Origin of the sequence: Marinobacter sp. MMG032, assembly GCF_040112695.1 — a bacterium.
Classification (GTDB): domain Bacteria; phylum Pseudomonadota; class Gammaproteobacteria; order Pseudomonadales; family Oleiphilaceae; genus Marinobacter; species Marinobacter salsuginis.
Genome location: NZ_CP157802.1, coordinates 3,317,469 through 3,778,841, shown reverse-complemented (window position 1 = coordinate 3,778,841; position 461,373 = coordinate 3,317,469). Strand labels below are relative to the sequence as shown.

General features: G+C 56.3%; 412 protein-coding genes and 6 pseudogenes (2 of these 418 running past the window's edge). 199 read left to right on the top strand and 219 right to left on the bottom strand.

Features of this window, described 5'->3' with window-relative positions; genetic code table 11:
* The 14 genes from pseF to ABNF92_RS17280 all read right to left on the bottom strand — a co-directional run.
* Positions 1-377: the 5' portion of a pseudaminic acid cytidylyltransferase gene (gene pseF / locus ABNF92_RS17345; RefSeq protein WP_349342851.1), read on the bottom strand. 325 nt of this gene lie to the left of the window's left edge; the window shows 377 of its 702 coding nt (coding positions 1-377); its start codon is at positions 375-377; its stop codon lies beyond the left edge, outside the window.
* Complete coding sequence (pseC, locus tag ABNF92_RS17340) at positions 374-1,534, bottom strand: UDP-4-amino-4,6-dideoxy-N-acetyl-beta-L-altrosamine transaminase (protein ID WP_349342850.1); 1,161 nt, start codon at positions 1,532-1,534, stop codon at positions 374-376. Before pseC ends, pseF begins: the two co-directional genes overlap by 4 nt.
* A gap of 3 nt (positions 1,535-1,537) precedes the next feature.
* Positions 1,538-2,536: a UDP-N-acetylglucosamine 4,6-dehydratase (inverting) gene (pseB, locus tag ABNF92_RS17335; RefSeq protein ID WP_349342849.1), complete on the bottom strand. Its 999-nt coding sequence runs from the start codon at positions 2,534-2,536 to the stop codon at positions 1,538-1,540.
* A 57-nt stretch (positions 2,537-2,593) separates the two neighbouring features.
* On the bottom strand, positions 2,594-4,534 hold the full coding sequence (locus ABNF92_RS17330; protein WP_349342848.1) for a nucleoside-diphosphate sugar epimerase/dehydratase: 1,941 nt from the start codon (positions 4,532-4,534) through the stop codon (positions 2,594-2,596).
* Between the two features lies 1 nt (position 4,535).
* Positions 4,536-5,087: a sugar transferase gene (locus ABNF92_RS17325; protein WP_349342847.1), complete on the bottom strand. Its 552-nt coding sequence runs from the start codon at positions 5,085-5,087 to the stop codon at positions 4,536-4,538.
* A gap of 3 nt (positions 5,088-5,090) precedes the next feature.
* Complete coding sequence (locus ABNF92_RS17320; RefSeq protein WP_349342846.1) at positions 5,091-6,059, bottom strand: NAD-dependent epimerase/dehydratase family protein; 969 nt, start codon at positions 6,057-6,059, stop codon at positions 5,091-5,093.
* A complete protein-coding gene (locus ABNF92_RS17315; RefSeq protein WP_349342845.1) occupies positions 6,059-7,825 on the bottom strand; it encodes an SLC13 family permease in 1,767 nt (588 codons plus the stop codon). Before ABNF92_RS17315 ends, ABNF92_RS17320 begins: the two co-directional genes overlap by 1 nt.
* Positions 7,826-7,830: 5 nt before the next feature.
* Positions 7,831-8,436: an adenylyl-sulfate kinase gene (gene cysC / locus ABNF92_RS17310; protein WP_349342844.1), complete on the bottom strand. Its 606-nt coding sequence runs from the start codon at positions 8,434-8,436 to the stop codon at positions 7,831-7,833.
* A 14-nt stretch (positions 8,437-8,450) separates the two neighbouring features.
* Entirely contained in the window at positions 8,451-9,863 is a 1,413-nt protein-coding gene (gene cysN, locus ABNF92_RS17305) for a sulfate adenylyltransferase subunit CysN (RefSeq protein WP_349342843.1), read from the bottom strand.
* Complete coding sequence (gene cysD, locus ABNF92_RS17300; protein WP_349344111.1) at positions 9,863-10,765, bottom strand: sulfate adenylyltransferase subunit CysD; 903 nt, start codon at positions 10,763-10,765, stop codon at positions 9,863-9,865. The genes cysN (ABNF92_RS17305) and cysD (ABNF92_RS17300) overlap by 1 nt, the downstream gene beginning before the upstream one ends.
* A gap of 26 nt (positions 10,766-10,791) precedes the next feature.
* Positions 10,792-11,400: a hypothetical protein gene (locus ABNF92_RS17295; RefSeq protein WP_349342842.1), complete on the bottom strand. Its 609-nt coding sequence runs from the start codon at positions 11,398-11,400 to the stop codon at positions 10,792-10,794.
* Positions 11,401-11,593: 193 nt separating this feature from the next.
* The gene (locus ABNF92_RS17290; RefSeq protein ID WP_011784145.1) at positions 11,594-12,538 is read right to left on the bottom strand and encodes an IS5 family transposase; all 945 of its coding nucleotides are present in this window, start codon (positions 12,536-12,538) and stop codon (positions 11,594-11,596) included.
* Positions 12,539-12,992: 454 nt separating this feature from the next.
* Entirely contained in the window at positions 12,993-13,937 is a 945-nt protein-coding gene (locus ABNF92_RS17285) for an IS5 family transposase (protein WP_011784144.1), read from the bottom strand.
* A 428-nt stretch (positions 13,938-14,365) separates the two neighbouring features.
* Positions 14,366-16,204: a glycosyltransferase gene (locus tag ABNF92_RS17280; protein ID WP_349342841.1), complete on the bottom strand. Its 1,839-nt coding sequence runs from the start codon at positions 16,202-16,204 to the stop codon at positions 14,366-14,368.
* Between the two features lie 65 nt (positions 16,205-16,269).
* On the opposite strand from ABNF92_RS17280, the gene ABNF92_RS17275 reads away from it, so the two are divergent.
* From ABNF92_RS17275 to ABNF92_RS17260, 4 genes are all read left to right on the top strand, one after another.
* Positions 16,270-17,477 (top strand): IS3-like element ISMaq2 family transposase gene (locus tag ABNF92_RS17275; RefSeq protein WP_349342663.1). Its coding sequence is split into 2 segments (ribosomal slippage): positions 16,270-16,597 and positions 16,597-17,477, totalling 1,209 coding nucleotides; the frame shifts between segments, so codons are not numbered across the junction.
* A gap of 142 nt (positions 17,478-17,619) precedes the next feature.
* Positions 17,620-19,125, top strand: a complete 1,506-nt coding sequence (locus ABNF92_RS17270) for a hypothetical protein (protein WP_349342840.1) — start codon at positions 17,620-17,622, stop codon at positions 19,123-19,125.
* A 271-nt stretch (positions 19,126-19,396) separates the two neighbouring features.
* Complete coding sequence (locus ABNF92_RS17265) at positions 19,397-20,683, top strand: tetratricopeptide repeat protein (protein WP_349342839.1); 1,287 nt, start codon at positions 19,397-19,399, stop codon at positions 20,681-20,683.
* Positions 20,684-20,706: 23 nt separating this feature from the next.
* Positions 20,707-22,404: a FecR family protein gene (locus ABNF92_RS17260; RefSeq protein WP_349342838.1), complete on the top strand. Its 1,698-nt coding sequence runs from the start codon at positions 20,707-20,709 to the stop codon at positions 22,402-22,404.
* A gap of 22 nt (positions 22,405-22,426) precedes the next feature.
* Here ABNF92_RS17260 and ABNF92_RS17255 read toward each other — a convergent pair whose 3' ends face one another.
* A complete protein-coding gene (locus tag ABNF92_RS17255; protein WP_349342837.1) occupies positions 22,427-24,658 on the bottom strand; it encodes an adenylate/guanylate cyclase domain-containing protein in 2,232 nt (743 codons plus the stop codon).
* Between the two features lie 171 nt (positions 24,659-24,829).
* On the opposite strand from ABNF92_RS17255, the gene ABNF92_RS17250 reads away from it, so the two are divergent.
* The 3 genes from ABNF92_RS17250 (at position 24,830) to ABNF92_RS17240 (ending at position 30,267) form a co-directional block, all read left to right on the top strand.
* Entirely contained in the window at positions 24,830-26,056 is a 1,227-nt protein-coding gene (locus ABNF92_RS17250; protein ID WP_349342836.1) for an EAL domain-containing protein, read from the top strand.
* A 90-nt stretch (positions 26,057-26,146) separates the two neighbouring features.
* Positions 26,147-29,776 (top strand): 7TM diverse intracellular signaling domain-containing protein, encoded by a 3,630-nt coding sequence (locus tag ABNF92_RS17245; RefSeq protein ID WP_349342835.1) that lies wholly within the window; start codon positions 26,147-26,149, stop codon positions 29,774-29,776.
* A complete protein-coding gene (locus ABNF92_RS17240; protein WP_349342834.1) occupies positions 29,773-30,267 on the top strand; it encodes a hypothetical protein in 495 nt (164 codons plus the stop codon). The genes ABNF92_RS17245 and ABNF92_RS17240 overlap by 4 nt, the downstream gene beginning before the upstream one ends.
* Before the next feature lie 7 nt (positions 30,268-30,274).
* Here ABNF92_RS17240 and ABNF92_RS17235 read toward each other — a convergent pair whose 3' ends face one another.
* The 3 genes from ABNF92_RS17235 to ABNF92_RS17225 form a co-directional block, all read right to left on the bottom strand.
* The gene (locus ABNF92_RS17235; RefSeq protein ID WP_349342833.1) at positions 30,275-31,930 is read right to left on the bottom strand and encodes a S8 family serine peptidase; all 1,656 of its coding nucleotides are present in this window, start codon (positions 31,928-31,930) and stop codon (positions 30,275-30,277) included.
* Positions 31,930-32,871 carry a hypothetical protein gene (locus tag ABNF92_RS17230; RefSeq protein ID WP_349342832.1) on the bottom strand — a complete coding sequence of 314 codons (942 nt, stop codon included), beginning with the start codon at positions 32,869-32,871 and terminating at the stop codon, positions 31,930-31,932. Before ABNF92_RS17230 ends, ABNF92_RS17235 begins: the two co-directional genes overlap by 1 nt.
* Positions 32,872-32,978: 107 nt before the next feature.
* Positions 32,979-34,562 (bottom strand): fibronectin type III domain-containing protein, encoded by a 1,584-nt coding sequence (locus tag ABNF92_RS17225; protein WP_349342831.1) that lies wholly within the window; start codon positions 34,560-34,562, stop codon positions 32,979-32,981.
* A gap of 295 nt (positions 34,563-34,857) precedes the next feature.
* Between ABNF92_RS17225 and ABNF92_RS17220 the strand changes: the two genes are divergently transcribed.
* Positions 34,858-36,522: a carboxypeptidase regulatory-like domain-containing protein gene (locus ABNF92_RS17220; protein ID WP_349342830.1), complete on the top strand. Its 1,665-nt coding sequence runs from the start codon at positions 34,858-34,860 to the stop codon at positions 36,520-36,522.
* Between the two features lie 130 nt (positions 36,523-36,652).
* Here the strand turns inward: ABNF92_RS17220 and cysQ are convergent, their stop codons facing one another.
* Positions 36,653-37,426 (bottom strand): 3'(2'),5'-bisphosphate nucleotidase CysQ, encoded by a 774-nt coding sequence (cysQ, locus tag ABNF92_RS17215; RefSeq protein ID WP_349342829.1) that lies wholly within the window; start codon positions 37,424-37,426, stop codon positions 36,653-36,655.
* Positions 37,427-37,516: 90 nt separating this feature from the next.
* On the opposite strand from cysQ, the gene ABNF92_RS17210 reads away from it, so the two are divergent.
* From ABNF92_RS17210 to ABNF92_RS17180, 7 genes are all read left to right on the top strand, one after another.
* Entirely contained in the window at positions 37,517-38,878 is a 1,362-nt protein-coding gene (locus ABNF92_RS17210) for an MBL fold metallo-hydrolase (protein WP_349342828.1), read from the top strand.
* 62 nt (positions 38,879-38,940) lie between these two features.
* A complete protein-coding gene (locus tag ABNF92_RS17205) occupies positions 38,941-40,107 on the top strand; it encodes a glycosyltransferase family 4 protein (RefSeq protein WP_349342827.1) in 1,167 nt (388 codons plus the stop codon).
* Positions 40,108-40,340: 233 nt separating this feature from the next.
* The gene (locus ABNF92_RS17200; RefSeq protein WP_349342826.1) at positions 40,341-41,396 is read left to right on the top strand and encodes a hypothetical protein; all 1,056 of its coding nucleotides are present in this window, start codon (positions 40,341-40,343) and stop codon (positions 41,394-41,396) included.
* Between the two features lie 261 nt (positions 41,397-41,657).
* Positions 41,658-42,776 carry an NAD-dependent epimerase/dehydratase family protein gene (locus ABNF92_RS17195; protein WP_349342825.1) on the top strand — a complete coding sequence of 373 codons (1,119 nt, stop codon included), beginning with the start codon at positions 41,658-41,660 and terminating at the stop codon, positions 42,774-42,776.
* A gap of 22 nt (positions 42,777-42,798) precedes the next feature.
* Positions 42,799-44,538: a thiamine pyrophosphate-binding protein gene (locus ABNF92_RS17190; RefSeq protein ID WP_349342824.1), complete on the top strand. Its 1,740-nt coding sequence runs from the start codon at positions 42,799-42,801 to the stop codon at positions 44,536-44,538.
* A 161-nt stretch (positions 44,539-44,699) separates the two neighbouring features.
* Positions 44,700-45,845, top strand: a complete 1,146-nt coding sequence (locus ABNF92_RS17185; protein ID WP_349342823.1) for a polysaccharide pyruvyl transferase family protein — start codon at positions 44,700-44,702, stop codon at positions 45,843-45,845.
* A 105-nt stretch (positions 45,846-45,950) separates the two neighbouring features.
* Positions 45,951-47,120, top strand: a complete 1,170-nt coding sequence (locus tag ABNF92_RS17180) for a CDP-glycerol glycerophosphotransferase family protein (protein WP_349342822.1) — start codon at positions 45,951-45,953, stop codon at positions 47,118-47,120.
* Here ABNF92_RS17180 and ABNF92_RS17175 read toward each other — a convergent pair.
* Positions 47,098-47,502, bottom strand: coding sequence for an adenylyltransferase/cytidyltransferase family protein (locus ABNF92_RS17175; protein ID WP_349342821.1), 405 nt, complete (start codon positions 47,500-47,502; stop codon positions 47,098-47,100). The two genes, ABNF92_RS17180 and ABNF92_RS17175, sit on opposite strands and share 23 nt — an antisense overlap.
* Complete coding sequence (locus tag ABNF92_RS17170; protein ID WP_349342820.1) at positions 47,503-48,465, bottom strand: glycosyltransferase family 2 protein; 963 nt, start codon at positions 48,463-48,465, stop codon at positions 47,503-47,505. It lies immediately after the preceding gene.
* A gap of 614 nt (positions 48,466-49,079) precedes the next feature.
* Between ABNF92_RS17170 and ABNF92_RS17165 the strand changes: the two genes are divergently transcribed.
* Positions 49,080-50,333: an ISL3 family transposase gene (locus ABNF92_RS17165; RefSeq protein ID WP_349342348.1), complete on the top strand. Its 1,254-nt coding sequence runs from the start codon at positions 49,080-49,082 to the stop codon at positions 50,331-50,333.
* 558 nt (positions 50,334-50,891) lie between these two features.
* Here the strand turns inward: ABNF92_RS17165 and ABNF92_RS17160 are convergent.
* The 3 genes and pseudogenes from ABNF92_RS17160 to ABNF92_RS17150 all read right to left on the bottom strand — a co-directional run.
* On the bottom strand, positions 50,892-51,746 hold the full coding sequence (locus ABNF92_RS17160; RefSeq protein WP_349342819.1) for a glycosyltransferase family 2 protein: 855 nt from the start codon (positions 51,744-51,746) through the stop codon (positions 50,892-50,894).
* On the bottom strand, positions 51,733-53,607 hold the full coding sequence (locus ABNF92_RS17155; protein ID WP_349342818.1) for a hypothetical protein: 1,875 nt from the start codon (positions 53,605-53,607) through the stop codon (positions 51,733-51,735). The genes ABNF92_RS17160 and ABNF92_RS17155 overlap by 14 nt, the downstream gene beginning before the upstream one ends.
* 358 nt (positions 53,608-53,965) lie before the next feature.
* Positions 53,966-54,094 (bottom strand): annotated as a pseudogene (locus tag ABNF92_RS17150) (prepilin-type N-terminal cleavage/methylation domain-containing protein); the annotation flags it as partial.
* A gap of 427 nt (positions 54,095-54,521) precedes the next feature.
* Here ABNF92_RS17150 and pilB point away from each other — a divergent pair.
* From pilB to ABNF92_RS17090, 12 genes are all read left to right on the top strand, one after another.
* Entirely contained in the window at positions 54,522-56,246 is a 1,725-nt protein-coding gene (gene pilB, locus ABNF92_RS17145; RefSeq protein ID WP_349344110.1) for a type IV-A pilus assembly ATPase PilB, read from the top strand.
* A 2-nt stretch (positions 56,247-56,248) separates the two neighbouring features.
* Positions 56,249-57,472 (top strand): type II secretion system F family protein, encoded by a 1,224-nt coding sequence (locus ABNF92_RS17140; RefSeq protein WP_349342817.1) that lies wholly within the window; start codon positions 56,249-56,251, stop codon positions 57,470-57,472.
* Positions 57,473-57,554: 82 nt separating this feature from the next.
* Positions 57,555-58,430 carry an A24 family peptidase gene (locus ABNF92_RS17135; protein ID WP_349342816.1) on the top strand — a complete coding sequence of 292 codons (876 nt, stop codon included), beginning with the start codon at positions 57,555-57,557 and terminating at the stop codon, positions 58,428-58,430.
* A gap of 3 nt (positions 58,431-58,433) precedes the next feature.
* A complete protein-coding gene (gene coaE / locus ABNF92_RS17130) occupies positions 58,434-59,033 on the top strand; it encodes a dephospho-CoA kinase (RefSeq protein ID WP_349342815.1) in 600 nt (199 codons plus the stop codon).
* Positions 59,026-60,120, top strand: a complete 1,095-nt coding sequence (locus tag ABNF92_RS17125; protein ID WP_349342814.1) for a hypothetical protein — start codon at positions 59,026-59,028, stop codon at positions 60,118-60,120. The genes coaE and ABNF92_RS17125 overlap by 8 nt, the downstream gene beginning before the upstream one ends.
* Positions 60,120-60,863 carry a tRNA (N6-threonylcarbamoyladenosine(37)-N6)-methyltransferase TrmO gene (gene tsaA, locus ABNF92_RS17120; RefSeq protein WP_349342813.1) on the top strand — a complete coding sequence of 248 codons (744 nt, stop codon included), beginning with the start codon at positions 60,120-60,122 and terminating at the stop codon, positions 60,861-60,863. The genes ABNF92_RS17125 and tsaA overlap by 1 nt, the downstream gene beginning before the upstream one ends.
* A gap of 43 nt (positions 60,864-60,906) precedes the next feature.
* Positions 60,907-63,258, top strand: a complete 2,352-nt coding sequence (locus tag ABNF92_RS17115) for a response regulator (protein WP_349342812.1) — start codon at positions 60,907-60,909, stop codon at positions 63,256-63,258.
* Positions 63,259-63,320: 62 nt separating this feature from the next.
* On the top strand, positions 63,321-63,509 hold the full coding sequence (yacG, locus tag ABNF92_RS17110) for a DNA gyrase inhibitor YacG (protein ID WP_008170214.1): 189 nt from the start codon (positions 63,321-63,323) through the stop codon (positions 63,507-63,509).
* Between the two features lie 112 nt (positions 63,510-63,621).
* Complete coding sequence (locus ABNF92_RS17105) at positions 63,622-64,179, top strand: YfaZ family outer membrane protein (RefSeq protein ID WP_305966753.1); 558 nt, start codon at positions 63,622-63,624, stop codon at positions 64,177-64,179.
* Between the two features lie 156 nt (positions 64,180-64,335).
* Positions 64,336-66,507 (top strand): hypothetical protein, encoded by a 2,172-nt coding sequence (locus tag ABNF92_RS17100; protein WP_349342811.1) that lies wholly within the window; start codon positions 64,336-64,338, stop codon positions 66,505-66,507.
* A gap of 89 nt (positions 66,508-66,596) precedes the next feature.
* Complete coding sequence (locus ABNF92_RS17095) at positions 66,597-67,532, top strand: glucosaminidase domain-containing protein (RefSeq protein WP_349342810.1); 936 nt, start codon at positions 66,597-66,599, stop codon at positions 67,530-67,532.
* Positions 67,533-67,544: 12 nt separating this feature from the next.
* Positions 67,545-68,459, top strand: coding sequence for an acyltransferase (locus ABNF92_RS17090; protein WP_349342809.1), 915 nt, complete (start codon positions 67,545-67,547; stop codon positions 68,457-68,459).
* Here the strand turns inward: ABNF92_RS17090 and ABNF92_RS17085 are convergent.
* The 5 genes from ABNF92_RS17085 to zapE all read right to left on the bottom strand — a co-directional run bounded on the left by ABNF92_RS17085 (position 68,425) and on the right by zapE (position 77,583).
* Positions 68,425-71,127 (bottom strand): LuxR C-terminal-related transcriptional regulator, encoded by a 2,703-nt coding sequence (locus tag ABNF92_RS17085; protein ID WP_349342808.1) that lies wholly within the window; start codon positions 71,125-71,127, stop codon positions 68,425-68,427. The two genes, ABNF92_RS17090 and ABNF92_RS17085, sit on opposite strands and share 35 nt — an antisense overlap.
* Positions 71,128-71,341: 214 nt before the next feature.
* Entirely contained in the window at positions 71,342-72,703 is a 1,362-nt protein-coding gene (locus tag ABNF92_RS17080) for a DUF1329 domain-containing protein (protein ID WP_291905970.1), read from the bottom strand.
* Between the two features lie 34 nt (positions 72,704-72,737).
* Complete coding sequence (locus ABNF92_RS17075; RefSeq protein WP_349344109.1) at positions 72,738-74,591, bottom strand: DUF1302 domain-containing protein; 1,854 nt, start codon at positions 74,589-74,591, stop codon at positions 72,738-72,740.
* Between the two features lie 626 nt (positions 74,592-75,217).
* Complete coding sequence (locus tag ABNF92_RS17070) at positions 75,218-76,402, bottom strand: thiolase family protein (protein ID WP_349342807.1); 1,185 nt, start codon at positions 76,400-76,402, stop codon at positions 75,218-75,220.
* An 83-nt stretch (positions 76,403-76,485) separates the two neighbouring features.
* The gene (gene zapE, locus ABNF92_RS17065) at positions 76,486-77,583 is read right to left on the bottom strand and encodes a cell division protein ZapE (RefSeq protein ID WP_349344108.1); all 1,098 of its coding nucleotides are present in this window, start codon (positions 77,581-77,583) and stop codon (positions 76,486-76,488) included.
* Between the two features lie 230 nt (positions 77,584-77,813).
* Between zapE and ABNF92_RS17060 the strand changes: the two genes are divergently transcribed.
* A complete protein-coding gene (locus ABNF92_RS17060) occupies positions 77,814-78,254 on the top strand; it encodes a DUF1043 family protein (RefSeq protein ID WP_069183088.1) in 441 nt (146 codons plus the stop codon).
* Between the two features lie 221 nt (positions 78,255-78,475).
* On the opposite strand, the gene ABNF92_RS17055 is transcribed toward ABNF92_RS17060, so the two are convergent.
* The 11 genes from ABNF92_RS17055 to ABNF92_RS17005 all read right to left on the bottom strand — a co-directional run bounded on the left by ABNF92_RS17055 (position 78,476) and on the right by ABNF92_RS17005 (position 87,564).
* Positions 78,476-79,219, bottom strand: a complete 744-nt coding sequence (locus tag ABNF92_RS17055; protein WP_349342806.1) for a Nif3-like dinuclear metal center hexameric protein — start codon at positions 79,217-79,219, stop codon at positions 78,476-78,478.
* Positions 79,220-79,382: 163 nt separating this feature from the next.
* Positions 79,383-80,435 carry a histidinol-phosphate transaminase gene (hisC, locus tag ABNF92_RS17050; RefSeq protein ID WP_349342805.1) on the bottom strand — a complete coding sequence of 351 codons (1,053 nt, stop codon included), beginning with the start codon at positions 80,433-80,435 and terminating at the stop codon, positions 79,383-79,385.
* A 235-nt stretch (positions 80,436-80,670) separates the two neighbouring features.
* On the bottom strand, positions 80,671-81,975 hold the full coding sequence (gene hisD, locus ABNF92_RS17045) for a histidinol dehydrogenase (RefSeq protein WP_349342804.1): 1,305 nt from the start codon (positions 81,973-81,975) through the stop codon (positions 80,671-80,673).
* Positions 81,976-82,144: 169 nt separating this feature from the next.
* Positions 82,145-82,795 (bottom strand): ATP phosphoribosyltransferase, encoded by a 651-nt coding sequence (gene hisG, locus ABNF92_RS17040; RefSeq protein WP_349342803.1) that lies wholly within the window; start codon positions 82,793-82,795, stop codon positions 82,145-82,147.
* Positions 82,796-82,835: 40 nt separating this feature from the next.
* The gene (gene murA / locus ABNF92_RS17035) at positions 82,836-84,098 is read right to left on the bottom strand and encodes a UDP-N-acetylglucosamine 1-carboxyvinyltransferase (RefSeq protein WP_069183083.1); all 1,263 of its coding nucleotides are present in this window, start codon (positions 84,096-84,098) and stop codon (positions 82,836-82,838) included.
* 28 nt (positions 84,099-84,126) lie between these two features.
* Positions 84,127-84,369 (bottom strand): BolA/IbaG family iron-sulfur metabolism protein, encoded by a 243-nt coding sequence (locus tag ABNF92_RS17030; RefSeq protein WP_349342802.1) that lies wholly within the window; start codon positions 84,367-84,369, stop codon positions 84,127-84,129.
* Positions 84,370-84,473: 104 nt separating this feature from the next.
* Positions 84,474-84,806, bottom strand: coding sequence for an STAS domain-containing protein (locus ABNF92_RS17025; protein ID WP_349342801.1), 333 nt, complete (start codon positions 84,804-84,806; stop codon positions 84,474-84,476).
* Complete coding sequence (locus ABNF92_RS17020) at positions 84,803-85,456, bottom strand: ABC transporter substrate-binding protein (RefSeq protein ID WP_349342800.1); 654 nt, start codon at positions 85,454-85,456, stop codon at positions 84,803-84,805. The genes ABNF92_RS17025 and ABNF92_RS17020 overlap by 4 nt, the downstream gene beginning before the upstream one ends.
* A gap of 32 nt (positions 85,457-85,488) precedes the next feature.
* Positions 85,489-85,938: an outer membrane lipid asymmetry maintenance protein MlaD gene (gene mlaD, locus ABNF92_RS17015; protein ID WP_349342799.1), complete on the bottom strand. Its 450-nt coding sequence runs from the start codon at positions 85,936-85,938 to the stop codon at positions 85,489-85,491.
* A 34-nt stretch (positions 85,939-85,972) separates the two neighbouring features.
* Complete coding sequence (gene mlaE, locus ABNF92_RS17010) at positions 85,973-86,755, bottom strand: lipid asymmetry maintenance ABC transporter permease subunit MlaE (RefSeq protein WP_305966742.1); 783 nt, start codon at positions 86,753-86,755, stop codon at positions 85,973-85,975.
* Positions 86,752-87,564, bottom strand: a complete 813-nt coding sequence (locus ABNF92_RS17005; RefSeq protein ID WP_349342798.1) for an ATP-binding cassette domain-containing protein — start codon at positions 87,562-87,564, stop codon at positions 86,752-86,754. Before ABNF92_RS17005 ends, mlaE begins: the two co-directional genes overlap by 4 nt.
* A 188-nt stretch (positions 87,565-87,752) precedes the next feature.
* Between ABNF92_RS17005 and ABNF92_RS17000 the strand changes: the two genes are divergently transcribed.
* The 12 genes from ABNF92_RS17000 to yjgA all read left to right on the top strand — a co-directional run bounded on the left by ABNF92_RS17000 (position 87,753) and on the right by yjgA (position 96,887).
* Positions 87,753-88,733 carry a KpsF/GutQ family sugar-phosphate isomerase gene (locus tag ABNF92_RS17000; protein WP_349342797.1) on the top strand — a complete coding sequence of 327 codons (981 nt, stop codon included), beginning with the start codon at positions 87,753-87,755 and terminating at the stop codon, positions 88,731-88,733.
* Positions 88,734-88,755: 22 nt separating this feature from the next.
* A complete protein-coding gene (locus ABNF92_RS16995) occupies positions 88,756-89,304 on the top strand; it encodes an HAD hydrolase family protein (protein WP_136630250.1) in 549 nt (182 codons plus the stop codon).
* Positions 89,301-89,885, top strand: a complete 585-nt coding sequence (gene lptC / locus ABNF92_RS16990) for an LPS export ABC transporter periplasmic protein LptC (RefSeq protein ID WP_069183075.1) — start codon at positions 89,301-89,303, stop codon at positions 89,883-89,885. The genes ABNF92_RS16995 and lptC overlap by 4 nt, the downstream gene beginning before the upstream one ends.
* Positions 89,869-90,435, top strand: a complete 567-nt coding sequence (lptA, locus tag ABNF92_RS16985) for a lipopolysaccharide transport periplasmic protein LptA (protein ID WP_349342796.1) — start codon at positions 89,869-89,871, stop codon at positions 90,433-90,435. Before lptC ends, lptA begins: the two co-directional genes overlap by 17 nt.
* Positions 90,413-91,138 carry an LPS export ABC transporter ATP-binding protein gene (gene lptB / locus ABNF92_RS16980; protein WP_069183073.1) on the top strand — a complete coding sequence of 242 codons (726 nt, stop codon included), beginning with the start codon at positions 90,413-90,415 and terminating at the stop codon, positions 91,136-91,138. Before lptA ends, lptB begins: the two co-directional genes overlap by 23 nt.
* Positions 91,139-91,295: 157 nt before the next feature.
* Positions 91,296-92,816: an RNA polymerase factor sigma-54 gene (locus ABNF92_RS16975; RefSeq protein WP_349344107.1), complete on the top strand. Its 1,521-nt coding sequence runs from the start codon at positions 91,296-91,298 to the stop codon at positions 92,814-92,816.
* Positions 92,817-92,916: 100 nt separating this feature from the next.
* Positions 92,917-93,225 (top strand): ribosome hibernation promoting factor, encoded by a 309-nt coding sequence (hpf, locus tag ABNF92_RS16970; RefSeq protein ID WP_008170154.1) that lies wholly within the window; start codon positions 92,917-92,919, stop codon positions 93,223-93,225.
* Between the two features lie 87 nt (positions 93,226-93,312).
* Positions 93,313-93,783: a PTS IIA-like nitrogen regulatory protein PtsN gene (ptsN, locus tag ABNF92_RS16965; RefSeq protein WP_069183072.1), complete on the top strand. Its 471-nt coding sequence runs from the start codon at positions 93,313-93,315 to the stop codon at positions 93,781-93,783.
* A 28-nt stretch (positions 93,784-93,811) separates the two neighbouring features.
* A complete protein-coding gene (rapZ, locus tag ABNF92_RS16960; protein ID WP_349342795.1) occupies positions 93,812-94,696 on the top strand; it encodes an RNase adapter RapZ in 885 nt (294 codons plus the stop codon).
* A gap of 7 nt (positions 94,697-94,703) precedes the next feature.
* The gene (locus tag ABNF92_RS16955) at positions 94,704-94,973 is read left to right on the top strand and encodes an HPr family phosphocarrier protein (protein WP_069183070.1); all 270 of its coding nucleotides are present in this window, start codon (positions 94,704-94,706) and stop codon (positions 94,971-94,973) included.
* A gap of 9 nt (positions 94,974-94,982) precedes the next feature.
* Positions 94,983-96,344, top strand: a complete 1,362-nt coding sequence (mgtE, locus tag ABNF92_RS16950) for a magnesium transporter (protein ID WP_069183069.1) — start codon at positions 94,983-94,985, stop codon at positions 96,342-96,344.
* Positions 96,345-96,359: 15 nt separating this feature from the next.
* Entirely contained in the window at positions 96,360-96,887 is a 528-nt protein-coding gene (yjgA, locus tag ABNF92_RS16945; RefSeq protein WP_069183068.1) for a ribosome biogenesis factor YjgA, read from the top strand.
* 43 nt (positions 96,888-96,930) lie between these two features.
* On the opposite strand, the gene ABNF92_RS16940 is transcribed toward yjgA, so the two are convergent.
* Genes ABNF92_RS16940 through ABNF92_RS16910 form a run of 7 tightly spaced genes read right to left on the bottom strand, consistent with a single transcriptional unit; the run spans position 96,931 to position 106,131 of the window.
* Complete coding sequence (locus ABNF92_RS16940) at positions 96,931-97,776, bottom strand: carbon-nitrogen hydrolase family protein (protein WP_349342794.1); 846 nt, start codon at positions 97,774-97,776, stop codon at positions 96,931-96,933.
* Positions 97,777-97,806: 30 nt separating this feature from the next.
* A complete protein-coding gene (locus ABNF92_RS16935) occupies positions 97,807-101,562 on the bottom strand; it encodes an AsmA-like C-terminal region-containing protein (RefSeq protein WP_349342793.1) in 3,756 nt (1,251 codons plus the stop codon).
* A gap of 40 nt (positions 101,563-101,602) precedes the next feature.
* The gene (gene rng, locus ABNF92_RS16930; protein ID WP_136630255.1) at positions 101,603-103,084 is read right to left on the bottom strand and encodes a ribonuclease G; all 1,482 of its coding nucleotides are present in this window, start codon (positions 103,082-103,084) and stop codon (positions 101,603-101,605) included.
* Positions 103,081-103,686 carry a nucleoside triphosphate pyrophosphatase gene (locus tag ABNF92_RS16925; protein ID WP_069183064.1) on the bottom strand — a complete coding sequence of 202 codons (606 nt, stop codon included), beginning with the start codon at positions 103,684-103,686 and terminating at the stop codon, positions 103,081-103,083. Before ABNF92_RS16925 ends, rng begins: the two co-directional genes overlap by 4 nt.
* 2 nt (positions 103,687-103,688) lie before the next feature.
* Positions 103,689-104,165, bottom strand: coding sequence for a rod shape-determining protein MreD (gene mreD / locus ABNF92_RS16920; protein ID WP_069183063.1), 477 nt, complete (start codon positions 104,163-104,165; stop codon positions 103,689-103,691).
* Positions 104,165-105,061 carry a rod shape-determining protein MreC gene (gene mreC, locus ABNF92_RS16915; protein WP_083231768.1) on the bottom strand — a complete coding sequence of 299 codons (897 nt, stop codon included), beginning with the start codon at positions 105,059-105,061 and terminating at the stop codon, positions 104,165-104,167. The genes mreD and mreC overlap by 1 nt, the downstream gene beginning before the upstream one ends.
* 29 nt (positions 105,062-105,090) lie before the next feature.
* On the bottom strand, positions 105,091-106,131 hold the full coding sequence (locus tag ABNF92_RS16910; RefSeq protein WP_008170134.1) for a rod shape-determining protein: 1,041 nt from the start codon (positions 106,129-106,131) through the stop codon (positions 105,091-105,093).
* Between the two features lie 373 nt (positions 106,132-106,504).
* Between ABNF92_RS16910 and gatC the strand changes: the two genes are divergently transcribed.
* Genes gatC through gatB form a run of 3 tightly spaced genes read left to right on the top strand, consistent with a single transcriptional unit; the run spans position 106,505 to position 109,734 of the window.
* Complete coding sequence (gene gatC / locus ABNF92_RS16905) at positions 106,505-106,792, top strand: Asp-tRNA(Asn)/Glu-tRNA(Gln) amidotransferase subunit GatC (RefSeq protein ID WP_069183061.1); 288 nt, start codon at positions 106,505-106,507, stop codon at positions 106,790-106,792.
* A gap of 11 nt (positions 106,793-106,803) precedes the next feature.
* On the top strand, positions 106,804-108,261 hold the full coding sequence (gatA, locus tag ABNF92_RS16900) for an Asp-tRNA(Asn)/Glu-tRNA(Gln) amidotransferase subunit GatA (protein WP_136630256.1): 1,458 nt from the start codon (positions 106,804-106,806) through the stop codon (positions 108,259-108,261).
* A gap of 21 nt (positions 108,262-108,282) precedes the next feature.
* Positions 108,283-109,734, top strand: a complete 1,452-nt coding sequence (gene gatB / locus ABNF92_RS16895; RefSeq protein WP_349342792.1) for an Asp-tRNA(Asn)/Glu-tRNA(Gln) amidotransferase subunit GatB — start codon at positions 108,283-108,285, stop codon at positions 109,732-109,734.
* 195 nt (positions 109,735-109,929) lie between these two features.
* Here the strand turns inward: gatB and rimO are convergent, their stop codons facing one another.
* Complete coding sequence (rimO, locus tag ABNF92_RS16890; protein WP_349342791.1) at positions 109,930-111,276, bottom strand: 30S ribosomal protein S12 methylthiotransferase RimO; 1,347 nt, start codon at positions 111,274-111,276, stop codon at positions 109,930-109,932.
* 315 nt (positions 111,277-111,591) lie between these two features.
* Between rimO and ABNF92_RS16885 the strand changes: the two genes are divergently transcribed.
* From ABNF92_RS16885 to ABNF92_RS16870, 4 genes are all read left to right on the top strand, one after another.
* Positions 111,592-112,002, top strand: a complete 411-nt coding sequence (locus ABNF92_RS16885) for a PilZ domain-containing protein (protein ID WP_069183666.1) — start codon at positions 111,592-111,594, stop codon at positions 112,000-112,002.
* 159 nt (positions 112,003-112,161) lie between these two features.
* On the top strand, positions 112,162-113,070 hold the full coding sequence (cysD, locus tag ABNF92_RS16880; RefSeq protein ID WP_069183057.1) for a sulfate adenylyltransferase subunit CysD: 909 nt from the start codon (positions 112,162-112,164) through the stop codon (positions 113,068-113,070).
* A gap of 1 nt (position 113,071) precedes the next feature.
* The gene (gene cysN / locus ABNF92_RS16875; protein ID WP_349342790.1) at positions 113,072-114,730 is read left to right on the top strand and encodes a sulfate adenylyltransferase subunit CysN; all 1,659 of its coding nucleotides are present in this window, start codon (positions 113,072-113,074) and stop codon (positions 114,728-114,730) included.
* A gap of 408 nt (positions 114,731-115,138) precedes the next feature.
* A complete protein-coding gene (locus ABNF92_RS16870) occupies positions 115,139-116,155 on the top strand; it encodes a nucleoid-associated protein (RefSeq protein WP_349342789.1) in 1,017 nt (338 codons plus the stop codon).
* On the opposite strand, the gene trmH is transcribed toward ABNF92_RS16870, so the two are convergent.
* Positions 116,091-116,870 carry a tRNA (guanosine(18)-2'-O)-methyltransferase TrmH gene (trmH, locus tag ABNF92_RS16865; protein ID WP_349342788.1) on the bottom strand — a complete coding sequence of 260 codons (780 nt, stop codon included), beginning with the start codon at positions 116,868-116,870 and terminating at the stop codon, positions 116,091-116,093. The genes ABNF92_RS16870 and trmH overlap by 65 nt on opposite strands.
* Positions 116,871-117,068: 198 nt before the next feature.
* Between trmH and miaB the strand changes: the two genes are divergently transcribed.
* The 5 genes from miaB (at position 117,069) to lnt (ending at position 122,769) form a co-directional block, all read left to right on the top strand.
* Positions 117,069-118,415 (top strand): tRNA (N6-isopentenyl adenosine(37)-C2)-methylthiotransferase MiaB, encoded by a 1,347-nt coding sequence (gene miaB / locus ABNF92_RS16860; protein WP_349342787.1) that lies wholly within the window; start codon positions 117,069-117,071, stop codon positions 118,413-118,415.
* A 506-nt stretch (positions 118,416-118,921) separates the two neighbouring features.
* Positions 118,922-119,905, top strand: a complete 984-nt coding sequence (locus tag ABNF92_RS16855) for a PhoH family protein (RefSeq protein WP_296934775.1) — start codon at positions 118,922-118,924, stop codon at positions 119,903-119,905.
* Positions 119,902-120,375 carry an rRNA maturation RNase YbeY gene (gene ybeY / locus ABNF92_RS16850; protein WP_349342786.1) on the top strand — a complete coding sequence of 158 codons (474 nt, stop codon included), beginning with the start codon at positions 119,902-119,904 and terminating at the stop codon, positions 120,373-120,375. The genes ABNF92_RS16855 and ybeY overlap by 4 nt, the downstream gene beginning before the upstream one ends.
* Positions 120,372-121,217 carry a transporter associated domain-containing protein gene (locus ABNF92_RS16845; protein WP_069183050.1) on the top strand — a complete coding sequence of 282 codons (846 nt, stop codon included), beginning with the start codon at positions 120,372-120,374 and terminating at the stop codon, positions 121,215-121,217. Before ybeY ends, ABNF92_RS16845 begins: the two co-directional genes overlap by 4 nt.
* Positions 121,207-122,769, top strand: a complete 1,563-nt coding sequence (gene lnt / locus ABNF92_RS16840) for an apolipoprotein N-acyltransferase (protein ID WP_349342785.1) — start codon at positions 121,207-121,209, stop codon at positions 122,767-122,769. The genes ABNF92_RS16845 and lnt overlap by 11 nt, the downstream gene beginning before the upstream one ends.
* Here the strand turns inward: lnt and ABNF92_RS16835 are convergent.
* Positions 122,738-123,286: a zinc ribbon-containing protein gene (locus ABNF92_RS16835; protein WP_349342784.1), complete on the bottom strand. Its 549-nt coding sequence runs from the start codon at positions 123,284-123,286 to the stop codon at positions 122,738-122,740. The two genes, lnt and ABNF92_RS16835, sit on opposite strands and share 32 nt — an antisense overlap.
* A gap of 484 nt (positions 123,287-123,770) precedes the next feature.
* Here ABNF92_RS16835 and leuS point away from each other — a divergent pair, with 484 nt between their 5' ends.
* The 5 genes from leuS (at position 123,771) to ABNF92_RS16810 (ending at position 129,157) form a co-directional block, all read left to right on the top strand.
* On the top strand, positions 123,771-126,356 hold the full coding sequence (leuS, locus tag ABNF92_RS16830) for a leucine--tRNA ligase (RefSeq protein WP_349344106.1): 2,586 nt from the start codon (positions 123,771-123,773) through the stop codon (positions 126,354-126,356).
* Between the two features lie 40 nt (positions 126,357-126,396).
* Positions 126,397-126,945 (top strand): LPS assembly lipoprotein LptE, encoded by a 549-nt coding sequence (gene lptE, locus ABNF92_RS16825; protein WP_349342783.1) that lies wholly within the window; start codon positions 126,397-126,399, stop codon positions 126,943-126,945.
* Positions 126,942-127,949 (top strand): DNA polymerase III subunit delta, encoded by a 1,008-nt coding sequence (gene holA, locus ABNF92_RS16820; RefSeq protein ID WP_349342782.1) that lies wholly within the window; start codon positions 126,942-126,944, stop codon positions 127,947-127,949. The genes lptE and holA overlap by 4 nt, the downstream gene beginning before the upstream one ends.
* 111 nt (positions 127,950-128,060) lie before the next feature.
* On the top strand, positions 128,061-128,324 hold the full coding sequence (locus ABNF92_RS16815) for a hypothetical protein (RefSeq protein ID WP_069183045.1): 264 nt from the start codon (positions 128,061-128,063) through the stop codon (positions 128,322-128,324).
* A gap of 197 nt (positions 128,325-128,521) precedes the next feature.
* Complete coding sequence (locus tag ABNF92_RS16810; RefSeq protein WP_349342781.1) at positions 128,522-129,157, top strand: endonuclease; 636 nt, start codon at positions 128,522-128,524, stop codon at positions 129,155-129,157.
* A gap of 91 nt (positions 129,158-129,248) precedes the next feature.
* On the opposite strand, the gene ABNF92_RS16805 is transcribed toward ABNF92_RS16810, so the two are convergent.
* The 9 genes from ABNF92_RS16805 to bioB form a co-directional block, all read right to left on the bottom strand.
* Positions 129,249-131,039: an acyl-CoA dehydrogenase C-terminal domain-containing protein gene (locus ABNF92_RS16805; RefSeq protein WP_349342780.1), complete on the bottom strand. Its 1,791-nt coding sequence runs from the start codon at positions 131,037-131,039 to the stop codon at positions 129,249-129,251.
* A gap of 211 nt (positions 131,040-131,250) precedes the next feature.
* Positions 131,251-133,050, bottom strand: a complete 1,800-nt coding sequence (locus ABNF92_RS16800; protein WP_069183042.1) for an acyl-CoA dehydrogenase C-terminal domain-containing protein — start codon at positions 133,048-133,050, stop codon at positions 131,251-131,253.
* 270 nt (positions 133,051-133,320) lie between these two features.
* Positions 133,321-133,989 (bottom strand): putative metalloprotease CJM1_0395 family protein, encoded by a 669-nt coding sequence (locus tag ABNF92_RS16795; protein WP_291905995.1) that lies wholly within the window; start codon positions 133,987-133,989, stop codon positions 133,321-133,323.
* A gap of 22 nt (positions 133,990-134,011) precedes the next feature.
* Entirely contained in the window at positions 134,012-134,257 is a 246-nt protein-coding gene (locus tag ABNF92_RS16790) for a flagellar basal body rod C-terminal domain-containing protein (RefSeq protein ID WP_136631502.1), read from the bottom strand.
* 51 nt (positions 134,258-134,308) lie between these two features.
* On the bottom strand, positions 134,309-135,001 hold the full coding sequence (gene bioD / locus ABNF92_RS16785) for a dethiobiotin synthase (protein WP_069183039.1): 693 nt from the start codon (positions 134,999-135,001) through the stop codon (positions 134,309-134,311).
* Positions 135,001-135,852 carry a malonyl-ACP O-methyltransferase BioC gene (gene bioC, locus ABNF92_RS16780; RefSeq protein WP_349342779.1) on the bottom strand — a complete coding sequence of 284 codons (852 nt, stop codon included), beginning with the start codon at positions 135,850-135,852 and terminating at the stop codon, positions 135,001-135,003. Before bioC ends, bioD begins: the two co-directional genes overlap by 1 nt.
* A complete protein-coding gene (locus ABNF92_RS16775) occupies positions 135,840-136,595 on the bottom strand; it encodes an alpha/beta fold hydrolase (protein ID WP_349342778.1) in 756 nt (251 codons plus the stop codon). Before ABNF92_RS16775 ends, bioC begins: the two co-directional genes overlap by 13 nt.
* Positions 136,592-137,767: an 8-amino-7-oxononanoate synthase gene (gene bioF, locus ABNF92_RS16770; protein WP_349342777.1), complete on the bottom strand. Its 1,176-nt coding sequence runs from the start codon at positions 137,765-137,767 to the stop codon at positions 136,592-136,594. Before bioF ends, ABNF92_RS16775 begins: the two co-directional genes overlap by 4 nt.
* A 160-nt stretch (positions 137,768-137,927) precedes the next feature.
* Positions 137,928-138,986 carry a biotin synthase BioB gene (gene bioB / locus ABNF92_RS16765; protein WP_069183036.1) on the bottom strand — a complete coding sequence of 353 codons (1,059 nt, stop codon included), beginning with the start codon at positions 138,984-138,986 and terminating at the stop codon, positions 137,928-137,930.
* A 50-nt stretch (positions 138,987-139,036) separates the two neighbouring features.
* On the opposite strand from bioB, the gene ABNF92_RS16760 reads away from it, so the two are divergent.
* Positions 139,037-139,771 (top strand): ComF family protein, encoded by a 735-nt coding sequence (locus ABNF92_RS16760; protein ID WP_349342776.1) that lies wholly within the window; start codon positions 139,037-139,039, stop codon positions 139,769-139,771.
* Between the two features lie 197 nt (positions 139,772-139,968).
* On the opposite strand, the gene ABNF92_RS16755 is transcribed toward ABNF92_RS16760, so the two are convergent.
* Positions 139,969-141,078 carry an NAD(P)/FAD-dependent oxidoreductase gene (locus tag ABNF92_RS16755; RefSeq protein ID WP_349342775.1) on the bottom strand — a complete coding sequence of 370 codons (1,110 nt, stop codon included), beginning with the start codon at positions 141,076-141,078 and terminating at the stop codon, positions 139,969-139,971.
* Positions 141,079-141,151: 73 nt separating this feature from the next.
* Between ABNF92_RS16755 and ABNF92_RS16750 the strand changes: the two genes are divergently transcribed.
* The 5 genes from ABNF92_RS16750 to cmoB are packed head-to-tail and all read left to right on the top strand — an operon-like array spanning position 141,152 to position 144,499.
* On the top strand, positions 141,152-141,304 hold the full coding sequence (locus ABNF92_RS16750; protein ID WP_153633714.1) for a hypothetical protein: 153 nt from the start codon (positions 141,152-141,154) through the stop codon (positions 141,302-141,304).
* Positions 141,305-141,315: 11 nt separating this feature from the next.
* Complete coding sequence (locus ABNF92_RS16745) at positions 141,316-142,332, top strand: serine/threonine protein kinase (protein WP_349342774.1); 1,017 nt, start codon at positions 141,316-141,318, stop codon at positions 142,330-142,332.
* 34 nt (positions 142,333-142,366) lie between these two features.
* Entirely contained in the window at positions 142,367-142,735 is a 369-nt protein-coding gene (locus ABNF92_RS16740) for a kinase (protein ID WP_136631509.1), read from the top strand.
* On the top strand, positions 142,728-143,504 hold the full coding sequence (cmoA, locus tag ABNF92_RS16735; protein WP_349342773.1) for a carboxy-S-adenosyl-L-methionine synthase CmoA: 777 nt from the start codon (positions 142,728-142,730) through the stop codon (positions 143,502-143,504). The genes ABNF92_RS16740 and cmoA overlap by 8 nt, the downstream gene beginning before the upstream one ends.
* A 2-nt stretch (positions 143,505-143,506) precedes the next feature.
* Complete coding sequence (gene cmoB / locus ABNF92_RS16730; RefSeq protein WP_349342772.1) at positions 143,507-144,499, top strand: tRNA 5-methoxyuridine(34)/uridine 5-oxyacetic acid(34) synthase CmoB; 993 nt, start codon at positions 143,507-143,509, stop codon at positions 144,497-144,499.
* Between the two features lie 54 nt (positions 144,500-144,553).
* On the opposite strand, the gene ABNF92_RS16725 is transcribed toward cmoB, so the two are convergent.
* From ABNF92_RS16725 to ABNF92_RS16675, 11 genes are all read right to left on the bottom strand, one after another.
* Complete coding sequence (locus ABNF92_RS16725) at positions 144,554-145,849, bottom strand: adenylosuccinate synthase (RefSeq protein WP_069183031.1); 1,296 nt, start codon at positions 145,847-145,849, stop codon at positions 144,554-144,556.
* An 83-nt stretch (positions 145,850-145,932) separates the two neighbouring features.
* The gene (locus ABNF92_RS16720; RefSeq protein WP_349342771.1) at positions 145,933-147,114 is read right to left on the bottom strand and encodes an ATP phosphoribosyltransferase regulatory subunit; all 1,182 of its coding nucleotides are present in this window, start codon (positions 147,112-147,114) and stop codon (positions 145,933-145,935) included.
* Between the two features lie 173 nt (positions 147,115-147,287).
* Positions 147,288-148,163, bottom strand: a complete 876-nt coding sequence (hflC, locus tag ABNF92_RS16715) for a protease modulator HflC (protein WP_153633718.1) — start codon at positions 148,161-148,163, stop codon at positions 147,288-147,290.
* Positions 148,164-148,165: 2 nt separating this feature from the next.
* Complete coding sequence (gene hflK / locus ABNF92_RS16710; protein WP_069183028.1) at positions 148,166-149,353, bottom strand: FtsH protease activity modulator HflK; 1,188 nt, start codon at positions 149,351-149,353, stop codon at positions 148,166-148,168.
* 83 nt (positions 149,354-149,436) lie between these two features.
* Complete coding sequence (hflX, locus tag ABNF92_RS16705; RefSeq protein ID WP_209396657.1) at positions 149,437-150,735, bottom strand: ribosome rescue GTPase HflX; 1,299 nt, start codon at positions 150,733-150,735, stop codon at positions 149,437-149,439.
* A gap of 121 nt (positions 150,736-150,856) precedes the next feature.
* Positions 150,857-151,108 (bottom strand): RNA chaperone Hfq, encoded by a 252-nt coding sequence (hfq, locus tag ABNF92_RS16700; protein WP_008170056.1) that lies wholly within the window; start codon positions 151,106-151,108, stop codon positions 150,857-150,859.
* 33 nt (positions 151,109-151,141) lie between these two features.
* Positions 151,142-152,110, bottom strand: a complete 969-nt coding sequence (gene miaA / locus ABNF92_RS16695) for a tRNA (adenosine(37)-N6)-dimethylallyltransferase MiaA (RefSeq protein WP_349344105.1) — start codon at positions 152,108-152,110, stop codon at positions 151,142-151,144.
* Positions 152,111-152,174: 64 nt separating this feature from the next.
* Complete coding sequence (gene mutL, locus ABNF92_RS16690) at positions 152,175-154,085, bottom strand: DNA mismatch repair endonuclease MutL (RefSeq protein WP_349342770.1); 1,911 nt, start codon at positions 154,083-154,085, stop codon at positions 152,175-152,177.
* Positions 154,086-154,105: 20 nt separating this feature from the next.
* A complete protein-coding gene (locus tag ABNF92_RS16685) occupies positions 154,106-155,464 on the bottom strand; it encodes an N-acetylmuramoyl-L-alanine amidase (protein WP_136631648.1) in 1,359 nt (452 codons plus the stop codon).
* A 38-nt stretch (positions 155,465-155,502) separates the two neighbouring features.
* A complete protein-coding gene (gene tsaE, locus ABNF92_RS16680) occupies positions 155,503-156,000 on the bottom strand; it encodes a tRNA (adenosine(37)-N6)-threonylcarbamoyltransferase complex ATPase subunit type 1 TsaE (protein ID WP_222464989.1) in 498 nt (165 codons plus the stop codon).
* On the bottom strand, positions 155,997-157,550 hold the full coding sequence (locus ABNF92_RS16675; RefSeq protein WP_349342769.1) for an NAD(P)H-hydrate dehydratase: 1,554 nt from the start codon (positions 157,548-157,550) through the stop codon (positions 155,997-155,999). Before ABNF92_RS16675 ends, tsaE begins: the two co-directional genes overlap by 4 nt.
* A gap of 147 nt (positions 157,551-157,697) precedes the next feature.
* On the opposite strand from ABNF92_RS16675, the gene queG reads away from it, so the two are divergent.
* A complete protein-coding gene (gene queG, locus ABNF92_RS16670) occupies positions 157,698-158,777 on the top strand; it encodes a tRNA epoxyqueuosine(34) reductase QueG (RefSeq protein WP_349342768.1) in 1,080 nt (359 codons plus the stop codon).
* Here the strand turns inward: queG and orn are convergent.
* Complete coding sequence (gene orn, locus ABNF92_RS16665) at positions 158,772-159,317, bottom strand: oligoribonuclease (protein WP_349342767.1); 546 nt, start codon at positions 159,315-159,317, stop codon at positions 158,772-158,774. The two genes, queG and orn, sit on opposite strands and share 6 nt — an antisense overlap.
* Positions 159,318-159,630: 313 nt before the next feature.
* Here orn and rsgA point away from each other — a divergent pair, with 313 nt between their 5' ends.
* On the top strand, positions 159,631-160,686 hold the full coding sequence (gene rsgA, locus ABNF92_RS16660) for a small ribosomal subunit biogenesis GTPase RsgA (RefSeq protein ID WP_349342766.1): 1,056 nt from the start codon (positions 159,631-159,633) through the stop codon (positions 160,684-160,686).
* A gap of 11 nt (positions 160,687-160,697) precedes the next feature.
* On the opposite strand, the gene motB is transcribed toward rsgA, so the two are convergent.
* Together motB and motA are read right to left on the bottom strand one after the other, a co-directional pair.
* Positions 160,698-161,657, bottom strand: coding sequence for a flagellar motor protein MotB (gene motB, locus ABNF92_RS16655; RefSeq protein ID WP_136631652.1), 960 nt, complete (start codon positions 161,655-161,657; stop codon positions 160,698-160,700).
* Positions 161,658-161,688: 31 nt separating this feature from the next.
* Positions 161,689-162,540, bottom strand: a complete 852-nt coding sequence (motA, locus tag ABNF92_RS16650) for a flagellar motor stator protein MotA (RefSeq protein WP_069183018.1) — start codon at positions 162,538-162,540, stop codon at positions 161,689-161,691.
* Between the two features lie 174 nt (positions 162,541-162,714).
* On the opposite strand from motA, the gene asd reads away from it, so the two are divergent.
* Entirely contained in the window at positions 162,715-163,569 is an 855-nt protein-coding gene (asd, locus tag ABNF92_RS16645) for an archaetidylserine decarboxylase (protein WP_349342765.1), read from the top strand.
* Positions 163,570-163,584: 15 nt separating this feature from the next.
* Here the strand turns inward: asd and epmA are convergent, their stop codons facing one another.
* On the bottom strand, positions 163,585-164,553 hold the full coding sequence (gene epmA, locus ABNF92_RS16640) for an EF-P lysine aminoacylase EpmA (protein ID WP_349342764.1): 969 nt from the start codon (positions 164,551-164,553) through the stop codon (positions 163,585-163,587).
* A 7-nt stretch (positions 164,554-164,560) separates the two neighbouring features.
* Entirely contained in the window at positions 164,561-165,136 is a 576-nt protein-coding gene (gene efp, locus ABNF92_RS16635) for an elongation factor P (RefSeq protein WP_069183015.1), read from the bottom strand.
* Between the two features lie 45 nt (positions 165,137-165,181).
* Between efp and epmB the strand changes: the two genes are divergently transcribed.
* The 3 genes from epmB to ABNF92_RS16620 all read left to right on the top strand — a co-directional run bounded on the left by epmB (position 165,182) and on the right by ABNF92_RS16620 (position 170,444).
* Positions 165,182-166,222 (top strand): EF-P beta-lysylation protein EpmB, encoded by a 1,041-nt coding sequence (gene epmB / locus ABNF92_RS16630; protein WP_209400830.1) that lies wholly within the window; start codon positions 165,182-165,184, stop codon positions 166,220-166,222.
* A gap of 225 nt (positions 166,223-166,447) precedes the next feature.
* Entirely contained in the window at positions 166,448-168,253 is a 1,806-nt protein-coding gene (locus ABNF92_RS16625) for a GTPase (protein WP_349344104.1), read from the top strand.
* 106 nt (positions 168,254-168,359) lie between these two features.
* On the top strand, positions 168,360-170,444 hold the full coding sequence (locus ABNF92_RS16620) for an EAL domain-containing protein (RefSeq protein ID WP_349342763.1): 2,085 nt from the start codon (positions 168,360-168,362) through the stop codon (positions 170,442-170,444).
* Positions 170,445-170,455: 11 nt separating this feature from the next.
* Here ABNF92_RS16620 and serB read toward each other — a convergent pair whose 3' ends face one another.
* Complete coding sequence (serB, locus tag ABNF92_RS16615; protein WP_349342762.1) at positions 170,456-171,688, bottom strand: phosphoserine phosphatase SerB; 1,233 nt, start codon at positions 171,686-171,688, stop codon at positions 170,456-170,458.
* The gene (parC, locus tag ABNF92_RS16610) at positions 171,681-173,990 is read right to left on the bottom strand and encodes a DNA topoisomerase IV subunit A (protein WP_136631658.1); all 2,310 of its coding nucleotides are present in this window, start codon (positions 173,988-173,990) and stop codon (positions 171,681-171,683) included. The genes serB and parC overlap by 8 nt, the downstream gene beginning before the upstream one ends.
* 278 nt (positions 173,991-174,268) lie before the next feature.
* Here parC and ABNF92_RS16605 point away from each other — a divergent pair, with 278 nt between their 5' ends.
* Both ABNF92_RS16605 and ABNF92_RS16600 read left to right on the top strand, forming a co-directional pair.
* The gene (locus ABNF92_RS16605; protein ID WP_069183009.1) at positions 174,269-174,511 is read left to right on the top strand and encodes a hypothetical protein; all 243 of its coding nucleotides are present in this window, start codon (positions 174,269-174,271) and stop codon (positions 174,509-174,511) included.
* Positions 174,512-174,637: 126 nt separating this feature from the next.
* A complete protein-coding gene (locus tag ABNF92_RS16600) occupies positions 174,638-176,275 on the top strand; it encodes a methyl-accepting chemotaxis protein (protein WP_069183008.1) in 1,638 nt (545 codons plus the stop codon).
* 34 nt (positions 176,276-176,309) lie between these two features.
* On the opposite strand, the gene ABNF92_RS16595 is transcribed toward ABNF92_RS16600, so the two are convergent.
* Entirely contained in the window at positions 176,310-176,891 is a 582-nt protein-coding gene (locus tag ABNF92_RS16595) for a YceI family protein (RefSeq protein ID WP_069183007.1), read from the bottom strand.
* Positions 176,892-176,959: 68 nt separating this feature from the next.
* The gene (locus ABNF92_RS16590) at positions 176,960-177,505 is read right to left on the bottom strand and encodes a cytochrome b (RefSeq protein ID WP_136631659.1); all 546 of its coding nucleotides are present in this window, start codon (positions 177,503-177,505) and stop codon (positions 176,960-176,962) included.
* 517 nt (positions 177,506-178,022) lie between these two features.
* Here ABNF92_RS16590 and ABNF92_RS16585 point away from each other — a divergent pair.
* Positions 178,023-179,309 (top strand): EAL domain-containing protein, encoded by a 1,287-nt coding sequence (locus ABNF92_RS16585; protein WP_069183005.1) that lies wholly within the window; start codon positions 178,023-178,025, stop codon positions 179,307-179,309.
* Here ABNF92_RS16585 and ABNF92_RS16580 read toward each other — a convergent pair.
* The 8 genes from ABNF92_RS16580 to ABNF92_RS16545 form a co-directional block, all read right to left on the bottom strand.
* Positions 179,304-181,082 (bottom strand): SLC13 family permease, encoded by a 1,779-nt coding sequence (locus tag ABNF92_RS16580; RefSeq protein ID WP_069183004.1) that lies wholly within the window; start codon positions 181,080-181,082, stop codon positions 179,304-179,306. The genes ABNF92_RS16585 and ABNF92_RS16580 overlap by 6 nt on opposite strands.
* Positions 181,083-181,177: 95 nt before the next feature.
* Complete coding sequence (parE, locus tag ABNF92_RS16575) at positions 181,178-183,073, bottom strand: DNA topoisomerase IV subunit B (RefSeq protein ID WP_349342761.1); 1,896 nt, start codon at positions 183,071-183,073, stop codon at positions 181,178-181,180.
* A 67-nt stretch (positions 183,074-183,140) separates the two neighbouring features.
* Positions 183,141-183,614: a protease complex subunit PrcB family protein gene (locus ABNF92_RS16570; protein ID WP_349342760.1), complete on the bottom strand. Its 474-nt coding sequence runs from the start codon at positions 183,612-183,614 to the stop codon at positions 183,141-183,143.
* Positions 183,614-186,121: a S8 family serine peptidase gene (locus ABNF92_RS16565; RefSeq protein ID WP_349342759.1), complete on the bottom strand. Its 2,508-nt coding sequence runs from the start codon at positions 186,119-186,121 to the stop codon at positions 183,614-183,616. Before ABNF92_RS16565 ends, ABNF92_RS16570 begins: the two co-directional genes overlap by 1 nt.
* A gap of 273 nt (positions 186,122-186,394) precedes the next feature.
* Positions 186,395-188,446 carry a TRAP transporter large permease subunit gene (locus ABNF92_RS16560; RefSeq protein ID WP_349342758.1) on the bottom strand — a complete coding sequence of 684 codons (2,052 nt, stop codon included), beginning with the start codon at positions 188,444-188,446 and terminating at the stop codon, positions 186,395-186,397.
* A 15-nt stretch (positions 188,447-188,461) separates the two neighbouring features.
* Positions 188,462-189,472 carry a putative solute-binding protein gene (locus tag ABNF92_RS16555; RefSeq protein WP_069182999.1) on the bottom strand — a complete coding sequence of 337 codons (1,011 nt, stop codon included), beginning with the start codon at positions 189,470-189,472 and terminating at the stop codon, positions 188,462-188,464.
* 58 nt (positions 189,473-189,530) lie between these two features.
* The gene (locus ABNF92_RS16550) at positions 189,531-190,595 is read right to left on the bottom strand and encodes a hypothetical protein (RefSeq protein ID WP_349342757.1); all 1,065 of its coding nucleotides are present in this window, start codon (positions 190,593-190,595) and stop codon (positions 189,531-189,533) included.
* Positions 190,596-190,798: 203 nt separating this feature from the next.
* Entirely contained in the window at positions 190,799-191,410 is a 612-nt protein-coding gene (locus ABNF92_RS16545; protein ID WP_174805008.1) for a TetR/AcrR family transcriptional regulator, read from the bottom strand.
* A gap of 165 nt (positions 191,411-191,575) precedes the next feature.
* Here ABNF92_RS16545 and ABNF92_RS16540 point away from each other — a divergent pair, with 165 nt between their 5' ends.
* The 8 genes from ABNF92_RS16540 to ABNF92_RS16505 all read left to right on the top strand — a co-directional run bounded on the left by ABNF92_RS16540 (position 191,576) and on the right by ABNF92_RS16505 (position 203,481).
* On the top strand, positions 191,576-193,369 hold the full coding sequence (locus tag ABNF92_RS16540; protein WP_349342756.1) for an acyclic terpene utilization AtuA family protein: 1,794 nt from the start codon (positions 191,576-191,578) through the stop codon (positions 193,367-193,369).
* 152 nt (positions 193,370-193,521) lie between these two features.
* The gene (locus tag ABNF92_RS16535) at positions 193,522-194,388 is read left to right on the top strand and encodes an SDR family oxidoreductase (protein WP_153633739.1); all 867 of its coding nucleotides are present in this window, start codon (positions 193,522-193,524) and stop codon (positions 194,386-194,388) included.
* 10 nt (positions 194,389-194,398) lie between these two features.
* Entirely contained in the window at positions 194,399-196,015 is a 1,617-nt protein-coding gene (locus ABNF92_RS16530; protein WP_349342755.1) for an acyl-CoA carboxylase subunit beta, read from the top strand.
* Positions 196,016-196,489: 474 nt separating this feature from the next.
* Entirely contained in the window at positions 196,490-197,650 is a 1,161-nt protein-coding gene (atuD, locus tag ABNF92_RS16525; protein ID WP_209400803.1) for a citronellyl-CoA dehydrogenase, read from the top strand.
* A 160-nt stretch (positions 197,651-197,810) separates the two neighbouring features.
* On the top strand, positions 197,811-198,632 hold the full coding sequence (locus ABNF92_RS16520) for an enoyl-CoA hydratase-related protein (protein WP_222465009.1): 822 nt from the start codon (positions 197,811-197,813) through the stop codon (positions 198,630-198,632).
* A 152-nt stretch (positions 198,633-198,784) separates the two neighbouring features.
* Entirely contained in the window at positions 198,785-200,767 is a 1,983-nt protein-coding gene (locus tag ABNF92_RS16515; protein WP_349342754.1) for an acetyl/propionyl/methylcrotonyl-CoA carboxylase subunit alpha, read from the top strand.
* On the top strand, positions 200,764-201,591 hold the full coding sequence (locus ABNF92_RS16510) for an NAD(P)-dependent oxidoreductase (protein ID WP_349342753.1): 828 nt from the start codon (positions 200,764-200,766) through the stop codon (positions 201,589-201,591). The genes ABNF92_RS16515 and ABNF92_RS16510 overlap by 4 nt, the downstream gene beginning before the upstream one ends.
* 63 nt (positions 201,592-201,654) lie before the next feature.
* On the top strand, positions 201,655-203,481 hold the full coding sequence (locus ABNF92_RS16505) for a long-chain-acyl-CoA synthetase (RefSeq protein ID WP_349342752.1): 1,827 nt from the start codon (positions 201,655-201,657) through the stop codon (positions 203,479-203,481).
* A 347-nt stretch (positions 203,482-203,828) separates the two neighbouring features.
* Here ABNF92_RS16505 and ABNF92_RS16500 read toward each other — a convergent pair whose 3' ends face one another.
* Positions 203,829-204,809 (bottom strand): NADPH:quinone oxidoreductase family protein, encoded by a 981-nt coding sequence (locus ABNF92_RS16500; protein WP_136631589.1) that lies wholly within the window; start codon positions 204,807-204,809, stop codon positions 203,829-203,831.
* A 144-nt stretch (positions 204,810-204,953) separates the two neighbouring features.
* Complete coding sequence (locus tag ABNF92_RS16495) at positions 204,954-205,520, bottom strand: BLUF domain-containing protein (RefSeq protein ID WP_349342751.1); 567 nt, start codon at positions 205,518-205,520, stop codon at positions 204,954-204,956.
* Positions 205,521-205,712: 192 nt separating this feature from the next.
* Between ABNF92_RS16495 and ABNF92_RS16490 the strand changes: the two genes are divergently transcribed.
* From ABNF92_RS16490 to ABNF92_RS16470, 5 genes are all read left to right on the top strand, one after another.
* The gene (locus tag ABNF92_RS16490) at positions 205,713-206,330 is read left to right on the top strand and encodes a trimeric intracellular cation channel family protein (RefSeq protein ID WP_069182986.1); all 618 of its coding nucleotides are present in this window, start codon (positions 205,713-205,715) and stop codon (positions 206,328-206,330) included.
* A 151-nt stretch (positions 206,331-206,481) separates the two neighbouring features.
* Positions 206,482-207,780 carry an NCS2 family permease gene (locus tag ABNF92_RS16485; protein WP_069182985.1) on the top strand — a complete coding sequence of 433 codons (1,299 nt, stop codon included), beginning with the start codon at positions 206,482-206,484 and terminating at the stop codon, positions 207,778-207,780.
* Between the two features lie 30 nt (positions 207,781-207,810).
* Positions 207,811-208,353 (top strand): adenine phosphoribosyltransferase, encoded by a 543-nt coding sequence (locus tag ABNF92_RS16480; RefSeq protein ID WP_069182984.1) that lies wholly within the window; start codon positions 207,811-207,813, stop codon positions 208,351-208,353.
* A gap of 23 nt (positions 208,354-208,376) precedes the next feature.
* Positions 208,377-209,039, top strand: coding sequence for a fumarylacetoacetate hydrolase family protein (locus ABNF92_RS16475; RefSeq protein ID WP_349342750.1), 663 nt, complete (start codon positions 208,377-208,379; stop codon positions 209,037-209,039).
* Between the two features lie 49 nt (positions 209,040-209,088).
* On the top strand, positions 209,089-210,417 hold the full coding sequence (locus ABNF92_RS16470) for an AarF/ABC1/UbiB kinase family protein (protein ID WP_349342749.1): 1,329 nt from the start codon (positions 209,089-209,091) through the stop codon (positions 210,415-210,417).
* An 18-nt stretch (positions 210,418-210,435) separates the two neighbouring features.
* Here ABNF92_RS16470 and ABNF92_RS16465 read toward each other — a convergent pair whose 3' ends face one another.
* Together ABNF92_RS16465 and ABNF92_RS16460 are read right to left on the bottom strand one after the other, a co-directional pair.
* Positions 210,436-211,113: a Sir2 family NAD-dependent protein deacetylase gene (locus ABNF92_RS16465; protein WP_136631593.1), complete on the bottom strand. Its 678-nt coding sequence runs from the start codon at positions 211,111-211,113 to the stop codon at positions 210,436-210,438.
* A complete protein-coding gene (locus ABNF92_RS16460) occupies positions 211,113-212,516 on the bottom strand; it encodes an FAD-binding oxidoreductase (protein WP_069182981.1) in 1,404 nt (467 codons plus the stop codon). Before ABNF92_RS16460 ends, ABNF92_RS16465 begins: the two co-directional genes overlap by 1 nt.
* 190 nt (positions 212,517-212,706) lie before the next feature.
* Between ABNF92_RS16460 and serA the strand changes: the two genes are divergently transcribed.
* On the top strand, positions 212,707-213,936 hold the full coding sequence (serA, locus tag ABNF92_RS16455; RefSeq protein ID WP_069182980.1) for a phosphoglycerate dehydrogenase: 1,230 nt from the start codon (positions 212,707-212,709) through the stop codon (positions 213,934-213,936).
* 64 nt (positions 213,937-214,000) lie between these two features.
* Here the strand turns inward: serA and ABNF92_RS16450 are convergent, their stop codons facing one another.
* Positions 214,001-214,657 (bottom strand): OmpA family protein, encoded by a 657-nt coding sequence (locus ABNF92_RS16450; RefSeq protein ID WP_153633753.1) that lies wholly within the window; start codon positions 214,655-214,657, stop codon positions 214,001-214,003.
* 38 nt (positions 214,658-214,695) lie between these two features.
* A complete protein-coding gene (locus tag ABNF92_RS16445) occupies positions 214,696-215,703 on the bottom strand; it encodes an alpha/beta hydrolase (RefSeq protein WP_069182978.1) in 1,008 nt (335 codons plus the stop codon).
* Between the two features lie 77 nt (positions 215,704-215,780).
* On the opposite strand from ABNF92_RS16445, the gene ABNF92_RS16440 reads away from it, so the two are divergent.
* Positions 215,781-216,674 (top strand): alpha/beta hydrolase, encoded by an 894-nt coding sequence (locus ABNF92_RS16440; protein WP_349342748.1) that lies wholly within the window; start codon positions 215,781-215,783, stop codon positions 216,672-216,674.
* Here the strand turns inward: ABNF92_RS16440 and ABNF92_RS16435 are convergent.
* Positions 216,652-216,930: a GIY-YIG nuclease family protein gene (locus ABNF92_RS16435; RefSeq protein ID WP_349344103.1), complete on the bottom strand. Its 279-nt coding sequence runs from the start codon at positions 216,928-216,930 to the stop codon at positions 216,652-216,654. The genes ABNF92_RS16440 and ABNF92_RS16435 overlap by 23 nt on opposite strands.
* On the bottom strand, positions 216,920-217,825 hold the full coding sequence (locus ABNF92_RS16430; RefSeq protein ID WP_222465021.1) for a DMT family transporter: 906 nt from the start codon (positions 217,823-217,825) through the stop codon (positions 216,920-216,922). Before ABNF92_RS16430 ends, ABNF92_RS16435 begins: the two co-directional genes overlap by 11 nt.
* Before the next feature lie 168 nt (positions 217,826-217,993).
* Between ABNF92_RS16430 and dctP the strand changes: the two genes are divergently transcribed.
* Positions 217,994-219,073, top strand: a complete 1,080-nt coding sequence (gene dctP, locus ABNF92_RS16425; RefSeq protein ID WP_349342747.1) for a TRAP transporter substrate-binding protein DctP — start codon at positions 217,994-217,996, stop codon at positions 219,071-219,073.
* Between the two features lie 9 nt (positions 219,074-219,082).
* Here dctP and rlmJ read toward each other — a convergent pair whose 3' ends face one another.
* Entirely contained in the window at positions 219,083-219,922 is an 840-nt protein-coding gene (gene rlmJ, locus ABNF92_RS16420) for a 23S rRNA (adenine(2030)-N(6))-methyltransferase RlmJ (RefSeq protein WP_349342746.1), read from the bottom strand.
* Between the two features lie 181 nt (positions 219,923-220,103).
* Here rlmJ and ABNF92_RS16415 point away from each other — a divergent pair, with 181 nt between their 5' ends.
* The 5 genes from ABNF92_RS16415 (at position 220,104) to ABNF92_RS16395 (ending at position 226,360) form a co-directional block, all read left to right on the top strand.
* Positions 220,104-221,399 carry an imelysin family protein gene (locus ABNF92_RS16415; RefSeq protein WP_349342745.1) on the top strand — a complete coding sequence of 432 codons (1,296 nt, stop codon included), beginning with the start codon at positions 220,104-220,106 and terminating at the stop codon, positions 221,397-221,399.
* A 2-nt stretch (positions 221,400-221,401) separates the two neighbouring features.
* The gene (locus ABNF92_RS16410) at positions 221,402-222,808 is read left to right on the top strand and encodes a di-heme oxidoredictase family protein (protein ID WP_349342744.1); all 1,407 of its coding nucleotides are present in this window, start codon (positions 221,402-221,404) and stop codon (positions 222,806-222,808) included.
* 9 nt (positions 222,809-222,817) lie between these two features.
* The gene (locus ABNF92_RS16405) at positions 222,818-223,852 is read left to right on the top strand and encodes an imelysin family protein (RefSeq protein ID WP_349342743.1); all 1,035 of its coding nucleotides are present in this window, start codon (positions 222,818-222,820) and stop codon (positions 223,850-223,852) included.
* 16 nt (positions 223,853-223,868) lie between these two features.
* A complete protein-coding gene (locus tag ABNF92_RS16400) occupies positions 223,869-224,963 on the top strand; it encodes a DUF1513 domain-containing protein (RefSeq protein WP_349342742.1) in 1,095 nt (364 codons plus the stop codon).
* Positions 224,964-225,046: 83 nt separating this feature from the next.
* On the top strand, positions 225,047-226,360 hold the full coding sequence (locus tag ABNF92_RS16395; protein ID WP_153633760.1) for an MFS transporter: 1,314 nt from the start codon (positions 225,047-225,049) through the stop codon (positions 226,358-226,360).
* A 15-nt stretch (positions 226,361-226,375) separates the two neighbouring features.
* Here ABNF92_RS16395 and ABNF92_RS16390 read toward each other — a convergent pair whose 3' ends face one another.
* The 5 genes from ABNF92_RS16390 to ABNF92_RS16370 all read right to left on the bottom strand — a co-directional run bounded on the left by ABNF92_RS16390 (position 226,376) and on the right by ABNF92_RS16370 (position 231,492).
* A complete protein-coding gene (locus tag ABNF92_RS16390) occupies positions 226,376-226,741 on the bottom strand; it encodes a hypothetical protein (protein ID WP_069182968.1) in 366 nt (121 codons plus the stop codon).
* 68 nt (positions 226,742-226,809) lie between these two features.
* Positions 226,810-228,450 (bottom strand): methyl-accepting chemotaxis protein, encoded by a 1,641-nt coding sequence (locus ABNF92_RS16385; protein ID WP_069182967.1) that lies wholly within the window; start codon positions 228,448-228,450, stop codon positions 226,810-226,812.
* Between the two features lie 219 nt (positions 228,451-228,669).
* A complete protein-coding gene (locus ABNF92_RS16380) occupies positions 228,670-230,673 on the bottom strand; it encodes a PhoX family phosphatase (protein ID WP_349342741.1) in 2,004 nt (667 codons plus the stop codon).
* 179 nt (positions 230,674-230,852) lie between these two features.
* Positions 230,853-231,149 (bottom strand): hypothetical protein, encoded by a 297-nt coding sequence (locus ABNF92_RS16375; RefSeq protein WP_088556673.1) that lies wholly within the window; start codon positions 231,147-231,149, stop codon positions 230,853-230,855.
* A gap of 91 nt (positions 231,150-231,240) precedes the next feature.
* Positions 231,241-231,492, bottom strand: coding sequence for a hypothetical protein (locus tag ABNF92_RS16370; protein ID WP_069182964.1), 252 nt, complete (start codon positions 231,490-231,492; stop codon positions 231,241-231,243).
* 183 nt (positions 231,493-231,675) lie between these two features.
* Here ABNF92_RS16370 and ABNF92_RS16365 point away from each other — a divergent pair, with 183 nt between their 5' ends.
* Positions 231,676-232,944 (top strand): alkane 1-monooxygenase, encoded by a 1,269-nt coding sequence (locus ABNF92_RS16365; RefSeq protein ID WP_349342740.1) that lies wholly within the window; start codon positions 231,676-231,678, stop codon positions 232,942-232,944.
* A 236-nt stretch (positions 232,945-233,180) separates the two neighbouring features.
* Here ABNF92_RS16365 and ABNF92_RS16360 read toward each other — a convergent pair whose 3' ends face one another.
* A complete protein-coding gene (locus tag ABNF92_RS16360; protein ID WP_349342739.1) occupies positions 233,181-233,960 on the bottom strand; it encodes a crotonase/enoyl-CoA hydratase family protein in 780 nt (259 codons plus the stop codon).
* A 177-nt stretch (positions 233,961-234,137) separates the two neighbouring features.
* Positions 234,138-235,940, bottom strand: coding sequence for an acyl-CoA dehydrogenase (locus ABNF92_RS16355; RefSeq protein WP_305966019.1), 1,803 nt, complete (start codon positions 235,938-235,940; stop codon positions 234,138-234,140).
* A gap of 256 nt (positions 235,941-236,196) precedes the next feature.
* On the opposite strand from ABNF92_RS16355, the gene ABNF92_RS16350 reads away from it, so the two are divergent.
* On the top strand, positions 236,197-237,192 hold the full coding sequence (locus ABNF92_RS16350) for a GlxA family transcriptional regulator (protein ID WP_349342738.1): 996 nt from the start codon (positions 236,197-236,199) through the stop codon (positions 237,190-237,192).
* 106 nt (positions 237,193-237,298) lie between these two features.
* On the top strand, positions 237,299-237,463 hold the full coding sequence (locus tag ABNF92_RS16345) for a hypothetical protein (protein WP_167352690.1): 165 nt from the start codon (positions 237,299-237,301) through the stop codon (positions 237,461-237,463).
* A gap of 15 nt (positions 237,464-237,478) precedes the next feature.
* Here ABNF92_RS16345 and ABNF92_RS16340 read toward each other — a convergent pair whose 3' ends face one another.
* Together ABNF92_RS16340 and ABNF92_RS16335 are read right to left on the bottom strand one after the other, a co-directional pair.
* On the bottom strand, positions 237,479-238,501 hold the full coding sequence (locus tag ABNF92_RS16340) for a CNNM domain-containing protein (RefSeq protein ID WP_069182959.1): 1,023 nt from the start codon (positions 238,499-238,501) through the stop codon (positions 237,479-237,481).
* On the bottom strand, positions 238,498-240,552 hold the full coding sequence (locus ABNF92_RS16335) for an NADPH-dependent 2,4-dienoyl-CoA reductase (protein WP_349342737.1): 2,055 nt from the start codon (positions 240,550-240,552) through the stop codon (positions 238,498-238,500). The genes ABNF92_RS16340 and ABNF92_RS16335 overlap by 4 nt, the downstream gene beginning before the upstream one ends.
* A 353-nt stretch (positions 240,553-240,905) precedes the next feature.
* Between ABNF92_RS16335 and ABNF92_RS16330 the strand changes: the two genes are divergently transcribed.
* The 8 genes from ABNF92_RS16330 to ABNF92_RS16295 all read left to right on the top strand — a co-directional run bounded on the left by ABNF92_RS16330 (position 240,906) and on the right by ABNF92_RS16295 (position 248,941).
* Positions 240,906-243,707, top strand: coding sequence for a monovalent cation/H+ antiporter subunit A (locus ABNF92_RS16330; RefSeq protein WP_291906085.1), 2,802 nt, complete (start codon positions 240,906-240,908; stop codon positions 243,705-243,707).
* Entirely contained in the window at positions 243,707-244,075 is a 369-nt protein-coding gene (locus ABNF92_RS16325; protein WP_069182956.1) for a Na+/H+ antiporter subunit C, read from the top strand. The genes ABNF92_RS16330 and ABNF92_RS16325 overlap by 1 nt, the downstream gene beginning before the upstream one ends.
* Positions 244,072-245,589 (top strand): monovalent cation/H+ antiporter subunit D, encoded by a 1,518-nt coding sequence (locus ABNF92_RS16320; protein ID WP_291906088.1) that lies wholly within the window; start codon positions 244,072-244,074, stop codon positions 245,587-245,589. Before ABNF92_RS16325 ends, ABNF92_RS16320 begins: the two co-directional genes overlap by 4 nt.
* A complete protein-coding gene (locus tag ABNF92_RS16315; RefSeq protein WP_069182954.1) occupies positions 245,589-246,077 on the top strand; it encodes a Na+/H+ antiporter subunit E in 489 nt (162 codons plus the stop codon). The genes ABNF92_RS16320 and ABNF92_RS16315 overlap by 1 nt, the downstream gene beginning before the upstream one ends.
* Complete coding sequence (locus ABNF92_RS16310) at positions 246,074-246,343, top strand: K+/H+ antiporter subunit F (protein WP_069182953.1); 270 nt, start codon at positions 246,074-246,076, stop codon at positions 246,341-246,343. Before ABNF92_RS16315 ends, ABNF92_RS16310 begins: the two co-directional genes overlap by 4 nt.
* A gap of 39 nt (positions 246,344-246,382) precedes the next feature.
* On the top strand, positions 246,383-246,715 hold the full coding sequence (locus ABNF92_RS16305) for a Na+/H+ antiporter subunit G (RefSeq protein ID WP_222465039.1): 333 nt from the start codon (positions 246,383-246,385) through the stop codon (positions 246,713-246,715).
* A gap of 96 nt (positions 246,716-246,811) precedes the next feature.
* Positions 246,812-247,093, top strand: coding sequence for a pyrimidine/purine nucleoside phosphorylase (locus ABNF92_RS16300; protein ID WP_069182951.1), 282 nt, complete (start codon positions 246,812-246,814; stop codon positions 247,091-247,093).
* 204 nt (positions 247,094-247,297) lie between these two features.
* Positions 247,298-248,941 (top strand): fatty acid--CoA ligase, encoded by a 1,644-nt coding sequence (locus ABNF92_RS16295; RefSeq protein WP_349342736.1) that lies wholly within the window; start codon positions 247,298-247,300, stop codon positions 248,939-248,941.
* 60 nt (positions 248,942-249,001) lie between these two features.
* Here the strand turns inward: ABNF92_RS16295 and ABNF92_RS16290 are convergent, their stop codons facing one another.
* From ABNF92_RS16290 to ABNF92_RS16275, 4 genes are all read right to left on the bottom strand, one after another.
* The gene (locus tag ABNF92_RS16290; RefSeq protein WP_349342735.1) at positions 249,002-250,255 is read right to left on the bottom strand and encodes a D-amino acid dehydrogenase; all 1,254 of its coding nucleotides are present in this window, start codon (positions 250,253-250,255) and stop codon (positions 249,002-249,004) included.
* A gap of 144 nt (positions 250,256-250,399) precedes the next feature.
* Complete coding sequence (locus ABNF92_RS16285) at positions 250,400-250,756, bottom strand: translation initiation factor Sui1 (RefSeq protein WP_349342734.1); 357 nt, start codon at positions 250,754-250,756, stop codon at positions 250,400-250,402.
* Between the two features lie 35 nt (positions 250,757-250,791).
* Positions 250,792-251,319, bottom strand: a complete 528-nt coding sequence (locus ABNF92_RS16280; RefSeq protein WP_174805033.1) for a DUF4136 domain-containing protein — start codon at positions 251,317-251,319, stop codon at positions 250,792-250,794.
* A gap of 81 nt (positions 251,320-251,400) precedes the next feature.
* Positions 251,401-252,006, bottom strand: coding sequence for a YigZ family protein (locus ABNF92_RS16275; protein WP_153633775.1), 606 nt, complete (start codon positions 252,004-252,006; stop codon positions 251,401-251,403).
* Positions 252,007-252,018: 12 nt separating this feature from the next.
* Between ABNF92_RS16275 and ABNF92_RS16270 the strand changes: the two genes are divergently transcribed.
* Positions 252,019-252,219, top strand: a complete 201-nt coding sequence (locus tag ABNF92_RS16270) for a hypothetical protein (protein WP_083231763.1) — start codon at positions 252,019-252,021, stop codon at positions 252,217-252,219.
* Here the strand turns inward: ABNF92_RS16270 and ABNF92_RS16265 are convergent.
* The gene (locus ABNF92_RS16265) at positions 252,175-253,497 is read right to left on the bottom strand and encodes a HAMP domain-containing sensor histidine kinase (RefSeq protein WP_069182945.1); all 1,323 of its coding nucleotides are present in this window, start codon (positions 253,495-253,497) and stop codon (positions 252,175-252,177) included. The two genes, ABNF92_RS16270 and ABNF92_RS16265, sit on opposite strands and share 45 nt — an antisense overlap.
* Positions 253,494-254,180 (bottom strand): response regulator transcription factor, encoded by a 687-nt coding sequence (locus ABNF92_RS16260; RefSeq protein ID WP_069182944.1) that lies wholly within the window; start codon positions 254,178-254,180, stop codon positions 253,494-253,496. Before ABNF92_RS16260 ends, ABNF92_RS16265 begins: the two co-directional genes overlap by 4 nt.
* A gap of 197 nt (positions 254,181-254,377) precedes the next feature.
* Here ABNF92_RS16260 and ABNF92_RS16255 point away from each other — a divergent pair, with 197 nt between their 5' ends.
* Both ABNF92_RS16255 and ABNF92_RS16250 read left to right on the top strand, forming a co-directional pair.
* Complete coding sequence (locus ABNF92_RS16255) at positions 254,378-255,544, top strand: GNAT family N-acetyltransferase (protein ID WP_349342733.1); 1,167 nt, start codon at positions 254,378-254,380, stop codon at positions 255,542-255,544.
* A gap of 48 nt (positions 255,545-255,592) precedes the next feature.
* Complete coding sequence (locus ABNF92_RS16250) at positions 255,593-256,258, top strand: hypothetical protein (RefSeq protein ID WP_349342732.1); 666 nt, start codon at positions 255,593-255,595, stop codon at positions 256,256-256,258.
* 13 nt (positions 256,259-256,271) lie between these two features.
* Here ABNF92_RS16250 and ABNF92_RS16245 read toward each other — a convergent pair whose 3' ends face one another.
* Positions 256,272-256,487, bottom strand: a complete 216-nt coding sequence (locus ABNF92_RS16245; RefSeq protein ID WP_069182941.1) for a dodecin — start codon at positions 256,485-256,487, stop codon at positions 256,272-256,274.
* 193 nt (positions 256,488-256,680) lie between these two features.
* Between ABNF92_RS16245 and ABNF92_RS16240 the strand changes: the two genes are divergently transcribed.
* Positions 256,681-257,451 (top strand): DUF3750 domain-containing protein, encoded by a 771-nt coding sequence (locus tag ABNF92_RS16240; RefSeq protein WP_349342731.1) that lies wholly within the window; start codon positions 256,681-256,683, stop codon positions 257,449-257,451.
* A gap of 133 nt (positions 257,452-257,584) precedes the next feature.
* Here the strand turns inward: ABNF92_RS16240 and ABNF92_RS16235 are convergent, their stop codons facing one another.
* From ABNF92_RS16235 to ABNF92_RS16220, 4 genes are all read right to left on the bottom strand, one after another.
* Positions 257,585-258,622: a hypothetical protein gene (locus ABNF92_RS16235; RefSeq protein WP_349342730.1), complete on the bottom strand. Its 1,038-nt coding sequence runs from the start codon at positions 258,620-258,622 to the stop codon at positions 257,585-257,587.
* Positions 258,622-258,897 (bottom strand): hypothetical protein, encoded by a 276-nt coding sequence (locus ABNF92_RS16230; protein WP_349342729.1) that lies wholly within the window; start codon positions 258,895-258,897, stop codon positions 258,622-258,624. The genes ABNF92_RS16235 and ABNF92_RS16230 overlap by 1 nt, the downstream gene beginning before the upstream one ends.
* 88 nt (positions 258,898-258,985) lie before the next feature.
* On the bottom strand, positions 258,986-259,297 hold the full coding sequence (locus ABNF92_RS16225) for an AzlD domain-containing protein (protein WP_136629212.1): 312 nt from the start codon (positions 259,295-259,297) through the stop codon (positions 258,986-258,988).
* Positions 259,287-260,042, bottom strand: a complete 756-nt coding sequence (locus ABNF92_RS16220; protein WP_136629213.1) for an AzlC family ABC transporter permease — start codon at positions 260,040-260,042, stop codon at positions 259,287-259,289. Before ABNF92_RS16220 ends, ABNF92_RS16225 begins: the two co-directional genes overlap by 11 nt.
* 368 nt (positions 260,043-260,410) lie before the next feature.
* Between ABNF92_RS16220 and ABNF92_RS16215 the strand changes: the two genes are divergently transcribed.
* Both ABNF92_RS16215 and ABNF92_RS16210 read left to right on the top strand, forming a co-directional pair.
* Entirely contained in the window at positions 260,411-261,508 is a 1,098-nt protein-coding gene (locus ABNF92_RS16215; protein ID WP_349342728.1) for a Glu/Leu/Phe/Val dehydrogenase, read from the top strand.
* 91 nt (positions 261,509-261,599) lie between these two features.
* On the top strand, positions 261,600-263,012 hold the full coding sequence (locus ABNF92_RS16210) for a sodium-dependent transporter (RefSeq protein ID WP_349342727.1): 1,413 nt from the start codon (positions 261,600-261,602) through the stop codon (positions 263,010-263,012).
* 50 nt (positions 263,013-263,062) lie between these two features.
* Here ABNF92_RS16210 and ABNF92_RS16205 read toward each other — a convergent pair whose 3' ends face one another.
* The 4 genes from ABNF92_RS16205 to ABNF92_RS16190 form a co-directional block, all read right to left on the bottom strand.
* Positions 263,063-263,965: an NAD-dependent protein deacetylase gene (locus ABNF92_RS16205; RefSeq protein ID WP_069182934.1), complete on the bottom strand. Its 903-nt coding sequence runs from the start codon at positions 263,963-263,965 to the stop codon at positions 263,063-263,065.
* Positions 263,966-263,979: 14 nt separating this feature from the next.
* Positions 263,980-264,711: a spermidine synthase gene (locus tag ABNF92_RS16200; RefSeq protein WP_153633781.1), complete on the bottom strand. Its 732-nt coding sequence runs from the start codon at positions 264,709-264,711 to the stop codon at positions 263,980-263,982.
* Between the two features lie 194 nt (positions 264,712-264,905).
* Positions 264,906-265,475 (bottom strand): DUF1415 domain-containing protein, encoded by a 570-nt coding sequence (locus tag ABNF92_RS16195; RefSeq protein ID WP_349342726.1) that lies wholly within the window; start codon positions 265,473-265,475, stop codon positions 264,906-264,908.
* A gap of 192 nt (positions 265,476-265,667) precedes the next feature.
* Positions 265,668-267,254: an ABC-F family ATPase gene (locus ABNF92_RS16190; protein ID WP_349342725.1), complete on the bottom strand. Its 1,587-nt coding sequence runs from the start codon at positions 267,252-267,254 to the stop codon at positions 265,668-265,670.
* A 182-nt stretch (positions 267,255-267,436) separates the two neighbouring features.
* Between ABNF92_RS16190 and ABNF92_RS16185 the strand changes: the two genes are divergently transcribed.
* Entirely contained in the window at positions 267,437-267,715 is a 279-nt protein-coding gene (locus tag ABNF92_RS16185; protein WP_048495872.1) for a peptidylprolyl isomerase, read from the top strand.
* 109 nt (positions 267,716-267,824) lie between these two features.
* Here the strand turns inward: ABNF92_RS16185 and ABNF92_RS16180 are convergent, their stop codons facing one another.
* Complete coding sequence (locus ABNF92_RS16180; protein ID WP_349342724.1) at positions 267,825-269,006, bottom strand: Xaa-Pro peptidase family protein; 1,182 nt, start codon at positions 269,004-269,006, stop codon at positions 267,825-267,827.
* Positions 269,007-269,103: 97 nt separating this feature from the next.
* Here ABNF92_RS16180 and ABNF92_RS16175 point away from each other — a divergent pair, with 97 nt between their 5' ends.
* Positions 269,104-270,183 (top strand): MBL fold metallo-hydrolase, encoded by a 1,080-nt coding sequence (locus ABNF92_RS16175; protein WP_349342723.1) that lies wholly within the window; start codon positions 269,104-269,106, stop codon positions 270,181-270,183.
* Here the strand turns inward: ABNF92_RS16175 and ABNF92_RS16170 are convergent.
* Positions 270,155-270,985: a DUF2059 domain-containing protein gene (locus tag ABNF92_RS16170; RefSeq protein WP_349342722.1), complete on the bottom strand. Its 831-nt coding sequence runs from the start codon at positions 270,983-270,985 to the stop codon at positions 270,155-270,157. The two genes, ABNF92_RS16175 and ABNF92_RS16170, sit on opposite strands and share 29 nt — an antisense overlap.
* A gap of 99 nt (positions 270,986-271,084) precedes the next feature.
* Between ABNF92_RS16170 and ABNF92_RS16165 the strand changes: the two genes are divergently transcribed.
* Positions 271,085-271,792 (top strand): lysozyme-like domain containing protein, encoded by a 708-nt coding sequence (locus ABNF92_RS16165; protein ID WP_349344102.1) that lies wholly within the window; start codon positions 271,085-271,087, stop codon positions 271,790-271,792.
* 6 nt (positions 271,793-271,798) lie between these two features.
* Here ABNF92_RS16165 and ABNF92_RS16160 read toward each other — a convergent pair whose 3' ends face one another.
* Positions 271,799-272,698 carry a LysR family transcriptional regulator gene (locus tag ABNF92_RS16160; RefSeq protein ID WP_349342721.1) on the bottom strand — a complete coding sequence of 300 codons (900 nt, stop codon included), beginning with the start codon at positions 272,696-272,698 and terminating at the stop codon, positions 271,799-271,801.
* 129 nt (positions 272,699-272,827) lie between these two features.
* Between ABNF92_RS16160 and ABNF92_RS16155 the strand changes: the two genes are divergently transcribed.
* Positions 272,828-273,022 (top strand): hypothetical protein, encoded by a 195-nt coding sequence (locus ABNF92_RS16155; RefSeq protein ID WP_349342720.1) that lies wholly within the window; start codon positions 272,828-272,830, stop codon positions 273,020-273,022.
* A 116-nt stretch (positions 273,023-273,138) separates the two neighbouring features.
* On the opposite strand, the gene ABNF92_RS16150 is transcribed toward ABNF92_RS16155, so the two are convergent.
* A complete protein-coding gene (locus tag ABNF92_RS16150; protein WP_349342719.1) occupies positions 273,139-274,821 on the bottom strand; it encodes an AMP-binding protein in 1,683 nt (560 codons plus the stop codon).
* A 339-nt stretch (positions 274,822-275,160) separates the two neighbouring features.
* Positions 275,161-275,589, bottom strand: a complete 429-nt coding sequence (locus ABNF92_RS16145) for an Lrp/AsnC family transcriptional regulator (RefSeq protein WP_349342718.1) — start codon at positions 275,587-275,589, stop codon at positions 275,161-275,163.
* Positions 275,590-275,706: 117 nt separating this feature from the next.
* On the opposite strand from ABNF92_RS16145, the gene ABNF92_RS16140 reads away from it, so the two are divergent.
* Both ABNF92_RS16140 and ABNF92_RS16135 read left to right on the top strand, forming a co-directional pair.
* Positions 275,707-276,822, top strand: a complete 1,116-nt coding sequence (locus ABNF92_RS16140) for an arginine N-succinyltransferase (protein ID WP_349342717.1) — start codon at positions 275,707-275,709, stop codon at positions 276,820-276,822.
* Positions 276,812-277,618, top strand: coding sequence for a DUF1338 domain-containing protein (locus ABNF92_RS16135; protein WP_349342716.1), 807 nt, complete (start codon positions 276,812-276,814; stop codon positions 277,616-277,618). The genes ABNF92_RS16140 and ABNF92_RS16135 overlap by 11 nt, the downstream gene beginning before the upstream one ends.
* Before the next feature lie 22 nt (positions 277,619-277,640).
* Here ABNF92_RS16135 and ABNF92_RS16130 read toward each other — a convergent pair whose 3' ends face one another.
* Complete coding sequence (locus tag ABNF92_RS16130; RefSeq protein ID WP_349342715.1) at positions 277,641-278,297, bottom strand: protein-L-isoaspartate(D-aspartate) O-methyltransferase; 657 nt, start codon at positions 278,295-278,297, stop codon at positions 277,641-277,643.
* 191 nt (positions 278,298-278,488) lie between these two features.
* On the opposite strand from ABNF92_RS16130, the gene ABNF92_RS16125 reads away from it, so the two are divergent.
* Entirely contained in the window at positions 278,489-279,154 is a 666-nt protein-coding gene (locus tag ABNF92_RS16125; RefSeq protein WP_069182920.1) for a hypothetical protein, read from the top strand.
* A gap of 15 nt (positions 279,155-279,169) precedes the next feature.
* Here the strand turns inward: ABNF92_RS16125 and ABNF92_RS16120 are convergent, their stop codons facing one another.
* Positions 279,170-279,946, bottom strand: a complete 777-nt coding sequence (locus ABNF92_RS16120) for a TSUP family transporter (RefSeq protein ID WP_136629403.1) — start codon at positions 279,944-279,946, stop codon at positions 279,170-279,172.
* Positions 279,947-280,042: 96 nt separating this feature from the next.
* Between ABNF92_RS16120 and ABNF92_RS16115 the strand changes: the two genes are divergently transcribed.
* The 8 genes from ABNF92_RS16115 to ABNF92_RS16080 all read left to right on the top strand — a co-directional run bounded on the left by ABNF92_RS16115 (position 280,043) and on the right by ABNF92_RS16080 (position 288,611).
* Positions 280,043-281,920, top strand: a complete 1,878-nt coding sequence (locus ABNF92_RS16115; protein WP_349342714.1) for a methyl-accepting chemotaxis protein — start codon at positions 280,043-280,045, stop codon at positions 281,918-281,920.
* 83 nt (positions 281,921-282,003) lie between these two features.
* Positions 282,004-283,065 (top strand): PA0069 family radical SAM protein, encoded by a 1,062-nt coding sequence (locus tag ABNF92_RS16110; RefSeq protein ID WP_349342713.1) that lies wholly within the window; start codon positions 282,004-282,006, stop codon positions 283,063-283,065.
* A gap of 66 nt (positions 283,066-283,131) precedes the next feature.
* Positions 283,132-284,820 carry a L,D-transpeptidase family protein gene (locus ABNF92_RS16105; protein WP_349342712.1) on the top strand — a complete coding sequence of 563 codons (1,689 nt, stop codon included), beginning with the start codon at positions 283,132-283,134 and terminating at the stop codon, positions 284,818-284,820.
* 32 nt (positions 284,821-284,852) lie between these two features.
* A complete protein-coding gene (locus ABNF92_RS16100; RefSeq protein ID WP_349342711.1) occupies positions 284,853-285,305 on the top strand; it encodes a hypothetical protein in 453 nt (150 codons plus the stop codon).
* On the top strand, positions 285,292-286,227 hold the full coding sequence (locus tag ABNF92_RS16095; RefSeq protein WP_349342710.1) for an alpha/beta hydrolase: 936 nt from the start codon (positions 285,292-285,294) through the stop codon (positions 286,225-286,227). Before ABNF92_RS16100 ends, ABNF92_RS16095 begins: the two co-directional genes overlap by 14 nt.
* The gene (locus ABNF92_RS16090; protein WP_136629409.1) at positions 286,224-286,514 is read left to right on the top strand and encodes a SelT/SelW/SelH family protein; all 291 of its coding nucleotides are present in this window, start codon (positions 286,224-286,226) and stop codon (positions 286,512-286,514) included. The genes ABNF92_RS16095 and ABNF92_RS16090 overlap by 4 nt, the downstream gene beginning before the upstream one ends.
* 105 nt (positions 286,515-286,619) lie before the next feature.
* A complete protein-coding gene (locus tag ABNF92_RS16085) occupies positions 286,620-287,720 on the top strand; it encodes an NADH:flavin oxidoreductase (RefSeq protein ID WP_349342709.1) in 1,101 nt (366 codons plus the stop codon).
* 105 nt (positions 287,721-287,825) lie between these two features.
* Entirely contained in the window at positions 287,826-288,611 is a 786-nt protein-coding gene (locus ABNF92_RS16080) for a ZIP family metal transporter (RefSeq protein ID WP_349342708.1), read from the top strand.
* Here ABNF92_RS16080 and ABNF92_RS16075 read toward each other — a convergent pair.
* Positions 288,598-289,506 (bottom strand): LysR family transcriptional regulator, encoded by a 909-nt coding sequence (locus ABNF92_RS16075; RefSeq protein WP_349342707.1) that lies wholly within the window; start codon positions 289,504-289,506, stop codon positions 288,598-288,600. The genes ABNF92_RS16080 and ABNF92_RS16075 overlap by 14 nt on opposite strands.
* A gap of 186 nt (positions 289,507-289,692) precedes the next feature.
* On the opposite strand from ABNF92_RS16075, the gene ABNF92_RS16070 reads away from it, so the two are divergent.
* The 3 genes from ABNF92_RS16070 to ABNF92_RS16060 all read left to right on the top strand — a co-directional run bounded on the left by ABNF92_RS16070 (position 289,693) and on the right by ABNF92_RS16060 (position 293,614).
* Positions 289,693-291,204 (top strand): CoA-acylating methylmalonate-semialdehyde dehydrogenase, encoded by a 1,512-nt coding sequence (locus ABNF92_RS16070; RefSeq protein ID WP_349342706.1) that lies wholly within the window; start codon positions 289,693-289,695, stop codon positions 291,202-291,204.
* Between the two features lie 28 nt (positions 291,205-291,232).
* Complete coding sequence (locus tag ABNF92_RS16065; protein ID WP_349342705.1) at positions 291,233-292,903, top strand: GMC family oxidoreductase N-terminal domain-containing protein; 1,671 nt, start codon at positions 291,233-291,235, stop codon at positions 292,901-292,903.
* A gap of 90 nt (positions 292,904-292,993) precedes the next feature.
* Complete coding sequence (locus tag ABNF92_RS16060) at positions 292,994-293,614, top strand: LysE family translocator (RefSeq protein ID WP_069182908.1); 621 nt, start codon at positions 292,994-292,996, stop codon at positions 293,612-293,614.
* 5 nt (positions 293,615-293,619) lie between these two features.
* Here ABNF92_RS16060 and ABNF92_RS16055 read toward each other — a convergent pair whose 3' ends face one another.
* Complete coding sequence (locus tag ABNF92_RS16055) at positions 293,620-294,291, bottom strand: NAD(P)H-binding protein (protein ID WP_136631419.1); 672 nt, start codon at positions 294,289-294,291, stop codon at positions 293,620-293,622.
* A 131-nt stretch (positions 294,292-294,422) separates the two neighbouring features.
* Here ABNF92_RS16055 and ABNF92_RS16050 point away from each other — a divergent pair, with 131 nt between their 5' ends.
* Positions 294,423-295,025: a cysteine hydrolase family protein gene (locus ABNF92_RS16050; protein WP_136631420.1), complete on the top strand. Its 603-nt coding sequence runs from the start codon at positions 294,423-294,425 to the stop codon at positions 295,023-295,025.
* Positions 295,026-295,066: 41 nt separating this feature from the next.
* On the opposite strand, the gene ABNF92_RS16045 is transcribed toward ABNF92_RS16050, so the two are convergent.
* Positions 295,067-296,229 (bottom strand): IS3 family transposase gene (locus ABNF92_RS16045; RefSeq protein ID WP_349342704.1). Its coding sequence is split into 2 segments (ribosomal slippage): positions 295,067-295,974 and positions 295,974-296,229, totalling 1,164 coding nucleotides; the frame shifts between segments, so codons are not numbered across the junction.
* A gap of 132 nt (positions 296,230-296,361) precedes the next feature.
* Between ABNF92_RS16045 and ABNF92_RS16040 the strand changes: the two genes are divergently transcribed.
* Both ABNF92_RS16040 and ABNF92_RS16035 read left to right on the top strand, forming a co-directional pair.
* A complete protein-coding gene (locus tag ABNF92_RS16040) occupies positions 296,362-297,153 on the top strand; it encodes a M48 family metallopeptidase (RefSeq protein ID WP_136631421.1) in 792 nt (263 codons plus the stop codon).
* A 69-nt stretch (positions 297,154-297,222) separates the two neighbouring features.
* Positions 297,223-297,735 carry a DUF2244 domain-containing protein gene (locus tag ABNF92_RS16035; RefSeq protein ID WP_349342703.1) on the top strand — a complete coding sequence of 171 codons (513 nt, stop codon included), beginning with the start codon at positions 297,223-297,225 and terminating at the stop codon, positions 297,733-297,735.
* A 23-nt stretch (positions 297,736-297,758) separates the two neighbouring features.
* Here the strand turns inward: ABNF92_RS16035 and ABNF92_RS16030 are convergent, their stop codons facing one another.
* Entirely contained in the window at positions 297,759-298,541 is a 783-nt protein-coding gene (locus ABNF92_RS16030) for an ABC transporter substrate-binding protein (RefSeq protein ID WP_349342702.1), read from the bottom strand.
* Between the two features lie 222 nt (positions 298,542-298,763).
* Positions 298,764-299,675 (bottom strand): YegS/Rv2252/BmrU family lipid kinase, encoded by a 912-nt coding sequence (locus tag ABNF92_RS16025; protein ID WP_349342701.1) that lies wholly within the window; start codon positions 299,673-299,675, stop codon positions 298,764-298,766.
* 79 nt (positions 299,676-299,754) lie between these two features.
* Between ABNF92_RS16025 and ABNF92_RS16020 the strand changes: the two genes are divergently transcribed.
* Positions 299,755-300,645: a haloalkane dehalogenase gene (locus ABNF92_RS16020; protein ID WP_136631424.1), complete on the top strand. Its 891-nt coding sequence runs from the start codon at positions 299,755-299,757 to the stop codon at positions 300,643-300,645.
* Positions 300,646-300,671: 26 nt separating this feature from the next.
* Here the strand turns inward: ABNF92_RS16020 and rarD are convergent, their stop codons facing one another.
* The 5 genes from rarD to ABNF92_RS15995 form a co-directional block, all read right to left on the bottom strand.
* The gene (gene rarD, locus ABNF92_RS16015; protein ID WP_136631425.1) at positions 300,672-301,562 is read right to left on the bottom strand and encodes an EamA family transporter RarD; all 891 of its coding nucleotides are present in this window, start codon (positions 301,560-301,562) and stop codon (positions 300,672-300,674) included.
* A 26-nt stretch (positions 301,563-301,588) separates the two neighbouring features.
* Positions 301,589-302,476, bottom strand: coding sequence for a DMT family transporter (locus tag ABNF92_RS16010; RefSeq protein ID WP_136631426.1), 888 nt, complete (start codon positions 302,474-302,476; stop codon positions 301,589-301,591).
* 102 nt (positions 302,477-302,578) lie between these two features.
* Positions 302,579-304,774 (bottom strand): hypothetical protein, encoded by a 2,196-nt coding sequence (locus ABNF92_RS16005; RefSeq protein WP_349342700.1) that lies wholly within the window; start codon positions 304,772-304,774, stop codon positions 302,579-302,581.
* Positions 304,771-305,505 (bottom strand): TVP38/TMEM64 family protein, encoded by a 735-nt coding sequence (locus ABNF92_RS16000; RefSeq protein WP_349342699.1) that lies wholly within the window; start codon positions 305,503-305,505, stop codon positions 304,771-304,773. The genes ABNF92_RS16005 and ABNF92_RS16000 overlap by 4 nt, the downstream gene beginning before the upstream one ends.
* Before the next feature lie 60 nt (positions 305,506-305,565).
* Positions 305,566-305,805, bottom strand: a complete 240-nt coding sequence (locus tag ABNF92_RS15995; protein WP_222465091.1) for a TIGR02647 family protein — start codon at positions 305,803-305,805, stop codon at positions 305,566-305,568.
* 53 nt (positions 305,806-305,858) lie between these two features.
* Between ABNF92_RS15995 and ABNF92_RS15990 the strand changes: the two genes are divergently transcribed.
* A complete protein-coding gene (locus ABNF92_RS15990; RefSeq protein ID WP_349342698.1) occupies positions 305,859-306,557 on the top strand; it encodes a pseudouridine synthase in 699 nt (232 codons plus the stop codon).
* 75 nt (positions 306,558-306,632) lie between these two features.
* Positions 306,633-307,982, top strand: a complete 1,350-nt coding sequence (locus ABNF92_RS15985; protein WP_349342697.1) for a dicarboxylate/amino acid:cation symporter — start codon at positions 306,633-306,635, stop codon at positions 307,980-307,982.
* Between the two features lie 35 nt (positions 307,983-308,017).
* On the opposite strand, the gene ABNF92_RS15980 is transcribed toward ABNF92_RS15985, so the two are convergent.
* Together ABNF92_RS15980 and ABNF92_RS15975 are read right to left on the bottom strand one after the other, a co-directional pair.
* Positions 308,018-308,242 (bottom strand): hypothetical protein, encoded by a 225-nt coding sequence (locus tag ABNF92_RS15980; RefSeq protein ID WP_349342696.1) that lies wholly within the window; start codon positions 308,240-308,242, stop codon positions 308,018-308,020.
* 319 nt (positions 308,243-308,561) lie between these two features.
* Entirely contained in the window at positions 308,562-309,299 is a 738-nt protein-coding gene (locus ABNF92_RS15975) for an EAL domain-containing protein (protein ID WP_349344101.1), read from the bottom strand.
* Between ABNF92_RS15975 and ABNF92_RS15970 the strand changes: the two genes are divergently transcribed.
* On the top strand, positions 309,207-309,422 hold the full coding sequence (locus ABNF92_RS15970) for a hypothetical protein (RefSeq protein WP_349344118.1): 216 nt from the start codon (positions 309,207-309,209) through the stop codon (positions 309,420-309,422). The two genes, ABNF92_RS15975 and ABNF92_RS15970, sit on opposite strands and share 93 nt — an antisense overlap.
* A 633-nt stretch (positions 309,423-310,055) precedes the next feature.
* Here ABNF92_RS15970 and ABNF92_RS15965 read toward each other — a convergent pair.
* From ABNF92_RS15965 to ABNF92_RS15935, 7 genes are all read right to left on the bottom strand, one after another.
* Positions 310,056-310,688 (bottom strand): response regulator transcription factor, encoded by a 633-nt coding sequence (locus ABNF92_RS15965; RefSeq protein ID WP_349342695.1) that lies wholly within the window; start codon positions 310,686-310,688, stop codon positions 310,056-310,058.
* Positions 310,681-312,456 carry a PAS domain S-box protein gene (locus ABNF92_RS15960; protein ID WP_349342694.1) on the bottom strand — a complete coding sequence of 592 codons (1,776 nt, stop codon included), beginning with the start codon at positions 312,454-312,456 and terminating at the stop codon, positions 310,681-310,683. The genes ABNF92_RS15965 and ABNF92_RS15960 overlap by 8 nt, the downstream gene beginning before the upstream one ends.
* A gap of 99 nt (positions 312,457-312,555) precedes the next feature.
* Complete coding sequence (locus ABNF92_RS15955; RefSeq protein WP_349342693.1) at positions 312,556-313,605, bottom strand: chemotaxis response regulator protein-glutamate methylesterase; 1,050 nt, start codon at positions 313,603-313,605, stop codon at positions 312,556-312,558.
* Entirely contained in the window at positions 313,602-314,117 is a 516-nt protein-coding gene (locus tag ABNF92_RS15950; protein ID WP_349342692.1) for a chemotaxis protein CheD, read from the bottom strand. The genes ABNF92_RS15955 and ABNF92_RS15950 overlap by 4 nt, the downstream gene beginning before the upstream one ends.
* Positions 314,114-314,956: a protein-glutamate O-methyltransferase CheR gene (locus ABNF92_RS15945; protein ID WP_349342691.1), complete on the bottom strand. Its 843-nt coding sequence runs from the start codon at positions 314,954-314,956 to the stop codon at positions 314,114-314,116. Before ABNF92_RS15945 ends, ABNF92_RS15950 begins: the two co-directional genes overlap by 4 nt.
* Positions 314,940-315,494, bottom strand: a complete 555-nt coding sequence (locus ABNF92_RS15940; protein ID WP_349342690.1) for a chemotaxis protein CheW — start codon at positions 315,492-315,494, stop codon at positions 314,940-314,942. The genes ABNF92_RS15945 and ABNF92_RS15940 overlap by 17 nt, the downstream gene beginning before the upstream one ends.
* A gap of 11 nt (positions 315,495-315,505) precedes the next feature.
* Positions 315,506-317,095, bottom strand: a complete 1,590-nt coding sequence (locus ABNF92_RS15935) for a methyl-accepting chemotaxis protein (RefSeq protein ID WP_349344100.1) — start codon at positions 317,093-317,095, stop codon at positions 315,506-315,508.
* Positions 317,096-317,173: 78 nt separating this feature from the next.
* On the opposite strand from ABNF92_RS15935, the gene ABNF92_RS15930 reads away from it, so the two are divergent.
* Complete coding sequence (locus tag ABNF92_RS15930; protein ID WP_011784145.1) at positions 317,174-318,118, top strand: IS5 family transposase; 945 nt, start codon at positions 317,174-317,176, stop codon at positions 318,116-318,118.
* Positions 318,119-318,300: 182 nt separating this feature from the next.
* Here ABNF92_RS15930 and ABNF92_RS15925 read toward each other — a convergent pair whose 3' ends face one another.
* From ABNF92_RS15925 to ABNF92_RS15905, 5 genes are all read right to left on the bottom strand, one after another.
* Positions 318,301-320,355 (bottom strand): chemotaxis protein CheA, encoded by a 2,055-nt coding sequence (locus tag ABNF92_RS15925; protein ID WP_349342689.1) that lies wholly within the window; start codon positions 320,353-320,355, stop codon positions 318,301-318,303.
* Positions 320,352-320,642, bottom strand: a complete 291-nt coding sequence (locus ABNF92_RS15920; protein ID WP_349342688.1) for an STAS domain-containing protein — start codon at positions 320,640-320,642, stop codon at positions 320,352-320,354. The genes ABNF92_RS15925 and ABNF92_RS15920 overlap by 4 nt, the downstream gene beginning before the upstream one ends.
* Complete coding sequence (locus tag ABNF92_RS15915) at positions 320,639-321,007, bottom strand: response regulator (protein WP_349342687.1); 369 nt, start codon at positions 321,005-321,007, stop codon at positions 320,639-320,641. The genes ABNF92_RS15920 and ABNF92_RS15915 overlap by 4 nt, the downstream gene beginning before the upstream one ends.
* A gap of 60 nt (positions 321,008-321,067) precedes the next feature.
* Complete coding sequence (locus ABNF92_RS15910; RefSeq protein ID WP_349342686.1) at positions 321,068-322,231, bottom strand: methyl-accepting chemotaxis protein; 1,164 nt, start codon at positions 322,229-322,231, stop codon at positions 321,068-321,070.
* A gap of 133 nt (positions 322,232-322,364) precedes the next feature.
* Positions 322,365-322,892: a shikimate kinase gene (locus ABNF92_RS15905; RefSeq protein ID WP_349342685.1), complete on the bottom strand. Its 528-nt coding sequence runs from the start codon at positions 322,890-322,892 to the stop codon at positions 322,365-322,367.
* A 179-nt stretch (positions 322,893-323,071) separates the two neighbouring features.
* Between ABNF92_RS15905 and ABNF92_RS15900 the strand changes: the two genes are divergently transcribed.
* The 9 genes from ABNF92_RS15900 to ABNF92_RS15860 all read left to right on the top strand — a co-directional run bounded on the left by ABNF92_RS15900 (position 323,072) and on the right by ABNF92_RS15860 (position 330,905).
* Entirely contained in the window at positions 323,072-323,773 is a 702-nt protein-coding gene (locus ABNF92_RS15900) for a lytic transglycosylase domain-containing protein (RefSeq protein ID WP_069182890.1), read from the top strand.
* Positions 323,774-323,796: 23 nt separating this feature from the next.
* On the top strand, positions 323,797-324,729 hold the full coding sequence (locus ABNF92_RS15895) for a LysR family transcriptional regulator (RefSeq protein WP_069182889.1): 933 nt from the start codon (positions 323,797-323,799) through the stop codon (positions 324,727-324,729).
* 68 nt (positions 324,730-324,797) lie between these two features.
* Complete coding sequence (locus ABNF92_RS15890; RefSeq protein ID WP_153633823.1) at positions 324,798-325,613, top strand: putative hydro-lyase; 816 nt, start codon at positions 324,798-324,800, stop codon at positions 325,611-325,613.
* 51 nt (positions 325,614-325,664) lie between these two features.
* Positions 325,665-326,630, top strand: coding sequence for a TRAP transporter substrate-binding protein (locus ABNF92_RS15885; protein ID WP_349342684.1), 966 nt, complete (start codon positions 325,665-325,667; stop codon positions 326,628-326,630).
* Positions 326,631-326,690: 60 nt separating this feature from the next.
* A complete protein-coding gene (locus tag ABNF92_RS15880) occupies positions 326,691-327,209 on the top strand; it encodes a TRAP transporter small permease (RefSeq protein WP_069182886.1) in 519 nt (172 codons plus the stop codon).
* On the top strand, positions 327,209-328,516 hold the full coding sequence (locus tag ABNF92_RS15875; protein WP_069182885.1) for a TRAP transporter large permease subunit: 1,308 nt from the start codon (positions 327,209-327,211) through the stop codon (positions 328,514-328,516). The genes ABNF92_RS15880 and ABNF92_RS15875 overlap by 1 nt, the downstream gene beginning before the upstream one ends.
* A 31-nt stretch (positions 328,517-328,547) precedes the next feature.
* A complete protein-coding gene (locus tag ABNF92_RS15870) occupies positions 328,548-329,282 on the top strand; it encodes a 5-oxoprolinase subunit PxpA (protein ID WP_291906193.1) in 735 nt (244 codons plus the stop codon).
* Positions 329,279-329,971, top strand: a complete 693-nt coding sequence (gene pxpB / locus ABNF92_RS15865; protein WP_349342683.1) for a 5-oxoprolinase subunit PxpB — start codon at positions 329,279-329,281, stop codon at positions 329,969-329,971. Before ABNF92_RS15870 ends, pxpB begins: the two co-directional genes overlap by 4 nt.
* A complete protein-coding gene (locus ABNF92_RS15860) occupies positions 329,961-330,905 on the top strand; it encodes a biotin-dependent carboxyltransferase family protein (protein WP_349342682.1) in 945 nt (314 codons plus the stop codon). Before pxpB ends, ABNF92_RS15860 begins: the two co-directional genes overlap by 11 nt.
* Before the next feature lie 32 nt (positions 330,906-330,937).
* Here the strand turns inward: ABNF92_RS15860 and putA are convergent, their stop codons facing one another.
* Complete coding sequence (putA, locus tag ABNF92_RS15855) at positions 330,938-334,567, bottom strand: bifunctional proline dehydrogenase/L-glutamate gamma-semialdehyde dehydrogenase PutA (RefSeq protein ID WP_209400628.1); 3,630 nt, start codon at positions 334,565-334,567, stop codon at positions 330,938-330,940.
* Between the two features lie 169 nt (positions 334,568-334,736).
* A complete protein-coding gene (locus ABNF92_RS15850; RefSeq protein ID WP_349342681.1) occupies positions 334,737-338,231 on the bottom strand; it encodes an NAD-glutamate dehydrogenase domain-containing protein in 3,495 nt (1,164 codons plus the stop codon).
* Between the two features lie 159 nt (positions 338,232-338,390).
* On the opposite strand from ABNF92_RS15850, the gene ABNF92_RS15845 reads away from it, so the two are divergent.
* Positions 338,391-338,843 carry an Lrp/AsnC ligand binding domain-containing protein gene (locus ABNF92_RS15845; protein WP_136632087.1) on the top strand — a complete coding sequence of 151 codons (453 nt, stop codon included), beginning with the start codon at positions 338,391-338,393 and terminating at the stop codon, positions 338,841-338,843.
* 28 nt (positions 338,844-338,871) lie between these two features.
* Here ABNF92_RS15845 and ABNF92_RS15840 read toward each other — a convergent pair whose 3' ends face one another.
* The gene (locus tag ABNF92_RS15840; protein ID WP_349342680.1) at positions 338,872-339,471 is read right to left on the bottom strand and encodes a phenylacetic acid degradation protein PaaY; all 600 of its coding nucleotides are present in this window, start codon (positions 339,469-339,471) and stop codon (positions 338,872-338,874) included.
* 385 nt (positions 339,472-339,856) lie between these two features.
* Between ABNF92_RS15840 and paaG the strand changes: the two genes are divergently transcribed.
* The 11 genes from paaG to paaZ all read left to right on the top strand — a co-directional run bounded on the left by paaG (position 339,857) and on the right by paaZ (position 351,406).
* Positions 339,857-340,648, top strand: coding sequence for a 2-(1,2-epoxy-1,2-dihydrophenyl)acetyl-CoA isomerase PaaG (gene paaG / locus ABNF92_RS15835; RefSeq protein WP_136632088.1), 792 nt, complete (start codon positions 339,857-339,859; stop codon positions 340,646-340,648).
* A 3-nt stretch (positions 340,649-340,651) separates the two neighbouring features.
* The gene (gene paaH / locus ABNF92_RS15830) at positions 340,652-342,172 is read left to right on the top strand and encodes a 3-hydroxyacyl-CoA dehydrogenase PaaH (RefSeq protein WP_349342679.1); all 1,521 of its coding nucleotides are present in this window, start codon (positions 340,652-340,654) and stop codon (positions 342,170-342,172) included.
* Complete coding sequence (gene paaI / locus ABNF92_RS15825; RefSeq protein WP_153633829.1) at positions 342,169-342,615, top strand: hydroxyphenylacetyl-CoA thioesterase PaaI; 447 nt, start codon at positions 342,169-342,171, stop codon at positions 342,613-342,615. Before paaH ends, paaI begins: the two co-directional genes overlap by 4 nt.
* Entirely contained in the window at positions 342,612-343,859 is a 1,248-nt protein-coding gene (gene pcaF, locus ABNF92_RS15820) for a 3-oxoadipyl-CoA thiolase (protein ID WP_349342678.1), read from the top strand. The genes paaI and pcaF overlap by 4 nt, the downstream gene beginning before the upstream one ends.
* 60 nt (positions 343,860-343,919) lie before the next feature.
* A complete protein-coding gene (gene paaK, locus ABNF92_RS15815; protein WP_291906213.1) occupies positions 343,920-345,230 on the top strand; it encodes a phenylacetate--CoA ligase PaaK in 1,311 nt (436 codons plus the stop codon).
* Between the two features lie 328 nt (positions 345,231-345,558).
* Positions 345,559-346,551 carry a 1,2-phenylacetyl-CoA epoxidase subunit PaaA gene (gene paaA, locus ABNF92_RS15810; protein WP_069182873.1) on the top strand — a complete coding sequence of 331 codons (993 nt, stop codon included), beginning with the start codon at positions 345,559-345,561 and terminating at the stop codon, positions 346,549-346,551.
* Positions 346,552-346,568: 17 nt separating this feature from the next.
* Positions 346,569-346,850: a 1,2-phenylacetyl-CoA epoxidase subunit PaaB gene (gene paaB / locus ABNF92_RS15805; protein WP_069182872.1), complete on the top strand. Its 282-nt coding sequence runs from the start codon at positions 346,569-346,571 to the stop codon at positions 346,848-346,850.
* Positions 346,851-346,862: 12 nt separating this feature from the next.
* The gene (gene paaC, locus ABNF92_RS15800) at positions 346,863-347,627 is read left to right on the top strand and encodes a 1,2-phenylacetyl-CoA epoxidase subunit PaaC (RefSeq protein ID WP_136632167.1); all 765 of its coding nucleotides are present in this window, start codon (positions 346,863-346,865) and stop codon (positions 347,625-347,627) included.
* On the top strand, positions 347,611-348,180 hold the full coding sequence (gene paaD, locus ABNF92_RS15795; protein ID WP_069182870.1) for a 1,2-phenylacetyl-CoA epoxidase subunit PaaD: 570 nt from the start codon (positions 347,611-347,613) through the stop codon (positions 348,178-348,180). Before paaC ends, paaD begins: the two co-directional genes overlap by 17 nt.
* 13 nt (positions 348,181-348,193) lie before the next feature.
* Entirely contained in the window at positions 348,194-349,273 is a 1,080-nt protein-coding gene (paaE, locus tag ABNF92_RS15790) for a 1,2-phenylacetyl-CoA epoxidase subunit PaaE (protein WP_153633831.1), read from the top strand.
* Between the two features lie 87 nt (positions 349,274-349,360).
* Positions 349,361-351,406 carry a phenylacetic acid degradation bifunctional protein PaaZ gene (gene paaZ / locus ABNF92_RS15785; RefSeq protein WP_349342677.1) on the top strand — a complete coding sequence of 682 codons (2,046 nt, stop codon included), beginning with the start codon at positions 349,361-349,363 and terminating at the stop codon, positions 351,404-351,406.
* A gap of 121 nt (positions 351,407-351,527) precedes the next feature.
* Here paaZ and ABNF92_RS15780 read toward each other — a convergent pair whose 3' ends face one another.
* The 6 genes and pseudogenes from ABNF92_RS15780 to ABNF92_RS15755 form a co-directional block, all read right to left on the bottom strand.
* Entirely contained in the window at positions 351,528-352,232 is a 705-nt protein-coding gene (locus ABNF92_RS15780; RefSeq protein ID WP_286810315.1) for an ABC transporter ATP-binding protein, read from the bottom strand.
* A 210-nt stretch (positions 352,233-352,442) separates the two neighbouring features.
* Positions 352,443-352,871 (bottom strand): annotated as a pseudogene (locus ABNF92_RS15775) (hemerythrin domain-containing protein); the annotation flags it as partial.
* A 38-nt stretch (positions 352,872-352,909) separates the two neighbouring features.
* On the bottom strand, positions 352,910-353,668 hold the full coding sequence (locus tag ABNF92_RS15770) for an ABC transporter ATP-binding protein (protein WP_291906224.1): 759 nt from the start codon (positions 353,666-353,668) through the stop codon (positions 352,910-352,912).
* On the bottom strand, positions 353,665-354,672 hold the full coding sequence (locus tag ABNF92_RS15765) for a branched-chain amino acid ABC transporter permease (protein ID WP_349342676.1): 1,008 nt from the start codon (positions 354,670-354,672) through the stop codon (positions 353,665-353,667). Before ABNF92_RS15765 ends, ABNF92_RS15770 begins: the two co-directional genes overlap by 4 nt.
* Positions 354,672-355,547, bottom strand: a complete 876-nt coding sequence (locus tag ABNF92_RS15760) for a branched-chain amino acid ABC transporter permease (protein ID WP_291906228.1) — start codon at positions 355,545-355,547, stop codon at positions 354,672-354,674. The genes ABNF92_RS15765 and ABNF92_RS15760 overlap by 1 nt, the downstream gene beginning before the upstream one ends.
* Positions 355,548-355,629: 82 nt before the next feature.
* The gene (locus ABNF92_RS15755) at positions 355,630-356,787 is read right to left on the bottom strand and encodes an ABC transporter substrate-binding protein (protein ID WP_349342675.1); all 1,158 of its coding nucleotides are present in this window, start codon (positions 356,785-356,787) and stop codon (positions 355,630-355,632) included.
* Between the two features lie 304 nt (positions 356,788-357,091).
* Here ABNF92_RS15755 and paaX point away from each other — a divergent pair, with 304 nt between their 5' ends.
* Positions 357,092-358,060 carry a phenylacetic acid degradation operon negative regulatory protein PaaX gene (gene paaX, locus ABNF92_RS15750; protein WP_069182863.1) on the top strand — a complete coding sequence of 323 codons (969 nt, stop codon included), beginning with the start codon at positions 357,092-357,094 and terminating at the stop codon, positions 358,058-358,060.
* Between the two features lie 7 nt (positions 358,061-358,067).
* On the opposite strand, the gene ABNF92_RS15745 is transcribed toward paaX, so the two are convergent.
* The 4 genes from ABNF92_RS15745 to ABNF92_RS15730 all read right to left on the bottom strand — a co-directional run bounded on the left by ABNF92_RS15745 (position 358,068) and on the right by ABNF92_RS15730 (position 361,508).
* The gene (locus ABNF92_RS15745) at positions 358,068-358,577 is read right to left on the bottom strand and encodes an acyl-CoA thioesterase (protein ID WP_349342674.1); all 510 of its coding nucleotides are present in this window, start codon (positions 358,575-358,577) and stop codon (positions 358,068-358,070) included.
* 44 nt (positions 358,578-358,621) lie between these two features.
* A complete protein-coding gene (locus ABNF92_RS15740) occupies positions 358,622-359,806 on the bottom strand; it encodes a YbfB/YjiJ family MFS transporter (protein WP_349342673.1) in 1,185 nt (394 codons plus the stop codon).
* A 29-nt stretch (positions 359,807-359,835) separates the two neighbouring features.
* A complete protein-coding gene (gene yeiP / locus ABNF92_RS15735) occupies positions 359,836-360,402 on the bottom strand; it encodes an elongation factor P-like protein YeiP (RefSeq protein WP_069182860.1) in 567 nt (188 codons plus the stop codon).
* A 74-nt stretch (positions 360,403-360,476) separates the two neighbouring features.
* The gene (locus ABNF92_RS15730) at positions 360,477-361,508 is read right to left on the bottom strand and encodes a low specificity L-threonine aldolase (RefSeq protein ID WP_349342672.1); all 1,032 of its coding nucleotides are present in this window, start codon (positions 361,506-361,508) and stop codon (positions 360,477-360,479) included.
* A 160-nt stretch (positions 361,509-361,668) separates the two neighbouring features.
* Here ABNF92_RS15730 and ABNF92_RS15725 point away from each other — a divergent pair, with 160 nt between their 5' ends.
* Complete coding sequence (locus tag ABNF92_RS15725) at positions 361,669-363,870, top strand: LemA family protein (protein WP_349342671.1); 2,202 nt, start codon at positions 361,669-361,671, stop codon at positions 363,868-363,870.
* A 1-nt stretch (position 363,871) separates the two neighbouring features.
* On the opposite strand, the gene ABNF92_RS15720 is transcribed toward ABNF92_RS15725, so the two are convergent.
* The 3 genes and pseudogenes from ABNF92_RS15720 to ABNF92_RS15710 form a co-directional block, all read right to left on the bottom strand.
* Positions 363,872-364,570: a crotonase/enoyl-CoA hydratase family protein gene (locus ABNF92_RS15720; protein WP_069184284.1), complete on the bottom strand. Its 699-nt coding sequence runs from the start codon at positions 364,568-364,570 to the stop codon at positions 363,872-363,874.
* A 132-nt stretch (positions 364,571-364,702) separates the two neighbouring features.
* On the bottom strand, positions 364,703-365,188 hold the full coding sequence (locus tag ABNF92_RS15715; protein WP_069184285.1) for a DUF3592 domain-containing protein: 486 nt from the start codon (positions 365,186-365,188) through the stop codon (positions 364,703-364,705).
* 221 nt (positions 365,189-365,409) lie between these two features.
* A pseudogene (locus ABNF92_RS15710) lies at positions 365,410-366,306 on the bottom strand (IS3 family transposase); the annotation flags it as partial.
* 58 nt (positions 366,307-366,364) lie between these two features.
* On the opposite strand from ABNF92_RS15710, the gene ABNF92_RS15705 reads away from it, so the two are divergent.
* Positions 366,365-367,534: an IS30 family transposase gene (locus tag ABNF92_RS15705; protein ID WP_014575753.1), complete on the top strand. Its 1,170-nt coding sequence runs from the start codon at positions 366,365-366,367 to the stop codon at positions 367,532-367,534.
* A 12-nt stretch (positions 367,535-367,546) separates the two neighbouring features.
* Here the strand turns inward: ABNF92_RS15705 and ABNF92_RS15700 are convergent.
* Positions 367,547-367,810 (bottom strand): annotated as a pseudogene (locus ABNF92_RS15700) (transposase); the annotation flags it as partial.
* Positions 367,811-368,097: 287 nt separating this feature from the next.
* Between ABNF92_RS15700 and ABNF92_RS15695 the strand changes: the two are divergent.
* Positions 368,098-368,784, top strand: coding sequence for a response regulator transcription factor (locus tag ABNF92_RS15695; protein WP_014575751.1), 687 nt, complete (start codon positions 368,098-368,100; stop codon positions 368,782-368,784).
* Between the two features lie 124 nt (positions 368,785-368,908).
* On the opposite strand, the gene ABNF92_RS15690 is transcribed toward ABNF92_RS15695, so the two are convergent.
* The 3 genes from ABNF92_RS15690 to ABNF92_RS15680 all read right to left on the bottom strand — a co-directional run bounded on the left by ABNF92_RS15690 (position 368,909) and on the right by ABNF92_RS15680 (position 371,802).
* Positions 368,909-369,637, bottom strand: a complete 729-nt coding sequence (locus tag ABNF92_RS15690) for a TorF family putative porin (protein WP_041644866.1) — start codon at positions 369,635-369,637, stop codon at positions 368,909-368,911.
* A 535-nt stretch (positions 369,638-370,172) separates the two neighbouring features.
* Entirely contained in the window at positions 370,173-370,403 is a 231-nt protein-coding gene (locus tag ABNF92_RS15685) for a hypothetical protein (protein ID WP_014575748.1), read from the bottom strand.
* A gap of 145 nt (positions 370,404-370,548) precedes the next feature.
* Positions 370,549-371,802 carry an ISL3 family transposase gene (locus ABNF92_RS15680; protein WP_349342348.1) on the bottom strand — a complete coding sequence of 418 codons (1,254 nt, stop codon included), beginning with the start codon at positions 371,800-371,802 and terminating at the stop codon, positions 370,549-370,551.
* Between the two features lie 328 nt (positions 371,803-372,130).
* On the opposite strand from ABNF92_RS15680, the gene ABNF92_RS15675 reads away from it, so the two are divergent.
* Complete coding sequence (locus ABNF92_RS15675) at positions 372,131-373,453, top strand: sensor histidine kinase (protein ID WP_041646046.1); 1,323 nt, start codon at positions 372,131-372,133, stop codon at positions 373,451-373,453.
* An 87-nt stretch (positions 373,454-373,540) separates the two neighbouring features.
* On the opposite strand, the gene ABNF92_RS15670 is transcribed toward ABNF92_RS15675, so the two are convergent.
* The 3 genes from ABNF92_RS15670 to ABNF92_RS15660 are packed head-to-tail and all read right to left on the bottom strand — an operon-like array spanning position 373,541 to position 379,242.
* Positions 373,541-376,738 carry a CusA/CzcA family heavy metal efflux RND transporter gene (locus ABNF92_RS15670; RefSeq protein ID WP_014575746.1) on the bottom strand — a complete coding sequence of 1,066 codons (3,198 nt, stop codon included), beginning with the start codon at positions 376,736-376,738 and terminating at the stop codon, positions 373,541-373,543.
* Positions 376,739-376,752: 14 nt separating this feature from the next.
* The gene (locus tag ABNF92_RS15665; RefSeq protein ID WP_062785126.1) at positions 376,753-378,000 is read right to left on the bottom strand and encodes an efflux RND transporter periplasmic adaptor subunit; all 1,248 of its coding nucleotides are present in this window, start codon (positions 377,998-378,000) and stop codon (positions 376,753-376,755) included.
* Between the two features lie 24 nt (positions 378,001-378,024).
* The gene (locus ABNF92_RS15660) at positions 378,025-379,242 is read right to left on the bottom strand and encodes a TolC family protein (RefSeq protein WP_041644864.1); all 1,218 of its coding nucleotides are present in this window, start codon (positions 379,240-379,242) and stop codon (positions 378,025-378,027) included.
* Between the two features lie 417 nt (positions 379,243-379,659).
* On the opposite strand from ABNF92_RS15660, the gene ABNF92_RS15655 reads away from it, so the two are divergent.
* Complete coding sequence (locus tag ABNF92_RS15655; protein ID WP_041644863.1) at positions 379,660-381,801, top strand: TonB-dependent receptor; 2,142 nt, start codon at positions 379,660-379,662, stop codon at positions 381,799-381,801.
* Positions 381,802-382,225: 424 nt separating this feature from the next.
* Here the strand turns inward: ABNF92_RS15655 and ABNF92_RS15650 are convergent, their stop codons facing one another.
* The 5 genes from ABNF92_RS15650 to ABNF92_RS15630 form a co-directional block, all read right to left on the bottom strand.
* A complete protein-coding gene (locus ABNF92_RS15650) occupies positions 382,226-382,570 on the bottom strand; it encodes a P-II family nitrogen regulator (protein WP_014575742.1) in 345 nt (114 codons plus the stop codon).
* Positions 382,571-382,587: 17 nt separating this feature from the next.
* Positions 382,588-385,695: a CusA/CzcA family heavy metal efflux RND transporter gene (locus ABNF92_RS15645; protein WP_014575741.1), complete on the bottom strand. Its 3,108-nt coding sequence runs from the start codon at positions 385,693-385,695 to the stop codon at positions 382,588-382,590.
* A gap of 14 nt (positions 385,696-385,709) precedes the next feature.
* Positions 385,710-386,894 (bottom strand): efflux RND transporter periplasmic adaptor subunit, encoded by a 1,185-nt coding sequence (locus ABNF92_RS15640; RefSeq protein WP_014575740.1) that lies wholly within the window; start codon positions 386,892-386,894, stop codon positions 385,710-385,712.
* Positions 386,895-386,943: 49 nt separating this feature from the next.
* On the bottom strand, positions 386,944-388,245 hold the full coding sequence (locus tag ABNF92_RS15635; protein ID WP_041644862.1) for a TolC family protein: 1,302 nt from the start codon (positions 388,243-388,245) through the stop codon (positions 386,944-386,946).
* Positions 388,246-388,571: 326 nt separating this feature from the next.
* Positions 388,572-389,822: a DcaP family trimeric outer membrane transporter gene (locus ABNF92_RS15630; protein ID WP_014575737.1), complete on the bottom strand. Its 1,251-nt coding sequence runs from the start codon at positions 389,820-389,822 to the stop codon at positions 388,572-388,574.
* 336 nt (positions 389,823-390,158) lie between these two features.
* Between ABNF92_RS15630 and ABNF92_RS15625 the strand changes: the two genes are divergently transcribed.
* Together ABNF92_RS15625 and ABNF92_RS15620 are read left to right on the top strand one after the other, a co-directional pair.
* A complete protein-coding gene (locus tag ABNF92_RS15625; RefSeq protein WP_041644860.1) occupies positions 390,159-390,455 on the top strand; it encodes a hypothetical protein in 297 nt (98 codons plus the stop codon).
* 186 nt (positions 390,456-390,641) lie between these two features.
* Complete coding sequence (locus ABNF92_RS15620) at positions 390,642-391,955, top strand: ATP-binding protein (protein ID WP_349342670.1); 1,314 nt, start codon at positions 390,642-390,644, stop codon at positions 391,953-391,955.
* 30 nt (positions 391,956-391,985) lie between these two features.
* Here ABNF92_RS15620 and ABNF92_RS15615 read toward each other — a convergent pair whose 3' ends face one another.
* The 6 genes from ABNF92_RS15615 to ABNF92_RS15590 all read right to left on the bottom strand — a co-directional run bounded on the left by ABNF92_RS15615 (position 391,986) and on the right by ABNF92_RS15590 (position 398,837).
* Complete coding sequence (locus tag ABNF92_RS15615) at positions 391,986-393,524, bottom strand: hypothetical protein (protein WP_014575734.1); 1,539 nt, start codon at positions 393,522-393,524, stop codon at positions 391,986-391,988.
* A 73-nt stretch (positions 393,525-393,597) separates the two neighbouring features.
* Positions 393,598-395,004, bottom strand: coding sequence for a hypothetical protein (locus tag ABNF92_RS15610; protein WP_014575733.1), 1,407 nt, complete (start codon positions 395,002-395,004; stop codon positions 393,598-393,600).
* Positions 395,005-395,252: 248 nt separating this feature from the next.
* Positions 395,253-396,242 (bottom strand): porin, encoded by a 990-nt coding sequence (locus tag ABNF92_RS15605; protein ID WP_227514626.1) that lies wholly within the window; start codon positions 396,240-396,242, stop codon positions 395,253-395,255.
* A 90-nt stretch (positions 396,243-396,332) separates the two neighbouring features.
* Positions 396,333-397,478: a saccharopine dehydrogenase NADP-binding domain-containing protein gene (locus tag ABNF92_RS15600; RefSeq protein WP_349342669.1), complete on the bottom strand. Its 1,146-nt coding sequence runs from the start codon at positions 397,476-397,478 to the stop codon at positions 396,333-396,335.
* Positions 397,475-398,050, bottom strand: coding sequence for a hypothetical protein (locus tag ABNF92_RS15595; protein ID WP_041644859.1), 576 nt, complete (start codon positions 398,048-398,050; stop codon positions 397,475-397,477). The genes ABNF92_RS15600 and ABNF92_RS15595 overlap by 4 nt, the downstream gene beginning before the upstream one ends.
* Before the next feature lie 319 nt (positions 398,051-398,369).
* Entirely contained in the window at positions 398,370-398,837 is a 468-nt protein-coding gene (locus ABNF92_RS15590; protein ID WP_041644857.1) for a hypothetical protein, read from the bottom strand.
* Between the two features lie 165 nt (positions 398,838-399,002).
* Between ABNF92_RS15590 and ABNF92_RS15585 the strand changes: the two genes are divergently transcribed.
* The 7 genes from ABNF92_RS15585 (at position 399,003) to ABNF92_RS15555 (ending at position 404,373) form a co-directional block, all read left to right on the top strand.
* Complete coding sequence (locus ABNF92_RS15585) at positions 399,003-399,899, top strand: cation transporter (RefSeq protein WP_014575728.1); 897 nt, start codon at positions 399,003-399,005, stop codon at positions 399,897-399,899.
* 4 nt (positions 399,900-399,903) lie between these two features.
* The gene (lspA, locus tag ABNF92_RS15580; RefSeq protein WP_062785137.1) at positions 399,904-400,419 is read left to right on the top strand and encodes a signal peptidase II; all 516 of its coding nucleotides are present in this window, start codon (positions 399,904-399,906) and stop codon (positions 400,417-400,419) included.
* Positions 400,420-400,516: 97 nt separating this feature from the next.
* Positions 400,517-401,425, top strand: a complete 909-nt coding sequence (locus tag ABNF92_RS15575; protein ID WP_041644856.1) for a cation diffusion facilitator family transporter — start codon at positions 400,517-400,519, stop codon at positions 401,423-401,425.
* Between the two features lie 75 nt (positions 401,426-401,500).
* Positions 401,501-402,073: a hypothetical protein gene (locus tag ABNF92_RS15570; protein WP_014575725.1), complete on the top strand. Its 573-nt coding sequence runs from the start codon at positions 401,501-401,503 to the stop codon at positions 402,071-402,073.
* Positions 402,074-402,249: 176 nt separating this feature from the next.
* Positions 402,250-402,888, top strand: a complete 639-nt coding sequence (locus ABNF92_RS15565) for a thioredoxin domain-containing protein (RefSeq protein WP_014575723.1) — start codon at positions 402,250-402,252, stop codon at positions 402,886-402,888.
* A 22-nt stretch (positions 402,889-402,910) separates the two neighbouring features.
* On the top strand, positions 402,911-403,753 hold the full coding sequence (locus ABNF92_RS15560; RefSeq protein ID WP_014575722.1) for a cytochrome c oxidase assembly protein: 843 nt from the start codon (positions 402,911-402,913) through the stop codon (positions 403,751-403,753).
* Positions 403,750-404,373 (top strand): SCO family protein, encoded by a 624-nt coding sequence (locus ABNF92_RS15555; protein ID WP_014575721.1) that lies wholly within the window; start codon positions 403,750-403,752, stop codon positions 404,371-404,373. The genes ABNF92_RS15560 and ABNF92_RS15555 overlap by 4 nt, the downstream gene beginning before the upstream one ends.
* Before the next feature lie 61 nt (positions 404,374-404,434).
* Here ABNF92_RS15555 and ABNF92_RS15550 read toward each other — a convergent pair whose 3' ends face one another.
* Positions 404,435-404,842 carry a helix-turn-helix domain-containing protein gene (locus ABNF92_RS15550; RefSeq protein ID WP_041644855.1) on the bottom strand — a complete coding sequence of 136 codons (408 nt, stop codon included), beginning with the start codon at positions 404,840-404,842 and terminating at the stop codon, positions 404,435-404,437.
* A 69-nt stretch (positions 404,843-404,911) separates the two neighbouring features.
* Between ABNF92_RS15550 and ABNF92_RS15545 the strand changes: the two genes are divergently transcribed.
* The 6 genes from ABNF92_RS15545 (at position 404,912) to ABNF92_RS15520 (ending at position 408,603) form a co-directional block, all read left to right on the top strand.
* Positions 404,912-405,637, top strand: a complete 726-nt coding sequence (locus tag ABNF92_RS15545) for a cation diffusion facilitator family transporter (protein ID WP_062785141.1) — start codon at positions 404,912-404,914, stop codon at positions 405,635-405,637.
* Positions 405,634-406,068 (top strand): disulfide bond formation protein B, encoded by a 435-nt coding sequence (locus tag ABNF92_RS15540; RefSeq protein ID WP_014575718.1) that lies wholly within the window; start codon positions 405,634-405,636, stop codon positions 406,066-406,068. Before ABNF92_RS15545 ends, ABNF92_RS15540 begins: the two co-directional genes overlap by 4 nt.
* Positions 406,065-406,742, top strand: a complete 678-nt coding sequence (locus ABNF92_RS15535) for a thioredoxin domain-containing protein (protein WP_014575717.1) — start codon at positions 406,065-406,067, stop codon at positions 406,740-406,742. The genes ABNF92_RS15540 and ABNF92_RS15535 overlap by 4 nt, the downstream gene beginning before the upstream one ends.
* An 80-nt stretch (positions 406,743-406,822) precedes the next feature.
* On the top strand, positions 406,823-407,545 hold the full coding sequence (locus ABNF92_RS15530; protein WP_041644854.1) for a cytochrome c biogenesis protein CcdA: 723 nt from the start codon (positions 406,823-406,825) through the stop codon (positions 407,543-407,545).
* A gap of 57 nt (positions 407,546-407,602) precedes the next feature.
* Entirely contained in the window at positions 407,603-407,959 is a 357-nt protein-coding gene (locus tag ABNF92_RS15525) for a DUF3703 domain-containing protein (RefSeq protein WP_014575715.1), read from the top strand.
* Between the two features lie 17 nt (positions 407,960-407,976).
* Positions 407,977-408,603, top strand: coding sequence for an SCO family protein (locus ABNF92_RS15520; protein ID WP_041644852.1), 627 nt, complete (start codon positions 407,977-407,979; stop codon positions 408,601-408,603).
* A 317-nt stretch (positions 408,604-408,920) separates the two neighbouring features.
* Here ABNF92_RS15520 and ABNF92_RS15515 read toward each other — a convergent pair whose 3' ends face one another.
* The 4 genes from ABNF92_RS15515 to ABNF92_RS15500 all read right to left on the bottom strand — a co-directional run bounded on the left by ABNF92_RS15515 (position 408,921) and on the right by ABNF92_RS15500 (position 415,573).
* On the bottom strand, positions 408,921-409,442 hold the full coding sequence (locus tag ABNF92_RS15515; RefSeq protein ID WP_349342668.1) for a cytochrome b/b6 domain-containing protein: 522 nt from the start codon (positions 409,440-409,442) through the stop codon (positions 408,921-408,923).
* Between the two features lie 391 nt (positions 409,443-409,833).
* Positions 409,834-412,956, bottom strand: a complete 3,123-nt coding sequence (locus ABNF92_RS15510; protein WP_113880705.1) for an efflux RND transporter permease subunit — start codon at positions 412,954-412,956, stop codon at positions 409,834-409,836.
* On the bottom strand, positions 412,953-414,248 hold the full coding sequence (locus tag ABNF92_RS15505; protein WP_349342667.1) for an efflux RND transporter periplasmic adaptor subunit: 1,296 nt from the start codon (positions 414,246-414,248) through the stop codon (positions 412,953-412,955). Before ABNF92_RS15505 ends, ABNF92_RS15510 begins: the two co-directional genes overlap by 4 nt.
* Positions 414,249-414,253: 5 nt before the next feature.
* Positions 414,254-415,573 (bottom strand): TolC family protein, encoded by a 1,320-nt coding sequence (locus ABNF92_RS15500; RefSeq protein WP_349342666.1) that lies wholly within the window; start codon positions 415,571-415,573, stop codon positions 414,254-414,256.
* 215 nt (positions 415,574-415,788) lie between these two features.
* Between ABNF92_RS15500 and ABNF92_RS15495 the strand changes: the two genes are divergently transcribed.
* A complete protein-coding gene (locus tag ABNF92_RS15495; protein WP_150994161.1) occupies positions 415,789-416,073 on the top strand; it encodes a hypothetical protein in 285 nt (94 codons plus the stop codon).
* 149 nt (positions 416,074-416,222) lie between these two features.
* Positions 416,223-416,462, top strand: a complete 240-nt coding sequence (locus ABNF92_RS15490; RefSeq protein WP_181800107.1) for a hypothetical protein — start codon at positions 416,223-416,225, stop codon at positions 416,460-416,462.
* A 263-nt stretch (positions 416,463-416,725) separates the two neighbouring features.
* Here the strand turns inward: ABNF92_RS15490 and ABNF92_RS15485 are convergent, their stop codons facing one another.
* From ABNF92_RS15485 to ABNF92_RS15435, 11 genes and pseudogenes are all read right to left on the bottom strand, one after another.
* Positions 416,726-416,923: a hypothetical protein gene (locus ABNF92_RS15485; RefSeq protein WP_349342665.1), complete on the bottom strand. Its 198-nt coding sequence runs from the start codon at positions 416,921-416,923 to the stop codon at positions 416,726-416,728.
* Between the two features lie 46 nt (positions 416,924-416,969).
* A complete protein-coding gene (locus ABNF92_RS15480; protein ID WP_202634178.1) occupies positions 416,970-417,389 on the bottom strand; it encodes a cytochrome c in 420 nt (139 codons plus the stop codon).
* Positions 417,390-417,502: 113 nt separating this feature from the next.
* A complete protein-coding gene (locus ABNF92_RS15475; RefSeq protein WP_349342664.1) occupies positions 417,503-419,863 on the bottom strand; it encodes a heavy metal translocating P-type ATPase in 2,361 nt (786 codons plus the stop codon).
* Entirely contained in the window at positions 419,856-420,083 is a 228-nt protein-coding gene (locus tag ABNF92_RS15470) for a hypothetical protein (RefSeq protein WP_113880698.1), read from the bottom strand. The genes ABNF92_RS15475 and ABNF92_RS15470 overlap by 8 nt, the downstream gene beginning before the upstream one ends.
* Positions 420,084-420,110: 27 nt before the next feature.
* Positions 420,111-421,463 (bottom strand): APC family permease, encoded by a 1,353-nt coding sequence (locus ABNF92_RS15465; protein WP_113880697.1) that lies wholly within the window; start codon positions 421,461-421,463, stop codon positions 420,111-420,113.
* An 11-nt stretch (positions 421,464-421,474) separates the two neighbouring features.
* Entirely contained in the window at positions 421,475-421,828 is a 354-nt protein-coding gene (locus ABNF92_RS15460; RefSeq protein ID WP_048496392.1) for a hypothetical protein, read from the bottom strand.
* A gap of 157 nt (positions 421,829-421,985) precedes the next feature.
* On the bottom strand, positions 421,986-422,735 hold the full coding sequence (locus ABNF92_RS15455; protein WP_106761012.1) for a copper resistance protein B: 750 nt from the start codon (positions 422,733-422,735) through the stop codon (positions 421,986-421,988).
* Positions 422,732-423,472, bottom strand: a pseudogene (locus tag ABNF92_RS15450) (multicopper oxidase domain-containing protein); the annotation flags it as partial. The pseudogene ABNF92_RS15450 and the gene ABNF92_RS15455, both read right to left, overlap by 4 nt.
* 25 nt (positions 423,473-423,497) lie before the next feature.
* A protein-coding gene (locus tag ABNF92_RS15445) for an IS3-like element ISMaq2 family transposase (RefSeq protein ID WP_349342663.1) occupies positions 423,498-424,705 on the bottom strand; the annotation gives its coding sequence in 2 pieces (ribosomal slippage) (positions 423,498-424,378 and positions 424,378-424,705; 1,209 coding nt in all).
* Positions 424,706-424,781: 76 nt separating this feature from the next.
* Positions 424,782-425,813 (bottom strand): annotated as a pseudogene (locus tag ABNF92_RS15440) (copper resistance system multicopper oxidase); the annotation flags it as partial.
* Positions 425,814-425,897: 84 nt separating this feature from the next.
* The gene (locus ABNF92_RS15435; RefSeq protein WP_222197768.1) at positions 425,898-426,431 is read right to left on the bottom strand and encodes a cupredoxin domain-containing protein; all 534 of its coding nucleotides are present in this window, start codon (positions 426,429-426,431) and stop codon (positions 425,898-425,900) included.
* Between the two features lie 200 nt (positions 426,432-426,631).
* Between ABNF92_RS15435 and ABNF92_RS15430 the strand changes: the two genes are divergently transcribed.
* Both ABNF92_RS15430 and ABNF92_RS15425 read left to right on the top strand, forming a co-directional pair.
* Positions 426,632-427,297, top strand: a complete 666-nt coding sequence (locus ABNF92_RS15430) for a response regulator transcription factor (RefSeq protein ID WP_022990681.1) — start codon at positions 426,632-426,634, stop codon at positions 427,295-427,297.
* The gene (locus ABNF92_RS15425) at positions 427,284-428,618 is read left to right on the top strand and encodes an ATP-binding protein (protein WP_349342662.1); all 1,335 of its coding nucleotides are present in this window, start codon (positions 427,284-427,286) and stop codon (positions 428,616-428,618) included. Before ABNF92_RS15430 ends, ABNF92_RS15425 begins: the two co-directional genes overlap by 14 nt.
* 197 nt (positions 428,619-428,815) lie before the next feature.
* Here ABNF92_RS15425 and ABNF92_RS15420 read toward each other — a convergent pair whose 3' ends face one another.
* Positions 428,816-429,442, bottom strand: coding sequence for a polar amino acid ABC transporter substrate-binding protein (locus tag ABNF92_RS15420; RefSeq protein WP_349342661.1), 627 nt, complete (start codon positions 429,440-429,442; stop codon positions 428,816-428,818).
* A 348-nt stretch (positions 429,443-429,790) separates the two neighbouring features.
* Positions 429,791-430,231, bottom strand: a complete 441-nt coding sequence (gene trxC, locus ABNF92_RS15415) for a thioredoxin TrxC (RefSeq protein ID WP_209400588.1) — start codon at positions 430,229-430,231, stop codon at positions 429,791-429,793.
* A gap of 154 nt (positions 430,232-430,385) precedes the next feature.
* On the opposite strand from trxC, the gene ABNF92_RS15410 reads away from it, so the two are divergent.
* Positions 430,386-431,189 carry an SDR family oxidoreductase gene (locus tag ABNF92_RS15410; RefSeq protein WP_349342660.1) on the top strand — a complete coding sequence of 268 codons (804 nt, stop codon included), beginning with the start codon at positions 430,386-430,388 and terminating at the stop codon, positions 431,187-431,189.
* Between the two features lie 9 nt (positions 431,190-431,198).
* Here the strand turns inward: ABNF92_RS15410 and ABNF92_RS15405 are convergent, their stop codons facing one another.
* The 3 genes from ABNF92_RS15405 to ABNF92_RS15395 all read right to left on the bottom strand — a co-directional run bounded on the left by ABNF92_RS15405 (position 431,199) and on the right by ABNF92_RS15395 (position 434,302).
* Positions 431,199-431,582 (bottom strand): DUF2750 domain-containing protein, encoded by a 384-nt coding sequence (locus ABNF92_RS15405; protein WP_349342659.1) that lies wholly within the window; start codon positions 431,580-431,582, stop codon positions 431,199-431,201.
* Between the two features lie 40 nt (positions 431,583-431,622).
* Entirely contained in the window at positions 431,623-432,672 is a 1,050-nt protein-coding gene (locus ABNF92_RS15400) for a mechanosensitive ion channel family protein (protein ID WP_305965946.1), read from the bottom strand.
* Between the two features lie 73 nt (positions 432,673-432,745).
* Positions 432,746-434,302, bottom strand: coding sequence for a BCCT family transporter (locus ABNF92_RS15395; RefSeq protein ID WP_291906255.1), 1,557 nt, complete (start codon positions 434,300-434,302; stop codon positions 432,746-432,748).
* A 139-nt stretch (positions 434,303-434,441) separates the two neighbouring features.
* Here ABNF92_RS15395 and ABNF92_RS15390 point away from each other — a divergent pair, with 139 nt between their 5' ends.
* Positions 434,442-435,635: a multidrug effflux MFS transporter gene (locus ABNF92_RS15390; RefSeq protein ID WP_349342658.1), complete on the top strand. Its 1,194-nt coding sequence runs from the start codon at positions 434,442-434,444 to the stop codon at positions 435,633-435,635.
* 107 nt (positions 435,636-435,742) lie between these two features.
* Positions 435,743-437,896: a 5-histidylcysteine sulfoxide synthase gene (ovoA, locus tag ABNF92_RS15385; protein ID WP_349342657.1), complete on the top strand. Its 2,154-nt coding sequence runs from the start codon at positions 435,743-435,745 to the stop codon at positions 437,894-437,896.
* Here ovoA and ABNF92_RS15380 read toward each other — a convergent pair.
* On the bottom strand, positions 437,871-438,041 hold the full coding sequence (locus ABNF92_RS15380) for a hypothetical protein (RefSeq protein WP_349342656.1): 171 nt from the start codon (positions 438,039-438,041) through the stop codon (positions 437,871-437,873). The genes ovoA and ABNF92_RS15380 overlap by 26 nt on opposite strands.
* A gap of 127 nt (positions 438,042-438,168) precedes the next feature.
* Between ABNF92_RS15380 and ABNF92_RS15375 the strand changes: the two genes are divergently transcribed.
* Complete coding sequence (locus ABNF92_RS15375; RefSeq protein WP_349342655.1) at positions 438,169-439,107, top strand: sensor domain-containing diguanylate cyclase; 939 nt, start codon at positions 438,169-438,171, stop codon at positions 439,105-439,107.
* Positions 439,108-439,155: 48 nt separating this feature from the next.
* Here the strand turns inward: ABNF92_RS15375 and ABNF92_RS15370 are convergent, their stop codons facing one another.
* Positions 439,156-439,605, bottom strand: coding sequence for a pseudoazurin (locus ABNF92_RS15370; RefSeq protein WP_053112809.1), 450 nt, complete (start codon positions 439,603-439,605; stop codon positions 439,156-439,158).
* Between the two features lie 306 nt (positions 439,606-439,911).
* Here ABNF92_RS15370 and ABNF92_RS15365 point away from each other — a divergent pair, with 306 nt between their 5' ends.
* The 3 genes from ABNF92_RS15365 to ABNF92_RS15355 are packed head-to-tail and all read left to right on the top strand — an operon-like array spanning position 439,912 to position 441,044.
* Complete coding sequence (locus tag ABNF92_RS15365) at positions 439,912-440,268, top strand: hypothetical protein (protein ID WP_349342654.1); 357 nt, start codon at positions 439,912-439,914, stop codon at positions 440,266-440,268.
* Between the two features lie 34 nt (positions 440,269-440,302).
* Positions 440,303-440,542, top strand: coding sequence for a hypothetical protein (locus ABNF92_RS15360; protein ID WP_349342653.1), 240 nt, complete (start codon positions 440,303-440,305; stop codon positions 440,540-440,542).
* Between the two features lie 10 nt (positions 440,543-440,552).
* Positions 440,553-441,044 (top strand): nucleoside deaminase, encoded by a 492-nt coding sequence (locus ABNF92_RS15355; RefSeq protein ID WP_349342652.1) that lies wholly within the window; start codon positions 440,553-440,555, stop codon positions 441,042-441,044.
* On the opposite strand, the gene ABNF92_RS15350 is transcribed toward ABNF92_RS15355, so the two are convergent.
* Positions 441,014-441,880: an EamA family transporter gene (locus ABNF92_RS15350; protein ID WP_349342651.1), complete on the bottom strand. Its 867-nt coding sequence runs from the start codon at positions 441,878-441,880 to the stop codon at positions 441,014-441,016. The two genes, ABNF92_RS15355 and ABNF92_RS15350, sit on opposite strands and share 31 nt — an antisense overlap.
* A 38-nt stretch (positions 441,881-441,918) precedes the next feature.
* A complete protein-coding gene (locus tag ABNF92_RS15345; RefSeq protein WP_349342650.1) occupies positions 441,919-442,332 on the bottom strand; it encodes a hypothetical protein in 414 nt (137 codons plus the stop codon).
* A gap of 125 nt (positions 442,333-442,457) precedes the next feature.
* On the opposite strand from ABNF92_RS15345, the gene ABNF92_RS15340 reads away from it, so the two are divergent.
* Positions 442,458-443,027 (top strand): NnrU family protein, encoded by a 570-nt coding sequence (locus tag ABNF92_RS15340; RefSeq protein WP_349342649.1) that lies wholly within the window; start codon positions 442,458-442,460, stop codon positions 443,025-443,027.
* A 20-nt stretch (positions 443,028-443,047) separates the two neighbouring features.
* Here the strand turns inward: ABNF92_RS15340 and ABNF92_RS15335 are convergent, their stop codons facing one another.
* From ABNF92_RS15335 to ABNF92_RS15325, 3 genes are all read right to left on the bottom strand, one after another.
* On the bottom strand, positions 443,048-444,013 hold the full coding sequence (locus ABNF92_RS15335; RefSeq protein WP_136630514.1) for a putative zinc-binding metallopeptidase: 966 nt from the start codon (positions 444,011-444,013) through the stop codon (positions 443,048-443,050).
* Between the two features lie 116 nt (positions 444,014-444,129).
* Positions 444,130-444,756 carry an NAD(P)H-dependent oxidoreductase gene (locus ABNF92_RS15330; RefSeq protein ID WP_069184302.1) on the bottom strand — a complete coding sequence of 209 codons (627 nt, stop codon included), beginning with the start codon at positions 444,754-444,756 and terminating at the stop codon, positions 444,130-444,132.
* Between the two features lie 124 nt (positions 444,757-444,880).
* On the bottom strand, positions 444,881-445,777 hold the full coding sequence (locus tag ABNF92_RS15325) for a LysR family transcriptional regulator (protein WP_349342648.1): 897 nt from the start codon (positions 445,775-445,777) through the stop codon (positions 444,881-444,883).
* A 122-nt stretch (positions 445,778-445,899) separates the two neighbouring features.
* Here ABNF92_RS15325 and ABNF92_RS15320 point away from each other — a divergent pair, with 122 nt between their 5' ends.
* Both ABNF92_RS15320 and ABNF92_RS15315 read left to right on the top strand, forming a co-directional pair.
* Complete coding sequence (locus tag ABNF92_RS15320; protein ID WP_349342647.1) at positions 445,900-446,817, top strand: DMT family transporter; 918 nt, start codon at positions 445,900-445,902, stop codon at positions 446,815-446,817.
* A gap of 121 nt (positions 446,818-446,938) precedes the next feature.
* The gene (locus ABNF92_RS15315) at positions 446,939-450,214 is read left to right on the top strand and encodes a carboxyl transferase domain-containing protein (RefSeq protein ID WP_349342646.1); all 3,276 of its coding nucleotides are present in this window, start codon (positions 446,939-446,941) and stop codon (positions 450,212-450,214) included.
* A 9-nt stretch (positions 450,215-450,223) separates the two neighbouring features.
* On the opposite strand, the gene ABNF92_RS15310 is transcribed toward ABNF92_RS15315, so the two are convergent.
* The 3 genes from ABNF92_RS15310 to ABNF92_RS15300 form a co-directional block, all read right to left on the bottom strand.
* Positions 450,224-451,921 carry a BamA/TamA family outer membrane protein gene (locus ABNF92_RS15310; RefSeq protein ID WP_349342645.1) on the bottom strand — a complete coding sequence of 566 codons (1,698 nt, stop codon included), beginning with the start codon at positions 451,919-451,921 and terminating at the stop codon, positions 450,224-450,226.
* Between the two features lie 55 nt (positions 451,922-451,976).
* Entirely contained in the window at positions 451,977-453,860 is a 1,884-nt protein-coding gene (locus tag ABNF92_RS15305) for a monovalent cation:proton antiporter-2 (CPA2) family protein (protein WP_349342644.1), read from the bottom strand.
* A gap of 66 nt (positions 453,861-453,926) precedes the next feature.
* Complete coding sequence (locus tag ABNF92_RS15300) at positions 453,927-454,787, bottom strand: LysR substrate-binding domain-containing protein (RefSeq protein ID WP_349342643.1); 861 nt, start codon at positions 454,785-454,787, stop codon at positions 453,927-453,929.
* Between the two features lie 191 nt (positions 454,788-454,978).
* Here ABNF92_RS15300 and ABNF92_RS15295 point away from each other — a divergent pair, with 191 nt between their 5' ends.
* Entirely contained in the window at positions 454,979-455,242 is a 264-nt protein-coding gene (locus ABNF92_RS15295; protein WP_227549436.1) for a hypothetical protein, read from the top strand.
* On the opposite strand, the gene ABNF92_RS15290 is transcribed toward ABNF92_RS15295, so the two are convergent.
* On the bottom strand, positions 455,239-456,144 hold the full coding sequence (locus tag ABNF92_RS15290; protein ID WP_349342642.1) for a homocysteine S-methyltransferase family protein: 906 nt from the start codon (positions 456,142-456,144) through the stop codon (positions 455,239-455,241). The two genes, ABNF92_RS15295 and ABNF92_RS15290, sit on opposite strands and share 4 nt — an antisense overlap.
* Positions 456,145-456,180: 36 nt before the next feature.
* Entirely contained in the window at positions 456,181-456,504 is a 324-nt protein-coding gene (locus ABNF92_RS15285; RefSeq protein ID WP_349342641.1) for a hypothetical protein, read from the bottom strand.
* Positions 456,505-456,758: 254 nt separating this feature from the next.
* Between ABNF92_RS15285 and ABNF92_RS15280 the strand changes: the two genes are divergently transcribed.
* The 5 genes from ABNF92_RS15280 to ABNF92_RS15260 all read left to right on the top strand — a co-directional run.
* Complete coding sequence (locus tag ABNF92_RS15280) at positions 456,759-457,631, top strand: TIM barrel protein (protein ID WP_349342640.1); 873 nt, start codon at positions 456,759-456,761, stop codon at positions 457,629-457,631.
* 23 nt (positions 457,632-457,654) lie between these two features.
* The gene (locus ABNF92_RS15275) at positions 457,655-458,671 is read left to right on the top strand and encodes a fatty acid desaturase (RefSeq protein WP_349342639.1); all 1,017 of its coding nucleotides are present in this window, start codon (positions 457,655-457,657) and stop codon (positions 458,669-458,671) included.
* A gap of 64 nt (positions 458,672-458,735) precedes the next feature.
* On the top strand, positions 458,736-459,548 hold the full coding sequence (locus ABNF92_RS15270) for an ABC transporter permease (protein WP_349342638.1): 813 nt from the start codon (positions 458,736-458,738) through the stop codon (positions 459,546-459,548).
* A 50-nt stretch (positions 459,549-459,598) separates the two neighbouring features.
* Positions 459,599-460,621 carry an ABC transporter substrate-binding protein gene (locus ABNF92_RS15265; protein ID WP_349342637.1) on the top strand — a complete coding sequence of 341 codons (1,023 nt, stop codon included), beginning with the start codon at positions 459,599-459,601 and terminating at the stop codon, positions 460,619-460,621.
* Between the two features lie 26 nt (positions 460,622-460,647).
* A protein-coding gene (locus ABNF92_RS15260) for an ABC transporter ATP-binding protein (RefSeq protein ID WP_349342636.1) crosses the window boundary here: on the top strand, positions 460,648-461,373 show its 5' portion. The gene runs 66 nt beyond the window's last position; the window shows 726 of its 792 coding nt (coding positions 1-726); its start codon is at positions 460,648-460,650; its stop codon lies beyond the right edge, outside the window.

The following is a 461,373-nucleotide window of genomic DNA, read 5'->3' as shown; positions in this document are numbered from 1 at the left end:
ACAGATTGAAGCCGCCTTTCGCCCTCCTGAATGTCCGCAGGCGTGATGAAAGGAGCTGTGGCGTAGATACAGCAAGCCAGATCGACGACATGCCCGGAACCGACGAACCACTCAACCGCGTGGCGTATCACCGGCAGCGTTCCCGTGTAATCATCTGAAAGATGCTCAGGACGCATGAAAGGAACTGTAGCGCCGCAATGCCTGGCAACTTCGGCGATCTTTTCGTCATCGGTTGAAACTATCACCTGGTCGAAACAGCCACTCGCTCGGGCCGCCTCAATGGACCAGGCGATCATCGGTTTGCCGCAAAAATCCCGGATATTCTTGCCCGGAATCCGTTTGCTGCCTCCCCGGGCCGGAATTACCGCAACCTTCATGCTGCGAGGGCCTTCTGCAGCGCCGCTGCTACCACATTCTGCTGCTCAAACGTCAGGCCGTGGTACATGGGAATGCTGATCGCCTCGTTGTAATAACGCATGGCTTCCGGGAAATCCTCGGGCGCGAACCCCATTGCTGAGTAATAGGGCTGGGTATGGACAGGGATGTAATGCAGGTTTACACCAATTCCCTGCACCCTCAGCGATTCGAATACCTCACGGTGGCTGGCGCGAGTCTCTGCCAATTTCAGTCGGATTACGTATAGGTGAAGACCGGAATAGCTGTCCGGATGCTGCCATGGCGTCACTACCGGCAAATCCGCCAGCAGCTCATCGTATCGCCGGGCCAACTCATGCCGGCGCTTCACGAAGTCGTCGAGCCGCGTCATCTGGCTAACACCCAGGGCCGCCTGCAACTCCGTCATTCGGTAGTTAAAACCCAGCTCTACCTGCTGATAGTACCAGGGGCCGTCCGGCTCATGGGTCATTCTCATGGGATCACGGGTGATGCCATGGCTTCGCAACAATTCCATTCGCCCGGCGAGGTCCGGATCATTAGTAACAGCCATTCCGCCCTCTCCAGTGGTTATAATCTTCACAGGATGAAAGCTGAACACCGTTACATCACTGAATCTGCAGCTGCCGATGAAATCATCGCAGTGCTTTCCACCAATGGCGTGAGAAGCATCTTCAATGATTCGGAACCCGTACCGATCGGCCAGACTTTTTATCCGAGCCATATCACAGGGCTGTCCACATAGGTGAACAGGCACCACTATCTTTGGTAGACGTCCAAGCGCCTCTGCATGCTGCAACTTCCGTTCGAGCGCATTCGGGCACATGTTATACGTATGGGGATCGATATCGACAAAGTCGACTTTGGCGCCGCAGTAAAGGCCACAATTGGCAGAGGCAACAAAAGTCACCGGAGATGTCCATAACCAGTCCCCAGGCTTCAGCCCCGCAGCCGCGCAGGCAATGTGTAATGCCGAGGTTGCGCTATTGACAGCCAGACCAAAAACAGCGCCAACGTGGCTTGCAACCCTCTGCTCGAATTCAGGGACCACGGGCCCCTGCGTAAGAAAATCAGACTTTAATACATCTACAACGGCATCAATATCCTGTTGAGTGATTTCCTGCCGGCCATAGGGAATCATAAATCAGATACTCCCAATGCTTTCCCGATTGGCGTCAATCCAGGCTTGGAGCTGCTCTTCAGTCATCCATTCTTCATTGTTATCACTCGAATAAACAAAGCCCTCGGGCACTTTTTTTCCATCCTTGATTCTTGCCTCATCAGCGCTCCAGTCGTGTATCGCTGGCAAGATCTTGAAATGCTCGGGATACTCGTAGGTGTAGTAGGAGTCTTCAGCGCCAATCATCTGCTCGTGCAGCTTCTCACCGGGGCGAATTCCAACAATTTCCTGCCTGGCCTCAGGCGCAATAACGCGGGCAAGGTCGGTAACTTTCATGGAGGGAATCTTCTTGACATAGATCTCGCCACCTTCCATGTCCTCAAATGCATGCCACACCAGTTCAACACCCTCTTCCAGCGAAATCATGAAACGGGTCATTCGCTCATCGGTAATAGGCAGAATACCTTGATCACGCAAAGACATGAAGAATGGTATGACAGACCCCCTCGAACCCATAACGTTCCCATAGCGAACCACCGCGAAACGGGTCTCATGACCACCAGCATAAGAATTACCAGACACAAACAGCTTATCTGAAGCCAGTTTGGTTGCACCGTATAAGTTAATCGGGCTGCAGGCCTTGTCGGTCGACAGCGCCACCACTCGTTTAACGCCTTTGTCGATACAGGCATCGATCAGGTTCATGGCACCATTGATGTTGGTTTTGATGCACTCGAATGGGTTGTACTCGGCGATGGGAACGATCTTTGTGGCAGCCGCGTGGACGACATAATCAACGCCATCCAAAGCCCGATACAGCCTGTCTCTGTCCCGTACATCTCCGATGAAGAACCGCACGCGGCGGTCACCAGAGAACTTCTTCGCCATTTCCCACTGCTTCATTTCATCCCTAGAAAAAATAATCACTTTCCTGGGGTTATATTTTTCCAGAAGCATGGGTACAAAGGTGTGGCCAAAAGAGCCTGTGCCGCCGGTAACAAGTATGGAGCTATTGTTAAACATTTACTTTCGCATGCCTCTGAAACACTCTTTTATTAACACTGTCTTGAATAGATAAAATCAGGCAGGAAAACGCCGAACCTTACCTGCCTCAGACGAAACAACAGACAATCTGCCCTTGCCATCGAACCATAGCAAATCAGCAACGCCATTATCGGGAGTAAATCCCGTCGGCGCCTGCTGAAGAATCGACAGAACCTCGTTACAATCAAAATCATGACTAGCCCGCATCAGGTTGTTTAAAACCTGCTCCACCTCTTTCCAGGGCATGGATAATTCGCGGGCCATCATTATACGTGGGTGGTCTGTACCTCTGGGGTCGTCCCCTATGAGGAGTTCTTCATACAGTTTTTCGCCAGGCCTGAGACCGGTGAACACAATTTCAATGTCGCCGCCGGGACGATCGTCCGTCTTCTCCGTCAGGCCCATCAGATGGATCATTTTCCTGGCGAGCTCAGCAATTCTGACGGGCTCGCCCATATCAAGTACAAAAACCTCTCCGCCTTTTCCCATGCTGCCAGCCTGCAAAACCAGCTGGCTGGCTTCAGAAATCGTCATGAAATACCGGATGATGTCCGGATGGGTAACGGTAACAGGGCCGCCGTCACGAATCTGATCCCGAAATAACGGCACAACTGACCCGGAGGAACCGAGCACATTGCCGAAACGTACCATGGAGAACACAGTATCCGATTGCCGCTGAGCCAGCCCTTGAAGCACAAGCTCTGCCATACGCTTGCTGGCCCCCATCACATTGGTTGGTCTTACCGCCTTGTCGGTTGAAATGAACACGAAGCGCTCGACGCCAGCCGCAATGGCTGCTTCAGCAACATGCAGAGTTCCAAACACATTATTGTGCACACCCTCCAACATATTGTGCTCAACGAGCGGAACATGCTTGTAGGCAGCAGCATGATAGACCGTTTCAATCCTTAACGATCGCATTGCCAGCTCCACACGCTTGCGACTCATCGCGTTGGCCAGCAACGGCACAATACGGACATCGATGCTTTCCACTCGGCTAATAGAGTTGAGTTCCCGTTCTATTGCATACAGCGAAAACTCTGATTGCTCCAGCAAAACGAGTACTTTGGGCTTGTGCTGCAAAATCTGCCTGCACAGCTCAGAACCAATGGAACCGCCAGCTCCTGTCACCATCACAGCTTTTTCGAAAAGGCTCTGCGATACGCTTTTGAAATCAAGGGTTACCGGGTCCCTGCCCAACAGATCTTCAATTTCAAGGTCCCTGATATCATTTATTCTTGCCTGCCCGGCAACCAGTTCCTTTAGCGAGGGTACAGTCTGAACAGGAATACTCAGGCGCTCCAGCCTCTTCACCAAAGACCTGCGGTCGACTCGGGAATCCTCATCAAGCGCCAACAGAATGCGCTCTGCCCTGTGCCGGGAAACCGCTTTTTCAATATGATCGAGACTCACCACAGGCAGGCCTTTAACCAGCGTTTTATGATGGGACTCTTCAAAGGCGATAAAGACAACCGGACGATATTCAATCCCCTGGGTGATTGCAGAAGCCAACTGCATCGCAGTCTCCCCGGCCCCGACAATAGCAACTCGCTCTTTGGCTTTCTGAAGCGGATGATTCACGATAAATCGCACGCCAAGCCGGGTCCCCCCAACGAAAAGGAAGGCAAGAGAACCGTATATAACTGGAACGGAACGTGGAACAAAAGCCTGAAGGGAATACCCCAGTACGATAAGCGTGACACTCGAAAGCACCACGCCATAGATGATTGTCAGCAAGGCTTCATCACCCAGATACCGGATGACCGCCCTGTACAAACCAAGCTTTATGAAAAAGCCTATTGTCAGACCCACCGTGATGGCAGAAGCAACAATTTGTCTGGCTTCCGGCACCCAGGCAGGTTCTTCAAGTCTCAGTGCAAAAGCCGCCCAAAGCGCAAGGAAAAGGAACAGAGCGTCTGAAACAACTGAAATCAGCCTCTTCTGAAAACGCGGCAATTCTAGAAATGCATCCAGCATATTATCGCCTCACACGATCACCCGCGCCTTTCCCAAGCACGGTTAAAAATATGTATTTGAGGTAGCTCTTCAAACTCAGGCTTTCCAGCATCTCAGCATCTGTTTTTGCCAGAACAAAAGGCGTAGACATATCAATATTATTGATCTGAGCAAGCCCCGTAATACCAGGGCGGGCCCGAAGAACGCCCCACCGTTCACGTTCATCAATCAATTGCTGCTGGCTGAACAGGCATGGCCGTGGACCAACGAGGCTCATCTCACCCTTCAATACGTTCCACAACTGCGGCAGCTCATCCAGCTTCGACCGACGCAGAAAATGACCAAACGGTGTTACCGCCGACGAAGCGACAAGGTGACTGGCGACACTCTCAGTATTTCGGCTCATCGTCCGAAACTTGATCAGCACAAAAGGCTTCCCGCCCCTGCCTACCCGAACCTGTCGGAAAAACGGTGACCCCGTATCAATAAGGCCAACACAGGCGATCACCACCATAAGCGGCATCCCAACCACGAGCCCTGTAATCGATAAAACAACATCCAGCAATCGAATCAAAGCTTACTCCATATCTTTGAAGCAGCGCTTCAGTCCGTCACTTAATGATACCGGAGCCTGCCAATGCAAAAGCTCCCGGGCTTTGCTGGAATCCACCTCGAGGGAGCCCGCAACGCGGCGAAACATAGCACGTTTGCCGAATAATTGGGCCGTTACCTCAAGCAGTCTTAACGGGAAAGGGAACTGAAAGGATGGCCTTCCCGCCGCCCTGGAAAGTTCACAAAGAAGCTGGCTGACTGAAAGGTCCCGGCCGTCCGAAACCAGGAACACCTCGTTTGCGGCCCCGGGATGCTCAATACAAACCCCGATGAAGTCCGCCACGTTGTCAACCCCAACCAGGCTGCGTTTGTTTTTGAATGCTGCCACCGGCAAAGGCAGCCTGCTCGAGGCCAGCTTCATCAGTGTCCTGAAATTCCCTTTGACGCCAGCTCCATATACCAGAACCGGGCGAACAATAACCACCTCCAACCCTGTTTCCCTGGCGATGGACAATAAGACACTCTCCGCCTCCATCTTCGATACAGAGTAGGCGTCCTCGGGCGCAGGCTTATCCGTTTCTTTGAAAGCGCCTCTCGCAACGGTGCTTTCGCCATTCACCTTGACCGAACTGATAAAGATGAAGCGCTTTACCCCGGATTCTGCTGCCTTACGCGCCAGCCTCGCTGTGGGTACAACATTCACATCCCGGTACGATTGCAGAGGGTTGGCATCTGACTCCCTCATTATGTGCGCCCGCCCCGCACAGTGCACAATTTCAGAATAGCCGGATAACTCAAGGGCGTCGATTTCGTCCTCGTTGCAAATATCTGCCTGCAGCCACTCTCTACCCCGTTTATAGCGAGAGAGTGGGTGCACCTCAAAGCCTGCCCGCTCGGAAAGATCCCGCAGAACATGCGAGCCAATAAAGCCCGAAGCGCCCGTCAGCAATACCCGATGCTTCGCGATTTCCAGGTTTTCTTCAGAACTCTCCATCAAAAGCTCCAGATCACTGGAATAAGGGCTATCGCTGTGGCACCCACCAACAGACTCAGCGGGAAGCCTATTCTCACGTAATCCATAAACCGATACCGCCCCGGGCCATAGACCATCAGATTCGTCTGATACCCCAACGGCGTAACAAACGATGCCGACGCGGCAAACATTACGGCGACCGCAAAAGGCAAGAAGCTCACACCGAGCTGCTCCGAGAGCGCCAGCGCGATGGGGAACATAAGAACCGCCGCCGCATTGTTAGTAATCACTTCAGTGAAAACGGCAGTGAGGACATAGATGATGGCGAGAGCAACCCAGGGAGAAAATTCCCCGAACCCCAACAAACCGCCGGCCACCCACTCGGCAGCCCCGGTAACGGTCATGGCATTGCCAAGCGCAAAAGACGCGGCGATTACTACTAACACTGGCAAATCCACACTGCGCCGGGCCCTGCTGGCGGTAATGCATCCCGACACAATCATGGCGCCGGCGGCAAGAAAAGCGGCCTCCATAATCTGCAACAGGCCAGAAGCACTTACCAACACCATCAGCGCCAGAATTCCGAGGGCCCGCGGAGCTTTATGAAAATCCGGAGGTGTCGAATCGTTGAGCGCACTGACGAGAAGGAAATCCCGGCGGAACCGGTACTGCTCAACAAACTGGTGGCTGGCCTCAAGCAGCAGTGTATCTCCCATTCGAAAGGTGATATCGCCGAGCTTGCCGGGCACCCGCCTGCCCTCGCGGGACAGCGACAAAATCACCGCATTAAAACGGGTACGAAAACGGCTATCCCGAATGGTCTTGTTCAAGGCAGGAAATTCCGGCCCCAGCACCACCTCCACAAGGCAACGCTGGTGGTTCGCGACATCCAGCTTGTGAACACTGCCATTGGCCGGCTTGAGGCCCTGAATCCGGCGCAGCTCGCTGGCGCACTCCGGCGCACCTACGAAATAAAGGCGGTCACCTCCCTGCAATGTCCGATCCGGCTCAACGGCAGTAATCAGCCGACCACCGCGGTCAATCTCAGTCAGATAGCCGTAACTCAGCGCACGAAGTCCCGCCTCTGCAATGGTTTTGCCGACCAGTGGCCCGGGGGTGACGACTTCAACCTCCACGCCATATTCCCGAACCAGATCCAGCTCTTCGGTAACACCGCCACGATCAGGAAGAATGCGCGAGGCAAATAAAACCAGAAAGGCGCCACCAACTAGTAACAAGGGAACGCCAACCCAGGCCAACTCGAACAGCCCCAGGTTGATTCCGAGCCGACTCTGGAGCATGCCATCAACAACCAGATTGGTACTGGTGCCGATCAGCGTACAGGTTCCGCCAAGAATCGCGGCGTAGCTCAAGGGTAATAACAGTTTGGAAGCAGGCACGCCCAGTCGCTGGGCCCAGTCCTGAATGGCCGGGATGAACATGGCAACCACTGCCGTATTATTCATGAAACCACTAAGAATGCCAGTGGGAGCAATCATCCGCAGCTGGGCTCCCTTCTCGGTTTTAGGGTGTCCCAGCAACCGGCGGGCAATCCACTGCACGGCGCCAGTTTCCTTTAGCCCGGCCGCAACCACATACAGAGTTGCGATCGTGATAACACCGGGATTGCCAAAACCGGCCAACGCTTCCACTGGCCCCAGAATCCCCGTGATCAACAGAAAAGCCAGGGCAGCCATCAGGATCAGATCGGCAGAAACACGAGTAATCGCAAGCGCCGACAACACCGAAAACAGGGTTATCAAGGTAAGAACGGCTTGCCAATCCACAGAATTCAGTCCTTGCAGGCGATCAGCTTGCGCTCAAGCAAATAGTCGATCAGAGAGTCTACGCACTCGTCGACAGAATTCCGGGATGTGTCCAGCCGGATTTCCGGGTGCGAGGGAACTTCGTAGGGCGAATCGATCCCGGTAAAGTGCTTGATCTGGCCAGAACGGGCCTTGCGATAAAGCCCCTTCGGATCCCTTTCTTCACAGGTTTCCAGCGGCGTATCCATAAAAACCTCAATGAACTCGCCCGCCGGAAACAGTTTGCGGACCATTCTGCGATCACTGGTGAAGGGCGAAATAAAGGCGCTCATAACAATCAGCCCTGCATCGGCAAAGAGCTTGCACACCTCACCGACCCGGCGAATATTCTCTTCCCGATCATCGTCAGAAAAGCCCAGGTCACTGCACAACCCATGTCGAACATTATCGCCATCCAACAGAAACGTGTGGTAGCCGCGATTATGCAGGGCCACATCCAGGGCATTGGCGATCGTCGACTTGCCAGAACCACTCAAGCCGGTGAACCAGAGAAGACAGGGCTTCTGGTTTTTATTTTCAGAACGTTCGGCACGGGTGATCTTGTGGTCGTGCCAGACAATGTTATTTGCCATGGCTCTTCTCCTTTTTAAACCGGCTTGCAACCCCACTCAGGGTAATTTTCGCGGATAAACCGATTCAGGTTCCGCTCGGCCTCGGTATAGATCCGCTCGGTCGCCGCGCTGGCATCACCCAGGGCCTTATCGACCATGCCGGCCGCCACCGTCACATTCGTCAGCTTGTCGATCAGAATAAAACTGCCGGTGCCCGGATGATGCTGATAGTCCTCAACCACCACCGGCTCAGACAATTCCAAATCACACAGACCAATGGCATTCAGCTCAAGACCGCCCTCAGCATCTGGATAGCGCTCCAGGGTATTAACGTCAATCTCTTCAAGTACCTCGTTAACATAGCAATTGGTCACCCGTGTGCCGATCTTAATGCCGTATTCACGACCCGGCTTCAGCGCCTGCTCATTCATCCACACGATGTGAGCCGCAAAGCGGTTCCCCATGGCTGGCTGACTATTGGCATGCACCAGAAGATCACCGCGGGAAATATCCACCTCATCTTCCAGCGTTAACGTAATGGCATCACCCGGCCAGGCCCGCTCAACCTCGCCCTCGTAGGTATGGATTCCCTTGACCCGGGAGGTCTTTCCGGAAGGCAGTACCGCCACCTCATCGCCCTTATGAACCACACCGCTGGCAAGCGTTCCGCAGTAACCCCGGAAATCCAGATTCGGGCGGTTCACATACTGAACCGGGAAGCGCATGTCGGTCACATTCTGGTCTTCCAGAACCTCCACCTGCTCCAGGATGTTCATCAGAGTCTCGCCGCGATACCAGGGAGTCTGCTCGCTGCGATTCACCACGTTGTCGCCATTCAGAGCGGAAATCGGTACGTAGTAAACATCTTCCAGACCAAGACGGTCCGCCAGCTTCTGGTATTCCCTGCGGATGTTGTTGAACACCTCTTCCGAGAAATCCACCAGATCCATTTTATTGATAGCGACCACCACATGCTTGAGGCCAAGCAGGCTGACAATAAAACTGTGCCGGCGAGACTGGGTTAGCACACCCTTACGGGCATCTATCATGACCACCGCCAGATCACAGGTAGAGGCACCCGTCGCCATATTACGGGTGTACTGCTCATGGCCCGGGCAATCAGCAATGATAAACTTACGCTTATCGGTGGAAAAATAACGATAGGCAACATCAATGGTTATGCCCTGCTCCCGCTCGGAAGCCAGGCCATCCACCAGCAGGGCAAGATCCAGCGCTTCGCCGGCATTGCCTTGTCGCTCGCTGTCCTTGTGCAAGGCTGCCAGGTGGTCCTCAAAAATGAGCTTGGAATCGAACAACAGGCGGCCAATCAGCGTGGACTTGCCGTCATCAACGCTGCCACAGGTCAGAAAACGCTGCAGGTCCTTGTTCTCGTGTTGGTCCAGATACGCAAGGATATCGGATTCAATCAATTCGGAAGCGTGAGACATCAGAAATACCCTTCGCGTTTTTTCTGTTCCATGGAGGCTGCGGAGTCATGATCGATTACCCGACCCTGGCGCTCTGAAGTCTTGGTCAACAGCATTTCCTGAATAATCTCCGGCAAAGTCGACGCCGTGGATTCAACCGCACCGGTCAGGGGGTAACACCCGAGCGTACGGAACCGCACCATCTTCATTTCCGGCGTTTCGCCCGGCTCCAGAGGCATGCGATCATCATCCACCATGATCAGGGTGCCGTCCCGCTCAACCACGGGCCGTTCTGCCGCGTAATACAACGGAACAATGTCGATGTTTTCCAGATAGATGTACTGCCAGATGTCCAGCTCCGTCCAGTTGGACAGCGGGAACACCCGGATGCTTTCGCCCTTGTTCACCTTACCGTTGTAAAGATTCCACAACTCCGGACGCTGGTTTTTCGGATCCCAACGGTGGAACTTGTCACGGAACGAATACACCCGCTCCTTGGCGCGGGATTTCTCCTCATCGCGGCGGGCCCCGCCGAAGGCAGCATCAAAGCCATACTGGTCCAGCGCCTGCTTCAGGGCCTGGGTTTTCATCACATCCGTGTGCTTGGCGCTGCCATGAGTGAAAGGCCCAATGCCCTGGGCCATACCTTCCTGGTTGGTATGCACAATCAACTTAAGGCCGAGTCGCTCGGTCAATTCGTCCCGAAACTTGATCATCTCCCGGAATTTCCAGGTGGTATCCACATGCATTAATGGAAACGGCGGTTTACCCGGCGCAAAGGCTTTCATGGCGAGGTGGAGCATCACCGCCGAATCCTTGCCGATCGAATACAGCATCACCGGGTTATCAAACTCGGCGGCCACTTCACGAATGATGTGGATAGACTCAGCTTCGAGTTGCTTCAGGTGAGTTTTTTTAGGCATTGCATCCATGGGTCAAGTCCTCGGAATTAGGGGCCGTACTTTTTGGCCAGGCTCGCGAACAACCCCATCGCCTGCGCAAGCGTTGCTTTTTCAGGCTCTCGCCATTCTTCACCGACGTCTGGAAGAGGTTCATAAAATAACTGTCCGTCTTCCCTTCCTAAAAACCGCTTTGCAATCTCTGCATACGACGGCTCAAACCTCTGAATAAGCGCCAGTCTTTGCTCCGGCGACAGAGCAAATCGCTTCTTATCGTTCTTTGTAATCTCCGCTACGGCATGAACGGCCGCAGCCTTATGAGGTATCGATATCCCTTTCTGCCGATTAACCGAATCGACGAAATCCAGAACCCTAACCGATAAAGAAGCATTGAGATTCTGCCCTTCACCATGTGGACGACCTTCGGGGTCTACACCCAGTATTTTCAGAAAATCTGAAATCAAATCTTTGTTGTAGAATTGGGGCTTTTCGAACGGTCTCACAACTATTGAATCCTCACCAAAGTGCTCCGCCCATTCTCTGACAGAATCCAAATAATCAAACTTCTGTTTTCCCCGATTCAGCTGATAATCGAGGTATGACTGAGCCCCTTTTTCCCAAGGAGGATTCAAAGCCGTCTTAACCGCTTGGTTATACAAAGATTCAAACCACAAATCATGGCGACGAAAATAGACTACAACCTTTACTCTAAGGAAGGTCTGAATAACTGCTGATATTTGCCCATCTTGGGTTTAAACGGCAAAAAATCGAAGATTCAGACACTATTTTCCCTTTATTTGTGTGTTTTTTGCCCGTTTCCCGCCATTTTGGCGGAAAACAGGCGCACTGGCCCTACGCCAGCATGTATTTTTCACCGATCAGCAGGTTGCTAAACGCGGCCAGCAAATGCAACCGGTTGCTGTTCTTGGCAAGGCCGCGATAGCGGACCTTGCCATAACCAAAGACCCGCTTGATGTACCGGAAGGGATGCTCGACCTTGGCACGAACACTGGCTTTGATCTTCTCTGCTTTCAGTTTGTCGGCATCCAGCGTCTTCCGGGTGCCAGGCCGTTTGGCAATGAACCAGGAGACGTTTTTGCGGTGCTTATGCTCATCCCGCTTCTGAATGCCAAGGTAACCGGCGTCGCCGAAGACTCGTTGCTCTTCACCATGCAGCAGCTTGTCGGTGGGCACGATGTCGTGAACATTGGCAGCGGTGGTATCAATGCTATGAATCAGACCGAACGTGTCGTCGACACCAATGTGCATTTTCATGCCGAAGTGCCATTCGTTGCCCTTTCTGGTCTGGTGCATCTCCGGATCACGCTTGCCAGTTTGGTTCTTGGTGGAGCTGGGAGCAGAGATGATGGTGGCATCTACGATGCTTCCTTCACGCAACATCAAGCCGTTTTTCTCCAGGTGTTTGTTCACCTCTTTAAACAGCGCCTTGCCAAGACCGTGCTGCTCCAGGAAATGCCGGAAGTTGAGAATCGTCGTCTCATCTGGCAAACGGTCCAGCTTCAGACCCGCGAAGTGCCGCATGGATTCGATCTCGTACAGCGCGTCTTCCATGGCCGGATCGCTCAAGTTATAGAACAACTGCATGCAGTGAACCCGCAGCATGGCAGGCAGCGGATAAGGGGGCCGTCCGTTCCGGCCCTTCGGGTAATAACGGGCTACCTTCTTCTCCAACTGCTTCCACGGAATCAGCTTGTCCATCCGTTCCAGAAAGATCTCGCGACGGGTCTTGCGCTTCTTGGTCTGGTATTCGGCTTCGGAGAAGGTGATCTGATCCATGCTGGCAACGATCCTATGCGATTGACGATGGCCGTATTATCGCTGATTTTGGAGACTTATTCAGAGCCTCCTTAGAAAAGCAGTACTTCACAAAGCTGTCAGGTGTCTAGGATATTGGGGCTTGCCACACTGCGAAATCGAAGGGGGTATCGATGAAGCAGGTTATCAAGAATCTCCATCGGCAAATCGGTCTTCCAGTACGTTAATAAAACGTTGGTCTCAGTTAGCCACAAAAACGTGTTCGATGCCATGACGAACAAAGACTGATCATGTTCGCGGCGCATACATTGTACTCGCCAATTACAGAAAGCTAAGGAAGGTCTGAATAACCGTCGATTTTCACCAGCATCCGTTTGAGCCAGCAGAAAACGGAAAATTCAGACGCAACTCTCCATTTATTTGTATGTTTTCTGCCCGTTTCCCGCCATTTTGGCGGAAAATAGGCACACTGCCCCTATGCCAGCAGGTATTTTTCACCGATTAACAGATTACTGAACGCGGCCAACAAGTGCAGCCGGTTGGTGTTTTTCGACAGGCCGCGATAGCGAACCTTGTTGTAGCCGAACACCTGCTTGATGTACCGGAACGGATGTTCCACTTTTGAGGGGATGCTGGCTTTGATTTTCTCGGCTTTCAGCTTGTCAGCATTCAGGGCCTTCCGTGAACCCGGGCGCTTGGCGATGAACCAAGACACATTTTTACGGTGCTTGTGCTCGCCTCGCTTTTGTATGCCGAGGTAGCCGGCATCACCAAAGACTCGGCGCTCTTCACCGTGCAGCAGTTTGCCGGAAGGCACAATGTCATGGACATTGGCAGCAGTGGTGTCGATGCTATGGATAAGGCCCAGTGTGTCGTCGACGCCAATGTGCATCTTCATGCCGAACTGCCATTCGTTGCCCTTTCGGGTTTGGTGCATCTCCGGATCGCGCTTGCCAGAACTGTTCTTTGTGGAGCTGGACGCAGAGATGATGGTGGCATCAACAATGCTGCCTTCACGCAGCATCAGGCCGTTTTTCTCCAGGTGCTTGTTCACCTCTTTGAACAGCACCTTGCCGAGACCATGCTGCTCCAGAAAATGACGGAACTTAAGGATCGTTGTTTCGTCTGGCAGACGATCGAGCTTCAGGCCAGCGAACTGGCGCATGGATTCGATCTCGTACAATGCATCTTCCATGGCCGGATCGCTGAGGTTATAGAACAACTGCATGCAGTGAACGCGCAGCATGGCAGACAAAGGATAGGGAGGCCGTCCGTTCTGGCCCTTGGGGTAATAACGGGCTACCTTCTTTTCCAGCTGCTTCCACGGAATCAGCTTGTCCATCCGTTCCAGAAAGATCTCGCGGCGGGTTTTGCGCTTTTTGGTCTGGTACTCGGCTTCGGAGAAGGTGATCTGATCCATGGTGGCAACGATCCTATGCGGTTGACGACGGCCGTATTATCGCTGATTTTGGGGACTTATTCAGAGTCTCCCTAAAGCCTTTCAGAAGCTGTTTCAGCTCTTCAAAGTTTCCGCTCAACATGAAGTACTCAGAGCTTAAAACAACTTTTTCTTCCTCGGAATTCTCAATTATTTTCCTGAGCTTATTGAGGGAGAATCTTTTTTTCGAACTCAACTTTGGTCCGAACCCCAGACTCTCGCTCAATTCATAGTGAGCATTGTCATGAATTCCAAACTGGGGATAGAGAACACCGTTTTGGCGGAGCCAATCCAGATTCTTATTTAGAAAATTCTGTATCGAAGTACTTCCGGTTTTATTGGCCCCGATATGCAAAAAAATCTCTTTCATAAATTACTCGTTTAAAATCAACAACGATTTGCACACAAGTTCAGTCTTGCAGCGGCTTGCGCGTCAGAAAACGTTTGACGCGACGCTGAATAGAAATTGGTACAAGCTTCGCCAAGGCACTGCCAAAACGTGTTTGAAGAACGCCAACCAATACCCGGAACAATTTTTCCCGCCTGCCCATCAGCACATCTGTCTTTTGCGCGTTGGCCAGACTGTGATCCATGAACTGCATCGGAAGATCAGGCACTGAATCTGGCACTAATAACCCATCAAGGTATCTGTGCTCATAGAATTCTTCATCAGAGGGCGCCCGATACGCTTCCGGAACGGCAGTGTCCGTGATTTTCTCGAAGCTTACAGCAGCTTTCTTCCAGAACTTCGTCCAGGCCGAGGCTGACTGGAAATCCGGAAACAGAACCGTCGAAGCTCGTCCGGCGAGGCGCTCCGGGAAGGCCCCGATCTCAGATGCCACAACGGGAAGGCCCAGCTGAAGCGCGAGGCTCAGGGTATAGCTATAGGTTTCCGCGCACTGGGCGGGGAACCAGATGACGTGAGGATCAATCCCTTTCACCAGCGCCGCAGCTTCCTCTTCCCGGTAGGCACCATGGGTGATAACAGCTTTGTCCAGGGCCCGGTAGGCATAACCGAGCAAGTGAAACTCAATAGCTGACCTTGACGCTTCGCTTGCCACCTGCTCCAGTATATCGGCCCCCTTTTCTGGGCTCAGGGCACCTATAACCAGCACTCTGACTGTCCGTTCAGGTTGCACGCTTTCAACGTCAGCTTTCAGATCCCGCGAGTCCATGTGGTGCGTCACCACCCAGTTCGAGAGATACGCAAATTCGCTGATCGAAGCCAAGCGGCGGTGCATGTCCTCTGAGGGGCAGATCAGGTAACGGGCCTGCTCCAGAAGGAACAGCTGATTCTTGCGCCATTGGCTCGCGGAGACTCCCTCCGGGAGAGGGAATCGCTCGGCACATCGAGCGTCACGATCTTCCTCATCACCCACAAATCGGCCCTGCTGATCAAGCAGGGAGGGGTTACCGTTAACAATGGCGTAGTCGTGCAATGTGTAATCGAGCGTTACCGAGAGGTCCCTGGCCAGCCCCCACAAGCGGGTAGGAAGGCCCATCGTGTGATGGATATGAACGTGCCCTGCACCGGCAGCCTGCAGCACCTCCAGCAACTGGGGGTACTCCTCCTCCATCCGGAAATCCATATACAACGGCGCGCTTTCCGGGGCCAGGTGAAGTCGAATACACCCCCCGGCTACCGGTTCAATGAGCAGGTAATTCAAGCCCGGGTGTTCCCGGATAAGCTCTTTGATGTGGGTGTACACCCCGCCACCCATACCGTGGGCCATCAAAACTACTTTCGGCTGGGCACTCGCCCCAAGCATTGCGATGAATGCGGCGGTTCGCCAGCCCTTGGCTGGGTCACTCTGAATAAAGCTCTGCACGTCTGCATTGTACGCGGGGTAGCGATTTAGAAGCGCATTTAGGTTTTCTTCCTTGCGGGGATTGGACTCTTCCGCAAAGCTTACTGCGCCCTTGTGATACACAAACACATTCAGGGCGTGCAGGTTTTGCCAGCCATTCTTGATGGCCCGCTGACACCAGTCGTTTTCCTCACCGTAGCCCCGGCCAAAGACTTCTTCATCGAACAGACCGATCGCGTCCATGGAATCCCGGCGCATATACATGCAACAGCCAACACCGGTGGGAATTTCCACGGCCATGTTGGCAGGCACAGTGCCACGGAACACTTCGTCAAGGGATTGAACATCAAAGCCAGAAGGCAGCTCGTTGTCCTCGCAGAACACAGGAAAACTGCAAATCGTTGCATTATTTGCCGTGGCGGTTACTGTAGTAGCCCCCAATTAAACCGGACACCTTGGTAGAAGCAAAGGCCTAGGCATAGACCTAGTGCAAAGGAGTGTCCAAGGTGGAGAGAATCGAAGTCATAACCGGAGTGCAGCGCCGTCGCCGGTATTCCGCGCAGGAGAAAGCATTCATGGTTGCAGAGTGTGAGCAGCCAGGCATGTCGGTATCGCTTGTAGCCCGGCGTCATGGTATATCAGCAAGTCTGTTGTTCCGTTGGAAGAAGCTGATGAAAGACGGTGGCATGTCCGCGATTGAATCCGGTGATGAGGTTGTAAGCGCATCCGAGGTCAAAGCCCTGAAAAAGAAGGTTCGGGAGCTGGAGCGGATGTTGGGCCGCAAGACGATGGAAGCTGAAATACTCCGGGAAGCCCTGGAGGTGGCTCAGTCAAAAAAGTTGATCTCGCGCATGCCGTTGCTGCCACCGGACGATACCCTCTGAAGCGGGTTGCGGAAGTGCTGAAGGTATCGCGCTCCAATCTTCTGGATCGCCTTCATGGTCGCCAGAAAGGCCGAAGCCCGAGATACAGCAAACAAGACGATGACCGGCATTTGCCGTTTATCCGTGAGCTGTGCGAGGCCCGTGCTGCCAATGGCTATCGAAGGATCACGGCTCGACTGAATCGGTTGCTCGCAGCCAACGATGAGCGAGTAAACCACAAGCGCGTGTACCGACTGATGAAGCAGGATGGGCTGCTGTTACCCCGGTATACAGGGCGACCTCAAGAGCGCTGCCACAATGGCCAGGTTATTACGTTGAAGCCGGACCTTCGTTGGTGCTCAGATGGCTTTGAGATCCGCTGCTGGAACAAGGAGGTTGTCCGCGTAGCCTTCAGCCTGGACTGCTGTGATCGCGAGCTGATGCGCTATGTAGCGACTACTGGTGGCATCACCGGTGAGATGGTTCAAGACCTGCTGCTGGAAAGCTTGGAATACCGGTTCGGCCAGTCAGAGCGAGTGCCTCATCCGCTGGAATGGCTGACGGACAATGGCAGTTGCTACATTGCCAAAGAAACGCGAGCCTTCGCGTCCTCTCTGGGCTTTGTCGTGTGTACCACACCGGTGAGAAGCCCTCAGAGCAACGGCATGGCTGAGGCCTTCGTGAAGACGTTTAAGCGCGACTATGTGTACTTGAACGATCTCCCTGATGCCGCCACGGTGATGGCCAGGTTGCCGGAATGGGTCGAAGACTATAACCGCAGCCACCCGCACAAGGGGCTGAAAATGAAATCGCCCTGGGAGTACCGGGCGGAACTGGCATCAAACGAATGAGGTGGTGTCCGGTTTAGCGGGGGCAACTACAGCTGCAGACCGGTCAGGCAGCCGAGGGGCTTAACCTTATCCGGGATCTTGAACAGGCCTATGCCGGCATTCCGGATTTCGATTATTTGTACGGTCTGGCCGCAATAGCAATGTGAAACAGGCCGCAGGGTTACAGGCGGTTACGAAGAGAAGCTTTCTATTTTTAGTAACTTGGGTAACTGTATGTAGCGAGGCACAACACATGATGCGCCCAAGGGATTCACATCGAATACAAGGAGATTTCATGCTCATCAATACCAAAGCTCACCTCAAGAACCACCTGGCAACAACGACACTTCTGACTTCCTCTATCCTTCTGGCCGCGTGTGGGGGCTCGTCCTCCTCAGGCTCCGATACCTCCAATCAAACGGAAACGGTAACGCTATCCGGCACGGCAGCCATTGGGGCGGCAATCACCAATGCGTCTGTTTCCGCGAGGTGTGAGGATGGCTCGGGCTTTATTGAAAGCGTGATGACGGACAACAGTGGCCGTTTTGAAGGCAAGGTAGAAGAAGGCGCTCTGCCCTGCGCCCTGAATGTCCGGGATTCGGATGGGACCGCTTACCACAGTCTTGCGACTGCCGCTGGCACCACCAACATAACCCCTCTGACAGACCTTGCGATCGCGCTTTCCGGCGAAGACCCTGCGCAGTGGTTTGAAGAAGGCGAGCTTGCGACCGTTGCGGGGGTAATAGAGCAAAGAGTGCAGGAACTACTGACGACGCTGGAGAATCTTGGCTATACCATTCCCGAGAATCTCGACCCGTTTCAGGGGTCCTTTGCCATTGGCGACAACCATGACCGTGTTCTTGATCAATTGCGAGATGCGCTTAACAGCTCCAACGTGCTACAGGGCTACCAGCAGCTTGTCTTACTCTTGAAAGACGGCAATCTCAATCAGCTTCCATCATTGCCAGAACAAGCGGAGGATCTGGAACCGAATCCCCAACCGTCTCCGGGCGACGACCATGACTCAACCGTCGAGAATTACAGCGCCTGCTACAACCCCGAACTTTACAGAACCGGTGCAGTAGAGGTGGGAATCTACAACGTCGATCCATCAGCGCAAGGAATCGCGCCGTTTGTGGAGACAAACACTCTCCGCGTTTTGGGTGAAACGACCTTCAATGGCCAATCAGTGAATGTTCGCGAATTCCACCAGGAAACCGCTCAAAGCTCTACGACCTTGTACTTCTACTTCACCCTTGACGCTGAAGCAGGCATTTATTCCGATTATGGATCTTCAGCCACAATCGCTGGTCAAGAATTCCAGTTCATTAATGAGCCTGCACTCGAAAACGTATTCGACATTGGACTGAACGAAACCCATCGCGACAGCTATACAACCACGGGAAATGGCACCTCAGCCGAGGCTCTGTATGAAAACACGTTCCTTGGAATTGAAACCGTCGAAGTTCCGGCCGGGACCATAGAGGCCTGCAAGATACGCACACGAGTGCTAGAAGATGGTGTTGAGGTTGCAGATGACATTCAGTGGGTTGGTGTTGGCACCGGCGTTTTGATCAAAGCCGTTTCGCCGGGCGATACGGGCGAGACCAATCCGATACTGGTTGTAGAACTGCAATCATCCACCCTTAACGGGCAATCTCTTTACTGATACCGGGGGCTTTTGCAGCACTGTCCCGAAGTCTCAAGCACAACCAGAGATGTGTCTATAAGTCGGACCTATGTCGAGTTGAACGGCTCCTCCATGGAGCCGTTTTTTTGCCCCCAAAGAAATGTAAAACCCTGCAAAATATTGAAAAAACAATCTTTTTCCAACATTCCTTTACACAACATCCTGCTAGGCTAGCTTCATTCTGATTCCCTCTGAGCCCGAGGTACCAATGCGGTTTTTTTGCCGTTCTGTCTTTCTTGCGCAATGCCTGTTGGCAGCTGGATCCATTCTCTCGCCGGCCAGCGCTGAGCCATCAACCTTTCTGGACGACCTCCAGCAGCTTTCCGGTTTGCTGCAGGCCAGTGAGACAGCCGAAGGCCTCAGTCTCGCCCGGGATCTTGAACAAGCCTATGCCGGCATTCCGGAATTCGACTATTTGTACGGTCTGGCCGCAATAGCAGAGAGGGATTACAACACCGCTTCGTTCGCCTTTGAGCGTATTCTGATTCTGCAACCGGACCATCACAGGGCGCGGCTGGAGTATGCCCGCAGCCAGTTTTACCTGGGCCATACAACCGAAGCTCGCCAACAGTTCAAAGCCGTTCTGGAGACAAATCCACCTGAGCAGGTGAGGCAGCGAGTTGAAGGCTTTCTGCAGGCGATAGACAACAAAGATTCTGAAAGCAATCATCAACTGGCACTCAACATCAACTATGGGCTGGGATACGACAGCAACGTCAACACGGCCACTGATTTGCCCACGCTGGATCTGTTTGGCTTGCGGTTCCTGATTCCAGATGCCAGTCGCGAGGCCGAAGACCCGTTCATGAGATGGGGTGGTGACGGGGAATATCAGTTCCGAATCTCTCAAACTCAGGCACTCTCTGCCGGATTAAGTTACGAGCGAAAAGACAACATAAACGAAGACCCATACGATATTTCCGATGCCGGTATCTTTACCGGTTACAGCCAGCAATTGGGCAATCATAGGCTGGCCGGCAAGCTCAAGTTCAGCCAGTACTGGCTTGATGAGCAACCGTTGGTTCGACTGGCCGGGCTTGACGGCCAATGGCAATATACCGCCGGCAAATCGCGCCCCTACGCCTTCCTCTCAGCCTCTGTGATCCGATACCCGGATAATGACTTTCAGGATCGGAATCAATACCTTGCCGGTCTCGGTTTTCAGCAGCTTTGGCGTTCAGCGTACATTGATGTTTCAGCCTATGGAGCTTATGAACCGGCACGGCAGGATGAGGCCAAAGCGCTTGGCCGTGACCATGCCGGCTTCAATGCCAAACTGGCCTGGCAATATGCCTCGGGCCAGACAATTGGCCTTGAAGCAGGCTATCTACACAGCCGCTACCATGAGCGAAACTTCCTTTTCGGTGAGACGCGGCAGGACGAAAAAGTTAACGCTGAGCTGTTCTGGGTTATTCAGGCGAGCCCCCGCCTGCAGCTGAAACTAAAGGCGGCATACAGAGATAATCATAGCTCTTTGAGCCTCTACAGTTACGACCAGGTAATTGCCGAGGCTGGCCTTGTTTACCGAATTTTCTGAGGTTGGGTATGGGTAAAACGATAATGGATATCAGGTTCTCCCTGCTGGCTGCACTTCTATTGTGCTGCACCTGGCCTGTTTACGCTCAGGCCGCAACTGCTCCCGCAGCCATAGTGATTGTTGCCTCCGGCTCGGTTCAGGCCCTCGGCGAAGAGGGGTTCAGGCCTTTAAAGCGCCGGTCGGAAGTGTTCGTGGGTGAGTCTGTGCTAACGGGCCCGGATGCCCGCACCCAGCTGCGTTTTTCTGATGGCGCGATTATTTCTCTGGAGAATGATTCCGAACTGTTGATTGAGGCCTATCAGCGGAATGAAGAGGAGCCGCAAAAGAGCAAGGCGCTCCTGAGAATGGTCACCGGCGGGCTACGCTCAATCACGGGCGCCATCGCTGATGATTACCCCGAAGGCTACGAGGTTGAAACTCCTCTCGCGAGTATTGGTGTAAGGGGTACGGACTTTCAGCTGAAACTGTCTGCCACGAAGCTTGCAGTGGCAGTGTGGGATGGTGCGGTCAATGTTTCCAATCAGGCGGGTTCTGCGGATATCGGCCCGACATTGCCTTTTCGGTTTGCTGTCGTTACTGATGCTTCAGTGGCCCCTGAAACCGTTCTGTCGGCACCGGCTGAATTCGGCGGGATCGGGACAGAGGGCGATTCAGACCGGGACGGAGAGTCTCCAGCGGAAGACGGTGAGAGCAACTCGCCGACGAGCGAGAGTGGACCGGCCGGCATAAATGATGGGGCCACCCTGTCAGACACTTTGGTTTCCGACAGTCTGCCTACACAGCAAGGCGTCAGTGTAGGCGAGCCTGTACCAACAATAGATCCTGACATGCCGGAGTGGTTTACTCCCAAACAGGGACGAGCAAATGCGACGCTGTTCACAACGCCCCAACTCAATGCGGATGGCGTGGTGACGCGATACTCGACCAATTCAGGACTAAGTGCAGCCCCTGCGAGCGGAAATGGCATCACCCTTTCTACTCAGGTTTCTGACACTCAGGACTCTGGCTACATCTTCGTTGATTGGCCAGCGTCTTCTGCCGTAAAAGCCCCCGGCTTTCCTGTTTACTGGGGCAGTTGGAATGGTACATCGGAAGTTCTGGAGTTTTTCAGTGGATCGCCAAATCCAGATGGCACCTATGATCTGGAAAGTTACGACGTGTACCCAAGCGGCCGGGACTTTGCGAATACAATGTGGTCCTACACGACAGTGGCGGCACTTGGCTTGAATGATATTTCCCAGGTTTTTCCCGGAACAACTACTCTGACGTTCAGTTCGGGCACCGGCTTTAACACTGGCCTCGTCCTCGATAGCCAGTTTTCAGATGGGGCATTGGATCCTGCTCGCTCGTTTATTGGTTTTGACCTCAACCTGAATACCGGCGAGGTCATTGAGAGTAGTGGAGGATATCAATTTACCGTAGTAGGCGGCGGCTTTGATCAGGTTTGGAGTTCAGGCAGGGGGGCCAGCGACATTGGCAGTGACCTAACTGGGCCAGCGCCTGAGCTAAGCTTCACACACATCAACACCTCTGTCGCCAACAGTGATGGCAGTATAAATGCAGAGATTCCGGCGGGCGGCATCACTCGAGGGCTCATCATCCCGAGTGACATTGATCCGGCACAGCTAGGCTTTCTTGGCAGTATCTCACTTTCGGCAAGAGATGCCGCTGGCACCCCCTTGAGCAGCGGCTATGTGACCTTCATTCTTGAGAGTCAGTAATCTGCGAGTTTGCCCGTCTGAATTATTTCGAGCTATGGATATAGGTCCCGTCCCAGTCAGCCGGGGGCGGGCTCAATTCCAACGCCTCAATCCGCTGGAGATATATCGAATAGAGCAGGTTCTCCCCCTCTGCAGCTTGCAGTTCTCTCCAAATCGCAGCTGCGGCGTTCCAGTGTTGCCGATAATAAGCTGCCAATGCCGAGTGGTGCTTTTCGCAGGCAACGAACACCTCTTCTCTCACCTCGCCTACTCTGCCCAGGGGCTCATAGACTTTCACCGGCTCACTCTTGCCTTTGACAATGATCTGATCCACCAGCCGAAAATGAATCCCGGTCGCTTGCTGCTTTGTCGCAGGACCAACTAACAACTTCGCACCGTAAAACTTGGTTATGCTCTCCAGCCGGGCCCCCAGATTCACAGCATCGCCAAGCACGGTATAGGCACGCCGGTAGTTTGAGCCCATATCACCCACACTCATGGTGCCGGTGTTGACGCCAATACCAATGTTGATTTCCGGCAATCCGTCGCGTCGAAAATCCTCTTTGAGTTTTTCTGTTATTTCCAGCATGGAAAGGGCTGCAAGAACCGCATGAGTGGCGTGATTTTCATCCTTGAGCGGGGCGCCCCAGAATGCCATCACCATATCACCCACGTATTTATCAACGGTGCCGTCGTGCTCGAAGATGGTCCTGGTGATGGGCGTGAAATATCGGTTGAGCATGGTTTTCAGCTCGCCGGCCGAGAGACTTTCAGAGATGGTGGTAAAGCTTCGTATATCCGAGAACAGAACGGTCATTTCGCGGGAATCGCCTGCAAAGTTGTAGGCTTCGGGGTCACGAAGCATAGCGTTAATGTGAGCCGCGGGAACGTATTCGCCGAACATTTTCTTGATGCGTTTGCGCCCCCTGTTCTCTCTCAACAGCTGCTCGAGCAGATTCACCAGCAGGATGACCATCGCGATTAAAAAAACCGGCGCCAGCGCAAGATCGAGGCCCTGCCGTGCCCAGAGCATGCCGTTGGCCAGAATAACTGCGGTGACTGCACCGAAAGCCAGCACAATCATGCCGATGGGGGGCAGCAGGGGAAGAAACAGAGAGAGGATCACGCCCACAAATACAGACGCGGCCAGCTCAGCCCCGGGTGCCCAATCCGGTCGATAAGGCAGGTTTTCGGTGAGAATACCCTCAAGAACCCGGGCATGAACGGTGGCTCCGGGCATTGCCGGGTTCACTGGCGTGCTTACCAGGTCGCCAAGGCCAATGGCGGAGGAGCCCACGATCACAAGCGCATTCTGCAATTCCACATGGCCTGTTCTGCCCGCAAGCACATCGGCTGCCGAGACCGTTTGGTAGCCAGGCTTGCCTTTCCGGTATGGAATCAGCAGATTGCCCTTGGCGTCGGTTGGTATTTCCATATCTGCAATTTCTATCGAGGTTAGCGCTGTGGCATTTCCGACTCGCGTGGTATTGAGGGTCAACTGATCTTCAAAAAGCAGCGTCTGAGCCATTGCTACTGTCAACGATGGGTAGAGCTTGTCACCAAAGGTTAAAACAGCCGGCGTTTTGCGAAGCAGGCCGTCCGGATCCGGAATGGTCGTTATAAACCCACCGGCAATCGCGGCAGACTGAAGAACCGGCAGATTCGCTGTCGCCGCAGGCATTTCGGTAACCAGAAATTCCGGGAGGCTGCTGACAGGTCTTGGGTATACCGGGTCGGGAAGCTGGCCCTTGAGAGGCGTGCCGGTTGTCGACTTGTCACGGTGCAGCAGAAAGCCAAGTACAAAATCCCCCTCTGAGAGAACGCGAGCCAGTCGCTCATCTGCATCCAACTCCTTCTCCAGCTGCTGCAAACGGTCTGCCACAGGGGCTGGCACGGAGCCAAGGGCTTCACCAATCTGGCGAACCGGGTTTATTTCCGGTTCCGAGAACATTACGTCAAACCCGATAACGAGACTCCCCTCCTCCAAAAGCCCTCTGGAGAGCTCAGCAATCGTCGAGCGGCTCCACGGCCAGCGCCCGACGGTTTCGAGGCTTTGTTCATCCACATCAACGAAAACAATAGGGTAAGACGAGGCCTGTTGGGGAAAATCCACAAAAGCAAGGCGAAGGTCGTAAACCAGGGAATTCACTCGCTGGAGCACTCTTGCAGTGCCCTCGGTAGGCGCCAGCTGCGTCGCAATCCCCGCAAGGGTCAATAGCAACCCGATGGTAATGGGCAACAGCCTCTGACCTATCCGACGAATGCTATTTCTCAAGGTTTTGGGATCCCAATCGTTAAAGAATTACAAACCTGCGGGGGAAACTTTCGTTGTGTAACGAATTCTGACACATAAGCTACCTCGCGCTGGCTGGAGTGTGCCACAATTGGCTACGTTTGGCCTCCAAATCACTAACAAAACAAAGTTCTACGCACGGAGTTCGTTTGAATGGAAGACCGGCCAGTTTGGTACGCGGCAGCAGGCGAATCTATTTTTTCACAAGGCGGCCAGGGCAAAACAGCATTCCTGATCGAATCCGGGGAAGTTGAGATATCCACCACAAAAAATGGCCGCAAATTGGTGATATCAAGGCTGGGACCCGGCGAAATCTTCGGGGAGCTTGCGCTGTTCAGTGACCAACCAAGGAGCGCCTCGGCCAAGGCAACCTGCGACTCCGAACTTGCCATCATCACACCAGAAACACTTCGCTCAGCCATTAACTCCGCAGACCCGGTACTGGCTTCTTTAATCCGCTGCAATCTTGGTCGATTTGCTTGGACCCAGCGCTACATGCTCCAACACGCAGCGCCCAGCCACTCGGTGCTGGCCCTGGACAGTGTTGCGGCAAGCGAGAGACAAACTGAAATTGAGATCTCGACGGGTATTGCCGAAAGCCAATTCCGCAATTTTTATCAACCGATCTTCAGCTCCGAAACGGGAGAGATAGCCGGTTTCGAAGCATTGCTGCGTTGGTATCATCCTACGCGGGGGCTGGTTACCCCAGGCAGCTTTGTAAACGTTGCCGAGCAAACGGGACAAATCATTGAGCTGGGCAGTTTTGCATTGCGTGAAGCTCTAAAAGATCTTCGACGGTTTCAGGACCGTTTGGATAATTCCGGCGGCAAGGAGAGTTCTTCTCCTTTGTTTATGAGCGTCAACCTCTCGGTTCGCCAACTACTGGAGCCGCGGGAGATTGACCGGCTTGTGGAGATAGTGCGGGATTCGGGTGTGGCGCCGGAGCTCATCAAGCTTGAGATTACCGAGTCCCTTCTGGTGGACGACCCCGCCCATGCGCCCCTGGCTCTGGAACACATCCGAAGCACCGGTGTGAAGCTCGCCATCGACGATTTTGGTACCGGTTACTCGAGCTTGAGTTACCTCCATCTCTACCCGCTGGACACACTCAAAATAGACCGTTCTTTTGTGCAGGGAGTCCGGAAAGAACCGCGCCGAATGCGTATTCTTAGAGCCATTGTGCATCTTGCCCGGGACCTTGGGTTTTCTGTAGTGGCAGAAGGTATCGAAACCGAGGATGAGTTACAGGCAATCAGGGAGCTGGAATGCGATCTGCTGCAGGGCTTTTTGCTCTCAAAGCCCATACCTGCAGAGCTCATTCTCACGCGGTTACAGCGCGGTTCATTTAGCTTGCCTTTCTGGAAAAAAGAACTGATATAAAAGGGACAACGTGTGACCGGTTCAGAATCAGTTTTACATAACAATAAAGTCTGGCAGCCAGTTTACTTTTTGATTGGTCTGGTTCTGTTATTGACCAGCTTTTGCCTTTTCAGCAGCACTGTAGCGGCGGAGCCCTCGGAAAGCCCCGTCATCGCGCTTTCAGGCTCCACAGAAAGGGTGGTTCTCAGCAATAACATTCGATATCTGCAAGACAAGACCTACGAGCTGGGCCTTGAGCAGGTTTCCTCTGATGCAATGGCGGATCAGTTTTTCCAAATCGATCAGGACCGAGCAAATTTCAGTTTTTTAGACGCCGCCTACTGGCTAAATTTTACGCTGACAACCGGCAGCTCTTACGGGGACGAAACCCGCCAGTGGTGGGTAAAGGCTGACTACCCTCTACTGGACAGCGTCGATGTTTTTATCCGAAACCCGGTGACGGGCGATACACGGCAACTGGAACTGGGTGATGATCGCCCCATAGCCAACAATGGCCTTTTCATTCCTTTTGCAGCCTTTTCTCTCGATCTCGCTCCGGACGAACGCCGGGAGATATTTATTCGTGTGCAGACCAGCAGTTCCAAGCAGTTGGGTCTCCAGATTTTCTCGTCAGCCGCATTGGCCCAGTCGCTGCTAGAGCATTCTCTTTTCTCAGGAGCCTTTTACGGCGTTATGTTTATCATGGCGCTTTACAATCTGTTCGTCTTTATCTCGATCCGAGACAATGCCTATCTGTTCTATGTGCTTGGCATAGTCTCCTACATCTTCCTTCAGGGGTCTCTGGAGGGACTGCCCTGGCTGTTCTCAATCAGTGAAGATCCAGTGTGGTTTGATCGGGCTCTGCCGATCATGATGAACACCACGTGGATATGCATGCTGTTTTTCTCTCGGAGTTTTCTGAGAACCCGAGTGGCTGCGCCCTTCATTGACAGGATCATCGTTTTCCTGATCATCACGGCTTTGTGGTTTGCGGGGCTGAGTTTTTGGGCGGATTATTCGACATCTATTGCCATAGCAACCAGAGCATCTTTCCTTTTTTCTATTGTAATGGCGGCTATCGGGATTGCGCTGTGGCGGCGTGGTAACCGGCTGGCCCGTTACTACACAGCAGCCTGGTGTGTGAATGTGGCCGGCGTCCTTATTTTCATTCAGCACGCGTTCGGCACCTGGGATTACAATGTGTTTGTGGCCCACGGCTTACAGATTGGTGCTTTCTGCAATGTGCTACTTCTTGCCCTGGCACTGGCCGACAAGATCAATATGCAAAAACACGAGACTGAATCGGCCCGCAGGAAAGCCCTGACGGCGAAAAAAGAAGCCCAACTGGCCAACGAAAAAGCTCAGGAGCATCTCGCTCGCTTTCAGCAGCTGTATGAGAATGCCTCCGAGGGAATCTTTCAGTGCACCCTGGATGGACGCTTTATTTCGGCTAACCCTTCCCTGGCGAAAACCTTCGGGTATACATCCCCCGACGAGATGGTTGAAAAGATCGCCGACATCGCTTCCGATTGCTACAACACTCCGTCGGACCGTCACACCTTTGAACAGGCACTGCTCGAAAAAGGCCGAATTGTTGATGCGGAGCATGTCTATCGCAGACAGGACGGCTCGACTTTCTGGGGCAGCAGTTCGGCGCACGTTGCCTATGACGAGGGTGGCAACCCGGCGTATCTGGAAGGCTCGCTGGTCGATATTACGGAACGTCGCGAGAAGGAGCATGCTCAACGCGAACGGGAGGCGGCCCAGGCCTCCGCTCAGGCCAAGAGCGACTTCCTGGCCAATATGAGCCACGAGATCCGGACGCCCATGAACGCCATCATCGGTTTCTCTGATCTGGTGCTGCGAACCGATCTGAATGATCGGCAGAAAGATTACCTTAAGAAAATAGGTCAGGCTTCACGCTCGTTGCTGGGCATCATCAACGATATCCTCGATTTTTCCAAGATCGAGGCGGGCAAGCTGGACCTGGAGACGACCCCATTCAATCTGGCTGATGTGGCCAATGATCTTGCAGACATGCTCTCCCAGAAGAGTAACGAGAAAAATCTCGAACTTTCGGTGTCTTACAACCATGATGTACCTACCGCTCTGGTTGGAGATCCTCTGAGACTGGGGCAAGTTCTGATCAACCTAACTAACAATGCAATCAAGTTCACCGATGAGGGCGAGGTTCAACTACGGATCAAGAAGGTTTCGGAGTCCGACGGTCGCGTTTGCCTCAGCTTTGCTGTAACAGACACTGGTATCGGGATCGCCCAGGAGAAGATCGATACGCTGTTTGATCCGTTCACTCAGGCGGATGGGTCCACCACTCGGCAGTATGGAGGCACTGGCCTCGGGCTCTCCATCAGCAAGCAGATGGTCGAGATGATGGGCGGTGAGATGGGTGCAGAAAGCCAGGCGGGGCGTGGCAGCACGTTTTTCTTTACAGCCTGGTTCGAGATGCAAAATGGCTCCGCTCAAAACGGGGTTTACGACACAAGCCCACTGGCCGGAAAGAACGTTTTGCTGTTTGATGAACGGGATGCCGGCCTGGATGCAATCATCACCGTTTTACGCAGCGCCGGTGGCACAGTGACGCTTATCCAGCCCGATCACCGTCTTGGCGAAACACTCCAGGTTGAAGGCAGCGTTCATGATTTTGATCTGGTGTTAATCGATCGGAACCTGACGGAAGTCGGGACACTGGATGCCGCCCAGATGGTTCGGAATACGCCTGCCCTGGCGGAAGTTCCGGTTGCGCCTTTGCTCCAGCCACAGGAAGAGAAACTTCTGGGGCAATGCCGCGCCCTCGGTTATTCGCCGATACTGAAACCGGTAACACCAAACTCGCTGGTTCAGGAGGTCTCAAATATCCTGGGACTGGGCGCCACAGCTTCGCTTACCCAGTCGGATGTTGCCGGAAACGAGGAGGCAATGCTCGCGGCCATCGCAGGCTCTGAGGTTCTGCTTGTTGAAGACACCCCGTTCAATCAGGAAATTGCGACTGAGTTCTTTAACCAGGCAAAGGTAAAAGTAACGCTTGCGCAAAACGGGGCTGAAGCTCTGGGCCAGTTGGAGAAAGCTCACTTTGATCTGGTGTTCATGGATTGCCAAATGCCGGTAATGGATGGTTTTGAAGCAACTAAACGCATTCGGGAAAAGCCAGAAATTGCGAATACAGTGGTAATCGCCATGACCGCCAACGCCATGAAAGGCGATAAGGAAAGGTGCATTGCCGCGGGCATGGACGACTACCTCAGCAAGCCAATTGTGCGCGAGAACCTATACAGCACAATGGCCCGCTGGCTGTCGGGGGAGGCAACCTCCAAGAGAACCAAAGCAGACTCTGCAGTGCCCGACGAATCAGTTAATGAGACCTCGGCCAACGAACTGCCGGTTTTCGACGCCGCGCTTGCCCTTGAACGGGCTGGTGACAATGAGGACTTGTTAGAAGAGTTGGTGAGCCGCTTTGAGCAGGAAAATTCCGATGTCGTAGACCGAATCCTGGATGCCCTCGATGCCGAAGACCGGGAAACCGCCCATCGCCTTGCCCACACGGTGAAAGGCATGGCTGCATCTCTCGCTGGCGCGGAAGTTGAGCGAACCGCCGGCATTCTCGAAGAAGCTCTGGCTTCCGGGGCCGTTTCGACTCAGATTGAGCGCCATGTTTGTAGCCTTGATACCGCGCTGACACGTCTTTTGAATGAACTGAAATCCGAACAGGGAGAATACCAATGAGTGCTCAGGAGAAGCTTGATATGAGAGTGGATCGCCCGGAAATGACTGAGACCCGTGAGCTTCGCTTACTCTACGGAACCTATGCGGACATTCTTTTTGTGCTACTGCCCTTTGCTGTGGTTGGTATGTTCAAACTCTGGAACGTTGGCCTTGAGCCCTTTCTACTGAGCTATGACCTGTCGCTGGCCGCTGCCGTTCTGGGCGGCCTAGCGGTCGTGAAGTTTCTGTTGGGTATGCTGGTTGATCCGACGATGGCAAAACATCGGGAATGGATAACCTTCCTTGTTGCTGGCACGTTTTTCCTGATACTGGCACCCAGCCTTTTATTCAGCGTTCTCGTTATGTTGTCCGAGGAGCCGCCAAAGTGGGTGATGTTTATCCAGCCGTTGCTCGTGGTGCTGGGCATCACTGCCTACTCATCGGCTGTCCTCGCCTCAAACCGGCTGCGCAAAGATGTTGAGCAGCGGGTTTTTGACGAGGACGTCGGCTGACTGTTCATTACATGGGCAGGCTTTTACCGTAACGACAGGCTCTGCCCTCGCTGTCACACACATCAAACCAGAGCTGCTCCCTATCCGGATTGACATCCCGAACCAGGAATCGTGTTTCTCTGGCTTGTTTCAGAAGTACTTTGTCGCCTGTTTCAGTACTTCTGAATATGGCGTAGAACTCATCTTCCGACGCCAACTCAACATTGGTTGCCGTCACCTCAAAAAGCCTTGAATAATCCATGCCCGCCGGCGCATTCGCCAGATAGGCCTCGCGGTTACATCGTTCAATGGCATCTAACGCCGGACGGATTTCTGGTCTCAGCTGATCAAGCTGTGAAATCACGTTCTCAACCGACTTGCCTGAATCTGCAATTCCGGCACCGAGGGTGATTGGTGTCTCCTCAACGGGTTCATCCTCCGCCGAGCCCGCAGTTTGAGGCTCGGGGAATGGTCGTGATGTCGCTACCAGCTCATTACGGAGTTCATCGGGAGTCAGTGCGGGATTCGCCTGCTTGAGCAGACCAGCGGCCCCTGCAACCAACGGAGACGCAAATGAAGTGCCATACCATCGGCTTACCTCACCTTCCAGGTTTATCGTGGCGACCAGCTCTCCCAGGGCTGCAAGATCCACAGCATCTCCATGGTTCGAAAAGTCTGAAGGTTCACCTCGCTCATTAACTGAACCCACCGCAATTACGTTTTGGCAGTTCGCGGGGGTGTACTCACTGGCGTCGGCACTCTCATTGCCAGCGGCAACAACTACGAGAATCCCTTTCCGGTGAGCGTAATCGATTGCATCCTGGAGATAAAACGGACAACTTGAAACCGGACTTCCGAGGGAGGCGTTGATAATGTCTACAGGTTCGCTCAGGGGCGGGGCTTGGGTTACTGTGGGATCACCGGCTAACCATCGAATGCCGAGAGCCGTGTCCGAAAGAATTCCTGATCCGCAACTCAGCACCCTTGTAGCAATGAGCTCGGCATCCAGGATTCCAGCGATACCCACACCATTATTTGTAGTTGCTCCAATAATACCGGCTACTGCGGTGCCATGAGGATCCGTACAGCTCGGATCTACTTCACTCTCCAGATACTCGGGGCCGTAATCGCCACCGAGAGCTGAGAGGTTGTAGCCGCCGGCGTAATCAATATCCGATACCGGATAGAACCCGGAATCGAGCACACCCACCCGCAGTTTCCGGACTTGCTCAGATGCCAGATAACCCGCCAAAAGATTTTGAACACCTTCTTTCGCTTCGCCCGGCGGTTCCCATGATATCTGATTGACGAAACCCGGATCCGTCGGTGCGTTGGCCGGAATCACCCCTGCAGACCGCATGGATGATGGAACCTTAAAGGGCTGTGATGGCATGGGTGGATTGCGAACGATCAAATCCAGTGCCACCTCTTCAACCTCTGGCCTGAAACGAAGCCGGGCTGCAAATGCGTCCGCTTCATCAGCGTCTACGGTAAAGATTCGAGTGCCTCCGGGACCACTGGCACCCTGGGCCGTGACGACACCTTCTTTGTACTTTACGATTACCTGAGCGGTCGCTTCCGTATCCTGGTTTTGGGCAGCGACAGGAATTTTCTTAATAGGCTCTGCAGCATACGCCGCATTAACCAGACACATTGCGGTTAAGACAGGAACTACAACTCTCATCAGAGACTCTCGCAGGTCAAAGATTGTGTTTTTCGGGAGCGAATCAGCGATTCGATTGGCCGGAAAGACTGAGCTACTTCAAAACCGGCTTCTGTTACGTCGCCGTAGAGAGGTGTGCTGGCGATTCTTGAGTAAATGCCCAGCTCCGGCACGTAAACCAGATCTCCACTACTGAGTTCCGGCACCAGTATTTCCACAAGTGGCTGGATCTCCTCAAGCATCCGAGCGCCATATCGGCCATGCTCAAGGATGGCTTGCTCCGCAAGGCCAAGCGCCTGGTTCAGAGCCTGGTCGGCAATCTGCCCCGCCTGATAGTCATTAAACGCTGCGCCCAGGCCTTCGATCGCAGAGTATACGGTTGCTCTTGAAGGCGAATCCAAAGCTAAAAACTCGGACAGACGCTGCTCTTTTTCCGAATACGTCACCAAATCATACAGGTAGGCATAATCGATGAAAAAGCGATAGAGGGAAAAATCCTGAGCCAGCTCAAGAATTGATTCTCTCTCCCGAAGAGTATCCTGAACCTGCGCGACCAGCGCTTCGCCCGAGGTGTTCTGCGCGAGCAGTGAAACCCGCTGTTCTATTGACTGATCGCCATACACAAACGTCAGCTGGAGATCAGACGCACTGGGACGATCTACAACTGGAACTCTGAGGGAAATCTCATTTGCCTGGAAAGACTCGACCTCCAGGCCGATATCGGGTGACTGAGAGAGAGTGACGGAATCCGGTTGCCGAAACTGGCCTGGTAGCTTGAGGATTTCTCCCTCGGCAGCCTGGACAAAGACCTGATTCAGAGAAACCGAAGGGACAGAGGGAGCCGGGGTTGGCTCGGTCGCGGGAGGCGCCTCGACTGGCCCGGATGAACCTCCCGAACCGCCTCCGCAACCGGAGAGCGCCAAAACCACTATCACGCTTAAAATAGAGCGGGGAAACAACATGGACATAATCCGTAATATCGCTTTTGACTGCACACCGCAGCAGATTATGTTCCGGTTAAAATCCCCGCAAGAACAAAGACGTAACAAATTGTAGGCTTGGGATTCCTCTAACGGGAAATTGTTTTACTCACGACGCCCGACCATGCACTTTCAAGACCACTAACGTCGACCGTGCGAATGGCGAAATACCAGGTACCTTCTCCAAGCCCGGAGATTTCGTACTCCATTATCTGGCCATCTTCGATGACAACTTCCTCAGACATATCCTTTACGTTTTCTTCTAAACCGTATCGGACCACGTACTGATCAATCTCTCCCATTGCCAGGGATTCGCCGTTCTCCCGGGTCAGCGGCGCCTGCCAGCTCAGCGTTGCTGATCCAGTGACGGGCTCTGGTGCAGGCTCAGGTTCTGGCGCGGGCTCGGGCTCTGGTGCAGGCTCGGGCTCTGGTGCAGGCTCGGGCTCTGGTGCAGGCTCGGGCTCGGGTGCAGGCTCGGGCTCGGGTGCAGGCTCGGGCTCGGGTGCAGGCTCGGGCTCGGGTGCAGGCTCGGGCTCGGGTGCAGGCTCGGGCTCGGGTGCAGGCTCGGGCTCGGGTGCAGGCTCGGGCTCGGGTGCAGGCTCGGGCTCGGGTGCAGGCTCGGGCTCGGGTGCAGGCTCGGGCTCGGGTGCAGGCTCGGGCTCGGGTGCAGGCTCGGGCTCGGGTGCAGGCTCGGGCTCGGGTGCAGGCTCGGGCTCGGGTGCATAACCAATGTTCAGCAGAGCGGTATCGATTGAGACCAGCGCTCTGTCAAGATTTCTTGCCTCACTATCGGCTTCAGCAATCAACTCACGGTGATTTGAAGCCTGCTCGCTTGCTGCAAGCAGCACCAGCTCGGCACTCGGAGACAGCTGCTCGCCCGACAGTGAGGGCAGAAAGCCATTTCGGGCAATAACCACTTCAAAATCACTAATAACCCTGTCCAGCGATCCCCATCGGTTATCTCCGGCAAGAGCGAGGAAGCCGGCATTCACGAGGGATGACAGGATCATTTCCGAATCGGCACGCAATGCATCAGGCTGGGAAAGATCGATTTGTGCCCGCTCAAGAACGCCATCCGATAAGCCAAATTCATGCTCAAGAGCCCTAAGAGCCGCTTGATAATCCTCCCATCCGGAAAACCCATTCTTCAAAGCCAACTGGTGGGCAAGAGAACCGATAGGGGTCAGAACAGCCTTTGCAAAAGAGTCTGCTGAGGGGCTGACCACGGCCGTCATGGAAAGGTCATTACCCGGCCAGAACGACTCGCCAAAGATGACCGAGCCCCCGCCAGGTGTCCTGCATGCTGGCCGCACATCGCAACGCATCTGAGTGGCACTGTCGGAGCCTAGAACTACCTTTAACGCCTGATCTGTGAATTCTGCCGGGACTCTTGCCCGAAAGCGACCTTCGTTGTCAGTACGAACACTCTCGCCAACTTGTATCCAGGTATTACCGCCAAGGGAGCGGTAAATCGTGATTAATCCATTACTGATGACACCCTTGACCGCAGAACCCTCCACCCACACAACGGACTCAGCAGCTTCAGCGTCAGACTGCGCATCTGCAGGCGAACCAGATGAAGACTCTCCACCTCCGCCGCCGCACGCAGCCACAAAAAGACTGAGAGCAGTAATCAGTGAGGCTCTGACCAACCAATTGAGCAGGGAAAACATAGCAGCTCCGAATAAAATTCCGACGCTGCTATGTTATCCGCCCATGATGTCAAATAACGTTAAAAGCGTTGTATTTTTGGCGGAAAATCGAGCCATTTTATTGACATTCGGAGTTGTCTCAAATTACGGCTCAAACCTAACCGTAAAATAGTGTGATTTTTGACAGAACTTTGATCTCTGCCCATTTACTTATCATTAATCCATTGAATCCCATGAAGAAACTGCCTATCTTCCGTTGCGCCAGTCTTTGGCACTCTCAAAGTCAGCAACCTAAACATTCCAAAGGAACGGAATTATGGGAAGTACCAATTCTTTATCTCTTTTTTCTGCAATTGTTCTGACATCCGCACTCGCAGGTTGCGGAGGCTCCTCTGGGTCCTCTGGCACCAGCGATGAGGGCAACCCGACCACTGAAACGCCGACGCCAGTCGTGCAGATGGAGTCTGTTTCCGGACAGATTCGGGATTACTTCACGGGGGAGCCAGTGGCAGGAGCACTGGTTACCCTCCAGGCAACGAACCTGGAAGAGCCTGTTGAAGCCGTATCTGGACCAGAAGGTCGGTTCACCCTTGATGCCGAGGAAGGAGCAGACAGGGCCACCATTTCTTCCCGCGCGACGGGGTACACAACCAACTCAATGCTCACCTCGACCACAGAGGGCTCAGACAACGACAACCTTGAGCTTTCACTGGTACCGGCACAGCTGGCGACATCTTTCTCGGCTGAAACTACGGCGACGCTGAGTCTCGAAAACAGTCTTCCTGTTGCCGAAGTGCCGGCCAATGCTTTCCGAAGCAGCAATGGGGCGCTCTATAACGGTTCTGTCAACACGCAAATTTCAGCGCTGGACCCCTCCAGTGATCCAACCATCATTCCGGGTAACTATGATTTTGTAGATACTGACGGTCAGGTGGGTCTTTCTACTTCTTATGGTGCGGTAACATTTGATTTTACCGACGAGAACGGTGAGCGCCTCCAGCTCAGCGACGGGACGCCTGCGACCATCCGAATTCCACTGGCCAGTGGCCTGAACCCGTTCGAAGTGCCGTCTTCAGTGCCCCTTGCATGGTTTGACGAGGAATCGGGCCAATGGGTCGAAGAATCCATGGCGACTTTGGTCGACAACAGGTACTACGAGGGGCAGGTCACGCACTTTACGACCTGGAACGCTGCGGACACCTACACGCCTGTCGAAGTAAGCGGTCGCGTTGTTGATCGTGACGGCAACCCGGTTGCGGGCGCTTCCGTGCGCGCTCAAGGCTATGATTACATTGGTATGAACACCACGGTAACGAATGCCGACGGAACTTTCTCGGTGCCCGTTCGCGAAGACTCACAGGTACTGATCTCTGCTCGACTCGATGCCACCTCCAATACCCGAGAAATAACCGTAGGGGCGGAGGACTACACGCTGGATCAGGACATCGTTCTGTGGCCCTCGGCCGTTTCTATCACACTCACATGGGGACAAAACCCGAGCGATCTTGACTCTCACCTTCTTGGCCCGAACAGCGAAGCTGGCACTTCAGAATTCCACGTAGCTTTCTGGGACAAAGTTGTAACAGTTGGCGACACCGTTATCGAACTGGATGTAGATGATGTAACCAGTTTCGGCCCGGAAGTTGTCACTATCCCGGACTTTCCCTATGCCGGTCGCTACCGTTACCTGGTACATCTTTTTGCTGGTACCGGAACCATTGAAAACTCACCGGCACGGGTTGAGTTTTCAATCAATGGCGAAACACGCATTTTCTCCCCACAGAATGCTCAGGGCAGCGTTTCTGACTGGTGGGCTGTCGCCGACATTATCGTTGATGAGACAGGAGACGTCCGACTGGAAGCCGTGCAGGAGTGGAGCGAACAAGGGGAAGAAATGGTGTTTGGATTCAGCCTGAACAACCGCTCCAACCCCGCTGTTGAAGCCGCCAAACGCAAATACTACAGCGAGAACGTTCGCTAAAGATTTCTGGCTGAAAACCAGATAAGAATGAACGATTGGAGCCCACCAGGCACCCTGCAGCAAAGTGCCTGGTGGGCCTTTTAATCACCGGAAACCAGGCCTTGATGCACTGCCAAAGCATTCAAATCCATTAGCGGTGAATGTACCAATCACCCGAAGCAATGAAAAACGGGTTCAGCACATCTTCTTTGCCATACTTCAATGGTTTTCCTTCGAGGGTCTGCACCTTCCCACCTGCGGCTGTCAGGACCGCCTGAGCCGCACCTGTGTCCCATTCACAGGTTGGTCCCAATCTCGGATAGATATCGGCATGGCCCTCCGCAATCCGACAAAACTTCAGGGAGCTGCCAGCCTGTACCAGCTCGTGGTCACCGAGCTTATCAATAAAGGCTTTGGTCTCTTCGTTCAGATGGTTTTTACTGGCCACAACTCGCTTAACTGCCTTTGGCTCTGCCACCCGGATTCCACGAACCTTCCCCGTGCGGTCCCGCAAATGGGCGCCCTCACCTACAACGCCCCAAAAAGCCTCTTTCAGAGCCGGCGCAATTACCACACCCATCACGGGCTCGCCGTCCTCGATCATCGCAATGTTCACCGTGAATTCGCCCGTGCGCTGGGTAAAATCCTTGGTACCATCAATGGGATCGACTAGCCAGAAACGGCGCCAGTGCTTACGTTCTTCCCAGGGGATGTCTTTGCCTTCTTCGGAGAGTATGGGAATGTCACGGCTGATGTTGCGCAATCCCCTTACAATGATTTCGTGGCTCGCAGTGTCGGCGGCGGTAATCGGCGAATGATCGCTTTTAAAATCGACTTTGAAATCCGATTGGTAGATGTGAAGCACTTTTTCACTGGCTTCATCGGCTACCTTTATGACATCCGGGAGAATGGAGCTGTAATGCATGCGATTCGCTTCCTGCTTCAGATCAAAACGTTATGAACTATGATGAGCAATAGTAACACTCCCCTTACAAAGAACCAGAAGGATGCCACTATGAAACTTCGCTTCCTCGGCGGCACAGGAACAGTTACCGGCTCCCGCTATCTGCTCTCGCATGAGAAACATCGGGTGCTGGTAGACTGCGGCATGTACCAGGGCGTTAAAACCCTACGCCGGCGCAATTGGGCGAAGTTTCCCGTGGACCCGTCTACCATTGATGCGGTTGTGCTTACCCATGCCCATATAGATCATTCCGGCTACCTTCCAGCTCTGGTCAAGAATGGCTTCAAAGGTAAGGTCTACTGCACCAAGGCAACTCATGAACTGTGCAAAGTTCTATTGCCCGATGCAGGCTTCCTGCAGGAGGAAGACGCAAAATACGCGTTCCGAAAGAAGTTCTCGAAGCACGAAAAACCCGAGCCTTTATTTACTGAGAAGGACGCGTGGGAAGCCCTCAAGCACTTCGAATCCCTCCACTACCATGAAACCTTCGAACCCGTGAAAGGGTTTGAGGTAACCTTTACCCCGGCCGGCCATATCCTCGGATCGTCCTGCGTTCATGTTCACCACAGGGTTGCAGACAGAACGGTGGTATTCAGCGGCGATGTTGGCAGGCAGAATGACATTATCATGAGACCGCCGGAGCCATTACAGAAGGCGGATGTACTACTGTGTGAATCCACCTATGGCGACCGCACCCATGGTGAGACTGATCCGGAAGCCGAGCTTGCAGAAATAATTACACGAACTGCCGGCCGGGGAGGTATTGTTCTTCTACCCGCGTTCGCAGTCGGCCGTGCTCAAATGCTGCTTTATGTGATTCACAAGATTATGGGCGACGGGAAGATCCCTAAACTGCCCGTATTCCTGAACAGCCCCATGGCAATCAAGGCGACAGAAATCTTTTGCAAACATCATAAAGAACATAAACTGAACGCCGCCCAGTGTGAGCTGATAGACGAAAAAACAACTTTTGTAAGGAAAGTGGAAGAATCCATCGAGCTGGATGCGGTACGTTATCCGTGCGTGATTATTTCAGCCAGCGGTATGGCCAGTGGTGGACGTGTGCTGCACCACCTGAAGACGCTATTACCCAACCCTCGAAACAGCGTGGTGTTTGCGGGCTTCCAGGCGCCGGGAACTCGAGGGGATGCGCTGGTAAACGGTGCAGAATCGGTGAAAATTCATGGCGAATACTGGCCAGTGAAGGCTGAGATTCATAACCTCGACTCACTCTCTGCGCACGGAGATTACAATGAAATTTTGGCCTGGCTGGAACAAGGCACGCTGAAGCCGAAGAAGGTTTACGTCACTCACGGTGAGATGGTTGCAAGTGACGTTATGAGAAAGCGGATCCGGGAGAAGTTTGGTTGGGATGTTGAGGTGCCGGAGTTGTTTGAGGAGGTTGAGGTTTAGGGCTAGGACCTGAACACACTAGAGTGAGGACCTCACCATCGAAGACACTTAAGGTTGAGACATTGAAACGGAAACGTATTTTACTGATCACCCGTAACTTACCTCCGCTGGTTGGAGGAATGGAAAGGCTGAATTGGCACATGGCCGACGAGCTTTCCAAGAAGGCGGATCTGTACATCGTTGGGCCCAAAGGATCGAATGCATCAAAGCCGTCGAGAGTAACGCTACGAGAGGCGCCGTTAACCCCTTTGATTTTGTTTTTTTTTGTAGCTCTGTATAGAAGTCTCCTATTAGCATTTAGCGAGAAGCCCGACATCATTATCGCAGGCAGTGGCTTAACCGCACCTCTTGCATGGCTAACAGGTAAAGTTTTCCGTATAAAGTCGGCCGTATACCTACATGGATTTGACGTCTCGGTCGACAACAGAATGTATCGCATGTTGTGGCGAACTACGTTTAAGAGATTAAATCATGTCATAGTGAATAGCACTTCTACAAAAAACCTTGCTATGAAGGCTGGTGTAAGTGAGCGCAAACTAAGCATCATTTTCCCCGGAGTTGAACTGCCCCCATCCCCACAACCCTCGCAAAGTATTGCAGAGTTAAGAGCCAGATACGGGCTTGAGAACAAGAAAATACTACTTTCAGTTGGTCGCCTAACAACACGAAAGGGGCTGCTCGAGTTTGTTGAAAGCTCAATGCCAAATATTGTAAATGCTAGACCCGACGTAACACTCGTCGTGGTTGGAGAAGCACCAAAGAATTCCCTTGGGGCCGGGATCCAAAGCGAGCGGTCCATCATGGCCAAGGCAGAAAAATTGGGAATCGGCAATCACATTAAGTTTCTTGGCGTTATCACCAAGAAAGAAGAATTGGCAACGGTCTACGAGGCAGCTGATGTACATGTTTTTCCAGTTCGCCATATACCAGACGATCCCGAAGGCTTTGGAATGGTTGCGATTGAAGCCGCTGCTCACGGTCTTCCGACCGTTGCTTTTTCTACTGGAGGAATAGTCGATGCAGTTGCTGAAGGACAAAGTGGAAAACTCGTAACTCAAGGGGACTACAATGCATTTTCCCAAGCAGTCGTCCGAATGCTCTATAGCGGTAAGCAATCTGAAATAACCCGCGCGTTCGCCCGGCAGTTCGAGTGGAAAAACTTTGAAAAAAATCTTCTGAGAGCACTTTGGGGCACCCCGTCTTTACCAGAGAGCGAGGACACAAAGTGAGATACGGAAACATAACTCTCTCAAGCATGGGAGTATAAGCTTCGTGTTTTCAAAAATTCAAACTATAAATTTGTGAACAAAGGGTGACTATAAACAAGCGCATCGCCAAAAATACGATGATGTTGTATTTTCGGCAGCTCCTAATTCTCTTCATTAATCTATATGCAGTGAGAGTCGTTCTAGAACAACTGGGAGTTCAAGACTATGGCATCTACGGAGCAGTAAGTGGTCTCGTGGCACTCAGCGCTTTTCTGCCGGGTTCTCTGGCACAGGCTACACAACGTTACTTCTCGTTTTCTCTGGGAGAGAGGAATACAGGGAGTTTAAGGAAAATTTTTTCAGTCAACCTTGTCTTGTACATTTCTATTGCACTGATTTCTTTTCTGATTCTCCAGACTATTGGTCTCTGGTTCGTTAATGCTGAGCTTTCTGTACCTTATAGCCGGTTTGAAGCTGCACAAGCTCTCTTCCATTACGCGACGCTAGCATTTCTTACCGGTGTCATTACTAGCCCTTTCATAGCCATTATCCTAGCCCACGAAGACATGAAGCTCTATGCCTATATTTCGATCCTAGAGTCATTTGTGAAACTAGGCATGGTGTTTCTTCTAGAATATATCTCATGGGACAAGCTGGAGCTGTACGGGATTTTGGTTCTTTGTACCGGCGTCGTTAACGCGGTAACATACATTGTAGTTTGCTTATATCGATACGAAGAGTGCCAGTTCAAAAAGATTTACTGGGACTCAATGTTGCTGAAAGAAATTATAGCTTTCACAGGCTGGACTATTTTCGGGCAAATTTCTACAGTTGCTCGTACACATGCCATTACTGTTTTATTAAACCAATCATTTAGTCCTGGAGTGGTGGCGGCTAGGGCGCTTTCGGTACAAGTGGCGAATCAGGTCAACATATTCTCAGTTAACTTCAATACCAGTCTTTATCCGCCGATCATCAAGAGCTTCGCCGCAAATCAGCATCAAGAAATGTATGGATTGATAACCAGCGGCGCAAAAATAACGTTTTTTCTTTTATGGATTTTTGCCCTACCTCTAATGGTAGAAATGGAAACCATACTTGGCATCTGGCTAACCATCGTGCCACCAAATGCAGTTTTGTTTTCACAGTTAGCCCTTCTGGAGACGCTCATAATGTCTGTCAGTTTGCCTCTGACCGCCGCCGCAAGAGCACCGGGAAAGATGAAAGCCTATGAGCTCTCGCTGGGTGCTATACAGATAGGCATATTCAACCGCCTGGGGCGTAATCACAACCGGAGCGCCAGCCTTTAGCGTGTTTATCGTTGCAATCTTCGCGAACATTTTGATGTTCGGCGTCCGGCTCTTTTTGGTCAACAAACTCACGGGCTTCCCAGTATTAAATTTTTTGCGGCTTACGGCGCTGCCTATTCTATCCATCGTTCTAATTACGGCTCTTCCAATCGCCGCTCTGAAATACTGGCTGCCAAGCGGCTTATTCTGGTCAGCACTATTGTTTGTCTCCTGCTTCACTGCCTCCACTCTCGCCATGTATTTCATCGGACTAGATAAGGTGTGGCGCGTAAAGGTGATGACGATGGTCCGCTCAAGATTGCCTTGGCCAAAAAGCGCATGAGGAATATTCTTATTCTGGGCGGCACGGGTGCTATGGGCACCCATCTCGTGAAAATCCTCGCCGAGCGAGGCGACATTGTATATGCGACAAGCCGCTCTATCCACGAATCGTCGGCTAACATTAAATTCATCAAGGGCAACGCTAAGGAAGAGCGCTTTCTGACTCATTTACTCAGATGTAAATGGGACGCGATTGTCGACTTCATGGTTTACAGCACGCCTGCATTTGAACAGCGCGCCCACAAGCTCTTGGCAGCTACCGAACAATACATTTTCATGAGCTCTGCTCGCATTTATGCAGACTCCGGCGGGCCAATCCGGGAAGAATCCCCGCGATTGCTCGAAAGCTCTGAGGATATGAACTTTCTGCAAACCGACGAATATTCTCTTGCAAAGGCTCGGCAAGAAAACATTATTCGACGGTCTGGCGGGAAGAATTGGACGATCATCCGACCTTACATTACATATAGTACGCAGCGCCTGCAGTTGGGTGTATTGGAGAAGGAAGGTTGGCTATACCGAGCACTCAACGGCCGCACTATCGTTTTCTCAAAAGACATTGCGTCTAAGTTAACTACGCTTACATATGGCCTGGATGTGGCCGGTGCCCTGGAAGCCATAATTGGCGAGCCGCGCGCATTGGGAGAAACGTATAATATTATGCAAAAGGATGTGGCCACCTGGCGTCGAGTGTTGGATGTTTATCTTGATGTGCTCGAAAGACACCTTGGCAGACGCCCAAAAGTATTGCTCCTGGGTTTCGATGATTTCTTGCGCTGCAAACCAGCAGAGTATCAAATTAAGTATGATCGATTGTTCAACCGTGAGTTCGATAGTTCAAAAATTGGGGAGTTTGTAGACTTAGAGGCGCTCACGGAACTTGAATCGAGCCTAACCGATTGCCTGGATGAGTTTTTGGAAAAGCCGCAATTTTTGCCCATCGATTGGCGCTCCGAAGCCATCAAAGACCGCTATACGGGTGAAGTAGCAAAACTTAGTGAGATCGGTCTCTGGAAACAGAAAATCAAATACCTTTTGTATCGATTTATCAAAAATTAGACACCTAGATTGGTGGGGTTCCATGAACAAGTTCTACACTGATGAAAAAAATGCCCTAATCATTGTTTCGCTATTAAAGGCGAACGGGATTAGGAAGTTGATTGCCTCGCCGGGTACAACAAATATGGCCTTGGTGTGTAGTATGCAGAACGATCCGTATTTTCAGGTTTATTCATCGGTAGACGAACGCTCGGCCGCATACATGGCTTGCGGCTTGGCGCATGAGTCACGCGAGCCAGTTGTCATAAGCTGCACCGGTGCTACCGCTTCGCGCAACTACATGCCCGGCTTGACGGAGGCATATTACCGAAAGCTTCCAATTCTGGCGATCACATCAACTCAGATAATTGGGAAAGTTGGGCATCATGTTCCGCAAGTCATCGATAGGAGTGTTAAACCCAATGATACTCAACGAATCAGTGTTGAGCTGCCCGTCATAAAAGACGATGACGACTGGTGGGAATGCGAGGTCAAAGTCAATCAGGCCATTTTGGAGTTAAAACGGGGCGGCGGAGGCCCTGTTCATATCAACCTGCCTACTCGCTACAGCCGCTCGTACAACACCAAGGCTTTGCCAGCCTGCCGGGTGATGAATAGATTCACCACAGCTGACCAGCTGCCGGAGCTCAAAGGCAGGGTTGCAGTCTTTATTGGCGCCCACAAACCGTTCAGCTGCGAAGAAACGCAAGCCATTGACCGCTTCTGCAGCAGCAACGACGCCGTCGTATTCTGCGACCATACCAGCTCCTACAGAGGGAAATACCGCCTTTTGTATTCACTTGCAGCCAGTCAGGACCTGATGGATCTTGCTTCCGATAAACCCGATACCACCATCCACATTGGTGAAGTTACCGGCGACTACGCGAGTATGGGCATGGTCGGTAAAGAAGTGTGGCGTGTAAGTGAAGACGGCGAGATTCGTGACACTTTCCGAAAACTACGTTATGTGTTTGAAATGGGTGAAAAGATCTTCTTCGAACGCTACACGGACGCATCCAAAGATCCCTCTGATCAGTACTTGAGACACTGTCAGGCCCGTTTGAAGGAAGTGCAGCAAGAAATCCCTGGGCTTCCGTTCTCCAACATTTGGGTAGCACAGAAAATGGCAAACATGATTCCGGACGGCTCCGTAATACACTTCGGAATTTTGAATAGCTTACGTTCTTGGAACTTCTTTGAATTGCCACATTCGGTAGATTCAACCTCTAACGTAGGTGGATTTGGTATCGATGGTGGACTTTCAAGTTTAATCGGCGCTTCACTTGCCAACCCGGATAGGCTCTACTTCGGCGTCATTGGCGACCTTGCATTTTTCTACGATATGAACTCGCTCGGGAACCGTCATTTAGGCCATAATCTGCGCATTATGGTTGTCAATAACGGAAAAGGGACCGAGTTCCGGCAGTACAACCACGTCGCAGCTGATTTCGGTGAGCTGGCCGATGAATTTATTTCTGCTCAAGGCCATTACGGAAACAAGTCCCCAACATTATTAAAGCACTATGCACAAGATCTAGGGTTAAAGTACATAAGCGCCTCGTCCAAGGCAGAATTCGACGGAGTGTATGGAGAATTTCTAGCAAATTGCACTGAAATGCAGTCTGTTCTTTTTGAAGTTTTCACGGATAGCGAAGAGGAGAGCCATGCACTTGAAATTCTCAGGAATATCAAGAAAGATTTTAAAAAACGAGCGAAACTTAAGGCTGCTCGCTTAATCGGGGACCGATCGGTAAACGCAATAAAGGGTTACTTAAAGAGTTGATGATGTGAAAGCATCTTTCAACTCCTCCTGCACTTAGCCTTTGCGAGCCAGCGAACTTTTAAGTGTTTTCATTGGTCAAGCTCTCTAGGTAAGCTAATCATCCCCATTAATTCAGACTGGCTTTTCCCTTAATTTCAATATTTTTCAGCTTGGGAGCCGCAATGACCGAACCCAAAATAGCAATACTCACCCAACCACTTGGTCATAATTATGGTGGGCTACTTCAAGCCTATGCCCTACAAACTTATTTGAAAAAAATAGGTGCGCGAGTCGAAACACTCGATAGACGACAGAAAAAAACTAAGTTGCAAAAAGGTAAAAAACTTATAACGGAATTAGTTAAGTTTGCGACAGGGCAGATCAAATCTCTGCCTACGAAAAAAAGGCAAGAGTGGGTGTTTAGTGAGTTAATTGAATTCCGTGATCGAAAGATAGAAATGTCTCCAAAAATGGAAGATGAACGAGAACTCAGGGCGTATTATCGCGAAAGAGATTTTGATATTTTTCTTGTTGGGAGTGATCAAGTTTGGCGTCCTTGCTATTCCCCCAGCATCCTCAATTATTATTTGGATTTTCTTGATGACATCAAGAGCCCCGCAAGACGTATAGCTTACGGGGTGTCATTTGGCGTAGATGAGTGGGAATACTCCGATCATCTTACTGGAAAATGCAGAACTTTAGCGCAAAAATTCAATGCGGTTTCGGTGAGAGAGCTGTCCGGAGTTGACCTGTGTAAAAATAAGCTGAATGTCTCAGCCAAATGTGTTGTGGACCCAACGCTATTGCTGGAGGTTGAGGACTACGAATCGTTGATTGAGCAGTGCGTAGGCGAAAAGCACGTTGGCGGTTTGCTATTATACATTCTCGATCCTGAGCCGAGGAGTCGCGCCATAGCAGATATCGTTAGCGTATCACGTGGAATTGATATTTTTTCCATAAAGCCTCATCGTCAGATTGAGAAAGTACCAGTGAGAGATAGAGCCAAATTCCAACTTCCCAGTGTTGAATATTGGCTAAAAGCTTTTAATGATGCAAGCTTCATTGTTACGGACTCGTTTCACGGCACCGTATTCTCTATTCTTTTTAATAAGCCTTTCATTGTTGTGGGAAATAAGGTTAGAGGAATGGCGCGTTTTCAATCGTTCCTCTCGCAGATGGGATTGACCGAAAGACTAGTTGAATCTCCAACAGAGGTATCTTCAAAGCTTATAAATAGCGAAATTGATTGGGATGCCGTAAACAGAAAGAAGACCGTTTTGGCCGAGGCTGGTCGCAACTTCCTCGATACATACATTTTAAACCACTGACGAGATGACTTTTCGCCTAAGATTTCAGCGATTGGATTAGTATTAATCGTCATTTGGACCATGCAGAGACTCCAATGTACACATGCAACTAAGTACGGCTAGATCATGAAGATAAAAAAGAACCAACTCTCCCACTGGCTGTTACTTATCTTTCTGGGCCTTCTATCGTTTATATGTTTGCTATTCCGTTTGCTGAAAAAAAAGAATTTTCCCTTAATCATACTATACGGACATCAGCTCAACGGGAATTTATTCGCAATATATAAAAGCTGCCCCAATGCCATTTTTCTCACCATGGATTGGACTTATTATAGAAAACTAAGGGCCCAAGGAGTCAGATGTCAGTGGCTATGCTCCTTTGGAGCGGCCAAGCTGGTCGCCCTTGCCAGCGCCTTAATCAGTGATCACGGACTCCATAGTTTGGAATGGTTTGTTCCGATGTTTCGAAAAACCGGGCTAAAGTTCTTCGATGTCTGGCACGGTATTCCTTTTAAAGGTTTCGACTCGAAAGACTTTAAACTACAACATCAGTACGATGAAATCTGGGTGGCATCGCCACTTCACAAGGAGCTCTACACGAAAAGGTTCGGGTTTTCAGACAAGCAAGTGGCCGTAACCGGCTACCCGAGAACCGATGATTTGGTCTCTTTTAACGCTGATAAAACAAAGATCCGAAAGCGGCTCGGTCTTCCGCTGACGGGAACATTGATTCTATTTGCTCCGACCTGGGCACAAGACTCGAAAGGTCGAAATGTATTTCCTTTTGGGCAGACTAAGCGCGAATTCTTGGGAGCGCTTTCTGCCATTTCAAAACAGCACAATGCGACAATACTCGTACGTACCCACCTCAACACCGAAACCGAAGCCGATTCCCCACAGCCTGGAATTATTAGCTTACCGGGAAGCCAATGGCCGGACACGGAAAGTATACTGCAAGTCAGCGATATACTGATATGCGACTGGTCCTCCATCGCATTCGACTTTCTTTTGCTGGACCGCCCAACTTTCTTTCTGGACGTCACACCTCCCTTCAAGAAAGGTTTTTCCCTGGGCCCAGAATACAGATTTGGTTCCGTAATCAATACCTTACCCGATCTTTTAAATCAGCTGGATCAGACGCTGGCATCTCCGGATACGTATTGGAGGCGCTACTCCGAGCAACATGCCTCTGTTAAACATTCTGTTTACGGTGAATGGGCAGATGGGAAAGCCACTGCCCGATGCCTGGATCGTATTGCACGTCATACCGGTATCAGAGCCGAATCTTCTCAATGAGAGCGGTTGTTGACACGGCCGGCGTCCGCTGGAAATAGACAACTTTGCAGATATCGCCAAACTCATCAAAGCGACCTCGCCAGTCATCCCCCATGACCAACACGTCAGCCCGATATTCGACAAGATAATCACGCTTCTGCTCTAAGGATTCCTCAATGAACACCTGGTCAACACAGCGCAGGGCGCCAACCAGTTGAAGACGTTCGTCCTGAGAAAAAATCGGGAAGCGGCCTTTCTTACTGCGATTAAGCTCATCCGATGATACGCCGACAACCAAATAATCCCCCAGGGCTGCTGCTCTCTCTAAGATTCGTAGATGGCCGAGGTGGAACACATCGAATGTCCCGAACGTAAGGACACGCGTTAAAGCTTGATTCTCCACCTAGACTTCCCCCGAGTTGCGGCTAGCACCGCCATGAAGCAAGCGGTGTAATTGGTAGGAAAGATGTTTTAATGCCCGGTGCGGTATGGTAGCAAGTACGCCAGGATCAGCAACGATTTGCTTGAAAGCCCCCAACAACCGCCCACTCCGGAGGTGCCATGCGATCTGATACAAGCTCTCATTGTGACGTAGAGCTTTTATCTTCTGTTGAAACGCCAACTGGGTCTTGGCTGACCACCCACCCCATTCCGAACACGATTGAATACATTCACGCATACTTCGCAAGCCCGCATGCGCGGTCGCTGACCCGGGTTGTACGCGATAAAGATACAGAGGCTCAGGTAGATAGCGAAAACTAATTCCCGACCAGGCAAGCCGCAGAAAAAACTCAGCATCCTCTGCAAAGAAGCGGTCCGAGTGTTGAACCCCAACCTCACTAATCGTCGTCCTACGTATTAAGGGCTTTATCAATAAACGGGGAGAAACAATGTAGTTCTCCAGCGGTACATCGTAGCCCGTGGCACCTGCGACACCTCCGAAGGCACGTCTGCCGTGTAATCGACGCCAAGGAACCAACCTGCCAGCAGTAGAATGGCATATGAGGATGTCATCAAATATCAGTTGGTGGTTGTCCTCGTTTACTGAGGCAAGCATACGCTTGAGGCGTTCTGGCGCCCAAGCATCATCTGCATCTATCAAACCTATCCAAACACCAGATGCCAAGCCGATTGCTTTATCCCGGCTATGCCCGGGTCCCATATTTTTTGTGTTTTTTATCAGCTTTATTCGAGGATCTTTAAACTTCTCTAGCACTCGGATTGAAGAGTCAGTGGAAGCGTCATCACAAACGATTAGCTCAAGGTCTGCCATCTCTTGCAACAGGACGGATTCAACCGCCTGGGCCACGGTGGCTTCAGCGTTATAAACAGGCATTACAACAGAGACAATGGGCGCGCGATTCATCGGATTAGACCCTATTTATGCCCACACGATTCAGAACCGACCTCATTGGATGATAGGCACAACGAAGAGGAATTAGCATAGCCTCCAGCGCTAAAGGAGAAACCCTCTGGAATACTGACGTCCGATGAATTCTCGAAGGCGGGCGCCTGCCAGGAGACAACTCCTCGGCAATAGCCGCAATTCTCCTCCAGTATGAGTAATCGTACCTTAGTCCTTTCTGAAGCAACGACCATAGACCATCTACTACAGCAATGCGACGTTCTGGTAGAAGGCGATCTCTCTCGTCCAGGAAGCGACAGGCTTGGAGCAAAATTTCAGCCATGTAAACCAGGGTCTCTCGCCCGGGGTCATGCCCTCTAGAGAGCCGAGAGCCAAAATGTTGAACCCAAGCGGCAACGGGCTCTGTTACTCGTAACCAGCTCGCCTCCCTTTTAATTGCTACATTGACGAACCAATCGACATCTTCTGCCACCGAGCGTTCATGGTCCCAGCAAACCGACTGTGCAAGCTCTCTTTTAAAAAGGCTCTCTTCCATTTCGTGTGGAATCGGTCGCCAGCTAACGCCTTTTTGAGCCATACTCCCTGATATCTTCTGACCTCCAGCGAACATCTCTATGAATCCGGAACTCTTGTTCACACAAGCCTTGGGTCTGACGTCACCATGGGCTGTCGATGACATCGATTTTGACCCAAAGGCCCAGCGTATCGATTTCCGGGTCTCCTGTGAGGCGAAGCAATTACCGTGTCCTGGTTGTGGGCGAGCTGATCAGCCTATTCACGACCGGAAACCGCGAACTTGGCGGCATTTGGACTTCTTCCAGTTTGCCGCCTATGTCCATGCCGAGGTGCCCCGGGTGCGCTGCGGCGGCTGCAAGAAGACCACTCAGGTGGAAGTACCCTGGGCTCGCCCGGGCAGCCGTTTCACCCTGCTATTCGAAGCCTTTGCGCTCACGTTGGCCAAGGCCATGCCGGTATCGACCACGGCAAGGCAGCTGAGGACTGATGACAGGGCCCTTTGGCGGGTACTGGACCACCATGTCACCCAGGCACAAGCTCGTGAAGACTACAGCACCGTGACCACCATCGGGGTCGATGAGACCGCCTGTCGGCGTGGCCATCACTACATCACGCTGGTGCATGACCTGGCCGAGCGCCGACTCATCTTTGCAACGCCCGGTCGTGACGCCCAGACTCTGAAAGGATTCTCTGAGGATCTTGCAAGCCATCAGGGCAAGGCTGATCAGATCCGGCACGCCAGCATCGATATGTCTAAAGCCTACATCAGCGGCCTGGGGCAGCACCTGCCCAACGCCGAAATCACCTTTGACCGGTTCCATATCATTCAGCTGGCAAATCAGGCTGTGGATGCCGTGCGCAAGTCTGAAGTACGCCACGACGCCCGCCTGAAGCGAACCAAATGGGCCTGGCTCACGGACATGGCCCGCTGGAGCAAAAAGCAGGATGAGGCCGTCTACGACCTGACCCGCTCCAACCTGAAGACCGCTCGTGCCTGGCGCATCAAAGAGGCCTTGCGTGACATCTTCCAGGCCAAGCCTGGTCGTGAACAAGCGGAAGGGTTACTGAAGCGATGGCACTCCTGGGCCAGACGCTGTCGGTTGGAACCGATGAAACAACTAGCTGCCACCCTCAAGCGACACTGGGCCGGAGTCCTACAGGGCTTTGAAAGCGGCTTGAGCAATGGTTATGTCGAAGCCATGAACAGCCTGATCCAGGCGGCCAAGGCCCGTGCGCGCGGCTACGGCACGGCGAGCCACTTCATTGCCATCTGCTTTCTGATTGCCGGCAAGCTCAAGCATCTGCCAGCAAACCCGTTCCAGACGCCATTACAGAGAATGGTTGCAAGCTAATGTTCCACACAAAACGGAAGAGACCCTTTAAAAAGATGTGCACCCACTTGGACCAGCCGTTGAGGACCGAGCGCAGCAACGCATAGATCATCGGTTGTAGGCTGAGCTTTCAAGCTCAAACATTTTCCAGTCATACCTACTACCTGTATTGCACCGGAGCAAAGATCTGCATCAGCTTTCACTGCCAGCTTTAGTTGGTGCCGGCATGCCTCCGGAAAAAGGTAGTCGTCATCATCTAAAAACCGAACGTAATACCCGCTCGCAGTTTCCAACCCGTAATTTCGTGCGGAGCTAACATTCGCAACTGCCTGTGGGCGCCATTTGAGCCGCGGGTCGTGGGCGTATTTCTCTGCGACACGTTTCCAGGCGCTGTCGACCCCATTCGGGACAACAATTACCTCAACGCTTCCATCGGGCCCTGCCAAAAGCGCGCTCTCCAATGACCGCTCCAAAAACTCCGAGCGTGCATGCGTGGGAATTACCACGGAAAGAAGGGGCATTCCTTCAAGACCTCTCAGGCTTGGGCGCGAAAGATGAGACACCTCTGACGTACTCGAATCAACCGTCATCTTTGTACATCAACGCAGTGATCTGTTCAGAAATCAGCCCCATCAGGAAAACCATTACACTGCCGGTGTAAAGCAGGGCACTCATATTTGTAAAGCGACCAATTGAAATGTAAGTGTAGCCGTACCAAATAGTGGCCAATGTAAAAAGTAATGCCGCAACGGGCGCAAACAACTTAAGCGGCGAATACAGCGTCCCAATCTTGAAAATTATCAACAAAAAGCGCAAGCCGTCTTTTACTAGCCGAATATGGCTGTGACCGACACGTTGTGCAGCATGAATTGGTTCGTATGCTACAGAATAGCCAGCACGAAAGAACGCCATGGTAATCGTGGTTGGATAGGAAAACCCGTTAGGCAAAAGGTAGAGGAATTGCCGGAATTTTCTTGCGCGTACTGCACGGAAACCCGAAGTCAAGTCCTCAACCTTGTGACCGGTCATGTAGGTTGCCAAGCCGTTATAAAAACCATTGGCGAGCCCTCGTCCGACACTCGCCTGCGAACCAGCTTGGCGAGCCCCCACGACCATGTCGTGACCTTCCTTCAACCGATCGAGCAAACGGGAGATATCAGATGGATCATGTTGCCCATCTGCATCCATGAATACAATCACATCCCCCTCAGCTTCTTGGGCGCCAGCTTTTATCGCAGCGCCATTGCCCTTACTGTAGGGTTGACTGATCACTCTGGCGCCAGCAGTCTGCGCAACCTCAGAAGTGCTATCGCTCGAAGCGTCGTTAACTACCAAAATCTCAGCATCAGGATATAATTCTCGGATACCAGAAATTACGCCGCCAATTGCAGCCATTTCATTTTTTGCCGGCAGAACAACACTAATACTGGTCATCACTATTCTCTGTTCTTGTAGCGTGTGCTTTCTTTTTTTCAATTGTCACTTTCAGCTCTTCTACCCAATTCATATAGCCTGCATCAACTAGCTCACCCAAAATGCGATCTACCGCCGGGTCTCCCAACTGAGCACGCTCTACGAAACGGGCGAACAACGGCAAAGCCTTTTGCTTATCTTCAGCATTCTTGAATGTGAAAACTGCCATGCGCAGGTACTCAGTATCCTTGAGTACCATTTTGTTGGTGAGGACTTCGATCGCATCAATCACGCGATGTGCGTTTACGTCAAAGCCTCTGTCTACATTATTCATTAACGTCCAAACAACAAATTTGTTTTGCCAGCTTTTTGGTGCCTCATCCAACACTTCAAGAAAACGCTGCCAATCGGCACTCGTTACCGTGCCCAACAGAGATTTGTAAATGACAAGGTTAGAAGCCAAAGCCGGCGCTTTAACCTTTTCCAGACCAGCCTCATTTACCTTTATAGCTTTTTCTAAATGTTCATCTTCTCTCGTATCCGAGTAGCGGTCAAAATGAGCTCCTCCAAGCTGAGTCCAAGCTCTTGTTGAGTAAGGCAGCAAATCGACCATTTTCTCTCCATGGCGCACTGGATCACCCCACGTATAAGCGTGCGAAACCGTAGCAGCGCTAAGAACTAAAACTATCGTGCAAAAACAACCAGCTAACGCCGGTGTGCGGGCCATCCAACGCTGCCCTATCAAGACGCACAAATCACCTATCGCCAGTACTGCACCAATCAGAGGAAAATGATTGCGATGCTCAAAGACCAACTCCAATGGAATGACATTGCTGGTAATGAAATGCCCTGAAAAGAACAAAAGCACTCCAAAAGAGAACAGCGGCCTGCGAGAACGCCAAATCCACGCCCAAGTCAGTAGCGCCGCAATCAGTAAGATGGAAGGTAGAGTAGTCCAGGGACTCCACAAACTTCGTGAAACCGGCAACTGATCATATATAAAAGTCATATTGTCCGGCCAAGGAAATACTATCTGCCCTATATACATGACCAATACACGAGCCTGAGTCATCAAACGCTCCAGCGTTGAGAAGTCCCGCCCCCAATAGGACTCCCAACTCCAGTAATGTGGCACGATATAAAACAAATAGCCCAAAATACATAGAACCGTTAAGAGGAGATAGCTTTGCTTCAGCCCCCTTTCAATATCAGGCTGCACCGCCCTAAAACGGAGTACTGTGAGCTCAAGCATCAGGACATAAGCATAAAATAAAGGTGCGTCCTCCTTGCAAGCGAACGCAAGTACCCAAAACACTAATACCAAAATGCCCTGAACGCGGCCACGCCCAACACCACGAATCTGAGCCTGTCGCATACCGAGGTACGCCCACAGTGCGAGAACCAAAAACATTGTCGCCATGGTTTGCATGCGCTGAACCACATACATAACAGACGAGACCTGCAAAGGGTGAACTGCCCAGGCCAGCGCCAAAATCAGAGCGCCCCACATTGCCTTCTCTGGAGCACAGTCTGCAAGTAACAACAAACGCCGAAAAAAGAAAGCGAGAAAGACGGTGGTTAGCAGGTGAATAATGAGGTTGGTGGTTTTGAAAGAAGTGGCATCCATGCTGCCAGCGCGCCAATAGTCGAGAGCAAAGCTCAACATAGGCAGTGGGCGGGCACCATTGCCATCATGAAAGCTGAATGCAGCATTTATTATTGAATCTGAGCTCAATTCCTCCAGATATAGGACCCGATTATCCAGAATATTAAATCCGTCATCGAGAACAAAGCCGCCGCTTAAGGCCGGGAAAAATATTAGAAAAACGAAGAAGGTAATACAAAAACACAGAAAAACGAATTGCGCCAATAATCTATTCATTTAAAGCCCACCCAGAATTTGGCGCACAGGAAATCCAGTCTCACTTGCCCAAAAAAACAAAAAGCGCCATTCGACGCTTTTTGTTTGGTTTAGAAGTTATTGCCTAGCTTTATTCCACAAGTTCACACGCGCCAGTGCCCGCATCACAAACAGTATCTTGCTTAATTGCTGTGTTGCCCTGCTCTTTAGCAGTAAAAGTCAGTGGATTACCGGAATTGTAATCGCTGATACTCATCGATATGTTTGTTGACGAATCGCAAGCACTTGGCTCAAATGCGGTCGGCGTCCGGTTGTCCGCTGCGTCTGAAACCGCTGCGCTCATGTATGCTTTCGCTTCAGCCAGGCAGGAACCATTAGCAGAACGCTGAGTGTAGTCACGGTACTGCGGCAGAGCGATCGCAGCGAGAATACCGATAATCGCAATAACGATCATCAATTCGATAAGGGTGAAACCCTTTTGAGCGTTAGTAGCCTGAATCTTTTTCATTTTTCGACCTCTGTGATTGTCGGTGATCAACTCGATATGGCCCTGGTCTCATGCTGCTGCATCCGATGACCGCGTTGTCGAGCCTACTTCGTGAAAAGCACACCCCATGCCAACTTCCAAGAGAAATAATTTTTGGGAGAAAAAGATTTTGCTATCAACAAGATAGTGACGCATCAGCCTCATTCCTCCGAAAACTCGACGCCAACAACGACTGCCTTTGGGCGTCTATGAGTGACAATATTTGTCACCCATGTTCGCCTTCTGAATTCTGGGTATTGGGGAACCGGGCAAGTTAAAGTGGAACAAGGGCGCTTTCCAAACCGGGGCCATGCATCTAAACTCACTTCAATTGACAAAACTGCGGTTTCAATTACTTAGACTGTGGTCCTCACTTAATTTATGTCTGGCAACAGAAGCACTCTTATTTATGTCTAGCGATAGAAGCAATGTCACTCTTACCGGCCTGGCAAGGCGCTTCGTGGACGACGGGCTCCTTGACGAAGCTACCGCCAAAGATGCTTTTCTGCAGGCTTCACAAAACAGAATCCCGCTGATCACCTACCTTACGCAGAACAGCTTGGCGGATAGTTCGAAGCTTGCCTTTTCAGCAGCGATGGAGTTCGGTGTTTCAGTTCTGGATCTGGGGGCATTCGCTCCGGAGATGATGCCGGAGAAGGCAGTCGATGAGAAACTGATCCGCAAACATAATGCCCTCCCTCTCTACAAACGAGGCAACCGTCTGTTCATTGCGGTATCGGACCCCACTAACCTTCAGGCGCTTGATGAGATCAAATTCAACACAGGGCTGAGCACCGATGCAGTTCTGGTGGATGACGCCAAACTACGGGAAGCGATCGACAAATACCTTGAATCGCAAGACACCACCATGGGCGACCTTGAGGACGCCGACCTGGCAGATGTCGAAACGGAAGGTGGGGATGGTAGCGACGATACAGACGACACTTCGGTTGCCACAACTGAGGTGGACGATGCACCGATTGTTAAATATGTAAATAAGATGCTGCTGGATGCCATTCGCGGCGGTGCCTCCGACATTCATTTCGAGCCTTATGAGAAAACCTACCGTGTTCGTTACCGAACAGACGGCATTCTGAAAGAGGTTTCCCGGCCGTCCATAAAACTCGCGCCCAAGATCTCTGCCCGCGTAAAAATCATGGCACAGCTGGATATATCCGAGCGCCGAGTACCGCAGGATGGCCGAATCAAGATGAAGCTATCCAAAACCAAGGCCATCGATTTCCGGGTGAATACCCTGCCCACGCTGTGGGGTGAAAAAATTGTATTGCGGATTCTCGACCCGAGTCAGGCAAAAATGGGCATTGATGTCTTGGGTTACGAAGAAGATCAGAAAGAACTTTATCTGGACGCACTCAAACAGCCCCAAGGCATGATTCTGGTGACGGGGCCGACTGGCTCGGGTAAGACCGTTTCCCTGTATACCGGCCTGAACATTCTGAATACGCCGGGTATCAACATTTCCACGGCAGAGGACCCTGCCGAAATAAACCTCGAAGGCATAAACCAGGTCAACGTAAACTCCAAGGTAGGGCTTGGGTTCGCAGAGGCCCTGAGAGCATTCCTGCGTCAGGACCCGGACGTCATCATGGTGGGTGAGATCCGGGATCTTGAAACCGCGAACATTGCTATAAAGGCAGCACAAACCGGTCACCTGGTACTATCTACATTGCACACCAACAGCGCAGCGGAAACGCTCACACGGATGATGAACATGGGGGTGCCGGCGTTCAACATTGCCACCTCTGTGAGCCTGATTATTGCCCAGCGGTTGGGACGACGGCTCTGTAGCAGCTGTAAGCAGCCTGCAAACATCCCAAAAGATGTCCTTTTGAAGGAAGGGTTCACACAGGAACAAATTGATACAGGCTTTACGTTGTACCGCCCCAAGGGCTGTGATAAATGCACTGTAGGATATAAAGGCCGCGTCGGTATTTATGAGGTGGTCAAGATTACCGACGAGCTCGCGAACATGATTATGGAAGAGGCAAGCTCCATTAAAATTGGGAAACAGGCTCAAGCAGAAGGCTTCCGTACTTTGCGACAATCTGCTCTTCGCAAAGTGATTGAAGGTGTAACCAGCCTCGAGGAAGCCAACCGCGTGACGAAGGATTAAGCATGGCTGAGAAAGCACAAAAGCTGGAATCGTACGTTTGGGAAGGAAAAGACCGTAAGGGTAACACGTCCAAGGGTGAGCTCACAGGCTCGAACATGGCTCTTGTTAAAGCACAGCTGCGCAAGCAGGGGATTATTCCGGATAAGGTCAAGAAAAAGCCGAAGCCCCTTTTTGGCGGTGGTAAAAAGAAGATTACCCCTTTTGACATCGCGCTTCTTACCCGGCAGCTGGCGACCATGATGAAGGCCGGTGTCCCCCTGGTGCAGAGCTTTGATATCGTCGCCGACGGCATGGAAAACAAAAGCCTTCAGGAACTGATTGTTAATATTCGAAACGATATTGCATCCGGTACAACGTTCGCTACGGCTCTTCGAAGACACCCTAAACACTTCAATGACCTTTACTGCAACCTCGTTGAGTCAGGTGAGAAGGCCGGTGCGCTCGAGCACATGTTGAGTCGGATAGCCCTCTATCTGGAAAAAACCGAGCTGCTCAAGAAGAAGGTCAAGAAAGCAATGACCTATCCCATTGCGGTGGTGGTGGTGGCGATCATCGTTACTGCGATCCTCCTTATAAAAGTCGTTCCCCAGTTCGAAGAGCTGTTCAGTGGGTTCGGCGCAGACCTTCCGGTTTTCACTCAGTTTGTCATTAATATGTCTGAGTGGCTCCAGTCCTGGTGGTTCGTTGTTCTCTTGAGCATCATGGGCTTTATTTACGTGTTCAGGGAGGCAAAACGACGATCAAGCCTTTTCTCGGACACGGTTGATAAATATGTACTCAAATTACCGATTGTAGGTGAAATTTTGGACAAGTCGGCCGTTGCCAAGTTCGGCCGGGTTCTTTCAACAACTTTCGCAGCTGGCGTCCCACTGGTAGATGCTCTTGATTCCGTTGCGGGCGCTACCGGCAACGCCGTATACCGCGATGCAATTAACAACATCAAAAACGATGTATCCAGCGGTACTCAATTGCAGGCAAGTATGCGCCAACAGGGCGTATTCCCCGTAATGGCTGTGCAGTTGACTGCGATCGGTGAAGAGTCTGGTAATTTGGACGACATGCTTGAGAAGGTGGCGGTACATTACGAGGGGGTTGTTGATGATATGGTCGACAACCTGACAGCGCTCATGGAGCCGATGATTATGTCGGTACTTGGTGTTTTGGTTGGCGGTCTGATTATTGCCATGTACCTGCCGATCTTCCAGATGGGTCAGGTAGTTGGCTGATTTTTGCTGGAAATTTTAATGTTGGGTCAGAAGAACGCTTTCTTCTGACCCGAATTCTTTAGTGCTGCTCCCCGGATAATTAATGCTGACGCTGGAAACCTTTCTCTCTACCCCCTGGTTCCTTTACCTAATCGTGATTCTTGTCTCGCTTTGCATCGGCAGCTTCCTGAATGTCGTCATTCTCAGGCTACCGAAAATGATGCACCAGGAATGGCGCTGCCAGTGCGAAGAATTCCTGGAGGTGCCTGAAAAGCAGCGAGAGCAGGAACCGCCCATCTCACTCACCAAACCTGCCTCCACCTGTCCCTCCTGCGGCCATGGCATTCGCGCCTGGGAGAATATTCCCGTGGCCGGCTGGCTGATTCTTCGAGGGAAATGCGCCTCCTGCAAGGCGCCTATATCCCCCCGCTATCCCATCATTGAGGCCGTTACCGCGATTTTCTCGGTGGCGACCATTGCTGTCATCGGGCCGAACGAGTCGGCGCTTTGGGCCCTGCTGCTGGTTTGGTCTTTGGTGGCACTGACCATAATCGATTTCGACACCCAGTTACTCCCAGACAGCATCACCTTGCCCCTAATGTGGTTGGGGCTGGTGCTGAATTATTTCGGTGTGCTGACCGACTTTAACAGTGCCTTCTGGGGCGCGGTGGCAGGTTATCTATCGTTGTGGTCTGTGTATTGGCTGTTCAAGCTGGTTACCGGCAAAGAAGGCATGGGCCACGGTGACTTCAAACTGCTTGCCGCACTCGGCGCCTGGCTGGGTTGGCAGTTGTTGCCCGCGGTTATCTTGCTTTCCTCGGTGGTTGGAGCGGTTGTCGGTATCAGCCTGATGGTGTTCAAGCAGCATGGGCGCGAGGTACCGATTCCATTCGGGCCTTACCTGGCGACTGCCGGCCTGCTCTGTTTGTGGTTCGGGACTGAAATTCAGGCGTTCTGGTACGGATTCCTGGGAGTCTGATTCATGAAGATTGCTGGCCTGACCGGCGGCATTGGTTCCGGGAAATCGACGGTGGCTCGCCTGTTCGGCGAATTGGGCGTGCACTGGGTGGATGCCGATGATGTGGCCCGGGAGGTGGTTGAGCCAGGAACGCCAGCGCTTGCCCGGATTGCGGAGCATTTTGGGGAGGAGATTCTCACTCCCGAGGGCGCTTTGGATCGGGCGCAGCTTCGCGGGATTGTCTTTCAGGAGCCCGAGGAACGGGTTTGGCTGGAGTCCCTGTTACACCCGATCATTCGTGACGAGCTGATTCGGCAGTTGAACCCGGAAAACTACCAGCTTCCCTATGTGCTTCTGGTTTCCCCTCTCCTCCTCGAGACCGACCAGCACGAGTTAGTTGATCGAATTTTCGTGATCGATGTGCCCAAAGACGTCCAACTCGAACGCACCATGGCCCGGGACACCAATTCCCGGGAGCAGGTTGAGCGCATTATTGCGGCGCAGATGTCACGCGAGGATCGGCTGGCGCGGGCCGATGAGGTGATTGATAATGATCGACCTCTGGATGATGTAACGCGTCAGGTGCGGGAGCTGCATGAAAGGTTGTTGGTGGACTTTGGCTGACTGTTTTTTCCGCTCTCGTTTTGCAGGTCTTGCCGCGGCACTGTCTCTGACATTCTCTTCCCCGGGCCACACCATTGAGCCGGTGTTTGAGGTTCGGGAGCGTTCGGTGGCGGAGATTCTGTCCCCGGCTCAACTACCAATCGGATTCTACACCTTTGAACCGGACGAATACTGGGCCGAACCGCGTGATTCCTACTGGCTGAAATTCAGCAACTGGGTGTTGCGACAGGAGCGCCTCCACGGGCAGAAGGTTCAGACGGTTGGCCAGTGGGCGGACCGGACACTATCCGGCAGCGAGCACAATCTGCCCAACAACGAGAGCTATCTTCGAATTGGCTTTGCTACAGAATCCGAATATGGCGACCCGGCACAGTTTGAGCCGGAGGCCCGATTTCGGCTGGACATTCCCACCACCCGACGCAAACTGCGCCTGGTTATCGAAAGCGAAAGCGAGGACCTGATTCCTCTCGGAGAGCGCCAGCGGGACCGCCAGCTTACCGAGCCGGAGCGATCTGATACAGAAGCCACGGGCGCTTTGCGCTACCTGACCCAAATTGGCGATGCCATCAACTTCTCCAATGACGTGGGTGTGCGTCTTCGGCTTCCTCCGGATGCTTTCTGGCGGGCAACGGCTGAAAAGCGATGGCGGCTTGACGACAAGTGGGTTCTGAACGCCCAACAGCGGTTTTATTATTTTCATCAGGACGGCTGGGGCGAGCGAACCTGGGTTGGCGTTGGTCGCCCGGTTGGGAATGACTGGTATTTCCGCTCGTCTTCGGAACTGGAATGGGTGCACAACGATAAGGAATTTGTGGCGGGCCAGATCTTCAGCATGCGCAAGCGCATGAATAATCGGTTGGTCGTGACGCCGAGACTAGGCCTGCTAGGGGAAAGCAAACCCTCCTGGCGCACAACTTCTGCATTCACCGATATCACATTTCGCTATAGGCTCCACAGCAACTGGCTTTACGCGGAGCTGATTCCTGCGCTGGAATTCCCCAGGGAAGATAGCTTTAAAGACCGGGCGTCTGTGGTGTTCCGGGTAGAGATGTTTTTCTCCGGTACTATCGAGGATGATCGTTTGTAATGCCAAGACACCTCTCAAAGCCGGCGGCCGAGGCCCTTACCCTCACGCCAATTGCCATTACACGCTCCTGCTTCCGGGACAAGTTCGGGGTGCCACGCCAACCTGGGCTGACCCTTCATGCCCGAGCCGACCTGATCATTCAGCCACCGTTTGACCGGGAAGATGCGTTTCGGGGGCTGGAGACCGCCAGCCACCTGTGGCTGACCTTCCAGTTTCACGAGGCGGTGCGGGCAGAATGGCGGCCCGTGGTGCGCCCTCCCCGGCTGGGCGGTAACCGCAAGATGGGTGTATTTGCCAGTCGCTCACCGTTTCGCCCAAACAGTCTCGGTTTGTCCGTGGTCCGCAATGAAGGGCTGATTCGTAGAGACGGCGAGCTTATCCTGCGCATCAGCGATCATGACCTTATCGAAGGAACACCGATTCTCGACATCAAGCCCTACCTGCCCTTCGCCGATTCCGTGCCCGAAGCCACCCTTGGCTGGGCAGATTCTCCGCCCACGGAACGGCTGGAGGTAGTTTTTCTGCCGAAAGCGGAAGCGCAGATCCGTCAACTTTCACCGGAAGACTATCCGGAACTCCGCCCCCTTATAGAGGATGTGGTCGCTTACGATCCCAGGCCCTCTTTTCGCAGAGGGCGGGAAGAAGAACGCATCTACGGCGCGCATCTGTACGACCTGAACGTGCGATTCCGATTCGTGAATGATCATTCACGAAAACGTGTCGAAGTGCTGACGGTCTGTTAAACTGCTTCTGGTGATTTTGTAGTCGACACAGGGAATATGTGCCTTGCCTTCAACACGTTTGTTCAAACGATTGGGAATACGGCCATTGGCGGCAAGGTTGCTCGCCTACGTATTACTGTTCAGCGTGTTTCTCTCTCTGGTGGCCACCGGCGTTCAGCTGATTGGTGAGTTCGAGCGGCGGAAGAATGACCTTCTGAACGACCAGACTCGGGCGGCCGAACTGGTTTCCGGGAGCATGAGCAACAACATCTGGCTGATGAATTTCAGCGAGGTGGCCAACGCCCTGGATGATATGAAGGCGGTGCCCGCGGTCCAGTACGGTCGGGTGGTGACCAGCACCGGCGAAACCTTCACAACCGGCACCTATCCCGAAGGCCGGGTGCTCTCCCAGACGTTCCCCCTGGTGTTCGACCGTTCCAGCACCCGCAGCCCGGAAAGTGTGGGCACACTGACGGTTACCTCCTCCATCGACCAGATATACACGGATCTGCGCAACCGTGCCCTGCTGAACCTGCTGTTCCAATCAATCGTGGTGATGCTGGGAACCCTGGGGCTGCTGGTGATCGTTCGTCTAACGCTGTCCCGGCACCTGGAAGCCATGGCAGATTACGCAGCCCGGCTGAATCTGGACGCGCTGGTGGACCCGCTGAAACTCAGACGCAAAACCCGGAAAACGCCAGACGAGCTCTCGGAACTGGAGCAGGCCCTGAACAAGATGCGCCTGCAAATCCTCGAGGACACTCGCTCCCTGCGCCAGACCACGATCCAGTCCCAGGGTGAGCGTGACGAAGCCGTACGCGCCAACCACGCCAAGAACCAGTTCCTGGCCAATGTCAGCCACGAACTGCGCATTCCTCTGCAATCCGTGTTGGGCTATGCCAACCTTTTGACCGACACGCCCCTGGACCAGGAGCAGCGGGAATACGTTCAAACGCTCTTGAGTGCCTCCGAGAGCCTTTCTGCCATTATCAATGACTTGCTGGATATCTCCAGCATGGAAGCCGGCAAGCTGGTACTGGATGACATTCCTTTTGATCTGAGGGAAACCCTCAATGATCTGGTGCACATGCTGGGCTCCCGGGCCCGGGAGAAGGGTCTGGCACTGGAGCTTCGAATCGACGAGAACCTGCCCTGGGCCCTGAAAGGCGACCCGGTGCGAATCCGCCAAATCCTGCTCAACCTGACATCCAACGCCATCAAGTTTACCGATTCCGGCCATGTGCTGATCAGTATCGAGGTGCTGGGGCGCCGCGACGACAGGGCGCGCATTCGCATTGCGGTGGAAGACACGGGTGTAGGCATCAATCCGGAAGACGTTCCGCTGGTTTATGAGCCCTACGTGCAACTGGGCCAGCAGTTCCAGCGCCAGCTCCCCGGTGCAGGCCTGGGCCTCACCATTTGCCGCCAACTGGTTGGCCTGATGGATGGCTCTATGGATCTGGAAAGCCGCCCCGGGGAGGGCTCAACGTTCTGGATGGAACTCACGTTGCCCATTGCCCCGGAGAATGCCGCCCGGGTTCGCCCAGATACCCGGATGGTGAAGAATCGCCGGATTCTGGTGGTGGATTCCTACGAGTTATCCCGCAAGATCACTCTGGAAATGCTGTCCCGGCACGAGGTGCACATCGAGGCGGTGAAGTCTGCCGGCGAGGCCCTGACGTCCCTGCGTACGGCGTTCGATGGCCAGCAGCCGTTCGACGCGATCATCCTGGATGGATTCGTGCCGGATATGGACAGCGATCTGCTGTGCCGTCAAATCAGGAGCAATCCGCTCTGGGCAGACATGCGTCTGCTGATTCTGTCGTCCAACCCGCAACGGGGCGACGCCGAACATTTCCGCCAGGCCGGTGCCGATGCCTTCCTGAGCAAATCTCTGCGAGAATCCTGCCTGACTCCGATTCTCAACCAGTTGTTTGTTGATGCCGCCAGAGACGAGCGGCGTTTCCTGACCCGGTTTTCACTGCAGGCGGTTACCGACACGGCGCGGCGCCGGGAACTCCCCTGTGGTCGCATGAAGGTTTTGCTGGTGGAAGATAATCCGGTCAACCGTACTCTTACCCGCAGGCTGCTTGAGAAACTGGGCTGCGACGTGATGACCGCCAACGACGGCGAGGCGGCAGCCAGCCTGTGGCAGTGGCATCCCTTTGACCTAGTCTTCATGGACTGCGTGATGCCCCGGGTGGACGGTTTCGAAGCCACCCGCCGCCTACGGGAGTGGGAGACCGCCCATAACCGCGCGCGAATCCCGGTGGTCGCACTAACAGCCAGCGCCATGGAAGAAGACGAAGAGCGCTGCCGCCGGAGCGGTATGGATTCTTTCGTTGCCAAGCCTGTCAATATTGAAATGCTGCGGGCAGTACTGGAACAATATTGTCAGGCGTCTGCTGCCTCCTGAGAGCAACTTTCTGACATACGGGCACAGACATCCAGACACCTTTCCAAACCCCGAAGGCAACCATGAACGTTGAATGCCCAACCTGCAAAAAGTCCGTGGAATGGACCGAGACCAACCCCTGGCGCCCATTCTGTTCCGAGCGCTGCAAATTGATCGACCTGGGGGCCTGGGCCAACGAGGAATACCGGGTACCCGCAGAAAATGCATCACCGGAGGACCTGGACCAGGGCGGCGAAACCACCCGGCACTGAACGCCGAAAAATGAAAGTTAACGGGGACTTACTGGCATTTAAGTTGAGTGGCCTGGTACACCCCGTTAACATACCGGCAATTCTGCTAAACACGTAACGAAGGTGCACACATATGAAAGCGTCCCGGATTTCTCTCTTGGTTCTCTCACTGGCGGCCGCGCCGGCATTTGCGGCGGATGCTGATCTCAGCCTTACCAACGATTCGGTGAAAGGCCAGGTTAACTTTTTCAACACCAACAATGATGTCCAGCTTGGCGCCGGTTACACCTATCACGAAGGCGGCCGCGACATTTTCAATGCCGATTTCCACGCTCAGGGCCGCACCGCTATCGGTAACCTACCTACCACCGCGGGCATCGGGATGCGTGGTATCTTCTGGGATCAGAGCCGTGCAGATGGCGGAGCGCTGGGGCTCGGCGGTTTCGCTACCGTGAATATCCCGAATGTTCCCGGCCTGTCATTTACCGGTGGTCTGCACTATGCGCCAAGCATCCTGTCCTTTGGCGATTCCGACGATCTGACCAGCCTGGAACTCCGTGGCAGCTATCGGGTTATCCGCAACGCCGAGCTCTTTGCCGGCTACCGTTATCTGAACACCGATATTGAGAACTCGTCACGAGACGTCAATCTCGATGAGGGCGTTATGGCGGGCATGAAGATTTTCTTCTGATTCCAGCCCCTCCGAAACGGGCCCGGCTTCCTGGGCCCGTTTTCTGTTCTCTTCGCAACACTGCCGCGCCATAACCCTTTCGTGCTTTTCCTCACGCTTTCCCGATAATCTGACTGTTAGACTGTTTGCCTGTATTCTCTGCACGGATAGCCAGGCATGCGTTTCACACTCGGTTTATTGCTCTCCTCAACTCTGCTGCTTACCGCCGGCTGCGGAAGCGGCGAAGACGCCATTGAAGGCGCGGCCAGCCAACCCAACGATTTCGCTGGAAACAAGAATCCGGTTGATGACTTCAGTACCGGCAGCACCGGCGATTCCAACAACGCAGGTGGCCTTGCCAGCAACGAAGTCCGGGTGACAATGGAGGTACCGGATGGAGTCACCAGCGAGGGCGAGCTTACCCGCCGAAACCTGAGAATCGTTCAGCCGGACAGGGTGAGCGTTTACTACACCAATCAGGCCCTGTCTGTGCTGGATGAACCCTCGATTTCCACGCGCACCGACAGCGAAGGCTTCACCATTATCGAGTTTACCGATGGCCTGCCTCTTGGGCCGGATGTGATTATCGATGCCACTTACGGCAATACCCGCATGCGGGCCCTGGCCGCCGATGCCGACCGGGATGTGAAGGTGAATCCTTTCTCCGAGTATCTGATACGCAACACGCTCAGCAGCTACACGGCCGGTGAGTTCCAGACCATAATGGATTGCGTTGCCGATGCCGGTGGCGAGCTGTGCCTGAACAAATATGTATGGTCCACTCTGGCCGATCAGGTGCACGACTTTGAAATTGATATTCCCTCGAATGTAGGCCTGGGCGGCGCCCTGGATGTACTGGAAAATCGGGGAGACTTTGCCCGGTACGTAAGCGCCATGGCCGATTACGCCGTGCTGGACGAAACTTCTTCGGGCAAGATCAGCGCCAGTTCGGCGGACTATAACGCGGTATTTCTGGGCATGGAGCTGGGGCAAACGTTTCTGGAATCCTCCCTCAGCGGATCGGGGCAATGGGGTGTTCGTACTGCTCAAGAAGAGGTGCTGACGGACAATAACGGCACCGGCTATGTCTACCCGGCCCTGACACTTACCAGCTTCGATGCCTTCAATATTCGCGTTACGTCCCTGGCTAACGATATCCCCTACGATCGGGAAACCCTGATTCATCAGGATGGCAACAATTTCTTTGTGCGCGGCTCCGAGAACTGGGAACGTAACACCCACTCCTCCTCTCCCGGGGCTGCCACCTTGCTGGAAGACACTCGGTTACTGGCTGGCCGGGCGCTTTACCAGAGTATTACCGGTCGTGGCAGCTCCAAAATCATCGGATGGACCCGGAATCCCTACTACCTGGATGCCTTCACCAGCACTCCCGTGGATGAAACCACCGGGCCGGACCGGGTGATCAGCGGCTATTTCAGTGCCGGCAAGGCAATTGAACTGGAAGCTGAGGGCGATCAGTTACAACGGCTCACTACGCTGGAAGACCAGTATCTGTCTGTTCTCGAGATAAACCTGCTGCGACAGGAAGGCTTTGACGCTGGCACTCTGAACGGCCGGGACTACAACGTTGTCTACCTGGCAAATCGGTTCAGCGATGGGACGGCACCTTTGACCATCGAAGCCGGTATTGGTCAGTGGCAAATCAATGGCGGCACGGTCAGCCAATCCCAGAGCTATACAACGGTACAGCGCGGTAACTCGGGCACTGTCACCACGGACCCCACCGGCTCCCGAACAGACTCCTGGACCCTGAGCTCCCGCACTGCGCGGCTCAGCAATGGCGATGCGGATATTGGTCGATTGAACCTGGACATCACCACCGCCTCCGGAAATTTCGAACAACCGGATATTGGTGTAGGCGCCAGCACACCGGACGGTTCCCTGATGGCATTTAACCTGGACGACAGCCCACTGGGTGACGGGCTCCTGGTGGCTAGCGAGCAAACCACCAACAGTGCACCGGCCACGGGCCAGTTCCGGCTGCAGGGCGTGGCCATGGCCCTGACACCGGATACAAACCGGCTCTGGCATTTCGACAATGCCATGCTGACCATCGACTCCTCCAGTGCCGCAACACTGTCACCGGTAGCAATTACCAGCACCCATTCTGTCGATAACGAGACAGTGACAAAACCGGCCCTTGAGAGCCTGCCGGACATCGCCCTGACCTACACCCAATCCGGCGGTGGGCAGGTGCAGTTCACCAGCGGAAGCCTTGTTCTCGATGGCTTTCACACAGCAAGTCAGGACCAGTTTTACCTGCGCTTCCGAACTACCGAGGCCAGCGAGGAACAGATAGGCCTCCTGATTGCCACGAGATTGCCCTGAGCCCGGCAGCATCCGACAAAACCCAACAGGCAGACGCTTACGTATAACCTGTTATAATTATCGCCATATCGACTTTTACGAGAGGTTTTATGTCTGCAGGTAAACGTGCGGCCATGTTGATGGTTCCCTTGATTGCGTTTGCGATCGGGGGAGGGTTCTATACGCCACAGGCGAGCGTTGACCGGGGTAATTCTGATAACTCGGGTTCCGAACCTGCCCTTTCCTCCCTGCCACCACTGCCGCACTGGGCCAACGACGACCTTCCGGATTTCTCTCAATACGTCGACACAACTGAGAAGAAAGCCGCCTTCTTTTCGTTTCTATATCCAAGGATTGTCCTGGCCAACTCCCGGATTCTGATTGAACGCGACTACCTCGACAGTCTTTCCGACAAGGAAACCCTGACCAGCAAGGAATACAACTGGCTGGCGCAGCAATCCGAGAGGCTGAGAGTGGACGCCGAGCCGGGCAGCGAGGAGCAATTTTCCCTGTTACGCAAGCGTCTGGATGTGATTCCACCGTCACTGATCCTGGCCCAGGCTGCCAACGAATCAGCGTGGGGCACCTCCCGCTTTGCGACCGAGGGCAACAATCTGTTCGGCCAATGGTGTTTTTCCAAGGGCTGTGGCCTGGTGCCCCTCGGGCGTGCTGAAGGCGCCAGCCATGAAGTGGCGAAGTTCTCTTCACCGTACCGGTCGGTTCGCGCCTATATTCAGAACCTGAACCGCCACCCCACGTACCAGCTGTTGCGGGACGTTCGCCTCAAGGATCGCCGAAACGATACGCCTCTGTCCGGCCTGGAACTGGCTGAAGGCCTGCTCGGCTATTCCGAAAGGGGCGAAGTTTATATAGAAGAGATCCGGGCAATGATTCATTACAACAACCTTGAGTTCTATGATGACAATTTCCGCAGCGTCGTCAGTAACCTCGACCCCGGCAGCCTGGAGCAACTGGCCTCGACGGACGCACCAAACGGGTTGTTGCCCCGCCAATCCTCACTGAACACGAACCCGGCTGAAGGCTAGAGAACCTACCCCATGCTCGATTTTCTCCCCGCGCCGCTGAAGGGGACTTTGGCGGCCCTGCTGATCCTGTGTAACACATTGGTGCTGTTTCCGGTTCTTCTGGCATTCGCCCTGCTGAAACTCGTGCTGCCGATCACGTCCGTTCGCAAGGGCTGCACGGTGGTACTCAGCGACATTGCGTGGGTCTGGATCGGTTTCAACAATCTGCTGATGGATCTGTTACACAAGGTCGACTGGGATGTGCGGGGCGTTGAGAATCTGAGCCGGGAGCACTGGTATTTTGTAACCTGCAACCACCAGAGCTGGGCCGATATTCCTGCCATTCAGTACGTGCTCAACAGCCGGATCCCGCTGCTGAAGTTCTTTCTGAAGAAACAGCTGATCTGGGTGCCGTTGCTCGGCGTTGCCTGGTGGGCACTGGATTTCCCGTTTATGCACCGCCATACCAAGGAGCAGTTAGCAAAACGCCCGGAGCTGAAAGGCAAGGATGTGGCGGCCACCCAGGCCGCCTGCGAAAAGTTTCGCTACACACCGGTGACGATCTTCAACTTTATGGAAGGCACGCGGTTTACACCCGAGAAACATGATCGCCAGAATTCACCCTACAAGCACCTATTGAAACCAAGAGCAGGCGGAACGGCTTTTGTACTGGGTGCTATGGGCGAAATGATCCACACCATGCTTGATGTCACCATCGTGTATCCGGACGGCCGCGCCGGCTTTTGGGATTATCTGTGTGGGCGGATCCGCAGGATTATTATTGATGTGCGGACGCGCGAAATACCCGGCGAGTTTCTGGGAATGGATTACGAAAACAACCGGGAAACCCGAGTCGCATTCCAGCGCTGGGTCAGTGAGATCTGGGCCGAGAAGGATGCGCGAATCGAGGCGCTTAAAGCAGCCCCAACTCCCGGGCCCGGACGATAGCCTGAGTCCGGGATTTCACTTCCAGTTTGGCATTGATTCGGCGGGCATGGGTTTTCACCGTGTGGAGGGAAATGTGCAGTTTGTCGGCAATTTCCTGGTTTGACAGCCCTTTGGCAATCAACTCAAGCACACCCTGTTCCCGCTCGCTGATCGGTTCCGCCAGAGCGTCAGCACCGGCTGAGCCGGCACGCAACTCGAAAAGCTCACCCAGCGCCTCCTTGAAAGCACTATCCGGCAACTGACCAAAGCCCTTTGCCATCAACTCCTGAAGCTCATTCCGCAACTCCCTGAACGGACTGATGAAGTGCTCTGCCTCCGCCTCGGTAACAACGTTAGACAGAATCTTAACGGCGACCACGGGCCCCTTTTCATCCAGAACAATCACCGCCTCCAGCAGACGCATGTGGATCTCAACGCCCCAGGGAATAGCGCCCTGATAACGCTCACGGATTCCCTGGAGAGTCTCCCGGGCGCGGATCAGGTCACCACGGGCGAGATCAACCCGCACCTGCAGGCAGTCCAGAAGCCCTGGCATCATCGGGAACAGCTCAGGCACACAGCCAGCTTCCCGATATGGGGCCAGCTTACGAACAGCCTGATCGGCACTGTCGATCTGGTTCTGGGCCAGCCAGCAATTTGCTTTCAGTGCTTCAAGCACCGGCACAAACAGCGATTCGTCGACTTGCCAGGAATGCATGGTTCTCTCGGCCCTGCCAATCCAGACAAAAGCATCCTCAAGCCTGCCCTGGGCCTTGCACATGAGTACGCGGATGGTCATTGCCAGTAGCAGGCCCAGATCGCGGGTCTGTTCGGCATGACGCCCGCAGGTAACCAGCAAACGGTCTGCTTCGGCTTCCCGCCCCTGATGCCAGAGCACCAGAACGAGATTCAACTGCAGCCGGGTTTCGCCAATTCGGGCGGGGCGAGACAGTTCCTGCATGGCGGTATCAAGGCCAGTGCGCAGTAACTGCTCGGCGTGTTTCAGTGCGCCTTTGCCCAGTTCAATCCGGGCATGGGCATAAACCGCAAGGGCTTCAGAACCGGAATCGCCCGCTTCCCTGGCCAGTCTCGAGGCAGCGCGATTCGCTTCCCGCGCTTCCTGGAATCTACCTGCTGCACAAAGGGCGCTGGAGCGGACCATCTGGGTAACCAATTGGCCCTGGGTACTGAGCTCACCCTCGGCCAGGGCCCGATCCGCCATTTCCAGGGCCGGGCCAACACTTCCCTCTCCGCGCAGAATAAAGGCTTTGAGTGCGCAAATGCGCGGAGCCTGTTCTCTCAGGTCAGGCTCCGCCAGGCCGTCAATCAGGGCTCGCGCCTGACGGAACTGCCCACCAATCGCATGAACCCAGCTGTAGACGATCCTGAGCCGCACGCTCCGTTCCAGCAGCTGAGCGGGCAGACTCTTGCGAAGGCGTAAGAGTGAGGCCGTATCCTGCCCCAGCAACAGGGCTTCTGACCCCTCGGAAGCAATGCGGATTACCTCGTCGGCATCGCCAGCCAACAGGGCATACTTGAGCGCTTCCGGAAACTGGTCACGCACACCAAACCACCGACTGGCCTGGAGCATACGCTCCGAATAGCCGGCCATCACCGGCGATTTCAACCATTCCTGCAACAAAGGATTGATGCGGTACCAGCGCCCGCGGCCCGGCATGGACTTTAGCGGGAGCCCCCGCTCAACGGCCTGGGAAGGAACGAAACCCGCTTCAGGCAGGAGGGGCTCAAGGGCCAGGAACAGCTCATCGGAACACAGCTCAAGCTCGGCAATGCCGCGCATGGAACGCATTTGCCCCGGTGTCAGAGTGCCAAGAACCGATTCCTTGAGAAACCGCTCAACACTGGGCGTTTCCTGAATCGGTTTCCTTTCAACATTCTGGAGGACTTCTCGACGATAAAGCGCTAATGGCGTTGCCCAACCCTCAGTCATGTCATAAAGGTTGTCGACAGCCACACTGGTCATTCCACTGTTTGATGTGGCCGGCCGGAAAAACTCGAAGGTCTCTGAACGAGAGAATTCCAGCGCTTCCAGCCCAATCCGGATAAAGCGGTTTTCCAGCTCGAGGCTGTGTGTTTCAAACGGCAATGCCTTGCGCGAAATCAGCACAATGGAGGAGCCTGCAGCAAAATCACTAACCAGCTGCTGAAGCAGGTCCACGACAGCCGGGTTAGTGAGATTCTGGAGGTTGTCCAGTACCAGGACTCTTGGCTGATCTGAACCCTGGCGGGCCAGCGCCACTTGCATCATTGACAGGATATCCGAGAAGGTCGCGCCACTCTGCAACCCCTGCTCCGGCGTTTCGGGGAGGTCGAGGGCGATGGCCAGCAAGGTCAGAAAACGGGAGGGCGCATTGTCCTGGGAGTTAAGGGCAACCCACCGAACCTGTTCGGCAGTCATGTCTGCACTGCCAAGCGCATTCACTACGGCATGGGATTTTCCGTAGCCACAGGGCGCCTCTACAAACAGAACACTTCTGGGACTCAGCGCTTCGGAGATCTTGCCATCAAGCCTGGGCCGTGCCATTGAATCAGACGGAATCGGCGGAAGCTGAACCCGCTGTCTGAGCAGGTCTCTGACCAGTTCACCTCGCTGTAGACCATTATTCGCCGACTGAAATTCATCGTTGGCTGCACAGCCATCATTGAATGGTTTCACGCACTGCCCCATTTAACTCCGGCCTGAACTGCCTCGCACCGCCGGAAAAGTGGATCTTGCACTGACTTTTGAGTGGCGACCGGCATCGGGTACGCCTTTAGTATGATAGGAAGGTTAAACCAATTGAGGGGTAGGCTGCAAAATTTTGACGTGAAAGGATTTTCTCAGGTGTAAAAAAAACGGCGGGCCATGGGGACCGCCGTTTTTCAGATCTTCAGATGATCCGTTACCGGGTACCTGCGCGGCGCAGTGCGGCCGGCGTGTAATCCCGTGAGCGACGCTCAACGCCGAACTCGTACGGATTCTCTTCTTCGTTGGTCAGGCCCAGTGCAAGGTAGCGGCCAGAGAGCAGGTCGTACAGAGTCTCGATGGCGTACCAAGGCACGTTCTGATCATAGAACTGCATGTTGTGGGCTTCGGCAACGCGCCACAGCTCGCCACGACCGTCGTAATGATCAATAACCGATGCTTGCCAGGAGTCTTCGTCAATGTAGAAGTCACGCTGGGCGTAGATGTGACGGGCGCCATCCTTCAGGGTTGCCCTTACGTGCCACACGCGATGCAGCTCGTAGCGGGTGTATTCCTGATTGATGTGGCCAGCCTTGATGATCTGGTCATACGTCAGACTCGGATCAACCAGCTTGTAGGAGTTGTACGGAATGTACATTTCCTTTTTGCCTACCAACTCCCAGTTGTAACGATCCGGAGCACCGTTGAACATGTCGAAGTTGTCAGACGTACGCATACCGTCAGCTGCGGTACCCGGTCCGTCATAGGCTACCTGGGGCGCACGACGAACACGGCGCTGACCGGCGTTGTATACCCAGGCACGGCGAGGCTCTGCAACCTGGTCAATGGTTTCGTGTACCAGCAGAACGTTACCCGCCAGACGTGCCGGCGCGGTGATGGCCTGCTTGAAGTAGAACAGCACGTTCGGATCCATGCCTGGCTCGTAGTCTGCCAGGTAGGTCCGCCAGGTCAGCTCGTCCTGGAATTTGACCACCGAGAAGTCACCACCTTCTGTCGGGGTTACCTGGCCAACGTTACGCTGAACAGAACCACCACGGTAGCGGGTAATATGGTTCCAGATCGCTTCCAGACCGTTCTGGGGAATCGGGAACGGTGTGGCGGACTGATAGTTGCCCAGACCATTACCGTCTTTAATGAGCTCCACCTCTGTCGCGTTCTCGACAGTCTGCTCCATTACCTCCTGCGGATAAGCAGCGGTACGATGGGTTTCGTACACCGGCATGAAGTAGTCGTCGTAACGCTCAATCATCGCGACCTGACCCGGGGACAGGTTGTCCTTGTACTGCTCGACATTGCTCTGATCGATGGTGAACTTCGGCTGCTCATTCGGGAACGGATTCACATAGATTCCGTCATTCTTGTAACCGGCCGGCGGAGTTGTAAGGCCTCCAGTCCAGGCGGGAATCGCACCACCATTACCGGATTTTTCTGCACCCATCGGTGTCAGCGAGTTACCCAGCTTGGCCGCTTCTTCAGCAGAAACCGCACCCCAGGCCTGGCCAGCAAACATGCTTGCTGCCAGTACGCCTGTGGCCAGTAGTTTCTTGTTCAGTTTCATTTAAATTCCCTCGTTCAACGAATTCTTTCCGGGTTCAGAATGAGTATGAAACGCTAGCACTCACGAAATCACGGTCAGTCAACTCGTTATACGGCTTGCCGCCGAAAAAGTTTGTGTAACCGATATTACCGGTGATTTTGTTCTGGTAGACCGCCTGCAGAGACAGGCCAATGGCCTTGCTACCTTCATTGAAGGCGCCGCCCGGCTGTGGGCTGTAACCCTCAACATCGTGGCTCCAGGCAAGCTGAGGAGACAGATTTACACCAGCCAGGGCGTTGGGATAATCCCAAACCAGGCGTGCACGGTAACCCCAAGAGAAGTCCGTTGTGAAGCCTTCGTTTTCACAGTAGTTGGTGTTGATGTTGACGCCAGCGGCACAGGCATCAAGTCCACCCGCGCTAGGAATGGGACCCACGCCGAAGGTACCGGAACGCCCATAACGAGCCTCATCGTATCCAGGCAGATCATGAATATAAGTCGCCCCGAATTCGGTGATAAGCGACATACGGCTGGCACCCATAACCTGGTCGAAGAACTTGATCAGGGTGAACTGGGCCTGGGAAACATTGAAGCGGTCGTTGCCAGACACTACAGATCCCGGGGCGATGAACCCACCTGCCTCTTCAAGCCTTTGCTTTTCCAAAAGACTTACAACGCTTCCATCGATCGGGTTTCTCAGCTGAATACCGCCGTAGATCAGCTCGAAAGCGTTCCATTGCAAGGGGACCTTGTCACGGAAAGAGTATTCAGCACCGAGGGACCATCCACCGGGAGTTGTCGTGTTGATACTGATACCGTAGAGATCAATGTTCTCCGGATACTCGATAAAATAGGACGGAAACTGCTCGCCAGTGTCTTTGATAGTGCCACTGACATAGGGGAGACGGCTGTTGTATTTGATGTAGTAGAAGCCAAGCTCCGAATCATTCAGTTCGGGGACGTACCAACGAAGTGCAACACCAAATTGGTCCTTGGAATCAGCTTCCTGATCACCAAGACGAGGCGCTATGAAGCCCTGAGCCAAAGCCTGGGAATCGGGTAGCTGGCCTGCCAGCAAAACGGGGCCGCATCCATCCGGCGCAAAATCATTCGTCGAGAAGAACGTGCCACAATCATCAGGACGTACAGGCTCCCAATCAGCCTGAACGAAAGTTTCAATAGTTACGTTCTCTGTGATACCGGCAGACATGTAGAACATCTCGACCGGCAGTAGGGCGTCCTTCAGCTCGGAGCCAGGCGCTCTAAAAGCTGGCACGTCTACAGGGTTGATAACGTTAATACCACCCTGAATGAAAGTGCTCTCACCCCAGCTCAAAACCTGCTTGCCGTAGCGAAGACTGACTGGAACGTTACCAAAATACCAATCGGAGAAGACGTAGGCGTCGAGAATTTCGCCACCAGAAGCATTATCTTTGGCTTCAGGATTGAGCTCGCGTTGCTGACCCACGTAATCTACTGCGCGGCTTTCATCTTTCAACTCAAAGTCGTACCAGTACCTGCCACGAAGTAAACCACCAACCCTGGTCAGGTAGGGGTTGTCGACGTAGTAGTTCAGGTAAAGTTCGCTGTTGCCTTTGACGATCTTGGAATAGGTATCGCCACTTTCGAAGTTGAGGTTACCGTCATCATAGTTGTTCGTGGAGGCACCAATATTCGCGAGCGAGCCACCGGGGGCATACTCAGGGCCAAGGTTACCCTGGGCGATCAGACGCTTGTCCCGATCCTCAACTCGCCAACCTGCACCCGCAGAAAGCGTGGTGTTGAACTGGGCTTCCACATCTCCCATGTAAAACGATAAAGCTGCTGCGTTGCCAGACATACCGGCTGCAACGGCCACGGCCAGCGGTAATTTGGTCCAACGCTGCCATTGATGTGTTTTTCTTGTCATTGGAAGGCTACTCCATTGTTGTTCTGAGTCGCTGCTCTGATTATTGGTGTTCACGATGTATTGGAGGCTTCATGCACAGTGCTCGTGATGTTGGCACTATAGCTAACGCCTTCAGGCGCTTTGATCAGTCAAAAGTATGATTTTGCTCTCATCCCTCTGTTAACGCCGTTTGCCGCCGGGTTTCTTCGCACAGAATCACTATAGACAACAAATTTGGATGCAACCACTTTGGTTTTGGTGGTTTTTCTGGTTTTCTTGAAGTCTTCAAGTTGGGTGAAAGCACTGCCGCCGGGGTGGGGCTTCCGGGAACCGCTACGAGCACATCCATGTGCGCTTGACGTCGGCCATCCTTGGCCGCCGACATTCCCGGAAGCCCCACCCCGGCGCCAGCGCCCATACTTGGCGCAAAGGCCGGGAACTATTACGCCTCAAATCGAGACGAAAACAGAACTGTGCTGACAATAGTTTGAAAAGCATTCCCTCATTCTGGCGGAAAGGGGCATTGGCCTTTCTGAAACTGTCGGCAGCAGGGATGCTGCCGTCAAGCCTACATGGACGTATTTACGGCGTGTTTCAGAAAGGCCAATGCCCCTTGCCGGAACTCAAAAGCAAAGGGCTATAAGAATTTACAGCATCTCGATAGCCATAGCGGTAGCTTCACCACCACCGATGCAAAGCGCCGCAACGCCTTTTTTCTTGCCGTAACGCTGAAGGGCATACATGAGGGTTACCAGCAGGCGGGAGCCGGTGGAACCGACCGGGTGACCCTGGGCGCAGGCGCCGCCGTGGATGTTGACTTTATCGGGGTCCAGGCCGAGTTCGCGGATGGGCATCATTGCGACCATGGCGAAGGCTTCGTTGATTTCGAAGAGGTCGACGTCGTCTTTGCTCCAGCCGGTTTTGCCGAACAGGGTTTCGATGGCGCCAACCGGGGCGCAGGTGAACTCGGACGGGTGCTGGGATTGGGTGCTGTGGCCAACGATACGGGCCAGCGGTTTGAGGCCGCGTTTTTCGGCTTCGGATTCACGCATAAGGAGCAGCGCCGAGGCGCCGTCGGAAATTGATGAGGCGTTAGCGGCTGTTACAGTGCCGTCTTTCGCGAAGGCCGGACGCAGGCTCGGGATTTTCTCGATATTGGCGTTGTGAGGCTGCTCATCATCCTCGACAACGACCTCGCCTTTGCGACTCTTGACGGTAACCGGGATGATCTCCTCTTTAAGCAGCCCTTCTTCGATGGCTTTCTTCGCCCGCGTGAGGGAGGTGATGGCGTACTCGTCCATTTCTTCACGGGTGTAGCCTTTCTTATCGGCCATTTCCTGGGCGAACGCCCCCATCAGGCGACCGGTTTCAGCGTCTTCCAGGCCATCCAGGAACATGTGATCCTGGGGTGCCTGGCCGGGGCCCATGCGGTAGCCGCTGCGGACGCCCTGCAGAATGTAAGGGGCGTTGGACATGCTCTCCATGCCACCGGCAACCATGATGTCGTTGCTGCCGGCTTTGATCAGATCGTGGGCGAACATAGCGGCCTTCATGCCGGAACCGCAGAGTTTGTTGATGGTGGTGGCGCCGGTGTGGTCCGGAAGACCGGCCTTGCGCATGGCCTGGCGTGCCGGGCCCTGCTTGAGGCCGGCGGGCAGGACGTTGCCCATGATAACTTCCTGCACATCCGTAGGCTGAAGGCCAGCGCGCTTGACGGCCTCGGCGATGGTGATGGCACCCAGGTCAGTTGCGCTGACGCTGGCCAGGCTACCCTGGAATCCGCCCATGGGGGTGCGGACACCGCTGACGATGACGACGTTGTCTGTGCTCATTTCTGAATCTCTCTGTTGATTGTATGGTCGGTTTTTGTCGGACTACGCTTCGCTAATCCGACCTACTCAGGGCTGTTTTCTTTTTAAGGTTTATGCGGCGCTTCGAGGTATTCCCGGGACTGCATTTCCAGCAGGCGGGATTCGGTTCGCTCGAATTCAAAGCCAAGGCGGCCGCCAGCATAGAGTTCGGTGATCGGTGCAGCGGCAGAGATGATGACTTTGACGTTGCGGTCGTAGAACTCGTCAATCATGTTGATAAAGCGGCGAGCCTGATCATCCTTTTCTTTTCCCAGGATGGGCACATTGCTGACGATGATGGCGTGGAACTGCCGGGCCATTTCGATGTAGTCGTTCTGGCTTCGGGGGCCGTCGCACACATCTTTGAAATCAAACCACACCACGTCGTCCGCATGGGCCTGGGCCGGGATTTTTCGGCCGTTGATTTCCATGGTTTTGCTGTGTTTACCGGCTTCGACCGCCAGGGCATCGAAGCTCTTCCGAAGGCTTACGTCCGCGTCCTCGTCCAGAGGGGAGTGGAACAGCTCCGCCTGCTCGAGAGTCCTCAGTCGGTAATCAACTCCGCCATCCACGTTGACCACATCGGTGTGTTTCTTGACCAGATCGATCGCGGGCAGGAATCTCGCACGCTGAAGCCCGTCCTTGTAGAGGCCGTCCGGTACGATATTGGAGGTGCAAACCAGGGTAACTCCGCGGCTGAACAGCCCGTCCATCAGGGTGGCCAGGATCATGGCGTCACCAATGTCTGACACGAAAAACTCATCGAAGCAGATAACCCGGGTTTCATCGGCGAATTTTTTGGAGACCAGCTCCAGCGGGTTCTTTTCGCCTTTGAGAGATTTGAGTTCGTTGTGTACCCGCTGCATGAAGCGGTGGAAATGAACCCGCATCTTGCGATCGAAGGGCAGCGACTCGTAGAAAGTATCCATCAGGTAGGTTTTGCCGCGGCCTACTCCACCCCAGAAATACAGCCCCTTGACCGGCTCTTCCTTGCCTTTTTTGAGCTTGCGCAAAAGTTTGGCCTTGGGCTTGCTGCGATCCCTTTCGGCTTCCACCAGTTTGTCGTACAGTGATTGAAGGCGCTTGACGGCATCTTCCTGGGCCGAGTCCTTCTGGAAATCGGGGCGTTCAAGATCCTTCTGGTAGCGTTGCCAAGGGGTCATGTTCGCACTGGTTTCGGAGGACATCGCAGCTGGCATCAGGTATTCCCGGAAGTTGAACGTAAATTTGGGCGCCGTATTGTCTCGCATTTAGCGATTTTTCGCCACGTTGGCCACCTTTGCGGCAATACGACGATAGGCGCAGGCCGCAATCATGGGATGATGGAGCCTGGGGCGTTATACTCGGCTTGCAGGGGCTTGGCTCACTTCTAGGTAAAAGGACGATACAGCATATGACAAACCTGATTCTGGCAGCGATTGCCGCATTGGTTGTTGGCATTGTCATCGGGGTATTTGTTGGCCGTTCCGGGCAGGGAACGACGCTTCGGCAGCGCCGGGCGGAACAGCAGATTGAGGAACTGAGAAGCGAATATACCCGCTACCAGGCCCAGGTGAATGAACATTTCATGGAGTCGGCCCATCTGCTGCGCCGTTTCAACGATGCCTATCGCGATGTAAACCAGCACATGGCCCGGGGCGCCAACCGTCTTTGCAATGATGAGGACTGGATGGAAGAGTTGGCTCACGAGACTTCCAAGAAGCGCCTGGAGGAAGTCCGCGAGGACGCTTCCGAGCCACCACGGGATTATGCGCCGAAGACGGATCCGAAGGATTCCGGGACGCTTGCCGAGGACTTTGGGCTCAAGAAGGGTGATAAGGCTCAGCAGGCCTGATTTTTCTTGCGGTAGTTTGGGAATTCAGCCTGGATTAAGACTGCTGAACTCGGGGAGGGAGCGGGGTAGGTGCCCCTTTCCGAGAACCGCTACGAGCACATCCATGTGCGCTTGACGTCGGCCATCCTTGGCCGCCGACATTCTCGGAAAGGGGCACCTACCCCGCTCAATCAGCTTCTGTGCAATTCGCACTAAACCTTCATTTAATCGCCTGTTATTGATTAGACAGGGTTGTCGCAATCAATAAATTTGTGGGTTACCCCAAACTCCTCCACTAGAGCCTTTCCGAGGGCCTGAACCCCGTAACGTTCAGTCGCGTGATGACCAGCTGCATAATAGTGGATACCACATTCTCTGGCCATGTGCGTCGTCGGCTCGGAGATTTCACCGCTTATGTAGGCATCGAGGCCAGCATCCAGCGCCGTGTTGATGAACCCCTGTGCAGCACCGGTGCACCACCCTACCCGCTTGATAGTTGCCGGGCCCTCGCCAACCCCGAGCGGTTCGCGGTGGAGCTGCCTTGCGATGTGAAGACCGAATTTCTCCGGAGACATCGCCTCTTCCAGCTCGCCTTCCCAGACCAGACCGCCCAACGGGCGCGGGTTCTTGATGTTGAGGATATCCGCCAGCTGACGGTTATTGCCGTATTCGGGGTGGTCGTCCAGCGGGAGGTGGTAGGCGACAAGGTTGATGTCGTTGTCCAGAAGCTGTTTCAGGCGCTCACGTTTCATCCCCTGGATTCGCTGGTCCTCACCTTTCCAGAAGTAGCCGTGGTGTACGAGGATCATATCTGCGTTTGCTTCAATGGCGGCTTCGATGAGCGCTTTTGAGGCAGTTACGCCAGAGACAACGGTATTGATTTCGGATTTGCCTTCAACCTGGAGGCCATTGGGACAGTAATCCTGGAAGTTCTCTGGCTGCAGCCATTCGCCGATTTTCTTAAGGATGTCGTTTCGATTCGCCATAAAGCTACGCTCCGACTATTTCATGGAAGCTAGACGAGCGGGGTAGGCGCCCCTCTCCGGGAATGTCGGCGGCCAAGGATGGCCGACGTCAAGCGCACATGGATGTGCTCGTAGCGGTTCCCGGAGAGGGGCGCCTACCCCGCTCTACCCGCCAATACGCAGGCTAGAGTGACCGCAGCCCCCCGATCAAGGCATCATTCTGCTCAACAGTGCCAATCGTGATTCGCAGGAAATCGCTAATTCGGGGCTTGTTGAAGTGCCGAACAATAATCCCCTGCTCTCTCAGGCTCTTGGCCAAAACCTCACCCGGCTGATCTTTATGACGGGCAAAGATGAAGTTTGCCTTGGAGGGTAACACCTCGAATCCAAGATCTTCGAGGGCTGCCGTTACGCGCTCGCGCTCGGAGATCACGTCATCGCAGCACTTCCGGAACCAGGCTTCATCCTCGTAGGCCGCTTTCGCGCCGGCGAGGGCCAGACGGTCCAGGGGGTAGCTGTTGAAGCTGTTTTTTACGCGGTTCAGTGCCTCGATTAGGTCCGGATGGCCAACGGCGAAGCCTACGCGCAAACCAGCCAGCGAACGGGCCTTGGACAGAGTCTGTGACACCAGTAGGTTCGGATACTTGTTGACCAGGGTAATCGCCGACTCGCCGCCGAAATCGATGTAGGCTTCGTCTACCACTACGACGCGCTCCGGGTTGGCAGCCAGGATCTCTTCCACGGACTGCAACTCAAGATACCGACCGGTTGGCGCATTCGGGTTCGGGAAAATTACACCGCCGTTGGGCTGCTTGTAGTCGTCCGGGTTGATCTCAAAGCTTTCCGTCAGCGGAAGTTTCTTGCTCTCGATGTTATAGAGGCCGCAGTACACCGGATAGAAGCTGTAGGTGATGTCCGGAAACAGGATCGGTTCGCCATGCTGGAACAGGCCAAAGAAGATGTGTGCCAGGACTTCGTCCGAGCCGTTACCCAGGAAGATCTGCTCCGGCTTTACCTTGTAGTACGCCGCAATGGTCTGGCGCAGGCTTTCGCCTTCCGGATCCGGATAGAGGCGCAGGCTGTCGTTCAGTTCGGCCTGGATGGCTTCGATGACTTTTGGTGAGGGGCCGAAGGGGTTTTCGTTGGTGTTCAGCTTCACCAAGTTGGCCCTTTTTGGCTGTTCGCCTGGGACATATGGAACCAGGTCGTTTACCAGGGGGCTCCAAAATTTGCTCATTTTTAACTCCGAGCTAACGGTCTGAAGGGGGCCGCCTTTCCGGGAAACGCTACGAGCACCCGCAAGCGGGTCCGGCCAGCAATCGCAGATTGCTGTCGTGTGGCTATCGCATGAAGCTCCGCTTCATCATCGCTCTGCCACACCCATGTGCGCTTGTTTCGGGCCATCCATGGCCCTCTACATTCCCGGAAAGGCGGCCCCCACCATCCCTGCAGACATAGGGGGTAAGGTCTTTTTAATCCTTAATACGGTATTCCGCCGACCGGGCATGGGCGGTTAACCCCTCACCACGGGCCAGAACGGACGCCACGCGCCCCATACGATCAGCACCGGCGGCACTGAAACCGATGATGGAAGACCGTTTCTGGAAGTCGTAGACACCCAGGGGCGAGGAGAACCGAGCTGTGCCGCTGGTAGGCAGCACGTGGTTCGGCCCGGCGCAGTAGTCGCCCAGGGCTTCTGCGGTGTAACGGCCCATGAAGATAGCGCCGGCGTGACGGATGTCTTCCAGCATGGCTTCGGGGTCTTCAACCGACAGCTCCAGGTGCTCCGGGGCGATACGGTTAGAGACTTCGGCGGCTTGTTTCAGGTCGGCGACCTGGATCAGCGCGGCACGGTCGGTCATGGAGGTGCGGATTATGTCTGCACGCTCCATGGTAGGCAGTAGTTTGTTGATGCTGGCTTCGACGGCATCCAGAAATTCCGCATCCGGGCTGATCAGTATGGACTGGGCCTGTTCGTCGTGTTCTGCCTGGGAGAACAGGTCCATGGCAATCCAGTCGGGATCGGTTTTGCCGTCACTGATCACGAGGATTTCCGAGGGGCCGGCAATCATGTCGATGCCGACGACGCCAAAAACTTCGCGTTTGGCGGTGGCGACGAAAATATTGCCGGGGCCGACGATTTTATCCACTGCCGGGATGGTTTCCGTGCCATAGGCCAGCGCACCGACGGCCTGTGCGCCACCAACGGTAAACACGCGGTCAACACCGGCAATAGCTGCGGAAGCCAGGACCATGTCATTCACCACGCCATCCGGTGTCGGAACAACCATCACCACTTCACTGACGCCAGCAACCTTGGCAGGAATAGCATTCATCAGCACCGAGGACGGATAGGCGGCTTTGCCACCGGGCACGTACAGGCCCGCCCGATCCAGCGGAGTCACCTTCTGGCCGAGCACGGTTCCGTCCTCGTCTTCATACTGCCAGGACTTCTGGTTCTGGCGCTCGTGATAATCACGGATCCGCTCAGCGGCTTTTTCCAGTGCCGCGCGCTGGTCCTCAGGAATCGCTTCGAGGGCCTGCTGCAATCGACTCTGGTCCATTTCCAGCTCGGCAACGGACCCAATCTTCAGGCGATCGAACTTTTCTGTAAATTCCAGAACCGCCTGGTCGCCACGGGTTTTCACCTCATGCAGGATATGACGCACCGACTCGTTCACCTGATGATCAACGCTGTCGTCCCAGGCCAGCAGTTTGGCCAGGACGCTGTCGAAGTCACTTTGTGAGGCACTCAGTCGTTTGATGTTCACGGTCATGAGTCAAATCCTAGGTTGGCTATATAAGTGACGCTGCCGGGCGTCGCATCAAGGCTTGGGAATTGGTCAGGGATGGCTTCCCAAAACTGTTGAGGGCCAAGGACGGCCCGAAACAAGCGCACATGGATGTGCTCGTAGCGTGTTTTGGGAAGCCATCCCTGGCCAATTCTTACTCCGAAGTCTGCCTGCGCTTATCCACCGCAACAGACATCTTTTCAATTATGGGGTTAATACGCTCGTGTTTCATCTTCATGGAGGCGCGATTGACCACCAGCCGGCTGCTGATATGCTCAATCAGCTCTCGGGCTTCAAGACCGTTTGCCTTCAGCGTATTACCGGTATCCACAATATCGACGATCTCGTCAGCCAGGCCCAGAATCGGAGCCAGCTCCATGGCGCCATAAAGCTTGATGATGTCTGCCTGGCGACCCTGGGCCGAATAATATCGGCGAGCCAGATTGACGAATTTTGTCGCCACCTTGATACGGCCGGATGGCGGAGTCTGATCTTTCGGGCCGGCAGTCATCAGGCGGCAACGGGAAATATTCAGATCCAGTGGCTCATACAGCCCTTCGCCACCGTGCTCCATCAGCACGTCCTTGCCAGTCACGCCAAGATCCGCACCGCCGTACTGAACATAGGTCGGCACATCCGTGGCGCGGATTATCAACACCCGGACATTCGGGTCCGTAGTCGGGAACACCAGTTTGCGGGACTTTTTGACGTCGTCGATCAGCTCAATGCCCGCCTCTGCGAGCAGAGGCAGGGTTTCTTCCAGGATTCGTCCCTTCGACAAGGCGATGGTGATGGAATCTGTCATGGATTCTTCCGGTTTCCCGTATTGTCTGGATGGATATCTTTTAGGCTGGCAAGCGTCGGATGGTGGCGCCCAGCAACTGCAGTTTCTCTTCGATACACTCGTAACCGCGGTCGATGTGGTAAATGCGGTCAACAATGGTATCGCCGTCAGCCATCAGCCCAGCGATAACCAGGCTGGCCGAGGCCCTCAGATCCGTCGCCATGACCGGCGCGCCGGTAAGGTGATCCACGCCCTTGATGATGGCAGCGTTGCCTTCCAGCGTGATGTCCGCGCCCATCCGGATCAGCTCCTGCAGGTGCATGAACCGGTTTTCGAATACGGTTTCCACGATGGTGCCGGTACCTTCGGCCACCGCATTCATTGCAGCAAACTGGGCCTGCATGTCTGTGGGAAAGGCCGGATAAGGCGCTGTGCGCAGGCTCACCGCTTTCGGGCGATTGCCTTTCATGTCCAGCTCGATCCAGTCCGGACCGGTGTTGATGTGGGCGCCGGCCTCTTCAAGCTTGAGCACCACTGCTTCCAGCAGGTCTTCCCGGGTATCCTTCAACTTCACACGACCGCCGGTTGCGGCGGCAGCCACCAGGTAGGTACCGGTTTCAACCCGGTCTGGCAGCACGTTGTAATGACAACCGTGCAAACGCTCGACACCGTTGATTTCAATGGTGGCAGTACCGTGACCTTTGATGTCTGCGCCCATGGCAATCAGACACTCGGCAAGGTCGACAACCTCCGGCTCGCGGGCCGCGTTTTCCAGGATGGTTTTTCCGTCTGCCAGGGCAGCGGCCATCATCAGGTTCTCTGTGCCAGTTACGGTGACGGTATCCAGGAAAATGTGGGCGCCCTTCAGGCGACCGTTGGTCTTGGCCTTGATGTAGCCATTCTCGACCTTGATCTCTGCGCCCATCATTTCAAGGCCGTGGATGTGCAGGTTCACCGGACGGCTACCGATTGCACAGCCGCCTGGCAGGGATACTTCCGCCTCGCCGAAGTGGGCAACAAGGGGACCCAGCACCAGGATGGAGGCGCGCATGGTTTTCACCAGCTCGTACGGCGCGTGGAAGTGCTTGATGGTATTGGCGTGAATTTCCACGCTCATTTTCTCATCAATAATCACCTCAACGCCCATGCGGCCAAGAAGCTCGATCATGGTGGTTACGTCGTGCAGGTGCGGCAGATTGCCGACGGTCACCGGCTCATCCGCCAGCAGGGTTGCTGCCAAAATCGGCAGTGCGGCGTTCTTGGCACCGGAAATCCGGATTTCACCATCCAGAGGCTTGCGGCCCCTGATCAGAAGTTTATCCACAATAAATATCCTGTTTTGTCCGGGCCGTTCAGCCCTGGCGCTCGGCCCATTCAGCCGGAGTAAAGGCTTTCGGATGAAGTGCGTGAATCGTGCCATCCATGATCTGTTGGAACAGCGCCTTGTTGATCAGCTGCTGGCGCTTGATGGTCGGCAGGCCTTCGAAGACATCACCCACCACGACGACCAGATAATGGGTACCATCAACCTGTACCTGAACTTCGCAGCCGGGCAACGCTTCCTTGACCAGCTCGGTGACTTGGGTGGCATCCATAGAAAATCCTCGGGTGTTTTGAAATCAGGGGCGAGATTGTAACCAATTCCGGCGCTCGGGTCAGCTTTACTGTCTTGTAAACAGAGGGCCCGAGACCGGAAAATTCAGTGGGGCGCCTGGGAAGTTTCCGGGCGAAAACCCGTAAGCTGGTCATCCAGGTTGCTCAGGGCCGCCAGAGAAGCCAATCGACTACTGACGCCCCGGAATGAGAGGGTAATACCGGCTTGATGTGCCAGGCGCTGCCAGCAGAGCAGCATAGATAGCACCACACTGTGCGCGGTAACCAGGCCATCAAGGTCGATAACCAGGTCCCTGGATACCGAGCGGATCAGTTTCTCGCCCTCGTTCCGCAGGCTGACCACCGTGTCCGGAGTAACCTCTCCAGACACAATCAGGACTCCGTCGGAAAGCTGAACCCGAGGCACACCTGTCGTCATGAGTTGTCCACTTCCGCCTCCAGGTTCAGCGATTCAACGGCATCGCTCCAGCCGTCAATCACCACCTGAATCTGGCCGCGGTTTTCTTCCATTTCCTGACTGAACCGATCCCTGAAGGCCAGACCGATGTTCACGCCCTCAACGATCACGTTTTCCATCAACCACTTGCCTTCGGAGTTCCTGTACATTGAGTAGGTCACCGGGTAACGGTTTCCGGATGCACTGATAACCTCCATCTGAACAGAGGCACGGTCGTCACTCTGCGGGTTGATGGTCGCTTCTTTAACCTGAATCTCGAAATTTTCGGCGTTGACCAGCGCCTGTGCGTAGCTGTCAAACAGGCTGCGCTTGAACTTGACCACGAATTCGTCCCTCTGCTCAGGCGTGGTCTGCCGGGCGTAACGCCCCATCACTCGCGCAGCAATACGGCGGAAGTCCACAAAATCCGTCAATGCCTTGTCCATGCTCTCGTAGAACGCTTCCGGATCTCGCTCGTACAGCCCGCGCTCTTCATTGAGCTTTTCCACGAGCCGCTGGGTGTTTTCATCCACATAGTTCCGGAGATCCTCCGCGTCACCAGCGCGAGCCGGCATAACGAGAACCAGAGCCATCAGAAGGCCAAGTAGAATGTGGTGTTTCAGTGCAAACATCAGGATCTCCTGTTAAATCTTTCCGGCCCGAGTCAGCGGCCCGATGCAAAGTTGCTGATCAATCGCTCCAGGTTCATGGCCGACTGCGTCGAATAGAAGGTATCGCCTTCCTTCAGCGAGTCCATCTCGGCCCCTATCGATATATCAATGTACTGTTCACCAAGCAGGCCGGATGTACGTATAACTGCGGAACTGTCGGAGGGGATATTGTCGACGTCCGAGTGAATCGACATTTGCACCCGCGCCTGAAATGTCTCTTTATTCAGGCTAATGGACTCAATGGTGCCCACGGTCACCCCTGCCATGGAGACTCGCCCACGCGGCGTAAGCCCGCCGGTATCGTTGAAATTGGCGTAGATCGTGTAGGTGCTGTCGGCCGACTTCGGCGACAGTCCGCTCACCTGCAATGCGAGGAAAAGCAGCGCCGCGCAGCCTGCGATCATGAACAGTCCAACGATGATTTCAGTGGTTCTCTGTGCCATTTCCGGCTCCGGTATTCTCTCGTTAATCGATGATTCAGAAATCGCCAAACATTACAGCGGTCAGCACAAAATCCAGGCCCAGCACGGCCAGCGAGGAGTAAACCACGGTTTTGGTGGTCGCCGAACTGATACCTGCCGAGGTCGGCACGCAGTCATAACCCTGATAAACCGCGATCCAGGCGCAGACAAAGCCGAAAACAACGCTTTTAATGACGCCGTTCAGGACGTCATCAACAAAATCCACCGACGACTGCATGTTGCCCCAGAAGGAGCCTTCAAACACGCCTAGCCAGTCTACACCTACCAGCATCCCGCCCCAGATGCCGACCACCGAGAAAATCACGGCAAGCACAGGCATGGCGATAAATCCGGCCCAGAGCCGGGGCGCAATGACGCGCCGCAGCGGGTCCACGCCCATCATCTCCATACTGGACAGTTGCTCGGTGGCTTTCATCAAACCGATTTCCGCCGTCAGCGCCGAACCCGCCCGGCCCGCAAACAACAGCGCAGTCACAACAGGCCCGAGTTCACGCACCAGAGTCAGGGCTATCATCTGACCGATGGCTGCCTCAGAGCCATAATCGCTCAGGATCGTATACCCCTGCAGCCCCAGCACCATGCCGATAAACAGGCCGGACACCACAATGATGGCCAGGGACAGAACACCAACAGCGTAAAGCTGTTTCAGCAGGAGCGGGAAACCGGTGGCCGGCCTCGGCACCCCGCCCAGAACGCCCGCCAGGAAACGACCGGATCGGCCGAATGAGGAGACAATATCAAGACCGAGACGACCGAAGGCCGCTATTCTGTCGATCAAGAGGCACCCCCGGACAACCCGAAGTCCTGAGCGGCGCCATCCGCGGGGTAATGGAACGGCACGGGGCCGTCCGGCTGCCCCTGAAGGAACTGCTGCACCTGCCCGGAGGGATGGGCCCGCAACTCTTCCGGCGTGCCTTCACCGATCACCTTGCCGTCCGAGATGATGCAGGCGTAATGACAGATGCTCAGGGACTCAGGCACGTCGTGGGAGACCAGCACGCTGGTCAGCCCCATGGAACCGTTCAGATCACGGATCAGCTTGACCAGAACGCCCATGGCAATCGGGTCCTGGCCCGCAAATGGCTCGTCGTACATGATCAGCTCCGGATCCAGGGCAATGCTTCGGGCCAGAGCCACGCGGCGGGTCATGCCTCCGGACAACTCCGAGGGCATCAACTGGCGGGCACCACGCAAGCCAACGGCTTCCAGTTTCATCAGGACGATGTCACGGATCATGTCTTCCGGTAGTTTTGTATGAACCCTAAGCGGGAAGGCGACGTTCTCGAACACGCTCAGATCCGTGAACAGTGCCCCGCTCTGGAACAGCATGCCCATCTTTTCGCGGAGGCTGTAGAGGGCCTTTCGTTTGAGCTTCGGGACCTCATGACCATCCACCACAACACTGCCGGAATCGGGCTTGAGCTGACCACCAATGAGGCGCAACAGTGTGGTCTTGCCAGTGCCACTGGGGCCCATGATAGCGGTAATTTTTCCGCGCGGAATCTCCAGGCTGACACCGTCGAAGATACGGCGCCCTGAACGGGAGAACACGACATCCTTGAGCGATATGTAGGCCGGTGAATTCATAATCCATACCTTTAAAAGAGGGGCTACATTATGCCAAGGAGCGTTCAAGCTCAATCCAAACAGCCCAAAATGTACTGATAGCAATGATCAGTTTGACTGAACTTTCGGTAAGCGGGCATTGTTGCCGGGTGAAAATGGTATACTCTGCCCAACATTTTCAATGTCCCGACAGCCAGGCCCCAAGCCCGATGACCGAACCGACACCCAATGATTTCCGATCCTCTGCCATCCGCGCCATCCGCATCGAGCGCGACGCCATTGATGCCCTTGAGAACCGGATCGACGACCAGTTCACCCGGGCCTGCGACGTCATTATGAACTGCAAGGGCCGCGTGGTGGTGACCGGCATGGGAAAATCCGGCCACATCGGCAACAAGATTGCGGCCACCCTGGCAAGTACCGGCACGCCCTCTTTTTTCGTGCATCCCGGCGAGGCAAGCCACGGTGACATGGGCATGATCACCCCTCAGGATGTGGTGATTGCTATCTCCAACAGTGGCAGCACCAGCGAGGTGGTCACCATTCTGCCGCTTATCAAACGCATGGGTGCCCCCCTGATCAGCATGACAGGCAATGCCAGCTCCATCCTGGCCCGGGAAGCCATTGCCAACCTGGACGTCAGCGTGATGGTGGAAGCCTGCCCCCTGGGCCTTGCCCCCACCTCCTCGACAACGGCCACCCTGGTCATGGGCGACGCTCTTGCAGTTGCCCTGCTCGAAGCTCGCGGCTTCAGTGCCGAGGATTTTGCCTTCTCGCACCCCGGGGGCAGCTTGGGGCGCCGGCTTCTGCTCCGGGTATCCGACATCATGCACACAGGTGACCAGATTCCGGTCGTCAACGAGAGCACACTTCTCAGTGGCGCACTCCTTGAAATCTCCCGCAAGGGGCTTGGCATGACCACCGTCGTCAATCAGGACGGCACCCTCACCGGAATATTTACGGACGGTGACCTGCGCCGGACCCTGGATCGGTCAGTGGATATTCATAATACCCCCATCAGCGAGGTGATGACCCGGAATGGCAAAACCATTCAGGCCGATCATCTTGCGGCGGAAGCGCTCAATATCATGGAGGAAATGAAGATCAACGCCCTGCCGGTGACGGACGACGCAGGTGCTCTGGTTGGCGCCATCAACATGCATGACCTGCTGCGGGCCGGCGTAATATAAGGGCTATGGGGAGCTATGTGATATGACGCACCAATGGCCGGACGCCCTGCTTACAAAAGCTGCCAGAATCCGACTGATTGCCCTCGATGTCGACGGCATTATGAGCGATGGCAAGCTTTACTTCAGCGCCAACGGCGATGAACTGAAGGCATTCAACATCCTCGACGGTCTGGGGTTGAAACAGCTGATGGCGGCCGGCATTACCGTCGCCGTTATTACCGGCCGGCAGTCGCCGCTGACTGAGAAACGGATGCGCGATCTTGGCATACCTCACCTTATGCAGGGGCGCGAAGATAAGAAAGTGGCCCTGCAGGAGCTGGTGAGCACCATGGACATTGGTCCGGAAGCCATCGCCTATATGGGCGACGATTTGCCAGATCTGCCGGCGCTCAGATTCGCCGGGCTCGGCATCACCGTACCCAACGGTTACTGGCTGGTGCAGCAACATGCGGACTACTGCACCCACGCTCGAGGCGGAGAAGGTGCGGTGCGGGAAGCCTGCGATCTGCTGCTTACCGCCCACGGCAAGCTTGATTCTACACTGGCACCCTATCTGGAGCCCGAGGCGTGAACTGGCTCCCGGACCGGCCCTGGCTGCGAACCCTGGCGCTGGCTGGCACCGTGGTGGCAGCCGTCTTTTTGCTCTGGCAAAGCGATGAGCCGCCGGTCATCGATGATGAGGCAGCGGCGCTGAGGGGCGATGCCGAGCCAGACGGCTTCGTGGTGAATGGCCGGTACACTTCCTTCGACGAATCAGGGAACCTGAAGATCCGGTTCTCCAGCCCTCGCATCGAACAGTTCGAGGAAGGCAACCTTGCCACCATGGACTCTCCCCGTGCCGAACTCTATGGCGGCGACGGCGCCCTACCCTGGATTGTTGAAGCCGAGAATGGCAGCCTGCTACAGAACCAGAATCTGGTGTACCTGACGGACAATGTCCGGATTCAGCGCACGATTGGAGAACGGGACGCCACCCTGACAACATCAACCCTGACCCTGGATAACGACCGGGGCATGGTATATACAGATGCACCCGTAGAAATACGCGACGTTACCGGTATTACCCGGGCCACGGGCATGAAAGCGTGGATAGACGAGCGGATTCTGGAACTGAACTCCCAGGTGGAAGGACGCTATGAAACCGGAAACTAACCGATACCGGCGCCTGCTGGTTGCCCTGCTGACAGCCGCGATGACCGGCCCGGCGGCCGCTTTCGACCTTGATTCCGACACCCCCATCAAGGTTACCGCAGACAATGCACGCCTCGACGACAGTCAGGGCATTGCCACCTACACCGGGGATGTAGAACTTGAGCAGGGCAACACCCGGCTGAACGCGGACCGGGTAGTCCTCTATCGCTCCGAGGACGGGCTGAGCCGGATCGAAGCCTCCGGCACCCCGGCCAGATATCGGCAGCCGGCGCGAGAGGGCGAAGGAGAAACCGACGCACGCGCCCTGAACATTACCTGGTCAGCCACCGACAGTCGGCTGACCTTTGAACGCGAAGCAGTCATCGAGCAGAATGGCAACCTGTTCCGCGGCGACGTCATTCATTATGATACCGCCGGCCGGGTAGTGACCGCTGAAGGCGGCGCCGACACGGGCGAAGGCAGCGGCCGGGTAGAGATGGTGATTCAGCCACGCAGCGCCGACAGACGCACTGACAGACAGGAAACCGATGGCAGTTCTGAGAGCCAGTAACCTGGCAAAGAGTTACAAGCAGAAAAAAGTGGTGATCGACGTTTCCCTGGAAATTCGCAGTGGGGAGATAGTGGGACTGCTTGGCCCCAACGGCGCCGGGAAAACCACCTGCTTCTACATGATCGTCGGGCTGGTCCCTGCCGATCGTGGCCGTATCACCATCGACAGCCGGGATATTACGCCACTGCCGATGCACGGACGCGCCCAGCAAGGCATCGGTTACCTGCCCCAGGAAGCCTCGGTGTTCCGCAAGTTGTCGGTACGCGACAACATCATGGCGATCCTCGAAACCCGTCGGGGGCTGGGCAAAGCGGATCGAGAGAAAAAGCTCGAGGAGTTGCTGGAAGAATTCCACATAACCCATATCCGGGACAGCGTTGGCATGGCCCTGTCGGGAGGGGAACGGCGACGGGTGGAAATTGCCCGGGCGCTGGCCATGGAACCGGCCTTCATACTTCTGGATGAACCCTTCGCCGGTGTCGACCCGATATCCGTAAGCGACATCAAGCACATCATCCGGCATCTGCGTGACAAGGGTATTGGCGTTCTGATTACCGATCATAACGTGCGAGAGACCCTGGACATCTGCGAGAACGCCTACATTGTCTCCGGAGGCCACATCATCGCCTCCGGCAATGCCGATGCGATTTTGGCCAACCAGCAAGTCAAGGAAGTCTACCTGGGCGATGAATTCAGGCTGTGACACCGAAAGGCTCATTGTTTTGATGACCTGTAGCAAGTAAACTCGGCAAAGAACTTGCTAGGGTAAAATAAAACGACGGCAAGTAACCGGCATATATAGAATTTTTCACGACTTATGACACAAAGCGCTGATGAGTGACGGATCCTGAACCATGGTTATGAAAGCCTCCTTACAGTTAAAGCTGGGTCAGAGCCTGACCATGACGCCCCAGCTGCAACAGGCGATCCGGCTTCTCCAGCTCTCCACCCTCGACCTCCAACAGGAAATCCAGCAGGCACTGGAATCCAACCCCATGCTGGAGACATCCGAGGACGATGATCAGGCTGACGCAACCGCCGAGAACGACGAGCGCGAGACTAACGATAAAGAATCCGCGGCCGAGTCCGCGCCGGAACCTTCGAGCGACTGGGACGAATCAGAGAACGGTCCGGACTGGTCCTCCGAGAACGACATTCCGGACAACATTCCGGATGACCTGCCAGTAGACACCGCCTGGGACGACATCTACCAGTCCGCGCCCGCGCCGGCCGCCCGCAACGACGACGAGAACGATCACGATTTCGAGACCCGCAACTCGCCCACCGAAACACTTCAGGATCACCTGGAATGGCAGCTCAATCTGACCCCGCTGAGTGAACGGGACCAGGCCATTGCCCATGCCCTGATGGACGCTGTGGATGAGCGCGGCTATCTCACCAGCCCCCTGGAAGAAATCCACGCCGGACTGCTGGATGAGAACGAGGAAGACCCTCTGGAACTGGATGAAGTGGAAGCCGTCTTGCACCGCCTCCAGCACTTTGATCCGCCAGGGGTGTTTGCCCGGGATCTGCAGGAATGCCTGCTGATCCAGCTCAACCAGCTACCACCCGAGACGCCCTGGCTGGCCCAGGCGCGACTGGTGATTACCCACTACATCAATCTGCTGGGCAACCGTGACTACGCCCAGTTGCTGCGGCGCAGCCGTCTGAAAGAAGATCAGTTGCGGGAAGTCCTGGCATTGATCACCGGCCTTAACCCGCGGCCGGGCGACGTGATTGATCGCGCCGAACCCGACTACGTTATTCCGGACGTTATCGTTCGCAAGCACAATGGCCGCTGGCGTGTTGAGCTGAATCCGGAAATTGCCCCGCGCATTCGGGTGAATGCCAGCTATGCTTCACTTATAAGGCGTGCGGACAGCAGTGCCGACAACACCTACCTGCGTGATCAGTTGCAGGAGGCCAAGTGGTTTATCAAGAGCCTGCAGAGCCGCAATGAGACCCTGTTGAAAGTGGCGACCCGTATTGTCGAACACCAGCAGGGATTCCTGGATCACGGCGAGGAAGCCATGAAGCCGCTGATTCTTTCAGACATCGCCCAGGCGGTAGAAATGCATGAATCGACGATTTCACGGGTAACCACCCAGAAATACATGCATACCCCAAGGGGCATTTTCGAGTTGAAATATTTCTTCTCCAGCCACGTCAGCACTGACGAGGGTGGCGAATGCTCCTCCACGGCCATCCGGGCGATGATCAAGAAGCTCATTGCTGCGGAAACCCCCAAAAAGCCGTTGAGCGACAGTAAAATTGCAGCCATGCTAGGGGAACAGGGAATCAAGGTTGCGCGACGCACCGTTGCCAAGTACCGGGAGGCCATGCACATTCCGCCGTCCAACGAGCGCAAGCGGCTGGTCTGAATACCCCGGTGCGGGACGCAACACCTTATTCGCCGGCGCACACTGCGCCAGCACCCAGACCGGCTCCCGGGAGCCGGCACGATGACAACAGGAGACGCCTATGCAACTCAATATTTCAGGCCATCACGTAGAACTGACTCCCGCACTGAAAGATTACGTTTCAGAGAAGTTCGAAAAGCTCGAGCGTCACTTCGACCACATCAGTAACTGCCAGGTGACCCTGGAAGTGGAAAAGGTGCGCCAGATTGCGGAAGCCACGTTGCACGTGGTTGGTGGTGAGATTCACGCAAAGGCAGAAAACGAGGACATGTACGCAGCCATCGATGCCCTGATCGATAAACTGGACCGCCAGATCCTCAAGCACAAGGAAAAGAATGTAGACCGGATGCACGGAAACGGCTCTCGCTAACTGGCTGTTTTCATGCAAGTCATCTAATCGAGCTGCGACATGAACAACGTGTCGCAGCCTTTTTTTTAACGGAAACGCAGTCGATCCATGAGCGACACATCCCTGACCATAGACACTATTCTTGTTCCGGAGCTCACCCTCTGCAGGGTACCTGCGTCCAGCAAGAAACGGGCCCTGGAGTTTATTGCCGAGCAAATAAACCACCAGGACAACACGCTCAGCGAGACCCAGCTCTTCAACAACCTCATTTCCCGTGAGCGCCTGGGCAGTACCGGCATTGGCCAGGGGATCGCCATTCCCCACTGTCGCCTGGAGGGCCTTGATCACGTGGTGGGCGTGCTGATGACGCTCGAAGAAAGCGTTGAATTCGATGCCATCGACAATCAGCCGGTGGATCTGATTTTTGCCCTGATCGTCCCGAAAGAGGCAACCAGCGAACACCTGGAGCTGCTCAGCCAACTGGCAGAGAAGTTCAATGAGCGGTCGTTCTGTGATCGCCTCCGGCAATGTGAGGACGCCGGCACGCTGTACCAGCGCATGACCGCCTCAGGCGGCTGATTTTCATTGCAGTGGAGGTGATTTGGTCATGAAGCTGATTATCGTCAGTGGCAGGTCCGGTTCGGGTAAAAGTACCGCGCTTCATGTGCTGGAGGACCTCGGGTTCTACTGCATCGACAATCTTCCCATTGGCTTGCTCTTTCCTCTCACCCGGGAAGCAGCGAGCCAGACCAAGCCCGGCCGGCTCGGCAAGATGGCGGTCAGCATTGATGCGCGCAACCTTTCCGGCGAGCTCGCCAATTTCGAGGAAATTTACCGGCGCCTCCAGGAGACCGGGGTTACCGTTGAAATTATCTTCCTTGATGCCGACGAGCAGTCACTTCTCCAGCGTTTCCATGCTACCCGCAGAAAGCACCCGCTGAGTGACGACAGGACCTCCCTCAGGGAAGCCATTACCAGCGAGAAGAAGCTGCTTGAACCACTTTCCAAGCTTTCCGACCTGTATGTGAACACCACCGGTATGTCGATGTACGAACTTCGGGATATGGTGAAGCAGCGAGTCGTGGGCCGGAAGGATCAGGAACTGGCACTGCTGTTCCAGTCGTTTGGCTTCAAGCACGGAGTACCGCTGGATTCCGACTATGTTTTCGATGTTCGCTGTTTGCCCAACCCTTATTGGGATACCAGTCTGCGGAAGTACGTGGGCACGGATCAGCCGGTTATAGAATTTCTGGAAAAAGAACCGGCGAGCCGGAAGATGATCGACGACCTGAAGGCCTTCCTGGATACCTGGCTGCCTTCTTTCGCAGACAGCAACCGCAGCTATATGACGATTTCCATTGGCTGTACCGGCGGCCAGCACCGTTCAGTGTATGTTTGCGAGCAATTGGGCGACTACTTCCGGCAGCGTTACAGCAATGTGCAGGTACGCCATACCGAACTGCCACACCTTCAGACCCGGGAAGAGATCTGATCGAACCATGATTCGCCGCCCGATTACCATTATCAACAAGCTGGGTTTGCACGCGCGCGCCACGGCCAAACTCGTTAACACGGCATCCAGATTCGACAGCAGTGTGCGGATTAGTGGCAAGGGCCGGGATGTAGACGCAAAAAACATCATGCAGGTGATGATGCTGGCCGCCAGCAAGGGGACCGATGTGGAGCTTATTGCCGATGGTCCGGATGAAGAGCAGGCCATAGAAGCCCTGGCCGAACTGATCAACGATTATTTCGGCGAAGGTGAGTAAAATAGACACATGACCGATATTCTGGAAAAAAGCCAGGCCCGCCAGCGCCTTCGCTCACTGAGCGAGGCCCTGGACAGTGGCGCACTGAAACAGGTTGCCCGCATCCTGAACGGTGGCCTGAGCCCCAGTGATATTGCCCATCTGCTCGAATCCTCTCCGCCCCGCCAGCGTGCCCTGCTCTGGAACCTGGTAGACAAAGAGCTGGAGGGCGAGGTTCTCCAGTATCTCAGCGATGATATCCGGGGTTACTTCCTGAGCCAGTTGAACGCCCAGGAACTGGCCGACATCATCGAGGATTTCGAATCCGACGACCTGGCGGACCTGCTGCAGCAGCTGCCGGATACGGTCATCCAGGAAGTCCTGGAGACCATGGACGAACAGGACCGGCAACGGGTTGAGGAAGTGCTCTCCTACCCGGAGGACACCGCCGGCGGCTTGATGAATACGGACACCATCACGGTGCGTCCGGACATCAGTATTGACGTTGTACTCCGCTACCTTCGCCGACACCGCAACCTTCCCCCCATGACCGACAGTCTGATCGTGGTGAGCCGGAGGGATGATTTCATTGGCATGCTGCCGATTACCAAGATGCTGGTATCCAACCCCGCCTCCACCGTGCGGGAAGTGATGGATACCGACATCGAGCCGATTCCCGTAAGCCTCTCCGACACCAAGGTAGCGACATTGTTTGAACGCTACGATCTGATCTCGGCGCCGGTGGTGAACGAGGAAGGCCGGCTTCTGGGCCGCATCACCATCGACGACGTGGTAGACGTTATCCGGGAGGATGCTGACCACTCCCTGATGAGCATGGCCGGTCTGGACGAGGACGAGGACACCTTCGCGCCGGTGTGGAAGACATCGCGCCGCCGCGCCGTCTGGCTGGGAATCAACCTGATCACCGCCCTGATTGCATCGGCGGTGATCGGTTTATTCGAGGAAACCATCGCCAAGGTCGTAGCTCTGGCGGTGCTGATGCCCATCGTAGCGAGCATGGGCGGTATTGCCGGCAGCCAGACCCTCACCCTCGTCATCCGAGGCATGGCGGTCGGGCAAATCAGTGGTGCCAATGTAAAATGGTTGCTGAACCGGGAGTTCCTGTCGGGCATCCTGAATGGAATGCTGTGGGCCGCCGTTGTTGCCGGCGCCGCCATGCTCTGGTTCCAGGATTTGCTGATAGGAGCCATTATCGCTGCCGCTCTGGTGATCAATCTGGTTGCAGCTGCCCTCGTCGGCACGGTCCTGCCACTGTTTCTCAAATCCCGCAACATCGACCCGGCCCTGGCAGGCAGCGTGATTCTCACGACCGTTACGGACGTGGTCGGTTTTATGGCGTTTCTCGGCCTTGCGACGATTTTCTATGCTTAAACGGATGTCGGATTTATGAAAGATCACCAAGACAACGACGCGCCAGAATACGACGGTCCCAGCAAATCCCAGTTGAAACGGGAGATGCATGCCCTGCAGGATCTTGGCAAGCGGATGCTCGATCTGAGCAATGATCAGCTGGAAACGCTGCCGATCAGCGACACACTTCGTGCCGCCATCGAAGAATCCCGGCGCATCCGCCAGAACGAGGCGAAACGGCGGCATCTGCAATACATCGGCAAGGTGATTCGCCAAGAAGATGATCCCGAGGCCCTGGCAAAAGCCATTGATGCCTTCGACGCCGGTAGCGAAGAGCACACCCGCCGGCATCACCTTGCGGAGCGCTGGCGGGATCGAATGATTTCGGAAGGGGACTCGGTTGTTGGGGAATTCTTCAGCTATTGCCCCAGCGCCGACATGCAGCATCTGCGCAACCTTGCCCGCAACGCCCGCAAGGATGTAGAGAAGCAAAAGAACACCGGCCAGGCCCGAAAACTCTTCCGGTACCTTCGGGAATGCATCGACGACGCTGAGGCGATGTGAACCTGTGAAGTCAGGGGCAGATGACGGTTCATCTGCCCTGCTTTCAGCCTTTGAGCCGACGGTGCTCCCACACTGGCATCCGGGTGCGCAGGTTGGCCACCTGATCCAGGTCCAGCTCGGCGGCAACCAGTCCCGGGCCTTCACCCATTTCCGTCACCACCCGCCCCCAGGGATCACAGATCAGGCTGTGGCCATAGGTGCGCCGGCGCTCGCTGTTCTGACCACCCTGGCCCGGCGCCACTACCCATACCTGGTTTTCGATAGCCCGCGCCCGGATCAACGGATACCAGTGAGCATCACCCGTCTGCCAGGTAAAAGCGCTCGGCAGGCAAATCCAGTCCACATTCTGCTCCCGCAACAGCCGGAACAGCTCCGGGAAGCGCAGGTCGTAACAGATCGCCAGCCCCAGCTTCCCGGCGGGCGTGTCCACGGTCACCACCTGCTCGCCGGGCTCGAAGGTGTCGGATTCCCGATACTGGCCATGGGCGTCTTCGACCATGGCGTCGAACAGGTGGATCTTGTCGTAGCGGGCAACTTCCCGGCCCTGATCGTCAAACACCAGGCAGGTCGCCCGAACCCGATCTTCGATCTCGGAGCCATCCGGTCGCTTGGCCACAGGCATTGATCCGCCCACGATCCAGATTCCGAGCTTTCGGGCCTGCTCCGCCAGAAATGCACTGATTACAGGCTCAGGGCCGGCTTCCTGACGGCCACAATCGATCATCTGAGACGTGGCCAGAACTGCAAAATTCTCTGGCAGCACCGCGACAGAAGCCCCCTCTGCGGCGGCCTCCTTCAACAGCTTTTGCGCTTCAGCCAGGTTGGCCTCGATATCATGGCCGCTGACCATCTGTATGGCCGCAACCCGGTTGGAAACACGCTTGCTCATAACTGCCTCCGCTATTGCCGAACAGAAAACTCACTCACCGGTATCGAAGACCCGCTGCAGATCCACCTCCGGCTCATCCCATGTACCGGTCACACTATAGGTCGCACTGGTCAGCCTGCTAAGAGGATCGCCCAGAATCTTGTCCAGTACAAACAGAGCGCCGCCAATCGGCGCTCCTGCCCCCATAAGCAAAGCGGCCAGGGGTAAGTTCTGGGTCAGGGGCAACACAACCACAAGTCGCATATCCAGATCTTCGCTGGCCATATTGGTGGTACCACTGAGCTTGAAAGCGCCCGATGGGCCCACAATCTGAAGCTCCGGATCCATGGTCAGCAATCCATTGATAATTTGCGCCTTCCCCGAGATCGCGTCAAAGGCCACGCCCCGCTCATACAGATCAGAGAAGTCGAGCTTCAGCCGGCGCCAGAGTGTGTCGGAGTTCAGCAGATTGAAGACACGGAACAGTTGAGCTGTGTTGTTTCGTTCAAGGATGACACCCTCATCCAGTCGCAGGCTTACGGAACCGCTGAGTTCCGGTATGGAGAACTCATCAGGGCGGCCGGGCCAATCCAGGTCCAGCTCGATGTTCGTGCCCTCGTTGGTAACCGGCATTTCGGCATTCAACAATTCATTCAAGTCCGACAGGGCACCACCGGTTATCGAGCCTTTGAACCGGCTGGTCTCACGGTCTCCGACGATGCTCCAGGTCATATCTCCCAGCAGGGTCAGGGAGTTGAGGCGACCCTCGATGTCGTTCACCTGCAGCCGGAAAGGCTCAGGGCGAAGCCGGAAGGCCCACTGCCCCAGGGATTCTTCATTCAGCCGAAGTTCAGCGATCGACACATCGATATCTGGCCAACTGCCCATATCCAGCGCCCGGAAGGCTTCCAACTGTTCTTCCAGCGTTAATAATTCTTCGGACTCCTCACGGGGGGTCTCGCTACGGACGAGCCGTAGCACCTGAAAATCAGCCTTCACTGTCTCGCCGCTCGTCGGAATCACCAACCGGCCTTCGGCGCGTCGGGAACTGGTGTTGACCACCCAGCGGTCATCAAGGTCGAGCGCATTGATCTCGATGTCGCTCAGGACCTCTGGGCCAAGATAGAGCCGCCCCAGGCGCAGATCAAACCCGGTTTCTTTCCACAACAGATCGAACGTAGCCCGGTTTTCCCAATCACCGGTAATGCCGAGACCGCCGGAAGCGGATGGATTGATCGTGGCCCGCAGCGGTGCGGCCTCACTCGCTGTTTTTGACAGCGGCTCCGGCCAGTCCACTGACAGTCCCTCTAGACTGGAGCGAACGCGAATTCCGGATGTTGACTGGGCTCCTACATCCAGTTCGGCGCTGTAGGCAACTTTACCCTGCAGACCAAACCCGGAGTCCGTTGACAGCTCGGCTTTGGCGAACACTTCCGGTACCCGGAGAGAGCCGGACTGGCGAATGCTGAGTGCATTGCCGGCGCGGGCCTTGCTGAAGGCGATGGTTACCGGCTCGCCGAAAAACTCTGCAGCCAGGGGGCCACCCGAGAATCCATCTTCACTGTGATAGGTCAGCGCGCCACGAACCGATTGCCATTCCAGCCCGGCGGCCGGATAGGACACCGCGCCCTCCTCGACGTCAATACTCGCTTCAACCACGGGCAGCTGGTCCGAGCCCAGCGGCAGATCAATGCCCAGATCCAGCTGATACTGACCGCGGTACTGAAGCTTTTGAGCCTCCGTCCCTGCCATATCACCCAACGGACTGTTTTCCATCCAGTAACTAACCGACTCGCCCGGCACCCGAGCCGAGGCATCCACCCTTATTCGGGTACCTTGATCAGAGGGAATAACCCGGACTGTTCCGGAAGCCAGATCCAAGCCTCCGGTTCGCCCTTCCTCCAGACGGACCAAGGTATCACCATTATGAACCCTGACATTGCCCCGGGCGCCTGTGACTACTGGCCAGGCGTCATCGTAACGAACGGACGCCTGGTCAAACTCATAGATCATGGACGTCACAAAGGACCCTTTCGGAGCATCCGAGCCTATCTGGCCATGGCCGAAGAAGGTTCCCGAGGTGATATCGGCCTCAAGGATCGCCGTGGTAAGCCAGTCATACAGTCCCTGATTGACCGCTTTGACCGGAACAAAGTCTGCCAGCATCCCGGCATTGCCGTTTTTCACCGAAACCCTGAGACCAAGGTTGTCCTCGCCTTCGCGATCCATCCTCAGGTCAAAAGCACCGTCGAGTTCTGTGGCTTCGCCATAACGCATTCGAACGCCGTCTGAAAAGACCCGGGTAATGGCACCATCCAGCTGCCAGGCCACGTCCCCCTCAATTTCCGGGAAGGACCAGGCGCCACCGAAAAGCTGGGGAAACTCGAGAGAGACAGGAGACTGCCCCGCCGCAATTCGGACATAGCCCTTTTGCCTGTCGAGAAAGATCTCACCGTTGGCGGAGGTGATGCCGGGTGCGCCGCCGTGGGCCCTCACGCTGACCTCGCGCAAACGTCCCGAGAGCTCGAAATCCTCCGGTGCGCCATCGGGGAAGAAGATCTTCAGTTGATCAAGGAAACCGCCCGGGCGATAGTTTCCCAAAGCCGTGAGCGCGCGCTCCGGGAGTATCGGAAGCCTGGCCGCAAGGCGGCGGGTGGGCGCGAGTGGCAGGGCATCGGCGATCACGGACATGCCGCCATCCGACGGCGCCAGCCTGAGGCTGAAGGGGGAAACCACGTCACCATCCCAGGTCCACTGGAGCTGCTTCAGGTGCCACTCCCCGAGTGCGAAGGCGCCGGTTTCGACCAGGGTTTCATCGGTCATCACGCTATCGTGGCGACGCCAGCCGAATCTGGCCTGGATATCCTCCAGGGGCGCCAGGGATTCGTACCCGACACCCAGTTGCAGGTAGGGTGTTCGAACGGTTCCGGTCACCTGTTGCAGCAGGCCGTTGCGGAACGTGAGCCAGGCCTCGCCGCCAAGATCGAACCCTTCCACCCGAAGCGTCCGCCACTGGTATTCGTCGATCAGCCCATCGAACAGCCGACCGGAATCCACATCAAGGTACAGCTGACCGGTAAAATCGCCCCGAAAAAAGTGACGACCTACCAAAGCAAAGCTGGCCAACTGCTGGGTGGTACCGGACTGCATGGCGCGGCCAGACGCATGAAACAAGCCACGGCGATAATCAAGGTCCAGTTGGGGAATGTCCAGGTGCCGAAGATTGCCCTGATTATCCCGGATGCCCAGATTGACCCGGGTGATTTTCACATAGGGATCGGACAGCCAGTTGCCGGCAAGCTCCAGCCACTCCTGCAACTGGTTGCTCACTGGTTCCGGTATGTCCGCCCCCCTCACAGCGACGTCACCACCCCGTTCCTGGTTGACGGTCAGCTCCAGACCGTCTGCCTGGAAGTCCTCAAAGACGATCCTCAGGCGGGTCAGCGAGGCGAGCGCATCAAAACGGATGTTCAGATGCTGGAGATTCGCTACAACGACGCCGGTATCAGGGTGACTAATCTGAATGTCCCGAGCGGTGAATGCAGGATCCAGCCAGTACCACTGGGAGGAAAGACCGCCGATGCTGACATCATGGCCCAGTCGATTGGACAACTCCTGTGCCAGATCATCGCGAAAGCTGTCCACATTCTGGGTTAGCTGGCGCCCGAGCCCGGCGTACAGTGCCAGGAGCACGAGCAGAGCCAACAGCATCCACCAGATCAGACTGGCCAGCCGCGCCAATAGCCGCACTGGAGGGCTCTCGGGCAGGTTCTCCGGAAGCGGCGGTTCGTGATCAGCGGAGGACATCCAGGCCCCTTAACCCGGTAACCGGCGCGGTTTCCCGGGTTCAGAGCAGAACCACATCATACTGCTCCTGGCTGTAGAACGGCTCCACCTGGAACCGAATGGTCTTGCTGATGAAAGTCTCCAGATCGGCGACGTTGTCAGACTCCTCATCCAGCAGGCGGTCCACCACGCTCTGGGAGGCCATCACCAGATAGCTTTCGGCATCGTAGGCACGATTGACCCGGAGAATTTCCCGGAAAACTTCATAACACACGGTTTCGGTGGTCTTCAGGAAACCGCGTCCGTCACAGATCGGACAGGGTTCGCAAAGCACCTGGCCCAGGCTCTCGGTGGTGCGCTTGCGGGTCATTTCCACCAGGCCCAGCTCGGACACCCCGGTAATCTTGGTCTTGGCGTGATCCCGTTCCAACATCTTTTCCAGCATCCGGTGCACCTGGCGCTGATGCTCGGGATCTTCCATGTCGATGAAATCGATGATGATGATACCGCCCAGGTTCCGCAGCCGCAGCTGGCGGCTGATCGCCCGGGCTGCTTCCAGATTGGTCTTGAAGATGGTCTCTTCCAGGTTACGGTGCCCCACGAACGCGCCGGTGTTGATATCGATCGTGGTCATGGCCTCGGTCTGGTCGATGATCACATAACCGCCGGACTTGAGCTGGACCTTTCGGCTCAGGGCTTTCTGGATTTCGTCTTCCACCGAGTAGAGATCAAAGATGGGCCGCTCGCCCGGGTAGTACTCTACCTTGTCGGCAAATTCCGTAACGAACTCTTCGACAAACTCCATCACCCTCTGGTGGCTCTCGCGGCTGTCGATGCGAACCTTTTCAGTCTGCGGTCGGATCAGGTCACGGATGGTGCGAATAAACAGCGGCAGATCCTGGTATACAACGGCCGGGGCCTGAACCCGGGCAATTCGCTCGTGTATGGACTGGCTCAACCGGTGCAGATAGGCCATATCGCCAATCAGGTCCTCAGGCGAGGCCGCTTCTGCAGCCGTCCGGATGATATAACCACCCTGAACGTCCTGATCTGCCGCTGCCGCCTCCTCGACGAGGGTTTTCAGGCGCGCTCGCTCGGCATCATCCTCAATGCGCTGCGAAATGCCAACGTGACTGACGCCGGGCATGAACACCAGATACCTTGAAGGGATTGAAAGCTGGGTGGTCAGACGGGCGCCCTTGGTACCAATCGGGTCCTTGGTAACCTGAACCACCAGGGACTGGCCCTCCCGGAGCAGGCTGCGGATATCCGGGACGGTCTTGGGGGTGTCGGCAGGCTCATCGCCATTGGACTGACTCGGAACCACATCGGAGGCATGGATAAATGCAGCCCGTTCCAGACCAATATCGACGAACGCGGCTTCCATGCCCGGTAAAACCCGCACCACTTTGCCCTTGTAGATGTTCCCGACAATGCCTTTCCTGCTGGTGCGCTCTATGTAGGCCTCCTGCAGCATGCCGTTTTCAACCAGGGCCACCCGCGTTTCCACCGGGGTGACGTTGATAAGAATCTCTTCACTCATAATGTTTGGCTCTCCAGACTGCGCGGCCAGTTTTTCCAGACCGGGTAACCGGCACCAGCCAACAACGCGGCGGTTTCCTGCAGCGGCAGGCCAACCACGGCACTGTAGCTACCCCGGAGCTCATTAACAAAAATACCACCAAGGCCCTGAATTCCATAACTTCCGGCCTTGTCCATGGGTTCGCCGCTGGCCACGTAAGCATCAATCTCTTCGGAGGAGAGATCCCGGAAACAGACTTCCGTTGTGACCAGAACGGATTGGCATTGCCCATCGTTGGCCAGCGCCACGGCAGTCATCACCTGGTGCGTCGCGCCCGAAAGGCGGGCCAGGGTTTCCCGGGCATCCGCCGCGTCTGTGGGCTTACCAAGGATTCTTCCATCGAGCACCACTGAAGTGTCCGACCCCAGAACCAGGCATTGCGGCGCGGATTCGGCCACAGCCAGCGCCTTCTCCCGGGCTAAACGTTCCACATAATGTTGCGGCGTTTCATCGACTTCCGCTGTTTCGTCGATGTCCGCCGGACGAACCGAAAATTTCAGGCCGATTTGCTGCAACAGCTCCGCCCGGCGCGGCGAAGCCGAAGCAAGAATGATGGATGGCATGGCTAACCCAGTTTGCGGTTAATGTTGTCCAGCAGGATACAGAATACCGGCCACACCAGGGCACTGGTCAGGGCCGGCCAAAGGTAGCTGAACCCGGCGTCATCGGCCCCCAGCAGCTGCTTCACGAAATGCACCAGCATCTGATTGATGCCCAGCAACAGGAACACCATCAGGCACTGCTGGGGCATCGGATACATGCGCAGACGTTGATGGATGGTAAGCACCAGGAAGGCGATCAGCGCCATGGCCATGGCATTGACGCCAAGGGGAGTGGCTTCGAGCACATCCAGCAACAAGCCCAGACACCAGGCCAGGAGGATTCCGAACTGGGCCGGAGCCCGGAATGTCCAATAGAACACCACCAGCCCCAGCCACTCCGGGCGGAACTCGAACCAACCCACAGGAAACAGGGAAATACTGAACACCAGTGCAACAACCACGGAGAGCGCGAAAACCGGATAGCTGATTACGGATAACATCAGTCCTCCCCTCCCTGGTTGCCGTCATTCTCGGCGTTAGCGGCAGTCTCACCCTCGACCACCTCGACTTCGATCGGAGAGGCATTCTCCGGCGGGAATACCACCAGTACAAGACGGCTCTGGTTCAGCTGCGCCTTGGGTGACGCTTCGATGGAAACAAACGGTTCGCCCGGTTCCTTGGAAATACGGCTGACTTCCGCAACCGGGTACCCCCTCGGAAAACGTCCGCCAAGCCCGGAACTGACCAGCAGATCGCCCTCACGGATATCGGCCGTGTCCGGCACATGAACGAGATCCAGGGTATCGGTATCACCGGTGCCCAGCAGGATTGCGCGCAGGCCGTTGCGCACTACCTCCACGGGCACCGCGTGGCTGCTGTCAGAAACCAGCAGAACGCGAGAGGTGATCTGACTACTCTGCACCACCTGCCCCATCAGACCATGGGCATCCAGGATTGCCTGGCCCGGCGACAAGCCGTCGCTACGGCCCTTGTTGATGATGATTTCGTGGGAGAAGGGATCCGGGGAAACGCCGACAACCTCACCGACAATCACCCGATCATCCAGAACTTCGGAAGAGTTCATCAGGCGGCGCAGCTCGTTGTTCTCCGACGCAAGCGCGGCGTATTTCAGGGCGCGACGTTCAAGGATCAGCAATCGGGCGCGGAGATCTTCGTTTTCTTCCTGTAGATCCTGTTTGTTTTCAAACAGTCCGGCGACCCAATCGGTAAATTCGTAAGGCGCGTTGCCCAGCCAGTACACAGGGGCCAGGCCGGTGGCGATGGTGCTTCGCACGGTTGAGAGCTTGTCGAACCGCGCATCGGCAACCACCAGGGCTGCCGATACGAGAAGAACAATGAGGAGTCTGAAACCGGGAACAGGCCCCTGGACAAAGATGGTTTTAATGGCGAGCCCTCCCCACAGGATTATCCCTCCTGGGAGAACATTCCGATGCCACCCCGATCAATCACTTCCAGCGCCTTGCCGCCACCACGGGCAACACAGGTCAGCGGGTCTTCAGCGATGATCACCGGCAGGCCGGTTTCTTCGCTGATCAGTTTGTCCAGCCCGCGCAGCAGAGCGCCGCCACCGGTCAGTACAATACCGCGCTCGGCAATGTCGGAGGCCAGTTCAGGCGGAGACTGCTCAAGAGCACTTTTGACGGTCTGAACGATCTGCGCCAGGGATTCCTGCAGCGCGTCGAGAATTTCTTCGCTGTTGAGCGTGAATGCCCGGGGCACACCTTCTGCAAGGTTGCGACCGCGCACGTCGATCTCACGAATTTCGAGGCCTTCGTAGGCGCAGCCGATTTCGTGCTTGATGCGCTCGGCGGTCGAATCGCCAATCAGGCTGCCGTAGTTGCGGCGCACGTAGGTAACGATGGCTTCGTCGAACTTGTCACCACCAACCCGCACGGATTCGGCATAGACGATGCCGTTCAGGGAAATAATGGCGATTTCGGTGGTACCACCACCGATATCGACGATCATGGAACCGCTGGCTTCCTCAACCGGAAGGCCGGCACCGATAGCAGCCGCCATGGGCTCTTCAATCAGGAAGACTTCCCGGGCGCCGGCACCGAGGGCGGATTCGCGGATGGCCTTGCGCTCAACCTGCGTAGACTTGCTGGGCACACACACCAGCACTCTCGGGCTAGGGGTAATGAAGCTGTTCTCATGCACTTTATGAATAAAGTGCTGGAGCATTTTTTCGGTTACCACGAAATCTGCAATTACGCCGTCTTTCATTGGGCGAATGGCGGTAATGTTGCCCGGTGTACGGCCGAGCATGCGCTTGGCTTCGGCGCCTACCGCGGCGACCATTTTCTGGGAGTTGTTGGTGCGAATGGCCACTACCGAGGGCTCGTTCAGCACGATTCCGCGCTCACGCACGTAAATGAGGGTGTTGGCGGTGCCCAGGTCGATGGACAGATCGCTGGAGAAGATGCCTCGGAGTCTTTTTATCAACATTCGTGTAGTTTCAACCTGAGAGTTGCAGTCGCAAAGAAAAGATGCGGCAACTTTAGCAGTGAGCACCCCTGCAGGCAAGGCGCTAGCGGGCCTCACGCCTTACGGTTCACACATTTACCTTATGGGCTGGGGCCTCCCGCCATTGTTCGAATCTGTTACCATACCCCCTTTCGATTTCGGGCCTCGGTGTAGGGCCATTCGGGAAGTCCTTTTCAAAACACGCTACGAGCACATCCATGTGCGCTTGTTTCGGGCCATCCTTGGCCCTCTACAGTTTTGAAAAGGACTTCCCGAACGGCCCCAGATTCTTTAACGGCCCTCTTCTTTCAAAGATTTATTACCGACATTTCATTTACCTGGGAGGCAATACGTGACCATTTCCCGTGAGGACATTGAGAAAGTCGCTGTGCTCGCCCGCATTCGTGTGGATGACGAGCAGGTTTCGGCTCTGGAGAAGGATCTGGGCAACATCCTGGATCTGGTTGATCAGTTGGGTGCGGCCGACACCGATTCGGTTGCGCCCATGGCCCATCCGCTGGATGCGGTCCAGCGCCTGCGCGCGGACGAGGTAACCGAGACCAATCAGCGGGAGGCGTTCCAGGCGATTGCGCCGGCTACCGAGAACGGGCTTTATCTGGTTCCCCGAGTGATTGAGTGAAAGGAAACGTCATGCATAGCAAATCTGTAGCAGAGCTTTCCCGGGATCTGGAGAGCGGCAAGGTGTCCAGCGTTGAGCTGACGCAGGAGTTCCTCGACCGCATCAAGCGGGAAGATTCAAAGTACAACAGCTTTATTACCGTGACCGAGGAGCAGGCGCTGGCTGATGCCCGGATGGCGGATGAGCAGCGGGCAGCGGGGAATGCCACGGCCTGGACCGGGGTTCCTTTCGCGCACAAGGATATTTTCTGTACCAACGGCGTTCGCACCACCTGTGGTTCGAAGATGCTGGAGAATTTTGTTCCGCCCTACGACGCGACCGTTACGGCGAATTTCCGCCAGGCGGGCGCGGTATGCCTGGGCAAGACCAACATGGACGAGTTCGCCATGGGGTCGTCCAATGAGAACAGTTATTTTGGCGCCGTGACCAACCCATGGGGATTGAGCGAAGGCAACAAACGTGTGCCGGGCGGGTCGTCTGGCGGGTCGGCTGCGGCGGTTGCGGCTCGACTGACTCCGGCGGCGACGGCCACGGACACCGGTGGTTCGATCCGTCAGCCGGCGGCGCTGTGTGGTGTTACCGGGCTGAAGCCGACTTATGGCCGGGTATCCCGGTACGGGATGATTGCCTTTGCCTCCAGTCTGGACCAGGGTGGCACCATGGCCCGCACAGCAGAAGACAATGCGCTTATGCTGAATGTAATGGCCGGCTTCGATCCCAAGGACTCCACGTCCATTGACCGCGAGGTGCCTGATTACACAGCCACGCTGAATGAACCGCTCAAAGGCCTGAAGATTGGCCTGCCTAAGGAATATTTCAGTGACCAGCTCAGCCCGGCGATGGAGCAGCAGGTTCGCAACGCGATCAAGGAATACGAGAAGCTGGGTGCCACGGTTAAAGAAGTGTCGCTGCCAAACGCAAAGTTAGCGATTGCCGCCTATTACGTGATCGCGCCGGCCGAGGCTTCTGCCAACCTGTCACGGTTTGACGGTGTGCGCTATGGCTACCGTTGCGAGGACCCGAAGGATCTGATGGATCTGTACACCCGCTCCCGGGCGGAGGGTTTCGGAGAAGAGGTGAAACGTCGGATTCTCGTGGGCACCTATGCCCTGTCCGCCGGCTATTTTGATGCCTATTACCTCAAGGCCCAGAAGGTTCGCCGGCTGATCCAGCAGGATTTTATCAACGCCTTCAAGGAAGTGGACGTACTGATGAGCCCGACCACGCCCTCGCCGGCCTTTATCCAGGGCGAGAAGACCAGTGATCCTGTGACCATGTACCTTGAGGACGTCTTCACCATCGCCATCAACCTGGCGGGCGTTCCGGCCATGTCCGTGCCGGCCGGTTTCGTGGACGGTCTGCCGGTGGGTATGCAGATCATTGGGGATTATTTCTCAGAGGCCCGTTTGCTGAACGCCGCCCATCAATTCCAGCAGGTGACCGACTGGCACCAGCGCGAACCGCAATAAGCCCGGGACAGGAGAACGAATATGCAGTGGGACATTGTGATCGGGCTGGAAATTCACGTTCAGCTCGCCACCAAAACCAAGATTTTTTCCGGCTCCAGCACCGCTTACGGCGCCGAGCCCAACACTCAGGCCAATGCCGTTGACCTCGCCATGCCCGGCACCCTGCCGGTGCCCAATGAGCAGGCGTTCCGCTATGCGGTGATGTTCGGCCTGGCAGTGAACGCGGAGATTGAGCGCCGTTCGGTCTTCGAGCGGAAGAACTATTTCTACCCGGACCTGCCCAAGGGGTATCAGACCACCCAGCTTGAGCGCCCGATTGTTGGCCCCGGCTACGTGGACCTTGATCTTCCAAACGGTGAGTCCAAGCGGGTGCGCATTCACCACGCCCACCTGGAAGAGGATGCGGGCAAGTCCCTGCACGAGGATTTCCACGGCATGACCGGCGTCGACCTGAACCGGGCCGGCACACCGCTGATTGAAGTGGTCACCGAACCGGACATGAACAACGCGGACGAAGCGGTCGCCTTTGCCAAGAAGCTGCACAGCATCGTGACCTCGCTGGGCATCTGCGACGGCGATATGTCCCAGGGTTCTATGCGATTTGACGTCAACATTTCGCTGAAACCTAAGGGCTCCGACACGCTGGGTACGCGCACCGAAACCAAGAACCTGAACTCGTTCCGGTTCATGGAACAGGCCATTGCCCACGAAGTCGAGCGGCAGATGGATATCCTGGAAGACGGCGGCAAAATTGAGCAGGAAACTCGCCTGTACAACGGCGACCGCGATGAGTCGCGGTCGATGCGCACCAAGGAAGAAGCCAACGACTACCGCTACTTCCCCTGCCCGGACCTGCTGCCGGTGGAGATCGATGACTCGTTCATCGAAGAAGCCCGCAACAGCCTTCCGGAACTGCCGGACGCCCGCAAGACCCGCTTTATGGAGCAGTACGGTCTGAACGACTACGACGCCGGCCTGCTCAGCGGCGATTCGAAACTGGCCGCCTTCTTCGAGGAAGCCGCCAGCCACGGCAAAGATGCCAAGCTGGTGGCCAACTGGATCCAGGGCGAATTCTCTGCCCGCCTCAATGCGGAAGAGAAATCCGTTGCCGACTCCCCCATCACCGGCGCCCAATTGGGCGACCTGGTTGTGCGGATTGCCGACAATACCATCTCATCCGCTGGCGCGAAGAAGGTCTTTGAGGCGCTGTGGACCGGCGAGAACGACAGCGTCGATGCCATCATCGATGCCAAGGGGCTAAAGCAGGTCTCTGACACTGGTGCCCTGGAAGCCATGGTGGATGAGGTTCTAGCCGGTATGCCGGATCAGGTGGCGCAGTATCAGAACGAGGAAGACCCGAAGAAGCGCAAGAAGATGCTTGGTGGCTTTATGGGGCCGCTGATGAAGGCCTCCAAGGGTCAGGGGAATCCCAAGCTGTTTAACGAGATTCTTGTTCGCAAGCTTGGGGGATAGCCTGCTGGCTTTGGGCCGTGGCTCTTGGTTGCGGCCCTGGCCTGGTTGTTTGGGGGATGCCATGGCAGGTGGCTTCTCCCAAAAAACGCTACGAGCACATCCATGTGCGCTTGACTGTGGCCATCCTTGGCCACAGACATTTTTGGGAGAAGCCACCTGCCAAGGCTGCGGACTCCTTCGATAACGCCCGGCAGATCAGATCAAACGAGCCCAGAGGTCATGCTCGTCGGCATGTTCAACCACGGCCTGAACGATTTCGCCCGGAACAAGGTTAGTCTCGTCGTTGAGGTAAACCATACCGTCAATCTCCGGCGCATCCGCCTTGGAGCGGCCAATGGCGCCTTCCTCGTCGACCTCATCAATCAGCACGTCAATCGTCTGCCCAATTTTGGCCTGCAAGCGGGCTGCTGAAATCTCGGCCTGTTTCTCCATGAAACGGGCCAGCCGCTCTTCCTTAACCTCTTCGGGAACCGCACCCTCCAGCTCGTTGGCTTTGGCACCTTCCACCGGGCTGTATTTGAACGCGCCGACACGATCCAGCTGAGCTTCGTCGAGCCAGTCCAGCAGATACTGGAAGTCTTCCTCGGTTTCACCGGGGAAGCCGACAATGAAGGTGGAGCGAATGGTGAGCTCGGGGCAGATCTCACGCCATTTGCGGATGCGATCCAGGGTCTTGCTGTCGTGGGCCGGGCGTTTCATGGCCTTGAGCACTTTCGGGCTGGCGTGCTGGAACGGGATGTCCAGGTACGGCAGGATCTTGCCTTCGGCCATCAGGGGAATGATGTCGTCCACATGGGGATAGGGATAAACGTAATGCAGGCGAACCCAGACACCCAACTCGCCCAGCGCTTCACACAGGGACTGCATTTTGGTCTTGAGCGGCCTGCCCTGCCAGAAGCCGGTGCGGTATTTGGTGTCGACGCCGTAGGCCGAGGTGTCCTGGGAGATGACGAGGAGCTCCTTCACACCGGCATCCACCAGGCGCTGGGCTTCGTTCATCACATCGCCGATGGGGCGGCTCACCAGGTCGCCGCGCATGGAGGGGATGATGCAGAAGGTGCAGCGGTGATTGCAGCCTTCGGAGATCTTCAGGTAGGCGTAATGCCTCGGCGTCAGCTTGATGCCCTGAGGCGGAACCAGATCGGTGAACGGGTCGTGCTGCTTTTGCTGGGGCACGAACTGGTGAACCGCGCCTACCACCTCTTCATAGGCGTGAGGACCGGAAACCGCCAGCACTCCGGGATGAGTGTCGCGAATCTTGTCGGCCTCCACGCCCATGCACCCGGTAACAATCACCTTGCCGTTTTCGCTGATTGCCTCGCCGATGGCGTCCAGGGATTCCTGCTTGGCGGCATCAATGAAACCGCAAGTATTTACGACAACGATATCTGCGTCGTTGTAGGTGGGTACGACGTCATAGCCGTCCAGCCTCAGCTGGGTGAGGATTCGTTCGGAGTCTACGAGAGCCTTGGGGCAGCCAAGGCTGATGAAACCGACTTTGCCGTTACCGGAGGAGGCAGGGGTCTGGGTGTTATCTGTCATAAAAGGCTTGGAATTCCCGGAGCTCGGCACGAGCCCACAAATGAATGAAGGCCGACATTTTACACCAGCTACATGACCGCCTGCAGCAAAAGTCCCATCAGCAAAACTGGCCAAATAATCTGACAGACGTCAAAAATTGTGACGTCTTGTTCAGAAAGATTTAACAAATCTGCCACTATAGGCGGCAGGCTTCTTGCTGATCACAAAGTAAACAACTACACTTTTACTCGCTTATCATGCGTTTAAGTGTTTTTCTGGAAGAGATTTATGGGAAAGGCAGCCTCATTTGCAACCAGACACGCCAGAAGAGTCAACATGAAACCTGTCGCCGCCAAATTGAATTTGCGCAACCAACAACGGGTGGATGTAGCCACCGACATTACGATTGAGAAACCGGACGGCTGCTGCCTGACCTGTTCGGTGTCCAATCTTTCCCGCACCGGGGTGATGATCTCCTGTAATCAGGAGACGGTGAAACAGCTTATACCCGAGCAGAAGGCGCCCGCCCCTGGCAACTGGATTGCGGTAAAAACGCGCTTCGCCGTGCCCGTCGTCGCCACACAACCGGTTTCTATTATTGCCGACGGCAACATCGTTCACATGAGACGCATCGCGCGGGATGAGTTCCAGCTGGGCATCCAGTTCGCAGAGTTTGAAGGCAACGGCTTCGACTACGTTGACCGCTACGTCTCCAAACTGTTGGCCGACTCCCGCAATCCGGCCTGAACGTCACCTCTGGCTCACCTCCATTCAGAGCCTGCCACTGCTATATTGTTATAACGCCAATGTCTAGTTGGGCGTCTTCTTATGCCCTTACCCCCTCTGGTATAGTTGCCGTATTCATTCGCACAGCCAACACGGCCCGCACGGCGGCAACGGATTATCATGACCACATACAACCTCACGCACCTGAAACAGCTGGAAGCGGAAAGCATCCACATCATCCGGGAAGTGGCAGCCGAGTTCGACAATCCGGTAATGCTGTACTCCATCGGCAAGGATTCCGCGGTAATGCTCCACCTGGCCCTGAAGGCCTTCTATCCGGGCAAACCACCCTTTCCCCTGATGCACATTGATACCACCTGGAAATTCCGGGACATGATCAAGTTCAGGGACAACGTGGCTGATAAGTTTGGCCTCGATCTGATCGTCCATACAAACCAGGAAGGCGTGGACCAGGGAATCGGCCCCTTTACCCACGGTAGCGCGAAACATACAGATGTCATGAAGACCCAGGCCCTGAAACAGGCACTGGACAAGTACAAGTTCGATGCAGCGTTTGGCGGTGCCCGTCGCGATGAGGAAAAATCCCGGGCCAAGGAACGCGTGTATTCGTTCCGGGATGAATACCACCGCTGGGACCCCAAGAACCAGCGGCCGGAGCTGTGGAACATCTACAACGGCAAGATCAACAAGGGCGAGAGTATCCGGGTTTTTCCGCTGTCCAACTGGACAGAACTGGATATCTGGCAGTACATCTACCTCGAGAACATCGACATCGTTCCGCTTTATTTCGCCGCCGAGCGTCCGGTTGTTGAGCGTGATGGCACCCTGATCATGGTGGACGACGACCGCATGCCATTGAAGGAAGGCGAAAAACCGATGATGAAATCGGTCCGCTTCCGGACACTGGGCTGCTACCCGCTGACGGGTGCCATCGAGTCCGAAGCCAACACGCTTCCGGACATTATCCAGGAAATGTTGCTGGCCAAGAGCTCCGAGCGCCAGGGTCGGGTGATCGACCACGATTCAGCCGGCTCCATGGAACAGAAAAAGCGGGAAGGGTATTTCTAAGATGTCACACCAGTCTGATCTGATTGCAGAAGATATTCAGGCCTACCTGAAGCAGCACGAGAACAAGGAACTCCTGCGCCTGCTCACCTGCGGCAGCGTGGACGACGGCAAGAGCACCCTGATCGGCCGGCTGCTCCACGACACCAAGATGATCTACGAAGATCACATGGCCAGCCTGAAAACCGACAGCGCCAAGATGGGCACCACCGGCGAGAAACTTGACCTCGCCCTGCTGGTGGACGGCCTACAGGCAGAGCGGGAACAGGGCATCACAATTGATGTCGCCTATCGGTACTTCTCCACCGACAAACGCAAGTTCATCATTGCCGACACCCCGGGCCACGAACAGTACACCCGTAACATGGCAACCGGCGCGTCCACGGCCCAGGTCGCCATCCTGATGATCGATGCCCGCCATGGCGTACTGACCCAGACTCGCCGGCATTCCTACATCGCGTCTCTGCTGGGCATCCGCCATATTGTCGTGGCAGTAAACAAGATGGATCTGGTGGATTTCAGCGAAGAACGCTTCAACGAAATCAAAGACGATTACCTTGCGTTTGCCGCCAAGCTGGGCCTGAAGGATATCCGCTTCGTGCCTCTGTCCGCCCTGGAAGGCGACAACGTTGTGAACAAGAGCGAGAACACGCCCTGGTTCACTGGCCAGCCGCTGATGGAAATCCTCGAAACGGTAGAAGTCGGCCGGGATAAGAACCTGGAGCATTTCCGCTTCCCGGTTCAATACGTTACCCGACCAAACCTCAATTTCCGGGGCTTCTGCGGCACTATTGCCTCCGGCGTGATCCGCCCGGGCGAACAGGTGATGGCCTTGCCCTCACGCCGCACCAGCACGGTCAAGGAAGTTGTCACCTTCGATGGCAACCTGGAAGAGGCGTATATCGATCAGGCAGTCACCCTCACCCTGACTGATGAAATCGACATCAGTCGCGGCGATATGCTGGTCAAGGTGGAAGACGAGCCGGAGGTGGGCAACCGCTTCAATGCCAACATCGTATGGATGACCGATGCACCACTGGAAACCGGTCGCCTGTACGACATCAAGCTGGGCCCGACCTTTACCTCCGGGACGGTGAAAAAGATCCACCATCAGACCGACGTAAACACACTTGAACAGCATGCCAATCCGAGCCAGTTGCAGCTAAACGAAATTGGTCTGTGTGAACTGACCCTTAACCAGCCGATTGCCTTTGACGCATACCAGCGCAACCACGTCACCGGCAGCTTTATCGTGATCGACCGCCTGTCCAACGTCACCATTGGTGCGGGCATGGTGGCTGGCCTGGCCGATTCCGGGGAATCCCTAGATCCGGTCTCAGCAGAAGAACGCGAACGCCGACTGGCCCAGAAACCGGCGATCATTGCCTGCAACGGCCGACAGGCGCCGGCACTGGCCCTCGCCGTTGAGCGTGCACTGTTCGACCAGGGCAAAACCGCGGTTGTGGTCAACGAAGAGAACGCCGGCGATGCCGACGAGCGCCGCCGTGTTGCCCAGCTTCTGACTTCCCACGGACTGGTTGCCATTGCCGTGAACCTCGGCACTGACATCGCCAATGCGGCTGCGACCGCGGACAGCGAACAGGAGATTCCTGAGGCTGTTAGCAAACTTGTTCAGGAGTTGATTCGCAGCAAGCGAATTTGATCTCTGGCGTCTGAGTAAACGCGAGATACTCGCCTCGGTGGCTGGCGCCGGGGCGGGGTATATTTTTCTTTGTGAAAAGCAACTCGCTTCGCTCAGACATCTTTTCCCGGCAGAAAAATATACCCCACCCCACCGCCGGCGAACTCTGGCGTTAATTCCCAAATTAACATTCGGGCAAATCCTTCATTCTTTTTTTCGGATCACTGAGATGCCCGTGGACGTGGGGTAGGTAGGTCTTTTTCTGGAGGAAAAAATGTCTGAGCGAAGCGAGTTGTTTTTCCGCAAGAAAAAGACCTACCTGCCCTGCGGCCCACCCCCAGAACCAGCAGACTACGAATGAATCCAACACCAATCCATGGCAAAATCCCGCCTCTCTGAGTTAACCGAAACAACGAACAGGAGCCAAAAATGGCCATCAAACACCTCCGCACTGCCTTCGCCAGCCAGTACCAGCCGGGCCAGCCCGCCCGCCTTGTGACCGGTGAGGCCCTGCAGGAGCCCGGTGGCGATTATGAGGGCCTGCACAAGCAGATGAAGCGCCTGTTCAACAGCAAGCCAGGCAAGAAATACGGCCGGTTTTCCGAAGATCTGGGCGAGTGCCCGTTCAGCGCCTGGCTAAAAGACTATCTGGAAGACAAACAAACCTTTGGCGCCATGACCGACCGCCTGTTCGGACAGTGGCAGGAACTGCTCACTGGCAGCCAGGAAGAATTCGATGGCCATCTGATGATTGTCCACGATGCCCTGGCCGACGCCGAGGTGGTTTACCTGTTTATTCTGGAAACCGACAGCGCCATGCGCTTCGATGGCAACCAATCATTGGATGCGACCGACGTCCTCAGTCTTTCCCGCCTGAACCTGGCTGTTCGCATTGAGCTGGATGACTGGCGCGGCAACAGCCCGGCGGAGAACTACCTCACCCTGGTGCATGGCCGTGGAACCGGTGAGCCAGGCGAGCTGTTTATCCGTTTGTGCGGGTTTACCAATCAGGTAGACGTGGAAAAGGAAACCATGACCTTCTTGGACGCGGTCGAGGCCTTCGCAAAATCCTCGGAGCCAGAAAAAGCCGGCGAGGTGCGCAACAAGGCCTATGAATTCTGCAAGGAGCAGCATGCCCTGGGCGAGCCTGTGGAAATCGAGGCGCTATCCGGCTACCTGGACGAGAGCGAGCCGCAACGCTTCAAGGAATTCGCCTCGAAAACCGCCGAACTGCCGGAGAGCGGCGTATTGCACCCGGACCAACGTAAGGTGAAAAAGCTGGTGCGTATTGCAGGCTCCGGGGGTGGCATGAGCGTGTCGTTCTCGTCGGACCTGGTAAATCAGGCGGTTTACTATGATCGCGACAAAGATGCCTTGACGATTACCCGGCTTCCCAAGGCTTTGCGGGAACAGCTTCAGCGGTATCTCGAGGCTCGCGAGGAGTGATGGGCTGATCGTCCCATCTTGGGCGATTTGCCCTTAGTTTTCTTACTTCCTGCATCCAGCCTACACCATCAATTAACTCGCCGGTGTCCGGATCGATTGGCGGGTACGGCAGGTTGCGGTCGTCGCAGTAGCGTTTGACGGTTGGCTGGCACCATCTGAACAGCAGGCGGTTGTATTCGTCATCCGGCAACCGGCGCTGGTCGAACATACCAGCCAGTTTTCTCTGCCGCTGAGCTTCGGACAGGATAATCGCGCAGGCGGAGGACACGTTGAGCGACTCCACCATGCCCATCATCGGGATCACGATGTGCTCGTCGGCCTGGGCCGCAGCATCGGCGCTGACGCCATCCACCTCGTTACCCATGATCACCGTACACGGCACTGTGTAATCCGCCTCCCGGAAGTCGATGGCCCGGTCAGACAGCTGAGCCGCGTATAGCTTGTGGCCCTGCCCTTTCAGACTGTCGATCGCTTCGTCCATGCTCCGGTGGGTGTGGGTCGTTACCCAGTTGTAGCTGCCGCCGGCGGTCTTGCGAAAGGCCCGGAAGCCTTCCTTCGGCCAGACCACATGCATGTTGGCAAGGCCAAACGCGTCGCAGGAGCGGATAATGGCGGAGAGGTTCCGGGGTTTGTGAACCTGATCGGTGAGGACGCTCAGGTCCGGTTGCCGGGTGTTCAGGGTTTGTTTGATTCGGGCTAGGCGTTCGGGGGTCATGATCGTGTTTGGGCTTGATTGTCGATTTAAAGAGCCAAAAATAATACCACAAGCGGACTAGCAACTAGCCGAGACAAAGGTGGTTGAAGTTTAAGCACCCCGTTATAATACGCAGTTCCTTTTTGCTGGCGCCCCGTTTAAACCATCCAGTTCCCGGCGCACCATCCACCAGAATACGCACCAGATTACGTGAGACCCATGGCCAAGAAGCTGTACATCAAAACCCACGGCTGTCAGATGAACGAGTACGATTCTGCCCGCATGGCAGACCTGCTCAAAACCGGTGAAACCGTCGAAATGACTGATTCACCCGATGACGCCGACATCCTTTTGCTGAACACCTGCTCCATCCGGGAAAAAGCCCAGGAAAAGGTGTTTCACCAGCTTGGCCGCTGGAAAAAGCTGAAAAGCAAAAAGCCGGAAATGATCATCGGCGTGGGCGGCTGCGTGGCGTCCCAGGAAGGCCAGGCGATCATCGACCGGGCGCCCTACGTGGACATGGTCTTTGGCCCGCAAACCCTGCATCGCCTGCCGGACATGATTACCGAAGTGCGCGCCAAGGGTAACGGCGTGGGCGTTGTGGACGTCAGCTTCCCGGAAATCGAGAAATTCGACAACCTGCCCGAGCCCGGCGCCGATGGCCCCTCTGCGTTTGTTTCAATCATGGAAGGGTGCAGCAAGTACTGCACCTTCTGCGTGGTTCCGTATACCCGCGGGGAAGAAGTCAGTCGCCCGGCGGACGACGTGATCGCTGAAGTGGCTCATCTGGCCAGCCAGGGTGTTCGGGAAGTGAACCTGCTGGGCCAGAACGTGAATGCCTACCGTGGCGAAACCCACGACGGCGACACCATGGATCTGGCGGAGCTGATTGAGCTGATTGCCACCATCGAAGGCATCGACCGCATTCGGTACACCACCTCTCACCCGGTGGAGTTCTCGGATGCACTGATCGACGTCTATGAGCGTGTTCCGGAGCTGGTCAGCCACCTGCACCTGCCGGTTCAAAGCGGCTCCGACCGGATTCTGGCTGCCATGAAGCGTGGCCACACGGCTCTGGAGTACAAGTCGAAACTCCGCCGCCTGCGCAAGATCCGCCCGGACATCAGCTTCTCTTCGGACTTCATTATCGGCTTCCCGGGCGAAACCGAGAAAGACTTTGAAGACACCATGAAGCTGATCAACGACATCGGCTTCGACATGTCCTTCAGTTTTGTTTACAGCGCACGCCCCGGCACGCCGGCGTCCGATCTGCCGGACGATACGCCGATGGACGTCAAGAAGCAGCGTCTGAGCATCCTGCAGGATCGCCTGAACCAGAATGTGATGGATATCAGCCGCAAGATGGTGGGTTCTACTCAGCGTATTCTGGTAACCGGGTTGTCCAAGAAGGACCCTGGCGAATACGCAGGGCGTACCGAGAATAATCGGATTGTGAATTTCCGGCATGAGAATCCGGAGGTTGTTGGGCACTTTATTGATGTCGATATTGTGGAGGCCTATCCCAACTCACTTCGCGGGGTGCCCGTGAACTCGGAGATGTTTTAGGCCTTATTCGGGATTCGTCCGGCTTGGGAGTTTGGCGAGCGGTGGGGCCTTCTTCCCAAAAACCGCTACGAGCACATCCATGTGCGCTTGGCGTCGGCCATCCATGGCCGCCGACATTTTTGGGAAGAAGGCCCCACCACTCTCCGCTGACTACTCCATTGCATGCCCAAAACAACCAGACGGCAATGCATAGGGCTGTAGTTTCGATTAGACAAAGTCGTAATCCATCAACGTGCCTGTCACGAGTGAACCTGTCGGATAACGCTACCGGCTTATCCGACCTACTTGTTTTTCAGCATTCGGGCCTGCACATAGTACGTAAAGGGTAAGGGCCGGAGGGGCTTTCCAAAAACGTGGAGCGCCAGGGATGGCGCGACCGAGCCCTACATGGACGTATTCACGGGCGTTTTTTGGAAAGCCCCTCCGGCCCTTGCCCGTTAACCGAACATCAGAAAGACGTACTCCCCAACAAAAAGCCAGGGGAAGTAAACCTAAACGGAGCACTTTTGAACGCCAACGATCACAGACAATTTGACCTGCACCCGGTGGACCAGCGTCGACTGGCGACGCTTTGTGGCCAGTTTGATGAAAACCTGAAGATGATTGAAAAGCGCCTGCATGTGAAAGTCGGCAGGCGTGGTCACCATTTCCGGGTGGAAGGGGAAACCGAGCATGTAGCAGCGGCCGTTGAGGTTATCCGGCATCTTTATCGGGAAACCGAGGCGACGGATGATATTCCGCCCGATACTGTGCATCTGTTTATCCGGGAAACCGGCTTTGAGCGTCTGCCGGAGGACGTCCCCTACGATGGCGCTGTGACGGTGATCAAGACACCTAAGCTGCAGGCCAAACCGCGGGGTGCGAACCAGCAGAAGTATGTTCATAACATTCGCACCCATGACATCAACTTCGGGATCGGGCCGGCGGGGACTGGCAAGACCTGGTTGGCGGTGGCCTGTGCCGTTGAGGCCCTGAAAGACGAGCAGGTGAAGCGGATCCTGCTGGTTCGGCCGGCCGTCGAGGCCGGCGAGAAGCTGGGCTTCCTGCCCGGGGACCTGGCCCAGAAGGTGGATCCGTATCTGCGCCCGCTGTACGACGCCCTTTACGAGATGCTCGGCTTTGACCAGGTTACCCGGCTGATCGAGAAGAGCGTGATCGAGATTGCGCCGTTGGCGTTCATGCGCGGTCGTACACTGAACAATTCCTTCATAATCCTGGACGAGAGCCAGAACACCACCCGGGAGCAGATGAAGATGTTTCTGACACGGATAGGTTTTGGCTCTACCGCCGTGATTACCGGCGACACTACTCAGGTTGATCTGCCTCGAGGCCAGAATTCAGGGCTTATTCACGCTGCCGGCGTTCTGAGCAAGGTGCCGGGTATCGGCTTTACCCGGTTCGAAGCAAAAGACGTGGTTCGCCACCCTCTGGTCCAGCGGATTGTTGAAGCCTACGATTCCTTTGATGACGGGAGTGCGACCGGCCAGTGAGCGAGCTGACAGTAGATTTTCAGCAGGTTTTCAAGGCACCCGGAATTCCCTCTGAAGCCCAGGTTAGGGCCTGGGCGCAACTTGCCTGGCAGGGCGAGGATCCGTCCGAGGTGACTGTCCGTATTGTCGGAACCGAAGAAAGTCAGGCACTGAATCACCAGTACCGGGGGCGGGACTATCCGACCAACGTGTTGTCCTTCCCATTTGAGGCGCCAGCCGGTATAACGGTGCCATTGGCCGGAGATCTGGTGATTTGTGCGCCGGTTGTCGAGAAAGAGGCCAGGGAGCAGGACAAAACCCTCGACGCCCATTGGGCGCATATGGTGGTGCATGGCATGTTGCACCTCCAGGGTTTTGATCATATTGAAGACGATGATGCCGAGGTCATGGAAGCCCTCGAAATCCGGCTGCTGACGCAGCTTGGATATGGCAATCCTTACGAAGCAGAGGAAACGGAACAAGACTCATGAGCGACGATCAGTCGAGTCGCAGCCAGGGCGGCAAGTCCTGGCTGGAACGTATATCACAGGCCTTCTCCAGCGGGCCTGAGTCCGTTGAGGACGTGCTGGAAATCCTGCGGGACGCCGAGTCCCAGAACATCATCGATGTCGATGCCATGAGCATCATCGAAGGTGCCATGCAGGTGATCGACATGCGGGTGGATGAGATCATGATTCCCCGCTCACAGATGGTCACCGTAAAGGCATCCCAGGAGCCCAAAGAGTTTCTGGGCGAAATCATGGATTCTGCACACAGCCGTTTCCCGGTTATTGGCGACAGCCAGGACGATGTCATCGGCGTGCTGCTGGCCAAGGATCTGCTTCCCCTGGCCCTGAACAACGACCTGAACTGGAATCGTATCCGGGAAATTCTGCGGCCACCCAATTTTGTCCCCGAGAGCAAGCGCCTCAACCAGTTGCTCAAGGAGTTCAAGGAAAACCGCAACCATATGGCCATCGTGGTGGATGAATACGGCGGCACCGCCGGCCTCATCACCATCGAAGACGTACTAGAGCAGATCGTTGGCGAGATTGAGGACGAGCACGACTTCGATGAAGAGACGAACATCAAGGCCCGGGGCGATGGCAGCTACGCCGTAAAAGCAGTAACGCCCATTGATGATTTCAATGAGTTCTTCGAAACCGAAATGGACGAAGAAGAATTCGATACCATTGGTGGCGTGGTTCTCAAGGAATTCGGACACCTGCCCAGACGGGGCGAATCGGTTGAATTCGGCGGCTTGCGCTTTACCATTGCCAACGCCGATAACCGTGTAATCCGTCTGCTGCAGGTAACCCGAAGTGACCAGTGACGCCGCCAACACCAGAGCGCTGAAAACCCCGTTCTCTTCCAACGCCTGGCTGGGCGCCGCCGCCCTTGTGGTGGCCGGCGCTTTGCAAACCCTGACTTTTTCTCCATTCAACCTCTGGTGGCTGGGCCCGGTTTCGCTCCTGTTGATCCTTCTGGTTACCGTACCCCTGGCCCCGGAAAAGCTTTTCCGGGCCGGATGGCTGACTGGCCTGGGGCTGTTCGGCAGCGGGGCCAGCTGGGTGTACATCAGCATCAGCGAACACGGCAACACAGCGATTCCCATAGCCATCCTGCTCACTGTTCTGTTCGTAGCGGGTCTGGCACTGTTCCACGGCCTCGCTTTCTGGTTCTGGGGTAAGCTTGCCAAGGACAGCCCGGTCCGACGCCTGATCCTGTTCCCTGCCATCTGGATTCTTGGCGACTGGCTCCGTGGCTGGCTGCTTACCGGCTTTCCATGGCTGTATCTGGGCACGGCGCATACGGACGGCCCCCTGGCCGGGCTAGCTCCCTTGACCGGCGTTCATGGCATCACCCTCTGGATTGCTGCTACCGGTGCCGCACTTTACGGCAGCTGGTGGCTCGTGAAGCATCTGCGACCAGTTGCTGCTGGGATCACACTCGTTGTTGCCCTGATTCCCTGGTTGGTTGCTCCGGCCATGAATCGCCTCGACTGGACGGATCTGAGCGAGAACCCTACTTCCTTTGCTGCCATGCAGGGCAATATCCCCCAGCAGATAAAATGGGACCCGGAGTTTTTGAAGGACCAGATCGTCACCTATCTGGGAATGACGGAAGACCACTGGGACACAGACCTGATTCTATGGCCGGAAACGGCCATCCCCATCCCTCAGGATCAGGCTGGCAAGATCATTGATCACATCAGTGCAGAATTGGGGGAGAACAGCACCCTGATTACCGGTATACCCTGGTATGGATTCAGTGACCGAATTGAGGATTTCACCTTCCACAACAGCATCATGGCCATCGGCAACGGCGAGGGCATGTACCACAAGCAGAAGCTGGTGCCGTTCGGGGAGTATGTGCCTCTACAAAGTGTGTTGCGGGGTCTGATCGGTTTCTTCGATTTGCCCATGAGCGATTTCAGCCGGGGACCTGAGTGGCAGGATCCGCTCGAGGCCAATGGCATCAACGTGATGCCCTTTATCTGCTACGAGGTCGCCTATCCCGATTTTGTCGCCTTTAACGCCCGGGGCGCAGGCCTTCTGCTCACCATCAGCAACGACGGCTGGTTCGGCGACTCTATCGGCCCGTTGCAGCATTTACAAATCGCGAGGATGCGGGCATTGGAAACCGGCCGCTACGTGCTTCGAGGCACCAACAATGGCGTAACGGCAATCATCAATAACCGTGGTGAACTGACCGAAACCATTCCCCAGTTCGAGCGCGCCACCCTGACCGGCGAGGTGTTCACTGCCACGGGTAGCACGCCCTATATGCAAACCGGCTCCTGGCCAGTGCTGACCCTTGCGGTCATTCTGATCGTTTTTGTCCGGGAGCGCATCATTCCTCCTGTTTCGGCCAGCGGCTCGTAACCCGCTCATAGTAGTGTGAGCCGCAGGCTTCACAGGGTTCCAGGTGACTGGTGGCAGTCAGGCACCGCATATGCCCGCAGTTCAGGCACTGGAACATGCCCGCTGTCGCGACCTCACCAGAGATGTACTGGCCTGCCTCCTTATTCTCCAGTTTCTGTTTCAGCTCCAGGAAGTCCACTACCGTCTTGTCAGCAACCGACAGCAGGCTGTCGGCCAGCTGGTGTTCCAGCAAGGCGATATCCAGTTGCAGCCACTCATTCAGGCCTTCGCCTGTTTCCTCCACGAAGTGCAGAAGGTGCTCGAGATCCCTCTGGAGGTATTCGCCGAGCAGGGCCGCTTCATCCCTGGTCATCTCCTCGAGCTCGTACTCAAATTCCACCGCTTTCTGGACCTCTTCTTCGAGGTTCTGGAGCGATGTTTCTTCCAGGTCATGGAGACGCGTTTTTACCCGCTCCAGCATACGGTCGTAAACTTCCAGTGCCTTGCCTGAGAGATGACTTCTTTCTGGTTGTGTCATAACTGCTCCTTGAAATGGACCTCGGTGTTCCAAAAAACAGGCGTTAAATCAAACTATGGGTGTAGGAGTCAGGCTGCGTTAGGTCTTTCCGGGACACGCTGTGAATACATCCCTGTACGCTTGACTGCAGCATCCATGCTGCAGACAGTCCCGGAAAGACCTGACACAGCCTGCCTCCCGGACCTTTGGTGCTCGTCTTCTTGACGATTGCCCCCAAGGTTCGGGACGGCGGCCGGTGCGGCTTCCTGGGACTGTGAGCAGCATGGATGCTGCGATCAAGCCTACAGGGACGTATTTACGGCGTGTCTCAGGAAGCCGCACCGGCCGCCGTCTCCCACCAATACTGTAAGTCTGGCACAAGAACAGAAAATTGGCAGACTACCTGTAAAGGCTAGTGTGCGTTAGAATGTCCGGCTCGCTCCGGACGTGATTTTGATACAGGCTTTTATTTTTTCCACACAAGGTAATTTCGGTAATGGCAGGAATGGACGAGCAATACAATCCCCGTGACGTAGAACAGAATGCCCGTAATTTCTGGGAAGAGAACAAGACCTTCACGGTGAAGGAAGAACCGGGCAAACCCAAGTACTACTGCCTGTCCATGTTCCCCTACCCCAGTGGCAAGCTGCACATGGGGCACGTCCGCAATTACACCATCGGCGATGTAATTTCCCGCTACCAGCGCATGCAGGGCAAGAACGTGATGCAGCCCATGGGCTGGGATGCATTTGGCCTGCCTGCCGAGAACGCCGCCATTGCCAACAAGACTGCACCGGCCAAGTGGACCTACGCCAACATCGAGTACATGAAGAACCAGCTCAAGCAGCTGGGGTTCGGGTACGACTGGGATCGGGAACTGGCTACCTGCAAGCCGGATTACTATCGCTGGGAACAGTGGTTCTTCGCGCGTTTGTATGAGAAGGGCCTGGTGTACAAGAAGATGTCCACGGTTAACTGGGACCCGGTGGACCAGACGGTTCTGGCCAACGAGCAGGTCGTGGACGGCCGGGGCTGGCGTTCCGGTGCACTGGTGGAACAGAAAAAGATCCCGCAGTGGTTTATCCGCATTACCGATTACGCCGAAGAACTGCTGAACGATCTGGACGAGCTGGAAGACTGGCCCGAGCAGGTCAAGACCATGCAGCGCAACTGGATCGGCAAGTCTGAAGGCACCGAGCTGACCTTCCCGCTTAAAGACCGTGATAGCGGTCTGACCGTTTATACCACCCGCCCCGACACCCTGATGGGCGTGAGCTACATGGCCGTGGCCGCAGAGCATCCCCTGGCCAAAGAGGCGGCAGAGCGCCATCGCGACGTGGCTGAGTTTGTCGAGGAGTGCCGCAACAGCAAGACCGCGGAGGCCGAACTGGCCACCATGGAGAAGCGCGGCATCGATACTGGCTTCAAGGCGGTGCACCCGCTTACACAAGAAGAGATTCCGGTCTGGGTCGCCAACTTTGTGCTGATGGATTACGGCACTGGTGCGCTGATGGCGGTGCCCGGTCACGACGAGCGCGACCATGAGTTTGCCCGCAAGTATAAACTACCCATCAAACAGGTGATTGCCGCCAGTGACGGCCGGGAGATCGATGTCCAGGAGCAGGCCTTCACCGAGAAGGGCATCCTCGTTTCCTCGGGCAAGTACAGCGGTCTGAGCAGCGACGAAGCCTTCGATGAGATTGCGAAATTCCTGGAAGAGCACAGCATTGGCAAGCGCACCGTGAATTACCGCCTGCGCGACTGGGGTGTATCCCGCCAGCGTTACTGGGGCGCGCCGATTCCGATGATGACACTGGAAGACGGCACCGAGATGCCGGTGCCCGATGACAAGCTGCCGGTACGCCTGCCCGAAGACGTGGAAATGGACGGTGTTCAGTCTCCCATCAAGGCCGATCCTGAGTGGTGCAAGACCGAGTTCAACGGCCAGCCGGCGACCCTGGAAACCGACACTTTCGACACCTTCATGGAGTCTTCCTGGTACTACGCCCGATTCTGCAGCCCCAATTACGATCAGGGCATGCTGGACCCGTCTGCCGCCAACTATTGGCTGCCGGTAGATCAGTACATCGGTGGCATTGAGCACGCTATCCTGCACCTGCTGTATGCCCGCTTCTTCCACAAGCTGCTGCGCGACGTGGGCCTGGTGACCAGTTCCGAGCCCTTCAACCGGCTGCTTTGCCAGGGCATGGTCCTTGCGGAGACCTATTACCGGGAAGATGGCAAGGGTGGCAAGGTATGGATTTCGCCAGCCGATGTGACCGTCGAGCGAGACGAGAAAGGCCAGCCTGTTCGGGCCGTGCACAGGGAAGATGGCGAGCCGGTAGTATCCGGCGGCGTCACCAAGATGTCCAAGTCCAAGAACAACGGCATTGATCCCCAGGCCATCATCGACGAGCACGGTGCCGATACCGTTCGCCTGTTCATGATGTTTGCGGCACCCCCGGAACAGTCCTTGGAGTGGTCGGACAGTGGCGTTGAGGGTGCACACCGTTTCCTCAAGCGCATCTGGCGCCTGGTGAACGAGCATGCAGCGGGCGGCCCTGCGCCGGCTGTGGCCGCGGCCGAACTGAACGATGACCAGAAGAACTTGCGTCGCAAGACTCACGAGACTATTGCCAAGGTCAGTGACGATATCAGCCGGCGGCTGACGTTCAATACGGCCATTGCCGCCGTGATGGAGCTGCTCAACGATGTTGGCAAACTCCAGGGTGACGAGCCCCAGACACGTGCCGTCCGCCAGGAAGCCCTGGACACCGCGGTGCTTGTACTGTCGCCGATCGTTCCGCACATCTGCCATACCCTTTGGCAGGCGTTGGGTAACGAAGAGCCCGTTGTCGATGCCTCCTGGCCCAAAGCTGATGAGTCCGCCATGGTTCGCAGCCAGATCCAGGTGGTACTGCAGGTCAATGGCAAGGTTCGGGCCAAGGAAGATGTGCCGGCCGATATCAGCAAGGCCGATCTGGAAAAGCTAGCCCTCGAGAACGAGAACGTTATGCGCTTTACGGAGGGCGCGACGGTACGCAAGGTTATCGTGGTGCCGGGCAAACTGGTGAATGTGGTGGCCAACTGATATGTCATGCCACTCCGCTCTGAAATCTTCAGCACGCCTGATGCTGACCGCTGTAATGGCGGCGCTGATTGCTGGTTGTGGATTCCAGTTGCGGGGTGCGCCTCCGGTTTCTTCGGCCCTTGAACCTCTGGCGGTGGATTGCTCATCCCAGGTACCCGACACCCTGTGCCGTTCCTTGCGCGAACAACTGAACCTGGGCAATGTCCGTGTGGCGCCAGTGGCGGAGGCCGATTACATTCTGCGACTGAGGAATTTCGAGCGGGATCGTCGCGCAAGCGCCATCACAGCCCAGGCCGCGGCCGCCGAATACACGCTCCGTCACTCCGTTGATCTTGAAGTGGTCAGCTCGGATCGGGTTCCCATGGTAGGCACTACACGCCTGACGACCAGCGAGAGTTACCGCTACGACGAGACCAACGTGCTGGCAAGACAGCGTGAAGAAGAGGCCCTCCGCCAGCAAATGGACGATCGCCTTGCACAGCAGGTGATATTCCGGCTGGCTCCTCTGACCCCACAGCGCATCGACGCCATCCGGACAGAATACCAGCGCAAACAGGAAGATGACGCCCAAGCCACAGGCCAGCCATGAAGACCAACCCGGGCCAGTTATCCCAGCTTCTGAAAAAGGGCCTCTCGCCTGTCTATCTTGTTTCCGGTGATGAACCCCTGCTGGTTCAGGAATGCTGTGATCAGGTTCGAAAGGCCGCAAAAGACGCCGGCTATCATGACCGCCTGACCTTCCACGCCGATCACCAACTGGACTGGAATGCCGTTGGCGAAGAATTCAGTGCCATGTCCCTGTTTGCCGAGAAACGGCGCATCGAGATTCATTTGCCCACGGGCAAGCTTGGTGACGGTCGCGCGGTACTGGAACGGGTACTGGCAGATCCTCCCGAAGATATCATCCTGCTGCTGATCAGCGCCCGCCTGGACGCCGCGGAGACACGGAGGAAATGGTACAAAGAGCTCCAGGGAAAAGGTGTTCACGTGCCGGTGTGGCCGGTAGATGCCGATAAGTTCCAGGGGTGGCTCCAGCAGAGGGCCAGCAACCGGGGCCTGAGCCTGACCCGGGGCGCCCTGGCCATCATGAGCGAACGCCTGGAAGGTAATCTGCTTGCCGCCAGCCAGGAGCTGGACAGGCTGTCTCTGCTGGCAAACGGCAATACCATCGACGAGGAAACTGTTGAACAGGCAGTGCAGGACAGTTCCCGATTCAATGGCTTCGAACTGGTCACGGAATTGATCAGTGGCCGGGCCCCTCACGCGGGTAAAGTGATCACTGTGCTTCAGCAAGAGGGAGAAAACCCGCTGGGCCTGCTGTCGGTTCTCAGCCGCGACCTGAATCTCTTGCTGGAGCTGAAGTCCTCAGCCGGTCAGTCGGAGAATCCCGCAGCCTTCCTGAAAAAGCGAGGGGTGTTCCAGCCCCAGCGGGCCCGGGCGCTTGAGCAGGCCGCACGCAGGCTGAACCGCTCCCAACTGAATGAGGCCATCAGCCTTTGCAGTCAGATCGACCGCGCCGCCAAGGGCTTCGATTCCCTCACTCCGTGGCACTATTTGCGAGATATGTCCGCCCTGCTTGCCGGTCGTTCCTGACCTGAATCAAACTCTGCCTTTCTTGTTATCGTCTGGCCCGGCCAGCCCCTTGACAGATTTTTACAATCGGGCGCATTGTAAGCACACCAACAATCCAAGGAGGTGCTTGATATGAGTCTTCAAGAAGAGCTCAAGAAGCTGTCGGAAAAGGTAAAACAGTACCGGGATGAGGCGCGCGTTCAGATGCATCTGGCCCGGGAAGACGTTAAGGACGAGTGGGAGGACCTCGAACAGGACTGGGATCGATTCAAAAACAAAATCGACCAGGTTCTGCACGATGCAGAAAACGCGTCCCAGGAAGCCCGCCAAACCGCGCAAAAACTGGGCGAAGATCTGAAAAACGGTTATCAGAACATCCGCAACAAACTGAAGTAAAACTGTTAACCCGTTAACATTACGCCACAAATTTCTACCTCAGAGGCTCTGTGCTTTAGAGCCTCTGTGTCATACTTCACAGTATCAGTGAACAAAGCGTCATAGTTTTGACCCACCTGGTCATTTTATGATCAACCCTTATCATCAGGGCCCGAATTGCCAGGACGTTTGGGAACACTGCGAGATATAAAAGGCGTATGAAACAATTCTTACTGATACCCACAGCGCTCTGCCTGTTGCTCACCACCACCCTCGTGATTGGCCAAAATACCCGGTTCAGTGACCCTAAAACCGTTGTTTCCGATCACTTCTGGGGTGACCTCTACGCCAACGGCGGCAACTCCTTCTTTTGCAACACGGCCTTTACCAGCAAAGGGTTCGTGCTGACAGACGGATATGTGTATCCATTGGCGGATGTCCGTAGCGCACTTGATTGCGGCACATCCCGTGAATGTGAACAGAACAATCGCTACCGCCAGATCGCGTCTGACATGCACAATATGATACCGGTACGCAGCCGGACCGAGATGGGGCGCCGCAATGCCCGTTATGAGGATCTCGGGTCTTCTGTCAGCGAGGATGAATGTGGCATTCGCCAAAGCGCCCAGTTCTTCGAGCCACCGGTTCGGGTCAAAGGCGATGTTGCGCGCACCGTTGCGTACATGGTGGATACCTATGACCTGCCCTGGCTGGGCTCCTCCGCGGTCTTCAAGGGCTGGAATCGTCTGGACCCGCCGGATGATGGCGAGATCACCCGTCATAGGCGCATCGCTGAAATCCAGGGCAACGACAACCCCTTCGTCACCGATCCGAACCGGATGGAGCGCCTGTAAGCTCTACAAGGATCAGGCCACTTGGTCAGCATCCATAAAAAAACAGGCCCGAGGGCCTGTTTTTTTTTGCGCGTTGCTATTGCTGACGGAATCAGAATTCCTCTGCAGTCAGCGCCATCATGGAATCACTGCCGCTGCGAATACCCTCGGCCAGCGAAACCGTCTTTGGCAACAGACGGTCATAGTAGAATCGCGCCGTCTTCATTTTACCGCTGTAGAAGCCGGAGGTGTCCGCTTCGGCCTGGGGTGCCGCTGCTTTGGCAATCTTCGCCCACATGTAGCCAAGCGCCGTCAGGCCAAACAGGTCCAGATAGTCTACGGAGGCCGCGCCAATGGCGTTCGGATTGTCCCCAGCCTGTTTGATCACGTGCTCGGTAACATCATCAAGACGCTCAACCGCTGCAGCGAGGGGCTCAAGGAACGGGCGCAGATGCTCGTTACCACTGCTCTCCTCGAGGAAGTTTGCGACGTCCTGGGCAAACAGCTCATAGAGTTTACCCCGCGTACCAACCACTTTCCGGCCCATCAGATCCAGCGCCTGAATCCCGTTGGTTCCCTCGTAGATCTGGGTAATACGGCAGTCACGAACCAGTTGCTCCTGGCCCCACTCGCGGATGAAACCATGGCCACCGAAAACCTGCTGGCCCATGATACAGGCATCCAGGCCGCGATCGGTCAGGAATGCCTTGGCTACCGGGGTCAGCAAGGCCACCATGCCCTCGGCATGTTTGCGACGCTCGTCATCCTCGGCGTACTTGGAGATATCCAGCCACTGGGCAACGTAGGTCGAGAAGGCCCTGCCGCCTTCCACATAGCCTTTCATGGTCAGCAGCATGCGGCGCACATCCGGATGAACGAGAATCGGATCTGCTGCCTTTTCGGGCTGCTGGGCGCCGGTTGGCGCGCGGCTCTGGATACGGTCAAGGGCGTATTCCCGGGCACTCTGGAGAGAGGCCTCGGCAGCGCCGATTCCCTGGATGCCCACGCCCAGACGCTCGTAGTTCATCATGGTGAACATGGCCGCCAGGCCTTTGTTCTCTTCTCCGACCAACCAGCCTTTGGCGCCATCAAAGTTCATAACACAGGTAGCAGATCCCTTGATGCCCATCTTCTTCTCGATGGAACCGCAAGAGAAGCTGTTGCGCTCACCCAATGAACCGTCGTCATTCACGAGGAACTTGGGCACGAGGAACAGGGAAATCCCCTTGGGACCCTTCGGCGCGTCCGGCAGCTTGGCGAGAACCAGGTGAATGATGTTCTCCGCCATGTCGTGCTCGCCCCAGGTAATGAAGATCTTGGTGCCTGTGACGTTGAAAGAGCCGTCTTCGTTGGGCTCGGCCTTGGTGCGGATAATTCCCAGGTCGGTGCCGGCGTGGGGCTCTGTCAGATCCATAGCGCCGGACCAGACACCGGAATACATGTTCGGCAGGTACTTTTCTTTCAGATCATCACTGCCGTGGGCGTCCAGCGCGAGGCAGGCGCCGGCCGTCAGCATAGGAGCCAGGCCGAATGCCATGTTGGCACCCTGCATCATTTCCTCGAACTGGGCCACCAGAGTCTTGGGCATGCCCATGCCGCCAAAATCCGGGTTACCGCCGAGGCCGTTCCAACCGCCTTCTACGATGGTCTGGTAGGCTTCCTTGAATCCGTCCGGTGAGGTCACCTCCCCGTCGTTCCATTTGCAGCCCTGCTCGTCGCCCTCGCGATTCAGGGGCGCCAGTACACCGCTGCTAATCTTGCCAGCCTCTTCAAGAATCGCGTCCGCCGTTTCCGGGTCCACATGCTCGGCAACCTTGGGCAGCGAGGCCCATAGGGCGGGGGCATCGAAAACCTCATTCAGAACGAAGCGCATGTCACGTAAGGGTGCCTGATAATCAGCCATCTAAAACTCTCCAAAAATTCTGTCAGTCTGTTCAGGTGGCAATAGGGCCTCAGTTCGGGCCGGTCACACCTGCTCGGGCTATGTGTCCGCTGAAGATTATTTTTATGGGCACCTATTCTACCCTAAAAGCGGACCGCAACTCATGAAAAAAGCCCGCCTCCGGGGAGTGCGGGCTTCCTGTCCTGTCGAACCGTCCTTCGGTGCCCGCGCCTTAGATGGCGAAGGCTTCCTCCGGCATGTCCATCAGGCTGTCGGCGCCGGCCAGCATGCTTTCTGCGTGGCTCTTGGCCCGGGGCAGCATGCGCTTGAAGTAGAAGCGCGCAGTCTGAACCTTGGCGTTGTAGAACATTTCTTCGGTAGTGCCTTCAACCATCTTGTCCAGTGCAACCTTGGCCATCCGCGCCCACAGGTAGGCGAAGACCGCGTAACCAGAATACATCAGGTAATCCACGGAAGCCGCACCCACTTCTTCGCGGTTCTTCATGGCGGACATACCGATCTTGGTGGTCAGCTCACCCCATTCCTTGTTCATGGCGGCCAGCGGCTCGATGAATTCCTGCAACTGCTCGTTGTCGGCGTTTTCCTTGCAGAACAGATGAACCTGCTTAGTGAAGCCTCGCAGGGATTCGCCCTGGGTCATCAGAACCTTGCGGCCCAAAAGATCCAGCGCCTGAATACCAGTAGTGCCCTCGTAGATCATGCCGATACGGGCGTCACGAACGTTCTGCTCCATACCCCACTCTGAGATAAAGCCGTGGCCACCGAACACCTGCATGCCCAGGTTGGCCGCCTCGTAACCAATCTCGGTCAGGAACGCCTTGGCGATTGGCGTCAGGAAGCCCAACGCCTCATCGGCCGCCTTGCGCTCTTCGTCGGTCTTGCCGCTGTGCACGATATCAGCCTGCTGCGCAGTCAGGTAAATCAGGGCGCGAGCGCCTTCAGCGACGGCCTTCTGGGTCAGCAGCATGCGACGTACGTCCGGGTGAACGATGATCGGATCGGCAATGCCTTCCGGATTCTTGGGGCCGCTCAGTGAACGCATGGCCAGACGCTCTTTGGCGTAAGCCAGTGACCCCTGGAAGCCCAGCTCGGCGGCACCCAGCCCCTGGATGGCGGTACCGATACGAGCAGTGTTCATGAAGGTGAACATGCAGTTCAGGCCCTTGTTCTCCGGCCCGATCAGCCAGCCCTTGGCGCCGTCGAAGTTCATCACACAGGTGGCATTACCGTGGATACCCATCTTGTGCTCGATGGAACCGCAGGATACGGCGTTGCGCTCACCAGCAGAGCCGTCTTCGTTAGGCAGGCACTTGGGCACGATAAACAGGGAGATGCCCTTGGTGCCTTCCGGTGCGCCCGGCAGACGTGCCAGAACGATGTGGACGATATTCTCGGCCATGTCGTGCTCACCGGCAGAGATAAAGATCTTGGTACCGGTAATGGCGTAGGTGCCATCGGCATTCGGCTCTGCCTTGGTGCGCAGGGTGCCGAGATCGGAACCGCAGTGCGGCTCGGTCAGGCACATGGTGCCAGTCCACTCACCGCTGATCAGCTTGGTCAGGTAGGTCTGCTTCTGCTCTTCGGTGCCGTGCTCTTCGATGGTGTTGGTGGCACCGTGGCTCAGGCCAGGGTACATCCCAAAGGACCAGTTGGCGGTACCGACCATTTCACTCATCACCAGGCCGAGGGAATGCGGAAGACCCTGGCCGCCGTAGTTGGGATCGGCGGTCATGGAAGGCCAGCCGCCCTCAACGTACTGCTGGTAGGCTTCTTTGAAGCCAGTCGGCGTCTTGACGCCATCTTCGCTCCAGGTACAGCCTTCCTTGTCGCCCACCTGGTTCAGCGGAGACAGAACCTGCTCACAGAACTTGGCACCTTCCCCGATAATGGCATCCACCATATCCGGAGTAGCGTCTTCAGCACCTTCCAGATTGGCGTAATGCTGCTCGCTGTTCAGCAGCTCGGTCATAACGAATTTGATGTCACGCAGGGGCGCTTTGTAATCAGGCATGGAATCCACCTCAGTTCTCGGTCTCAGCTGAATCGGGTTTAACAGCTTCTGGCCTTGGGTTTGCTCAGACACCGCAACGCAATGCGCTGCAGCCTTAATTAAACACTTGTTTGAAACATACGTTTACAGGCACAGAATTGTCAATAGCCGGATGCAAAATTTGTGTTGCGAACTGTCACCGGATCATGCGCCACGACAGTGCATGCCGGGCAGAAGTAACCTTTAACTATGGGATATATTTACAGGAATCAGTGCCTGGCAAGGCGGGGGTCAGGCGGACACAGGCTTGAAGGATGACGCGCGGTTTTCGTCGCCTTTTTGTTCACCTTCGCCCATGGCGGAGACTTTGCGATAGGCATCGCTTGCCTCCCTTGGAGAGGATCCGGATTCGGCAGCCAGCTCGGATTGGGCCTGAAGCATAATCTGCATGGCCTGAGCGGCAACGGCCCGATCCTGTCCAGAAGGCTCCGCCGGCGCCATGGCTGCCGCGCGGACGATTCGCATCTTTTCAATGGTTGCCTGGGGATTCCCCTGCACGGGGGAGATATCGATGGAGACTTCGCCACCCACCGCATACTGGGCGCCGTCCGGCCCCCGCTGGTAGGTAAACGACATGGCGCCGGCATACTGGCCGCCAACTGCCTGGTGAGCGGCTTCGTGGGCACGAACTTCACGGTCCCGCGCTTTCAGCTCAGTCAGTTGTTTCAGCTCTTGGTCTGTGAGCCCCTGAGGATTGTCGGCTTCCCCGCTGCGGGGCCCGGGGTCCGGATTTTCCCGCGCGGACTCGGCTTTGCCCGCAGCCTCAACAGATCTGGCTCCAGCGGTCGGCGCCTCCGGCTTTGCCGATACTGGGCCCGTGGCCTGGACTCGCGGAGAAACCGGGCCCTGAAACGAAGCCGCTGGTATAGGCGAAGGAACAGGAGGGAGAGAGGAAAGCACGAACTCTGCGCTCTTTGGTTAATCAGGCCATGATATCCAGAAGCGTTCCCAGCGTTTCGTCTGCTGTTTTAACCACCTGCGCGGACGCTTCAACACTGCGCTCATAAATCTTGAGATCAACAATGGGCTCGACGAGGCTACCCGCACCTTCCGCGGTTCCTTGGGGACCATCAGCACCGGCACGGGCAATCTTACGGGCGGCATTTTCCATGCCGACCATGCCATCCTGAATGCCCTGAATTCCAACTGCGAGAGTGTTATTGATCATGACAAAGCTGCCTGGTGACCATTTATTGACTCAATTAAGCCACACATTTGGTCAATTTTCAAACAATCCATCGATATTCAGATAGCCGGCCAACATTTCCGGCCGCGCCTGCTCCAGCCAGGGAAGGATACCCAGGCAGGGCGCGCCCATGTGGTTCACCAGGTAATTGAGAGTGTCCTGCTCGCAGCTCATTGGCTCGGACTCCGTCCGATTGGCAACCCACCCCGCCAACCGCAGACCATCACTTCTGATGGCTTCCGCCGTCAGCAGAGCATGGTTGATGCAGCCGAGGCGGAGTGAGACGACTAGAATAACCGGCATGGCCAGTTGGCGCGGAAACTCCGAATAGGTTTCCCGATCGTTTAGAGGCACTCGCCAGCCGCCAGCGCCCTCCACCAGCAGCAGGTCTGCCGGACGGATCTGCAAACCACGGCAGAACCCGACGAGGCGATCCGAAGTGATGTGACGTCCGGCCTGCTCGGCGGCAACGTGGGGGGCAATCGCCGGTTCCAGCGCCACCGGGTTGATGAGCTCATAAGCCAGCGGCTCGGTAATAGCGTTCTGCAGAATCAGGGCGTCTTCGTTGCGGAGACCTTCGGGCGTCCGATCACAACCAGACGCAATGGGTTTCATCGCCAGGGTGTGCTTGCCCATGGTCCGGGCCGCGTGAAGAATGGCGGCGGAAACCAGGGTTTTCCCAACCCCTGTGTCGGTGCCCGTTACAAAGAAGGAGTGTTTGGCCATTATTGTTTCCCGGTTAACGCTTCCTGTGGTGCCTGCCAGTAAATCCAGGCAGCCTCATAACTTGCCATAATAGTGCCGTCCGGCTCTTTCGGGTAATGCCTGCACATTGTCCGCAACCTCCCCGGCGCCGTGACCACTCGGCGACGACCAGCGCCCCGAAAGCCGGCGCCAAGATGGCGGAGCTCACCGGCCAGGGCCATCGGCGACTCGTAGGGCAGCCTTATTGTACGGTTCTCGATAACGGCACCCGGCAACTCGGCCCCCACCTTGGCCTGCAGGGCAAGGTGGGTCTCAAAGCGATTGACGTGCTGATGATCGGGGTCCGCGGCGTGCCAGGCCGTTTTCAGTTCTCGCAGTGTGCCATCCAGGAGCGTCGAGACCATCAGGAATCCACCGGGGCGCAGAATACGCTGGCATTCCCGGAGCACTGAACGGGGGTCATCACACCATTGAATCATCAGATTACTGAATATCAGGTCCACGCTGTCATCAAGCAAAGGGAGGTGCTCGGCATCGCCCACAATCCAGCTGATTCCCGCAGGCGAGTTCTCACGGGCCTGCGCCAGCATACCCGGTGAGAGATCAAGCCCGGCCAGCACCCCAATACCCTCAAGCCCAGCGAACTTGCGGGTAAACCAACCGGTGCCGCAACCCAGGTCCAGGGTGGCCGAATGAAGTTGCTCGCGCTCGACGGCCTGGAATTTTTGCAGCATGGTGTTGCCCATGAAACGCTGCAGCCGGGAGGCGCTTTCATAGGTGCCACTGGCAATGCCGAAGCCCCGGGCAATATCCGATTTGAGGGTTTCAGAAACACCGGCCGATGCGCCGACCGGCGAGTTCATAACGCCCATGACAGTGCCTTTTGCGAGGCAAAGAACGACTGAATCGCAGCCCAGCAATCCGAGGCAGAGCATCCACCCGGCCAATGTGCCATGCCAGGGACAACGGCATAGCCACTTGAGGCTGGAAGTGAAAGATCTTGAGCCCTGGATCTGACCACAATATCCTTCTCACCCGTCACATGCAGAGCCGGGGTGACGAGTGAACGCCATAGTGCCCGCTGATCCCCGGCTTCCAGCCACGCGAGACTCTTGCTGAGGTGCTCGTGCGAAACCAAGGTGCCTTTTTCGAGCCAGGGCCTGAGACTTTGTCGCTCGTCTTTTTCGTTCGACGCACCGTTGATCATCAACAACAGGAAATGCAGCCAGTACCGTTGAGGGTCACGGCGAATGCCCAGGGCGAAAGCCCGGAAGTCCGCTTCCGGCATTCCATGGAGCCAGCTGTCATCGGCAACAAACTTCGGAAACCCACCCAGCGTTACGGCGCAGGATACCGAGCCGGTTTGTCGCGCTGCGGCCTCCATCACGACCTGACTACCCAGAGACCACCCCATCCAGACGGACGGCTCCGGGTACAGCGACAAAAGTTCATCCGTGACTTGCGAGAGAGAATCGCAACGGGCGAGTAATTCATCGTCCAGTGACACCGGCACAACTTCCCCGGGCCAGTAGCCATACAGCTTCGACAGCATCTCTGCGCGGACACCCCACCCGGCAACCACTACCAGGCGCTGACAGACGATGGCGGAACTCATATCGCAACGTCCGTCTTTTGAAGCAGGTGACGGCACTCTGAAAGCCCGCCCAGCAGGCAGTCCAGATCCTCCTGGGAATGCGCGGCACTGAACGTAACCCGCAACCGCGCCTCGCCTACCGGAACCGTGGGCGGGCGAATCGCCGAAACCAGCAACCCCCGCTTCTCCAGGGCCTGGCTGAGCGCCAGCGCGCCGTAATTGTCGCCAATCATGATCGGCTGGATCGGCGTACGCGACGGCATCAATTCATACCCCATGGCAGAGGCCTCGCGACGGAACCGGGACACCAGCCCCATTACATGGTCACGACGCCCCTGATCCCGTTCAATAAGATCCAGACTCGAAATCGTTGCCATGGCAATTGCCGGCGGCATCGCCGTGGTATAGATATAGGTTCTGGCCTTCTGAACCAGATAATCCATCAACATCGGCGGACCGGCCACGAATGCGCCACTGGTGCCGACCGCCTTGCCCAGGGTGCCGATCAACACAGGCACGTCTTCCTCCGACAACCCCAACTCCGCAACACTGCCCCGACCCTCGGGCCCCAGAACTCCAATCCCGTGGGCATCATCAACAACCAGTAACGCATCGTGAGCCCGGCAGACCCGGGCCAACTCCGCCAGCGGCGCAACATCACCGTCCATGCTGAATACACCATCGGTCACCACCAGCTTGTGCCCCGACGTCTCCGCCAGCATCGCCTCCAGCGCTGCCGCATCACCATGGGCATAACGCCGAACCCGGGCCCGGCTCAGAATACAGCCATCAATAATGGATGCGTGATTCAGCCGATCCGAAAAAATCGTATCGCCCCGCCCGGCCAGCGCCGAAATAACCCCCATATTGGCCATGTAACCGGTGGAGAAAAACAGCGCCGAACTGCGCCCGGTAAACTCCGCCAGACGAAGCTCCAAGCGGTGATGGGCATCGTGATGACCACAGATCAGATGAGAAGCCGCGCCGCCGAGCCCTGTTTCAGGAAGCGCATTACGAAGGGCCTCGATATTGGCGGGGTGATTGGCGAGACCGAGGTAATCATTGCTGCAGAACGACAGCAAAGGTATGCCGTCCGCAATCAGAGAGGGTCGCTGGGGACCCGTCACATGCCGACGTGTCCGGTACAGACCGGCCTGTTTCCGCTCTTCAAGTTCAAGGGCAAAGTCCCGCACGATAGCACCTGGAGGTTAACTCAACGGCCCGGGCAACGAGTGGGTAAGGCTCCCCGGGATTGTAGAGGGCCAAGGATGGCCCGAAACAAGCGCACATGGATGTGCTCGTAGCGTATCCCGGGGAGCCTTACCCGCTCGTTGCTTCCCCAGGATCAAAGGCTCAGGCAGATTCCCGCGTGGCGTCATAGAACATGTGACGCGTCGCCTCATACTCCACGGCTTCGGCAATCGCCTCCTCTTCCTGTTCCTCAGAAGCGCACTGCTCCCGCTGCTCAGGACGAATACCCAAACGCTTGAACAGCAGCATATCGGCATCCGCCTCCGGATTGGCGGTGGTCAGCAGTTTCTCGCCGTAGAAAATCGAGTTGGCGCCAGCCATGAAACACAGGGCCTGCATCTGCTCATTCATGTTCTCACGGCCAGCTGACAGACGAACATGAGATGCCGGCATCATGATCCGCGCCACCGCAATAATCCGGACGAACTCGAACGGGTCCAGATCCTCGACGTTCTCCATGGGCGTGCCCTTCACCTTTACCAGCATATTAACCGGCACACTCTCGGGATGATGAGGCAGATTTGCCAACTGGACCAGGAGACCTACCCGGTCATCCTCATCCTCACCCATGCCCATGATGCCACCGCAGCAAACTTTCATGCCGGCCTTGCGAACGTTATCGAGCGTATCCAGGCGGTCCTGATAGGTCCGCGTGGTGATGATGTGGCTATAGTATTTTTCGGAAGTGTCCAGGTTGTGGTTGTAGTAATCCAGCCCGGCGTCAGCCAACTCAACCGCCTGCTCTTCCTTCAGCATGCCCAGCGTCATACAGGTCTCAAGTCCCAGGGATTTGACCTGCTTCACCATATCCAGCACGTAGGGCATATCTTTTTTGGAGGGACTGCGCCAGGCGGCGCCCATGCAGAACCGGGATGCGCCCTTCTCTTTCGCGGCACGGGCCTCAGCCACCACTTTTTCGATTTCCAGCAGCTTCTCTTTCTCGAGACCGGTGTTGTAATGACCACTCTGGGGACAGTATTTGCAATCCTCCGGGCAGGCGCCGGTCTTGATCGACAGCAGAGTACTGACCTGCACTTCATTCGGGTCAAAATGCTGCCGGTGCACACTCTGGGCGCGAAACAGAAGGTCGTTAAAGGGCAGTTCGAACAGCTCGCGGGCTTCCTGCAGTGTCCAGTCGTGGCGGAGTTCTGTAGCGGTCATGTAAAAGTCCTGTTAACCTTTTCCGGTCTCTGGGTTTACGGATGAATCAGATGATAAAGAGACTGAACTGGCTGTCAACCTTCACGGAGAAAAAGGTTAACAGCGTCAGGCACGGTGGGCTATGTGTCGCGTGCCTCTCCTCCAACGCTTTCAATGGGTTATGCCAGCCTTGTCGGGACGATTTGCCGGTTAACCGCTGGCACTGTCGCTGCTGCGCCCTACCCCTGGCCTTTCCATCCTCGGAACTGCTCTGTGGCGACTGCCTGAAACACCCGCCACCTTTTGATACATCCTTTGTTCCCTGGCGCTACCAGTACCCGCTGAACGGCATGATTGGCCGCTACAAATACAATGGCCAACGTAAGTTCGGCCGGCCCCTGATGTCCGATTTTGCGAAATCTCTTGCAGAAGCATTACAGGATGGCAGCATCCCGAAGCCGTTGGCGCTGATACCAGCACCCATGGATGCGCGACGACGGCGCCAAAGGGGATTCAATCAGGCCCAGGACATTGCCGAGACCATCGGGAGTCAGTTGAACATTCCTGTCGCTACCGGGCTGGTGCGGCGCGTCCGGCGGGTCCGGGCACAACGAGAGCTGGACCGGGAGGCGCGGCTGGCGAATCTTCGCGGGGTGTTCGAGGTGACAACGGTGGCGCCTGAGCGGATAGCCATTGTGGATGATGTGGTGACGACGGGGGCGACGGTTCGGGTGTTGGCTTCGGTTCTTCGGGAGGCTGGGGCTCGGGAGATTCAGGTTTGGGCTTTGGCGCGGACACCCGGTTAGTGCGACTAACCGCATTTACCCTGGAGCATTCGCCGGGAAAGGCCATTAACTCATACTTGGCAGCAAGCACCGGTCAGGCAGGCCCTCCCGGGATACGCTAAAAGCACTTCCCTGTGCGCTTGTTTCGGGCCATCCATGGCCCTCTACAATCCCGGGAGGGACTGCCTGACCGGCGCCCGGACTGTTGAGTAAGTTGTTCAGTTCAGCTTTCTCTTCACAAAATCTGCGATTGCCAGGCAAGACGTCAATCCAGGCGATTCGATGCCAAAAAGATTAACCAGTCCAGGCAAACCGTGATCTTCCGGTCCATCGATTCGAAAATCCGCAAAACCACCATCGGGGCCCACCAACTTGGGGCGGATACCGGCATACGCAGGTTGAAGTCGGGCCGGGTCGAGACCAGGCCACCATTGGCGGATACCTCTGGCGAAGGTTTCCTGGCGGTTCGGGTCGACTGTGTAGTCTTCGGTTTCAATCCATTCCACGTCGGGGCCGAAGCGGGCCTGGCCAGCGAGGTCGAGCGTGAGGTGTACACCGAGGCCGCCGGGTTCGGGGACCGGGTAGATCAGGGTTTTGAAGGGTGTTTGGCCGCTGTAGCTGAAGTAGACGCCTCTTGCGAACCACTGTTCTGGCTTGAAGTCGTCAGGTAAGCCGGCCCAGGTTTTTGCCAGTGGAACAGCGGCCAGTCCGGCGGCGTTGATGACGTTTTTCGCTTTCAGAGTCAGCGGATGGTCGCCTCCCACGTGGAGACGATGCCAGTGGTTTTCCGATTCGGCGGCCACCACGGGTGACCGGAGAACGAGCTGGCCGCCGGCATCCTCGAGCTCGCCGAGCAGTGAGAGCATCAGTCCATGGCTGTCTATGATGCCGGTTTCCGGCGACCAGAGGCCGGAACTCGCGCGAACTTCCGGAATCTCACGGGCCAGCCGGTCTGCTTCATGCAAGGTCAGCTCGACGCCATTGTGGGCCGCGGCCGCCTGAATATCCTTGAGTTTTCCATTCTGCGATTCATCGGCTGCCACGATCCATTTGCCACACTTCCGGTGGTCGACTTTGCGGGTTTGGCAGTAGTCGTAAAGCCGCTGTCGGCCTGCAACGCAAAGTTCCGCCTTCAGTGATCCTTCCGGGTAATAGATGCCGGCATGAATGACCTCACTGTTGCGAGAGGATATGCCCTCACCAAACCGGCCAGCGCTTTCCAGCAAAATCACGTCATGGCCGGCACTCGCAAGGGCGCGGGCGATAGCAAGGCCAACCACACCGGCACCGATTACCACGGTTTGTGTTTCAAGAATTTCTTTCTGCACCCTCACTCGCCCTCACTCAACTGCCCAGCGAACGAGCATACCCCATTCTCAGCGCTCTCAGAAAAGTGACTTCATGATGAACCATTACTCGATTGCGGATACCGGTTATACTTGGCTCCAAATTTACGTGGATGTCTTTTTCCGCGAGGCCTTCATGGACTCAGAGCTGGATGAAAACTGGTACCATCTGCAATCCATGAAATCCAAATACGACACAAGGCTCTGATACATCCCTTTATGACCCATGACTCCTCACTCGCTGCATCCACCCACCCTTACGATTCCCTGACGCCTGATACTATCCTGGATGCCATGGAAGAGGCCGGGTTCGCGGTAAGTGGGCGGCTGTTCGCGCTGAACAGCTACGAAAACCGGGTTTATCAGGTGGGGCTGGACGATAGCGCCCCGGTCATCGCCAAATTTTATCGGCCAGGTCGGTGGAGCGAAAAGGCAATCCAGGAGGAGCATGAGTTCACCCTGGAACTTCTGCAGGCAGACATTCCGGTTGTTGCACCGATGAAGCTGACTTCGGGCGATACGCTCGGCCGCCACGGCGAGTTCCTGTTCGCGGCCTTTCCACAGCGTGGCGGACAGGCGCCCGATACCAGCGTGACAGACACTCTCTACCGTCTCGGCCAGTGGCTGGGTCAGATTCACAACATTGGCGCCAAGAAACCATTTGCCAATCGCCCTGGCATGGATCTGCTTGAGGGCATTGAAGTCAGCAACCGGCTTCTGGTTGAAGGCGACTGGATTCCAGCGGATCTCAGGCCCGCCTGGGACAGCCTGATCCCCGACCTGCAAAGGCTCTGTGCGGTACGGGTTGATGAAGCCGGCCCGGTAGAAACTCTGCGACTTCATGGCGACTGTCATTCCGGCAACATCCTGTGCCGGGACGAGCAGATGCTGTTCGTAGATCTGGACGACTGCCGCACGGGGCCTGCTATCCAGGACATGTGGCTGCTCCTTAACGGAGACGATGTCGACCGGGGGGCCCAGCTCGGAGAACTCCTCGAAGGTTATGAGATGTTCCGTGATTTCAATCGTCGAGAACGCCACTTGATTGAGCCGCTGCGGTGCTACCGGCAGATCGCGCACTGCGCCTGGCTGGCAAAGCGCTGGGATGATCCTGCGTTTCCGCGCTTCTTTCCGTGGTTTGCCCAGCCACGCTTCTGGTCAGACCAGATTCTCTCGCTGCGGGAGCAACTATCCGCCCTGCAGTCTCCGGCCATCACGGTGCCGGGGCAATACTGAGTAACACTTTAAATTCGTTTGATTCGAGGTAGGCATGAGCCAGAGTGAGGCCCGTTACACCGTCCGCAGCCTGATCGTGACCGCACTGGTTGCGGTAATCGGGACCGTTCTTGCGCTGGAAATGAGCGGCAAGATCAGTCACAGCGACAACAAGGATCACATGCCGGTTGGCGATTTCCAGGCCATACATGTAACCGAGGACGATCCGTTCCGCATGTCACCCAAGGCATCGGAACTGCATGCGGTCTGCGAGAATGGCTATCTGGCAATTGCCGCCGATGTGGACCCCTCGTTCCGGGGCATTCTGGTGGACTACAAGAACCGGGGCGTGCGCTGCTCCCGACCGTCACCGACAGGCCCTGCGGTTCCACCCTCTCCAGAGGCAGCAGACCCCAATGGTTAAGCCCCGCAAGCCTTCGGAGCCACCCGAGCAGGTGACAGACCGATTGTTTGCCACAGAACGCCGACCCGAGGATTTCCGGTTCGACGCGTCGGTGGCACGGGTTTTCCCGGACATGATTCGCCGGTCCGTGCCGGGCTACACCACCATCATTCCGATGATCGAGGTGATCACCGAACAATACGCCCAGCCAGCCTCCCACTGCTATGACCTGGGCTGCTCCCTGGGCGCCTCGACCCTGGCGATGCGGCACGGCATCTCATATGGGGATTGCACCCTTGTGGGCGTGGATAACTCCAGCGCCATGATCGAACGCTGCGAGCATTACATTGCATTGGACGACAGCGCCCTCCCTGTCACCCTCAGGTGCGAGGATATTCTGGACACCGAACTCAGCAACGCCTCGGTGACCACGCTGAATTTCACCTTGCAGTTTGTGGATCCGGAAAGGCGGTCCAGCCTGCTCAAACGAATTGCGGATGCTACCCTCCCCGGCGGCGTTTTGATTCTGTCAGAAAAAATCCGCTTTGAGTCGGAGGACGAGCAGGCCATTCAGACCCGACTGCACCACGAATTCAAGCGTGCCAACGGCTATTCGGATCTCGAAATCAGCCAGAAGCGAACGGCCATTGAACAGGTACTGATTCCAGAGACACTGGCGGCCCATAAGGCACGACTGCTGGCGGCGGGCTTCAATGATGTGGTGGTCTGGTACCAGTGCTTCAACTTTGTATCCATGCTCGCCATCAAGGCTGACAAAACCATCGAATGACCATGGCAGATTTTGACTGGAAAGCCCGATTCGGGCCTATCATCAATGAACTCGCAAAAGACGGCCTGGGTCACTGGGCCACTTCGCTTCAGCAGCAACTGGTTCACCGCTTCGAAGACCGCCCCCATGGCGATCTGGATCGCTGGCAGGCCGCCCTGGACCGCCTGCCCAACATTGAGCAGGTGGAGGCGCAGCTGAACCGCTCTGCCATTACCCTGAATTCACCCGAGCCGCTGAACCTGGCACAGCAGGAACAGCTGGAGCAGGGACTGCGCGGCCTGATGCCATGGCGCAAGGGTCCCTTCGATTTTTTCGGCACCTACATTGATACCGAGTGGCGCTCCGACTGGAAGTGGGACCGGGTCGCACCCTACCTTTCAGACCTCTCCGGTCGCCGGATACTGGATGTGGGCTGCGGCTCCGGGTACCACTGCTGGCGCATGCTGGGTGAGGGGGCCGGCCGGGTGATCGGGATCGACCCGGGGCTGCTGTTCATGTTCCAGTTCTTCAGCGTCAAGGACTACCTGGGCGATGTCGCCGTCGATCTGTTGCCGATCCGGATGGAGGATCTGCCAGCCGATCTTGAAACCTTCGACACCACCTTTTCCATGGGCGTCCTTTATCATCGTCGCTCGCCTCTGGATCATCTGCTGGAGCTCAAGGGAACACTGCGCCGGGGTGGCGAGCTGGTTCTGGAAACACTTGTGGTGGAGGGCCCTGAAGGTTTCAGCCTGATGCCCAAGGGTCGCTACGGACAGATGCGCAATGTCTGGTTCCTGCCCAGCTGCGAAACAATGCTGCGCTGGCTCGACCGCACCGGCTTCCGCAATGCCCGGGTGGTGGATGTGACCGAGACCACTACCGAGGAACAGCGCAGCACCGACTGGATGCGCTTCAATTCCCTACAGGATTTTCTGGATCCGAACGACCCGTCAAAAACCGTCGAGGGTTACCCTGGGCCCCTTCGTGCCACCGTGATTGCCGAGAAGCCCTGAGCACAAAAAAACCGCCGTGCCTTTCGGCAGGGCGGTTTCTTCATCCATCGGCGATTACTCGCCAAATGGATGACGGAGCGTGATGGTTTCAATGCGGTCCGGCCCCGTGGAGATCACGTCGATCGGTGCCTCGATCTGCTCTTCCAGGAACCGAATGTAGGCCTTCGCATTCTCCGGCAACTGATCGACGCTGGTCAGCCCAACGGTACTCTCACTCCAGCCAGGCAGCTCTTCGTAAACCGGCTCAATGTCCTTGTAACTGTCACAGCCGATGGGCGGCCGGAAAATCTCGCCATTCGGAGTCTTGTAACCGACACAGACCTTCACGGTTTCCAGCCCGTCCAGCACGTCGAGCTTGGTCAGGCAGATGCCGGAGACACTGTTGATCTGGATCGCGTGTCGAATCGCCACCGCATCGAACCAACCGCAGCGACGGGCGCGACCGGTTGTGGTGCCCACTTCGTTGCCTTTCACCGCGAGATGTTTGCCCATGTCGTCAAACAGCTCCGTGGGGAACGGGCCGGAACCGACACGGGTGGTATAGGCCTTGGTGATCCCCAGCACATAGTCGAGGAACAGCGGACCGAAACCGGAGCCAGTGGCGGTGCCGCCGGCGGTGGTGTTGGACGAGGTCACGTACGGATAGGTACCCAGGTCGATATCCAGCAGCGAGCCCTGGGCTCCCTCGAAGAGGATATTCTCTCCACGCTTGCGGAAATCGTGCAGCATGTCGGTCACGTCCGCCGCCATGGGCAGAATTTCCTCACCCATCTGCTTCAGTTCTTCCAGGGCCGCATCAATATCTTCGGCTTCTTCCTTGAAGTACTCGGTCAGGATGAAGTTGTGGTAAGACATGATCTCGCGCAGCTTCGTTTCGAAGTCGGCGGGATTGCACAGGTCACCCAGGCGCAGGCCGCGGCGGGAAACCTTGTCTTCATAAGCGGGGCCGATACCGCGACCCGTGGTACCAATCTTGTCGACGCCACGAGCCCTTTCCCGGGCCTGATCAATGCGGACATGGGTGCGCAGTATGATCGGGCACGCCAAGCTGATACGCAGGCGATCGCGAACCGCCACATCGTTGGCTTCAAGCTCTCGTACTTCTTTGAGCAGAGCTTCCGGGGAGAGGACAACACCGTTGCCGATAAGACAGTAAACATGCTGCCGCAAAATACCGGAAGGAATCAGGTGAAGCGCTGTTTTCTTGCCGTCTATTACCAGGGTGTGTCCGGCGTTGTGCCCGCCCTGGAAGCGAACAACCGCTGCGACCTTGTCAGTCAGCAGGTCAACAATCTTACCCTTGCCTTCATCACCCCATTGGGTGCCCAGCACAACAACGTTTTTACCCATGATTCTCTCTCAATGCGGCTGCCCCGAAGGACACGCGTTTCGCAAGTTTACCTGTAAATGAATTCACCGAGGCCCCGGGGCCATCAGCCCAGCTTCTGCACGACCCACTGGCCGTTCTGTTTCACCAGCTCCCGATCACAGCCTTTAGCCGTCGGATTAACACCCTCGTCTTCGGGCAGAGCCCGGACAACGGTCTCCGTCATTCTCAGACCGGAAATCACGCCTTCAAGAGCGGGGTCATCGTCCGCCGGCGCCCAGACAGCACCCGCCTTTCGTGCCACCCGCTCTCCGAGGGCGACGAGAGCCCGTATATCGAGACTGAACCCGGTTGCCGGGCGGGCCCGACCAAAATCGCTGCCAATGGCATCGTAGCGACCGCCTTTGGCAACGGAATCACCATGGCCAGGCACATAGGCCGCAAACACCAGCCCTGTGTGGTAGTTGTAGCCACGCAGCTCGCAGAAATCGAATCCGAAGCTGATCTCCGGATAATCCCGACTCAACATATCGGACACCCGCCCGAGTTGGTCAAGTGCGGCGTCCAGGCTGTCGGAGGCGCCCTGCAGGATCCGGCGGGCTTCACTCAAGGCCTCCGGGCCGCCACTGACCCGCGCAAGCTCGCGCAGGCGGGCCCCGGCTGAACCTGCAGCACACTGCCCCAGCAGTTCGTCAAGCTCGGGGACCGATTTGCGGGCCATGGCATCGAAAATGGCGCGCTCGGTATCCCTATCAAAATCCGCTTCGCCGATCAGACTCTCATAAATGGCCACGTGCGCCAGATCCAGGTGAATTCTCGGCAAACCGGCCACACGGAGGGTCTCCAGCATCAGGCTGATCACCTCCATGTCCGCAGCTTCCGAGGCACTGCCGAACAGCTCGCAACCGGCCTGGATGGGGGTGCGACCGGTCAGCATATGCCGGGGACGGGTATGGAGTACGTGTCCGGCATAGCACAGACGGGTGATCCCTTCCTGACCGAGGGTGTGGGCATCAATGCGCGCGGCCTGAGGCGTCATATCGGCGCGAACACCCATCATGCGACCGGTCAACTGGTCGGTGAGCTTAAAGGTCTGAAGCTCCAGGTCGTTTCCGGTTCCGGTAAACAGGGATTCGAGATATTCAATGAGCGGTGGGATTACCAGCTGATAACCCCAGCGCTGGCAGGTATCCATTACATCCCGGCGCAGGGATTCGATCCGTCCGGCCAGTGGGGGCAAAATATCCTCTACCCCGTCTGGCAGTAACCAGCGATCAGATACTGTCATGAGATTCCGTTGTCCGTTATATCCGCTCCGGCGCAGTCGGCGGGGGATCACACAGGATTTAAGGCGGCACTCGTTAAAAAGCCCGACACAAAACCGGCAGAATTTTACACGGTTGGCGGGCACAAAAAAACCGGAATACGGAGGTATTCCGGTTTTTGCTGTCAGGCTCCGGTTTACTGGGCGCCCTGGGGGTCGTTCAGGAACTTCATGAACGCGCTGTTGGAATCGATCACCATGATGTCATCCTTGCTCATGAAGGTATTGCGATAAGCCTGAAGACTCCGGTAGAAGCTGTAGAAGTCCGCGTTCGAGCCATAGGCATCGGCGTAAATCCTGGCCGCCTCACCGTCGCCTTCACCACGGGTTTCTTCCGACTGGGCAAAGGCCTCCGCCAGAATAACGGTTCTCTGACGATCCGCGTCGGCCCGAATACCCTCGGCCAGCTCGCGACCCCGGGAACGGAATTCCTGAGCCAGCTTTTCACGTTCAGTCGCCATCCGACGATAGACGTTTTCGCTCACCTGCCCCGGGAATTCGATTGCCTTGACCCGGATGTCCAGGACTTCGATGCCAAATTCGCTCTGCGCGGTCTGGTTTACACGATCCCTCAGGGTGTGCATCAGCTCATCCCGCTGGCCAGAGACTACTTCAACCATGGTCCGGATACCAAACTCATCCCGAAGTCCGTTGTCCACTCGAGAGGCGAGCAGAGACTGCGCACGGAACTCGTCACCGCCGGTCGCTCGGTAGAACTGGTCCACATCCCGGATCTTCCAGGCGATGTAGGAATCCACATCCAACGGTTTCTTTTCCACGGTCAGGTACTGCCTGGATGGCAGATCCATGGTCAAAACCCGGATATCGAATTCACGAACCTGATCGATGACAGGAACCTTGAAATGGATACCTGCCTGAATGTCAGTCTCTACCAGCTCACCGAACCGTAGCAGAACGCCCCGGTGGGTTTCCGGAATAATGTACACACTGGACAAGACCAGCAGGACAACAATAAGGGCGCCTGCAAGGCCCACTACACCTTTAGGTCCCATAATTATCTGCTCCTCCGAACGGTAGTATCCTGCCTGCTTCGCAGTTCCTGCAGAACCTGATCAGTCAGGGTCTGGATATCCACATTGCCTTGATTGCTACCGGAAGAAGATCCACCGGTGCGTGGCAGAGAACCTTGGGTCAGACGATCAAGCGGCAGGTACATCATGTTGCCGCTGCTCTCTGTGTCGACCAGGATCTTGCTGCTATTGGCCAACACTTCTTCAACGGTTTGCAGATACAGACGTTCACGAGTCACGGTCGGAGCCATCTCATACACAGCCAGGAGCTCGAGAAAACGGGCGGTTTCACCACGAGCCCGCTCGATCACTTCTTCCTTGTAGGCATTAGCCTCTTCGATCATGCGCTGAGCCTCACCACGGGCCTCAGGTACGACTCGGTTGCGATAGGTTTCAGCTTCTTCCTTGACCCGCTGCTCGTCTTCCCGGGCGCGCTGAACTTCACGGAACGCATCCTGAACCGGGGCGGGGGGCTGGGTACTTTCAACGTTCACCCGCACCAACTCCAGACCGGTGCCATATTCTCTCAGAAAGGTCTGAAGCCTTTGCTCTACTCGAACAGCCAATTCGGCACGGCCTTCGGTCAGCACGTCATCCAGGGTGGAACTGCCCACCTCATGACGGATGGCACTATCAGTCGCGAATGCCAGCGCCTGGTTGGAATCACGAACGTTCAGGACATAGGCTTCTGCGTCGCCTACGCGATACTGCACCTGCAGATCCACAGTTACCAGGTTTTCGTCCTGAGTGAGCATCTGGCCACTGGACTCGGCAGTTCGAACACTGGTGACACGCACCTTGGTTACACTGTCGATCAATGGAACCTTGAACCTCAGACCAGGGTTAGCGGTCTGATGGTACTCACCGAAACGAAGCACAACCGCCCGTTCCTGTTCGTCCACGGTGTAAAACGACTGGAAAATCACGTAGCCGACTACCAGGATGCCTGCAAGCGCGAGGATGGCCCCGAAGCCGCCGGCACTTCCGCCGCCGCTGCCACCGCTTCCGCCGGACTTGCCACCCTTGCCGCCCAGCATTTTGTTGAGCTTGTCGAGACCTTTTTTCAGCGCCTCATCGAGGTCTGGCGGCCCCTGATCATTGCCGCGTCGACCACCACCGGTACCCCAGGGGTCATTGTCGTTACGGTTTCCACCCGGTTCGTTCCAGGCCATAGTGCTCTCCGTTACTGACTTATAGATAGAATGGCTGCAAATACTAGGGATTTATCTCCGCCCCGGCAATAGCCGGGGCGGTTTCATGCGTGTCCACCGTCCAGTCGGATTGACTTTTCGTTGACGCCGGCCCGGCTGAGCAGTTGTTGCCAGTCCCGATTCTGCAATCGCACCTCAACAACGGTGTCGCCGGAATCACGGTACTCCTCACTCAGCACCGAACCCGCTTCATGCAGGAGTGCGCGCAACTTGCCATCCGCCGGACCAAGCAGGACGAAGTGATGGACCACATCTTCCGCTACCCGCTCAACGATCGCATCGAACAGACCGTCCAGGCCCTCACCAGTTACTGCGGACACCCAGGCCCGGACTGGAATCCCCTCTTCATTTCGCTCGACACGCGGTGTGAAGTTTTCCAGCAGATCAATCTTGTTGAACACCTGCAGCATGGGAATCTCGTCTGCACCAATCTCCGCCAGAACCTCTTCAACCTGCTCAATATTCTCGTCGCGGCGCGGATCGTGGCAGTCGATGATATGTAACAGCAAAGTCGCCTGCGTGGTTTCTTCAAGCGTCGCCCGGAACGCCTCAACCAGCTTGTGCGGCAGATGCCTTATGAAGCCTACGGTGTCCGCCATTACGACCGGCCCGATATCCGGAAGTTCCAGCCGCCGCAACGTCGGATCGAGCGTGGCAAACAGCTGGTCTGCAGCATATACGGACGAAGTGGTAATCCGGTTGAATAGCGTGGATTTGCCGGCGTTGGTATAACCGACCAGAGACACCGTAGGAATGTCAGCCCGCTCACGGGCTCTTCGCCCCTGGTTCCGCTGGCGACGCACCTTTTCCAGACGCTTGTGGATGGACTTGATCCGCTCCCGCAAGAGTCGGCGGTCGGTTTCCAGCTGGGTCTCACCGGGGCCGCGAAGACCAATACCCCCTTTCTGACGCTCAAGGTGGGTCCAGCCCCGAACCAGACGCGTGGACATATGTTCGAGCTGGGCAAGTTCTACCTGGAGCTTGCCCTCGTGTGTCCGCGCCCGCTGGGCAAAGATATCGAGAATCACACCGGTACGGTCCAGCACACGGCACTTGAGCTCATGCTCAATGTTGCGTTCCTGGCGAGGACTCAGGGCATGATTGAACAAGACAACATCAGCCTCATTGGCCGCCACTGCGTCACGAATTTCTTCCAGCTTGCCCTCACCGACGAAAAATCTGGGACTAGGCTGCTTCCGGGACCCCGTGACGGTACAAACAGGCTCAACACCGGCGGAGGTTACAAGCTCCCGAAATTCACCGGGGTCTTCGGTGCCATCGTGGGCAGTAAAATCGATGTGGACGAGTACTGCGCGCTCACCGACATCAGGACGTTCAAACAATTGGCGTCAACTCCGGGCAATCAGACTATGGGTGACATAAAAACAAACACCCGCGGCCACAAGATCCCTTGACTGGCGGGATCTTCTGGAACGCGGGTGACAAGATCGGGAGACGGGCGTATCAGTCCTCAGACTCGCCCTCTCCTCCCGGAGCCTGCTGCGGAATGCGAACATTACGTGCAGGTACCACAGTGGAAATAGCGTGCTTGTAGACCATCTGGCTGACAGTATTTTTCAGCAAAATCACGAACTGGTCGAAAGATTCGATCTGGCCCTGTAGCTTGATACCGTTGACCAGAAAGATGGAAACCGGAATGCGTTCCTTGCGCAGTGCATTAAGGTAAGGGTCTTGTAACGAATGCCCTTTTGACATGTGTTTTCTCCTGTTTTTAGTAAGTGCAGATCGTCATTTGTAAAATTTAAATGTGGTGCGAAGTCGGATTTTTTTCAAGGCTGCCTCAGCGATAAGTTTGTCGTCGCTATCCAGCCACTCCACATCGGACCACTTGCGCAACCAGGTCAACTGCCTCTTGGCGAGCTGGCGTGTTGCTGCCACTCCCTTGCCGACAAATGTCTCGTAATCGTCTTCTCCGGACAAATAACTCCAGGCCTGACGATATCCGACACAACGCATGGAAGGGAGATCAGGGTGCAAGTCTTCCCTGAGCATCAGTGCCCGCACTTCTTCAAGAAAGCCTGCATCCAGCATTTTCAGGAAACGCAGGCGAATTCGCTCATGAAGCACGCGCCGCTCCGGCGGCATCATGGCAAGCTGAACAACAGTATACGGAAGCAAAGATGTTTCGTCTGCCTGCCAGCGAGTGAAATAGGTGTAATCCTCAATATCACCGCCTTGCGCCGCGGCCGTTGGTTGTTCGCCGGCACCGGTTTCGGCCTTCCAGAATTCGGAAATGGGCTTGCCGGTAAGACGCAGCACCTCCAGGGCCCGCATCAGGCGCTGCCGGTTATTGGGGTGAATGCGCTCAGCTGCGACAGGATCGCTGCGCCGAAGTTCCTCGTGCAGGGCCTCCCAGCCTCGCTCTTCGGCCTCTTGTTCCAGGGCAACTCGAACGGTGGGACTTGCCGATGGCAGGCCCGACATACCGTGGAGAAGCGCCTTGAAATACATCATGGTGCCGCCTACCAGCAGCGGCACCCGTCCCGCTGCTGTAATTTCTGCCATCGCAGCTAGGGCGTCCCGGCGGAAATCTGCAGCTGAGTATGTTTCCGCCGGATCGCAGATATCGATCAGTCTGTGGGGCGCCCGCGCAAGCTCTTCTGCGGTCGGTTTCGCCGTCCCGATATCCATACCCCGATAGATCATCGCAGAGTCCACGCTGATGATTTCACAAGGCAGGTGATCACAAAGCGCCATGGCCAGATCGGTCTTACCCGAGGCCGTGGGGCCCATCAGGAAAATGGCAGGCGGCAGCGACACCTCAGCGGCCCCGGAGAAACAGCTTGTCCAGTTCGGACATGGTCACTAGCGTCCATGTCGGCCGACCATGATTGCACTGGCCGCTGCGTTCGGTTGCCTCCATATCCCTCAACAGCGAATTCATTTCAGGAATGGTGAGCTGCCGATTGGCACGGACGGCCCCATGACACGCCATGGTTCCAAGCAGTTCGTGAGTCACCGCTTCAACCCGGTCACTCTGACCATGCTCGATCAGATCCGCCAGTACATCACGCACCAACTGTTCGGTATCCGCACCACGCAGCAGCGCGGGTACCTGCCTCACCGCCAGGGTCTCCGGGCCAATGCGCTCGATCTGCAAACCAAGCTTCTGCAATTCTTCACCGTGGGTCTCGGTCAGGGCCGCCTCTTTCTGACTGACGGCCAGCGATAACGGCACCAGCAATGGCTGGCTTTTCAGATCCTGCTCGGCAAGTGCACGTTTCATTCGCTCATAGGTGATTCGCTCGTGAGCGGCGTGCATATCTACCACGATCAGCCCCGCGCGCCCCTGGGCAAGAATGTAGATTCCATGCAACTGTGCAATGGCGTAGCCAAGCGGTGGTTCCTGATCGCTGTCAACAGGCGGTGTGGGCATTGGCGTGGCTACGCTATCACTGGTGGATACAGGCTGCGGCCCTTCGCTGCCCCCGCCGGCATTCAGGGACTGGTAAAAGGCCATCTGATCACTGGCCCGCCACTCCTGCTGCGGCTGAGGCTGCCCGCGAAATCCGGCACCTGAGCCGCCCGCATAACCGTAATTGGGTACCGAGGGCTGGCCGTTCCAACCCCCCTCTACAGGAGCACCGGTTGCCGCAACTCCCTCTTGGGTTTGGGCCGATGCCTCGCGACCAAAGGACTGCGCCACCGCACCGCGAAAATGATCGTCCGGCCGCACATCGGCCAGCGCCTTATGCAGGGTTCTGAAGATGAAATCGTGGACCAGGCGACCATCACGGAACCGGACCTCATGCTTGGTCGGATGGACGTTCACGTCGACAGTGGCGGGATCCACCTCAAGATAGAGCACAAACGCCGGATGCCGGTTATTGTAGAGCACGTCGCGGTAGGCCTGGCGCACGGCATGGGCCACCAGGCGATCGCGGATAACGCGACCGTTAACAAAGAAGTACTGTAGATCGGCCTGACTACGCGAAAAGGTAGGTAGAGCCACCCAACCCCAGAGCCGCAAACCGGTTGCTTCGGCATCAATTACCACGGCATTGTCGATGAATTGCTGGCCGCACAGGGCACCAATACGCCGCTCACGATCCAGAGCCGATTCCGCTGGCCTGAGGCTTTGCACAACCCGCTGATTGTGGCGCAGGGTAAAGCCTGCATCGAAACGGCTCAGCGCCTGGCGGCGCACGCACTCCTCAACGTGGTTGAATTCGGTCTTCTCGGTACGCAGGAATTTTCGACGGGCCGGGGTGTTGAAGAACAGATCCCGCACTTCCACCGTCGTTCCAACGGGATGGGCTGCAGGCGAAATCCTCGCGTCCATTTCCCGGCCTTCGACTTCCACCCGGGAGGCCGCTTCCTGGGACTCGGTTCTTGAAGTCAGGGTAAGCCGAGAGACGGAACTGATACTGGCGAGCGCTTCTCCGCGAAAGCCAAGCGATGCGACAGCCTCCAGATCATCCAGGCTGGCGATCTTACTGGTGGCATGGCGGCTGAGGGCAAGGGGCAGATCATCTTCCTCAATACCGCTGCCGTCATCCCGAACGCGAATCAACTTGACGCCGCCCTGCTCAACTTCAACGTCGACCCGGTTGGCACCGGCATCCAGGGCATTTTCGACCAGTTCCTTGACGACAGACGCGGGTCGCTCCACCACTTCACCCGCGGCAATCTGGTTCGCTAGCCGTGGTGACAGCAATCGAATGGGGGGCATGTTACGGAAAAACCTCTTGATCAGGACGCGGGAATACGAATGGTTTGCCCTACCATAACACGGTCGTCCCGAAGGTCGTTAAACTGCATCAGCTCGCTGACGGTCGTCTGGTTTTTCCGAGCCACGCCGGAAAGCGTATCGCCGCGCTGTATGCGATAGTGGCTGATGCTGTTCCCGCCCTGGCGATTCTGTTTCTGCCACGCCAGAAGGGTGCCCGGCGGTGGCGTTTTCTGGAAGTAATCATCAATGCCTTTCATGATGGCACCGGCCAGCTTGTTGCGGTACCACTCGGTCGACAGGTTTTTCTCTTCCTGGGGGTTCGAGATGAATCCGGCTTCCACGAGAATGGAGGGGATATCCGGCGATTTCAGCACCGCGAAAGCGGCCTGCTCGACGCCGGGCTTGTGCAATTTCGCTACGCTACCCAATTTGCCAAGAACGGAACTGCCTACGCCAAGACTGGCGTTGATGCTGGCCGTCATCGAGAGGTCCAACAGAACACCGGCAAGCATGTCGTCCCGACCATCCAGAGACAATCCACCTGCGCCACCGATCAGATCGGAGCGGTTCTCACTGTTAGCCAGCCATCGGGCAGTCTCACTGGTGGCTCCACGCTGGGAAAGAGCGAACACGGAAGCTCCCCTCGGCTGGGGCGTCCGGAACGCATCGGCGTGTACCGATACAAAAAGGTCGGCATTGTATTTTCTGGCCAGAATCGTGCGATTGCGAAGACCAATATAATAGTCCCCTGTCCTGGTCAGTTTGGCGGTATATCCCGGCCGATCATTGATCAGGCTGGCCAGGGTTTTCGCCATTTTCAGAACCACGTCTTTTTCATGGGTTCCTCTCGGACCAATGGCGCCGGGGTCCTCTCCGCCGTGCCCGGCGTCAATGACCACGATGATGTCACGCTTCCCCGAAGAATCCTGGGTCACGGTCGGCGTAGCTGCCTTTTCCAGCCGGCTGCCACTTTCATCAATCAGATCGACCACCAGCCTGTGGCCATACTGCTGATTCGGTTCCAGCTGAAAGCTCCGCGGCTTGATGTCGGCCTTGAGATCCAGGACTACACGCAAGTCAGTCCCGTTCCTTGGCGCGCTCCGGATCCGTTTGATAGGGCTGCCGGAAAGATCCAGGCCGGAGAAGTCGGTTTTCAGATTGGCATTTTTCAGATCGATAACCAGCCGGGCCGGACTGCTGAGGGAGAAGATGTTGTGCTCGACCTGACCGCCGGTATCCAGAACCAGGCGAGTGTGATCGGGCGCGGGCCAAATACGGGCACTCTCGACCTGCGTTGCAGCCGAACCGTGAAACGCCAATGTCGCAAGCAATAGCGCTATTGGCCATATCAGTTGTTTACTCAGCTTTGTACAATTCATACAGCTTACCTGCCAGTCTGTTCCCGGTTTCGGAGTCGCTAATGCGCCGGACCCAACACATCCAATTCGTTCAGCAAATGGCCGCCCAACTCTGAACGGGCCCTGATCACTACAGAACGCCCTTCGCCCCGGGTCTCCAGATGAATCTCCAGATCCGGCTCGGGCAATATACCTTTACCACGCTCCGGCCACTCAATCAGACAAAGATTTTCACCGGAGAAATAATCCCGGATGCCCATATATTCCAGTTCTTCCGCATCGCCCAGGCGATAAAGATCAAAATGGTAAGTTGGTGGCTGCAGGGTTTCATAGGGCTCCACCAGCGTGTAGGTCGGGCTTTTTACAGCCCCCTGGTGGCCAAGCCCGCGCATGACACCCCGGCTGATGGTGGTTTTACCCATACCAAGATCACCATCCAGGTAGATAACCACACCGTGGCCAGATTCAGCGACGGTTCTCGCCAGCTCACGGCCAAGATGCTCGGTTTCCGCCTCACCCTCGAGGAAAAGCCGGCGTTCATTGCCCATTATGCTCATAGATCTCTTGCCCCCGGGTGGGTTTCAGACTCCCGAAAAACCAACGGCAGTGCGTCTATTACATCGTTAGGGATCAAACCCATATACCCATGGGTTTGCGAGGCCCGATCCGCTGCTGCCAGGTGGGCCGATGCTCCGAGCACGGCGGCTTTTTGCCCGTCACCAATCTGTCCCAGAACGGCACCGATAATCCCCGAGAGCACATCCCCCATACCGCCAGTAGCCATGCCGGGGTTGCTGCCACTGACGATGTCAAGGGCGCCGCCTTCAGAAGCGACAACCGTACCTGCGCCTTTCAGGAGAATCGTGCCGCCATACAGTGCCTGCAATTTTCTGGCTGCGGCCATTCTATCCGCTTCTACATCCGGCACCAGACAATTCAGCAGTCTGGCTGCCTCACCCGGGTGCGGCGTCAAAACATGGTTATCCGCCGGTACGGCAACCCGACCGGACAACAGGTTCAGGGCATCTGCGTCAAGCACCCTGGGCTTGCCACTGACAATGACTTGCTCCAGCATCTGCTGCCCCCATGCGCTTCGCCCGATACCGGGGCCGCAGACGACCACTGAAGCTGCGTCAAGCAGCGACGGAAGCTCAGAACCATGAATCAGTCCATGAACCATCACCGACGGACATCTTGCCAGGGCTGCCGTCACATGCTCAGGGCGCGTTGCCAGCGAGACAAGCCCTGCCCCCGAGCGCGCAGCCGCCTCTGCCGCCAGCAGTCCGGCGCCGCCGAAGCCCCGATCGCCAGCCACCACCAGCACATGCCCAAACCGCCCCTTGTGGGCGTTGGCAGGCCGTGGCGGCAACCAGGACATCACAGAGCCCCAATCACGACGAACAGCCACCGGCTTCTGGCCGCTGCCAGCTACACCATCGGCAGTATCCAGGGATTCAAAGACCACCTCACCGCAGACCGCCGCTCCCTGCCCGGTAAATAGGCCGGCCTTAAGCCCGATAAAGGTGACCGTCATGGCTGCGTTAACAACATCTCCTTCGGCCGCCCCGGTGGTGGCATTCAGCCCGGAGGGCAGATCCACTGCGAGCACAGGCGCGGGCGCCTGGTTACATCGGCCTATCAGCCCTGCAAACGGTTCCCGGGGTGCACCGGAAACGCCAGTGCCAAGCATCGCATCGACGATGAGCCCTGCGTCGGAAAACAGATCATCCAGTGAAGAGTCGCTGAGTGCCTCCAGATCGAGCACGTCAACGCCGTCTGCCAGTGCCTTTTGCCAGGCTTTTCGTGCGTCACCGGACAGTTTGCCTGTGGGCGCAACGGCGACACACCGGACATCCAGGCCATGCCTCCTCGCGCTGGCTGCAACCAGGTAGCCATCACCGCCGTTGTTACCCGCACCGCACAGCACCAGAACCGAGCCGCACTTGGGCCAGTGCCGAACCAGACAGCGAAAAGCCGCATGGGCGGCAGACTGCATCAGCTCAAAACCATCGACGCCCTGATTATCAATCACATAGCGATCAATCTGCCTCACCGCATCGGCGGAAAACAGTGCGTCTGGTAGACTGTGTCCAACGGACGGCGGCATGAACCTTTGCTCCCGTTACAGAAACCGGTTTAAGAAAATTGGCCAGATACCTGTAAAGCATAGCAAAACAGTGGAAAAGGTCATAACTTAATCAGATTAATTATCCGTACCCCGGTTCGAGAACGAACTCTGGCACCGGCCGTGACTATGAGCGCCACATCATTGAGCACCAGAACATATCCGGAACTCGCTGATCTGCCAGCGCTTATCCGCCAGTGGGCGGCTGAGCTCGGGTTCTCTGATGTGGGTATCACCACCGCGGATACCGGTGAGCACGCAACCCATTTGCAGGACTGGCTGGCAGCGGGTTACCAGGGCGAAATGGACTATATGGCCTATCATGGTGACAAGCGCTATACGCCCACCTCCCTGGTGCCGGGTACCACTCGGGTGATTTCTGTGAGAATGGACTATCTGCCTTCGCCGGACAGCCCGAAAGAAGCGCTTACTAACCGGGAGGGCGCCTATGTTACCCGTTACGCACTGGGGCGCGATTACCACAAACTGATCCGCAAGCGTCTCGCGCAGCTGGCAGCCAGGATTGATGACGCCGTCAGCGGATACGACTACCGGGCGTTCGTGGACAGCGCGCCGGTATTGGAGCGCGCCCTAGCCCAGAGGGCGGGCCTGGGCTGGATCGGCAAGAACAACATGCTGATCCACCCGAAGGCCGGTTCTTTCTTTTTCCTTGGAGAAATTTTTACCAGCGCGCCCCTACCCGTCGACGAGCCCTTTGAGACCGATCATTGTGGCAGCTGTTCGGCCTGTCTCGATCTATGCCCGACAGACGCCTTTGTCGGCCCTCACAAGCTCGATGCCCGGCGCTGCATCAGCTATCTGACCATTGAACTCAAGGGGAGCATTCCCGAGGAGCTACGCCCGCTGATGGGTAACCGGGTTTTCGGCTGCGACGATTGCCAGTTGGTCTGCCCCTGGCAGAAGTTCAGCAAGCCAACCGGGGAAAAGGATTTTCAGCCCAGACACGGGTTGGACAACAGTTCTCTGGCAGAGCTGTTTCTCTGGACGGAGGAGCAGTTCCTGAAGCGCACCGAGGGATCGGCGATTCGGCGAACGGGCTACGAGGGCTGGCTGCGTAACCTGGCCGTGGGGCTGGGCAACGCGCCATCCACTATTCCAGTGATTGAAGCCCTGAAAAAGCGCGCGGATCACCCTTCCGAGATGGTCCGCGAGCATGTCCAATGGGCACTGAAACGCCACGGTTTATAGTTTGAAGAACTGTTCCCGGTAATGGCGCAGCTCGTTGATGGAGTCCCGGATGTCATCCAGGGCGAGGTGGCTGCCTTTCTTTTTAACCCCGGCCAGGACATCCGGGCGCCAGCGGCGGGCAAGTTCTTTGACCGTGGATACGTCGAGATTCCGGTAGTGGAAGAAGTCTTCCAGTTCGGGCATGTACTTGACCAGGAATCGGCGATCCTGACCAATGCTGTTGCCGCACAGGGGTGACTGGCCCTTTTCGACGTGCTTCTTCAGGAATTCGATGGTCTGCTGTTCGGCTTCAGACTCGGAGATGTCGCTTTCCTGAACGCGCTTGGTGAGGCCGCTTTCACCGTGGGTTCGGGTGCACCATTCGTCCATGGAGTCCAGAAAGGATTGTGGCTGATGGACGGCGATAACTGGTCCTTCTGCCACAATATTGAGTTCTGAATCGGTGATGATTGTGGCCATTTCGATGATCCGTTCTTTTTCCGGATCCAGGCCTGTCATTTCCAGATCGATCCATACGAGGCGACTATTGCTCTCTGCCATTGTTTTCCTAGCCTTCCAGATTTGAGTTTGCGGTCGCGGGGATGTCATTCCGGGAAACGCTACGAGCACATCCATGTGCGCTTGGCGTCGGCCATCCATGGCCGCCGACATTCCCGGAATGACATCCCCACGCCCGCTTGCAACTAAAGAGATATACAAAATGTGACGCCACTTCCGGAAAGCCGGTCCCAGCCCCACCGCGAAATCGAATGATATATCTTTGACGTGCCGGCATTGCTTAGGCCGATCAATTACGATTGCAGTATGATGGCACACCAAGAGCAAAACTTTCATCTGGTTATCCGGGACGTAAATGGCAAAACGGCGACTGAACAAACAGCAGCAATTCCGCATCAAGAAAGTCCAGGAAGAGCGGGCGGCCCGGGCGGCGCACAAGGAGAAGAAGGTTCAGGAGCAGGCTGATGCCGGGGAGCTTGGTCCGGAGCAGGAAGGGTTAGTCATTGCTCACTATGGGCAACAGCTGGATGTCGAAGCGCTTGAAGGCGATTTGGCCGGCAACGTGGTGCGGTGTTTTGTTCGGGCCAACATCGATAGTCTGGTGACCGGCGACAAAGTTGTCTGGCGGCCGGGGAAGAACGAGACCGGGGTTATTGTTGCCCGGGGTGAGCGTCGCAATCTGCTGCAGCGGCCGGATAATTTTGGCGCGCTGAAGCCGGTGGCCGCCAATATTGATCATATTATTCTTGTGATCGCTCCGGAGCCGGAACCCCACGATAACCTGATTGACCGATACCTGGTGGCATCAGAGATCACGGATATTCCGGCCGTGATTCTGTTGAACAAGACGGATCTGATCACCGACAGTAACCGGGATAGTATCGATGCGCTTTTGGGCCGGTATGAGGCTCTGGGCTATGAGGTGGTGCGAACGTCTGCCGCGGAGTCTGGAGATAAGCCGTCGCCGGAGGTTGAGGCGCTGGTGAAGGATCAGACCAGTGTGTTTGTTGGCCAATCCGGCGTGGGCAAGTCCTCGATTATCCAGACCCTGATGCCGGATGAAGCCATTCGCGTTGGGGCTGTATCAGAGAGTACCGGCAAGGGAATCCACACTACGACTACGGCGAAACTGTTCCACCTGCCTCTGGGCGGCGAACTGATTGACTCGCCGGGCATTCGCGAATTCGGGCTCTGGCATATGACGGCGCAGGAGATCGAATATGGTTTCCGGGAAATCCGGGAGGTGATTGGCACCTGCAAGTTCCGCAACTGCCGGCACATGGGTGATCCGGGTTGCGCCATCGACAGGGCCGCAGAGGAAGGGAAAATCAGCCCCGAGCGGCTCAAAAGCTTCCACCGGATTCTTCAGGATATGGCGGAACAACAGGCCCGGGGGCTCAAGCTGGACTGAGGTATCCGGCTTTACCAGTTCAATTCACCCGGTGCCGGCTCTTCCTTCTCCTGCAGCCATTCCCCACTCTCCAGGCGTTCACGGGCAGCCTCCTGCTCTTCTTCGGTTGGCTGGGTGAGATCGATCAGCGGCTCGTCGGACTGGCCTGCGCTGCTCTGGATGTTGTCGACGGTTTTCTTGTTAAGGACGATGATGGAAATGCGGCGATTGACCGGTGCATTCGGATCTTCCTTGTCGAACAGCACGGAATCGCTCAGCCCCACAACGCGGGCAATCTGCTGCTGGCGAACACCGCCGGCCACGAGGGCTCTTCTGGCAGTATTGGCCCGATCTGCTGACAGCTCCCAGTTGGTGTAGCCTGGCCGGCCATTGAACGGTGTAGAGTCGGTGTGCCCGGTAATGCTGAGCTTGTTGTTCACGGAGCCCAGTGTTTTGGCCAGCTCAAACAGAATATCCTGAGAGTAATACTTCAGCTCTGCCCGGCCGCTATCGAACATGGGACGCCCCGACCGGTCGACGATCTGGATTCGCAAGCCCTCGTCGGTGATATCGATCAGTAGTTGATCCTTGAACTCCTGAAGGGTTTCATTCTGTTCGATGCGATCTTTCAATTCCTGAAACAGCTCCTCCATACGCCGCTGCTCGAGGGTTTCGGAGAGCTCATCCACCACCTGGTCTTCGATCTGGATCTGGCTGGACTCGATATCCGGACTTGCCTCGTTGACCACCGATGCACTGCCCTCAAGATCGACGGGGTTCGGCGAGCCCCCTTCTGTGAAACCAACGGGATCCCGGAAATAGCCCTCTACGGCTTTTTTCTGCTCAGGCGATGCTGTAGCCGTTAACCAGAGTACCAGGAAGAACGCCATCATGGCGGTTGCGAAATCGGCAAACGCAACTTTCCAGGAACCACCATGGTGGCCACCGGCAACAACCTTTTTCCGCTTGATGATGATCGGTTGCTCTTCCACGAATCGGCTCCGGGCTCAGATGAGGACGTTTTTACTTGGAGCGAACGTGGTCGTTCAGCTCCTGGAATCCAGGGCGTTTGTCCGTGGGCAATGCCTTCCGGCCAAACTCGATGGCCATCTGGGGTGCCTGTCCGGATACGGTTGCGACAATTGACGATTTTACGCACTCGTAGGCCTTCAGCTCGTATTTTGCCGCGTGTTCCATGGCAATGGACGCAGGACCAACGAAGCCATACCCCATAAAGATGCCCAGGAAGGTACCCACCAGGGCCGCAGCCACACTGAGACCGATTTTTTCCGGCCCCTCGGTGAGGAAGTTCATGGTAATCACGATACCAAGCACAGCGGCGACGATGCCGAGCCCGGGCAGCGCATCGGCAATCTTGTTGACCGCGTGGGCAGGCTCCTCAAGCTCATGCTGGCGACTGTCGATTTCGTTCTCCATCATGCCTTCCAGCTCATGGGTTGCCATGTTGCCGGAGCTGATAATGCGCAGATAATCGGTGATAAAGGCCAGCAATTCCTTGGATTTCATAATGGCCGGGTAGCGACTGAAAATCTGACTGGACTCGGGGTTGTCGATATCTTCCTCGATCGCCATCACACCCTGTTTACGGGACTTATCGAAAATCTCATAAAGCAGGCTCAGGAGGTCCATGTAGAACGCTTTTTTGTAGGGCGAGCCTGTGAGCAGCTGAATACCCCTGCCAAACACCTCTTTCAGGGTGTGCATGGGATTGGCAATAATGAACGACCCCAGAGCCGCCCCGAAAATGATCAACACTTCGGTCGGCTGCCAGAGCACCATCAGATTGCCGCCGTGGAGAACATAGCCAGTCAACACGCTGGCCAGAACAATAATCGAACCGACGATCAGTAACATAGAATCTACGCACGCCCTATTTTCTTGGTTATTGGCCGAAGCCGGAAGCTGCCACGCACAAGTTGACCCGATAATAGCAAGGCCATGCCACAACCGCGAAGCCGTGAAACAATTTCTATACAGGTGGCAGTCTTTGGTAAACTTCGCGCCTTTGAGCGCAAAGGATCACATTTAATGTTCGACAAGCTTTTTGTTCTGAGCCAGTACATCACGCCGCAACTGGGGGTTTCCAACCTTGCCGGTCGTCTGGCCGACAGTGACAGCTCCCCTGCGCTCAAGAACCGGGTCATCAAGTGGTTTATCGGCCGCTACGGCGTTGACATGAGCGAAGCGGCCGAAACGGATCCGGAAGCCTACCCTACCTTCAATGCGTTTTTCACCCGAGCGCTGAAGCCAGGCATCCGCCCTCTGGCGGACGGCGAAAAAACCCTGGTCAGCCCTGTTGACGGTGCCATCAGCCAGTTGGGACAGGTAACCGGAGACCGGGTATTCCAGGCCAAAGGCCAGTCTTTCAGCCTGAGTGAATTGCTGGGCGGCGAAGAAGCAACCACCGCACCGTTTACCAGCGGCGAGTTCTCGACAATCTATCTCTCTCCAAAAGACTATCACCGCATCCATATGCCGATGGCAGGCACACTCAGGCAAATGATCCATGTACCCGGCAAGCTATTCTCGGTGAATCCGGTTACTGCCGAGAACGTTCCGAACCTGTTTGCCCGCAACGAACGGGTTGTCTGTATCTTCGATACCGATTCCGGCCCCATGGCAATGGTACTGGTTGGCGCCATGATCGTCGGCAGCGTGGAAACCCGCTGGGCAGGCGTGGTTGTACCCGGCAGCAGGCAGGTTACCTCAACGCGGCATGAAGGTGAGCAGGCGATCAGCTTCGAGAAAGGTGAAGAGATGGGGCGGTTCCGCCTTGGTTCAACGGTGATTATGGTTATGCCCAAGGGGGCCGTCACCTGGAACAGCGATCAGGTGGCCGGAAAAACCGTCCGCATGGGTGAGGCCTTTGGAGCCCTGGCCTGATCGGTTCTTTTAGGCTCACGCCCGCTCGAACGGAAAGGCGAGAACCTCACTGATATCCTGAACCCCGAGTTTGAGCATCAACAGGCGATCCAGTCCGAGGGCGACACCAGCGCACTCGGGCAATCCCTGCTCAAGACCGGCAAGAAACGCCTCATCCAGCGCCATTTCGGGCTTTCCGGAGTGCCTTCGTAGCTGATTATCGGCTTCAAATCTCAGCCTCTGTTCCTGCGGATCGGTCAATTCCCAGTAGCCGTTACACAGTTCAAGGCCATCTATGTACAGCTCGAAACGGTGCGCCGTTTCGTAACCCTGCGAAAGTGAGACCCTGGCCAGAGAGGCCTGCGACGCTGGATAGCCGGTTATGAACACGGGTCTGTCCCGGCCAAGATGCGGCTCCACCGCAAAACTCATCAACAGATCCAGGCAGCTATCGCGCCCGAGATCCGCCAACTGTTCCGGCTCCATCCATTGCTCACAGCGACGCATCAGCTCCCGATCGGTTGCCGCAAAAGGATCAAGGCCCGCCCAGCGCTCCAGTGCGTCCCGATACTGGATAGTGACTGGTCGCTGACATTGCAGCCAGCCGCACACGAGATCCGACACTTCTTCCATAAGCGCCACGTCATCAAAACCCGTCCGGTACCATTCCAGCATCGAGAATTCCGGGTTATGGCGACGCCCCTGCTCGCCGTTGCGGAACACCCTGGAGATCTGATAAATCGAACCTGAGCCAGCTGCAAGCAGACGTTTCATGTGGTATTCGGGAGAGGTCTGGAGCCAACCCCCGGTCGTGGAACCGGCGGTGACCTGGGCGTGAATGCCATCGAGGTTGACGTCGGTGACGCCGCACCGCCCCAGAATCGGCGTCTCGACCTCAAGCACCCCTCTTCTCGCAAAAAAGCCGCGCACAAACGCCAGTTGCTGTGCACGGCTTTCGAGGGCAGCCTGCGAGGCAGAAGGCTGCCAGACAGGTTTGCGGGTCATGGCTGGATTAACTGCTCTTCACCCGGCTGACGTATTCGCCGGAGCGGGTATCAACCTTGAGTACTTCACCGATGGTAATGAACAGAGGTACGTTGACCACGGCACCGGTGGAGAGCGTCGCGGGCTTGGAGCCGCCCTGAGCGGTGTCGCCCTTCATGCCCGGATCGGTATCGACCACTTCCAGCTCGACGAAATTGGGGGGCGTTACCGACAGTGGCGAGCCGTTGTAGAGCGTCACGGTGTACACGTCCTGCTCTTTCAGCCACTTCAGGGCATCGCCGACCGCCTTGGCATCAGCCGGGTACTGTTCGAAAGAGCCGTCAGTGAGCATGAAGTGCCAGAACTCACCATCGGTATAGAGGTATTCCATGTCCTGATCAATGACATCTGCGGCTTCCAGAGTTTCGCCGGACTTGAACGTGCGCTCCCAGACCCGGTTGGTCATGAGGTTACGCAGCTTTACGCGGTTGAAGGCCTGCCCCTTACCGGGTTTTACAAACTCGTTCTCGAGAATGATGCAGGGGTCGCCATCCAGCAAAACCTTAAGACCGCCGCGAAATTCATTGGTAGAATATGAAGCCATGAAATGTCCACCTGACAAAATGCTGTTTAGAATTCGAAGGGCGTTATGATACAGCGAACCCCCGCCCGTATAGAAGCCCACCTTTCCGACCACGAACATCGCAGCTGGCAGCAATTGCTGTCGGACTCTGTGACGTCGCCGGAAGAGCTGCTCCGACGACTGGAGTTGCCCGAGGAACCTTGGCTGTCGGCGGCACGGCAAGGCCATCGCCTGTTTTCGGTACGGGTTCCCGAGCCGTTTCTCGCTCGCATGGAAAAGGGCAATCCCGCTGACCCCCTGCTCAGACAGGTGCTTCCTCTTGCTGGAGAAACCGGTCACGCGCCGGGTTTTGTCAGCGACCCACTGGAAGAGTCGGGCGCTATTGCCACCACCGGGCTCATTCGAAAATACCGCAGCCGAGCCCTGTTAATGGTGACCGGACAATGTGCGATCAACTGCCGCTACTGTTTTCGCAGGCACTTTCCCTACGATGAACAGCGACTGAACCCCGATGATAGAAAGCGGGTAATTGACACTCTGGCGGCCAGCCCGGAAATCAATGAAGTCATTTTCAGCGGCGGTGACCCCCTGGCTGTCAACGACCGACTGCTGGCCCAATGGGCGACCGCCATAAGTGGCATCCCGCACATTCGTCGCCTGCGTTTGCATACACGCCTGCCAGTGGTCATCCCGCAAAGGGTCTGTAACGAGCTTTTGAAATGGCTCTCCACAACGCCCCTTCAGATCGTGATCGTGTTGCACGTCAATCATCCGGCGGAGATGGACACCGCCACGCGCCGGGCCCTCTCGTATCTCCGGGCCGCAGGAGCAACACTGCTTAACCAGAGCGTTATCCTGAGGGGCGTGAATGATCAGGCCTCGGTGCTTGAAGAACTGAGCGAGACCCTGTTTGAAGCAGGCGTAATGCCCTATTACCTGCACGCATTTGACCCGGTGGCAGGCGCCCACCATTACGATGTGCCGGATGAAGAAGCGCGACACCTGGTGCGTGAACTGCTGTCGAGATTGCCAGGATTCCTGGTGCCAAAACTGGTAAGAGAGGAGCCAGGCAAGGAAAGCAAGACCCCGATCAACCTGTTCCCGTGACCGGTTTCGCAAAAAAGGGCCTGATTTCACTTGTCAAAGATTGTCAACTCATGATCTTCTCGCTTTTTACGACTGGTTTGCTACTTTAAAGTCCAGTAATGTTGAAGATAAAAACATGTATTTACGGCGTTTTCCTGACAGGCCGGTGGGCACTTAGTAGCCACCAGTGGCCGGCCAGGGCCAACCCCGGAATACCACTTGTGGTCCAGACATTGGCATGCATTCATGGAAGGTAAGACCCTGAAACCTGATCTCCGCGTTCCCGAACAGAAAACGGCCAGTCTGTCGTTCTGTGACACGACGCCCAAGGCGTTCCGGGTCTGGATTGACCAATTGCCTATGGCCAATATTGGCGAGGTATCACGGCAGCTCTACCATGCCATTATCGAGCTGAACCACCTGTTTCTGACACCCCACCAACGCATGCAGTTCCTGGAGCTTATCCGGGAAAAGATTCATTTCGTGTGCAACGAGCTTTCCCGGCACTACCTCGGTCTGGCCGTGGCGCTTCCTGAAAAACAAAGGAAAATCGCCAACCTGTCCCAGGCGCTTCAATTACACCTGGCCGGCGGTTACAAACTGTGTGTGCTGGAGTTCATCGACAACGGAGGCCTGGACAAAAACCGCCGCCAGATTGCCACCGCAGCGCATCGCGCCATTTCCGAACTTTCGGCAACGATTCTGAGATCACATCAACTCTATTGCCCCAGCCCTGCCCAGAGCTGGCTCGAGTGTCATCGGCTGTACCGGTTTGCCCATCGCAACAAGCTCTCCGTGGTTCAGGTGGAAGACGACACGCTCCTGCATCGTCGCACCAGCTCAGTAGCCGATGCCTACAAGAGAATTCTCCTTCTTGGCTGTGCTCGTCCGAATCAGCTGCGACAGTCGGAACTTCTGCATGTCTATGAGCTTTGTGAATCATGGACTGACCACACCCGTTGCGGGCCTGATATCGATGACGACAGTCTCTTCGTAATCAACATGGAACGGGACAACCCACCGTTTTACCGCAGCCTTCTGGAACAAAAGCCCGGTGATGAGAGCTTTGGCTTCGATACCCGGGATCTCTCGGCGATGCTCTCTGAAACGCTTCACGCCCGGCGTGAGCATAAGGAGACCGATCACGAACTGAGAGTACCGGCAAAGGTCAGCGACACCCTGCTCACCCATCTCAGCCAGGCCCTGGGCATTCTCGCCAAGCGAAATTTCAACCGAATCGCCAGCCAGGGATCTCTCGAAGTGTGCGTGGGTCTGACCGCCGCCCATTACTTCATCGCCGGCGAGAAAACGTTTACCGAATTCGTGAATGGCAATGACAACGGCCATCATGAGGATGAAAACCTGTTCGTACGGTCTTCACGCCAGAAACAGGATGCCTGGTCGGGCGCCCACGATGCAGGGCCCAGCGATGAACGACTCCATGCCGCCGATACGCCCATCAATTTCAAAGGTTCCTTCGGCAACTCGCAGGCGCCATCGACGGACAGGAATCGGCCGAGGTCTCACCACTCCCTGTTGATCAATACAAGTCCGGGCGGCTACTGCGTTGCCTGGGAAAGCAATGTGCCACCCTCACTGCAGGCCGGTGAAATCCTGGGGGTTAGGGAGCAAAGCACCCACCCCTGGAGCGTAGCCGTTGTGCGCTGGATTCGTCAGATCAAGAACCAGGGTACGCAGGTCGGAATTGAGCTCCTGGCCCCCAGCGCCTCACCCTGCGGGGTTCGCCTTGTTCAGAAGGTAGGAAATAGCAGCGAATATCTACGTGGCTTGCTGCTGCCGGAAATCAGCGTGGTCAACCAATCCGCCACGCTGATCACACCTCGCCTGCCGTTCCAGTCCGGGAGCCGCATTTCCCTGCTCCACGACGGCCGGGAGGACCAGGGACAACTGTCTCGCAAGGTCTCCTCCACTGGCAGCATCAGCCAGTTCGAACTCAAATTGCAGAATGCCGCAACGCTGAATGCTGGCGCCCCACCAGCATCGTCCGGTGCCAGCGAGGATGAGTTCGACTCGCTCTGGCCATCGCTGTAAGGTCACCAAACTGAGACACCGGCCCGGCAGAGGGTTGTTATTGAACCACAACCCCTGCATCATTCAGCGTTAGTGAATGAACCGTGTATCACGAGACGCCCTTCGAATGCAGAAAAAGAACGCGACCGTACACCTGCTGATTCTTGATCCATCGCAAAACGATGCCGAATCGCTGGTCAGCCTGCTCCGCAACTCCGGCAAGGCCACCCGAGCCCACAGAATTACCTCGGAAGAAGATCTTGAGGAGACGCTGAAAGCGGGTAACTGGGATCTCCTTCTGGCCCGTGATCTGGACCAGGAATTCTCGGCCGATGATGCCCTTGCCATGATCCGCAGGATGGACAAGGACATTCCGTTTATCCTCCTAACGGAAGAGGAAAGCCGCGAACGCACGGTTGGCATGATGAAGGCAGGCGCCCAGGATACTGTGGCTTTTGAGCATACCGACCTGATTGTTCTGAAGGTAAACCGGGAGCTGGCAGCCCTTGATGAGCGAAGAAGGCGTCGTGTTCTGGAATCCCACCTGCGAGAGGCAGAACAGCGCTGCCAGTTGCTCCTCGAGAGCTCCAAGGATGCCATTGCCTACATCAACGACGGCATGCATATCTATGCCAACCAGTCGTACATGGAATTCCTCGGATACGACGATATTGACGACCTTATCTGCGTTCCGGTGCTGGACACCCTTACTCCGGAAAGCCAGGAAAAGTACAAGGAGTTCATGAAGTCGTTTGCCGAAAAGGGCGAAGACGGCATGACCATGAACTGCACGGCACGGCGTAGCGACGATCACGAATTGAACGTCACGATGTCGGTATCGGCTGCGACCTATGACGGCGAGGCCTGCACACAGATTGTGTTGCAGCCAGAGCACAGCGATGCGGAACTGGAAGAAAAGCTTCGCCAGATCAGCAGCCAGGATCTTTTGACTGGCCTCTACAACCGTCAGTACCTGATGGATGCACTCGCCGAAGCCATTGCCACTGCCGGCAAGAAGAATGAGACCGGTGCGCTGGCTTACATCGCCCTGGACAACTTCATGAGCATGAAGGGCCAGGTAGGCATTTCCGGCGCAGACTTGCTCTTGGGGGATCTGGCCAACCTGCTCAAGGAACAGGCCGGGGAGGATCTCACCCTGGCACGTCTGAGCGACGATGCCTTCAGCCTGCTGTGCCAGCCATGCGACGAAGGCACGATGGTCGAACACGCCGAGCGTATCCGTAAGGCCGTAGAAGACCATCTTTTCGACATCAATGATCGCACGGTACAGCTGACTGTGAGCATCGGTGTTGCGTCAATTACCGAGAACTCTCCGAAGGCCGAGGAGCTCATGGCCCGGGCGCATACGGCGTCTGCGGAAGTGCGCAAGCTTGAGGGTCATGCCGAAGGCAACGGTGTGGTGGTGTACAACCCGGCCGACTTCGAAACACTGGATCAAAGCAATTCGGTGGAAGCGATTCAGAAAGCCCTGGACGACAACCGATTCCGCCTTCTGTTCCAACCGATCATCAACCTGCGCGGTGAAGGCGAAGAGCATTACGAAGCCTTCGTGCGTATGCTCGACAAGGACGACGAGGAAGTCTCCCCCTATGACTTCCTGCCGCCGACGGGCCCGAGCGACACCGCTATCAAGATCGACCGCTGGGTTATCCTGCAGACCATCAAGCAGCTCTCCAGCCACCGGTCACGGGGTCACGATACCCGCCTGTTCCTCAATGTGACGGCTGAAACCCTGCAGGATAAGACCTTCACTCCATGGCTGAGTGTCGCCCTGAAGGCCGCCCGTCTGCCCGGAGACTCCCTGATCTTCCAGATCCGTGAAGGCGATGCCAACAACTTCATGAAGCAGGCGAAAGACTTCACCAAGGCGGTCCACGAGCTTCACTGCAAGGTATCCATCGCCCAGTTCGGCTGCGCCCTCAATCCCTTCAATACCCTGAAGCACATCGATACCGACTACGTGAAAATCGATGGTTCCTTCACGGAAGAAATCCAGAAGAGCGATGAGGCCAAGGAGCAGGTCAAGGAAATGGTCAAGAGCCTGCAGTCCAGCGGCAAGCTCACCATCATTCCGCTGGTGGAGAACGCCGGCGTTCTCGCCACACTATGGCAGGCCGGCGTGAATTACATTCAGGGCTACTATCTGCAGGCGCCGGTACCGGAAATGAACTACGACTTCGGCGACAACTGAGCCTGATCGGCTCAGAAGTCGGCGTTTTCCAGACTCTGGTTGGTTTCGCTCTCCCGGAAACCAATCAGATAAAGGATTGCGTCCAGACCCAGCGTGGAAATCGCATGGCGAGCCGACTCCTTGACCAGGGGTTTGGCACGGAACGCCACACCCAGGCCAGCCTGACTGAGCATGGGGAGGTCATTGGCGCCATCACCGACGGCAATCACCTGTTCCCGGGCAATATGCTCCTTCTCGGCGATCTGCAGCAGCAGTTCTGCCTTCCGCTTGCCGTCCACAATCTGCCCTGACACCCGTCCGGTGACCTTGCCAGCCTCGATCTCAAGCTCGTTCGCGTAGATGTAATCGATGCCAAGTTTGCGCTGCAGATGGCGGGCAAAGTAGGTGAATCCGCCCGACAGGATGGCCGTGCGATAACCCAGTGCCTTGAGACTTCGAATCAGGTGCTCAGCCCCCTCGGTCATTCGCAGCCGTGAGGCGATGCCCTCAAGTACCGACTCGTCCAGCCCCTTCAAAAGCGCAAGGCGCTCGGCGAAACTCTGGCTGAAATCCAGTTCGCCCTGCATGGCCCTCTCGGTAATCTCCGCCACCTGCTCGCCCACGCCGGCTTCCGCCGCGAGTTCGTCGATCACTTCGGCTTCGATCAGCGTGGAGTCCATATCAAAGACCACGAGACGACGATTACGCCGGAAAATGGAATCCTCCTGGAACGCAATATCCACATTCATTTCGCCCGCGATGTGCAGGAAGTCCGCGCGCAACTGCTCGAGATCCGATGGTGTACCCCGAACCGAAAACTCGACACAGGCAATCCGGTTATCGGCGGCGTTCAGAGAAGGCCGGGCAGACAGCCGGGAAATATTGTCGATATTCAGGCCGTGGCGGGCGGTAATGGCCGAAACACGGGCAATCTGCTCGGCTTTGATATCTCGGGCCAGCAGCGTCACGATGTAGCAGGCCCGGTTCCGGGCGGCGGCCCAGGATTGGTATTCCTCCACCGTGATGGGCGCAAACCGCACCTGCAGATCCAGGGCATGGAGCCGGAACAACAGATCCCTGATGACCGGAGAGGATTTGGACTCGTCCGGAATTTCGATCAGGATGCCCCAGGTCAGGTGATCGTGGATGACCGCCTGGCCAATATCCAGAATCCGCACATCGTAACGCCCCATGATGCCGGTGATTTCCGACGTCAGGCCCGGTTTGTCACGCCCGGAGACATTAATCAGTACCAGTTCACTCACTGTCGACACCCTCACTGTCTGAGCCGGCCTCTTCCTGCGCCCGAGCAGCGGAAGGAATCACATCGATGCCATCAACCCGTTGCAGTCCCCTGGGCAGCTTGTGGCCGCGCCGGCCCCGCTCTCCGAGGTAGTGTTCAAGGTCACTGAACTGGAGCCCCATCTTGCGCTTGCCCGCCCGGACCTCCAACTGGTCGTCCTCGGCAAATACGGCCACTGCCACCACATATTCCTCGCGGTTCTGGACCCTGGCAGAAGGAATGCTGATGATCTTGTTACCCTTACCCTTGGCGAGTTCCGGCAGCTCGCTCAGCGGGAACACCAGCATACGGCCCTCGTTGGACACCGCTCCAAGGTACAATGTTTTTTCAGTGCTCGGTATTACCACCGGAGCCATGATCCTTGCTCCTTTGGGGACACTCACTACCGCCTTGCCATTGCGGTTTTTGCTGATCATGTCGTTCAGTGATGTCACAAAACCATAGCCCCCATCGGTGACCAGCAGTGCCTTGCGGGACGGATCCCCCATCAACAGCCCTGAAAAGCTTGCCCCGGAAGGAGGGTTGATCCGCCCGGTTAGCGGCTCGCCCTGCCCCCTGGCAGACGGCAGGCTGTGAGCCATCAGCGAATAGGCCCGCCCGGTGGAATCCAGGAAGATCGCCTGCTGGTTATTGCGCCCACGGGCCGCCAGGGAGAAACGGTCGCCGGCTTTGTAGCTCAGGCCTTCCGGCTCGATGTCATGCCCTTTGGCCGCGCGAACCCAGCCTTTTTCAGACAAGACGACGGTCACCGGGTCGTTCGAAACCAGATCCACTTCACTGAAGGCCCGGGCCTCTTCACGCTCGACAATAGGTGAGCGACGGTCATCACCAAAGGTTTCGGCATCTGCCTGCAGCTCGCTCTTGATCAGCTCGCGGAGCCGGTCTTCAGAACCGAGAATGGACTGGAGTTCATCCCGTTCGGCTGAGAGCTCATCCTGCTCGCCGCGAATTTTCATTTCCTCGAGCTTGGCCAGATGGCGCAGTTTCAATTCGAGGATGGCTTCGGCCTGATCGGCAGACAAACCGAAACGGGCCATCAACTCGGCCTTGGGCTTGTCTTCAGTACGGATGATTTCGATCACTTCATCAATGTTGAGATAAGCAATCAGCAAGCCTTCCAGGATATGCAGGCGAGCAAGAACCTTGTCCAGGCGATGCTGGAGACGACGGATTACAGTAGTGCGACGGAAGGCCAGCCACTCGGTCAGAATCTGCTGCAATCCCTTCACGCCCGGCCGGCCGTCATTACCGATCACATTGATGTTGACCCGATAGGTTTTCTCGAGATCGGTGCTGGCGAACAGGTGCGCCATCAAGCCATCAAGATCGACCCGATTGGAGCGGGGCACAATCACCAGGCGGGTCGGATTTTCGTGATCGGATTCGTCACGAAGGTCGGCCACCATCGGAAGCTTCTTGGTCTGCATCTGGTGGGCAATCTGCTCCAGCACACGGTTACCGGAGACCTGGTGTGGGAGGTCCGTAACCACGATTTCGCCGCTTTCCCGAATCCAGCGGGCGCGCATCCGCAAGGATCCGCGGCCGGTTTCGTACATCTGCCGGATGTCCTTCCGGGGAGTAATGATTTCCGCCTGGGTCGGAAAATCCGGGCCTTTGATGTGTTCACAAAGCTCTTCCACCGTCGCCCCGGGCTGATCCAGCAGGCGTATACAGGCGGCGGTCACTTCCCGCACGTTGTGCGGCGGGATATCGGTGGCCATACCAACCGCAATACCGGTGGTGCCATTCAGAAGCACATGAGGCAACCGGGCAGGCAGTACCGACGGCTCTTCCATGGTGCCATCAAAATTGGGCACCCAGTCCACCGTACCTTGCCCAAGCTCGCCCAGGAGTACTTCCGCGAAAGGCGCCAGGCGGGATTCGGTGTAACGCATGGCGGCAAAGGATTTCGGGTCGTCCGGCGAGCCCCAGTTCCCCTGCCCGTCCACCAGCGGGTAACGGTAAGAAAAAGGCTGGGCCATCAGCACCATGGCTTCGTAACACGCGCTGTCACCATGGGGGTGAAATTTACCCAGCACGTCGCCCACGGTGCGCGCGGACTTCTTGTATTTCGAGGTGGATTTCAGTCCCAGCTCGGACATGGCATAGACAATTCGCCTCTGAACCGGTTTCAGGCCATCGCCGACATTGGGAAGTGCCCGGTCAAGAATGACGTACATGGAATAATCGAGATAGGCCTTCTCCGTGTAATCCCGGAGCGAAACCCTCTCGAAGCCTTCATCCGTAGTCTGAAACTCTGGCATGGATGCCTCTTTGATTGCCTGTGTTGCCTGATTTGAAAACCATCGGTGATGCTGTGCCCTGGCCCCGTAATAATCACCGGACAGCAGGAGCGCACATTATATGGAGCAAGGCGCCGATACACCAACAACCTGCGGATTTATTGGCCAAAAACGGACCGCCGTTGCACAGACGCCTGATTCCAATAGCGGAATTCCCGCATGGAGAGTCTGTAAGGTGGGCCGTATTCTCGCATTCAGTGAATAGAAGACCGTTTTACTTCTCTGACAAGCGGAACACTATGAAACCCAACATCAAAGCCTGCGGGCAAGCCATGGTCACAGCCATGGTAAATGCAGTTCTGGCGGTAGCACTGATGCTCCTTGTGGAGTTTGCAATCAGTGGCAGCTTCCAGATTCCCGAGACCTATCTCTGGGCAGGATTACTGATCTGGGTGGTCATTTTCGCGGGACAGTTCTGGCGACAGCGACATCTCTGCAGATCCTGCGACACACCATCGGAATCACCCGACCCCTCCCGATAACCCGATCTGCTCCCGGCCAGAATGCTGCCTCCTTGACCGGGAGCAATTACCCAGTTGTTTTTCAAATCATTCTCTTCCCCGATGCTATATTGGCAATAAGCCAAACCGACAGTACGGGAGAGATCTATGGATTTTGGTAAGCGTTTGGGGCTTCGGGTAAAAGTTGCTTTGCCTTTCGCTATTACCGCAGTAGCCCTGATTGTTATCGGGTTGTTCGCTGTCAGTACCGTCCGGAATCTGGTCTCCGACACCGACAACATTGCCGAAACCTACCTGCCATCCGTCAGCGAAATCCTCAATGGTGACCGGGATCTCTACCAGGCAATGGTGGCCCAGATGGCCTTTGTGGACGCCCAGTTCAACAATGAGGAGGGTGAGAACTACCTCGCCAGTTTCGATGAAAATGCTGGACAGGCTCTCGAACGCTTTAACCAGGCGGTGGCCAGGCTTGAAGGCACTGGTGTATCCGATGTTGCCAGAGGGTTTGATACGGCCTACGAGCGTTGGCTGAGTTCCGCCCAGCGAGTTCTTCAGCTGGCAGAGACGGGAGATGCCGAGCAGGCACGATCGTTGGCAGCCAGTGAGACCAACGAGCTTTTCGATAATCTCCGCAATTACTTTGATGAGGTTGGCGCTCACGCCGATGCGCAAGCCCAGATTCGAGCCGGTGAAGCCTCGTCTGAAGGCCAGAGCAGCTCGGTGACCATCCTTTTGATCACAGTCGTCGCCATACTGATCAGTATTGGGCTCTTCGCTGTATTCCTGAAAATGATTATCGCATCGATTAGTGCCCTCCGGGATCAACTGGACAATATCGCCCAGGGAGAAGGCGATCTGACCCAGCGAATTCCGGTCGAGATGGATGATGATCTGGGCAAACTCGCAAAAAGCTTCAACCTGGTCCTGGAAAACCTGCAATCGATGATTGGCTCCATCCAGCAGTTGACCCGGGAGCTTGGCACTGGTGCTTCAGATCTTGCCCGGGCGGCGAAGGATAACAACGATGGCGTGACGCGACAGACGGACTCCATTTCCATGGTCGCCACTGCCATCAACGAAATGCAGAGTGCCATCGAAGAGGTTGCTGGCAACGCCTCCAGGGCCGCGGAGATTACACGGGAGGCGGAAGAAAAGGGCAAGAACGGCGCACGAATTATCCGCAGCTCTTCAGAGCAGGTGCACCGGCTGGCCGCCCAGATTTCAAAAGCCGTGGAAGTCATCCGCAAGCTGTCTGACGATTCCGACAACATCACGTCCGTTCTGGACGTAATCAGGGGCATTGCCGAGCAAACCAACCTGCTGGCATTGAACGCCGCTATCGAGGCAGCACGTGCCGGCGAGCAGGGACGGGGCTTTGCCGTTGTTGCCGATGAAGTCAGGACCCTGGCGCAACGTACAGGGCAATCGACGGAAGATATTCAGACGATGATCACCACGCTGCAGACCGGCGTTGCGGACATTGTCTCGGTGATGGAGACGGGCAGCAAGGAGGCAAGCGAAACCGAAAAACTGGCCACCGATGCAGAATCTGAACTCAAAGCCATTCTGGAGGCTATGGCAAACATTGCAGATGTAAACACCAGTGTTGCGTCAGCCACTGAAGAGCAAACTCAGGTAGTGGACGAGATCAACCGCAGCATCACTGAAATCAACGATCTGGCAACAGAGAGCGCAAATCGCTCACGGGATATTGATGGAATCAGTGAATCCCTAGAGGGCTATGCGAGGGAACTGGAAAGTCAGACAGGCAGATTCCGGGTCTAGGCCCGGAATCTGTCAGTGGCAGGGTCAGCCAGGATTACTGCCGGATACCCTCGACAGAAATGATGATCTCAACGGTCTCGGAGGCCTTTCCGAGATCCATCGGGATACCGAAGTCTTTCAGGCGAAGCTCGGTTTCAGCTTCAAAACCCATGCGATAGCCTCCCCAGGGGTCCTCACCATGACCCAGCATTTCGGCATCCAGGGTGACTTCCTTGGTAACACCACGGAGAGTCAGGTCACCGATGATATCTGCCTCGCCTTCTTCATCCAGCACCACGCGCTTGCTCTTGAAAGTTGCCTGCGGAAACTCGTCCACATACAGGAAGTCTTCGCTACGCAGGTGCTTATCACGCTCTGCATGATTGGAATCCACACTGCTGGTATCGATCGTCACGTTCACGGTGCTGTTTTCGGGATTCTCGGCGTCATAAACAAATTCGCCGTCAAAATCGTTAAAACGCCCGTAGAGCCAGCTATAGCCCAGGTGGGAAATCTTGAAAGTGACGAACTGGTGGGCGCCTTTGGTATCAAAGGCATAGGTGCCACTGTGCTCGTCGGCATGAACCGCACCAACAAGCGCCATCGACACGGCAGAAGCAAGCAGAACTTTTTTCATGATTAACTCCCTTATTTCATAGGTGCCCGACTCCCGGGCGTTACACGATGAGAAAAACGGCAGACGGGTCACTTCCCGAACATACGCCACAAGGTCCGATCACGATCAAACAGATGGTGTTTCAAAGCCCCGGCCGCATGGACCGCTGCAAGGGCAACTATTGCCCATGTTGACCAGTAGTGAACGGTCCCGGCGGTGTCTTCCATTCCCTTGATCTGGCCGGTAACTGATGGCACCTCAAACCAGCCGAAAACGCTGATTGAAGAACCGTCCGCTGTTGAAATCAGGTAACCGCTCACCATGGCAACGAAAATCAGCACATACAGCAGGAGGTGGGCCATGTGAGCGCTTCGGATCTCCCAGCGCTTGTGACCGGGCAACGGCTCCGGCGCCTCGTTCAACATTCGCCAGGCCACACGAAAAAGCATCACCATCAGCAAAAGAATTCCGATGCTGCGGTGGATGTCGGGTGCTCTGCGATACCAGTCGTCGTAATACGACAGATCCACCATCCAGAAACCGAGCCCGAAAAGTCCAAGAACAACCACAGCGACAAGCCAGTGGATAATGATCGCCACTAAACCGTAGCTGGCCGGAGTGTTTCTGAATTGCATGATGAAAAATGACCCTATTCCCTGGTTAAAGGTGATTAGGCGAGTTTAGAAACTCGGAACGACGAAAAAAATCGAAATCTTTTGCAGCGCTACATCAGAATTTCTGACCATTCCCCCGCCTTTTGCCTTTGGTCGCATACGGGTTTTACGGATTGCTCAAAATTATAGCAACGATAGACTTATTGCATATTTGAACGCCCCGTCTGGGGCCTCAGTGACCGAGAGGACAGGACATGGAACTCGAATTCGACGAAAGCGTGGTTGTACCCAGCAACAATTGATTCTCTGGCGGTCCGCCCGGGCCGCTGGGCTCCTCTCCCCATCTCAAGACAGCGAAAGATACAAACCGTTTCCACTTTCCACATGAAACAGTGGTAATAAACGCGTTTTTTTGGCAATCTTCCCTCCAACTATCAGTAACTTCGCAAGTTTTACTGCGTCATCTGTACTGATAAAAGACAGTTCAGGCGCCAGAGTGGGGCGGCTGATGCGTTCGTTTAATTGACCAGAATCAGCTATGTCGAAACGCCTCCCTGAAAAGCTGACAGATCCCGAAGTGGAACTGTTATCCCCTATGCTGAACAGGGAAGGTGATACATGGACTGCCGATTTTCGCGGACTGACCCTCAGAACAGCACTCCAGCCCATCTACAGCATTTCGCACAAGCGCATCGTCGGTTACGAGGCTTTGATCAGAGCGTTTGATAACGATAACTCCGCCGTCCTGCCGCTCCATCTTTTTCAGCTACCGACTTCAGACGCGGAAAACCTGCTCCTCGACCGCCTGTGCCGATACCTTCACATACGTAATTACAGTGGCATCCGCGATCAACTGAACTGGCTTTTCCTTAACGTCTCTCCGCAAGTGGTCACCAGCGGCAGCCAAGCCGATTCGTTTTTCGGTCAATTGCTCACCAAGACCGGGCTTCCGCCGCACCGTATTGTCATGGAAATCGTCGAGCAGCCAACAGACGATGCAGAAAGGCTGCGGGAAACCGTTGCCTACTACAAAAAACTGGGCTGCCTGACGGCGATTGATGATTTCGGCGCCGGCCACTCCAATTTCGAGCGAATCTGGAACCTGTCCCCGGACATCGTCAAGCTGGACCGGAAGCTGCTGACCCGGGCAACAGACGATCACAAAGCCCGACAGATTCTGAATGGCATCGTGTCACTGCTGCACCAGTCCGGCTGCCTGGTGCTTCTGGAAGGTGTTGAAACCCGCGATCAGGCGATGATCGCCATTGATGCCGGCGTGGACTTCGTGCAAGGCTTCTATTTCCGCAGACCTAGTACCGAACTGGACCAACTGGCCCACGGGCCTGCCGATTTCGACAATCTGTTGCAGGAATACAAGAACCGCAACCAGGTTACACTGGACCCGACACGGCAATTGGTGGACTTCTTCAGTGGCTTTTTTGACCATGCCATCAGCAAGCTCCGCAGCGGTATGAGCATGCAACAATCCTGTCTGGAGCTGCTGAATCACCCCGCCGTCTCACGCTGCTACCTGGTCGACGATAAAGGCGTTCAGATCGATGACACGCTGGTTTCCGACACCGGTACCCGCAGCATGGACCCGCGTTTTAAACCTCTGGAGAGTACCAGCAGTGCCGACTGGTTCCGCCAACAGTACCTCCGCCAGGCTTTGGCCCACCCGGAAAGCCTGCACGTCACCGCACCGTATCTCTGCGTTACCGGTGCTTATATGTGTGTCACTCTGTCATTGGGGTATTTTCAGGACGGAAAACTCCAGGTGCTCTGCTGCGACATTCTCGCCAACCCGACCGAGCAAACCTCATAATCCGGGATTTATGTCGTAAACCAGTGCAATGACCACGACCGTGACCGCACCAATGAACAGATTCATCGGCAACCCCACCCGCACAAAATCACTGAATCGGTAACCGCCCGGCCCGAACACCATCATGTTGGTCTGATACCCCAGTGGCGTGGCAAAGCTGGCCGAGGCGGCCATCATGACTGCGATCACGAAGGGCTCGGCAGCGACTCCCATACTGGTCGTCATCGACAGAACAATGGGAATGACCAGCACAGCGGCAGCGTTGTTAGTAATAACCTCAGTTAGCACCGACACAACAAGATAGACCAGAAGGATGGTTAGAAGGACATTGCCCTGACTGAAGCCAAGAATGCCCTCAGCGACAAAGCCCGCAGCGCCGGTTTGCTCCAGCGCTGCACCCATGGCAAATGACGCCGCTATCGTAAGAATAACCGGCACATCGACCGATTTCTGGGCCTGGCCGACCGAGCAGCAGCCCGACAGAATCATCGCCGCGGCACCTAACAAGGCCGCATTCAGCATGCTCAGCGTGCCGCAGGCAGCTAGGCCCACCAACACCAACAGGATTCCCCAGGACAACCAGGCGCGGTCATGCCGGGGTGTCTCGGTTTCCAGGTCATTGATCAGCAGGAAGTCCTTGTTATAGCGCTGGCGACTGACAAACGCGGGGCGTGCTTCCAGAAGCAGCACATCGCCCGGCTTGAGTCGAATGTTACCGAGGTTGCCGGACACACGCTCACCACCTCTAGCAACAGCCAGGACGACAGCACCGTATCGGTCACGGAACCGCGCATCGCGGATGGTCGAGCCCAGAACATCAGACTGCGGCGATAAGGCCGCTTCCACGAGACGCCGTTCGGCCCGGTCTTTGCTCAGGCTGGGCTCATCTTCATGAACCGACGGAACGATACCGTTGATGCGCAAGAGGTCTGAAATGGCCTGGGTATCACCGGCGAACACCAGCCGATCGCCACCCCTGAGCCGCTCCTCCGAAGGCACTGCGGTAACCACGCTACCATCCCGCTCAATCTCGACCAGGTATAGACGTTCCAGCTCCCGGAGCCCTGCCTCACCGACGGTCTTCCCGACCAGCGGCCCGTCGAAGGACACCGCCACTTCCAGAGTGAATTCCCTCATGGAACCGAATTTCTGCTGGTCCTTGCGGTCCGGCAGCACTCTGGGCATAACCAGCAACAGTGCCGCGACACCGATGATGGCCACCGGAAGCCCCACCGCTGTGATGGAGAAAATGGAGAATCCCTGCTCGCCGGTCAGTTGCTGATATTGGCCGTTGACCACCAGGTTGGTGCTGGTGCCAATCAGCGTGAGGGTACCCCCCAAAATGGCGGAATAGCTCAGGGGAATCATCAGTTTCGACGGTGAGATACCGATTTTCCGGGACCAGGCGTGCACCGCCGGAATCATGGTGGCGACGACCGGAGTATTATTGAGAAAGCCACTCAGAAGGGAGACCGGGAGCGCGATCCGCGCCTGGGCAGAGCGGACGGTCCGGGGATTGCGAAGCAGATGATGCACCAGCAGATCGACGCCGCCGGAATGATGAATGCCCGCGGCCACCACAAACATGGCCACAACGGTAATCAGGCCGCTGTTGCTGAATCCGGCAAGGGCCTGATCCGCAGAAACAATTCCGCTGGCACTGAGCACCACGAGCACACCCATCATAATCAGATGGGGCGCAAATCGCCCTGCACTCATCAGTATCAGCGCGGTGCCTGCGAGGCCCAGCGCAAACCAGCCCTGCCAGTCCATCAACGGTTCTTCCCGATCAGAAAACTGGCAGGATAACGAGTTTACAGAATGCGGAGAAAGAATAAAGAATGCTTTTTATAGCACCTTACGGCATATCAAACTTCAATGTCGGCCATGTTGCCGTAGGTCTCCAGCCAGGCTCTCCGATCGGATGCACGCTTCTTGCCTAACAGCATGTCCATACGGCTATCAGTGTCGTCACCGTCCTCTATGGTCAGCATAACCAGTCGACGGGTGTCCGGAGCCATGGTTGTTTCCCGCAGCTGGAGCGGGTTCATTTCACCCAGGCCCTTGAAGCGTGTCACCGAAATCTTGCCCTTGCGTTTCTCGGCAGCAATGCGGTCGATGATGCCCTGCTTTTCGTGCTCATCGAGGGCGTAGAAGGTTTCCTTGCCCAAATCTACCCGATACAGCGGCGGCATGGCGACGAACACATGGCCAGCGGCCACCACAGGTCGGAAGTGTTTTACGAACAGCGCGCACAGCAGCGTGGCAATATGAAGACCATCCGAGTCCGCATCGGCGAGGATACAGATCTTGTTGTACCGAAGGCCATCAAGCTGGTCAGAACCCGGATCTACACCAATGGCAACGGCAATATCATGGACCTCCTGGGATGCCAGAATCTCGCCGGAGTCCACCTCCCAGGTGTTGAGGATCTTGCCGCGCAGCGGCATCACTGCCTGGAACTCCCGATCCCGGGCCTGTTTCGCGGAACCACCAGCGGAGTCGCCCTCCACCAGGAACAGCTCCGAACGGGCGGTATCACCGCCGGAACAGTCCGCCAGCTTACCGGGCAGCGCGGGCCCCGAGGTAACTTTCTTCCGGGCCACTTTTTTACTGGCCCGCAGGCGGCGCTGGGCATTGCTGATAAAGAGTTCCGCCAGCGCCTCAGCGACATCGGTATGCTGGTTGAGCCAGAGACTGAAGGCATCCTTGACCACACCGGAGATGAAGGCGGCAGCCTCACGGGAAGAAAGGCGCTCTTTGGTCTGCCCCGAAAACTGTGGCTCCTGCATCTTGAAGGAGAGCACATAGGCTGCCCGCTCCCAGATATCTTCCGGTGAAAGCTTTACGCCACGAGGCAACAGATTACGGAACTCACAGAACTCGCGCATGGCTTCCAGCAGCCCCGTGCGCAATCCGTTTACATGAGTGCCACCCTGGGCCGTGGGGATCAGGTTGACGTAGCTCTCCATGATGGCTTCGCCGCCCTCGGGAAGCCACTGGATGGCCCAGTCCACCGCTTCCTTGTTGCCGGAAAAGCTGCCGGTGAAAGGCTCCAACGGCATCACTTCGATATCCGCCAGTGCAGTGCGCAGATAGTCCCGCAGCCCGTCTTCATAGAACCACTCATCTTTCTCGCCGGTTTTTTCCTGCAGGAAAGTCACCGTGAGGCCGGGACAAAGAACCGCTTTCGCTCTCAGGTTGTGGCGAAGCCGGCTGATCGAAAAGTTGGGGCTGTCGAAGTAAGTTATGTCCGGCGTGAATTTCAGGCGGGTACCTGTGTTGCGCTTGCCGACGGTATCGATCACCTCGAGCTCGGAGGCCTTCTCACCGTTGGCGAATGTCATCCTGTGCAGTTGGCCATCCCGCTTGATGGTCACTTCCAGATGGGTGGACAACGCGTTTACAACGGAAACACCGACACCATGGAGGCCACCGGAAAAGTTGTAGTTGCCCTGGGAAAATTTGCCGCCGGCGTGGAGGCGGGTCAGGATCAGTTCGACGCCAGGCAGGCCCTCTTCCTTGTGAAGGTCCACCGGCATGCCCCGGCCGTCGTCCTCAACGCTCAGAGAGCCATCACTGTACAACACCACATCAACACGTTTTGCGTGCCCTGCCAGCGCCTCATCCACACTGTTATCGATAACTTCCTGCGCCAGGTGATTGGGCCGACTGGTGTCCGTATACATCCCCGGCCGCTTGCGCACCGGATCCAGGCCGCTCAGTACTTCAATAGCATCGGCGTTATATTGTTGCTGGCTCATGGGCAGGAACTGACTCCGCAATTGATATGAAAAGCTGAGCCATAGCTTAGGGATTCGTGACGAAAGATCAACGGTTGTTTTCTGCGCGGGTGATCTGGATATCGTCCCAGCCTTCAGCCGTCACCGCGATCACGGCGCATGGGGTGGTCAGGGCTTGAGTGACGATCATGCCGGGGGCGGGTTCGGTCACTCTGACCCTGAGTTCCAGGGTCCCACTCCGAATTTCGGAGGCGTCCAGTGTAACGCTGTAGCCGCCGGTTGGCTTCTGTCCAATAGCCGCCAGAACGATGTGCTCTCGCTCAAACTCAATGTTTTTCAAAGACTCGAGGGAGAGGTTCCGACCGGGCAGGGCTTCCAGGCGCCTAACCTCCTCACGGCTTGTCAGATGAACATGACCCGGAGCGGTCAGACCGCAGTGTGCCGACTGGGTAATCTGGCGTGCCAGCGGCCCGCCCGCTGCAGTTTCAGAACGACTGCTCGCACACCCGGATGCCAGCAGCGTTGCAACCAGTAGAAATCCGGCGCGAAAGTAAATGGACATCAACGATTGGTCTCCAGGTTTCTCATTGGCTCAGCACTGGCGTTTCCATGGTTTTTCAGACGATAGCCCTCGAAACCGATGCGGGGCAATCCCATGGATGCAATGGTCGGGCGACGGAAGCTTGTGCTGAGACTGACTCCAGAAACCCGCCCTTCACCGATAACGATCTTCTCTGGCAGGCCATTTACCGGGTACTCGGCGCAAGCTTCACCACTTTCACAGATAAAGCCGTTGTTATCCGTGTCCGTTCCCGCAACCAGAAAATACTCCCCGGGCTCGATGTCATCGAACGAGAAGCTGTAGCTTCCGTCACGGGCAGTCACTACGCGCTGCTCAATGGTTTCGCGACTTTCATCAGGACTCACCAACAATACGTAATGGCGACCTGCGTCTCGCTCATCAGCCAATGCCCTGAGGTCTATAGAGACCGGGATCTCAACAGTTCCCGAATCGCCCCCGGCACTGTAATCGATTTCGATGGTGGTGGCATAAGTCTGCCCATCGATAACGTTTCCCTCCACCACAGTGACTGCCACCGACCCCGGCAGAGGGCTCCCAGCTGAAAGTGCGGGTTCGAGACTGATCAGATCGGAATTGAAGGAAACACCGTTTACCAAAACCGATTCGCCGTCGGGATACACTGAAAAGTCGAGATCAAGACTGAAACGTGCAATATCAAACTCGAGTGCTGAGGGCGAAGGCAAGACAATGGTACTGACCGAACCTTCAAGGGCGGCGTCAACTGACTTGAGTGCATTCATCAGCCCGGCGCCGTATTCAACGCTGCTCCCGACGCTTTCTGTCAGCAGACCGGCTGCGAGCCAGGCGCGAAAGTTTGAGGGGCTGACAGTTTCACTATTCGCAGCTTTCATCAAGGCATATATACCCGCGACGTGGGGAGCCGCCATCGAAGTACCCTGCAATCCCGTGTATGAGCGGATAAATTCGCCGCCATCGTCAACACCCCAGGTGCTAATGACAAAATCGGCATTACCATCCAGATTCGCATCCCTGGTGGCATCCCCGCCAGGGGCAACAAGATCCACGGAACCGCCGAAGTTGGAATAAGATGCTCTCACCTTGCCCGCATCAACTGCGCCGACCCCAATCACTCGTTCAAAGGCTGCCGGGTAGGTCAATTCATCGGTTCCCTGGTTGCCTGCGGCTGCGACGACCAGCTTTCCGTTTGAATCCGCCCGGTTTATGGCAGCCTCCAACACGGTACTTGGACCAACGCCTCCCAGACTCAGATTGATGACATCGATATCCGGATTGGTTGCAGCCCAGTTCATCGCCGCCACCAGATCATCCAGAGTTCCTGCTCCGTCCCGGCCCAGTACCCGGACTGGCCACAGAGTGACATTGGGAGCCACTCCATCTACACCCTCGCCATTTGCCAGTGCCGCAACAATGCCGGCAACGTGAGTGCCGTGGAAGTTACTGCTCTGAGGTTTTCCGTCTCCCGGGTCGGCAGGATTGTTGTCATAGCCCAACTGATCATTGAACTGCGGATCAATATCCACCTCGGCGGACACATAATCCAGTATGCGGTTGGAATTGAACGGAACAACGTTCGCATCCAGATCAAGGTGCCATCCGCCGTAGGTTTGCGGGGTGGACGTAAACAGACCCGTGTCCATGACGGCAACGCCAACATCATTGCCAAGGTCCGGTGCGGCTTGCCAGGCAAGTGGAAGATTGATGAGCGGCAGATTCCATTGCAGAGATGAGAGATCCCGATCCGCCTGAGCGCGATAGATGTAATTCGGCTCAGCAACCTCAACCCCGGGCTGCGTTTTCAGGTCAGCGATCCAGCGAAGCGTCTGATCACGCAAGCCTCCCGGCGTGCTGGATGATTGGGAAGCAACGACACCGGCAGGGTCGCGCCGGATTAACCAGGCGCCCCGCCCCAGTGATTTCGCGGAGGAGGCTGACAAAGCGCCGGCAAGGCCCTGCGAACTGAAACCACCCTGCTCTTCCGGCGACATCAACACAATGGCCTCGTCGGGCACAAACTCCGGCTGGCTGTATTGAGCATTCTGGAAACTGGTAACGCCGGTAGTCGAAACAGACAGGACGTATCGGAAAGGACCACCACCTGCCGTTCTGACGCTGATTTCTGCCGGCCCTTCGGCAGGCGCACTTACCATCAGAGGCGTATCGCCTGCTCCCGAATCTGAATCTGAGGCACCGCCCTGCTCAACGGAAAGTGTAATCGTAGGCTCGGTAAAACCTGCATCTTTGAAAACCTGTACGGCAATCGTGCTGCCCGCTGCCAGATCTGTGCGAAATGTATCCTGGCCGTCGATGACATACTCAAATATAAACCCGTCAGAATCCGGATAGACACCAGAGGTGGCACTCAGATAGCCCCCCAGAATACCGGTTGAAGGGATTAACTGCGCGGTGCTCGACGAATCATTGGAAACTGCTTCGTTCAGACGGCGGTCATCAGCTGTGTCCGAGTCCACCCGTGTTCCACTTTCGATGGTAATGGTGCCACTCAATCCGGGCTCCTGAGAATCCAGGCTGTCACCACTACCTCCTCCCCCACAACCCACCAGGGAAATTGCAGCGAGGAAAAGCGGGACTGATTTTGAAAGTGCAAGCGAGTTCATAGGTCAGGCCACTGGCAGCAGGTCAATGTTGATTCCCAGGTTATACCAAACACGCTTCTCTCAAGTGTTCGGTTTCGTTCAAACTACGCTTCCCCTTGTATTCCAGATGCAAAAAACCGCCTGAAGTTTCCCTCAGGCGGTTCTATTTATCTCACTGCAACATTACAGCGCATAGAACAGCATCGGCACGAACGCCACAAACAGCAGTGTCGGCCCCATCACGGCCAAAGGCAGCAGCAGCCGCTCATAGCGATGCCAGAAGGAACCGGTGCGCTCTGCCGCCAGCACTTCTGTCTCGCCCACCACCTGCCGGGTCAGCAGGTGGTTCAGCGCCACTGGCGGGCTCAGATAGCCGAGCTCGAATGCCACCAGGCACACAATCCAGAAGTGAAGCGGATCAATACCCAGCTGGATCGCCGGCTGGGCAATGGTGGCTGAGACCAGGATCACCGCACCGAATGGGTCCATGACCATACCAATTACCGTGAGCATCACCACAATCACCAGCATGGCGACCCAGGGACTGGTCAAATCCTCCGGGAAGAGCGAATGGACAATATCCGAGCGCTCGAGGATCCCCCCCAGACAAATGGAAAACCCGATCAGCGCAAGCAGTGCTCCAATATGCACCGCTGAATCGCTGGCCGCGGCGGAGCTACGGCTCCAGAATACCTGAGAGAGGGTCTGGCCCTGCTCCTCATTACTGCGACCGGAATCCAGCAACACCAAGGCGAGCATGACCAGCGGCAGAATCAACGGTGCGCTGTACTCGTTAAACTTCAATCCGAGAACCACCCAGATAGACACGATGACCAGGGCCGCCACTGCCACATAAGGCAGCAAAGCCCGGCTTTCAGCGAGGGCGGCGCGAAAGGCCCCCGGCGCCGGACGGGGCTTCCAGTTGCCCTGGGTCTTGCAGACAATCAGCGAAAACAGCGTTGCTGACATGATGAAAACCCAGAAGCCCCAACTGTACATTTCGGTGGTCGTGACCTCTTTATTGAGGGCTGCGACAACGACAATCAGCAGGCATGGATTGAGAACCACCCCGAGACTGCCGGACATGGCGGTCGTTGCCAGAGACAGCTGGCGCCCTGCACCGGCGCGGCGCAGTTCGTCATAAACAACCCCGCCCACGGCCAGGATGAATATACCGGATGCGCCGGTAAATGCAGTCGGAAAGGCCGTGGCGAAGATGATTACCGAAGCCAGCAGCGGCGCGGGCAGATTGAAAGGTTTAATGAGGTTCAGCAGAAGTTCGGGAATCCGGGTCTGCTTGAGCATCATGCCCACCAGCACGTAAAGGCCAATGTTGATAAACATGGACGACAGGTTGGACATCATTCCGAAATAGATGGCTAGGCCCGAGGCATACCCGTCTACCAAAAAGAAGTAACTCATGGCGATCAGGCCCATGGCGCAATACAGCGGAATTACCAGGCCCGAGGAGGCAGAAAGTCCGCCGGGACGAATCCGTTCCGGGACGTTCAGAAACCGGACCGCATTGATCACCATGAACAGGCCGAAGACCCCGCCCCAGGCGTATTGGAGGCTCATTGTGTCTTCCGATCCGGGCGATGTCGCCAGCTTGCCCAGGTAAGCATTCAGGGACACCACCATCAGACCGTTAACCACAAACTGCACACCCTGGCTCAACCGCCATTCGGCACGATTGCGGGGCAGGCGCAAGGCTATGTGGTCAGTGTCCAGTGCCGCGATGGCGGCGGCCATCGCGAACATTGCGATGAACAGGTACTTGGTAAGCTCAATGTTGTCCAGAAGGAAATCCGCCAGCCCCTGCTCTACCGCCTTGAAAGCGCCGAGAGCCGGCGTGGCATGGGCAAGGTTCTGCTCGTAGACATCGTATTGCTGCTGGCAGAGTTCCAGATTGCTCTGCAGTGATTTACGAATGGCTTCGGGATTGGGCGGTGAACTGAATAGGTCGTCCGGATCCGGCTTATAGTTGGCTACCCGTCGGGCCACCTCAGCATCAATGTCCATCGCCAACTGACACGATGGCTCCGTGGCATCCGGGTTGAGCAGGTAATAATTCGGCCAGGTCTGCTCACCAACCCAGAGCAGACGGGAATGGAGAGAATTGCCCATGCCCAGCAACAGCGTGAACAGCAGCAGGAGCAGCAGAACAGCCCCGTACATGCGATGTACGGGGTATAGGGTTCGTGCGGCCGGGGCGGTGATGGCTCGCCAGTTCATGATGGTTTTGCCCCGTTATTCGCGGTTAGCCGCGGTGCATTCGGCAGCAGCGGGGTTACTGGCACAACGAATCTTGCTGAGCAGCCCCATCATCTTCGGGTGATACACATCCGGGGCACCGTTCAATCCATCACGCATCTCGATCCGGTTCTCCCGGAACATTTCCTGATAACCACGGATATCCTTCTCAGGGATGCGCACCCATTTTTCTTCAGGAATCGCCGCTTCCTGGCCTTCGATCAGGCCCATGGCCTGCGGGAACATATTCCAGGCTACTTCCCGGGCTTTCTGGGCGGTTTCATCATCGAGCACGTCATCCCGGGCGACCATCTGAAGCGTCAGCTGGGCCAGCGGATAGTCCACCACACCCCCGCTCTCGCCGATGCCTTTATAAAGTTCCAGGGCCTCGTAAGCGAAGGCCGGCGCATAGGCGGTATCCACAGAACCGTTGTTAAATTTGCCGGCGAAATTGGTGATGTCGGAAGGCACCACCGTGGCCTTGACGAAGTTCACCATGTGAATGGCGTCTTTCTGGTAATCGAGAGTCGCCATCCGCTTGCCCGCCAGCTCGCCGGCGGTATCGATGCTGCGATCGTTCACAAACAGATAACCGGCACCGACCGGAATGATTCCAAGCACTTCGTAGCCATTATCCTTCATCAACGGCGCTGCTTTGGGCTGGGCCAGCGTGGCCAACAGGGTTTTCAGGTTGTCGTAGGTGGGAAGGGCTCCCACGGCACTGATGCTGCCCGTGAACTTGTTGAATGGACGAATCCGGATGTCGGTGGCGGCAACCGCATCGCACTGCCCGGCATTGAAATCGCCTATGGCTACACCCTCGTCGGTGTAAGGTTTCAGCTGGAAATCCACGCCGTGACCTTTCATCTCCAGGGCATAGTCTTTGACAAAGTTGTAGAAGTCTCCATTGGCGCCGATGACATCGAATACACACATGGAGACAGACTGCGCCGATGCCAGAGGAGCGGCAGCGACAAGAGCCATAGCAGTCAGGGATTTGCGGATCATAACGACCTCCGGGTCATTCTTGTGTTTGTCAGTTTTCAGAGGATGTCGGCCACCTGCCTTACAGCAGGTCGTCCAGATTCATGGTTTCGACGTTTTCGGTTTGCCGCTCAGGGCTCATCCTGCCGAAGAAGGATTGCGGCGTCCGATATCCGTAGTTGGCGGTCCAGTGCTTGTCCGAAGAAAAGCGAACCACTCCGGCCGCAACTTCATCCACGAGACGGTAGTCGTCCCAGACCTCAATCGTTGCATCGGCCTCGGCGAAAGTAACGATGGCTTCTTCAAGTTTTTCGGGCCGGCCAAAGGTTTCGGCGGCAACAGTCTGGAGCGCGTGCGGAACCCGCATGCCTTTTTCGACGCCCAGCTTCCTGCTGTGTTCCAACACCTGCCAGGGATCCGGCGCCAGTGCCGGGCGGGTATCCGGCAGCAGCAGCCAGACCAGCGCCCGGATGGCATTGGGCATTCCGCCCCACTTTTCATTGTCCAGACAGGTAGCGGCACGCTCGGCCTGAGGCGCAATGTTCCTGGGTACGCCAGCCATAGCGCCGGAATTGGCATCGTTTACGATAGCCTGCATGCCGGTCAGCAGGCCCAGCAGGAAGGTGATTTCGTCCTGCTCGGTGAACAGGAACGGGCATTCAAGGGGTTCGGCGGCGGGATCAAACTCATAGGCTGCCATCGCTCTCTGAAAGGAGGCGTACCTGCGTTTCGCGGTCAGCGCATTCAAGCGCTTGGCCACTTCTCTGGCGTCCTTGGCCGCTGCCACATCACCCTCATAGTCTGCCCTGAGATAGGCGAGCTCAGCCTCCCAGGCTTCATACTCGGCGCAATTGCCTGCCAGGAGCATCAGCAAGGAGCCGGTGCTGTCAGGGGCATCGGTCACCCGTGAAAAGGAATAGAGCAACGGATCAACACCCTCACCCAACGCACAGGCCATCTGGGCATCGGACATCTGCAATACGTAGGGTGTGGCCTCGCCCTCGGAGTAGTTGGAGAGCACAACGCCAGTGGTGGTGTAGATGGGATTTGCCGAGCAACCTGCGAGTGCGGCAACCGCCGCCAGCGAGAGAGCCTTGAGGCGAGCCGCGAAAAGGCGCGGTCCGAGCCTTGCCAGAGAGGAGATCATATTTCACCCTGCATCACGTTGTTTTTGTTTGCCCGATCTGAACTCGGTTTTTGTCAACGGGTGCAAGAATGCGGTGAAAACTGTCCTACAAAAATGGCTCGAATGCCGATTTTGTTATGCCGATCGGGCCAATGGCCTCCAGGGAATGGAATTGCTCTGGGTTTTATTGATTTAAAACAAAGACTTTCGAAAATGACACCGATTCAGAGAGACATCATGGCCATGACCTGATCGGTCAAACCATCCAGCGTCAGTCCTCCCCGCTCCGGCTTGTACCAGGTTACGGTCCAGCTGAGAGCACCGGTCAACATCCTTCGAACAACGAAGGGATCCGCCTTCAGAGCGCCTTCGCGTTTCAGCGATTCCAGGACATCGAGCCAGAGCTTCTCGTAGATATCCCGAAGTTCCAGCACTTCCACCTGGGAGGCGGCCGACAGACTCCGCCATTCGAAGACCAATACCGCCATGGCCTCGCCGGTCTGACCGTTGATTGACTCCAGCTCGGCACGAACAAGACCCCGCAGCTTTTCTCTGTTGGTATCGGCAGCCTCCAGCGCCGCCTGCATGAGTGCGGTGTTCAAACGGATGGTTTCAACCATCACTGCTTTGAGGATCTCTTCCTTGGTCCGGAAGTGATGGAACAGGCTGCCAGACTGAATACCGACGGCGGCGGCCAGATCGCGAACCGTGGTGCGCTCATAGCCTTTTTCCCGGAATAGGCGGGCGGCCTCTGTGAGCAGACGGCCGCGGGCACCATTGGGATCAGACACGAGGTTCTCGGCGATCAGGGACTGGAGGATCTTGTTCTGGCTCACTGAGGCTTTCCAGTTGGCAAAAGAGGCCTTTAATTCTACCTGAAACCTGCCTATTTACAAACCAAGCGCTTGCTTGGTATTGTCAATTCCATGTTAGACAAAACCGCGATTGCCCCAGGCATCGAATCGGTAACCATAGACAGGGCTTAAACAGGGCACAGGAACATGGCTGAATCTCAAAAAACTGTTCGCATCGGATGCTCCGCCGCTTTCTGGGGCGATACTGAGACCGCCGCCGCGCAACTGGTTCATCAGGGCAACATTGACTACCTGGTGGCCGATTACCTGGCCGAGATCACCATGTCGATTATGGCCGGGCAGAAGATGAAAGATCCGTCCCAGGGCTATGCAAGGGATTTCGTCCAGACCGTCATGGCTCCCCTGCTTGGGGACATCAAGGAAAAAGGCATCCGTGTACTGGCCAACGCTGGCGGCGTGAACCCGGTAGCCTGTCGCGACGCCCTTCAGGCCCTCTGCGAGAAGGCAGGCGTAGACATGAAGATTGCCCTGGTTCTGGGCGACGACCTGCTGGCGAAAAAGAAAAAGCTGGCCGATATGGGCATCACGGAAATGACCTCCGGCCAGCCGATGCCACCCATGATGATCAGCCTGAACGCCTACCTCGGCGCGCCGGGCCTGGTTGCCGCCCTGGAACAGGGCGCCGACATTGTGATTACCGGCCGGGTTGCTGACAGCGCTCTGGCGCTGGCCCCTCTGGTGCACGAATTCGGATGGAGCTGGCAGGACTACGACAAGCTGGCCCAGGGTAGCCTGGCCGGGCATCTGCTGGAATGCGGCGCCCAGGCTACAGGTGGCAACTTTACCGATTGGGAAGAGGTGGCCGGTGGCTACGCCAACATGGGCTTCCCGATTGCCGAAGTGAGTGCCGACGGCAGCTTTTTTATCACCAAGCCCGAGGACACAGGCGGCCTGGTGAGCCGGGGCACCGTGGCCGAACAGTTGGTCTATGAGATTGGCGATCCCAGGGCCTATCTGCTGCCGGACGTTACCTGCGATTTCACGGGCGTTGAATTGGAGGAAACGGGCAAGGACCAGGTTCAGGTTCGAGGCGCCCGGGGCCTTGCGCCCACGGACAGCTACAAGGTGTCGGGCACCTGGCCGGACGGCTTCAAGTGTACTGTCACATTCCTTCTGGCTGGTATGAACGCCAGGGCCAAAGCCCAGACCGTGGCCCAGGCCATCCTCGCCAAGACCTCTCGCATGTTCAGTGAGCTTGGTTTGCCCGATTACAGTGAAACCAGCATCGAGCTTCTGGGTACCGAAACCACTTATGGCGCTCACGGCCGGGGTGAGGATTGCAGGGAAGTCGTGGTCAAGATCAGCACGGCCCATCCCAAGAAAGAAGCGCTTGTGCTGTTTTCCCGGGAAATTGCCCAGGCGGCAACGGGCATGGCACCGGGAATTACCGGAATTGTCGGAGGGCGTCCGACCGTGTGGCCGAAAATCCGGCTGTATTCCTGCCTGGTGCCGAAAACAGAAGTCGAGGTATCCGTGGATCTGGGTGGCGAGCAGCAGGCCGTTGAAGTTGAGACCAGCGGCGGCTTCGATAGTGCCGACCTTCCGCCACAGTCGTTCACTCATGACACTGGCGCCACCGATACCACTGTTCCACTGGTAAAACTTGCCTGGGCCCGCAGTGGCGATAAGGGCGACCACACCAACATTGGCGTGATCGCCCGCAAGCCGGAATTTTTGCCGTTCATTGAAACCGCACTGACGGAAGCGGCCGTTGCGGAATGGATGGCACATACCCTGAATCCGGAAAACGGTCGGGTCACCCGCTGGGCCATGCCCGGTTTGCAGGCCATCAATTTTCTGCTGGAGCACAGTCTTGGTGGCGGGGGTGTCGCCAGCTTGCGGATTGATCCCCAGGGGAAGGCGTTTGCGCAGCAGCTATTGGAGTTTCCGGTGCCTGTTCCTTCAAAGATCATCAACTAATAGACCATGGAGCACGCGTTCGGGCCGTTGGCCCCTCCCGGGACACGCTGTGAATACGTCCCTGTACGCTTGATCGCAGCATCCATGCTGCTCACAGTCCCGGGAGGGGCCAACGGCCCGAACGCCCGAACATTTGGAAAGGTTTTCGAGATATGAGCTACCAATCTGTTTTTCATCCCGACTTGTTCAAGGGCCAGGTGTTTATTGTTACCGGCGGCGGTTCTGGCATTGGCCGGTGTACGGCCCATGAACTCGCTGCCCTGGGCGCGCGGGTTGCCCTGGTCGGTCGCAAGTCCGAGAAAGTGGAATCTGTGAAAGCTGAGATCACTGAGGACGGCGGCATTGCGTCCGCCCATGTCTGCGATATCCGTGAGGAGGAATCAGTCAAAGCCACGGTGAAAGCGATCATTGCCGAACACGGCGGTCTGAACGGACTGGTAAACAATGCCGGCGGGCAGTTCCAGGCGCCGCTGACCGGGATTAACCAGAAGGGCTGGGAGACGGTCGTTCGCACCAATCTGACCGGCGGTTTTCTGATGGCTCGGGAAGCATACACTCAGGCGCTGTCGAAGACCGGGGGGGCCATCGTCAATATCGTCGCAGATATGTGGGGCGGCATGCCCGGCATGGGGCACTCCGGTGCTGCCCGGGCCGGGATGGTGAACTTTACTCAAACGGCCGCTGTTGAGTGGGGTGCATCGGGCGTTCGGGTGAATGCCGTTGCTCCGGGCTGGATTGCCTCCAGCGGCATGGACAACTACCCCGAACACATGAGGCAGTGGATTCGCAGCCTGGGCGATAACGTGCCTATCAAGCGGATGGGTACCGAATCCGAAGTCAGCTCGGCGATCTGTTTCCTTCTCAGCCCTGGCGCAGCGTTTATCAGCGGCGACTGCCTGCGGATTGATGGCGGCGCCTCCCAGGGTGGCCGGGTGTGGCCGTTGCCGAAGGCCAAGAATAACGCGCCCTACAACGGCTTTCACCGGGCCGTTACCCCGAAAGTTCTGAGCGACGACTGAGGAGCCTACCATGCAGGTACTTGAATCCACCGTAAGCTCCCAGTCCGAGGATTTCCGCACCAATGCTGAGGCCATGGACGCCCACATCACCACCTTCCGGGACGTTGAGCAGAAGGTGCTGGATCTGGCCGAAGCGGCCCGGGAGAAGTTCACCAAGCGGGGCAAGTTGCTTCCGAGGGACCGTATCAACCGGTTGCTGGACCGGGGAACACCCTTCCTGGAGCTCTGCTCGCTCGCCGGCTACAAGATGCACGATGACAAGGACGGGAGCATGGCCGGCGGCGGGATCATCGCTGGTATTGGTTATGTCAGTGGCATTCGTTGCCTCGTCGTTGCCAGCAACAGCGCCATCAAGGGCGGCACCATTACCCCGGCCGGCCTGGACAAGACCCTGCGGCTTCAGCAGATTGCTATGGAGAACAAGCTCCCCGTGGTTTCCCTGTCCGAAAGCGGCGGCGCCAACCTGAACTACGCCACCGATATTTTCGTGCTCGGCGCCCGGGGCTTTGCCAACCAGGCGCGCATGTCGGCCGCCGGCATTCCCCAGGTTACCGTCGTCCATGGCAACGCCACCGCCGGCGGCGCCTATCAGCCGGGGCTGTCCGACTATGTGATCGTGGTGCGTGAGCAGGCCAAGATGTTCCTGGCCGGCCCCCCGCTTCTGAAAGCCGCCACCGGCGAAGTTGCCACTGACGAGGAACTCGGCGGTGCCGAAATGCACGCCACTGTGGCAGGAACCGCCGAATACCTGGCCGAAGACGACGCCGACGGCATCCGCCAGGCCAGAAATATCCTCGAAGCCCTGCCCTGGAATGAGCAACTGCCACCGCAGCGAGAACTAAAATGGGAGGAGCCTCTCTACCCGGCCGAGGAACTCCTGGGCGTGATCCCGGCAGATTCTAAAAAACCCTACGACGTTCGCGAGATTCTTGCCCGAATCGCCGACGGCTCGAAGTTCATGGACTTCAAGAACGAGTTCGACGACCAGACCGTCTGCGGCACCATCCGTATCGAAGGTCACTCGGTTGGCATCATCGGCAACAACGGCCCGATCACCCCGGCCGGATCCGCCAAAGCGGCCCAGTTCATCCAGCTCTGCGACCAGGCCGGAACGCCGCTGCTGTTCCTGCATAACACAACCGGTTTCATGGTGGGCACCCACTCGGAGCAGAACGGAATCATCAAACACGGATCAAAAATGATCCAGGCCGTGGCCAATTGTCGGGGGCCAAAGGTCGCAATTGTCATCGGTGGTTCCTATGGCGCAGGTAACTACGCTATGTGCGGTCGCGGTCTGGACCCAAGGTTCATCTTCGCGTGGCCCAACAGCCGAACGGCGGTCATGGGCCCGGCGCAGGCGGGCAAGGTGATGCGTATTGTGGCCGAAGACAAGCAGCGTCGCGGGGGCATGGAGCCGGATCCGAAGACACTGGATTTTCTGGAGCAGGCGACGGCCAAAAAACTGGAGGAAGGCTCAACGGCGCTGTTCGGAACGGCCAGATTGTGGGATGACGGGCTAATCGATCCGCGGGATACGCGGCGCGTTCTGGCCCTGGTTCTGGACGTTTGCCGGGAAGCCGAGGCGAGGCAGTTGCGGCCCAATACCTTTGGTGTGGCCCGCCTGTAGGCTTTTTGGGTTTGGTGGGGCCCGCCTATGGGATTGCTTGTTTTGCGGGATGAACCGGTTGAGACACCCTGTCCAAAAACCGCTACGAGCACATCCATGTGCGCTTGGCGCCGGCCATCCTTGGCCGTCGACATTTTTGGACAGGGTGTCTCAACCGATTCTACGAAGCTCAAAGTTAACGCTTTTAGCCAGCATGCTTTTCCGCCGCAGCATGCGAAAAAACAATCGTAGGTCGGATTAGCCAAGGGCGTAATCCGACAAAAAAAGCTGCCAGCAGGCAGCAACCAATTTGCAGACGTAAGCGGCTGTGTGGGATCGGTTTCAGAAAATGTCGGCGGCCATGGATGGCCGACGCCAAGCGCACATGGATGTGCTCGTAGCGGTTTTCTGAAACCGATCCCACGCAGCCGCCACCCAAGCTAGAGAACGTGAACCCGAAACAGAAGGCACGAACTACCTCAGGAGAACAAGAACGTGAAATTCACAGCCGAACACGAAGCCCTCAGAAAAACCGTCCGCGATTTCGTGGAGAAGGAAATCAATCCTCACTGCGACGAATGGGAAGCGGCCGGGGAATTCCCGATTCATGAGCTTTTCAAAAAGCTCGGCAACCTCGGGATCCTGGGCATTCAAAAGCCGGAAGAATATGGCGGCATGGGTTTGGATTACAGCTACAACCTGGTGGCTGCGGAAGAGCTTGGCATGGCCCATTGTGGCGGCGTGCCGCTGGCCATTGGGGTTCAGACTGACATGTGTACCCCGGCGATATCCCGGTTTGGTTCCGATGAGCTGAAGCGCAGCTTCCTGGCGCCGGCCATTGCCGGTGACATGGTCGGGTGCATCGGTGTCAGTGAAGTGGGCGCAGGTTCGGATGTAGCGGGGATGAAAACCACCGCAAAAAAAGACGGTGACGACTACATCATCAACGGCTCCAAGATGTGGATTACCAACAGCCCCAAATCCGACTTCATCTGTTTGCTCGCTAACACCTCGGACGACAAGCCCCACAAGAACAAGTCCCTGATTGTGGTGCCCACGAAGACACCGGGCATCTCCTTCAGCCCGCACCTGAATAAGCTGGGTATGCGCTCTTCAGAAACCGCACAGATTTTCTTTGACGACGTGCGCGTGCCCCAGCGCTACCGCATTGGCGCCGAGGGCACCGGTTTCATGATGCAGATGCTGCAGTTCCAGGAAGAGCGCCTTTGGGGTGCCGCCAACGTCATCAAGGCGCTGGAAAATTGCATCAACAAGACCATCGAGTACTGCCGCGAACGCAAGACATTCGGCCAGCCGTTGATCGATAACCAGGTTATCCACTTCCGCCTTGCGGAGCTGCAAACCGAAGTCGAGGCCCTGCGTGCCCTCACCTATCAGGCCTGTGAACTGCACGTTGAAGGCAAGGATGTGACCCGCCTGGCGTCCATGGCCAAGCTCAAGGCCGGACGTCTGGGACGTGAGGTTACGGACAGCTGCCTGCAGTACTGGGGTGGCAACGGTTACATGTGGGATAACCCGATTTCTCGCGCACACCGGGATGTAAGACTGGTGTCCATCGGCGGTGGTGCCGATGAAATCATGCTCGGGATTATCTGCAAGATGATGGGGACGCTTCCGGGCAAAAAGCGCGACTAAGTGCCTTAGGCTTCGGTGGCAGGGCTATCGGGCCGGATCAGGCGTCCCGGACACGCCGTGAATACGTCCATGTAGGCTTGATCGCAGCATCCATGCTGCTCACAGTCCCGGACGCCTGACCCGACCCGATAGCCCCCAGACAAATTTCGTGGAGTCAGTTATGGATCAGCTACCACATTGCGAAACACTTCTACTGGAAAAACAGGGCCCCACCCTGTTCATCACCATTAACCGCCCGGACGTCCGCAACGCCATGAGTCTGGAAATGGTGGCGGAGCTCTCGGCCGTATTTACGCAAATCGAGAGCGACCTGCACATCCGCGCCGTCGTCATCCGGGGCGCCGGTGGTCATTTCTGCGCCGGCGGTGACATCAAAGACATGGCCGGTGCCCGGGGCCAGAAGGCAGCCGAGGGCGAGGCCGATCCCTTCTACCGCCTGAACCGAGCCTTCGGCCAGATGATCCAGCAGGTGAACGAATCCTCGAAAGTGGTCATCGCGGTCACCGAGGGTGCCGTCATGGGCGGTGGATTCGGCCTGGCCTGCGTCTCCGACGTTGCCATTGCCGGGCCGACTGCGAAATTCGGCATGCCGGAAACCTCCCTCGGCGTCATTCCCGCCCAGATTGCGCCGTTCGTGGTTGAACGCATCGGCCTCACACAGGCCCGGCGACTCGCCCTGCTCGGTTTGAGAATTGATGCAAACGAGGCATGCCGTCTCGGCATCGCACACCAGGCGGCATCTTCCGATGATGAACTTGAAGATATGCTGGGCAGCGCTCTGGATCGAGTTCGCCAATGTGCCCCGGTTGCCACCGCAGAAACCAAGGCGTTGCTGCACCGGGTTGGTCATGAGCCGATGAGCGGCCTGCTTGACAGCGCGGCTGAAAAGTTTGCTGAAGCCATCCGGGGCAGCGAAGGAACAGAGGGCACCATGGCTTTCATGCAAAAGCGGAAGCCAGCGTGGGCAGGCGAATCGGACTGATGCGGAGCGAGGCTGAGTGCCGTCTGGCTTCCAGAAAAACGCTACGAGCACATCCATGTGCGCTTGGCGTCGGCCATCCATGGCCGCCGACATTTTCTGGAAGCCAGACGGCACTCAGCCTCGCGGCCTACTCCAAAGGAGAGACTAAGAACATGTTAAAGAAACTATTAGTAGCCAACCGAGGCGAAATCGCAGTCCGGGTCATCCGAACCGCGAAATCACTGGGTTACCGCACCGTGGCCGTCTACTCCGAGGCTGACGCCAAAGCCATGCACGTGGAACTGGCTGACGAAGCCGTTTGCATTGGCCCGGCCCAGGTGTCCGCCTCCTACCTGAACAGCGATTCCATCCTCGAGGCCGCCCGCAAAACCGGCGCCGACTGCATCCACCCCGGCTACGGCTTCCTCTCCGAGAATGCCACCTTCGCCAACGCCTGCAAAGACGCCGGCCTGGTGTTCGTTGGCCCGCCCGCATCGGCCATCGAACTGATGGGTAGCAAGCGGCGCTCCAAAATTGCCATGCAGGAGGCCGGTGTACCCGTGGTGCCCGGTTATGAGGGCCCTGTCAAAGGTAACAGTGCCAGCGACGACGAACTGATCGCCGCCGCCAAAGACATCGGCTTCCCGCTGATGATCAAAGCCTCCGCCGGCGGTGGAGGCCGCGGCATGCGCCTGGTTGAGAGCGAATCCGAACTGGCCGACAACATCAAAAGGGCCCGGTCTGAATCCAAGCAGGCCTTCGGCGACGACGAATTGATCCTCGAAAAAGCCGTGATTGAGCCCCGGCACGTGGAAATCCAGGTGTTCGCCGACCGACACGGCAACGCCGTCTACCTGGGCGAACGAGACTGCTCGGTCCAGCGCCGGCACCAGAAAGTGGTCGAAGAAGCGCCCTCTCCCTTTGTAACACCCGAACTGCGCCAGGCCATGGGCGAGGCCGCGGTGAAAGCGGCGCTGGCCTGTAACTACGAAGGCGCCGGCACCGTCGAGTTCCTGGTCGATAAACACCGGAACTTCTACTTCCTGGAAATGAACACCCGCCTGCAGGTAGAGCACCCGGTCACCGAGCTGATTACCGGCCAGGACCTGGTGGCCTGGCAGCTCACCGTTGCTGAAGGCCGTGAGCTGCCACTCACGCAGGACGAAATACAGCTCAATGGCCACGCCATTGAAGTGCGGCTCTATGCGGAGGATCCTGCTCACGGATTCACCCCCCAGACCGGACCGCTGCATGCCTTTGAACCAGCAGAGGGAGAAGGCCTTCGATACGATACGGGCGTTCGCTCCGGAGACAGCATCACACCCCACTACGACCCCATGCTGGCCAAAGTCATTGCCTGGGGCCAGAACCGGGACGAAGCCCGTCGCCGCCTGATCCGGGCCCTGGAGGACACCACCGTATTCGGCGTGACCACCAACCGACATTTCCTGAGCCGGATTATCGCCGACGACACCTTCGGGGCTGGTGAGGCTACCACCGCCTTCCTGCAGCAGGCGTTCAGCGAAGATCCATCCCTGCAGCCCCAGACTCTGGATATACGCCAACTGGCGCTGGCCGCCTGCGTGCTTGACCATGGCATTGCCGGCCAGAGCGCCTGGAGCAATGCACCGGCCACCATGACACCAATCAAGCTCGAAAGTGGCGACGCCACCGTGGAGTTGCTGGTGACTCGAAGCGGTAACCGGTTGACGTTCGACATGGGCGAAACCCGGCACACTCTGGTGCTTGAAAGCCAGCGAGATGGCCTGTTGTGCATTATCGACAATGGTGTTCGTCAGACTTGCCAATATCACCGCCAGGCCGATTCCTTATATTTGCAGGCGTTCGGGCAATCCTGGTCGGTTCGGGATGTTACCCATCAGCCTGCGCAGGGCGCAGGTGGCGCTGGCAGTGGAAGAATCCAGGCAACCATGGACGGCGCCATTATTGATGTGTTGGTAGAGGCTGGTCAGAGCGTTCGCCAGGGCGATACGCTGGTGATACTGGAGGCCATGAAAATGGAGCATCCGGTAAAAGCCGATCGAGACGGCATTGTGGGCGAGGTTCATGCCGGCAAGGGCGACCAGATCAAACGCAGTCAGTTGTTGGTTGAAATCAGCGCCAGCGAGACAGCCGAACAGGAGAGTAACGCATGAGTACATTGCGTAACCGCACCGTTTTTATCACGGGCGCCAGCCGGGGCATCGGCAGAGCTATTGCCCTCGCCTGTGCCCGCCAGGGCGCCAACGTGGTGATCGCCGCCAAATCGGACACTCCACACCCGAAGCTGCCTGGCACCATTCACACCGTGGCCGAGGAAGTGCGCGAAGCCGGCGGCCAGGCACTGCCACTGGTTTTGGATGTGCGGGACGAAAAACAGATTCGCCAGCGCATCGACGAAGCGGGCGAACATTTTGATGGCATCGACGCCCTGGTGAACAACGCCGGTGCGATTCGACTTACCGGCGTTGAGAAACTCAAGGTCAGCCGGTACGACCTGATGCATCAGGTCAATGCCCGGGCGGTCATGGCCTGCAGCCAGGCGGCCCTGCCCTGGCTCAAAGAGTCGGACCAGGCCCACATACTGAGCCTTTCGCCGCCCTTGAACCTGAATACCCGGTGGTTCGCCCAGTATGGGCCCTACACCACGACGAAGTACGCCATGACCATGCTGAGCCTGGGCATGGCCGAGGAATTCAAGCGATATGGCATAGCGGTAAATACCCTGTGGCCGAAAACCCTGATCGCCACGGCGGCCATCGAGTTCGAAGTGGGCGGTCCGCAACTGATGGCCCAGGGCAGAAAGCCGGACATTATGGCCGATGCCGCCGTCAGCATCCTGGGCCGGTCGCCTGACACCATGACCGGCCAGAACCTGATCGATGAAGACCTGCTGAGGCAGGACGGTATGACCGACTTCGAGCACTACCGGTACGAGCCAGGCGACAAGCCGCTGATGCCGGATCTGTTTCTGGACTGAGGCCGCGACATGCGTTGTTACAGGCTCTCAGCTCGCACAATAAAAGGGACCAACGGAAAAACCATGAGCCAAGACAACGTATCCGCACTGGACATTGCTCGCAGCCTGCCCGGCGTGCTTCGGCGCCTGCCGTCAATCACGCGGGGGCTTTATTACTATTCCCTCAAGAACGAGAAGCGAGAGCTCACTCTGGGCACGCTGATCGAAAACAACGCCCGATCCTTCGGCAATCGACCGGCCATCCTGTTCGAAGATCGAACGATCACCTGGGGCGAGCTGAATTCGTGGGCCAATCGAATCGCACGCTATCTGCAAGAACAGGGACTCACCAAAGGCGATGCCATTGCGGTATTCCTTGAAAACCGGCCGGAGCTGCTGGCCGTCGTGGCCGGCGCCGCCAAACTCGGTGTCGCCTGCGCCATGCTCAATACCTCTCAGAAAGGCAAGGTGCTGGAACACAGCATTAACCTGATTGAGCCGAAAATGACAATTGTGGGCGAAGAGCTGGTGGAGGCCTTTGACGGTATCAAGGCAGAACTCAAGACCGACCACCCGCAGCCCTTCCAGTTTCTGGCAGACACCAATACCCTGAACGCCTTTGGCGATGCCCCGTCCGGTTACGCCAACATGGCCGAGCAGGTCAGCACCTTCAACAGCGATAGTCCGGTGGTGAACACTCCCCCGAAAATGGGGGACAACGCCATTTACCTGTTTACTTCCGGCACCACCGGACTGCCCAAGGCGGCCCCGGGCTCGCACAGGAAGTTTATCAAGGCCTACGGCGGATTCGGCCTGATGTCGCTGGCCATGGAGCCAGAGGACGTTCTCTACTGCACCCTGCCCCTTTACCATGGCACCGCCCTGCTGGTGTGCTGGGGCTCAGTGCTGGCCGGCGGCTCGGCCATTGCCCTGCGCCGCAAATTCTCCGCCAGCGCCTTCTGGGACGATGTGCGCCGTTACCATGCCACCACCTTCGGTTATGTCGGCGAACTCTGTCGCTATCTGCTGAACCAGCCGCCTGGCGAGCAGGACCGCAACCACAGCCTCACCAAAATGATCGGCAACGGCCTGCGCCCATCCATCTGGAAAGAGTTCAAGGAACGCTTCGGCATAGAAACCGTGGCGGAACTCTATGCCTCAAGCGAAGGCAACATCGGCTTCAGCAACTTCTTCAACATGGACAACACTGTCGGTTTCTCCACGGCGCCTTACAAGCTGGTGAAGTTCCACGAAGGCACGCGGGACCCGGTGCGTAACGAAAAAGGCTTGATGCAGGAAGTGGCAAAAGGTGAGCCCGGCCTGTTGATCGGGGAGATCACCAAGAAATGGTCATTCGAGGGCTACACCCAGAAGGAGGCCACGGAAAAATCCATCCTCCGCAACGCATTCAAAAAGGGCGATGCCTGGTTTAACACCGGTGATGTGCTGAAGGAAATCGGCTGCGGCCATCTGCAGTTCGTTGACCGCATGGGTGATACCTTCCGTTGGAAAGGCGAAAATGTCTCCACCACGGAAGTCGAGAACATCATAGACGGCTCTGGCATGGCAGAGGAAGCCATTGTCTACGGCGTCGAGATCCCCGGAACCAACGGCAAGGCCGGGATGGTGACGCTCGTGCCCCAGAGCAACGGCCGGGCCTTCGATATAAATCGCTTGTTCCGCTATCTGCAGGACAATTTGCCAGCCTATGCGGTACCGGTGTTCGTGCGCGTCACCCACGCCATAGAGAAAACCGGCACCTTCAAGTACCGCAAAGTGGACATCCAGAAGCTTGGTTATTCACTTCGGGAAAGCGAGGAGGTTTATGCCTGGTTGCCGGGGACTGACGGGTATTCCCTGCTGACTTCGGAGCTGGTTTCGGAGATTAACTCGGGCTCGGTTCGGTTTTGATGATTGGCCGTTTGTCTGGGCCCTAGCCTTTTGGGTTAGCGGAGTAGTGAGGGTGGGTGCCTCCTCCCAAAAACCGCTACAAGCACGTCCGTGTGCGCTTGTTTCGGGCCGTCCTTGGCCCTCTACATTTTTGGGAGGAGGCACCCACCCTCACCAACGGGCTATAGCGATATAGTCTCTGCAACCTGAGATATAACTGATGTCAGAAGTTGCCGGTTGGAGGCACTTCCCAAAAATGTCGGCGGCCAAGGATGGCCGACGCCAAGCGCACATGGATGTGCTCGTAGCGGTTTTTGGGAAGTGCCTCCAATCGGCAACCTCCTCAGACTCGCAGGCTACGATATAACTCAGGAGCCGACCTTGAGCACAACCTTGCCGGTGGCCTTACGACCAGTCAGAGCCCCCAGAGCCTCGGCGTAGTTCTCAAAGTCGTAGACGGCGCTGATCTTCGGATCGATTTTGCCTTCGGCATAGAGCTTCATCAGCTCCATCATGTTCTGCGCGCTCGCCTCCGGCTCGCGCTGGGTGAAGCTGCCCCAGAACACGCCAACCACGGAGCAGCCTTTCAGGAGCGTCAGATTGGCGGGGATTTTCGGTATATCACCGGCAGCAAAGCCGATGATCAGGTGGCGGCCGTTCCACCCCATGGCGCGAAGGGCCTGTTCGGTAAAGTCACCGCCGACCGGGTCGTAGATCACGTCCACGCCCTTGCTGTGGGTGAGCTTCTTTACCGCATCTTTGAGAGGCTCTTCCGTGTAGTTGATCAGCTCATCGGCGCCGGCCTCTTTGGCCACAGCCAGCTTCTCGGCAGAACTGGCCGCTGCGATGACCTTGGCGCCCATCGCCTTGCCGAGTTCGACCGTGGCGAGGCCAACGCCACCACTGGCGCCAAGAACGAGTAGCGTTTCGCCAGGCTGGAGGTTGCCTCGCTGTTTCAGGGCGTAATAGGAAGTGCCGTAGACCATGGTGAAGGCGGCGGCCTTCTCGTCTGACATGCCATCGGGAACGGGCAGCAGGTTCTGCTCCGGCACGATGACTTCTTCTGCAAAAGCGCCATAACCGGTCAGGCCTGCGACACGGTCCCCTACTTTGAAGCGCGTGACTTTGTCACCAACTTCGATAACCTCACCGGCCATTTCACCACCGGGCGAAAACGGAAGACTTGGCTTCAACTGGTATTTGTTTTCAATAATGAGGGTGTCGGGGAAATTCAGGCCGGCGGCTTTTACCCGGACTTTTACGCCTCGGCCTTTCACCTCAGGACTGGGAACATCTTCGATGACCAGCGTCTCAGCGGGTCCATATTCCTTGCAGAGGATGGCTTTCATGAACTCTCCATTTTTGTTTGATCGGGCTCCAGGCAGTGCACGCCTGTGATTGTTATCCGTCAAGCTAAACAGAGTCTTATCATGAAGCAAATAAAGTTCTTTTATCCAACCGCATAAGCAAGGCTTATTTTTACAGCATTTCCATCACAGCATGGTGCCACCAATCACCAGAGCCCCTACCAGCACCAGACCAGCCACGATCAGGCCCATCTTCATTCCGGACGACAACACCTGGGGGGCATCGCCGACGGATTGATTTCCGTCCCGGTTGACCAGATTCTGATCCTGGCTGGAGTTGCGTATGAGCTCGATCATTTTCTCGCACTGATCCGATGTGAAAGAGGAAGGCTCGAAGGATTCCAGACCCTGCTCATCGAGGAAGTTCCGGACATCCCGGGACAGAGGCACATACTTCATAGACCAGTTGCTAAAGGTCCGGCTTGTGAGCGGTTCTTCGATGAGGGTCACGACATTCCGATGGCGCTCATCCTTCAGAATGCGATCGAAGGTCCTGCGCACCGCATCTTCATCACCTTCAAGATATTGGAAAAAGCGGTCGTTGCCGTAATAAAGACCACCCACCAGCTGGTCTCTGGCGTTGTTTTTTCGGGAGGTCATCAGGATTCGCGCAACGTGAGGCTCTACACCTTTTTCCACCGGCTTGGCTTCGAACGTGGCTTCACTGGCATAGGCCAGACGCATCAAGGACATAGCAACTCCGTACAACAGGATAGACGTAAGATGAATCCAAGATACGTCTGAACGTGTCGTTATGGATCACAGTTCCGGGTGGCCACAAACCTGCCAGGCCCGATCCGTAGATGAAAGGAGACGCTTTTTCCGATATCCTCGGCGCTCAAAACCAGGCCATCAGGCCATTCTCCGCCTCTCCCGGGTTTCGCCATGCTCGACATCATCTACGTACTTGAAATGATAGGAATCGTCGCGTTCGCGATTTCGGGCATGATCGTGGCACGCTCCAAGAATATGGATCCTGTGGGCGTGTTTACCATCGGATTCATCACGGCCCTGGGCGGCGGTACCCTCCGGGACCTGATCATGGACAACCACCCGCTCTACTGGATCAAGCATGAAGAACAACCCATGCTGATTCTGGCGATGGCAATTGTCTTCAGTTACTGGAAACGGGCGGAACGGCTTCGGGAGTCCAGAATCGTCTTTCCGGACGCCATCGGACTCGGAGTTTTTTCAATTCTGGGCGCCCAACTGGCCCTCGACCTGGGGCACTCGTGGTTTGTAGCGTCTCTTCTCGGCGTAATGACCGGTACCTTTGGCGGCGCACTGCGAGACACTCTGTGCAACGAAGTACCCTACATTTTCCGCAAAGACCAGATCTACGCATCCATTTCGTTTGCCGGTTGCTGGCTATATTTCGTCTGCCAGTGGTTCCTGGACAACGAGGCCCTGCCTCTGACAATCGGACTGCTTTTCATCGTGATCGTGCGCATGCTGGCCGTGCGGTTTGATATCCGACTCCAGCGGGATCCACACAACAGCTAGCCCCACCGGCTGCTTGACGAACTGTCAATCATCCCTTGGCCTGAGGCGCACGAGTCGGTAATATTGCCGTTTTTTCACGCAATCCACGAATTCCGCTCAGACCAGATTCCCAAATACTAACTTTCAGCATCCTGTGAGGCAGACACCCGTCATGCTTGAACGACTGTTCCAACTCCAGGCCCACGGCACCACCGTTCGTAAAGAAGTGGTTGCGGGCATTACCACCTTCCTGACCATGGCGTACATCATTGTGGTCAATCCGAGCATCCTGTCGTCTACCGGCATGGATTTCGGGGCTGTCTTCGTCGCTACCTGCCTTGCAGCCGTTATCGGCACGCTGATCATGGGGTTGTGGGCCAACTACCCCATCGCCCTGGCGCCGGGTATGGGACTGAACGCTTTCTTCTCCTTTACGGTCGTTGGCAGCATGGGCTACAGCTGGCAGGTGGCGCTGGGGGCGGTGTTCATATCCGGCTTCCTGTTCTTCCTGCTGAGCATTTTCAAGGTCCGCGAATGGATCATTAACAGCATCCCGATGTCCTTGCGGTTCGGCATTTCTGCCGGCATTGGTTTCTTTCTGGCCCTGATTGCGCTCAAGAACGCCGGCATTGTGGTGGATCATCCTGCAACTCTGGTTGGCCTTGGTGAAGTGAAGGTTGCCGAAAGCCTGCTGTTCTTTGGCGGCTTCGTGCTCATCTGCGCCCTGTCGTTCCGTCAGGTAACCGGCGCTGTCATGATTGGTATCATCGCGGTTACCGGCGTTGCCATGGCGCTGGGGATGGTGGAATACAAAGGCTTTGTTTCCGCGCCGCCCAGCCTGGCTCCCACTTTCATGCAGCTGGATCTGGCGGGCGCCCTGAACGTGGGCATGATCAGCGTTATTTTTGCGTTCCTGTTCGTTGACCTGTTCGACACCTCCGGCACGCTCATAGGCGCTGCCCAGCGTGGCGGACTGCTGGACAAGGACGGCAAGCTGCCGCGCCTGGGCCGGGCCCTGATGTCCGATTCGGTCGCCACCATGTCCGGTGCTGCCCTCGGCACCTCGACCACCACCAGCTACATCGAATCAACGGCGGGTATTTCCGCTGGCGGGCGTACCGGCCTGACCGCTGTGGTTGTTGCCGCACTGTTCCTGGCGTGTTTGCTGCTGTCACCCATTGCCAGCATCATTCCCGCCTACGCAACCGCTCCGGCGCTACTCTACGTTGCGGTTCTGATGGCCAGCGGCCTCAAACTGGTTGACTGGGATGACGTTACCGACGCGGCTCCGGCTGTGGTCACAGCCCTGATGATGCCGCTGACGTTCTCCATCGCAAACGGCATTGCCCTCGGGTTCATTACCTACGCCATCTTGAAGGCTCTGAGCGGCCGCTGGGCGGATTTGAACGCCAGCGTTGTTATTATTGCTGTCGTCTTTGTTCTGAAATTCATTTTCCTGGATGCGGCCTGATCCGCATCCAGAGCATTAACCGGAACGTTTATGGATTATTTTTCTGAGAGCATCAAGAAGGCGATTCGTACGGTGCCGGACTGGCCAAAGCCCGGCGTAGCCTTTCGTGATATCACCACGGTACTGCAGGACAAGACCGCATTCCGGAAGCTGATTGATGCCTTCGTACACCGCTATCACGGCCACAAGATTGATGCGGTGGCAGCGGTGGACGCGCGCGGTTTCATCATCGGCTCAGCACTGGCCTACGAGCTCAACGCGTCCCTGGTACTGGTGCGAAAGAAGGGCAAACTGCCATTCGATACCCTGGTGGAAGACTACGAGCTCGAGTACGGCACCGCCTCCGTCGAGCTGCACAAAGATGCCTTCAAGCCGGGCGATAATGTGGTACTGGTGGACGACCTGATTGCCACCGGTGGCACCATGCTGGCCGCGGCCCGGCTGATCCGCCGGATCGGCGCCGAAATTGTGGAAGTGGCCGCCATGATTGATCTCCCGGATCTCGGCGGCTCCCGCAAGCTTCAGGAAGAGGGTCTTCAGGTTTATACTGTCTGCTCGTTTGAAGGGGATTAACCGAACGTGGACAGGGGGCAGCCATGCCGGATTACCAACATCACTGGAAAGACGGCACTTCGATTCACCTGCCGTTAGGCAAGATCGTCTGTGTTGGCCGCAACTACGCGGAGCATGCAAAGGAACTGAACAATCCGGTGCCCGACGAGCCCCTGCTGTTCATCAAACCCTCCACCTCGGCCGTCCATATCACCCGCCCCCTGAGAATTCCGGCAGACCAGGGGGAGGTCCACTATGAAACCGAACTGGCCGTTCTCATTGGCCGCCCTCTGACCAACGCATCCGCCAGCCAGGCAGAAGCCGCAATACTCGGGTATGGCCTGGCGCTGGACCTGACCCTCCGTGATCTGCAAACCCGACTCAAAGAGAAAGGGCAGCCATGGGAGCGGGCCAAGGGATTCGATGGAGCTTGTCCGCTGTCACCGTTCATTTCGGCTGACAAGCTCGCCGTGGACAACATTCACTTCACCCTGGATATCGACGGGCACCGCCAGCAAACCGGTGACACTCGGGATATGCTGAATCCCATTGTGCCGTTAATTGCCCACATCAGCGGCCAGTTCACCCTGCTCCCCGGCGATGTGGTGCTTACGGGTACACCAAGGGGCGTTGGCCCGTTGGTCTCCGGCCAGACCCTGTCACTTGAACTGGAAGACCTGCTGTTCGTGGAGACTAAAGTGGTTTAACGTGCAGGACCGGCTAAACCCAAATCCGGTCAAAGGCGTAATTGTATTTATGGCAAAAAAACCGGTTACCTCCCGACGTGGTCGCTTCTTCAAGCTCGCTGGCATGACTGCTTCCGTGGCAGGCCAGTATGCGGGCCAGCGCGCTCGCAGGCTTTTTCGATCGGAGAACGACGAAGGCGCCCAGAGTGAAAGCTATACCCGCATGGCCGGTCAGATAGCCGACACCCTCGGGGAGCTCAAGGGTGCCGTGATGAAAGTCGGTCAGATTGCCTCCCAGACGCAGGATTTTCTGCCCCGGGAATTCTCGGAAGCCCTGGAAAAGCTGCAGAAAGAAGCGCCACCAATGCCGTTCGAGGTGATCGTGGAGCAGATCGAATCCGAGCTCGGGAAGCCGGTCTCCGAATTGTTCGAGTACCTCCAGGAAAAGCCTTACGCGGCCGCATCCATCGGTCAGGTGCACCGTGCCCGCCTGCACGATGGCACCGATGTGATCGTCAAGGTCCAGTATCCCGGCGTAGACGAATCCTGCGACTCGGACCTGAAACAGCTGAGAATGACGCTCAAACTCGGCGGCCTGCTGAAAATGCCAAAGGAATCCGTGGACAAGCTGTTCGCAGAAATCCGGGAACGCCTGAAAGAAGAGCTGGATTACGAAAACGAGGCCCGGAACATCGAGCTGTTCCGCAAGTTCCACGAGCAACAGCCCTGGGTTCTGATCCCGGCGGTCGTTCCCGGCCACTCCACCCGGCGAGTGCTGACTATGGAACTGGTGGAGGGCGATCACGTCAGCAAGGTCACCCGGGAGCAATACGATCAGGACACCATCAACCTGATCGGCCATCGCATCTTCACCCTCATGGCGGACCAGCTATTCCGGTTCCAGTGCATCCACGGCGATCCTCACGCCGGCAACTTCGCCTACCGACCGGACGGCTCCATCATCATGTACGACTTCGGCTGCGTGAAAAAACTCAAGCCGGAGATCGTCGAAGCCTACCGCAACGCCCTGGTAGCAGCGCTTGATGAAGACTATGAGGCTCTGGACCGCTACCTGATCGACCTCGGCGCGCGGGTGGGAAGCCAGCCAGCCGTGGATGAAGCCTACTACGCCATGTGGCGGGACATACTCGTGGTGCCTTTCGAGCAGCGCGACCAGCCCTACGATTTCGCGGAAGCCGACATTCACAAACGCGTCGCTGAAAAAACCAGCACAGTGTTTAAATACCTGGACTATTTCAAACCACCCGTAGAGAGCATTTTCATTGACCGAATGATTGCCGGTCATTACTGGATGCTGAAAAGGCTGGGGGTTCAGGCGGCATTTCGGTCAGAGCTCGAGAAATACCTTAAAGCCTCAGAGACCTCTGCCCGAGGATGAGGCGCGAGAAACGGAGGGTCACTTCAGGCTATCAACCCACTCGGCCACACCCTCGGCAGCCCCCTTGCGAATGACCCGGGCACGGGACACTGAAGCGGGCTCTCCCGGGTCGACGACCGTGATGGGCACGTCCATGTCCACCTCATACACCAGCCCCGCGGCCGGATAGACCTGGAGCGACGTCCCTACGATCAACAGATGATCGGCGGTGCGCACAATGTCGGCGGCCTTTTCCAACATGGGAACTTCCTCACCGAACCAGACGATGTGGGGGCGAAGCTGGGCGCCGCGGTCACAGGTGTCGCCCGGATTGATATCACGATAACCAATGTCGTAAACCAGCTCCGGATACCTTGAACTACGGGCCTTGGTGAGCTCGCCGTGAAGATGAATGACGTTGCTGGCGCCACCCCGTTCGTGGAGATCGTCCACGTTCTGGGTGATCACCGTTACCCGGTACCGCTTTTCCAGCTCTGCCAGCAGGCGATGGGCCTGGTTGGGCTGGGCGGATTCCAGCTGGCGCCGGCGGTCGTTGTAGAACCTCAGCACCAGCTCCTGATTCCGGGCAAACGCCTCGGGCGTGGCCACATCGTACACACTGTGCTGCTCCCACAGCCCGCCGTTGTCACGGAATGTGGAGAGGCCGCTCTCGGCGCTGATACCTGCGCCTGTCAGTACAACGATGTGGTCCTGCATCAGTCGAAAATCTTGCCGGGGTTCATGATGCCGTTGGGATCGAATACCTTTTTAATACCTCTCAGGTAAGCAATCTCCGCCTCACTGCGTGTGTATTGAAGATAGGGCTTCTTGGTCATACCCACACCGTGCTCGGCTGACACACTGCCCTGGTAGCGCTCGACAATCTCGAACACCCATTTGTTAACCTGCTGGCACTTTTCGAAAAAGTCCTCGTTGGCCATATCTTCCGGCTTGAGGATATTGAGGTGCAGGTTGCCATCGCCGATGTGCCCGAACCAGATAATCTCGAAATCCGGATAGTGCTCGGTAACCACGGCGTCGATTTCCTGCAGGAAACCCGGCACCTTGGAGACCACCACGGAGATGTCATTCTTGTAGGGCGTGCGGGGCGCGATGGATTCGGAGATGCGCTCGCGCAACTGCCACAGATTCTGGGCCTGAGTTTCGCTCTGGCTGATCACACCATCGAGCACCCAGCCGTTCTCCACACATTGCTCAAACAGGGTCATGGCGTCGTCCATCACCTGGTCGGAGACAGACTCGAATTCCAGCAAAGCGTAGTAAGGCGCCTCGGTTTCGAACGGCGCCTGCACCTGGCCATGGGCCAGCACGTGCCCCATGGCCTGATGAGAGAAAAACTCATAGGCGGTGAGGTCGATCTTTTTCTGGAAAGTCTGCAGCACGTCCATGGTGTTGGTCAGGTCGTTCAACCCCAACACCAGTACGGTCAGGTTATCCGGCTTGCGGGACAGCTTCATGGTCGCTTCCGTGATAAAGCCCAGTGTCCCCTCAGCACCAATAAACAGATGACGCAAATCGTAGCCGGTATTGTTCTTTTCCAGGTCCTTGTTCAGATCCAGGATATCGCCCTTGCCAGTGACTACCTTGAGCCCGGCCACCCAGTCCCGGCTCATGCCATAACGGATCACTTTGATACCGCCGGCGTTGGTGGAGAGGTTGCCCCCCAGTTGGCTGGAACCCGCGGAGGCAAAATCTACCGGGTAATACAGATCATTTTCTTCAGCAAAATTCTGGAGCTGCTCGGTCACAACGCCCGCCTGACAGCGAACCACTCGATCACTGGCGTTGAAATCCAGGATCTGGTTCATGTTGTCGAACGCCACAACCACTTCACCATTGGCGGCCACGGCACCGGCACTCAGACCTGTCCGGCCGCCGGAAGGCACCAGCGCCACCTGATTCTCATTGGCGAACTTCACCAGCGCCTGCACCTGCTCAGTGGTTTTGGGCAAGGCAATCGCCAAAGGTTTGGGTGGGTAGATCTTGGTCCAGTCCTTGCCATAGGTATCCAGATCTGCCGGGTCGGTCAGCACCTTGCCGGGTGCATCGCCAGTAGCCATCAGGTCTTTGAGGGAAGCAATGATCTGTTCAGAATTCATGGGCTATTCGGTCTCGTCAGGTTTCGGCCGGAGCATCCTGCAACAGGAGTCACAGACAGTTGATTCAGGCAAACCGGCGCGCTGTGAAAATCTGCGTTTATGGTATCATACCGGCCCTGTTCTGTGAGCCAGCCCCGACGATCACTGGCCACAGGTCATTTCACGTGACGAAAGGTTCGGAAGCAAGCCCATGTCAAATACGTCTCTTGAGAAGAGCAAAATCCGTATCCTGCTGCTGGAAGGCGTCCATCAATCTGCCATTGATACCCTGAACGCTGCGGGCTATACCAACATCGAGTACCTGTCTCACTCGCTGGCCGAGGAAGAGCTGATTGAGAAAATTGCCGATGCGCACTTCATCGGTATCCGCTCGCGCACCCAGCTGACAGAGAAAGTATTTGAAGCCGCCAACAAGCTGGTGGCCGTGGGTTGTTTCTGTATCGGTACCAACCAGGTGGATCTCCAGGCAGCCACCCGGCGCGGCATTGCCGTATTCAACGCGCCCTTCTCCAACACCCGGAGCGTTGCCGAACTGGTTCTGGCCCAGGCCATCCTGCTCCTGCGTGGTGTTCCAGAGAAAAACGCCAAAGCCCATCGCGGCGAATGGCTGAAGTCCGCCAAGGACAGCTACGAAATCCGCGGCAAGAAGCTGGGCATCATCGGCTACGGCAACATCGGCACCCAGTTCAGTGTCCTGGCCGAGGGCCTGGGCATGGATGTGTATTTCTACGATGTAGTGTCAAAGCTGTCGATCGGTAACGCCACTCAGGTGGGCACGCTCCAGGAGCTGCTCAACATTGCCGACGTGGTCAGCCTGCACGTGCCGGAAACACCGGCCACCAAGTACATGTTCAAGGCCGAGCAGTTTGCCCAGATGAAGCCCGGCAGCATTCTGATGAATGCCTCCCGTGGCACGGTTGTCGACATTGATGCCCTGGCCGACGCTCTGCGCAGTGGCAAACTGCTGGGCGCCGCCATCGACGTATTCCCGGTGGAACCCAAATCCAACGATGAGGAGTTTGTGTCTCCGCTACGGGAATTCGATAACGTGATCCTGACCCCGCACGTGGGCGGCTCCACCATCGAAGCCCAGGAGAACATCGGTCGGGAAGTGGCGGAAAAACTGGCCATGTACAGCGACAACGGCACGTCTGTTTCGTCCGTGAACTTCCCGGAAGTGGCCCTGCCGTCACACCCCAACCAGCACCGCCTGCTGCACATCCACGAGAACGTGCCGGGCGTGATGTCCGAAATCAACCAGGTATTCTCGGAGAACGGCATCAACGTCTGCGGTCAGTACCTGCAAACCAAGGAAGACATTGGTTACGTGGTTGTGGATGTGAACAAAGAATACGGCGAGCTGGCGCTGGAAAAGCTGCTCAAAGTGAAGGGAACGATTCGCTGCCGCGTCCTGTTCTGATTCATGGCCTGAGACAAAAACCGGAGCATTTGCTCCGGTTTTTTTATGGCCTTAGAACAGCGACTTACTGCATGGGCACGAGCGTCAGCTCAACGCGACGGTTCTGCTCACGACCGGCCGGGGTATCGTTGGAGGCCACAGGGTAGCGCTCACCATACCCCACAGCACGGGTACGCTTGGGCTCAATGCCCTGATTCAGCAGGAAGTCACGTACTGAGGATGCGCGACGCTCACTGAGCAGCTGGTTGTAGCTGTCCGAACCAGAGCTGTCGGTATGGCCTTCAATCTGAATAATCGTTTTGTCGAATTCCTTCAGCACCAGGGCAACTGACTCGAGAGTGCCGCTGAATGAAGGCTTGATCGTCGATTCATTCAGATCAAAGGTGATGTTGCCCGGCATGATCAGTTCGATCTCGTCGCCGTTACGCACTACGCGAACACCGGAACCCTCCAGCTTGCGACGCAGCTCGGCTTCCTGCTTATCCATGTAGTAACCAACGCCACCGCCGATAGCAGCGCCACTGGCCGCGCCAATCAGGGCGCCTTTTCCCCGATCACTCTTACTTGAAGTTGCGGCACCGATGGCCGCACCGCCAATCGCGCCAATAATGCTGCCCTTGGTCGCATTCGACGTTTTCTCTTCGCCGGTGTACGGGTCATAGGTCATACAACCACCAAGACCAAACGTTGCCACTGTAAATGCAAGAATCGTCTTCTTCACAGCTTTCTCCTGTGCCTGGTTTCTTCAGCAAACCCGATTCAACGGGTCCTTTCTGCCGAATTCGTGAATGTATCAATGATGGTATTGAATACGGTTGCCTGTAAATCCTGAGCTTCGTTCACAAGATGATGACGTCCGTCAGGGATTTTCAGTTCCTCCACCGCCGAAAATTTATTCCGGATAATGCGCAAATTATGTTGCCAATCGACTGTCAGGTCCTTTTCACCTTGCACGACGGTCACGGGAAAGTCGACAGGCCGGGCCGATTCGATATGGGGCACCCACTTTCGCAACGCACTCACCCAATCTACGTGTACCGCCCTGGCCTGGAGCGGATCGTGTTCACGCAGAAACCTCAGAAAACGGCTATTACCGCTGTTCTCCGCAAACACCCGGCGCCAGCGGGAAATGAACGGTTTGGCGATGCTATGGAGTACCTTAGCTCCTAACCAGCCCGCCGGCCTTACCAGTGGCGCCAGCAGCACTACTTTCCGAAAATCCGAGGTCTGCTGATTGTGCTGATTGGACAACAGATAGTCGATCAGGATCGCGCCACCGGTGCTCTGGCCCACCGCAAACCAGGGCTGGCGTACCTTGTCTCTGACCTTGGCCATCACATCTGTCAAGACACCCTGGTATTCGAGAAAACTTCCAATCGCCGCCGGCGTGCCGCTGGAAAGACCATGTCCCGGTTGATCATAAGCCAGCACATCAAAGCCGGCGCCCAGACAGCGGTCAATCAACTGGCTGTACAGTCCAACATGATCGAAGTAGCCATGCATAATAAACACTGTACCGCGTTCACCTGCCTGCTCCGGCAACCGGAAATAATGCACCATGACCTCGTGATCACACGCGTTGACGTACCCCTGATGGTAAGCAACGTCCGGGTGCTCCACCCAGAGATCCAGACCGTAAAAGCGGCAGTAGGCGACCATTTCGTCGCTGAGATCCCGCGCGCAGGCCGGATCGAAGGGTTCGAGCCTGTCCAGAAGCGAGTGCCTGTCCCAATCCGGTATTTCTATGGTATCTGTTTTCCAGTACACGTAGAGTTAAACGCCTGTCATGAATAGATTATAAATTTTGGCCTCCAATCCTAACCCATAGCAGGGGAAAGACACAGATGTTGCAACACCTTCTGGAGAGTGCGTTGCGCCAGACCATGAACCGGCTGGTAAGACCGGTTCTCAACCCGGCGGTGCCGGTTCCGCTTCAGCGACGCATTGTGCGCCAGGCTTACAGGAGTTCGATACCGCCCAAGGGTGCAAAATTCGAAGCCACCACGGTCGGCGGTATTCCCGTTACCCGGACCATTTTCAGCATCAATCCGCAAGGCGCTATTCTCTATCTGCACGGCGGTGGCTATATCATCGGTTCTTCGAGTACCCACCGCGGCATAACCGGGCATCTGGCCAAGACCAGCAATTGCAGCATTGTTACGCCTGATTACCGGCTGGCACCCGAATTCCCCTTTCCCGCAGCTCTGGATGATGCGGAAGCTTGCTGGAACGGCCTGCTGGAGCAGGGCCTCAAGCCGGAGCAGATCGCTGTCGCAGGGGATTCCGCCGGCGGCGGCCTCGCCGTTGCCCTGGCCATGCGGCTACGCGACAAGCAGCAGTCCCTTCCGGCATCGCTAACAGTATTTTCACCCTGGGTAGACCTCACTCAGGAGCTGCTCTATGAACCCGAATGTGAGCCGGTACTCCAGCCAAGCTGGACCAGTAAGGCAGCAAAGCTCTATGCCGGAAAGGAGTCCCTGAGCAATCCGCTGATCTCACCGGTATTCGGCGACCTGAGCGGCCTGCCGCCCCTGCTGATCCAGGTGGGTAGCCAGGAGATTCTGTTGAATGATGCCGAGCGGCTGGCCGAAGCGGCGAACCGTCAGGATGTAGAAGCCCGCCTGGAGATATACAACAGCCTCTGGCACGTTTTTCAGGTGCACAGCGGTCAGCTCGACAGGGCCACAAAGGCGATGGAAACCGCTGGCGAACACATCAAACGTCATCTGGCAGGCTGAGTTCACCCCGGGCAAGGGCCTCTTTCCTTAGCCGGGGCCACTGCTTGATGTGCCACTCCAGACGGGAAGCCTGGCTTCTGTCGCCAGCGGCGGCGCTGAAGACCAGTTCCAGTGGCCCCTTTCCCCTCAGACTACGGGCGCCCCTGGGCGCGCCCGCCTGGTGTTCGCGGAAACGTCGTTCAACGTCGGTCGTTATTCCGGTGTAGAGCGCTCCACTGGCGGTTCGAACCATGTAGACAAACCAGCTAGCCAAGATTTAATGCCTCTTCCCTGTCTTTGACTTTTTTCTGCTGGATCCAGAGCCCCATCATGATAAGAACCAGGCCAATGTAGGTGGAGGGCAGAATATGCTCCCCCAGAATGAAATAGATGAACACCAGTGACAGGAAAGGAGAGATGAAAATCAGATTGCTGACTTTCGACGTGTTCTCTGCCTTCTTCATGGCGTAGGACCAGAGCACAAAGGCAATGCCCATCTCGAAAACGCCAACGTAAACCGCAGCGGCAAGCGACGTTCCCGAAGCGAAATTCAGGCCCTCTGTCCACCAGCAAATCAGCAGAATCACCGGGAGCCCACACAGAAAATTCAGGAACAGGCCAACCACCGGATCGCGGGTATCCCGGGTGGCAATAATCCAGTAGGACGCCCAGACCACGGTACTGCCGAGGGCGAGAGATACACCCAGAGGATCCTCGAAACTCAGCGAAGTCACCGCTCCACGGGTGGCAATGACCACTACGCCGGCGTAACAGATCAGGCCCGCCACAATATCGAGCTTGCGCAGCCGGTGCCCAAGAAAAGGCACCGACATATAGGCCAATACCAGCGCCCAGGTGTAATTCAGCGGTTGCGCTTCCTGGGCCGGCAACCTGTCAAACGCCCCGAACAACAAAAAATAGTACAGGCAGGGATTGATCAGCCCCATGCCGAACGACTGGGCGTACTGTTTGCGACTGAGAGAAAACACCAGATGCCAGCGCCCCTGCAGCATCAGAATGACGGCCATGACGACCACAGACGCACTGCAGGCAATCAACAGCATCTGAACGGGCGCCAGCTCCCTGAGCGACAGCTTGAAAGCGGTTGCCACTGTTGACCACAATAGCACCGTGCCCAGGCCATAAAGCATCGCCTGCTTCTGGTTTTTCATTCACGGCCTCCTGCCAGCCACTGGAACTCCATCGATTTTCTCCTCTACCCGCGGGATCGTCTGGCCGACAGTGTAATGCAATCGAACCCTGTTACCCACGGCAGGGCGCATTCTTGTGTTACCTTGTCTACCAATGTCGAAAAGGATTGAGAAAACTGGAGCCCCGTTATGCCCGCTGCCCGTATCAGGTTCTGGCCATTAAGCATCGCCTTGGTCATTGCGCTGGCCGGCTGCTCAGACAGCCAAACCGACCATGGGCCGGAGGCCGCCAAGGCACCGGAAGCGCCCGAATACCCCGTCACCTGGCGCTTCGCCCTGGAAGAAATCGAGGGTAGCGTTCAACACGCCTATGCCGAAGCCCTGAAAGAACGCATAGAAGAGCGTTCCGATGGCAAGATTGAAGTCGATATCTTTCCCTACGGCTCTCTCGGCACCTCGGCGCAGCTCACCGAACTCGTCAAGAACGGTTCGGTCAGTCTTGCCTTCGCCTCTCCCGGGCACCTGGCCAACACCATCCCGGAAGTGGGCCTTTTCACTCTGCACTATGTTCTGCCGGACGACGCTGAGGTGACCCGACAGCTTCTGGCGAGTCCGGAACTCCTTAATCTGTTTGAACAGCCCTATGCCGACCAGAACATGAAACTGCTTGGCTTCGTGCCAGAGGGCTGGATGGCCTGGACGGCCAACAAAGCGCTGCGCACACCGGACGATTTCAATGGCCAGCGGATACGCACCATGACATCCGACATGGCCGAGGAAGCCTTTCGAGCCTATGGCGCCGAACCGAGTCAGATCCCCTATTCACAGGTCTACAGCGACCTTCAGCTACGTAAGATCGATGGCCAGAGCAATCCCGTTTTTGCCATCGAGGAAATGGATTTCTATGAAGTGCAGAGCACCATGACGCTTGCCCGGCCGGCACAGTTCGTTGCCTCCGTGGTCTCAAATCTTGATTGGTACAACGCCTTGCCGGAAAACCAGCAACAATGGCTTGATAACGGTCTCAATGATGTTGCGCAGATTGCCTGGGAGACCCAGGAGGAACTGAATCAGACCCGGCTGGAAAAAATGTTGGAAGAAGGACACCTGAAAGTTGTCCGCCTGACAGATGCAGAGCGGGAGGCATTTCGGCAAGCCAGCATGCCTGTGCGTGACCTCTATCTGGAACGCACCGGCGAGAGCGGACAGCGTATTTTCGAGCGTTTGCAACAACTGATCGAAGAGCTGGACGCCAATAAGCCGGAGTAGACTGCCGGACTATTCCGGCACCAGCCATCCAATATCATGGGTCAGATTCAGAACATCTGGCCCGGCTACATCACTCATCATCGCCGATAAACGGGAATCAAAGCCCCAGGGCGGATTCACCACCAGCATGCCCGATCCGACCATGCCCCGCTCCGGCGGCTTTCTGAGATACACCTCGCTACACAGCACCTTGCGCACGCCGGTGCGCCCGACAGCCTCTTTCAGTTGCTGCTGCAATCCGCTCGTGAGTATCGGATACCAGACCAGATAAACCCCGTGACGGCACTTTTGCCAAGCCTTTGCCAGGGTTTCAGCGACCTCAACGTAGTCAGATTTAATTTCATAGGAAGGATCAATGAGCGTCAGCAACCGTGGCTGTTTCGGTGGCAGCTGCTTCAGAAGGCCGGCCAGGCCATCCTGTTTGAGCACGCGGGCGGGGGCTTCGGCGGCCCATCCCGCCAGCTGTTCGCTCTCGGATGGATGGAGTTCGAACAACGTCAGCGCATCCGCGGGCCGTAGAAAATGCCGGAACCACACCGGAGACCCCGGGTAAACAGAGAGCTCTCCGTCACCGGCATTGAATCCTGCCAGCACGTCCAGAAACGGCTTCCAATCCCCGGACCTTAGCCTATCTCTTCCGCTCCATACCTTTTGAACGCCGTAATCAGCCTCTCCTGTCTTTCGGGCTCGCTCACTGCGCAAATCGTATATGGCGCTGCCGGCGTGGGTGTCGAAACAGGCAATGCCGGATGTTTTCGACTGCATCATCGCAAGGGCAAGCGCCAGTGAACTGTGTTTCTGGACATCGGCAAAATTGCCGGCGTGGAAGGCGTGTAGATAGCTCAACATACAAAAATAGCTCCCTGGTAACGGAGCCATTAAGCCCGATCACAGTTGCCAAGAGCAAGAGACCAGACACGCATCATGGTCACACCCCCTATTCCCGCTTGCCTTTTCATCAGTCGGCAACCATAATCGTGAACGCTAATTTTTCTCATTTTCACCACGATTACCAAAACTGGAGAAAGGAATGAAATCCATGTTTCGTCCGGCCCCACTGGCGCTAACAGTGGCCGCCATGCTAACTGCGGGATGCGCTTATACTCCCTGGGCCTCAGAGAAGCCAGAACCCGCTACCAAGGCTTCCGTAGTTGAACACTATGCCGACCTTGCTCACGCCAACTATGAAGATGCCCTGATTACCGCCCGCGCGCTGGACGACGCTACCGATCGGCTGATTGCCAACCCGACCGAAGAGAACCTTGCAGCCGCAAAAGAAGCCTGGCTCGCCGCGCGAATCCCCTACCAGCAAACTGAAGTATTCCGGTTTGGCAACGCTATTGTCGATGACTGGGAAGGACAACTGAACGCCTGGCCGCTGGATGAGGGCCTGATCGATTACGTCAAGGCTGACGGCTACCAGCACGAGTTGGGCAACTCCGGGGCCACCGCCAATATCATCGCGAGCAAAAGCATCAATGTGGGCGGTGAAACATTGAATGTGGCCTCTCTTTCCCCTGCACTGCTGGCCGATCTGAACGAAGTAGGCGGATCTGAAGCCAACGTGGCTACCGGCTACCATGCAGTTGAATTTTTGCTCTGGGGCCAGGATCTGCACGGTTTCGAAAGCGGCGCCGGTGAGCGCCCGGTTACGGATTACGCCGAGGGCGCTGATTGCACCAATGGCAATTGTGAACGTCGCGGGGAATACCTGGACGCGGTAACCGACCTTCTGGTCTCAGATCTGGAGTGGATGGTGGCCCAGTGGGCACCCGGTGCCAACGACAATTATCGCGCCCAGCTGACTGCCGCCGACGCCAATGAAGGTGTTCAGAAAATGCTGTTCGGAATGGGCTCCCTGTCCCTGGGTGAACTGGCCGGTGAACGGATGAAGGTTGCCCTGGAGGCCAACTCCTACGAAGATGAGCACGACTGCTTCAGCGACAATACCCACAATTCCCATTACTACAACGGCCAGGGCATCCAGAATGTCTATACCGGCACCTACCGTCGTGTCGACGGCAGCCTGGTGACTGGACCCTCTCTGTCTGACCTTGTCCAGCAGAGCAACCCTGAACTGGATGCGCGCCTGAACAACCAGTTGGATGCGTCCATGGAAGCCCTCGCCCTGATGAAGGCTCGTGCAGAGAGCAGCGAGAACCCCATGGCATTCGATACCATGATCGCACCGGGGAACGCCGAAGGTAGCCGGATCGTCAACGGCGCGATCATGGCACTGGTCGCCCAGACCGGATCCATTGAGCAGGCTGCGCGAGACCTTGGCATTGAAGCCCTGTCTCCGGATGACGCCGGTCACGCGTTCTGAGCATGATGAGACCGTTCGCCTTGATCGGTGCGCTGGCAATTGCCAGCGCACCCGTCTCCGCCCAAACCCACGCGGGTTACCCTATTCAGACCACTCCCGCCACCGGTGGCGAGGGGACGGTTCAGCAGTCAGATACCAACGCCTATTCGCTGCCCCAGAGCAATCTGTCCATGACCAAGCGTCTGGATTTCAGCGTGGGCAACAGCTTCTTCCGGAACCCCTGGGTCGAGGCACCGGCGAGCACCGATGCCCGTGATGGCCTTGGCCCGCTGTTCAACACCAACTCCTGCCAGGGATGCCACATCAAGGATGGTCGCGGACATCCCCCCGGTGTTGATGAACCGCCAGTTTCCCTGTTTCTGAGGCTGGCAGTGCCTGCTGATCCGGTACGGGACGCCGAAATTCTGCGCAAGCACGGTTTTAAACCGGCACCGGTCTACGGCAGCCAGTTGCAGACCGCTGCACTTCCCGCGGCAAAGCCCGAGGCCGAATTCGTCATTGAATGGACGCCGGTGAAAAGGACCCTGGCCGACGGCACTGTTGTGGAATTGCGCAAGCCTGTGTATCGCATCGAAAACCCGAACTACGGTCCGTTGCCCAACGAGCTGCTGGTTTCACCCAGGGTAGCACCGCAGATGATCGGAATGGGCCTGCTGGAAGCCATCCCCATCGAAAAGCTGCAAGCCCTTCATGACCCTGACGATGCCGACGGCAATGGCATTTCCGGAAAACTCAACCAGGTCTGGGATCTGGCAACGGAACAGACGCGGCCTGGCCGATTTGGCTGGAAGGCGGCGGAGCCGGATGTCCATCAGCAAAGCATGGGTGCCTTCGCCGGCGATATGGGCCTGACCTCGACCCTGAAACCCACAACCGACTGCATGCCCGAGCAGAACTGTGAGCGGTTCGCCCATGGCGGCGAACCGGAAGTAAGCGATAAGGTTGCCAACTTTGTGACCTTCTATGCCAGGAGCCTCGCCGTTCCGGCACGCCGAAATCTTGAGTCCGGTTCGGTTCAACAAGGAGCAAAACTGTTCAACGAAATTGGCTGCGCTGGTTGTCATACTCCCCGACACCAGACGGGTGAGGTAGCCGAACGCCCGGATCTCAGCAATCAGACTATCTGGCCCTACACAGATCTGCTGCTCCATGACATGGGCCCGGCTCTGGCGGATGGACGTGATGAATTCCTGGCCAATGGCAACGAATGGCGAACACCCCCGCTGTGGGGCATTGGACTGGCGCAAGTAGTGAATCCTCAGGCCGGGTTCCTGCACGACGGTCGTGCCCGCACACTGGAAGAAGCCGTGCTCTGGCATGGTGGTGAGGCAACGACCGCCGCCGAACAATACCGCAAGATGTCGTCCGGGGATCGTTCGGCCCTGATTGATTTCCTGAATTCACTCTGAGGATCAGCCATGCAACCGATCACCAGACTGCTGTGCACATTTATCCTCGCAGCAACATCGCCCCTGGTGTGGGCAAGCGATGCCACCAGCCAGGCCCGCCAGCAATGGTATGAGGGCATTGCGACTGGCTATCAGTCGCTGAAAAAAGAAACGGGTGCTTTGGCTGAACGCGCCCGGGACTACTGCCGGAATCCTGCCCCGCAAAGCCGGGAACAACTGGAAGCCGCCTGGCTGGATGCCTTCCTGGCCTGGCAGCGGGTGCGCTTTGTCGATTTCGGACCGGTCGAAAACAACAATCTTTCCTGGCAGTTCCAGTTCTGGCCCGACCCGAAGAATCTGGTCGCGCGGAAAGCAGCTTACCTGACCGGCGGCGAGGAACCGATCACTCCGCAGGTGATCAGCCAATCCGGCGTGGCCGTTCAGGGCTTCCCGATGATTGAATACCTGCTGTTCGATCAGACATTTAATACCGGGGATAACAAACTGCCCGCCCCCCGGACCTGCGAACTGCTGACCGGCGTGGCTGCCCACGTAGAGAGCAACGGCGACGAATTAGTGACCCGATGGCAGGGCTTCAGGCCTCACTACTTGAAGAGCGAACAGTACTTCGACACTACCGTCCGCGCTGGGATGGCCGCACTGGAGATCCTCGAGGAGCGCCGACTGGCCCAACCAATGGGTCTGCGCGGGAATGGAAAGCGCAATCCCTACATCACGGACGCCTGGCGCAGCGGCGAAACACTGAAGACCATAGAGGCCACAGTCGATGGCCTGGACCAGTTCTTTTTGCCAGGGCTCACGACAGCGCTTGAAGGCAACGAAGAGAAGCACCTTGCTGAGCGCATTCGTAATCAGTTCAACGAAGTTCAGCAAAACTTTCCTGGTGCTTATCTTCCCATGGCAACGGCACTCGACGAAGAAGTCCAATTCCGGGTCCTTCAGGGCCTCTACGTGGACGTTTCGCAGTTGACCATTCTGGTGAATGACCGGGCGGCGGTTGCTCTCAACGTAGTAAGAGGCTTCAACTCGAGCGATGGCGACTGAGGAGGCGACTGTTCCTATGCGTTTGCACCGGCGGACCCTTCTCAAAGCATCCGTTGGCGGTGGTATTGCACTGGCCCTGACCGGCTGTTCAATGCTTCCGCGAAAAGCCTCGGGCGAACCAGACCACTATGCCGGCGCCATCGGCTTGCCGGATGGCAGCTTTGGCGTCAGCGCGTTCGATCGCACCGGTAACGTCCTCTGGCAAACGCCGGTTCAAACACGCTGCCACAGCGGGTGCAACCGGCCTGCCAGGGGCGAAACCCTTTTCTTTGATCGTCGCCCCGGATGGTCGTTTTATGTGTTCGATACAACGACCGGAGCTTTCAAACATCGCATAGACGCGGCAGCCGGCGAGCACTTCGTGGGCCACGGTGTTTTTTCCCTGGATGGCCGCTGGCTACACGTAACCGCCAGCCGGTACGAACAGGGCGAAGGCATTATTGCGGTATACGACGCGGAAAAGGAGTACCAGCGAACCGATACCTTCGATCTTAACGGCATTGGTCCCCACGAGCTGACCATGCACCCGGACGGCGAAACCCTGGTGATCGGACTCGGGGGTATCCTGACCCACCCAGACTACGACCGTATAAAGCTGAATCTGGATACCATGGATCCTGCCCTGCTTCTGATGAATCGTCATTCCGGCAAAATCGTTGGCCGTTTCAAGCCGCCCCATCATCAGCAAAGTGCCCGCCATGTAAGCGTCAGCGGGAGTGGCCGAGTGTACGTGGCCTTTCAATATCAGGGACCGCAGTACGAAACGCCGCCCCTACTGGCGCGCCTTGAACAGGGAAAACTGCGGGAATACCGATTCGATGCGGACACCCAGAAAGCTATGGCCAACTACATAGCCAGTGTCGTTGCCCATCCAGAGAACGACCTTGTTGCTGCTGCCTCACCTGTTGGTGGCACAGCCATTATCTTCAGGGGCAGTACCGGTGAACTGGTGAACCGCGCCTCCATCGCCGATTGCGCCGGTGTCCAGGCCCTTGCCGGGGGCGACTTCCTGATCTCCTCCGGCCAGGGCAAGCTGGTTCGGATGGGCGCTACCACACCGGCCAGGGAACTGGCAGATCTTCCTGTTTACTGGGATCACCATCTGGTCTGATTAGTGGCAACCACCGTACTCCGGACTTAAGGATACCGGTCCACACTGGTATCCTTCTGACTCATTTTCCGGAGGACAGCGGTTTGCCCGAGAGCAGAAAGGACACCATCGACCAGCTTTACAGCCTGATTGCCAACGAAGAAGACGCACGGGTCTGCAAAGACATTCCGGAGGAGGCCTGTCGCGAGGTGCCCCGAAATTTCTTCCTGATTCTCGCCAGCAACGTACTGACCAAGCTGGGCGATCTCCTCATCAGCCCCAAAACCGTCCTGGCCTGGTTGATGAGTGCCATAGGTGCTCCTGCGCTGGTGGCCTGGCTGGTTCCGATCCGCGAATCCGGCTCTCTCGTTCCACAAATGGTCATCGCAGCCTGGGTGCGCCGCAAACCCGTTCGCAAGTGGTTCTGGACCCTCGGAAGTTTCGGCCAGGCTGCAAGTGTTGTGGCCATGGCGGCGAGCATCTGGTTTTTCGAGGGCTATGTCGCAGGTTCCGGGATCATAGCCGCCCTCATTGTGTTTTCCCTGGCCCGAGGATTCTGCTCAGTATCCATGAAAGATGTTCAGGGCAAATGCATTCCGAAAACCCGCAGGGGGAGACTTGGCGGACTGGCCTCTACCATTGGCGGCACGGCCACCGTTGTGCTGACCGCCCTCCTGTTCTGGGAACGCGGCGACCCGACCATTGCCTTCTATACCGTGCTACTACTTCTGGCCGGTGTTCTCTGGGTCATTGCCGGGTTCCTGTTTGCCGGAGTGGAAGAGTATGAAGGTGAAACCGGAGGTGGCGGTAACGCCATCACCGAAGCGTTCCAAAGCCTTTCCCTGCTCCGCGATGATGCACCGTTCAGACACTTCGTGATCACCCGGGCGCTTTTACTTTGCTCGGCCCTGGCGTCGCCCTACTTCGTGGTGCTTGCACAGAAGGAGTCCGACATTGGCTGGATGCTGGGTATCTTCCTATTGGCCAGCAGTCTGGCCAGTTCCCTCAGTGCCAGCTTCTGGGGCTGGGCCGCGGACACCTCAAGCCGTAGAGTCATGATACGTGGTGCTGCCATGGCCAGCGGCGTGTGTCTGCTCGTCGGTTTTACCGCGCTGTTTATCGGGACGGAAATCGGCAGTGTATGGTTCTACCCGGTCGCCTTTTTCGTTCTGAGCATAGCCCACGCCGGCGTCAGGCTGGGGCGCAAAACCTACTTGGTGGATATGGCAGGCGGCAACAAACGCACCGATTACACAGCGGTGAGCAACACGGTCATTGGTGTTCTTCTGCTGGTTACCGGCGGCCTGACCGCCCTCGTATCGATGATCTCAGAGGTAGCAGTGATTATTGTTCTGGGTCTGATGGGGCTGGCAGGGATGTTCAGCGCAATCCGCCTGAAGGAAGTCACCGAAGACTGATCAGGGGCGCCCTCCTCAGGAGGGTGCCTTGCCATCGTTCAGAGCCAGAGCGCCTTTGACGATCCGGTAGATGATCCAGATAGAAATACCAAGGAGAATGAACCAGCCGATAATAATCGGCGTGGTCACAATGCCAATCACCGTCCAGAGCAGGCCAATCCAGAAGGTGCGGATCTGCCAGCGGAAGTGCTGCTCCACCCAGGTATTGCGAACGTCGTCCAGCTTCACGTAATTGATAATTACACCCACCAGACCGGTAATGCCTCCCACGAAAAAAGACAGTGCCTGAAGGATGTAGACCACCACCGCCAGGTTACGCGCCGGGTCACTGCGGCGGGAAGCGGGATCCGTGTCGGCAGGTATAAACTCCGGTTCAGCCAAGACAACTCTCCTATTGATTGGACAATTGGAGTCTAGCACAGCCTCTAGAGTCGATAATCCCGACCCGGTCAGTGATTATCCGGACGGTAGCCCAGGCGGAAACCGCCCCAATGCTTGCCATTCACATAGATCGGCACCGAGAGATCATGCATGATTTCGCCGGTATCCCGTCGATAGGTCTGCAAAAGCATGTTCTCGGTGTGCTGACCACAGCGGATACCCGTGCGATCGTTGAACAGCCGCTTGCTTCGGCTTTTAACCAGATCCACCTTCGGATCTCCGGTTGGTGCGTGTGCAAAATCCCGGTTGTGGGTCGGTACATACCCGTCGGGCGCAGCCGCTATGGCAAAGACAATGGCCTCATGGGCGTTCTTCACCTGTTCCTGAATGGCCGGCAGGTACTGATCAGTAAACTTGTCAAAGCTGCTGGAGTATTTCGGCGGATGCGTGTTCGGGATGGGAGTCCGCGTCTTGTCGAACAGAGCGCTTTCCGAAAGCTTGCCATCCCGTATGGCCTGCTCGAACATCTGGCCAATCTGGTCAGCGCCGGCTTTTGCCTGATCGAAAAAGGGCCGGTGATAACTTGCTTCGCTGTTCAAGGCGAATGAAGCATTGGCTTTTTCTGCCAGTTCCATCAGCGTCGCAGCCTGCTCTGCCAGTGAAGAAACGCTGGTATCACTCTCCGAGATCTGGTCACGCACCGTTTCAATGGCGGAGAACACCTGGGCCAGACTCTGCTCGTTGTTCTGGTCGATCTCGGCAATTCGGGCTACTTGCTGCTGAACCCGGTCCGACTGGGAACTGATCTGGTCCAATCGCTCGCCCACGCTCTCAACTGAGGCGAGTCCTTCCTCGATGCTGCGGGCAAGGTCTTCAATGCGAGACACGATCAACGTGGTATCGGACCGTATTTCTTCCAGCGTTTCAGCCACTTCCCCCGTCGCCTGGGCTGTTCGGCCCGCCAGTTGGCGCACTTCGTCGGCAACCACTGCGAAACCGCGCCCCTGATCACCTGCCCTGGCGGCCTCGATGGCCGCATTGAGAGCAAGCAGGTTGGTCTGTTCAGCGATTCCCTGGATTGTGGTGGTTACACCCTGGATCTTGTTGGATTTCTCGTTCAGCTCCTGGATCAGCCGCAGATTTTCCCCGGACTGCTGATGCACTGCCCTGACGCTGTCGATGGCGGAGACAAGGGCCTCACGTCCCTCGGTGCTGACCTGTTTGTTCTGCAAAGCCATGGTGGCCGCATCCGTGGCCTGTTCCGAGGACTCCCGGACAGTCTCGGTAATCTGGCCTGCGTAGTCGGCCATTTGAGCGGTTTCTTCAACCTGACGATCGAGCCGGAGCTTCAGTTGATCAGCGGCAAAAGACACCTGGGCCGCCGATATTGCGTTCCTGTCGGCGCTTCCAGACAGGGTTTCTACCAACGCGCGTCCGGCCCTGGCATCGGCAAGCAATTGGTGACACTGGGCATGCAGCGGATGATTGTCAGACAGGGTGCCGTCATTCAGAGCCTTGAGGCCCCGTTCAGTTGGCTCCAGCACCCGGACAATGAGGAAACCGCCAGCGGCCGCAAGGCCGACGACGAGCCCGATCAAAGTGGACGCAGGTTCCAGACCTAACAAAGGCGCCACCACTGCGCAGACGACCGCAAGAACAACGGCAACCGCCAACCCCCATAGAATTGAAGCCCGATCCAGTAAGCCCATAGAAACCTCTTCTTTTTCGTTGCTTCTGCAAACATTTTGTTATTAAAGGCCATTGTGGAGACTAAAGAATTGACATGAGTTTATAACTCATACTTTAGTGTATTTAATATACATATCGGCGGGGAATAGCATTTCTGAAACAAAAAACCGCAAACCCGACTCACTCTGTTACCGAGCAGGCCGGGTTTGCGGTGTTCAGATTATTACTTCAATGTTGGCTCAGGCGCCAATCACGCCTCCATCGTCCTTGGTGACGATGACGGTTGCGTCACGCGGGCGCGGATCACTGGAATCTGGCCAGTTGCCATCGGGGTGCTGGATGTTGACGAACATGGTCTTCACATCAGGAGTGGAGACAACGCCGGTAACCTCACAACCTACGGGACCGACGAAGAAGCGCTTGATTTCGCGGGTCTCGGGGTTGGCAGCCAGCATCATGTTGTTCTGGTAGGGCGCTGCATCGGAGCCATCGGTCTGGATCCAGAGGCGACCGTTATAGTCGAACCACAGGCCATCCGGGCTGTTGAAGATGTTGTCGTCAGTCAGGGATACGATCACCTCGTCATCCACCACGGTTTCCGTACCCTGCTCACCGGCAAAGACGAAGATGTCCCAATCGAAGCTGGTGGCAGTATGGTCATTGCCTTCTTCACTCCAGCGGATGATATGACCGGTGCGGTTGTTGGCGTTCGGGTTAGCCGCGTTAACCTGCTCTTCCGTCCGGCGGGAGTTGTTGGTCAGCGTGAAATATACCTGGCCCGAATTCGGGTCGACAGCCCCCCACTCCGGGCGGTCCATCGGGGTTGCACCGGCGATATCGGCGGCCAGACGGGTGTTCAGAAGAACGTCAGCCTGGTTTTCGAAACCGTCAAACTGGACATCACCCACCTGAGTGCCCTCGGCTGCAGCAACCTTGGCTGCAAAGTCCGCGTCGTCGAGATCCAGTGACAACCAGTCGCCGGAGCCGTCATCATTGAACCGGGCTACGTACAGAGTACCTTCATCCAACAGATATCCACCGGCGGTGGCGGCGTAGTAGGGCTTCGACGATACGAACTTGTAGATGTACTCAAAACGGGAGTCATCGCCGGAATAGCAAACCACCGGCTCGCCTTCCTTGGCCGGTGCGAAGATGACGCCCTCGTGACCGAAACGGCCCAACGCAGTGCGTTTTTGCGGCTTGCTTTCAGGAGTAAACGGATCGATCTCGACCATATAGCCGTACGTGTTGGCCTCGTTGCGATAGTCATCCGCAGCGGTTGCGCCGATCGTGCTCACGTTGAATCGAACGTACTGGTCCGCGGCGCTATCCGCCAGTTCCCAATCATATCGGCTGGAACTGCCTACACCATGGCGGGTCTGCTCACGTGGCTGCGTGGCATCGCCATTGGCGAAGTAGCCGTGCCAGTTTTCTTCTGCAGCGAGGTAAGTTCCCCAGGGCGTCGGACCCATCGCACAGTTGTTGAGAGTGCCGCGGGTCTCGGTGGCATCCGGGCTGTACTTGGTGATCAGCTTGCTGTAGCCACGAACCGGGCCACGGATATCCATTTCGGTGTTACCCGTAATACGACGGTTGAACGGGCTGCCAAACACGATGTCCCACTTGCCATTGGTGTCGCGTTTAATGTGAACGACAGAAACACCGTGTGCTGCGATTTCCTTGCGCACTTCGTCCGCAGGGCGCATATCGTTTACATAGGTTGCGCCGTTGGCATGCAGAGCGCCCTGGTTGATGTACTCGTGGTTCATCACGAGCAGACCTTCACTGGAGCTGTTACCGCCCGCTTTCAGATCGATGGGGAAGAAATGCACACCGTCATGATGCATACCCATCTGCTGTTCCTGCTCGGCGCCGGTATTGGTGCCATCCGGCTTGTAGGCAGGGTAAGACCCTGTGATGGGCGCGCCCCACGGCAGGAACGCCTCAGTAGAGTATCCTTCGGGAACAACTGCCTCGTTGGCTGTAGATGTCGGTACCGCCTTGAAGCCGATATCGGTACTAGAAACATTGCTGCTGGTGGTGCCGTCGTTGCTGTCGCTGCCACAACCTGCCAGGCCCAGGCCCATCACACTGGCAAGGGCAGCTCCAACGCTGCCTTTCATCAGGGTGCGGCGCTGCATGCGCGCGGACAGGACCTGGTGGAAGGGGGTGTTTTCAGTGTGGTTGACTACCGGCTCGTAGTTGGGATCCAGGTAATTGGGATCAAGGTCGTGCTTAGCCATGTTATTGCCTCTCTCAAAGAACAGCGGGTCAATGTTGTTGAGAGGCCAGTTTCGGCGGGAAATATGACAGTAAGCGGAAGTTAAAAAGACAAATTCGTTAACATTAGTTTACAAGCGCTCGAATCGGGGGACCGACCGCTCCGTGCAACCTGTTGCGGCGGAGCGGTCAGCTCACTCGGTTATTGCTGAGTGGCTTCTTCGTAGCCTTCCTCAATGGAATCGCCAGCTTCTTCGGCGGCATCAGTCATGGCATCACCAGCTTCCTCTGCACCTTCCTGCAACTCGCCCATGGCACTTTCATCCTGGCCGGTGGCTTCTTCCAGGGTTTCCTCGGTGGAATCCGCCGCGTCTTCCATCATTTCTCCGGCGTTATCTGCTGCCTGCTCGACATCCACGCCTTCGTTGTCTTCCGAGCTGCAGGCAGCCAGGCCAAGTGTCAGCACCATCAAAAGCGCACTCAATGTGAGCTTGTTCATACCATATCCCTCTGTTGGTAAGTATTTACAACGGAGCACAGGGTACGGCGTGAACTCTGACAAACACAATTACCGGCCGATTACCCTTTCGTTAACCGGCGCTGTCGGAGAGCACCTGGCCATTGATGGTAATCACATGATCAAACGGCAACATGGTTCCCCGCCCGAGTAGAAGAAAATCCTGCCCGGCACGACTGAAAAGATCGCGAATGACATCGTGGACAAGACATACCTGGCCGGCACTATCGCGGTAGACCACTTCGGTAAGCCTGCCGGTAGACAGGTATTCGCGAAGCATCCCCTGGACAGAGTATGAAGCAGTGGCAGACGAAGAGTTTGGCATGGCTGATTCTTCCTTGTGATCCAGCTCTTGTTGTCTATGTCAGTCTGGCCCAGAAACGGGGTTTGTGCCAAAGAAAAGCCATTTGTCATTTCGAGCCAAGGTTTGATCTGGATCTGGACGCCCGTTGCATTGTTCGATTGTCCGACATAAATTGCAGGTACGCGCACCGAACGGGAGAAAACAATGAACGCCAAAACCCCAGACAATCTGCAATCACATCAGGTCTCATCGCCTGTCGAAAAGGAAGCCACTGGCAACTGGAAAGACCCGAAACGCTACATGTGGCTGCTCGGCCCTGCCCTGCCGGGAATCGGATTGGCCGCCCTGACCGGCTATGCCCTGGCTCCGAAGAAGCTGAAAGCCCTTGCCTGGACTGGCCCGGCGCTGGTGCACGGAATCATTCCCGCCCTGGACCGCGCTATTGGTGAAGATCAGAGCAACCCTCCGGAATCGGCGGTGAAGACACTGGAGCAGGACAAGTACTACGACCGGATTGTGAAGGCGTTTATTCCCACCCAGTACGCCATGACCTTTATGGGCGCCTGGCTTGCCAGCCGCAAAAGCACGCCCCTGGACGACAAGATAGGGCTGACGCTGACGGTCGGTGCCATCAATGGCGTGGGCATCAACACGGCCCATGAACTTGGCCACAAATCCAACAAACTGAACAAGCTGTTGTCGATGGCGGCGTTGGCCCCCACCGGCTACACCCACTTTGTTGTCGAACACAATTTCGGTCATCACAAACGGGTGGCTACGCCGGAGGATCCCGCCAGCAGCCGCATGGGCGAGAGTTTCTGGAAATTCCTGCCGCGCACGGTGCTGGGAGGCATCAAATCCTCCATCAAGATCGAGAAGGCGAGACTTGCCCGCAAGGGTAAAACCTTCTGGAGCCTGGACAACGAGCTACTGCAGGGCTGGGCCATGAGCGCTGGCTTCTTTGGCGCGACAACCCTGGTTTGCGGACCAAGAGCAGTGCCTTTCCTGGCGGCCCAGGCGGTGTACGGTGCCAGCCTGCTGGAAAGCGTAAATTACATTGAGCACTACGGCTTGCTGCGCCAGAAGGACAAGAACGGGAAGTACGAGCGCACCCAGCCTGAACACAGCTGGAACAGCAATCACATCGTGACCAACCTGTTCCTGTATCAGTTGCAGCGGCATTCAGACCATCACGCCCACCCCCAGCGCAGCTTCCAGGCCCTGCGGCATTTCGAGAAGGCACCCCAGTTGCCCGGGGGTTATGCTTCAATGCTTCTGCCGGCCTACCTGCCTCAGTGGTGGTATGAAACCATGGATAAGCGGGTAATTGATCACTACGAGGGGGATCTGAGCAAAATCAACTGGGATCCGGATCGGAAAGAGGAACTGATGGCCAAGTATGCGGACTACGCTGCGGAGGTGGCAGCAGAAGCTCAGGCCCGTCGCGAATCTCGGAGTTCCGAGGCAGCCTGAATTCGGGTGTGGGGGGTTGCCATCTTGGGGCCCCAGCCTTCGAGGTCTGGTGCATGCAGCCAACCGGGGTCTCCCTCCCGGGAGACGCCGTGAACCCATCCATGGGGGCTTGATCGCAGCATCCATGCTGCTCACACTCCCGGAAGGGAGACCCCGGTCGGCTGCCCAGATTTCTGATGAGTTCGCCAGCTTCTTTTAGTTCCCGAGAGCAGGTTTTTCCCGAAGAAATTTAGAATTTACTTGCCTTTAAAAACAGCTTCGCGCCGTTCCAGGAAAGACTGGATTCCCTCTTTGACGTCCTCACTGGCCATCACCGGCTGCAGATCCGGGAACAAACGCTGCTTCGCAGCCTCCTGCCCTTCGCCGACGGCAATTTTTGACGATTTCAGGCTGCCCTGGACACCGAGAGGGGCGGCCTTGGCAATCTTTTCAGCGATTTCCAACGCGACGTTGAACTGTTCGCCAGGTTCCACCAATTCCTGGATCAAACCCCATTGATAGGCCTGATCGGCAGTCCACTCATCGCCGGTCAGCAGGTATCGCTGGGCATTGCCCCAGCCGATTTCCCGCTGCAGACGTATTGTGGCTCCGCCGCAGGCGAAGATGCCTCGTTTTACTTCCAGTTGGGCAAAGCGGGTGCCTTTAGCTGCGACGCGCACGTCCGTGTTTAACATCATCTCAACGCCGCAGGTGAAGCAGATCCCCTGGGCAGAAAAAACGACAGGTTTGCTCAGAGCCTGGCCAGTGATGTGAAACGGATCCAGTTCGCCTTCACCCGGCTCTATGCCTTTGCCGTTGGCAAACACCCCCGCCCAGTCGTCCAGTTGCAGGCCGCTGGTGAAGTGGTCGCCCTCGGCGTGCATCAATCCGACCCGAAGCTTCGGGTCGTTTTCCAACTGGTAATAGGCTGCCGCGATCTGGTGGTACATCTCGCGGTTCATGGCGTTCATTTTTTCAGGGCGATTAAGACCAATCAGGAGTATGTGGTTTTTCTTTTCAACGTTTACCAGAGCCATCGCTCTCACCTTTAATAGATTTCTCTTGTCTGCAGACTGCACCCGGCTCTGGGCGCAAGCGGCCGGGATCGCTTTCAGGGACCGTCTGTGGCCATGGATGGCCACAGCCGAGCGCACAGGGATGTGCTTGTAGCGTGTCCCTGAAAGCGATCCCGGCCGGTTGCGCCTACTCCAAAGTCAGAACCACTCAGATTTCATGTTCAGGCAGGTATCGTCTTGATTGCGCAACAGAACAAGATCCTGAGCCACAGTTGGCAGCTCCCAGTGGAAGAAATACTGGGCCGCCTGTAGTTTGCCCTGGTAGAAGTTGCGCTCGTCATCTGTGTTGGCGGAGCCCAGGGCGTGGGCTGCTGCGTTGGCCTGACGTAGCCACATCCAGGCAACGATAATATGCCCGAACAGGTGCAGGTAGCAGGACGCGTTGGCCAGAGTTTTATCGGGGTCGCCTTCCATCAGTGATTTACCCAGGCTCTGGGTAACCTTCACCGCCTGCTGCAGGGTTTCACTCAGGGACAAGGCCCACTGCTGGCACCGATCGGTTGTAGCCGCCTGCAGGTCCACCTGCATTTCCTGCATCAGCAGTTGCAGACCGTGGCTCTGATCCTGCCAGATCTTCCGGCCCAGCAGATCCAGGGCCTGGATGCCGTTGGTGCCCTCATGAATCGGGTTCAGTCGATTATCGCGCCAGCATTGCTCCACCGGATATTCGCGGGTATAGCCCGCGCCACCGTAAACCTGGATGGCCAGATCGTTGGCCTTGGGGCCATACTCAGACGGCCAGGCTTTGATCACCGGGGTGAGCAGGTCCAGCAGCTTGCCGGCTTCCTGGCGTTTCTGTTCATCCGGGTGGGTGTGCTGGTCATCCATCAGCCTGGCGCCATACAGGCACAGGGCCAGACCACCCTCACTGTAGGCTTTCTGGGCAAGCAGCATGCGCCGGACATCAGCGTGATCAATGATGGGCACCTGCGGTGATTCGGGATTCTTCTCACTGGCCTTGCGGCCCTGAAGACGATCTTTGGCGTATTCCAGGCTGTGCATGTAACCGCGATAACCGATTACGGCAGCACCAAAACCAACACCAACCCGCGCTTCGTTCATCATCTGGAACATGTATTTCAGACCCTGATGGGGTTCGCCAACCAGGTAACCGTGACACGGGGCGTCGTCACCGAAGCTCAGTGCCGTTGAGGTGGTGCCGCGGTAGCCCAGTTTGTGGATCAAACCGGCCAGGCTTACACCGTTGCGCTCGGTGGGGTTACCTTCGTCATCCACCAGGAACTTGGGCACGATAAACAGGGAGATGCCCTTCACGCCCGCAGGCGCACCTTTGATTTTGGCCAGCACCATGTGAACGATGTTGTCGGTGATGGACTGCTCTCCGCCTGAGATGTAGATCTTGGCACCCTTGATCAGATAGTGCCCTTCATCGGTAGGAGACGCGGACGTCCGGATATCTGCCAGAGAGGAGCCGGCGTGGGGCTCGGTCAGCGCCATGGTTCCGCTGAACCGGCCACTGAGCATGTTCGGCAGGAAGGTATTTTTCTGCTTTTCGTTGCCGAAGACACGGATGAGGTTGGCGGCAGCCGTGGTAAGGAAGGGGTAGCCGGCGGTGCCCGGGTTGGCGGCGGTGAAGAAGCCGTTGCAGGCGGCCATGACGGATTCAGGCAACTGCATGCCGCCCAGTTCATAATCGTAACGTCCGGCGATGAAGCCAGCCTGGGCGTAGGCGTCGAAGGCTTCTTTTACCTGCGGAAGCATCTCGACCTGGCCGTTGACGAATTTCGGCTCGTCTTTGTCGGCGGCGCTGTTGTGGGTAGCGAATTTCTCCCGGGCCATTTTGTCGGCGGTTTCGATGACGGCATCGAAGGTGTCGCGGTTGTGTTCGCTGAAGCGCTCGCGGGTGGTGAGGTTTTCGGTATCGAGTACTTCGTATAGCTGGAACGCCAGGTCGCGGCGGTCGATCAGGGTGTCGGTCATGCTTGGTCTCCTGTTTGTTGTCGACAGCCTCTCACAACTGGTTTTTCCTGGGAACCGGCGTTTATGACATAATTATGGTCAATATTGCCACCACCTGATCACCTGTCGCTGATTCATTGCTGACCGACCGGCTCTGAGGTGGGTCAGTCTGGCCGGGACACGCCGTGAATACATCCATGTAGGCTTGACTGCAGCATCCATGCTGCAGACAGTCCCGGCCAGACTGACCCACCCCAGAGCCTACCTTGGAGAATGCATGCGAACCGTTTCTGTTATCGGTTTTGACGGGGCACTTGCCAGTGCCATCACCGGGATTATTGACCTTTTCCGTCTTGCCGGCGTTACCTGGGCGCGGATTAACGATGAAACGCCGGTACCCCAATTCACAACCCGACTTCTCACGAAGGACGGAGCGCCTTGCCGCTGCATAAACGGGCTGACCATTCAGCCAGACGGAGCCTGGAACGAATTGCTTCCGGGGGGCGACGACAGTGATTTGGTGGTGATACCGACAATTGGCGGTCCAATTGATGTTGTGCTGGCAGGGAATTCGGAGCTCATTGAGTGGCTCGGCGCCTTTCGGGCGTCAGACGCCGGGCAGGTCCGGGTAGCCAGTAACTGTACCGGGGCGTTCATGCTGGCCGAGGCGGGGCTGTTGGATGGTCGGCAAGCGACGACACATTGGGGGTTCAGCCATCAGTTTCGGCAACGTTTCCCGGCGGTGAACCTGCAGCCGGACAAGCTCGTTACGGTGGACGGCGACGTTGCCTGTGCCGGGGGCGGGATGGCCTGGTGGGATCTGGGGATCTATCTGGTGGAAAGGTACGCGGGGGCACAAGTCGCAAGGGAGCTGGCGAAGGCGTTTGTGATTGATGCAGGGCGGACCAGTCAGGCGCCCTACAGTGCACTCCAGGCCCGGCGCTACCATTCCGATGCTGCCATTCTGAAGCTTCAGGACTGGCTGGATAGTAATTACAGTGAACCCGTCACCCTCCACCGAATGGCTTCTTTGGGCGGACTCACCGAGCGCTCCTTGATTCGCCGGTTCAAGGCAGCCACCGGCGATACGCCCACTGGGTACCTACAGCTTCTACGGATCGAGGTCGCACGTCAGCATCTGGAGAAATCGCGGTTACCGATTGATGAAATCACGCAGTTGGTAGGCTATGAGGACGTGAGCTCGTTCACTCGTCTGTTCCGCAAACATACCGGACTATCCCCGGGTGCTTACCGGTCCCGCTTTGTCAGGTAATGTTGCCCCCCGACTGGCCCGGGTTATGCATCGGTTTTCAGCGAAGGCCAACATCCGGTCTTGAACGTAAAGAATACCGACAGGTGTCACTATGGGGAGGCCCGCCATGAACGCACCGATCAGACAAAGCCAGGCAGATATCTTGAGCAAGCTGTACGACATGAAGCGCAAGCAGATCGAGCAGGCGATGCAGCAGGGAAACAGCCTTCGGTGTCAGGTACTTGAAGCAGAAGCCGAAGCAATTTCCAATGCACTGAAAGCCGCCCGTTAAACCTCACATCCCCGTTTATCCGGAGCCATACTTCTTCAGACGACGGCTCCAGCGCTGCTTCGCATACCGGCGGAGGTTAGAGACATTGTCGGTTTCATCCATGATTTCCGTGCCCAAAAGTGTCTCCAATATGTCCTCCAGCGTCACTATCCCCAACCAGGTCCCCAGTTCGTCATAGACCACGGCCAGGTGTTGCCGTTCTCTCAGCATGTCCGAGAACAGGAATTCGATGTTGGTGTTGCCTTTCACGCGCTTGATCTTGCGCATGTGTTCCAGGAGGTCGACGTCGGCATCGAGGTTGATCAGATCGGCCCGGTGCAGGTAGCCAAGTGCCTCTCCGTCTTCGTCTATCACCGGATAACGGGAGAAGGGTGATTTTCTGACCTGGTCGCGGAATTGTTCATAGGTAACGTCCGGATCGACGTATTTGCAAACCGTCCGCGGTGTCATGACCGAACTGACCTTGATTTCGTGGAAGCGCAGAACGTTGTGAATCATCCGCCGCTCATCTTCGTCCAGCGCCTGTTGGTCTTTTCCTATTTCTGCCAGGGCGCTGATCTCGGCGCGGATATCCGTATCTGCCTCACCCGAGGCGATGCGCCGAGTGACCTGTTTGGACAACCAGATGAACGGCAACAGCGCCTTGATCATGAAGCCCAGAATGGCAGGCAATCGAGGAGCGATGCCCCGCCAATACTTGGCCCCGATGGTTTTGGGAATGATTTCAGAGAAAATCAGGATGGCGAGGGTCATCACAGCCGAGGCGATACCGAGCCAGGCCTCACCAAAGACCACGGTGACCTGGGCGCCCACACCGGTGGCGCCGACGGTGTGGGCAACGGTATTCAGTGTAAGGATTGCAGACAGGGGGTCGTCCACATCGTCTTTGAGTTTGCGCAATCTGGAAAACAGCTGCGGTTTCTCTTTCTTCAATGAGGCGATGTAGCTCGGCGTCACCGACAGCAACGCGGCTTCGAGAATGGAACACAAGAAGGAGAAGCCTATCGAAAGCACTGCGAAGGCAATAAGTAATGTCATAGTTTGGCTGCGACTTCCGTTCCCTGCCGGATGGCCCGTTTTGCGTCGAGTTCTTCGGCAACGTCTGCGCCGCCGATAAGATGTGCGTTAACCCCAGAGTCCGACAACTGATCGAAAAGTTCCCGGAACGGCTCCTGACCGGCGCAAATTATCACATTATCCACCGGCAGCACCCGGCTTTCCGTCACCTTGCCCTCTTTATCGGTGACGGAAATATGCAGTCCCTGGTCGTCGATGCGCTCATAGCGACACCCAGGAAGCATTTCCACTTCGCGATGCTTCAGGCTGTTGCGGTGCACCCAGCCCGAGGTCTTGCCCAGGCCCCCACCGACCTTGCCGGTTTTTCGCTGCATCAGATAAATTTTGCGGGGCGAGGGGGTCGGTTGACGTTCCGCCAGGCCGCCGGGGCCATCAAAATCGGGATTAACGCCCCACTCCGCCTGCCAGTCGGCAACGCTGACCTGCTCGCCTTCGGGATGATGGCTGAAATCATGGGTCAGGAATTCGCTGACATCGAAACCGATGCCGCCGGCGCCGATAACCGCCACATTCTTGCCAACGGGTTTGTTATGGCGAAGTACATCGAGGTAGCCGAGCACCTTGGGATGATCAATGCCGTCAATGGACGGAGTTCTCGGCTTCACACCGGTGGCGATCACGACATCGTCGAAACCCTGCGCCTTAAGTGACTCAGCATCCACACGAGTGCCGAGTTTGAGGTCAACCTCAAGCAGCTCGATCTGGCGCTGGAAATAGCGAAGGGTTTCATAAAATTCTTCCTTGCCCGGGATGCGCTTGGCGTAGTTGAACTGGCCACCAATCTGGTCATCCGCTTCGAACAGCGTCACTTTGTGGCCGCGTTTCGCGGCTGTTGTTGCTGCCGCCAAACCGGCAGGTCCGGCACCTACCACGGCGACCCGGCGCACAACAGGCGCTACCGTCAATACCAGCTCGGTTTCGTGACAGGCTCGGGGGTTCACCAGGCAAGAAGCCCGCTTGGCCTGGAAGGCATGGTCCAGACAGGCCTGGTTACAGGCAATGCAGGTGTTGATTTCATCACTGCGCCCCTGCTCGGCCTTGCGCACAACCTCGCTGTCCGCCAACAGAGGCCGGGCCATGGACACCATATCCGCCTTGCCGGCCGCCAGAATCTCCTCCCCTTTCTCCGGGGTGTTGATTCGGTTGGTGGTGCACACCGGGATATCCACTTCGCCATAGAACTTGGCGGTGACATCAGCGAAGCCGCCACGGGGCACCGAAGTAACGATGGTGGGCACCCTCGCTTCGTGCCAGCCAATACCGGTGTTAATAATAGTGGCACCTGCCTGCTCGATGGCTTTGCCCAGGGTTACGATCTGATCCCAGGTCTGGCCGCCCTCAACAAGGTCCAGCATGGACAACCGATAGATAATGATGAAGTCGGGCCCCACGGCTTCGCGCATCCGGCGAACAATTTCCACGGGTAGACGCATACGGTTCTCATACGGCCCGCCCCACTTGTCTGTCCGCTTGTTCGTCCGTTCGCACAAAAACTGGTTGATGAAATAGCCTTCGGAGCCCATCACCTCAACGCCGTCATAGCCGGCGAACTTGGCAAGTTTCGCGGCACCGACAAAATCGTTGATCTGTCGCTCAACGCCCTTCGTGGATAGAGCGCGTGCCTTGAATGGGCTGATCGGCGCTTTGGTGGCCGACGCAGAAACAATAAGTGGCTGGTAACCGTAGCGTCCCGCGTGCAGGATTTGCATGCAGATCTTTCCGCCCGCCTCATGAACCGCGCCGGTCACGTGGCGATGCAGCAAGGCCGTGGCACGGTTGTTCATGGTTGAAGCAAGCGGAGCCAACTGCCCGGCCAGATTGGGCGAAAAGCCGCCCGTTACCATGAGCCCGACGCCACCTTCAGCTCGCTCAGCGAAATAACGGGCAAGCTTGTGAATGTTCCAGAACCGGTCTTCAAGGCCCGTATGCATGGACCCCATCAGCACCCGGTTCTTCAGTTCGGTGAAGCCGAGGTCCAGCGGTTTCAAAAGGTTGGGATAGCTATCGGTCATGGGACTCTCTCATAAAATATTTATCGGGAGTATACACTTGATCAATGGCAAGTTGACTTGACCTTCCAGACGGGCCACGTATCATCGGCAAACAAGTTTGACTGACGGAGCAACCATGACCGCAAGGTCCTTCGGCTGCACAAGAGTTACCCGCCCACCTGTTACCGCTGACATCGCGCGGCACCGGGGACGTTTACCGTACTTTCCGGATCCGCCTCGTCTCAGCTGATCCACGCCATCCCCTGTGCCGTAATGGCATCTTTGCCCAATGTGCAGGGTGGCCGGCCTGAGACTAGACTCTGGCAAACATGCCTTCAATACTCACGTAAAAGAAAACCAATAACGAGGTTGCGATGTCGCTACCGCTGGTTGTTTTACTGCCTTTTCTGGGTGCCATAGCCGCACCCCTGTTCGCCCAGGGCGGCAGAACGGCGATAGCCGTTGCATCTTCAGTACCCGCACTGATCGCTCTGGCAGCCCTGTTCCCTCATTGGGAAACCCTTGCTGACGGCGGCGTGGTTCTGCACAGCTACGAATGGCTCCCTGCCCTGGGCCTCTCATTCAGTTTCCGGCTGGATGGACTGTCGCTGCTGTTCGCCCTGCTGATCCTGATTATCGGGCTGCTGATCATTCTTTACTCTCGCTATTACCTGAAAGCTCACGAGAACGTCGGCAAGTTCTACGCCCTTCTGCTCTGTTTCAAGGGCTCGATGTTGGGCATCGTGCTTTCCAGCAACCTGTTGCTGATGATGATCTTCTGGGAACTGACCAGCCTGACCTCGTTCCTGTTGATCAGTTTCTGGACACACAAGCAGGACGCCCGTCGCGGCGCCCGGATGGCCCTTGCGGTCACTGGTGGCGGAGGCCTAGCGCTACTGGCCGGCATACTGATCATTGGCAATATCGTCGGCAGTTTCGAACTCGATGACGTGCTGGCAGCCGGTGACCAGATCAAGGCCCATGCCATGTACCCGGTCGCCCTGACACTGGTTCTGCTGGGCGCGTTCACCAAATCGGCCCAATTTCCGTTCCATTTCTGGTTACCCCATGCCATGCAGGCGCCTACCCCGGTATCGGCCTACCTGCACTCGGCCACAATGGTGAAAGCCGGCATCTTCCTGATGGCCCGGCTCTATCCGGCGCTGGCAGGCACCGAGCAATGGTTTTATATGGTCAGCTTTACCGGTATGGCTACCCTGCTCATTGGCGCATATGTCGCCATGTTCAAGCATGACCTCAAAGGGCTGCTGGCCCATTCAACGGTCAGCCACCTTGGCTTGATCACGCTGCTGTTCGGTATGGGTACGCAGCTGGCTGCAGTGGCAGCGGTTTTTCATGTGATTAACCACGCTACTTTTAAAGCTTCCCTGTTTATGGCCGCCGGTATCATCGATCATGAAACCGGTACCCGGGACATGCGGCGCATCAACGGGCTGTGGCGTTACATGCCACACACCGCCACCCTGGCCATGGTCGCGGCGTCATCCATGGCCGGTGTTCCGCTGCTGAACGGCTTCCTGAGCAAGGAAATGTTCTTTGCCGAATCCCTGGAACTGAACCTCCCGGGACTCATAGCCTGGCTACCCCCGATTGTCGCGACCCTGGCCGGGATTTTCGCAGTGGCGTATTCAGCGCGTTTTGTCCACGATGTGTTCTTCAATGGCAAACCGGTGGATCTTCCCATCTACCCTCCCCATGAACCACCGCGCTATATGAAATTTCCGGTGGAGATCCTGGTGTTTGCGTGCATCATGGTAGGCGTGTTCCCGGCGGTGTCTGTCGGCCCGCTACTCTATATTGCCGCCTCGGCCACGCTTGGCGGTGATGTGCCGGATTACACCCTGTCTGTCTACCATGGATTCAACCTTCCGTTGCTCATGAGTTTCGTCGCCTTCTTTGGTGGCCTGCTCATGTACAGTCAGCGTCAGCGTTTCTTCGATTTCCACGCCCGATTCAAGGAAATTGACGAAAAGGCTGTTTTCGAAGCGGTGGTCCTGAGGGTCGTCGACCTGGCCAACAGGTTTACCACGCGTATCGAGAACGGTTCGCTTCAACGATACGCATTGCTGCTTTTCGTCAGTGTTATTGCCGTTGCCGCAGCGCCACTTCTTGATTTGGGGATTTTCGTGGGGCAGAACGGATTGAGTCCGATTGATGCACCTACGACGATTGCGGCTGGCATCCTTATTCTTTGCGCCCTGGCAACCGCTACTCTGCACCGGCAGCGTTTTTATGCACTGGTTCTGCTTAGCGTGGTGGGCCTGATTGTGGCCCTGGCCTTCGCCCGATTCTCGGCGCCGGATCTTGCCATGACCCAGCTGTCTGTCGAGGTTGTGACCATCGTTCTTCTGATGCTCGCACTTTTCTACATGCCGTCCTGGACGCCAATAGAAACCCCAATGAAACGGCGTTTGCGGGACATGGTTATTGCAGGAGCTGCAGGTATCGGTATGACGCTGGTCACGCTCGCCATGCTGACCCAGCCATTCAGTTCAATTTCTGAATTTTTCCTGGAGAACAGCAAAACCGGCGGCGGTGGCACCAACGTGGTCAACGTTATTCTGGTGGACTTCCGTGGCTTCGATACCCTCGGGGAAATCGCCGTGTTGGCTATTGCCGCCCTGGGCATTTACGCCATGCTCAAAAACACAGCCCTGACACCACCCCCAAGTGATGGCGAGGGGCACGCGTGGACCCGGGATGCCTATCCGCTGATGCTTCGCCAGATTGCGCGCCCGATGTTACCACTGGCTCTGATGGTATCGGTGTTCATTTTCCTGCGAGGCCACAACCTGCCTGGCGGGGGCTTCATCGCCGGCCTGATCACCTCGGTGGCGCTCATTCTCCAGTACATTGCCAGCGGCATGATCTGGACCCAGGACCGGATTCCATTCCGTTATCACAATGTAATTGGTCTGGGCCTTCTGTTCGCAACGATTGCTGGCGTCGGAAGTTTTGCCTTCGGCTACCCATTCCTGACGTCCACGTTCGGCTACATAACCTGGCCTGTAGTAGGAAAATTCGAGGTTGCTTCCGCCCTGGTTTTTGACCTCGGCGTCTATCTGACGGTTATCGGAGCCACTCTGCTTGCGCTGGTGAGTATTGGACGGCTGTCGCCCCACTCGGCTATCAAGAGTAAAAAGGAGGGTGCGTAATGGAGCTCGTTTTCGCACTGGTTATTGGCGCCCTGACGGCATCCGGCGTTTATCTGATTCTGCGGTCACGCACCTTCCCCGTGGTGGTCGGTCTGACCATGCTTTCCTACGGCGTGAACCTGTTCCTGTTTTCCAGTGGTCGCCTGGCGACGGGCCAGCAGCCAGTGCTCGGCACTGCAGCTACCCACTCAGACCCACTGCCACAGGCGCTGGTACTGACGGCTATCGTGATTGGCTTCGCCATGACGGCATTCGTTGTGGTGTTGTCGCTGCGAAACCTGGCAGACAACGATGACGATCATGTTGATGGCAAGCAGCCCTACAAATCTCCTGCTCCGGAAGAAGAAGAGGAGGTAACCGGTAAATGAACCATTGGCTTACCGCTCCTGTTCTTATTCCGCTGCTTGGTGGCATTCTTCAGGCTTTCATGGGCTATGCGCCTATCAGTCTGCGCCGCACCCTGGCGCTGGCAACAACTGTGTTGATCCTGGTCTCAGCGATCGTGCTTTTGGTTTTGGCAGACGATGGCAGCTATCGGATCTATGCGTTCGGCAACTGGCAGCCGCCCTTCGGGATTGTTCTGGTACTGGATCGCCTCGCTGCGCTGATGCTGGTGATGACAGCCGTGCTGGCCCTGTTTTGCCATATCTATGCCATTGGCGGCGCCGATGAAGGAAACCGCCAGTTCCACGCCTTGTTCCTGTTCCAGATCATGGGCCTGAACATTGCCTTCCTCACCGGTGACCTATTTAACCTTTTCGTTGCCTTCGAGGTGTTACTCATTGCCTCTTACGGCTTGCTGATGCACGGCGGGGGAACCGTCAGAACCGTCCCCGGCCTGCACTACGTGGTCCTGAATCTCGCCGGTTCCGCCATTTTCCTCATCAGTGTCGGGATGATCTACAGTGTCACCGGCACCCTGAACATGGCCGATCTGGCAGTAAAAATTCCCCAGGTCTCGGGCGAGGACGTGAATATCGTCAAGGCTGGAGGGATGATGCTTCTCGTCGTCTTCGGCCTGAAAGCAGCCATTCTGCCCCTGTGCTTCTGGCTACCCAGGGCCTACTCAAAAGCCACGGCTCCGGTCGCCGCATTGTTTGCAGTCATGACCAAGGTTGGAATTTATGCGATTTTGCGCGTGTATTTGCTGATTTTCGGTGACGACGCCGGCGAGTTGGCAAACCTGGGTATGGACTGGCTGTTCCCGATTGCCCTGGCCACACTCGCCATGGGCGTTGTTGGAGCACTGGGTTCTGGCAGCCTGAAAACCCTGGTCGCATGGCAGGTCATCATTTCCGTGGGCACATTACTGGCTCCGATATCGCTCGGCTCCGAAGCCGGGCTGTCCGCTGCCCTCTTCTATCTGCTGAGCACAACCTGGACGGTTGGTGGCCTGTTCCTCGTCTCGGAACTGGTGGCCAACCAGCGAGGTTCTGCTCAGGATCGCATCGTTACGGCCCCCAGAATGCAGAATCGTACCTTCCTGAGCGTGCTGTTCCTGGTCGGAGCCGTTGCCGCGGCAGGGCTACCACCACTGAGTGGATTCTTTGGCAAGTTGCTGATTCTGCAATCCGTTCAGTCGGGAACTGAAATGGCCTGGCTATGGTCTGTACTGCTTATTGGCAGCTTCCTGACCGTTATCGCGTACAGTCGTGCGGGCAGTATTGTTTTCTGGCGGACTGTGGATGGCCATCTGGAAAAGCCTGACCCCCTCAACGGCCGGATTTCCGTCGCAGCCGGCGCCCTGACTGCCCTGGCGGTTGCGATAGTGGTCCTGGCAGGGCCAATAACACGCTACACCGATGAGACGGCGGCCCAACTCTTTAACAACGATGCCTATATCAACATCTTGCAGACCCCCGTGGTCGGGGAGGATGACTGATGCTTGATCGATTGAGTTTTCCGCAACCGTGGTTGAGCCTGATCCTTTTTACGACCTGGCAGTTGCTGAGTGATGGCGTGTCCGGAGCCAGCGTTGTGATGGGGATCATTCTCGCCTGGCTGATCCCCCAAATCACCCAGGGATTCTGGCCTGAGCGACCGGCATTTATTAAATCCTGGAAGATGCCTGCCTATCTGGCCATCGTGTTGAAAGACATTGTGGTGGCCAGTTTCTCTGTGGCACGTCTGATTCTGAGCCCGCGCCAGCCAAGACCGATCTTCGTCTGTTACCCGCTTCAGCTTGAGCATCCGCTGGCCATTTCAATTCTCGCCAGCACAATTTCCCTGACGCCGGGCACCGTATCTGCCGATGTCAGTGATGACCAGAAAACATTGCTGATCCATACTCTGGATGCCGGCAGCGATCAGGAGGTCATTGACGCCATTCACAAGCGCTATGAGAAGCCACTGATGGAGATGTTCCAATGATGACAGCCGCTCTCTACATCACGATCGCCATGGTGACTCTGGCCGCGTTGCTCAACGTCTACCGGCTGATCAAGGGACCCGATGCTCCAGATCGTGTTCTGGCACTGGACACGCTTTACATCAACGCCATCGCTCTGATCATCCTCCTCGGCATCACCCTGGGTACGCGCATGTACCTGGAAGCAGCTCTGCTGATCGCGGTAATGGGCTTTGTCGGGACCGTTGCCATGGCCAAGTATCTCAAGCGAGGCAGTGTCATTGAATAGTCCCGATTTCTATCCTTCACCTGCAGGAGAAATGTCACGATGAGCCTGATTGCGGAATACCTCATATCAGCGCTGCTGCTACTGGGTGGCGCTTTTACACTGATAGGCGCCATAGGTCTTGCAAGACTTCCGGATTTCTTCACCCGCCTGCATGGCCCAACAAAAGCCACAACAGTGGGCGTTGGCGCGATCATGCTGAGCTCCGTGTTTTATTTCAGTGCCAATGGCGCAGGAATCGGTATCTCAGAAATCCTTATCACTGTATTTCTGCTGATGACCGCCCCGGTAAGTGCAAACATTCTGGCCAAGGCAGCGATGCATATCGGCGTCAAAACCATGGAAAATACCGAGGGTAACCCCTGGGACCAGTGAAAACCCTGATCGAGCATCCTGATCAGCATTTTGTCATTGGAGTTCAAGAAAATTGCCGTATAGTAGGCTCCCAAACTTATTCGAGGAGCCCAGCACATGCTGAAAGTAAATGAATATTTCGACGGCAAGGCAAAATCCATCGCCTTCCAGACCTCCACCCTGCCTGCCACGGTCGGCGTCATCAGCCCGGGCGAGTATGAATTTGGCACCAGCAAGAAAGAAACCATGACCGTCATCAGTGGCGCTCTGACCGTCCTGCTGCCGGGCATGGACGAGTGGATGACCTATGGTGCGGGCGAAAGCTTCGATGTCGCGGGCCAGGCCAGTTTCAAGGCCAAGACCGATATCGATACAGCCTATCTTTGCACCTACGAGTAAGTGCGCACCTGCCTGTGATTCGACACCTCTGAGTGTCGCGTCAGCGCTGACGGACGTGTCCGCAGAGCGAAACGGAATTTGCATCTAAGCCACCGTTCGCTCTGCATTTTTTCACTGTTACCGGTTCCTGTTTCAGCCAAACTGTGTCAGATTTATTCCTGTTTCTCGCGATAACACCAACAACTGGGAAAGAGGAAACAGGTAATGGCACAGACCCGCATTCTGCCCCCGGCTGAAAACGCCTACGAGTACCCGCTGCTGATCAAACGACTCCTGCTGTCCGGCCCCAGGTATAACCCGGACCAGGAAATTGTCTACTCCAACCGCAGCAAGTACACATACACAGATCTGGTTGAGCGCATCCACCGCCTGGCCAACGCACTGACCGATGCCGGCGTGAAGCCTGGTGATACCGTTGCAGTGATGGACTGGGATACGCCCCGGTACCTCGAGTGTTTCTTTGCCATTCCGATGATTGGGGCGATTCTGCACACGGTCAACATCCGGCTGTCTCCGGATCAGATTGTCTACACCATGAACCACGCCGAAGACGATGTGGTGCTGGTACACGACGACTTCCTCCCGATCATTGACGCTGTCAAGGGCGAGATCAAAACGGTCAAGACCTGGATTCAGCTCACCGACGACGATGCCGCGAAACAGGCACCGGTTGAAACCATCGGCGAATACGAGAACCTCCTGGCGAAGGCCAATGATAAGTTCGACTTCCCCGATTTCGACGAAAACAGTGTCGCAACCACGTTCTACACTACCGGTACCACAGGCAATCCGAAGGGCGTTTACTTCAGCCACCGCCAGCTGGTACTACATACACTGGCCATGACCGGCACCGTAGCGTCGTTTGATGAGATGCCGCTGATGCGCTCCTCGTCGGTTTACATGCCGGTCACCCCGATGTTCCACGTGCACGCCTGGGGTGTTCCCTATGCCGCCACCATGATGGGCATCAAGCAGGTTTACCCCGGTCGCTACGAGCCGGAGTTGCTGGTCGACCTTATCAAAGAGCATAAAGTCACCTTCTCCCACTGCGTGCCCACCATCATGCAGATGATGATGGCCACAGAGTCCATCAAGACCGCCGATTTGAGCAACTGGCACGTGCTGATCGGCGGCAGCGCGCTGACTAAAGGTCTGTGCGATGCCGGGGCCAAGCTTGGCATCAAGATGTTCACCGCCTACGGCATGTCCGAGACCTGCCCGCTGCTGTGCGCTTCCCACCTGAAACCGGAAGACCTGGAGTTGCCTCTTGAGCAGCAAACCGCAAAACGCGTGAAGACCGGTATTGCAACGCCAATGGTTGAACTGGAAATCGTGGATCCTGAGGGCAACCCGGTACCCCACGACGGCGAGGCGAAGGGTGAAATCGTGGCACGCGCCCCCTGGTTGACCCAGGGCTACTTCAAAGAGCCCGAGAAAGGCGAACAGCTCTGGGAAGGCGGCTGGCTCCACACCGGCGATGTTGCTTCCATGGAGCCCGACAACACCATCACCATCAAGGATCGCATCAAGGATGTGATCAAGACCGGTGGTGAGTGGCTGTCGTCACTGGACCTTGAAAACCTGATCAGCCAGCATCCGGCCGTCGCCGGCGCTGCCGTGGTGGGTGTGCCCGATGAAAAATGGGGCGAGCGTCCTCACGCTCTGGTTACCCTCAAGCAAGGTGAACAAGCCAGTGCCGAGGATATCCAGAACCACCTGAAGCAGTTTGTGGAGAGTGGCGAGATCAATAAATGGGCAATCCCCGAGCATATTGATTTTGTCGAGGATATTCCGAAGACCAGTGTTGGCAAGATCAACAAGAAGCTGATTCGGGATCAGTTGCAGTAAACCGGCCGAACGCTGAAGACTGGGGCCAGATGAAGGCTTTCATCTGGCCCCGTTTCATTTCTATAGCCCGGAAAACGTAAAATCCACCTCAGGCTTGCGACCGTCAATAATGTCCGCGAGTGCCGCGGCAGAACCACAGGAATGGGTCCACCCCAGGGTGCCGTGCCCGGTATTCAGGTACAGGTTGGCAAAGTGGCTCTTTCCGATGTAGGGCACATTGGAGGGAGTTGCCGGCCGCAGACCGGTCCAGAATTCGGCCTGGTCCCAGTAGCCCGCCTCTGGCATAACTTCCGCAGTGCGCCGGACGATGGCGCGACAACGGGTGTAATTCAGTTTCCGGCTGTAGCCACTGAGTTCTGCCGTGCCTGCCACACGCATGCGATCGCCCAGGCGTGAGAATACCAGCTTGTACTCGTCGTCGGTCAGGCTGACCTGGAACGCTGCCTCTTCGTTTTTCACCGGCACGGTAATCGAATAACCCTTGGCCGGATAGATGTTCAGGAAAATGCCCAGCTGCCGGGCGAGTGCCGCACTGAAGCTCCCCATGCTCAGCACGTAGGCGTCTGCACGGAGCGTCTCATGGTGGCCGTCGTGAAGGGTCTGGACGCCAAGCACCCGTTCACCGGCACGCTCGAACGCCAGAATTTCAGTGCCGTACCGGAACTCTACTCCCGCCTCGGCGCAGCGTTTTGCCAGGTTCTGGGTAAACATCCGGGCATCACCGGACTCATCCTCTGAGGTGTAGGTTGCACCCGCGATCCGGTTCTGGATCGGTTTGAGTGCCGGCTCCAGTTCAACTGCGCGGTCAGCGTCGATGATCTGCCGGTCACAGCCAAGATCCTGCATGATTCGGGTAGGCTCGATCGCGCCATCAAATTCGGCCGGATTTGTATAGAAATGCAGGATACCCTTCTCGAGGTGGTTGTACTCTATACCGGCCTCCTTGCGAAGAGCCTGCAACTGGCTACGGCTGTAGGTGCCAAGGTTCACCATCTGGCGGATATTGTGAGCGGCCCTGGCCGACGTGCATTGCCCCAGGAAGGAGAGCGCCCAGCGCCACTGGTTGGGATCCAGCCTTGGCCGGAACAGCAGAGGCGCGTCCGGCTTGGTGAGCCATTTCAACACCTTCAGGGGCGCTGATGGATTGGCCCAGGGTTCGGCATGGGAGACCGAGATCTGCCCCCCGTTGGCATAACTGGTCTCCACACCGGCCTGGTTCTGGCGATCAACCACGGTTACCTGGTGCCCCTGCTTCTGCAGATACCAGGCTGTGGTAATGCCCACAACGCCTGCGCCCAAAACCAGTATATGCATGCTCGCCTCCGGTCGAACGGAAACCGCCATCCCACAGGATATTCCCGGGGATTTTCGGCCAGATTCCAGTTGATGTGAAACTCGGGATTCGTTCTTCGCAGGGTCTATTGTAACGTGAGCATAAAGGAATTGCGTGTTATACCATCAGCCACCGGAGCGCTTGACGGTCCACCCTTTCTGTTCGAGAAGTGGAACCAGGAGGTCCCGCTGGTCGCCCTGAATCTCGACTACGCCGTCTTTTACCGTACCACCGGTGCCGCATTTGGCTTTCAACACCTTGGCGTAAGCCTTCAGCTCCTTGTCATCCAGTGGAATGCCGGTAATCAAGGTGACACCCTTGCCTTTGCGGCCCTTGGTTTCCCGGCTCACCCGGACAATGCCGTCGCCGGCCGGCCGCGACGCTGCAGCGCAGATGCACTCGTTCACCGGGTTACGGCAATCGGGGCACATGCGCCCCTGTTCTGTCGAGAAAACCAGGCCGCCCTCAGATCGCTTCTTCATTCCGTCTCCGTGCCATTCCGGTCTTGCCCGGTCTTTCAATCAAGACCGGGGGGATACTTGGTAAACATTTCAGCCACGACCTCGTCGATCAGCTCCCTGCGGGTCTCGGGTGACTGGTTTTCATTGAGGTAGCGGCGACTGGCTGCGCGCCAGACAACTTCCTTCGACTTGCTGTCCGCCAGTTCGACCACCAGCTTGCCCTCTTCAATTTCACGCACCGGTGGCGGCGCGGACAAGGCCCAGCCGAAATTTCCGCTACCAAAGCCAAACCCGAGGCCCAGGCCAGTCTGTTCGAGCCTCTCTTCCGGCACAATCTGCCAGCTTACAAGCAAATCCGCTTCTGCCTCAGGCACCTGTCGCAACGCTTTGCGATTCAGCTCCCTCTCAACTGCACTGCGTACCCGTGTGCCGTCGAGCGAGGTGAATGACGACTCGTTCGTACCACTGGCAAACGCCCAGGATGAATAATTCCCAAAAACCACAGACGAGTTGTAGTCGGTCACCACATTGCTGGCGCAACCGGTCATGGCCAGTGTGACAAGCGCCAACATCAGAAAACGCATCATGATTTCTGCCCTCGGTTGAGAATTCGCTTTTTCAACAGTATACGCTTAGCGGACGCGGTACGATGCCCCCGGGATCCATCACCTTTCAAAACTGTAATCCAGCTTCTGGGCATCGCAGAAAGCCCCGAACGCTGCCAGTTGGTCCTCCGGAACCAGAACCCGGGCGCGAACGGACGCGCCATAATCAACAGACTCCACCGATGCACCGTTAACGTCGCACCAGTGTCGCAGGGGCTGTTCATCGGCGAAGGACAGGGAAACCAGCGCGTCCGTCATGGGTGTTTGCACCACCCGGTCAACCGCTGACAGCACGCTCTCTGCCGCCCCGGCATAGGCCCGCACCAGTCCGCCGGCACCCAGCTTGATCCCGCCGAAGTACCGGATAACCATCACCAGGACATCGCCCATATCCTTGTGCTGAATCACGTTGAGAATCGGCTTCCCGGCGGTTCCAGAGGGTTCGCCATCGTCGTTCATGGCGGCCTCAGCGGCAGAACCGGGGCGGCCGATCTGGTAGGCCCAGCAGATATGGCGGGCGTCCGGGTGGTCCTGGTGTGCCTGCTCCAGCCAGTCTTTCACCTCCTCCCGGGAACTCACGGGCGCTACCCGGGCAATGAACCGGCTTTTCTTCACTTCCGTTTCACGCTCAAGGTATCCTGCCGGAACGGGGTAATCTTTTTTCATGGACACCGACCTATGGCCTCTGAAGACGAATACAACAACCCGGGCACTGCCAAACCCGCAAGAATCCGCAAAGCAGCGTGCGGAATTCGCTTTGACGAGGACGAGTTGCAGGAGGGTATCGACTTTTCCGGCGCGGAGAAACTCAAGCCCTCCGATCCGGAGCCAGAATCAGCCACCGCCGAAAAACACAGGAAGGCGAAGCGTCACCCTTAAGCCTCCATGCTCGCCCGCCGCTGCCGCGATCGTTCCATCGTGGGCAGCAACAATGTCTCTGGCGATGGCCAGGCCCAGGCCCCATCCCTTACCGCCGCGGGACTTGTCCGCCCGGAAGAACGGCTCAAAAAGCTGACCAATCATCTCATCCGCTACGCCTGGCCCTTCGTCATCAACCGTCAGAGTCAACAAATCATCGGCCACCGTGACCGCCAAGTGAACAGCTCTGCCTGGTGGTGTGTGATCAAGGGCGTTTTGAAGGATGTTGTCGATTGCTCGCTGCAGAAGCCCCTCATCACCCAATACCGATGCCCGCGAGCTTTCAGGCGACACCACGAGCTTGCAGTCCACCCCCTGGTGTTCGGCATAATCGGCCGCATCCGTGAGCACCTGATTGACTACATGTACCAGCCGGAGGGGCTCGCGCTCAATATTGCCGCCGGCCTCCGTAACCCGGTACAGCGTCAGTATCTGCCCGGTCATGGTTTCGAGCCGCTCGTTCTGGCGCAGAATACTCGCCATGAGCTCTTCGTCTGCGCCGGCTTCGTTCGCCAGTTCAATGGCAATACGCTGGCGGGTGAGCGGCGTTCGCAGATCGTGGGAAATATCCCGAAGCAAGTGTTTCTGGCGATCCAGGAGACTGCAAAGCTGCTCTGTCATGGCATTGAAGGCTGTTGCCAGTTGCCCTACCTCATCCCTGCGTTGCGCGATCTTGTCGCTGACCCTGAGTGAATTGTCCCCTCCCGCAATCGCGCGGGCGGTGGTTTCCATATGCCGCAGCGGTCTTGATACCATGCGGGCAATCCACCAGCACGCCAGGGAAATCATCAATAGAGCCAGACCCAGCTCGATAGCCCGGAAGAACCTGGGGTTGAGCCAGCCGGCGCCCTGCACCCGCGGCCAGGCCACCAGGCGGTAATCACCGCCCACATCCAGAACCGCCGGTTTCTGCGGGTACCAGCCGGATTTCATTCGGTCGCGAATGAACGAAGGCAGCTTGCCATCATTTTCATCCTGCTCCAGCAGCACCAGAAACAGTTCAAGACGCTCGCCCTCGTCCCTCAGAAAACGCCAGGCAGCGCTTCGATCACCAGCCTCACGGATAGCGATTGCCTCCTCGGCCAGGTCCCTGAGCCCTGCCTGCCGCTCGATCGCTTCCCGTTCGCGATCCAGGAGCATTCTGGTTGCCAGGTTACTGGCCACCACGGTGACCGCCATGGCCAGCCAGATGGAGAGGAAGATCCGCCAGAACAGCGGGAACATGGGCCGCTGCTTCATTCCGGCACCCGATAGCTGTAACCCAGCCCCCGAACGGTCTCAATCCGGGGCGGATCGTCGTTGCCCAGCTTTTTGCGAAGGTTACTGATGTGCATATCCAGAGTTCGGTCGTAGGCCTCGAGCCGGCGTCCCAGGGCCCATTGCATCAGGTCCGTTTTGCGTACGACGCTGCCGGCATGGGCCAGAAGGACCTGGAGAACCTCGTATTCGGTGGCGGTCAGTTCCATGGCTACATCGTTCTGATAAATCCGGCGATGGCCGGGCTCGACTCTCAGATCGCCATAGGTCCGGGCCGCATTGACTTCGGTTTTCTGGTCCCAGGCAATCCGCCGCAACAGTGCCTGCAGCCGGGCCACCAGCTCGCGAGGGTTGCAGGGCTTGGGAATGTAATCATCAGCACCGACTTCAAAACCCACAATCCGATCGGTTTCATCGCCTCGGGCAGTCAGCAGCACAACCGGCAGATGCGTCTCTGCCCTCAATTCCCGCAACACCTCAAGACCACTGATGTCGGGCAACATGATGTCGAGCACGACAATATCGCAGTCCTGGCCAAGCGCCAGGGCGAGTCCGTCCCGCCCGTTTGCCGCCTCGCGAACGGTGAACCCCTGATTGGTCAGGTAACGTGCGAGCAGTTGCCGTAATTCATCATCGTCTTCGACCAGTAACACCCTGTTCTGCATCTTGCCTCTCCAACTGTCGTGCCGGCCACCATAGCTGGATGAAGTCTAACACGCTCGGGGTATAGTGCCGGGCTGGCCCTGCCCGCTTTGCAGAACCTTTACACAGTCACAGACGAGGTTCCGGAGGGCCGCCGAGGGTGATCAAAAGCCATGTTCTGACGTATGGTAACGGGTACACACAGGAGTTTTCCCGCACCATGCCAGAATCCGGACAAGCGACTCTTACCCTGGAAACCTGCGCCAGCCTCAATGACATTCCCGCACGAGAGTGGGAACGACTGGCGGGCTGCACCAACCCTTTTCTTCGCTACGAGTTTTTCCAGGCTCTCGAAGCCTCCGGCTGCACGTCCGAAGCCACCGGTTGGTCTCCCAGCCACCTTGTGTTCAAGTCGGACGACAAAATCGTAGGCCTGGCACCGGCTTTCCTGAAAAGCCACTCCATGGGGGAATATGTTTTCGATTGGGCCTGGGCCGATGCCTATCAGCGACATGGCCTTGCGTACTATCCGAAATTGCTGATCGCCATCCCGTTTACGCCTTCTGCCGGGCCCCGACTGTTGCTGGCCCCGGACCTGCGGGAACAACTGACGCCCGAGCAGATTCATGATCTGCTGGACACGCTGACCGACAAACTGGGCGCCCACTCCTGGCACCTTCTCTTTCCGGACAGCGAGGACCAGAAACTGCTCCAGCACGACCAGGAGCTACACCGCATTGGATGCCAGTTCCACTGGCACAACCACGGTTACGGGAACTTCGAGGATTTCCTGGCAGCTCTGACGTCCCGCAAGCGAAAATCCATACGCAAGGAACGTCGCCAGGTTGCTGAACAGGGCATTTCCTTTGCCCGTTTCCACGGCCGGGATATTCCCGAGCATGTGCTGTCTGCCTTCTATGTGTTTTACCAGGCTACCTACCTGAAACGTGGCCAGCGGCCGTACCTCAACAAGCGCTTCTTTGAGCTGCTTCGGGAACAGTTACCCGAACATGTACACCTCGTGATCGCCCAGCGCGAAGGTGAAATGATTGCCGGGGCGCTGTTCCTGGCAGGCAAAACCACCCTGTACGGGCGTTACTGGGGGTGCCTGGACGAATACAACCACCTGCACTTCGAAACCTGCTATTACCAGGGCATCGAGCTGGCCATGGAGCTGGGGCTCAGCCACATTGACGCCGGCGCCCAGGGCGAGCATAAACTGGTGCGCGGCTTTGAACCGGTGATTACCCATTCCTGGCACGGAATCCTTCACCCCGGCTTCCGCGAGGCGATAGAAAACTTCACCCATGAAGAAGCCGAACACGTCCTCGGTTACTTCAAAGACGCACAATCTGTCCTACCCTTTCGACAGCAGACGCAGGATTAACTTCTATACTGAAAGACCCAGACAGGATTTGCGCAGGGGTCAGATATTATGGATGCAGACCCATTTTGGAGCACGGTATCGGCAGGTGGCCTGCCGCTCCTTCTTGCCGCCGGAGCGCTGGGCCTGGCGCTCATTGCCCTGTTTTTGGGTTCAGGGGCAAGACGCCGATACCAAGAGCAACTGACAGCGCTGCGTGAGCGCTCGGACACCCTATGGCGGGAAGTGGACGATATAAGAGTCGCGCAGTTCAATCGTCCCGGGGAGGCCGGCAACGGAGCGTCAGGCTCGCCGGTTGAAGAAGCCCGTTATCACACAGAAGTGGAAGCCTACAGCAAGATATGGCCCCAGGTATGGCATCTTCATGAACGCCTGGGCATGTTCCTGAGGGCGGTTGAAGCGGGCGAGGCCGCCGGCGAACTCAGACTGGAAGCCCGCAATGCTGCCCTGGAGGCCCGCAACCTGTTGAACCGGAACCGTCCGTTCTGCACCGAATCCGTTGATGAACTGGTTACCCGGCTGATCGATGCGGAAATAAAGGCCCACCTGGCTGCCTGCCAGTATCTGGATCTGCTCAAGGACGTCACCAGCGCCTCATCCAACCACGACCGCCGGGTATTGCAGGAAAAATGTCACAGCCTGCATGAGGGCGAAGCCCGGGAACTGATGAACCAGTTGGTTTCGTCTATCCGGCACCGGACCATTCGAAGCAGCTGAGGACCCGCCAGCCTTAGCTGTCAGCGATACGAAACCCTACTTTCATAACCACCTGATAATGGCCGACCTTGCCATCGACGATGTGGCCGCGGGTCTCGGTTACCTCAAACCACTCCATGTTGCGAACACTTTTGCCGCACTCCTCCAGTGCGTTCTCGATGGCGTCTTCAATGCTCTTCTTGGAAGACCCGACAATTTCCACTTTTTTGTACACATGATGGTCAGACATGGAACCCTCCTTAAAATCGCAGCTTGTAGTTTTCAGCCTAGAAGACAAGCCTGATGCCAGCAAACTACAGCCCGGCACAGTCCTCATCCGCAACAAGACGAAGGACGTATTTGTTCACTACAATGAATAACGCCATCCGGAACTTTCTGAGCCCCGACGAGTCCCGGATACCCTCACGTTCTGGATTGGATTCATGAAACGATTTCTGAAATACACCAGCTGGTTTGTCGGTGCGGTGCTCCTGCTGCTTTCCGGCCCAATCCTGCTGGCCACCAGCGGCAGCTTGCAGGGAGCGGAGAGCTGGCAGACAGCCACCCGGGAAAGCGCCCGCATTGCGCCCCTGCCAGAACAGGCCGACGAGGCCATCGTCCAGGTCTACGGGGCCCGGGCCTGGAGCTGGCGAGGCTACTTTGCAGTCCATACCTGGATAGCCACAAAGGAAAAAGGCGCCAGCCACTACCGGGTTCATGAGGTTACTGGCTGGCGCAGCTACGTGGTCAATTCCCGCCCGGGCGAACCCGACAGACACTGGTATGGTGCGAAACCGGAACTCTATGCTGATATCCGCGGAGAAGAGGCAGAAAAGCTTATTCCCGACATCTACCGGGCAGTGGAATCCTACCCCTACCCGACCGAATACGAAGCCTGGCCGGGCCCCAACAGCAATACCTTCGTGGCCTGGGTGATACGGGAGGTTCCTGGACTTGATGTCGCTTTGCCCAACCACGCTATTGGCAAGGACTACCTGGGCGATCGGGTGTTCGCAGAGGTTCCGGGTGGCGCTGGTTACCAGGTTTCGCTGGGCGGGTATTTTGGCGTGTTGGCAGGTGTCCGCGAAGGGCTGGAACTGAACCTTTTGGGTCTTTCTTTCGGGATTAACCCGTTGGCACTCGGAGTCAAGCTACCCGGCATTGGGGAACTGGCACTCAGAAATACCAACCCAATGCCAGAAGTCAGTCCCTAGGCACGGGAAACAGGCGGGCAGGGGTTCCCAAAAATGTGCGGAGCCAGGGATGGCGGAGCCAAGCCAACAGGGAAGTATTTACAGCGTTTTTTGGGAACCCCTGCCCGCCTGTTTCATACTCCAGATCCGGAAGTCATAGGCTGGCAAACTCCAGATACCGACTCGCAGCCTGCTTCTTCTCATCCTGGCTGTTCAGCATTTCCAGCCGCATTTTTTCGATGAGCTTCAGGTAGTCATCAAGCGGTGATTCGGGCTTGCCCGCGTCTTTGGACTCTTCGATAAACGCTTTTTGCTTTTCGCGGATTTCGTTCAGCTTCTCCAGTGCCGAGCGGATAGCCTCCACCCGAGCCTCAACCAGGCCGTTACCGCCGCGATCTGGTGAGCCGCGGTCAGAGCTCAGTACGGTCTCCGCGGCCGGCGCGTCGGCGGTATTCTGCTCTGCAAGATCGATTTCTTCCAGGGTGCGGACTTCGCCGTCGGTCGTCAGGTAAATACCGGAACCCTTGATCTGGCCCAGGGGCACGCCCTGACTGTTCGCCAGAGTGAATCGGTCGTCCACGCTATCCACGTAGAGGGCCTGAACTCCTACCTCCTCCAGGGACCTCAGAGCCTCTGAACCATCGGCGGTCTGAACCCAAACGGACAGCGATTTGAAGATCTCATCATTGGCATCAATCCAGCGGTTGCCATCGTCATCGAATCGAGCCAGCTCACTGAAGCCGGAGCCGCTCTGGGGGCCAAACAGTTCAGTGCCGTCGTCCACCTTTCCGTTGCCGTTGCGATCCAGCACCAGATAGCCGCTGCCACTGCCCAGGGTGGCGAACTGGCCGGTTTCTCCGTCGCCGTTCAGATCGAATTCGAACAGCGTGTCGGTCAGGCGCGCGGTGGCATTGCCAAAGTTAATCACCAGAGGATCGGTGAGCGGCCGTTCCTGGATTTGGACCAGCTCGGAATACTCGTAAGTGCGAGACTGCGACTGCCGTAGGGAGAGCGTGAAATCAATGGTTTCGCCATTCTCCAGGCTGATGGTGCCGGTAGAGGCAAAGCTTCTGGATTCGCTCTCCGAGTAGAACATGTAGCGCCCGGCGGAAACCGAAAGGCTGACACGACCCTCGACGCCAGCATCACCGCCCAGAGCCGCACGGCTTACGCTCAGCGCCTGCTGGCCCATCAGGAACAGCTCTGAGGTTTTCTCGCCAGCTGTGCACTGGTGAAAACGCTCTGCTGACCGTCACCCGTCACGGTGCTGCTTCCACTGAACGCGAGCTGCTCCTGGCTGCTGTAACGGTAGGCAGCCTGGCGCATGAGCGTCAGTTCAGAGCCCACCGCATTTTCATTAGCCCGGGGCGCTGGCGCTTGCCGGTTGATGCGCAGCTGGGTGCTGTCGAAAGCCGATACCTGGCGGGAACTGTCCTGGAAAAGCGAAATCTGGCTGGAGGAAATCATGGCTTCGGGTACCTGTGGTCACTACACAGGTATATCGGCCGGGCGGCACCAGACTTGAGCAGTTTTTGATCGCCTCAGGTTCGGGCGTTCAGTTCAGATAGCGCACAATACCGGCAGCGGCGATGCCAGCCGCTATCGCCGGCAGCGGCTTGCGCAGGGCCAGCATGATCACCGCAGTGACAATCAGGGCTGCCACTGCCCCAAGGTCGCCGCTGAAAGCCATGGGCACAATGATGGCAATCAGAACCGAGCTGGCCATGGTGTTGATAAAGCTCTCAATGCGGGGATTGATCTTTACGAACGACATGACGAAAGCACCGCCGAAACGGGTCGCCAGCGTGACCACTGTCATGATCGCGATCAGCAGGAGTATCCCGGCCGTGGTGGTTTCAATGGCCATCACTCGCCTCCTCAATATCCGGCTGCCGCTGGGTGTCTGCAGGTTTTTGCTCCAGCCAGAAAAACCCGATCGCGCCCCCTGCAAGCGCACCCACCACCACATGGGTATTGGGCGGCAGCCATTTCCAGGCCGCCAGTGATGCTACTGCGGCCACTGTCCAGGCCACGAGCACCCTGGATGATTTCTTGCCGCCGAGGGCCATGGCCAGCAGGAAGCAGCCCAGCACCATATCCAGCCCGAGGGCCTTGGGATTCTGTAGCAGCCCACCAAAGTAGACGCCCAGGCCAGTACCGATAATCCAGGCCAGCCACAAAGCCAGGCCGCCTCCCAGAATGACCTCCAGGTTGCGCCGGCCGCTCTGGTATTCCTGGGCAGACACCGCCCAGTTGGCGTCTGTCAGCAGCAGCAAAAGGCCGTAGCGCTTGCCAGGCGATACATCTCGGAGCATCGGGTACAGGGAAGCGCCCATCAGCAGGTGGCGGGAGTTAATGGCGAAGACCACGGCAATCATTGGGAGGACAGAGACTTGAGCGCCCCACATATCGACGGCGGCAAACTGGGAGGCCCCGGCAAAGACCGTGGCACTCATCAGCACGGCCTGAAGTGGTTCAAGACCTTTCTGGGTAGCGGCCAGCCCAAAGGCAGCGCCGAACGCCACCACAAACAAGGAGATGGGAAGTAGCCGGAAAAACTCCACCCGCACCCGGGCCGGCTGAAGCTGATAAGAATAGGAAGCGACAGACATCAGGGGAAACTAGGCCAGTTTCCCCGAAACGCGTATAGGTAGTTCCCGCAGAAACCACCAGATCTGCGACTAATGGACCAGATCCGAGCAGAAAGCGCGAATAGATAAACCCGTGATTACGCCGAAACTTTCCAGGAAAGCCTGTAAACCGAAGAACCACCACCGCACCGAATAGTTCACTTTTGCATGTTGACGTTAACGTTAAATGCGGCTAGTTTGTTTTTCGTCCAGCCCCAAAAGGGCAGTTTCAATGGGTAACCCCCAAGCGAAAAGCGGACACCTGAAATCGTAACGCCGGCCACAAGCCGGTCGACAAGAACAAGATACCCGCTCATGCCGAGATCCGGCCGGTGGGAGAGGATTTCACAATGCTATTCAGCCATCCCGAGTTCGATAACCACGAACATCTGTCCTTTTTCTGCGATCCCGAAACCGGCCTGAAGGCCATCGTTGCTATCCATAACACGTCCCGCGGCCCCGCACTGGGTGGCTGCCGAATGTTTCCCTATGCCTCCGATGAAGAGGCGGTGCGCGATGTATTGCGGCTTTCACGGGGCATGACCTACAAGTCGGCCCTAGCCAATCTGGATCTGGGTGGCGGCAAGTCGGTGATTATTGGCGACCCGCGCAAACAGAAAACCGAAGCGCTGATGGAGGCCATGGGCCGTCATCTGGAAAGTCTGGGCGGTCAGTACATTGCGGCAGAGGATTCAGGCACCAGCGTACCGGACCTCCAAATCATGGGCCGACACACTGGCCACGTTGCCGGCATCGCCTCGCGGACCGGTTTCGACGGCAATCCCAGTAACGGCGACCCATCACCGGCAACTGCCTATGGGACTTTTATTGGCCTGAAGGCAGCGGTGAAACACAAACTCGGACGGGATAACCTCAACGGCTTGAAGGTGGCCATTCAGGGCATCGGCAATGTTGGTTTCCGGCTGGCCAGACACCTCAAGGACGCTGGCGCTGATCTCTGGGTGTATGACATCCACGAAGACAACATGCAACGAGCGGTGGATCAGCTAGGGGCCAGACCGGCCGCTGCCGAGGACATTCTTTCCCTGCCGGTCGACGTGGTTGCGCCCTGTGCTATGGGCGCGGTACTGAACGATCACAGCATTCCCCAGCTGAAGGCCCGCATTGTCGCCGGCGCCGCAAATAACCTGCTGGAACACCCGGAGCATGATGCCATGCTGCGGGACCGGGGCATCCTCTATGCGCCGGATTTTGCCATCAACGCCGGTGGCATCATCGATGTGTTCTACGAGCGCACTGGCGCCACTCCGGAAACCGTTCGGGCCCACGTCGAGACCATCGGCGACACCCTGACCGAAATCTTCAACCGTTCCGATCGCTCAGGGCGCCCCACCGGGGAGATCGCCAACGAACTGGCGGAAGAACGGTTCAAAAAGCACACCGTCGGAGCCAGCCTGGCACCCGAGCGGTTGGCTCGCACCGGCTGAGCTGACACCGGCGCACCCCTCAGGAAGCTGCAGGCAGCTGCAGCTTCCCTCTTAAACCCTGATACAAAAACAAATACTTCGGGAGATAGTTATGTCCGTCACTTCTTCAGATTCCGCCGCCTATTCGGGGCAGCTTGAAGGTTCAAACGCCCAACGCGGGCTCTGGTCATCACGTCTGGCCTTTATTCTGGCCGCTACCGGCTCCGCAGTGGGCCTGGGCAATATCTGGAAATTTCCCTACGTGACCGGCGAAAACGGGGGCGGCGCCTTCGTGCTGGTTTATCTGCTGTGCATCGCGGTTGTGGGTATTCCCATCATGATGGCGGAAGTCATGATCGGTCGTCGCGGCGGTCGAAGCCCCGTCAAGAGCCTGAGCCTGATTGCCGAACGGGACGGCCTCAACCCGGCCTGGAAGCTGGTCGGTGCCATCGGTATTCTGGCAGGTTTCCTTATTCTCTCGTTCTATTCGGTGATTGGCGGCTGGGCCATTTCCTACGTGGGCACAACCGCCAGCGGCCAGCTTACCGGCCAGACTGCTGACGCCGTCGGCGCTATCTTCTCGGGTCTGCTGAGTGATCCCACAACCCTGCTCGCCTGGCATACATTGTTCATGGCGCTGGTCATGGTTGTGGTTGTGAGGGGTGTTCGCTCGGGTCTTGAGCGGGCGGTCAGCATCCTGATGCCAGCCCTGTTCGTGCTCCTGCTCATTGTGGTGGGGTATGCAATGACCACCGGGCACTTTGGCCAGGCCGCGGCGTTTCTGTTTCAGCCGGATTTCTCCAAGCTCACAACGTCCGGGATCCTGGTAGCTCTGGGCCATGCGTTCTTCACCCTGAGCCTGGGTATGGCAGTAATGATGGCCTACGGCTCCTACCTGCCCAAGAATATTTCCATCGCCAAGACCTCCATGACCGTGTCGGTCATCGACACCGGTGTGGCACTGTTGGCCGGTCTGGCCATCTTCCCGATCGTGTTTGCCAACGGCCTTGAGCCGGGTGCCGGCCCGGGCCTGATCTTCCAGACCCTGCCGCTGGCTTTCGGCCAGATGCCCATGGGCTCCCTGTTCGGCACCCTGTTCTTTGTCCTGCTGATCTTCGCCGCCTGGACATCCGGGATCTCGCTGCTGGAGCCTATCGTGGAGTGGCTGGAGGAGCGTAAAGGCATGAACCGCACCGTCAGCACGCTGGGCGCCGGTTTTGTCTGCTGGGGACTGGGCATTGCCTCGATTCTGTCCCTGAACCTCTGGTCCGACTTCGCTCCGCTTGGCTTTGTGCCCATGCTGGAAGGCAAGACCATTTTCGACCTGCTGGACTTCTTCACCGCCAACATCATGCTGCCGCTGGGTGGTTTGCTTGTGGCCCTGTTTGCAGGCTGGGTGATGTCGCGCCAGGCCATGGAGAAGGAACTGGCACTGTCTCCAGGCATGTTCAATCTCTGGCTAATCACCGTGCGTTTTGTGACGCCGGTAGCGGTGGCCGTGGTATTTATCTACAACCTGATGTAAACAGCGTGAAATTGGGGTCAGATGAACGCTTTCATCTGACCCCTTCTTCGTCAGAGTTGCGTGAGGGCCGACGCCAGGGTCTCCCCGATACGGGCATTCAGTTTCAGATCCACCAGATCCTCGGCCCGTGTCCGCCCAAGATTCAGGGTGGCAATGGGCTTGTTCCACTCATTGGCGTACCGGCAGAAACGGAAGCCGGAATACACCATCAACGACGAACCGATCACCAGAAGGCCATCACTGGCTTTCAGCGTATCCAGGGCCGAATACACCCGGTCTTTCGGAACGAAGTCACCGAAGAACACCACATCCGGCTTAAGAATCCCCTCGCATTTCGGACAGTCCGCCAGCCGGAAATCCTCGAAATCGACATCCAGATCGGCATCACCGTCCGGCGCTGTCTCGGCCGTGTATTTCTGGAAGCCCGGGTTCAGATCGGCGCAGCGATCGTGCACCTCATCCCGCGGGCAACGGTAGCCGCAACTCATGCACACAACCTCATCGGCCCGCCCGTGCAAATCCGTTACCGCCCGGGTACCCGCCTTCTGGTGAAGCCGGTCGACATTCTGGGTAACCACCAGGCTGCTGTGGTTCAGCAGTTCGAGATCGGAGATGTAATGATGAGAGGGATTGGGCCTGGCGTTGCGCATCACCGGCCAGCCAATCAGGCTGCGGCCCCAGTAGCGCTGGCGCGTGTAGAAGTCTTCCATGAACGCCTTGTGCTGGACCGGCTGCTTGCGCTTCCAGGCGCCATCGCCGTCCCGGTAATCCGGGATGCCCGAATCGGTACTGACCCCGGCACCGGTCAGAATCAGCAAGCGGGGGTAGCGATGGATAAACTCCGCCAGCAATGCCCCGGCCTCCTCCGGCTCATGCAACACCGGCGGCTGCTCCGGCTCGGGCAGACGCTGGCTGGAACTGAAAGGTCGGCTACGGTGCGTGGTCAAAGACATACAGACTCCGGTTTTCAGCCCGGCTTGCGGGCCACATACACGGTGTTAAACGATTCCCTGTTCTGAAATGGATTGAAAAAGGATACGACATGGCAGGCCACATCGGTGAACACTTCGTTGAGAACGGCCATGAACTCGTCATCCTCGCCCTCGTTCGACCACATGGCAAACACGCCCCGGGGCTTCAGCTGCCGGGCCATCAGGCGCAGATTGTTGGCGGTGTAAAAGCTAGCGCTTGAATCGTGAAGCAGCGCCCGGGGTGAATGGTCGATGTCCAGGAGGATGGCATCGAATTGTTTGCCGGGGTTCTCAGGATCGAAACCACCAACCTCTGGATCGGTAACCGCAAGGTCGAAGAAGCTGCCATGAACGTAGCGGTTCCTCGGATCGGCATTCAGGTTTTTACCCAGGGGGACCAGTTCCTGCTGATGCCAGCCGATGACTGGCTCCAGGTACTCAACTACGAGCAACTCGGCAACCCGCTCATGCCTGAGCGCGGCCACGGCGGTGTAACCCAGGCCCAGGCCACCGACCACCACATTCAGGTCGTCACCCTCGGTTTCGCCAAGTCCGATATCCGAGAGGGCTACTTCAGCATCCACGAACATGCTGGACATCAGGAATTCCTCGCCCAGCTTCACCTCGTAGATATCCCGGTCACCAATAGCAGGAATCCGGCGCCGGCGAAGCGTGATCTCCCCGATCACCGAAGGCTGGCTGTCAATTTGCTCGAAAAGCAGTCCCATTAATTCCAACTCTTATGTTTTAGCTGAAAAAGATACACCTGAGTTCGTCGCTACCAGCCTTAAAGTCCGTGCCAGGAGCAGCTGGGAGGACCCTTTCAAAACACGCTCCTTGCGGCACATCCATGTGACGCTTGGGCTCCGCCATCCCTGGCTCCGCACAGTTTTGAAAGGGTCCTCCCAGCCGCTCCTTCCGTTCACTCCCCAGTCCGCTCTGGCGCAGATCGATCCAGACACGCCTTTAAAATGCCTCGCATCTTCTCCGCGCCGAGTTGTTCCATCAATTCAATGTTTCTCTGAGGAATGCCATCCACATCCGGATAACTGTCAATCGCCGCTTCCAGACTGGCTTCTCTCAAAAGGTGCAGCATGGGAAACGGTGACCGATTGGTGTAATTCTCCGCCGCATCCGGCTCGGTGCCTTCAAACTGATACTCCGGATGAAAACTGGCAATCTGGTAAACGCCTTCCATATCCAGATACGCCAACAAACCATCGGCCGCATCCAGAAACTCATTGTAGGGACCGAAACCCTGCAATACACCCGGATGGATCAACAGCGTGGTTTCAATCTCCGGTTCGTCTTCCAGACGTTGAAGCTCCGAGTGAAGGGCCTGCAGCAGCTCATCCTCGGTTGTTGCTTCCGACACAATAAACCGAACCCGGTTCCGAACCAATTCCCGTTTGGCGAACGGGCACAGGTTATAGCCAACGACCACGTCTTCGACCCATTTGCGGGTAGCAGTAATAATCCCGGTCTCATCCATACTGGATTCTCTTTTTTTAGAGGCCCGCACAGAAGTCCGGTCGGGCAGCCGGGGAGGGCTGTCCAAAACTGTGCGGAGCCATGGATGGCGGAGCCCAAGCGTCACATGGACGTGCCGCAAGGAGCGTGTTTTGGACAGCCCTCCCCGGCTGCCCAGCCCCCAAATCTTGGGCTCAAAAGAAAACTCAGAGACTCAGGCGTATCCCTGACTCCGAAGATAATCATCATAAGAGCCGCTGAAATCAGTAATGCCGTCAGCCTTAAGCTCAATAATCCGGGTCGCAAGGGAAGACACAAACTCCCGATCATGGCTAACGAAAATCAGTGTACCCGGATAGTTCTCCAGCGCCAGGTTCAGCGCCTCGATGGACTCCATATCCAGGTGGTTCGTCGGCTCATCCATCAGCATCACGTTGGGCTTCTGCAGAATCAGCTTGCCGAACAGCATCCGCCCCTGCTCGCCGCCGGAAATCACCCTTACCGATTTCCCGATGTCGTCCCCAGAAAACAGCATACGCCCCAGGGTGCCGCGCACCAGCTGTTCACCACCCTTGGTCCACTGGGCCATCCAGTCGGTCAGGGTTTCATCGTCGGCAAAGTCCGCCGTGTGATCCTGGGCGAAGTAGCCCACTTCCGCGCTGTCGGTCCACTTCACCTCGCCGCTGTCGGGGGTGTAGGCGCCGGCCAGGCATTGCAACAGGGTGGTCTTGCCGATGCCATTGGGGCCGATGATGGCGACACGCTCACCGGCTTCGATCTGAAAGTTCAGCTTGGACAGCACACATTCCTCACCGAAGCCTTTGTAGAGATCTTTCACGGTCACGGCCTGGCGGTGTAGCTTCTTGCCCTGCTCGAAACGGATAAACGGGCTCACCCGGCTTGAAGGCTTCACCTCTTCCAGCTGGATCTTGTCGATCTGGCGAGCGCGGGAGGTGGCCTGTTTGGCCTTGGAGGCGTTGGCGGAGAAGCGGCTGACGAACTGCTGCAGCTCGGCAATCTGTGCCTTCTTCTTGGCGTTGTCCGCCAGCATGCGCTCGCGGGCCTGGATGGCGGCGGTCATGTATTCGTCGTAGTTGCCCGGGAACAGGCGCAGTTCGCCGTAGTCCAGATCCGCCATATGGGTGCACACGCTGTTCAGGAAATGGCGATCGTGGGAAATGATGATCATGGTGCTGTTGCGGGCCACCAGGATGTTTTCCAGCCAGCGAATGGTGTTGATGTCCAGGTGGTTGGTGGGCTCGTCCAGCAGCAGAACGTCCGGATCGGAAAAAAGGGCCTGGGCCAGCAGCACCCTCAGTTTCCAGCCCGGCGCGAGGGCACTCATTGGGCCGTTGTGCTGTTCCAGCGGGATATCCAGGCCCAGCAGTAGTTCACCGGCACGGGATTCAGCCGTATAGCCGTCCATTTCCGCGAACTGCACTTCCAGGTCCGCCACCGCCATGCCATCTTCTTCGCTCATTTCCGGCAGGGAATAAATCCGGTCACGCTCTTTTTTGACGTTCCAGAGCTCTTCGTGACCCATGATCACGGTATCGATGACCGAGCAATCCTCGTAGGCAAACTGGTCCTGTCGCAGTTTACCAAGACGGGTGTTGGGCTCCAGCATGACCTGCCCGGCGGAAGGCTCCAGGTCGCCGCCGAGAATTTTCATCAGCGTGGATTTGCCACAACCGTTGGCCCCGATCAGGCCATAGCGGTTGCCGTTACCGAATTTGGCGGAGACGTTTTCAAACAGGGGTTTAGCCCCGAATTGCATGGTGATATTGGCGGTGGAGATCAAGAAACAAACCTGTCGATGTGGGGCCGGGCGAACGCCGGCGAAAAGAAAGGCGGCATTGTACAGGTTTGCCCGTTGGACTGTGAGGCCGCAGAAACACGGATAAAAAGGCTTGCCTCCGGCGAGCTGTGCGGGCAGCATTCCCGTTCTGATGTACCCATTCATCCGACATAAGGACTTTGATCATGGCACAGGCAACAGCGCGCCACATTCTGGTAGACAGCGAAGCAAAATGTGAAGAACTGAAGAAGGCGATTGAAGGCGGTCAGGACTTTGCCGAAGTGGCAAAGCAGCACTCCTCATGCCCCTCCGGCCGTAATGGCGGCGACCTGGGCTCCTTCGGCCCGGGCCAGATGGTGCCGGAGTTCGACAAGGCCGTATTCAACAGCGAATTGAATACCGTGATCGGCCCGGTCAAGACCCAGTTTGGCTATCACCTGCTGGAAGTAACCAGCCGTAGCTGATGATTCCTGGTTTCATACCGGGAATACCAACCATCGGCCGGCAACTGCCGTTGCTGGCCGGTGCTGCTTCGCTACTCATTGCGCCCTTCCTGTTTATTGGCGGGCCGGATTAACCAAGCGTCCAGGGGTTATCCGTGATCGGTTCTGCGCCATCTTCGGTAACCAGAATGGTTTCACTACACCCAATGCCCCACTGCCCCGGGATGCGCAAGCAGATGGGAAGATGGAAGACCATGCCGGGTCGGAACTCCAGATTGCCGCCCCTGGCGATAAAGCCCGAGCCCTCTACCCAGGAGGGTGGAAATTGTGCGCCCACCGTGTAGCCGAAGACGCCGGAGAAGAACACCTTGCCCGCCAATGGCTGGAGTGCTCTCTCTGCGTCCTGGGCGGCCTGATCGAAGGTGACCCCCGGGCGAACCGATGCCAGCAGAGTGTCGACAACCCGCCGGCAGCCGTCATGCACCTTTCTCATTTCAGAAGAGGGCTCTGCCCCGGCCACAACAGTCTGCATCATCGGGGCGGTGTAGCGGTGCCAGGCTGATCCGAATTCCAGAAACACCGGATCGCCTTCCTGCACCACCGTACGCTTGTGATTGCAGTGGATTACGCTGCTTCGACGCCCGGTCACGACAATCGGCTGCATACTCATAAACTCACTGCCAGCCTCCAGCAATGCCCGGGCACCTTCGGCGGCGATGTCATTGTCGGTGACACCCGGTTGGACCGCGGCCACGGCTGCCCTGAGACCTTCGGCGGTGATCCGCGCGCTTTCCCGCAAAAAACGGATTTCGGCATCCGACTTCACGATCCGGATCTGTTTCAACAGACCGCCGTTGTTCAGAAACCGAACGCTTGCCATTCGTGCCTTCAGGCTTTCCAGCACGCCATGGCGCAGGGACCCGTGCCAGGCATCAATGCCCACCGTTTCCACGCCGTCGTTAAGAGCCTGGACCAGTGGTTCGAGCACTTCACCGATGCCTTCCCAGCGGTAGCCGCTGACCCGGGCAACCCGGGTGGTCACCATGGCTGGCCCCATTTCAATGGAAGGCACCTGCAACAGGAGGTCCTCCTGGGTAACCACCAGGGCCACATGCACAGACACCTCAAAGGTGCTGTAACCGGTCAGGTAAAAAATGTCGGAAGGATCAGTCAGCAACAGCGCACCAAAATCCTCCCGGGCCATCCTGTCCCGGACACGGGCCAGACGCTCTGCAAGTTCCTGCTCTGGAAACGGACATTCCACCCCCCTCAATTGTGAGGACAAGGCTTTCTGATAGGCGTTGAAATCCATAACGGCACTCCTCACTGGCATATACTAGGGAGATTGGACCCTATTCCAGCTTTGCACAAATCCCACTCACCGAATAATTCATCAATCGGGAGACCCCATGGGCCGCAAGCAACAGAGCGATGGTGCTGTCCAGGTCAGCGTCGAGTTGGGCGCCCTGACCAGCGTTACCAGCGATCCGCAAGTGGCAGTGCGTGCAGGGCCTGTGGTCGCGTCCCTCGTGAACGGTGTTTGCGGTGACCCTTTATTGCAGCTCAGGCTTCTGCATCAAGCCCGCAGTCTTCTGTTTGATCTGGGCGATACCGGGCGCATGCCACTCCGGTCTGCGCACCAGGTAACTGACGTTTTCATCAGTCATTGCCACGCCGACCATATCGGGGGATTCATGTGGTTTCTTCGCAGCCGGATCGGTCACTTCCCGCCCTGCCGGCTGTTCGGACCACCAGGGTTGGTGCGGCACATCACCGGATTGATCAGCGGTATTCTGTGGGATCGCGTGGAGGATCGGGGCCCGAGATTCGTGGTTCACGAATGGCACGGCGACCACCTGAAGCGCTGGAGAATAACCGCCGGCGACAGCACGCCCACGGTGCTGGAAGACCAGCCCACCCCTGGCGATGTGCTGCTCCGGGAACCGGAATTCCAGGTTCGTGCTGCCATGCTGGACCACGGCACGCCTGTTCTGGCTTTCGCCCTGCAACCTTTTGGCAAGCTGCAGGTGCGCAATGACCGGTTGCGGGCTGAAGGCCTGACACCCGGCCCCTGGCTACATAACCTGAAAATGGCTGTTCTGCGCCAGCAGCCGGATGAACTGATCTCACCAGACGCCAGGTGCACCTATCGCGCCGAGGATCTGGCCCGCAAGCTCCTGATTCAGGCGCCGGGGGAAAAAATTGCCTACGGCACGGATTTCGCCGACACCCCCGATAACATCCGGAAAATGACGAATCTGGCCCAGGGGGCCCACACGCTGTTCTGTGAGGCCTCCTTCATGGCGGTGGACGAGGATCAGGCCCGGCGAACGCATCACCTTACCACCAGGGCGTGTGCCGACATCGCTAACGCGGCGAACGTTCGGCAACTGATTGCATTCCACTTTTCCCATCGCTATGAGCGCAAACGGGACGACGTCTACAGGGAGCTTGCAGGATTCACTGACCGCCTGGCGATTCCGGACTGAGAAACCGCGACATCTGCTTGCCGATACTCTCCACCGGCTCGGTGATTGCCTGCTGAATGCTGTTGGTCACAACCTTCGAGAAGGCTGAACCGGCCGGGCTCTCGAGAAACTCCAGGTACAGGCCCATCTCCTGTGCACCGATGTTCTGGTAGGTGTACAGATAGCTGTCGTAAACCTGCTGACCAACAACGCCCCTGAGCATGCTGCGCTGGCTTTCAATGCGCTGGCGCAGCTGTTCATAATTGGCCGAGTCACTGCTGAACGCCGCCATCGCAGTTGCCAGACCGAGCTGGACTGCGATAGTGGTATCTACCGCGCTCTCTGTTGCCCGGGCCGCCCGATCAAACCGATCGAACATGTCCGCTCTGCGAGTACCTTTGTACTGGCTGTTCAGTTCCGCTGCGCTGGCCTGGATTTCCTGCCAGGCAGAGGGCTCGGAAGCCGCAATCTCGGCGGCGGAGATCTTTTTGGCCACGGGGGTTTCGTACCAGTCATGAACGGCCTGAAGCTGCGAGTCGGTGAGGCTGGCTTGCAGATCGTTAACGATCTGCTTCTCGATGTCCACCGAGTTGAAGCCGCTGCTGACAATGTTGCCGATGGTATTGGCCATCATCGGAGGGAGCTGACCATTCTGCTTCAGCCCCTCACGGATGCCCTGGCTCATCATCGCCGGGTAGCGGGCCACAATGTCGTCAACAGGCGATACTGCCAGCACCTCCCGGGCTTCCGGCGCCGCCTGGGCAGTACCGGTCATCAGCAGGGCTGTGACTAAAAGAGGTTTAATTAGGGGAAATCGCATCATTTACCTATCATCCAGAACGTGTCGTTGATTCCCTTATGCCATGGGTGTGATGCGTGCGGCAAGCAATCCCGGGGGGCCGGAGATGACGGTTTGGTAGGAATACGGAAAAGACCTCGCCGGCGAAACAGAGGCCGGCGCACAACTCTGGAGATCTGGAAAAGCCGGGCCAGATGGTATGGGCTCCCGATACTCGGTCTGTTGATGGGCACCTGGGCAACCCTTCGCTTCAGCCTGCTGGCACCGGATCCCCCGGCAAATCCCGAAGATGTCTGCGAAATTTTCCGGGAGCACCCCGTCTGGTACGACTACGCCAGCGAATCCGAGCAACGTTGGGGCACGCCCATCGCCACCCAGATGGCGTTCGTCTACTACGAATCCTCGTTCCGCAGTCATGCCCGGCCGCCACGAACCCTACTGTGGGGATTTATCCCCTGGACCAGGCCGACAACAGCCTACGGGTATGCCCAGGCACTGGACCCTGCCTGGCAGGAATATCTCGTGGCCAACGGCGAGGGCTGGTTTACCGTGCGCACCGACATGGAATATGCGCTGGATTTCGTCGGCTGGTACAACCAGCTGAGCCACCAACAGCTGGGTATTCCCTATTCAGCACCCAGGAAGCTGTATCTTGCCTACCATGAGGGCCGTGGAGGTTACGCTCGCAGGAGTTTCGAACAAAAGCCGTCCGTCATGAACCTGGCGGGACGGGTGCAGAACCGGGCCTTCCGATATGACAACCAGCTCAAAACCTGCGAGCAGGAGTTCCAGTGCTGGCGCTGGTACCAGTTCTGGCCATTTTGCGGCTGATGCTCGCTAAAAAGTCGAAGAAATTTCAAGTTGGGACTCCAGAGCCTGAAGTCGTTCAACCAGGTATTCCATGACGATGCGAACCCGGGCCATTTGCTGGGTGTCCTGATTGACATGCAGCCATAGGTCAACACTCTCACCTTCCAGCGGGTCCGACAGACGACGGAGTTCGCGGGTGCCCTCCCCCAGATAGCAGGGCAGAACAGCCAGCCCCGCACCAGCTTTCGCCAGAACATGCATGGATTGCAAGCTGTTGCAGCGAATGAAAGAAGTGACATTCTTCAGGTGCTTCCTGTACCACCGGCCAGTGGCCAGATGGCTGAAGGTTTCATCCGGCAGGATCCAGAGGCAACCTTCCGGGTGATTCTCGATGTCCATGTTGCGGTGACGCCGGCAATAACGCGCAGCCCCGTATACAGCAGACTCGATGGCCGCAATCCGCTCGCCTTCCAGGGTTGCCTGGGGCTTGTTTTCCGATCGCAGGGTGAGGTCGGCTTCGCGATGACTCAGATTGGCCACGTCGTTGTCGGTCAGGGTTTCCAGTTCTATGTCCGGAAACTCGCGCACCAGCTCGGCGAGGATCGGGCTGAGCAATGCATTCATCATCGCGTCTTCGGCCGCCAGCCTCACTTTGCCGACCGGCGCTGAATCCTGACCAACCAGTTTACGCTCGAGATTTTCCATCTCTATGGCCAGCCGCTCGGCCTCCCGAAACGCGGTTTCGCCCACCGGCGTCAGATGCAATCCATCCCGGCTACGTTCAAAAAACTGCACCCCCATCGACTCTTCCATCTGATCGAGTCGACGCAAAACTGTGGTTTGGTGCACACCCAGTAATTCTCCGGCTTTGGCAAGTGTTCCACCTATTGCCAGAGCCCTTATGTATCGAAGATAATCCCAGTCCATAGCTACTGCATATTTGCAACGTGAGTAGGGATTTTAACGTATTTGAGCTGCAAATAAGAACCCTTAGAATCGTCTGTAAATTAAAGGTAGATCGCTAATCAATTCACCAGAAATAAGGAGGAAGGCGCTATGACTCAGAACCATAACGCAACCGTAAACCCGCTGCCGTCCAGTATCCTCCACAACAGTGCTGAGGTCAGGCGCCAGTATACCCGTGCTGCAGCAAAGCAGGCGGTACAGTTTGTCAGTCGTAAGATGCGGAACTTCAACCGGAAAGCAGCAAACGTTGCTCCGGACATGAGCCAGATGCAGGGCGGCCACTAAACGGCAGCTGGGTCTGGCATGAGCGGGGAGATCGCTCAGGCTGAGAACAGAAAGAACATAAGGATTTGAAAACGCCGGTGGTACCCTTGGGGCCACCGGCGTTTTGCGTTAGCGGATCAGAATTCCCAGACGACTTTCCTCTTCTGGCTGAACCAGTCGTCCATCTTCTGGTTGTAGAAGTCTTCAATCACGTTCCGCTTGATCTTCATGGTCGGCGTTAGCATGCCATTTTCCATGGTCCAGGGCTCCCGGACCACAACCACAAAGGCGACCTTCTCGTGGGACTCGCATTCCGCGTTCACCGCGTCCAGCTCGGCCGCGAGTTCCTGCTCCAGCTCACCGCGATCAGCGCCGGTTTCCAGTTCATCCCGGGCTTCCTCGGAAAGCAGGACCATCAGGCAAGGCTGAGGCTGGTTCGCGCCAGCGACACAGACCACCTCGGCCTTGGGATGATTGAAGCGGTTCTCGATGGGCACCGGAACCACGTACTTGCCCTTGGACGTTTTGAACAGATCCTTTACCCGGCCAGTGATCCGAAGGGTACCGTCCCGGTCAATTTCGCCCATATCGCCGGTTTTCAGGAAGCCGTCGTCAGTAAGGTCCTCTTTGGTTTTCTCTTCATTCTTGTAATAACCCAGCATCTGCCCCGGGCTTTTCACCTGCACCTCGCCACCCTCGCCGATACGGTGTTCCACTCCAGGGTTAGCCATCCCCACAGAGCCAGCACGGGCCTGCCCGGGCCGGTTGGCATGGGAATACCCGAAGTTTTCCGACATTCCGTACACTTCCAACAGCTCCAGCCCGAGATTGCGATACCAGTTGACGATATCCGCTGACAGCGGCGCCGCGCCGGTAAGGGCTGCCCGGCAATAGTCCAGTCCCAGCTGTTTCAGAACCTTCTTTTTGACCAGACCGCTGATAATGGGCAGGTTGAAGAGCAGCTTCTGCTTCTTCGGTGGCAATTTGGCGTTAACACCCAGATAGAACTTCATCCACAGGCGAGGTACCGAGAAAAACAGCGTCGGCCTTGCCCGCTGCAGGTCTTCCTGGAAGGTATCCAGGGAATTCGCAAAGTAGAGATGGAATCCGTAATAGAGGGACTGCGTTTCAACCGCTGCGCGCTCCGCCACATGAGCCAGGGGCAGATAGGACAGCATGCGTTCTTCAGAGGAAACCGGGAACAACTGCTGCAGGCCATCGGCCACTGAAATCATGGTGCGGAAACTGTGCATGACGCCTTTCGGACGGCCGGTGCTGCCCGAGGTATACACAATGGTGGCCAGGTTGTCCGGATCCGGCAATTTGGGCTCTGCCGGTTGCTGGTCGGCGATGATATCCAGCCATTTCGGGGTGTCGTCCCGTGGCGACATGGGCAGCGAAATGATCGGTAGGTCGTCCGGAATGTGGTTCTTGATGTCGTTCCAGCCGTCTGCGGTGCCATCCAGTTTGCCGAGGAACAGCAGCTTTGCCTCACTGTGCTCAAGCACGTAAGCGGCCGTGTCACCGTTGAGCGTGGGATAGAGCGGCACGGAAACGTGGCCCGCTGCCCAGATCGCCAGGTCGGCCAGGATCCAGTGCGCACTGTTCTTGCCGAGGATACTGATATTGCTGGGCTCGGGCAGTTCCAGGCTGTTCAGGTAAGCGGCCATCCTGGACACCTGGTCGGCAGCCTGTTTCCAGGTAATATCCTCGACACGGCCATCCGGGTACGGCTGGGTAAGATAAACGTTATCGGGGGTTTCCTCTGCCCAGTAGTACAGGCAATGGAGTGAGGTCTGCTTCCGGGGATCTACCGCCATAAACGGCTCCTTTTTGTTATTTTACTCTATGTTTTGGTTTGCAATTCCTGTTCATACTAGCGTCATTTCAGACCCGCTCAATAGCATTTAGTGCCCGCACGATTGGCAAATTAATCCTCGCCTGAGAGCTGTTCCTCAAAATTTTTCGTAACATTTGTCAAGTTTGAGCTACTGTGAATAGTGTGACTCCACTTTCCGAGCAAATTGGATATGGCAATGAGCAAAGCAAAACGTTCGTTTTTGATCTTTCCCGCCTGGGGCATCATTCTTCTGGGTTCGGGTGCCTTCTTCTACAGTGCCTACGCCGGAATGCTGGGGTACTGATCGGAGCAGGCTTTTCTAGCGTCGGAACCGGGTTTCGAGGACCACGGCAGAGTTGGTCCTCTCAACTCCTTCCAGATTGCCGATGTCATCCAGCACAGTGCTCAGCTCCTCCAGGGACTGGGCCTGCACGATGGCGATCAGGTCGTACTCTCCGCTCACCGAGAACAGCTGCGAAACCTGGCTGATCCCCTCCAGTGCGGCATTGGTCCGGCTGGTCAGTTTCTGGAAAACCTTGATCGATACATGCGCCTCCACCTGGCTGGCAGAAAACTCCCCACCCAACTGCACCGAGTAGCCGCGGATCACCCCGCTGGCCTCCAACCGGGCGATGCGATTCTGTACCGTTGACCGTGACACATGCATGGCCTTCGCCAGCTCGGTAATACTGGCCCGGGCATTCTGCCTCAGCAGCATCAATAGCTTCTGATCCTGAGAACTGATCATTCTGCCAAAACTCCTTATCAATTTGCCGTTATTGTAGACCATTTCGACCGTTATGCAGCTGCAATCTGGCAGCCTCGCCTTTCATACTGAGCCGAAACAAAGCTCAGGATCCTCGCCATGATAATTCGACCAATCGCCCCCAGGGATCTCGATGCCCTGGAACAGATCGCCACTGAATCCGGCCCTGGCTTCACCTCGCTGATGCCGGATCGCGATGCCCTGAGTCGAAAGATCGATCACTCGGTGGAAAGCTTCGCCCGAACGGTAACGAAGCCAGGCGATGAACATTATCTTTTCGTGCTGGAGGACAGCACGACCGGCGATATTATGGGCACCACCGGAATTGAAGCCGCCGCTGGCGTCAACCGCCCTCTCGTCCATTTCCGTCGCAATGCCGTTATTCATCACGCAGAAGATCGACAGAAACGTCAGATTGAGGAAAGCCTGACCCGTTGCCAGCACTACACCGGTTGCACCGAGGTCTGTTCGCTGTACCTTCGGCCTGAATTTCGACGGGCCAATGCCGGCAAACTGCTCTCCCGGGTGCGTTTTCTCTTCATGGCCCTGCACCCGGAGCGGTTCGCAGACACCGTGATCGCAGAAATGCGCGGTGTTTCAGATGCTTCTGGCCAATCTCCGTTCTGGAACTGGCTCAGGCACCAGGTGGCGGATCTGGATTTCATGTCTGCAACACAGCTGGCCTGCTGCGGCCAGAGCGGCTTCATTGACCGGTTCATCCCCGCCACACCCTTGTATACCCGGCAGATGACCGGTGAAGCCATCGCGGCTATCGGTCAGGTGCACGAGGACACCCGTGCGGCACGGCATATGCTGGAACGCGAAGGCTTTCGCCACCGGGGGTTCGTGGATCTTCTGGACGGCGGACCGACCCTGGAGTGCCGCAGGTCAGACATTGCCAGCGTGCGGGAAACCTTCCTGGCAAACACCGTGACCGGGCAACAGGATCCGGCGGACAATTCGGGAGGAACCGGTAAATCCGCTATAGTTGCCAATGCCAGTTGTTCAGAATTCAGGGCTACTGTGACCGATCAGGTCTGGCCTGCCACATACAGCAATGACCTTGTGGTGGAACCGCAAATCGCAAAGCAACTGGACCTTGGCGACGGCAGTCTGGTGTGCTGCCTGCCCCTGGGCCAGACCAGCAAGCAGTCACAGAAGCGCCAACCGCCCCGTCACAAACAGGCTAATGAGGAGATTCGCTATGCATACTGATCCGGACACCCTGTTCGAGAGGCTATGGGAGTCCTATCGGCAGGTGACGCCCTCTGCCGAACGTATACATAAAATCCTGGGCGCCGAAGAGGGGCAGGCCATCGTCAACGATCATATTGCGCTTCGAACCTTCAACCTGGATCCGGTGCGCCTGGACGCCCTGGCCGAGCACTTTCTCAGCCTCGGCTACCGTCAGGGCGGTGAATACCATTTCGAGGCTAAGAAACTCTATGCCAGGCATTATGAGCACCCCTCCCTGGAGCTTCCCAAGGTGTTCATCTCCGAGCTGCTGGTGGAGCAATGTTCGCCGGAGTTACAGTCTGTGGTGAAGCGGCTTGTTGAACAGGTAAGGCCGGAAGCGGTTGCCGCCGATGATTTCCTGTATTCGGGGCGCCACTGGCAAGTCGATTACAACACGTACCGCGAGTTGATGAAGGAAAGCGAATACGCTGCCTGGATGGCCGCCTGGGGCTATCGCGCCAACCATTTCACGGTCAGCATCAACCATCTGGACCAGTTCCGCTCGGTGCCGGAAATCAACCAGTTGCTGAAAGCTCACGGCTACAAGGTAAATGCATCTGGCGGGGAGGTGAAGGGCTCGCCGGAAGACCTGCTGGAGCAATCATCAACCATGGCTGACCGTGTACCTGTGGCGTTTGCCGACCAGACAGTGACCATACCCAGCTGTTTCTACGAGTTTGCCCTGCGTTATCCGAAACCCGATGGCCAGCTCTACTCGGGTTTCGTGGCGGCATCCGCCGACAAGATCTTCGAAAGCACAAACGCTGGCAGCTGATCCAGCGCGTCAGATCTGACCGTCAAGACCACCCCTGCTCGCCGAGCAGGGGGACAAACCGCACCGCGCCCAGGTTATCGGTCCGGAATCCATCCTCTGCCAGGCGGGTAACGCGCATTAGTGTCTGCACGGAATGCTCCGAGCCCACCGGAATGACCAGGTGCCCGCCAACTGCAAGCTGATGCTTTAACGAATCGGGCACAGCTGGCGCGCCCGCAGCCACGACGATACCGTCGTAAGGCTGGTGCTCCGGCCACCCCATGGTGCCGTCGCCGCAGCAAACCTCGACATTGTCAAACCCCTCGGCGGCAAGCGTACGGGCAGCGCGATCGGCCAGTTCCTCTACCCGTTCAATACTGAACACCTCACCGGCAATGCACCCTAGAACCGCGGCGGCATACCCGGAGCCAGTACCTATGTCGAGAACCCTTTCCCCGCCCTCCAGGTCCAGGGCTTCTGTCATTAACGCTACGATATAAGGCTGAGAAATGGTCTGTCCGGCCCCGATGGGCAGGGGGCTGTCATCGTAGGCGCAGTCCCGCATGCGCTCGGGAACGAAGCGTTCACGTGCCACCCGGCCCATGGCCTCCAGCACCAGCGGCGACTCGATTCCCCGGGCACGAAGCTGATAATCCACCATGGAAGCTCTGCGCGATTCGAAGCCATTATCCCGATTCATTGTCTTGATCCCTTCCCGTGGTCTGGCTGATTACCGGAAGTTACAAAGCAGTAACTTTTTTACAACGGCGCACCCAACATTATCTGACTACTTTTTAGTCACCGGCAATGACAGATACAACTACCGAACGCCAAAAACAACAAACGTGCAACGGGAAGGAACACCGGGAACCCCGTTGTCGAGGAGGAGAAATGTCAACATCCGTGAACCATCTTGACGAGCGCACGCGGGATTCCTCCGATTTGCTCGAAGAGATCATGCCCTCAGCCATCACCCTTGCCATGATGCTTCGCCACCGGAAAATGGCGGCCTGGCTGCGTACCGAATTTGACGGCTACCAGGATGTTGCAGCCGCACCGCCCTACCGGCGTGGTTTGCACGGACACATCGTTGCCAAATCTCCCCAATACGGCTGGATTCCTGCACCGGTAGATGATCAGCAAAAAGAGGAATTCGGTTACATGGATCTGCCCGAGGGGGTAAAAGCCCTTGAGAAAATCTGCGTGAACTGCAAAAAGGGCAACGGCAACCGGGTGCTGCTGGAAAAAGACGAGATGGCGGTGCTGCAGAAGCAGATCAATCTGACGGCCGAACTGGCCATCAATCTGAGCCGCGACGCCTATTGCAGGTTGCTTAGAACCGTTCGCGCCGCGATCTACCTCTGGACCCAGGACCTCATGGCCGAGGGTATTGCCGGAGAACACAATCACTACAGCCCGGATGAGCGGGCTAAAGTGGCCCACCTGGATGAACCCGAGAAATTCTGGCGACGGGCCATGGAGGAAGTCGACAACCTCCCGATTCCGGACGTACGAGAGGTTGGGTTCTTCGAGAGGGTGTTCGGACGCGCGGGCTGAAGCCCGCCACTCCGCTTACCACAAGACGCTGACAATCCCGATGCTACTCACCAGCAGCAGCACCGTACCCAACAACCGGAAGAAGACCGGAGTCTCTGCCCGGAGAATCCGGTCGTGAGCGTAAAGCCCTATGACATGGCCCACCGCGGCACAGGGCAACAGCCAGAGGTGGTGGATAAGCTGAAGATCGACGCCGGCCCACACGAAAGCGGCCATTTTGATCAGCACCAGAATAAACCACAGGGCAAACAAGGTATCCCTGAGTTTCTCTTTCGGCAAATGCTGGGCTGCCACGGCTATGATCAGGGGGGCGCCGATCAGGGATGTACCGCTGATGTAGCCCCCCACCATCAGGAAGATCGCATCCACCGTTTTGCTGCCACTGCGGAACGGCCGGTTTACGATGTAGGAGACCGAATAAAGCGCCACGATCACGAATATGATGGCGCTCAGAATGTCGGACGGCATAGTAATCAGGCCAAACACGCCAATCAGCTTGGGCACGATCATGATGCCGAGAATTCGCCAGAGGTATTGCCAGTCGACGGTTCCCGTTCCCGCCTGACGTTGCTCACCCGACCCTCTGCGGTTGTTCATCCAGATGGTCAGGGAAGAAAACACAAGAAGATGAACCGCAATGATCGGCAAGAAGACCAACGGTTGATCCAGAACCAGCAGCAGGAATGGCAGGGACAGAACGGCACCACCAAATCCCAGCCCGGAACGGACAAAACCACTCCAGACGAAAATCAGTGCAATCAGCAGATATTGGTAAATTGCGAGATCAGACATGGATTCCCGGTTGTCGTCAAAAGGGCCGTCATTTGTCCAGAACTGGTCTAAACTCAGCTATTTGCGAAGAAAAATAACATTGTCCGGAGGATGAGAATGGCCCTGTCATGGAAACAGAAGTTCCTGTTGTTGATTGTTGCCACACTGATTGGCCTGGCCATTGCCACACTGGCATCACTGAGCGGGCTTGGCAGGGTATCGGACGCGTACGAGGCCCAAAGCGAAGCGAGAGCCTACGAATCAGCATCCCTCACCCTGCTGAACGACTGGCTGGGTCTCGAGAGAATGAGCGAAAGCCTGGAGCCAAACCAGGTTGAAACCTATCAGGAGCGGCTGGCGTCACTGGCCACCCAGTCATCGGCACTCAATGAATCAGCGCAAACCCTCCCGGGCGACGCCGTAAAGACCACGGCACAACAAATCCACAAACAGGTTGCGGAGTATACCCGACTTCGCACGCAATGGCTGGCCCTGAGCCAACAACTCGGGCTCACGCCGTCGGATGGCCTGAGAGCAACGATGTCCAGTGCGATTGATGAGAGGCTCCGTCAAATCAGCATCTCGATCTTCAACGACGACATCAACACCATCGCCTCTACCTACCGCGATTACCTGGCAACCTTCGACGCGACCTACGCCCAGACCACACGGGAAGCATTGGAGCGGATGCAGGCCACGGTCACAGAAATGGATTGGCAGGAAATCGACATTGGCAAGGCGGTACAGGCCTTCGACGATGCCTTTTCCGACGCCGAGACGCTGATCGCGGATCTGTCCGCCATCGAGAACCAGCTCGCGAGCGCCGGCACTCGAATCAGGGATCTGATCTCGGAACAGAACACCCTGCTCCGCCGGGAGATTATCGTGGCAACGAGCGAACAGGCTGACGCAGCCAGGACAGCCTCAACATGGCTCATCGTTGCAACCGCCGCAGCGGTCGTCATCATCCTCGTACTCACACTCACGACGGCCTCCAGCACCCTGGTCAGGCGACTCAATGAGACCGTAAACCTGCTGACCCGGGTTGCTGGCGGGGACCTCAGCCAACGCCTCGAGCCGGGCCGCAATCCGAATGATGAATTCAATCGCCTTGGCCAGGCGGCCAACAAAATGCTGGACGATGTCTCGGATGTTATCGGCCAGGTCGTCGAGGGTAATCGGACGCTGTCAGTGCTTCAGACCGAACTGAACGCACTGATCGATCAGATGGGAAAAAACGGCGAACAGGTCGAAGATGAAACCGAGCAAACTGCGACGGCGGTTCAGGAGATCTCCCACACCGCAGTGGATATTGCCCAGTATACCCAATCCGTCAATGACGCCGTTCAGAGCGCCAACGGGGCCGCCCATTCCGGTGCCGAGGTGGTCAGGCGCAGCGCCAAAACCATGACCGAACTTGCCGAGCGGATTCAGAAAACCCACGATCAGGTAAGCCAGCTGAGCAAAACCGGAGAGAAGGTCAACTCTATCGTCGGCGTCATTAACGGTCTCGCTGAGCAGACCAACCTGCTGGCTCTCAATGCCGCTATCGAGGCCGCAAGAGCCGGCGAGGCCGGGCGAGGCTTTTCTGTTGTGGCAGACGAAGTTCGATCCCTGGCAGAAAAAACCGTATCTGCCACTAATGGCATCGCCGACATCGTGGAGTCACTGAACCGTGAAACCCAGGCGATATCCGGACTAATGAAAGAGGGCCTCAAGTCCGCCGGCGAGGGTGAGGAAAGTTCAAAAGAGGCGGCCCATTCGATCGAACAGATCACCAGTTCCATCCAACAACTGGCGGGGGATATGAACCAGGTGGTGTCGTCGGTTGAGGGGATATCAACCACCACCGAGGAAATCGCCCAGAAAGTTGAGCAGATTCACGGCCACACCCGAGAAACCGCGGATATCCGCCAAAAGCTCAACGCCCACATCGGGCGACTGTCGTCCCAGGTAACAGCCTTGACCCAGGCCTCCCAGGGCTTTCGGCTCTGACTCGCTGAAACAGCGGTTGCGCGGGCGGTTTACAGAGGTTAGCATACCCGATACTGTACATTTAAACAGTATCGGGTATGCCCATGAAAACTCGCGCCACCGCCCTGAATCCCCACAACCGTTTCCAGCCCATTGTTACTGACCGAGAGGTCGACCCCGTCTGGTATAACGATCCCGAGGACGACCTCAATCCCGATACCCTGGCCACTGAAGTCATTCAGGAAACCGGAAGATCCATCATCAGCCGCAATACCTCCCCGGATGTGCCTTTTGATCAGTCCATAAACCCCTATCGCGGCTGCGAGCACGCGTGTATTTACTGCTTTGCCCGCCCTACCCATGCGTACTGGGACATGTCACCAGGGCTGGATTTCGAGACCCGGCTGATCGCAAAGCCGAACGCTGCAGCGCAGCTGCGAGAAGAATTGGACAAGCCCGGCTACCGGGTTTCGCCGATTGCCCTGGGCGTCAATACCGATGCCTACCAGCCCCTTGAACGGGATCAGAAAATCACCCGCCAGGTGCTGGAGGTTCTTGCCGAGTACCGCCACCCGGTATCGATCATTACCAAGGGTGCTCTCATTCTCAGGGACCTTGATCTTCTCGCCAATATGGCCTCCGAGGGGCTCTGTTCTGTGCGTATCAGCCTCACCAGTCTCAGCAACGATCTGAAACGACGCATGGAGCCAAGGACAGCCGCTCCGGCCACTCGCCTGAAGATGATCAGGCAGCTCTCGGCGGCCGGCATTCCAACCGGGATTATCCTTGGGCCGGTGATCCCCTTCATCAACGATCAAGAAATCGAGTCCATTCTCGAAGCCGCTGCGGACGCGGGTGCTACCCGCGCCAGCTGGATTATGCTCCGATTGCCCCACGAACTGGACGAACTGTTCCAGGACTGGCTGCACCGGCATTTTCCGCAAAGGGCAGAGCACGTGATGAACCGGATGCGCGACCTGCGAGGCGGCAAGAGTTACGACGCCACCTTCGGCCGCAGGATGACGGGCACGGGCCCCTACTCGGATCTGATTCGCCAACGCTTCACCAAAAAGGCACGACGGCTTGGGCTCAACCTCCATGAAGAGGAACCGCTGCGGAAGGATCTTTTCCGGCGACCAGGTGGGGAACAAATGCCACTGTGGTAGCATCAAAGTATCGTCCCTCCGACCACCGCAATTTAATGCCTCTCAGGGATGAGGTGGAGAACATCCATGCATGGAATCAGACGTTGTTATCTCGCCCCGACCTTGTTTGCCCTGTTTGCCACCCTCTGGCAACCCAGCTGCCTGGCCGCAGACGAAGCCATTGTCTCCAGGATTGAAGCCATGGAGGCCGGTTTCCCGGTGCAGGTGCTCGGAAACAGGTTAATGGCCCATCAGGCACTGTCTGCCTTTTATGGCGCCAACGGATACCAGCGAGTATGGCAATCAGCCGAGCTTCGCCGGCAATTGATTGATTCGGTTGAACAAGCCAGCGATGACGGCCTGAACCCGGCTGACTATCACGCGGATATTCTTTCCGGGCTGACGCTCAGACCCATGAGCGATTTCTCTGAGGACCTGAGGGCCGATCTGGATCTGCTTTTCTCTGACGCCTTTCTGATGCTCAGCTCACATATGCTGGTCGGCAAGGTCAACCCACAAACGGTCCACGCCGAGTGGACGGCCAATCGGCGCCAACGCCAGATGGAATCCGTTCTGCGGGATGCGTTGAAGCGCTCGGACATCACCGGCACACTGGATTCGTTGCGGCCATCCGATCCCGCCTACCGAAAGTTGATGACTGCACGACAGGAACTGACCAGATTGCTGGGCCAGCCCTGGTTACCTCTGGCCTCTCGCCCGACCATTCGCCCCGGCGACAGCGATGAGCGGCTGAGTGAAATTCGCCGCAGACTCTCTCTGTTGGGAGAGCTTGCGCAGGGAACTGAAACCGGTACGGATCCGCTTGTCTACGATGCGAAACTTGAAGCCGCGGTGATGGGTTTCCAGGCCCGACATGGTCTTGAATCCGATGGTCTTATCGGGCGCGACACCGTAACGGCCCTTAACCTGATGCCGGTGGAACGACTGCGCCAGATTGACGCCACGCTCGAACGTTGGCGCTGGCTGCCGGAAACCCTGGGCGACACTTATGTACTGGTCAATATCGCCGGATTTGAGATGAAGATGGTCGAAAACGGGGAAGAAGTGCTGCGCAAACGGGTGATCGTGGGCCAGCCCTTCCGTCAAACCCCGGTGTTCAGCGACCGCATCCGGTATCTGGTATTCAATCCCACCTGGACCGTACCGCGCACAGTGATGATTCAAGACCAGTTGCCACAAATTGTCCGCGATACAGGCTATCTCTCCCGACTCAATATCAGCGTTTACCGGGGCTGGGGCGCTGACCGGGAAAAGCTGGATCCTCTGGACATTGACTGGTCATCACTGAACCGGAATAACTTCCCGTACCAATTGGTGCAGGAACCCGGCCCCCAGAATGCCCTGGGGCAGGTTAAGTTCATGTTTCCGAACCAGTACGATGTTTACCTGCACGATACGCCGGGGCGCGGGCTGTTTTCCCGGGCCGAGCGATCATTCAGTTCTGGCTGTATCCGGGTGGAGCAACCGTTCGATCTCGCAGAGCGGCTTCTGGCATCGGCGCCCGGCTGGTCCAGGGAAAAGATTGACCGGGTGGTTTCCGGGGCAGAACCGGAGACGGTCGTGCTTCCGAAACCCGTGCCTGTGCATATTCAGTACTGGACGTCGTGGGTGGACAACGAGGGACAACTGCAGTTCCGCAATGATTTGTACAATCGCGACGCCCGCCTGATCGACCAGCTCCGGAAAACCGCCGAGGGGGATACGCGCTACACTACACCGGTATCCGTCTCGAATCCGGAACGGGCAAAGCTCTGAAACAGGATACACCCATCAGTTGAGGAGAAATCATGAAACAGATCCCGCTCGTGGCTCTCGTGATACTGATACTCCAGGGGTGCCAGTCGCTGCCCTCCGGCCAGGACGGGATTGAGGCCGACACTGTCTTCGTCAGCGCCAGTCATTGTCTCAACGAATACCTGGATGATCTCGAGAAGGTGCATTACGGCCCCTGTCTCAAGATCATTGCTATCAATGGCGAAGAGCCGGATGTAAGAGAGGACGGCTTTGTTGAGCTACCGGTAGCCACAGCGCTGACCATCGGCGTGAGCTGTGTATATCGCCACGCCGACGGCTCGCCAATTCCGGCAACCATGGAAAATTCGGACTTCTCCGTGAGCAAAACCACATTTGCAGAACCCGGCCAGCGTTGGTATCTCCACGCCCACAAACAGGCCCGAGGCGTCGTCGGCTGTGCCCCTACCCTGTCCCGTTCGGTCTATCCAACCCATGACACGGACTAACGCCGCTGGCCAGTGGGATCGGGTTCTGACGCTCAGAGATGGCAGGATTTTGGCCTACACAGACCTTGGCGATCCTCTTGGCTACCCGATTGTCTTTGGTCACGGCATGCCGGGCAGCCGTCTCGAGGGCCGCTTTTTTCACGACAAAGCCCGGGAGCACGGGTTTCGCATCCTGAGCCCGGACCGTCCCGGTATCGGCAACTCCGATTTCCAACCCGGGCGTAAACTTCTCGATTACCCGGACGATATCGAACAGCTTGCCGATTCACTGGAGCTTGCCCATTTCTGTCATATCGGCTGGTCCAGCGGCGGTTCGCGGACCCTGGCTTGCTGTTACAGACTGGCGGGTAGAGTTGATCTCGGTGTCTGCCTTTCAGGTCTCACACATTTTGCAGAATACCCGGGCTCCGGCGGACTGCTTCAGGCCACAAGATGGCCAGGCCCGCAGCTGGTCCGGCTCAGCCCCAGACTGACCCGACTGGCTGTCACCTTGATGGTCTGGCTGTCCAGGCGTCACCCGGGGCTGTATCTCAAAGGTGCCGAGGAAATGGCCAGCAGACGCGATCGCAGGCTCTTGCAGGCGTTAATTAACGAGGGAGAATTCCGGAGAGATCAGCTCATGTGTCTTAACAGTGGCGGACGAGCCATTACCACCGATTTGCTGACAGAGCTTGGAAACTGGGGATTCAGCCTTCGTGATGTCCGAACCCCGGTACTCATCTACCAGGGCGAAGAGGATCCATTCGTACCCATGGACTATGCTCTCCATCTCACCAAAAACCTACCTGCCGGGGAACTGATCACAATGCCCGGGCTCGGGCATCTTTACCCTCTATCCAGGGAATTTCAGGATCAGCTTTTTCAACGTCTCACGCTGCAATTGGGCAGCGAGAAGAGAAAGGAGTTACACGCATCATCATGACCAACAAAATTGATATCCATTACTGCACGGGTTGTCGCTGGCTTTTGCGTTCGGCCTGGATGGCACAGGAGCTGCTGACAACCTTCGAAAGTGAAATCAGTGAGCTCAGCCTGCATCCCGGCACTGGCGGGGTTTTCGAGGTATGGGTCAATGACAAGCGCATCTGGTCTCGCAAGGAGGACGGTGGCTTCCCGGAAATTACCCGACTCAAACAGCTGGTTCGGGATCAGATTGCGCCGGACCGCTCGCTTGGGCATTCGGACAATAAATCCGCCTCCTCAGAATAATCGTTCAAAAATATTGACAGGCTGCGTCGATATTCTTCGCTTTAAGAGTCCGAGGCGCGGCCCGATAGTAGGTGCCCATCAATTCACTTATATGTGAGGGTATCTATGAGCGACGTGATGCAATCCATAAAGTTCAACACCATTGAGGTACCTAACCGATTCGCCCTGGCACCGATGACGCGGACCAGCGCAGAGCCAGACGGCACTCCGAATGCCCTGATGGCCGATCACTACGAAGGCTATGCAAAAGGCGGCTTCGGACTGGTGATCACTGAAGGCACCTACACCGACGACAAGGCAAGTCAGGGCTATGCCAACCAACCCGGCATCATAAACCAGGAACAGATCGATGGCTGGAAAGCCATTGTCGATCGGGTTCACGCCGCAGGCAGCAAAATCCTTGTTCAGCTTATGCACGCCGGCGCGCAGTTCCAGGCAAACCGTTTCACCGAACAGCCCCAGGGCCCCAGTGAAGTCACACCCAAAGGCGCACCGCTTGGGTTTTACGGTGACCAGACTGAATGGCAAACCCCTGCGGCCATGACCAAGGCCGACATTCAGGCGGCTGTTGATGGTTTCGCACAATCCGCCGCCAATGCGAAGGCCGCCGGGTTTGACGGTATTGAGATTCACGGTGCCAATGGCTACCTGTTGAATCAGTTCCTGAGCACGTATTTCAATCGCCGCGAGGATGAGTACGGCGGAGCACTGGAAAACCGGCTTCGCCTGGTGGTGGAAGTCGTCCGCGCAGTAAGAGAGGCTGTTGGCGAGAAATTTACCGTCGGCATTCGACTGTCCCAGGGCACCGTAACCGACCCCGACTACCAGTTGCCCGAAGGTGCAGCAGGGTTCCGCCAAATTGTGGAGGCCGTGCGTGATGCCGGTGCCGACTTCGTTCACACCACCGACGGTGACGTGAACCGGAAGCACTTTGTGGAAGGAGATGAAAGTCTGGCTAGCGTGGCGGCCAGCGTTGAAGGCATCAACCTGATCCTCAATGGCAGCATTGATGAAACCAATTGCCAGGACGTTGCCAACCAGTTCCCCCACACCCTGCTTGCGGTCGGCAAGAAAGCGCTCGCAAACCCCGACTTCGTGCAGCGACTCAAAGACGGCAAAGAGATAGCAGACATCGATTTCGCGATGCTGCAACCGAAGGCCACGATTACCAACGAACTGGCCTGGCGCAAGCAAAACGCCGCCTGATCGTCTCTCCCTCCCTATCGATGTTGCAGGAGGAACCCAGCTGGGTTCCTCCTGCGTAGCTACTTCGAACTGCTATGCTGACATCACAAGCGAAAGGGAGACTGAATGACCTCTGACATCAGTATTGTCTGGCTGGGAACCATGGCCAGTCTGTTGGCTGGCCTCGCCAGCGGCGTCGGCGCTCTGGGCGTGTTCCTTGTTCGCACCCTGACCCATAAACTGCAGGACGGAATGCTCGCGTCGGCCGCGGGTGTCATGCTCGCAGCTTCATTTTTTTCATTGTTGTTGCCAGGACTGGAGTATGGGGAGCAGATTACCGGCGAAACCTGGACTTCCGCCCTGATCGTCATTTTCGGTCTGCTATCTGGAGCTGCCGCGCTCTATTTCGTTCACCAGAGACTCCCACACCAGCACTTCGAGCTGGGCCGGGAGGGACCGGACGCCTCCTATATTCGCGGCATCTGGCTTTTCATTGTCGCCATCACCCTTCACAACTTTCCCGAGGGTATGGCCGTGGGTGTCGGTTTTGCTGGCGGCGACGTCAATAACGGGTACGTGCTGGCCACCGGCATCGGGCTTCAGAACATCCCGGAAGGGCTGGCCGTGGCATTTTCCCTGCTTGCCATCGACTATTCCCGTACCAAGGCATTCGCCATCGCCCTCATGACCGGCCTTGCCGAACCCCTGGGTGGCCTGTTCGGCGCTACCCTGGTGTGGCTGGCCGAGCCCCTGATGCCCTGGACCTTGGGCTTCGCAGCGGGCGCCATGCTGTTCATCATCAGCAATGAGATCGTCCCGGAAACTCACCATCGCCAGTGGAAGATCATGTCCACCTTCTGCCTGATGGTCGGTTTCGCGGTGATGATGTTCCTGGATGCTACGCTGGGCTAACAGCCCAGACGCCCGCAAGGGCTTCCAGCGCCTCGGCTATCAGCGGCTCGTCCTGCCGGTCCCGGTGCCATATAAAACTGAGTGCGCAAGGCAACTGTACCCCATCGACAATTTCCAGACCGGTTTCCTGGCGCTCAGCCATGGCCAGCGCATCCCTGGCGAGGCTGAGGCCCACTCCGGCCCGAACCAGGTCCAGCATGCAGGCCTCCTGATCGACCTGAGCCACGCCACGGGGCATTAAGCCCATGGGATCCAGAGTGCCTTTGAGTAGCCGGTGATGAACGGAGTCCTCGGGCGTCACAATCCAGGGCATGGTGGCCAGATCAGACCATTGCACAGACCGAATTCTCGGCCCCCAGCCCGCGGGGGCAACAACATAATAGTTGAACCGGGTCAGCTCACGATGAGTCACATCGGGTGCCAGTGACCCCGGCCCAACACCCGGCGGAGCCAGAAAAAAGCCGACGTCGAGCCGGGCATCCCGTACCTGCTCCAATACGCTGCCGCTCATGCCCTGCCTTAGTTCGGTCTCCAGTTGAGGCGCCCGTTCGACCAACCGGCGCAGAAACGCACCGAGACGGATGAATTCTGGATCCACAATGGTACCGATGCGCAATCGCCCTCGCAGCGTGCTGTGCATTGCCCGGGCGCTCTGCTCAAAGGCGGCCACGGCTGCCAGCGCTTTCTCTGCCGGCGGGAGCAGAGCCTGGCCATCCGGTGTCAGGACCAGCCCCTGGGGTTTGCGTAGAAACAGTTTCAGCCCTAACTCATCCTGCAATTGCTTAAGCTTCAGGCTAACGGCGGGCTGGGTCAGGTGAAGGCGAATTGCTGCACGGGAAACGCTACCCTCCCGCGCCACGGTAACGAATGCCCGAAGGCTCTGAAGGGGATGCATAGAAGACCTCGCTTACAGGACACGATATAAGATTAACTTATATTGTGCTTTTAAAAATCTCAATTGCTTTACCCAATAGCCACCCCTAACCTATATGGTCAGATATTAATCAACGCTCATTTTAGCCCGCAGAATCAAACATTCTGTCCCTTTTTAGAGGCTGAGCACGAACAGACAGAGGCATCCATGACCGAAGCAACCATCCAGCATTATATTAATGGCCAAATATCTCCCGGCACATCCAGCCACTCCCAGGAGGTATTCAACCCGGCTACCGGCCAGGTAACCGGACGGGTGGCCCTGGCCAACCGCGAGGATGTGAACGCTGCTGTTGTTGCTGCCGATGCAGCCTTCCCCGCGTGGGCCGACACCCCGCCCATCCGCCGGGCACGGGTCATGTTCAAGTTTCTGGAGCTGTTGAACACGCACAAGGATGATCTGGCCCGCGCCATCACCGCGGAACACGGCAAGGTGTTCACAGACGCCCAGGGCGAAGTGGCCCGGGGCATCGACATTGTCGAGTTTGCCTGTGGTATTCCCCAGCTTCTGAAGGGCGATTACACCGAGCAGGTCAGCACCGGAATCGACAACTGGACCACCCGCCAGCCCCTGGGCGTGGTCGCCGGCGTAACCCCCTTCAACTTCCCGGCCATGGTGCCCATGTGGATGTTTCCGGTAGCGATCGCCGCAGGGAACACCTTCGTTTTGAAGCCCAGCCCGCTGGACCCAAGCGCGTCCCTGATGATTGCCGACCTGCTGAAACAGGCTGGCCTGCCCGATGGCGTATTCAATGTGGTCCAGGGTGACAAAGAGGCGGTGAACGCCCTCATTGAACATCCCGATGTTCAGGCCCTGAGTTTTGTCGGCTCTACACCCATTGCCAACCTGCTCTACGAGAAAGGCGCAAAACACGGCAAGCGCATTCAGGCCCTTGGCGGCGCCAAGAACCACATGGTCGTCATGCCGGATGCGGATCTGGACAAAGCGGTTGATGCCCTGATTGGTGCCGCGTACGGCAGTGCCGGCGAACGCTGCATGGCCATCAGTGTGGCCGTGCTTGTTGGCGATGTTGCCGACAAGATTATGCCCCGGCTTGCCGAAAGAGCCCGCGCCCTGAAAGTGAAAAACGGCGAACAGCTTGATGCCGAGATGGGCCCGATTGTGACTGCCGCCGCACACCAGCGTATTACCGGCTACATTGACAAAGGTGTGGCCGAAGGCGCTGAACTGGTGGTTGATGGCCGTGAGTTCGATGCATCGAACACTGGCGAGGGCTGTGCCGATGGCTTCTGGATGGGCGGTTCACTGTTTGATCATGTCACGCCCGAGATGACGATTTACAAAGAAGAAATCTTTGGCCCGGTTCTGGCCTGTGTCCGGGTACCGGATATCGCCACCGCCATCCGCCTGATCAATGATCATGAATTTGGTAACGGCGTAAGCTGCTTTACCGAGAGCGGCAGCGTCGCTCGGGAATTTGGCCGCAGGATCCAGGTCGGCATGGTCGGAATTAACGTTCCCATCCCGGTACCCATGGCATGGCATGGCTTTGGTGGCTGGAAGCGCTCCATGTTCGGCGATACCCACGCCTACGGCGAAGAGGGCGTAAAGTTCTACACGCGCCAGAAATCCATCATGCAGCGCTGGTCTGATTCCATTGATGCCGGCGCCGAATTTGTGATGCCAACAGCCAAATAACGACTGACGCAGCTGCGGAGAGAGCGCCATGCCCGACAACAATAATGCAACGGGACAGCAGGAATTCGACTATATCGTGGTAGGCGCCGGCTCAGCCGGCTGCCTGCTTGCCAATCGCCTGAGCGCGAACCCGGAGAACCGGGTATTGCTCATTGAGGCAGGCGGGCGGGATAACTACCACTGGATTCACATCCCGGTCGGCTATCTGTACTGCATCGACAACCCACGCACGGATTGGCGCTTCCGCACCGAGCCGGACCCCGGCCTGAATGGCCGCTCCCTGATCTACCCGCGGGGCAAGACGCTCGGGGGGTGTTCCAGTATCAACGGGATGCTTTACATTCGCGGCCAGGCCCGAGATTACAACCAATGGGCCGAGATAACCGGCGAGGACGCCTGGAACTGGGATAACTGCCTTCCCGATTTCATGCGCCACGAGGACCATTATCGTCTTGATGATGGCGGCGATGCTGACCCTGAGCATTACAAGTACCACGGCCACGGCGGCGAATGGCGTGTGGAGCACCAGCGCCTGAAGTGGAAAGTGCTGGAGGACTTCGCTACCGCCTGCGTTGAGGCTGGCATACCGCGTACGCGGGATTTCAACCGCGGCGACAACGAGGGCGTGGACTACTTCGAAGTAAACCAGCGCTCCGGCTGGCGCTGGAACACATCCAAAGCATTCCTCAGGGACGCCGAAAAGCGCCCCAACCTGACCCTGTGGCACTCAACCCAGGTGCTGGGCCTGGAAACAGAGAACTCCGGCTCAGGGCCCCGCTGTGTCGGCGTCCGGGTCGAGCGCTCCGGCGGCGATGACGTCATCGCCCGGGCAAAACGAGAAGTCATCCTGTCCGCGGGCGCCATTGGCTCACCTCAGCTGCTCCAGCTTTCCGGCATTGGCCCTGCCGACCTTCTGAACGAGCACGGAATTGATGTGGTTACCGACCTTCCTGGCGTTGGGGAGAACCTCCAGGATCACTTGCAGATCCGGTCCGTGTACAAGGTAAAAGGCGCCACAACCCTGAACACCATGGCCAACTCCCTGATCGGAAAGGCCCGTATCGGCCTGGAGTATCTCCTCACCCGTTCCGGCCCCATGAGCATGGCGCCGTCACAACTGTGCCTGTTCACCCGCAGCTCCGAGGAGTACAAGCACGCCAACATCGAATACCACGTTCAGCCCCTGAGCCTGGACGCATTCGGCCAACCACTTCACAATTTCCCGGCCATCACCGCCAGCGTTTGCAACCTGAACCCCACCAGCCGGGGCACTGTGCGCATCCGCAGTAACGATCCAAAGCAGGCGCCGGCCATCTCGCCTAATTACCTGAGTACGCCGGAAGACCGCAAAGTGGCTGCCGACTCTCTGAGGGTGACGCGACGTATTGCCGAACAACCGGCCTTCCAGCAGTACCAGCCCGAGGAATTCAAACCAGGCATTGAGTACCAGACCGACGACGAACTGGCCAAGCTCGCCGGAGATATTGGCACTACGATCTTTCACCCGGTGGGAACAACCCGCATGGGGCGGGCCGATGATGACCAGGCAGTAGTCGACCCGCACCTTCGGGTCCGGGGCGTGGCCGGACTGCGCGTGGTGGATGCCGGGGTCATGCCCACCATCACCAGCGGCAACACTAACTCCCCAACCCTGATGATTGCCGAAAAGGCCGCCCGCTGGATTCTGGCCGGTGAGTGAGTATTGAACTGGTTGCAGTTTCCAGGTTTTTGACGGTGATCAGGCTGCTAGACTTGGCAGCCTGTTTCATTTGCAAAGGACTGACTCATCATGACGCTTGCCACCTGGTTGGCCGTTGTCACCATCTGCGTTCTGGGCGCCATGTCACCGGGCCCGTCATTGGCCCTGGTTCTCAAACAGACGCTTACCGGCGGTCGACGCAACGGCGTCATTACCGCCCTTTCCCACGGCATCGGTGTCGGCATCTATGCCTTCCTTAGCATTCTCGGGCTGGCCGCCATAATCACCGCCTCGCCAACGGCGTTTTCAATCCTGCAGTGGGGCGGCGCCCTGTATCTCGCCTGGCTGGGAATGAAAGGGCTGATGGCAAAACGGCAGCCGGATGACGAACTGCCCGAGCCGCCTACCACCAAGAGTGCCGCCCGCGACGGCTTTCTGATTGCCTTCTTCAACCCGAAAATCGCCGTCTTCTTTCTGGCGCTTTTCAGCCAGGTCGTGGGCACCGACACCAGCCTGATGGCCAAGTTCGGCTACGCCGCAACCGCCCTTGTCATTGATACCAGCTGGTACCTGATTGTTGCCTGGCTTTTCTCCAACCCGAAATGGCTTACCCTGCTCAGGCAGAAGGCCGTGTGGTTCGAGCGTATCTTTGGCGCCATTCTGCTTGGCCTGGCCGGCCGCCTGGTCCTCGGTATTCTGAACGGCAAATAACCGGCTCAACCGGCCAGCTGGACAATCTCATCGTACTCGCGAGTCTGGACCACCTGCTCGGCGGCCGGTTCTGAGGCCAGGCTGCAGGCCTCATTGACCATGGCATCAGCCACCGTTTGCGCCTCAATGCCCCTGTACTTATCCAGGGGACCAATCAACAGGCGGTTGACCAGCGGCATCGCTTTTATCCCCAAAGCCTCGGCGGTCCGCTGTTCCTTCCGGTCGCCCAGCAACAGACTGGGGTGATAAATGGACAGGTAGGGATAGTCGAGATCTCTCAGGGCGTCTTCAAGCTCGCCCTTCACCCGGTTATAGAAAATGGTCGACGAGGATGAGGCGCCGATGGCGGACATCAGGATAAACGCCCTCACACCCTGGGAGCGGCCCAGCTCCCCCGCTTTCAGAGGGTACCCCAGATCCACCTTGCGGAACTGGTCCTGCGAGCCGGCTTTTTTGATGGTGGTGCCCAGGCAGCAGATAATCACATCGACATCGAAGAGTTCGGAGTGATCCTCCAGGCGATCAAAATCGACTTCATGCTGTGCCAGTTTGTCATGCAGCGTAGGCAGCTTGTGCCGCACCAGTGCCACCACCTGTGACACCTCGTCCCTGCCCAGCAAACCCTGCAGCACCTTGCCACCGGTCAAACCGGTAGCACCCAGCAACATCACCCGCATATCAGCCCTTCCCCAGATTCATCTGAACCTATCCTACCAAAGACCCATCGAAACGGGTTTATTGTCGTATGTAACACCTGAACGCCCCATGTTGCACTTATTCCTTGCAGACCAACAACAGGAGAACAACCATGACAACAGCCTCCACTACCTTACGGGACCTTAAAGGCCTCGGCCACACTCCCTCGAGCCTTTCCGAATCCGCCCTGATCATGATCGACTGCCAGAACACCTATCGCGAAGGCATCATGAAACTTGAAGGGGTCGAGAACGCTCTGGAAGAAGGGAAAAAGTTGCTGGAACGAGCCCGGGCACTGGGCATCCCGATCTTTCACATCCGGCACGATGCCGGCCCCGGCTCTCCCTATGACATCAATGATCACATCGGGGCCATAGCCGATGTTGTCGCGCCCATCGAGGGCGAGCCGGTGATAACCAAAAACTTCCCGAACTCGTTTGTGCAGACGGACCTTGATGAGCAACTCAAAGCCAAAGGCGTGAAAAACATCATCCTTGCGGGGTTCATGACCCACATGTGCGTCAACTCGACCGCTCACGGCGGCTTCAATCTGGGATACACGCCGACCGTCGTCGCCAGCGCCACCGCCACCCGTCCTTTGCAGGCTGCCAACGGCAAGGTACTGTCCGCCCAGGAGGTGCACGATGGCGCCCTGGCGTCCACGCGGGATCTTTACGCGGCGGTGGTCGACAGTGTCTCCGATGTGCCCGATTAAAGACGCTGTATTGGCCTACCGGTTAGTGCGAAGTGTAGTGGTCAACTAATCCCGGACAGTATTTTAAGGTTTTCCTCTGCTGCAACGGGAGAGATGCCACCGTTGAACGTATGAGGTCTTTGCCGGTTGTAGTAGTCCATCAGATAGCCACCCACATCTTTTTTGGCCTCGGGCAGGTTCGGATACCCCGGGGCCGGTATCCATTCAGATTTCAGGCTCCGGAACAGCCTCTCCATCGGGGCATTGTCCCAACAGTTGCCACGTCGGCTCATGCTTTGTGTCATTCGATAACGCCAGAGCCTCTGGCGGAACTTACGGCTGGCATACTGACTTCCCTGATCCGAGTGGAACATGACCTTCTCTGGCTGACCACGCTGTTCCCACGCGTGGTCCAGAGCTTTGACCACCAAATCGGCATCGGGGCTGGATGACATCGCCCAACCAACAACGCGGCGGGCATACAGATCCAGCACGACAGCCAGATAGCTCCACCGCTGGCCGCTCCAGACATAGGTGATGTCACCACACCACGCCTGATTGGGCCGGTCTACCGTAAACTCACGAGCCAGATGGTTCGGGATATCCGGCCGCTCAACGGTCGACTGCTTGTAGGCGTGAGGACCCGGCTGCTTACAGATCAGCCCCAGCTCACTCATCAATCGTCGAACCTTGAAGCGACCAATGACAACGCCGTCGTCGTTGAGCATGCCTTTGATTGTCCGGCTGCCAGCAGAACTGCGGCTCTTGGTAAACAGGCGGTTCACCTGAGCCTTCAGGGCCAGACGCTCAACATCCACGTGCTTCCGCCGTTGGCGATACTCGTAATAGCTGGAACGGCTGATATCGAACGCATTGCAGACCATTTCAACAGGCACTTGCTCACTCAACTGGTCTATCAGCGCGTACGATTCATGTCGTCCGACATCAAGAGAGCGGTAGCCTTTTTTAGTATGTCTTTCTCCTGCTCAAGGCGCTTGCAGCGGGCTTCCAATTCCTGAATCCGACGCTGCTCCGGGGTTAAAGCCTTACCCTTTGGGGTGACACCGTCACGCTCCTCGGTCAGTTGGTTAACCCAGCGCCGGATAGCGCTTTCACCAATTCCCAGGGACACGCTCGCCTGGGGAATCGTGTAACCTTGATCCAGCACCAGGCTGGCTGCTTCCTGTTTGAACTCAGGAGAAAAAGAACGTCGCTTTCTGGTCATCAGACACCTCGTTTATGGTGGCGATCTTACCACCTACGTTGGTGTCCGGAATCATTGAACCACTACAAAGAGACGAAAATAACGCTACTGTTGCTGACAGTACAATCTCCAGCAACAGTATCGGAGCGCTGCTTGAAATCGCTTTTGCTTATCCTCGTAACTGTCACATTCCTGACCGGCTGCCAGGAATCTCCCACCGGTCGGAACCGGCTGGCCCTGGTTCCCGACGCCGTTCTGGCGGACATGGGCCAGGACAGCTTCGAGCAGATGAAGCAGCAGAACCCGGTAATCACAAGACCAGATGTCAACCGCCTTGTACAATGCATTACAGAGGCCCTGGTCAGTGCGGCCCAGACAGAATATCCCGGGGCACCGATGCCCCAATCCTGGGAGGTGGCCGTCTTTGAGGACCACACACCTAACGCCTTCGCCCTGCCCGGAGGCAAGATCGGCGTGCATTCAGGCCTTCTGGAGATCGCGGAGAATCAGGCGCAACTGGCCACGGTCGTTGGCCACGAAATTGCCCACGTTCTTGCCGATCATGGCAATGAACGGCTGACCCAGGAACTGGGTCTTCAAGCCGGCATGTTGCTGATCGGCCTGTTCACCGAGAGCGAAATTGCTGAGGACCAGATTCAGCAGGCCCTCGGCATCGGTGCCCAACTGGGCATCACTCTGCCGTTCAGCCGTGCCCATGAGGAAGAGGCGGATCTGATGGGTCTGGAAATCATGGCCCGAGCCGGCTTCGAACCGGACCAGAGTGTTCGCCTCTGGCAGAATATGGCGCGGGCTTCGGGCGCACAACCGCTGGAATTTCTCTCCACCCACCCGAATCACGATACCCGCATTGCCTCGCTGCAGAGTCAGCTGGCGGCTGCCCGCTCGGTTTTCGAGACCGTTCCGCCAGCCAACTGCCAGATCTGATCAGGTCGCGCTCACCGTATAATTGACTATCATCAAGTCAAGCGGCGCGTTAATACTGAGGCAGATTCCATGGTGGAACGCTTGCCACATCCGGACGGCTTCCGGCTAATTCTTACCCCCAACCGCTCCCTGAGCTGGCATGGCAATGTCAAAATCTGGGCCGCCCTGTTTGTCCTTTCAGCCCTCATAGCCACGGGGTTCACGCTCATTGGCGCCTGGGTAATCATCCCGTTTGCCGGGCTGGAACTTGTTGCGCTTGCCTGCGGCATCTACCTCACATCCCGGGCGTGCCAGCGGCAGGAGGTTCTCTCCATTAGCCGTGACGACATTCATCTGGAGAAGGGCAGAAAACGCAAGCAGGCAGAATGGACGCTCCCAACCCGCTATGCACGGCTTCGGATCCAATCACCGCCGCATCCGTTCACGCCGGCCAAACTGTCACTTACCCATCGGGATACAGAGGTTTCAATTGGCGGCTTCCTGAATATTGAGGACACTGAAAAGCTCATTGGCCTGCTCGAACAGAAAGGCCTGATGATCGAACGTAAAGAGCCCGATCCGCAGATCGGGCTCTGGTTCTGACATTTCCGCGCAACGCTGGATGCTTACTCGTAGCTCGACGCAATGCGGGCGATCTCTCCTGCTTCACGGGCCTGATCCAGAGCCCGTTGAAGATCTTCGATCACCGCCGGATCAGTTTTGTTGCTGAATGCCAGATACATGGGCGTTTCCCGGAACACCAGCACGGGCTTCAGCCCGGTAATCCCGTGCTCCTCTTCCGCCACAAGGGGACCAACCAGACCATCGGTTACCCAGAGATCCGCCTGGCCCAGGGTCAGACGACGGGTATTCACGTCCCCGGAAATACCCATGATTACGTTGAAACCCTGATCGGCCAGGTACTCGGACATCACATCGCCCTTGTAGCCTGCGATCCTCAGGTCTTTGGCATCTTCCAGGGAGTCCAGTGTGATGTCGGAATCCGGTGCCGCAAAGAGGGTCCACTTAATGGATGCCAGGGGCCCAACCCATTGAAACTGGTCTTCCCGCTCATCGGTGCGTGCGGTGCAAAAAAGCCCATGATTTTCCCTGTCCTGAACCCAGTTGTAGGCGTAACTCCAGTCCCGCATCTTCATGACATAGTCGTAGTCGACCCGGGAAAGCATGGCTTTCACCATATCCGTGCAAATGCCGGTAATGTCCTCTTCGTTATGGGCAAAGCCTTTTCCGGTTTCAGAGGCGTTATAGGGAGGGTAGTTTTCGGTAAAGATATACAGACGCTCGGCGGCAAGAAGCGGTTGACCGATGGCAGACAGCGTTAGGGCGATGATGCCGGTTTTAATGCCTTTGATTACCTTCGAGGAGAGCGATGCAGTTTCTGTGGGCATTCTCTAGTCCTTTTCGACGATTCAGCTGGAACGGGAGTCAGGCGGCCGCAACGGTAGGCCAGAAATCAGAAATATGGTTGCAAAAGCGACACTCTGGCATTTAATGTCAGCCATCATGGTTGATTATGCCAGCAAAGCCCATGATTGCGCTTCCTGCGGGAAAAGTCAGTGACAAAACGTATCTGAAAGCCCGCCACCTTTTATCAACCCTACTGCAACCCTTCATGCGGTGCCGGGCATACCTAATCTGTCTTCAGTGTTGGCGGCGGTGCTAACGACCTTCGACCCGATCACACGCAGGCTGCCCTGCTTACACACTACGTTGAGAGGGGTCCGGGAGACCACATCACCATCGGCCGTCACCGTTTTCGGTTTGCCGGTATGTACCAGACAGCGCTGGCTTTTGATATGGACCAGGGTGCTGGTGCGTTGCGGAGCCTGCCTGTTCAGGCGGACCATCAGAAAGGTCAACAGAAGCTGAAGAATTGGTCGTGGCCGGATGGCGATGATATCCAACTGACCATCGCTGGCCGACGCCTCGGGAATCTCGTTGCCGCCCCCGAAAAAAGCGCCGCTGGCCACGGCGATGGAAAGCCACCGTCCCTTGACCACACCCCGGTCGCATCGGATGGTTGCCCGGAAACCTCGCTTTGCGTTCAACCGACGCAGCAATTCCACACCGTAGCTGAAACGCCCGAGGACTTTTTTCTCAGCACCATGGGACTCCCTCGCAGGCAAGGTTCCCATGCCGATATGGGCAACATTCAGGAAGATGCCATCGCCATAGTCTGCAACGTCGACCGTTTGCGTGGTGCCGCTGGCAATCAGCTCGCACAGGGCTTGCGGCTGGTCAGGGAGGCCGAGATTCCGCGCAAAGTCGTTGGCCGTTCCAGAGGGCAGAATGGCCAGCGTGGCGCCTGTCGCCCGGCAGACAGCAGCCGCACGGTTTACGGAGCCATCACCCCCTGCAACGATAACGGTATCCCGGGCGCCCAGATTGTCGGTCCAGTCAGCCTCTTCAAAGTCATGGCAGTGAAGATCCCGGATACCCGCAGATGCCAGGCGGTCCAGCCAGAAGTCCCGGCCTCGCGCACCATCACCCGCCTTGGAATTGCAAATCAGCCAATAAGCCATGGCGCTTGTCTCTGCTCCCCTGCTCCAGCACAATCCTTGCGACCATTCCCTCACAATAATGAACAACAAGGCAAGCGCGATGGATTTTGTCAGAACCCCGGAGAAACGCTTTGAAAGACTGCTGGACTATCCCTTTGAGCCCCACTACCTGGAGGTAGGCGGTCTGCGAATGCACTACGTGGATGAAGGTCCCTCAGAGGCAAGCCCGATTCTGATGATGCACGGGGAACCTTCCTGGTCCTACCTCTACCGTCACATGATTCCGATCTGCGCGGCGGCCGGACACCGGGTTATCGCACCGGACCTGATCGGTTTCGGCAAATCCGACAAACCCACGGCGATCAACGACTACTCCTACCAGCAACACATGGACTGGATGCAGTCGTTTTTGGATCAACTGGACCTGAACAATATCACTCTGGTCTGCCAGGATTGGGGGTCTCTGTTAGGGCTGCGGCTGGCCGCGGAAAATCCCGACCGGTTTCGGGCCATCGTGGTCGGCAACGGCATGCTGCCCACCGGCGACCAGAAAGCGCCGCCAGCGTTCAAAATATGGAAGAACTTCGCCCTGCACAGCCCGTGGTTCCCCATCGCACGGATCATAAACACCGGCTCCTTCCGCAAGCTGGGCCCCGATGAAATGCGCGCCTATGATGCGCCCTTTCCGGGCAAGAAATACAAAGCCGGCGCCCGGGCCTTTCCCCGACTGGTACCGATGCACCCCAACGACCCCGCCAGCGAGGCCAACCGCAACGCCTGGAAGGTGCTTGAGCGCTGGGAAAAGCCCTTCCTGACCACCTTCAGCAACGGCGATCCGATAACCCGGGGCGGCGATGCGTATATGCAGAAGCGGATCCCGGGCGCAAAGGACCAACCCCACGTGACCCTCAAAGGCGGCCATTTTCTCCAGGAGGATTCACCCGTGGCCTTCGCCCGGGCGATCAACGGTCTGCTCGCTACCCTGTCCTGACAAATGCAGGCCTGACGGTGGCGATGTCAGTCCTGGCCAACCGGCACCCGCGGCCGGTAATGCCAGGACGACCAGCTGTACAGGCCCAGTGCGATCCAGATCACCACGAAACTGATCAACTGAACGTCACTCAGTGGCTCGCCGAAAACCAGCAGGGCAATGAAGAACTGCAGGGTCGGGTTTATGTACATCAGAAAACCGACGGTCGCCAGCCGCAGACGTCGGGCAGCACCGGCAAACAGCAACAACGGGATGGCAGTCACAATACCGCTGGCCATCAACAGCGCGCCTATATAAGCGCTATCTCCGAAGTGGGACATACCCTCCCTGGCAAGCCAGCCAAAGGTCAGCAGGCCAACCGGCAGCAGCAACATGGTTTCGACAAACAATCCGGATAATCCATCCAGCATCACCTGCTTTCGAACCAGGCCATAGGTGCCAAAACTGATCGCCAGAGCTAGGGAAATCCAGGGCAGCTCACCGAGGATCACCAACTGGATCAGAATTCCGACGCCGGCAAGCAAAACGGCCGCCATCTGCCATGGCCCCATACGCTCACGAAGCACCAGCATCCCGAGCGCCACATTCACCAGCGGCGTCAGGAAATAACCCAGACTGGCCTGGAGAACATGGCGGGTTTCCACGGAATAAATGTAGATGCCCCAGTTGGCGGCAATGAGCACGGCACAGGCAAGCACCCGCCAGAGCTGGGTGGGATTCGCCAATGCGGCTTTAACCGCCGGCCAGCGACGCAGGCCACTGATAACCACGGCCAGAAAAACGCAGGACCAGATGATCCGGTGAATCAGAATCTCGAAGGCAGGCACGCCCTCGAACAGGGCAAAAAACAGAGGAAAGCAGCCCCAGATGGTGTAGGCGCCCAGTCCATACCAGACGCCTTTGGTCACTTCCGTCATGTGTCAATCACCCCTGGGAACATTGGCTAAGCCGGTTTTTTCTGGGTGACAACCAATGCCACGCCAACGATGGCGATCAGGCCGCCCGTCATGGCGAGCCCGCCCAGACGCTCATCGAACAACAGATAGGCCTCAAGCGCGGTAACCGGTGGCACCAGATAGAAAAGGCTGGCGACCTGGGAAGCTGCGCCCTGGCGGATCAGCCACATCAACAGAAGAACGGCACCGGTGGACAAACCGATGACAAGCCAGGCCATGGAAAGCTGCAGCTGCAGGCTCCACTCGACTTCCCGGGTTTCGAGGGCAAAGGCTCCAATGGCAAACAGGACGGCCGCTGCCGCAAACTGGATCAGGGTGCCCGCCACCAGATCCGCATTGGTACCATACCGCTTCTGATAGACGGTCCCCATGGATATACCGGCAAGTGCAAAAACGGCCCAAAGCAGACTCCAGGGGGAATACAACGAGTCTGAACCGTTGACGCCAAATTTTTCCAACAGCACAAGCGCAACACCGACCAGCCCCAGGGTCAGGCCGACCCACTGCCGGACACTCACGGACTCCTTGAGAATCACGACGGCAGCCGCCGCCGTCACCAGCGGTTGCAAACCAACGATCAACGATACAATCCCGGACGCCATACCATCCTGGATCGCGTAATAGACCCCGCCGAGGTAGCAGCCATGCACCAGCATCCCGGTGACCGCAAGATGCCCGGCTCCCCGCCAGCCCGGCCAACGGGTTTTCATAACCCAAGCCAGCGCCCCGAGTACCACCAGCGTCAGCAACATGCGGATCAGCAGAAGCGTAAACGGCTCCGCAAACGGCAGGCCGTATTTGGCGCCGATAAAACCGGTACTCCACAACCAGACAAACAGTGCGGGCACGAAAAACGAGAAGAACAGTGAGCGCATGAACCTCAACCGGATTCAATGTATTTATAAGCCTTCTACTTTATAAGTTAGCAGGCAAACAAAACAGATACAGAAATCCGGTTTCGCGACCAGTACAGTTTGTCAGTCTTCCGCGTCCGGCAGCCTTACCTCGATGTCAGGTTCCGAGTCATGCCAGCGGCCTTCCCAGGACACATCGGGCGAGGCACCGGGCCTTGGCGTAATGGTGATGGATATGGTTCCGAAACTGGTTGGTGCGGGACCAAACCGGATTGGCTTTTCCTGAGCCAGCCAGCGCGGAGGAATACCGGCCCCGAGAATGAGGCGATCACCTTCCTCCCGGACAAAGCAGTTACGCACCATCAACACCCACTCTGCGGACGCCCAGACATGATGGCCATCGCCCATGCAGCCGCCGCCGGTCGCAGGGTGGATCGCTTCCGGCCACTGTCCCGTTGGTGAAGCCAGCCCGGCCACCGCATCCACCAACTCCAGGAACCGCGGATCACCCGCGCGCAGCAGCACCTGCGCCACGTGCAGGGTCAGGTAGGCGTTCAGGCCCGAATGAATCATGTCCTGATAGAAGGCGCCTTTCACAAAGCATTTTTCGAGCAGAAACTCGACGCAGTCGAGCAATCTGCGATCATCCGGTTCACACAATTGCGTGGGATATCCCATCGCCAGAGAGCCGATGGCGCCGGCATCCAGACGGCGATAGGGCGAAGCTGGCATTCCCGGTCGCTTCAGTCGCTGCTCGCAGGTTGCCAGGCTGCGGTCAACGGTCTGGCTGAACTCACGGGCACCGGCACCGAAATGCTCACTGGTTTCCCGGTCAACCGGGGCAAGCATTGCTTCCGCCGCCTTGAGGCCGGCAATGCCCCAGAAATCGTCCCAGTAGTAATAATCATTGGGCCCCAGGTGCTCGGCACTGAATCCGGCGGGCAGCAGACCGGCATGGGGCTCATCAATAGTGTCGCTGAGACGTTTGTTCTCGATCCAGCGGGCGCCCTTGCGCACGGGCTCCTGCCATTCATGGTGCAGCGGCCGACCGGTCAGTTCATGGAACCGTCTGAGAATCCAGAGCACCTCACCGTTGGCGTCCCACTCCCCTTCCTGAGAGCGGAAATAGCCGCTTTTGAGTTGTCGTGCCGGAAACTGGTAAAGCGCTCGCTCGGCCCGGTCGGTCAGACCTGCGCATAGCAAGGCATGGATGATGAAGGCGGCATCGCGAAACCAGAACCGTTTGTAGGTGTAGGGCCCGGGGTAAACATCTTCGGGAGAATGAAGCACCAGTGAGTGAAGAGCCGCCTGGTAGAGAAACTGCCAGTTCTCGTCCGGACACTCCAGCCGGGCGTACTCCCCAATGGCGCTTTCCCAGCCATCCGAGCGGATGGTCGGCGCCGACTCATCCTTCAGCGGAATCCTTACCGTCAGTTCCGACTCTTCGCCGGCCTGAAGCGCGAACAGAGCCGCGGCTGTCACCATTCCGACATCGCATTCGCCCCGGCTCTGGTCTTCCTTATCCTGCAGGTGAATGCGAACATCGCCCCGGCGATAGTCTGACACGTGATGGCTTTCCGCGGGTCGACTGAAAAAGACCGCCTGCCGGCCATCCACGCTCCATGCATCACGTTGCTCTGACAGGCCAACCCGATTGATGAAACTGATCCCCTCGGGGTTGGCCGGACGCAGCGAAAGCGCCAGTGACCCGGATGTCTCCGACCGCGCCTTCAGGACCATCTCACACACCGGCCGGCCCTTTTCCACCACCACCCGGGAACGACTGGTCAGGCTCAGACCGTTCAATTCGGATTCGGTCACGATACAGGGGCCATCCTCGAATTCCTGGCGCTGCCGGGCCGTGTTGCTTCGAGAAGGTAAAAGACATCGGCCGTCGTCCGCCAGGACCCAGGCATCCAGTGACCAGCCGTCGTGGAACGGCGTCAGCAATCCACGGGGATCCACAACCGGCAATTCATCCACATCCGGCTGGCCGATCGCCGTCCAGTTGCGGTTACTGAGATTGATATGGGTGATCGAAAATGCGCGGGGAATGAAGGACTGATCCATAGGGTCAAACTGGCGCTCTACCCAGTAGGGCCAGACCCAGTCCAGGTTGTGCTGGATAACACGGCTGTTGATCAGCCCCCGAGCGTGGAACACCACGCCTGCTCGAAGCAGCTCGATGGGCTCACCGACTTCCGATGGCTGGGCAAAACTGTGCAGCTTACCGAGCAGCGCTATCGGATCCAGAAAACCATGACGATGGGCCACACGCTTAACCACATAACGCCAGGGCAGCCACTTCATCCAGCTCATTCGTTTGCCTCCTGTTCCTTTGGTTCGGTTTCAACTTTGTAACGGGCCAGGGCCCGGCGCGCGAGACGATTGAGAAACACCACGGCCAATACCGTGCCTACGAAACCGGCACTGTAAATAGCCCACTCCAGGGGCGTACGGCCGGTTTCCCGCACCCCCAGCGTAGAAAGGTCGGCGGCAAGCGAACCCAGGTACACGTTGTGCAAGGAAAAGGGAATCACGCCCAGAAAGGTGCCGGCAACAAATCCGCCGAACGAGAAGTTGGTAAGACCGAACAGAAAATTGGACAGCTTGCCCGGAAAGAAGGGAATCAGACGGGTGAGCAGCACTATTTTCCATCCATGGGGCACCATTTCATTGCTCACCACAGACAACCGGGCGCGACTATGAATATAGACCCGGGCATGCTCGCCCAGAAAATGCCGGGCAATCAGGAAGGCGATGGCCGAGCCCAGGGTGGTGCCCACCACCACATACGCGGTGCCTTCCAGCACACCGAACACGAAACCTGCACCGGTGGTCAGCAGCACACCCGGCAATAGCAGCACCATGGCAAGCACCATGATGCCAATAAACAGGAAAGCTGCCCACGCGCCCTGGGTATCGAACCAGCGCAACAGGTCAAACACCTGCTGATGAACCCCGAACGCATAGAGCAGACCGACGATCAGTCCGACACCGGCTATGCTGCCGCCCATCCACAGGAAGGGCGATTTCTTCCAGTTCCTCATGCCCACACCCTACCCTGTGAAGACGCCCGGGCTCAAAGTGCGGGCAGGCTCATCTCCGGTTCAGCCGCTGCTGAGAATCGACTGAAGCTTCTGCGTCAGGTCTACTGCCTCTGCGCCCAGTGGGGTGAGATAACCGCCGTCTTTCTGGCTGATCAGCCCCTTGGCGTGCAGGCTTTCGGCCGCCCTCACCGTCTCCGGGGCCGCCGAATGAGCATGTACCTTGAGGCCTTCCTGGGTGGAAGTAGAGGGAAACTGACCCAGCAAATTGAGTTCGGCAAGATGATCAACAGAGAATGGCATGGAATTTCCTCGTATTATTGTCGGGGTTACCTTCAGCATAGCCGATTCACACCATGAAGCTTTCGAGAATTCTGAGCAACCAGAATGGCGTCAGTCGTCGTCAGGCCAGGCTCCTGATCGCATCGGGTCGGGTTGCCGTGAATGACGTTGCCTGCGGGGATCCTGCTGCCGAAGTGGACCGCTTTTCCAGTGTGAAGGTCGACGGCGAAATCGTTCAGAAGGCGGAACCCGGCCATTACCTCATGCTGCACAAGCCGGCGGGCTTCCTGAGCGCCACCCTCGATCACACGCACACAACCGTGATGGAACTGATAGCGCCGGAACTGCGCGAAGATTTACACATTGCCGGACGGCTAGACCGGGCCAGTACCGGGCTGTTGATTCTCACCAATGATGGCCGCTGGTCTCGCCAACTTACCGAACCGCGCATCAAGATCCCGAAAGTCTATCGGGTCCGCACCGCGTATCCGATTTCTCCGTACACGCCTCAACGATTCGCGGAAGGGATCTGGTTCGAGTATGAGCAACTCACCACCTCACCCGCTCAACTAGACCTGTTGGGCCCCTGCGAAGCCAGGGTGACCATCTACGAAGGCCGTTACCACCAGGTAAAGCGGATGTTTCATGCCGCCGGTAACCGCGTAACTGCGCTGCATCGGGAGCGAATGGGGAAGATCCGGTTGGACGATTCCCTGGCACCCGGCCAATACCGCCCTCTTACTCCTGAAGAAATCGACTTGATGCAGGTTTGATCTGTCTCACGAGACTTTCGCACGCATCGACTATCCTTGTATGGCGTTCCAGAGAAACAGGGATGGTTCAGAGTAATGCCAATCCAGACGAACGATTTTTATCCACGGCCACTTCGTCACCTCAGCAGCTACCTCTCGGGGCTGGTGCAGGGAAAGCTCTGGCTGAAGGTTTTGATCGGCATGTTCCTGGGTTTGATCACGGGAACGCTCCTCGGCCCCTCCGTGGGACTGGTGGAACCGGACACCGGCACCTTGATTGGCAACTGGCTGGCTTTCCCCGGGCAATTGTTCCTCGCCACGATCCAGATGATTGTCATTCCCCTGGTGATTGCCTCGGTAGTTCGCGGGCTCGCCGCCAGCGAGGACCTGGAACAGTTGCGCAAGCTCGGCCTGAGGGTAACCGGTTTCTTCGTAGTCACCACGGCCATGGCGGCATCGATAGGTCTCTGGATCGGCGACCTGATCAACCCGGGGAGGATGATGACGGGCCTTGGCACCCCGGCGGCAACACCCCAGGACAGTGCGCCGGTTGCCAGCATGCCCGGTGTCGACGAGCTGCCCAAGACCCTGATCGGCCTGTTACCGGGCAACCCCCTGGACGCGATGGTTGAGGGCCAGATGCTCCAGGTGGTGATCTTCTCCATCATTGTCGGCATCGCCCTGGTAAGCATGGCTCCGGAAAAATCCAGGCCCATGCTGGACCTGCTCGACTCCCTCCAGCAAATCTGCATGACCGTTGTCCGCTGGGCGATGCGCCTGGCTCCGATTGCTGTGTTCGGCCTCATGGCCCAACTGACAACCACGCTCGGATTCCGCGCAATGCTGGGCATGGCTTCTTATGTCGCAACCGTTATTGTGGGTTTGCTGGTGTTGTTGGGCGTTTACATGCTGATCCTGAAGCTCCTCGCCGGCCAATCCCCCGTTCGCTTTCTGAAAGACACCCGGGATGTGCTTTTGCTGGCCTTTTCCACATCCAGCTCGGCGGCCGTCATGCCCCTGTCCATCAGAACGGCCGAAGACAAACTGGGGGTGCGGCCCTCAGTTTCCCAGTTCGTGATTCCACTGGGTGCGACCATCAACATGAATGGCACCGCACTCTATCAGTCCGTGGCTACGATTTTTCTGGCACAGGTCTATGGTATTGATCTGAGTATGGGAAGCATGGCGCTTGTGGTTGCCATGGCCGTGGGCGCCTCAATCGGCTCCCCGGCCACGCCTGGGGTAGGCATTGTGATCCTTGCGATGGTACTCCAGACCGTAGGCATTCCGCCCAGCGGCATTGCGCTGATCATGGGCGTGGACCGGATTCTGGATATGTGCCGGACCGCGATCAACGTGACGGGAGACCTGGTGACCTGCCGGCTAATGGAAAATTTGGCGGGAAAGAGACTTCCGCCCGAACCAGTTCCCGAGGAAACTTCATGACCGGACGGAAGTAAAATAATCGGCGCACTACTGGATCAGATACTTTCAGAGCGCTTTCCGGCGTCCTCATCCAGCTCCTTTTCGGTGCTGTTCCATTGCTCTGAGAGCGCTTCATAGGCCTCGGAGAAACCCTTGCGAGCCCGCTCCCAGGCGGATGCAGAACTCTCTTTCAGTTCCTCGTACCAGTTTTGCACACGCGCCCTCTGCTCACGCAGAGACTCCAGACTCTTCTGGGACCGTTCCCGAGCGGTGTCGCTCATATCGTCCCAGTTTTCGGAAAGTTGTTGTTCCAGTTCCTGGATACGTTTGTCCAGGGCAGACAGTGTTCTATTGATCGAGTCCTCGGCCTGCTCCTTCTGGTCAGAACCGTCTCGTGGAGCGCCTCGCCCAACTCCCGGGTTTCCTCTTTAAGCGATTCCACCGAGGAATCATCGGACAATTTTTCGGCCAGAACAGCCCCTGAAAACATTGTAAAAAAAGCGATCGCAAACGCGTAAGTCCGGTTCAACATCGTTCAGCCCTCCTGAAATATCTCTGGACTGTAGCAGCGAGGTCAGGCTGGATGCACCTTAACTAAACCTAATACTGGGACTCACTGTTGATCTGAAGCTCAACATCCTCCGCTGTCATTGGACGACCGAAAAGGTAACCCTGCATTTTCGAACACCCAAGTTTTTGGAGCACCTGATTTTGCTCCTCTGTCTCCACGCCTTCGGCGATGATGTCGCTTACAAGTTCCCTACCTGTTGCGATGATTGCTCGTACCAACACATCCCTCGAATCATTGCCAGAGAGGGATTTGGTAAACAGGCGATCAATTTTCAGGGTGTCGAAAACAAAGTGCTGCAAATAGGCAAGATTGGAATAGCCTGTTCCGAAATCATCCAGAGCCAGCTTTACGCCAGATTGCCGGATTTCTTCAAGGATAGCCCGATTTTGCTCCACATTGTCGATCAGCATGCTCTCGGTAACTTCCAGTTCGATCATCGCGGCCGGCACTTTGTTCCTTCTCAGAATCTGTTGGATTCTTGCGGGAAATGCCCCTGTTTGCATTTGCGTTGCACTGATATTGACCGAAACCCGCAAAGGTGTGCCTGCCTCCATCCAGCGCCGGGCCTGACGGACGGCGCTGACAAGGACCCAGTCGCCCAGCTCTGGCATCAGTCCGGTTTTCTCCGCAACAGGGACAAATCGGTCAGGCGGGACCTGCCCCAGTTCTGGCGAATGCCAACGGAGCAGCGCCTCGACTCCGAATACTTTACCAGTCTCAAGGCAAACCTGCGGCTGATAAGCAAGCTGGAATTCCTGCCGGTCCAGCGCTCCTACAAGCGCCGATTGCAAAACAGCCAGGTTGCTCTGATGCGCTCGCAGCTGTTCGGAGTAAAAGGCATATGCTCTGCACTTCGCATGACGAACCGCCAGCTCGGCGTTCCTCAGTAACTCATCTCCATGGATCGCATCCTGTGGCATGAGGCTTATGCCAACCCTGCAATTTAAAGGCAACTCTCCGGTCGGCAGATCCACGGGGCTGGACACTCTGGAGATCAGACCGTCAATCAATCGGCCTAACGCACTCCGTTCACTGGGTATCCGAGTGAAAGCGAGGAAACAACCGCCTCCCATGCGGCCGATTAATCGACCATCTGGCAAACTTGCCCGGATTCTCCTTACCACTTCCTGAATTACGTAATCACCCGCTTCATAACCACTCCAGCAGTTAATCTGCCCCAGGTCATTCAGCTTAAGAACCACAACAGCTGAGTGGCAGCCCCGGAGATTGGCTTCAGCGGCCAATTTTGAGAGCTCTCGCCTGACCGGCTGGCTCGAAGTTAAATCGGACGAGTAGGTGTCAGAGGCATTAACCGAGGTCATCCCAGCCCACAGCTGGCCCTGTTGCGGCGCCGCCATCGCTTTGTCCCCGGAAAATGCGTCAGGACAAGCCAGGTCGTAGACTGGATTCATTTTCGATGTCCTGCATTTTGAGTTGAGATCACCAATCGCAAAATGCCGGATAAGTCGTGAAAAAACCATCAGGAGAGAACGGAAATGTTGTAGGGATTGCCCTACAACGGGTCAGAGCAGTCCCTCAGCCAGGGCGTAACGCACCAGATCCGGAACACTCTGAGCTCCCAGCTTCTCCATTAGTCGCGCTTTGTGTGTACTGACGGTCTTTGAGCTCACACACAACTTATCGGCGATGTCGCCAACCGTCATTCCTCGAGCGAGATCGAGGAAAATCTCGTACTCCCGTTTCGTCATTCGAGTGTGCGGCTCTTCGTCGGACTTTCCTGTCAACGCTCCCATCGCCAATTTATTGGCCAGCTCCTGGGTAATGTACAGATCCCCTTTGGCTACTCTTCTCAGGGCATCCAAAAGCTCGTCCGGAGGTCGAGTCTTGGTGATAAAGCCCCGGGCACCTGCCCTGATGGTCCGGATTGCGTAGTGGTCTTCACGATGCATGCTCAATACCAGTATTTTTGTATCAGGTGCTCTCCGGCACAGCTTTTCAATCAGTTCCAGGCCAGAGCAACCAGGCATGGACATGTCCATCAGGAAAACAGACGGACCCAGTTTGGGAACCTGATCGAGGGCCTTATCACCATCGCTTGCCTCACCAATCACTTCCATATCTGCCGCAGACGAAACCAACGACCGCATTCCTTCTCTAACGATGCTGTGGTCGTCAGCTACAAACACGCTAATCATCAAGTTTCCTCCCAAGCGGTAGCTCGACCTGGATCCTGGTACCCTTCCCTCGTGCTGATTCCACCACCATGTCGCCCCTAAACATGACAACGCGCTCTCTGATCCCAACGAGCCCGAAACTTGACGCGCCTACCTTTCCTGGGTCGAAACCAACGCCGTCATCCGAAACCTCCAGGGTTCCGAGGCCCCCTTGCTCCCAGTAGCGCACCTTCACGTGGGAGGCGCGGGAATGGCGGGTTACATTCGTCATGCATTCCTGCAGAATTCGAAACAACGCTGTAGCGACTTCGCCCGCCACCAGGCACTCGCCAGCCGGATCTGGGTTCCATTGCACCTTGAATTTTTCCCGACCGGCACATCGCTCCAGAAACCATTCCGCGGCAGCTTCGAATCCAAGGTCGTCCAGCATCGGCGGTCGCAAATTCGCTGAAATTTCACGCACCTTTTCCACCGCCGCATCAAAGTGATCGATGGCATTATCAAGACGCATACGGTGTTGTTTCGGCAGGTCTGCCATTTCCTTGACGGCAACACCAAGCTCCAGTTTCAGCGCTGTCAAAGTCTGCCCAAGCTCATCGTGCAAGTCTCGCGCAATCCGTCTTCTTTCCTGCTCGAGAATCCCCTCCTGGGCCCTGCTCAAGCGCCTGAGCTCCTCCTCTGAGTGTCGCAACTTGGCTTCCCGTTGCTTCGTGACGGTGATGTCCCGCTGGACGGCGGCAAAGTATGAACGTCCAGTGTTCCTCATCGTGGGTATCGGAACAATCTCGATCTCATTCCAGAAAGGCACGCCGTCCTTGCAATAGTTCACTACCACCTCTTTGACTGGACGGCCGTGCTCCAGCGACTTGCGAATGCGCCGCAGAGTTTTATTGTCGGTGTCAGGCCCCTGAAACATCCGGGGATTGTTTCCCAAAACCTCGTCGGGCCTGTAACCGGTCATCCGCTCGACGCCCTCGTTTACATAGACGATTCTTGGCCCCGGTGGGTCCAGAGGATCGGTCTCGGTAATGATAATGACGTCCTGAATCTGTGACATGCAGGCCTGAAGCAACCTCTGGCTCTCTTCAAGCTTGTAACTCTCGGTTTTGTCCTGGGCTACCCCAAACACACCCACAACCTCATCTTTCACAACGATCGGCATGTAGGTGACCTGCGCAATGGCCTTCTGGTTGTCACTGTTTCGCACTTTACAGACGTAGCCTGCAGGATTGCCGTCCAGGGCGGCTTCAAAGCATTCTTTCGCTGCCTCCCGATCAGGTTCTTCTACAATGGAATCCCAGTGATGCCGAAGAAGCTGGTTGGCAGAATAGCCTGTCAGGTGTTCCGTGCAGTGGTTTACCTCAACCAGCCGGCCGTTCAGGTCGAGCCGACAAACTGCATCAGGATTCTGGGCAAACAAAGAGCGGTAACGCTGTTCATTGAATGCGACTCGCTCAGACAAGGAACGATATTCCGAGATGTCGGCAATCTGGATGAAGCGTGAGCCATCCGGATTAGTGCTGCGCGCAAACTGGAGGCGATAGAGGCGATCATCAATTGTTACCTCAAACTCGCAATCTTCAGTGGGGAGCTTTCCCTTGCTGGAGAGTCGCCATTCGAGTTCACACCGATCGGCATCGTTCAGACAATCGGCAAAACTCGTATCCTGCTCACAGCAGCAAGATAATCGTTCAGCGGTTTCATTAAGATCGATTATGTGGCCATCAGGCCCGAGTCTCAGCAATGCGCCTGGAAGGGCATCAACTGAGATCCTGGCTTCTGATCCCATGTGCACCTCGACAAGGTTGCTGAATGTAACTTTTTAAATGTAGCACGACATGCCCCGCTTCGCCGATGCGGGGATGGCGCATTGCGGGGCAGAGGGCTTTTATACTTTGTGACCCAGGATGATTCGTGCCATACCAGCAAGCGGGAGAACCTCCGTCGCAGCCCCGATTTCGATAGCTTCTCGCGGCATACCAAAAACCACCGAGGTGGCCTGGTCCTGAGCTATCGTTATCGCACCTGCCCGGCGCATGGCAAGCAGCCCCTGGGCTCCATCGTCTCCCATTCCCGTCATGATAATGCCCAGCGCATTTCGCCCGGCGGAGACCGCAACTGATCGAAACAATACATCAACTGAGGGCTTGTGCCGGTTCACTGGTGGCCCATCGGCGACACTGACCCGATACTGGGCGCCGCTTCGGCGAAGCTGCATGTGCTTGCCCCCGGGCGCAATCAGCACCAGCCCGGAGATAACACGGTCGCCATCCACAGCTTCACGCACTTCGCAACGACAGAGCTGGTTCAGACGGTGTGCAAACGCGGCCGTAAATTTCTCTGGCATGTGCTGAACTACGACAATGCCGGGGCAATCCGCAGGCAGCCGCGTCAGCACAGCCTCAAGGGCCTGAGTGCCACCTGTGGAAGTTCCGAGTGCCACAACCTTGTCCGTGGTTCGCACCATGGCTGCCGGCGCCGCCATCCTGGTTTCGGCAACCATTGGCTGGCGATGGGCACGGATGGCACCGGTCCTGGCCCGGGCCGCCGCCTTGAGCACCTGAACCATGTGCTGGCCACCAGACTGCAGAAAATCCCGCAACCCGATTTTCGGCTTGGTGATGATGTCCACTGCTCCGGCGGAAAGCGCCTGAAGCGTAGTATCCGCGCCCTTTTCCGTAAGCGTCGAGCAGATCACTACCGGAGTCGGGCGTTCTTTCATCAGCTTTCGGAGAAAGGTAATTCCGTCCATCCGTGGCATTTCCACGTCCAGGATGATGACGTCCGGCCAGTCCCTCTGCATTTTCTGCAATGCGAAGATTGGATCGGGCGCGGCCCCGGAAACGCGAATGCCGGGCGCCGCTGTCAGTAACTGGGTGAGCACTTGCCGGACAACCGCTGAATCATCAACGATGAACACAGACACCGGTGCATTCATGCCACACCCCCCGATTTATCGGTACAGATTGCGGTGCTCGAACTCTCTCCCTGGCGCACCCATACATCGCCGTCGGCGATATTGAAAAACAGTCGCCGATACCCGGTACCGCCGAGGCTTCTTGCCACCACGGACAGGCCATGCCTGGCCACCAGCGCTTCGGCCGCTTCAATGTTTCGCCGAGCAACCAAACTGCCCTGGGGGCCGACCTCAAACATACTGGCACCTCCAAACAACTTGACCTCGTAATCACTGGCATGGGTGCCGTGCTGCCTGATCTCTGCCATGAGCAGTTGAAGGGCATCATCGCCATAGCGGGCGCTGAGTTCCTCCTCAAGTCCCCGGCCCGGCAGCATGTAATGGCACATGCCTCCCAATCTGAGAACCGGGTGCCAAACCGTCACGGAAATACAGGAACCCAGCGTGGTGTGGATCCGGGTATGTCTGTCCCCGAAATACCAGTCGCCCGGATGCAGAAAGATATCAATCCCCGAACCCAGTTGTGTCGTCATTTTCTGTTCCGGTAAATGGAGGGTAATACTGCCTCAAGGCCGCTCTGAAACCCGTGAAGGGTTTCGGAGTGACCAATAATCAAATACCCGCCGGGCTTGAGACAGGACTGTAACCGGGCAACGATCTGCCGCTTGGTTTCGGCATTGAAATAGATCATCACGTTGCGCAGGAATATCACGTCAAACAGCCCGACATCCGGCAATCTTGTATTCAGGTTGATCTGCCGGAAATCCACTTTCGACCGCAGAGGCGAGTCCACCATCAGGGTTCCTGCCGCCTCACCAATGCCTTTCAGGCAATAACGCTTAAGGCTCTCGGGGGGGATCCGATCAGTTCTTGCCATTGGGTACCGCCCTGATCGGGCCTTTTCAAGCACCCGGGTGCTTATATCCGAGGCCAGTATTTCCCAACCGCTTGCACCCAGCACATCAGACAACACCATTGCTGCGGTGTAGGCCTCTTCGCCGCTGGAGCAGGCCGCGCTCCAGAGGCGAAAACGCTGACGGCGTGAACATTGGGGCAAAACCCGGTCCCGTAGAAACTCGAAGTGCCGGGGCTCTCGAAAGAAATAGGTTTCGTTGGTGGTCAGCAGGTCCACCGCCATCTGTTTTTCCGCCTGGTTGCTCCGCAGAAAATTCCAGTAGTCGCCGTAACCGGCGAGAGCCAGTTCCTTGAGGCGTTTGGACAGCCGTCCGGCCACCATGGTTCTCTTGCTGGCCGGCATGTGAATGCCGGCCACCGAAAAGATCATCTGCTGGAACTCCCGGAACTCGGCTTCACTGATTACCGGCGCAGCGTTCACCGCAAACGCGGGGCCTACTTCAGCTGTCGAGGCCATGACCGGTCGCATCCCCAATGGCGGCCAATTCGGCCATTTCCCGGGTGTTCAGTGCCTGCTGGACATCAAGCAGGATCACGAACTGACCCTGCACCTTGCCCATGCCAGCGATGAAGTCGGCGCGGATCCGGGCTCCGAAACTCGGCGCCGGTTCAATCTCTTCCGGCGGAATTTCCAGCACTTCGGAGACCGCATCAACAATCACACCGATTTCCTGCAGGCTCTCCTCGCTGCCACTCAGGGCCTCCACCTCCAGGATGACCACGCAACTGCGCCGATTAATTTCACTCTCGCCCCGGCCGAACCGTGCAGAGAGATCAATGACCGGCACCACACTGCCCCGCAGGTTGATCACCCCGCGAACGAATTCCGGCATCATGGGCACCGTGGTCAGGCTGCCGTATTCGATGATCTCCCGGATGTGGAGGATCCCGACTGCGAACATCTCTCGGCCGATCTGGAAGGTCAGATATTGGTTCTGGTCCCCCGAGGTATTCGCGATGCGGACAACATCTTCACGTTTTTGTGGCTGGTTCATAACACCCCCGATCAGAACCGTACATAGGCGGACGCATCAAACTCGGCGTTGTCGCCAGCTGGCCCGGCTGTTTCCCGTCCTTTGGCAGGGACTGTCTCCTGGCGTTTCTTCACCGGGGCCTGAAAGCTCTGGCTGTCATTGGTCCGGAAGAAAGCCATGGCCTGCTGCAGCTGCTCTGCCTGGGAAGACATTTCCTCGGATGTGGCCGCAAGCTCTTCTGAAGCAGACGCGTTCTGTTGAGTGATCTGATTTAACTGCTCCATCGCGCCGTTGATCTGTTCAACACCGCCTGACTGTTCACTGGAGGCTGCAGCGATTTCCTGAACAAGGTCAGAGGTTTTTTGAATTGAAGGCACCATTTCCGTAAGCAGCCGGCCGGCTCTCTCCGCCAGCTCCACGGAAGAACCAGCAACCTCTCCAATCTCCTGGGCTGCCACTTGGCTTCGTTCCGCCAGTTTGCGAACCTCAGCAGCCACCACAGCGAACCCTTTGCCATGTTCACCGGCTCTTGCAGCCTCGATAGCCGCGTTCAGGGCCAACAGGTTGGTCTGGTAGGCAATGTCGTCGATGATCGAGATTTTCTCGGCGATGCTCTTCATGGCGGTTACCGTCTGACCAACCGCTTCGCCACCTTCGACAGCCTCCCTGGCAGCCTTACTGGACATGCCGTCGGTTACCGAAGCGTTTTCGGTGTTCTGGGCGATGGAGGCGGTCATCTGCTCCATGGAGGCACTGGTTTCTTCAACGCTGGCGGCCTGCTCGCTGGACGCCTGGGACAGCGACTGACTGGTGGCACTGACTTCCTCTGAGGCAGAGGCCAGGTTATCGGCACCGGAGCGGACTTCAGAAATCACCTGGGAAAGCTTGGTCACCATCCGCTGCATGGTGTCCATCATCTGGCCAATCTCGTCGCGGCCACGGGCCTGTACTTTCACCGTCAGATCGCCATCCGCGAGGCTGGTGGCTGCTGCCATGGCCTCTTTGAGAGCCACGGTGATGTTACGGGCAATAAGAAATGCCAGCCCGAGTCCAATCAGAATACTTGCTGTCAGCAGAGCGATGACTGCCACCTGGGCAGCGGAGTAAGCTTCACTAGCGGCATCGCTGGACGCTTTCCCCATTTCCACGTTCCAGGCGACGTTGCGGTCAAGGATCTCGCTGATGGTGCCGTACGCGGCCCGGGATTCGTCCCGGTAGAACGCCAGGGCCTGCTCAACATTATTGGTGCGAGAGATATCCAGCAGCTTCTGGTGCTCGTCCTGGTAGCCCGCCCAGGCGGTCTGGTACCGTTCGAACAATGCTTTCTCTTCCGGCAGCGCCAGAAGGCTCTCGAAAGTCGTCGTCACCGTGGCGAGTTTTGCCCGCAGCTCCTCCAGACGTTTTTCGTTGCTGGCCATTTCCTGGTTCGAGTCGGAGATGATGTGCTCCAACTCAATCCGCCGGAAATCACCGATCAGCGAGTCCATGGTTTGTGCGGAATCCACCGCCACCATCCAGTTATCCGCCAGCTCATTGGCAGAATCGTTCATGGTCGACATCTGCAAAAGCGCATAGATACCGGTTGCGAGGAATAGCATAAGGACGACCCCGAAGGCGCCCATAAGCTTGGGAGGCTCTGAATAAGTCTCCAAAATCAGCGATAATACGGCCATCGTCAATCGCATAGGATCGTTGCCAGCATGGATCAGATCACCTTCTCCGAAGCCGAATACCAGACCAAGAAGCGCAAGACCCGTCGCGAGATCTTTCTGGAACGGATGGACAAGCTGATTCCGTGGAAGCAGTTGGAGAAGAAGGTAGCCCGTTATTACCCGAAGGGCCGGAACGGACGGCCCCCTTATCCGCTGCCTGCCATGCTGCGGGTTCACTGCATGCAGTTGTTCTATAACTTGAGCGATCCGGCCATGGAAGACGCGCTGTACGAGATCGAATCCATGCGGCACTTCGCGGGTCTGAAGCTGGACCGTTTGCCAGATGAGACGACGATTCTCAACTTCCGGCATTTCCTGGAGCAGCACGGTCTTGGCAAGGCGCTGTTTAAAGAGGTGAACAAACACCTGGAGAAAAACGGCTTGATGTTGCGTGAAGGAAGCATCGTAGATGCCACCATCATCTCTGCTCCCAGCTCCACCAAGAACCAAACTGGCAAGCGTGATCCGGAGATGCACCAGACCAGAAAGGGCAACGAATGGCACTTCGGCATGAAAATGCACATTGGTGTCGACGACACGTTCGGTCTGATTCATAGCATTGATACCACCGCTGCCAATGTTCACGACATCGTGCCCACCGACAAGCTGCTGCATGGTGAAGAGCAACGAGTCTTCGGCGACGCCGGTTACCTTGGCATTCAGAAGCGGGATGAGCATAAGCACCGCAAAAACGTCTCCTGGTTCATTGCCAAACGGCCTGGCACCCGGAAGACGCTGGATGCCGACAAACTGAAAGCAGAGAAGATCAAAGCCAGTGTTCGTGCCAAGGTCGAGCATCCCTTCCGGTACATCAAGCGGGTCTTTGGTTATGGCAAGGTCCGCTATCGCGGCCTTGCCAAGAACAGCAACCGGTTGCATTTGCTGGCCGCGTTTAGCAACCTGCTGATCGGTGAAAAATACATGCTGGCGTAGGGCCAGTGCGCCTGTTTTCCGCCAAAATGGCGGGAAACGGGCAAAAAACACACAAATAAAGGGAAAATAGTGTCTGAATCTTCGATTTTTTGCCGTTTAAACCCAAGATGGGCAAATATCAGCAGTTATTCAGACCTTCCCTTGGTAAAAATTCGGAGGTTATTTAACAGATTCATTGGGTTTCATCCCCTGTTCAAGAAAGCATCGTGATTGGTTGAGCGCGTTCCATGCGATTTCAGCGACTGTTGTTCCCGAATGCTGAGCTGGGAAATCAGGGCCGGTATGTCGAGGATCAGGGCCACCTGCCCGTTACCGAGAATGGTGGAGCCAGAAAGCCCCTTGAGGTGTGAGAAGATTCCGCTTAATGGTTTGATCACCGTTTGGTGCTCGCCAAGCAGCTCATCCACGATCAGCCCGGCCTTCTGGCCGGCGTGCCGCACCACGATGATGTTCTGGCGCCGCCCCGGCGAGCCGGGAACACTGAACTGTTCACGCAAACGAATCAGCGGTAACACTTCCTGGCGCAGGTTGATGTAGTCCTGGTCATCGCTGAGCACCTGTTGTTCGCGGCTCAACTCGGTGCACTCGACCACCATTTCCAGCGGAACTGCGTAGGTAGCCTCGCCCACCCGGGCCAGAAAACCATCGATTATTGCCAGGGTCAGTGGCAGCCGTATCCGGAAAGTAGTGCCCCCGGCAACTCCCGGAGACACCAGTTCCACCATTCCGCGAAGGCCCTCGATGTTACGACGCACCACATCCATGCCCACCCCGCGGCCGGACAGGTTGGTGACCTGCTCGACTGTAGAGAACCCCGGCTCGAAAATGAGGTTGAACACCTCTTGATCAGTCAGGTTCGCATCAGGCTTGACCAGGCCGCGCTCGACCGCCTTTGCCAGGAGTCGCTCCCGGTTCAGACCGCTGCCATCATCACTGACCTCAATCACGATGGCGCCCGATTCGTGGTAGGCGTTGAGATGAACCCGGCCTCGGCCAGGCTTGCCCTTTTCCCGGCGAAGCTCCGGCATTTCCACGCCGTGATCGCAGGCATTGCGAACCAGATGGGTCAGTGGGTCGGCGATTTTCTCAACGACGGTTTTATCCAGCTCGGTCTCGGCGCCGGTGATCAACAGTTCAATGTCCTTGCCGAGTTCGGAGGACACATCCCGAACCACTCGCTGGAAGCGCTGGAAAGTTTCCCCGATTGGAACCATACGCAGGTCGAGGGAGCTATCCCGGATCTCCTCTACCAGCAGGTTGAGGTTGGCGGCGGATTCACGAGCGGAGGCATCGCCTGACCGGTGAGCGTCCATTGACACAGTCGCCGACGCAATGACCAGTTCGCCCACCAGGTTGATCAGGTTGTCCAGCTTGTCGGCCTGGATACGAAGGTGCTGTACCGATTTCTTCCGGCGTCCCTGCAGGGGGTCCGCTGGCGAATCCGCAGGCACGGCGTCGTTGCGGGCCGGGTTTTGCGGGGCTTCCTCCAGACTTTCTGCCGACGCCAGGTCAGCCACCGGGGACTGTTCCGGTGCGTCAATCTCGAGCTGGTAGAGATCACCGGCGAATTCGAACACCTCCTCAATGGCAGAGCGCTCAACAGAGCTCCGGAGCGAGACCTCAAATCCCAGGTAGCAGGCTTCCGGGTCGAATTTGTCCAGTGCTGGCAGTGCCTGATCAAGGGCGACGACCTGCTCAAGCTCCCCCAGTGTGCCCAGAAACCGGATGAACCCCAACGGATCCATGCCATGGCGCAGGGCATCCGTGTGGATCCGGATCTGAATTCGCCAGAGTCCAGCCACACCCGAAGGAATGGCTTCTGCCGCCGTTGACCGTGGATTCGATTCGACGGACAACGACTGATAAGGCTCCAGTTCAGCCAGAAGTGAGGCGCCGGCCGATTCGAGGTGCGTTGCATTCGCGGGCTCGGGCACCTCAACCAAAAGGCTGATGTGATCCCGGCACCGCAGGAGCAGATTGGCCAGTTCACGGCTCAGCTCGATTTCGCCCGCCCGCAGCCGGTCGAGAACGTTTTCCACCACATGGGTGAAATTCACGACATGGTCCAGACCGAACATGCCGGCCGAGCCCTTGACCGTATGCACACAGCGAAACAGGGCATTCTGCAGCTCGGCTTCGCCCGGACGGGTCTCCAGCTCCAGCAGAATGCGTTCCATGTCGGACAAAAGCTCCCGGCTTTCATCCAGGAAGGTTTGAAGGGCCAACTCCATGTTCATCGAGACGGCTCCAGCCCGACCAACCCCAATACTTCCCGAACCGTTTCACTGTGGTTCACCAGGGCCACTGGCTCTCCGGCAGGCGTGCACAGACGCCTGGCCAGCAACAGTATCTGCAAACCGGCAGTATCAAGCTCGGTCACCCCTGCCAGATCAACATTCCGCAGCTCACCGGTGCTAAAAGCCCTGCAAAGGTTCTCGGACGCAGCGTTGGCCTCGTAGATAGTCAGCTCGCCCTGGAAAGAAAGGCAGCCGGTATCGGCGTTAAACGTTTCGAACGTGCTCATGGGCCCACCAGTTTGTTCACTGCTGCGAGCATCTGCTGAGGCTGGAAAGGCTTTACCATCCAGGCCTTGGCACCACCAGCCTGCCCCTGCTTCTTCTTCTCTTCGGCCGACTCGGTGGTGAGCATGATTACTGGCGTGAACTTATACTCAGGACGGGCTTTGACTTCCCTTAGAAAGGTCAAGCCGTCCATGTTCGGCATGTTCACGTCCGAAATCATCAGGTGAACCCGCTGGCCATTGAGTTTGCTGAGGGCGTCGCGCCCGTCGCAGGCTTCAATGACATCAAAGCCGGCGCCTTTAAGGGTGAGCGACACCACCTGTCGGATGGAAGCCGAGTCATCAACTATCAAGATACTTTTAGCCATAACTTATAAACCGCTGTCTGTTCGTCTTTCCCGGGCCATTTCGGCTGGTTCCGGGGTCATTCAAAAAAAGGTGATCTCACCACTGGCCACCGATTGGGCAGATGTTTTCCGACCATGATTGTTCCGCTCCTCCGCCATGGCGTACGAAGACTCCATGTCTCTCATGAGCGCATCGACATTCACGGCATCACCAGAGACCATCTGGCCACCCGCGTTCGAGATGCTGGCGCTAACGTGTGTGAGTATCTGGCTGGTGCGATCCTGGAACTGAAGCTGAATCAGCGCGTCTTCCACGTCGGACTGAATACCCACGTTGGTGCGGCGGAGGGACTCTGCCGAATCCACCAGCCGTGTGCCCAGTCCTTTGAAGTCGTCGAGGACACGCTCGATCGTTGCTTCCGAGGCACGTAACGACTCGCCATCCCTGCCTCTGGATTCCTGGGCTGCGCTCACTGCGGACCGGATGGAATCACCGATGTAACCCACCTTGGTGCTGATTCGCTCGCCGGTGTCGGCAGAAAGACGGGATAATTTGCGGACCTCATCGGCAACCACTGCGAACCCCCGACCGTGTTCTCCGGCACGGGCCGCTTCGATGGCGGCGTTCAGGGCCAGCAGGTTGGTCTGGCCTGCAATCTTGGCGACGTCCTGCGCCATGCTGTCCAGCTCATCCACAAAGGTATCCAGGCCATTGATCTGTCGAAGCAGCCCATCCCGATCCTCGAGGGCACCACGCAGCGTGTTAACGACTGACTGCAGTTCAGAACCAGCACGGCCAAAGCTGCTGCCAACACCACCTTCAAGGGAGCTTGCCACCTCGGATGCCATGGCCGTGGAGCCCCGCAAATCCTGGGCGAGATTGCTGAAACAACCGGTGAGATCTGTGATCGCGGTCTCTGTCTGGAACCGTGCAGTTTCGATTTGCTGCTCCCAGACCGGAAGAAGCTCTTTCCCCAATTGGATTTGGGCGCGCTGAACGGGGGAGGGTGTGCTGGAAACCTGCTGCAGGCTCTCCTCTAGCTCCAGCGTCAGGGAGCTGGACCAACAGCGGACCAATTTTCTGAACCAGAGGGCAGACACCAATGTCAGCGCGACCAACAGACCAGCCACAACCAGACCGCTTGTAACGGGCATCAGAAATACGGCGAAAACCACCGCCAGCAGTCCGGGTGCAGCGATGACCGCCATCAGCAGTTTTTCAGGAAAAGGTTGAGTATTTGGCACGAGTGGCTCCCTATTTCGACAGGATCATGTTCCTATCGGGAAGGCCACTGGAACAATCGGTGCCAGACCGATTATGCGATAGGGCGCGGGTGAGGAATGGGTAGGGAATGGACTACGGGCGTTTAGGGATTCTTTACCTGTTTTTGTGCGCTTGCAGGTCCGCCAAGACCGCATCGGCGACCTGCTCCTGGTTGCGGCCTTCACCTTTCACGGTTACGTCCGCCCACCGGGAGTACAAACTGAAACGCTCTGAGAATAGCTCGGCAAGGGACTGATCAGGCCTCCGGGAAATGCCCCGCATGCTGTGATCCCCAATTCGTTCAATGACCAACTCGAGCGGGATATCAAGAAACACGACGGTACCATTGGTCTTGAGGTGTTCCATGGCAGGGGCACTGTAGACCGCACTGCCTCCGGTGCTGATAACCTTGTGCTCCACATCCAGCTTCAGAAGCACCTGCTCTTCAATCCGCCGGAGGGCTTCGTAGCCGTCCTGGTCTACAATAGCCTGGAGGGTACGGCCGGCTTCTTCCTGGATCAGCAGATCGGTATCGACAAACCCGAGACCCAGACGCTTGGCCAGCAGAACACCCACGGTGCTCTTGCCGCTACCGGGCATACCGATGAGAACAAGGTTTCCTGTATCGGTCGGGTTAACCATGATGCTTGTGTGTGACCTCTCCGGAGAATGAGAACTGGCTGGCAATAAAGGCAGAACGTAACATTTTTACGACAGAGCGCGCGCTTTATTCCGGCCCGCAAGCCCGTATAATTCAGGCAACGGCGGTTTTCAGAGAATACCTGAAGCCGGCCACCGACGGCATCTTTCGCGAGTGAGTAATGACCACCGGCAGATCACTTCTGATCCCATCAATAGCAGCTTTGGTGCTTGCTCTGTCAGCATCCGCTCTGGCAGATGGCATCAAACGTATTGTGCATCCCGATGGCACCGTCGAATTCACCAACGTAAAAAATGCCGGCCAGCCCAGAGCCTCCAGCGGTAACGATACCGTCTACCGCTACACCGATGACAATGGCGTGATTGCATACAGCAGCGTCCAGCCAACCGCGGCTGAGTTCGACGTTATCCGTTTTCACTGTTACGCGTGCGACCCGGAGTCCAGCGTCGACTGGCGCAAAACGCCATTGTTCACCAAACCGTACCGCTCAGAAATTCAGACCGCAGCCCAGGAATACGGAGTTGATCCGGCTCTTGTCCGCGCTGTGATCCATGCCGAATCGGCATTCAATGAAAAAGCCCTGTCCCCGGTCGGTGCCCAGGGCCTGATGCAGTTGATGCCGGGCACGGCCGAAGAACTGGGTGTTCGGAACGCGTTGGCGGCTGCCGAGAATATCCGTGGCGGCGTCCATTACCTGGCCAAGATGCTCGACCGATTCAATGGCGACATCCGGCTGGCCACCGCCGCCTACAACGCGGGGCCCGGCGCCGTGAGCCGATACAAAGGCGTACCGCCCTATGCCGAAACAAAGGCCTACGTAGAAAGGGTTGGCATCCTTCACGAGCGCTATGCCGCGCTGTAGGCCCCTCAGAGGTCCGTTAATCAATGAACTTCAAGCGTCTGGAGACCTTCATCTGGGTTGCGACGCTGGGCAGCTTTCGCAAGGCGGCCGAGCACCAGCACACCACCCAGCCGGCCATTTCCAACCGTATTGCCGCGCTTGAGGACGAGCTTGGCGTCCGGCTGTTCGAGCGCGAATCCGGGCACAGCAAACTTACTAGCAAGGGGCAGGAAATCCTGCCCTACGCCGAGAAGATTGTTTTTATGGCCCAGCAGCTGCGCAAACGCGCAGACCGTGGAGCCTCTCTATCGGGTATTCTCAGGCTCGGGGTTTCGGAAACCATTGTGCACTCCTGGCTGCCGCGTTTTTTCCGGGAACTGCACGAAACGGCACCCAACCTGGATGTGGAAATCACCGTGGATGTCTCCGGCAACCTCCGGTCCGGTTTGCTGGACCGGAGCCTTGACCTTGCTTTTCTGATGGGCCCTGTATCAGAGCCAAAAGTCGAAAACCGGGCACTCTGTAGCTTCCCGCTGATCTGGGTGGCAAGCCCCGAGTTGAATCTGCCGAACAGGCTCCTGGACCTCAAAGAGCTGGCAGAATGGCCAATCATTACCTACGCCCGAAACACCAAACCCTTCGCGGAAATCAGCCAGAAATTCAGCGAGCTGGATGAACTGCCCGCACGTTTCTACTCGTCAAGCTCGCTCGCAGCCTGTCGGCAGCTGACTCTGGACGGCATTGGCATCTCCACGCTGCCACTGAGCGTAATCAAACATGAACTGGAAAGCGGCCGCCTGATCCAGCTCAATACCTCGTGGACGCCCTCAGAACTTGCCTTCACTGCGTCTTATTCCGGCACGCCTTTTAACCCGATTGCGGAGCTTGCAGCCAACCTTGGCGTGATGGTGTCCGACGAGTATGACCGGACCACACATCACAAAAAATTATCGGAAGATGTAAAAAACGATAATTAGACTTTTTCACCAACCGGTATACCCTGAAATTTAGTTGTAATAATCAATGTCAATCAGGGGTAACCGACATGCACACCGGTGCGTATTCCGAATTCAAAAACAGCGTGCTTGATCAGGCGTCCGAGTTGCGCGCCCGTATCCGGTCCGGAGCCCATACCGGCACCACAAGCGGCACGGCCAGCAGCCTGCTCCAGGGTAATGTCGTTATCCTGCCGTCCGAATGGGCCGGCGATTTTCTCCTATACTGTCAGAATAACCCGGTTGCCTGCCCCCTGATCGGCATGTCTCAACCCGGTGACCCCAGCCTCCCTGATCTGGGGCATGATCTGGATATCAGAACCGATGTGCCGGAATACCAGGTATTCCGGAATGGCGAACGAGCAGAGACTGCCACAGACCTAAAAAGCCTTTGGAGGGACGACCTGGTGACTTTTGTTCTGGGTTGCTCGTTCTCATTTGAAGATGCCCTGATCAGAGCCGGTCTCTCGGTGCGGAACGTGGACGAGGCACGGAACGTTTCCATGTTCCGTTCGAATATCGCTACCCGGCCTGCAGGCCCGTTCAGTGGCAACATGGTGGTCTCCATGCGTCCGTTCAACGGTACGGATGCGATTCGCGCGATACAGATTACCACACGCCTGCCCAAGGCCCACGGTGCACCGGTTCACATCGGTGATCCGTCACTTATTGGCATCCAGGACGTTAACACACCCGATTTTGGAGATCCGGTAACGATCAGGCCGGGCGAGCTTCCGCTGTTCTGGGCCTGCGGGGTAACTCCGCAACTGGCTCTGGAGAATGCACGCCTGCCGTTCGCCATAACCCATGTACCGGGAAAGATGCTGCTTACCGAGCGGCTGAATGAAGAACTGGCGGTACTCTGAAGCCGCTGTTCTATTGAAACGATAAAAAAGCAGAAACACGGGAGATTCGTTATGTTCAAAAAACTCGCTACAGCCACCCTGGTTACCGGGGCGCTGCTGACCTCATCCGTTCAGGCCCAGCAATGGCACATGCCAACGCCCTATGGCGATGCCAACCTGCCTACCCAGATCGCCTACGGTTTTGCCGAGGACATCAAAAACGGCACCGATGGCGACATCACCATCACCGTTCATTCTGGTGCTTCCCTGGTAAAGCACCCGGAAATTCCACGTGCCGTGAGAACCGGCCAGGTGCAGTTGGGTGAAATCTTCATCGGCATCATGGGCAACACCCACCCGGTGTTCAAACACGATAACATTCCGTTCCTGGCAACCAGCTTCGAAGACGCCAAGAAACTCTGGGAGGCCGCCAAGCCGCAGATCGAAAAGCAGCTGGACAAGGAAGGTATGACTCTCCTGTATACCGTGCCCTGGCCGGCCCAGAGCCTGTACACCAAAAAGCCGGTTAATACACTTGCAGACCTCGAAGGGCTGAAGATGCGGGCTTACAGCCCATCGACCTCGCGCCTTGCCGACCTGATGAACACCACCCCGACCACGGTTCAGGTTCCGGAGATTCCGCAAGCGTTCAGCACCGGCATTATCGACGCCATGATCACCTCACCGTCAACCGGTGCCAACGGCCAGGCCTGGGATTACCTCTCCCATTACACCGACATCAAGGCGTGGATTCCCAAAAACGTAGTCGTTGTTAACAAGCGCGCTTTCCGTCGCCTGAGCGATGAACAGCGCCAGGTAATCCTGGATGCAGCCGCCGCTGCCGAGGCGAAAGGCTGGGAAGGCGTTCGCAAGACCGCCGCTGAAGACACAGCCACGCTGGCGGAAAATGGCATCACCGTTACCGAGCCCTCTGCTGAACTGATGGCCGAACTGGAGAAAATCGGCGACATCATGGTGAAAGAGTGGGAACAGGAAGCACCGGAGGAAGTCGGCGCTATCCTGTCCAACTACCGCTAAAAAGTTCACTCAACGGAAGCCTCCCGAGTGCTCGGGAGGCTGTTCCGGGAGGCATCCGTTATGAACTCTCTTCGAAAGAAATTTTATCTGGCATCCGGCTACGCCGCTGGCTTCTGCATAGCACTGATCATGGTCATTATTCTCGCCCAGATCGTCGGTCGGCTGTTCGGTTTTATCATCCCCTCAGCGGAAGACGTGTCCGGCTGGGCGCTCGCCGCATCCACTTTTTTCGGTCTGGCCTACACCTTTCATAACGGCGGTCATATTCGGGTAACCCTGGTGATCCAGAAATGGTCCGGGCGGCCACGCTTCTTTCAAGAGCTGATCGTGCTGATTTTCGGTTTCGGGCTCGCCTGCTACATGACCTTCTACTGCTGGCACATGGTCTGGGAATCCTACATTTTTGAAGAAGTTTCCCACGGCTATATTCCCATCCCCATCTGGATACCGCAGGTTCCGGTGGCACTCGGAATGACGGCACTCAACATTGCGGTCCTGGATGATCTGGTGGGTATCCTTCGCAAGCGAACGCCCTCTTACCAGCAGCATGAAGACGAACTCAACCTGGAGGAAGTGTAATGGATATTGCGTTTCTCTCCATTGTCCTGGCGGTGTCGATGATTCTGATGCTCGCTGTCGGTGTCTGGGTGTCCCTGACACTCGTTGGCATCGGCGTTCTGGGCCTGTTGCTGTCTGGCAACGATCAGATCGGGCTGCTGTTCGCAACGTCGAGCTGGGGCGCCAGTACCAGTTGGTCCCTGACGGCTCTGCCCATGTTTATCTGGATGGGCGAAGTCCTGTTCCGTACCCGACTGTCCGAGGATCTGTTCAAGGGGCTGGCCCCCTGGATGGGCGGGCTTCCGGGCAAACTTCTTCATGTGAACATTCTGAGTTGTGGCATCTTCGCGGCGGTTTCCGGTTCATCCGCGGCCACTGCCGCAACCATAGGACGAATGACCCTGCCGGAACTGAAAGCACAGGGTTACAGTGACAAGATGGCGGTGGGCACCCTGGCCGGTTCCGGTACCCTTGGCCTGTTGATTCCGCCCTCCATCATCCTGATCGTTTACGGCGTGGCCGCAGAGGTGTCCATTGGCCGCCTGTTTATCGCCGGCGCCCTGCCCGGACTGATGCTGGTTGCCATGTTCATGGGCTACACCATGATCTGGGCGAAGCTCAATAAAGACGAACTACCGACCACCAAAAAGGAAAACCTGGCGTTCTCGGTCAAGATCAAAGCGCTGAAGATGTTGCTGCCAATTGTTGGCCTGATCATTTTCGTGCTGGGTTCCATCTATACCGGCTTCGCTACCCCGACCGAGGCAGCCGCCCTGGGCGTTTTTGGCGCCCTTATCATCGCGGCCGCAACCGGCTCTCTGAGCGTTCAGAGTTTCCGCGACAGCCTGCTGGGCGCGGTGAAAAGCTCCTGCATGATCGGTCTGATTCTAGTCGGTGCACACTTCCTGACCCTGGCCATGGGCTTCCTGGGCATTCCACGGGAACTGGCCTCCTGGATCGGCAGCATGTCCCTTTCACCGTTTGAACTTCTGATAGGCCTGACTGTGCTGTTCGTTCTTCTCGGCTGCTTCCTTGATGGGATCTCAGTCGTGGTCCTGACTGTCGCGGTGGTCATGCCGATGGTTCAGCAAGCCGGCATTGATTTGCTCTGGTTCGGGATCTTTATTGTACTGGTGGTAGAGATGGCACAGATCACGCCGCCAGTGGGCTTCAACCTGTTCGTCATCCAGGCCCTGACCGGCAAGGACATTCTCTATGTGGCCCGGGCAGCCCTGCCGTTCTTCCTGCTGATCATGGCCGCGCTGTTTTTGATCGGCTGGTTCCCGGAGATTGTCACTTACCTGCCCCAGACCATGAGCCAGGGATGACGCGGGCAACAACGTTTTTTGGAGGTACACAATGAAACTCAACTGCGATATGGGCGAGAGCTTTGGCACCTGGACCAAGGGTATGGATGCCGAAGTCATGCCCTACATTGACATGGCCAGTATTGCCTGCGGGTTTCATGCATCCGACCCGCTGACCATGGACCATACGGTGAAGCTGGCGCTGGCCCAGAACGTGACCATTGGCGCCCACCCCGGCTACCCGGATCTGCTAGGGTTCGGTCGCCGGGACATGGATTGCCGGCCGGACGAGCTCAAGGCCATTCTGGTTTACCAGATGGCGGCGCTGAACGGGATCTGCCAGGTGCACGGCACCTCCATCTCCTATGTGAAGCCCCATGGCGCGCTGTATAACCGGATGATGGTCGATAACACCACCCTGTCCGTGGTGATGTCGGCGGTTCGTTCCTATGCCCCACAATGCCCCCTGGTGGTCATGGCGACGCCGGACTGGCGGCAGGTCAAGGACCGGGCAGACGAGTACGGTATCGAGGTCTGGTTCGAGGCTTTCTCTGATCGCGCCTACAGCGACGAGGGCCGACTGGTAAAACGGTCAGTGCGCGGTGCCGTTCACGAAACCACGGAAGCCATCGAGGCGCAGGTTACCCAGATTATCCAGGACGGAACGGTCACCTCGATTTCGGGCAAACGCATTCCGATCAAAGCGGATACCATCTGCATTCACGGCGACAGCTACCATGCGGTCGACGCTGCACGGCACATGCGACAGGTTGTGGAAGCGCTATGAGGATCGAGTCGGTCAACGAAAACACCTGCATGGTTTATTTTGGCGACCAGATTGGTGCGGAGTCTGCCGGCCTGGTGAAACAGGCCACCGACCGGCTCCGGCGCGATATGTCCGACCTTATCGTCGACCTGGTGCCGTCTTACACGTCGATCCTGCTGACCTGGGATCTGGAGCAGGCCGACCGGTTTGCCATTGCCCGCAGGGTGCGCTCAGCGATCGACTCCGACGACCATGGCTCCACCGGGGAGGGTGCTGCCCGTATTGTCGAGCTGCCAGTCTACTATGATCCGGAAGTGGGTCTGGATCTGGAGGATGTCTGCGAGCATGCCGGCCTGTCACGAGACGAAGTCGTTCGCATTCACAGTGAACAGCTTTACCAGGTTTACGCCATCGGCTTCGCTCCGGGATTTGCCTATCTGGGAAGCACCGACGAACGGATTGCCATTCCCCGGAAATCCACGCCCCGGTTGAAAGTCCCTACCGGCAGCGTTGGCATCGCGGGCACCCAAACTGCCATTTATCCGAGCTGCACGCCCGGTGGCTGGCAGATCATTGGCCGCACACCGCAGAAAATGGTTGATTGGGACAGCGACTCCCTGGCGCTGGTACAGGTCGGTGATCAGGTGCGCTTTCGCGCCATCAGCCGGGACGAATTTCTCGAGCTGGGAGGGAAGGTCGATGAGCTTTGACGTCCTTGAACCCGGAATGCTGGCCCTCGTCCAGGACGCTGGCCGCTACGGCTACCAGCATATGGGGGTGACCACCGGCGGCCCCATGGACGAGTTCGCGTTTTTCTGGGCAAATCGCCTGCTGAACAACGATCTCAATGCCCCCCAGATCGAAATCACTTTTGGCCGGTTCAGCCTGAAGGCAAACCATGATGCCTGCATTGCCATTACCGGCGGCGACCTGGGCGCCAGGATCAATGATCGGGCCATTGCGCCCTGGCGCACCCATCACATCAGCAAAGGCGACCGGTTGGATTTTAGCGCGCCGGTGAGCGGCCTGCGGGCCTACCTGGCGGTCAGTGGTGGGTTCAGGCCCGCGATGAAACTGGGCAGTTGCGCCACCGTGGCCCGGGAGGGCCTGGGCGGTCTCGATGGCAAAGGCGCGAAACTGGCCAAGGGCGATAAGCTGGAGTTCGACCAAAATGCCCCCTTTGTTGAGGCGTTTCTTCCCGAGCCGGAAATTCCCGATTATCAACAGCACCTGCGCCTGGGTCTGATTCCCGGCTATCAGTATCGGAGCTTCCCCTCGGTTCAACGGATGAAATTTTTCTCGTGTGAATACGAAATCAGCCAGAACATCGACCGCATGGGCTATCGTCTGAAAGGCGATGCCATCCATTCGGATCTGGACGGGATTGTGTCGGAGGGAATTGCCTATGGCGCCATTCAGGTTCCGAAAGATGGCCAGCCAATTGTTCTGATGAAAGATCGGCAAACCATCGGCGGCTATCCGAAAATCGGCTGCCTGAGCGCACTGGATGCGGGGCTTCTGTCCCAGAGGGGCCCGGGATCATCGGTCAGCTTTTACCTCTCGGACGTTGCCGAGGCCGAAGGCCGCCGAATGCTGTTTAACCAGCGACTCAAAACAGGCGCGCCCGGCGTCAGCACTACCTGACGCCGGGCGCGTTTGGCACCGATTGTCGCCGCTTATTCGGAGGCGGCAATCAGGCTGGCGTTACCGCCCGCTGCGGTTGTGTCGACACACAGGTGGCGTTCGATCACGAAACGCTGATCCAGGGTGTGCTCTGTGATCAGCGGCAGCAAGGCGCCATCACGCTTGGCCAGTGCCTCACGATAGGCTTTAAGCAGGGGTTGTTCGCCGCAGCTGACCACCGCCTCGAAGCCATCGACGGATGCCAGTGCGTCCGGCTCCAATAGCCCCTCGGCGCCCACAATCGGCAGCCCGGCCTTGTTCGCCTGATCGACCAGATCCTGAGTGCCCGGTGCGATCACCACCACCTTGTTGCCCTGTGACAACGCGGTGCCGGCTTGCTCCAGCGCGGTTTCCTTGTCCGGTCCCAGACACAGCACGACACCACGTGCATGGTTGGACAGGCGGTTGGTCTCACCCGTTGGCCCGGGCAGGGCCTCAACATGAGCGTCCAGCGGCTCTGGAACATTGCCGAAGATGGGCCGGATAGCGTCCATGCGGGCCTCAGGCCTGGACGCCTTCAGTTTGTCCAACTGGCCAATCAGTTTCTGCAACTGCTTGGCGTCCACCTTCTTCGCGCTGGAATCCGCTTCGCGCTCAACCGTTTTACCTTTCAGGAAACGGCGGACGTACTGCGGTCCACCGGCCTTGGGACCCGTACCTGAAAGACCCTCACCGCCGAAAGGCTGGGAGCCCACGATGGCACCGATCTGGTTCCGGTTTACGTAGGTGTTGCCCACCTTGATCCGGCTGGTAATACGCTCTACGCGGCGATCAACACGGCTGTGGATGCCAAACGTCAGGCCGTAGCCCTTCGCGTTGATATCATCCACCACCTTGTCGATGTTCTTCGCATCGAACGTGGCCACATGCAGTACCGGGCCGAAGATTTCCTCTTCCAGCTCTTCAATCCCGCTTACGCTGAGAACCGCCGGCGAAACAAACAGCCCTTTCTCGGGTACCTTCATCTTTTTCAACAGCTTGCCGTTGCGCTCGAACTTCTCGCAATGGTCGACGATCTTCTTGCGGGCGTTCTCGTCGATCACCGGGCCCACGTCCGTGGACAGCAACCAGGGGTCGCCGATGCCAAGCTCTTCCATGGCACCGTAGAGCATTTCCAGAAGACCATCGGCAATGTCTTTCTGCACGTAGAGCATGCGCAGGGCCGAACACCGCTGACCGGCACTCTGGAACGAAGACGCCAGCACGTCACGGACAACCTGCTCAGGTAATGCCGTGGAATCCACGATCATAGCATTCAGGCCGCCAGTCTCTGCCACCAGCGGCGCGTCCGGTGCCATGTTCTCGGTCATCACCTTGTTGATGCGCTGGGCGGTAGCCGTAGAACCGGTGAAGCACACGCCGCTCACCCGCGAATCGGAGGTCAGCGCCGCGCCCACGGTTGCGCCAGTGCCCGGCACCAGTTGGATAGCATCTTTCGGAATACCCGCCTGATGCATCAACTCCACAGCGCGAATGGCCAGCAAGGAAGTCTGCTCAGCCGGCTTCGCCACCACGGTGTTACCCGCCGCGAGGTTGGCCAGGATCTGCCCGGTGAAGATCGCCAGCGGGAAGTTCCAGGGCGAGATACAACACATCACGCCGCGGGCATCGCCGCTGTCTTTATAGCGAATAGCTTCGTTGGCGTAGTACTGGGAGAAATCGACAGCCTCTCGGATCTCAGCAACCGCATCCAGCAGGGATTTGCCCGCTTCACGGGTAGTGAGGGCGAACAGCTCGGCGTAATTCTCTTCGTAAAGGTCGCCCACCTTACGCACGCAGGCCGCACGCTCTTCAGCCGATTTGGCGGACCAGCTCTCGAACGCAGCCGCCGCTGAGGTAATCGCGGTATCCACATCGGCATCGGAAGCCTGGGTGACGTGGCCCACCAGATCGTCCGGATCGGCCGGGTTGCGCACCACCTGCACCTCGGTGCCGGCGACTTCACCGGCAATTACCGGTCCGCCCTTCCAGCGATAGTCCTTGTAGGCACCACGGCCCTTCTCGATCTCGTTGACCGTAACCGGATCGGTGATGTCCCAGCCCTTGGAGTTGCGACGCTGATCACCAAACAACTTGAACGGATGCACGATCGCCTTGCTGGAAATGTTGTTGCCCATTTCCTCAACGCTGACGATCGGATCCTTGGCAATCTCTTCCGGAGTGATGCGCTTGTCGACAATCTGGTTGACGAAGGAACTGTTGGCACCATTTTCCAGCAGACGGCGCACCAGGTACGCCAGCAGATCCTTGTGGGGACCAACCGGCGCGTAAATCCGACAGGGCACACCACTGACCCTCAGAACCTCGTTGTGCAGGGACTCACCCATACCGTGGAGGCGCTGGAACTCGTAGTTGTCGACTCCCTTGGTCTTGGCCATTTCCAGAATGGCCGATACCGAATGGGCGTTGTGGGTCGCGAACTGCGGGTAGATGCGGTTCGTCATATTCAGCAGTTTGGTGGCACAGGACAGGAACGACACGTCGCTGCAGGCCTTGCGGGTAAACACAGGGAACCCGTTCAGCCCCATCACCTGGGCACGCTTGATCTCGGCATCCCAGTACGCCCCTTTCACCAGACGCACCATGAACTTCCGGTCGTACTTTTCCGCCAGGCCATACAGCCAGTCGAGCACGAACGAGGAACGTTTGCCGTAAGCCTGGACAACCACGCCAAAGCCATCCCAGCCGGCAAGCTCGGGATCGGCTACCAGCTCCTCGATCACGTCCAGGGACAGATCCAGCCGCTCCTGCTCCTCGGCGTCGATGTTAAAGCCCATGTTCGCGGCCGCCGCCTTCTTGACCAGTTCGCGGGCCCGGGGCAGCAACTCGTTCATAACCCGCTCTTTGTTGCCATACTCGTAACGGGCCAGCAAAGCGGAGAGCTTGACCGAAATGCCCGGGTTCTTGCGGACATCGCCCTTGCTTGCCTTGGCAATGCTGTCAATGGCCGTGGAATAGGCGTCGTAGTAACGCTTGGCGTCATCATCGGTGCGGGCGGCTTCACCCAGCATGTCGTAGGAGTAGGTGTAACCCTTCTCCATGTATTCCTTCGCCTCATCCTGGGCTTCATCGATATCGCGACCCAGAACGAACTGGCGGCCCATTTCCTTCATCGCCTGATTGGCCACAGTACGGATGACGGGCTCACCGAAACGCTTTAGCAGTTTGCGCAGGGTTTCACCAACGGTGTTGCGCTCGGAATCTTTCAAGAGGTTGCTGGTCATCAACAAGGCAACGGTGGCGGTGTTGATCAGCCCAGAGGACGCCTTGCCCACGTGGGTGCCCCAGGCACCGGAGGTAATCTTGTCTTCGATCAGTTCGTGGATGGTGGTGTTGTCAGGCACGCGCAGCAGCGCCTCGGCCAGACACATCAGGGCAACGCCTTCCTTGGTGGTCAGGCCGTACTCTGCCAGAAACTTTTCCATGATGGTGGACTTGGCATTCTTGCGAACGCTGCGTACCAGTTCAGCGGCACGGGCGGAAATAGCATCGCGCTCGGCCTGGGACAACTGGGCACCGGCAATCATCTCGTGGATAACCTTGTGCTCGTCAGCGAGATAATAATCACGAATCGCCTGCCGGCTATCGACAAGCTCGGGCGTCTGTGATTGCTGCGGTCTCATAGTTGTACCCTCTTAGTTGTTTGTCTCTCCCGCATTCTACCGAGATCAACAAAGACAATTTCTCTATAAAATTCGGACATGCACCCCATTACGGCTTTTTTAGATAATGAAAATTTAATAATTTTCTTCCAAAACCTCAAAATTAGGGCATTTTGCCTCTACTGACTCCCTAAGCTGCTTTCATCGCCAGCTCTCTGAGGACACCATGCGCCACCGAGAAAACGGCGCAATCCACGTCATTAGCGGCCTGCATGTCGTTCAGCATCCGCTCCCACCGGCCCAATAGCATCTGCTTGTCCCTACGCCAGGCCTCCAGGCGTTGTTCCGGCGTTCCTTCGCCTTCGACAGGCTCGGAGAACACGCTGAACGTCAGGTTCCGCAGCTGATGGTCCAGCTCATCCCGAAAATGAATGGTCGCCAATACCTGCCAGTGGCCATTCGCCCGGAACGCCCGCATCTGCCGGTCAAGCCAGGTCAGATTAAGACTCTCGCCGAGCGTGAAGTAGACCCAGGCCACCGATTCCAGATCCTCCCCCAGCTGACGGGCAATCTCGATCATGTCCATCAACCAGTAGCGGCTTTCTGCGGATGCGCACCACGCCGCCAGGTCCTCGGGAACCTTCCGCTCACAGTATTCAGCATAGCGGTCAAACCACCGACTTGCAGGGATCACCGATTCAAGACGGCTTCTGGAAGCCAAAACGTCAGCCATCGGCGCACGGTAATGATCAATGCAGGACACCGGGTCCAACGCCTGCCGACGGTTCTGCAACAGCCAGCTGGTACTGCGGGTGACCAGGCGAACCGCGTCGGCGAAAAGATCTGCCTGAACGGCTGCACTGACATTTCCATCCAGTGATTCCATGGCCTCCCAATGGGCGTCTACGTCATGGATTCGCAGGGAGATCAGGTAGGCCGCGGCGATCCGGCCGGCATCTGCCCCCGTGGCACTGCGAATACGGTCGAACCAGGTAATGCCCATCCGGTTCACCATATCGTTGGCAATTTGCGTGGCCGAGATCTCGGCCCGCAGAGGATGAGACTCGACCGCTTCCGGGAAGGCGGCCAGCAGGGAGGCGGGGAAGGCGGAATGCAGCGCCGAATTAAAACGCTTGTCTTGCACGATGGGCGACGCGACCAGCGCCTGCTTCAGTTCAATCTTCGCGTAGGAAACAAGCACCGCCAGCTCCGGCCGGGTCAGGCCACCACCCTGATCGCGGCGGGCCTGAAGTTCCTCGTCAGAGGGCAGAAACTCAAGATCACGGTCCAGCTTGCCCTCGGCTTCAAGCCTGCGCATCAGGCGATCATACTGGTCAGCGGTGGCAACCGCCGGATTCTGCGCCAGGCTGAGCGCCATGGCCTGCCGGTAATTGTTACGCAGAACAAGCTCGGCCACTTCCGGCGTCATCGCCCTGAGCATCCGGTTTCGCTCCGGAAGCGACATCAACTGCCGATGCACCAGATCGTTGAGCAGGATCTTGATATTTACCTCGTGGTCCGAGCAGTCAACACCACCGGCATTATCGATAAAATCGCTGTTGACCGAGCCACCGCGGCGGGCGAAGTCGATCCGGGCCTTCTGGGTAACACCCAGGTTGCCGCCCTCCCCGAGGGCTTTGCAGCGAAGTTCGGTACTGTCGATGCGCAAAGCATCATTGGTCTTGTCACCCACATCCTCATGGGACTCCGAGGGCGATTTCACGTAGGTGCCAATGCCACCATTCCAGAGCATGTCTACGGGCGCTTTCAGAAGAGCGCTGATAAGGTCCGCTGGCGACAGCGTCCGGGCCTTGATACCAAGCACCTTGCGCATCTGAGCAGATACCTGAATGGATTTCATGGAGCGCGAAAAAACACCACCGCCGTCACTGATCAACCCGGTGTCATAATCGGCCCAGGAGGAGCCTGGCAGGCCGAAAAGCCGCTGTCGCTCACGAAACGATGCCGCGGCATCCGGATTCGGATCAATAAATATGTGCTGGTGGTTGAACGCACCGACCAGGCGAATCCGGTCCGATAGCAGCATGCCATTGCCAAACACGTCGCCCCCCATGTCACCGATCCCGACCACGGTGAACTCATCCGCCTGGGTGTCCGTGCCTTTTTCCAGGAAATGCCGTTTGACCGACTCCCAGGCGCCCCGGGCGGTAATACCCATTTTCTTGTGGTCATAGCCCTCACTGCCGCCGGAGGCGAAGGCATCGCCCAGCCAGAAGCGGTACTCGGCTGCCAATGTGTTGGCTATATCGGAAAAGGTGGCTGTACCTTTGTCGGCGGCGACCACCAGATAGGTATCATCGCCGTCGTATCGAACCACATTTTTCGGCGGCACCACCTGGCCGTTGTCGAGGTTGTCCGTGATGTCCAGCAGCCCCCTGATGAAGGTCTGATAGCAGGCAACGCCTTCCTCCCGCAGAGCCTCCCGTGAGCCGTCCCGTGGCGGCTGCTTCACCACAAAGCCACCTTTGGCACCGGCGGGCACAATCACCGAGTTCTTCACCTGCTGGGCTTTCACCAGACCAAGGATCTCCGTGCGGTAATCCTCTATGCGATCAGACCACCGGAGCCCGCCTCTTGCCACCGGCCCGGAGCGCAGGTGCACGCCTTCAATACGGGGCGAATAGACAAAAATCTCGAATTTCGGGGTGGGGCGCGGGATATCCGGGATGGAGGACGGATCCAGCTTGAGTGACAGGTAGGACGGAAACCCACCGTCCTCCCGGGCCTGAAAATAGTTGGTCCGGAGCGTTGCCCGGATCAGGGTAAAAAAGCGACGTAGAATTCGGTCGTCGTCCAGGCTTGCCACCGCCTCGAGGGCGTCGCGAAGCTCAGTTTCGATTCGCTCCACCTTCCCCTTGCGTCCTTTTATATCCGGCTCGAAACGGCTGAAGAAGAATGCAACAAGCCGCGAGGTGATCTCCGGATTGCGGGCCAGTGTCTCTGCAATAAAGGGCTGACTGAAACCGAACCGAATCTGCTTGATATAGCGGGCATAAGCCCTGATCAACGCGACTTCACGCCAGCTGAGACCGCACAGCATGATCAACTGGTTGAAATCATCGTTTTCAGCAAAGCCGTTCCATATCTCCCGGAATGCCGACTGGATCAATGGCCTGGCGGTGTCGAGATCGGCGGCACGGCACCGATCATGGAGCTCGACGGTAAAATCACTGACACCAAAGGTTTCGCCATCCCGTCGACGGACCCGATAGGGGTGCTCACCCAGAACACGCATTCCCAAGTTTTCCAGAATAGGGATCACGTCTGAAAGAACAACGGGCTGGCCTTCGCTGTAGAGTTTGAAGTGGAATCCGGTTTCGGCCGGGTCCCGCGGCTGGTAGAAGCGCATGGGGACATCGGTGCTCACGGCGATGGACTGGATCTGCTCGATATCAGCGAGTGCTTCCGATACCGGAAATCTTGCCCGGTAAGCCGAAGGGAAACCGCCGCTGAAAACCTGGGCATAGCGCCCGCCAATCGAGTCGCCGAAACTCCGAACCAGTTCACCATGCAAGTCATCGTCCCAGGATCGGGACTCTTCGACCATTCTGGCCACAAGCTCCCGGAGTTCGAGGGAGTCGTCGTTGTCGGCGGCCTGATTCTGGAGGACATCGGCAAGCTGTTCCAGCAGGGTTTGTTTTTGTAATGCGCGGGAATCGGTCATCGAAACTCTCCGGACTTGGTAAACGTTCTTACTGGACTAATGGAACTACCAGTATACGCAAGCCCAGAAAGTCACTTGGACCATATAGTTTCGGAATAGAGGAGTTTCGATTATATTTGCCACATGATTTAGCCGTTAATTCAACCTGGGACAGACAACATGGCCGATTTGGATCGAATAGACCAATCCATTATTCGCGAGCTGCAGAAGAACTCCCGAATCACGGTAACCGAGCTTGCCTCTCGGGTGGGTCTCTCCAAAACGCCGTGCCAGGTGCGGATGCGCCGGCTTGAAGAACACGGATACATCACCGGTTACACAGCCCTGGTGAATCAGACCAAACTCGGCCTCAGCCACATCGCCTTTGCCCAGGTAACCCTGAACGACACCAGCAGCGACGCTCTTACCGCGTTCAACAAAGCCGTTCAAAACGTCTCGGCGGTCGAGCAATGCCACATGATTGCCGGCAACTTCGACTACCTGCTGAAAGTCAGGACCCGCAACATGCAGGAGTACCGGCAGGTTCTGGGGGAGGAAATTTCTGCCCTGCCCCATGTGCTGCAGACCAGTACCTTTGTGGTAATGGAGAACGTGAAAGACGCCGGCCTGTAGAGGATTCCTCAGACGCCGGCGCTGGCAGTCACTCAGACTGCTCGTATTTGGGCTTGTACCCGCTGGCGTCCACACGGGCCCGGTCGGGCTCGGCTTCCTCCAGTGGCTGGACTTCCTGCAGACTGGCGAGGGAACGAAGCGTCAGTCGCTGGTATTCTTCGGTGCCCTTCTTCTTCCAGGCAATCTCCTTGTCGCTGAGCATCCGCATCACTTTGGCTGGAGAACCAACGATCAGTGAGCCTGGCTCGCAAGTAAACTTTGCCTTTACGAAAGCGCAGGCGCCTACGATAGAGCGCGGCGCAATATGGGCCTCGTCCATTATCACCACATTCATTCCTACCATGGCATCCTCGCCGACAATGCAGCCGTGTAGAATCGCCCCGTGCCCGACATGGCCATTCTTCTCGACCACCGTGTCCATGCCCGGGAAGGCATGCATCACGCAGGTATCCTGGACATTGGATCCCTGCTTGAGAACGATCCGACCGAAATCCGCACGCAGTGAAGCCGCCGGGCCCACGTAACAATCCGGGCCAATCCACACATCGCCAATCAGAACGGCTGTGGGATGCACATAGGCAGACGGGTGAACGACGGGAACAACGCCTTCTATACTGTAGCTGGGCATAGCGATCTCCTGGTTGGCAGGGCCCTGCAGCGTTCCGGGATACATCGGAGCAAAACGTGGGACCCGAAAAGTCATTGTGATTCATTTTCTGTATCACATTATCCTTTTCCTGGAGCTTTTTCATAGCCTGCAAGCTGTTTCCAGGGCAGGATTCAACGCTATTCTCCGGCCAACACAAAAGATCTTGATAATTTTTATCGACTTTTCAGCAACATAGAAATTCCACGCTGCCACACTGGACTAAAGTGATACAAAACATGGCCAGCACAATCCTTGACGAGTATCAATTCTAAGATATACTCATTTTCCACGATCGATAGCACCGTGCCGATCAAGGACACCTTTCACGCTATCCCCCTACAACAAACAACAGGACAACACCGCCATGACTCAGCCGAGCATTCTTCTTGAAATCGATCAGGGCGTGGCTCTGCTTACCCTGAACCGTCCGGACAACCTGAACAGTTTCAATGTCGAAATGCACGAACGCATGCGCGATGCCATCAGCACCGTGCGCAAGGATGAGTCTGTTCGGGTACTGGTCATCACCGGCTCCGGCCGGGGCTTTTGCGCGGGTCAGGATCTCTCCGACCGCAGCGTCTCTCCAGATCAGGAAATGCCGGACCTTGGCGCTTCCCTTGAGAACTACTACAACCCGCTGATGCGCAGCCTGCGGGATCTGCCAATGCCCGTTCTGTGTGCCGTTAACGGTGTGGCGGCTGGCGCAGGTGCCAACATTGCCCTGGCCTGCGACATCACCCTCGCCGCCCGCTCAGCCAATTTCGTTCAGGCCTTCTGCAAACTGGGGCTGGTACCTGATTCCGGCGGCACCTGGACGCTGCCCCGCGTGGCGGGCATGGCCCGTGCCAAAGGCATGGCGCTTCTGGGCGACAAGATCAGTGCAGAACAGGCCGAAAACTGGGGCATGATCTGGCGCTGTGTCGACAACGAGCAGCTCATGGACGAAACCATGAAACTGGCCCGTCATTTTGCGACCCAACCGACCAAGGGCCTCGCACTGATAAAACGGGCACTGCATGCCAGCGCCAGCAACACGTTCGAAGAGCAGATCAACCTGGAGCGCGATCTGCAGCGCATGGCTGGACAGACCGAAGACTACCGTGAAGGCGTTGCCGCCTTCATGGAAAAACGCACTCCGAACTTCAAGGGGAAATAAGCCATGCCGGCACTGGACACCCAAACCAAAGTTGCCGTCGTTGGGGCCGGAGCCATGGGCTCTGGCATTGCCCAGGTGGCCGCACAGGCTGGCCATCAGGTTTACCTGCACGATCAGAGAGAAGGCGCAGCCGAAGCCGGACGTGACGGTATCGCCAAACAGCTCCAGCGTCGCGTCGACAAGGGCAAGATGCAGCAGCAGGAGCTGGATGATGTGATCGGCCGGATTCAACCAGTCGCGAAATTGGATCAAGTAGCCGATGCCGGACTGGTGATCGAGGCCATCATCGAAGACCTTCAGATCAAACGTCAGTTGCTGGCCAATCTTGAAGACCTGTGTGCCGGCGATGCGATCCTGGCCACCAACACCTCCTCCATTTCAGTGACCGCCCTCGGCGCTGAAATGAACAAACCCGAACGCCTGGTGGGTATGCACTTCTTTAATCCGGCGCCCCTTATGGCATTGGTTGAGGTCGTTATGGGTCTGGCCACCAGCAAAGCCGTTGCCGACACCATCCATGCCACGGCAACTGCCTGGGGCAAGAAGCCGGTTTATGCGACATCGACTCCCGGCTTTATCGTCAACCGCGTAGCCCGTCCGTTTTACGCAGAGAGCCTTCGCCTGCTCCAGGAGCAGGCCACCGATGCCGCCACGCTGGATGCCATCATCCGCGAAGCGGGCCAGTTCCGCATGGGTGCGTTTGAGCTGACCGACCTGATCGGACACGACGTCAATTACGCGGTTACCAACTCTGTGTTCAATTCCTATTACCAGGACCCGCGCTTTCTGCCTTCACTGATCCAGAAAGAACTGGTGGAAGCCGGTCGCCTGGGACGCAAGAGCGGCCATGGTTTCTATCCCTATGGCGAGAATGCGGAGAAGCCGCAACCAAAGACCGAGCCGGCACATCAATCCGATGAATCCGTGGTCATCGCCGAAGGCAATCCCGGTGTCGCTGCACCGCTGCTTGAGCGACTGAAGGCTGCCGGCCTGACCATTATCGAGCGCGACGGCCCGGGCCAGATTCGATTCGGCGATGCCGTACTGGCGCTCACCGACGGCAGAATGGCAACCGAGCGCGCGGCCACCGATGGTATCGCCAATCTGGTGTTGTTCGACCTGGCTTTTGATTACAGCAAAGCAACCAGGCTTGCCCTGGCGCCCGCCGACCAGACGTCCGAGGCAGCGGTTTCCTGTGCCTGTGCTTTACTGCAGAAAGCGGGTATCGACGTCAGCCTGATAGCTGATCGTCCCGGTCTGGTAATCATGCGGACCGTTACCATGCTGGCCAACGAAGCCGCCGATGCCGCCCTGCACGGTGTCGCGACAGTCGCCGATATCGACCTGGCCATGAAAGCTGGCCTGAATTATCCCGACGGTCCCCTGAGCTGGAGCGACCGTCTTGGCGCCGGGCACGTGTTCAAGGTGCTCACCAACATCCAGAACAGCTACGCAGAGGACCGCTATCGCCCTGCCCTGCTGCTCCGTAAGAACGCATTTGCACAAAAGGGGTTTTATTCATGAGCGAGATGGACCCGCAAGTACTCGCCGAAGAATGCGCGAAAGCCATGTTCGCGCGGGACCGCGCCAGCCAGAAGCTGGGCATGAACATTGAATCTGTCGGCCCCGGCAAAGCGGTTCTCACCATGACCGTGACCGGCGACATGATCCAGGGCCACGGCTCCTGCCACGGCGGCTATCTGTTTACCCTGGCTGATTCAGCATTTGCCTTTGCCTGTAACAGTTACGACCGGGCCACCGTGGCTTCCGGTTGCAGCATTGATTACATGTACGGCGCCAAAGAGGGCGACCAGCTGACCGCCACCGCCGAAGAACAGGCCCGCGGCGGCCGCACCGGCGTTTACGACATCACACTCACTAACCAGGACGGCCGCAAGGTTGCCCTGTTCCGGGGCCGCTCCTACGAGGTTCGTGGCACCGTTCGCAACTCGGAGGAAACTGCATGAGCACCGACAACACCTTGAAAGACGCTTACATCGTCGATGCCATTCGCACCCCCATCGGTCGTTATGGCGGCGCTCTCTCCGCAGTGCGTGCAGACGACCTGGGCGCCATCCCCATCAAGGCGCTGACCGAGCGTCATCCCGACCTGGACTGGTCGAAAGTTGACGACGTTCTCTACGGCTGTGCCAACCAGGCCGGCGAAGACAACCGCGACGTTGCCCGCATGTCCCTTCTGCTGGCAGGCCTGCCGGTAGACGTGCCGGGCAGCACCATCAACCGCCTGTGCGGTTCCGGCATGGATGCAGTGGGCAGCGCCGCCCGGGCCATCCGTACTGGCGAAACCCAGCTGATGATTGCCGGCGGCGTCGAATCCATGTCTCGGGCTCCCTTTGTTATGGGCAAGGCCGAGTCCGCGTTCAGCCGCAAGGCGGAGATTTTTGACACCACCATCGGCTGGCGTTTTGTAAACCCGGTCCTGAAAAAGCAATACGGCATCGATTCCATGCCCGAAACCGCCGAGAACGTGGCGGCCGATTTCGGCATTTCGCGGGAAGATCAGGACGCCTTTGCCCTGCGCAGCCAGCAGCGCACAGCGGCCGCCCAAAAGGATGGCCGATTCGCTACGGAGATCACACCGGTCACGATTCCCCGTCGCAAGCAAGACCCACTGGTGGTGGATACTGATGAGCACCCCCGGGAAACCAGCCTTGAAAAGCTGGCCTCGCTGCCGACCCCGTTCCGTGAAAACGGCACAGTCACCGCCGGTAACGCGTCCGGCGTGAACGACGGCGCCTGCGCACTGCTGCTGGCCGGAGCCGATGCTCTCAAGCAATACAACCTTAAACCCCGCGCTCGAATCGTTGCCATGTCAACGGCCGGCGTGGAGCCCCGGATCATGGGCTTTGGCCCGGCTCCCGCCACCCGCAAGGTTCTGGCCACGGCCGGCCTGGAACTGGCGGATATGGATGTGATCGAGCTGAACGAGGCGTTTGCCGCCCAGGCCCTGGCAGTTACCCGGGACCTCGGCCTGCCGGATGATGCCGAGCACGTGAACCCGAACGGTGGCGCCATTGCCCTGGGCCACCCCCTGGGCATGAGCGGAGCCCGGCTGGTAACCACCGCCCTTAACGAACTGGAACGTCGCCACGCTGCAGGCCAGAGAGCGCGCTATGCCCTCTGCACCATGTGCATCGGCGTTGGTCAGGGTATCGCCCTGATCATTGAGCGGACGGATGCGGTGGCCTGAGGCCACCGTGCGGAACTGAACTAAGACCATTACTCGACAAGAACAACGCAGGACAGACTCATGACCTTACCACTGCAAAAACTTGGCAAACTTGACCGCATGGAAACCGCCAGCATCGATGAGCTGCGCCACGAACAGCTGCAACGCCTGCGCTGGAGTGTGGTCCATGCTTACACCAACGTGCCGTTCTACCGCAAAGCGTTTGATGACATCGGCCTGAAGCCCATGGACATCAACTCGCTGGACGATCTGGCCAAGGTGCCATTTACCACCAAGGCGGATCTGCGCGACAACTACCCATTTGGCATGTTTGCCACACCCATGTCGGATGTGGTTCGGGTGCACGCTTCCAGTGGTACCACCGGCAAGCCAACCGTGGTTGGTTACACCCAGAGCGACATCAACACCTGGGCCGACATTGTCGCCCGTTCCATCCGGGCCGGCGGCGGCTACCGGGGTGACAAGGTACATGTTTCCTATGGCTATGGCCTGTTCACCGGTGGCCTGGGCGCCCATTACGGCGCGGAGCGCCTGGGCTGCACCGTCATCCCCATGTCCGGTGGCCAGACTGAGAAGCAGGTACAACTGATCAAGGACTTCGAGCCAGACATCATCATGGTCACTCCGTCCTACATGCTGAACATTGCCGATGAGATGGAACGCCAGGGTATCGATCCCCACAAGCTGCCTCTGCGCCTTGGTATTTTCGGCGCAGAGCCCTGGACCAACGCCATGCGCACCGAGATCGAAGAGCGCCTTGGCATCGAGGCACTGGATATCTATGGCCTCTCTGAAGTCATGGGTCCCGGTGTGGGCATGGAGTGCATTGAAACGAAAGATGGCCCCACCATCTGGGAAGACCACTTCTACCCGGAAATCATCAACCCGGATACCGGCGAAGTACTGCCAGACGGTGAATACGGCGAGCTGGTCTTTACCTCACTGACCAAGGTGGCCCTGCCGATTCTGCGTTACCGCACCCGGGATCTCACGCGCCTGTTGCCGGGCACCGCCCGCCCGATGCGCCGGATCGACAAGATCACCGGTCGCAGCGACGACATGCTGATTATTCGTGGCGTGAACGTGTTCCCGAGCCAGATCGAGGAGCAGGTACTGAAGTGCGACGCGCTGGCGCCCCACTACGAGATCGAGGTTTACAAGGAAGGCAACCTGGACTGTGTGGATATCCGGGCCGAGCTGCAACCGGGCGCGACGGACACCCCCGAAAGTCGCGCCGCAGCGGCCAAGGAACTGACACACCACATCAAGTCCTACATCGGCATCAGCACCCGTGTTGAAGTGGTGGAAACCAATCGTCTGGCCCGCTCAGAAGGCAAGGCCAAGCGCGTGTTCGACCGCCGGAACAAGTAAGCCCTCAGCCCAACAGAGAGCCAGACCGCAGCCATTGCGGCTGGCCCTCTCGCCCTTTCCTGCCTTCTCCTGCACATAATCGTCGATTTAATTTCACTTTCCGTTCGCTGATCTCAATAGCATTTTCACACGTATCATATTTTTTATTATGCAAATCAGCACTATAGGATTCTTTAAGGAAGCTTTTAGATATAACATGACACACAAAGGCAGTTCTTGATATTTATTCAGTATCATATAATATGGACATATTGACCCTCAGCCGTCACTGAGGTCTCTCTTGTTCACGGACAACAGAACAACAAGCCCGATCCGGAGGTATTTGTTTATGTACGCCCAGCTCGTTGAAACCGGCGCCAAGCGCCTGAAGACCAAAGAAGAGATGTCGCCTGAAGAGCGCGAGTTTCAGGAAAAGGTCGACGCCGAAACCAAAATCGAACCCAAGAACTGGATGCCGGAAGGTTACCGGAAAACCCTCATTCGCCAGATTTCCCAGCACGCCCACTCGGAAGTGGTTGGCATGCTGCCGGAAGGCAACTGGGTAACCCGTGCGCCGACCCTCAAGCGCAAGCTCCAGCTAATGGCCAAGATCCAGGACGAAGCGGGCCACGGCCTGTACCTGTACAGTGCCATGGAAACCCTGGGCGCTGACCGTGACGAAGAGATCGAGAAGCTGCATCAGGGCAAAGCCAAGTACTCCAGCATCTTTAACTACCCGACCCTGAACTGGGCGGATATGGGTGCCGTTGGCTGGCTGGTGGATGGCGCTGCCATCGTTAACCAGGTGGTTCTGCAGCGTACTTCCTATGGCCCGTACTCCCGCGCCATGATCCGCATCTGTAAGGAAGAGAGCTTCCACCAGCGCCAGGGTTACCAGATCCTGCTGGACATGATGCGCGAAGGCACCGAAGAGCAGAAAGCCATGGTTCAGGACGCCATCAACCGTCTGTGGTGGCCGGCCCTGATGATGTTCGGACCACACGATGACGAATCCCCGAACTCGCAGCAGTCCATGGCCTGGAAAATCAAGCGCAAGAGCAACGACGAACTGCGTCAGATGTTCATCGACCAGACCGTACCGCAGCTCGAGTTCCTCGGTTGCACCGCACCGGATCCAGACCTGAAGTGGAACGAAGAAACCGGCCACTACGATTTCGGTGAAATCAACTGGCAGGAATTCTACGACGTTCTCAAGGGCAATGGTCCCTGCAACCGCGAGCGCATCAAGACTCGCAAGAACGCGATTGATGGAGGCGCATGGGTCCGCGAAGCGGCCGTCGCCTACGCCGAAAAACAAAAACAGCGCGCGCAAGCCGCTTGATACCGGAGGAATAGAACATGGCTGAATGGCGCCTTTACGAAGTTTTCGTGAGATCCAAGCACGGTCTGAACCACAAACACGTTGGCAGCGTTCACGCTGCTGACGCCGAGATGGCCATGGAGAACGCCCGTGACCTTTACACACGCCGCAACGAAGGCGTGAGCATCTGGGTTGTGCCCTCCGACACCATCACGGCGTCCGCGTCCGACGAGAAGGAAGTGCTCTTCGATCCGTCGGAAGACAAGGTTTACCGGCACGCTTCCTTCTACAAGCTGCCCGATGAAGTCGGACACATGTAAGGAGCGGTACCCATGACACAAGCAGAAGCATTACAGGAATACCTGCTGCGCCTGGCAGATTCCGACATGATCCTGGGCCAGCGCCTGTGCGAACTTTGCGGCAAGGCCCCGGCACTTGAGGAAGAGATGGCATTGATGAACGTTGCCCTCGACCTCGTCGGCCAGGCCCGCAACTGGTACGAGTACGCCGCTGAGCTGATCAATGATGGCCGCGATGCCGACAAGCTGTGCTTCCGTCGCGATGCCCACGACTACCGTAACCTGCTGCTCACCGAGCAGCCCAACGAGGATTACGCTGTCACCATGGGCCGTCAGTTCTTCTTCGACGTGTACCACTACTTCACGCTCAAGAGCCTGACCGAGTCGAGTGATGAGCGCATTGCCGGCATCGCTGCCAAGTCGCTCAAAGAGGTGACCTATCACCTGCGTCGCTCCTCGGAGTGGGTGAAGCGTCTGGGCGATGGCACCGAAGAAAGCCACCGCCGCATGCAGGATGCCGTTGATATCCTCTGGCGTTTCACCGGTGAGCTGATCACTCCGGATGACACCGATCGTTTGATGGCCGAGGCGGGCATTGGCCCGGATCCTGACCAGCTGGCCAAAGACTGGCGCGGCATGGTCAATGAGGTGCTTACCCAGGCAACCCTGACACCGGGCGCAGAAGACGCCTGGATGTACATGGGCGGCAAGCACGGCGAGCACACCGAGCACCTTGGCTTCATCCTGGCAGAAATGCAGTTCCTGCAGAGGGCCTATCCCGATGCCACAACATGGTGATTCAGACAGCCGGTCAGCTGTCGACATTCTGATTGCCAGCGATCGGGTGCCGGCCAACGCCCGCCCCGATCTGCTGACAGAAGACGACATCTGGGCACTTCTTGAGGAGGTCAAAGACCCTGAAGTGCCGGCAGTCAGTGTCGTGGAGCTCGGCATTGTCCGGGCGGTTCACTGGGATGGCAAAGAGCTGTCCATCGACGTGACCCCGACCTACTCCGGGTGCCCGGCCACTGAACTGATTGAAGAACTGATCGCTGAAGCCCTGCGCGCTGCAGGCTTCCGGGATCCGAAAATCAATCAGGTGCTGACCCCTGCCTGGACCACCGACTGGATAACAGACGAAGGCAAAGAGAAGCTTCGGGCCTTTGGCATCGCGCCACCCGAGGGCAGCTCCAGCAAGATGAGCCTGCTCGGGGAACCGGAGGTGATTGCCTGCCCACACTGCGGCAGCAAGGACACCGAACGGGTCAGCGAGTTCGGATCCACCGCCTGTAAAGCCCTTTACCGTTGCAAGGAATGCCTCGAACCCTTCGACTATTTCAAATGCATCTAGAGCCGACACGATCATGAACAAATTTTACTCACTGACCCTCAAAGAGGTCAGACCTGAAACAAGAAACGCCGTATCACTAGCTTTTGACGTGCCGGAAGATCTGGCAGACAAATTTCATTACCAGCAGGGCCAGCACCTGATCGTGCGCACCAAGCTGGATGGCGAGGAAGTGCGCCGCTCCTACTCGATCTGCCGCAGCGTCAACGATCAGGAACTGCGCATTGCGGTCAAACAGGTTCCCGGCGGTCGCTTCTCCACGTTCGCCAACGAGCAGCTCAAGCCCGGCCAGACTCTCGAAGTCATGCCTCCCCAGGGCCACTTCTCCATCGATCTGGACCCGGAACGCGAAGGTAATTACCTGGCCGTTGCTGCTGGAAGTGGCATTACCCCGATCCTGTCGATCGTGAAGACCACTCTGGAGACCGAGCCCAAGAGCGAGGTCACCCTGTTCTACGGCAACAAGGCTACCAGCAGCACCATGTTCCGTGACGAACTCCAGGACCTGAAGAACGAGTACATGTCCCGCCTGAACCTGGTGTACATCTTCACCCGTGAAGAGCAGGACATTGACCTCTACAACGGCCGCATTGATCACGAGAAATGCGACAAGCTGTTCGACCACTGGATTGACGCCAAGGAACTGACCGCAGCGTTTATCTGTGGCCCGCAGATGATGACCGAAACCGTGCGTGACTCACTGCTCAAGCACGGCATGGAAAAGAGCAAGATCCACTTTGAACTGTTCACCCCCGCCGGCGGTGTACCACAGTCCCGGAAAGACCGGGATCCGGCCCACGTCGATCCCCAGTCAATCAGCGAAGTGACCGTGATCGCCGATGGCCGCTCCCTGACCTTCCCACTGGTGCGCGATACCAAGAGCATTCTTGATGCCGGAAACGAAGAAGGCGCCGATCTGCCGTACTCATGCAAGGCCGGTGTCTGCTCCACGTGCCGCGCCAAGGTCGTGGAAGGTGAAGTGGAGATGGACCAGAACTTTGCTCTGGAAGACTACGAGGTGGAAGCCGGTTACGTGCTTTCCTGCCAGTGCTACCCGATCAGCGACAAGGTGGTTCTGGACTACGACGAGATGTAGTTTCCGCCCTCAAAACAAGATACGAGCAAGGCAAGTTCCGCAGCAGCGGAGCTTGCCTTCGCGTTTCAGAAACGAATGGAGTTTCCCATGTCAGTCCTGAAAAGTTTCATTGCCGGCCAGTGGGTCGGTGAAAAGCCCGCCAAGGCTTTGCCCAGCGCGGTGAATGGCGAGATCGTCGCCCACACCCACGACGACACTCTCGATTTCAAAAACGCCGTTGAGTATGGCCGCAAGGTTGGCGGCAAGAACCTGATGGCGATGGATTTCCAGGAGCGCGCCCTGGCCCTGAAGGCCATGGCCCTGTACCTCCAGGAGCACAAGAAAGAACTCTACGCCCTGTCGATGCATACCGGTTCCACCAAGGGCGATAACGGTATCGATATTGATGGCGGTTTCGGCACCCTGTTCTCCTACGCCAGCATGGGTCGGCGCGAACTGCCGTCAGGCAACGTGGTTCACGAGGGGCCAGTAACTCCGCTGGGCAAGAACAACCACTTTGCCGGTACCCACATTCTGGTTCCCCGTGGTGGCGTGGCGGTTCACATTGACGCCTACAACTTCCCGGTGTGGGGCATGCTGGAGAAGTTCGCGCCCACCTTCCTGGCGGGCATGCCATCCATCGTGAAGCCGGCTACCTCTACTTCCTACGTGACTGAGCTTGCCGTGCGCCTGATGCACGAATCCGGCGCGCTTCCGGAAGGAAGCCTGCAGTTGATCATCGGCAGCACCGGCGACCTGTTTGACCACCTGGAAGAGCAGGACGTGGTGACCTTCACCGGCTCCGCCGCCACCGCGCGCAAGCTTCGTAACCACCCGAACATCATCAACCGTTCGATTCCGTTCAACGCCGAGGCGGACTCCCTGAACAGTGCAATCCTCGCCCCGGACGTGACCCCCGAGCACGACGAATTCGATGTCTTCGTAAAGGAAGTGGGCCGCGAGATGACCGCCAAGGCCGGTCAGAAGTGTACCGCTATCCGTCGTATTCTGGTTCCAAAAGGCCAGGTGGATGCGGTCTGCGACAAGCTCAAAGAGCGCCTGTCAAAGGTTACTGTTGGCGATCCCTCTGTAGAAGGCGTTCGCATGGGTGCACTGGCCTCCATCGACCAGCTAGAAGATGTAAAAGCCAATATCCAGGAACTGCTCAAGACCAGCGAGCTGGTTATCGGTGGTGACGGAAGCTTCAAGGCCACCGGCGAAGGCACCGAGAAGGGCGCTTTCATCGAGCCGCACCTGCTGCTGTGCCGTAACCCGGAAAACGGTTGTGGTGCTCACGACATTGAAGCGTTCGGCCCCGTGGCTACGGTGATTCCTTACGACACCATCGAGGATGCCGTTGAGCTGTGCTCCAAGGGTCGCGGCTCACTGGTTACCACGCTCACCACCCGCGATCCCGCCATTGCCGGCAAGGTTGCGCCTCTACTGGCTGCGTTCCACGGCCGTCTGCACCTCCTGGATGCCGAAGCGGCGAAAGAGTCCACTGGCCACGGTTCCCCCCTGCCGATGCTCAAGCATGGTGGCCCCGGTCGTGCCGGCGGCGGTGAGGAACTGGGCGGTATCCGTGCGGTACACCATTACCTGCAGCGCACCGCGATTCAGGGCTCCCCGACCATGCTCGCAGCGGTTACCCGTGAGTATGTGCGTGGCGCAGACGTTATCGAAACCGAAGTACACCCGTTCCGTCGCCATTTCGAGGACCTGCAGATCAACGAGTCTCTGCTGACTCATCGTCGTACGGTGACCGAAGCAGACATCGTGAACTTCGGCTGCCTCTCCGGTGACCATTTCTACATGCATTTCGATGAACTTGCCGCCCGGGAATCCCAGTTCGGCAAACGCATCGCCCACGGTTACTTCGTACTGTCGGCCGCGGCCGGCCTGTTCGTTTCCCCGGGCGAAGGCCCGGTCCTGGCGAACTACGGCCTGGATACACTGCGGTTCATTGAGCCGGTTGCGCCGGGAGATACCATCCGGGCGAGGCTGACCTGCAAGCGCAAGATCGATCAGGGTCGGACATCCCCCGACGGCCACCCCCAGGGTGTGGTGGTATGGGACGTCCAGGTGACCAACCAGAACGACGAGCTGGTTGCTAGCTACGACATCCTGACACTGGTTGCCAAGAAGCCCGAGTAACACCGGGCTTCCCTGCTTTCTCCCTGTCCTGGACCCCAGGGAGAAAGCCTCAGGCAAATAAAAGGGGGACAGGTCGCAAGACCTGTCCCCCTTTTATTGGTCAGAAGAAAATGCCTGGCGGTTACATGCCCAGGTAGGCCTCCCGGACCTTCTCGTTGCTGAGCAGTTCACGGCCGGAGCCTTCAATAACCACCTTGCCGGTCTCCAGCACATAGCCGCGATCGGCCAGCGCCAGCGCCTGGGACGCATTCTGCTCCACCAGGAAGATGGTGATACCCTCTTCCTTGAGCTCTTTAACGATGTTAAAGATCTCCTCAATGATCAGTGGCGCCAGCCCCATACTGGGCTCATCCAGAAGCAGCAGCCTCGGCTTGGCCATCAGGGCGCGCCCCATAGCCAGCATCTGCTGCTGACCACCGGAGAGTTCACCCGCCAGGTTATGGCGTTTCTGGCGCAGTATCGGGAACTTGGTATACATCCGTTCCAGATCGTCCATCACCTCGGGGGTTTTGCCCCGGGTATAGGCACCCAACAGCAGGTTGTCGTGCACACTCAGGTCCTTGAAAACCTGCCGGCCCTCGGGCACCTGAACAATGCCTTCAGCCACTCGCTGATCGGCACTGATCCTGGACAGATCCTTGCCCTCGAAGGTGATAGCACCGCGGTCAGTGGGCTGCAGACCGGAAATGGTCATCAGCAGGGTGGATTTGCCGGCACCGTTGGCACCAACAAGTGACACGATTTCACCGCTGTTGATGTGAATATCCACATCATGCAGAACTTCGATCTGACCGTAGGACGTCACCAGCCCCTTGATGGACAGCATTTCCTCTTTGGCGTGAGGAGCTGTCACCCGGTCCGCGTGCTTGAGCCCCAGTCCGCCGAACTTCTCCGGGGTGTAGCTGACAATCTGGTGCCGCAACTCCCGGAACTCTTCCCGGACCCGCTCACCGAACAGCGGATCATTTTCAACATCCCGCGCTTCAATGATCTGCTGCCAGTCTTCTTCGGTCAGCAGTTTACGGGCCCGCGGAATGACCACGCCCTCTTCCTTGCGGATATGCTTGCGCAGGGCTTCGGTAAAGCGCGCCAGGGCATGACTGAACTCCTCTCGGCCTTCCGGCCAGTTTTGTTCGCAGTCAGTCAGCAAACGGCGGAGTTCCACCAGCTTTTCATGACCAATGACATAGCCCTTCGCCAGCTTCTCCAGCAGGGGCGCTGTCTCGGGGGACTTCTCACTGAGCCGCTTGTAAAGCTCGATGTCCGTGGGCGTGCTGTGGACCCTCTGGGAGAAGTGCTGAATGTAATCGAAAATGGTGGTCAGCAGCCGCTCATCCGGGCGCTGATCGTTGAGGTTCATATCACTCAGCAACTGGTCCAGCAGATCCAGAATCCGCCACAGTGCCTGGTGTTCATGAACAATAATCCGTACGGCCTGCTCGCTGCGTGACTGGGCAGGCGCCATTTCAGTAGTTTGCTCGCTCATGTGAAATGTCTCCTTGCTCAGCCACCCAGGTAGGCGGCGATAACATCCGGGTTCTGGCGGATTTCCTCGGGGGTTCCTTCAGCCAGAACACGGCCGTAGTTAAGCACCAGCAACCGGTCGGATATCCCCATTACCAGTTTCATGTCGTGCTCAACCAGCATTACCGTGGTGCCCTGATCTGCAATCTTCCGGATCAGTTCTTCCAGCGCAGCGGTTTCAACCGCGTTCAAACCGGCTGCCGGCTCGTCCAATAGAATTACCTTGGGTTCTGCCGCCAGTGCCCGGGCAATCTCCAAACGCTTCAGCGCGCCATAGGACATCGCCGAGGCTTCGGCATCAAGGTAGTCACCGCATCCTACATATTCCATGAGTTCCGCCGCACGCTTGCGAGCCGCCGCTTCGTTGCGGCGCAGGGAAGGCAAACGGAACAGCGTGGTAAACAGATTGCTCTTGAGCTGCAGGTGTCGACCCAGCATCACGTTTTCGATGGCGGTCATGTTCATGCAGATCTGCATCTGCTGGAAGGTGCGGCACATGCCCCGCTCAGCCAGCTCATTCGGCTCCAGTTTTGCGGTGCTTTCACCGTTCAGCAGGATCTCACCCTTGGTTGGCGTATAAAGGCCGGTGATCAGGTTGAACAGAGTTGTCTTGCCGGCACCGTTGGGACCGATGACGGAATAGACCTGCCCGGCTTCCACAGAGAAGCTGACACCCTCGACCGCATGCACACCACCAAAGGCTTTATCCAGCCCTTTGACCTCAACAAGTGCTGTCATGCCTCACCTCCGGCTTTTTTCCACATCTTCTTGGAAACAAAAGCGTTCAGAGTCGGGAGCAGCCCCTTGGGCATAAAAATCATCGTAAGCATCAGGATCAGGCCAAACATCACGTGTTCCAGCTCCTGGAAATCCGCCAGAACCTGGGGCAGCAATTTCAGCACCACGGCACCGAGAATCACTCCGAAAGTCGATCCCATGCCACCCAGTACAACCATGGTGATGAAAAGGATTGAGAATTCGAAACTTGCTACTGCGGGCGTTATGAAGCCCTGGAAATGGGCATACAGGCTACCCATGAGACTGGCGTAAATCGCAGAAATCACGAACACCAGGCTTTTGTACTTCGCTGTGTTCACACCGACAACACTGGCAGCTACTTCCGAGCCATGAACCGAACGCAACGCCCGGCCAATGGGTGACTCGATGAGGTTCAGGGCAAACCAGACCGCCACCAGAAGCACAACGCTGGCAAAGATATACCAGGCCTGGAAGCCTTCAATCTTCATTCCAAACAGCGAATAGCTGCCGAAAGTGCTGAGTTGCCAGCCGAACACCTCAAACGCCGGCACAGGCATGCCGTCTGGCCCGCCCGTCAGCGCCCGCTCGTTGTTGAGGATGATGGCAATAATGAAGCCCACCGCGAGGGTGGCCATGGAAAGATAGTGGCCCTTCAAGCGCAGAATCGGACGACCGACAATCCAGGCAATAGCGCCCACAGCAATGGCACCCACCACCAGTGCGGGCACCGAAGACCAGCCATAGGTGCCGGTCGCGATACCGGTAAAGTAAGCGCCCAGCCCGAAGAAACCAGCGTGGCCAAGACTGATCTGGCCAGCAAAGCCCACCAGCAGATTAAGACCAACCACCGTAGCGGCAATGATCGCCATCTGGGTAACCAGCTCGTAATGGAACGGGTTGCCCAGAAATGCGGGAAGAATGACAAGAATCAGGGCAAGAATAATCAGCCCCCGGAGACGCGACTGCATAAACGTATTCAACATCAGACGCGCTCCACTACCTTGGCACCGAACAATCCACGGGGCATGAAGAAGAGCACCAACAGGATCATGGAGAATGCCACGGCATCCTTGTAATCGGATGAGATGTAGCCGGCCGCCATGGCTTCAACGATACCGAGAGACAGACCGCCGACAACCGCACCGACACCGCTGCCCAGACCGCCAATCGCAGCGGCGACAAATCCTTTCAGCCCGAGAATGATACCGATGTCGTAGGAAGTAAACGTAATCGGTGCCACCACGATTCCGGCCACCGAACCCAATAGTGCTGACACCATAAACGCCAGCATGAGAACCATCTGGGTCCGGATACCAACGAGTCGTGCAGCTTCCTTGTTCATGGAAGTAGCCAGAATAGCTTTACCAATCAATGTCTTGGTAAAGAACAGCACCAGGCCTACCACCAGGATCGCACCTATTCCGAGTACCCAAAGGCTCTGGCTGTTCAACACCGCTCCAAACACCTCGATGGGCTGGTCGGTGCTGAAATTCTGCATCACATGGTATTCCTTGCCCCAGACAATCTGGGCAATACCACGAATGAAGATCGACGCACCGATGGTGATAATAATAAGGGTTACAACATCGGCCTGCTTGGCCGGCGCAATCGCGAAACGTTGCAGGGCAATGCCGAGGATGCCGGCCAGAATCACAGCCAACACGACTGCGAGAATCATGGGCACACCCATGGCCGTCAGGGAAACCGTGGCCATGCCTCCAATCATCAGGAACTCGCCCTGGGCGAAGTTGATGACGTGACTGGCGTTATAGATCAGCGTAAAGCCGAGGGCTATCAGGGCGTAGGTCGCACCGATAGTAATCCCGGTGAACAGGTACTGTAAGAATTCTGCGAGCATAGCGGTGGTTCCGGTCGAACATCGGCTGGCGATTGCCCCAGGGGGAGGAGCATCGCCAGCCGCGAGACAGGTTAAAGGAGTATCAGTTAATCAGCTTCCATTCGCCGTTCTGGACTTCCAGAATGCGGAAGGATTCCGGATCAAGGCCGTTGTGGTCTTCCGGTGACATGTTGAACACACCGGTTACGCCAACATAGCCATTGATGTTTTCCAGCGCGTTGCGAACAGCTTCCGGATCGGTAGAACCGGCTTCTTCCATCGCACGAACTGCCAGCATCAGGCCGTCGTAGGCGTAGGCACCGAAGGTGGATACCCTGGAATCCCAACGGGCCTCGTATTCAGCCTTGTAGTTCTGAACCACTTCTTTCTGGGGATCATCATCCGGCAGGGAATCCGGAACCAGCAGCGGGGAAGCAGGCAGACGCAGACCTTCTGCAGAAGAACCAGCCAGCTCCAGGAAGCTGTCAGATGCAACACCGTGAGACTGGTAGAACGGAAGTTCCATGCCCAGCTGGGCATAGTTGCGAGTCACGATGGCCGGACCCTGACCGAAACCGAAGTTCAGGACCGCTTGCACACCACTTGTGTTACGGATATTGGTCAGCTGGGCGGTCATGTCTGTATCAGATCCGCTGTAGGTCTCATCGGCCACTACTTCCATGCCCATCTGCTCGGCGACTTCCAGAGTCTGGGTGCGGCCGGAGCTGCCGAATCCGCCGGTGCCGGAGATCAGACCAAACTTGGTGATACCGCGGTCTTTCATGTCGGCGAGAATCCGCTCAGCCGCCATCCGGTCGGTCTGCGGCGTCTTGAAGACCCATTTTTTGACAGGATTGGTGATAACCACCGCACCGGCCAGAGAGATGAACGGAACCTGAGCCTGCTCAACCAGAGGAACCGCCGCCATGGTGGCGCCGGTAGTACTGCCGCCGACGATGATATCGACCTGGTCTGAACGGATCAGGCGACTGGCAAAGTTACGGGCAGAGGAAGCGTTGCCAACGTCGTCATAGTGAATCAGTTCCAGCTGACGACCAAGGACACCACCTTCTTCATTGATTTTTTCAACGTACATTTCGAGCGTTTTCAGCTCGGGATCACCAAGGAAGGATGCCGGCCCTGTGACGGACAGGAACGATCCGATCCTGATGGGATCCGCAGCCTGGGCGCTCATCATCATGAGACTGGCTGCTGCTACGGCTGCGCATTTTCCTGCGCGACGAATCACTGTTTTAAACATTGTTTTTGTTCTCCCGAATTGTGCAGGGGCTTGAATTTATGGTTTTCCGGTCGTCCCTGATTACAGCACTCCTGATGTTCGCTACCGGTAAATTCGATACCATTGACGAATATCAAACGAAGTTATTGTATCATAACTCTCGTGTCAACCGATTTCACGGCACTCGGCCACAGCTCTTTCAGTAAAGCCGACACTGGCGCAACGTGCCAGCGCGGTAAATAGAAAGACAAGCCTTTACCTGACACGTAAGAACCGCATAATACGTGCAACTTGTTTCATTGATTCTTATTTGCGAACTCAGGCCATGACTGCAAAAAGCCAGCTAGAATTGCTCGTCAAGAATTTCCAGAAGAAGCGGCCGCTGCGCGCAGGCTCCCTCATCATTACCATCTATGGCGATGCCATTGTTCCCCGGGGTGGCAATGTCTGGCTGGGAAGCCTGATGAAGCTGGTTGAACCCATGGGCATCAGTCAACGACTGGTACGCACGTCGGTGTATCGCCTGGTTCAGGAATCCTGGTTGCAGACAGAAAAGGTGGGGCGCTGCAGTTACTACAGCCTCACGGGACCTGGCCTGCGCCGGTTCGAGCAGGCTTTCCAGCACGTCTATAACCTGGACACCGAGGAGTGGAGCGGGAGCTGGTGCCTGGTGTATCTGAACCAGTTGTCACCAGAGCTCAGGCAGAAGGTTCGGGAAGAGCTGAAATGGCTGAGTTTCGGCAGCATGGCCCCAGGGCTGATGGAACATCCACGATTTACCCGCAGCGAGCTGATTCCGATGCTGCAGGAATGGGGCGCCCTGGAAGACACCATTGTCATGCAGACCATGCCCATGGAGCAGAAGAGCCCAAGGGCCCTGAGGCTGCAGGTCCGGGAGAGCTGGAACCTTGAGGAACTCGGCGGCCGGTACCGACGGTTTCTGAGCCAGTTCCGCCCACTATGGCGGGAGCTTCAGTCGGAAGACACCCTCAGCCCTGAAGAGTGCCTGATTCTCCGCATACTTCTGATCCACGAATACCGCAAGATCCTTCTGAGGGATCCGCTGTTACCGGATGAACTGTTACCCGGAGACTGGGAAGGTCGCAGTGCCAAGCAGCTGTGTCGCAACCTGTACCGGCAGATCTACGTACGCGCCGAGCAGTGGCTCGACGAAAACCTGGAAAACGCCTCTGGCCCCCTTCCCGGTCCTGGTGAAAAGTTCTACAAGCGTTTTGGCGGATTGAGAGACACCGCGCCCACGACAGAACCCAGAACAGAACCGGAAGTGCTATAAACCATGGCTAATCAGAGGATTGCCCGTCAGCGGACGAGAGCTGTTCTCTGGTTGCCAAACGCCCCTCGCGACGGATTTCCGCATTCTTGAAGCGGCGTTTCTGTTCGGCCGTCTCGGGAATCACTTCTGGCACGTCCACCGGCCTGTCATTGTCGTCCAGTGCAACAAACGTGAAAAAGGCCGAAAGAATATGCCGGGTATCGCCGGTGTAGCTGTTTTCGGCCTCCACCCTCGCGCCGATCTCCATGGACGAACCCCAACTCCGGTTCAGCGACAGGCTGAACAACAGCGTATCGTTACCCTTCGCCGGCGCCCGGAAATGGATTGAGTCCACGGCAGCCGTCACACAAACATGGGCGGAATGGCGCTCCGCAACCACCAGAGCCAGCCGGTCGCACTTCGCCATGATCATGCCGCCGAACACCGTGTTATGGGAATTCATGTCGTTCGGAAACACCTTGTAAACGTGCTTCTCAACAGCGGATGCTGATACGGGCTTTGAAGGCTTTCCTGGCATGATTTCCTTTTCCTCTTCGAGTGACATTCGATTGCGGAATCAATTTAACCCGCTATCGCGGCTTCGCCCTGACGCTGCTGCGCGCGCCTCGCCAGGTGAAGCATAACTACCCCCAACGCCATCACCACCAGCGTCAGCCACAGACCGTTGGTGTAATTGCCCTCCACGTCGGCGAGATAGCCAACCACCGCCGGCGCCACCATCTGTGCAATGCCATAGCTGAACGTCAGCCTGCTCATGGGGCGTGATGGATTTTCCGGGAACACCCGCCCCACCATTGCCAGCATCATGCTGACAATACCGATAAAGCTCGCGCCGTAAATAACCGAACTGAGCATCACACTGGCGAGGCTGGTGTTCACGATCAGCATCAGGATGCTGACGGAGTTCAGGATGTAAGCGAGATACAAGGCCAGCCACTGCCCCCAGCGGCGGGAGAACACATCCCACAACCAGCAGGCCGGCGTTGCGGCAAGGCCTGCTATCAGCCAGACCAGCCAGCCCTGCCCCTGAAGCTCGGGCATCGATTCCGCAATGGCTACCAGGAAGGTTGCCGTTACCACATAGCCCACGCCGGCGCAGAAATACGCTAGCTGGAGGATCCGTATGAACCGGCTGCGTTCATCACCTGTTTTGGCCGCACCTGTTTTCGGCAAGGCACAGGCCCTATAGTCCGGCATCCAGCGCCAGGCAGGCACTAAAAGCGCAAGGGCCACGAGGCCGTAGATTACCCACTGCTGATCCCAGGTAAACGGATCCTTGATCAGCTCCGCGGTAACGGCGGTCAGGACAATCCCGAGGCCGATACCGGAAAAGAACACCCCAAGCTCGGACTTCTGGTTGTGCTTGATCAACCAGCTCATCAGCAGGCCGGCGCCAAGCAACATGCCCGCGGAGGTGCTCAGGCCGGAGATGAAACGCAGGATGAACCACAGCCACACATTGGTGGTGTACCCCATGAGAACCGTCGAAACCACGGCAACCACCAGCCCGAGCTGGTAAAGCCTTACCTTGAGACCGAGGTCGCTGATGCGGGTGATGAGCACTGCGCCAGTCAGGTAGCCGGCGTAGTTCACCGTTGCCAGCATCCCAACAACGGATTTGCTTAGCCCCAGTGCCGCGACCATTTCCGGGATCATGGGTGTGTAGGAAAAGCGGGCAATACCCACCATCACCACAACAGCAATGACGCTGGCGACCAGCACCTTTATGGTTCCAATCGGCTTCACGGGTGTCCTTACTTCAGAGTGTCTTCAAATCAGGCGCGGCCAAGGAACTTGCGCTCCTCCACGTTAATGCGAATGCGATCTCCGGTGGAAATGTGCTCAGGAACCTGAACGACCAGCCCCGTTGCAAAACGGGCGGGCTTGGTTCTGGCAGTAGCAGAACCGCCCTTAACCGACGGATCGGTTTCGTCAATCACGAGCTCCACCGTTGGCGGCAGTGCCAGTGCAACCGGAGCATCCTTCAACAGGATGACCATCACGCCCTGCGTGTCCTCTGAGATGAACAGCAACTCGTCGGCGATGGCTTCACGATTCAGGCTGTACTGGGTGAAGTCTTCGGTATCCATGAACACATACTCATCGCCATCCGCGTAGGAGAAGGTGACCTCCCGACGGGTGAGATCGGCCAGGTTGAGCATGTCGGAATCCTTGAAGGTCTCGTCCAGCTTCTGGCCGGTGACCACGTCATACATGCGCATGCGGTAGAGACTGCCGCCGGCACGGCCCTGAGGCACTGAACGCTCAATATCCTTCACAAAATACACCCGACCATCGTATTCAACGGCGGAGTTCTTTTTGATTTCACTGGCTCTGGGCATGACTTCTGGTTCCGTAAAAATTGGGGTTTTGGGGCTGCTGATATACCACGACTTCGCCCCGGAATCGATAGCTCTTAGCTCACGAAGGCTCGTACATCCGACAGGAAACGGTCGACCTGTTCAGTGCTCGTAGCCCAGGAACACATCAGGCGGGCACTGCCACCGATAAAGTTGTAAAAGCGCCACCCCCTGGCCCGCAGAGCTGCCTGCACAGGGTCCGGCATTTCCACAAAAACACCGTTCACCTGCCTCGGATAGCGTAACCGAATACCGGGAAGCCCTTCCAAACCCTCGGCAAGACGCTGTGCACAGGCATTGGCATGGCGGGCATTCTCCAACCACACATCACCCTCGAGAAGCCCGCACCAGGGTGCCGAGATATAGCGCATCTTCGAGGCCAACTGGCCGGCCTGCTTACAGCGCCATTCGAAGTCCTCCGCCAGAGAACGGTTGAAAAACACCACTGCCTCGCCAAGCGCCAGACCATTCTTGGTGCCCGAAAAACAAAGAACGTCGACACCGGCCTTCCAGGTAATCTCGGACGGATGTACATCCAGCGCTGCCACCGCATTCGCGAAGCGGGCACCGTCCATATGGATATTAAGCCTGTGGCGATCAGCAACCTCTCGAATAACCCTGAGTTCCTCGGGCGTATACACCGTGCCCACTTCCGTGGCTTGAGTGAGACTGAGCGCCTTGGGCTTGGGGTAGTGAATGTCAGTCCGTTTGGTGACCAGGTGTTCGATACTCTCCGGCGTAAGCTTGCCGTTTTCACCCTGCCCCAGAAGCAGCTTGGCGCCGTTGGACGCATACTCCGGGCCGCCGCATTCATCGGTCTCGATGTGCGCAAGCTCATGGCAGATCACGCTGTGGAATGACTGGCCAATCGACGCCAGGGCCAGAGAGTTGGCGGCGGTGCCGTTGAACACAAAGTAAACGTCACAGTCGGTATCGAACAGCTTTCTCAGACCATCCGCCGCTTTTTGCGTCCAGCTGTCCTCGCCGTAGGCGGGTTCATCCATGCGGTTGGCCGCTTCCATGGCCTTCCAGGCCTGTGGGCAAACACCGCTGTAGTTGTCGCTGGCAAACTGCTCGGACTGGGACACAACCGCTCCTGAAATCTGAAAGGAAAGCCTTTTACGTTATAGCAACCGCCAGCAGTTGCCAACTTGCCGATACCCCGTTGCCACTGGATTGGCAGTATGACGAAGCCGGATACTTTATACTCTTGCCCCTTAAAGCCAGTAGCAAAGGGGCACTCCCGCCATGAGGCGCTTCAACATCGCCAGTATTCCCGGCCGGATCATTACCGCCATCATTGCAGTCGTCTGCCTGGCCGGCAGCTACTACGCGATGACGACAGGCCTTAGCCAGCTCACCGAGGCGCGGCAACTGGAACGGCTACCTGAGACACCCATCGGCGGTTTGACCACGGGCCCATACGTGGTCGCAGGCGATGTCACGGACCAGCTGGGAACGCTCAATACGCCCTATTCCAAAACCAAGGCGGTCTACTATCGCTACAAACTGGAGGAAGAAAATCGCGATTCCGACGGTGATTTGCGCATCCGCACCCTGGATTCGGGCGCTCGTGGCGGCAATTTCCTGCTCAGGGACCAGACCGGATCGGTCACTGTGGCAGCGGGCGGCAATCTTGGGGCCGCGGAGTGGGTCCTGGAGCGGACCTATCGCCAGCAATCCGGTCGGCGAATCTATTCGGAGTGGGCCCTCGTTCCGGGCCACACAGCGAGAGTAATAGGCCAATACGATAGCAATACTTCGTCCATCAGCTTTGCAGGCCTGGATGATTTCAGTCTGCCCGCTATGGTCTCCAGGAATACCCTGGCCGCAGACAGTGGCGACAGGTTCTTCGAAGCTGCCATCCGCATTTCCATCGCAACCGGCCTGCTGGCGCTGGGCGTTGCGCTACTGCTGCCCCTCGTAAAGATTCACCGATTCTGGGTCTACGTCCTGGTGATGACGTTTGCGGTGTCAGGAACTCTATCAGTGCTTGGCATCAACAAGCTCCGGCAGGAATGGTCGGCCATCGCCGATTTGTATGAAACCCGCTATCAACAGCTGGATGCAGCCAGCTCCGAGCCACTGGTGCTTGCCGACGTGGCCGCACTGCAGCAACTGATCCGCCAGAGCACCAGTGGCTGGCTGGATCGCTGGATGTTCCGGAGCGTGGTCCAGAATCGCCTGCCCGTTCCCGAGCTGGATGAAAGGACAGCAAACATGGCCCAATCTATCGTGGCCAGCCAGCCCGAAGGCCGATATCAGCACGCCTGGACCAGCCGGGGGCTGGCAGCAGCCAGCATTATTGCTGCCCTCTTGCTCTTGTGGTTGTCGATCCGGACCGTCAAATTCAAGCGCCTGATTGAGGCGGTTCCTACCAGCAGCACCCGCGGGCTCAGTTTTGGTCTCTCTGAGCTCAAGGCCATGGTGGATGTTGATGATGACCACCCGCCCCTTCGTGACCCACTGAAAAACGAAAAATGCGTGGCCTTCGATTACAAGGTGGAAGAGAAGCGTGGCTCCGGAAAAAACGAAAAATGGCGTGTGATAGAGCATCGCCAGGAAAGCGTACCTTTCTGGCTTGAGGACAACGAGGGGAAGGTTCTCGTACAGCCAGACGGTGCGAAGATCGAATACCCGCAATACCATTCAGAGCGCGAAGGTGACAGGCGTTACACTGTGCGCTTCCTCGACACCTTCGTGAATGTCTACTGCCTGGGCTTTGCCGGACTGGACCGCGACAGGCCGGACCGACTCACAATTCAGAAGGATGAAGCTTCCCCCTTCCTGATCAGTGGCAACGAAGAAGAGGACATTGTGCTGGACCGCGGAGCACGGGGGTTTGCGGGCATTGCCCTGACCCTCGGCCTGTTCCTGTTCGCCACCACTGCCCTGTTTGCGGCAGACGGCGGTTTCAGCCCGGACAATCTGATTCTGTCAGCGCTGACGGTACCGTTTGTACTGCTCATTTACACCGGCATCCTGCACTACAACGACATTGTTTTTCTGAAAAACCGCGTTGATCGAGCAGCCGCCAATATCGATACCATTCTCCAGCAACGCCATGACCTGTGGCCCAACCTGGAGAACGTCGTCAAGGCGTCTCTGGCCCACGAAAAACAACTGTTGAAAGCCATTGCCCAGCTGCGCAACGCTGACCCTGCCGAGATGAATTCGAGCGGGCAGGCAGACAAGCTGATTCAGTTCGAAAAGAAGGTAACCAACGCACTTCAGGCCCGGATCGAAGGCTATCCGGACCTGAAGAACAATGAGGTGATTCAGAAATTCATGTCAATCATGGCAGAGACGGAAAACTATCTTTCGCTACTGCGAAACAGCTACACCGAGAGTGCCATGATCTACAACACGCGGATTCAGTCGTTCCCCGACGTAATCCTTACCAAGCTGTTCCGTTTTCGCGAAGCAGTCCAGTTTGGTTCCGAAGCCTGAACTAGCCGTTCAGGCCGAGGTGCTCGGCGTCCTGCTCGATGCAACGATCCAGCAGCGCCAGATAGTCCGCCTTGGCCTTTACCTTGGTTTCACGATGAGCGCGCATGTTCAGGGTCTTGAAGTGGAGCGCCAGCTCGGTGGCCCGCTCAACCAGCTTGTCCTGGGCGACCACCTCATCCAGGAAGCCCGCCTCTACAGCTCCTTGCGGGTTGTAGATTTCCGCGTTCACGACCGAGCGATAGAAGTGCGCAGGCGCCAGTCGATGGCGGGCAATTTCGATCCCGGCGTGGTGCATGGTCATGCCGATTGCAACCTCGTTCAAGCCGAGTTTGAAGGGCCCCTCAATACCAATGCGGTGATCCACTGACAGCAGAATGAAGGCGCCTTTGGCAATGGCATGGCCGCTACAGGCACCAATAATCGGCAAGGGGAACGCCGCCAGTCGACGGGTAAAGGTGGAGCCAGTCTTGACCAGCGTGGCGGCCTCTTTGGGGCCTTTCTGCATTTCTTTCAGATCATAGCCGGCAGAGAAAACGCCTGGCTGGCCAGTCAGGATCACAACGGCCTTGTCCTGCTCTGCCCGATCCAGCGCGGCATTGAGCCCCTCGAACACCTCATGGCTCAGGGCGTTGGCCTTGCCATTGCTGATGGCAATCGTAGCGACACCGTCTTTCAAGTCATAACTTACCAGCTCAGTCACCTGTACTACCTCTCTACCGGAATTAAAGTGAGTGTTTGTTTACTTCACTGAACCTGATTGTGTGACACGCGAACCCAAGATTCAACATCAATTAGTCTTCTTAGTTGCAACTTTCAGATCTATTCTCAGGGTTCAATGATAGGAGGCAAAGTAGGTAAGCAGCGGGCCAATCCAAATCGCGAAAGATACGCAGAGTCCGAATTTACCGGGTTTCAACAGCGTGCTTTTCTTGGGATTGTTCGGGTTATAGAAAATCTTAACCAAGTCCCCCTGCCGATCCACGCTTTTAAACTGGTGCTCGAGAATACCCCTGGCGTTTCGATTGGTGACGAAGATCCAAGGTGAAACACGTTTGCCCTGATACCTTTTGCCGTGGACCTCATATTCATAGAGGGCGCTGACAACATAACGCGTATCAGCATCATATCGATCACTTCCACCAAAGGTGCGGGTGCCTCCGTCCAGTAATTTGCCTGTGACTGAAGGCCACTGCCTCATACGCAACTGGCCGAAGAGCGAAATGCTCATGATCAAAAAGCAGTAGAGCGCAATGAAAAACATGACACCCTGCTTTTCACCTGCTCTAGCCAGCTCCCACATCGTAATCAGGTATTCCACGCGGTTTGCACTTTTGGTTGAGGTAGGTCTGCCTATTCTCTTTATTTTTTAAGAGGGAAGAATAGTTTTTTGATGCTGAGCGTGATTAATTCGCCATGACTAAACTCACGCTAAGGTCGCAAAGCGGATATTCAGACAGATAGACCAAGACTCTCCCTAGAAGAAATTCGGACTCTTTTTAGAAAGGTGCGCAGTAACGGGGTAGAACCCCTTTGTAGTGGTCAACTAATCCCGGACAGTATTTTAAGGTTTTCCTCTGCTGCAACGGGAGAAATGCCGCCGTTGAACGTATGAGGTCTTTGCTGGTTGTAGTAGTCCATCAGATAGCCACCAACATCTTTTTTGGCCTCAGGCAGATTTCGATATCCCAGGGCCGGTATCCATTCAGATTTCAGACTCCGGAACAGCCTCTCCATCGGTGCGTTGTCCCAGCAGTTGCCACGTCGGCTCATGCTTTGTGTCATTCGATAGCGCCAGAGCCGCTGACGGAACTTTCGACTGGCATACTGGCTTCCCTGATCCGAGTGGAACATGACTTTTTCTGGTTGACCACGCTGTTCCCAGGAGTGGTCTAGAGCTTTGACCACCAAATCGGCATCGGGGCTGGATGACATCGCCCAACCAACGACGCGTCGGGCATATAAATCCAGAACGACAGCCAGATAACTCCACCGCTGGCCGCTCCATACGTAGGTGATGTCACCACACCACGCCTGATTCGGCCGGTCTACCGTAAACTCACGAGCCAGATGGTTCGGGATATCCGGTCGCTCAACGGTCGCCTGCTTGTAGGCGTGAGGACCCGGCTGCTTACAGATCAGCCCCAGCTCACTCATCAATCGTCGAACCTTGAAGCGCCCGATGACAACGCCGTCGTCATTGAGCATGCCCTTGATCGTTCTACTGCCGGCAGAGCTGCGGCTCTTGGTAAATAGGCGGTTTACCTGAGCCTTTAGGGCCAGACGCTCAACATCCACGTGCTTCCGCCGTTGGCGGTACTCGTAATAGCTGGAACGGCTTATATCAAACGCATTGCAGACCATTTCAACAGGCATTTGCTCACTCAACTGGTCTATCAGCGCGTACGATTCATGTCGTCCGACATCAAGAGAGCGGTGGTAGATTCAACCGGTCAGTGCAACATAATGCACACTGGTAACTATCGGGGCTTTCAGAATGTCGCAGCAAGTATTAAAGACCAGAGGGCTGACCTACCAGCAGAAGCAGGAGCTATGGGCTCGATGGAAGAAAGGACAGTCGCTTAGCGAGATTGGCAGAGCCCTTGGGAAGCATGCTGGATCGATTACTGGAATGCTCGCCATACATGGCGGCATTGCCCCTCTGAGACGTTCCAGGTCGGCGAGGGTGCTTAGTAGCTCTGAGCGCGAAGAGATTTCAAGAGGCATCTCAGCGGGACTGACATTGACTCAGATTGCCGACTCGATGGGACGGTCTGCCTCAACCATCAGTCGAGAGGTCAGTCGTAACGGAGGAAGAAGTCGGTACAGGGCGAACGTGGCAGATCGGCGTGCCTGGACCCAATCAAGACGTCCGAAAAAATGCCTTCTCGCATTGAATGAGCCCCTCCGTGCAGCCGTTGCCGAAAAGCTGAGCCTTGACTGGTCTCCAGAGCAAGTAGCAGGCTGGCTAAAACGCCAGTTCCCGGACGACAAGTCGATGCATGTGTCCCATGAAACGATTTACCGAAGTCTCTTTATTCAAGCCCGAGGTGTTCTGAAGAAGGAACTTATCAAACACCTCCGATCAAGACGCGGTATGCGTCGATCACGGCACAGAAGCTCTGAAGAGGCAGAATCCCGCACCAGCATCACAGATTTAGTTTCTATCCGTGCTCGGCCAAAAGAGGTTGAAGGCAGGGCTGTTCCTGGCCATTGGGAGGGAGACCTGATATCCGGATCCAAGAACTCACATATTGCGACGCTAGTAGAGCGGCAGTCCAGATTTACGATGCTCGTTCATGTCGGCGGAAAAGATACGGAAAGCGTTGTTTCGGCGCTTTGTCGGGAAGTCGGCCAACTCCCCGAGGAGTTGAAGAGAACCCTGACCTGGGATCGAGGAGGTGAGCTGGGTAACCACAGGAAATTTACGCTTGCGACCGACATGCAGGTTTATTTCTGTGACCCGCAGAGCCCCTGGCAAAGAGGCAGCAACGAGAACACCAATCGTCTGTTGCGCCAGTACTTCCCGAAGAAGACCGATTTATCGGGCTATTCCCAGAAGCAGTTAAATGAATTTGCAAGGAAGCTGAATGAACGACCGAGGAAAACACTCGACTACCTAACACCTGTGGAGAAGCTACAAAGTATATTTGCGTTGACCGGTTGAACTCATAGTAGCCTTTTTTAGTATGTCTTTCTCCTGCTCAAGGCGCTTGCAGCGGGCTTCCAGCTCCTGAATACGGCGCTGCTCCGGGGTTAACGCCTTGCCCTTCGGGGTGACACCGTCACGCTCCTCGGTCAGTTGGTTAACCCAGCGCCGGATAGCGCTTTCACCAATTCCCAGGGACACGCTCGTCTGGGGAATCGTGTAACCTTGATCCAGCACCAGGCTGGCTGCTTCCTGTTTGAACTCCGGAGAAAAAGAACGTCGCTTTCTGGTCATCAGACACCTCGTTTATGGTGGCGATATTACCACCTACGTTGGTGTCCGGAATCATTGAACCACTACACTTGGTGCATCTGTCACGATAAACGGTGGAAGACCAACTTGCCTCAGCCCATGCTTTGTGGATTGCCAACCTGTCCGAAAGGTAATGTGCTTTTCAAGCTGAATTCAGGTTCGTCTGTTGAAATGCCGCGTCGCTTGAAATCCATTTTTGAGCTATTTTGATTTGCGCACGAGATAGGTGGCGACCAAAATCATCCAACATCCAGAAACGGCGTTCATAGATGAAAGTTCTAATTGTCGAGGATAACGCGATACTCGCAGAAAAAATTTCTGGTTGGCTTGCGAAGGAACACTTTACTGTTGATGTAGCCAAAAACGGCGCAGAGGCCAATTCTTTCGTAGAAACATGCAGTTATCAGGCGATTATACTCGATATCGGACTGCCCGACCAGAACGGACTTTCCTTGATGCAGAAGTGGAGAAGCGGTGGCAAAGATGAGGCTATTCTTATTTTAACTGCTCGCTCCAACTGGACAGAGAGAGTTGAGGGCTTGAATGCCGGCGCAGACGATTATCTTCCAAAACCCTTCGAATTCGATGAACTAAAAGCTCGACTTAGCGCCATAATACGAAGAAAAGACGGGCGAGCAACTGATAAGATTATCGTGGATGGCTTTCAACTTAATGCAACCTATAGAACCCTAACAACTCCCGATCATAAAGAGTTCAGACTAACCGCAACGGAGTACCGCCTTTTACAATGCCTTCTTCGCTCTCCTGACAGAGTCTTCTCGCAGGACGAACTTGTTGAAGCACTCTATAATATCGAAAGGTGCCCAACCAGAAATGTCGTTCAAGTCTACATAGCTAGGCTCAGAAAGATACTCGGTAAAAAACGAATAAAAACATTGAGAGGACAAGGATATTTCTTTGCAAGAGATCCTCTTCAAAAAGGGGTTGAAGGTTAAATTATTTTACTGTGATTTAACCATTTTTCCTCAAGGGCCAAGGCTCGCCAGATAAATGCGCTGGCCCAAAGACCGGGCCAGCTTTCTCAATGTTTAACCGTTTCGGTGAAAAATACCAAATAGATTAAAAGGACTTAGTCCAGCCCAGCCAAAACTTCGGGTCGTCCGAATTGACCGAACCAAGTGCGTTACTTGAATCGATATCAGCGTACTCCAGATTAACACTAAAAGCTCCAAAGCTCTCCGCATCTTTGGTGATGTTGACAGCTGCATGTCCGTAGCTCGCCTCGCCAATAGACGCCTTGCTATCATCAGTGAAATCATAATAGCCAATCAAAACACCTGTGCTGAAATCGTCTTCCAGCGGCACATCAACAGATGCGTAATAATAGATATCGCCTTGAACGAACAGCCCATCGCCGCTTACGTCGCTGTTTGCTGTGTAAGCAACACCTATAGATGCAATGCTGTAATTCAACTCTCCGTATATTTCGCCAAAATCAATAGATTCAGGAGCATCAGGGTAAGAGTAATAAATGTACCCAACATCGTAACCAATATCCTCGATTGCACCGGAGAAGCCAGCATAAAGATCAAGCTCATAGCTCGTCCCATCGCCGAAATCCACATTGGAGCCCCAGCCGCCAAAATAAAGCCCCGACGCATGTTCGTAGTCAAGCCCGCCTTGCGTCGCCGTTGAGCCATCTGTTTGTGTCACACCACGAAATAAGTAGTTGCTTGTTACACCTAAATTTGCACTTACATTAGCGTTGGCAATTAACGGGACCGCTTGGAGGGTTACGAGCAAACCAACACTTAGCAAACAATCCTTAGTCGAGATACGTCTTTTCATCGTTTTCACCTTAAATTTTGACAGCTTAGTTATTTGCGCATCGAATAACGCATCTACAATGACTGCATATTTTGCGCCAACTTTTAGAGACTTAGTTTATGAGCAATTATTGTCAAATCAGGTCCATAGTTAATAAAATCCGTTGAATATTTAATCATTCAATGCAATGAACATTTTGCTTCATAGTTTCGCATTGCTCGACGATAGTGCACTCATTAATAATGCGCACCAAATAGGAACAAAAACTGAAATAAAAATATCACTAAAGTAGAATATTTTTAACGCAAAAATTCGAGATAAGATATGGTTCTATTAGGAAAATAGAGGTAGGTCTTAATTGGTCATGAATACTACTAAAAAAACTCTGAGTAAAGAATGCAAATTTCCAACTTTTTGCACTCTGTCTTTTTTTCGAAATTGATCAGCCTTAAAGCGCGACTTTCGCCGTTTTTGGAAAAATTAACAAAATCTATCATCAAACTAATCTTGGAGCCACGCAATTGCGCGCCTGGCTCCAAATAAACAACGATAAATGTTATTGCTTTGCCAAAAGATCCCCAATCAACTCTTTAATCAATCTATGTTCTTCCTTCAGTTTTTTGATGGTCTCGATCTCTTCCACACGATACTGGGAGGAACGTTCATCTATGCTCTTATTAGGATAGGTTCTTGCCTCGTTGTATCTGTCCGCTTGCCCTCCTGCGAGGGCTATTGAAGCACCACTTGCCAGGAAAGAAGCTACTAGAATCATGGATACTTTCTTCATAAAACGGCTCCGATATTTATTCCAATTAGACCGACAAAATTCAATGGCCTCGGATGATCAGTAGAACATCGAAACTTTAAACACACTTGAAAATCTATGGTGATGAAACGTTTTTTTAGGGGTCTCTTCCGTTTTGTGTGGAACATTAGCTTGCAACCATTCTCTGTAATGGCGTCTGGAACGGGTTTGCTGGCAGATGCTTGAGCTTGCCGGCAATCAGAAAGCAGATGGCAATGAAGTGGCTCGCCGTGCCGTAGCCGCGCGCACGGGCCTTGGCCGCCTGGATCAGGCTGTTCATGGCTTCGACATAACCATTGCTCAAGCCGCTTTCAAAGCCCTGTAGGACTCCGGCCCAGTGTCGCTTGAGGGTGGCAGCTAGTTGTTTCATCGGTTCCAACCGACAGCGTCTGGCCCAGGAGTGCCATCGCTTCAGTAACCCTTCCGCTTGTTCACGACCAGGCTTGGCCTGGAAGATGTCACGCAAGGCCTCTTTGATGCGCCAGGCACGAGCGGTCTTCAGGTTGGAGCGGGTCAGGTCGTAGACGGCCTCATCCTGCTTTTTGCTCCAGCGGGCCATGTCCGTGAGCCAGGCCCATTTGGTTCGCTTCAGGCGGGCGTCGTGGCGTACTTCAGACTTGCGCACGGCATCCACAGCCTGATTTGCCAGCTGAATGATATGGAACCGGTCAAAGGTGATTTCGGCGTTGGGCAGGTGCTGCCCCAGGCCGCTGATGTAGGCTTTAGACATATCGATGCTGGCGTGCCGGATCTGATCAGCCTTGCCCTGATGGCTTGCAAGATCCTCAGAGAATCCTTTCAGAGTCTGGGCGTCACGACCGGGCGTTGCAAAGATGAGTCGGCGCTCGGCCAGGTCATGCACCAGCGTGATGTAGTGATGGCCACGCCGACAGGCGGTCTCATCGACCCCGATGGTGGTCACGGTGCTGTAGTCTTCACGAGCTTGTGCCTGGGTGACATGGTGGTCCAGTACCCGCCAAAGGGCCCTGTCATCAGTCCTCAGCTGCCTTGCCGTGGTCGATACCGGCATGGCCTTGGCCAACGTGAGCGCAAAGGCTTCGAATAGCAGGGTGAAACGGCTGCCCGGGCGAGCCCAGGGTACTTCCACCTGAGTGGTCTTCTTGCAGCCGCCGCAGCGCACCCGGGGCACCTCGGCATGGACATAGGCGGCAAACTGGAAGAAGTCCAAATGCCGCCAAGTTCGCGGTTTCCGGTCGTGAATAGGCTGATCAGCTCGCCCACAACCAGGACACGGTAATTGCTTCGCCTCACAGGAGACCCGGAAATCGATACGCTGGGCCTTTGGGTCAAAATCGATGTCATCGACAGCCCATGGTGACGTCAGACCCAAGGCTTGTGTGAACAAGAGTTCCGGATTCATAGAGATGTTCGCTGGAGGTCAGAAGATATCAGGGAGTATGGCTCAAAAAGGCGTTAGCTGGCGACCGATTCCACACGAAATGGAAGAGAGCCTTTTTTAGCGTTTACCCCTAGCTCAAAAGCCATTCAGGTCGGCTTTGATGACACTAAACCTAATTTTTCAATGCCTGAGAAAATAAGACTAGGCCAGACCTATCTGAAGGCCAGAGCCGCCCTCCCTCAGGTTCGCACCCGTTGCGGCACGCTTCGATTCCAACTATGCTTTCGGACCGGAACACCTCTGTTTGCTTTCAACTGAACCCTTCCGCTCAATCGACAAAAGCACCCTCATGACAGCGCAGAAAAGCATCCGAAAAACTGCACTCCAATATGGCATGGTTTTTAGCATCCTGTATTTTCTGCTTATTTTTTTCTCACACACCTATGTGATAGAGGAGCTTTCGAACGAGTCCAGAAAACATCGTCTTGACAAAGAGGTGGAGAGTTTTCAAACCATCATTGCAAACGAAATGCCGACGGCCGACGAGATCGGAAGCATGATCGATCAATTCCAATTGCTACTGGAACACGCCCTCATTGTTGAAATGAAAGATGGAAGCGTCATTGCCAGTAACAACGTAAATCAAACGAAGTTGCGTATGATCTCAGAAAAGCCGGCGGGCTTTGTCGAAATATCCCACGGTGCGGATCGCCTTCTCGGATTAAAACGTGGTGTCGGAATTGATAGTTCGCTTTCGTCAATCACCATCTTGGAAATGGAAAGCGGACTAGCTGAGCGATCCAGTGGGGCTCACCTGACCTTGCTGGCTGCCTCCGCAATATTACTTGTTGTTCTCTTGGCTCTGGTAGGCACCACTACTTACCTGGCTTTGAAACCGATCGAACACATCAAGGAAGACATGAGGAGACTGCAATCTGGCAAACAACCTCGTTTGAATCCTGACGCACCAGAGGAGTTCAGTCCGCTGATCAAACAGTTCAATAACCTACTTGAACTAGCAAGTCGTCGCCTTGACCGCCATCGCCGCCTCAATTCCGATCTTTCTCACATGGTCAAGACCTCGATCTCTGCCAATCTCGCAATCTTGTCAGACACTGGTTCATTACCTCCGTCCCGCGACGACATAGAGTTCATGACCTCCAACCTAAAGGATCTAAGCCGGTCCTTGAACTACCGCATGAGCAAGGCAGATATCTCCGGCAGGCAGATGGGGCAAACATGTTTGCCGATTGAAATAGCGAACAACGTCATTTCTGTCATGGAAAAAATCTTTCCCGATAAGAGTTTCCGTATTAATACATCCTTGCCGAATAACTTCAGTTGGCCCATGGAGCGTCAGGACCTATCAGAGTTATTCGGTAACCTGCTCGAAAACGGCGGGAAGTGGAGTCAGGCTGAGATTGACGTTTCAATAAGCCAGACCGATTCCGGGCTAACGATAGAAGTTGCAGACGACGGCCCTGGGATTACTCCAGAAGCGGCCTCAAAAGTGATGGATAGAGGTTCCCGGCTTGACGAAACCGTTTCTGGATTTGGATTGGGACTGTCCATCGTGTCCGAAATACTAGAAGACAATTTCGGACGGATGAACATTGGCCCCTCAGAAACGGGGGGCGCCAGAATTACAGTTGTGCTTCCTTTCCCAGAGTAGAGCACAACCATAATTCCTCCGCCCCGCTATGACGGAGGGACTACCCTCCCCTGCTCGCGATCAAAACTGTGTATTTCCACCTCTTTTCTACCGTTGCATATCATCGAGTTTAGCCCTTGAGAAGCGCGTGAATAGAGCCGGCAAAACAAAAAGCGTTAGGAAAGTCGCAGTCACGAGACCACCTACAATCACGCTGGCCAATGGCTTCTGGATTTCCGCACCCACGCCCGTCGACAATAGCATCGGTATCAAACCGAGTGCCGAGGTTATTGCTGTCATCAAGACAGGACGCAAACGGGAGACGGCACCTTCAAACACCGCGGCATCCACGCTTAACCCATCCTGTATTCGCTGATTGATGCTTTCGACCATAACGACTCCGTTAAGCACCGCCACACCAAACAGTGTGATAAATCCAACGGAACTGGGCACGGAAAGGTACTGGCCGGAGATCCAGAGTGAAAAGACGCCACCAATGACAGCAAGCGGTACGTTGACAAGAATCAGCAGCGCCTGACCAACCGAACTGAAAGCAAAGTACAACAACAACGCAATCAGACCCAAGGATACAGGAACCACAATGGCCAATCGCTTCTGAGCTCGCTGCTGGTTTTCAAATTGACCACCAATATCCACCGAATAGCCGGGGGGAAGGTTCACTTCTGACGCGATGGTATCTTGAATATCGGCAACCACACTGCCCATGTCACGACCCTGCACATTGGACTGAATGACCACACGGCGCTGCACGTCATCGCGGCGCACCTGAGGCGGGCCGGACTCAATAGACACATCGGCCACATCACCGAGTCTCACCCAGGCCCCGGACGGCGCTTGTAACCTGAGATCGGCAATGGCATCCCGGTCCTCCCGGAAACGTTTGGCCAGACGCACATAGATATCGTACCGCTCATTTCCGTTGATGATCTGGCCTGCGGCGGCACCACCCAGTCCATCCCGGACGACACTCATCACATCAGACACGGCGAGTCCGTACCGGGAGAGTGCCTGACGGTCAGGCTGAACCACCAACTGCGCTTCACCAGCAATCTGCTCCATGGCGACGTCTCGTGTTCCCTGAACTGTTCGGACCGCCGCTTCAATCTGCTGGCCTTTCTCCGCCAGTACGTCGAGATCCGGGCCAAAGAGTTTGATGGCCAACTGCGCACGAACACCTGACAACAATTCATCAACCCGAGTCGCGATAGGCTGAGAAAAGTTAAACAGTAGCCCCGGGTGCTGTTCGAGCTTCTCCTCAAACAGGGCCTGCAATTCGTAGCGATTACTGGCGCTGGTCCACTCCGAAGTTGGCTTTAAGCCAATATAGATCTCTATGTTGTTGACGGGCTCCGGGTCGCCCCCTATTTCTGCTCGACCAGCCCGGGACAGAGCGTAAGTCACTTCTGGAAATTCCATCAACATGGCTTCCAGTTTTGGCGCAACTTCAATCGCCGTATCAAGGCTTGATGAAGGGGCCAGCGTCACCCGGAGGTTGATCGTCCCTTCTTCCAGTTCAGGGACAAACTCAGTGCCGAGTCGCGGCACGACCAGGGCCGCCAGCACCACAAGAACAGCGGCAGCACCGACAACAGATCGGGTGTGTTTCAGCGACCAGTCAAGGCCCTGGCGATAAAGCTTCTCAAGAGGTTTTAAAACGAAGCTTTCCCGTTCCCGGATACCCTTGCGAAACACAAACGAAGCCAACGCAGGCACGACGATCAGAGCAACGATCACAGCGGACACAATGGCCAGCATGATGCTGATCGCCATTGGCTGGAACAGCTTGGCTTCCACACCTTCAAAGCTGAACAGAGGCATGAAAACGACCAAGATAATCGCCGTGGCGAAAAAGATGGGGCGCGCCACTTCCCGGCCGGCTTCCTGGAGTCTGAGCGCAATGCCATGATCATCGTGTGACGCGTCCAACGGATCGGGGTCGTTTTCAATCAATTCATCTCGATGGGCGTCATGCTCAGCATCGGGATGCGTCAGATGTTTGAACATGTTCTCGACCATAACAACAGAGCCGTCCACCAGCATGCCAATTGCCACAGCAATGCCGCCCAGAGACATCAAGTTGGCCGAGAGACCGAACCAGGCCATGATCATCAGGGCAATACCGATGGAAATCGGTATTGAAAGCAGCACGAGCGTTGTTGCTCGCAGATTCATCAGGAAGAGAGCAAGCACAATCGCAATAAACACAAAAGCCAACAAAAGCGCATTCGTCACCGTCTCTACTGCCTTGGTCACCAGATCCGCCTGGTTGTAATAGGGCTCAAAACGAACCCCACTCGGAAGCGCCTGATTTATGCGCTCAATGCGAGCCTCGATGCCGTCGATGGTGGCTTTTGTGTTGGCCCCCATTCGTTTGAGTACAATGCCAGAAACCACTTCACCCAGTTGTTCAACTTGACCGTCTTCGTCCTTCCGGGTCATGGTCACCGCACCCTGGCGAATTTCAGTGCCAAGTCCCACCTGAGCGACATCGTCCACGGTTACTGTGATGCCGTCACTGGTTTTAACGGGTACCTGACGGATCTGCTCCAGCCCCTGCTCGCCATTGCCCAGCCATCCCATACCGCGAATAACCAACTGCTCCTGTCCGCGGCCCATATACCAGCCCCCAACATTGGAGTTGTTGTTTTCCAGGGCATGCATGACGTCATTCTGTGATAAGTCATAGGACAACATTCGAGCCGGATTCAGGTTCACCTGGTACTGGCGAACTTCTCCGCCAAACGACAGGATTTCTGTAACCCCTTCGGCCGGTATCAGCAACAGTTTGACCAGCCAGTCGTGCAAGCTGCGCAATTCCATTGCGTCGTACCCCGAATTCGGGTCCGCTATCAACAAGTACTGGTAGACTTGGCCGAGACCGGACGTATTCGGGCCCATTTCAGGCACCCCGACCCCGTCCGGAATCAGCTCCCGCGCGGCCTGCAACCGCTCGAACACCAGTTGACGCGCGAAATAGATATCCGTGCCCTCTTTAAAGACCACGGTGACACCGGACAACCCGGTTTTGGAAATGGATCGAACCTCCTCAACATCCGGCAACGCATACATCACCGCTTCAATGGGATAGGTGATCAGCTGCTCGACCTCCTCAGCCGCAAGTCCGGGCGCCTCTGTGTTAACAGCGACCTGGACGTTTGTAACGTCAGGGAAGGCATCAAGATTCAGTTTTGGGATCTGAAACGCGGCCGTGGCGATAAGCACTGCTAGCGCAATAAGAACCAACAGGCGGTTCTGAACCGCCCAGTCGACAACTCGGTTGAACATAATGGCTCCCGGAATCAGTGGTTGTGTGGGTCAAAGCCGCCTTTGGCAATTTCAGAGGCCACAAAAAATGCGCCCCGCGAAACAATCCGCTGGCCTGCAGTCAGGCCGGAAATTTCACGGAGTCCGCCAATTGAGCGGCCCAGTTCCACTTCCACAGGCTCATACTCCCCTTCAGCCTCTTCCACATAGACCGTCCAGTCGCCATCGGCCCTTCGCATCAAGGCGCTCTCCGGCACCGCAAGTACCGGCTCCTTGGTTTTAAAAAGGAAATACACATCTGCAAACATTCCGGGATGAAAACGATCTTCAGGATTGTCCAGCTCCAACCGAACAATCCGCGTGCGGGTCACAGCGTCAATGGTATGAGCTTCTTGGGATACCGTTGCCACAGCTACACGACCTGCAACTCTTACTTCCGCTTCTGCTCCTTGCTTAAGGACAATGTCGGAGTTTGCTGGCAGGTGAGCCTCTACCCAAAGTTCGCTTTCATTAGCCAGAGTCACCAGCGGTTGGCCTGCCTCAACTCTTTGTCCTTGCTCAAACTCATCGGTCAGCACTGCGCCGTCCACGCGAGCCCTGAGCGTGTATTCACCGAGACTACCTACGCCGCTGGCCTTCAACGCACCAATGTCATCATCGTTTAGCCCATAAGCAAGCAGAGTCGCCCTCGCCGCTTCAATATTGGCTTTCGCGGTATTGAACCGTTGATCACCCACCACGGAACGACCCAGCCCGCTGATTCGCTCCCATTCAGGAAAAGCCTTCCTGTAATCAGCCTGCGCCTGTGCCACCGTCTCACTGAACAGGGTTACCAGCGGCTGACCTTTGGTTACGTGCTCACCCAATTCCACGTGACGTCTCAACACCACCGAGGCAACTCGGGGGGACACGTGATAGCTGGTATAGCCGTTGGTCAGCAGCTCACCGGGAGCGTAAATTTCATAGTCAACGCGCTTGCTCTCGAGGGTTGCTACTTCAATGCCGGCAAGCTCTTTTTGTTTGGCATTGATGCTTGCGGAGGTTGCTTCTTCATGACCACCATCGCTCTCCTCTTCGTGGCCATGACCTTCTTCTTCATGCTCACGTTCTTCAGCATGTCCGCCCTCATGCTCATCCTCTTCACCGGTGCCTTCTCGATGATCGTCGCCACCGGCGGCATGATCGTGGCCCGCCTCGTTATGAGCATCTTCCTCGGCCTGCACCAGTGAAGGGGGAGCTATAAACAGCGTCAAAACAAATACTGAAATCAGAGTTTTTTTCATGATGAATATCCAGTTTCCAGAATATTATTGGAAGGGGGTGATCAGTTCGCCAGACTGGCTCAAGAGCTCAATCAGGCCCAGCTGCGCCAGCTTTTCCAGTTCAATACCGGTTTTCAGACTCTCCGCGCGCTGGCCCAGCGCCTGGAGATACTCAGAGGTGGAGAGGTCGCCGACCTGCCACTGCTTCTCAAGCAAATCGGCACTTCGCTGTACACGCCCCTGGGATAGTTCTTTCCATCGACGGAGTTGCTTGTCGTATCGCTTCCAGGAAGCGCGAGCGCCTGCCAGGTCATATTGTCGTTTCCGGTAGAGCGCCTGAAACCGCGCTTCCGCCTCCAGAGCCCGTCGATTCGCAGCCCGGGTTTCAGCGCTGTAGTTATTACGGACGTTCAGAGGGATCGAGAATGTCAGGCCAACCACGTTCTCGCCGCCGTCACGCCCTCCGCTCAGCCCTACTGTCGGCGATGCTGTGGCTTTGCGTCTGGCAACCTCTGCCTCACTTTTCAGCACCTGCCACTCGGCTCGAGCGGCAGCAATTGACGGGTGTGCCAGCAGATCAGCATCACCAATCTCGGACTCCAGCGCTGACCATATATACTCGGGGATTCCCCCATCCTGAGGCCTCCAGTCCGGCAGACGTTCTCTAACTTGAGTTTCTGCTCGATCAACTGCGGCCTTTGCCTGGGCGACTTCGCTCAACTGACGGGATAGATTTAAAAACAGAAGCTCTGCGTCGGCACGCCCCAGATCACCTGCCTGCTGGCGCTGTTCAACCTGGTCCAGCAAGGCATCCAGGCGCTGCTGTTGGGATTCAGCAATTTCCTCTAACAGCGTAGTGGTGCGCCACTCGACAAGCGCAAACAATGATTCAGACGTTTGTGTCAGGACTGCTTCGCTCAAGCCAGCTTGCGCAGAAAGCCTGATCAGCTTTGCCTTCTCCTTTAATGCGCCCTGTTGATCAGACCAATCGATCGTTTGTGACAGCCCTGCCTCAAAGTTATTCTCACTGCCCGTTCTGTCTGCTCCCACGGATAACTCCGGGTTATACAGCGGTTGTTCGCTTGCCTGAGCGTCCTCTTTCCGCGCTGCCGCCTGCTCTGTCGCTGCCAGTACCTCCGGGTGCTTACTTATCTGGCCTGTGAGCCAATTCGCCCAATTGACAGTCTCCGCTTGACCTAACAGAGGAATGGACAATAGTACTGAACACAGCAACGCCCGAGGCGAGTGCTTGCTTGCCTTCATCATCGTTCTCCCGAAGCAATTAGTAGCCAAAAATTATGGGCGGTAAGAAGCCCGTGACGAGGTAGGAAGTGATCGGAATCTTAAGTGTGAACTTTGAAATGAGTTTGAATTTGCAGCCTATTTTAGAAAAATCGCCTAGGGCCTGCGCGACATAAGCTTTTGACCTGCCATGTTTTGAACCGGTTCATCGCCCGACTGGCCAGCAGGTCAACCGGGGCGCCAGGATGGCTCACGGCATAACCCTCAGACCGAGTAATCAGGGAAAGGCTGTTAACCGTTTTCAGCCTGGTGACACCTTCCCGCACCATGAGCATTGACTATTGACTCGATAGTTACAGAGCCGTAAAGTTTATAGACAGAAATGCGAATTGTTTGCACCTGCATTACCACCAGCAAATGATAACGGAGAATAACCACATGTTTAAACCTTGCCGACTATCACTGGCCGTGGCAATCAGCCTTGCCCCGGGTCTGAACTGGGCCGCCGGAGATAACCAGCCCCAGATGCTTGAACCCATGGAAATCATTGGCGATGCTTCTGCCGTCCAGACCTTGCCAGGGTCAGGCTACGTTGTTGGTGAGCAGCAGATGAAAACCGAAGTTGAGACCGACATCAACCAGGTACTGAAAACCGTTCCGGGTGTCTATGTGCGGGAAGAGGAAGGCCTGGGTCTGCGACCTAACATCGGCATCCGCGGCGCCACGGCCGAGCGCAGCAGCAATGTCACCCTGATGGAAGATGGCATTCTTATCGCACCGGCGCCCTACTCCAATCCGGCCGCCTATTATTTCCCGACGCTGAAGCGGATGTCCTCGCTGGAAGTGCTCAAGGGTGCCCCGCTGCTGCGCTATGGCCCGCAAACCACCGGTGGTGTCGTCAACCTGATTTCCACACCCATTCCCGATCAGCGGCAGGGCTATATTGAGTCCGTCACCAACGACCGCGGCTCCACCGACGTTCATGTAACCTACGGTGACACGGCCGGCGACTGGGGCTACCTGCTTGAGACCGTCCAGCGCTCCGCGAAAGGCTTCAAGGAAATTGACCGCAGCAACCGCGATACCGGCTTTGATATCGAAGACTATGTCGGCAAACTACGCTGGCAGGGAGAGCGCCAGAGCGTGACCGCCAAGCTGCAATACTCCGAGGAAACCTCCAACTCCAGTTACCTCGGCCTGACCGATGCGGACTTCAGCCAGGATCCGAACCGGCGTTACGGGTTGTCCAGCATCGACCAGATGAACAATACCCACTCCGGTATCAGCCTGACCCATCAGTTCGATTGGAGTAACACCGTAAGCAGCACGGCCACCCTCTATCGCAACGACTTCAAGCGGAACTGGTTCAAGCTCAGCGGCGGCGGAAGCATCATCGACTCGGCAAACGGCGGCGACGCCAATGCCCAGGGTATTCTGGACGGCACAGTTGATGCCAGCGGTCTGGATTACAAAAACAACGCCAGGGACTACCTGTCCGAGGGCGTGCAGGTAAACTTTGATGTCGACATGGGCAGCCACCAGTTTGATTTCGGCGCCCGCTACCACGAAGATGAAATGGATCGTTTCCAGCCAGTCGATGTTTATGACCAGGTCAACGGCTCTCTGGTGTTCCAGAACACTGTCGCCCCCACGGGCAGCAATAATCGCTTTGAGACCGGCGAGGCCCTGAGCTTCTGGGCGCTCGACACCTGGCAGGCGACGGACAAGCTCAGCGTTAACCTCGCCCTGCGCTACGAGGATGTGAAAACCGGTCGCACCCAATACGCGGATCCCGGCCGCACAACCATCGACAGCACCCGCGCCAATGAGAGTGCTGAACTCCTGCCCGGCACTTCCTTTACCTATGACCTATCCCAAAGCTGGCAGGTTCTGGGTGGCGTACACCGGGGTTTCTCACCTCTCGGGGGTGGTGCCAAGGCAAACGAAGAGCCGGAAACCAGCAAGAACTGGGAGGCCGGCCTCCGGTACTTTGGCAATGCGTTCTTCGCGGAAATGATCGGCTTCTACAGCGACTTCTCCAACAAGGCCGAAAACTGTTCCGTGGGATCGCCGTGCAGCAATGGCGCCACCTCTGGCAGTTTTGTAACCGGCGAGGCTGAAATTTCCGGTGTTGAGTTCCAGCTCCAGACCGGCACGCGGGCGGGCGAGTTCTACCTTCCGGTTAGCCTTACCTACACCTTTACCCAAGCGGAAATCAGCAAGGACAATGCTGCCTCGGGCCTGACAAAAGGTGAGCAGCTCAAAGACGTACCTGAAAACCAGATGAGCTTCCGGACAGGCATGGAACACCCAAGTGGCTGGGACAACTACCTTGTGGCCACCTACGTCGATGAAATGTGCGTCAGCGCAGGTTGCAACAACACCGCCACGAAACTGGACGAGACCGAGTCCCTGTTCCTGGTTGATTTCATCAGCCGCTACGCACTGACCGCCAGTGCGGATGTCTTCCTGAAAGTGGACAATGTGTTCGATGAGCAGCAAATTGTCTCACGTTTGCCCGATGGCGCCATGGCAAACCTACCACGCACCGCTTCATTGGGGATAAGCGTCAACTTCTGACGAACAACCGGATGGCGCCTGATTTCCGGGTGGCTTCGCGTTTACGTCACGACAGCAAAGAGCCCGAGGCTGGGGCTCAGATTGCTGATAAACCCTCGTCATTACGGCGGGGGTTTGTTGTAGTTGGAGCCTCGACTTTTTAGAGACTGACCCATTCTCAAAGCGCCGCTTCCGCCGCAACACGAACATGAAGTGGTCGGCCGGCGCAACTCGCCGCTCAATCCACGGACGATGCTAAAGTTACTGATTTATGCCTACGCCACCATTGTCTTCTCTTCGCGCAAGATCAAACAAGCAATTTGAGCTTTTCGACTCGTTGCGGGCGGCCTAGGCGAGGTCTGAAATCTTTCAGCCGGGAATGGAGCTGTGATGGCGGCTCGCGCGACCAGCACAGCCGCGATGCCACCATCCAGCTTAAATAGAACTAGCTTGAAGTGGGTTGAAGTGCGCTTTCGTTGGCCGCACCATCCTCGATGCGAACAGCCCGAACCAGGCGGGATACCAGTACCTTGCCGTCCCCCGGGTGTCCATCCCGGGTCCTGCTCGTTCGCACAATGATGTCCACAACTTCATCGGCAACAGTTTCGGTCGCTACATCTACTTCCAGCTTGACCATCTTCACTTTCTCCAGAGGCGACTCATCACCGACCAGATGGCCAAATTCGTTGAGAGACACGACGGCAATGCTTGCCACTCCTTGGACTTTTGCTAGAGCATCAACCACATGCTCCGCCATCACCTCTCTGACATAAGCCTTTATTTCGTACATAAACCTTCTCCTGCCTATCAGACTTCAACGTCACGACGTTCGGATGCAAACCACTGGTACACACTGGGCAACACCACCAGCGTCAGCAGCGTTGAGGTGATCAGACCGCCAACCACAACCGTCGCCAGCGGCCGTTGGACATTGGAACCAATACCGTCGGCCAGCAACAAGGGAATCAGCCCCAGAATAGCCACCGAGGCTGTCATCAGAACCGGCCGCAAACGGCGTTGAGCACCCAGCTTGACTGCTTCAATGACTTCGTAGCCTTCGTCCCGCAACTGATTGATGTAGCTCACCATCACCACACCGTTCAGTACGGCTACGCCAAACACAGCGATGAACCCCACCGCTGCAGGCACGGAGAGGTAAAGCCCCGTCACAAAAAGCGCGACAATGCCACCAGTAACCGCAAAGGGCACATTCATGAAGATCAGCGCCGCATAGCGCAGACTGCTGAATGCGGAGAAAAGAAGCAGGAAAATAAGCGCCAGGGTAATCGGCACAACAATCGCCAGCCGCGCCATGGCCCTTTCCTGGTTCTCAAACTGACCACCGAACTCCACGAAATACCCCGGCGGCATGTCCACTTGCTTTTCAATCCGATTGCGCAAATCCTGAACAACACTGCCCATATCGCGACCACGTACGTTCATCTGCACGTACTGTCGCCGACTGGCATTGGAGCGTGAAATTTTCTTGGGTCCCGCGTACATCTCAACATCTGCCACCCGTGAAAGCGGTATCAGCTCGCCGCTGTTGCCCCTAAGGGGAAGCTTCCTGATTTCATCGATGGACCCGCGATAGGACTCTTGCAGCCGGGCGAAAATCTCAAATCGCCGGACACCGTCGAAAACCAGCCCGGCGCTTTTACCGCCAATACCGGTTTCAACCGTACTCATCAGGTTATCGATGCTGATGCCGAACTGCGCCAGCACTTCACGGTCGGGGCGAATAACGATCTGTTTTTTACCCGCACTCTGCTGCGCGCGCACATCCGTTGCACCCGGCACATCATTCGCCAGGGCCGCTACCTCCCTGCCGATCCGGCCCAACTCGTCTAGGTCATCGCCGAAAATGCTGGCAACCAGTTGCGCCTGAACGCCTGACAGGAGTTCGTCGGTTCTGAGCTGAATCGGTTGGGACAGATTGTTGGCAAGCCCCGGGACCCGTTCATCCAAAGCCTCTGCAATCCTGCTTTGGAGATCCTCATAGCTCACGTCCTCTCGCCACTGATCCAGGGGCTTCAGATTGACAAGCGTCGCGACAACGTTCACAGGTTCAGGATCACCACCCACTTCGGCACGACCGATCCTGGCATAGGTGCCGGTGACCTCTGGAAATTCATCTACAACGGACTGAATCCGTTTGCCATATTTGATGGCGGATTCAAGACTGGCTCCAGGTGGCAGTGTCGAGCGAATCTGGAACGTGCCTTCCCTGAGCGTGGGAACGAATTCGCTTCCGAGATAGGGAAAGAGCAGAAGACTGCCTGCAAAAGCAACGACGGCCACGCCCATCACAATCTTAGGGACTTTGACGACAGTATTCACCACCGGCTTGTATAACCGGTTCAGGAACAGAACCAGCTTCGGCTCCTTATGTTGCCCACCCATTTTGAATGAGAGCGAGGCCAGAACCGGCACCAATGTCAACGCGAGTAGCAGCGCACCAATCAACGCGAAGCTGATGGTGTAGGCCATGGGCGAAAACAGCTTGCCCTCAACGCCCTGCAGGGTAAACAGCGGCAAAAAAACAATGATAATGATGCCAATCGCAAACACGATCGGACGAGCCACTTCCCGAGCGGACTCACCTACAAGCCTCAAAACGCTGACCTTTTCATCGGATCGCTCCTCAAGGTGTCGGAAGATGTTCTCTATCATCACGACAGCGCCGTCCACCATCATGCCGATGCCGATAGCCAGCCCCCCCAGACTCATCAGGTTGGCCGACAGGCCCGACATGCGCATGGCAATGAACGCAAAGAGTACAGACAACGGCAATGTCGCCACCACGATCAGTGTGGAACGAACATTTCCGAGGAACAGATAGAGAAAAACCAGTACCAGAACCGAACCTTCAAGCAGTGCTTTCTCGACAGTGCCTATAGCCTTGCCCACCAAGTCTGCCTGAGAGTAATACGCTTCAATCTTCAACCCCTCTGGGAGGGACTTGTTCAGATCGTCGATTTTCGCATTGACGTCCTCAAGCACCTGACTGGTGTTGGTGCCAATCAATTTCATCACGTAACCGCCCACGGATTCCTCACCCGAGGACACCTCTGCCCCACGGCGAATCGCTGGCCCAAGCCCAACCTCCGCCACATCCTTGACGTAAATAGGGGACTCACCCTCACTCTTGGACACAATGATGTTCTGGATGTCTTCGATGCCTTCGTAACCTGAGTCGACCCAACCGTAACCGCGAACAATGTACTCTTCACCGCCTCGCGTAATGAAAGAGGCGCCGACGTTACGATTATTCTGGGTGAGAGCGCCGCGAATATCAGACACCGTCAAGTTCCTTGCCTGAAGCTCCTGCGCATCGATATTGACCTGGTATTGTTTTACCTCGCCGCCGATGGACAGGACACCGGTTACACCCGGCACGGTTCTGAGCTGTGGCTTGACAATCCAGTCTTGGATCGTGCGGATTTCCTGCAGGCTGTACTGCTCTTTATCCTCAGTTTCCAAGGAATACATCAGGATGCGCCCAAGACCGCTTGCGATGGGCCCGAGTTCGGGTTCCCCCATCCCTTCGGGAATCTGGCGCTTGGCCTCGGATAGCCGTTCGTTAACTAGCCGCCTGGCGAAGTAGATATCGGTGCCATCTTCGAAATAGATGGTCACCCGCGAAAGTCCGAAAATCGACGTGCTCTGCACTTTTTCTAACTTGGGAATTCCATACATGCTGATCTCAACGGGATAGGAAATCAGCGTTTCGATATCAACTGGCGACAAACCAGGACTGGTAGTGAACACCTGAACCATGGTCGGTGTCGCGTCCGGAAACGCATCCACCGGCAGTTTTTGAAATGAAAATATGCCGGCAACGATCACGGCGATAGCAAAAACAAGCGTCATCAAACGATTGTTCAGCGCATAATTCACAATTGCGTTGATCATGCTCCCCCCGAGTATTAGTGTCCGTGAGCGGCGCTGCGGCCACTGGCGGTAATGGCCGACATCAGATCAAAAGCGCCCACTGAAACCACTTCCGTGTTTGCGCTGATGCCGGACTTAATCTCTATCCAGTCGTTAGCCTCCTTGCCAAGAGTGACTGGAACCGCCTTGTAGGCTCCCCTTTCATTACCCGGAACAAATACAACGGACTCGTCATCGATGGTTTGCACGGCATCGTGTGGAACCAGGGGCAGTGATGCCGCCGATTCAGTCATGATTCTGGCCGTGGCGTAGGTATTTGGACGAAGGTCGCCGTTGGGGGATTCGAGTACAACGCGAACCGGAATGGTGCGGGTTTCCTCATCAAGCTCATTTGAGATCCAAGACACTTCTCCGGTGTGAAAGCGGTCTTCAACCGACTTTGAGAAGACCTGAACTTCATCTCCGACGGATACCCTGCCAATGTCAGTTTCGGCAACTTGCAACATCACCCACACCACAGAGGTATCAGCCACGGTAAAGGGCGTATCTGAAGAGCTTAAGGTTTGGCCCAACCTGGCATCCATGCGCTCAATACGCCCCTGAATAGGAGAACGGAGCGCGTACTGTGCGAGACTGCTATCAGCGCCTGACGAATCACTGCCAAAAACCGCCAGTTGCTCACGAATTGAATCGTACTCCGCTGTAATTTCAAGATAAGCAGCCTTGGCGTCCAGGAACTCTTCTTCGCTGGTGAAGCTTTCACTCCGCAATTGCTTTTCTCGCTGATACTCCGCAGTCGCGGCTTCTTTCCGAGCTTTCAACGAGTTTAGGCGAGAACGAATGCGAGCCAACTCAACGCTGTTCAGCGCGGCCAACAACTGGCCTTTTTCAACCTGGTCCCCAAGATCAACAGCCAGTCTCGTAAGCTTTCCCTGCAGGAGCGGCCCTACCTCAGCGACGCGATCCGGAACGTAATGAACTTCAGCTGGCGCAGTCACGATATTGTCAGCTCGGCCTCGGGGCACCGTTACAGTCTGCACGGAAAGCAACTCCCTCTGCTCTGGGGTGAGATGAACTTCGCGGGCCTCACTGCCTTCAGCCGAGTGCCCAGCCTCACCCTTTTGGTGCTGCCCTCCTTCGGCTTCCTCGGCGCCGTGCGCCAGTGGCTGATAGACCAGAAAACTGATCGCGACAAACATTATCTGCATATTTCGAATCATCTAAACACCTTCGATATAAGAGAACGTTCAACCATTAATTTTCTTGCCATCAGGAACCGGATGACATTGAAAGGGCACCACCGGTGCTCACTTCCAACGCCCGGACGGCATCGATATAGTCGTGTTGCACTTGGACATATTCCTTCCTCACCGACAAAAGATTGTCCTGGGCAGCTAGGACATCGGAGGCATCGACTTTTCCCGCTTGAAGAGCTTTCTGCATCAGTTGCAGCGTTTCCTCCGAACGTTCGAGAATCGACTCGTTCATCTGGCGCAGTCTGCGTACGGCGGATTCGTACTGAGCTACAGCAGACACGACCTGGCGTTCAGTCGCCAAACGCAGCGCTTCGGCCTCAAGCTCGGAGATTTTCAACTGAGCCGAGGCCTTCCTTTTTTCACCGGAATAGTCATGAAACACGGTCAGAGGCATCGACACACCCGCACCAAAAAGGTTGGATCTTTCCTCCCGCTCGTAGAACCCGAACACTTTCAGGTTCGGAATCGTTAGACTCTTGGCCAGTTTCAGGCCGGACTCATTCGCAGCAATTCTGGCTGCTGCCGCCTTCAGATCCCCTCTCTGGCGCTGAGCCATCGCGACCAGGCGATTAGTTGGTGGCAAGTTGGCACGAGCTACATTGAGCTCTCCCAAGACCTCTACCGCATCAGAGGGGGACACCCCAAGAACTTCCGTCAGGTCAATTTTTGATTGCCTAAGCTTTTGCTCCGCTTCGGCCTTCTGGTTCTTAGCTCTTGCCAAGCCAATGACAGCGGTATTGAGGTCAATTCGGGTCTGTTTGCCCCGCTCAACGGACACCTCAACCAGCTCTTTGGTTCGCCGCATTAGCTCAACGGTGCGGCTTGCCGTTTCCAGCTCTTTCTGTGCAAGCAGAATCTTGAAGTAGGCCGACCGCACTCGGGCCTTGGTCGCCACCTTCAGGTATTCAAGTTCCTGCTGTTGAGAAGTGAGAGTGCTCTGAGCACGCGACTGACCGAGATCGCCCCGATTGCCCATCCAGACTTCCTGAGTGACCCGAACCTCGTAATTCAGTGCCTGATCCGCCTGATCTGGATTGTCACGGCCACTCAGCTCAAGCTCAGGGTTGCTGGGCGCCCAGCGGCTGGCATGATCGAGGTCAGCTTCCTGCATGGACACCGCAGCCCGCCTCAAAGCCAACACCGGGCTATTCTCAAATGCCATTACCATTGCCTCATTCAAGGAGACAGCCTGGCTGGCCTTGGCTTGCTGGTACTCCTTGAGTGAAACGCTCTCCCCGGTGGTGGCTGCCGCCGAAGGCATGACGTTCAAGACTCCGGGTACTATCAGCACCCACAACAACAGTCGTTTGTTCATTCAATATCATCCTGGCTATTTGACTGAGATACATGAATCAGCGTTTTCGCCGTAAATTCCAAGACGACCTTACAGACAAACCTTTAAATCAGTCTGAATGCCGCTCCATAAGAGCTACATTGCGACTGAACGGACATTACTAGCGAACTTTTGGATTAAATGCCGAGGGCAGGTCGAATCGACGAGACAATGGCAGGGATAACGTCGTAAAAGGAGGAGAGGTGAAAGAGCCCCTGACGGCATCGCGTGTAAGTGAACAATAACGTACGACGGGCCTACTGAGGCCCGTCGTGGGGTCCAACTATGTGAAGCAATGTAATAATGAATTAAAAGCTAAACTGCGCAGCCAACTGAAGACGGGTGTTGTCAGCTGACTCACCGTTTGCAAGTTCTTTGTTGGCGTACGACAGCTCAACCCCTACAGTCACCGGATCAGCTACTTGGTAGAAGTTGCTGAAGTAAGCGCTCTCTAGGGTTTGGAAAGAGTTTGGAAAGAGAGTCTCGTCCTGATCACCCTCTAAAAACCCATAGGCCACACTCGTGGTGAATTTTGGCGTCCACTTATGGCTCGCCGCCACGTTGAAGCCGTAAGCCTCGATAGTTTCGAGATCACCATCGGAAGTTATATATGCCTCACCGATGCCAGTCCGACTCGCAGTGCTGTCGTTGTTACTGTACGAGCTGTAAAGATAACGACCTACACCATCACCCAAAACAACTCCGGCCATGAGCGAGGTTTCTGAAGTGACGTTGAGTCGACCAGCCGCCATGACGCCATATCCAAACGCAGCGTCGTCACCTGTAGCACTGACGTCGTCGGTCTTGAGAGAACGGGCCAGGCCAGCAACCTCAAATCCACCACCAGACCCTGCCCACTTGTAACGGGCGGTAAGGTCAGGAACGGTATCACGTGAACCTTCAAACCCACTGGTTTCAGGGTTTTCAGCTGACACCGAGAACTGTCCGTCACCTATTCCCATCGTGTAACGAATCTGTGCCTGACGAATAAAGCTCACACCTACCGGCCCATTAAAGTCCAGTGTGGTCGGGTAAGCCGTAAAGTGCATAAAGTTACTCCACGTCTGACCCGCAAGCCAGCCGTTGAGCTCGCCATAGGCGTGACGAATACGAAGCCCCCGTGAATTGGAGAACAGTTCGTTGCCACCACCGCCGTAGAAGTCTGCCTCAACAACCGTCTTGGCTTCTCCAATATCGGTCGGGGTACTGGTTCCGAGACGCACTCGTGATTGACGGGCATGCGCTCTCAAAGAGCTATCACCATCCTCTACGGATGTATCGAGAACACTCGGGTCGTGCAAGTCACCGATATCCTGGTCTGTGTCGTAAATCATATCCAATTTTACGTAACCACCAATCGTAACCGAAGTGTTAGTGCCGGGCAGCAACCACCCCTTGGAATCATTGGTCCCCGCCATCTGATCCACCTGACTGCGCAAGTCATTGATCTGCTTTTGAAGTTCCGCAGTTGATTGCGCCAAAGCAGATGGGACCACCAGGCCCATGGTTGATATCGCAAGTGTTGCTCTTATCGCTAACCTGAGTTTTTTAGTTTGCATTATAAATCAGTCTCCGTGAGCTTTCGTTATAAGATCCCCTACCGGCGATCGACACCTCATAAACCAAACGCGAAGGCGCTTCGGTTACAGACCACCACCGGTAAGTTGCTGGTTATGCCGGCACTTTCGGCCAGAACAACGCATCGCCATTGATAGCAGATGAACTTGAAACGAAATTGAAAAAAATACCCCCTTAATACCTTTGTATTAACGACCCCATCGCAACCGTTCTTACACCCGTGTCCTCTTTTCATGATTTAATTTTATTTTTTCAAGCTGAGTTAAAGTTCATCTGGTTCCATCAGGGTGCACATCATTCAACTTAAAGGTGACTCTATGAGGAACTATCTCTGGCTCACATCGTTAGCATTAGCCTTGGCGGCAGGAAACCTCCATGCCACTGAGGCCAAGGACGATAAGTTAGCACAAGGCATGCTCTCCAAAAGCAGCATTCAGGATATGAAGAGACAACATAAGGTAATGACACAGGCGGCGTTATCTGAAGTGGGCATGGAGGCACGCCGAAAATTGATGTTATCGACTAAGGACGATATCTATCACGAGATGATCAAATCGGGAGATATCAATCTATCTCAATTGGACCAATTTTCAAAAGATCAGTTTATTCATTAGAAATAATGTCGCATTAATAGAATTTTTGATTGAACAATAGAAACTTGTCGACAAAGATCGTTTTAAAACCAGTTGCATCGTGAATGGTCTCCACCATTCCGTCTTGCCGCACTACTTTTGTAGTGCGGCTTTTTTAGGCCTAGATTTAGTCGATAGCAACTTCCAATTACCTGCTTGGCAGACCACATGCCCAGAAAAAAACAACGCCCTTCAATAAAACGGAAACTGCTTACTTTCCTGACACTAACGGGTTTCGCGTGTACCGGGGTAATATTCTTCTCACACACCCTTTTAATCGACTATATCCATGACGAGCTTCACAGGCAGCAGCTAGAGGCTGCAGCTAACCGGCTCTCAAAGACACTAACAAATGATAAAGAAGAAATTACAAAATCTTCTCTCAGAGATTTTTCATTGTCCCAATATTCTGTTCACATCGAAGACAGTCAAGGTCGGAGTTTTACAAGCGAGAACATTGAACCGAAATTACAGGTGGTAGAATCGTTCAGAAATCCTGGAATTTTTCACATATCGTATAATGATCGATCAATCCTTGGATACTACAAAATATTTAATAACAGACAAGATAAGCTAAGCGTTACTATAATTGAAAAAAGCTCCTACTCCCCAAACACTCTTGACAAAATCCACGGTCTTATATGGATCATATCATTTACAATTCTCGTTACGATATCAATCATCATATTTATTGGGGTAACTATCGCACTAAAACCTTTAAAAATGATGAGCTCCCAATTAACGTCGCTTAAAAATGGTGAGCGTAATAGACTGGATGAGAACGTACCTGAAGAATTCACTGAACTTGTCAAACATCTTAATCGTCTATTAGAGTCGTACGACAAAAAACTTTCCCGTTCACGCCACCTAGCCGCAGATATTTCTCATAGCTTAAAAACCCCCCTTGCCGTCATAAACTCCATGATCAATGACGAAGCCATTCCCACCACAATCGCGAGTCAAATTAAGTCTCAACTGTCTGAAATGCACGAGCTGATCGACACTCAAATGAGAAAAACCGAAATGTCCGGTCAGTACATTGGAAAGGCGACACCGATCATTGAGAGAACTCTGGCACTGGTGGACGTAGTCAGTCGAATCTATCCTTACAAACAGATCCATCTTCAAGAAACATTACCCAGAGAGCTTGTCTGGCCAATTGATGAGCGTGATTTTAATGAGATCTTGGGTAATGTCCTTGATAACGCAAGCAAATGGTGCTCTCAGGAAGTTCATCTACACTTGAAACTTCACGATGACACTTTGACCATTCTTGTTGAAGATGACGGCCCCGGAGTAGCGTCACACCAGCTTGCCGATCTTACCAGGCGCCAGAAAAGACTGGACGAAAAAACTCCTGGCTATGGCCTTGGCCTATCAATCGTTGAGGAAATCACCAATGACTACGGTGGCGCCATGCATTTTTCTATATCACCCAAAGGTGGTCTGCGGGTTCTAATCGAGCTTCCCAGAAGCATTTGACGACTACAAGGGCAACTTATCCAGCTTTAGTCAGCGACCAGCAGGCATAGCAGCCCGATACACCAACGTCTCAACATCAAAACTGTTGCTTTGAACTGAGTTCTCATCAGGCGACATAAAGAACAACCCTGTATTACCTGATACGGGCGACACCGGAGCCGACGTTAGAAGACTTGTTGACTGCGTTTGGGGAGATTTCCCGGATCTCAGCGTCAACCAATCAACTCGCGTATCATAAACACCTATCATATCTTCGGCTGCACTGGATTTCTGTGGAATCCCGATATTAACTGGGTCCTCACCGGAGCGTACGAGCAGGTTCGGCAAAAATAGTGTTTGCCTCGGACTAAACACCAGCTCAGGCGACACGTCGTAAGTCATACTCGTGCCTGCCACCCGGTTTCCAATTTCATAGTCCAGCTGTGGGCCCTCAGTGCCAGCAGGGAAAAATGAAACCTTCCCTTGGGAGACGGTCACCATATTCAAAGGTCCCGGTTTGCTCTGAACAACAGCACCGATTACCCGAAACACTGACGTGTATCGACTTAACTTTTCATGATCGGCCTTATAGAGGTCAGGCCCGTTCGGTGAGATTAATATCTCATAAATCTCTGAACCAAACCCCTGCTCTGAGTAGAAAGACTGCCCGAGAATAGTTTCCCGGCGTCCGTCAGCATCCAAATCCTGCAACCCCAAAATTAAGGGAATGAAACCGATGGCTTCGGCCTCCCCCTCGGCCAACTGGATCAAAGAACTTGAAACGCGACGGCCATTCCACTGATTTAAAATGAGGTAGTATGAGTTCTCTGAAACGTACCAGTCCATTCGGATGACTTTCTCCCGACGGGGCACCTCAATGGACGCCAGGCTCTGAACAGCCCCACTGGAATTAACATGGAAAAAGCTGAGTTTGTTTCCATGCTCCGCCGCAAAATAGTAATCGCTGCCAGAACGAAACGCGGACAACGACTTTGCGTTGATGGGCAGTCTGGCAAATGGAGACGCTAAAGCCTCCTCCTCAACCGGACCTACCCGACCTTCTTCAGCATTGGTCTGTACGATGCCGACCAACCAGGTGTTATTGTAAGTCGCAACGGCTTGACCTCTCCCGGTAACCTGAAAACGCACCAATGGCACATCGTTTGACGCCTCTGGCTCGTCCCGCCACAAAAGATCAGGAAATCGGGCTTTCAACGCCGGCGTTACCGCCCTGGGGTCGCCGGCTCTATCAGTAAACACCGCCGGGATACCGTAAAAGCGTTTCGATACAGCGCCAACGGAGGGCATCGTTCCAAACAGCAATTTCCCTACCGCCTGATCCTTTCCGATACTCTCGATACCGATGACTGCAAGGTTTTGCTCCAGGATGCCTGCATGATCAGGCTCCCACAACACAACAAATAAATCACCTACCTCAACAGTGGCATCGTCGACTGTGAGGGAAAGCACTTTTTGATCACGATCTACCTGAGTGACCTTTGCCTTTGCTGGATGCTCACGCTCAACCGCCTGTACCGCACCAGCTAGTAGTAGCATCAGGAACACAAATACTGCAGAACGAGTCATCATAGGAAAAAGTCACTTAATGCGGATTCATTTTGTATAACAAAAGCGGGGTGGCGCTCCCACCACCCCGTTCTTGTTAGAACTTGTACCTTACCCGACCGGCAACATGAACAATGTCCTGATCGCTTTTGCCGTCCTGCAAGGCAGTTTCTTCCAGCGCATCCATAGCATCGCCTGATGCCAGGTATGCAGCTTCTGCCGACAGCTCAAGCGAAGGGTATGGGAAGTACGAGACCTTGGAGCCAAATTCCAGTCCGAGATCTTTTGAGGACGATCCATCGGCAAGTGCAATGTCCTCAGCCAAGCGGTTGTAGACAATCATTCCGCTGACCGTAATATTGGCCGCTACTTTATGATCGAGCTGTAGCTTGTTCATGAAATACCCTTTGTCGAGGATATAGGGTGTTTCGGCGAAGTAGTCATCGCTCGTCATGTTTTCCTGAAAAATCATACTGTCGCTGAAGTCGACATCCGTGGCGATGAAGGCGTCGAAGTCCCCGTCTTGCTCATTGCCATCGCCCGATGCGTAGAGCACGGTGTACGTCAGTTGGTTTGGTCCAAATTGCAGCCCGAGCTCGCCGCGTCCCAGAAAGGTCGAAAGGTCATAGTTCGTATTGGGATTCGTAGCACCATTCAATGGGACGAAATTTACACCTTCTATTGTTCCGCTTTGGCCAATCACCGTACCCTTCACGAACATGCGGCCTAGCGACGTCTCTTGACCGTAATCCATCTCCACCCCAAAGCTGGAAACGGAATATTTGGAGTTATCAGCGATACTCTTCAGTTCATACTCCCTGCTATTTACCGTACCTATTCCCTCAGCAATTTGATCATTCATCTGATAGAGATAGAAGAGGCCCGCGCTCAGGTTCGGTGAGTAACGCTTGTTCAGGTTGATCGCAAAGTTGTCCGCGCCATCCCAGCCTTCGTCCTGTTCTGAGTCGACGCCGCTCTCATTGGAAGAGTCACCTCGCCCCCATAACAACTGATAGTCAAATCCAGAGCCCAGTGAGCCTTTCCAAACAGCGGCTGTGGCGGTTTCAGTCCAGACATGTCGGTTCACTGACACCGGCTGCAAGCCCAGCGATACGCGCTGGTCTAGCGTGTTGGGCACCAAAAAATCCACATAAGCCCACCGTGTTTCGATGTTCACACCATCACCGGAATAGTCGCCACCCGAACCCTCACCGTAGCGGATGCCTCCAATCTCCGTCGCGAATACACCGGTAACGTTTTTGTCGTCGGAAGTTGCCTTCGCCCAGAAGCGATATTTGACCTCGCCGAAGCTCTCGGTCGGCTCGTCATCTTTCAGCGTACCGCCACCTGAGTTACCACCAGAAAACCAGTCTCTTTGATTGGTGTAAGCCTGAAAGCGGTTATCCATATCACCGTGGAATTCAATCTCCGCTGCCGTCGCGGCCCAACTTCCCGACAGTGTTGTCATCCCCGCAATCGCAGTGGCCAGAATGTTGCGTTTCAACGTAGTCTCCTCCAGTTTCTTTCTTGATTGTTTGTGATGTTCGATTCGTACGGATAGTGGCGTAAATCTTAAAACCAGCTAGAACACCGGACGAAAGACCAAAAAAAAGGCGGGAATGAAGCATTCCCGCCATTAAATAACCTTAGTTAACTCGCAAGTAGGCTCTCACACGAACCTTAAATGAACTTGAAATCCGGAAAATATTTTAGATACGTCGGTCTCGCCATATTCAGCGATCACGCTCGACCCTACATGGAAAACTTATGCTCGAAGCCCACACCAAATGTGGAGTCCTCAGAGTCAGCCAGGTCCGCCTCCACCTGAGACACGTAAGCATAAACCTTACTCTTGCTTGCCAGTTTATAATCGAACCCCAAGGCCAACAGGGTTAGCTCCTCGTTTGTTGTCTCGGCTTCTGTCAGTCCGTACTGAGCCTTGATCTTCCAACGCTCAAGGTTAACGGCACCGCCAACCAGATAAGACGTATCTTCTCCAGGGCCATCGCTTTCTTCTGCCAACTGGTAAACTGCGCCGATCTCGAAGTTGCTTAATCGGACCTTCCCTACGGTTCGCAGGATATTGAGACGACTATCGCCACTTGAATCGGCTTCCAGTGAATCGTCGATATCAGAATCGTAGGCAATACTTCCGTAGAAACGATCATTCTCAAACGTAAAAGAGCTGGAAACTGCATCCGCAGGTCCGTCGTTCTCTGCACCAGCTGACTGCTCTTCACCCGGGATGACGGCAACACTGACGCCCACAGCATCGAACAGACGTGGGGAACTGTATTGAACAATGTTGCTGGTCCGATTTTCACCAGCCATGATATTTTTTATATCCGCCTGTAGGTCGTTGAACTGGTCAACCTTGCCCTGCGCTGACTTTAAAGGTGTGTCAAATTTTCCCGCAATCAGTGCACCGAGGTTCGCCTGTTTGAAGCCGCCGTATATATTACGCTGCGAGAAGGTTTGGCCATCTTTATCTCCATCATCAATCGATATTTCAAATTCCGCCTTGTATATCGCCTCCAGGCCTGCGAGGTCGGTATCGAACGCCCCTTTTACACCAAGACGGGAAGCATTGCTCTGAAGCTTCCAAGTATCGCTATTACCGTCGTCCTGGTTTTCATACGAAACATTGGCTTTGCCGTACAGGATAGGACCGTCCGCCGCGAGTGCATTTATTGAAGTAACGACAAATCCACCAAACACGAACATCGATAGACACTTTTTCATGGACACCTCTTCAGATTAGATAGATTCAAAATGACACTTGAAGTCTTTCAAATGCTGAGAAGATGGTGCTTTGTATCTGTTGCAAAATTATTACATTGAAATATTTTTTTTTATTTTCAACAATATAAAATTAAAACCTTCTATTATATCCTTTGACACTGAATTGAACTTGAATATAAGCAGCCGTTTTCGTACATCGCGTTGTGAGCATGAAAGCGATTCCCATCTGACCCCAGATTCATCCCCGGAACCTTCCAAAAGCGACTCACAATGAATCGCGGCAGGGATTGCGGTTGCGCGATAAAGATCATGATGGCCAATTGATACTCGGCGCGATGCGCGGTCACCTCGGCTCTCGGCAGTCAATTCAAGGCCGAATGGCTTGTTAGTGAAGCGTTTAAGAGCTGAATAAAATGCGCGCTGGCGTGACTTGAAGGAAAAGCAGCCAAGCATTCCCGTTCTCTCAAATGTCATCAGCACATCGGTAACCGGGTTGAGACCGGCGTGATAGAAGCTGAAGCATTCCAGTGATAGCTCCTGCGGTAAGCCATGAAGTTCATCCAGAAAAACCGGAACACAGATGCTGCTTCCCAACCCGCCTTCGAACCTTCTATAACGGACGTCCCAAAAACGGGACTGTGTCCATCCGCCATTATACTTCCACCCCTGGCGATCAGCGGCACTCAGGATGTCGGCAACACCGCCCCAGCCTATGTCGGTGGATCGATAACGCCCATACATCTGAATATCCTTCACTGTCCCCGGAGAGGCCTGACAAAGCCATCGAGCCAGCCACCCGGGCAGCCCCGGATCAGCACCTGCATCCAGTACAAATCGGCTGTCGCTGGTCTCGATGAGTGTCCGCATGCCTTGGAATACCTCAAGCTTGCGCGGATTTGGAGTGATATCGATGTAGTCGGCTCGATTCGCGATACAACCGTGAACCAGATTCTCAAGAGCAGACACGGAAAGGTCACATGCCACAATAACGACATCTTGCTCATGCGAGCATTGCCTGGCCTGTGCAGCGTCAGCCACATCAATTGATCTGGCGTTGAAACGACCTGTGACACCGGCTTCGCGATCTAACTGTTCCGCTCGTTTACGCCCTTTTTCCAGTGAACGCCCTGCCAAGACAATATTGCCGTCGATCCGTTGCCCCAAGAAAGTCGCAGTAGCGGTCCCGGCAGCTCCGTAGCCACCAAGGACAAGTACGCTCTTGTCGCCCTGTCTCATCGTTTCTCAAGCTCCCTTTTGACGTACTCCAACTCAACCCGGGTGTGTTGCGCAGCGTCTGACTCGATGCCCATAAAGGCTGACATGAACCAACTCAAGGCTCTGCCTTTAAAGGAATCGGGGAAGACACCGTATACCCGGTGAGAGAGACGCCATCCTTTCTCAGAGTTGGTCTTTTCAATTCGTAAATCTCCCCCCTCGAACACGTCAACGATATCGATCCCCAAAAGGCTGTAGGTAGTTTCGGCTGACCATCTGTAGCGTGTTGGCGGAAAGACGTCGTACACACGCCCGTCCAGAACCCCTTTTATTCCACCAACCGTTTCAACCTGGAGAAATCTAAGCCCGTCAACAAATCCCGTACCGGGTCGGCTCGTTATCTCAGTCAAAATATGAGCGTCATTTGCTCGGTGAAAGATGCCTTCGAAATCCGTCACTGCCCCCCAAATCTCCGTGCGGGGCGCATCAACAACAACGCTCTCGGTAACATCCACTTTCCGAAGATCAAAGCCTGCAAAGATCAAGAGTCCGACGAGCATAAAAGTTGCGCAAGCCATTATCATGCGGTTCATACCAAGCCCTCTTTTTCTTCAGATCAGACATCCCTAAACCCTTTAGCAACTACAGGGTCAAATAGAGATCTAACGCAGAAAGTTCGATCAAGAGCTTAGATTGTTCGGAGCGATTGAACGCGTTCGCCATAGCTGATGAAGAGCATTCTGTGCTGAATGGGCGAGAGCGCACTTTAAATAATTGGACGCTTTGCCTGACCGGGGATAAAGAATCTAGCAACTGATGCAAGGTTCGAAACAGTAATTCATATAGAGATGTTCAGTCCCCCAATTCAGCCACACGCTTGGTGGTCGAGTTGGGGGCGAGTGCCACGTCAAATCACTGCACGTTCAAATTTTTCTGGTGTTGCAACATCTGCTCCATCATCAGCTGCATTTGATCCATGCGCTCTTGCATCATCTGAATTTGTTGCTCGTTAGACAGACTACCACCATTTTTTGATTTACCGCCGCCGTTCATCAGGTGCTGACCTCCCATCATGTCGTTTTGTCCACGCATCATGCCAGGTCCCATCATGCCGCGATGCATATAATCCATTTGTTCTTGCATCGCCTCCCTGTGTTCTCGCATCAATCGTTGCCGCTCTTGCGGTGATGCTTCATCAGGTATGCGTTGCATCAGCTGGTTCATGTGAGACCAGTTCTGGTGCATCTGCTGCATTTGCTCCTGATCCATCATCATGCCGGGACCATGCCCTTGCCAGGGGCCTTGGTCACCATGTGCTATTACCAATGCTGGAAAAACCAATAGCGCAGCGGTTGCAGCAAGCCCTTTAGATGAAATCATAAAGTTATCCCCCAAAAATGAGATGCCCACTCCATTTCACTTATCATTGTAGATCTTTATCCAGATAAACGCCGATCTTAACGACTAGAGTAAATTAGTCATTGACCCTGTAGTAACTACAGGGTTTTAAATTGCATCATTTGTACGAGAACCGGAGCCGAGAAAATGAGCAACACCTGTGACGGACAGTGTGGCAGTGAGGAAGCTGGCACAGATAATTACACTCGGAACCCCGTTATCACCACACATGGAGCCCAGATCAGCACCTACAAAGTGCCAAAAATGGACTGTCCTTCGGAAGAGCGAATGATTCGAATGGCGCTCAATGGCTTTGACAACATTCGGTCACTCTCATTCGACCTATCGAATCGAAATCTGGAAATTATTCATCAAGGCGAAGCCGGACCTATTACGAGCAAGCTGGAAACCCTGGGGCTGGGCGCTTCCTTGCAGAAGTCAGAAGAGGCCAGCGCTGAATCCGTCAGATCGGCTGAGTCGTCTAATGCCAACGAAACCGAGGAATCCGGCACTTTATGGATACTGCTGGCAATCAACGGTCTGATGTTTCTGGTCGAAATGACGATGGGCCTGATCGCCCAGTCCGCTGGCCTGATTGCTGACTCGCTAGACATGCTTGCCGACGCTGCCGTCTACGGTCTTGCGCTTTACGCCGTCGGGCATGGCATCAAAATGCAGGTCAGAGCGGCCCATGTTGCTGGCATTCTCCAGCTCATCCTTGCCGTCGGTGTACTAGTTGAGGTTGGCAGGCGTTTTCTGTTCGGCAGTGATCCGCAGTCGCTGATGATGATGGCCGTCGCATCTGTGGCCCTTATTGCCAACGTCAGTTGCCTGCTCCTGATCGCCAAACACCGTGAAGGCGGTGCTCACATGAAAGCCAGCTGGATATTTTCGGCCAACGACGTGGTCATCAATCTAGGGGTTATCCTCGCAGGGCTTCTTGTCGCCTGGACCGGCTCCAACTACCCGGATCTGGTTATTGGCGGCATTGTGGGAGGCATTGTACTCATCGGTGCCAAGCGCATACTTGCACTAAAAGGATAATTCGATGTCTGGAGACCGTTCTCGCTTTTTTACGCTGAACTTTCTCGGCTTTTCCACGCTGATAGCGTTGGCTGACCAGGCCATTAAATGGCTGGTCCAGCAATCCATGGCTTACGGGCAATCGGTTGAGATCACTTCTTTCTTTAATTGGGTGCACGTATGGAATAAAGGCGCTGCCTTTAGTCTCTTCGCCGATGGCGGGGGCTGGCAGCGATACTTTTTTATCGCAATAGCCGTTGTCGTCTCAGCTGTTCTGGTCAAATTGATTCGGGACAGCCATCAACGAACAGAAGCCCTAGCTTACGCCATGGTTCTTGGAGGCGCACTGGGAAATGTCATCGACCGAGTTTTTCGAGGCCACGTTGTCGATTACCTGGATTTCCATTGGCAATCCTGGCATTGGCCGGCGTTCAACCTTGCCGACGTGTTCATCGTCCTGGGCGTGATCATGATTTTGGTCACGGGCTTCACAGCCGAGAAAGGTGTTGGGAACAACACGAAAAATCGCCAGAATGACTAGTTTTCGCGCGGTCGCATCACTCGCTAAGCCCTCTGAGTCCGGCTTAGCGAGTGTTGCGACTACGTTTAATTGAACAGCAACGACCAAGGAGAAAACAATGGGCCACGAGCATGTTCACATGTCACCGGATACTAAGGATAAGAGAGTTGCAGTAGCTATCTGGGCGAACGGTATCCTAACCTTGGCTCAGATCGCTGGAGGGATCTTCGCTGGCAGCTTGGCGCTGATAGCCGACGCTATACACAACTTTTCGGATATGGCGTCACTATTTATTGCATTTGCGGCGCGGAAGATTGCACGCCGCCCGGCCGACTCGAAGATGACCTTTGGCTACGGGAGAATTGAGATTGTTGCGGCACTTATAAATTACACCACTTTGATTATGATCGGGGCATATTTAATCTACGAAGGTGGCATGCGATTCCTAGATCCCCCGGAAATCAAGGGCTGGTGGGTAGTTTGGCTTGGCATTATCGCATTGGTAGTGGATGGTTTGACCGCGTTGCTCACTTACTCCATGCAAAAGGACAGCGTCAACATCCGTGCGCTGTTTCTACACAACTTGTCTGATGCGTTTGCGTCAATTGCAGTCGTTGTAGGCGGCGCCCTGATTCTCCTGTACGACATGCGTTGGGTTGATCCCGCGATCACAATTGGTATCGCAAGCTATATTCTCTACCTGGGCTTAACGGAAATCGGCGGAACCATCCGGACACTCATGCTGGGTAGCCCAGTGGATATCGACACAGATTCTGTCATCGAGGCTTTATCAAACGTAGAAGGCGTTTTAGACCTTCACCACGTACATTTCTGGCAGATGGGTGAGCATGATGCCTCCCTCGACGCCCATGTGGTGGTCGAAATAAGTGCATGGAATGAACTTGAAAAAGTCAAGGGCCGGATAAAACGAACTTTGGATAACGAGTTCAGCATCACTCATTCAACATTGGAGTTTGAACACCCTGATCACAGTCACAAAGATGCCCATACTTATGGCCATGGCTAACAGGGCTGCTGAAATGGGTGCCGTGTGGCAGATCGACTGCGAATGGCCGACATGCCACACGGTTAAGAACACCTTATGCGAGACGTAATTGAACGCCATCAGGTCTGGGCCTACCTCATCGCTGTTTTTTCCGGCCTCATTGCCGGATGGACCTCTTCCCTCGGCGACAGGGTGCAGGAGTGCCAGAGCACCCGAGCCATTGCGGCAACGCCGGTTCTGTTGATTGCTCAACTGGCTCTTCTTGCACTTTACCTCTGGCTTTTCCTGGGCAATCAGTTCGACGTAAATCTTGAGCTTGGGCGACACCTCCTGCCGGCCTTTGTCGGGCTGCTTGTTGTCCCCCTTATCCTGGCATTTCTGACTGAAAAATGGGCGGAAAAGTCCGAAAAAGCCACCGGGTTGATTCGCTTCATGGGTCTGATGCCGGTCCCTCTGCTGACAGTCGTACTTTTCATCATCTCAATGACACAAGTCAGCCAGATCGACAGTACCGGCCCACTTATCTGGCCCTTGATGATTCTGTTTCCGGCCTATTTGCTAGCTGAGGCTCCGGTTGGAAAGACTCTGCGCCGGGTCTTTCGATTACCGGTAGCAACCGGTCGCACCGTCATTTTCAGCCTTGGCACCCGCAACTCCTTCGTGGTTTAACCTCTGGCATTGTCGCTACCAGAGGCCTGGGCCGCGGCTGTCGTGGTGATTGTCGTGCAGTCCCTGGTGGAACTTATTGATATGATGTTTTATCTGAGGTGGCTTCCCAATCGGCTGCTACCGAATACCGGAAAATCTGACACTCGTTAAACTTATCTAAAATAGGAAGATCTTACGTGCGTACCCGAACCCTGGTCACAAGCCTCGTTCTTTTTTGTCTGGTTGTCTTCGCGGCCGCTTTCGTTTATTACGATCGTTCTCAAGGCATTGATGAACCCGCCGTTGTTGAAAAAACGCCGCTGGTGAGAGATTACTCTCCCGTTATCGGCCCTGAGGACGCGCCGGTAACCATTGTCGAATTCTTCGACCCATCCTGCGAAGGCTGTCGCGCCATGCATCCCTATGTGAAACAGATTCAGGCTGCATACCCGGACAACGTGCGTCTGGTCCTGCGCTACGTATTGTTTCACAAAGGCTCGGAAGAGGCCGTCAGAATTCTGGAAACCGCCCGCGAACAGGGGATCTACGAGCCGGTGCTTGACGCTGTCATGGAAGCCCAACCCCAGTGGCATGACGATCCAAAGGTCGCCGCAGCATGGGATGCGGCGGAGTCAGCCGGGCTTGATTTAGAAGCCGCCCGGGCCGGTATGAACTCGCAGGAGATTGACCGCATTATTCAACAGGATGCGGCTGACGTGAAAGCGGTTGGAATTTCTGGAACCCCAACCTTTTACGTCAACGGGGACACCTTAAGTCGGCTGGGACCCCAAGAACTGTACGACCTTGTCACCTCCAAGGTAGAGTCGCCTCAATAACAACTTCAGAACCGGCAACGCTATGTCACTGCTTGACTACTTATTACCTTACGATTTCTCGCCGCTGACCATACTGAGCTACATGCTCGTGATGGGGTTCTATGGCGTTGGGCTATTTCGGATGCCGGAACAGGACCGGCCAGGCGCACTGCGGATCTTTGCGTTCACCCTGGGGGTGATGATCTGTTATGCGGTGATGCAGACCCGCTTCGATTACTACGCGCAATACATGTTCTTCGTCCATCGGGGCCAGCATCTGATCCTTCATCATATTGGGCCTATCCTGATCGCGCTTTCCAATCCCTTGCCGGTCATGCGGTTCTGGTTTGAAAAAATCAGCCCAGGCTGGAGGCGCACGCTCCGGCCTCTGGGTTGGTTTTATCAGGTCCTGCAACAACCCTTCATCGCCCTATTCCTGTTTGTCGGGCTCATTTATTTCTGGCTGTGGCCATCAATCCATTTCGACGCCATGCTCAGCCGGGATCTGTACTGGGTCATGAACTGGAGCATGTTACTGGATGGCCTGCTGTTCTGGTGGTTGATCTTCGACCCGCGACCGCCTGCGATCACCTCATCGCTGGGGTATGGCAGACGCATGTTGGTTCTGGCTGCCGCAGGTGTGCTTCAGATGTTTCTTGGGGCGTGGATCGTGTTCTCACGTGACATGGTCTACGACGTTTACGAAGTCTGTGGCAGGGCCTGGCCGCTGGACCCGGAAGTCGACCAGCTCCTGGGCGGCATGCTGACCTATATCCCTCCCGCTATGATGAGCATCCTTGGCATTCTTCTGATGCTTCGGCGAGCCATGCATCAGGACGGAAAATATGCCAATCAATCCAAACCACTTGAGGAAACAGCGTCATGAGAACTCGCTTCTGGCGACAGCGCACCAACATCATATCGGCGACCTTAACGCTGATTGCATCCCTATTGCTGACTGGTTGCTTTGCCAATGACGAGGAAGACTGGAACGGTAAAAACATCAGTGGCTTGATGCCTGAGCTGGAATTCGACCTGATCAATAGCCAGGGCGAGTCGGTATCTGGCGAGGATTACAGTGGACGGGTGAGAATGCTGTTTTTCGGGTTCACCTCGTGCCCCGATGTTTGCCCAACCGCCCTGCAAAAGCTCAATCAGGCAACCAGTGGCCTGGCCCCGACGCTTCAGGATGAAGTACTCACTTTGTTCGTGAGTGTCGATCCGAAACGTGACACGCCTGAGCGCCTCGCAAAATACGTGGATTTTTTCGGTGACAATATTGTAGGACTCACTGGAAATGAACCCCAGCTTCGTGAACTCGCAAAACGATATAGAACCACCTTCGGTTATGACGAACCTGACCCCGATGGAAATTATGCGGTGTCACACAGCAGCGCGATTTATGTATTTGATCGCGAGGGTAACCCCCGCCTTTTAATTCGGCCCGATTTGAGCGGGGAAGAAATTCGGCATGATCTCGTTGCTCTTATTCAGGAGGATTCCTGACTGAATAGACTGTCCCAACTCGAATTGGGACAGTCCTGATTGGCGGGCAGATACAAATTGGTTAAGCAGAGCCGGAGAGTGTCTCAATAATTCGGCAATCCATAATAACCCCGCCTTCACAACACGCACTCAGTCTTTCCAACTCGTGTTCCATCGCACGCAAATCTTTCAGTCGAGAGCGCACCTGTTCCAACTGTTGTTCAACTTTGGCGTCTACTCCAGCGCAGGACTCCTGATGTCGATCTGCTAGCGACAGCAGCTCTCGAATATCGTCAAGGCTGAAACCGAGCCCCCGGCTTCGTCGGATAAACAGCAGCCGCGAATAATCCGCTTTGGCGTACAGTCGATATCCGGAGTCCGAGCGGATCGCTTTCGGTAACAGTCCAATTCTTTCGTAGTAGCGGATGGTTACGGGCTTGATGCCCGTATCATCAGCCAACCGACCGACCGTGTAGGTTTTTTCGCTCATCATCATTGACCTTATAGTTACTATAACCCCTATTGTATCGTTGTATTGCAAATACTAGGAGGGTTCGTCGTGGATAGCTGCTGTGAAAACAAGGCCGGTGAACTGGCACAATTGCGAGCGAGCCAAAGCCGGGTGCTTTACATTGCGCTTGCCATAAACGCAGTGATGTTTGTGGTGGAATTCAGCGCCGGCTGGATTGCAAGCTCTACCGCGTTGCTGGGCGATTCGCTGGATATGTTCGGCGACGCGTCTGTCTATGCACTGACACTGTTCGTGCTGGACCGAAGCCGTCGCGCGCGTGCCGGAGCGGCTTTGTTCAAAGGCGGCTTTATGCTGTTGTTCGGGCTTGTTGTTGTCGCCGATGCCATCCGCAAGCTGGTGATACAGGAAGTGCCGGCCGCCGAGTGGATGGGCGCTGTCGGCGCTCTTGCTCTTTTTGCAAACGGCGTTTGTTTTGTGTTGCTCTACCGTCATCGTGCGGACGACCTCAACATGCGTTCCACCTGGATGTGTTCCAGGAACGATCTGTTCGCCAACAGCAGTGTCATCATTGCGGCTGGATTGGTCGCCCTCACCAATACCCTCTGGCCGGACATCATTGTGGGCCTCGCCATTGCTGCGCTTTTCCTGCATTCCGCCTGGCAAGTCATCAGTGAAGGTATGGGGGAATGGCGTGCCGGTGGCGCAGAATCCGCCAACCAATCGGACGAAGGTGAGGTCGCCACTACCGGAGACAACTGCTGTTCTTCATCGCAAAGCACGTGTGGCAGTGCATCGGAAGAGCCATCCCGGTGACCAACAATAACCAGGTGATTCCATGGGGGCTGCTGCTGTCGGCCTGGCTACTGGCGTTGGTGTCCTCGCTTTCAGCCATCTACATCGGGGAAGTTCTCGGGCAGGCTCCGTGCGTTCTGTGCTGGTTTCAGCGCGCCTTCATGTTTCCGTTGGCGGTGATTCTCGCAGTCGCCTGCTACTACTCGGATTTCAACGTTTGGCGCTACGCTATGCCGCTGGCTGTTATTGGCTCCCTGTTCGCTCTGGCCCACTCACTGCTTTATGTGGGGATAATTCCACAACCCATTCAGCCCTGCACGGCCACTGGCCCGTCCTGCTCGGGTGACGGAATGACGATATTTGGTGGGCTGCCGCTTCCGTTTCTATCGCTGGCCATTTTCGTTGCCATCATAATTCTGCTCTTGCTTGTCCGTCGGAGAATTCATTCATGAATCGTCGTGCCATCGTTGTTGTCGTGTGTCTCGTGCTGATCGCAGCCTTTTCGGCCGCTGTCTTGTTCAAGCCACAGCCCCAGCAGCCTCAAAAAACGGCCACCACCGGTGAAAAGTCTGTTGTCGCTTCCGAACCGATCGCGAACCAACAAGCATTGGTACGCTTCCATTCGCCCACATTCGGGCCTGCCGACGCACCGGTGACCATCGTTGAGTTTTTCGACCCCTCCTGCGAAGCCTGCCGGGCGTTCTACCCCATCGTGAAACAGATTCTTGCTGAGTATCCAGGTCAGGTGCGCCTTGTTTTGCGTTACACACTGTTCCATCAGGGTTCCGAGGAAGTCTCCAGAATTCTGGAAGCAGCTCGCCTGCAAGATGTCTATGAACCGGTGCTGGAAGCTGTGTTGGAGGTGCAGCCTGCCTGGCACGACGATCCGAAGGTTGCCAAGGCATGGGGAGCGGCCGAGGCAGCCGGTCTGGACCTGTCCCAAGCCCGTGAGGATATGCAATCCGAACGGATAAGCGCCATCCTTGATCAAGACATGCAGGACGTCAAAACCATCGGCGTTCGGGGCACCCCGACTTTTTTCGTGAATGGCCGCCAACTCACGGAGTTTGGTCCCAAACCGCTACTTCGCCTTGTTCAGGAGTCGCTCCCAGACGCACAGCAATAGCGACCGGTGTCGATTAAAACACGGATGGGCTTGATGCCCTCCACCGTCAACTGAACTCAGAAAGTTGAGGACTCACGGAAATGCCAGATCTTGCGACATGGGGAATGCTGGCTGCTTTTTTTGGCGGCCTGGTGTCTTTTTTCTCACCCTGCACTCTGCCGCTGGTTCCGGGGTATCTCTCGGTCGTTACGGGCGGCACCGTCACAGACCGTTCGAGTCGACTGCAATCTCTGTGGCTCAGTATCTGTTTTGTCCTTGGATTCAGTGTGGTGTTCATCGCTTTTGGTGCCAGCGCTAGTCTGCTCGGTCAGTGGCTGATGGCCTACCGGCAGGAAGCCAATCTGGTGGCGGGCATTCTGATCGTGCTGATGGGGCTATTTATGCTGGGCTGGTGGAGCATGCCCGCGCTACAGCGCGACTGGCGCTTTGGGCAAACCCTTGAGGGTGGACGGCCCACGGCAGCGTTTCTTCTCGGTTTGGCCTTTGCCGTCGGATGGACACCGTGTATTGGCCCGATATTGGGCGCTATCCTGGCTCTCAGTTCCACCCATGCGAATGCTGAAACCGGCATGCTGTACCTGGCCGTTTATTCGCTGGGGTTGGCAATTCCATTTTTGGCAACGGCTCTATTTATTGAGCACTTTCGGGCGCGAGTGCGCTGGATGAGCCGCTGGAGTCAGTCACTGAGAATTCTGGCAGGGCTGGTTCTGGTTGTTATGGGGGTAATGGTGCTGACGGGACAGATGACCCGGTTTGCATCATGGATGTTATCCGCATTTCCGGTACTCGGAAGACTCGGTTGATCCCGGGCAAATCTTTGCCCACCACTCAGCTGGCCGATAAGGCAGGAGAACCGAGCAGTGAACAGTGAACTCAAGGCGTTCTATCTGACAGAACTGGCAGCAGCCGCTGATGCAGACAATCAGGGCGATGTCGATACAGCGTTCAGACATCTTGAACGGGCTCATATTCTGAGCCAGAAGTTCGCGTTAGCGCACACGACAACACATTTGCGCATGCTACGGCTCGGCTGGCACACGCGCGATGCTCGCGAGGTTCTCGGTCAGCTGGCTCGGGCCTTCGCTGCGTTGCTGGTTTCACGAATCTGGGTTCCTGTCGGCAATACGGGACGTGCCAACGTCAGCGCATTTGAACCGATGGCGGTGCCGGAAGACTTGGCGATTGTTCTGGGACACCAGAAGCCTTCCAACACGTAACTGAAGGACACCACTTTATGATCACACCCTGCTTCCAACACCACACAAAGCGCTTTGCATCCATTGCATTAATGATGCTGGCAATCCTCCTTGTTGGCTGCATGGGCGATGATGCGCCGGATTGGCACGGAACAGACATCAGCGGCGTGATGCCCAAGCTTGAATTCGATTTGATCGACAGTCAGGGAGCACCGGTTTCAGGCGATGATTACAGTGGTCAGGTACGAATGCTGTTTTTCGGATTTACCTCTTGCCCTGATGTTTGCCCCACTGCTCTGCAAAAACTCAGTCAGGCCGTTAGCGGCCTGAGCCCGGAAAACCAGGAGGAGGTACTTACGCTGTTCGTCAGCGTTGACCCTCAGCGCGATACGCCCGAGCGCCTGGCAGAGTATGTCAATTTTTTTGGTGAAAGGATCGTCGGGCTGACCGGCAAAACCTCTGACCTACGCACACTTACCCAGCGATACCGGACCACGTTCGGGCATGAAGAACCGGACGCAGAAGGTGATTACGCCGTCACTCACAGCGGCGCAGTTTATGTGTTTGATCGTGAGGGTAATCCACGCCTGCTTATCCGACCGGAAGATTTAAGCGCTCAAGCCATTCGGCAGGACCTTGTTGCCCTTCTTGAAGAAAGTTCCTGAATGACTGAAGGATTCGATAGTGTTCTTTGCAAGGGCGTTTGTAAAGGCCCTGTTCGACAATCCTCAAGTCCGATAGTCTCCACGCATTCCTGTTCGCATGAGGCACAATAATCGCTGGCGCATTTTCCTTCCATCTCTGCCGTGCAATGATTTAGCGTTTCCAACTTGTTCCGGCAATGATACCGGATGAAATGGATGCGATTTGCCTGGAGGCACTGGAGGAAGCCCTGACTCGAATGTTCGCTTTTGTTTAGGTGCTGTCCGCGATGCGGGACTCTCGCTTTGCCAGGTCAAACGCTCCATGCTCAAACCTAGGCTCAAAGCATGCGTTTAAGGGTGTCGTCCCGTTTAACGAAGTGGTGAATCAAGGCCATGCCAACATGACCAACGATCAAAACGGTCAAAATCCACGCAATTGGCGAATGAAGCTGCCCCAGGGCTTTCGCCCAAGCAATCTCCTCACTCTTGGCAAAAATCTCGATCCCAAACGGCTTAACGCCATAGCCACCACCCAGCATGACCATAACCCCGGTTATCGGCATCAGCAGCAGGCCAAGATACAACGCCCCATGACCGGCCTTGACCAACATAGCCTGCGCCGGGTCAGGCTGCGGACGGTGATGGCGCTGGCCAGCGGCCCAAGCCAGGCGTAACAGAATCAGCAGCAACATCAGCGAACCTATGGAGATATGCCAGGGCACCAGCGTTTGTCCGACCCAGTGTTCTCCGTCGGCGATTCGATCACCAAACTTGAGCAGCTGCCAGAACACCAGCAACGCCATCGACCAGTGCAACAGTTTGGTGAGAGCGCCGTACCGCTCACGTGAGTCGTGGATCATGATTTGGTTCTCCGTTCTTTGGATTTCATTACCAGTGTAGCTGACTATTTGGTTGAGCTCTTTGAGAACTCGCCATGTAAACCGTCATAGATTTTATCCTTTCTTATCAAGGCCCGTATCTCCACCTATACACTGATCCAAAAGTCCAGCTTAGTGAAGTTAGTTCACTCCACGCCAAAAACTTTATCTCGGCTTCTGGATCGGGGCCATGAGTCCACTCCCTCTCGTTTAAGCTCCGGAGAAGGCTGCGAGGGTTGCAAAGCGAACGTTCAGGCAAATAGATTTTGGAATATGCGCAGTAGACGGGTAGGCACTCTGCGAATGATCGTGATAACCGGTAAAGACGTGATAGCAAGGTGCCAGGCCGAATCCTGGCACCTTGCTATCGGCGTTACTCACCAAGAGTTCGCTGTTTCCAGAGATAAAAGAGCACAGGAATCACCAGCAGCGCCAGAATGACAGCGGAAATCATACCGCCCACCATAGGTGCCGCAATCCGGCCCATCACCTCCGACCCTGTACCGGTGCCAATCATAATGGGCACAAGCCCCCCGATAATGGCGGCCGCCGTCATCATGATTGGCCGAACCCGCATACCGGCACCGTGTAGTACGGCATGGCGGAGGGTTTCTCGCCTTGGCGTCAGCCCTTTGTCATCACACGTTTCCAGCATTTCGTTATAAGCCTGATTCAAATACACCAGCATGATCACCCCAATCTCTACCGCTACGCCGGCCAGCGCAATGAAACCGACACCGACGGCTACCGAAAAATTATAACCAAGCAGATACATCAGCCAGATAGCACCGATCATCGCAAACGGTAGCGTGCCCATAATAATCCCCACTTCGGCAAAACGGCGGAAGTTAAGAAACAGCAGGATGACGATGATGGCCAGCGTTAACGGCACCACATAGGTCAGTTTTTCCTTCGCACGGAGCATGTACTCATACTGACCAGACCAGTTGATTGAATAACCGGGAGGTAGATCCAGCTCTTCACTCACGGTAACCATGGCCTGTTCAACATAGGTGCCTACATCGACACCCTCAATATCCACAAAGGTCCAGCCGTTCAGGCGGGCATTCTCACTCTTAATGGCCGGCGGGCCATCCTCCACGCCGATCTCCGCCACATCTGCCAGGGCAATGCGCTGGCCGGATGCGGTCACGATGGGCAGTTGCTCCAGCTTCTCGGGCGAATCCCGGTAGTCTTCCGGATAACGAAGATTAATGGGATACCGCTCAAGTCCCTCGATGGTTCTGGAAACGTTGATTCCACCAATAGCGGAGGCCACTACCTGCTGAACATCAGCGATATTCAGCCCATAACGAGCGGCACGCTCACGATCAATATCCACCTTGATGTAGCGGCCCCCAGCGACTCGCTCAGAGTAAACGGAGGCTGTACCGGGGATGTCGACCATGACTTCCTCAAGGCGTTTACCGATGTTCTGGATGACGGTAAGGTCCGGACCGGCAATCTTGATGCCCACCGGCGTTTTAATACCCGTTGCCAGCATATCGATGCGCGTGATGATCGGCATAACCCAGGCATTGGTTACCCCCGGGAACCGAATCAGAGTATTGAGCTCCTGCTTCAGCTTTTCGGTGGTCATGCCTTCCCGCCATTGATCCCTCGGCTTGAGCTGGATGAAGGTCTCGATCATCGTCAATGGAGCCGGATCGGTAGCGGTATCCGCCCGCCCCACTTTGCCGAACACGGTTTCGACTTCGGGTACGGTGGCAATCAGCTTGTCCGTTTGCTGCAACAGTTCCCGAGCCTTACCAATGGAGATGCCCGGGTAGGTGGTGGGCATGTACATCAGGTCGCCTTCATCCAGTGGCGGGATGAATTCACTGCCGATTTTGGTGGCTGGCCAAAGGCCCACAGCCAATGCCAGCAACGCAACAATAACCGTCGTTTTCGGGAAGCGTAACACCAGCTTCAGCACCGGCATATAAACGCCAACCAGCAGGCGGTTCACGGGGTTCTTGTGCTCCGGCAGCACCTTGCCGCGAATGAAATAGCCCATCAGCACCGGCACCAGCGTCACCGCCAGGGCCGCACTCGCCGCCATGGCGTAGGTTTTGGTGAACGCCAGGGGAGAAAACATCCGCCCTTCCTGCGCCTCCAGGGCAAACACCGGCACAAAACTGACGGTAATGATCAGGAGCGAGAAAAACAGCGCGGGCCCGACCTCAGAGGCTGACCGTGCAACGACTTCCCATCGGTTCTCAGACGTTAACGGGGTTCGCTCCATGTGTTTGTGCATGTTCTCGATCATTACAATAGCACCATCAATCATGGCGCCGATAGCGATGGCAATCCCCCCGAGTGACATGATGTTGGCATTGATGCCTTGCCAGTGCATGACGATAAAGGCCGCCAGAATACCCACGGGAAGGCTAAGAATCGCCACCAGCGACGAGCGCACGTGGAACAGGAAGACGATGCACACCAGGCCCACCACCAGAAACTCTTCAAGCAGCTTGAAGCCGAGATTATTGACCGCCCGCTCAATCAGACCAGAGCGATCGTAAACCGTCACCACCTCGACGCCTTCAGGCAAACTGGATTTCAGGTCTTCCAGTTTCGCCTTCACGCCATTAATGGTTGCCTGAGCGTTCTCACCAAAGCGCATCACCACAACACCGCCGACGGTTTCACCTTCCCCATTCAGTTCGGCAACCCCACGCCGCATCTGCGGGCCAACTTCAACGGTGGCCACATCTTTCAGCAATATGGGGGTACCGTTGTCATCGAGTCCTAATGGAATCGACAGAAGATCCTCACGGGACTTTATATAGCCAGACGTGCGCACCATGTATTCCGCCTCGGCCATCTCGATGACGGAGGCGCCCACTTCCTGGTTGCCTCTCTTAATGGCGTTCTGGATGTGAGCCAGAGGAATTCCCAGCGCCCTGAGTTTTTCCGGGCTGACCTTGACCTGGTACTGCTTCACCATACCGCCTAGCGCAGCCACCTCAGAGACACCCGGCACCGTTTGCAGTTCGTACTTCAGGAACCAGTCCTGCAGGCTGCGCAACTGGCTTAGGTCCTGGTTCCCAGTGCGGTCTACCAGCGCATACAGGTAAACCCAGCCAACTCCGGTAGCGTCTGGCCCGAGCTGAGGCCTTGCAGAGTCTGGAAGGCTGGGCGCAACCTGGGACAGGTATTCCAGTACCCGGGAGCGGGCCCAGTACATGTCGGTGTCTTCATCGAAGATCACGTAAACATAGGAGTCACCGAAGAACGAGTATCCCCTGACCGTTTTCGCGCCCGGTACCGAGAGCATGGCTGTCGTCATCGGGTAGGTGACTTGGTCTTCCACCACCTGCGGCGCCTGGCCCGGGAAACTGGTTTTGATAATGACCTGCACATCGGACAGATCCGGCAGAGCATCCACCGGCGTTTGTTTCAGCGAATAAAGGCCGAGCCCTGTGATAAGCAACGTCGCCAGCAACACCAGGAAGCGGTTACGAATAGACCAGTGAATAATAGCGGCAATCATGACTCGCCCCCGCCATGGCTCATGGTGCTGTGATCCATGCCTTCATGATCCATCCCCTGCTCATCCATATCCTGAGGCGATGACATCCGTTGGAAGTCCGAGGTTTTGCTGGATTCCGAATCGATCAGGAACTGGGCGGATGTGACCACTGTGTCGCCCGGCGTGAGGCCATCGAGTATTTCCGCATGCTTTTCCCCCACGCGCCCAACGCTGACGTTTATCGACTTGAAAGCTCCCTCCTCCAGGGCCAGAACGAGGCGATCACTCTGGCCAGTGCGGATAACCGACTCCCGGGGCACCAGAAACTGCCGTTTTCCCCGTTCACCCTGAACCTCCAGCCGGGCAAACATGCCCGGCATCAGGGCACCATCCTCGTTATCAAACCGCATCCGGACCCGGGCTGTCCGGGTTTTGGGGTTTACTTCCGGATAGACATAATCCACTCGGCCACGCCACTCACGACCGGGCATGTAATCCAGGGTCAACTGCACCCGGTTGCCTGCCTCTACAGCCGAAAGCTGGCTTTCAAACACTTCACCGATCACCCAGACTTCATCGAGCGCAGCGATCGACAGAACCCTGTCTCCCGGTTTGATGAACATACCCTCGCGCACATTCAGGTTCTCAATCACACCCGAGCGGGGCGCGTAAACGGTCATCGTCCTCTGAATGTCCCGGCTCTGGCGTAACCGGCTGATCAGACTGGCCGGCACATTCAGCGCCGCCAGCCGCTCTGTGGCAGCCTCCACCAATTTCTGGTTGCCACGGTTCATCGCCAACAGCAGCTCTTCCTGAGCATTTACCAGGGTCGGGGAATACAAGGTGTACAGGGGCTTTCCCTGTTCGACAGGCTCGCCTTCGGCTTTGACAAACAGCGTTTCAATCCAGCCTTCAACCCGGGGATGGACGTGAACCATCTGGTCTTCGTCGTAGGCCACATAGCCCACGGTGGTGATGTTGTTGGGCAGCCGCCCCTGAATCACCGGCTCCGTGCGAACCCCCAGATTATTGACAACCGTCGGTGAGATACGGACTGTGCCCGCCGTATCGTCTGCCTGTCCTCCGCCCTCATACACCGGAATCAGATCCATACCCATGGGTGATTTTCCCGGTTTGTCACTTTTGAAATTGGGGTCCATGGGAGCGACCCAGTACAGCGGCTCTTTTGAATCGGAGCTGGTCTGTTCTGCAGAAGAAAGCGCGTGGGTGTCCGATGCAAACCAATAGGTGGCTACCGCACCGGCGAGACCGCCGAGCAACACAAAGCCCAGAGGGCGAACAAAGTTAGCCATAGTGATCAGTCCTGATAACGGGTCATTGAAAAGGTAGGGATCTCGGAAGTGTCAGCCGTCAGGTAGCGGAAGTTCGCCATATTCCCGGCCCGCTCGGCTTTCATCTGAATCAGTTCCACCTGGGCATTAAGCTCGGCAATTCGCGCTCTCACTGCCTCGGCAAAGTCGCCGTCATCGTTGTTGTAGGCGGTCAGTGCCGCACTCGCCTGCGCTTCCATCTGTGGCAGCAAGGCCTGCTCATAGAGCGCTATGCGCTCATCCAGGCGTTGAAGTCTGGCAACCGCAGCCCGAGCTTTGGCGCGAAACCCGCGGAGCTGCAGAATGCGCTCGGTTTTCGCCGCCTCCAGTCTAGCCGCAGACGCGTTGAGCTTCCGGTCCTGCCGATTGCCGGTAAAAAGAGGCAGATCAAAGCCAATCCCCACGGAAAACAGATCGGCCCGGTCCTCGCCGTTCGGAGCCCGGTCCCGATATCCGTATTGGGCCGATATCGACCATTCCGGTTTGTAGGACTGGCGGGCCAGATCAACGTCAACACTCTGGGCTTCAATCAACTGATCGGTGGCGCGCACGGCAGGATGTCGGGGCAGTGAATCAGTAGCGGTTTCAGCCCAGGCAGAAGGGAGTTCTGCCAGCAGTTCGCGGGGGACATGGTCGGTGACGGCCAGCTGTGCCTGATTCAGGCCAATCCACTCGGCCAACGCTTCCCGATTCGATGCCTGTTGCACATGCAGTGCTGTTAGCCGGTCCTCAAGCCTGGTCAGCTCCAGCGAAGCCCGGATAACATCCTGCTGCCTGGCCCCCATGGAGGCAGAGGTGTAGCCCGCCGCAGCAACATCTTCCAATTGCTCAAACAAGCCTCTGTTGCTTTCAATCAATCGGATACTCTGCTCGGAGCGCCAGACCCCCAGCCAGAGTTGCGTGACGGTTTCCGCCACCTGTGCCCGACGATTCTCGCGCATGAACGGGTGAACCCCGGCCATCTCCTCTTTTCTGGCACTTGCCAGCTGACGGCTGTTGCCACGTGGAATTCGCTGGGTAAGACCGACGGTAGCCTGAGTCATGGCCTCCTGGCCCATATCAAAAGTATCTGTGGGCAGATTCGCGGCACCGATGGTCATTCTCGGATCCGGCAGGGCGCCATCGGCAATCGATTCTTCCAGAAGCGCATCCTGAATCTGGACACTCTGGCGAAGCCAGGGATCGTTCTCGATGGCCGCATCAATCGCGCCGGTTAACTCAAGTCTGGTTGCCGTCCAAGCGGGCAAACTGGTCAAAACCAGAGCACCGAGAAAGGCCGGCTTTATAAGGTGAGGAAGAATGGACAACGTTATATCTCCATTGAAATGTTTCTGACTCGCAATCTTATAGCAATTATCTGAAACCAAACTGAATTGCAGAACGAAAATGCACAATTTGATTTATATCAAGATACTGTTATTCCTGAAAAAAGTTACTTTATTTTAAATTTTCTTATTTCTTTCAGGATCAATTCAGAAACCGATGTTTTAATTAACTCATCAACCAACTAGGAGGTGTAAAAATGAAAAATTTACTTATATTTGCAGCAGCAGTTACTGTTTCAACGTCCGTACTCGCCGGCAACATGTCAGACAATAAGGACATGAAGGCCATGCACAGCCAAATGATGGAAAAATCATCCATTGAAGAAATACTTAAGAATGAAGAGATGCAGCGCTTACACAGAGACATGACACGTAATGCGATGTCCGAAGGGGGCTTTGAGGCTCGCGTGCAAATGATGACGAAAGAAGGCCGGGCTTATCACAAAGCTCTGAAACAAAGGCAAAAAAATACCGCAGGGTAATCCCTGCGGTAAAGTCAACTCGTGGAGACGCAAGCGTCGGCTGGCTCGGGCTTCGAGCAGTCGACGTCCTGATCACGCTCAAGTAAATCACAGAAATCTGAAACTGAACTGAATTTCTTGAACGGTTTAAGGCAATTAAGGAGAACATCATGAAAAAAATCATTATCGCTGCCGCAGCTGCCACTTTATTTTCTACCATGGCCACTGCCAATTCAGGATTGGCCGATCGGATTAATGAAGCGCGCACTTACCCAAATAAAACAGTCGAAACGAAAACCGAAATAATGACCTGCATGAAAGAAATGCAATCTCAAAAATCAATGAACGGGTCCAATGTCAATAAGCAGCAAAAAGTATCAGTCAGAAACACACACCACAATCATACTTAAATAAATCCAGCGTGTTAGAGAATAACCAGTAGTCGACTGTCTCTTAGAACGACAGTCGACTATTTATTAAATATTGAAAATACAGAAAGTAATTTACTTCACTTCCACGATGCCTCTTCATTTGGCTCTCAGAGTCAACCACCCAAGAAACATCCATTTGACAATCAGGCCCGTTATCGGTGGCAAGAAAACCCATTGTGCAAGAGGAATTACCCCTGTGCCCGTCCATGTGACTACCGGCATTAACTCGCTATAATTCCATCTTAAACCTGCCGAACCATCCAGGCCTCCAGGTCCGGTTCCCAGGTCCAGTATTCGGTTTCGATACGCATGGTGAAACGGCCGTGGTTGCTGTCCGACCACAGGGTGGCCTCCATCCCCTCAATCAATGATTCCGCCGAGGGCGCACCACCCAGCGCACTGCCCGGAAAACACTTAGAAAAGCCACCACCCATAAGCATTTCATACGCTGCCTCCTTGAGTTAATCGTCTGATTACCCAGAGAAATCAGAGCCCACTCCTTTCAGACCATGCCTCATAGATCCGCTTGTCCCATTTGCTCTGGAAATAGGCGATAGCGGCTTTTTGATCATCCCTGGAAAGCTCGTCTGCGAAGGCCGGCATTTTCCCACCCATGGGGGCGCCGCCTTGACTAATTGTACCCATCAGCGTGTCGAAGGAATGGTGCCAGGCATGGCCCGTTCCGTTGAGCGGTGGCGGCGGGTAAGAGCCATCCTTTAGGGTCTTTTTCCAATTGAAAGCGCCTTGGGCATTGCCGCCATGGCAGCTTGCGCAGTTGTCGTCGAACACCACTGCGCCGCGCTCGACCTGGGCCTGTGTGTACCAGCGGTCATCCACCGTCTTACCGCAGCCGCTGATTAGTGCGACCGCAAGAACGCCTATTGAGATAGTTGCCCCATGCATCATTCTTGTTCCTCGATTTCCTTGCGCCTCAAATTCCTCAATCGCGGAATAAAACGGGGAGTTCTGGCTGCATAGGCCATCGTGTATGACATAGCTACCTCCAATGATTCAGAAGTTCATTGCTTTGACCCGAGTTTCACCACCCTCAAACGCAGCGCATTCACAATCACGCTGACCGAGGACAGCGACATGGCGGCCGCTGCAAAAATGGGCGACAGCAGTATCCCGAAAAACGGGTACAAAACCCCTGCCGCTATCGGAACACCGGCGGAGTTGTAAACGAAGGCGAAAAACAGGTTCTGACGGATATTGCGCATGGTCGCCAGAGACAAACGGCGCGCCTCGACAATGCCCATCAGGTCGCCGCGTAGCAGCGTAATGCCGGCGCTTTCGATGGCGACATCGGTCCCGGTGCCCATGGCCACACCGACATCCGCCGTTGCCAGTGCAGGCGCATCGTTTACGCCGTCACCCGCCATCACGACAACACGGCCTTCGTCTTTCAGGCGCTGGACGATCTTGCCCTTATCTTCCGGCAGGACTTCCGCTTCCACTTCGTCGATATGCAGTTTTCGGGCAACTGCTTCAGCTGAAGTGCGGTTATCGCCGGTCAGCATGACCACCCGGATGCCGTCTTTTTGCAGAGCGGAAATAGCGGCTTCGGTGGTTTCCTTGACCGGATCGGCAATCGCCAGCAACCCTGCGACGTTTCCGTCGACAGCAGCAAAAATCACGGTAGCACCATCTTTTCGGAGCTGGTCGGCGTCGCCGTCAAATCGCGTGGTGTCGACATTTTCCGACTCCATGAGAAGGCGGTTACCAAGTAGCACCCGCTTGCCGTCTATTCGACCGGTAACCCCTTTACCATTCGGAGAGTCAAAGTCTTCCGCATCCGGAAGCTTCAGGTCCATGCCCTTGGCTTTATCGAGTATGGCGTGAGCCAGTGGGTGCTCACTGCCTTTCTCCAGGCCACCTGCATAACGCATGAGACTACTGTCATCGAACCCGTTGGCCGCGACAAGCCGGGTGACTTGCGGCTTGCCCTCTGTCAGCGTGCCGGTTTTATCCACCACCACGGTGTCCACCTTCTCCATACGCTCCAAGGCTTCCGCATCGCGAATCAGAACGCCACTTTGAGCACCGCGTCCGACACCCACCATGATGGACATGGGCGTCGCCAAGCCAAGTGCGCAAGGGCAGGCAATGATCAGAACACTGACCGCTGCAATCAGCCCGAACGCCATAGGCGGCGTGGGCCCGAAGAATGACCAGGCTATAAAGGCGATAATGGCGATCACGATCACCGCAGGCACAAAATAACCCGCCACCTTGTCGGCCAGGCCCTGAATGGGCGCGCGGCTGCGCTGGGCGCTCGCCACCATCTGCACAATCTGGGACAGCATGGTGTCACGGCCAACCTTGTCGGCCCGCATGATAAAGCTGCCCTGCTGGTTGATACTGCCGCCGATCACCTGGTCGCCGGATTTTTTGCTGACTGCCAAAGGCTCACCGGTCACCATGGATTCATCCACGTTGGAGCTGCCTTCAAGCACCTCGCCGTCCAACGGCACCTTGTCTCCCGGACGTACCCGCAAGCGGTCACCGACCTTGACCTGATCAAGCGACACATCGGATTCGCTGCCATCGTCGTCCAGTTTTCTGGCCGTCGCCGGTGCCAGATCCAGCAGGGCCTTGATGGCACCAGAGGTTTTTTCCCGGGCGCGCAATTCCAGCACCTGCCCCAGCAGCACCAGCACCACGATGACAGCAGCCGCCTCGAAGTAGACGGCGACCGACCCGTCTTCCTGCCGGAAGGCGCCTGGGAAGATCTGCGGCGCCAGGGTCGCCACCAGGCTGTAGATCAGCGCGACGCCGGTACCAATGGCAATGAGCGTAAACATGTTCAAGTTACGGCTAACCACGGATTTCCAACCCCGGACGAAGAAGGGCCAACCGCACCAGAGCACCACAGGCGTTGCCAGCACCAGTTGAATCCAGTTGGACATCTGCGGGGCTATAATGTGATCGAGTCCGGTGAGGTGCCCACCCATCTCCAGTACCAGTACAGGCAGGGCCAGCACCAGGCCGATCCAGAATCGGCGGGTCATGTCTTTGAGTTCTTCCGAAGGCCCGTCGTCCAGGCTTACCTGCTCGGGCTCTAGGGCCATGCCGCAGATTGGGCAGTCCCCCGGCCCTTGCTGGCGAATTTCCGGGTGCATGGGGCAGGTATACATGGTGCCCGGTGCTACTGGCTCTTGCGGCATCTTTTCCTCACCGAGGTATTGCTCTGGGTCCTCGTCGAATTTGGACTGGCAACGCGACGAGCAGAAGTACCAGGTTTTACCGCCATGCTGGCTGCGGTGTTCCGCGGTATGCGGATCCACTGCCATGCCGCAAACCGGATCCTTGGCGGTGTGCTCACCAGGTTCGTTATCGGTGTGGTGATCGTCGTCATAGGCGTGATGGTGCTCAGTCATTGCGATCTCCTGTTTTGTCGGCGGGCCAGTCTGCAAATGCAATAAAATACAGTAGAACCAGATTGACGATGGGGATCAATATCAGCACACCCATCCACCCCGGATACCCGGTGCGCTGGCAAATACGCCAAGCCGGAATGACCACCACAATGGCAATCACCAGCATCCACAGCCAGTGGCCTGCCCACATGGTATTCCCGAACATGTTATCTCCCATCATGGAAATAGCCTCTCTGCCTGATTCAGATTAATGATGATGCGCATGACTCTCTTCCTGTTTCGCTTGCGCCGATTCCGGTGATCTTTTAAGGAAAATCTGCTCGGATACTGCAATCACGATCATGGTCACGACCGCCACGCTGATGACGAACGGGTCCGTATTAAGCTTTACCCAGACGAAGCCGCCCAGCGCCAAAAGATCCAACAAGATGGCTGTTGCTGGCACCCAGGTGTTGGCCTTAATGTCTTTGCGTAGATAACGGAGCACACCCCAGTGAATGGCAATGTCCATAATCAGATAAAACACGATACCCAACGCAGCAATGCGTGACAGGTCAAAGAAGGCGGTCAGAATCAGACCCAGGACAACGGTATACACCAGTGTGTGTTTCTGAATGCTGCCGGGCATCCCGAAATGCCGATGAGGAACCAGTTTCATCTCCGTCAGCATGGCCAACATGCGGGACACAGCAAATACACTGGCCAGAATTCCTCCCGCCGTGGCCATCATGGCAATCGCAACAGTAAACCAGACGCCGTATTCGCCGAGAGCGGGGCGTGCAGCAGCGGCGAGAGAGTAATCCTGCGTTTCGATAATTTCAGCCAGAGATAGATTGCTGGCGACCGCAAATCCCACCAGCGTGTAGATCACCACACAGGCGGCAATGGAGATAACGATGGCACGGCCGACATTTCGCTTCGGGTCGATGACTTCCGAACCACTGTTGGTAATGGTCGTAAAGCCTTTGAACGCTAGAATGCCTAATGCAGTTGCGCCCAGGAAGTTGCCCAGCGCTCCAGCTTCACCAGTCTCCGAAAAATCAACCGAGATTGAGTCGGCAATCCAGACCCCGACCAGACCGAAAATCAGTATGCCGCCGATTTTCAGGATCCCGATAAAGGAAGCCACCCCTTGAATCATCCGATTGCCCAGCAGGTTGATCAGAAAGGCCGCCAGAATGAGCGCCACGCCGAGAATGGGCACCATGCGGCCACTGTCATCCCCGCCAAAAAGTTGCATGGTGTAAGAGCCAAAGGTCCGGGCCAGGAAGCTCTGAGCGATGACCATGGAAAAATACATCAACAGGGCGTTGAAAGCCGTTGGCAGCCGGTTTCCGTAGGCCTTGTGCAGGTACATGCCGATACCGCCGGCGGAAGGGTAGGTATTGGAGATCTTGATGTAGGAATAGGCGCTGAAGCTCACAATCACCGCTGCAGCGAGAAAGGCCAGCGGGAATAGCACACCGGTCATCTGGGCCATCTGCCCGGTCAGAGCAAAAATACCGGCGCCAATCATGACGCCGGTACCCAGCATCACCGTCCCTGGCAGAGTGAGACTACCTTCCTGGTAGCGAGTGCTTCGATCTTCCTCCCTGCTCATTCAATCTCCTCTTATTTTTTCATGGGTGGAATCTTGGAACAGCAGAACGGCTCATGCTTGGCATTTGCCCGGACGTTGTCGTCGGTAAACCGGTACCAGGCCAGTTTGCGCCGGGTCCACCATCCGGTTTTCAATCGGCCACCGTAAGCCTTGATCAGTTCCAGTAATTCATCGACGGACCAGTGGGTTCCATCGTACGTCACCTGCAATGTGCCATTTGGCTTACGCTCGGCGAAATCAACGCATGGGTGGTGATTCAGATCGTGGATGAGCCCCTCCCACTGATCCTCTCCAAGCCCCTCGACGGTCATTTTTCGGCGCAACAAAAACTGCTCCTGGTTGGTTGCTTTGTGTGCTTTGGTCATGGGGTGACACCTCTCTTCCTGATGACTTCTCCCTGCATCAAAACACTTCAACCTGAACTGCGACTGAAAATGGACACATGCTTTCGGTGGATTTGAGTTACATCAAATCATAGACGAAAAAGGCCATCAGTTTCCCAATGGCCCTTCAACATCAACGTCAGAATGCAATTCGAGCGCCGATCACGGCAAACCAGTCTTCTGTGCTTCCGCCGCCGGTTTCAGCGAAATCCGCGGTATCACCGTATTTTTGTTCATGCACCACACCGACATAGGGCGAAAAGGCGCGATCAACCAAGTCATAACGCAGACGCAGCCCTGCTTCGGTGGACACCAGACCTTTGCCAACACCAATTTCACGATCCTCACTGAAGGCCACCGTTGCGTCCAGTGTCGCCGCGAGGATCCAATAATTGGTGAGCAATAATTCATACTCTGCGTCCAGCTCAGCGGACGTCTCACCTTCATCGCTCACATACAGGTTGGCATCAACCTCAAACCATTGGGGTGCAAGCCCAGCGACACCCAGTACGGCGTATGTTCGATCCGGTCCTTCAGGGGTGTCAAAGCGAACACCCGCTTTGGCATCGAAGAATTTAGAGATGGGGATCTGGCCGACCAACTGATTTTCCAGTGTTTCGTAGGCCTGTTCTTCTATCTCGTATTCACCGGTTGTGAGCAGCCGGACTTTAAAATCGTCGGTGCCATAAAAGGCATCCGCATTCCAGACGCCCAGTTCCTCATCATCGTCGCTGTAGCGGTATTCAAACTCCTCGAACTGAACCCCCCAGGTTGTGAGCGGCTGTTTACGAGCGGTAGTGTCAGAAATCATTTCCTGAGCTGTCACCGCCGTTGAGAAGCCAACAGAGGCAATAAGACTGACTGCGACAAGTGATCGAATACAGCTCATACCTCACCTCCATCTTCAGCAATCGCGTCTGTTTTCGCCTGGGTTGAATCCGGGCCACCTTCGACAATCACCTTACGGAACATTCCGGCCGCCGCGTGGTAGGAAAGGTGGCAATGGAACGCCCACTGCCCCGGGGCATCGACTTCGGTTTCCATGTACACAGTGGTGCCCGGATTCACGCTCACAGTGTGCTTGATGGGATTCCACTGGCCGGCGCCGACGTCCAAAATCGACCACATGCCGTGCAGGTGCATTGGATGCGTCATCATGGTTTCGTTAACAAACTTGAAGCGGACCCGCTCACCGTATTTCAGACGAATCGGATCGGCGTCTTCATACTTGACGCCATTAATGCTCCAGGTGTAACGCTCCATATTGCCGGTCAGGCGAAGCTCGATTTCCCGGGTCGGTTCGCGGTCTTCATACAACGGATCCTGAGCCTTCAGGTCGGCGTAAGACAGAAATTTACCGCCATTAGCAGCTTTGGGCATGAGGCCACTGCCCTTGGCATAGAAAGGATCGCTTTTATCTTCTTTTCCCATCGTCATGGAACCATGGTCCATACCTTCCATATTGGAATGATCCATGCTGTCCATGTTGGAGTGGTCCATTCCCTCCATTGAGGAGTGATCCATCCCGGACATATCTTCTGAGCTGCCCATATCCATGCCTCCATGATCCATCCCCGCCATGCTGCCATGGTCCATACCGGGCATGCCGCCCATATCAGCTGTAGTTGCCCCCGCTAAACCGGACACCACCTCATTCGTTTGATGCCAGTTCCGCCCGGTACTCCCAGGGCGATTTCATTTTCAGCCCCTTGTGCGGGTGGCTGCGGTTATAGTCTTCGACCCATTCCGGCAACCTGGCCATCACCGTGGCGGCATCAGGGAGATCGTTCAAGTACACATAGTCGCGCTTAAACGTCTTCACGAAGGCCTCAGCCATGCCGTTGCTCTGAGGGCTTCTCACCGGTGTGGTACACACGACAAAGCCCAGAGAGGACGCGAAGGCTCGCGTTTCTTTGGCAATGTAGCAACTGCCATTGTCCGTCAGCCATTCCAGCGGATGAGGCACTCGCTCTGACTGGCCGAACCGGTATTCCAAGCTTTCCAGCAGCAGGTCTTGAACCATCTCACCGGTGATGCCACCAGTAGTCGCTACATAGCGCATCAGCTCGCGATCACAGCAGTCCAGGCTGAAGGCTACGCGGACAACCTCCTTGTTCCAGCAGCGGATCTCAAAGCCATCTGAGCACCAACGAAGGTCCGGCTTCAACGTAATAACCTGGCCATTGTGGCAGCGCTCTTGAGGTCGCCCTGTATACCGGGGTAACAGCAGCCCATCCTGCTTCATCAGTCGGTACACGCGCTTGTGGTTTACTCGCTCATCGTTGGCTGCGAGCAACCGATTCAGTCGAGCCGTGATCCTTCGATAGCCATTGGCAGCACGGGCCTCGCACAGCTCACGGATAAACGGCAAATGCCGGTCATCGTCTTGTTTGCTGTATCTCGGGCTTCGGCCTTTCTGGCGACCATGAAGGCGATCCAGAAGATTGGAGCGCGATACCTTCAGCACTTCCGCAACCCGCTTCAGAGGGTATCGTCCGGTGGCAGCAACGGCATGCGCGAGATCAACTTTTTTGACTGAGCCACCTCCAGGGCTTCCCGGAGTATTTCAGCTTCCATCGTCTTGCGGCCCAACATCCGCTCCAGCTCCCGAACCTTCTTTTTCAGGGCTTTGACCTCGGATGCGCTTACAACCTCATCACCGGATTCAATCGCGGACATGCCACCGTCTTTCATCAGCTTCTTCCAACGGAACAACAGACTTGCTGATATACCATGACGCCGGGCTACAAGCGATACCGACATGCCTGGCTGCTCACACTCTGCAACCATGAATGCTTTCTCCTGCGCGGAATACCGGCGACGGCGCTGCACTCCGGTTATGACTTCGATTCTCTCCACCTTGGACACTCCTTTGCACTAGGTCTATGCCTAGGCCTTTGCTTCTACCAAGGTGTCCGGTTTAATTGGGGGCTACTACATCAGCCATTGTCAGGCGGGCAGGTTCACGCAGTTGCGGCACGGCCGCTTCCATACCCTTTTCAGGGGCCAGTGTTGCCCTGGCGTATCCGGAACGTCCCATGGATTCGGCGAAGATGGTGTACGCCTGCTCATCCTTCGGACGTACGATCACGTCGTAGGTTTCCGCTACACCAATCCGGAATTCATCGACACTAACGGGCTGAACGTTGTTGCCATCGGCCTGAACGACGGTCATATCCAGACCAGGAATCCGGATATCAAAGTAGGTCATGGCCGAAGAGTTGATGAATCGCAGCCGGATGCGTTCGCCCGGCTCAAAAAGCCCAGTCCAGTTCTGGTCCGGCCCCTTACCGTTGATCAGACCCGTAAAGCCTTGCAGGTCCTCAACGTCCGCTTTCATCATGCGCATGTCGCCCCAGGCCATCCGGTCTCGGACCGTATTCATCAGGCCATTCTTTGACGCGTCCGAGAAAAACTCGCCCACGGTTTGCTGCTCGCGGTTGTAATAGTCCGGCATCATTTTCAGGTTGCGCATGATGCGGTCACCGGAATGGGGGTGTTTATCAGTCAGCTGTACCACGAATTCACGATCGTAGCGGAACGGCTCACGGCCCTCGGGCTCGATGACAATGGCACCATAGGCGCCGTCCGGCTCCTGAAAACCAGAGTGGCTGTGGAACCAGTAGGTGCCTGCCTGCTGGATAGGAAACTCATAGGTAAAGGTTTCACCCGGCTTGATGCCCGGGAAACTGATACCAGGCACACCGTCCTGGTTAAAAGGAAGGATCAGGCCGTGCCAGTGAATGGACGTCATCTCATCCAGGTTGTTGGTCACGTTGATCCGGACGTTCTCGCCTTCCTTGAAACGCATTACCGGTCCCGGAGATGCGCCGTTGTATCCAATGCCTTCCTTCACAAAATCGCCGGTATCAATTTTTACCCGGTCGACCGTAAGGTCGTACTCACCGGCCATAACCATGGCTGGCATCAGCAGGCTCAAAAGCCCTGTCAAAAAGCGTGTTTTCATCTGTGTTACTCCAAACTACACGTCATTGAAGCCGGGCCGAGAAACGTGTCTCAGCCCCGCGCTCGCGGACCTCAGTTAAGCGAGTTATTCGAAATTGACCTCACCGTACATCCCGGCCTGATAGTGGCCCGGCACGTTGCAGGCAAATTCGATATTGCCTTTATCAGAAAACTTCCAAATCACTTCTTTGCTTTGGCCGGGTTCCAGCAACACGCTGTTCGGGTCGTCATGCTTCATGGAATGGCCATTCCCCATATCCATATTCATCATGTCGTGGTTCAGCTTGCCGCCCTGGATGACGCCATGCTCAACCATCATCATCATTTCCTCTTGATGAGCTTCGTGCATGTCGGGAGTGCCAACATTGAACTCATGGACGAGGTTTCCCTTGTTCTCCACCACGAAGCGAACGGTTTCACCCGGCTTTACACTGATTTCTTCGGGTTCGTAGTAGTTGTCGTACATCTCGACAGTTATGGTTCGGCTGGCCTCCGACGCTTTGCCAGGTTCACCGCTTGTAGCGCCGTGCCCGTGGCCACCATCATGGGCGCCAGCCGCAAACGCTGTTGCCGACATTGAAAACGCCATACCCGCTACGAATAGTTTTGATGCATTCATCTTTTTATCCTCTGTAAAATAAAAATCGCGAAAACACTGCTGGATTGAGCCCCAATCTTGAGCAATGTCCAGAATCGGTTGTTACCTTCTCTCACTAACCTGAATTCTTTCTGAAAAACTCGAACTATTTTCCGTTCAGGCTGAATTCAGGTTAATCAGTCACACTTTCGACTGCGGACCATACAGAGAAGGAAAGACTCATGCGTTTACTGCTCGTCGAAGATGACCGCTTGCTTGCTGAGGGTCTGGTCAGGCAGTTGGGAAAAGCAGGTTTCAGCGTTGATACAACTCCCAGTGCCCGAGAAGCCGTCGTTCTGGGTGAGCAAGAGGATTACCGTGCTGTTGTTCTGGACCTGGGTCTACCTGATGGCAACGGGCTGGACGTATTGAGAAAGTGGCGAACGAATCACGTCAGCTGTCCGGTCTTGATTCTGACCGCGAGAGGCGATTGGCAGGATAAGGTTAACGGCTTAAAAGCCGGGGCAGACGATTACCTGGCAAAACCTTTTCAGACAGAAGAGCTAATCGCACGCCTCAACGCACTCGTGCGTCGTAGTGAAGGAAGGGTCCATGCTCAGGTTAAAGCCGGCCGCTTTGAACTGGACGAAAACCGCCAGAGCCTCAAGATGGACGACGGCGTGGAACATACACTTACCGGCACCGAATTCCGGCTGCTACGTTGTTTGATGAGCCGCCCTGGCCACGTCTTTTCCAAAGAACAACTAATGGAACAGCTTTACAACTTGAATGATAGCCCGAGTGAAAACGTCATTGAGGCGTATATTCGGAGGTTAAGGAAGCTAGTGGGCAGCGAAACCATCTCAACACGACGCGGCCAGGGGTACATTTTTAATGCGATTCCTTAAAAAGCCTGCATCCGTAAAAGGAACCTTGCTTGCGCTGTTACTGCCCGCCGGAATTGGTCTAATGGGGATAGCGTGGTTGGTCCATGGTTTGCTACTCGACCGAATGTCCCGGGAGTTCGTTGAAAGCCGACTGAAAGATGAAGTCGCTTTCCTCGAACACCAGGTTCGCGAGGCGAATGGTCAAGTGGACACTCTCCAGACGGGCGATTATTTCCAGGATGTTTTCCATCATGCCTTCGCCATACATACACCCGAACAGACCATCATTTCACCCGATGCTTGGGCGCCCTTGTTGACGCCTCTGATTGAGAACGAAGGTGACGGAACCGTTCGCGTAGAAGATGCCGAGAGCACTGATACTCCCTCAAACATCCTCGCCTACCGAAAGTCTTTTCAGGTCGGCGAAACACCCATCGTCGTAATCGTTTCTGAAGATCTGGGTGCGCTGAAACGCAGCCAAGCTGCACTTCATGCCTGGACCGCCGTAGTATCAGTTCTGTTGATTATGCTCTTGGTCGCCGTGCTCTGGTTCGGAATCACGATGTCCATGCGACCGGTTGTCACACTCAAAGCCGCATTAAAAAGACTCCAGGACGGAGAGATCTCCCGAATCAACGTTCAGTCGCCAGAGGAGTTCCACCCGCTGGTTCTTCAACTAAATCAGTTGCTGGACTCCTTAGATCAGCGACTGGAGCGCTCCAGGGACGCTCTCGCAAACCTGTCTCATAGCGTCAAAACCCCCATCGCAGCCGTCCGGCAGATACTGGAAGACGACACACGTCCTCTCGACACCAATCTAAGGCGCCAGATGGTGGAGCGACTAAGCGATATCGACAGGCAATTAGAAGCTGAAATGCGTCGAAGCCGTTTTGCAGGGCCCCAGATTGGAAAAAGCGCCTACCCCATAAAACAGGCACGGGATCTTTTGTGGATGCTCGGTCGTTTATATCCGGAAAAGTCGTTTGAACTATCGAGTTCTCTGCCTGAAGACAGCCGATGGCCGATAGAAGAACATGATCTAAATGAAGTATTGGGCAACTTACTCGACAATGCTGGCAAATGGTCTTCGAGATGCGTAGAGCTCTCTGTGGAACAAGGCAGCGGCTTCAAGCGAATAGTTGTTGCTGATGATGGCCCAGGGGTTAATCACAAGGATTTAGCCAGTTTGGGCCAAAGGGGTCTGCGGCTAGATGAGCAAACACCTGGGCACGGTCTCGGCCTTGCTATCGTTCGAGATATAGTGACTCGCTATGAAGGTAAAATCAGCTTTTCGACTAAGTCCTGTAGCGGTTTACGCGTTTCTATCGAATTATTAAGATAAAATCGAATGTTCGCTTTTGTTTAGAAGCTGAGGCTCTCGACCGGTCACAGAATGACCGTTCATTGTTGGAATAATGCTATGCGGCTGATTTGTGCCATATGGGGGAGGGACTCATTAGAGCCAGTCTGAGTATGAAAGATAAAAACGCCACTCTCTTCACCTCTGTGCTGGACCCACAGCAGCCAGATCTTGCACCATTAAAGGCCTGGCCGTGGCAGTCCGGGTAGCATGGCCTCCACGTCAATCTTGTAGGTAGTAAAAAAAGCTTCCGCCGCTTCAATCAGAGCCGTCTCGGTTTTGAGTATTCCGAGATAGACCGGCCATTCGGCGTCTATCAGTTCGGTTCTGTAACGGTCCGGGTCGATGGACCCCAGCTGTGCCAGGAACCGGAACTCCATTTCGTTCATGACGATGTAATCGCAGCGGTTGCGCAGAAACATTTGCAGCATTTGCTGGGTGTTGTATGCGTCATGGCGCACCAGCTGGCTCCCGATCCGCTCCTCGAGTCGATCACTGTAGACAAACCATCTGCGAAGGCAGATGCCTCCCTCAAGGTCATCGAAGGAGTCCGTTTTAAGGCTTGGTTGCGCGAACACACGATCGCGCCAGGTCAACAGCGGCCCAACGGCGTGCACTCTGTCCGGCAGAGGCATCCATAGCGGGTTGGCAAAAACCGCGTTGGCCAGTCCTCTTTCCAACGCCCAGGCCTGGCGTTTACGAGCCATCGAGAGGAAATCGGCCGAGATACCAGTCTCCATCGTGAAGTCATTGATCACCTCGACCAGAATGCCCTCTTTGAGTTCGCTGCCGTAATAAAACGGCATAAAGCCCTCGTCTGATCCCATAATCTGAAGCGTTTGGGAATAAACTGGAAGGAGCCAGACTGCCATTACAAAAAACAGAACTACTCTCATTCGGTCCCCGTCGAAGTGATCAATCGGGTAAGGTCGTCGTTTGCCCAACGCTGCCTTACTGGTTAAAGACAGTTTGGCTCGAATTCCGGCCAGATGCCATGACAGAGTCGATATCGCTGCGAAGTCAGCTTTACCCACAAAAACTGTGGATAACTTTGTGGGAAGCGTTCGGATAGGTGCCTTCAGCCCTGCAATGGCAGGGCCTCAGCAATTGTGGCGTTTTAATGACCGGCCAAAGAACAAACAGTCTCGCCAGGGCTATCGAATACCCTTGGACTGCAGCCACTGACTGATTTGCGCCTGATTCATAGCGCCACTCTGGCGGGCCACTTCCCTGCCATTCTGGAACAGGATCATGGTGGGGATGCTACGAATGCCAAACTGGCTGGCGGGGCCCTGGGCCTGTTCAGTATTGAGCTTGGCAAACCGTACCTTGCCCCGCCAGTCCTTCGCGGCCTGTTCAAACTGCGGTGCCATCATTTTGCAGGGGCCACACCAGCTCGCCCAGAAGTCCACCAGCACCGGCAAATCACTGCGCCCGGTATGGGCTGCGAAGCTCTGGTCTGTGAGTTCCAGAACCTGATCCGGCCACAACGGCTGTTTGCAGGCGCCACAATTTCCGCCGGCTGACAATTTCTCCGCCGGTACTCGATTGACCTTGTGGCAGTGGGGACAAACCAGGTGTCGGATGTCGGTCATGATTCATTACCCTCAGAGTGTTTACTGGTAAAGATGATCAGGGCAGACGGCAGGAAATCAAGCTGCAGCGCTCACGCTCGCATCGCCAGACCGGCCGTTTGCGACCATAATGATCAACAAGAGTGGGAAAGCATCAGGAATACAGGGGTTCAGCATGAGAAGACTCGATGGCAAAACGGCTCTGGTTACCGGAGCGGCCAGAGGCATTGGTGAGGCGATCGCCGTTCAGTTCGCCAAGCATGGAGCGAAGGTCATCGTGTCAGATATTGACGATCAGCAGGGTCAGGCACTCGTTGATAGCTCAGAATTCGACATGCACTATCTCCATCTGGACGTGAGCGATGAAGCCCAGTGGATCGATTGCGCCAGCTTGATCGAAGAGCAGTTCGGGGGCCTGGACATTCTGGTGAATAACGCCGGCATTACCGGATTTCTGGAGAGTAGCGGGCCTCACGATCCGGAAAACCTCGATCTTGATTCCTGGCAGACCGTTCATGCAACGAACCTTAACGGTGTTGCCCTGGGCTGCAAGTATGGGATCAGGCTGATGAAGACCTCCCGGGCCGCCAGCATCGTCAACATTTCCTCCAGATCGGGGATTGTTGGTATTCCCGGGGCGGCTGCTTACGCGTCCAGCAAGGCCGGCGTCCGGAATCACACCAAGACCGTGGCTCTCTACTGTGCCGAAAAAGGCTACCCTATCCGGTGCAACTCCATTCATCCCGGCGCCATTATGAGCCCGATGTGGGAAGCAATGCTTGGAGAGGGGGAAGCCCGGGAAGCCGCAATCGCCGAGGTAGAAGCCGGCGTTCCGATTGGCAGGATGGGAAAGCCCGAAGATGTTGCCTACGCGGCCCTGTACCTGGCCTCTGACGAATCAAACTATGTGACAGGCATCGAGCTGAACATCGACGGCGGCATACTGGCCGGAAGCGCCTCCGCTCCGGCCAGACGTTAAGGCCCAAATTCAGAATTCGGACATCACATCCTGCAGATCCTGCTTGAGCTCTGCAGGTTCGGTGATCCACACCGTTTTATCGAGGCCGGGAAACACACCCACATCCAGGCCATCCTTCGTTAAGCCGGGAACCCACTTCCGGAAGAAATCGGGCAATGAAATGCTTCGAGGCGTCAGCTCTTCGCCGCCGCTGGCATACTCGGAAGCAAAGGCCGCAGTGGGCCAAACCGGCAGGTACTCCACATCGCCGTCATCCGAGGCAATCTTCAGGAAGCGGCTGTCGTTGTTGACCAGAATCCAGACTTCCCGGTCCTCGGCCACCTGGCTCAGGAAGTAGTCGTACCGCTCTTCACCATCCATTTCCATTACCTGATTCTGTTCGTTATTGCTCATGTCGGGTACGCCACTCCTATTAAACATTTCCAACCGGGGCTCAGGATTCCACCACACGGGCCCGGAGTCTCGGTAGCTGGGCCGGGTAGTGTTCCTGGATGAAGGTTACTATGCCCTCCCGAACCGCACATCTCAGGTCCCAGTTCTTGCTGGAATCGGCAGCGCTCATCAGAAACCGCACCTGGATCGCCTGATCGCTGGAATCGGTTACCTGTACTGATGAAAATTCGCCATCCCATAGCCCCGACTCGTTCAGCAGGCGGGCAAACTCTTGTCTGAGTGGTTCAACCGGCATGGTGTAGTCCACCCAGACAAAGACCGTTCCCAGCAGCTCCGAGGTATTTCTGGACCAGTTCTGGAACGGGTTCTCGATAAACCATTGCAACGGCACCACCAGGCGGCGCAGATCCCAGACCCGCAAGACCACATAGGTGGCTGTTACCTCTTCCACCCAGCACCACTCGCCCTGCACGTGCAGGACATCGTCTATGCGGAAGGGCTGAGTGAGGGCGATCTGCATACCTGCCAGCAGATTGCTCAATACCGGGCGAGCCGCGAAGCCAAGAATCAGACCGCCAACGCCAGCAGAAGCCAGCAGGCTCGCGCCCATATGCTGAACGGATTCAAAGGTCATCAGGGCAGCGCCCAGGCCGATAATAACGATCAGGATGTTCAGTGCCCGAACGAGAAAGCGGGTCTGGGTTTCGACCTTGCGCGCCCGTTTCCACTGCCCTTCCAGCACCGGATTTAGCGCCACAATGACCTCGCCGATGGCTGAGGTCAGCCGAACCGCCGCCCAGGTAATGGCGAGCACAAGCAACAGGGTTGTCACCTGCTGGATCGCCGCCATCAGGGGCAGATCAGGTGGTGCAGTCTGCAGAGAGCCAGCCAGCGCAAGCAGGCAAAAAACCACACCGAGCGCCCGCGCCGCCGCATCCAGGAACAACCGGATAACCGTTCTGGACTCGGAAAAATGCCGGAACACAGCGAGGGCAAGCCGGTAGACGATATAGGTGACCGCAACCGCCAGAATCGCCGAAAACCCCGGCCACAACCACGCCGTGAAACCGGCCTCAAACGATTCCAGCATCAGCCCTCCAGGAGCTTTCGATCAGAAGAGTCCGCGGCGAGCATGTTTCTGGGTCGCCGCGTTCCATAAAAGCCTAGACCAGGCCCTGCTCTCGCGCCATTGCCATGGCCGCTTTCGGGCCGGTCCAGAGCGAGGGAAGGATAATCAACGAAACCGGAATCGCCGTCAGCACAATGAACTGCTGCAGCACACCAATCTGGCCGGCGCCCATGTACAGAAGAATCGCCGCCATTAATGCCATGGCACCACCCCAGAACACACGAATCCACGGGTTCGGTTCGTCATGGCCTGCGCCGACCATGGCAATGGAATAGCTCATGGAGTCGCCGGTGGTGGCGACGAAAATGGTTGTCAGCAGCAGAATCGCAGCCGCCATCCAGGTACCACCGGGCAGGGCCTGTGCCACCGTCAGAGTGGCGACATCAAAGCGGAAGTTATTAAGCGCTTCGGTGAGGTCGAAGGTACCGGCAAGCTGGTGGTAGATACCGGAGCCCCCCAGTAGGGTGAACCAGATGGTGGTGGCGATCGGCGCCAGCACGGCTACCGCCAGGACCATTTCGCGTACCGTCCGGCCCCGGGAAATTCTGGCGACGAAGACCGCCATCAGCGGCGTGTAGCCAATAAACCAGGCGAAGAAGAACACCGTCCACCATTTCATCCACCAGGCTGGCGCCGTTTCGGCAGTCATGGTTGCCATGGCAAAGAAGGAGGTGACGTATTCACCCATAGACTGGGTGTAGGTATTTGCCAGGAACAGAGTTGGCCCGAAAACAAAAATGACACCGGCAATCACCAGCGCCAGTATGACGTTAAAACGGCTCAGCAACTGGATACCCTTGTGCAGACCGGTCATGGCAGATGTCATGTAAACGCCGGCTAATACCACCAGCACGGTCAACTGGGTGCCATAGCCGTCCGCCACGCCAAACAGCTCGTGCAACCCAAAGCTCATCTGGGTGGCGAGAAAACCGATGGGGCCGACGGTTCCGGCCACCACAGCGATCACACAGAAAGCATCAATAACCCCGCCGAGGCGGCCCTGAATCACCTTCTCACCGAAAACCGGGTACAGCAGCGTTCTCGGTTGCAGCGGCTTGCCCTGGCCGTAATGGGCCCGGGTCAGTACCAGCGCGGTAAGGGAGCCGAGCACGGCCCAGGCCAGGAATCCCCAGTGAGTAAACGACTGGGCCATAGCCGGGGCGACCGCTGCGGCGGAGCCGGCTTCGGTGTCAAACGCCGGGGGCGTCACGACGAAGTGGTAAACCGGTTCACCGGCGGCAAAGAACACGCCGCCACCGGCCAACAAGGTACACATGATCATCGACAACCACCGGAAACGGCCTATTTCCGGCTTTTCCAGCCCGCCGATCCGTGCGGCGCCAGCGCGACTCAGGGCTGTGCCAATTGCAATGAAAAACGTCAGAAGTAGCAGCAACTGGAAAAAGGATCCCAGGTAGGTGGCGGTCCACGCAAACCCGGCGCCGATCAGGTCGGCCACGTGGCTGCTGTCGATGATTGAAGCACCCACGAATAGAAGAATGAAGCCGATAGTGAGCACCAGAACGACGGGATCACTGTCTGAAAACGGTCCGCTTCTGGCTCGCGGGAGAGATTGGGATTGAACGGTCATCTGGTCTGCCTCCGGAAGAAAAAGCCGCGCAGGCTACAGGAAGTGAAAGCCTCTTGCACGGGGGATTTCTGAAAATACGCATGGTCCGATGAAAAACATCACCGTATTGTTAGGATTCTATCTTTCTTGGAGGTTTCTTTTGTCCCATCTGTACCTGGCGATAATGCTGGGCATGACCGTGGCACTCGGACCCCTGGCGCTTGATGCCTACTTGCCTGCTTTCCCGGATATCGCCGATGGCCTGGGCATTGATCACGGGCATGTGGGGCTGACCCTCAGCGCCTATGTCACCACGCTGGGTCTGGCACAGCTGGTTGGCGGCCCCATGTCTGACCGATACGGTCGCAAGCCAATCCTTTTCGGAGGACTGCTGATCTTCATGGCCGGAGCCGTCATGGTCTCTATGGCCGACAGTCTGTCCGACATGGTGTTCTGGCGGATAGCCCAGGGGATTGGTGGCGCCTTCTGTGCGGTATCGGTTCCTGCCATTGTTCGCGACGAAGTCAGTGGGCAAGACGCCGCAAGGCTGTTTGGCCTGATTGGTCTGATCATGTTCATAGCCCCGGCTGCGGCTCCCTCGCTGGGGTCACTCATGCTGGCGCTTGGCGAGTGGCAGTGGATCTTTCTCATGCTGGCCGGCTACGCGGCGTTTTTAGTGGTGGTTCTGCAGGTGGCGCTTTTCCCGAAGCTGAAACCAAGAGCCCCCATCAAGACACCGGTTCGATCCCTGGTGACCAACTATCTGCTCGTGCTCCGGCACACAACCACCATGCGGTTCATCGGGATACAGGTCCTCTGTTTCAGCACCATGTTGTTATTTATTACCCATTGCTCGTTCATCTACCAGGAGTGGTACGGTCTCTCCAACAGCACCTTCGCCATCCTGTTCGCCGCCAACATTGGCTTCATGGCTGGCCTCAATTTGCTCAACCGCCCCCTGCTGAGACGATTTTCCTCAGTGCAGTTGGTGCGCGCCCAGGTCATCGCCCAATGGCTGGCCCTTGTCGCTCTGGTTGCCAGCGTCCAACTCCAGGGACCGCTCTGGTTGGTGGCAGGTTGCATCATTGTTGCCATTGGCTGCCAGGGCGGCATCGTGCCCAACAACATGGCCAACGCCATGGAATTCTTTCCGAACCTCAGCGGCACCGCCGCGGCACTGCTGGGCGCGTCGCAATTTACCATTGCCGGCGCCATCAGCACCCTGTCCTCAATCACGGGGGATCAGACATTGTCCAGCATCGCAATTGCTATGCTGGCTTGTTCAACGGGTGCTGTTCTTTTGGCGCTGGGCGCGCCCCGTGCGGTGACTTTGGCGAAAAAATCCGGCGTGTAACAATTTCAGCACAGGGATCGTCTAAACAGTTTTCGGGGAGGAATGAACCACCTCCTTCCCACAAGACGTATTGCTGTTAGCGAACACAACAAAGGACGTGGCCAGAAATGACAATGCCAATACCGGAAGTAGAATCTCCTACCAGAACACTTGAATCACACGCAGGCTTACTGAGAACACCGAATCTCACAGCCGGGGGCGCCGAGGACAAGCGAGACGAAATCGCTTCCTATTTCACGAATACTTTTGACACCTATACCCGCCTGTTCGATTGCCTGGCCGATGATGCCGGATATTTTTTAAAGTCGATCCCCCTCAGACACCCGTTGATTTTCTACCTGGGCCACACAGCCACCTTCTTCGTTAACAAACTGGTACTGGCAAAACTGCTACCCGAGCGCATTGACCCGCACATGGAGTCTATTTTTGCCGTGGGTGTCGATGAGATGAGCTGGGACGATCTGGACGAGGACCATTACGACTGGCCAACCGTGGCCGAAGTGATGGATTACCGGGCCAAAGTCCGTGCCACGGTTCTGGAGGTGATGGAAACACTGCCGCTCAGCCTGCCGATCAACTGGGAGAGCCCCTGGTGGCCCATCGTTATGGGGGTCGAGCACGAGCGGATACACCTGGAGACCTCGTCCGTGCTGATCCGCCAGCACGATCTGGCACGGGTCCGCCCCCAGCCAGAATGGGCACCCATTCGCGAAACCGGTGAAGCGCCGGAAAATGAACTGATTACCGTGCCCGCCGGCACAGTCTCCATCGGGAAATCCTACGATGACGCCTGCTACGGCTGGGACAACGAGTACGGCGAGCATGACGCCGAGGTAGATGAATTCAGGGCCAGCCAATATCTGGTCAGTAATCAGGAATTCCTTCAGTTTGTCGAGGCCGGCGGCTATCAGGAGGACCGGTTCTGGAGCGAGGAAGGCTGTGCCTGGCGGCAATTTGCCGAGGCCCGGCACCCGACCTTCTGGCGCTGGCAGAATGGATGGTATTTGCGCCTGATGACAGAAGAAGTCGAGATGCCCTGGGACTGGCCCGTGGAAGTGAATTACCACGAAGCCAAAGCCTTTTGTGAGTGGAAAAGAGAACAAACCGGCCAGCCTATCCGCCTGCCCACGGAGGATGAGTGGTACCGACTTTGTGCGGAGGCTGGGATCGAGGAAGTGGGTCACGACCCTGCCAACGCAAATCTCCATCTGGATCACGGGGCATCATCGTGCCCGGTTACCCGTTTCAGGCACGGCAACTGGTTCGACGTTGTTGGCAACGTCTGGCAGTGGACAGAAACGCCCACTTACCCGTTCGATAACTTCAAAGTTCATCCGCTCTACGATGACTTCACGACACCAACGTTCGACGGGCAGCATAACCTTATCAAGGGCGGTTCGTGGATCTCCTGCGGCAACGAAGCCCGGCTATCGGCCCGCTACGCCTTTCGCAGACACTTCTTCCAGCACGCGGGGTTCCGCTACATCGCCTCTGAAAGCGAGGCGGTGCAACCCAACGCCTACTACGAAAGCGACCGGTTGCTGACTGAGTACGCGGAATTCCATTACGGCGACTCCTGGTTTGGTGTCGAGAATTTCCCGAAAGCCATGGCGGACATTGCTCTGGAAGCCATGAGGGGCAGACCGACAGGTAAAGCGCTGGACCTCGGCTGCGCCTGTGGTCGCTCCAGTTTTGAATTGGCGAGAGAGTTCGACCAGGTTGAAGGTGTCGACTTCTCCGCCAACTTTATCCGTCTGGGTGTGGAGATGGCCGAGCAAGGCTCCATCCGCTACGCGCTTGCAGAGGAAGGCGAGTTGGTCAGTTACCACACAAGAACCCTCAAAGAGTTGGCACTTGACGAGCACGCGGCGAAAGTCAGTTTTTATCAGGGTGATGCCTGCAATCTCAAACCGCAGTACTCGGACTACGACCTTGTTCTGGCGGCCAACCTGATCGACAGGCTTTATAAGCCCAGACGTTTTCTGGACAGCATCCACGAACGGATAAACGACGATGGCCTTCTGGTTATTGCCTCTCCCTACACATGGCTGGAAGAACACACACCTAAGGAGGAGTGGATCGGCGGTTTCAAAAAGGACGGTGAGAATCACACCACCCTGGATGGCTTGAAAGATCACCTCTCCAAGCACTTCCGGTTAGTCAATGAGCCGAGAAAAGTGCCGTTCGTGATTCGCGAAACCCAGCACAAGTTCCAGCATACCCTGTCGGAAGTAACTATTTGGGAGCGGTTGCCGCGCTGATCAGCGCGGTGATCCCCTCACTGATCGCCTTGTGGTCCACCAACTGATCGAACCAGTTGGTGGCTACTTGACCGCTCGCCAGGCACAACAGCGCCCCCAGCACCATGTCTCTGTCAACGTTATCGCCACCCAGGTTGGTGTTCATGCGAAGCGCCAAAAGCGGTATTTTTGTTGCCGGGACTGGTTTATCTTAACTTTAGGAGACAATGTTTCTATTACGTTCAACACGCAGACACAGAGCTGCTTTGGCTCGGTAATCGGAGAACAATGAATTGAGTGACACCCCCGCTGGACTGGTTGAAGATAGCTCCGTTTACAGAACCTTATTGGAGTCAACCAAAGCGATTCCCTGGAAAATCAACTGGCGAACCATGCGATTCGAGTACATAGGGCCCCAGATTGAAGCCTTGCTCGGCTGGCCCCAGGACAGCTGGCTAACCGTAGACGACTGGGCCACCCGCATGCACCCCGAGGATCGGGAGCGGGTCGTGAATTTCTGCGTATCGCAATCCCAGGCCGGGGTCGATCATGAGGCGGACTATCGGGCCCTCACCGAACGAGGAGAATACGTCTGGTTGCGGGATGTGGTGCATGTACTGCGAGACGATAACGGTGATGTCGAGGCTCTGATCGGCTTTATGTTCGACATCAGCGAGCGCAAGAAAACCGAAGACGAAGTGGTCGCTCTGCAGAAGAAATTGGAAGAGTATTCTTACAAGGATGGACTCACCGGCGTCGCAAACCGCCGAATGTTTGATACCGTCATGAACGAGAACTGGAACGACGCCATCCGACACCAGTCTTCTCTGTCAGTCATACTGCTCGATATCGACAATTTTAAAGCGTACAACGATCTTCACGGCCATTTGCAGGGTGATGAATGTCTCAAGCGAATCGCTACGCTACTGGAGAACGCGGCCCAACGGCCCCGCGACTTCGTGGCAAGGTTCGGTGGAGAGGAATTCGTGATCATCCTGCCCGAAACGGACACGCCAGCTGCCATCAGTGTGGCTGAACGTTGCCGTCAGTTGCTTCTTGAGGAACAACTTCCCCAGGGAGGCAGCCCGCACAGTAAACAGGTTACTATGAGCATGGGAATAGGCACTGTGATTCCCTCACGCCACGACCGCATCGCCGATTTCCTGGATCTGGTCGACCAGCGACTCTATAAAGCGAAGCGGGACGGCCGTAATCGAATTGTCTTCGATTAAAATAGAAAAGGCCGCGCAGTAATGTGAGCGGCCTCTATCCCGATTGACTTACTTCTGGACTTGCTCAAAGTAACCGGTCAGACGGTCCTTGTTCGTTGCAGCGGCTGCAGTGAGCTTATCCACGGCGGCTTTCGCAGAGTCGTAGTTGACCGCTTCGCCTACCTGAATGACACCGGCCATGTTCAACGCGGCATGGGGCGTGCATTTATAAACGTATACGCCCTCTTCGTTCAGGGTCACCGTGATGCCCTCATTCATGGCTCCCTGCCAACCTTCAGCACCCTCAGGCACCTCTACGGACACTGAGTTGTGGGCTGGATCGACAAGGACAAATTTGACGGTATCGCCAGGCTCGGCCTTAACAAATCCCGGTTCAAAGACCATGGCACCGTCAGCGCCGGAGTTCTTCATTTCAACGACGTGTTCGGCCGCCATTGCAACGCCAGAAATAAAAGTGAGTGCAACTGCAGCAACGGTGTGTTTCAGCGTTAATTTCATAGTGACTTCACCTCATTGGTTGGTCATTGAAAGCACTGAGTATTACGCATCCTACCCATACCAGGATTCCTTTCGACTCTAAGGGCATATCCTTATGGGAATGACACCCCTGGTTCGCCAAGGCTCGGCCCTGAGAACCAATGAGGGCCTGTTTCGTACAAATTGGCATCATGTCTTCGGATATTGAATGATGGCGGAACCAAAGATCGACGGCATACACTGCAAGAGCAAGCTCGCTCCTTCGTGACAACAGCAGATCCTGAACGGAGATCGGGAATCGGCGAGCCATTAAGCTAAAAGGGGTTTATGCAACAAAAGACAATTACTGACGAAACCTTGAGAATGGGCGTTGACGTTCTGGCCGAGAGAGATTCCGATTTATACAGGATCCGGGACCGGCTTGGGTACCCGCCACTCTGGGCTCGAGAGCCGGGGTTTGCCTCACTGGTGCATATCATTCTGGAACAACAGGTCTCGATCAAAGCCGCAGCCACCATGTTTCAGCGGCTCGCGTCGCATCTAGGATCGGTAACCCCGGAATTGGTCCAAAAGGCTGGCGAGTCTGAGCTGAGGCAAGTCGGGCTTACACGGCAAAAAAGCCCGGTACTGCGTCGAGCTCGCCAATCGGGTTGCCAGCGGTGCGCTGGAACTCTCAAAGCTTGACACCCTTGACGATGCGCAGGGCCGAAGCCACCTTTTGGATATACCGGGTCTCGGGCCCTGGACCGTCGACGTCTATTACATGATGGCGCTCCGGCGAGCGAATGTCTGGCCTCAGGGAGACCTGGCTCTGGCATCCGCGCTACAGGACATCAAACAGCTGGAGGCCCGGCCAACCAGAGATGAACAACTTGTTTTTGCGGAACAATGGAAGCCGTGGCGAGCCGTAGCCGCTCGCATGCTCTGGATGCATTACCTGGACGCACGAGGTCAATAAAGGAGGCAACGTGATCTACGAAACCGAAATGAAGCACCTGGCCCGCTGTGTGGAGTTGGCCTCAATGGCAGTGGACAGCGGAAACCCGCCTTTTGGCTCCGTGCTGGTGGATGAAACCGGTGCTGTCAGGTATGAGGGCCATAACGAGACTGCCGGTGGAGACGAAACCCAGCACCCCGAGTTCGCAATAGCTCGTTGGGCAGCTGCCAATATGACCCCGGACGAGCGAGCCGCCTCAACTGTCTATACCTCCGGCGAACATTGCCCGATGTGCGCAGCCGCCCATGGCTGGGTGGGGCTCGGCCGCATCGTTTATGCAAGCTCGTCAGAGCAGCTTTCAAGCTGGCTGGACGAGCTGCATTTGGCGCCACCACCCGTGGCAACCTTGCCAATCAATCAGGTGGTTCCGGGTGTTCCTACTGAGGGTCCTTTCCCTGCCCTTGCCGACGCCATCCGAGAGCTACACCAGCGCTACGCCTTGGCGGAGCGAAACAAAACATAGTTCCCCAACAGCGCCAGGCATGCTCCCAACACAGCCGTTGCTGTCCATTCAAAGCCCTCGAGCCAGGTCGAAACGCTCAGGGCAACCACGGGGAAAAGCACCGTCGCGTAGCCGGCCTTGTCGGCACCGAGCGTCTGGATGACAGTGATGTAGCAATAAAACGCAATGATGGAGCCAGGCACAGCCAGGAAAACAGTCGCTCCCCAGAATGTCGCTGAAGTGGGCACCACCCATTCCACACCCTGAATCAGACACCAGATGCCGAGAATCACAGCGCCGTAAACCATTGCCCATGCGTTGGCCAGGAACAGCGGCACCTGTGACATCCGCACCTTGACGCTGACCAGATTGCCCATGGAGAACCAGAAAGTTCCTGCAATGGCGAACAAAATGCTGGTGGCTGTGGCGTTACCCAGCTGCAAATCGTGCCAGAACAGCAGGGCCACACCGGTGATCCCCAGAGAGATTGCCGGATAAAGCCGGGCGGTAGGCCAGAGCCGTAACCAAAGCCAGCCATTCAAAGCGTTAAACAGCGCGGCCAGCGAAAACACCACCGCCAGCAGACCGCTTGTCATCGATTCTGCCGCACGATAGATCAGAAGGAAGTTGATGCTGTACAGGGTCGCCCCCTGCAGTACCAGCCAGCCGTGCTGTTTCAGGGTAAGCTTCTCCAGTCTGCGCACGATGGCAAGAACCACCAGTGTCACCACAGAGGCCATAACGAACCGGTAAAACACGGAGATATCGACAGGGGCTGCTTCAACCTGCAGCCGAATCGCTGTCCAGGTCAGCCCCCAGATCAGTACCGTCAAACCATAGTGAGCAGAGATGGGCATGCAATTGGCGTCCTGTAACTATCGGGAAGAACCGTTGGCTAGTTCACGATTCCTGATCGGGGCACCAGACACGCCATGGCCGTGAGCGAAACATCCCGGAATACCGCCTCCGAGGCAACAACACTCGGGAATCTATCGTAAAGCATCCGCCGACACGTAGAGGTTCGAGCTTCGGCTTTTTCGACGCAATCAGACTGGGCCGTCGCGCCACTACTCTCGCCCGTAACATCCGAGCAGAAGTCCGGAATCTGCCCGAAAATCCAGTCGACTGCAGCACTGAGTTCAACGGGATTGGCCCGCAAGTTGGAAAGGCGGCTTGCGTCGATGGGGTCGGGCTGTTCGCGGGTCTGGTCCCAGAGAACAAACAGCAGGGCGGCAGATACCAGTACAACAGTCACCTTTGGAAACTTCATAGGGGCCTTTTCAATCCGGTGAATCAGATCGCCGATCATAAACGCTCAGGCATGTTCTGTCCCGGTTTCCTATACTACCCGGGACTCAATGCATTGGGGCCCGCTACGGACAACGGCCCTGACACTCAGGAACCACCCTCCAAAAGCCACAAGGAGTTCTGCAAATGGCCACACTGATTGTTGGTCTGATTCTGTTTCTCGGCGTGCATTCGCTCTCCATCGTAAACGAGCCCCTGCGCAACCGGCTGAATGCCTCTATGGGCGAGGGAGCCTTCAAAGGACTTTATTCTGTAGTGTCCCTGATAGGTCTGGTTCTGATCGTCTGGGGTTATGGTGCAGCACGGATGGATCCGACGGTGATCTATGTGCCACCCGCCTGGCTAAAGCACGTGGCCTTCCTGCTTCTGGTACCTTTATTCCCGCTGCTGTTTGCTACCTACTTCCCGGGAAAGATCAAGGCGAAGCTGGGGCATCCCATGCTGGCTGCTGTCAAACTCTGGGCGCTGGCACACCTTCTCGCAAACGGAATGCTCCACGATCTTCTGCTGTTCGGCTCGTTCCTGGCTTGGGCCGTTGCCGACCGGATCTCCATGAAGCGCAGAACCCAGCGGGCCATTCCAACGCTGCCAGCAACCAAAGCCAATGACGTTATTGCAGTCGCCGGCGGCCTGGCAGTGTATGTGGTTATGGTGGTGTGGGCCCACCAGTGGCTGTTTGGTGTGGCGCCAGCCTGATTGGCCGGCGCAAACTCTCACTAGAGGCCCTGGGCGCCCCGGCGCAACCAGTCGTGCACGAACGCGAGTTTGCGTTGCGCCGTTTCTGACAACACAAACGGGTACAGGTCAGAAAGGCCCATGGAGCGGTTCACATGGTTGACCCGAATGGCCAGCGACGCCGCGACGTTAATCAGCATGGCTGTGTCGGGCTCGGCGTAAGGATCCCAGCCCTGTCTGGGCACTTCCGGCGATGTCAGCCCCGATGACACCAGGCTGTCGGTGATGTCTGTCAGGTGGAGCAGGTGCGCGGCAGTCTCTGCCCAGTCCTCATGAGGATGTGCCGAGGCGTAACTGGTCAGGTAGAACAGCCTCCAGTCCTCTGGCGGACCGTTATGATAGTGATGCTCAAGGGCCGCCGGATAATCGGCGCGCTCATCACCAAACATTTCCCGGAACGCATCCAGAAAATCTTCCCGCAAACTCAGACGCCACCAGAGCATATGAGCGATCTCATGGCGCATATGGCCAACCATGGTGCGGTAGGGTTCATCGAGGGCTTGTCGTCGGGTGGTACGAACCACCGGATCCGCCTCTGCAACACTGATGGTAACCACACCATTGGCGTGCCCCATGGCAACCGGGGTCAGCCCCTCCGCCAACATATGAAAAACCGGGCGGGTGCCCGGATCCTCCGGGCGAAACCAGTGCCAGCGCCCGAGGTTATCGAGCACCCACCGTTTCGCAGCCTCAGTCTCGGCCCAGTTCGGCATGGCATGGGGAATGTTCGGGTCCGGCGCCAGCGCTGTCATCGCGCACGACCTGCAGAAAGCCCCTTTCTCAGGCGCAATCCAGTTGCAGCCGATAATATCCCGATTCACGCAGAAAGGCGGCATGGGGACGAACGCCCTGGCCTGTGGATCGTAAGCGACCGGCGTGCCCTCGGCAGTGGTGAGATTGTCAAACCACAGATTTCCGGAACCAACCGGGTTGGAGAAAACCTTCATAGAGCTGGTGCTCCTTTTACACGGCAGTTTGCTCGAGAATGTGTCGCCGTTCTCCCGAACCTATACCCTATAGCCAAGGAACACCAGCCAGAGAGGCCAATCGGCCCGGCCAAACCTTACATCGTGATGACCAGATCGTCGTAATCAAAACGCACTTTCGGCAAGCCAGAACTCCGGTCTCGGGCACTGCGGTAACCCAAGGCAACAATCGCCGAGCTCTCCAGCCCCAACTCTGCCAACCCCAGCACGTCATCATAGGCGTTGTGGTCAAAACCGGTCATCGGGCAGCTGTCGATCCGCATGGAGGCGGCCGCGGTGAGCAGCGTGCCCAGGGCAATATAGGCTTGCTGGTGCGCCCACGCCTGCTTCTCTGCTTGCGACTTGGATGCGAGTGCCTCTTTCATGTGAGTCACATAGCCCGAGATCTCCGCCGCAGGTACGCTCCGGGTTTTCTCAAACTGCGTGACATACCTGTCGACGGTGTGATCACCAATGTCTGTCTGCGCTGCAAAAACAATCAAATGCGAGCAGTCCAAGACCTTCTGCTGGCCATACGAATAAGGCAGCAAATCCTTCCGGACCGACTTGCTCTCAACAATCAGAATTTTGTATGGCTGCAGTCCATAGGAAGATGCGCTCTTGCGGGCTGCATCCACCAGTGTTTCCACCGTTTGGCCATCAAGCTTTTCTGGTGAAAACTCGCGGACGGCGTAACGCCAGTCCAGGGCTTCGTGTATGTTCATAGGGTTGCCTCCTTCAGATCGAGGTAACCACTCTATGGAACCGGTGAGCCCTAAAAAACGGATGGAATAGAACTACATATTTTCCAAAATGGAAATAGCGAGAAGTTAAGCCACGGGATCAGCGCTATTCCCAATAAGGTTTCTCGCCCAGGTGCTTGTCCAGGTGCTCAAGCAGCAGGCGAACCTTGGTGGGTTGTTTGCGCCCCGGCGGAAACAGGGCGAATACGGTATAGGGCTTGGGCGGGAAATTGGTCAACAACGGAACCAGGACGCCTTTTTCAATATCGCCCTGCACCAGAAAGCGCGGTAAGAAGCCAATACCAGTCCCTCTCAACAGACTCTGGCGAATCGCAAGGCTGCTGTCTGTCCGATAGTTACCGCTGACCATCACTTCCTGATCGCCGAGCTCCCAGACCCTGGGCCTGTCGTGAAGACTGAACGTCAGACAGTTGTGCCCTGCCAAATCATTCGGGACATGAACCTCAGGTGCGTTCTCCAGATACGCCGGTGATGCGCATACGATATTTCTGGATGTTCTGAGCGGTCTTGCCATGAGGGTGGAATCGGCCAAAGAGCTTCGAACCCGAATGGCGATGTCTACGCCCTGCTCCACCAGGTCAACCATGCGATCGGTGAGCTGGAGGTCAACGTCAATGTCAGGATAAAGGCGGAGAAAGCTGTCGATGGCCTCAGTTATGTGGGTCAACCCGAACGACATGGGAACGTTCAGCCTGATCGTGCCTCGAGGCTCTGCCTGCAACCCTCTTGTCTCAAGCTCTGCCTCGTCCAGATCATCCAACAACGCCTGAGTACGTTGCAGAAAAGCGAGCCCGGCACCAGTCAGGTTCATGCGGCGGGTGGTGCGGTTTATCAGCCTGGTATCCAGATCCCGTTCCAGAAAGGCAATATGCTTACTCACCGTTGCAGCGGTTATATCCAGGTCATCCGCAGCCCGGGTGAAACTACCCAGCTCTGCAACGCGCCTGAAAATTTTCATTGCCACCAGCTTGTCCGTAGCCACTTAAAACTCCTGATTATTTCTGATTTGGAAGGAGTATTATTCGCCCAGACCCAATTATCAACCCAATCGATTGCTGCACACTGAGTATCAACAACCCGCCTCACCAACCGGAGCATTCAGTGATGATAGCGACAGCGCAGCGTTCCTTTATCCCTCCCCAAGCCCTGATCTGGGGCCTACTGCTGGCCAACGGATTTCTGATTGCACTGATGCTGGCGCTGGCGAAAGCGGCAACATCCCAGGGTATGCCTGCCGTCACCTATGCCTTCTGGCAAACGCTCATTGCAGGAGCCGTTCTACTGTTGTGCTCCCAAAAACGCCGTTCTCTGCTGGAACGTCGCCTGACCCGCTATTTCCTCATCAGCGGCTTGACCGGTATCGCGATCCCGAATGTGATCGGATTTTATCTGGTGACCAAACTCGGAGCCGGTTTCACGGGAATCATGTATGCCCTCCCCCCAATCTTTACGTTCCTGCTCGCCACCAGCATCGGCCTGGAAAAACGAAGCTGGATCAAACTGGCTGGGTTGTCTATTGCGGTCGTCGCCTGCGCCTGGATTGTGCTGCAACGTCATTCGGAGATCAGCAGCCCGAACATAATCTGGATCGCCATGGGCCTGATTATCCCGGCGATGCTATCCATCGGTAACGTCTATCGCTCAGTCGCCTGGCCTGATGATGTAAAACCCATGGTCCTTGCATCGGGTACGCTGCTGGCGTCGGCCTTCACGCTTGCCCTGGTCGCCAGCCTGACGGACACCCCTATTTTTCCGAAGGGCACAGGATCGGATCTTATTGGCATTGTGGTTCTGCAGGGACTACTAACCGCGCTGACCTACCTTTGCGCCTTTGAGCTTCAGCGTCGCTCCAACCCGGTTTTTTACAGTCAGCTCGGTGCAGTAGCGGCCGTGTTCGGATTGCTGATCGGGGTTATCTGGTTCAGGGAGAACTACTCGTTAACCATCTGGCTGGGAGCCTTCATGGTGATTGTTGGGCTCAGGGTAAGCAACAGGAAGAGCCCACAAACCAAAACAACCTGAAACCATCAGCCAGATTCATAACCATCGCTCAAACAAATTCATTTGCCTCATCAGGGAGCCGTTCCTAGGATGGTGACTTCTGTCACCAACAAGAAGAACCACACCCGGGGAACCAGGCACCATGACTTTCCGCTCCGTACTGATTGCCAATCGCGGCGAGATCGCCATCCGTATTGCCAGAGCCTGCAGCGAACTGGGTATGCACGCGGTCACTGTATTCTCTGAAGACGATGCCGCCAGTCTGCATACCCGTATGGCCGATGAGGCAGTGGCTCTTACGGGCCGTGGCGTAAAGGCCTATCTTGACGGGGCACAGCTGATAGACATTGCAAAGACCCATGGCTGCGATGCGATCCATCCGGGCTACGGGTTTCTGGCGGAAAACGCCGGTTTTGCCCGCGAATGCGAGCATGCCGGTCTGGTCTTTATTGGCCCGTCACCAGAGGTGTTGGAAGGGTTTGGCGACAAATCGGCAGCCCGGGATCTGGCCGAGAACTGCAAGGTTCCTTTGATCAAGGGAATCAACAAGCCGGTGAGCCTTGGCGAAGCCCAGGCTTTTCTGAGGGAACATGGCCCTCTGATGCTCAAGGCCATTGCCGGTGGCGGCGGCCGGGGCATGCGGGCCGTTCACGCCGAGACAGAGCTCGAGCAGGCTTTCCAGCGCTGCCAGTCCGAGGCCCAAGCGGCGTTCGGCAGCGGATCGCTCTACATTGAACAGCTCATCGGGCGGGCGAGACACATTGAAATCCAGGTAGTTGGCGATGGTACCGGAGCCGTCAGCCACCTCTGGGAGCGGGACTGCAGCCTCCAGCGGCGCAACCAGAAACTGATCGAGATTGCGCCGAGTCCTTCACTGGACGCCTCGATCCGTGATGCCATGATCGACTGCGCCCTCAGGCTGGCCAGCTCCGTTAACTACCGCGGCCTGGGAACCTTTGAGTTTCTGGTGGACCAGGACCAGCCTGGCCGTTTCTATTTCATGGAAGCCAACCCCCGCATCCAGGTTGAGCACACGATCACCGAAGAGATTACGGGTGTTGATCTGGTGCAAACCCAACTGCAGTTACTCGCAGGCCACAGCCTTGCGGATCTGGGTCTTGGGTCAGCACCGACGGTGCGGGGATTTGCGATCCAGGCGCGAATCAACACCGAGACGCTTCACTCCGATGGGCGTGCCAACGCGGCAACTGGCACACTCGGCACCTACGAGCCGCCCTCAGGCCCGGGTTTACGGGTCGATGGCTATGGTTATGCCGGTTACACCATCTCCCCATCGTTTGACTCCCTGCTCGCCAAGCTGGTGGCCCAAGGCAGCGATTACCCTTCAACACTTCGGCGACTTTATCGCGCCCTGTGTGAGTTCCGGCTAACCGGGGTCAGCTCCAATATTGGTCTGCTGCAGAATCTGGTTCGCCACTCCGGCGTCGAAACCTGGACGGTTTCCACCCGCTTTGTTGAAGATAATCTGAATACCCTTGTTCCGGTAGAGACCAAAAACGCCCATCCGCACCTGCACTTTGGCAACACATTCAGCGCGGAGGAAGCCAGGAGACCGGACTCCTCACTCGCACCGGCGGGTACCATCGGCATTGAAGCGCCCAGCTCAGGCACGGTCGTCAGTTTTGACGTTTCACCCGGAGATTCTGTTGCCATCGGCGACCCAATCGCGGTGCTTGAAGCCATGAAAATGGAATTCGTGGTCAAGGCAACCGAGTCCGGCATCGTCCACACGCTTGCCGCAGAACCGGGAGCAACGGTGAACGAAGGCCAGGCAATGGTCTATCTGGAACCCGCTGAAGTAGACGCCAGTGGCATGCAGAATGAAGAGACGGTCGATCTGGAGTACATTCGAGCCGATCTGGCCGAGGTTCTGGAGCGACACGACCTGCTGACTGATGAGCGCCGACCGGAGGCCGTCGCAAAACGGCACAAAGCGGCCCAGCGAACCGCCCGAGAAAACGTTGAAGACCTGCTCGACCCGGACAGCTTCAATGAGTACGGAGCCCTGGCACTGGCGGCACAGCGCCGCCGACGTTCGGTGGACAAACTGGTTGAAATGAGCCCGGCGGATGGGCTGATTACCGCTATCGGCACCGTGAACGCGCCGATGTTTGGCCCGGAAGCCGGCCGTTGTGCCGCCATGGCTTACGATTACACCGTGTTCGCCGGCACCCAGGGGCTGGCCAATCACCGCAAGGCAGACCGTATTCTTGCTCTGGCGGAGCAATGGCGAATCCCGCTGGTTCTGTTCGCAGAAGGCGGCGGTGGTCGCCCCTCCGACACAGATACCAACGGCGTATCCTTTCTGGACTGCCATACGTTTGTCAGTATGGCCCGGCTATCCGGCGTTGTGCCCACGCTAGGTATTGTGTCCGGCCGTTGCTATGCGGGCAACGCGGCGCTGCTTGGCTGCTGCGACACCATCATTGCCACCGAAGACGCCAATCTGGGTATGGCCGGGCCCGCGATGATCGAAGGCGGCGGCCTTGGGCGCTTCAGACCGGAAGAGGTAGGGCCGGCTTCCGTCATGGCGCCCAACGGGGTGATTGATGTCCTGGTCAAGGATGAAGCCGAAGCTGTTCGCGTTGCGAAGCAGTACCTGTCTTACTTCCAGGGCAGCGGGAAGGACTGGCAGTGCGCCGATCAACGACGGCTCCGCCACCTGATTCCGGAAAACCGAATGCGGGTCTACGATATCCGCCAGGTCATCGAAACCCTGGCCGATCAGGACAGCGTTCTGGAACTGCGCAGGCAATTCGCGCCAGGCCTGATCACGGCCCTGGTCCGTATTGAAGGCCGCCCCATGGGGCTGATCGCCAACAATCCCGCCCACCTGGGAGGTGCGGTTGATGCCAGCGCAGGCGACAAGGCCGCCCGATTCATGCAGCTGTGCAACGCCCACAATCTTCCGCTCCTGTCATTGTGCGATACGCCAGGATTCATGGTGGGACCTGAAGCGGAAAAACAGGCCACCATTCGCCATGTCTCGCGCATGTTCGTGGCAGCAGCCGGGCTCAATGTGCCCTTCTTCACCGTGGTTCTGCGCAAGGCCTACGGCCTTGGCGCCCAGGCCATGGCTGCGGGCAGCATGCTAACGCCGTTCTTTACGGCTGCCTGGCCCAGTGGCGAGTTCGGCCCCATGGGCTGGGAGGGCGCCGTGCGTCTGGGTTTTGCCAAGGAGCTGGCCGCCCAGCCCGACGAAGAATCGCGAAAAACCATGTTCGATACGCTGGTTGCCAAGGCCTATGAGCAGGGCAAAGCACTCAATGTGGCCAGCTACCTGGAGATTGATGCGGTGATTGACCCGCAGGAAACACGGGCCTGGCTGGTCCGGGGGCTGAATTCCACTGCCGGCACGCACTCTGGGGATCACGGAAAATTCATCGATACCTGGTGACCCGGAGGGTCAGAACTGGCTTCGACCCCGCAACAGTATCTGAAATTCATCAATACTATCGTCGCCGTCCAGCGGGAAGGCAAAGTCGAGGTGCAGCATCCGTTGCACCTCGATGCGGCTGGACGCCAGCCTCATGCCAAAGCCGACATCTTTCAGCACCCCTTCGTCAGGACCACTATTCCGGTCGTCGGTGAACCAGGCCCGGCCGACGTCAGTAAACACCACGCCGCCCACCCGGAACAACTGGAACGGATGCCAATCCGGGAAGTAGCGCCTCTCCAGGGTCCAGAGCACCCGGCGATTGCCCTGCTGGTACTCACTTGGGTAACCGCGCAGCCCGTTCTCGCCCCCGATGAGCAGCTGCTGATCGGCCGTCAGATTGTGCGCTGCGGTGAACGCCAGGTTGGTGTACCAGCTGTTCCAGCGTTCCGAGCCGCCATGAAAGTATCGCACGCTTGCTGTACCCAGCAGGTTTTCCACCCGGTCCTCGTCGAGGCGGTAGGTGCCGCTCTGGCTGAGGGTATAGCTGGCATAATTGGTCTGGGTTACGTGCAGCACATCCCGGAAATCCATATTGAGAACCACACGATCCTCAGTGGCACCCAGCCCGCTGCCGGAATAACCCAGCTCGGTACGCCACACGAAGCCATCCCGCACATCTTCGACCCTCTGAAGCCGGGTCAGGTTGGTCATTTCCCGGAAGCGATTCTGGCGGTAATCGAAGCCAATCCAGGGATAACTCAGGGTTCTGTCTTCCGGCAGGATGTCGAGATTGGGTTCGTCGGGTAAACGGTCGAATACCAGTGCATCGTAGCGGTAGCCTGCAAGCAATCTCAGTTGCCGGTCGTCCTTCTCAGCCAGGCGCCATCCTCCATCGATGCTGAAAAATTCGTGGCTGCGCCGATAATCTGCAATGGCCTCCGCCCCTACGTAGCGGGATTCCTCCCGGACATCGTCGATACCACTCAGGCCAAATCGCCAGTTGGTGGTTTCGCTGAAGAAAGGCCTTTCCAGGTAAGCGCCTCGGCCCCGGCCGTCGCTCCGTTCATCGAACGAGAACCCGGCCTGCCAGTGGGAGCCCAGGACGTTCGGATCATCAAAATACAGACTGGTTTCGGTGCGGTCCGGGTCTTTCGCATAGCCGATGCCGAGGCTTTTGCCTGACCCCGCAAAGTTGGGATCAGAAAGCCCGAAGTTGGTAGTGTTCTCACCTCCGGATCGCGACACACCAACGCTGGGGAAAAGCGTCCAGGTATCCCGCGTCAGAACACTCACCTCAAGTTCGTCTCCACAAACCCGGGTAACGCCCACCCAGGCTGCGGTCAGGTACTCGCGCTGGCGCAACACCCGCTCGGATTCGGAAATAAGCTCTGGCTCGTAGACGTCGCCTTGCTCGAACACCAGCTGGGCCCGCAGCGCAGATTCCCAGGTAGGCGTGTTGAGGGCGTTCAGGGTTCGATACAGCGCGTTGTTCTGCTCCGGATCGGTGGTATCAAAGATCGGACGGCGAAGAATGCGGATGCTACCGATGCGCGCGCCCTCCGGAATGACCAGATCGTTCTGACGGGCGAGTTGGTCCCTCGGTTTGTCCAGATCAATGGCTTCCGGCTGAATGTTGCTGGCAATGCAGTTGTATCTGTCCGATTCGGCAGCAGCGCAGGACCCTGCGAAAACCAGACCTGAAACAACAAGCGTTTTCCTGAACACCACAATCACCTCAACAGCCGCACCGACAATAATCTAGCCCAGCGTTGCTTCACTGTCAGCGGTCGGGCGGTCGCCATACAGGAACATCCTCCTGTTTCGGCTCTTCCCAGTCACGGTGCATGGCGCTACTAAGTGCTTCTTCCAGCTTCATGAACAGTTCACCATAACGGGGGCTGAACCGGATACCTTCCTCGATTTCTTTCCAGGCTTCGAACAACTCATCCTCGTGGGCTTTTTCGTTGTCGAGAAATGCCCAGGTCATCTGGCGGGCACGCATCGGATGGACCCCCATGGCGGTCAATGCATGACCGCCGAGCTCAAGTGCCGAATGATAGGTTTCACTCACGACATCATCGGCACCTGCTTCCCTCAACCGGTAGCCGTGCCCCCGGTCGAAAGCCCGTGCCAACACCCAGACACCGGGGAAAAACTGCTTTACGTGCTCCACCATCTGGACCGAACGGTCCCGATCGTCGATAGCCACCACAAGCAAGCGGGCCTGTTCGATGCCGGCGGTCTCCAGCAAATCCGGCCGGCTGGCGTCACCGAAGAAACTCTTGATATTGATTTGCCGGAGGTTCTCGATCTGTTCAATCTCATGGTCCAGCGCAACAATCGGGACATTGTTGGCCCGCAACAACCGGCAGACTATCTGGCCGAAACGACCAACTCCGGCGACGATAACCGGCGCCTGCTCGTCGATGGTATCCGCCTCCCGCTCATCGTTCTGGGATCGCCGGTAGCGCGGCAACACCAGCCGGTCATAGACAATAAACAGCAACGGTGTCAGGAACATGGACAGCGCGACTACCAGGGACAGAATCTGGGAGGTGTCCACAGGAATCACGTTGTTCTGGACGCTGTAGGTCAGAAGCACAAAGCCAAATTCACCAGCCTGAGCCAGAGATAGCGTGAACAGCCAGCCATTACTGCCATGAACCCTGAACAGCAACGCCAGGCCCAGCAGAATCGCGGCCTTGACGACAATCACGGACACCGCAAGGGACACCACCGTGCCCCATTGCTCAGCCAGAACGTCAAAATTGATGCCCGCGCCCACGGTAATAAAGAACAGGCCCAGAAGCAGTCCCTTGAACGGCTCAATATTCGCTTCCAGCTCATGCCGGAATTCACTGTTAGCCAACACCACACCGGCCAGGAAGGCCCCAAGCGCCGGAGACAGATTCACCAGGCTCATCAGGGCCGCAATTCCGATCACCAGCATCAACGCGGTGGCAGTAAAGACTTCACGCAAACCGGACTGCACCACATACCGAAACAGGGGCCTGCTCAGGTAATGGCCACCCACAACCACGGCGGCGATGGCCCCCACCACAACCAGCCCATGGGCCCAGCCTGGCAGGCTGTCTACCAGGCTCAAGCGGGTTCCATGGTCTTCAGCAGCCCCACCGGCCGCCATCAGTTCCGGCAACGCCAGCAGCGGAATCAGTGCGAGCATGGGAATGACCGCAATATCCTGGAACAGCAATACCGAGAAGGCACTGCGACCGCCTTCAGTTTTAACCAATCCCTTTTCGTTGAGTGTCTGCAGGACAATCGCCGTGGACGACAGGGCGAAAATCAGGCCGACCGCAAGCGCTGTCTGCCACTGAAGCCCGAGCCAGGCAGCCACTGCCATACCGGCGGCCGCAGTCAACACCACCTGCAGTCCGCCAAGACCGACCAGACGGACCCGCATGGCCCACAGCGCCTTGGGGTCGAGCTCCATGCCTACCAGAAACAGCATCATAACGACGCCAAACTCGGCAAAATGCTGGATGGTGTTGGCTTCCTGCCCTACCAGCCCGGTGACAGGACCAATCACCACACCCGCCACCAGGTAGCCGAGGACCGAGCCGAGCCCCAGTCGTTTTGCCAGGGGCACAGCAATTACCGCTGCGACCAGGTAGATAAACGCCTGGACGAAATATACTGTCATCTATGGTTTCCTTGATTGAAAATCGGGGGCCAGGGGTGCGCAACGGTCCATTCGTGGCGCCTTCGTTTAGCGTAGACCCTGGAACGCTTCTTTCACATGAGACGCGAGCGCATCATTCAGGGGGTTTGAACCCCGCCGTACCAAAGCCAGCTGATAGAATCCGATTTGCGGGAGGGTATCACCGGCTACCTCTCTCAGAGGCGGGCGGATCAGGCTTTGCGGAAACGGGGCCACGGCCAAGTCCGCCAGCATGGCGGCCTCCTGGCCGGAACAATGCTCACAGGTGTAGGCAATCCTGTAGGGTATGCCCGCCCTGTCCAGTGCCCTGAGTGTCATGCGCCGCCAGGCACATCCTTCGTGGGCCATGGCAATCGGCAGCGGGGAACGCTGATAGGCCGATGAGCCCTCTCGCGCCGCCCAGACCAGGGGTTCTTCGTGAACCACCTCGCCACGGGGGATTCGTCCCTCATCGGCCACGGTCACCAGGGTCATATCGAGTTCACCGGCATCCAGACGCGCCAGATTCTGTTTGCTAGAGCCAACCACAACGTCAACCAGCACGGCAGGGTAGGATCTGGCAAATTCCGCCAGAACGTCCGGCAGAATCCGGGTGCCAACATCGTCGGAAGTGCCAATACCCACTTTCCCCTCGAGGGTTGGCGCAAGGAAATGCTGCACGGCCTCTTCATTAAGGCGTAACAGCCGGCGCCCGTAATCCAGGAGAACCTCACCTTCCGCCGTCAGAGAGACTCTCCTGGGCTCCCGGATAAACAGAGTTTTGCCGAGGTTCTGTTCAAGCTGTTTGATCTGCATGCTGAGGGCTGACGGCGTTCGGTGCACAGCTTTGGCGGCACTGGTGAACGTGCCGTGTTCCGCAATGGCAATGAAACTCCTGAGCACGTCGTTATCAAGCAGAGGCATATTCATGTGCGGTCCTTTCGGTTGGATTGATGACCGGCAACTCCCTTAAGCATAACTGAACGAGATCTTAAATTCTTTTCGTTTGATTGAAGGCAAAAACAACACCAGAATATTGGCTACAGGCACCCGTTAGCGAGTAACACAACACCTCTAAACGAGCTGCGGCAAGCCATTCACCAACACTCGGGGCCGTAGACATGTTGAAGCACACAGAGCATCACGCAAACGCCGCAATGCAGTGGATTGAAGGGTACGCAAGGCGTCAGAAATTCCGGCGTATGGCGCAGTCACTGCTTAAAGAAAAAGACGATACGCTTTCCGATCTTGGTTACGAACGCCTTGATCTGGAAGGGGCACTGCACCTTCCTATCCGGAATGATGCAATGCAATACATCGAGGCACGCCGCTCCAAACGTGCCATGGAAGCGCGCAGGACGAAAAGCCCTCGACTCGCCGGTTAACGGCGGGCCAGTTCCGAGAACTTTATAAGGCGATACTCGTCTGTCAGCACATCGGCCAGATGGCTGATGTGCTCCGGCGTGATTTCACAACAGCCGCCAACGACGGCTGCGCCGTCCTCCAGCCACTGCTTCACCTGAAGCGCATATAGCCCGGGAGAAACGTCCGGTCTGGCTTCCAGTTCATCCACCAGCGCTCCGCCGGCCATCGGCTCAACCGTTTTGAACGCGTTGGCGTAGCCGCCGGTGCATGGGAACAAACCGGCCAGCTCTGGCATTGCCAGCGAAATGACTTCCGGGTCGCAGCAATTGAGCATAATGGCCGTTGGTCCTGACGCCTTCACCGCTTCGACGGCCTCTGCGAGGGTTTCTCCTGACCGGAGCTTGCGATCGGCCTCCAGCCTGAATGCCACGCCGAAAGGCTTACCTGATTCACTGGCGGCAGCACAAGCGGCGCTCGCCTCCAGCGAGTTGGTCATGGTTTCGATAAGGAAAACGTCCGCGCCACCCTGCAATTTCACGAGCACATCGAACTCTGACTTCAAGTCCTCGAACGTCCGGGCAGGTTGTTCACGGTAGCTACCAACCAGCGGTGGCAGACAACCGGCGATATCAACCTCGGCGCCGGTTAACGCGATGGCTCGCTCCAACACCTCGAAAGCGCGCTGATGGATTGCACCAATCTCGTCGCCGAGGCCCTCTCTGGCCAGTCGCGTTGGCGTCGCGGCATAGGTGTTCAGTGTAAGGGTCCGGGCGCCCGCCCTGATGAAGTCAGCGTGGACATCGGTGACAACCTCCGGTTGCTCCCGCATGACCGCCACCGACCACAGCAGTGACGTAACATTCATGGCCCTGCGATAGATTTCCTGGCCCAGGCCGCCGTCGAGAAGTGCAACAGGTTTCATAAAGTCCTCGTCAGGGTGCGTTTTAATTAGCGCCAGTCAGCCAAAATAGTCCTGAATCCACTCGAACAGTTTGGTGGTTGTCATGTCGCCAAGTGCCATCTGTTGAAAGTCATTGCCCACCTCATCCTCGATGGTCACAAACTGATATAGCAGAACGCCAGGCTGTTCATCGTGAAGAATCAGCGTAATTCTTCGCCGGGTTCGCAAACAGTCAATGGTCATCACATCCGCGGGTACACCGGCGTCGCGCATACCCCGGCGAACTTCCACCACCGGATTGATGTGCTGATGGGCTGCCTGGATGCGGGCATGGGCATCGCTGGCCAGGTCGGAAAGAATTTTCAAAGGATCTTCAGACATAAAGTGGTTGCCTTTTGATACCGGATGATCGTCAGGCCGGACATGGTAGCCCAAGCCCGGGCGCAAATAAAAAGCCCCGGGAGTGCACTTGCTGCGTGCAGGCGCACCATTGTTTACCACTCACAGAGCCCTTAAGCACCAATCAAACCCCGCAGCTTACATGCCAGCTTGTATATTTAAAGCCTTTTAGAACTTATGGCACAACGGTTGCAGCGGGTCAGGGGAAATTCTCAAGTGTTGCTCGGGAGACGACTGTGGACCTAAGACAATTCAAAACCCTCTGGGGACACGAGGGTTCTCTGGCAGAAGCCATTGATCAAGTCAGAGAGGCGGGGTTTTCAGGAATCGAAGCGCCGGTACCAGACGCTCCGGCCGAAGCCGCAGTCTTTGGTGAGACCCTCGCCGCAAACGGACTGCTCTGGATTCAGGAAATCTGTACGGCAGGCAGTTATGTGCCAAGACGCCATGCGGCGATAACAGAGCATCTGGAAGACTTTGAAGCGAAGATAATCAGCGCCTCATACACTGGCCTGAAACCCGAATTCGTCAATGTCATGGGGGGGTGCGATGCCTGGCCAATTGACGATTCCGTGCGTTTCTTCTCCGAAGCCCAGAACATTGCGGACAAACACAACGTCCCGGCCAGCTTCGAAACTCATCGCGGACGGAGCTTTTTCAGCCCATGGAACACCGTTGCCATCCTGGAGAAAGTACCGCACATCGATGTGACATGTGACTTCAGCCACTGGGCCGTGGTCAGCGAGCGACTCCCTCACATCGAATGGGACTGCATTGTGCGCACGGCCCAGCAGGCCCGCCATATTCATTCCCGCGTCGGCTACGATCAGGGGCCGCAGGTACCGCACCCGGCCGCGCCTGAATATGCGGATGCTCTCGCCTCACATCAGGCGTGTTGGGAGGCCGTTTGGGAATCCCAAATAGCACGCGGCCTGGAGGTCACCACCATGACTCCGGAGTTCGGTACCGATGGCTACCTGCACCTGTTGCCCTTCACCAAGGCGCCCATCGCAGACCTTTGGTCCCTGAACCGCTGGATTGGAGAGGAAGAACTGGCCCACTTCCAGCGCTGGCAGTCCGCGGCAACCAAAACATCTAAAATCGCTTAAACCTTCTGGGAGAGAACAGGACCATGTTCAATCTGACTCAGCATTTTCGCTATTCAGACGGTGTCTGGCCGCTGACGCTTGTGCTGGCCTACATCCTCACGACCTATATCGGTGGCTGGGTACTTATGGCCCAGCCGGGTTTTCTTCTGCCCATTATCGGCGTCCTGGCCTGCGGCCATGGGATGGTCATCGCCGCCTACCTGATACATGACTGCGGACATAATGCTTTGTTCAAGAAAACCGAGTACAACACCCGCCTTGGCAAGGCGTTGAACTGGCTCACTGGCGGCTGCTACGGCACCTACGAAGACCTCCGTTACAAACACATGCGTCACCATGTGGACAATGCCGACCCCATTTCCTTCGACTACCGGGCATGGCTCAAAGCGCACCCAAGAACCGAGAAAGCCGTCTTTGCCCTCGAGTGGTGTTACTTTCCGGCTGTCGACATTGTGATGCATGCCATGTTGATCATTGCCCCATTCACCAGTATCGGCAACCGCGAGCACCGGAGACGGTCTCTGGCAGTCATCGCGATCAGGACACTACTTCTGCTCGCGCTGGCCTCCTGGAGCCTCAAAGCCGTGTTGTTGTATGCGGTTGCCTATCTGTTGATGCTCACTGTGCTCCGCTTCTTCGATGCCTACCAGCACAACTATGAAATCCTGGTGAACCTGAATGATCCCGATGCTGTGTTTCCCTACAAAGGCAACCGCGAGTACGAGGAAAACAATACCTACAGCAACCTCATCAGCCGTCGCTGGCCGGCGCTGAACCTGCTGGTGCTGAACTTCTGCTATCACAACGCGCACCACACCAAACCGACTATGCCCTGGTACAAGCTGCCTGCGTTGCACAGGGAACTCTACGGCGACAACTATACCCGGACAGTAGGGCTGAGAGGACAGCTCAGGAGCTACCACCGGAATCGCCTGGCGGGCATTTACGCGGAAACCTACGGCCAGGTGGAAGTTCCCGAAGCCCTGCGGGATGGCAAAGCAGTCCCCGTTTACGGACTCAGCTTCCTGACCGCTTTCTGAGGCTCACCCCATGACTGCAAAACTCTCCGGACAGGCCACATCGCAACCACTGACCAGGACTACCGTGAGCAAGGTCGGACCGAAGCCGGACAAGTGGTTTGATTTCAATCAGAGCGTGCCCGGTGGTCAGCGACTGGTGCTCGGAGCCGTCGGCTGGGTTGCGTTTCTTGCTCTGTGGCAGGTGACGTCCCAGATGGATCTTGCGCCTGATCGCTTGTATCCCGGCCCAGCCGCTGTCTTCAGCTCCCTTCGGGAATTGTTTCTGGAGAAAGCGTTCTTCAGTGACGTGTTGGCGAGTGTGAGCCGGATTGTTATCAGCTTCGGTATTGCCATCTTGATTGCCCTGCCGTTAGGCCTCCTGATGGGCTCCTTCGCCCGGGTGGACAGTATCCTCAACCCATTGCTCGGAGCCTGGCGCTACCTGCCGGCTCCGGCGTTCATCCCACTGCTTCTGATGTGGCTCGGGACCGGCGACAGCCAGAAAATCACCTTGTTGCTGATGGGCGTGGTGTTTTTCCTGGTCATCATGCTGGCCGACGTCACCCGGCAGACGCCCAGGGTGCTGATCGAAACCGCTAAAACATTGGGCGGCGGCCGGCGCATCATCCTCTGGACCGTGTTGTTCCGGAACTCGCTCCCCGGCTATGTGGACACCTGCCGGCAAATGCTGGCCGTGAGCTGGACCTACCTGGTCATCGCGGAAATTGTCGCGGCGACCGACGGTATCGGGGCGATGATGATGCGGGCCAAACGTTTTGTACACGTGGACGACATCATGGCGGGCATTGTCACCATCGGTGTGCTCGGCCTGCTGTTCGATGTTCTGTTCCGACTGATTTACCGGAAGTGCTTCCCCTATCTCGGACAGGCGAAGTGAAGCATGAAATACCATCTCCGATTCGTTTTCCAACCCAAGAGGTATCAAAAATGAACTGGCTCAAACGTGGAATGCCCCTGGTGCTCCTGGCACTGCTTTCCAGCACGGCTCTATCGGCTGAAAAGGTCAGATTGTCACTGTTCTCCTGGCCTGGTTATGGCTTCTGGTTCATCGCTCAGGAGAAAAACCTGGCACCTGACCTTGAGTTCGAAATTGCGATCATTGAAGACCCTTATGAAAGCTTTGCGCTAATGTCGGCCGACGCGCTGGATGTAACCTCAAGCACCGCAGAATATGCGCCCATTGCGGCCGATAAAGAGGTGCCGGTAAAGATGGTCACCTATACCAACCCCTCCTACGGCACAGACAAGATCGTTCTGGCACCCGGCGTGAACAGTGCTGAAGACCTGAAGGGCCAGTCTGTCGCCGTTCTTGAAGGCGGCCTCACCCAGATTTTTATGGGCATCTGGCTGGAAGAAAATGGCGTCAGCATTGATGAGGTCCAGTTCACCAACCTGATCATGGATGATGCCGTTGGCGCCCTTGTTGGCGGTGACGTGGCGGCCGCTGAATTCTGGGAACCGTTCGGATCCCAGGCACTGGATGCCCTGCCAGGCGCAACGGTTGTCGCTACTTCCGAGGAACCCGGCTGGATCGAGACAGCGTTGCTGGGCGATGCCATGTACATGAGCGACTACTTTCTCAAGGAAAAACCGGAAACAGCTGCCAAGGTCATGCAGGCCTATTTCGATGCTGTAGACTTCTGGAAAGCCAACCCCACCGAAGCCAACAAGATCATCGCCGAAGGCCTAAACTTCCCGGTTGCCGACGTTGAGAAAGTTCTGGGCACAGACGGCGAGATCTACAAAGGCGGGATCTGGATCTTCGACAAGGCGCAGGCTGCCAAGTACATGGGACTGATGCCGGGCGAACTGCCTCTGGGCCTGCCCAATGGCCAGGTTACCAACAACTGGGAGACTGTTACCGATTGGTGGCTCAAATTCGGTCTCATAGAAGAGCGCCATCCAATGGAATCCGGGGTGGATATGACACCGCTTAAATCCACGCTCTGACCCGACCGCAGAAAAGGAGCCACCCCATGTCTTCCAACACAGGTCTTTCTATCACAGGCGTAAGCAAGGTGTTCAAATCTGGCGGGCGGACCGTTCAGGCCATTGAAAACATCTCGCTGTCATTGTCGGCAGGAAAGGTGGGCGTATTGCTGGGCCCCTCAGGTTGTGGCAAATCCACCCTGCTGCGCATGGTTGCAGGCCTTGAGAAACCTTCGGAAGGCGACATTAACCTCAATGGCCGGGCGGTTTCCCAGCCCGGCCGGGACCGGGGCATGGTATTTCAGGACTACACTTCGTTTCCCTGGCTGTCCGTGCGGGAGAACGTGGCCTACGGACTTAAAATCAACGGCGATCGCAGTGCGTTGAATGAGGGAACCGTTGACCACTTCATTCAGGCCGTCGGTCTCGAAAAATTCGCCAGTACCTATCCTCACCAGCTCTCTGGCGGTATGCGACAGCGCGTGGCCATCGCCCGAACGCTGGCCAACTACCCTGAGCTACTATTGATGGATGAACCCTTCGGCGCCTTGGATCCGGAAACCCGCTGGCAAATGCAGGACCTGCTGCTGAACGTGGTTCGCAAGGAACGAAATACCGTGTTGATCGTAACTCATGACATTGAGGAAGCACTTTACCTGGGAGACGTGGTGTACTTCTTGTCACGCCACCCTGGCCGCCTGAAAGAAACGATCCATACGGACTTCAAAGTCGATCTGCCGGAAAACGACCGCGAAGCCTTCCTGCAGTCAGAT

Excerpts from the sequence above, each read along its gene's own strand:
- hisD (WP_349342804.1), bottom strand. The coding sequence starts at position 81,975 with ATGACCGTGAACATCAAACGACTGAGTGCCTCACAAAGTGACTTCGAC.
- ABNF92_RS15680 (WP_349342348.1), bottom strand. The coding sequence starts at position 371,802 with ATGAATCCGGAACTCTTGTTCACACAAGCCTTGGGTCTGACGTCACCA.
- ABNF92_RS17025 (WP_349342801.1), bottom strand. The coding sequence starts at position 84,806 with ATGACGACAGGTGTGCCTCGGGTTCAGCTTTCCGACGGAGTCCTGATT.
- ABNF92_RS16585 (WP_069183005.1), top strand. The coding sequence starts at position 178,023 with ATGTCGAAACGCCTCCCTGAAAAGCTGACAGATCCCGAAGTGGAACTG.
- miaB (WP_349342787.1), top strand. The coding sequence starts at position 117,069 with ATGGCCAAGAAGCTGTACATCAAAACCCACGGCTGTCAGATGAACGAG.
- paaD (WP_069182870.1), top strand. The coding sequence starts at position 347,611 with ATGCCACAACATGGTGATTCAGACAGCCGGTCAGCTGTCGACATTCTG.
- ABNF92_RS15555 (WP_014575721.1), top strand. The coding sequence starts at position 403,750 with ATGAGAACTCGCTTCTGGCGACAGCGCACCAACATCATATCGGCGACC.
- ABNF92_RS16335 (WP_349342737.1), bottom strand. The coding sequence starts at position 240,552 with ATGACCGATAGCTATCCCAACCTTTTGAAACCGCTGGACCTCGGCTTC.
- ABNF92_RS16675 (WP_349342769.1), bottom strand. The coding sequence starts at position 157,550 with ATGCCGCCGTCCGTTGGACACAGTCTACCAGACGCACTGTTTTCCGCC.
- paaG (WP_136632088.1), top strand. The coding sequence starts at position 339,857 with ATGACTCAGCCGAGCATTCTTCTTGAAATCGATCAGGGCGTGGCTCTG.
- ABNF92_RS16095 (WP_349342710.1), top strand. The coding sequence starts at position 285,292 with ATGACACGGACTAACGCCGCTGGCCAGTGGGATCGGGTTCTGACGCTC.
- ABNF92_RS16475 (WP_349342750.1), top strand. The coding sequence starts at position 208,377 with ATGCCGGATTACCAACATCACTGGAAAGACGGCACTTCGATTCACCTG.
- ABNF92_RS16005 (WP_349342700.1), bottom strand. The coding sequence starts at position 304,774 with ATGAGCTGGATGAAGTGGCTGCCCTGGCGTTATGTGGTTAAGCGTGTG.
- ABNF92_RS16180 (WP_349342724.1), bottom strand. The coding sequence starts at position 269,006 with ATGGATTTCAACGCCTATCAGAAAGCCTTGTCCTCACAATTGAGGGGG.
- ABNF92_RS15405 (WP_349342659.1), bottom strand. The coding sequence starts at position 431,582 with ATGAGCAATAACGAACAGAATCAGGTAATGGAAATGGATGGTGAAGAG.
- ABNF92_RS16605 (WP_069183009.1), top strand. The coding sequence starts at position 174,269 with ATGAAACCCAACATCAAAGCCTGCGGGCAAGCCATGGTCACAGCCATG.
- zapE (WP_349344108.1), bottom strand. The coding sequence starts at position 77,583 with ATGACCCCTTGGCAACGCTACCAGAAGGATCTTGAACGCCCCGATTTC.
- ABNF92_RS16215 (WP_349342728.1), top strand. The coding sequence starts at position 260,411 with ATGCTATTCAGCCATCCCGAGTTCGATAACCACGAACATCTGTCCTTT.
- ABNF92_RS17030 (WP_349342802.1), bottom strand. The coding sequence starts at position 84,369 with ATGGATGCCACCCAAGTCACCGAGCTGGTCAAGGAAGCGTTGCCCGGC.
- ABNF92_RS16485 (WP_069182985.1), top strand. The coding sequence starts at position 206,482 with ATGCTTGAACGACTGTTCCAACTCCAGGCCCACGGCACCACCGTTCGT.
- queG (WP_349342768.1), top strand. The coding sequence starts at position 157,698 with ATGAGCGCCACATCATTGAGCACCAGAACATATCCGGAACTCGCTGAT.
- hisG (WP_349342803.1), bottom strand. The coding sequence starts at position 82,795 with ATGACAGATTCCATCACCATCGCCTTGTCGAAGGGACGAATCCTGGAA.
- ABNF92_RS16155 (WP_349342720.1), top strand. The coding sequence starts at position 272,828 with ATGACTCAGAACCATAACGCAACCGTAAACCCGCTGCCGTCCAGTATC.
- ABNF92_RS15930 (WP_011784145.1), top strand. The coding sequence starts at position 317,174 with ATGGATCAGATCACCTTCTCCGAAGCCGAATACCAGACCAAGAAGCGC.
- ABNF92_RS15635 (WP_041644862.1), bottom strand. The coding sequence starts at position 388,245 with ATGAACAAACGACTGTTGTTGTGGGTGCTGATAGTACCCGGAGTCTTG.
- ABNF92_RS15940 (WP_349342690.1), bottom strand. The coding sequence starts at position 315,494 with ATGAACCAGCCACAAAAACGTGAAGATGTTGTCCGCATCGCGAATACC.
- ABNF92_RS16065 (WP_349342705.1), top strand. The coding sequence starts at position 291,233 with ATGCCCGACAACAATAATGCAACGGGACAGCAGGAATTCGACTATATC.
- ABNF92_RS15520 (WP_041644852.1), top strand. The coding sequence starts at position 407,977 with ATGATCACACCCTGCTTCCAACACCACACAAAGCGCTTTGCATCCATT.
- ABNF92_RS16470 (WP_349342749.1), top strand. The coding sequence starts at position 209,089 with ATGGCAAAAAAACCGGTTACCTCCCGACGTGGTCGCTTCTTCAAGCTC.
- ABNF92_RS15570 (WP_014575725.1), top strand. The coding sequence starts at position 401,501 with ATGCGAGACGTAATTGAACGCCATCAGGTCTGGGCCTACCTCATCGCT.
- ABNF92_RS15905 (WP_349342685.1), bottom strand. The coding sequence starts at position 322,892 with ATGGTTAACCCGACCGATACAGGAAACCTTGTTCTCATCGGTATGCCC.
- ABNF92_RS16380 (WP_349342741.1), bottom strand. The coding sequence starts at position 230,673 with ATGGCTAAGCACGACCTTGATCCCAATTACCTGGATCCCAACTACGAG.
- ABNF92_RS15895 (WP_069182889.1), top strand. The coding sequence starts at position 323,797 with ATGAACTTCAAGCGTCTGGAGACCTTCATCTGGGTTGCGACGCTGGGC.
- ABNF92_RS16140 (WP_349342717.1), top strand. The coding sequence starts at position 275,707 with ATGATAATTCGACCAATCGCCCCCAGGGATCTCGATGCCCTGGAACAG.
- hflK (WP_069183028.1), bottom strand. The coding sequence starts at position 149,353 with ATGGCCTGGAACGAACCGGGTGGAAACCGTAACGACAATGACCCCTGG.
- ABNF92_RS15925 (WP_349342689.1), bottom strand. The coding sequence starts at position 320,355 with ATGAACATGGAGTTGGCCCTTCAAACCTTCCTGGATGAAAGCCGGGAG.
- ABNF92_RS16800 (WP_069183042.1), bottom strand. The coding sequence starts at position 133,050 with ATGCCTGATTACAAAGCGCCCCTGCGTGACATCAAATTCGTTATGACC.
- ABNF92_RS16790 (WP_136631502.1), bottom strand. The coding sequence starts at position 134,257 with ATGATCAATAACACTCTCGCAGTTGGAATTCAGGGCATTCAGGATGGC.
- rapZ (WP_349342795.1), top strand. The coding sequence starts at position 93,812 with ATGAAGCTGATTATCGTCAGTGGCAGGTCCGGTTCGGGTAAAAGTACC.
- ABNF92_RS16285 (WP_349342734.1), bottom strand. The coding sequence starts at position 250,756 with ATGAAGAAGCGATCTGAGGGCGGCCTGGTTTTCTCGACAGAACAGGGG.
- ABNF92_RS15495 (WP_150994161.1), top strand. The coding sequence starts at position 415,789 with ATGAAAAATTTACTTATATTTGCAGCAGCAGTTACTGTTTCAACGTCC.
- ABNF92_RS17085 (WP_349342808.1), bottom strand. The coding sequence starts at position 71,127 with ATGGGGCAGTGCGTGAAACCATTCAATGATGGCTGTGCAGCCAACGAT.
- rarD (WP_136631425.1), bottom strand. The coding sequence starts at position 301,562 with ATGACGGAAGTGACCAAAGGCGTCTGGTATGGACTGGGCGCCTACACC.
- ABNF92_RS16440 (WP_349342748.1), top strand. The coding sequence starts at position 215,781 with ATGTTGCAACACCTTCTGGAGAGTGCGTTGCGCCAGACCATGAACCGG.
- ABNF92_RS15485 (WP_349342665.1), bottom strand. The coding sequence starts at position 416,923 with ATGCTTATGGGTGGTGGCTTTTCTAAGTGTTTTCCGGGCAGTGCGCTG.
- ABNF92_RS15900 (WP_069182890.1), top strand. The coding sequence starts at position 323,072 with ATGACCACCGGCAGATCACTTCTGATCCCATCAATAGCAGCTTTGGTG.
- ABNF92_RS16925 (WP_069183064.1), bottom strand. The coding sequence starts at position 103,686 with ATGCCATCCATCATTCTTGCTTCGGCTTCGCCGCGCCGGGCGGAGCTG.
- ABNF92_RS15920 (WP_349342688.1), bottom strand. The coding sequence starts at position 320,642 with ATGAGCACGTTCGAAACGTTTAACGCCGATACCGGCTGCCTTTCTTTC.
- ABNF92_RS17095 (WP_349342810.1), top strand. The coding sequence starts at position 66,597 with ATGTCTGCAGGTAAACGTGCGGCCATGTTGATGGTTCCCTTGATTGCG.
- ABNF92_RS16240 (WP_349342731.1), top strand. The coding sequence starts at position 256,681 with ATGAAACGATTTCTGAAATACACCAGCTGGTTTGTCGGTGCGGTGCTC.
- ABNF92_RS17070 (WP_349342807.1), bottom strand. The coding sequence starts at position 76,402 with ATGAGCACAGACAACGTCGTCATCGTCAGCGGTGTCCGCACCCCCATG.
- ABNF92_RS17060 (WP_069183088.1), top strand. The coding sequence starts at position 77,814 with ATGACAAACCTGATTCTGGCAGCGATTGCCGCATTGGTTGTTGGCATT.
- ABNF92_RS15640 (WP_014575740.1), bottom strand. The coding sequence starts at position 386,894 with ATGATTCGAAATATGCAGATAATGTTTGTCGCGATCAGTTTTCTGGTC.
- ABNF92_RS16365 (WP_349342740.1), top strand. The coding sequence starts at position 231,676 with ATGAACGCCAAAACCCCAGACAATCTGCAATCACATCAGGTCTCATCG.
- pxpB (WP_349342683.1), top strand. The coding sequence starts at position 329,279 with ATGAGGATCGAGTCGGTCAACGAAAACACCTGCATGGTTTATTTTGGC.
- ABNF92_RS16290 (WP_349342735.1), bottom strand. The coding sequence starts at position 250,255 with ATGCATATACTGGTTTTGGGCGCAGGCGTTGTGGGCATTACCACAGCC.
- paaK (WP_291906213.1), top strand. The coding sequence starts at position 343,920 with ATGACCTTACCACTGCAAAAACTTGGCAAACTTGACCGCATGGAAACC.
- ABNF92_RS15435 (WP_222197768.1), bottom strand. The coding sequence starts at position 426,431 with ATGAATGCATCAAAACTATTCGTAGCGGGTATGGCGTTTTCAATGTCG.
- lptB (WP_069183073.1), top strand. The coding sequence starts at position 90,413 with ATGGCAGTTCTGAGAGCCAGTAACCTGGCAAAGAGTTACAAGCAGAAA.
- ABNF92_RS16535 (WP_153633739.1), top strand. The coding sequence starts at position 193,522 with ATGAGCTACCAATCTGTTTTTCATCCCGACTTGTTCAAGGGCCAGGTG.
- serA (WP_069182980.1), top strand. The coding sequence starts at position 212,707 with ATGTCAAATACGTCTCTTGAGAAGAGCAAAATCCGTATCCTGCTGCTG.
- ABNF92_RS17250 (WP_349342836.1), top strand. The coding sequence starts at position 24,830 with ATGGAAGACCGGCCAGTTTGGTACGCGGCAGCAGGCGAATCTATTTTT.
- ABNF92_RS17285 (WP_011784144.1), bottom strand. The coding sequence starts at position 13,937 with ATGGATCAGATCACCTTCTCCGAAGCCGAGTACCAGACCAAAAAGCGC.
- paaE (WP_153633831.1), top strand. The coding sequence starts at position 348,194 with ATGAACAAATTTTACTCACTGACCCTCAAAGAGGTCAGACCTGAAACA.
- gatB (WP_349342792.1), top strand. The coding sequence starts at position 108,283 with ATGCAGTGGGACATTGTGATCGGGCTGGAAATTCACGTTCAGCTCGCC.
- ABNF92_RS15585 (WP_014575728.1), top strand. The coding sequence starts at position 399,003 with ATGAGCAACACCTGTGACGGACAGTGTGGCAGTGAGGAAGCTGGCACA.
- ABNF92_RS15945 (WP_349342691.1), bottom strand. The coding sequence starts at position 314,956 with ATGGCCTCGACAGCTGAAGTAGGCCCCGCGTTTGCGGTGAACGCTGCG.
- ABNF92_RS15655 (WP_041644863.1), top strand. The coding sequence starts at position 379,660 with ATGTTTAAACCTTGCCGACTATCACTGGCCGTGGCAATCAGCCTTGCC.
- ABNF92_RS16220 (WP_136629213.1), bottom strand. The coding sequence starts at position 260,042 with ATGTCTGTCGCTTCCTATTCTTATCAGCTTCAGCCGGCCCGGGTGCGG.
- ABNF92_RS16110 (WP_349342713.1), top strand. The coding sequence starts at position 282,004 with ATGAAAACTCGCGCCACCGCCCTGAATCCCCACAACCGTTTCCAGCCC.
- ABNF92_RS16100 (WP_349342711.1), top strand. The coding sequence starts at position 284,853 with ATGAAACAGATCCCGCTCGTGGCTCTCGTGATACTGATACTCCAGGGG.
- ABNF92_RS16115 (WP_349342714.1), top strand. The coding sequence starts at position 280,043 with ATGGCCCTGTCATGGAAACAGAAGTTCCTGTTGTTGATTGTTGCCACA.
- ABNF92_RS16085 (WP_349342709.1), top strand. The coding sequence starts at position 286,620 with ATGAGCGACGTGATGCAATCCATAAAGTTCAACACCATTGAGGTACCT.
- motA (WP_069183018.1), bottom strand. The coding sequence starts at position 162,540 with ATGTTACTGATCGTCGGTTCGATTATTGTTCTGGCCAGCGTGTTGACT.
- ABNF92_RS15470 (WP_113880698.1), bottom strand. The coding sequence starts at position 420,083 with ATGATGGGAGATAACATGTTCGGGAATACCATGTGGGCAGGCCACTGG.
- ABNF92_RS16105 (WP_349342712.1), top strand. The coding sequence starts at position 283,132 with ATGCATGGAATCAGACGTTGTTATCTCGCCCCGACCTTGTTTGCCCTG.
- ABNF92_RS16255 (WP_349342733.1), top strand. The coding sequence starts at position 254,378 with ATGCCAGAATCCGGACAAGCGACTCTTACCCTGGAAACCTGCGCCAGC.
- ABNF92_RS15760 (WP_291906228.1), bottom strand. The coding sequence starts at position 355,547 with ATGCTCGCAGAATTCTTACAGTACCTGTTCACCGGGATTACTATCGGT.
- ABNF92_RS16580 (WP_069183004.1), bottom strand. The coding sequence starts at position 181,082 with ATGGACTGGCAGGGCTGGTTTGCGCTGGGCCTCGCAGGCACCGCGCTG.
- ABNF92_RS17020 (WP_349342800.1), bottom strand. The coding sequence starts at position 85,456 with ATGTTTGCACTGAAACACCACATTCTACTTGGCCTTCTGATGGCTCTG.
- ABNF92_RS15630 (WP_014575737.1), bottom strand. The coding sequence starts at position 389,822 with ATGCAAACTAAAAAACTCAGGTTAGCGATAAGAGCAACACTTGCGATA.
- ABNF92_RS16375 (WP_088556673.1), bottom strand. The coding sequence starts at position 231,149 with ATGAACAAGCTCACATTGAGTGCGCTTTTGATGGTGCTGACACTTGGC.
- ABNF92_RS16210 (WP_349342727.1), top strand. The coding sequence starts at position 261,600 with ATGTCCGTCACTTCTTCAGATTCCGCCGCCTATTCGGGGCAGCTTGAA.
- ABNF92_RS16120 (WP_136629403.1), bottom strand. The coding sequence starts at position 279,946 with ATGTCTGATCTCGCAATTTACCAATATCTGCTGATTGCACTGATTTTC.
- trmH (WP_349342788.1), bottom strand. The coding sequence starts at position 116,870 with ATGACCCCCGAACGCCTAGCCCGAATCAAACAAACCCTGAACACCCGG.
- tsaA (WP_349342813.1), top strand. The coding sequence starts at position 60,120 with ATGCCAAGACACCTCTCAAAGCCGGCGGCCGAGGCCCTTACCCTCACG.
- ABNF92_RS16185 (WP_048495872.1), top strand. The coding sequence starts at position 267,437 with ATGGCACAGGCAACAGCGCGCCACATTCTGGTAGACAGCGAAGCAAAA.
- ABNF92_RS15670 (WP_014575746.1), bottom strand. The coding sequence starts at position 376,738 with ATGTTCAACCGAGTTGTCGACTGGGCGGTTCAGAACCGCCTGTTGGTT.
- ABNF92_RS16975 (WP_349344107.1), top strand. The coding sequence starts at position 91,296 with ATGAAAGCCTCCTTACAGTTAAAGCTGGGTCAGAGCCTGACCATGACG.
- ABNF92_RS16590 (WP_136631659.1), bottom strand. The coding sequence starts at position 177,505 with ATGCAATTCAGAAACACTCCGGCCAGCTACGGTTTAGTGGCGATCATT.
- ABNF92_RS16505 (WP_349342752.1), top strand. The coding sequence starts at position 201,655 with ATGAGCCAAGACAACGTATCCGCACTGGACATTGCTCGCAGCCTGCCC.
- ABNF92_RS15290 (WP_349342642.1), bottom strand. The coding sequence starts at position 456,144 with ATGAAACCTGTTGCACTTCTCGACGGCGGCCTGGGCCAGGAAATCTAT.
- ABNF92_RS16345 (WP_167352690.1), top strand. The coding sequence starts at position 237,299 with ATGAACGCACCGATCAGACAAAGCCAGGCAGATATCTTGAGCAAGCTG.
- ABNF92_RS15955 (WP_349342693.1), bottom strand. The coding sequence starts at position 313,605 with ATGAATGCACCGGTGTCTGTGTTCATCGTTGATGATTCAGCGGTTGTC.
- ABNF92_RS16810 (WP_349342781.1), top strand. The coding sequence starts at position 128,522 with ATGAAACAATTCTTACTGATACCCACAGCGCTCTGCCTGTTGCTCACC.
- ABNF92_RS17075 (WP_349344109.1), bottom strand. The coding sequence starts at position 74,591 with ATGACAAGAAAAACACATCAATGGCAGCGTTGGACCAAATTACCGCTG.
- ABNF92_RS15550 (WP_041644855.1), bottom strand. The coding sequence starts at position 404,842 with ATGAGCGAAAAAACCTACACGGTCGGTCGGTTGGCTGATGATACGGGC.
- orn (WP_349342767.1), bottom strand. The coding sequence starts at position 159,317 with ATGGCAGAGAGCAATAGTCGCCTCGTATGGATCGATCTGGAAATGACA.
- ABNF92_RS16570 (WP_349342760.1), bottom strand. The coding sequence starts at position 183,614 with ATGTCCATTTACTTTCGCGCCGGATTTCTACTGGTTGCAACGCTGCTG.
- ABNF92_RS17185 (WP_349342823.1), top strand. The coding sequence starts at position 44,700 with ATGACCGAACCCAAAATAGCAATACTCACCCAACCACTTGGTCATAAT.
- ABNF92_RS15960 (WP_349342694.1), bottom strand. The coding sequence starts at position 312,456 with ATGGGATCAGAAGCCAGGATCTCAGTTGATGCCCTTCCAGGCGCATTG.
- ABNF92_RS16030 (WP_349342702.1), bottom strand. The coding sequence starts at position 298,541 with ATGCCCACAGAAACTGCATCGCTCTCCTCGAAGGTAATCAAAGGCATT.
- pseB (WP_349342849.1), bottom strand. The coding sequence starts at position 2,536 with ATGTTTAACAATAGCTCCATACTTGTTACCGGCGGCACAGGCTCTTTT.
- ABNF92_RS15410 (WP_349342660.1), top strand. The coding sequence starts at position 430,386 with ATGAGAAGACTCGATGGCAAAACGGCTCTGGTTACCGGAGCGGCCAGA.
- ABNF92_RS16720 (WP_349342771.1), bottom strand. The coding sequence starts at position 147,114 with ATGACAGTATCTGATCGCTGGTTACTGCCAGACGGGGTAGAGGATATT.
- ABNF92_RS16480 (WP_069182984.1), top strand. The coding sequence starts at position 207,811 with ATGGATTATTTTTCTGAGAGCATCAAGAAGGCGATTCGTACGGTGCCG.
- ABNF92_RS16205 (WP_069182934.1), bottom strand. The coding sequence starts at position 263,965 with ATGTCTTTGACCACGCACCGTAGCCGACCTTTCAGTTCCAGCCAGCGT.
- asd (WP_349342765.1), top strand. The coding sequence starts at position 162,715 with ATGTTCGACAAGCTTTTTGTTCTGAGCCAGTACATCACGCCGCAACTG.
- ABNF92_RS15365 (WP_349342654.1), top strand. The coding sequence starts at position 439,912 with ATGCAACAAAAGACAATTACTGACGAAACCTTGAGAATGGGCGTTGAC.
- ABNF92_RS17220 (WP_349342830.1), top strand. The coding sequence starts at position 34,858 with ATGGGAAGTACCAATTCTTTATCTCTTTTTTCTGCAATTGTTCTGACA.
- ABNF92_RS16200 (WP_153633781.1), bottom strand. The coding sequence starts at position 264,711 with ATGGGACTGCTTTTCGAGCAAATTGACAGCCAGCCTTCGGTGATCGGG.
- ABNF92_RS16320 (WP_291906088.1), top strand. The coding sequence starts at position 244,072 with ATGAACCATTGGCTTACCGCTCCTGTTCTTATTCCGCTGCTTGGTGGC.
- ABNF92_RS16940 (WP_349342794.1), bottom strand. The coding sequence starts at position 97,776 with ATGAGCAAGCGTGTTTCCAACCGGGTTGCGGCCATACAGATGGTCAGC.
- ABNF92_RS16275 (WP_153633775.1), bottom strand. The coding sequence starts at position 252,006 with ATGAAAAAAGATTACCCCGTTCCGGCAGGATACCTTGAGCGTGAAACG.
- ABNF92_RS15475 (WP_349342664.1), bottom strand. The coding sequence starts at position 419,863 with ATGACTGAGCACCATCACGCCTATGACGACGATCACCACACCGATAAC.
- ABNF92_RS17210 (WP_349342828.1), top strand. The coding sequence starts at position 37,517 with ATGAAACTTCGCTTCCTCGGCGGCACAGGAACAGTTACCGGCTCCCGC.
- ABNF92_RS16230 (WP_349342729.1), bottom strand. The coding sequence starts at position 258,897 with ATGATTTCCTCCAGCCAGATTTCGCTTTTCCAGGACAGTTCCCGCCAG.
- trxC (WP_209400588.1), bottom strand. The coding sequence starts at position 430,231 with ATGACCGACATCCGACACCTGGTTTGTCCCCACTGCCACAAGGTCAAT.
- ABNF92_RS16515 (WP_349342754.1), top strand. The coding sequence starts at position 198,785 with ATGTTAAAGAAACTATTAGTAGCCAACCGAGGCGAAATCGCAGTCCGG.
- ABNF92_RS15620 (WP_349342670.1), top strand. The coding sequence starts at position 390,642 with ATGCCCAGAAAAAAACAACGCCCTTCAATAAAACGGAAACTGCTTACT.
- ABNF92_RS15350 (WP_349342651.1), bottom strand. The coding sequence starts at position 441,880 with ATGCCCATCTCTGCTCACTATGGTTTGACGGTACTGATCTGGGGGCTG.
- ABNF92_RS15345 (WP_349342650.1), bottom strand. The coding sequence starts at position 442,332 with ATGATCGGCGATCTGATTCACCGGATTGAAAAGGCCCCTATGAAGTTT.
- ABNF92_RS16150 (WP_349342719.1), bottom strand. The coding sequence starts at position 274,821 with ATGGCGGTAGATCCCCGGAAGCAGACCTCACTCCATTGCCTGTACTAC.
- putA (WP_209400628.1), bottom strand. The coding sequence starts at position 334,567 with ATGAGACCGCAGCAATCACAGACGCCCGAGCTTGTCGATAGCCGGCAG.
- ABNF92_RS16760 (WP_349342776.1), top strand. The coding sequence starts at position 139,037 with ATGATAAAGAGACTGAACTGGCTGTCAACCTTCACGGAGAAAAAGGTT.
- ABNF92_RS16385 (WP_069182967.1), bottom strand. The coding sequence starts at position 228,450 with ATGGGCTTACTGGATCGGGCTTCAATTCTATGGGGGTTGGCGGTTGCC.
- efp (WP_069183015.1), bottom strand. The coding sequence starts at position 165,136 with ATGGCTTCATATTCTACCAATGAATTTCGCGGCGGTCTTAAGGTTTTG.
- ABNF92_RS17190 (WP_349342824.1), top strand. The coding sequence starts at position 42,799 with ATGAACAAGTTCTACACTGATGAAAAAAATGCCCTAATCATTGTTTCG.
- ABNF92_RS16080 (WP_349342708.1), top strand. The coding sequence starts at position 287,826 with ATGACCTCTGACATCAGTATTGTCTGGCTGGGAACCATGGCCAGTCTG.
- hpf (WP_008170154.1), top strand. The coding sequence starts at position 92,917 with ATGCAACTCAATATTTCAGGCCATCACGTAGAACTGACTCCCGCACTG.
- ABNF92_RS16595 (WP_069183007.1), bottom strand. The coding sequence starts at position 176,891 with ATGAAAAAAGTTCTGCTTGCTTCTGCCGTGTCGATGGCGCTTGTTGGT.
- ABNF92_RS16495 (WP_349342751.1), bottom strand. The coding sequence starts at position 205,520 with ATGTCCTTGATGCGTCTGGCCTATGCCAGTGAAGCCACGTTCGAAGCC.
- bioC (WP_349342779.1), bottom strand. The coding sequence starts at position 135,852 with ATGGGCGTTATGAACTCGCCGGTCGGCGCATCGGCCGGTGTTTCTGAA.
- ABNF92_RS16295 (WP_349342736.1), top strand. The coding sequence starts at position 247,298 with ATGGCACAGACCCGCATTCTGCCCCCGGCTGAAAACGCCTACGAGTAC.
- paaI (WP_153633829.1), top strand. The coding sequence starts at position 342,169 with ATGAGCGAGATGGACCCGCAAGTACTCGCCGAAGAATGCGCGAAAGCC.
- ABNF92_RS15425 (WP_349342662.1), top strand. The coding sequence starts at position 427,284 with ATGCGATTCCTTAAAAAGCCTGCATCCGTAAAAGGAACCTTGCTTGCG.
- ABNF92_RS16025 (WP_349342701.1), bottom strand. The coding sequence starts at position 299,675 with ATGGCTTATTGGCTGATTTGCAATTCCAAGGCGGGTGATGGTGCGCGA.
- ABNF92_RS16260 (WP_069182944.1), bottom strand. The coding sequence starts at position 254,180 with ATGCAGAACAGGGTGTTACTGGTCGAAGACGATGATGAATTACGGCAA.
- ABNF92_RS17230 (WP_349342832.1), bottom strand. The coding sequence starts at position 32,871 with ATGTTGTTTCCCCGCTCTATTTTAAGCGTGATAGTGGTTTTGGCGCTC.
- ABNF92_RS16060 (WP_069182908.1), top strand. The coding sequence starts at position 292,994 with ATGACGCTTGCCACCTGGTTGGCCGTTGTCACCATCTGCGTTCTGGGC.
- ABNF92_RS15770 (WP_291906224.1), bottom strand. The coding sequence starts at position 353,668 with ATGACAGCACTTGTTGAGGTCAAAGGGCTGGATAAAGCCTTTGGTGGT.
- ABNF92_RS16600 (WP_069183008.1), top strand. The coding sequence starts at position 174,638 with ATGGATTTTGGTAAGCGTTTGGGGCTTCGGGTAAAAGTTGCTTTGCCT.
- mutL (WP_349342770.1), bottom strand. The coding sequence starts at position 154,085 with ATGCCCCCCATTCGATTGCTGTCACCACGGCTAGCGAACCAGATTGCC.
- ABNF92_RS17140 (WP_349342817.1), top strand. The coding sequence starts at position 56,249 with ATGGCTGAGAAAGCACAAAAGCTGGAATCGTACGTTTGGGAAGGAAAA.
- ABNF92_RS16745 (WP_349342774.1), top strand. The coding sequence starts at position 141,316 with ATGACCCATGACTCCTCACTCGCTGCATCCACCCACCCTTACGATTCC.
- ABNF92_RS17105 (WP_305966753.1), top strand. The coding sequence starts at position 63,622 with ATGAAAGCGTCCCGGATTTCTCTCTTGGTTCTCTCACTGGCGGCCGCG.
- yeiP (WP_069182860.1), bottom strand. The coding sequence starts at position 360,402 with ATGCCCAGAGCCAGTGAAATCAAAAAGAACTCCGCCGTTGAATACGAT.
- ABNF92_RS16235 (WP_349342730.1), bottom strand. The coding sequence starts at position 258,622 with ATGGGCCAGCAGGCGCTGAGCGTAAGCCGTGCGGCTCTGGGCGGTGAT.
- lptA (WP_349342796.1), top strand. The coding sequence starts at position 89,869 with ATGAAACCGGAAACTAACCGATACCGGCGCCTGCTGGTTGCCCTGCTG.
- ABNF92_RS16035 (WP_349342703.1), top strand. The coding sequence starts at position 297,223 with ATGGTGGAACGCTTGCCACATCCGGACGGCTTCCGGCTAATTCTTACC.
- ABNF92_RS16075 (WP_349342707.1), bottom strand. The coding sequence starts at position 289,506 with ATGCATCCCCTTCAGAGCCTTCGGGCATTCGTTACCGTGGCGCGGGAG.
- rng (WP_136630255.1), bottom strand. The coding sequence starts at position 103,084 with ATGAGTGAAGAGATTCTTATCAACGTCACCCCGGTGGAAACGCGGGTG.
- ABNF92_RS16280 (WP_174805033.1), bottom strand. The coding sequence starts at position 251,319 with ATGCGTTTTCTGATGTTGGCGCTTGTCACACTGGCCATGACCGGTTGC.
- ABNF92_RS16540 (WP_349342756.1), top strand. The coding sequence starts at position 191,576 with ATGGCTGAATCTCAAAAAACTGTTCGCATCGGATGCTCCGCCGCTTTC.
- ABNF92_RS15650 (WP_014575742.1), bottom strand. The coding sequence starts at position 382,570 with ATGTACGAAATAAAGGCTTATGTCAGAGAGGTGATGGCGGAGCATGTG.
- ABNF92_RS16160 (WP_349342721.1), bottom strand. The coding sequence starts at position 272,698 with ATGGACTGGGATTATCTTCGATACATAAGGGCTCTGGCAATAGGTGGA.
- ABNF92_RS16250 (WP_349342732.1), top strand. The coding sequence starts at position 255,593 with ATGGATGCAGACCCATTTTGGAGCACGGTATCGGCAGGTGGCCTGCCG.
- pilB (WP_349344110.1), top strand. The coding sequence starts at position 54,522 with ATGTCTAGCGATAGAAGCAATGTCACTCTTACCGGCCTGGCAAGGCGC.
- ABNF92_RS16330 (WP_291906085.1), top strand. The coding sequence starts at position 240,906 with ATGTCGCTACCGCTGGTTGTTTTACTGCCTTTTCTGGGTGCCATAGCC.
- paaC (WP_136632167.1), top strand. The coding sequence starts at position 346,863 with ATGACACAAGCAGAAGCATTACAGGAATACCTGCTGCGCCTGGCAGAT.
- coaE (WP_349342815.1), top strand. The coding sequence starts at position 58,434 with ATGAAGATTGCTGGCCTGACCGGCGGCATTGGTTCCGGGAAATCGACG.
- paaZ (WP_349342677.1), top strand. The coding sequence starts at position 349,361 with ATGTCAGTCCTGAAAAGTTTCATTGCCGGCCAGTGGGTCGGTGAAAAG.
- ABNF92_RS15465 (WP_113880697.1), bottom strand. The coding sequence starts at position 421,463 with ATGAGCAGGGAGGAAGATCGAAGCACTCGCTACCAGGAAGGTAGTCTC.
- ABNF92_RS17100 (WP_349342811.1), top strand. The coding sequence starts at position 64,336 with ATGCGTTTCACACTCGGTTTATTGCTCTCCTCAACTCTGCTGCTTACC.
- ABNF92_RS15765 (WP_349342676.1), bottom strand. The coding sequence starts at position 354,672 with ATGTTGAATACGTTTATGCAGTCGCGTCTCCGGGGGCTGATTATTCTT.
- ABNF92_RS15575 (WP_041644856.1), top strand. The coding sequence starts at position 400,517 with ATGGGCCACGAGCATGTTCACATGTCACCGGATACTAAGGATAAGAGA.
- hisC (WP_349342805.1), bottom strand. The coding sequence starts at position 80,435 with ATGAGCAAATTTTGGAGCCCCCTGGTAAACGACCTGGTTCCATATGTC.
- miaA (WP_349344105.1), bottom strand. The coding sequence starts at position 152,110 with ATGGCGCTTTGTGATCACCTGCCTTGTGAAATCATCAGCGTGGACTCT.
- ABNF92_RS16050 (WP_136631420.1), top strand. The coding sequence starts at position 294,423 with ATGACAACAGCCTCCACTACCTTACGGGACCTTAAAGGCCTCGGCCAC.
- ABNF92_RS16530 (WP_349342755.1), top strand. The coding sequence starts at position 194,399 with ATGCAGGTACTTGAATCCACCGTAAGCTCCCAGTCCGAGGATTTCCGC.
- ABNF92_RS16410 (WP_349342744.1), top strand. The coding sequence starts at position 221,402 with ATGATGAGACCGTTCGCCTTGATCGGTGCGCTGGCAATTGCCAGCGCA.
- ABNF92_RS15420 (WP_349342661.1), bottom strand. The coding sequence starts at position 429,442 with ATGCCGTTTTATTACGGCAGCGAACTCAAAGAGGGCATTCTGGTCGAG.
- ABNF92_RS16400 (WP_349342742.1), top strand. The coding sequence starts at position 223,869 with ATGCGTTTGCACCGGCGGACCCTTCTCAAAGCATCCGTTGGCGGTGGT.
- ovoA (WP_349342657.1), top strand. The coding sequence starts at position 435,743 with ATGACAATGCCAATACCGGAAGTAGAATCTCCTACCAGAACACTTGAA.
- rimO (WP_349342791.1), bottom strand. The coding sequence starts at position 111,276 with ATGACAGATAACACCCAGACCCCTGCCTCCTCCGGTAACGGCAAAGTC.
- ABNF92_RS16325 (WP_069182956.1), top strand. The coding sequence starts at position 243,707 with ATGGAGCTCGTTTTCGCACTGGTTATTGGCGCCCTGACGGCATCCGGC.
- ABNF92_RS16090 (WP_136629409.1), top strand. The coding sequence starts at position 286,224 with ATGACCAACAAAATTGATATCCATTACTGCACGGGTTGTCGCTGGCTT.
- ABNF92_RS16125 (WP_069182920.1), top strand. The coding sequence starts at position 278,489 with ATGTCAACATCCGTGAACCATCTTGACGAGCGCACGCGGGATTCCTCC.
- ABNF92_RS16510 (WP_349342753.1), top strand. The coding sequence starts at position 200,764 with ATGAGTACATTGCGTAACCGCACCGTTTTTATCACGGGCGCCAGCCGG.
- ABNF92_RS16520 (WP_222465009.1), top strand. The coding sequence starts at position 197,811 with ATGGATCAGCTACCACATTGCGAAACACTTCTACTGGAAAAACAGGGC.
- ABNF92_RS16835 (WP_349342784.1), bottom strand. The coding sequence starts at position 123,286 with ATGACACAACCAGAAAGAAGTCATCTCTCAGGCAAGGCACTGGAAGTT.
- ABNF92_RS16805 (WP_349342780.1), bottom strand. The coding sequence starts at position 131,039 with ATGGCTGATTATCAGGCACCCTTACGTGACATGCGCTTCGTTCTGAAT.
- ABNF92_RS16145 (WP_349342718.1), bottom strand. The coding sequence starts at position 275,589 with ATGATCAGTTCTCAGGATCAGAAGCTATTGATGCTGCTGAGGCAGAAT.
- ABNF92_RS15780 (WP_286810315.1), bottom strand. The coding sequence starts at position 352,232 with ATGCTGTCCATCAAGGGGCTGGTGACGTCCTACGGTCAGATCGAAGTT.
- ABNF92_RS15705 (WP_014575753.1), top strand. The coding sequence starts at position 366,365 with ATGTCGCAGCAAGTATTAAAGACCAGAGGGCTGACCTACCAGCAGAAG.
- ABNF92_RS16175 (WP_349342723.1), top strand. The coding sequence starts at position 269,104 with ATGGGCCGCAAGCAACAGAGCGATGGTGCTGTCCAGGTCAGCGTCGAG.
- ABNF92_RS16135 (WP_349342716.1), top strand. The coding sequence starts at position 276,812 with ATGCATACTGATCCGGACACCCTGTTCGAGAGGCTATGGGAGTCCTAT.
- ABNF92_RS15460 (WP_048496392.1), bottom strand. The coding sequence starts at position 421,828 with ATGACCAAAGCACACAAAGCAACCAACCAGGAGCAGTTTTTGTTGCGC.
- ABNF92_RS15560 (WP_014575722.1), top strand. The coding sequence starts at position 402,911 with ATGTCACTGCTTGACTACTTATTACCTTACGATTTCTCGCCGCTGACC.
- ABNF92_RS15370 (WP_053112809.1), bottom strand. The coding sequence starts at position 439,605 with ATGAAATTAACGCTGAAACACACCGTTGCTGCAGTTGCACTCACTTTT.
- ABNF92_RS16360 (WP_349342739.1), bottom strand. The coding sequence starts at position 233,960 with ATGGCTCTGGTAAACGTTGAAAAGAAAAACCACATACTCCTGATTGGT.
- ABNF92_RS16070 (WP_349342706.1), top strand. The coding sequence starts at position 289,693 with ATGACCGAAGCAACCATCCAGCATTATATTAATGGCCAAATATCTCCC.
- ABNF92_RS16315 (WP_069182954.1), top strand. The coding sequence starts at position 245,589 with ATGCTTGATCGATTGAGTTTTCCGCAACCGTGGTTGAGCCTGATCCTT.
- ABNF92_RS15965 (WP_349342695.1), bottom strand. The coding sequence starts at position 310,688 with ATGATTAGCGTGTTTGTAGCTGACGACCACAGCATCGTTAGAGAAGGA.
- ABNF92_RS15725 (WP_349342671.1), top strand. The coding sequence starts at position 361,669 with ATGAGGCGCTTCAACATCGCCAGTATTCCCGGCCGGATCATTACCGCC.
- ABNF92_RS15625 (WP_041644860.1), top strand. The coding sequence starts at position 390,159 with ATGAGGAACTATCTCTGGCTCACATCGTTAGCATTAGCCTTGGCGGCA.
- ABNF92_RS15675 (WP_041646046.1), top strand. The coding sequence starts at position 372,131 with ATGACAGCGCAGAAAAGCATCCGAAAAACTGCACTCCAATATGGCATG.
- ABNF92_RS15985 (WP_349342697.1), top strand. The coding sequence starts at position 306,633 with ATGCCAATCCAGACGAACGATTTTTATCCACGGCCACTTCGTCACCTC.
- ABNF92_RS17240 (WP_349342834.1), top strand. The coding sequence starts at position 29,773 with ATGAGTGCTCAGGAGAAGCTTGATATGAGAGTGGATCGCCCGGAAATG.
- pseC (WP_349342850.1), bottom strand. The coding sequence starts at position 1,534 with ATGATTCCCTATGGCCGGCAGGAAATCACTCAACAGGATATTGATGCC.
- ABNF92_RS17170 (WP_349342820.1), bottom strand. The coding sequence starts at position 48,465 with ATGAATCGCGCGCCCATTGTCTCTGTTGTAATGCCTGTTTATAACGCT.
- ABNF92_RS15285 (WP_349342641.1), bottom strand. The coding sequence starts at position 456,504 with ATGTCTGAAGATCCTTTGAAAATTCTTTCCGACCTGGCCAGCGATGCC.
- ABNF92_RS17135 (WP_349342816.1), top strand. The coding sequence starts at position 57,555 with ATGCTGACGCTGGAAACCTTTCTCTCTACCCCCTGGTTCCTTTACCTA.
- ABNF92_RS16750 (WP_153633714.1), top strand. The coding sequence starts at position 141,152 with ATGATGAACCATTACTCGATTGCGGATACCGGTTATACTTGGCTCCAA.
- ABNF92_RS17000 (WP_349342797.1), top strand. The coding sequence starts at position 87,753 with ATGACCGAACCGACACCCAATGATTTCCGATCCTCTGCCATCCGCGCC.
- rsgA (WP_349342766.1), top strand. The coding sequence starts at position 159,631 with ATGGCAAAACGGCGACTGAACAAACAGCAGCAATTCCGCATCAAGAAA.
- ABNF92_RS16000 (WP_349342699.1), bottom strand. The coding sequence starts at position 305,505 with ATGAGGAACTGGAAGAAATCGCCCTTCCTGTGGATGGGCGGCAGCATA.
- ABNF92_RS15590 (WP_041644857.1), bottom strand. The coding sequence starts at position 398,837 with ATGATTTCATCTAAAGGGCTTGCTGCAACCGCTGCGCTATTGGTTTTT.
- ABNF92_RS16225 (WP_136629212.1), bottom strand. The coding sequence starts at position 259,297 with ATGGCCATTGAAACCACCACGGCCGGGATACTCCTGCTGATCGCGATC.
- mgtE (WP_069183069.1), top strand. The coding sequence starts at position 94,983 with ATGACCGATATTCTGGAAAAAAGCCAGGCCCGCCAGCGCCTTCGCTCA.
- ABNF92_RS16310 (WP_069182953.1), top strand. The coding sequence starts at position 246,074 with ATGATGACAGCCGCTCTCTACATCACGATCGCCATGGTGACTCTGGCC.
- bioD (WP_069183039.1), bottom strand. The coding sequence starts at position 135,001 with ATGGCCAAACACTCCTTCTTTGTAACGGGCACCGACACAGGGGTTGGG.
- epmA (WP_349342764.1), bottom strand. The coding sequence starts at position 164,553 with ATGACCCGCAAACCTGTCTGGCAGCCTTCTGCCTCGCAGGCTGCCCTC.
- ABNF92_RS15340 (WP_349342649.1), top strand. The coding sequence starts at position 442,458 with ATGGCCACACTGATTGTTGGTCTGATTCTGTTTCTCGGCGTGCATTCG.
- ABNF92_RS16955 (WP_069183070.1), top strand. The coding sequence starts at position 94,704 with ATGATTCGCCGCCCGATTACCATTATCAACAAGCTGGGTTTGCACGCG.
- ABNF92_RS16625 (WP_349344104.1), top strand. The coding sequence starts at position 166,448 with ATGGAAGGTAAGACCCTGAAACCTGATCTCCGCGTTCCCGAACAGAAA.
- ABNF92_RS16465 (WP_136631593.1), bottom strand. The coding sequence starts at position 211,113 with ATGCAGGACCACATCGTTGTACTGACAGGCGCAGGTATCAGCGCCGAG.
- ABNF92_RS15890 (WP_153633823.1), top strand. The coding sequence starts at position 324,798 with ATGCACACCGGTGCGTATTCCGAATTCAAAAACAGCGTGCTTGATCAG.
- rlmJ (WP_349342746.1), bottom strand. The coding sequence starts at position 219,922 with ATGTTGAGCTATCTACACGCCTTCCACGCCGGCAATTTTGCCGATGTC.
- ABNF92_RS16725 (WP_069183031.1), bottom strand. The coding sequence starts at position 145,849 with ATGGGTAAAAACGTTGTTGTGCTGGGCACCCAATGGGGTGATGAAGGC.
- leuS (WP_349344106.1), top strand. The coding sequence starts at position 123,771 with ATGGACGAGCAATACAATCCCCGTGACGTAGAACAGAATGCCCGTAAT.
- holA (WP_349342782.1), top strand. The coding sequence starts at position 126,942 with ATGAAGACCAACCCGGGCCAGTTATCCCAGCTTCTGAAAAAGGGCCTC.
- ABNF92_RS16490 (WP_069182986.1), top strand. The coding sequence starts at position 205,713 with ATGCTCGACATCATCTACGTACTTGAAATGATAGGAATCGTCGCGTTC.
- ABNF92_RS16270 (WP_083231763.1), top strand. The coding sequence starts at position 252,019 with ATGGCCTCTGAAGACGAATACAACAACCCGGGCACTGCCAAACCCGCA.
- ABNF92_RS17330 (WP_349342848.1), bottom strand. The coding sequence starts at position 4,534 with ATGCTGGATGCATTTCTAGAATTGCCGCGTTTTCAGAAGAGGCTGATT.
- ABNF92_RS16845 (WP_069183050.1), top strand. The coding sequence starts at position 120,372 with ATGAGCGACGATCAGTCGAGTCGCAGCCAGGGCGGCAAGTCCTGGCTG.
- ABNF92_RS15860 (WP_349342682.1), top strand. The coding sequence starts at position 329,961 with ATGAGCTTTGACGTCCTTGAACCCGGAATGCTGGCCCTCGTCCAGGAC.
- ABNF92_RS15605 (WP_227514626.1), bottom strand. The coding sequence starts at position 396,242 with ATGAAAAAGTGTCTATCGATGTTCGTGTTTGGTGGATTTGTCGTTACT.
- ABNF92_RS15665 (WP_062785126.1), bottom strand. The coding sequence starts at position 378,000 with ATGAAAAAAACTCTGATTTCAGTATTTGTTTTGACGCTGTTTATAGCT.
- ABNF92_RS17235 (WP_349342833.1), bottom strand. The coding sequence starts at position 31,930 with ATGAGAGTTGTAGTTCCTGTCTTAACCGCAATGTGTCTGGTTAATGCG.
- ABNF92_RS15990 (WP_349342698.1), top strand. The coding sequence starts at position 305,859 with ATGAAGCTTTCGAGAATTCTGAGCAACCAGAATGGCGTCAGTCGTCGT.
- yacG (WP_008170214.1), top strand. The coding sequence starts at position 63,321 with ATGAACGTTGAATGCCCAACCTGCAAAAAGTCCGTGGAATGGACCGAG.
- paaH (WP_349342679.1), top strand. The coding sequence starts at position 340,652 with ATGCCGGCACTGGACACCCAAACCAAAGTTGCCGTCGTTGGGGCCGGA.
- ABNF92_RS15265 (WP_349342637.1), top strand. The coding sequence starts at position 459,599 with ATGAACTGGCTCAAACGTGGAATGCCCCTGGTGCTCCTGGCACTGCTT.
- ABNF92_RS15915 (WP_349342687.1), bottom strand. The coding sequence starts at position 321,007 with ATGGCTAAAAGTATCTTGATAGTTGATGACTCGGCTTCCATCCGACAG.
- hflC (WP_153633718.1), bottom strand. The coding sequence starts at position 148,163 with ATGGGACCTAAAGGTGTAGTGGGCCTTGCAGGCGCCCTTATTGTTGTC.
- ABNF92_RS15320 (WP_349342647.1), top strand. The coding sequence starts at position 445,900 with ATGATAGCGACAGCGCAGCGTTCCTTTATCCCTCCCCAAGCCCTGATC.
- ABNF92_RS15685 (WP_014575748.1), bottom strand. The coding sequence starts at position 370,403 with ATGAAGAAAGTATCCATGATTCTAGTAGCTTCTTTCCTGGCAAGTGGT.
- mreD (WP_069183063.1), bottom strand. The coding sequence starts at position 104,165 with ATGTTATCCGTAATCAGCTATCCGGTTTTCGCGCTCTCCGTGGTTGTT.
- ABNF92_RS16415 (WP_349342745.1), top strand. The coding sequence starts at position 220,104 with ATGAAATCCATGTTTCGTCCGGCCCCACTGGCGCTAACAGTGGCCGCC.
- cysN (WP_349342790.1), top strand. The coding sequence starts at position 113,072 with ATGTCACACCAGTCTGATCTGATTGCAGAAGATATTCAGGCCTACCTG.
- cysQ (WP_349342829.1), bottom strand. The coding sequence starts at position 37,426 with ATGCATTACAGCTCCATTCTCCCGGATGTCATAAAGGTAGCCGATGAA.
- ABNF92_RS16355 (WP_305966019.1), bottom strand. The coding sequence starts at position 235,940 with ATGACCGACACCCTGATCGACCGCCGCGACCTGGCGTTCCAGCTATAC.
- ABNF92_RS16935 (WP_349342793.1), bottom strand. The coding sequence starts at position 101,562 with ATGTCCTCCGCTGATCACGAACCGCCGCTTCCGGAGAACCTGCCCGAG.
- ABNF92_RS17290 (WP_011784145.1), bottom strand. The coding sequence starts at position 12,538 with ATGGATCAGATCACCTTCTCCGAAGCCGAATACCAGACCAAGAAGCGC.
- ABNF92_RS15535 (WP_014575717.1), top strand. The coding sequence starts at position 406,065 with ATGAATCGTCGTGCCATCGTTGTTGTCGTGTGTCTCGTGCTGATCGCA.
- ABNF92_RS17180 (WP_349342822.1), top strand. The coding sequence starts at position 45,951 with ATGAAGATAAAAAAGAACCAACTCTCCCACTGGCTGTTACTTATCTTT.
- ABNF92_RS16020 (WP_136631424.1), top strand. The coding sequence starts at position 299,755 with ATGGATTTTGTCAGAACCCCGGAGAAACGCTTTGAAAGACTGCTGGAC.
- ptsN (WP_069183072.1), top strand. The coding sequence starts at position 93,313 with ATGAGCGACACATCCCTGACCATAGACACTATTCTTGTTCCGGAGCTC.
- ABNF92_RS15395 (WP_291906255.1), bottom strand. The coding sequence starts at position 434,302 with ATGACCGTTCAATCCCAATCTCTCCCGCGAGCCAGAAGCGGACCGTTT.
- cysC (WP_349342844.1), bottom strand. The coding sequence starts at position 8,436 with ATGGCAAATAACATTGTCTGGCACGACCACAAGATCACCCGTGCCGAA.
- ABNF92_RS15935 (WP_349344100.1), bottom strand. The coding sequence starts at position 317,095 with ATGGGCGCCTTCGGGGTCGTCCTTATGCTATTCCTCGCAACCGGTATC.
- ABNF92_RS15875 (WP_069182885.1), top strand. The coding sequence starts at position 327,209 with ATGGATATTGCGTTTCTCTCCATTGTCCTGGCGGTGTCGATGATTCTG.
- ABNF92_RS15755 (WP_349342675.1), bottom strand. The coding sequence starts at position 356,787 with ATGTTTAAAACAGTGATTCGTCGCGCAGGAAAATGCGCAGCCGTAGCA.
- ABNF92_RS16500 (WP_136631589.1), bottom strand. The coding sequence starts at position 204,809 with ATGAAAGCCATCCTCTGCAAGGAATATGGACCCGCTGAGACGCTGGTC.
- ABNF92_RS16740 (WP_136631509.1), top strand. The coding sequence starts at position 142,367 with ATGAGCCAGAGTGAGGCCCGTTACACCGTCCGCAGCCTGATCGTGACC.
- tsaE (WP_222464989.1), bottom strand. The coding sequence starts at position 156,000 with ATGAGCATAATGGGCAATGAACGCCGGCTTTTCCTCGAGGGTGAGGCG.
- ABNF92_RS15315 (WP_349342646.1), top strand. The coding sequence starts at position 446,939 with ATGACTTTCCGCTCCGTACTGATTGCCAATCGCGGCGAGATCGCCATC.
- ABNF92_RS15870 (WP_291906193.1), top strand. The coding sequence starts at position 328,548 with ATGAAACTCAACTGCGATATGGGCGAGAGCTTTGGCACCTGGACCAAG.
- ABNF92_RS15490 (WP_181800107.1), top strand. The coding sequence starts at position 416,223 with ATGAAAAAAATCATTATCGCTGCCGCAGCTGCCACTTTATTTTCTACC.
- ABNF92_RS16170 (WP_349342722.1), bottom strand. The coding sequence starts at position 270,985 with ATGATGCGATTTCCCCTAATTAAACCTCTTTTAGTCACAGCCCTGCTG.
- ABNF92_RS16130 (WP_349342715.1), bottom strand. The coding sequence starts at position 278,297 with ATGAATCGGGATAATGGCTTCGAATCGCGCAGAGCTTCCATGGTGGAT.
- ABNF92_RS15845 (WP_136632087.1), top strand. The coding sequence starts at position 338,391 with ATGGCCGATTTGGATCGAATAGACCAATCCATTATTCGCGAGCTGCAG.
- ABNF92_RS16195 (WP_349342726.1), bottom strand. The coding sequence starts at position 265,475 with ATGGATGAGACCGGGATTATTACTGCTACCCGCAAATGGGTCGAAGAC.
- ABNF92_RS15690 (WP_041644866.1), bottom strand. The coding sequence starts at position 369,637 with ATGAAAAGACGTATCTCGACTAAGGATTGTTTGCTAAGTGTTGGTTTG.
- pcaF (WP_349342678.1), top strand. The coding sequence starts at position 342,612 with ATGAGCACCGACAACACCTTGAAAGACGCTTACATCGTCGATGCCATT.
- ABNF92_RS15275 (WP_349342639.1), top strand. The coding sequence starts at position 457,655 with ATGTTCAATCTGACTCAGCATTTTCGCTATTCAGACGGTGTCTGGCCG.
- paaB (WP_069182872.1), top strand. The coding sequence starts at position 346,569 with ATGGCTGAATGGCGCCTTTACGAAGTTTTCGTGAGATCCAAGCACGGT.
- ABNF92_RS16995 (WP_136630250.1), top strand. The coding sequence starts at position 88,756 with ATGACGCACCAATGGCCGGACGCCCTGCTTACAAAAGCTGCCAGAATC.
- hfq (WP_008170056.1), bottom strand. The coding sequence starts at position 151,108 with ATGTCAAAAGGGCATTCGTTACAAGACCCTTACCTTAATGCACTGCGC.
- ABNF92_RS16620 (WP_349342763.1), top strand. The coding sequence starts at position 168,360 with ATGCAGAAAAAGAACGCGACCGTACACCTGCTGATTCTTGATCCATCG.
- ABNF92_RS16430 (WP_222465021.1), bottom strand. The coding sequence starts at position 217,825 with ATGAAAAACCAGAAGCAGGCGATGCTTTATGGCCTGGGCACGGTGCTA.
- ABNF92_RS15330 (WP_069184302.1), bottom strand. The coding sequence starts at position 444,756 with ATGAACATACACGAAGCCCTGGACTGGCGTTACGCCGTCCGCGAGTTT.
- ABNF92_RS15660 (WP_041644864.1), bottom strand. The coding sequence starts at position 379,242 with ATGAAGGCAAGCAAGCACTCGCCTCGGGCGTTGCTGTGTTCAGTACTA.
- parC (WP_136631658.1), bottom strand. The coding sequence starts at position 173,990 with ATGCCAGAGTTTCAGACTACGGATGAAGGCTTCGAGAGGGTTTCGCTC.
- ABNF92_RS16560 (WP_349342758.1), bottom strand. The coding sequence starts at position 188,446 with ATGAACTGGCGAGCCATCACCGCCCCGGCCGCACGAACCCTATACCCC.
- ABNF92_RS17055 (WP_349342806.1), bottom strand. The coding sequence starts at position 79,219 with ATGGCGAATCGAAACGACATCCTTAAGAAAATCGGCGAATGGCTGCAG.
- paaA (WP_069182873.1), top strand. The coding sequence starts at position 345,559 with ATGTACGCCCAGCTCGTTGAAACCGGCGCCAAGCGCCTGAAGACCAAA.
- lptE (WP_349342783.1), top strand. The coding sequence starts at position 126,397 with ATGCTGACCGCTGTAATGGCGGCGCTGATTGCTGGTTGTGGATTCCAG.
- ABNF92_RS15515 (WP_349342668.1), bottom strand. The coding sequence starts at position 409,442 with ATGATCCACGACTCACGTGAGCGGTACGGCGCTCTCACCAAACTGTTG.
- ABNF92_RS15745 (WP_349342674.1), bottom strand. The coding sequence starts at position 358,577 with ATGCCAGGAAAGCCTTCAAAGCCCGTATCAGCATCCGCTGTTGAGAAG.
- ABNF92_RS17080 (WP_291905970.1), bottom strand. The coding sequence starts at position 72,703 with ATGAAACTGAACAAGAAACTACTGGCCACAGGCGTACTGGCAGCAAGC.
- ABNF92_RS16305 (WP_222465039.1), top strand. The coding sequence starts at position 246,383 with ATGAGCCTGATTGCGGAATACCTCATATCAGCGCTGCTGCTACTGGGT.
- ABNF92_RS15455 (WP_106761012.1), bottom strand. The coding sequence starts at position 422,735 with ATGAGCTGTATTCGATCACTTGTCGCAGTCAGTCTTATTGCCTCTGTT.
- ABNF92_RS15300 (WP_349342643.1), bottom strand. The coding sequence starts at position 454,787 with ATGAATATGCCTCTGCTTGATAACGACGTGCTCAGGAGTTTCATTGCC.
- ABNF92_RS15430 (WP_022990681.1), top strand. The coding sequence starts at position 426,632 with ATGCGTTTACTGCTCGTCGAAGATGACCGCTTGCTTGCTGAGGGTCTG.
- ABNF92_RS16350 (WP_349342738.1), top strand. The coding sequence starts at position 236,197 with ATGCGAACCGTTTCTGTTATCGGTTTTGACGGGGCACTTGCCAGTGCC.
- ABNF92_RS15995 (WP_222465091.1), bottom strand. The coding sequence starts at position 305,805 with ATGCCATTCTCTGTTGATCATCTTGCCGAACTCAATTTGCTGGGTCAG.
- ABNF92_RS16775 (WP_349342778.1), bottom strand. The coding sequence starts at position 136,595 with ATGAGTTCCGCCATCGTCTGTCAGCGCCTGGTAGTGGTTGCCGGGTGG.
- ABNF92_RS15980 (WP_349342696.1), bottom strand. The coding sequence starts at position 308,242 with ATGAGCGACACCGCTCGGGAACGGTCCCAGAAGAGTCTGGAGTCTCTG.
- ABNF92_RS16340 (WP_069182959.1), bottom strand. The coding sequence starts at position 238,501 with ATGACATTACTTATTGCCTTCGCAGTGCTTTCGATAGGCTTCTCCTTC.
- ABNF92_RS16685 (WP_136631648.1), bottom strand. The coding sequence starts at position 155,464 with ATGAATTGTACAAAGCTGAGTAAACAACTGATATGGCCAATAGCGCTA.
- ABNF92_RS16370 (WP_069182964.1), bottom strand. The coding sequence starts at position 231,492 with ATGCCAAACTCTTCGTCTGCCACTGCTTCATACTCTGTCCAGGGGATG.
- ABNF92_RS15695 (WP_014575751.1), top strand. The coding sequence starts at position 368,098 with ATGAAAGTTCTAATTGTCGAGGATAACGCGATACTCGCAGAAAAAATT.
- ABNF92_RS16245 (WP_069182941.1), bottom strand. The coding sequence starts at position 256,487 with ATGTCTGACCATCATGTGTACAAAAAAGTGGAAATTGTCGGGTCTTCC.
- cysD (WP_069183057.1), top strand. The coding sequence starts at position 112,162 with ATGACCACATACAACCTCACGCACCTGAAACAGCTGGAAGCGGAAAGC.
- ABNF92_RS16550 (WP_349342757.1), bottom strand. The coding sequence starts at position 190,595 with ATGATCTCCTCTCTGGCAAGGCTCGGACCGCGCCTTTTCGCGGCTCGC.
- ABNF92_RS15615 (WP_014575734.1), bottom strand. The coding sequence starts at position 393,524 with ATGATGACTCGTTCTGCAGTATTTGTGTTCCTGATGCTACTACTAGCT.
- ABNF92_RS15840 (WP_349342680.1), bottom strand. The coding sequence starts at position 339,471 with ATGCCCAGCTACAGTATAGAAGGCGTTGTTCCCGTCGTTCACCCGTCT.
- ABNF92_RS15595 (WP_041644859.1), bottom strand. The coding sequence starts at position 398,050 with ATGAACCGCATGATAATGGCTTGCGCAACTTTTATGCTCGTCGGACTC.
- ABNF92_RS15305 (WP_349342644.1), bottom strand. The coding sequence starts at position 453,860 with ATGACAGTATATTTCGTCCAGGCGTTTATCTACCTGGTCGCAGCGGTA.
- ABNF92_RS15380 (WP_349342656.1), bottom strand. The coding sequence starts at position 438,041 with ATGAACACCAACCTGGGTGGCGATAACGTTGACAGAGACATGGTGCTG.
- mlaD (WP_349342799.1), bottom strand. The coding sequence starts at position 85,938 with ATGGCACAGAGAACCACTGAAATCATCGTTGGACTGTTCATGATCGCA.
- ABNF92_RS17225 (WP_349342831.1), bottom strand. The coding sequence starts at position 34,562 with ATGTTTTCCCTGCTCAATTGGTTGGTCAGAGCCTCACTGATTACTGCT.
- cmoA (WP_349342773.1), top strand. The coding sequence starts at position 142,728 with ATGGTTAAGCCCCGCAAGCCTTCGGAGCCACCCGAGCAGGTGACAGAC.
- ABNF92_RS17155 (WP_349342818.1), bottom strand. The coding sequence starts at position 53,607 with ATGAATAGATTATTGGCGCAATTCGTTTTTCTGTGTTTTTGTATTACC.
- ABNF92_RS16300 (WP_069182951.1), top strand. The coding sequence starts at position 246,812 with ATGCTGAAAGTAAATGAATATTTCGACGGCAAGGCAAAATCCATCGCC.
- yjgA (WP_069183068.1), top strand. The coding sequence starts at position 96,360 with ATGAAAGATCACCAAGACAACGACGCGCCAGAATACGACGGTCCCAGC.
- ABNF92_RS15880 (WP_069182886.1), top strand. The coding sequence starts at position 326,691 with ATGAACTCTCTTCGAAAGAAATTTTATCTGGCATCCGGCTACGCCGCT.
- cmoB (WP_349342772.1), top strand. The coding sequence starts at position 143,507 with ATGGCAGATTTTGACTGGAAAGCCCGATTCGGGCCTATCATCAATGAA.
- ABNF92_RS15295 (WP_227549436.1), top strand. The coding sequence starts at position 454,979 with ATGTTGAAGCACACAGAGCATCACGCAAACGCCGCAATGCAGTGGATT.
- ABNF92_RS16460 (WP_069182981.1), bottom strand. The coding sequence starts at position 212,516 with ATGAATTCTGAACAGATCATTGCTTCCCTCAAAGACCTGATGGCTACT.
- ABNF92_RS15950 (WP_349342692.1), bottom strand. The coding sequence starts at position 314,117 with ATGACGACACAACTGGGTTCGGGGATTGATATCTTTCTGCATCCGGGC.
- ABNF92_RS16265 (WP_069182945.1), bottom strand. The coding sequence starts at position 253,497 with ATGAAGCAGCGGCCCATGTTCCCGCTGTTCTGGCGGATCTTCCTCTCC.
- ABNF92_RS16055 (WP_136631419.1), bottom strand. The coding sequence starts at position 294,291 with ATGCGGGTGATGTTGCTGGGTGCTACCGGTTTGACCGGTGGCAAGGTG.
- ABNF92_RS15600 (WP_349342669.1), bottom strand. The coding sequence starts at position 397,478 with ATGAGACAGGGCGACAAGAGCGTACTTGTCCTTGGTGGCTACGGAGCT.
- ABNF92_RS15480 (WP_202634178.1), bottom strand. The coding sequence starts at position 417,389 with ATGATGCATGGGGCAACTATCTCAATAGGCGTTCTTGCGGTCGCACTA.
- bioB (WP_069183036.1), bottom strand. The coding sequence starts at position 138,986 with ATGACCGCTACAGAACTCCGCCACGACTGGACACTGCAGGAAGCCCGC.
- ABNF92_RS15885 (WP_349342684.1), top strand. The coding sequence starts at position 325,665 with ATGTTCAAAAAACTCGCTACAGCCACCCTGGTTACCGGGGCGCTGCTG.
- ABNF92_RS15510 (WP_113880705.1), bottom strand. The coding sequence starts at position 412,956 with ATGATTGCCGCTATTATTCACTGGTCTATTCGTAACCGCTTCCTGGTG.
- ABNF92_RS16010 (WP_136631426.1), bottom strand. The coding sequence starts at position 302,476 with ATGCGCTCACTGTTCTTCTCGTTTTTCGTGCCCGCACTGTTTGTCTGG.
- ABNF92_RS16885 (WP_069183666.1), top strand. The coding sequence starts at position 111,592 with ATGAAACCTGTCGCCGCCAAATTGAATTTGCGCAACCAACAACGGGTG.
- ABNF92_RS16815 (WP_069183045.1), top strand. The coding sequence starts at position 128,061 with ATGAGTCTTCAAGAAGAGCTCAAGAAGCTGTCGGAAAAGGTAAAACAG.
- parE (WP_349342761.1), bottom strand. The coding sequence starts at position 183,073 with ATGAGCCAGCAACAATATAACGCCGATGCTATTGAAGTACTGAGCGGC.
- ABNF92_RS15335 (WP_136630514.1), bottom strand. The coding sequence starts at position 444,013 with ATGAAGGTTTTCTCCAACCCGGTTGGTTCCGGAAATCTGTGGTTTGAC.
- dctP (WP_349342747.1), top strand. The coding sequence starts at position 217,994 with ATGCCCGCTGCCCGTATCAGGTTCTGGCCATTAAGCATCGCCTTGGTC.
- ABNF92_RS15505 (WP_349342667.1), bottom strand. The coding sequence starts at position 414,248 with ATGGCTAACTTTGTTCGCCCTCTGGGCTTTGTGTTGCTCGGCGGTCTC.
- ABNF92_RS16405 (WP_349342743.1), top strand. The coding sequence starts at position 222,818 with ATGCAACCGATCACCAGACTGCTGTGCACATTTATCCTCGCAGCAACA.
- ABNF92_RS17090 (WP_349342809.1), top strand. The coding sequence starts at position 67,545 with ATGCTCGATTTTCTCCCCGCGCCGCTGAAGGGGACTTTGGCGGCCCTG.
- ABNF92_RS15645 (WP_014575741.1), bottom strand. The coding sequence starts at position 385,695 with ATGATCAACGCAATTGTGAATTATGCGCTGAACAATCGTTTGATGACG.
- ABNF92_RS17165 (WP_349342348.1), top strand. The coding sequence starts at position 49,080 with ATGAATCCGGAACTCTTGTTCACACAAGCCTTGGGTCTGACGTCACCA.
- ABNF92_RS16555 (WP_069182999.1), bottom strand. The coding sequence starts at position 189,472 with ATGATCCGCAAATCCCTGACTGCTATGGCTCTTGTCGCTGCCGCTCCT.
- cysN (WP_349342843.1), bottom strand. The coding sequence starts at position 9,863 with ATGTCTCACGCTTCCGAATTGATTGAATCCGATATCCTTGCGTATCTG.
- lspA (WP_062785137.1), top strand. The coding sequence starts at position 399,904 with ATGTCTGGAGACCGTTCTCGCTTTTTTACGCTGAACTTTCTCGGCTTT.
- ABNF92_RS17260 (WP_349342838.1), top strand. The coding sequence starts at position 20,707 with ATGGATATCAGGTTCTCCCTGCTGGCTGCACTTCTATTGTGCTGCACC.
- ABNF92_RS17005 (WP_349342798.1), bottom strand. The coding sequence starts at position 87,564 with ATGAATTCACCGGCCTACATATCGCTCAAGGATGTCGTGTTCTCCCGT.
- ABNF92_RS15530 (WP_041644854.1), top strand. The coding sequence starts at position 406,823 with ATGCCAGATCTTGCGACATGGGGAATGCTGGCTGCTTTTTTTGGCGGC.
- ABNF92_RS15970 (WP_349344118.1), top strand. The coding sequence starts at position 309,207 with ATGCCAACGGAGCAGCGCCTCGACTCCGAATACTTTACCAGTCTCAAG.
- ABNF92_RS16870 (WP_349342789.1), top strand. The coding sequence starts at position 115,139 with ATGGCCATCAAACACCTCCGCACTGCCTTCGCCAGCCAGTACCAGCCG.
- ABNF92_RS15850 (WP_349342681.1), bottom strand. The coding sequence starts at position 338,231 with ATGACCGATTCCCGCGCATTACAAAAACAAACCCTGCTGGAACAGCTT.
- gatA (WP_136630256.1), top strand. The coding sequence starts at position 106,804 with ATGCATAGCAAATCTGTAGCAGAGCTTTCCCGGGATCTGGAGAGCGGC.
- epmB (WP_209400830.1), top strand. The coding sequence starts at position 165,182 with ATGATACAGCGAACCCCCGCCCGTATAGAAGCCCACCTTTCCGACCAC.
- ABNF92_RS17320 (WP_349342846.1), bottom strand. The coding sequence starts at position 6,059 with ATGGAGAGTTCTGAAGAAAACCTGGAAATCGCGAAGCATCGGGTATTG.
- cysD (WP_349344111.1), bottom strand. The coding sequence starts at position 10,765 with ATGCCTAAAAAAACTCACCTGAAGCAACTCGAAGCTGAGTCTATCCAC.
- paaX (WP_069182863.1), top strand. The coding sequence starts at position 357,092 with ATGACTGCAAAAAGCCAGCTAGAATTGCTCGTCAAGAATTTCCAGAAG.
- ABNF92_RS15400 (WP_305965946.1), bottom strand. The coding sequence starts at position 432,672 with ATGCTGGAATCGTTTGAGGCCGGTTTCACGGCGTGGTTGTGGCCGGGG.
- ABNF92_RS17160 (WP_349342819.1), bottom strand. The coding sequence starts at position 51,746 with ATGACCAGTATTAGTGTTGTTCTGCCGGCAAAAAATGAAATGGCTGCA.